The 461373-nt window shown below is 70.8% G+C and carries 422 protein-coding genes, 5 tRNA genes, 1 other RNA gene, 1 pseudogene and 1 riboswitch (2 of these 430 only partly in view); of the genes and pseudogenes, 140 read left to right on the top strand and 289 right to left on the bottom strand.

Annotated features, from left to right (window positions below):
• Positions 1-870: the 3' portion of a hypothetical protein gene (locus tag KRH_RS04865; RefSeq protein ID WP_012398074.1), read on the top strand. Its footprint begins 177 nt before the window's first position; 870 of the gene's 1047 nt are visible here — the last part of the coding sequence; the start codon falls outside the window, past its left edge; the stop codon is at positions 868-870.
• A gap of 81 nt (positions 871-951) precedes the next feature.
• Here KRH_RS04865 and KRH_RS04860 read toward each other — a convergent pair whose 3' ends face one another.
• The 8 genes from KRH_RS04860 to clpS form a co-directional block, all read right to left on the bottom strand.
• Positions 952-1533 (bottom strand): 3'-5' exonuclease, encoded by a 582-nt coding sequence (locus tag KRH_RS04860; RefSeq protein WP_012398073.1) that lies wholly within the window; start codon positions 1531-1533, stop codon positions 952-954.
• 41 nt (positions 1534-1574) lie between these two features.
• Positions 1575-2435: a phosphotransferase family protein gene (locus tag KRH_RS04855; RefSeq protein ID WP_012398072.1), complete on the bottom strand. Its 861-nt coding sequence runs from the start codon at positions 2433-2435 to the stop codon at positions 1575-1577.
• 3 nt (positions 2436-2438) lie between these two features.
• On the bottom strand, positions 2439-3116 hold the full coding sequence (gene rdgB / locus KRH_RS04850) for an RdgB/HAM1 family non-canonical purine NTP pyrophosphatase (RefSeq protein WP_012398071.1): 678 nt from the start codon (positions 3114-3116) through the stop codon (positions 2439-2441).
• Complete coding sequence (rph, locus tag KRH_RS04845) at positions 3106-3915, bottom strand: ribonuclease PH (protein WP_050738040.1); 810 nt, start codon at positions 3913-3915, stop codon at positions 3106-3108. The genes rdgB and rph overlap by 11 nt, the downstream gene beginning before the upstream one ends.
• A 10-nt stretch (positions 3916-3925) precedes the next feature.
• Complete coding sequence (locus tag KRH_RS04840) at positions 3926-4765, bottom strand: MBL fold metallo-hydrolase (protein ID WP_012398069.1); 840 nt, start codon at positions 4763-4765, stop codon at positions 3926-3928.
• A gap of 25 nt (positions 4766-4790) precedes the next feature.
• Positions 4791-5684 (bottom strand): glutamate racemase, encoded by an 894-nt coding sequence (murI, locus tag KRH_RS04835; RefSeq protein ID WP_012398068.1) that lies wholly within the window; start codon positions 5682-5684, stop codon positions 4791-4793.
• 68 nt (positions 5685-5752) lie between these two features.
• Complete coding sequence (locus KRH_RS04830; protein WP_012398067.1) at positions 5753-6313, bottom strand: DUF2017 domain-containing protein; 561 nt, start codon at positions 6311-6313, stop codon at positions 5753-5755.
• On the bottom strand, positions 6313-6663 hold the full coding sequence (clpS, locus tag KRH_RS04825; RefSeq protein ID WP_012398066.1) for an ATP-dependent Clp protease adapter ClpS: 351 nt from the start codon (positions 6661-6663) through the stop codon (positions 6313-6315). The genes KRH_RS04830 and clpS overlap by 1 nt, the downstream gene beginning before the upstream one ends.
• A 65-nt stretch (positions 6664-6728) precedes the next feature.
• Here clpS and KRH_RS04820 point away from each other — a divergent pair, with 65 nt between their 5' ends.
• On the top strand, positions 6729-8066 hold the full coding sequence (locus KRH_RS04820; protein WP_012398065.1) for a nicotinate phosphoribosyltransferase: 1338 nt from the start codon (positions 6729-6731) through the stop codon (positions 8064-8066).
• A gap of 14 nt (positions 8067-8080) precedes the next feature.
• A complete protein-coding gene (locus KRH_RS04815; RefSeq protein ID WP_012398064.1) occupies positions 8081-8698 on the top strand; it encodes an isochorismatase family protein in 618 nt (205 codons plus the stop codon).
• Between the two features lie 100 nt (positions 8699-8798).
• Here KRH_RS04815 and KRH_RS04810 read toward each other — a convergent pair whose 3' ends face one another.
• The 5 genes from KRH_RS04810 to KRH_RS04790 form a co-directional block, all read right to left on the bottom strand.
• The gene (locus KRH_RS04810; RefSeq protein ID WP_041297556.1) at positions 8799-10580 is read right to left on the bottom strand and encodes a DEAD/DEAH box helicase; all 1782 of its coding nucleotides are present in this window, start codon (positions 10578-10580) and stop codon (positions 8799-8801) included.
• 431 nt (positions 10581-11011) lie between these two features.
• Positions 11012-11356, bottom strand: a complete 345-nt coding sequence (locus KRH_RS04805; protein ID WP_012398062.1) for a DUF3039 domain-containing protein — start codon at positions 11354-11356, stop codon at positions 11012-11014.
• Positions 11357-11388: 32 nt separating this feature from the next.
• Entirely contained in the window at positions 11389-13233 is a 1845-nt protein-coding gene (locus tag KRH_RS04800; protein WP_226905897.1) for a hypothetical protein, read from the bottom strand.
• A complete protein-coding gene (locus KRH_RS04795) occupies positions 13215-14192 on the bottom strand; it encodes an ABC transporter ATP-binding protein (RefSeq protein ID WP_012398060.1) in 978 nt (325 codons plus the stop codon). The genes KRH_RS04800 and KRH_RS04795 overlap by 19 nt, the downstream gene beginning before the upstream one ends.
• An 85-nt stretch (positions 14193-14277) precedes the next feature.
• A complete protein-coding gene (locus KRH_RS04790) occupies positions 14278-15291 on the bottom strand; it encodes a tetratricopeptide repeat protein (protein ID WP_041297334.1) in 1014 nt (337 codons plus the stop codon).
• A 147-nt stretch (positions 15292-15438) separates the two neighbouring features.
• On the opposite strand from KRH_RS04790, the gene KRH_RS04785 reads away from it, so the two are divergent.
• From KRH_RS04785 to KRH_RS04775, 3 genes are all read left to right on the top strand, one after another.
• Positions 15439-16620 carry an AI-2E family transporter gene (locus tag KRH_RS04785; protein WP_012398058.1) on the top strand — a complete coding sequence of 394 codons (1182 nt, stop codon included), beginning with the start codon at positions 15439-15441 and terminating at the stop codon, positions 16618-16620.
• Between the two features lie 329 nt (positions 16621-16949).
• Positions 16950-17645: an endonuclease NucS gene (gene nucS, locus KRH_RS04780; protein WP_012398056.1), complete on the top strand. Its 696-nt coding sequence runs from the start codon at positions 16950-16952 to the stop codon at positions 17643-17645.
• A gap of 363 nt (positions 17646-18008) precedes the next feature.
• Positions 18009-18212, top strand: coding sequence for a cold-shock protein (locus KRH_RS04775; RefSeq protein ID WP_012398055.1), 204 nt, complete (start codon positions 18009-18011; stop codon positions 18210-18212).
• A 147-nt stretch (positions 18213-18359) separates the two neighbouring features.
• On the opposite strand, the gene murA is transcribed toward KRH_RS04775, so the two are convergent.
• From murA to KRH_RS04700, 15 genes are all read right to left on the bottom strand, one after another.
• The gene (murA, locus tag KRH_RS04770) at positions 18360-19643 is read right to left on the bottom strand and encodes a UDP-N-acetylglucosamine 1-carboxyvinyltransferase (protein ID WP_012398054.1); all 1284 of its coding nucleotides are present in this window, start codon (positions 19641-19643) and stop codon (positions 18360-18362) included.
• A 145-nt stretch (positions 19644-19788) separates the two neighbouring features.
• Positions 19789-20067: a F0F1 ATP synthase subunit epsilon gene (locus tag KRH_RS04765; protein ID WP_012398053.1), complete on the bottom strand. Its 279-nt coding sequence runs from the start codon at positions 20065-20067 to the stop codon at positions 19789-19791.
• A gap of 3 nt (positions 20068-20070) precedes the next feature.
• Positions 20071-21537: a F0F1 ATP synthase subunit beta gene (gene atpD / locus KRH_RS04760; RefSeq protein ID WP_012398052.1), complete on the bottom strand. Its 1467-nt coding sequence runs from the start codon at positions 21535-21537 to the stop codon at positions 20071-20073.
• 42 nt (positions 21538-21579) lie between these two features.
• Positions 21580-22491, bottom strand: a complete 912-nt coding sequence (locus KRH_RS04755) for a F0F1 ATP synthase subunit gamma (RefSeq protein ID WP_012398051.1) — start codon at positions 22489-22491, stop codon at positions 21580-21582.
• Positions 22492-22548: 57 nt separating this feature from the next.
• Complete coding sequence (gene atpA, locus KRH_RS04750; RefSeq protein WP_012398050.1) at positions 22549-24174, bottom strand: F0F1 ATP synthase subunit alpha; 1626 nt, start codon at positions 24172-24174, stop codon at positions 22549-22551.
• A gap of 171 nt (positions 24175-24345) precedes the next feature.
• Positions 24346-25158, bottom strand: coding sequence for a F0F1 ATP synthase subunit delta (locus KRH_RS04745; protein ID WP_012398049.1), 813 nt, complete (start codon positions 25156-25158; stop codon positions 24346-24348).
• Complete coding sequence (locus tag KRH_RS04740; RefSeq protein WP_070105247.1) at positions 25158-25706, bottom strand: F0F1 ATP synthase subunit B; 549 nt, start codon at positions 25704-25706, stop codon at positions 25158-25160. Before KRH_RS04740 ends, KRH_RS04745 begins: the two co-directional genes overlap by 1 nt.
• A gap of 48 nt (positions 25707-25754) precedes the next feature.
• Positions 25755-25958: an ATP synthase F0 subunit C gene (atpE, locus tag KRH_RS04735; RefSeq protein ID WP_012398047.1), complete on the bottom strand. Its 204-nt coding sequence runs from the start codon at positions 25956-25958 to the stop codon at positions 25755-25757.
• A gap of 114 nt (positions 25959-26072) precedes the next feature.
• Positions 26073-26864: a F0F1 ATP synthase subunit A gene (atpB, locus tag KRH_RS04730; protein ID WP_012398046.1), complete on the bottom strand. Its 792-nt coding sequence runs from the start codon at positions 26862-26864 to the stop codon at positions 26073-26075.
• Positions 26865-26894: 30 nt separating this feature from the next.
• Entirely contained in the window at positions 26895-27275 is a 381-nt protein-coding gene (locus KRH_RS11745) for an AtpZ/AtpI family protein (RefSeq protein ID WP_012398045.1), read from the bottom strand.
• Positions 27272-27754 (bottom strand): hypothetical protein, encoded by a 483-nt coding sequence (locus KRH_RS04720; protein WP_012398044.1) that lies wholly within the window; start codon positions 27752-27754, stop codon positions 27272-27274. Before KRH_RS04720 ends, KRH_RS11745 begins: the two co-directional genes overlap by 4 nt.
• A complete protein-coding gene (locus KRH_RS04715) occupies positions 27751-29001 on the bottom strand; it encodes an MraY family glycosyltransferase (RefSeq protein ID WP_105590526.1) in 1251 nt (416 codons plus the stop codon). The genes KRH_RS04720 and KRH_RS04715 overlap by 4 nt, the downstream gene beginning before the upstream one ends.
• Entirely contained in the window at positions 28998-31019 is a 2022-nt protein-coding gene (locus KRH_RS04710; protein WP_012398042.1) for a polysaccharide biosynthesis protein, read from the bottom strand. The genes KRH_RS04715 and KRH_RS04710 overlap by 4 nt, the downstream gene beginning before the upstream one ends.
• Positions 31020-31048: 29 nt before the next feature.
• A complete protein-coding gene (locus tag KRH_RS04705; RefSeq protein WP_012398041.1) occupies positions 31049-31909 on the bottom strand; it encodes a glycosyltransferase in 861 nt (286 codons plus the stop codon).
• Entirely contained in the window at positions 31896-32828 is a 933-nt protein-coding gene (locus tag KRH_RS04700) for a glycosyltransferase (protein ID WP_012398040.1), read from the bottom strand. The genes KRH_RS04705 and KRH_RS04700 overlap by 14 nt, the downstream gene beginning before the upstream one ends.
• 220 nt (positions 32829-33048) lie before the next feature.
• On the opposite strand from KRH_RS04700, the gene KRH_RS04695 reads away from it, so the two are divergent.
• A complete protein-coding gene (locus KRH_RS04695) occupies positions 33049-34017 on the top strand; it encodes an NAD-dependent epimerase/dehydratase family protein (RefSeq protein WP_012398039.1) in 969 nt (322 codons plus the stop codon).
• 265 nt (positions 34018-34282) lie between these two features.
• Here KRH_RS04695 and KRH_RS04690 read toward each other — a convergent pair whose 3' ends face one another.
• The 9 genes from KRH_RS04690 to argS all read right to left on the bottom strand — a co-directional run bounded on the left by KRH_RS04690 (position 34283) and on the right by argS (position 46966).
• A complete protein-coding gene (locus KRH_RS04690; RefSeq protein WP_012398038.1) occupies positions 34283-35347 on the bottom strand; it encodes an L-threonylcarbamoyladenylate synthase in 1065 nt (354 codons plus the stop codon).
• A gap of 106 nt (positions 35348-35453) precedes the next feature.
• Positions 35454-36323: a peptide chain release factor N(5)-glutamine methyltransferase gene (gene prmC, locus KRH_RS04685; protein ID WP_012398037.1), complete on the bottom strand. Its 870-nt coding sequence runs from the start codon at positions 36321-36323 to the stop codon at positions 35454-35456.
• A 4-nt stretch (positions 36324-36327) separates the two neighbouring features.
• Entirely contained in the window at positions 36328-37437 is a 1110-nt protein-coding gene (prfA, locus tag KRH_RS04680) for a peptide chain release factor 1 (protein ID WP_012398036.1), read from the bottom strand.
• Between the two features lie 52 nt (positions 37438-37489).
• On the bottom strand, positions 37490-39643 hold the full coding sequence (rho, locus tag KRH_RS04675; RefSeq protein ID WP_012398035.1) for a transcription termination factor Rho: 2154 nt from the start codon (positions 39641-39643) through the stop codon (positions 37490-37492).
• A gap of 294 nt (positions 39644-39937) precedes the next feature.
• Entirely contained in the window at positions 39938-40948 is a 1011-nt protein-coding gene (gene thrB, locus KRH_RS04670) for a homoserine kinase (RefSeq protein WP_226905900.1), read from the bottom strand.
• Positions 40945-42054: a threonine synthase gene (thrC, locus tag KRH_RS04665; RefSeq protein ID WP_012398033.1), complete on the bottom strand. Its 1110-nt coding sequence runs from the start codon at positions 42052-42054 to the stop codon at positions 40945-40947. The genes thrB and thrC overlap by 4 nt, the downstream gene beginning before the upstream one ends.
• A 115-nt stretch (positions 42055-42169) precedes the next feature.
• A complete protein-coding gene (locus tag KRH_RS04660; RefSeq protein WP_012398032.1) occupies positions 42170-43486 on the bottom strand; it encodes a homoserine dehydrogenase in 1317 nt (438 codons plus the stop codon).
• 353 nt (positions 43487-43839) lie between these two features.
• Positions 43840-45291 (bottom strand): diaminopimelate decarboxylase, encoded by a 1452-nt coding sequence (lysA, locus tag KRH_RS04655; RefSeq protein ID WP_012398031.1) that lies wholly within the window; start codon positions 45289-45291, stop codon positions 43840-43842.
• A 4-nt stretch (positions 45292-45295) separates the two neighbouring features.
• Positions 45296-46966 (bottom strand): arginine--tRNA ligase, encoded by a 1671-nt coding sequence (gene argS / locus KRH_RS04650; RefSeq protein ID WP_012398030.1) that lies wholly within the window; start codon positions 46964-46966, stop codon positions 45296-45298.
• A 204-nt stretch (positions 46967-47170) separates the two neighbouring features.
• On the opposite strand from argS, the gene KRH_RS04645 reads away from it, so the two are divergent.
• Both KRH_RS04645 and KRH_RS04635 read left to right on the top strand, forming a co-directional pair.
• Positions 47171-47243 (top strand) — tRNA-Arg (locus KRH_RS04645).
• Between the two features lie 600 nt (positions 47244-47843).
• Entirely contained in the window at positions 47844-48476 is a 633-nt protein-coding gene (locus KRH_RS04635) for a DUF1345 domain-containing protein (RefSeq protein WP_012398028.1), read from the top strand.
• 410 nt (positions 48477-48886) lie between these two features.
• Here the strand turns inward: KRH_RS04635 and KRH_RS04630 are convergent, their stop codons facing one another.
• Genes KRH_RS04630 through KRH_RS04615 form a run of 4 tightly spaced genes read right to left on the bottom strand, consistent with a single transcriptional unit; the run spans position 48887 to position 52143 of the window.
• The gene (locus KRH_RS04630; protein WP_226905902.1) at positions 48887-49258 is read right to left on the bottom strand and encodes a hypothetical protein; all 372 of its coding nucleotides are present in this window, start codon (positions 49256-49258) and stop codon (positions 48887-48889) included.
• Between the two features lie 5 nt (positions 49259-49263).
• Positions 49264-50172 carry an ABC transporter ATP-binding protein gene (locus KRH_RS04625; protein WP_012398026.1) on the bottom strand — a complete coding sequence of 303 codons (909 nt, stop codon included), beginning with the start codon at positions 50170-50172 and terminating at the stop codon, positions 49264-49266.
• Between the two features lie 4 nt (positions 50173-50176).
• Positions 50177-51145 (bottom strand): ABC transporter permease, encoded by a 969-nt coding sequence (locus KRH_RS04620; protein ID WP_012398025.1) that lies wholly within the window; start codon positions 51143-51145, stop codon positions 50177-50179.
• Positions 51146-51150: 5 nt separating this feature from the next.
• Entirely contained in the window at positions 51151-52143 is a 993-nt protein-coding gene (locus tag KRH_RS04615) for an ABC transporter substrate-binding protein (protein ID WP_012398024.1), read from the bottom strand.
• A gap of 162 nt (positions 52144-52305) precedes the next feature.
• Here KRH_RS04615 and hrpA point away from each other — a divergent pair, with 162 nt between their 5' ends.
• A complete protein-coding gene (hrpA, locus tag KRH_RS04610; RefSeq protein WP_041297332.1) occupies positions 52306-56433 on the top strand; it encodes an ATP-dependent RNA helicase HrpA in 4128 nt (1375 codons plus the stop codon).
• 96 nt (positions 56434-56529) lie between these two features.
• Here hrpA and KRH_RS04605 read toward each other — a convergent pair whose 3' ends face one another.
• On the bottom strand, positions 56530-56961 hold the full coding sequence (locus KRH_RS04605) for an HIT family protein (protein WP_012398022.1): 432 nt from the start codon (positions 56959-56961) through the stop codon (positions 56530-56532).
• 46 nt (positions 56962-57007) lie between these two features.
• Entirely contained in the window at positions 57008-57670 is a 663-nt protein-coding gene (locus tag KRH_RS04600) for an MBL fold metallo-hydrolase (RefSeq protein ID WP_012398021.1), read from the bottom strand.
• Between the two features lie 210 nt (positions 57671-57880).
• Between KRH_RS04600 and KRH_RS04595 the strand changes: the two genes are divergently transcribed.
• On the top strand, positions 57881-58327 hold the full coding sequence (locus tag KRH_RS04595; protein ID WP_012398020.1) for a Fur family transcriptional regulator: 447 nt from the start codon (positions 57881-57883) through the stop codon (positions 58325-58327).
• A complete protein-coding gene (locus tag KRH_RS04590; RefSeq protein ID WP_012398019.1) occupies positions 58324-59283 on the top strand; it encodes a diacylglycerol/lipid kinase family protein in 960 nt (319 codons plus the stop codon). Before KRH_RS04595 ends, KRH_RS04590 begins: the two co-directional genes overlap by 4 nt.
• 64 nt (positions 59284-59347) lie before the next feature.
• Here the strand turns inward: KRH_RS04590 and KRH_RS04585 are convergent, their stop codons facing one another.
• From KRH_RS04585 to KRH_RS04570, 4 genes are all read right to left on the bottom strand, one after another.
• A complete protein-coding gene (locus KRH_RS04585; protein ID WP_012398018.1) occupies positions 59348-60265 on the bottom strand; it encodes a metal ABC transporter permease in 918 nt (305 codons plus the stop codon).
• Positions 60262-61146 carry a metal ABC transporter ATP-binding protein gene (locus tag KRH_RS04580; RefSeq protein WP_012398017.1) on the bottom strand — a complete coding sequence of 295 codons (885 nt, stop codon included), beginning with the start codon at positions 61144-61146 and terminating at the stop codon, positions 60262-60264. The genes KRH_RS04585 and KRH_RS04580 overlap by 4 nt, the downstream gene beginning before the upstream one ends.
• Positions 61147-61159: 13 nt before the next feature.
• The gene (locus KRH_RS04575; protein ID WP_012398016.1) at positions 61160-62137 is read right to left on the bottom strand and encodes a metal ABC transporter solute-binding protein, Zn/Mn family; all 978 of its coding nucleotides are present in this window, start codon (positions 62135-62137) and stop codon (positions 61160-61162) included.
• Positions 62138-62263: 126 nt separating this feature from the next.
• A complete protein-coding gene (locus KRH_RS04570) occupies positions 62264-63721 on the bottom strand; it encodes a GuaB1 family IMP dehydrogenase-related protein (RefSeq protein ID WP_012398015.1) in 1458 nt (485 codons plus the stop codon).
• A gap of 523 nt (positions 63722-64244) precedes the next feature.
• Between KRH_RS04570 and KRH_RS04565 the strand changes: the two genes are divergently transcribed.
• The 3 genes from KRH_RS04565 (at position 64245) to KRH_RS12870 (ending at position 68964) form a co-directional block, all read left to right on the top strand.
• Positions 64245-68069: a multifunctional oxoglutarate decarboxylase/oxoglutarate dehydrogenase thiamine pyrophosphate-binding subunit/dihydrolipoyllysine-residue succinyltransferase subunit gene (locus tag KRH_RS04565; RefSeq protein ID WP_012398013.1), complete on the top strand. Its 3825-nt coding sequence runs from the start codon at positions 64245-64247 to the stop codon at positions 68067-68069.
• A gap of 129 nt (positions 68070-68198) precedes the next feature.
• Positions 68199-68798 carry a GDSL-type esterase/lipase family protein gene (locus KRH_RS04560; RefSeq protein ID WP_012398012.1) on the top strand — a complete coding sequence of 200 codons (600 nt, stop codon included), beginning with the start codon at positions 68199-68201 and terminating at the stop codon, positions 68796-68798.
• 91 nt (positions 68799-68889) lie between these two features.
• Positions 68890-68964 (top strand): 50S ribosomal protein bL37, encoded by a 75-nt coding sequence (locus tag KRH_RS12870; RefSeq protein WP_098054049.1) that lies wholly within the window; start codon positions 68890-68892, stop codon positions 68962-68964.
• Between the two features lie 153 nt (positions 68965-69117).
• On the opposite strand, the gene rsrA is transcribed toward KRH_RS12870, so the two are convergent.
• Positions 69118-69384: a mycothiol system anti-sigma-R factor gene (gene rsrA, locus KRH_RS04555; RefSeq protein WP_012398011.1), complete on the bottom strand. Its 267-nt coding sequence runs from the start codon at positions 69382-69384 to the stop codon at positions 69118-69120.
• 3 nt (positions 69385-69387) lie between these two features.
• Positions 69388-70068, bottom strand: a complete 681-nt coding sequence (locus KRH_RS04550) for a sigma-70 family RNA polymerase sigma factor (protein WP_012398010.1) — start codon at positions 70066-70068, stop codon at positions 69388-69390.
• 208 nt (positions 70069-70276) lie between these two features.
• On the opposite strand from KRH_RS04550, the gene KRH_RS04545 reads away from it, so the two are divergent.
• The 4 genes from KRH_RS04545 to hisN are packed head-to-tail and all read left to right on the top strand — an operon-like array spanning position 70277 to position 74090.
• Complete coding sequence (locus tag KRH_RS04545) at positions 70277-70813, top strand: DoxX family membrane protein (RefSeq protein ID WP_012398009.1); 537 nt, start codon at positions 70277-70279, stop codon at positions 70811-70813.
• 14 nt (positions 70814-70827) lie between these two features.
• A complete protein-coding gene (gene aroA / locus KRH_RS04540; protein WP_012398008.1) occupies positions 70828-72165 on the top strand; it encodes a 3-phosphoshikimate 1-carboxyvinyltransferase in 1338 nt (445 codons plus the stop codon).
• A 4-nt stretch (positions 72166-72169) separates the two neighbouring features.
• Positions 72170-73285, top strand: coding sequence for a ribosome small subunit-dependent GTPase A (gene rsgA, locus KRH_RS04535; protein WP_012398007.1), 1116 nt, complete (start codon positions 72170-72172; stop codon positions 73283-73285).
• Positions 73286-73289: 4 nt separating this feature from the next.
• Positions 73290-74090, top strand: a complete 801-nt coding sequence (gene hisN / locus KRH_RS04530; protein WP_012398006.1) for a histidinol-phosphatase — start codon at positions 73290-73292, stop codon at positions 74088-74090.
• A gap of 124 nt (positions 74091-74214) precedes the next feature.
• Here the strand turns inward: hisN and KRH_RS11740 are convergent, their stop codons facing one another.
• Positions 74215-75090, bottom strand: coding sequence for a hypothetical protein (locus tag KRH_RS11740; RefSeq protein WP_012398005.1), 876 nt, complete (start codon positions 75088-75090; stop codon positions 74215-74217).
• Between the two features lie 166 nt (positions 75091-75256).
• Positions 75257-75624: a transfer-messenger RNA gene (ssrA, locus tag KRH_RS11900) on the bottom strand.
• A 318-nt stretch (positions 75625-75942) separates the two neighbouring features.
• Here ssrA and KRH_RS04520 point away from each other — a divergent pair.
• Complete coding sequence (locus KRH_RS04520) at positions 75943-76734, top strand: ATP-binding cassette domain-containing protein (RefSeq protein WP_012398004.1); 792 nt, start codon at positions 75943-75945, stop codon at positions 76732-76734.
• Between the two features lie 12 nt (positions 76735-76746).
• Here the strand turns inward: KRH_RS04520 and smpB are convergent, their stop codons facing one another.
• Positions 76747-77235, bottom strand: a complete 489-nt coding sequence (smpB, locus tag KRH_RS04515; protein WP_012398003.1) for an SsrA-binding protein SmpB — start codon at positions 77233-77235, stop codon at positions 76747-76749.
• 74 nt (positions 77236-77309) lie between these two features.
• Complete coding sequence (gene prfB, locus KRH_RS04510) at positions 77310-78428, bottom strand: peptide chain release factor 2 (RefSeq protein WP_012398002.1); 1119 nt, start codon at positions 78426-78428, stop codon at positions 77310-77312.
• An 84-nt stretch (positions 78429-78512) separates the two neighbouring features.
• Between prfB and KRH_RS04505 the strand changes: the two genes are divergently transcribed.
• Together KRH_RS04505 and KRH_RS12395 are read left to right on the top strand one after the other, a co-directional pair.
• Entirely contained in the window at positions 78513-79685 is a 1173-nt protein-coding gene (locus KRH_RS04505; protein ID WP_012398001.1) for a glucose-1-phosphate adenylyltransferase family protein, read from the top strand.
• A 27-nt stretch (positions 79686-79712) separates the two neighbouring features.
• Positions 79713-79877: a hypothetical protein gene (locus KRH_RS12395; RefSeq protein WP_012398000.1), complete on the top strand. Its 165-nt coding sequence runs from the start codon at positions 79713-79715 to the stop codon at positions 79875-79877.
• 194 nt (positions 79878-80071) lie between these two features.
• Here the strand turns inward: KRH_RS12395 and KRH_RS04500 are convergent, their stop codons facing one another.
• The 8 genes and pseudogenes from KRH_RS04500 to KRH_RS04465 all read right to left on the bottom strand — a co-directional run.
• Entirely contained in the window at positions 80072-80431 is a 360-nt protein-coding gene (locus tag KRH_RS04500; protein ID WP_012397999.1) for a DoxX family protein, read from the bottom strand.
• A 238-nt stretch (positions 80432-80669) separates the two neighbouring features.
• Positions 80670-81146, bottom strand: coding sequence for a pilus assembly protein TadG-related protein (locus KRH_RS04495; protein ID WP_012397998.1), 477 nt, complete (start codon positions 81144-81146; stop codon positions 80670-80672).
• 89 nt (positions 81147-81235) lie between these two features.
• Positions 81236-81790: a hypothetical protein gene (locus KRH_RS04490; RefSeq protein ID WP_012397997.1), complete on the bottom strand. Its 555-nt coding sequence runs from the start codon at positions 81788-81790 to the stop codon at positions 81236-81238.
• The gene (locus tag KRH_RS04485) at positions 81768-82178 is read right to left on the bottom strand and encodes a TadE/TadG family type IV pilus assembly protein (protein WP_167528086.1); all 411 of its coding nucleotides are present in this window, start codon (positions 82176-82178) and stop codon (positions 81768-81770) included. The genes KRH_RS04490 and KRH_RS04485 overlap by 23 nt, the downstream gene beginning before the upstream one ends.
• A complete protein-coding gene (locus tag KRH_RS04480) occupies positions 82150-82374 on the bottom strand; it encodes a hypothetical protein (RefSeq protein ID WP_012397995.1) in 225 nt (74 codons plus the stop codon). Before KRH_RS04480 ends, KRH_RS04485 begins: the two co-directional genes overlap by 29 nt.
• A 41-nt stretch (positions 82375-82415) precedes the next feature.
• A complete protein-coding gene (locus KRH_RS04475; RefSeq protein WP_012397994.1) occupies positions 82416-83360 on the bottom strand; it encodes a type II secretion system F family protein in 945 nt (314 codons plus the stop codon).
• Positions 83357-84214, bottom strand: a complete 858-nt coding sequence (locus KRH_RS04470) for a type II secretion system F family protein (protein WP_012397993.1) — start codon at positions 84212-84214, stop codon at positions 83357-83359. The genes KRH_RS04475 and KRH_RS04470 overlap by 4 nt, the downstream gene beginning before the upstream one ends.
• Positions 84211-85371, bottom strand: a pseudogene (locus KRH_RS04465) (CpaF family protein); the annotation flags it as partial. The gene KRH_RS04470 and the pseudogene KRH_RS04465, both read right to left, overlap by 4 nt.
• Positions 85372-85398: 27 nt before the next feature.
• Here KRH_RS04465 and KRH_RS04460 point away from each other — a divergent pair.
• From KRH_RS04460 to KRH_RS04410, 14 genes are all read left to right on the top strand, one after another.
• Positions 85399-86784: a recombinase family protein gene (locus tag KRH_RS04460; RefSeq protein ID WP_012397991.1), complete on the top strand. Its 1386-nt coding sequence runs from the start codon at positions 85399-85401 to the stop codon at positions 86782-86784.
• Positions 86781-87350, top strand: a complete 570-nt coding sequence (locus KRH_RS04455) for a hypothetical protein (protein WP_012397990.1) — start codon at positions 86781-86783, stop codon at positions 87348-87350. Before KRH_RS04460 ends, KRH_RS04455 begins: the two co-directional genes overlap by 4 nt.
• Before the next feature lie 162 nt (positions 87351-87512).
• The gene (locus KRH_RS12240) at positions 87513-87749 is read left to right on the top strand and encodes a hypothetical protein (protein WP_041297328.1); all 237 of its coding nucleotides are present in this window, start codon (positions 87513-87515) and stop codon (positions 87747-87749) included.
• Positions 87746-87901, top strand: a complete 156-nt coding sequence (locus KRH_RS12390) for a hypothetical protein (RefSeq protein WP_012397989.1) — start codon at positions 87746-87748, stop codon at positions 87899-87901. The genes KRH_RS12240 and KRH_RS12390 overlap by 4 nt, the downstream gene beginning before the upstream one ends.
• A complete protein-coding gene (locus KRH_RS04445; protein WP_012397988.1) occupies positions 87898-88803 on the top strand; it encodes a bifunctional DNA primase/polymerase in 906 nt (301 codons plus the stop codon). Before KRH_RS12390 ends, KRH_RS04445 begins: the two co-directional genes overlap by 4 nt.
• Entirely contained in the window at positions 88800-89906 is a 1107-nt protein-coding gene (locus KRH_RS04440) for an ATP-binding protein (protein WP_012397987.1), read from the top strand. The genes KRH_RS04445 and KRH_RS04440 overlap by 4 nt, the downstream gene beginning before the upstream one ends.
• Positions 89907-90100: 194 nt before the next feature.
• The gene (locus KRH_RS12235; protein ID WP_012397986.1) at positions 90101-90307 is read left to right on the top strand and encodes a hypothetical protein; all 207 of its coding nucleotides are present in this window, start codon (positions 90101-90103) and stop codon (positions 90305-90307) included.
• A gap of 489 nt (positions 90308-90796) precedes the next feature.
• Positions 90797-91012: a hypothetical protein gene (locus KRH_RS04430; RefSeq protein WP_041297326.1), complete on the top strand. Its 216-nt coding sequence runs from the start codon at positions 90797-90799 to the stop codon at positions 91010-91012.
• Positions 91009-91179: a ribbon-helix-helix domain-containing protein gene (locus KRH_RS12045; protein ID WP_012397983.1), complete on the top strand. Its 171-nt coding sequence runs from the start codon at positions 91009-91011 to the stop codon at positions 91177-91179. Before KRH_RS04430 ends, KRH_RS12045 begins: the two co-directional genes overlap by 4 nt.
• Positions 91163-91555, top strand: a complete 393-nt coding sequence (locus tag KRH_RS04425) for a hypothetical protein (protein ID WP_041297325.1) — start codon at positions 91163-91165, stop codon at positions 91553-91555. The genes KRH_RS12045 and KRH_RS04425 overlap by 17 nt, the downstream gene beginning before the upstream one ends.
• A complete protein-coding gene (locus KRH_RS04420) occupies positions 91539-92237 on the top strand; it encodes a hypothetical protein (RefSeq protein ID WP_012397981.1) in 699 nt (232 codons plus the stop codon). Before KRH_RS04425 ends, KRH_RS04420 begins: the two co-directional genes overlap by 17 nt.
• 122 nt (positions 92238-92359) lie before the next feature.
• Entirely contained in the window at positions 92360-92539 is a 180-nt protein-coding gene (locus KRH_RS04415; protein ID WP_126341217.1) for a hypothetical protein, read from the top strand.
• 12 nt (positions 92540-92551) lie between these two features.
• The gene (locus tag KRH_RS12370; protein WP_158301519.1) at positions 92552-92728 is read left to right on the top strand and encodes a hypothetical protein; all 177 of its coding nucleotides are present in this window, start codon (positions 92552-92554) and stop codon (positions 92726-92728) included.
• 27 nt (positions 92729-92755) lie between these two features.
• Positions 92756-93388: a recombinase family protein gene (locus KRH_RS04410; RefSeq protein ID WP_012397979.1), complete on the top strand. Its 633-nt coding sequence runs from the start codon at positions 92756-92758 to the stop codon at positions 93386-93388.
• Positions 93389-93441: 53 nt separating this feature from the next.
• Here KRH_RS04410 and KRH_RS12365 read toward each other — a convergent pair whose 3' ends face one another.
• Positions 93442-93612 carry a hypothetical protein gene (locus KRH_RS12365; protein ID WP_012397978.1) on the bottom strand — a complete coding sequence of 57 codons (171 nt, stop codon included), beginning with the start codon at positions 93610-93612 and terminating at the stop codon, positions 93442-93444.
• A 263-nt stretch (positions 93613-93875) separates the two neighbouring features.
• Between KRH_RS12365 and KRH_RS04405 the strand changes: the two genes are divergently transcribed.
• From KRH_RS04405 to KRH_RS04390, 4 genes are all read left to right on the top strand, one after another.
• Positions 93876-96404, top strand: coding sequence for a tape measure protein (locus KRH_RS04405; RefSeq protein ID WP_012397977.1), 2529 nt, complete (start codon positions 93876-93878; stop codon positions 96402-96404).
• Positions 96405-96494: 90 nt separating this feature from the next.
• Complete coding sequence (locus tag KRH_RS04400; protein ID WP_012397976.1) at positions 96495-96923, top strand: hypothetical protein; 429 nt, start codon at positions 96495-96497, stop codon at positions 96921-96923.
• A 60-nt stretch (positions 96924-96983) separates the two neighbouring features.
• Positions 96984-97535 (top strand): hypothetical protein, encoded by a 552-nt coding sequence (locus KRH_RS04395; protein ID WP_012397975.1) that lies wholly within the window; start codon positions 96984-96986, stop codon positions 97533-97535.
• A gap of 407 nt (positions 97536-97942) precedes the next feature.
• Positions 97943-98218, top strand: coding sequence for a hypothetical protein (locus KRH_RS04390; protein WP_126341218.1), 276 nt, complete (start codon positions 97943-97945; stop codon positions 98216-98218).
• A gap of 84 nt (positions 98219-98302) precedes the next feature.
• Here the strand turns inward: KRH_RS04390 and KRH_RS04385 are convergent, their stop codons facing one another.
• From KRH_RS04385 to KRH_RS04370, 4 genes are all read right to left on the bottom strand, one after another.
• On the bottom strand, positions 98303-98989 hold the full coding sequence (locus tag KRH_RS04385; protein WP_012397973.1) for a hypothetical protein: 687 nt from the start codon (positions 98987-98989) through the stop codon (positions 98303-98305).
• A 68-nt stretch (positions 98990-99057) separates the two neighbouring features.
• Positions 99058-99348 (bottom strand): hypothetical protein, encoded by a 291-nt coding sequence (locus KRH_RS04380; RefSeq protein ID WP_012397972.1) that lies wholly within the window; start codon positions 99346-99348, stop codon positions 99058-99060.
• A 209-nt stretch (positions 99349-99557) separates the two neighbouring features.
• A complete protein-coding gene (locus KRH_RS04375; protein WP_012397971.1) occupies positions 99558-100037 on the bottom strand; it encodes a DUF2304 domain-containing protein in 480 nt (159 codons plus the stop codon).
• Between the two features lie 15 nt (positions 100038-100052).
• Entirely contained in the window at positions 100053-100697 is a 645-nt protein-coding gene (locus tag KRH_RS04370; protein WP_041297323.1) for a glycosyltransferase family 2 protein, read from the bottom strand.
• A gap of 184 nt (positions 100698-100881) precedes the next feature.
• On the opposite strand from KRH_RS04370, the gene KRH_RS04365 reads away from it, so the two are divergent.
• Positions 100882-102915 carry a DUF6541 family protein gene (locus KRH_RS04365; RefSeq protein ID WP_012397969.1) on the top strand — a complete coding sequence of 678 codons (2034 nt, stop codon included), beginning with the start codon at positions 100882-100884 and terminating at the stop codon, positions 102913-102915.
• 80 nt (positions 102916-102995) lie between these two features.
• On the opposite strand, the gene KRH_RS04360 is transcribed toward KRH_RS04365, so the two are convergent.
• From KRH_RS04360 to KRH_RS04340, 5 genes are all read right to left on the bottom strand, one after another.
• Positions 102996-103817 carry an ABC transporter ATP-binding protein gene (locus tag KRH_RS04360; protein ID WP_226905904.1) on the bottom strand — a complete coding sequence of 274 codons (822 nt, stop codon included), beginning with the start codon at positions 103815-103817 and terminating at the stop codon, positions 102996-102998.
• Positions 103818-103925: 108 nt separating this feature from the next.
• Positions 103926-104792: an ABC transporter permease gene (locus KRH_RS04355; protein ID WP_012397967.1), complete on the bottom strand. Its 867-nt coding sequence runs from the start codon at positions 104790-104792 to the stop codon at positions 103926-103928.
• 107 nt (positions 104793-104899) lie between these two features.
• Positions 104900-106858 (bottom strand): glycosyltransferase, encoded by a 1959-nt coding sequence (locus KRH_RS04350; RefSeq protein WP_226905906.1) that lies wholly within the window; start codon positions 106856-106858, stop codon positions 104900-104902.
• A 74-nt stretch (positions 106859-106932) separates the two neighbouring features.
• Positions 106933-108120, bottom strand: a complete 1188-nt coding sequence (glf, locus tag KRH_RS04345; protein WP_012397965.1) for a UDP-galactopyranose mutase — start codon at positions 108118-108120, stop codon at positions 106933-106935.
• 162 nt (positions 108121-108282) lie between these two features.
• Positions 108283-109464 (bottom strand): glycosyltransferase family 4 protein, encoded by a 1182-nt coding sequence (locus KRH_RS04340; RefSeq protein WP_012397964.1) that lies wholly within the window; start codon positions 109462-109464, stop codon positions 108283-108285.
• A 178-nt stretch (positions 109465-109642) separates the two neighbouring features.
• Here KRH_RS04340 and KRH_RS04335 point away from each other — a divergent pair, with 178 nt between their 5' ends.
• On the top strand, positions 109643-114118 hold the full coding sequence (locus tag KRH_RS04335) for an FtsK/SpoIIIE domain-containing protein (RefSeq protein WP_041297321.1): 4476 nt from the start codon (positions 109643-109645) through the stop codon (positions 114116-114118).
• A 23-nt stretch (positions 114119-114141) separates the two neighbouring features.
• Here KRH_RS04335 and KRH_RS04330 read toward each other — a convergent pair whose 3' ends face one another.
• Positions 114142-114573 (bottom strand): hypothetical protein, encoded by a 432-nt coding sequence (locus tag KRH_RS04330; protein WP_012397962.1) that lies wholly within the window; start codon positions 114571-114573, stop codon positions 114142-114144.
• 301 nt (positions 114574-114874) lie between these two features.
• Here KRH_RS04330 and KRH_RS04325 point away from each other — a divergent pair, with 301 nt between their 5' ends.
• Positions 114875-115123, top strand: a complete 249-nt coding sequence (locus tag KRH_RS04325; protein ID WP_019309413.1) for a WhiB family transcriptional regulator — start codon at positions 114875-114877, stop codon at positions 115121-115123.
• A gap of 165 nt (positions 115124-115288) precedes the next feature.
• Here the strand turns inward: KRH_RS04325 and KRH_RS04320 are convergent, their stop codons facing one another.
• Genes KRH_RS04320 through KRH_RS04310 form a run of 3 tightly spaced genes read right to left on the bottom strand, consistent with a single transcriptional unit; the run spans position 115289 to position 119208 of the window.
• Complete coding sequence (locus tag KRH_RS04320) at positions 115289-116872, bottom strand: sensor histidine kinase (protein WP_012397960.1); 1584 nt, start codon at positions 116870-116872, stop codon at positions 115289-115291.
• 21 nt (positions 116873-116893) lie between these two features.
• The gene (locus KRH_RS04315; protein ID WP_012397959.1) at positions 116894-118537 is read right to left on the bottom strand and encodes a hypothetical protein; all 1644 of its coding nucleotides are present in this window, start codon (positions 118535-118537) and stop codon (positions 116894-116896) included.
• Positions 118534-119208 carry an SAF domain-containing protein gene (locus KRH_RS04310; RefSeq protein WP_012397958.1) on the bottom strand — a complete coding sequence of 225 codons (675 nt, stop codon included), beginning with the start codon at positions 119206-119208 and terminating at the stop codon, positions 118534-118536. The genes KRH_RS04315 and KRH_RS04310 overlap by 4 nt, the downstream gene beginning before the upstream one ends.
• 229 nt (positions 119209-119437) lie before the next feature.
• On the opposite strand from KRH_RS04310, the gene KRH_RS04305 reads away from it, so the two are divergent.
• Entirely contained in the window at positions 119438-119653 is a 216-nt protein-coding gene (locus KRH_RS04305; RefSeq protein WP_012397957.1) for a helix-turn-helix domain-containing protein, read from the top strand.
• A gap of 1 nt (position 119654) precedes the next feature.
• Here KRH_RS04305 and KRH_RS04300 read toward each other — a convergent pair whose 3' ends face one another.
• Positions 119655-120221: a hypothetical protein gene (locus KRH_RS04300; RefSeq protein WP_012397956.1), complete on the bottom strand. Its 567-nt coding sequence runs from the start codon at positions 120219-120221 to the stop codon at positions 119655-119657.
• A gap of 332 nt (positions 120222-120553) precedes the next feature.
• Here KRH_RS04300 and KRH_RS04295 point away from each other — a divergent pair, with 332 nt between their 5' ends.
• Entirely contained in the window at positions 120554-121408 is an 855-nt protein-coding gene (locus KRH_RS04295) for a hypothetical protein (RefSeq protein WP_041297320.1), read from the top strand.
• 145 nt (positions 121409-121553) lie between these two features.
• Positions 121554-122003 (top strand): Rv3235 family protein, encoded by a 450-nt coding sequence (locus KRH_RS04290; RefSeq protein ID WP_012397954.1) that lies wholly within the window; start codon positions 121554-121556, stop codon positions 122001-122003.
• 12 nt (positions 122004-122015) lie between these two features.
• On the opposite strand, the gene secA is transcribed toward KRH_RS04290, so the two are convergent.
• The 10 genes from secA to KRH_RS04240 form a co-directional block, all read right to left on the bottom strand.
• Complete coding sequence (secA, locus tag KRH_RS04285) at positions 122016-124799, bottom strand: preprotein translocase subunit SecA (protein WP_012397953.1); 2784 nt, start codon at positions 124797-124799, stop codon at positions 122016-122018.
• A gap of 151 nt (positions 124800-124950) precedes the next feature.
• Positions 124951-125646, bottom strand: a complete 696-nt coding sequence (gene hpf, locus KRH_RS04280; protein WP_012397952.1) for a ribosome hibernation-promoting factor, HPF/YfiA family — start codon at positions 125644-125646, stop codon at positions 124951-124953.
• A 127-nt stretch (positions 125647-125773) separates the two neighbouring features.
• Positions 125774-126385, bottom strand: a complete 612-nt coding sequence (locus tag KRH_RS12605; RefSeq protein WP_226905908.1) for a ComF family protein — start codon at positions 126383-126385, stop codon at positions 125774-125776.
• 628 nt (positions 126386-127013) lie between these two features.
• Positions 127014-128813, bottom strand: a complete 1800-nt coding sequence (locus tag KRH_RS04270; protein ID WP_012397950.1) for an LpqB family beta-propeller domain-containing protein — start codon at positions 128811-128813, stop codon at positions 127014-127016.
• Positions 128810-130672 (bottom strand): MtrAB system histidine kinase MtrB, encoded by a 1863-nt coding sequence (gene mtrB / locus KRH_RS04265; protein ID WP_012397949.1) that lies wholly within the window; start codon positions 130670-130672, stop codon positions 128810-128812. Before mtrB ends, KRH_RS04270 begins: the two co-directional genes overlap by 4 nt.
• Complete coding sequence (mtrA, locus tag KRH_RS04260) at positions 130669-131355, bottom strand: MtrAB system response regulator MtrA (RefSeq protein ID WP_012397948.1); 687 nt, start codon at positions 131353-131355, stop codon at positions 130669-130671. The genes mtrB and mtrA overlap by 4 nt, the downstream gene beginning before the upstream one ends.
• Before the next feature lie 88 nt (positions 131356-131443).
• Positions 131444-132466 carry a hypothetical protein gene (locus KRH_RS04255; RefSeq protein WP_012397947.1) on the bottom strand — a complete coding sequence of 341 codons (1023 nt, stop codon included), beginning with the start codon at positions 132464-132466 and terminating at the stop codon, positions 131444-131446.
• Entirely contained in the window at positions 132463-132843 is a 381-nt protein-coding gene (locus KRH_RS04250; protein WP_041297319.1) for a chorismate mutase, read from the bottom strand. Before KRH_RS04250 ends, KRH_RS04255 begins: the two co-directional genes overlap by 4 nt.
• 95 nt (positions 132844-132938) lie before the next feature.
• Positions 132939-134090: a tRNA 2-thiouridine(34) synthase MnmA gene (gene mnmA, locus KRH_RS04245; RefSeq protein WP_012397945.1), complete on the bottom strand. Its 1152-nt coding sequence runs from the start codon at positions 134088-134090 to the stop codon at positions 132939-132941.
• 83 nt (positions 134091-134173) lie between these two features.
• Positions 134174-135406 (bottom strand): cysteine desulfurase family protein, encoded by a 1233-nt coding sequence (locus KRH_RS04240; protein ID WP_012397944.1) that lies wholly within the window; start codon positions 135404-135406, stop codon positions 134174-134176.
• 117 nt (positions 135407-135523) lie between these two features.
• Between KRH_RS04240 and KRH_RS04235 the strand changes: the two genes are divergently transcribed.
• Positions 135524-135988, top strand: a complete 465-nt coding sequence (locus KRH_RS04235; protein ID WP_012397943.1) for a tRNA (cytidine(34)-2'-O)-methyltransferase — start codon at positions 135524-135526, stop codon at positions 135986-135988.
• Positions 135989-136099: 111 nt separating this feature from the next.
• Here KRH_RS04235 and KRH_RS04230 read toward each other — a convergent pair whose 3' ends face one another.
• Entirely contained in the window at positions 136100-137728 is a 1629-nt protein-coding gene (locus KRH_RS04230; protein WP_012397942.1) for a S1C family serine protease, read from the bottom strand.
• Between the two features lie 247 nt (positions 137729-137975).
• Here KRH_RS04230 and KRH_RS04225 point away from each other — a divergent pair, with 247 nt between their 5' ends.
• The 3 genes from KRH_RS04225 to KRH_RS04215 all read left to right on the top strand — a co-directional run bounded on the left by KRH_RS04225 (position 137976) and on the right by KRH_RS04215 (position 142420).
• Entirely contained in the window at positions 137976-139994 is a 2019-nt protein-coding gene (locus KRH_RS04225; RefSeq protein ID WP_012397941.1) for a TPM domain-containing protein, read from the top strand.
• 69 nt (positions 139995-140063) lie between these two features.
• Positions 140064-140819, top strand: coding sequence for a PspA/IM30 family protein (locus KRH_RS04220; protein ID WP_012397940.1), 756 nt, complete (start codon positions 140064-140066; stop codon positions 140817-140819).
• 2 nt (positions 140820-140821) lie between these two features.
• A complete protein-coding gene (locus tag KRH_RS04215) occupies positions 140822-142420 on the top strand; it encodes a helicase HerA-like domain-containing protein (protein ID WP_012397939.1) in 1599 nt (532 codons plus the stop codon).
• A 299-nt stretch (positions 142421-142719) separates the two neighbouring features.
• On the opposite strand, the gene KRH_RS04210 is transcribed toward KRH_RS04215, so the two are convergent.
• From KRH_RS04210 to KRH_RS04200, 3 genes are all read right to left on the bottom strand, one after another.
• A tRNA-Met gene (locus KRH_RS04210) sits at positions 142720-142796 on the bottom strand.
• 175 nt (positions 142797-142971) lie between these two features.
• Positions 142972-145923 (bottom strand): UPF0182 family membrane protein, encoded by a 2952-nt coding sequence (locus KRH_RS04205; protein ID WP_012397938.1) that lies wholly within the window; start codon positions 145921-145923, stop codon positions 142972-142974.
• Between the two features lie 104 nt (positions 145924-146027).
• Positions 146028-147149 (bottom strand): YlbL family protein, encoded by a 1122-nt coding sequence (locus tag KRH_RS04200; protein ID WP_012397937.1) that lies wholly within the window; start codon positions 147147-147149, stop codon positions 146028-146030.
• Between the two features lie 522 nt (positions 147150-147671).
• Here KRH_RS04200 and KRH_RS04195 point away from each other — a divergent pair.
• The gene (locus KRH_RS04195) at positions 147672-149165 is read left to right on the top strand and encodes a zinc-dependent metalloprotease (protein ID WP_012397936.1); all 1494 of its coding nucleotides are present in this window, start codon (positions 147672-147674) and stop codon (positions 149163-149165) included.
• A 340-nt stretch (positions 149166-149505) separates the two neighbouring features.
• Here KRH_RS04195 and KRH_RS04190 read toward each other — a convergent pair whose 3' ends face one another.
• Positions 149506-150084: a M48 metallopeptidase family protein gene (locus KRH_RS04190; protein ID WP_070105246.1), complete on the bottom strand. Its 579-nt coding sequence runs from the start codon at positions 150082-150084 to the stop codon at positions 149506-149508.
• A gap of 134 nt (positions 150085-150218) precedes the next feature.
• Between KRH_RS04190 and KRH_RS04185 the strand changes: the two genes are divergently transcribed.
• The gene (locus tag KRH_RS04185) at positions 150219-151097 is read left to right on the top strand and encodes a hypothetical protein (protein WP_226905910.1); all 879 of its coding nucleotides are present in this window, start codon (positions 150219-150221) and stop codon (positions 151095-151097) included.
• A gap of 145 nt (positions 151098-151242) precedes the next feature.
• Here KRH_RS04185 and KRH_RS04180 read toward each other — a convergent pair whose 3' ends face one another.
• A complete protein-coding gene (locus tag KRH_RS04180) occupies positions 151243-152250 on the bottom strand; it encodes a LacI family DNA-binding transcriptional regulator (protein WP_012397933.1) in 1008 nt (335 codons plus the stop codon).
• A gap of 310 nt (positions 152251-152560) precedes the next feature.
• On the opposite strand from KRH_RS04180, the gene KRH_RS04175 reads away from it, so the two are divergent.
• Positions 152561-154039 (top strand): flavin-containing monooxygenase, encoded by a 1479-nt coding sequence (locus KRH_RS04175; RefSeq protein ID WP_012397932.1) that lies wholly within the window; start codon positions 152561-152563, stop codon positions 154037-154039.
• Positions 154036-154857 carry an alpha/beta fold hydrolase gene (locus KRH_RS04170; protein WP_012397931.1) on the top strand — a complete coding sequence of 274 codons (822 nt, stop codon included), beginning with the start codon at positions 154036-154038 and terminating at the stop codon, positions 154855-154857. The genes KRH_RS04175 and KRH_RS04170 overlap by 4 nt, the downstream gene beginning before the upstream one ends.
• Before the next feature lie 118 nt (positions 154858-154975).
• On the opposite strand, the gene KRH_RS04165 is transcribed toward KRH_RS04170, so the two are convergent.
• On the bottom strand, positions 154976-156769 hold the full coding sequence (locus KRH_RS04165; protein WP_041297318.1) for an ATP-dependent helicase: 1794 nt from the start codon (positions 156767-156769) through the stop codon (positions 154976-154978).
• Positions 156763-157737, bottom strand: coding sequence for an NAD(+) diphosphatase (nudC, locus tag KRH_RS04160; protein WP_012397929.1), 975 nt, complete (start codon positions 157735-157737; stop codon positions 156763-156765). Before nudC ends, KRH_RS04165 begins: the two co-directional genes overlap by 7 nt.
• Before the next feature lie 85 nt (positions 157738-157822).
• Here nudC and KRH_RS04155 point away from each other — a divergent pair, with 85 nt between their 5' ends.
• Entirely contained in the window at positions 157823-159172 is a 1350-nt protein-coding gene (locus KRH_RS04155) for a macrolide 2'-phosphotransferase (RefSeq protein WP_226905911.1), read from the top strand.
• Here KRH_RS04155 and KRH_RS04150 read toward each other — a convergent pair.
• Together KRH_RS04150 and KRH_RS04145 are read right to left on the bottom strand one after the other, a co-directional pair.
• Positions 159121-162558, bottom strand: a complete 3438-nt coding sequence (locus tag KRH_RS04150; RefSeq protein ID WP_012397927.1) for an ATP-dependent helicase — start codon at positions 162556-162558, stop codon at positions 159121-159123. The two genes, KRH_RS04155 and KRH_RS04150, sit on opposite strands and share 52 nt — an antisense overlap.
• Complete coding sequence (locus tag KRH_RS04145; RefSeq protein WP_012397926.1) at positions 162555-166280, bottom strand: UrvD/REP family ATP-dependent DNA helicase; 3726 nt, start codon at positions 166278-166280, stop codon at positions 162555-162557. Before KRH_RS04145 ends, KRH_RS04150 begins: the two co-directional genes overlap by 4 nt.
• A gap of 447 nt (positions 166281-166727) precedes the next feature.
• Between KRH_RS04145 and KRH_RS04140 the strand changes: the two genes are divergently transcribed.
• Positions 166728-167426 (top strand): 3'-5' exonuclease, encoded by a 699-nt coding sequence (locus KRH_RS04140; protein WP_012397925.1) that lies wholly within the window; start codon positions 166728-166730, stop codon positions 167424-167426.
• A 118-nt stretch (positions 167427-167544) separates the two neighbouring features.
• Here KRH_RS04140 and hemL read toward each other — a convergent pair whose 3' ends face one another.
• The 8 genes from hemL to hemE all read right to left on the bottom strand — a co-directional run bounded on the left by hemL (position 167545) and on the right by hemE (position 176786).
• Positions 167545-168864, bottom strand: coding sequence for a glutamate-1-semialdehyde 2,1-aminomutase (gene hemL / locus KRH_RS04135; protein WP_012397924.1), 1320 nt, complete (start codon positions 168862-168864; stop codon positions 167545-167547).
• 71 nt (positions 168865-168935) lie between these two features.
• Entirely contained in the window at positions 168936-169940 is a 1005-nt protein-coding gene (hemB, locus tag KRH_RS04130; RefSeq protein ID WP_012397923.1) for a porphobilinogen synthase, read from the bottom strand.
• A gap of 32 nt (positions 169941-169972) precedes the next feature.
• Positions 169973-171118, bottom strand: a complete 1146-nt coding sequence (locus KRH_RS04125; RefSeq protein WP_012397922.1) for a uroporphyrinogen-III synthase — start codon at positions 171116-171118, stop codon at positions 169973-169975.
• Positions 171115-172059, bottom strand: a complete 945-nt coding sequence (gene hemC, locus KRH_RS04120) for a hydroxymethylbilane synthase (RefSeq protein WP_012397921.1) — start codon at positions 172057-172059, stop codon at positions 171115-171117. Before hemC ends, KRH_RS04125 begins: the two co-directional genes overlap by 4 nt.
• The gene (locus KRH_RS04115) at positions 172056-173261 is read right to left on the bottom strand and encodes a ferrochelatase (protein ID WP_012397920.1); all 1206 of its coding nucleotides are present in this window, start codon (positions 173259-173261) and stop codon (positions 172056-172058) included. Before KRH_RS04115 ends, hemC begins: the two co-directional genes overlap by 4 nt.
• A gap of 1 nt (position 173262) precedes the next feature.
• Positions 173263-173979 (bottom strand): hydrogen peroxide-dependent heme synthase, encoded by a 717-nt coding sequence (hemQ, locus tag KRH_RS04110; protein ID WP_012397919.1) that lies wholly within the window; start codon positions 173977-173979, stop codon positions 173263-173265.
• A 99-nt stretch (positions 173980-174078) separates the two neighbouring features.
• Positions 174079-175566: a protoporphyrinogen oxidase gene (gene hemG, locus KRH_RS04105; protein WP_012397918.1), complete on the bottom strand. Its 1488-nt coding sequence runs from the start codon at positions 175564-175566 to the stop codon at positions 174079-174081.
• A complete protein-coding gene (gene hemE / locus KRH_RS04100; protein WP_012397917.1) occupies positions 175563-176786 on the bottom strand; it encodes a uroporphyrinogen decarboxylase in 1224 nt (407 codons plus the stop codon). Before hemE ends, hemG begins: the two co-directional genes overlap by 4 nt.
• Positions 176787-176914: 128 nt before the next feature.
• Between hemE and KRH_RS04095 the strand changes: the two genes are divergently transcribed.
• From KRH_RS04095 to KRH_RS04075, 5 genes are all read left to right on the top strand, one after another.
• Positions 176915-178228, top strand: a complete 1314-nt coding sequence (locus tag KRH_RS04095) for a glutamyl-tRNA reductase (protein WP_012397916.1) — start codon at positions 176915-176917, stop codon at positions 178226-178228.
• A gap of 32 nt (positions 178229-178260) precedes the next feature.
• Entirely contained in the window at positions 178261-178938 is a 678-nt protein-coding gene (locus KRH_RS04090) for a TetR/AcrR family transcriptional regulator (RefSeq protein ID WP_012397915.1), read from the top strand.
• 89 nt (positions 178939-179027) lie between these two features.
• On the top strand, positions 179028-179261 hold the full coding sequence (locus tag KRH_RS04085; protein ID WP_041297317.1) for a DUF3107 domain-containing protein: 234 nt from the start codon (positions 179028-179030) through the stop codon (positions 179259-179261).
• 318 nt (positions 179262-179579) lie between these two features.
• The gene (locus tag KRH_RS04080; RefSeq protein ID WP_012397913.1) at positions 179580-181247 is read left to right on the top strand and encodes a DEAD/DEAH box helicase; all 1668 of its coding nucleotides are present in this window, start codon (positions 179580-179582) and stop codon (positions 181245-181247) included.
• A gap of 5 nt (positions 181248-181252) precedes the next feature.
• A complete protein-coding gene (locus KRH_RS04075) occupies positions 181253-182122 on the top strand; it encodes a DNA-methyltransferase (protein ID WP_012397912.1) in 870 nt (289 codons plus the stop codon).
• A 9-nt stretch (positions 182123-182131) separates the two neighbouring features.
• Here KRH_RS04075 and KRH_RS04070 read toward each other — a convergent pair whose 3' ends face one another.
• On the bottom strand, positions 182132-182983 hold the full coding sequence (locus tag KRH_RS04070) for a PHP domain-containing protein (RefSeq protein ID WP_012397911.1): 852 nt from the start codon (positions 182981-182983) through the stop codon (positions 182132-182134).
• A gap of 116 nt (positions 182984-183099) precedes the next feature.
• Between KRH_RS04070 and KRH_RS04065 the strand changes: the two genes are divergently transcribed.
• Entirely contained in the window at positions 183100-184707 is a 1608-nt protein-coding gene (locus tag KRH_RS04065) for an aminopeptidase P family protein (RefSeq protein ID WP_012397910.1), read from the top strand.
• Between the two features lie 97 nt (positions 184708-184804).
• Here KRH_RS04065 and KRH_RS11735 read toward each other — a convergent pair whose 3' ends face one another.
• Positions 184805-185806, bottom strand: a complete 1002-nt coding sequence (locus tag KRH_RS11735; protein ID WP_012397909.1) for a general stress protein — start codon at positions 185804-185806, stop codon at positions 184805-184807.
• A 158-nt stretch (positions 185807-185964) separates the two neighbouring features.
• Here KRH_RS11735 and KRH_RS04055 point away from each other — a divergent pair, with 158 nt between their 5' ends.
• From KRH_RS04055 to KRH_RS04045, 3 genes are read left to right on the top strand one after another with little or no spacing between them, the layout of a single operon-like run.
• Positions 185965-187263 (top strand): magnesium transporter MgtE N-terminal domain-containing protein, encoded by a 1299-nt coding sequence (locus tag KRH_RS04055; RefSeq protein ID WP_012397908.1) that lies wholly within the window; start codon positions 185965-185967, stop codon positions 187261-187263.
• Positions 187256-188068, top strand: coding sequence for a DUF1003 domain-containing protein (locus KRH_RS12600; protein ID WP_012397907.1), 813 nt, complete (start codon positions 187256-187258; stop codon positions 188066-188068). The genes KRH_RS04055 and KRH_RS12600 overlap by 8 nt, the downstream gene beginning before the upstream one ends.
• The gene (locus KRH_RS04045; protein ID WP_012397906.1) at positions 188065-189261 is read left to right on the top strand and encodes an Mrp/NBP35 family ATP-binding protein; all 1197 of its coding nucleotides are present in this window, start codon (positions 188065-188067) and stop codon (positions 189259-189261) included. Before KRH_RS12600 ends, KRH_RS04045 begins: the two co-directional genes overlap by 4 nt.
• A 19-nt stretch (positions 189262-189280) precedes the next feature.
• Here the strand turns inward: KRH_RS04045 and KRH_RS04040 are convergent, their stop codons facing one another.
• Both KRH_RS04040 and KRH_RS04035 read right to left on the bottom strand, forming a co-directional pair.
• Positions 189281-189634 (bottom strand): twin-arginine translocase TatA/TatE family subunit, encoded by a 354-nt coding sequence (locus tag KRH_RS04040; RefSeq protein WP_012397905.1) that lies wholly within the window; start codon positions 189632-189634, stop codon positions 189281-189283.
• A gap of 38 nt (positions 189635-189672) precedes the next feature.
• Positions 189673-190323 carry a hypothetical protein gene (locus KRH_RS04035; RefSeq protein WP_012397904.1) on the bottom strand — a complete coding sequence of 217 codons (651 nt, stop codon included), beginning with the start codon at positions 190321-190323 and terminating at the stop codon, positions 189673-189675.
• Positions 190324-190615: 292 nt separating this feature from the next.
• Between KRH_RS04035 and KRH_RS04030 the strand changes: the two genes are divergently transcribed.
• The 3 genes from KRH_RS04030 to KRH_RS04020 are packed head-to-tail and all read left to right on the top strand — an operon-like array spanning position 190616 to position 192050.
• On the top strand, positions 190616-191248 hold the full coding sequence (locus KRH_RS04030; RefSeq protein ID WP_012397903.1) for an O-methyltransferase: 633 nt from the start codon (positions 190616-190618) through the stop codon (positions 191246-191248).
• A complete protein-coding gene (locus tag KRH_RS04025) occupies positions 191245-191682 on the top strand; it encodes a camphor resistance protein CrcB (protein WP_012397902.1) in 438 nt (145 codons plus the stop codon). Before KRH_RS04030 ends, KRH_RS04025 begins: the two co-directional genes overlap by 4 nt.
• Positions 191679-192050, top strand: a complete 372-nt coding sequence (locus tag KRH_RS04020; RefSeq protein ID WP_012397901.1) for a fluoride efflux transporter FluC — start codon at positions 191679-191681, stop codon at positions 192048-192050. The genes KRH_RS04025 and KRH_RS04020 overlap by 4 nt, the downstream gene beginning before the upstream one ends.
• A gap of 220 nt (positions 192051-192270) precedes the next feature.
• On the opposite strand, the gene KRH_RS11895 is transcribed toward KRH_RS04020, so the two are convergent.
• The 4 genes from KRH_RS11895 to dapE form a co-directional block, all read right to left on the bottom strand.
• Positions 192271-192438: a DUF3117 domain-containing protein gene (locus tag KRH_RS11895; RefSeq protein WP_012397900.1), complete on the bottom strand. Its 168-nt coding sequence runs from the start codon at positions 192436-192438 to the stop codon at positions 192271-192273.
• A gap of 165 nt (positions 192439-192603) precedes the next feature.
• Entirely contained in the window at positions 192604-194007 is a 1404-nt protein-coding gene (locus KRH_RS04015) for a mannosyltransferase family protein (RefSeq protein WP_231844727.1), read from the bottom strand.
• Positions 194008-194078: 71 nt separating this feature from the next.
• Positions 194079-194957: a TIGR00730 family Rossman fold protein gene (locus KRH_RS04010; protein ID WP_012397898.1), complete on the bottom strand. Its 879-nt coding sequence runs from the start codon at positions 194955-194957 to the stop codon at positions 194079-194081.
• Between the two features lie 21 nt (positions 194958-194978).
• Positions 194979-196085, bottom strand: coding sequence for a succinyl-diaminopimelate desuccinylase (dapE, locus tag KRH_RS04005; RefSeq protein ID WP_012397897.1), 1107 nt, complete (start codon positions 196083-196085; stop codon positions 194979-194981).
• Positions 196086-196209: 124 nt separating this feature from the next.
• Here dapE and dapD point away from each other — a divergent pair, with 124 nt between their 5' ends.
• Together dapD and galE are read left to right on the top strand one after the other, a co-directional pair.
• On the top strand, positions 196210-197181 hold the full coding sequence (gene dapD, locus KRH_RS04000) for a 2,3,4,5-tetrahydropyridine-2,6-dicarboxylate N-succinyltransferase (RefSeq protein WP_012397896.1): 972 nt from the start codon (positions 196210-196212) through the stop codon (positions 197179-197181).
• A gap of 263 nt (positions 197182-197444) precedes the next feature.
• Positions 197445-198461: a UDP-glucose 4-epimerase GalE gene (gene galE / locus KRH_RS03995; RefSeq protein WP_012397895.1), complete on the top strand. Its 1017-nt coding sequence runs from the start codon at positions 197445-197447 to the stop codon at positions 198459-198461.
• Between the two features lie 179 nt (positions 198462-198640).
• On the opposite strand, the gene KRH_RS03990 is transcribed toward galE, so the two are convergent.
• From KRH_RS03990 to KRH_RS03960, 7 genes are all read right to left on the bottom strand, one after another.
• Entirely contained in the window at positions 198641-199942 is a 1302-nt protein-coding gene (locus KRH_RS03990; protein WP_081431585.1) for a citrate synthase, read from the bottom strand.
• A gap of 174 nt (positions 199943-200116) precedes the next feature.
• Positions 200117-201262 carry a succinyldiaminopimelate transaminase gene (dapC, locus tag KRH_RS03985; protein WP_012397893.1) on the bottom strand — a complete coding sequence of 382 codons (1146 nt, stop codon included), beginning with the start codon at positions 201260-201262 and terminating at the stop codon, positions 200117-200119.
• Between the two features lie 4 nt (positions 201263-201266).
• Positions 201267-201590, bottom strand: coding sequence for a ferredoxin (gene fdxA / locus KRH_RS03980; protein ID WP_012397892.1), 324 nt, complete (start codon positions 201588-201590; stop codon positions 201267-201269).
• A 62-nt stretch (positions 201591-201652) separates the two neighbouring features.
• A complete protein-coding gene (locus tag KRH_RS03975) occupies positions 201653-202306 on the bottom strand; it encodes a hypothetical protein (protein ID WP_012397891.1) in 654 nt (217 codons plus the stop codon).
• Entirely contained in the window at positions 202303-203208 is a 906-nt protein-coding gene (locus KRH_RS03970; RefSeq protein WP_041297315.1) for a PIG-L family deacetylase, read from the bottom strand. Before KRH_RS03970 ends, KRH_RS03975 begins: the two co-directional genes overlap by 4 nt.
• 2 nt (positions 203209-203210) lie before the next feature.
• The gene (gene typA, locus KRH_RS03965; RefSeq protein WP_012397889.1) at positions 203211-205118 is read right to left on the bottom strand and encodes a translational GTPase TypA; all 1908 of its coding nucleotides are present in this window, start codon (positions 205116-205118) and stop codon (positions 203211-203213) included.
• Between the two features lie 227 nt (positions 205119-205345).
• Positions 205346-207361 (bottom strand): alpha/beta hydrolase family protein, encoded by a 2016-nt coding sequence (locus KRH_RS03960; RefSeq protein ID WP_012397888.1) that lies wholly within the window; start codon positions 207359-207361, stop codon positions 205346-205348.
• Positions 207362-207468: 107 nt separating this feature from the next.
• Between KRH_RS03960 and KRH_RS03955 the strand changes: the two genes are divergently transcribed.
• The 3 genes from KRH_RS03955 to KRH_RS03945 all read left to right on the top strand — a co-directional run bounded on the left by KRH_RS03955 (position 207469) and on the right by KRH_RS03945 (position 208949).
• Positions 207469-208179 carry an AzlC family ABC transporter permease gene (locus KRH_RS03955; protein WP_012397887.1) on the top strand — a complete coding sequence of 237 codons (711 nt, stop codon included), beginning with the start codon at positions 207469-207471 and terminating at the stop codon, positions 208177-208179.
• Position 208180: 1 nt separating this feature from the next.
• Positions 208181-208483, top strand: a complete 303-nt coding sequence (locus KRH_RS03950; RefSeq protein WP_050738036.1) for an AzlD domain-containing protein — start codon at positions 208181-208183, stop codon at positions 208481-208483.
• 187 nt (positions 208484-208670) lie between these two features.
• A complete protein-coding gene (locus KRH_RS03945) occupies positions 208671-208949 on the top strand; it encodes a DUF1540 domain-containing protein (RefSeq protein ID WP_012397885.1) in 279 nt (92 codons plus the stop codon).
• A 122-nt stretch (positions 208950-209071) separates the two neighbouring features.
• Here the strand turns inward: KRH_RS03945 and KRH_RS03940 are convergent, their stop codons facing one another.
• Positions 209072-209881, bottom strand: a complete 810-nt coding sequence (locus KRH_RS03940) for a hypothetical protein (protein ID WP_226905913.1) — start codon at positions 209879-209881, stop codon at positions 209072-209074.
• 181 nt (positions 209882-210062) lie between these two features.
• Between KRH_RS03940 and KRH_RS03935 the strand changes: the two genes are divergently transcribed.
• On the top strand, positions 210063-211367 hold the full coding sequence (locus KRH_RS03935) for a CapA family protein (RefSeq protein ID WP_012397883.1): 1305 nt from the start codon (positions 210063-210065) through the stop codon (positions 211365-211367).
• Between the two features lie 307 nt (positions 211368-211674).
• Here the strand turns inward: KRH_RS03935 and gatB are convergent, their stop codons facing one another.
• The 3 genes from gatB to gatC are packed head-to-tail and all read right to left on the bottom strand — an operon-like array spanning position 211675 to position 215080.
• Positions 211675-213180, bottom strand: coding sequence for an Asp-tRNA(Asn)/Glu-tRNA(Gln) amidotransferase subunit GatB (gatB, locus tag KRH_RS03930; protein ID WP_012397882.1), 1506 nt, complete (start codon positions 213178-213180; stop codon positions 211675-211677).
• Positions 213180-214781, bottom strand: a complete 1602-nt coding sequence (gene gatA, locus KRH_RS03925) for an Asp-tRNA(Asn)/Glu-tRNA(Gln) amidotransferase subunit GatA (protein WP_226905914.1) — start codon at positions 214779-214781, stop codon at positions 213180-213182. The genes gatB and gatA overlap by 1 nt, the downstream gene beginning before the upstream one ends.
• 2 nt (positions 214782-214783) lie before the next feature.
• Positions 214784-215080 (bottom strand): Asp-tRNA(Asn)/Glu-tRNA(Gln) amidotransferase subunit GatC, encoded by a 297-nt coding sequence (gene gatC, locus KRH_RS03920; protein WP_012397880.1) that lies wholly within the window; start codon positions 215078-215080, stop codon positions 214784-214786.
• A gap of 98 nt (positions 215081-215178) precedes the next feature.
• Between gatC and KRH_RS03915 the strand changes: the two genes are divergently transcribed.
• On the top strand, positions 215179-215727 hold the full coding sequence (locus KRH_RS03915; RefSeq protein ID WP_226905915.1) for a hypothetical protein: 549 nt from the start codon (positions 215179-215181) through the stop codon (positions 215725-215727).
• A gap of 18 nt (positions 215728-215745) precedes the next feature.
• Here the strand turns inward: KRH_RS03915 and KRH_RS03910 are convergent, their stop codons facing one another.
• Together KRH_RS03910 and KRH_RS03905 are read right to left on the bottom strand one after the other, a co-directional pair.
• A complete protein-coding gene (locus tag KRH_RS03910) occupies positions 215746-216444 on the bottom strand; it encodes a maleylpyruvate isomerase family mycothiol-dependent enzyme (RefSeq protein ID WP_012397878.1) in 699 nt (232 codons plus the stop codon).
• 88 nt (positions 216445-216532) lie between these two features.
• Positions 216533-218722 (bottom strand): ABC transporter ATP-binding protein, encoded by a 2190-nt coding sequence (locus tag KRH_RS03905; RefSeq protein WP_105590536.1) that lies wholly within the window; start codon positions 218720-218722, stop codon positions 216533-216535.
• 71 nt (positions 218723-218793) lie between these two features.
• On the opposite strand from KRH_RS03905, the gene KRH_RS03900 reads away from it, so the two are divergent.
• Positions 218794-219426, top strand: coding sequence for a PH domain-containing protein (locus tag KRH_RS03900; RefSeq protein WP_105590537.1), 633 nt, complete (start codon positions 218794-218796; stop codon positions 219424-219426).
• 11 nt (positions 219427-219437) lie between these two features.
• On the opposite strand, the gene KRH_RS03895 is transcribed toward KRH_RS03900, so the two are convergent.
• The 3 genes from KRH_RS03895 to KRH_RS03885 form a co-directional block, all read right to left on the bottom strand.
• Positions 219438-220511: an ABC transporter permease gene (locus tag KRH_RS03895; RefSeq protein ID WP_012397875.1), complete on the bottom strand. Its 1074-nt coding sequence runs from the start codon at positions 220509-220511 to the stop codon at positions 219438-219440.
• The gene (locus tag KRH_RS03890; RefSeq protein WP_012397874.1) at positions 220508-222043 is read right to left on the bottom strand and encodes an ABC transporter permease; all 1536 of its coding nucleotides are present in this window, start codon (positions 222041-222043) and stop codon (positions 220508-220510) included. Before KRH_RS03890 ends, KRH_RS03895 begins: the two co-directional genes overlap by 4 nt.
• Positions 222044-222152: 109 nt before the next feature.
• Positions 222153-223940 (bottom strand): ABC transporter family substrate-binding protein, encoded by a 1788-nt coding sequence (locus tag KRH_RS03885; RefSeq protein WP_012397873.1) that lies wholly within the window; start codon positions 223938-223940, stop codon positions 222153-222155.
• Positions 223941-224209: 269 nt separating this feature from the next.
• Here KRH_RS03885 and KRH_RS03880 point away from each other — a divergent pair, with 269 nt between their 5' ends.
• Together KRH_RS03880 and KRH_RS03875 are read left to right on the top strand one after the other, a co-directional pair.
• Positions 224210-224827, top strand: coding sequence for a LapA family protein (locus tag KRH_RS03880; RefSeq protein WP_105590538.1), 618 nt, complete (start codon positions 224210-224212; stop codon positions 224825-224827).
• A 118-nt stretch (positions 224828-224945) separates the two neighbouring features.
• Positions 224946-227159, top strand: a complete 2214-nt coding sequence (locus KRH_RS03875; RefSeq protein ID WP_012397871.1) for an NADP-dependent isocitrate dehydrogenase — start codon at positions 224946-224948, stop codon at positions 227157-227159.
• A gap of 239 nt (positions 227160-227398) precedes the next feature.
• On the opposite strand, the gene tpx is transcribed toward KRH_RS03875, so the two are convergent.
• Positions 227399-227896 (bottom strand): thiol peroxidase, encoded by a 498-nt coding sequence (tpx, locus tag KRH_RS03870; RefSeq protein ID WP_012397870.1) that lies wholly within the window; start codon positions 227894-227896, stop codon positions 227399-227401.
• Positions 227897-228034: 138 nt separating this feature from the next.
• Here tpx and KRH_RS03865 point away from each other — a divergent pair, with 138 nt between their 5' ends.
• Together KRH_RS03865 and KRH_RS03860 are read left to right on the top strand one after the other, a co-directional pair.
• On the top strand, positions 228035-229021 hold the full coding sequence (locus tag KRH_RS03865) for a malate dehydrogenase (protein ID WP_012397869.1): 987 nt from the start codon (positions 228035-228037) through the stop codon (positions 229019-229021).
• Between the two features lie 318 nt (positions 229022-229339).
• Positions 229340-229903 (top strand): GNAT family N-acetyltransferase, encoded by a 564-nt coding sequence (locus KRH_RS03860; RefSeq protein WP_012397868.1) that lies wholly within the window; start codon positions 229340-229342, stop codon positions 229901-229903.
• 363 nt (positions 229904-230266) lie between these two features.
• On the opposite strand, the gene KRH_RS03855 is transcribed toward KRH_RS03860, so the two are convergent.
• From KRH_RS03855 to KRH_RS03830, 6 genes are all read right to left on the bottom strand, one after another.
• The gene (locus KRH_RS03855) at positions 230267-230785 is read right to left on the bottom strand and encodes an O-acetyl-ADP-ribose deacetylase (RefSeq protein WP_012397867.1); all 519 of its coding nucleotides are present in this window, start codon (positions 230783-230785) and stop codon (positions 230267-230269) included.
• Positions 230786-230944: 159 nt separating this feature from the next.
• Positions 230945-231331, bottom strand: a complete 387-nt coding sequence (locus KRH_RS03850; protein WP_012397866.1) for a YchJ family protein — start codon at positions 231329-231331, stop codon at positions 230945-230947.
• 365 nt (positions 231332-231696) lie between these two features.
• A complete protein-coding gene (locus KRH_RS03845; RefSeq protein ID WP_012397864.1) occupies positions 231697-232545 on the bottom strand; it encodes a uracil-DNA glycosylase in 849 nt (282 codons plus the stop codon).
• A gap of 259 nt (positions 232546-232804) precedes the next feature.
• A complete protein-coding gene (locus KRH_RS03840) occupies positions 232805-233479 on the bottom strand; it encodes an MOSC domain-containing protein (protein WP_012397863.1) in 675 nt (224 codons plus the stop codon).
• 65 nt (positions 233480-233544) lie between these two features.
• Positions 233545-234435 carry a rhodanese-related sulfurtransferase gene (locus KRH_RS03835; RefSeq protein ID WP_012397862.1) on the bottom strand — a complete coding sequence of 297 codons (891 nt, stop codon included), beginning with the start codon at positions 234433-234435 and terminating at the stop codon, positions 233545-233547.
• Between the two features lie 299 nt (positions 234436-234734).
• Positions 234735-235421, bottom strand: a complete 687-nt coding sequence (locus tag KRH_RS03830) for a trimeric intracellular cation channel family protein (RefSeq protein ID WP_012397861.1) — start codon at positions 235419-235421, stop codon at positions 234735-234737.
• A gap of 110 nt (positions 235422-235531) precedes the next feature.
• Here KRH_RS03830 and KRH_RS03825 point away from each other — a divergent pair, with 110 nt between their 5' ends.
• Complete coding sequence (locus KRH_RS03825; RefSeq protein WP_012397860.1) at positions 235532-235972, top strand: GNAT family N-acetyltransferase; 441 nt, start codon at positions 235532-235534, stop codon at positions 235970-235972.
• Positions 235965-237323, top strand: a complete 1359-nt coding sequence (locus KRH_RS03820; RefSeq protein ID WP_012397859.1) for a carboxylesterase family protein — start codon at positions 235965-235967, stop codon at positions 237321-237323. Before KRH_RS03825 ends, KRH_RS03820 begins: the two co-directional genes overlap by 8 nt.
• Before the next feature lie 139 nt (positions 237324-237462).
• Here the strand turns inward: KRH_RS03820 and KRH_RS11730 are convergent, their stop codons facing one another.
• From KRH_RS11730 to KRH_RS03775, 9 genes are all read right to left on the bottom strand, one after another.
• A complete protein-coding gene (locus KRH_RS11730; RefSeq protein WP_012397858.1) occupies positions 237463-238344 on the bottom strand; it encodes a hypothetical protein in 882 nt (293 codons plus the stop codon).
• Between the two features lie 77 nt (positions 238345-238421).
• Positions 238422-238994 carry a mismatch-specific DNA-glycosylase gene (locus KRH_RS03810; protein WP_012397857.1) on the bottom strand — a complete coding sequence of 191 codons (573 nt, stop codon included), beginning with the start codon at positions 238992-238994 and terminating at the stop codon, positions 238422-238424.
• Positions 238995-239249: 255 nt separating this feature from the next.
• Entirely contained in the window at positions 239250-240167 is a 918-nt protein-coding gene (locus KRH_RS03805) for an EamA family transporter (protein WP_012397856.1), read from the bottom strand.
• On the bottom strand, positions 240164-241147 hold the full coding sequence (locus KRH_RS03800) for an alpha/beta fold hydrolase (protein WP_012397855.1): 984 nt from the start codon (positions 241145-241147) through the stop codon (positions 240164-240166). The genes KRH_RS03805 and KRH_RS03800 overlap by 4 nt, the downstream gene beginning before the upstream one ends.
• Positions 241148-241213: 66 nt before the next feature.
• Complete coding sequence (locus tag KRH_RS03795; protein ID WP_012397854.1) at positions 241214-241693, bottom strand: DUF2231 domain-containing protein; 480 nt, start codon at positions 241691-241693, stop codon at positions 241214-241216.
• A 170-nt stretch (positions 241694-241863) separates the two neighbouring features.
• Positions 241864-242190, bottom strand: coding sequence for a DUF3072 domain-containing protein (locus tag KRH_RS12865; protein ID WP_012397853.1), 327 nt, complete (start codon positions 242188-242190; stop codon positions 241864-241866).
• Positions 242191-242393: 203 nt separating this feature from the next.
• Positions 242394-244181, bottom strand: a complete 1788-nt coding sequence (gene selB, locus KRH_RS03785) for a selenocysteine-specific translation elongation factor (protein WP_012397852.1) — start codon at positions 244179-244181, stop codon at positions 242394-242396.
• Positions 244181-245488 carry an L-seryl-tRNA(Sec) selenium transferase gene (selA, locus tag KRH_RS03780; RefSeq protein ID WP_012397851.1) on the bottom strand — a complete coding sequence of 436 codons (1308 nt, stop codon included), beginning with the start codon at positions 245486-245488 and terminating at the stop codon, positions 244181-244183. The genes selB and selA overlap by 1 nt, the downstream gene beginning before the upstream one ends.
• A gap of 238 nt (positions 245489-245726) precedes the next feature.
• Positions 245727-245821, bottom strand: a tRNA-Sec gene (locus KRH_RS03775).
• 73 nt (positions 245822-245894) lie between these two features.
• Here KRH_RS03775 and selD point away from each other — a divergent pair.
• Positions 245895-246932, top strand: coding sequence for a selenide, water dikinase SelD (gene selD / locus KRH_RS03770; RefSeq protein ID WP_012397850.1), 1038 nt, complete (start codon positions 245895-245897; stop codon positions 246930-246932).
• A gap of 223 nt (positions 246933-247155) precedes the next feature.
• On the opposite strand, the gene nrfD is transcribed toward selD, so the two are convergent.
• From nrfD to KRH_RS03745, 4 genes are read right to left on the bottom strand one after another with little or no spacing between them, the layout of a single operon-like run.
• Positions 247156-248268: an NrfD/PsrC family molybdoenzyme membrane anchor subunit gene (gene nrfD, locus KRH_RS03765; RefSeq protein WP_012397848.1), complete on the bottom strand. Its 1113-nt coding sequence runs from the start codon at positions 248266-248268 to the stop codon at positions 247156-247158.
• On the bottom strand, positions 248265-249479 hold the full coding sequence (locus tag KRH_RS03760; RefSeq protein WP_012397847.1) for a 4Fe-4S dicluster domain-containing protein: 1215 nt from the start codon (positions 249477-249479) through the stop codon (positions 248265-248267). Before KRH_RS03760 ends, nrfD begins: the two co-directional genes overlap by 4 nt.
• Positions 249476-252859 carry a formate dehydrogenase gene (fdh, locus tag KRH_RS03755; RefSeq protein WP_226905917.1) on the bottom strand — a complete coding sequence of 1128 codons (3384 nt, stop codon included), beginning with the start codon at positions 252857-252859 and terminating at the stop codon, positions 249476-249478. The genes KRH_RS03760 and fdh overlap by 4 nt, the downstream gene beginning before the upstream one ends.
• A gap of 55 nt (positions 252860-252914) precedes the next feature.
• Entirely contained in the window at positions 252915-253253 is a 339-nt protein-coding gene (locus tag KRH_RS03745; protein ID WP_012397844.1) for a hypothetical protein, read from the bottom strand.
• Between the two features lie 249 nt (positions 253254-253502).
• Here KRH_RS03745 and KRH_RS11725 point away from each other — a divergent pair, with 249 nt between their 5' ends.
• Both KRH_RS11725 and KRH_RS11720 read left to right on the top strand, forming a co-directional pair.
• On the top strand, positions 253503-254213 hold the full coding sequence (locus tag KRH_RS11725; protein WP_012397843.1) for an LppP/LprE family lipoprotein: 711 nt from the start codon (positions 253503-253505) through the stop codon (positions 254211-254213).
• Between the two features lie 224 nt (positions 254214-254437).
• Positions 254438-254992, top strand: a complete 555-nt coding sequence (locus KRH_RS11720; RefSeq protein WP_050738033.1) for an LppP/LprE family lipoprotein — start codon at positions 254438-254440, stop codon at positions 254990-254992.
• Here KRH_RS11720 and KRH_RS12440 read toward each other — a convergent pair.
• Entirely contained in the window at positions 254986-255321 is a 336-nt protein-coding gene (locus KRH_RS12440) for a hypothetical protein (RefSeq protein ID WP_041297313.1), read from the bottom strand. The genes KRH_RS11720 and KRH_RS12440 overlap by 7 nt on opposite strands.
• 155 nt (positions 255322-255476) lie before the next feature.
• Between KRH_RS12440 and KRH_RS03725 the strand changes: the two genes are divergently transcribed.
• The gene (locus KRH_RS03725) at positions 255477-255806 is read left to right on the top strand and encodes a hypothetical protein (RefSeq protein WP_012397840.1); all 330 of its coding nucleotides are present in this window, start codon (positions 255477-255479) and stop codon (positions 255804-255806) included.
• Positions 255807-255809: 3 nt separating this feature from the next.
• Positions 255810-256622: a nitroreductase family protein gene (locus tag KRH_RS03720; RefSeq protein ID WP_012397839.1), complete on the top strand. Its 813-nt coding sequence runs from the start codon at positions 255810-255812 to the stop codon at positions 256620-256622.
• A gap of 20 nt (positions 256623-256642) precedes the next feature.
• On the opposite strand, the gene KRH_RS03715 is transcribed toward KRH_RS03720, so the two are convergent.
• The gene (locus KRH_RS03715; RefSeq protein WP_012397838.1) at positions 256643-257389 is read right to left on the bottom strand and encodes a class I SAM-dependent methyltransferase; all 747 of its coding nucleotides are present in this window, start codon (positions 257387-257389) and stop codon (positions 256643-256645) included.
• Positions 257389-258588: a type III polyketide synthase gene (locus tag KRH_RS03710; RefSeq protein WP_012397837.1), complete on the bottom strand. Its 1200-nt coding sequence runs from the start codon at positions 258586-258588 to the stop codon at positions 257389-257391. The genes KRH_RS03715 and KRH_RS03710 overlap by 1 nt, the downstream gene beginning before the upstream one ends.
• A gap of 137 nt (positions 258589-258725) precedes the next feature.
• Between KRH_RS03710 and KRH_RS03705 the strand changes: the two genes are divergently transcribed.
• Positions 258726-259460: a DUF429 domain-containing protein gene (locus tag KRH_RS03705; protein ID WP_226905918.1), complete on the top strand. Its 735-nt coding sequence runs from the start codon at positions 258726-258728 to the stop codon at positions 259458-259460.
• A gap of 119 nt (positions 259461-259579) precedes the next feature.
• Here KRH_RS03705 and KRH_RS03700 read toward each other — a convergent pair whose 3' ends face one another.
• Positions 259580-259789, bottom strand: coding sequence for a PH domain-containing protein (locus KRH_RS03700; protein ID WP_012397835.1), 210 nt, complete (start codon positions 259787-259789; stop codon positions 259580-259582).
• A gap of 74 nt (positions 259790-259863) precedes the next feature.
• A complete protein-coding gene (locus KRH_RS03695) occupies positions 259864-260349 on the bottom strand; it encodes a pyridoxamine 5'-phosphate oxidase family protein (protein ID WP_012397834.1) in 486 nt (161 codons plus the stop codon).
• A 395-nt stretch (positions 260350-260744) separates the two neighbouring features.
• Here KRH_RS03695 and KRH_RS03690 point away from each other — a divergent pair, with 395 nt between their 5' ends.
• Positions 260745-261380: an endonuclease gene (locus KRH_RS03690; RefSeq protein WP_012397833.1), complete on the top strand. Its 636-nt coding sequence runs from the start codon at positions 260745-260747 to the stop codon at positions 261378-261380.
• A gap of 264 nt (positions 261381-261644) precedes the next feature.
• The gene (locus KRH_RS03685) at positions 261645-262889 is read left to right on the top strand and encodes a glycerophosphodiester phosphodiesterase family protein (RefSeq protein WP_012397832.1); all 1245 of its coding nucleotides are present in this window, start codon (positions 261645-261647) and stop codon (positions 262887-262889) included.
• Positions 262890-263011: 122 nt separating this feature from the next.
• Here KRH_RS03685 and KRH_RS03680 read toward each other — a convergent pair whose 3' ends face one another.
• Positions 263012-263611, bottom strand: coding sequence for a TetR/AcrR family transcriptional regulator (locus KRH_RS03680; protein WP_012397831.1), 600 nt, complete (start codon positions 263609-263611; stop codon positions 263012-263014).
• 67 nt (positions 263612-263678) lie between these two features.
• Between KRH_RS03680 and KRH_RS03675 the strand changes: the two genes are divergently transcribed.
• Positions 263679-264347 carry a GAP family protein gene (locus tag KRH_RS03675; protein WP_012397830.1) on the top strand — a complete coding sequence of 223 codons (669 nt, stop codon included), beginning with the start codon at positions 263679-263681 and terminating at the stop codon, positions 264345-264347.
• A gap of 99 nt (positions 264348-264446) precedes the next feature.
• Here the strand turns inward: KRH_RS03675 and adhP are convergent, their stop codons facing one another.
• On the bottom strand, positions 264447-265466 hold the full coding sequence (adhP, locus tag KRH_RS03670; protein ID WP_041297312.1) for an alcohol dehydrogenase AdhP: 1020 nt from the start codon (positions 265464-265466) through the stop codon (positions 264447-264449).
• A gap of 346 nt (positions 265467-265812) precedes the next feature.
• Between adhP and KRH_RS03665 the strand changes: the two genes are divergently transcribed.
• The 3 genes from KRH_RS03665 (at position 265813) to KRH_RS03655 (ending at position 268312) form a co-directional block, all read left to right on the top strand.
• Entirely contained in the window at positions 265813-266346 is a 534-nt protein-coding gene (locus KRH_RS03665) for a DUF2087 domain-containing protein (protein WP_012397827.1), read from the top strand.
• A 208-nt stretch (positions 266347-266554) separates the two neighbouring features.
• The gene (locus tag KRH_RS03660) at positions 266555-267337 is read left to right on the top strand and encodes an amidohydrolase family protein (protein WP_012397826.1); all 783 of its coding nucleotides are present in this window, start codon (positions 266555-266557) and stop codon (positions 267335-267337) included.
• Between the two features lie 93 nt (positions 267338-267430).
• Positions 267431-268312 (top strand): alpha/beta hydrolase family protein, encoded by an 882-nt coding sequence (locus KRH_RS03655; protein WP_012397825.1) that lies wholly within the window; start codon positions 267431-267433, stop codon positions 268310-268312.
• Between the two features lie 116 nt (positions 268313-268428).
• Here the strand turns inward: KRH_RS03655 and KRH_RS03650 are convergent, their stop codons facing one another.
• Both KRH_RS03650 and KRH_RS03645 read right to left on the bottom strand, forming a co-directional pair.
• Positions 268429-268647, bottom strand: coding sequence for a hypothetical protein (locus KRH_RS03650; RefSeq protein WP_012397824.1), 219 nt, complete (start codon positions 268645-268647; stop codon positions 268429-268431).
• A gap of 114 nt (positions 268648-268761) precedes the next feature.
• Positions 268762-270360 carry an L-lactate permease gene (locus KRH_RS03645; RefSeq protein ID WP_012397823.1) on the bottom strand — a complete coding sequence of 533 codons (1599 nt, stop codon included), beginning with the start codon at positions 270358-270360 and terminating at the stop codon, positions 268762-268764.
• A gap of 353 nt (positions 270361-270713) precedes the next feature.
• Here KRH_RS03645 and KRH_RS03640 point away from each other — a divergent pair, with 353 nt between their 5' ends.
• From KRH_RS03640 to KRH_RS03625, 4 genes are all read left to right on the top strand, one after another.
• On the top strand, positions 270714-271319 hold the full coding sequence (locus tag KRH_RS03640) for a hypothetical protein (protein ID WP_012397822.1): 606 nt from the start codon (positions 270714-270716) through the stop codon (positions 271317-271319).
• Between the two features lie 234 nt (positions 271320-271553).
• Entirely contained in the window at positions 271554-272216 is a 663-nt protein-coding gene (locus KRH_RS03635) for a succinate dehydrogenase cytochrome b subunit (RefSeq protein ID WP_105590540.1), read from the top strand.
• Entirely contained in the window at positions 272216-274204 is a 1989-nt protein-coding gene (locus tag KRH_RS03630) for a fumarate reductase/succinate dehydrogenase flavoprotein subunit (RefSeq protein ID WP_041297311.1), read from the top strand. Before KRH_RS03635 ends, KRH_RS03630 begins: the two co-directional genes overlap by 1 nt.
• 13 nt (positions 274205-274217) lie before the next feature.
• Positions 274218-274967, top strand: coding sequence for a succinate dehydrogenase/fumarate reductase iron-sulfur subunit (locus KRH_RS03625; protein ID WP_012397819.1), 750 nt, complete (start codon positions 274218-274220; stop codon positions 274965-274967).
• An 88-nt stretch (positions 274968-275055) separates the two neighbouring features.
• On the opposite strand, the gene KRH_RS03620 is transcribed toward KRH_RS03625, so the two are convergent.
• Positions 275056-276486, bottom strand: a complete 1431-nt coding sequence (locus KRH_RS03620) for an anion permease (protein ID WP_012397818.1) — start codon at positions 276484-276486, stop codon at positions 275056-275058.
• A gap of 345 nt (positions 276487-276831) precedes the next feature.
• Here KRH_RS03620 and KRH_RS03615 point away from each other — a divergent pair, with 345 nt between their 5' ends.
• The gene (locus KRH_RS03615) at positions 276832-279078 is read left to right on the top strand and encodes an AAA family ATPase (RefSeq protein WP_041297310.1); all 2247 of its coding nucleotides are present in this window, start codon (positions 276832-276834) and stop codon (positions 279076-279078) included.
• A complete protein-coding gene (mcrC, locus tag KRH_RS03610) occupies positions 279045-280121 on the top strand; it encodes a 5-methylcytosine-specific restriction endonuclease system specificity protein McrC (protein WP_197524575.1) in 1077 nt (358 codons plus the stop codon). The genes KRH_RS03615 and mcrC overlap by 34 nt, the downstream gene beginning before the upstream one ends.
• Before the next feature lie 615 nt (positions 280122-280736).
• On the opposite strand, the gene KRH_RS03605 is transcribed toward mcrC, so the two are convergent.
• The 3 genes from KRH_RS03605 to KRH_RS03600 all read right to left on the bottom strand — a co-directional run bounded on the left by KRH_RS03605 (position 280737) and on the right by KRH_RS03600 (position 285841).
• On the bottom strand, positions 280737-285197 hold the full coding sequence (locus KRH_RS03605) for a hypothetical protein (protein WP_012397814.1): 4461 nt from the start codon (positions 285195-285197) through the stop codon (positions 280737-280739).
• Positions 285148-285378: a hypothetical protein gene (locus tag KRH_RS12040; protein WP_162010155.1), complete on the bottom strand. Its 231-nt coding sequence runs from the start codon at positions 285376-285378 to the stop codon at positions 285148-285150. The genes KRH_RS03605 and KRH_RS12040 overlap by 50 nt, the downstream gene beginning before the upstream one ends.
• A 283-nt stretch (positions 285379-285661) precedes the next feature.
• Complete coding sequence (locus KRH_RS03600; RefSeq protein WP_269445884.1) at positions 285662-285841, bottom strand: helix-turn-helix domain-containing protein; 180 nt, start codon at positions 285839-285841, stop codon at positions 285662-285664.
• A gap of 328 nt (positions 285842-286169) precedes the next feature.
• Between KRH_RS03600 and KRH_RS03595 the strand changes: the two genes are divergently transcribed.
• From KRH_RS03595 to KRH_RS03585, 3 genes are all read left to right on the top strand, one after another.
• A complete protein-coding gene (locus KRH_RS03595) occupies positions 286170-286553 on the top strand; it encodes a hypothetical protein (protein ID WP_126341222.1) in 384 nt (127 codons plus the stop codon).
• Between the two features lie 885 nt (positions 286554-287438).
• The gene (locus KRH_RS12595) at positions 287439-287678 is read left to right on the top strand and encodes a transposase (protein WP_012397810.1); all 240 of its coding nucleotides are present in this window, start codon (positions 287439-287441) and stop codon (positions 287676-287678) included.
• A gap of 515 nt (positions 287679-288193) precedes the next feature.
• On the top strand, positions 288194-289087 hold the full coding sequence (locus KRH_RS03585; RefSeq protein WP_012397809.1) for an RCC1 domain-containing protein: 894 nt from the start codon (positions 288194-288196) through the stop codon (positions 289085-289087).
• A gap of 276 nt (positions 289088-289363) precedes the next feature.
• Here the strand turns inward: KRH_RS03585 and KRH_RS03580 are convergent, their stop codons facing one another.
• Together KRH_RS03580 and KRH_RS03575 are read right to left on the bottom strand one after the other, a co-directional pair.
• Positions 289364-291310, bottom strand: a complete 1947-nt coding sequence (locus KRH_RS03580; protein ID WP_226905922.1) for a hypothetical protein — start codon at positions 291308-291310, stop codon at positions 289364-289366.
• A gap of 413 nt (positions 291311-291723) precedes the next feature.
• Positions 291724-292674, bottom strand: coding sequence for an Abi family protein (locus KRH_RS03575; protein WP_226905948.1), 951 nt, complete (start codon positions 292672-292674; stop codon positions 291724-291726).
• Positions 292675-293171: 497 nt separating this feature from the next.
• On the opposite strand from KRH_RS03575, the gene KRH_RS03570 reads away from it, so the two are divergent.
• From KRH_RS03570 to KRH_RS11715, 3 genes are all read left to right on the top strand, one after another.
• The gene (locus tag KRH_RS03570) at positions 293172-294182 is read left to right on the top strand and encodes an IS481-like element ISKrh2 family transposase (protein ID WP_012397806.1); all 1011 of its coding nucleotides are present in this window, start codon (positions 293172-293174) and stop codon (positions 294180-294182) included.
• Between the two features lie 333 nt (positions 294183-294515).
• Positions 294516-294860 (top strand): hypothetical protein, encoded by a 345-nt coding sequence (locus tag KRH_RS12230; protein WP_419757510.1) that lies wholly within the window; start codon positions 294516-294518, stop codon positions 294858-294860.
• Positions 294850-295803: a hypothetical protein gene (locus tag KRH_RS11715; protein ID WP_012397803.1), complete on the top strand. Its 954-nt coding sequence runs from the start codon at positions 294850-294852 to the stop codon at positions 295801-295803. Before KRH_RS12230 ends, KRH_RS11715 begins: the two co-directional genes overlap by 11 nt.
• A 21-nt stretch (positions 295804-295824) precedes the next feature.
• On the opposite strand, the gene KRH_RS03555 is transcribed toward KRH_RS11715, so the two are convergent.
• The 4 genes from KRH_RS03555 to cmtR form a co-directional block, all read right to left on the bottom strand.
• Positions 295825-296376 (bottom strand): hypothetical protein, encoded by a 552-nt coding sequence (locus KRH_RS03555; RefSeq protein WP_012397802.1) that lies wholly within the window; start codon positions 296374-296376, stop codon positions 295825-295827.
• A 224-nt stretch (positions 296377-296600) separates the two neighbouring features.
• Entirely contained in the window at positions 296601-296909 is a 309-nt protein-coding gene (locus KRH_RS03550; RefSeq protein ID WP_012397801.1) for a hypothetical protein, read from the bottom strand.
• Positions 296906-298819, bottom strand: a complete 1914-nt coding sequence (locus KRH_RS03545; protein ID WP_012397800.1) for a heavy metal translocating P-type ATPase — start codon at positions 298817-298819, stop codon at positions 296906-296908. Before KRH_RS03545 ends, KRH_RS03550 begins: the two co-directional genes overlap by 4 nt.
• On the bottom strand, positions 298816-299175 hold the full coding sequence (gene cmtR, locus KRH_RS03540; RefSeq protein WP_012397799.1) for a Cd(II)/Pb(II)-sensing metalloregulatory transcriptional regulator CmtR: 360 nt from the start codon (positions 299173-299175) through the stop codon (positions 298816-298818). The genes KRH_RS03545 and cmtR overlap by 4 nt, the downstream gene beginning before the upstream one ends.
• A 520-nt stretch (positions 299176-299695) precedes the next feature.
• On the opposite strand from cmtR, the gene KRH_RS03535 reads away from it, so the two are divergent.
• The 3 genes from KRH_RS03535 (at position 299696) to KRH_RS03525 (ending at position 303894) form a co-directional block, all read left to right on the top strand.
• Positions 299696-301774 carry an ATP-dependent nuclease gene (locus KRH_RS03535; RefSeq protein ID WP_012397798.1) on the top strand — a complete coding sequence of 693 codons (2079 nt, stop codon included), beginning with the start codon at positions 299696-299698 and terminating at the stop codon, positions 301772-301774.
• Between the two features lie 350 nt (positions 301775-302124).
• Positions 302125-303135, top strand: a complete 1011-nt coding sequence (locus tag KRH_RS03530) for an IS481-like element ISKrh2 family transposase (protein ID WP_012397797.1) — start codon at positions 302125-302127, stop codon at positions 303133-303135.
• A 57-nt stretch (positions 303136-303192) separates the two neighbouring features.
• A complete protein-coding gene (locus KRH_RS03525) occupies positions 303193-303894 on the top strand; it encodes an AbiV family abortive infection protein (protein WP_040364787.1) in 702 nt (233 codons plus the stop codon).
• Here the strand turns inward: KRH_RS03525 and KRH_RS03520 are convergent.
• Together KRH_RS03520 and KRH_RS03515 are read right to left on the bottom strand one after the other, a co-directional pair.
• Positions 303828-304874, bottom strand: coding sequence for an IS481-like element ISKrh1 family transposase (locus KRH_RS03520; RefSeq protein WP_012397339.1), 1047 nt, complete (start codon positions 304872-304874; stop codon positions 303828-303830). The genes KRH_RS03525 and KRH_RS03520 overlap by 67 nt on opposite strands.
• A complete protein-coding gene (locus KRH_RS03515) occupies positions 304871-305326 on the bottom strand; it encodes a DoxX family protein (RefSeq protein WP_012397338.1) in 456 nt (151 codons plus the stop codon). Before KRH_RS03515 ends, KRH_RS03520 begins: the two co-directional genes overlap by 4 nt.
• 83 nt (positions 305327-305409) lie before the next feature.
• On the opposite strand from KRH_RS03515, the gene KRH_RS12035 reads away from it, so the two are divergent.
• On the top strand, positions 305410-305961 hold the full coding sequence (locus KRH_RS12035; RefSeq protein WP_012397337.1) for a TetR/AcrR family transcriptional regulator: 552 nt from the start codon (positions 305410-305412) through the stop codon (positions 305959-305961).
• 420 nt (positions 305962-306381) lie between these two features.
• Here the strand turns inward: KRH_RS12035 and KRH_RS03510 are convergent, their stop codons facing one another.
• From KRH_RS03510 to ychF, 7 genes are all read right to left on the bottom strand, one after another.
• Positions 306382-306876 (bottom strand): GNAT family N-acetyltransferase, encoded by a 495-nt coding sequence (locus KRH_RS03510; protein ID WP_012397796.1) that lies wholly within the window; start codon positions 306874-306876, stop codon positions 306382-306384.
• Positions 306873-307199 carry a HigA family addiction module antitoxin gene (locus tag KRH_RS03505; RefSeq protein ID WP_012397795.1) on the bottom strand — a complete coding sequence of 109 codons (327 nt, stop codon included), beginning with the start codon at positions 307197-307199 and terminating at the stop codon, positions 306873-306875. Before KRH_RS03505 ends, KRH_RS03510 begins: the two co-directional genes overlap by 4 nt.
• On the bottom strand, positions 307174-307329 hold the full coding sequence (locus KRH_RS12820; protein WP_012397794.1) for a type II toxin-antitoxin system RelE/ParE family toxin: 156 nt from the start codon (positions 307327-307329) through the stop codon (positions 307174-307176). Before KRH_RS12820 ends, KRH_RS03505 begins: the two co-directional genes overlap by 26 nt.
• Before the next feature lie 104 nt (positions 307330-307433).
• Positions 307434-307889 (bottom strand): GNAT family N-acetyltransferase, encoded by a 456-nt coding sequence (locus KRH_RS12025; protein WP_226905924.1) that lies wholly within the window; start codon positions 307887-307889, stop codon positions 307434-307436.
• A gap of 178 nt (positions 307890-308067) precedes the next feature.
• Entirely contained in the window at positions 308068-308454 is a 387-nt protein-coding gene (locus KRH_RS03500) for a VOC family protein (protein WP_012397792.1), read from the bottom strand.
• A gap of 259 nt (positions 308455-308713) precedes the next feature.
• Positions 308714-309913, bottom strand: a complete 1200-nt coding sequence (locus KRH_RS03495) for an MFS transporter (protein ID WP_012397791.1) — start codon at positions 309911-309913, stop codon at positions 308714-308716.
• A gap of 402 nt (positions 309914-310315) precedes the next feature.
• Complete coding sequence (ychF, locus tag KRH_RS03490) at positions 310316-311401, bottom strand: redox-regulated ATPase YchF (RefSeq protein ID WP_012397790.1); 1086 nt, start codon at positions 311399-311401, stop codon at positions 310316-310318.
• Positions 311402-311537: 136 nt separating this feature from the next.
• Between ychF and KRH_RS03485 the strand changes: the two genes are divergently transcribed.
• The 5 genes from KRH_RS03485 (at position 311538) to KRH_RS03465 (ending at position 316549) form a co-directional block, all read left to right on the top strand.
• Positions 311538-312464, top strand: a complete 927-nt coding sequence (locus tag KRH_RS03485; protein WP_012397789.1) for an ABC transporter ATP-binding protein — start codon at positions 311538-311540, stop codon at positions 312462-312464.
• Between the two features lie 105 nt (positions 312465-312569).
• The gene (locus tag KRH_RS03480) at positions 312570-313331 is read left to right on the top strand and encodes an ABC transporter (RefSeq protein WP_012397788.1); all 762 of its coding nucleotides are present in this window, start codon (positions 312570-312572) and stop codon (positions 313329-313331) included.
• 86 nt (positions 313332-313417) lie between these two features.
• A complete protein-coding gene (locus KRH_RS03475; RefSeq protein WP_226905926.1) occupies positions 313418-314668 on the top strand; it encodes a sensor histidine kinase in 1251 nt (416 codons plus the stop codon).
• Complete coding sequence (locus KRH_RS03470) at positions 314665-315276, top strand: response regulator transcription factor (RefSeq protein WP_012397786.1); 612 nt, start codon at positions 314665-314667, stop codon at positions 315274-315276. The genes KRH_RS03475 and KRH_RS03470 overlap by 4 nt, the downstream gene beginning before the upstream one ends.
• A 70-nt stretch (positions 315277-315346) precedes the next feature.
• Positions 315347-316549 carry a DNA recombination protein RmuC gene (locus tag KRH_RS03465; RefSeq protein ID WP_226905927.1) on the top strand — a complete coding sequence of 401 codons (1203 nt, stop codon included), beginning with the start codon at positions 315347-315349 and terminating at the stop codon, positions 316547-316549.
• A 161-nt stretch (positions 316550-316710) separates the two neighbouring features.
• On the opposite strand, the gene KRH_RS03460 is transcribed toward KRH_RS03465, so the two are convergent.
• Both KRH_RS03460 and KRH_RS03455 read right to left on the bottom strand, forming a co-directional pair.
• Entirely contained in the window at positions 316711-317790 is a 1080-nt protein-coding gene (locus KRH_RS03460) for a 4-hydroxy-3-methylbut-2-enyl diphosphate reductase (protein ID WP_041297306.1), read from the bottom strand.
• Entirely contained in the window at positions 317774-318700 is a 927-nt protein-coding gene (locus tag KRH_RS03455) for a hypothetical protein (protein ID WP_012397783.1), read from the bottom strand. Before KRH_RS03455 ends, KRH_RS03460 begins: the two co-directional genes overlap by 17 nt.
• Before the next feature lie 58 nt (positions 318701-318758).
• Here KRH_RS03455 and xseA point away from each other — a divergent pair, with 58 nt between their 5' ends.
• Both xseA and KRH_RS03445 read left to right on the top strand, forming a co-directional pair.
• A complete protein-coding gene (gene xseA, locus KRH_RS03450; protein ID WP_012397782.1) occupies positions 318759-320072 on the top strand; it encodes an exodeoxyribonuclease VII large subunit in 1314 nt (437 codons plus the stop codon).
• Between the two features lie 105 nt (positions 320073-320177).
• Entirely contained in the window at positions 320178-320468 is a 291-nt protein-coding gene (locus tag KRH_RS03445) for an exodeoxyribonuclease VII small subunit (RefSeq protein WP_012397781.1), read from the top strand.
• 13 nt (positions 320469-320481) lie between these two features.
• On the opposite strand, the gene KRH_RS03440 is transcribed toward KRH_RS03445, so the two are convergent.
• From KRH_RS03440 to KRH_RS03430, 3 genes are all read right to left on the bottom strand, one after another.
• Positions 320482-321699, bottom strand: coding sequence for a pyridoxal phosphate-dependent aminotransferase (locus KRH_RS03440; RefSeq protein ID WP_012397780.1), 1218 nt, complete (start codon positions 321697-321699; stop codon positions 320482-320484).
• Positions 321700-321763: 64 nt separating this feature from the next.
• Entirely contained in the window at positions 321764-322813 is a 1050-nt protein-coding gene (locus tag KRH_RS03435) for a glycine betaine ABC transporter substrate-binding protein (RefSeq protein WP_012397779.1), read from the bottom strand.
• Entirely contained in the window at positions 322810-323328 is a 519-nt protein-coding gene (locus KRH_RS03430; RefSeq protein WP_012397778.1) for an NUDIX hydrolase, read from the bottom strand. The genes KRH_RS03435 and KRH_RS03430 overlap by 4 nt, the downstream gene beginning before the upstream one ends.
• Before the next feature lie 241 nt (positions 323329-323569).
• On the opposite strand from KRH_RS03430, the gene corA reads away from it, so the two are divergent.
• Both corA and KRH_RS03420 read left to right on the top strand, forming a co-directional pair.
• A complete protein-coding gene (gene corA / locus KRH_RS03425) occupies positions 323570-324601 on the top strand; it encodes a magnesium/cobalt transporter CorA (protein ID WP_012397777.1) in 1032 nt (343 codons plus the stop codon).
• A gap of 178 nt (positions 324602-324779) precedes the next feature.
• A complete protein-coding gene (locus KRH_RS03420) occupies positions 324780-325856 on the top strand; it encodes a mechanosensitive ion channel family protein (RefSeq protein ID WP_041297305.1) in 1077 nt (358 codons plus the stop codon).
• A gap of 103 nt (positions 325857-325959) precedes the next feature.
• Here KRH_RS03420 and KRH_RS03415 read toward each other — a convergent pair whose 3' ends face one another.
• Positions 325960-327132: a LysR substrate-binding domain-containing protein gene (locus KRH_RS03415; protein WP_012397775.1), complete on the bottom strand. Its 1173-nt coding sequence runs from the start codon at positions 327130-327132 to the stop codon at positions 325960-325962.
• 109 nt (positions 327133-327241) lie between these two features.
• On the opposite strand from KRH_RS03415, the gene KRH_RS03410 reads away from it, so the two are divergent.
• The 4 genes from KRH_RS03410 (at position 327242) to KRH_RS03395 (ending at position 329712) form a co-directional block, all read left to right on the top strand.
• Positions 327242-327314: transfer RNA gene (locus tag KRH_RS03410), tRNA-Ala, on the top strand.
• Between the two features lie 166 nt (positions 327315-327480).
• Positions 327481-328122, top strand: a complete 642-nt coding sequence (locus tag KRH_RS03405) for a pyroglutamyl-peptidase I (protein WP_012397774.1) — start codon at positions 327481-327483, stop codon at positions 328120-328122.
• A gap of 181 nt (positions 328123-328303) precedes the next feature.
• A complete protein-coding gene (locus tag KRH_RS03400) occupies positions 328304-328783 on the top strand; it encodes an ArsR/SmtB family transcription factor (protein ID WP_012397773.1) in 480 nt (159 codons plus the stop codon).
• Complete coding sequence (locus tag KRH_RS03395; protein WP_012397772.1) at positions 328783-329712, top strand: cation diffusion facilitator family transporter; 930 nt, start codon at positions 328783-328785, stop codon at positions 329710-329712. Before KRH_RS03400 ends, KRH_RS03395 begins: the two co-directional genes overlap by 1 nt.
• Before the next feature lie 33 nt (positions 329713-329745).
• On the opposite strand, the gene KRH_RS03390 is transcribed toward KRH_RS03395, so the two are convergent.
• The 6 genes from KRH_RS03390 to KRH_RS03365 all read right to left on the bottom strand — a co-directional run bounded on the left by KRH_RS03390 (position 329746) and on the right by KRH_RS03365 (position 336221).
• Positions 329746-330930 carry a M20 metallopeptidase family protein gene (locus tag KRH_RS03390; protein ID WP_012397771.1) on the bottom strand — a complete coding sequence of 395 codons (1185 nt, stop codon included), beginning with the start codon at positions 330928-330930 and terminating at the stop codon, positions 329746-329748.
• Between the two features lie 135 nt (positions 330931-331065).
• Complete coding sequence (locus KRH_RS03385; protein ID WP_012397770.1) at positions 331066-332250, bottom strand: M20 metallopeptidase family protein; 1185 nt, start codon at positions 332248-332250, stop codon at positions 331066-331068.
• 30 nt (positions 332251-332280) lie between these two features.
• A complete protein-coding gene (locus KRH_RS12460; protein WP_012397769.1) occupies positions 332281-333030 on the bottom strand; it encodes a DUF3253 domain-containing protein in 750 nt (249 codons plus the stop codon).
• Positions 333027-333977 (bottom strand): WcbI family polysaccharide biosynthesis putative acetyltransferase, encoded by a 951-nt coding sequence (locus KRH_RS03375; protein ID WP_012397768.1) that lies wholly within the window; start codon positions 333975-333977, stop codon positions 333027-333029. The genes KRH_RS12460 and KRH_RS03375 overlap by 4 nt, the downstream gene beginning before the upstream one ends.
• Positions 333970-335208 (bottom strand): glycosyltransferase family 2 protein, encoded by a 1239-nt coding sequence (locus KRH_RS03370; RefSeq protein WP_012397767.1) that lies wholly within the window; start codon positions 335206-335208, stop codon positions 333970-333972. The genes KRH_RS03375 and KRH_RS03370 overlap by 8 nt, the downstream gene beginning before the upstream one ends.
• Positions 335205-336221, bottom strand: a complete 1017-nt coding sequence (locus KRH_RS03365) for a hypothetical protein (protein WP_012397766.1) — start codon at positions 336219-336221, stop codon at positions 335205-335207. The genes KRH_RS03370 and KRH_RS03365 overlap by 4 nt, the downstream gene beginning before the upstream one ends.
• Before the next feature lie 144 nt (positions 336222-336365).
• On the opposite strand from KRH_RS03365, the gene KRH_RS03360 reads away from it, so the two are divergent.
• Positions 336366-336986, top strand: a complete 621-nt coding sequence (locus tag KRH_RS03360; protein ID WP_012397765.1) for a TetR/AcrR family transcriptional regulator — start codon at positions 336366-336368, stop codon at positions 336984-336986.
• Positions 336983-338779, top strand: a complete 1797-nt coding sequence (locus KRH_RS03355; RefSeq protein ID WP_012397764.1) for an MDR family MFS transporter — start codon at positions 336983-336985, stop codon at positions 338777-338779. Before KRH_RS03360 ends, KRH_RS03355 begins: the two co-directional genes overlap by 4 nt.
• A 187-nt stretch (positions 338780-338966) precedes the next feature.
• Here the strand turns inward: KRH_RS03355 and KRH_RS03350 are convergent, their stop codons facing one another.
• From KRH_RS03350 to galU, 4 genes are all read right to left on the bottom strand, one after another.
• Positions 338967-340925 carry a CYTH and CHAD domain-containing protein gene (locus KRH_RS03350; RefSeq protein WP_041297304.1) on the bottom strand — a complete coding sequence of 653 codons (1959 nt, stop codon included), beginning with the start codon at positions 340923-340925 and terminating at the stop codon, positions 338967-338969.
• A gap of 80 nt (positions 340926-341005) precedes the next feature.
• Positions 341006-341917: a hypothetical protein gene (locus tag KRH_RS03345; protein WP_226905928.1), complete on the bottom strand. Its 912-nt coding sequence runs from the start codon at positions 341915-341917 to the stop codon at positions 341006-341008.
• A 225-nt stretch (positions 341918-342142) separates the two neighbouring features.
• On the bottom strand, positions 342143-342784 hold the full coding sequence (locus tag KRH_RS03340) for a GNAT family N-acetyltransferase (RefSeq protein ID WP_012397761.1): 642 nt from the start codon (positions 342782-342784) through the stop codon (positions 342143-342145).
• A gap of 14 nt (positions 342785-342798) precedes the next feature.
• Positions 342799-343707, bottom strand: coding sequence for a UTP--glucose-1-phosphate uridylyltransferase GalU (gene galU / locus KRH_RS03335; RefSeq protein ID WP_012397760.1), 909 nt, complete (start codon positions 343705-343707; stop codon positions 342799-342801).
• 110 nt (positions 343708-343817) lie between these two features.
• On the opposite strand from galU, the gene KRH_RS03330 reads away from it, so the two are divergent.
• From KRH_RS03330 to cpaB, 3 genes are all read left to right on the top strand, one after another.
• On the top strand, positions 343818-344435 hold the full coding sequence (locus tag KRH_RS03330; protein WP_012397759.1) for a 5-formyltetrahydrofolate cyclo-ligase: 618 nt from the start codon (positions 343818-343820) through the stop codon (positions 344433-344435).
• Positions 344436-344493: 58 nt separating this feature from the next.
• On the top strand, positions 344494-344874 hold the full coding sequence (locus KRH_RS03325; RefSeq protein ID WP_012397758.1) for an FmdB family zinc ribbon protein: 381 nt from the start codon (positions 344494-344496) through the stop codon (positions 344872-344874).
• 326 nt (positions 344875-345200) lie between these two features.
• Positions 345201-345872, top strand: coding sequence for a Flp pilus assembly protein CpaB (gene cpaB, locus KRH_RS03320; protein WP_012397757.1), 672 nt, complete (start codon positions 345201-345203; stop codon positions 345870-345872).
• Positions 345873-345899: 27 nt separating this feature from the next.
• On the opposite strand, the gene KRH_RS03315 is transcribed toward cpaB, so the two are convergent.
• The 14 genes from KRH_RS03315 to KRH_RS03250 form a co-directional block, all read right to left on the bottom strand.
• Positions 345900-346142: a hypothetical protein gene (locus KRH_RS03315; RefSeq protein WP_012397756.1), complete on the bottom strand. Its 243-nt coding sequence runs from the start codon at positions 346140-346142 to the stop codon at positions 345900-345902.
• On the bottom strand, positions 346132-349989 hold the full coding sequence (locus tag KRH_RS03310; RefSeq protein ID WP_050738032.1) for a DEAD/DEAH box helicase: 3858 nt from the start codon (positions 349987-349989) through the stop codon (positions 346132-346134). The genes KRH_RS03315 and KRH_RS03310 overlap by 11 nt, the downstream gene beginning before the upstream one ends.
• Before the next feature lie 93 nt (positions 349990-350082).
• Entirely contained in the window at positions 350083-351681 is a 1599-nt protein-coding gene (gene guaA / locus KRH_RS03305; RefSeq protein WP_012397754.1) for a glutamine-hydrolyzing GMP synthase, read from the bottom strand.
• A 42-nt stretch (positions 351682-351723) separates the two neighbouring features.
• The gene (locus KRH_RS03300; RefSeq protein WP_012397753.1) at positions 351724-352317 is read right to left on the bottom strand and encodes a DUF3817 domain-containing protein; all 594 of its coding nucleotides are present in this window, start codon (positions 352315-352317) and stop codon (positions 351724-351726) included.
• Positions 352310-353290, bottom strand: coding sequence for an SURF1 family protein (locus KRH_RS03295; protein ID WP_012397752.1), 981 nt, complete (start codon positions 353288-353290; stop codon positions 352310-352312). The genes KRH_RS03300 and KRH_RS03295 overlap by 8 nt, the downstream gene beginning before the upstream one ends.
• Before the next feature lie 53 nt (positions 353291-353343).
• Positions 353344-354465: a GuaB3 family IMP dehydrogenase-related protein gene (locus tag KRH_RS03290; protein WP_012397751.1), complete on the bottom strand. Its 1122-nt coding sequence runs from the start codon at positions 354463-354465 to the stop codon at positions 353344-353346.
• 49 nt (positions 354466-354514) lie between these two features.
• Entirely contained in the window at positions 354515-356011 is a 1497-nt protein-coding gene (gene guaB, locus KRH_RS03285; protein WP_041297521.1) for an IMP dehydrogenase, read from the bottom strand.
• A 151-nt stretch (positions 356012-356162) separates the two neighbouring features.
• The gene (locus tag KRH_RS03280; protein WP_226905929.1) at positions 356163-358265 is read right to left on the bottom strand and encodes an acyltransferase family protein; all 2103 of its coding nucleotides are present in this window, start codon (positions 358263-358265) and stop codon (positions 356163-356165) included.
• A 353-nt stretch (positions 358266-358618) separates the two neighbouring features.
• Positions 358619-360205 carry a chaperonin GroEL gene (gene groL / locus KRH_RS03275; RefSeq protein WP_012397748.1) on the bottom strand — a complete coding sequence of 529 codons (1587 nt, stop codon included), beginning with the start codon at positions 360203-360205 and terminating at the stop codon, positions 358619-358621.
• Between the two features lie 110 nt (positions 360206-360315).
• Positions 360316-360612: a co-chaperone GroES gene (gene groES / locus KRH_RS03270; protein ID WP_012397747.1), complete on the bottom strand. Its 297-nt coding sequence runs from the start codon at positions 360610-360612 to the stop codon at positions 360316-360318.
• A gap of 409 nt (positions 360613-361021) precedes the next feature.
• The gene (locus tag KRH_RS03265) at positions 361022-361777 is read right to left on the bottom strand and encodes an iron ABC transporter ATP-binding protein (protein ID WP_012397746.1); all 756 of its coding nucleotides are present in this window, start codon (positions 361775-361777) and stop codon (positions 361022-361024) included.
• A complete protein-coding gene (locus KRH_RS03260; RefSeq protein ID WP_012397745.1) occupies positions 361774-362829 on the bottom strand; it encodes an iron chelate uptake ABC transporter family permease subunit in 1056 nt (351 codons plus the stop codon). Before KRH_RS03260 ends, KRH_RS03265 begins: the two co-directional genes overlap by 4 nt.
• 97 nt (positions 362830-362926) lie before the next feature.
• Positions 362927-363931 (bottom strand): ABC transporter permease, encoded by a 1005-nt coding sequence (locus KRH_RS03255; RefSeq protein ID WP_012397744.1) that lies wholly within the window; start codon positions 363929-363931, stop codon positions 362927-362929.
• 85 nt (positions 363932-364016) lie between these two features.
• A complete protein-coding gene (locus KRH_RS03250; RefSeq protein WP_012397743.1) occupies positions 364017-365003 on the bottom strand; it encodes a siderophore ABC transporter substrate-binding protein in 987 nt (328 codons plus the stop codon).
• A gap of 197 nt (positions 365004-365200) precedes the next feature.
• On the opposite strand from KRH_RS03250, the gene KRH_RS03245 reads away from it, so the two are divergent.
• A complete protein-coding gene (locus tag KRH_RS03245) occupies positions 365201-366475 on the top strand; it encodes a class I SAM-dependent methyltransferase (RefSeq protein ID WP_012397742.1) in 1275 nt (424 codons plus the stop codon).
• 99 nt (positions 366476-366574) lie between these two features.
• Positions 366575-367720 carry a glutamate--cysteine ligase gene (locus KRH_RS03240; protein WP_041297302.1) on the top strand — a complete coding sequence of 382 codons (1146 nt, stop codon included), beginning with the start codon at positions 366575-366577 and terminating at the stop codon, positions 367718-367720.
• A gap of 140 nt (positions 367721-367860) precedes the next feature.
• Here the strand turns inward: KRH_RS03240 and tsaD are convergent, their stop codons facing one another.
• The 6 genes from tsaD to KRH_RS12815 form a co-directional block, all read right to left on the bottom strand.
• Positions 367861-368943 carry a tRNA (adenosine(37)-N6)-threonylcarbamoyltransferase complex transferase subunit TsaD gene (tsaD, locus tag KRH_RS03235; RefSeq protein ID WP_012397740.1) on the bottom strand — a complete coding sequence of 361 codons (1083 nt, stop codon included), beginning with the start codon at positions 368941-368943 and terminating at the stop codon, positions 367861-367863.
• Entirely contained in the window at positions 368930-369487 is a 558-nt protein-coding gene (gene rimI / locus KRH_RS03230; protein WP_012397739.1) for a ribosomal protein S18-alanine N-acetyltransferase, read from the bottom strand. Before rimI ends, tsaD begins: the two co-directional genes overlap by 14 nt.
• Positions 369484-370173 carry a tRNA (adenosine(37)-N6)-threonylcarbamoyltransferase complex dimerization subunit type 1 TsaB gene (tsaB, locus tag KRH_RS03225; RefSeq protein WP_012397738.1) on the bottom strand — a complete coding sequence of 230 codons (690 nt, stop codon included), beginning with the start codon at positions 370171-370173 and terminating at the stop codon, positions 369484-369486. Before tsaB ends, rimI begins: the two co-directional genes overlap by 4 nt.
• Positions 370174-370255: 82 nt before the next feature.
• Positions 370256-371767, bottom strand: coding sequence for an MFS transporter (locus tag KRH_RS03220; RefSeq protein WP_012397737.1), 1512 nt, complete (start codon positions 371765-371767; stop codon positions 370256-370258).
• Positions 371768-371772: 5 nt separating this feature from the next.
• Positions 371773-372489 (bottom strand): purine-nucleoside phosphorylase, encoded by a 717-nt coding sequence (gene deoD, locus KRH_RS03215; protein ID WP_012397736.1) that lies wholly within the window; start codon positions 372487-372489, stop codon positions 371773-371775.
• Positions 372490-372869: 380 nt separating this feature from the next.
• Positions 372870-374798 (bottom strand): bifunctional alanine racemase/tRNA (adenosine(37)-N6)-threonylcarbamoyltransferase complex ATPase subunit type 1 TsaE, encoded by a 1929-nt coding sequence (locus KRH_RS12815; RefSeq protein WP_041297519.1) that lies wholly within the window; start codon positions 374796-374798, stop codon positions 372870-372872.
• 276 nt (positions 374799-375074) lie between these two features.
• Between KRH_RS12815 and KRH_RS03205 the strand changes: the two genes are divergently transcribed.
• Positions 375075-376415 carry a glycosyltransferase gene (locus KRH_RS03205; RefSeq protein WP_012397734.1) on the top strand — a complete coding sequence of 447 codons (1341 nt, stop codon included), beginning with the start codon at positions 375075-375077 and terminating at the stop codon, positions 376413-376415.
• Positions 376416-376425: 10 nt separating this feature from the next.
• Positions 376426-377223, top strand: a complete 798-nt coding sequence (locus tag KRH_RS03200; protein ID WP_012397733.1) for a phosphatase — start codon at positions 376426-376428, stop codon at positions 377221-377223.
• A gap of 102 nt (positions 377224-377325) precedes the next feature.
• On the opposite strand, the gene KRH_RS03195 is transcribed toward KRH_RS03200, so the two are convergent.
• From KRH_RS03195 to glmS, 9 genes are all read right to left on the bottom strand, one after another.
• Positions 377326-378411: an inositol-3-phosphate synthase gene (locus tag KRH_RS03195; RefSeq protein WP_012397732.1), complete on the bottom strand. Its 1086-nt coding sequence runs from the start codon at positions 378409-378411 to the stop codon at positions 377326-377328.
• Positions 378412-378661: 250 nt separating this feature from the next.
• The gene (locus KRH_RS03190; protein WP_012397731.1) at positions 378662-379531 is read right to left on the bottom strand and encodes a LysE family translocator; all 870 of its coding nucleotides are present in this window, start codon (positions 379529-379531) and stop codon (positions 378662-378664) included.
• On the bottom strand, positions 379528-380619 hold the full coding sequence (gene mgrA, locus KRH_RS03185; RefSeq protein WP_012397730.1) for an L-glyceraldehyde 3-phosphate reductase: 1092 nt from the start codon (positions 380617-380619) through the stop codon (positions 379528-379530). Before mgrA ends, KRH_RS03190 begins: the two co-directional genes overlap by 4 nt.
• 392 nt (positions 380620-381011) lie before the next feature.
• The gene (gene treZ, locus KRH_RS03180) at positions 381012-382832 is read right to left on the bottom strand and encodes a malto-oligosyltrehalose trehalohydrolase (protein WP_012397729.1); all 1821 of its coding nucleotides are present in this window, start codon (positions 382830-382832) and stop codon (positions 381012-381014) included.
• A gap of 3 nt (positions 382833-382835) precedes the next feature.
• Complete coding sequence (treY, locus tag KRH_RS03175; RefSeq protein ID WP_012397728.1) at positions 382836-385205, bottom strand: malto-oligosyltrehalose synthase; 2370 nt, start codon at positions 385203-385205, stop codon at positions 382836-382838.
• A 159-nt stretch (positions 385206-385364) separates the two neighbouring features.
• On the bottom strand, positions 385365-387542 hold the full coding sequence (gene glgX / locus KRH_RS03170) for a glycogen debranching protein GlgX (RefSeq protein WP_012397727.1): 2178 nt from the start codon (positions 387540-387542) through the stop codon (positions 385365-385367).
• Positions 387543-387626: 84 nt separating this feature from the next.
• Positions 387627-389573 (bottom strand): bifunctional ADP-dependent NAD(P)H-hydrate dehydratase/NAD(P)H-hydrate epimerase, encoded by a 1947-nt coding sequence (locus tag KRH_RS03165; RefSeq protein ID WP_012397726.1) that lies wholly within the window; start codon positions 389571-389573, stop codon positions 387627-387629.
• A complete protein-coding gene (locus KRH_RS03160) occupies positions 389566-389937 on the bottom strand; it encodes a holo-ACP synthase (RefSeq protein WP_012397725.1) in 372 nt (123 codons plus the stop codon). The genes KRH_RS03165 and KRH_RS03160 overlap by 8 nt, the downstream gene beginning before the upstream one ends.
• A 197-nt stretch (positions 389938-390134) precedes the next feature.
• Positions 390135-392018, bottom strand: coding sequence for a glutamine--fructose-6-phosphate transaminase (isomerizing) (glmS, locus tag KRH_RS03155; protein ID WP_012397724.1), 1884 nt, complete (start codon positions 392016-392018; stop codon positions 390135-390137).
• 73 nt (positions 392019-392091) lie between these two features.
• Here glmS and coaA point away from each other — a divergent pair, with 73 nt between their 5' ends.
• Both coaA and mscL read left to right on the top strand, forming a co-directional pair.
• Positions 392092-393048: a type I pantothenate kinase gene (gene coaA, locus KRH_RS03150; RefSeq protein WP_012397723.1), complete on the top strand. Its 957-nt coding sequence runs from the start codon at positions 392092-392094 to the stop codon at positions 393046-393048.
• 107 nt (positions 393049-393155) lie between these two features.
• Positions 393156-393590 carry a large conductance mechanosensitive channel protein MscL gene (mscL, locus tag KRH_RS03145; RefSeq protein WP_012397722.1) on the top strand — a complete coding sequence of 145 codons (435 nt, stop codon included), beginning with the start codon at positions 393156-393158 and terminating at the stop codon, positions 393588-393590.
• 68 nt (positions 393591-393658) lie between these two features.
• On the opposite strand, the gene glmM is transcribed toward mscL, so the two are convergent.
• From glmM to glp, 58 genes are all read right to left on the bottom strand, one after another.
• Entirely contained in the window at positions 393659-395014 is a 1356-nt protein-coding gene (glmM, locus tag KRH_RS03140) for a phosphoglucosamine mutase (RefSeq protein ID WP_012397721.1), read from the bottom strand.
• A 48-nt stretch (positions 395015-395062) separates the two neighbouring features.
• A complete protein-coding gene (gene ppk2, locus KRH_RS03135) occupies positions 395063-396103 on the bottom strand; it encodes a polyphosphate kinase 2 (protein WP_041297300.1) in 1041 nt (346 codons plus the stop codon).
• Positions 396104-396455: 352 nt separating this feature from the next.
• On the bottom strand, positions 396456-396959 hold the full coding sequence (rpsI, locus tag KRH_RS03130) for a 30S ribosomal protein S9 (protein WP_012397719.1): 504 nt from the start codon (positions 396957-396959) through the stop codon (positions 396456-396458).
• Positions 396960-396991: 32 nt separating this feature from the next.
• Entirely contained in the window at positions 396992-397435 is a 444-nt protein-coding gene (gene rplM / locus KRH_RS03125; protein WP_012397718.1) for a 50S ribosomal protein L13, read from the bottom strand.
• 267 nt (positions 397436-397702) lie between these two features.
• Positions 397703-398698, bottom strand: coding sequence for a tRNA pseudouridine synthase A (locus KRH_RS03120; RefSeq protein WP_012397717.1), 996 nt, complete (start codon positions 398696-398698; stop codon positions 397703-397705).
• A gap of 88 nt (positions 398699-398786) precedes the next feature.
• Entirely contained in the window at positions 398787-399551 is a 765-nt protein-coding gene (gene rplQ / locus KRH_RS03115) for a 50S ribosomal protein L17, sunset domain variant (protein WP_012397716.1), read from the bottom strand.
• Between the two features lie 71 nt (positions 399552-399622).
• Positions 399623-400642 carry a DNA-directed RNA polymerase subunit alpha gene (locus KRH_RS03110; RefSeq protein WP_012397715.1) on the bottom strand — a complete coding sequence of 340 codons (1020 nt, stop codon included), beginning with the start codon at positions 400640-400642 and terminating at the stop codon, positions 399623-399625.
• 147 nt (positions 400643-400789) lie between these two features.
• Entirely contained in the window at positions 400790-401194 is a 405-nt protein-coding gene (gene rpsK, locus KRH_RS03105) for a 30S ribosomal protein S11 (protein ID WP_012397714.1), read from the bottom strand.
• Positions 401195-401252: 58 nt separating this feature from the next.
• Positions 401253-401621, bottom strand: a complete 369-nt coding sequence (rpsM, locus tag KRH_RS03100; RefSeq protein WP_012397713.1) for a 30S ribosomal protein S13 — start codon at positions 401619-401621, stop codon at positions 401253-401255.
• Positions 401622-401779: 158 nt separating this feature from the next.
• Positions 401780-401893, bottom strand: a complete 114-nt coding sequence (gene rpmJ / locus KRH_RS03095) for a 50S ribosomal protein L36 (RefSeq protein ID WP_012397712.1) — start codon at positions 401891-401893, stop codon at positions 401780-401782.
• Positions 401894-401978: 85 nt separating this feature from the next.
• On the bottom strand, positions 401979-402200 hold the full coding sequence (gene infA / locus KRH_RS03090; RefSeq protein WP_012397711.1) for a translation initiation factor IF-1: 222 nt from the start codon (positions 402198-402200) through the stop codon (positions 401979-401981).
• A 240-nt stretch (positions 402201-402440) separates the two neighbouring features.
• Complete coding sequence (rlmN, locus tag KRH_RS03085) at positions 402441-403589, bottom strand: 23S rRNA (adenine(2503)-C(2))-methyltransferase RlmN (protein WP_012397710.1); 1149 nt, start codon at positions 403587-403589, stop codon at positions 402441-402443.
• An 86-nt stretch (positions 403590-403675) separates the two neighbouring features.
• Positions 403676-404509, bottom strand: coding sequence for a type I methionyl aminopeptidase (map, locus tag KRH_RS03080; protein ID WP_012397709.1), 834 nt, complete (start codon positions 404507-404509; stop codon positions 403676-403678).
• Between the two features lie 152 nt (positions 404510-404661).
• Positions 404662-405228 carry an adenylate kinase gene (locus tag KRH_RS03075; RefSeq protein ID WP_012397708.1) on the bottom strand — a complete coding sequence of 189 codons (567 nt, stop codon included), beginning with the start codon at positions 405226-405228 and terminating at the stop codon, positions 404662-404664.
• Positions 405229-405350: 122 nt separating this feature from the next.
• On the bottom strand, positions 405351-406664 hold the full coding sequence (gene secY / locus KRH_RS03070; RefSeq protein WP_012397707.1) for a preprotein translocase subunit SecY: 1314 nt from the start codon (positions 406662-406664) through the stop codon (positions 405351-405353).
• Positions 406665-406852: 188 nt separating this feature from the next.
• Positions 406853-407320 (bottom strand): 50S ribosomal protein L15, encoded by a 468-nt coding sequence (gene rplO, locus KRH_RS03065; RefSeq protein ID WP_012397706.1) that lies wholly within the window; start codon positions 407318-407320, stop codon positions 406853-406855.
• Between the two features lie 2 nt (positions 407321-407322).
• Positions 407323-407529 (bottom strand): 50S ribosomal protein L30, encoded by a 207-nt coding sequence (rpmD, locus tag KRH_RS03060; protein ID WP_012397705.1) that lies wholly within the window; start codon positions 407527-407529, stop codon positions 407323-407325.
• A complete protein-coding gene (rpsE, locus tag KRH_RS03055) occupies positions 407529-408254 on the bottom strand; it encodes a 30S ribosomal protein S5 (RefSeq protein ID WP_041297299.1) in 726 nt (241 codons plus the stop codon). Before rpsE ends, rpmD begins: the two co-directional genes overlap by 1 nt.
• Complete coding sequence (rplR, locus tag KRH_RS03050) at positions 408251-408622, bottom strand: 50S ribosomal protein L18 (protein ID WP_012397703.1); 372 nt, start codon at positions 408620-408622, stop codon at positions 408251-408253. The genes rpsE and rplR overlap by 4 nt, the downstream gene beginning before the upstream one ends.
• Before the next feature lie 2 nt (positions 408623-408624).
• Positions 408625-409161 (bottom strand): 50S ribosomal protein L6, encoded by a 537-nt coding sequence (gene rplF, locus KRH_RS03045; RefSeq protein ID WP_012397702.1) that lies wholly within the window; start codon positions 409159-409161, stop codon positions 408625-408627.
• 31 nt (positions 409162-409192) lie between these two features.
• Positions 409193-409591 carry a 30S ribosomal protein S8 gene (gene rpsH, locus KRH_RS03040; RefSeq protein WP_012397701.1) on the bottom strand — a complete coding sequence of 133 codons (399 nt, stop codon included), beginning with the start codon at positions 409589-409591 and terminating at the stop codon, positions 409193-409195.
• Positions 409592-409665: 74 nt separating this feature from the next.
• Positions 409666-410235, bottom strand: coding sequence for a 50S ribosomal protein L5 (gene rplE, locus KRH_RS03035; RefSeq protein ID WP_012397700.1), 570 nt, complete (start codon positions 410233-410235; stop codon positions 409666-409668).
• Complete coding sequence (rplX, locus tag KRH_RS03030) at positions 410235-410573, bottom strand: 50S ribosomal protein L24 (protein WP_012397699.1); 339 nt, start codon at positions 410571-410573, stop codon at positions 410235-410237. The genes rplE and rplX overlap by 1 nt, the downstream gene beginning before the upstream one ends.
• Before the next feature lies 1 nt (position 410574).
• Positions 410575-410943: a 50S ribosomal protein L14 gene (gene rplN / locus KRH_RS03025; protein WP_012397698.1), complete on the bottom strand. Its 369-nt coding sequence runs from the start codon at positions 410941-410943 to the stop codon at positions 410575-410577.
• Positions 410944-411445: 502 nt separating this feature from the next.
• Positions 411446-411733, bottom strand: coding sequence for a 30S ribosomal protein S17 (gene rpsQ, locus KRH_RS03020; RefSeq protein WP_012397697.1), 288 nt, complete (start codon positions 411731-411733; stop codon positions 411446-411448).
• Positions 411730-412026 (bottom strand): 50S ribosomal protein L29, encoded by a 297-nt coding sequence (rpmC, locus tag KRH_RS03015; protein WP_012397696.1) that lies wholly within the window; start codon positions 412024-412026, stop codon positions 411730-411732. The genes rpsQ and rpmC overlap by 4 nt, the downstream gene beginning before the upstream one ends.
• Positions 412027-412029: 3 nt before the next feature.
• Positions 412030-412446 (bottom strand): 50S ribosomal protein L16, encoded by a 417-nt coding sequence (rplP, locus tag KRH_RS03010; RefSeq protein ID WP_012397695.1) that lies wholly within the window; start codon positions 412444-412446, stop codon positions 412030-412032.
• A complete protein-coding gene (gene rpsC, locus KRH_RS03005) occupies positions 412446-413279 on the bottom strand; it encodes a 30S ribosomal protein S3 (protein WP_012397694.1) in 834 nt (277 codons plus the stop codon). Before rpsC ends, rplP begins: the two co-directional genes overlap by 1 nt.
• Complete coding sequence (gene rplV, locus KRH_RS03000; protein ID WP_012397693.1) at positions 413280-413645, bottom strand: 50S ribosomal protein L22; 366 nt, start codon at positions 413643-413645, stop codon at positions 413280-413282.
• 52 nt (positions 413646-413697) lie between these two features.
• Positions 413698-413979 carry a 30S ribosomal protein S19 gene (gene rpsS, locus KRH_RS02995; RefSeq protein WP_012397692.1) on the bottom strand — a complete coding sequence of 94 codons (282 nt, stop codon included), beginning with the start codon at positions 413977-413979 and terminating at the stop codon, positions 413698-413700.
• A gap of 12 nt (positions 413980-413991) precedes the next feature.
• Positions 413992-414831 (bottom strand): 50S ribosomal protein L2, encoded by an 840-nt coding sequence (rplB, locus tag KRH_RS02990; RefSeq protein WP_012397691.1) that lies wholly within the window; start codon positions 414829-414831, stop codon positions 413992-413994.
• A 31-nt stretch (positions 414832-414862) separates the two neighbouring features.
• Positions 414863-415168, bottom strand: coding sequence for a 50S ribosomal protein L23 (gene rplW, locus KRH_RS02985; RefSeq protein ID WP_012397690.1), 306 nt, complete (start codon positions 415166-415168; stop codon positions 414863-414865).
• Positions 415165-415785, bottom strand: coding sequence for a 50S ribosomal protein L4 (rplD, locus tag KRH_RS02980; RefSeq protein ID WP_012397689.1), 621 nt, complete (start codon positions 415783-415785; stop codon positions 415165-415167). Before rplD ends, rplW begins: the two co-directional genes overlap by 4 nt.
• A gap of 5 nt (positions 415786-415790) precedes the next feature.
• Positions 415791-416447, bottom strand: coding sequence for a 50S ribosomal protein L3 (gene rplC, locus KRH_RS02975; RefSeq protein WP_012397688.1), 657 nt, complete (start codon positions 416445-416447; stop codon positions 415791-415793).
• Between the two features lie 16 nt (positions 416448-416463).
• The gene (rpsJ, locus tag KRH_RS02970) at positions 416464-416772 is read right to left on the bottom strand and encodes a 30S ribosomal protein S10 (protein WP_003803825.1); all 309 of its coding nucleotides are present in this window, start codon (positions 416770-416772) and stop codon (positions 416464-416466) included.
• A gap of 564 nt (positions 416773-417336) precedes the next feature.
• On the bottom strand, positions 417337-418527 hold the full coding sequence (gene tuf / locus KRH_RS02965) for an elongation factor Tu (protein ID WP_012397687.1): 1191 nt from the start codon (positions 418525-418527) through the stop codon (positions 417337-417339).
• 157 nt (positions 418528-418684) lie between these two features.
• Positions 418685-420799 carry an elongation factor G gene (gene fusA, locus KRH_RS02960; protein WP_012397686.1) on the bottom strand — a complete coding sequence of 705 codons (2115 nt, stop codon included), beginning with the start codon at positions 420797-420799 and terminating at the stop codon, positions 418685-418687.
• 80 nt (positions 420800-420879) lie between these two features.
• Positions 420880-421350: a 30S ribosomal protein S7 gene (gene rpsG / locus KRH_RS02955; protein WP_012397685.1), complete on the bottom strand. Its 471-nt coding sequence runs from the start codon at positions 421348-421350 to the stop codon at positions 420880-420882.
• Positions 421350-421724 carry a 30S ribosomal protein S12 gene (gene rpsL / locus KRH_RS02950; protein ID WP_012397684.1) on the bottom strand — a complete coding sequence of 125 codons (375 nt, stop codon included), beginning with the start codon at positions 421722-421724 and terminating at the stop codon, positions 421350-421352. The genes rpsG and rpsL overlap by 1 nt, the downstream gene beginning before the upstream one ends.
• Positions 421725-422010: 286 nt before the next feature.
• Positions 422011-422685 (bottom strand): 3-oxoacid CoA-transferase subunit B, encoded by a 675-nt coding sequence (locus tag KRH_RS02945; RefSeq protein WP_012397683.1) that lies wholly within the window; start codon positions 422683-422685, stop codon positions 422011-422013.
• Positions 422682-423380 (bottom strand): 3-oxoacid CoA-transferase subunit A, encoded by a 699-nt coding sequence (locus tag KRH_RS02940; protein ID WP_012397682.1) that lies wholly within the window; start codon positions 423378-423380, stop codon positions 422682-422684. The genes KRH_RS02945 and KRH_RS02940 overlap by 4 nt, the downstream gene beginning before the upstream one ends.
• Positions 423381-423461: 81 nt before the next feature.
• On the bottom strand, positions 423462-423860 hold the full coding sequence (locus KRH_RS02935) for a carboxymuconolactone decarboxylase family protein (protein WP_012397681.1): 399 nt from the start codon (positions 423858-423860) through the stop codon (positions 423462-423464).
• Positions 423861-424014: 154 nt separating this feature from the next.
• Positions 424015-424806: an alpha/beta fold hydrolase gene (locus KRH_RS02930; protein ID WP_012397680.1), complete on the bottom strand. Its 792-nt coding sequence runs from the start codon at positions 424804-424806 to the stop codon at positions 424015-424017.
• Positions 424803-426275, bottom strand: coding sequence for a lyase family protein (locus KRH_RS02925; RefSeq protein ID WP_012397679.1), 1473 nt, complete (start codon positions 426273-426275; stop codon positions 424803-424805). Before KRH_RS02925 ends, KRH_RS02930 begins: the two co-directional genes overlap by 4 nt.
• Positions 426275-426850, bottom strand: a complete 576-nt coding sequence (gene pcaG, locus KRH_RS02920) for a protocatechuate 3,4-dioxygenase subunit alpha (protein ID WP_012397678.1) — start codon at positions 426848-426850, stop codon at positions 426275-426277. The genes KRH_RS02925 and pcaG overlap by 1 nt, the downstream gene beginning before the upstream one ends.
• 49 nt (positions 426851-426899) lie before the next feature.
• Positions 426900-427655, bottom strand: a complete 756-nt coding sequence (gene pcaH / locus KRH_RS02915; RefSeq protein WP_012397677.1) for a protocatechuate 3,4-dioxygenase subunit beta — start codon at positions 427653-427655, stop codon at positions 426900-426902.
• Positions 427656-427836: 181 nt separating this feature from the next.
• Positions 427837-428613, bottom strand: coding sequence for an IclR family transcriptional regulator (locus KRH_RS02910; protein ID WP_012397676.1), 777 nt, complete (start codon positions 428611-428613; stop codon positions 427837-427839).
• Between the two features lie 187 nt (positions 428614-428800).
• Positions 428801-432691, bottom strand: a complete 3891-nt coding sequence (locus KRH_RS02905; RefSeq protein WP_012397675.1) for a DNA-directed RNA polymerase subunit beta' — start codon at positions 432689-432691, stop codon at positions 428801-428803.
• A gap of 65 nt (positions 432692-432756) precedes the next feature.
• Positions 432757-436266 carry a DNA-directed RNA polymerase subunit beta gene (gene rpoB, locus KRH_RS02900; RefSeq protein ID WP_012397674.1) on the bottom strand — a complete coding sequence of 1170 codons (3510 nt, stop codon included), beginning with the start codon at positions 436264-436266 and terminating at the stop codon, positions 432757-432759.
• A 227-nt stretch (positions 436267-436493) separates the two neighbouring features.
• Entirely contained in the window at positions 436494-437237 is a 744-nt protein-coding gene (locus KRH_RS02895) for an MBL fold metallo-hydrolase (protein WP_012397673.1), read from the bottom strand.
• 149 nt (positions 437238-437386) lie between these two features.
• Positions 437387-438532: a glycine cleavage system aminomethyltransferase GcvT gene (gene gcvT / locus KRH_RS02890; protein WP_012397672.1), complete on the bottom strand. Its 1146-nt coding sequence runs from the start codon at positions 438530-438532 to the stop codon at positions 437387-437389.
• On the bottom strand, positions 438532-441426 hold the full coding sequence (gene gcvP / locus KRH_RS02885; RefSeq protein WP_012397671.1) for an aminomethyl-transferring glycine dehydrogenase: 2895 nt from the start codon (positions 441424-441426) through the stop codon (positions 438532-438534). The genes gcvT and gcvP overlap by 1 nt, the downstream gene beginning before the upstream one ends.
• A 160-nt stretch (positions 441427-441586) precedes the next feature.
• Positions 441587-441704: riboswitch (glycine riboswitch) on the bottom strand.
• Positions 441705-442030: 326 nt separating this feature from the next.
• Positions 442031-442417 (bottom strand): 50S ribosomal protein L7/L12, encoded by a 387-nt coding sequence (gene rplL, locus KRH_RS02880; protein WP_012397669.1) that lies wholly within the window; start codon positions 442415-442417, stop codon positions 442031-442033.
• A 126-nt stretch (positions 442418-442543) separates the two neighbouring features.
• Positions 442544-443077, bottom strand: coding sequence for a 50S ribosomal protein L10 (gene rplJ / locus KRH_RS02875; protein ID WP_012397668.1), 534 nt, complete (start codon positions 443075-443077; stop codon positions 442544-442546).
• 269 nt (positions 443078-443346) lie between these two features.
• A complete protein-coding gene (gene fdhD / locus KRH_RS02870; protein WP_012397667.1) occupies positions 443347-444183 on the bottom strand; it encodes a formate dehydrogenase accessory sulfurtransferase FdhD in 837 nt (278 codons plus the stop codon).
• 1 nt (position 444184) lies between these two features.
• The gene (locus KRH_RS12765; RefSeq protein WP_081431579.1) at positions 444185-445447 is read right to left on the bottom strand and encodes a molybdenum cofactor biosynthesis protein MoaE; all 1263 of its coding nucleotides are present in this window, start codon (positions 445445-445447) and stop codon (positions 444185-444187) included.
• Positions 445444-445872: a cyclic pyranopterin monophosphate synthase MoaC gene (gene moaC, locus KRH_RS02860; protein WP_229565485.1), complete on the bottom strand. Its 429-nt coding sequence runs from the start codon at positions 445870-445872 to the stop codon at positions 445444-445446. Before moaC ends, KRH_RS12765 begins: the two co-directional genes overlap by 4 nt.
• A gap of 65 nt (positions 445873-445937) precedes the next feature.
• Positions 445938-447404 (bottom strand): molybdopterin molybdotransferase MoeA, encoded by a 1467-nt coding sequence (gene glp / locus KRH_RS02855; protein WP_012397664.1) that lies wholly within the window; start codon positions 447402-447404, stop codon positions 445938-445940.
• 65 nt (positions 447405-447469) lie between these two features.
• Between glp and moaA the strand changes: the two genes are divergently transcribed.
• From moaA to KRH_RS02840, 3 genes are read left to right on the top strand one after another with little or no spacing between them, the layout of a single operon-like run.
• On the top strand, positions 447470-448543 hold the full coding sequence (moaA, locus tag KRH_RS02850) for a GTP 3',8-cyclase MoaA (protein ID WP_041297298.1): 1074 nt from the start codon (positions 447470-447472) through the stop codon (positions 448541-448543).
• A gap of 3 nt (positions 448544-448546) precedes the next feature.
• The gene (locus KRH_RS02845; protein WP_012397662.1) at positions 448547-448810 is read left to right on the top strand and encodes a MoaD/ThiS family protein; all 264 of its coding nucleotides are present in this window, start codon (positions 448547-448549) and stop codon (positions 448808-448810) included.
• Positions 448803-450242: a molybdopterin molybdotransferase MoeA gene (locus KRH_RS02840; RefSeq protein WP_012397661.1), complete on the top strand. Its 1440-nt coding sequence runs from the start codon at positions 448803-448805 to the stop codon at positions 450240-450242. Before KRH_RS02845 ends, KRH_RS02840 begins: the two co-directional genes overlap by 8 nt.
• A 100-nt stretch (positions 450243-450342) precedes the next feature.
• Here KRH_RS02840 and KRH_RS02835 read toward each other — a convergent pair whose 3' ends face one another.
• The 6 genes from KRH_RS02835 to KRH_RS02810 form a co-directional block, all read right to left on the bottom strand.
• Positions 450343-451527 carry a GNAT family N-acetyltransferase gene (locus KRH_RS02835; RefSeq protein ID WP_012397660.1) on the bottom strand — a complete coding sequence of 395 codons (1185 nt, stop codon included), beginning with the start codon at positions 451525-451527 and terminating at the stop codon, positions 450343-450345.
• Between the two features lie 194 nt (positions 451528-451721).
• Positions 451722-452432, bottom strand: a complete 711-nt coding sequence (gene rplA, locus KRH_RS02830) for a 50S ribosomal protein L1 (protein ID WP_012397659.1) — start codon at positions 452430-452432, stop codon at positions 451722-451724.
• Positions 452433-452519: 87 nt separating this feature from the next.
• Positions 452520-452951 carry a 50S ribosomal protein L11 gene (gene rplK / locus KRH_RS02825; protein ID WP_012397658.1) on the bottom strand — a complete coding sequence of 144 codons (432 nt, stop codon included), beginning with the start codon at positions 452949-452951 and terminating at the stop codon, positions 452520-452522.
• Positions 452952-453082: 131 nt separating this feature from the next.
• A complete protein-coding gene (gene nusG, locus KRH_RS02820) occupies positions 453083-453967 on the bottom strand; it encodes a transcription termination/antitermination protein NusG (RefSeq protein ID WP_012397657.1) in 885 nt (294 codons plus the stop codon).
• 46 nt (positions 453968-454013) lie between these two features.
• On the bottom strand, positions 454014-454280 hold the full coding sequence (gene secE / locus KRH_RS02815) for a preprotein translocase subunit SecE (protein ID WP_012397656.1): 267 nt from the start codon (positions 454278-454280) through the stop codon (positions 454014-454016).
• A 63-nt stretch (positions 454281-454343) separates the two neighbouring features.
• Positions 454344-454416 (bottom strand) — tRNA-Trp (locus KRH_RS02810).
• 230 nt (positions 454417-454646) lie between these two features.
• On the opposite strand from KRH_RS02810, the gene KRH_RS02805 reads away from it, so the two are divergent.
• Positions 454647-455858 (top strand): pyridoxal phosphate-dependent aminotransferase, encoded by a 1212-nt coding sequence (locus KRH_RS02805; RefSeq protein ID WP_012397655.1) that lies wholly within the window; start codon positions 454647-454649, stop codon positions 455856-455858.
• A 44-nt stretch (positions 455859-455902) separates the two neighbouring features.
• The gene (locus KRH_RS02800) at positions 455903-456220 is read left to right on the top strand and encodes a hypothetical protein (protein ID WP_105590621.1); all 318 of its coding nucleotides are present in this window, start codon (positions 455903-455905) and stop codon (positions 456218-456220) included.
• A 56-nt stretch (positions 456221-456276) separates the two neighbouring features.
• Here the strand turns inward: KRH_RS02800 and KRH_RS02795 are convergent, their stop codons facing one another.
• The 3 genes from KRH_RS02795 to ppk2 (KRH_RS02785) form a co-directional block, all read right to left on the bottom strand.
• On the bottom strand, positions 456277-457794 hold the full coding sequence (locus KRH_RS02795; RefSeq protein ID WP_050738031.1) for a PepSY-associated TM helix domain-containing protein: 1518 nt from the start codon (positions 457792-457794) through the stop codon (positions 456277-456279).
• 77 nt (positions 457795-457871) lie between these two features.
• Positions 457872-458429: a hypothetical protein gene (locus tag KRH_RS02790; protein ID WP_226905930.1), complete on the bottom strand. Its 558-nt coding sequence runs from the start codon at positions 458427-458429 to the stop codon at positions 457872-457874.
• 75 nt (positions 458430-458504) lie between these two features.
• The gene (ppk2, locus tag KRH_RS02785) at positions 458505-459416 is read right to left on the bottom strand and encodes a polyphosphate kinase 2 (protein ID WP_172599355.1); all 912 of its coding nucleotides are present in this window, start codon (positions 459414-459416) and stop codon (positions 458505-458507) included.
• Between the two features lie 233 nt (positions 459417-459649).
• On the opposite strand from ppk2 (KRH_RS02785), the gene KRH_RS02780 reads away from it, so the two are divergent.
• The gene (locus KRH_RS02780) at positions 459650-460681 is read left to right on the top strand and encodes a 6-phosphofructokinase (RefSeq protein ID WP_012397650.1); all 1032 of its coding nucleotides are present in this window, start codon (positions 459650-459652) and stop codon (positions 460679-460681) included.
• 96 nt (positions 460682-460777) lie between these two features.
• Here KRH_RS02780 and KRH_RS02775 read toward each other — a convergent pair whose 3' ends face one another.
• A protein-coding gene (locus tag KRH_RS02775; RefSeq protein ID WP_012397649.1) for a YgfZ/GcvT domain-containing protein crosses the window boundary here: on the bottom strand, positions 460778-461373 show its 3' portion. Its footprint extends 637 nt past the window's final position; 596 of the gene's 1233 nt are visible here — the last part of the coding sequence; its start codon lies beyond the right edge, outside the window — the gene reads right to left on this strand; its stop codon occupies positions 460778-460780.

The raw sequence follows: 461373 nt of genomic DNA, 5'->3' as shown, positions 1-461373 counted from the left end.
GTGGCCCGCTGGGCCGCGGACGGGCAGAACGCCGATCCCACCGCGTGTGCGTGGTTGGCGTACCTGCGCTGGGCGGTCGAGAACGGCGCGCGGCTGCCAGAGGATGCACCCCACCCACCGTCCGACGGCTTCGACCGGGAGCACCCCACTCTCGCCGCGCCGGGTGAGCACGGCGGGGACACGTTCGATGCGCTGACCACCGGCGCTCTGGGCGAGGTCATGCGGCCCGTGCTGCCGCTCGCCGGCAGCCCCGAGCTCCTGGCCCGCACCGCCCCCTACGGTGTGCTGCCGGGCATCGGCTGGAAGCCTCTCGTGGCCCTCGCGGTCGATTCCGCGGCCATCACCCACGGCAGCCCGGAGGCCCAGACCGCCGCGGTGGGCATGGCGCTGGCGGTCCACGCCGCGGTCCGCGCCCGTGCGTCGGGGGCGGAACTGCGTGAGGTGGTGGCCGAGACCGCCCGCGTGTGCGGCCTGCTCACCCGCCCCGCCCCGCACACCCTGGACCTGCTGCACGCGTGCACAAACCCCGGGTCACGCCGCGCGCTGCTGGACCCCGCAGAACCGGCCCCCGCACCGGAGCACGCCGCGTCCACCGCCCTCGTGCGCGGACTGGCCGCCCTGCTCGAAGCGGCCGCTGGCACGGACGCCACGGCGCAGGACTCCGGGGACGACGTCGCCCGGTGCGCCTCCGACATGCTGCCCGGGGACGACACGGTCCAGGCAGCCGCGCGGGCCGTGACCACCACCGTGGCGGCCGCGCGCTGGGGACTCGAGGCTCCCGGGGAGTCCGCGCAGGCCCCGGTGGCACTCGCCACCCGCTCCGAGCTCCTCACGCTGGCCGAGACCTGGCTCTCACTCTGGCGGCCGTGACCCCGCACGGGAGCACGCACCGCTGAGGTGCGGCCGCGGCAGCCCCTGCGCTGCGCGTGGTTCCGGATCAGATCGGGCGCGTCACAGCAGCGCCCGTTGGAGGCGCACACCGTAGTGGGCGGCGAGATCCGGCATCGTGTCCGCCCCGCTGCGCCGGGCGAGGTCCAGGACGATGCCCGCGCACGCCAGCGCGTCGCTGAGGGCGTTGTGGTGGTCCTCGACCTCCGCGCCCGCCGCCCGGGAGGCCGAGGGCAGGGCATAGGAGCGCAGCGTGTACGCCGCGCGCGCGAGGCGCAGCGTGCAGGCGTAGTCCCACGGCCTCGGGTCCCGACCGCACGCGCGGTTGGCGGCCTTGACCACGCCGGTGTCGAACACAGCGTTGTGCGCGACGAGCACGGCGTCGGGGTCCTCTGGCGTGATGTTCTCGCACATCCAGTCCCACAGCCTGTCGAACGTGGGTGCGTGCGTGACCTCGGCGGGCCGGATGCCGTGGATCCGGACGTTGCCGGGTTCGAAGGCGTCGTGGCCGGCCGGCGGCCGGATGAGGGAGTACCTGGTGTCGACCACCTGCCCGTCCCGCACCCGCACCACGCCCAGGGCGCACGCGGAGGCGAGGCTGCGGTTGGCGGTCTCGAAGTCGATGGCGGTGAAGCTGACAGGCACGTGTCCACCCTAGGGACGGGGTCCGACACGGGCACCGGGCCTCACGCGACGGCGACCGCCCGGGTCTCGTACCACGCGTCCGCCTTCTCCACGGCCTGGCGGACCTGCGCGGTGTCGAGCTCGTGGTGCAGCGCGTACGCCACGGCCTGCAGCGGGAAGATCCTGGCGTGCAGCCGGGCGCGCTCGAAGCACTCCTCGTCGGTGGCCGCACGCACGCTGGGCCAGCCGAACCACAGACCCAGGGACGCGACGTCGTAGGCGGGATCGCTCAGGCACGCGTGGTCCCAGTCGATCACCCCGACCAGGTGATCCCCCTGCCACAGCATGTTGGAGCCCATCAGGTCACCGTGCACGAGCCGCGGCGTCACGTTCTCCAGCGCCACGAGGTCCTGGATGGCGTGCAGGGCGCGGTCCCGGTTGCGGGGCAGCAGCCGGGGCAGCACCTGCTCCAGCAGCACGTGGCGCCGCCGGTGCCCGCCCCAGTGCTGACCGGGGCGGTCCAGCCATGGCTCGGCCGCTGATGCGTCCGCGTGGCGGATCTGCTCGAGCACCCGGTGCAGCTGCGCGGGGTCCACGGGGCCGGGATCCCGGGGTGCCCCGGGGATCCACGTCATGCCCACCGCGGTGTAGCGCCCGTCCTGGATCACGGGAGTCAGGGGGCGGGGCACCGCGAAGTCGAACTCCGGCAGGCGGGACAGTGCGCGTGTGCGGCGCCTGACGTTCTCCCCCGACATGGGGTTCTTGGCAATCCGCACGCTCATCATGTGCCCGGCGTTGACCACGATGTGCGCGGACCCGCCCGCGTGCAGCTCCCACTCCGAGCGCTCCACGCTGACACCGGCCTCCGCCAGGACCGCTTCCACGGCTCGGGCGAACGGGAGGTATCCGCAGGCGAACGTCATGGGTCAGACCTCGGACTCCGGTTCGAGCGGGGCGCCCGCGTGGCCGCTGCCGGACGCGTGCAGCAGGTCGAGCAGCGGCGGCAGGGCCGCTGCCATGGCCCGGGCCCGGTGGCTGATCCGGTTCTTGTGCTCGGCGTCCAGCTGCGCGAGGCTGCGCCCGTTCTCCCCCTCCGGGGCGAAGACGGGGTCGTAGCCGAAGCCGTTCTCCCCCGCCGGGGCGGTGAGGATGTGGCCGGGCAGCTCGCCCGTGACCACGTGCTCGGTGCCGTCCGGGGCCGCGAGCGCCGCGGCGCACACGAAGCGCGCGGACCGGTGCTCGGGCGCCACGTCGCCGAGCTGGGCGAGCAGCAGGGCCAGGTTGGCGGCGTCGTCGCCGTGGCGACCGGACCAGCGCGCGGAGAAGATCCCCGGGGAGCCGCCCATCACGTCCACGGCGAGCCCGGAGTCGTCGGCGAGCGCCACCAGACCGGTCGCGGCCGCCGCGGCGCGGGCCTTGAGCAGCGCGTTCTCGGCGAAGGTCACCCCAGTCTCGACGACGTCGCCCAGGCCGGCCGCGCCCGCGTCCACCACCGCGGCGGGATCGGTGATGCCGGCCGCCGCGAGCATGGCCCGCAGCTCGCGGACCTTGCCCTGGTTGTGCGTGGCAAGCACCACCCGCGCGCCGGGCGTGTCACCGGCCACGGGTGCTCTCCAGGGTCTCCCGCTGGATCTGCGCGAGCTGGGAGCAGCCCGCGACCGCGAGGTCGAGCAGCGCGTCGAGCTCGTCGCGGCGGAACGGGGCGCCCTCCGCGGTGCCCTGGACCTCCACGAAGTCGCCCGAACCCGTGACCACCACGTTCATGTCGGTCTCGGCGCGGACGTCCTCCACGTACGGCAGGTCCAGCATGGGGACACCGTCGATGATGCCCACGGAGACCGCCGCCACGGAGTCGGTCAGGGGGTTCACGCGGCGCTTGAGCACGCCGTTGTCGTGGGCCCAGTTGATGGCCTCGGCAAGCGCCACGTAGGCGCCGGTGATGGAGGCGGTACGGGTGCCGCCGTCGGCCTGCAGGACGTCGCAGTCGAGCACCACGGTGTTCTCACCGAGGGCCTCGAGGTCGATGATGGAGCGCAGCGAGCGCCCGATCAGCCGGGAGATCTCGTGGGTGCGCCCGCCGATCTTGCCCTTGACGGACTCGCGGGCGGAGCGGGTGGACGTGGCGCGCGGGAGCATCGCGTACTCCGCGGTGACCCAGCCGCGCCCCTCGCCCTTGAGCCAGCGGGGCACGCCCTCCGTGAGCGAAGCGGTGCACAGCACGCGGGTGCCTCCGAACTCGATCAGCGCGGAGCCCTCCGCCTGCTCGGACCAGCCGCGGGTGATCGTGATGGGCCGCAGCTCCGCGACGGAGCGTCCATCGGCCCGCACCACGGCGGGTGATGCGGTGCCGCCCTCGCCCGTGGGGTTCGCGGTGGATCGTGCCGGATCGGTAGGCGAAGTCATGGGTGCCAGACTAGTCCGCGGTTCCGGCCCGTGCCAACGCATCGAACGAACGATCGGTCGGCCCGGCGACGTCGTAGCTCCTGCCGGGCAGGGCCACGGACACGGGCCCCGCGAACACCTCGGCGGCCTCCCCCGCCGTGACCTCGGGGTCGTTCCACACGGGCAGGTGGGTCAGCAGCAGGCGCCGCACGTGTGCCGCGGTGGCGGCCTCCCCCGCGCGTCGGCCGGTGAGGTGGATCCCGCGCAGGTGGTCCTCCCGGCCCTCCTCGTAGGCCGCCTCGCACAGGAACACGTCCGCGTCCCGCGCCGCGGCCACCAGCTCGTCGCACGAGTCGGTGTCCCCGGAGTACGTGAGCACCTCGGTGCCGTGCGGCCCGTGGTACTCCACGCGCAGCGCGAACGGCTCGGGGCAGGGGTGGTTCACCGGGAACGCGGCGACCGTGAAGGGGCCCACCGTCACGGGCCGGCCCGGCTGCCACACGTGGAAGTCGAACTCCGTGGCCATCGAGTGCTCGGGGGGCAGCATGTGCAGCTGGTTGAGGTAGGTGTGCGTCGCGGAGGGCCCGTAAAGGGGTATGGTCCCGGCGTTCCAGCCTCGGGGATCCCACTTGACCGCCACGTGGAGTCCTCCCACGTCCACGCAGTGGTCCGGGTGCAGGTGGGAGAGCATGATCGCGTCGATCGCGTGCAGGTCGATGTAGCGCTGGAGCGTGCCCAGGGCTCCGTTGCCCATGTCCAGCACGATCCGCCACGTGCGCCCCTCCGCGTCCTGGCCCGACACCAGGTAGCAGGACGCCGGGGAGCTCGGGCCCGGGAAGCTGCCCGAGTTGCCGACCACGGTGAGGATCATGGGATCGCGCCTTTCTGCTGCCGGCTCAGCGCTGAGCCGGGTGGATCGTCGAGAGGGAGCCCGTGGGGTACTGCTCGGCCACGGAGGAGGTGTGGCGCACGCGCAGCACCTCCGGTCCCAGGAAGCGCTGGGCCAGGACCTCGAAGCTCGCCGGGTCCCCCGTGGCGAGGAACTCGTGGTGGGGCGCCAGGGACGGGTCCCGCTCGAGGCCGTTGTCCAGCAGGCTGCGGTAGACGTCGCGGGCGGTCTCCTCGGCGGAGGAGACCAGGTTCACGCTCTCGCCCATCACGTAGGAGATCACGGCCGTGAGCAGCGGGTAGTGGGTGCAGCCGAGCACCAGGGTGTCCACCTGGGCGTCCTTGAGGGGCTGCAGATACTCCTGGGCGGTGCTCAGCAGCTCGGGCCCGGAGGTCACACCCCGTTCCACGTACTCCACGAAGGCGGGGCACGCCACGGACGTGATCTCCAGCTGCGGGGCCGCCGCGAAGGTGTCGTTGTAGGCCCGGGAGCCGATGGTGGCCTCGGTGCCGATCACCCCCACGCGTCCGGAGCGCGTGGTGGCCACGGCGCGTCGCACAGCGGGCTGGATCACCTCGGTCACGGGGATGCTGTACCCGCGCGTGTAGCGCTCACGGGCGTCCCGAAGCACCGCCGCCGAGGCCGTGTTGCACGCGATCACCAGCAGCTTGACGCCGGAGTCCACGAGGTCGTCCATGATCCGCAGCGCGTTCGAGCGCACCTGCGCGATGGGCAGGGGGCCGTAGGGTCCGTTCGCGGTGTCCCCCACGTAGAGGATCTCCTCGTTGGGCAGCTGGTCGATGATGGACCGGGCCACCGTGAGCCCGCCCACACCCGAGTCGAACACGCCGATGGGCGAGTTGGGATTCGGTCCGGGGCGACGTTCGGGCTCAGCCTGCATAACGGAAAACTGTAGTGCGTCCCGGCGCCACCCGCCCACATGAGACGAACTGTGCCGGTGCGTACGGCTCACGCGCCGGGCAGGGTCTTCAGCAGCGCGTTCATCAGGGACTCCTGCAGCCAGGACACGAAGTTGTACACCACGCCCATGTACTGCTCCACGGACTCGGCCCGCCCGAAGTCCGTGAGCTCGCCCACCCGTTCGGCGTCCTCGGTGGAGTCGATGCCCAGCCGCGCGGCAAGCACCAGGCGGACGTCGTTGAGCGAGCGCGCGAAGTCCTGCGCCTGCTCGGTGCTCAGCACGACGGGCTCGGCCTCGAGCGCGAGGGACGAGGCCCGCAGCGCCGCCATCTTGCGTTCGCGCAGCGAGCGGTCGGTGAGCCGGCGGAACTCGGCGGCCTGCTCCGGGTCCGACGACGCCGCGGGCAGCAGCCTGCGCAGCGCCGGGTCCTGCGGCTCGGGGACGTCCTCGTCCCACCCGACGAGCGCTTCCAGGGGGTCCTCCGTCTGCCGGGGCTCGGGCTCGAGGGTCTCCCCCACGTCCGCGAACAGCTTCTGCAGCAGCCGCACCTCGGGTGCCTCGAAGCGGCCCACGATGCCCTTGCGCGTGCGCTTGAAACCGTGCGCCATCAGTTCTCCCCCGCCTTCTCGTACGTGGCCCACAGTCCGTACCCGTGCAGCGAGCTCACGTGGGCCTCGGCTTCCTCCAGGGAGCCGGTGAACACGATCGAGCGGCCGCTGTGGTGGACCTCGAGCATGAGGGTGCGGGCCTTGGCGTCCGAGTAGCCGAAGTGCGCCCGGAACACGTAGACCACGTAGCTCATGAGGTTCACGGGGTCGTCCCAGACCACCACGTTCCACGGGACGTTCATGGCGGTGGCCGCCTGGTCCTCGCGGGCCACCGTGGGGGACTCCGCAGGGGCCGCGCTCACCAGGACGCCGGGCGCGAGGACGGGGGCCGGAGCAGCAGAAGTGGACATCGCACCCATGGTAGCCGTGGGTCGCGCGGATGTGCTCACCGTGAACGGCGCACTAGGCTGGCAGCGTGAACGAGCACTCCTCCTGGCACCCACAGCCCACGTCCCTGTTGACGGACCACTACGAGCTCACGATGCTGCAGGCCGCGCTGCGCGCGGGCACGGCGTCCCGGCGCAGCGTGTTCGAGGTCTTCTCCCGCCGCCTGCCGCACGGCCGCCGCTACGGGGTCCTCGCCGGGGTGGGGCGCGTCCTGGAGGGCCTGGAGCAGTTCCGCTTCACGGACGAGCAGCTGCGCTTCCTGCGTGACACCCGCGTGGTGGACGCCGCCACGGTGGCGTACCTGGAGAACTTCCGCTTCACGGGCCAGATCCGCGGCTACGCGGAGGGCGAGACCTACTTCCCGCACTCCCCGCTGCTGAGCGTCGAGTCCTCCTTCGCCGAGGCGTGCGTGCTGGAGACCTACATCCTCTCCGTGCTCAACTTCGACTCCGCCGTGGCCTCCGCCGCCTCGCGCATGGTGGGTGCCGCGGGTGACCGGCCGTGCATCGAGATGGGGTCGCGCCGTGCCCACGAGCAGGCGGCGGTCGCGGCCGCCCGTGCCGCCGTGGTCGCGGGCTTCGAGTCCACCTCCAACCTGGAGGCGGGCTTCCGCTACGGCGTGCGGACCGTGGGCACGGCCGCCCACTCCTTCACGCTGCTGCACGACTCCGAGGAGCAGGCCTTCCGCGCGCAGCTCGACGCCCTGGGCGTGTCCACCACGCTGCTGGTGGACACGTACGACGTCGAACGGGCCGTCCGTCTGGCCGTCGAGATCGCGGGCCCGGACCTGGGCGGCGTGCGCCTGGACTCGGGCGACCTGGTGACCCAGGCGGCCTCCGTGCGCGCTCTGCTGGACAAGCTCGGCAACCCCAACACCCGCATCACGGTCACGAGCGACCTGGACGAGTACGCGATCGCCGCGCTGCGCGCCGCCCCCGTGGACTCCTACGGCGTGGGCACCCGCCTGGTCACGGGATCGGGGGCGCCCACCTCCTCGATGGTCTACAAGCTCGTCTCGCGCGAGGGCGTCTCCGGCACCATGGAACCCGTGGCGAAGGCCTCCTCCGGGAAGGCGTCGGTGGGCGGCGAGAAGCACGCGCTGCGGCGTCGCAATCCGCAGGGCGTGGCCACGCACGAGATCGTGGGCGTGTCCCACACGCCCCAGGACGACGGCGACGACCGCCCCCTGCTCGTGGACTACGTCACCGGCGGGGAGCTGCGCGAGGGCTTCACGGGCCCGGCCGGCGTGCGCAGGGCGCGCGAGCGCCATGCGGCCTCCGTGGCCGAGCTGCCCCGCGCCGCCCGTCGGCTCTCCGAGGGCGAGCCCGTGATCCCCACCGTGATCGAACCCGGAACCGCACACTGAGCAGGGAGGACACCGTGCGCACTGCACTGCTGATCGTGGACGTCCAGAACGACTTCTGTGAGGGCGGCAGCCTGGCCGTCGCCGGGGGCGCCGCGGTGGCCGCGGGGATCTCCGAGTACCTCGAGGACCACCACGCGGACTACGCCGCGGTCGCGGCCACGCAGGACTGGCACGTGGACCCGGGAGAGCACTTCAGCGACACCCCGGACTGGGTCACGAGCTGGCCCGTCCACTGCGTGGCGGACACCCCGGGCGCGGAGACCCACCCGGACCTCGACACCGAGCACGTCACCGAGTTCTTCCGCAAGGGCGCGTACGACGCCGCCTACTCGGGTTTCGAGGGATTGTCCGCCCCGGACGTGGACGTCCCCATGGGAGAGCCCGAGGAGGCCGCGGACGAGGACCGCGTGAGCCTCGACGACTGGCTCCGCGAGCGCGACGTCGAGGCCGTGGACGTGGTGGGGCTCGCCCTGGACCACTGCGTGCTGGCCACCGCACGCGACGCGGTGGACGCCGGCTACGAGACCCGGCTGCTGTTGCCTCTCACGGCACCCGTGTCCGAGGAGGGCGGCGAGCGCGCCGTCGCGGAGCTGGAGGACGTGGGGGTGGAGGTCCTCACCGACCTGCCCTGACGTCTCCCCGCCGGGCGCGGCCCCGTGGGCTGCAGCTCGGTGTGGGAGGGGAGCCGGCCCGGTTCGGGAAGCAGTCCCGAGCGGCGCCGCGCCCCGGGCGCTACTTGCGGCCGATGAACCAGCGCTGCAGCATCGCGAGACGCGCGTTGAGCTGCTCCTCCGAGGCCTGCGCGACGGGCGGACCGCCGCACTTGGTGCGCAGCTCGTTGTGGATCACGCCGTGCGGTGTGCCCGTGCGCGCGGACCACGCCGAGACGTTCTTGGACAGCTGGGCCCGCAGGTCCTTGAGCCGCCGGTGGTCCGGGACCGGGGGCTGCTCGGGGGCCGTGCCGCCGCCCTGCCGCTGGGCCGAGCGCGACTGGCGCTCCCGCAGCAGCTCGGAGACCTGCTCGGGATCCAGCAGGCCGGGGATCCCGAGGTACTCGGCCTCCTCCTCCGAGCCCACGGCCGCGCCGCCGCCGAACGCGCCGCCGTCGAAGAGCACACCGTGAAAGGACGCGTCCGAGTCCAGGGCCTGGAAGTTGCCCTGCGCGAGCGCGGACGAGGCACGCTCCTCACGGTTGGCCTCCTCCAGCAGGTCGTCGTCCCAGCCGGTCTCCATGGGCTGGTCGAAGTCCACGACGTCGGGCACGCTCTTGGGCTTGTCCAGCGCGTGGTCCCGCTCCTCCTCCATGGAGTTGGCGAGCGCCATGAGCACGGGCACCGACGGCAGGAACACCGACGCGGTCTCCCCGCGCTTGCGGGCGCGCACGAAGCGGCCCACGGCCTGGGCGAAGAACAGCGGCGTGGACGTGGACGTCGCGTAGACCCCCACCGCGAGGCGGGGCACGTCCACCCCCTCGGAGACCATGCGCACGGCCACCATCCAGCGCTTGTCCGACTCCGAGAACTGGTCAATCTTGTTCGAGGCGGCCTTGTCGTCGGAGAGCACCACGGTGGGCCGCTCCCCCGTGAGCGCGTGCAGCTGCTCGGCGTAGGCCTTGGCGTCCTGGTGGTCGGTCGCGATCACGAGCGCCCCCGCATCCGGCACGGTGCGGCGCACCTGGGTCAGGCGCTGGTCCGCGGCGCGCAGAACGGACGGGATCCACTGGCCCTGCGGGTCCAGGGCCGTGCGCCACGCGTGGGACGTGATGTCCTTAGTGAAGCCCTCCCCCAGCTGCGCGGCCATCTCCTCACCCGCCGAGGTCCGCCACCGCATCTGCCCCGAGTAGGCCATGAAGATCACGGGGCGCACCACGTGGTCCTGCAGCGCGTTGCCGTAGCCGTACGTGTAGTCGGCCGTGGAGCGGCGGATGCCGTCCCCGTCCTCCTCGTAGCGCACGAACGGAATGGGCGAGGTGTCCGAGCGGAAGGGCGTACCCGTGAGCGCGAGCCGACGGGTGGCCGGCTCGAAGGCCTCGCGCAGCCCGTCACCCCAGGACAGCGCGTCACCCGCGTGGTGGATCTCGTCCATGATCACCAGCGTGCGTCCGGCCTCGGTCCGGGCCCGGTGCAGCAGCGGCTTGTTCGCCACCTGGGCGTACGTCACCGCCGCACCCATGTAGCCCCGCCCGTGCTGGCCGTCCGCGTTCTTGAAGTTGGGGTCGATGGCGAGCCCCACGCGAGCGGCGGCGTCCGCCCACTGCCGTTTCAGGTGCTCGGTGGGGGTCACCACGGTCACGCGCTGGACCACACCGGCGTCGTGCAGCTTCTTGGCCACGGTGAGCGCGAAGGTGGTCTTGCCGGCGCCGGGGGTCGCCACGGCCATGAAGTCCCGCGGCTGCGCCTGCTCGTAGCGCTGGATGGCCTCCGCCTGCCAGGCACGCAGCTTGGGGGCAGTGCCCCACGCCGCTCGATCCGGGTACGCCGGAGGCAGGTCGGCCGCCGCCCCGAACAGGGACATCTGGTCGTTCTCAGACACGTGGTGCTCGTCCTCTCCGCGCGCTGTGGCGCGCGTTTCCACCGTTTCTCCAGAGTTCTTGCGGACGACGCCGCCCGGTCGGGTCCGCGGGCAGGGGTTGCCCCGCGCCCGTTCCGCACTTCCCCGGTCCTGTCGCCCGTCCTCGGCACCCCTCGCCCGACGACGCCGCCGCGGCGCAGTTCCCGGGGATCGCTCGAGTGGTGCCGACGTCCGAAGCCGGTGTCGACTTCCCGTGCCGGCACGCGCACCGCGGCCGGGTCAGGCGCGAGGTGCCGATCACCGGCGTCGAAGAACGGGCCCGTGCCGTCGCGCGGTGCAGTCCGCAGCGCCGTCGCCCGGCACGGCAACGGCGCCCGCTGCGCGGGCGCCGCCGGTGTCCCGCGGGGCGGGACGGGGGTGCTGCGGTGGTGCTGTCAGTTCTCGGGCTGGTCCTTGCCGGGGCGCAGACCCTGGTAGATCTCCTTGCACTCCGGGCACACCGGGAAGCGCTGGGGATCGCGACCGGGGGTCCACACCTTGCCGCACAGGGCGATCACGGGTTCGCCGGACAGCGCCGACTCCATGATCTTCTCCTTGCGGACGTAGTGGGCGAACCGCTCGTGGTCACCGGGTTCCGCGAACTGGCGGGTCTCCTCCCGCTCGATCGTGGCGGTTCCCCCCACGGTCTCCGTGCCTGACTCGGTGCTGTTCAGCACCCGGGAGGACCGCGAGAAGGGGCCCCCGACGTGCTGGGCTTCGGTGGTGTCCATGTCCACCACTGTACCCCGTGAGCCCCTTCCCCGATCCCGGCTCAGCGGTAGCCCGCGACCTCCTGCAGCATCTCCGGCCCGCGGGCATCCAGCCACTTCCCGCCCAGGCGCACACCGATCCACAGCAGCGCCGCGCCCTCCGCGAGGGCCACCGCCACGGCGATCCAGCCCCACAGCGCGGCACCCGAGCCGAGGAACACGAACAGCGCGACGATCGAGGGCAGCGCGAGCACCATGATGAGCCCCATGGTGACGAACTGCACCACGAGGTTCAGCAGCGTGAAGCCCTGCGGAGTCTTCAGCGGCGAGGCCCCCGGCGGCGGCGTGGGGTACGTGTAGCGCGCGGAGACCACCGAGACCAGCCCCGCCCCGCACAGCAGCAGCGCGAGGCAGACACCGAGCATCGCCGGCAACGCGTCCCAGCGCTGCACCCGGGCCAGCCACAGCCCGGTGACGATCAGCAGCAGTGGCGTGGTCACGATCAGCATGGCCACCACGCGTCCCAGGCGGTCGGCCCACCCGGGCACCGGGGCCAGCAGGTGCAGGCTGAACGCGGTGTTGTCGTAGGAGATGTCCGCCGAGATCGAGTAGGACATCAGCAGGGCGACCAGAGGGGGCAGCAGCCACATGGCGGTTCCCCCCTCACCGCTCATGAACCAGAGCGCCGCGCCCATGGCCGGAACCATGAGCAGGGACGCCGAGTACCGGGGGTCCCTGAGCCAGTAGGTCAGACACCGCGCCGCGACCGCGCCCCACGGAGCGGACGGGAAGCGGTCGAGCAGACCCATGCCCACCACGGACCTGCCCGTGGCGCGCGCGGCACCCCCGGCGGCGTCGCCCAGTGCCCGGTCCAGCGCGAACCGCGCCGCGACCGCGAGCGCCACGAGGGTGGCCAGCACGATGAGGAGGCGGAGCAGGGCGGCGCCCCAGTGCCCCTGGGCAACGTCACCCGGGACGGCCCAGACCGCGCCGAGCGGCGTCCAGGACAGCACCGCGGCCCAGCCGGGCAGCCTGTCCCACACGCGCTCCACGCCGGTGGCCACCGACGTGATGATCGGGGCCAGCAGCACGACGAGGAGCAGGCTGAGCACCGAGACGATCTCGGTGGAACGCCGTCCCTTGGCCAGCCGAGCCGCCAGCGCGGCGGCGCAGCGCGCCCCCGTGAACGCCAGCAGCGCCGCCAGGGCCGCGCACAGCGCGGCGGCGACCACGGCGGGCAGGGAGGAACGCCAGCAGAACAGCCACCCGACCAGCGCGATGACCGTGAGGATCCCGGGAATCCCGATGACCGCGCCGACCACCTGACCGGCCAGCACCCCCGGGGTGCTCAGCGGGAACAGGCCCAGCCGGGCGGGGTCCAGCGTGGCATCAGCCTTGGAGGTGAGCACGGGCACCACCCACCAGCCCAGCAGCACGGTGGTGCCACCCAGGACGGACGCCGCGGTCACCACCTCCAGTGGCTCGGACCCCAGGAAGAACATCCCACCCAGCAGCATGGCCAGGATGGACAGGGCGTAGAGCCCTCCCAGGACGGTGCCCACCAGGATCCACGTGCTGCGGGTCAGCGTGTTGACGAGGATGTGCCACTTCAGCCCCGCGAGCCGCCGCGCCTCCTCGAGCACGCGCAAGCGGTGGCTCACGTGCTCCTGCCCGGACGGCGCGGGGCGCACGGAGGCGGGGACGGCGGCGTCGGGCACGGGTTCCTGCCGCTCGGGCGCGAAGGGCCGGTCGGCCGCCCCACCGGGCACGGCCGTGCCGTGGGCCGCCGCGGGAGCGCGGGTCCCGGGGTCGATGCCGCCCGGCACGGCAGCCGTGCCGTCACGGCCGTGCGCCGACGGCTCCGGCAGCGCACCGCCGGGGGTCTGGTTCACTCCGGTCGAAGCCACTGCAGCCCCTCCCCCGCCTCGGTGCGGCCGCCCACGAAGGACACGAAACGGTCCTCCAGGGACATGCCGTCGCAGACCTGCTCCATGGTCCCCTGGGCGAGCACACGCCCTTGGTCCATCACGGCCACGTGGTCGCACATGCGCTGCACCAGGTCCATCACGTGGCTGGAGACCACCACGGTGCCGCCGGACTGCGTGTACTGGTGCAGCAGGGAGCGGATGTTGGCGGCGGAGACCGGGTCCACGGACTCGAACGGCTCGTCCAGCACCAGCAGGCTGGGCGCGTGGATCATGGCCGCAGCCAGGGCGATCTTCTTGGTCATGCCGGCGGAGTAGTCCTGCACCTGGCGCCCAGCGGCGTCCTGCAGGTCCATCGCGGTGATCAGGTCCTCGGTGCGTTCCTTGACGAGCTGGCGGTCCATGCCGCGCAGCAGACCCGAGTAGGCCACGAGCTGGCGGCCCGTGAGCCGGTCGAAGAGGTGGGCCCCGTCCGGGAGCACGCCCATGCGGCGCTTGGCCGTGACGGGGTCACGCCACACGTCCGCGAGCTCGTCCCGGCTGCCGCCTCCCACGAGCACCTGCCCGGAGGTGGGGCGCAGCAGGCCGGTGGCCATGGACAGCGTGGTGGTCTTGCCCGCACCGTTGCGCCCCACCAGGCCGTAGAACGAGCCGCGCGGCACGGTGAGGTCCACGCGGTCCGCCGCGGGCCGGGCTCCGTGCCCGTAGATCTTGGTGAGCTCCCGCAGCACGAGTGCCGCGGCACCCGTGGCCGCTGCCCCGCTCCCGGGGACCCCGGCAGCCGGGCGCGGTGTGGTGTCCGACCCCGCGGCGTCGTGGTCCTGAGGTGACCACGGCGCGGGCGCCGTGCCGTCTCGTGGGGCCTGGGTCTCGGCCGGGGGCGCGGCGTCCGCAGCGGGCTCGCGGCGCGGCGTCGTGGGTCCGTTCGGTGGGATGCTCATGGCCCCACGCTAACCGGCGCGCACGGGCGCCGCGCCATGTTGCGCCACGCTCGGGGCCGAGCCGCCGGCCGGGACGCGGCCCGGATCAGAACAGCGCGCGCATGAGCTGCGAGCGCGCCGCGACCACGCGGGGATCGTCGGCGCCCACCACGTCGAAGAGGTCCACCAGGCGGGCCCGGGCGGCGTCCTTGTCCTCCCCGGCCGTGGTGCGCACCACGGTGAGCAGCCGCCGGAAGGCGTCCTCCACGTGACCGCCCGAGAGGTCCAGGTCCGCGACGTCGAGCGCGGCCGCGACATCGGAGGGGTTCGACGCCGCGGCCTCGCGCACCGCAGTGGCGTCCATGGCGCTGACGCGCTGCAGCAGATGCACCTGGGCGAGGGCGAGCTTGGCGTCGTGGTCCCCCGGGTTCTCGGCCAGGGCCCGGTTGTAGCTGGCCTCCGCGCCGTCCAGGTCACCGGCCTCGAGCTTCTCCAGCGCCTCCTGGTGCAGCGGCGGCAGGGGCGCCGGCTCGGCCTGGGAGGTGGGTTCCGCGGTGCCGGTCACCCCGTTCTGCTGCGCGAGCGCCACGAGCTCCGTGAGCAGCTCCCGCACCTGCTGCTCGGGCACCGTGGAGTTGACCAGCGGCACCACGCGCCCACCCAGCAGGGCGACCATGGTGGGCACGGTCTGGGCCTGGAAGGCCTGCGCGATCTGGGGTTCGGCGGAGACGTCCACCGTGCCCAGCAGCAGCTTGCCCGCGAACTCGTCCACCACCGCGGCCACGGTGTCCGCGAACTGCTCGGACTCGGGGCTCTGCGGCGCGTGCAGCACCACCACCACGGGGTAGGACGCGGACGCCTCGGCGTACTGCTGGAAGGTGGCGGTGCTCAGCGCCACGCGGTAGCTGCCGGCACCCGCCCCGGAGCCCGACGCCGCGGCGTCGCCCCCGGTGCCCCCGGCCGGGGCGGTCGCGGCGCCCAGGTCCACGGCACCGCGCACGGACGCGGGAACGCTCGGCTCGGCGTCCGTCCGGCCCGAGCCGGGAGCCCCGGTCGGGGAGCCCGCACCGGGACCGGCGGACGTCGGGCGGGGCTGCGGGGAACGGGGGAACTCGCTCATGTGTACCTCCTGTGGCCCCACCCGGGCACCGGTGTGGGGCGTCGTGGGCTGGCTGCCGGGCGCTGACGCCCGGGCATTCGTGCTGCTGCCATTATGGGCACCACGCCGTGGGGATCCTCCACCCGGCAGGCGTTGTACGCTTCCGGCGTGAGCACCAGCCCCGGTTCCCAGCACAAGCAGCCCGCGCGCTTCCGCCCCTCCCGCCGCAAGTTCGAGGTTCCACCCGAACCGCGTGAGGACGGGACCGGGCAGCCGCGCGCCCCGTGGGACCACCCGGTCCCCGCGAAGGCCCACCCGGTGCAGACCGGGTTCCTCCTGACCGTGGGCGTGGGTTTCGCACTGCTCGGCTACTACGTGCTGACCAACGTGGGCGGGCTCGTGGGGTGGATCGTGACCGCGGCGTTCATCTCGCTGGGCCTCGATCCCCTCGTGCGCTGGCTCGAGTCCAAGGGCATGCCCCGTGCCCTGGCCGCGGCCGCGGTGATCCTCGCCCTGGCCCTGGCCCTGACCACCTTCATCCTGGTGGTGGTGCCGCGGATGGTGGAGCAGGCCCAGCAGTTCGCGGCCCGGGTCCCCGAGTTCGTGGACAGTTTCATGCACTCCGACCTCTACCACGCGCTCAACGACCGCTTCGACATCGCCGCCTCGGTGCAGAAGGGCGCCAGCGGCCTGCAGGAGAGGCTCGCCTCCGACGAGAACTTCCTGGGCGGGATGTTCGGCTCCGTGGTGAACGTGGGCGGGGTGGTGCTCAACGGCGTCACGGGGACGCTGATCGTGATGGCCCTGACGCTGTACTTCCTCTTCTCGTGGCCCACCATCAAGGCGTGGTGCTACCGCCTGGCCCCGGCCAGCAAGCGCGCCCGGGTCACCCACCTCGGGGACAGGATGATCAACGGCGTGGGCAACTACGTGATGGGCCAAGCCTGCGTGGCGCTGCTCAACGCCACGGTGGCCTTCATCCTCATGAGCATCACCGGAGTCCCCTACGCCTCCCTCCTGGTGCTCTTCGTGGCCCTGCTCGCGTTCATCCCGCTGGTGGGCGGGGTGATCGCGGGGGTCTTCGTGAGCCTCGTGGCCACCCTCGGCGGGTGGAACACGGTGGTGCCCTACGCCCTGGGCTACTTCGCCTACCTGCAGGTGGAGGCCTACGTGATCTCCCCGCGGATCATGTCCAGGGCCGTGGCCGTGCCCGGCGCCGTGGCCATCGTGGCCGTGGCGGCCGGCGGCGCGCTCTGGGGCGTCCTGGGTGCGCTGATCGCCATCCCCACCGCCGCCGCGGGGCTGCTCCTGGTCCGGGAGGTCTTCGTCCCCCGCCAGGACGCCCGCTGACGCCGGCCCACGACGACGCCGCCGCGCCCGGTCCCGCGCCCCGCAGCCGCACCTGTCCCGCGAGCGGGCGAGACCGTGAGTGCTGCACGGGCGCGCGTCTCACGCGGGCGGGGTGAGCCGGTGCCCGCCGTACGGGTGTGCACACCGGTGTACACCGCGGTGGCGGGTGATGGGGTGCCTCCCGTTCGGCAGCACGCCGCGGTGGGTGCGCCACGTACCGTCCCGGTGGGCACGCCGGCGCACACCGCGGTAGCGGGTGATGGGGTCCCTCCCGTCCGGCAACACGACCTGGTGGGTGCGCCGGCGTGCCGTGCGGATAGGCTGTCCGGGTGCGTTTAGTGATTGCCGACTGCTCCGTTCGCTACGAGGGGCGGCTCAATGCCCACCTGCCCCTGGCACGGCGCCTCATCATGCTCAAGGCGGACGGCTCGGTGCTGATCCATTCGGACGGCGGCTCCTACAAGCCGCTGAACTGGATGAGCCCGCCCGCCACCCTGCGCGTGCGCGAGCCCTCCGAGGAGCTGCTCGCTGACGGTGTCAAGGAGGTGTGGGAGGTCCAGGCCGGCAAGTCCGACGACCGGCTGGTGATCCACATCATGACCGTGCACAGTCGGCTCGAGCACGAGCTCGGCGCGGACCCCGGGCTCATCAAGGACGGCGTGGAAGCCGATCTGCAACGGCTGCTCGCGGAGCAGATCACGCTGCTCGGGGAGGGCTTCTCCCTGGTGCGCCGTGAGTACCCCACCACCATCGGACCGGTGGACATCCTCGCGCGTGACGCCAACGGCGCCACCGTGGCCGTGGAGCTCAAGCGCCGCGGTGACATCGACGGGGTGGAGCAGCTGACCCGCTACCTGGAGCTGCTCAACCGGGACCCGCTGCTGCGTCCGGTGCGCGGAGTCTTTGCCGCCCAACAGATCAAGCCCCAGGCCCGCACCCTCGCCCGGGACCGCGGGATCGAGTGCCTCAGCCTGGACTACGACGAGATGCGCGGCAACGTGGACACCCAGTCCCGGCTCTTCTGACACCGCCCGGGCCCCCCGCCGTGGCGCGACCGCGGCACGGGATCGTCGTCGCCGTCACCAGCCGAGCCCCGCCGAGGGCATGCTGTCTCCTGCGCGTCCGTGCAGGCACGGGAGCCCCTCGGGAGCCACGTCACAGTTGTGCTCAGCGCCCTGAGGACTGTTGACCCTCGACCGCCGGTGTGTGATGCTTGTGATGTTCTCGCTTCATGTTTGACATGCTCGCAGGAATGGTAGCGAGCGTGAAGTTCTGACTGGCGCTGTGGCACAACACATCGTGAGCCGCATCCACAGCCTTCTCGCGGTACCAGTTCAGGTGCACAACCGTGTGCACGCACTACATACTCCAGAAGGAGATGCCCCATTATGGCTCAGGGCACCGTTAAGTGGTTCAACGCAGAGAAGGGCTTCGGCTTCATCACGCCGGACGACGCTGACGGCGACGTCTTCGTCCACTACAGCGAAATCCAGTCGGGTGGCTTCCGCACGCTCGAGGAGAACCAGCGCGTCGAGTTCGAGATCGGCCAGGGCCAGAAGGGCCCCCAGGCCACCGGTGTGACCGTCATCTGACAGTCCCCTCGGACCCGGAAGGCCCCGCCACCCCATGGGTGGCGGGGCCTTCCGCATGTCACGGCCAGCACCTCCCCGCTCCCCTGCTCACGGGCGCAAGGGCGTTCCGCAACGCGCGCGGTCGGCAGCGGGTGGTCCCTCCGCAGCTCAGCCGCGGCCCGCGCTGACCCTGCGCTGGACGGCCACCCCGGCGGCGGAGAGGTTCTCCACGAAGTGCTCGTAGCCCCGGTCGATGTGCTCCACCCCGGAGACCTCCGTGGTGCCCTCCGCGGCCATGCCCGCGATCACCAGGGCCGCTCCGGCGCGGATGTCCATGGCCTCGACGGGAGCGCCCGAGAGAGTGCGAGCGGGCACGCCGTCCACCCGGGCGTGGTGGCCGTCCAGGTGCACCCTGGCCCCGAGCCGTTCCAGCTCCGCGGTGAAGCCCCAGCGGGCCTCGAACACGTTCTCGGTGATGATCCCGGACCCCTCCGCCACCGCGTTGAGGGCCACCACGAACGGCTGCAGATCCGTGGGGAAGCCCGGGTACGGCAGCGTGGACACGTTGATCGCCCGCGGCCGCTCGGGTCCCCTGACCGTGAGTACCCCCTGCCCCGTGGTGATCTCGCAGCCGGCCGCGCGCAGCTTGTCCAGCACCACGGCCATGTGCTCCGGCTCCGCTCCGGCGATCTCCACCGTCCCGCCCGTGACGGCGGCCGCGAACGCCCACGTGCCGGCCACGATGCGATCCGCCACGGTCCGGTGCGTCACCGGGTGCAGGGCTGACACGCCCGTGATGGTCAGCGTGGTGGTGCCCAGCCCGTCGATCCTGGCACCCATGGCCTGGAGCATGCGCCCGATGTCCACGATCTCGGGCTCACGCGCCACGTTCTCCAGAACGGTGACCCCCCGCGCCGTGGTGGCCGCCGTCATGAGGTTCTCGGTGGCACCGACGGACGGATAGCCGAGGCGGTAGGTGGCGCCCACGAGTCCGCCGGGGGCGCTCGCGCGCAGGAACCCCCGCTCGATGCTCAGTGTCGCGCCCATGGCCTCGAGCCCCGCACGGTGCATGTCCAGACCGCGGGTGCCGATCGCGTCGCCGCCCGGCAGCGCGACCTCCGCACGCCGGCAGCGGGCCATCAGCGGACCCAACACGGAGATCGAGGCACGCATGGCGCGCACGAGGTCGTAGTCGGCCTGGTGACCCAGCTCCTCGGGGACGTCGATCGCCACGGTTCGCCCGGCGGCGTCGTAGTGCACGTCGCAGCCCAGCCGGCGCAGCAGCTCCGCCATCACGGTGACGTCCTGGATCTCCGGGACGTTGGTGATGGTGGAGCAGCCCGGGGCGAGCAGGGCCGCGGCCATGAGCTTGAGCACACTGTTCTTGGCCCCGTACACGGGCAGCCGCCCCTGGACCACCGTGGGTCCGTGAACCTCGATCGTCTCTTCCACGTTTCCTCCTCGGGCGCGGTGGCGCCCCTCCTGCCGTGCTCCGGCGGGCGTGGCGTCCACGCACCCCGTCACAGGGTGGCCGAACGGCGACGACCCCCGCACCCCAGCGGGGCACGGGGGTCGACGTCGACCTGGCGGTTGCGGATCAGGCGGACCGCTGCTCCGCGTCCAGGGTGACCTTGTCGGCCACCACCGTCACGCGGTTGTCGTCCACCGACACGAGTCCGGAGTCGATCCGGCCGCCGAGCCGGTCCCCGTCCACGCGGTCGATCGCGAACTCGCCCGGCTTGAGCAGACCGGCCATGGACTCGTGACCGGGCATGATGCCGATGTCGCCCTCGGTGGTGCGCACACGGACCAGCCGCGCGGCACCCGCCCAGATCTTGCGATCCAGGGCGACGATTTCCACGATGAGCTCGGCCATGGCTTACTTCTCGCCCGTCTCGGCCTTGATCTCGTCCCAGCGTCGCATGACGTCGTCCAGACCGCCCACGTTGTAGAACGCCTGCTCCGGAACGTTGTCCAGCTCGCCGTCGCAGATCTTGCCGAAGGCCTCGATGGTCTCCTCCAGCGGGACGGTGGAGCCCTCCACGCCGGTGAACTGCTTGGCGGTGTAGGTGTTCTGGGACAGGAACTGCTCGATGCGGCGGGCGCGGGAGACCACGACCTTCTGCTCCTCGGAGAGCTCCTCCACACCCAGGATCGCGATGATGTCCTGCAGCTCCTTGTTCTCCTGCAGGATCGACTTCACGCGGGTGGCGACGTCGTAGTGCGTCTGGCCCACGTACTGCGGATCCAGGATGCGGGAGGTCGAGGACAGCGGGTCGATCGCCGGGTACAGACCACGCGAGGCGATCTCACGCGAAAGCTCGGTGGTCGCGTCCAGGTGCGCGAACGTGGTCGCGGGGGCCGGGTCCGTGTAGTCGTCCGCGGGCACGTAGATGGCCTGCATGGACGTGATGGAGTGCCCGCGCGTGGAGGTGATGCGCTCCTGCAGCACACCCATCTCGTCCGCGAGTGTGGGCTGGTAGCCCACGGCGGAGGGGATGCGGCCCAGCAGCGTGGACACCTCGGAGCCGGCCTGCGTGAACCGGAAGATGTTGTCGATGAACAGCAGCACGTCCTGGTTCTGCACGTCGCGGAAGTACTCCGCCATGGTCAGACCGGTCAGGGCCACGCGCAGACGCGTTCCGGGCGGCTCGTCCATCTGGCCGAACACGAGGGCGGTGTCCTTGAGAACGCCCGCCTCCTCCATCTCGACCCACAGGTCGTTGCCCTCACGAGTGCGCTCGCCCACACCGGCGAACACGGAGGTGCCACCGAAGTTGCGGGCCACACGCGTGATCATCTCCTGGATGAGCACGGTCTTGCCCACACCGGCGCCTCCGAACAGGCCGATCTTGCCACCCTTGATGTACGGGGTCAGCAGGTCGATGGACTTGATGCCCGTTTCCATCATCTCGGTGCTGCCCTCGAGCTCCGCGAAGGACGGCGCCTTGCGGTGAATGGGCCAGCGCTCCTGGATGTCCAGCTCGTCGGTGGGCAGGTCCAGCGCGTCACCGAGCACGTTGAAGATGTGGCCCTTGACCACGTCGCCCACGGGCACGGAGATGGGGGCGCCGGTGTCCTGCACCGGGGTGCCGCGCACCAGCCCGTCGGTCTGCTGCAGGGAGATGGCACGCACCACGTTGGTGCCGAGGTGCTGGGCGGTCTCGAACGTGATCCGTCGGGGCTTGCCGTTGAAATCGTAGTCCGCGGTCAGTGCGTTGTAGAGGCCCGGAACCTGGTTCTCGGGGAACTCGACGTCGACCACGGGACCGATGACTCGGGCGATGCGGCCGACGCCGCCGCCCGTCACCGGCTGTGCGGCCTGGTCATTGATGGTGGCAGTCATTTCTCTCACTTCGTTTCGGCTGGCAATGGGCGGGGCGCGGGCCTAGAGGGCCTCGGCGCCACTGACGATCTCGGTCAACTCGGTGGTGATCTCCGCCTGGCGGGCGTTGTTCATCAGACGCGTGTACTTCTTGATGAGCTCCGTGGCGTTGTCACCGGCGGCCTTCATGGCCCGCTGGCGCGAGGCCAGCTCGCTCGACGCCGCGTGGCACAGCGCCGAGTACACCCGCGCCCGCACGTAGCGCGGCAGGATCTCGTTGAACACTTCCTCCGGGTTCGGCTCGAACTCGAAGTGGCTGGCGTGCTCCCGCAGGTCCTCGAAACGCTCGGAGACGTCGTCCCCGAGGTCGTTGGCGTCCGCGATCTCGAGCGGCAGCAGCCGCAGCACCCGCGGCTCCTGCGTGACCATGGACTTGAACTGCGTGTACACCAGCAGCACCTCGTCCACGCCCCCGTCCTCGTGCGGGGCGCTGATGTCGTGCATCAGCCGCTCCGTGAGCTCCTCGGCGCGCTCCGTGCTGGCGTTGTCCGTGTTGCCCGTCCAGAATTCGTCGTACTCACGGTGCCGGAAGTCGAAGTACGCCTTGGCCTTGCGGCCCACCAGGTACACGCGAGCTTCCTTGCCCTGCGAGCGCAGCAGCTCCAGCAGCTCCTCCGTGCGCTTGAGCACGTTGGAGGAGTAGGACCCCGCGAGACCGCGGTCCGAGGTGAAGACCATCACGGCAGAGCGCCGCACCTGGTCCGGGACCGTAGTCAGGGGGTGGGAGATGTTGTGCTGCGTGGCGATCTGGGAGGCCGCGCGGGTCAGCGCGTTGGCGTACGGGTACGCACCCTCGAGAGCCTGACGGGACTTGTTGATGCGCGAGGTCGCGATCATCTCCATCGCCTTGAAGATCTTCTTCATGGACGACGTGGACGCGATCTTCTGTCGGTAGACCCGAATCTGCGCTCCCATGGATTTTCCTTTCGGCACCGCGGTGGTGCGCCGGGTCCCGGCGCACCACCTCAGCGGCTACTTCTTGACGATCGTTTCCTGGTTCACAGCGGTCGCGCCCAGGGACTCGTGCTCCTCGACTCCGGGCTCGATCCCGTGCTTGGAACCGTGGAAGTCGCGCTTGACCTCCGCCACGGCCGTCTTGAGGGCGGCCACGGCATCGTCCTCGAGCTTGCCCGTGGAGTTGATCGAGTCCATCACGTTGGTGGTCCGGCGCACCTGGTCCAGCAGGGCACGCTCGAAGTCCGCCACGTTGGCGACGTCGACGTCGTCGAGCTGGCCGGTGGTGCCCGCCCAGATGGAGACGACCTGGTCGGCCACGGGGTACGGCGTGTACTGGGGCTGCTTGAGCAGCTCCATGAGACGCTCGCCGCGGGTCAGCTGCTGGCGGGACGCCGCGTCCAGGTCCGAGGCGAACATGGCGAACGCCTGCATCGACCGGTAGGACGCGAGGTCCAGCTTCAGCGTGCCGGAGACCTTCTTCATGGCCTTGACCTGCGCGGCACCGCCCACGCGGGACACCGAGATGCCCACGTCCACGGCGGGGCGCTGGTTGGCGTTGAAGAGGTCCGACTGCAGGAAGATCTGACCGTCGGTGATGGAGATGACGTTGGTCGGGATGAACGCCGAGACGTCGTTCGCCTTGGTCTCGATGATCGGCAGACCGGTCATCGACCCCGCACCGAGCTCGTCTGAGAGCTTCGCGCATCGCTCCAGCAGGCGGGAGTGCAGGTAGAACACGTCACCGGGGTACGCCTCGCGTCCCGGGGGACGCCGCAGCAGCAGGGACACGGCACGGTAGGCCTCGGCCTGCTTGGAGAGGTCGTCGAAGACGATCAGCACGTGCTTGCCGCCGTACATCCAGTGCTGGCCGATGGCCGAGCCAGCGTAGGGGGCGAGGTACTTCAGACCCGCGGACTCGGAGGCCGGGGCCGCCACGATGGTGGTGTACTCCAGCGCGCCGTTGTCCTCGAGGGTCTGGCGCACGGCCGCGATGGTGGAGGCCTTCTGCCCCACCGCCACGTAGATGCAGCGGACCTGCTTCTCGACGTCGCCGGACTCCCAGTTGGAGCGCTGGTTCAGGATGGCGTCCACCGCGATGGCGGTCTTGCCGGTCTGGCGGTCGCCGATGATCAGCTGACGCTGCCCGCGCCCGATCGGGATCATGGCGTCGATGGCCTTGATGCCGGTCTGCAGCGGCTCGTGCACCGACTTGCGCATGGTCACGCCCGGGGCCTGGAGCTCGAGCTCACGGCGGCCGTCGGTCGCGATGGGACCGAGGTCGTCGAGGGGCTCACCCAGGGGGTCGACCACGCGACCGAGGTAGCCCTCGCCCACGGGCACGGAGAGGACCTCTCCGGTGCGGTGGACCTCCTGGCCCTCCTCGATGCCCTGGAAGTCGCCGAGCACCACGACGCCGATGTCGCGGGTGTCGAGGTTCAGGGCCAGGCCCAGCACCCCGTTCTCGAACTTGAGCAACTCGTTGGCCATGACGGAGGGCAGACCCTCCACATGGGCGATGCCGTCCGCCGCGGACGACACGCGCCCCACTTCCACTCGTTCTACGTTGCCGGGATCGTAGGACGCCGCGAAATCGTTCAGCGCGCTACGGACTTCATCGGCATTGATGGTCACATCGGCCATCTGCTGTCCCTGCTCTCTACGTCGTGTGATCATCGCGTCAGCAATGACCAAGCTTGTATTTGTCGCGATGCGTTGCCCCATCGCCGTGCAGCCGCTCGGGCGGCCCGTGGAGGCAACGCGACGAGATGCCGGCACCGACCGACTCCCCGCGATCCTCGCTCCACGAGAGGATCAGGCCCCGATCCGCTGCTGCAGCTGGCCCAGCCGGTGCGTGAGCGAACCGTCGATGATCTCCTCACCGACCTGCACGCGCAGGCCTCCGACCAGCGAAGGATTGGTCTCGGTGGTGAGCTTGAGGTCCCGGCCGTACAGGCGGTTCAGACCGTCCTGCAGCCTGGCCAGCTGCTCCTCGCCCAGCGGTCGGGCCGTCTCCACGCGAGCGATCCAGCGCTGCTGCCGGTCCGCGACCCACTGGGCGAACTGCTCCAGCAGCCGACCGGGGAGGGATCCGCGCGGAGCGCTCACGGCGCGCTCGATCAGCAGGGCCGCCTCGTCGGACTCCGTGTGCGCGAGTCGACGGGCCAGGGTGACCTTGGCCTCGGCACTCGCGCGGGAGTCCGAGAACGCCCGCTGGACGTCCGCGGAGCGGTCCAGCATGGACTTGAACCGGATGAGGTCGTCCACGAGGGCCTCGAGGGCGTGTCCGCCCCCGCGGTTCTCCGCGGCGGCCGCCGCGACGAGCACCGCGGTGCGTTCGATCCCGTCCCCCAGCTGGCGCTCGGTGGCGCTGCGCTGGGAGGCGAGCTCGGCCACGATGTCCACGGCCACCTCGTTCGCCCGCCCGTCGAGGAGCGTGTGCACGAGACGTGCGCGGTCCTCGCCGGAGCGGGAGGGATCCGTGAGGGCACGGCGCAGTGCGCCGTTGGCGTCCACGATGTCCACGATCTCGAACAGCTGGTGCGCGATCTCGGGGGTTGCGGCCGCCGCCCAGCGGTCCACGTCCACGGTGAGCGGACGGTAGGGTTCGTTCGATGCTTCTGCCATTACCGTGCAGCTCCCGTGCGACCTTGCTCGGCATCCAGGTCCGCCAGGAAGCGATCCACCACGCGGTTGGCGCGGTCGTCGTCGTTGAGGGACTCACCGACGATCTTGGACGCGAGCTGTGTTGCCAACGTGCCGACCTCGTCCCGCAGGGAGACGACGGCCGCGGCACGCTCGGCCTCGATGGCCTTGTGCGCGTTCTCGGTGATCCGAGCCGACTCCATGTTGGCCCGGTCCTTGAAGTCCGCCAGGATCTTCTCGCCCTCTGAGCGAGCTTCCTCACGGATCTTCTGGGCCTCGAGGCGGGCACTTTCGAGCTGCTGGTTGTACTCGTCGCGAGCCGCCTTGGCCTCGGCCTGAGCGGCCTTGGCCTTGGCAAGTCCACCCTCGATGGCGTCCGCGCGGTCCTTGAAGACCTTCTCGAACGCCGGGACGATGTACTTGATCGCGATGAAGAGCAGAATCACGAACCCGATGCCGGTAATCAGCATTTCCCAGACGTCCGGGATGAGAGGATTGGCCTCTTCGGCTGCCAACACCATTGCGTTCATGAGCGCGATTCCTGTTCTCTAGTTAGGGCTTGTCCGATGGGCCTTGCCCTACTTGATGAACGCGAGGACCAGGCCCAGGATGGCCAGGGCCTCGACCACTGCGAAGCCCATGAACAGCATGGGCTGCAGGACGCGCTGGGACTCGGGCTGGCGGGCCACGGACTGCATGTAGGCAGCGAAGATGAGACCCACACCGATGCCACCGCCGATGGCAGCGAGACCGTAGCCAATGACGCTAAGCGAACCTTCCATTGTGGATATTTCCTTTCTGGGTGCCCGCGGGTGCGGGCCGTGGTGCCGTTACGGGAGTCGTAAGCGGGCGATGGTCAGGGGTGAGCGGCCCGGGGGTCGCGCTCCTTCGTGGGGCTAGTGCCCCTCCTGCAGTGCGCCCTGTACGTACACGGCGAACAGCAGGGTGAAGATGTAGGCCTGGAGGACCTGGATGAGGACCTCGAGGAAGTAGATGAACAGTCCCAGCACGATGCCGAACACGGAACCGCCGATGCCCATCACGCCGCCCACCTCGGTGGCGAGGAACGCGGTCAGGGCCGCCGCGACCATGATGGCCATGTGACCGGCGAACATGGTGGCGAACACACGCAGGGCGTGGGTCACGGGGCGGATGATGAGGTTCGAGAGGAACTCGAGCGGGATCAGGATCACGTAGAGGATCTTGGGGACGTTCGGGGGCATGGTCATCTTGACCATGAACTGCCCGAGGCCGTGGCGCTTGATGCCCACGCCCACCCAAATCACGTAGGCGATGGCCGCGAGGATGTACGCGGAGCCCGGGTGGGAGAAGGTGGGAAGCTGCAGCACGGGGATGGACCCGAAGAGGTTGTTCACCAGCAGGAAGAAGAAAAAGGTGAACAGCAGGGGCACGAACGGGCGGAAGTCCTTCTCGCCGATGATGTCGCGGCCCAGGTGGTTGCGCACGAACCCGTAGCCCATCTCACCCAGGTATTGACCCTTGGAAGGGACCATGGCTCGGCGCCGGATCACGAACATGAAGAAGCCAGCGATCAGCACCACCGAGAGGAGGATCAGCAGGGTCTGCTTGCCGAAGGCGAACGAACCGACCTCGAAGAACGGGGGAAGATGCATGTCTTCCGTGGACGGGGCCACGAATTCGGCCGGAATCCTCAGGGCGGGGTTCAATACGGGTCCTTTCTGCGGTATCCAGACCGGTCACGCGCCGGGCCGTGGGCCCGGTTCGGCTGACGTCCTTGTCTCCGAGGGGGTCTTCTGCGGGGTGGTGCTGCGGTTCAGAGCGTCCCTCATGTGGAGGTAGCCGAGGTACACCCCGGCGGACGCGCCGAAGACGGCTCCCGCGATCACTATCCACCGTGTTCCCAGCAGGTGATCCAGGAGCCAGCCTATCAAACTCCAAAACGCCGCACCGACCACGACGTACAGCAGCACGGCGAGTCCTCCGCCGAGTCCTCCGCGCTCCACGAGCTCCCCCGCCGTGTGCAGGGTGTCCTGGCGTGCGGCCCGGGTGTAGCGCTCCGAGGCGGAGCGCAGCCCCGGTGTCCGGCGCGGCCCTCGGGGATCCTGTGGCGTGGTCATGGTGTCTCCTTCTCGGAGGGGGCTGCGGGTGCGGCGGCGGCCACCAGTCGGGCCTCCCGCGTGCTCACGCGGTGGGCCAGCACGGCGGAACCCACCGTTGTGGCCGCGAGCACGGTGAGCACTGCGGTAAGGAAGGTCCCCGGCGCCAGCCAGGGGGGCGTCCCGGGGACGAGCAGCAGCCACCCGAACGCGAGGACCTTGATCAGGTAGAGGGCCGCGAGCGCGGGGGCGGTGGCCGCCGGTGCGGTGCGGAACAGCTGGGCGGCCACCAGTACGGTGGCCCCGGCGCTCAGCAGCACGAGTCCCCCGCCGAAGCAGGCGGAGCGGACGCCGTCCCCGAGGCCCGGGCGGTAGGCCGCGACGAGCAGCAGCACGGCGAGCAACATGGCCCCGGCGGCGGCGGCGCGGGCTCCCGGCGCGTACGACGGGCGGCCGGGGGCGGCGGCGTCGTGCGGGGTGGCCGGCGCGGGAGCGCTCACGCGCGCGGCTCCCGGCCGGCGGGGCGCCTGCGGGCGAGCAGGACCGGGGCGGCGAGGTACGCGACCACCACGAGCACCACGGCGAGCCCGGCGACCACCGAGCCCGTGCCGTTGGCGCGCAGCCCGTAGAGCGAGATCAGGCTCACGAGCACCGTGGCCGCGGTGACCGTAAGGGCGGACTGCACGTGGCTGAGACCGGCGTCCGTGAGCCGCTGGTAGGCGTGCTGGCGGTGCGGCTTGTACCAGACCTCGCCGCGGCGGATCCGCAGCACGAGCGTCACGGCGGTGTCCGCGAGGTAGATGAGCAGGGGCGGCAGCAGGAACTCCACGTACACGCCCGAGAGGAACGCGCCGATCGCCATCGCCGCAATGGCCCCGCCCAGCACGTAGGAGCCCACGTCCCCCAGGAACACCGTGCCGCGGCCCAGGTTCCAGGGCAGGAAGCCGAGGAACGCACCGGCCAGGGCGAGGCCTGCGCACACCATCCAGGCCATGTCGTTGACGCCGCCGGCCCACGCGTAGAGCAGGCCCACCGCGCCGCCGTGCAGCCCGGAGATACCGTTGATCCCGTCCATGAAGTTGGCGATGTTGATGTAGGCCACCGTGGCCGCGACCCCCACGGGCCACCACCACGCGGGAATGCCCAGGGCCACGATCAGCGCGGCGGTACCCAGTGCGCCGATCAGCGCCTGCACCCCGAGCCGCACGCCGATGGACACCCCGCGGTAGTCCTCGGCCCAGCCGAGCGCGGCGCTGCCGACGGTCATGGCGAGCACCACCAGGGCGATCGAGCGGTCGACGGGGATCAGCCCGGTCACCAGGGCCGCGCCGTAGCTGAGGATCAGCGCGAGCGCCACGGCCAGGCCCATGCCGCGCAGCACCGGGCGGGAGTGCGAGGACCTGTCCGAGGGGATGTCGACGACGCCCCACCGCGTCAGCAGCGGACGCACCGCGAACGGCAGCACGGCCGAGAGCGCGAACGCGAGGCCGAGGGTCCAGGGCGCGAGCCCCAGGATCATCCGCAGCGCGTCGCCGTCGGACAGCGCGGCCGGACCGGTCACGAGGTCCGGGACCCAGGCCCCCGCGGCGGGCGCGAGTCCCAGGGGGTGCGCGTGGGGTGCGAGCCACGGCTGTCCGGGCCCCGCGGCCGCGATCTGCGCGGCGGCAGCACCGGGAATGACCGCGCCAGGGAGGCCGGACGCCCATGCGGCGGGGACCAGGGAAACGGACACTGCCACGGCGCTCATGAGTCCCCTCCCGTCCGCGCGGTGCCACCGGGGTGGCCGGAGCCCGGCTCGTCCGGGGGCACCGGGGTCGTGGCGGCCGAGGTGGCGCCACCGGGAGCGGAGGAGCCGGACGATCCCGGGGCGGCGTCGTCGTCGCGCCGACCGCCGGAGGTGCCCGAGCGCTCCGCGGCGCGCGGCACCGAGAAGTCGGTGATCCTCGGCTGGGTGCTGACCGCGACCTGCGGGATGGAGCCGGTGAACATCATCCCGCCGCGCACCTTCCACACGTGGCGGTCCAGGTTGGCCGGGTCCAGGCGTTCGGCCTTGGCGTGGGAGATCTTGGGGTGCAAGGGGCGCTCGTCCGTCTCCCCCGCCCCGATGAGGTCCTCGTGCAGCTTCTCGCCGTGGCGCAGCCCGGTGATCTCGATGCGGATGTCCTCCCGCCCGGACATCGAGCGCAGCCGCTGGGCGATGTCCATGATCCGCACGGGCTGGCCCATGTCCAGGATGAGCACCTCTCCCCCGCGGGCGATCGCTCCGGCCTGGATCACCAGCTGACAGGCCTCCGGGATGGTCATGAAGTAGCGGGTGGCGTCCGGGTGGGTGACCGTGATGGGCCCGCCCTGGCGGATCTGCTCCGCGAACAGCGGCAGCATGGACCCGCGCGAACCGAACACGTTGCCGAAGCGCACGGACGCGTAGCGCTTGCCCGTGCGGTCCCCCATCCAGGCGGTGAGCTTCTCCGCGACGCGCTTGGAGTGTCCCAGGGCCGTGGTGGGGTTGGCCGCCTTGTCCGTGGAGATGTTCACGAACACGTCCACGTCCACGGCGGCCGCCGCGCTGAGCACGTGCAGGGAGCCCATCACGTTGGTCTTCCAGGCCTCGTCCGGGTACTGCTCCAGCAGGGAGACGTGCTTGAGGGCCGCGGCGTGGAAGACCACCTGGGGGCGGCGGTCCTCGAAGACCTTGGACACGGCGTCGGTGTCCCGGATGTCGCACAGCACGGTGTCGTTGCCGTCCAGCAGCCCGCGGCCGGTGATGGAGATCTGGGTGGCCTGCAGCCCGGACTCGTCCCGGTCCACCATGATCAGCTCGGACGGCTCGAAGCCCACGAGCTGGCGGCACAGCTCGGAGCCGATGGAGCCGCCGGCACCGGTGACCAGCACGCGCTTGCCCGTGACGTAGCCGGCGATCGCGTCCACGTGGATGTCCACGGGGCGGCGCCCGATCAGGTCCTCCATGGAGATGTCCCGCAGGTCCACGCTCTGGTGCGCGCCGGTGAGCATGTCGCTCAGCGGCGGGACGGTCATCACGCGGGTGCCCGTGCCCTCCACGGCGTCGGAGACGCGGCGCATGGTGCGGGGGTCCACGTCCGCGACGGCCACGATCAGCACCCCGGCGCGCGTGTGCTCCAGGACGGAGGCGGCGTCGTGCAGGGTGCCCATGACCGGCACGGAGGAAATCCGCAGGTGCTTCTTGGCGGGGTCGTCGTCGAGCAGGGCCACCGGCAGGAAGCCCGAGGCCGGGTCCTGCATCATGCGGTGGACCAGGAACGTGCCGAGCGCACCGGCGCCGAAGATCACCACGTTCTGGGCCTGGTCACCGGGCTTGGCCGTGGACTCCTGGTACATGCGCTTGAGGTAGCGGAACGCGGCCATCAGCAGGCACGCGAAGGGGAAGGCGATGAAACCGAGGGACCGTGGGATCCACAGCGAGACGCCGAAGACCAGCAGCACGCCCTCGAGCAGGGCGGTCACGATCACCGTGACCACCACCAGCAGCTTGGCCTCCTCGAAGCTGCCGAACGAGTAGCGCCCCTTGTACAGGGCGAAGGAGAACCCCACGAGCAGCTGCAGCACCACCGCCACGAGGCACGCGACGACCACCCCGCCCACGGAGACCAGCTCGATGTGCAGCTCGAAGCGCAGCAGCACGGCCACCCACAGCGCCACGATCCACGCAACCGAGTCCAGGATCATCTGGATCCACAGCCACGCGACCGGTTTGTCCGCTCGGGGGGTGGTGACGGGGTTGACCATGGGGTGACAAGTCCTTTCGGGTGCGCGGCTCAGCCGTTGCGGGGGCCCACCATGAGCCGGTAGGCGGTCTCGCGCACCCGCAGGGGCACGAACCGGTAGCCGCCACGCACCATGACGTTCGTGGCCCATTGTAGGAACCCCACGTGCCCGAGGGACCGCAGCCGGGCCTGCAGACCCAGTTCGGCCCGCAGCACGCGGTAGCCGCCGCGGCGCTCGTAGGAGCCCGCCGAGATCCGGTAGCCCACCAGGGGTTCCGCGACGTTGCGCACGTCCGCGCCCGCGTGCAGCATCCTGGCCCACAGCCAGTAGTCCTCGGCCATCGGGACGTCCTCGTAGCCGCCCACGGCCTGGACTGCGCTGCGCCGGAACACCACAGTGGGGTGGGAGATCGGGTTGCGGCGCCGGCTCACGGCCGCGATCCGCTCGGCACCCACGGGTGCCGTGCGCAGGGCCACGGGCCGGGACTCGTCGTCGCCGATCTCGTGCATGGACGCGCCCACAAGGTCCGCGCCGTCCTCCACGAGCGGCAGCTGCAGCTCGAAGCGCCGCGGGTAGGCGACGTCGTCCGCGTCGGCCCGCGCGACGACGTCGTGCGCGCACCGTGGCAGGGCGGCGTCCAGGGCGTGCGCGAGGCCCTGGTTGCGCGCCAGGCGCAGCACCCGCACGGGCACCGGGGACTCGGCCTCGAGGCGGTGGATCTCACGGTCCAACGACGCCGCCACGGGGCCGTCCTGGACGATCAGCACCTCCGCGGGCGGGCGGGTCTGCTCCACGGTGTTGGACTCCACGGCCCGACGCAGCCGCTCCGGCGTGTCCGCCCGGTACACGGGCAGCAGCACCGAGAACGGGACGGGGAACCCGGCAGGGTCCAGGGCCTCAGCGAGGGCCACCGAAACCCCGCCCGCGCATGCCGTCCGTGTAGAGCTTGGCCCAGGTCCGCAGCCCCTTCAGGTCGCGGTTCCTGAGGTAGTGGGCGGGGTAGCCGATCGCGTCCGCGCCCAGCTGCACCACGCGCTTGTAGTGCCACGAGACGTAGCCGCGGTTGCGGAAGAAGTGGCGCTGCTTGAACTCCCCCGGGGGGATCAGCACCTGCAGCCTGCCCGGGACCACCACGTGCTCCTCGTCCCATCCCGGCGGGTGGGACACCGCGGTGGTGGTGACCGTGCCGAACGGCAGCCCGCTCCGGCGCAGCCGCACGAGGAAGTCCACCTCGTCCCCGCGCAGGAACAGCTTGAAGTCCGGCAGCCCCACCCGGAAGAACACGGACTCGTCCACGAGGGCACCGTTGAAGAAGTTGGCGTACGAGTCCAGGAAGCCCAGGGGCTCGAGGTCCGCGCGCCGGTGGGTGATCCCGCCCTCCAGTCGGTACGGGAAGGACAGCAGGCTGTGGTCCTGCGGGGCCACGATCAGCGGTGAGACCACGGCCAGGCCGCGGTCGCGGGCGGCCGCGCGAAGGATCCGCAGGCAGTCGGGGTCCTCGGGGTGGGCGTCGTCGTCCATGAGCCACACCTGCTGCGCACCACTCGCGAGCGCGGTGAGAATCGCCAGGGCGAAACCGCCGGCACCGCCGAGGTTGGCCTCGGAGCGGCGGTAGTTCAGCTCGAACGCTCCCCCGATCCGCTCGCGCAGCTCCGCCTCGTCCAACGGGGTGCGCCCGGCGTCCACGAGGCTCAGACTCGCGACGGGGTCGGTCTGGACCCGCAGCGCGTCGATCAGGGTGGCGACGTCCTCGGGGCGGTCCTGCGTGACGCACGCGACACCCACGTTCGTGCCCGACTGGGCGGCGGCCTTCGGACTGCTTGCGGTCATGACGCCCCCGGGACGACTCGTGGTGTGCGGTGCTGATCCGTTCCGCGGCGGGCCCGCCCGGTGGGGAGCGTGCCGGGTGCCGGTGAACTGTCGGAGTCTATCAACGCGCACCCGGAGGCCGGCTGGACGTCGGGGCACCCGCGCCGTGCCGGTGGAGGTCCCCGGAGCGCTCCGGGGCGCTACCGTACGATGGACGCACCACCACGGGAGGAGACACACAGTGACGGTTCACAGCTGGCGCGTGCTCGGAGCCACGGGCTTCATCGGTTCCGCCATCACCACGGCCCTGCAGGCACGGGAGATCCCGGTGACACCGGTGGCCTCGCCGCGTCTCGCCTCGCCGGCCACGACCGTCCACCACCTCGTGGAGCACGCCCAGCGGCTGGAGTCGGTGATCGACTACCTGGCCGACTCCTTCGCGGGAGCGGACACGGTGGTCAACGCCGCGGGCCTGGCCGCCCCGGACCAGACGCACCAGCAGTCCCTCACCGGGGCCAACGCCCTGCTGCCGGTGCTCGTGGCCCTGGCGGCCCACCGCACGGGGGTGCGCCGGGTGATCCACATGAGCTCGGCCTCCGTGCAGGCGGACGCCCCGGTGCTCGACGAGTCCATCCGCACCGCCCCGTTCTCCCCCTACTCCTTCTCCAAGGCGCTGGGCGAGTCCGCCCTGTACCGCCTGCACTCCGAGTGGCGCTCCGAGCAGGGCGCTCCCCAGCTCACCGTGATCCGGGCGACCTCGGTGATGGGCAGCGAGCGCCGCACCACCCGTATGCTCGCGCGCTTCGCGTCCTCCCCCCTGAGCTCCGTGGCCGGGGACGGTTCCGCGCACACCCCCGTGACGTCCGTGACCGCGCTCGCGCAGTTCACGGTGGCGGTCGGCGAGTTCCCGCGGCCCCTGCCCCCGGTGATCCTGCAGCCCTGGGAGGGCGCGACCACCGGTTCCGTGCTGCGCGACGCGGGCCGCCGCGATCCCCTGGCCCTGCCGCCGTGGCTGTGCCGCGCGGCGATCGCCTCGGCGCGCTTCGCCTCGGGAGTCGCGGGCCACCGCTACGCCGGGGCCATCCGCCGCCTGGAGGTCACGTGGTTCGGCCAGGAGCAGGTCCCCGGGTGGGCCCACGAGAACGGTGTGCTCCCCGAGCCCCACGTCCAGGAGGTCCTGCGCCAGGCGCACCTGGCCCTCGGACGCTGAGACCCGGCGGGCCGCGGCGCCCACCCGGTCCGCGGACATCTTCCTCAAGGCCCGGTGGCATGCGACCCGGGTGCACGCGTCGGTCCGGCTCGTCCGCCGCATGCGCCGGGAACGACGCCGCCGAGGTGCGGTGCCACCGTCCGCCCAGTCCGCCTCTGCCGTGCGATCCGCGCGCTGGGTGCGCGTGCGCCGTGCGATCGGCGGGCGTGCGCCGTGCGACCCGTGTGTTGGGTTCACGCATGCCGTGCGAACCGTGCACGTGCGCTCAGTGCGCGGGGCGGTCCTCGCCGGGCAGATCGTGGTGGGCCCGCATACTCGCGCTCTCGTCCCGGTCCCCCGCCACCAGCAGCTGCGCCTCGTCCATGCTGAGCGCCCGGGTGCCGTTCCAGCGCGGTTCCGGTGAGCCGTCACGGTCCCGGAGCTGGTCCACGGAAGCGGTGTCCGATCCGGCGGCATCCTGCACCATGGCGGTGATGAGTTCCTGGTCCGCGGTGTCCGCCCCGCTCTCCCCGGCCGGAGAAGTGGCCGGCACGGCAGAGCCGTCGGCGTGAGCAGCGGCGTCGTTTCCGGCACCCGAGCCCGGAACCGACGCACCGGTCGTCCCTGGCGCCGCGCTCGCGGGATCCGCGCCGGGCTCGGTCGGTGCGGGCGCGTCCTCCGTGCCACCCCCGTGCACGGCCGGCACCACCTCGCGCAGCCGCTGCAGGGTGATGGCGCCGTGGCGCAGCACCACCGGGGTCTCCCCCGTGCAGTCCACGATGGTCGAGGCGGCGTCCCGCGCACCGGCGGCCGGTTCCCGGACGGGCCGGGGCCCGGCCTCGAGGTACAGCGCCACGCGGTCCTGGAGCATCTCCCGGGCCTGCTCGGCCGTGCGGGCCGCGGGCATCCCCGTGCGGTTGGCGGAGGAGACCGCCATGGGGCCCACCCGCTCCAGCACCGCGCGGGTCACGGCGTCGTCGGGAACACGCAGGGCCACCGTCCCGTGGGTCTCGCCGAGGTCCCACCCGAGCGAGGGCCGCGCCCAGCACACGATGGTCAGGGCACCGGGCCAGAACGCCCGGGCCAGGGCGCGGGCGTCGTCCGAGATCTCGTCCGCGAGGGCGTCCATGACCTCCGGGCGGGCGATGAGCACGGGCGGGGGCATCTCCCGCGTGCGCCCCTTGGCGCCGAGCAGCCCCTGCACGCCCGGGGCCGAGAAGGCGTCGCACCCGATGCCGTAGACGGTGTCGGTGGGCAGCACCACGCACTCGCCGTCCCCGGCCACCTCCGCGGCCCGCGCCACGGCGGCTTCCAGCTCCTCCTGCGTCCCGCAGGACATGATCTCGCTCACGAGCAACTCCTCACGCTCTCCGTCTGTCTGTGTGCGTTCCGCGCGCCGTCGCCGCGCCGCCCGGCCGGGCTGACCCGCCGGCGCGGTGGCCGTGCCCGGCCGCGGCTCAGCTGCCGGGGTCCCCGGGCAGCACCGCGCTGGTGGCCCGGGGACGGTCCGTGAGGTCGCGGTGCAGCTCCACGTTGCGGAAACTCCGCTCGCGCAGCGCGTGCGCCACGGCCTCGACCTGGGACTCCGCATGCTCCATGATGAACGACCCCCCGGGGCGCAGCACCCGCACGGCCGTGTCCATGGCCGCGAGCGGGTGGCGCATCCCCGTGGCGTCCCCGCCGTAGAGGGCCGTGGCGGGATCGTGCTCCCGCACCTCGGGATCACGCGGGACGTCCGTCTCGGGGACGTAGGGCGGGTTGGTGACCACCACGCAGAACCGCCCGGCGGTGGGCACCGAGACGTCCCGGTAGTCGCACTCCAGCAGCCGCACCCGGGTGCCCGCGAGGTTGCGACGGGTCCACGCCAGGGCGGCGGGCTCCCGCTCCACGGCGGTGACCCGGCACGCGGGGTCCTCGCTCGCCACGGCCAGGGCGATGGCCCCCGAGCCCGTGCCCAGGTCGATCACCGCGGGATGGACCTCGCCGGCCTCGCGCCACGCACGCGCGTGGTCCAGGGCGAGCTGGACGAGCAGCTCCGTCTCAGGACGGGGCACGAAGACCCCGGGCCCCACGGCGAGCTCGAGCTGGCGGAAGGGGGCCGTGCCCGTGATGTGCTGCAGGGGCTCGCGCGCGGCCCTGCGGTGCACCAGCTCGCGGTACCCCTCCGGCTCCGGAGACCCCAGGATCGCCCGGGCCTCGGTCTCACCGCGGGAGAGCCCGAGCGCGTGGGCGGCGAGCAGGGCGGCGTCGTTGTCCGGGGAGGCCACACCGGCCGCGGTGAGCTCGGCGCGGGCCCACGCGATGGCCTGGGCGAGTGTGCTGCCCACCGGGTCAGCCCCTCCGGCCCGCGGACCCCTGCTCCGCCGAGTCCTGGCCCAGCTGCTCCAGGCGGGCCTTCTCGTCGAGCTCGACCGCCGAGGCGATCACCGGTTCCAGCGCGCCGTCCAGCACGTGGTCCAGGTTGTAGGCCTTGTAGCCCGTGCGGTGGTCCGCGATCCGGTTCTCCGGGAAGTTGTAGGTGCGGATCCGCTCCGAGCGGTCCACGGTGCGCACCTGGGACTTGCGGGCGGCGGCGTTCTCCGCGTCGATCTGCTCCTGCTGGTGCGCGAGCAGCCGGGCGCGCAGCACGCGCATGGCGGCCTCACGGTTCTGCAGCTGGGACTTCTCGTTCTGCATGGACACCACGATGCCCGTGGGCACGTGGGTGATGCGCACGGCGGAGTCCGTGGTGTTCACGGACTGCCCGCCCGGGCCCGAGGAGCGGTAGACGTCGATCTTGAGGTCGTTCTGGCTGATGTCGATCTCGTCCGGCTCGTCCACCTCGGGGAACACGAGCACCCCGGCGGCCGAGGTGTGGACACGGCCCTGGGACTCGGTCACGGGCACGCGCTGCACCCGGTGCACCCCGCCCTCGTACTTGAAGCGGGCCCACGCCCCCTCGGACGGGTCCGAGGAGCTGCCCTTGACCGCCAGCTGGACGTCCTTGTAGCCGCCCAGCTCGGTGGGGGTCGAGGAGAGGATCTCGGTCTTGAGACCGGACTGCTCCGCGAAGCGCATGTACATGCGCAACAGGTCACCGGCGAACAGCGCGGACTCGTCCCCGCCCTCCCCCGCCTTGACCTCGAGGATCACGTTGCGCCCGTCGTCCGGGTCCCGCGGGACCAGCTTGCGCCGCAGCGCCTCCCTGGCCACCGCGAGCTCCTCCTCGAGCGGCTTGACCTCCGCGGCGAGCTCGGGGTCCATGCTCCCGAGCTCGCGCGCGGCCTCGAGGTCCTCGGAGAGCCGCTCCACCCGCCGGTGCGCCTCCACGATGCCGTTGAGCTCCGAGTAGCGGCGCCCCAGCTTCCGGGCCCGTCCGGCGTCCGCGTGGACGGCGGGGTCCGCCAGTTCACGCTGCAGCTGGGCGTGCTCGTCCAGCAGCGGCTGAACAGGATCGGACATGGGGTGGACTCCTTGATCGACGGGTGGGACGGGCGGACCGCGGGTGCGGTTCCTAGTGGCCGGCCAGCGTGGTCTTCTGGACCTGCATCAGGAACTCGGCGTTGGACTGCGTGTCCCGCAGCTTGCTGGTGAGCAGCTCCAGGGCCTGCTGCTGCTCCAGACCGGAGAGCACGCGGCGCAGGCGCCACATGATCTTGATCTCCTCGGGCGAGAGCAGGTTCTCCTCGCGGCGGGTGCCGGAGGAGTTGACGTCCACGGCCGGGAAGATGCGGCGGTCCGCCAGCTGGCGGGACAGGCGCAGCTCCATGTTGCCGGTGCCCTTGAACTCCTCGAAGATCACCTCGTCCATCTTGGAGCCCGTCTCCACGAGAGCCGTGGCCAGGATGGTGAGCGAGCCGCCGTTCTCGATGTTGCGCGCGGCGCCGAAGAACTTCTTGGGCGGGTACAGCGCCGCGGAGTCCACACCACCGGAGAGGATGCGCCCGGACGCGGGAGCCGAGAGGTTGTACGCGCGGCCCAGGCGGGTCATGGAGTCCAGCAGGACCACCACGTCCATGCCCATCTCCACGAGGCGCTTGGCGCGCTCGATCGCGAGCTCCGCCACCGTGGTGTGGTCGTCCGCGGGACGGTCGAAGGTCGAGGCGATGACCTCGCCCTTCACCGTGCGCTGCATGTCGGTGACCTCCTCGGGGCGCTCGTCCACGAGCACCATCATGAGGTGCACCTCGGGGTTGTTGGTGGTGATCGCGTTGGCGATCGACTGCAGCATGAGGGTCTTGCCGGCCTTGGGCGGGGAGACGATCAGGCCGCGCTGGCCCTTGCCGATCGGCGCCACCAGGTCCACCACGCGGGGACCGATCTTCTTGGGATCGGTCTCCAGGCGCAGCCGCTCCTGCGGGTACAGCGGCACGAGCTTGTTGAACTCCACCCGCTCCTTGTTCTCCTCCGGGGTGCGCCCGTTGACCGAGGTCAGCTGGACCAGGGCGGAGAACTTCTGGCGGGAGTTGTTGTGCTGCTCGCCCTCGCGCGGGGCACGGATGGCGCCCACCACGGCGTCGCCCTTGCGCAGGTTGTTCTTCTTGACCTGGGACAGGCTCACGTACACGTCGGACGGGCCCGGCAGGTAGCCGGAGGTGCGCACGAACGCGTAGTTGTCGAGCACGTCCAGGATGCCCGCCACGGGCAGCAGGACGTCGTCCTCGGTGATCTCGACGTCGTCCACGTCCGGACCGTTGTTCCGGTTGCGGCGGTTGCGCCGCTCGTTGCGGTCGTTGCGGTCCGAACGGTCCCCGCGCTCGTTGCGGTCGTTGCGGTTGCGGTTGCGCCGGTTGCGGCGGGAGCCGCCCTCGCCGTCGTTGCCACCGCGGTCGTTGCGGTTGCGGCGCTCGTTGCGGTTCTGGCCGTCCTGGTTGCCGCCGTCCCCGGAGTCCTTGGAGTGGCCGTCCTTCGAGCCACCGTCCCGGGAGCCGTTGTCCTTGGAACCGTTGTCCTTGCCGCCGCGGCGGTTGTTCTGCTCCTGGCCGCCGTCCTTGGACTCGCCCTGCTGGTTGCGCTGGCGACCGCCCTCGGAGCGGCCGTCCTGCTTGCCGGGCTTGTCCTCCGAGGAGAAGCTGTCCCGGTCCTGCTGGGAGGACTTCTCGCCGCGGTTGCCGCGAGCCCGCTGGTTGCGCCCGCCGCGGCCGTCCTTGGAGTCCCCGGACTGCTCGGACGAGTCCTGGGAGCCGTCCTGGCGCGCCGGGCCCTGCTCCTCGGCCTGATCCTTGCCGCCCTGCTCCGCGTCCGGCTGCTCCTGGGCGGACCGGGCACCGTGGCGCTCGCCTCCGGCGGTGGCACGGCGGGAGCGGCGCGAACCGGACTGCCGCTCGGCGCCCTGCTCGTCGGCGTCCTCGGAGGACGTGGCCGCGGAGGACTCGTCGGAGCCGTTGGCCGGGGCGGCGTCGTCGCCGGAGGAGGTGTGGCGTTGGGAGGCCTTGCGAGCGGTCTGCTCGATCTTCTCCTCCACGGCCTTGTCCCGGGCGGCGACGGCGCCGCCGCGCTGGTGGGCCTCGATGGCCTCGACCAGCAGGGACTTGCGCATGCGGCGCGCACCCGTGATGCCGAGCTGCGCGGCGAGCGCCTGCAGCTGGGCGAGCTTGAGGCCGGAGAGGCCGGTGCTCTGGGCGTTCGAGGATTCCGTTCCCTGTTCGGGGGCGGTGGATTCTGTCACGAAGGTTCCTTCTGACTCGGTGGGGGCTGCGGCCTTCAGATCGCCGACAGCCCGACGTTGTGGGTGTGGGCCGCGCGCGGCGGGCCACGGAAGACACGCGCAGTGAGCACGCGCGATCGGCAATGGATTCCCCCGATTCTCCCGCTCGAGCGGACTGCCACATCACAGAGGTGGCGGGGCTGCACGGGAGAGGATCGCAGAGAGGCGACGCCTTCGAACACCTGCGGTGGGTCACTGCGCACGGGGCTCAACTGCGGGGCTGCACCGTCCGGCAGGCGGAGGTGAACCCGGGGCCTATTGCGTGGATGACTCCACTTTAGCACCCTCGGTGGGCACCCGCAGGGCACGCACACGCCACGCCACGGGTGTTCCACCCTCGGCAAGCGCCGCCGACGCCGCCCCGGCCGTGAGCTCGGCGACCGCCGCCTCGGCGGCCCGCGCGGCCCGCTCCCCGTGCGCGAGCACGAGCACGGTGGGTCCGGCACCCGAGATCAGTGCCGCGTGGCCCCGCTCGCGCAGCCCGGTCACGAGGTCGTGGCTCGGGGTCATGGCGCGTGCCCGGTAGTCCTGGTGCAGCAGGTCGCGGGTGGCCGGCAGCAGCAGCTCCGGGCGTTGACCCAACGCGGTCACGAGCAGCGCGGCGCGCCCGGCGTTGACCGCGGCATCGTGGTGCGGCACGTGCTCGGGCAGCAGGCCGCGGGCCACGGACGTGGCCACCTCGAAGTCCGGCACGGCCACCACGGGCACCACGTCCGGGTGCACGCGCACGGGCACGGAGTGGAACCGGCCCTGCTCCTCGTAGGAGATGGTCAGCCCGCCCAGCAGGGTGGGGGCCACGTTGTCGGGGTGGCCCTCCAGCGCCGAGCACACCTGCAGCACCGTGTCCGCGTCCAGGCGCAGCGCGCGGGGCAGCAGAGTGTTGCCCGCGAGCACCCCGGCGACCACGGCGGACGCGGAGGAGCCCATCCCCCGGCCGTGCGGGATCACGTTGTGGGCGCTCAGGCGCACGGGGGGCAGGGCCCCGGCGCCGGCGGCGTCGAACGCGGCCTGCGCGGCCCGCAGCACGAGGTGCTCCGCGGTGCGGGGGACGTCCTGCGCGCTCTCACCGTGCAGCTCGAACTCCAGGCCGTGCGCGATGCGGGTCACGGTCACGGTGTCGCGGTGCTCCAGGGCCAGGCCCAGCGAGTCGAAGCCCGGGCCCACGTTGCCGGTGGACGCGGGAACGCTCACGCGCACCCACGTGCCCACCGGGGCGGGCGTGTAGAGCCCGGACACCGGCTCGTGCGTGGCGTCCCGGGTGCTCACGCGAGACCGAGGGCCGCGGCGACGGACACGACGTCGAAGGGCACGCGCTGGGGCTCCGCGGCCCGGGCGTCCTCGGCCTCGGCACCCTTGACCGCCCACTGCGGGTCCTTGAGGCCGTGGCCCGTCACCGTGGCGACGATCGTGGCGCCCGAGGGCACCTCCCCCGCGCGCGCCTTCATGAGCAGCCCGGCCACGCTCGCGGCGGAGCCCGGCTCCACGAACACGCCCTCGCGCGAGGACAACCAGCGGTGGGCCTCCAGGATCTGCTCGTCCGTGACGGCGTCGATGAGCCCACCGGACTCGTCCCGGGCCGCGATCGCCGTGTCCCACGACGCGGGGTTGCCGATCCGGATGGCCGTGGCGATGGTCTCCGGCTCGGTCACGGGGTGGCCCAGCACGAGCGGGGCCGCACCCTCCGCCTGGAAGCCCCACATGGCCGGGGTGCGCGTGGCCACCGCGGGCAGCACCTCCCCCGAGGTGCCCGGGGTATCCTGCGCGTACTCGCGGTAGCCCTTCCAGTACGCGGTGATGTTGCCGGCGTTGCCCACGGGCAGCACGTGGATGTCCGGGGCGTCGCCCAGCGTGTCCACCACCTCGAACGCCGCGGTCTTCTGGCCCTCGATCCGGTACGGGTTCACGGAGTTCACCAGGAACACGGGGTAGGACTCGGAGAGCTTGCGGGCGACCTCCAGGCAGTTGTCGAAGTTGCCGTCCACCTGGATGATGTCCGCACCGTGCGCCACGGCCTGGGACATCTTGCCCATCGAGATCTTGCCCTCGGGCACGAGCACCGCGCTGCGCATCCCGGCCTGCTTGGCGTACGCGGCGGCGGATGCGGAGGTGTTGCCCGTGGAAGCGCACACCACGGCCTGCGCGCCGGCCTCCTTGGCCTTGGTGATGGCCATGGTCATCCCGCGGTCCTTGAACGAGCCCGTGGGGTTCATGCCCTCGAACTTCAGCCACACGGTGGAGCCCGTGAGCTCGGACAGCGCGGGCGCCGGGATCAGCGGGGTGCCGCCCTCGCCCATGGTCACCACCTCGGTCCGCTCAGTCACGGGCAGCCGGTCCCTGTACTCGTTGATGACGCCCTGCCAGACGTGTGCCATGCCGTGATGCTCCTCGGGTGAAGGGGTTGTCGGTTCAGCTCTCGTGCCGCGCGTGGGCGCGGCGTGCGGTGCCGGTCCGGGAGGGTGCGACGACGCCGCCCGGCCGGCTCCCGCTCTATTCTCCGGTCTCCACCGGGGTCACGGAGACCACGTCCCGGACCACGGGCAGCGAGCGCAGCGCCTCGACCGTGGCCATGAGGTCCGCGTGGCGCCCGGAGTGGGTGACCAGGCGCAGCAGGGAGGTCCCCGTCACGCGGGGGTCCTCGCTCTGCTGCATCGTGGAGATGGAGACCCCGTGGTCCGCGAACACCTGGGCGAGCCGCGCGAGCACGCCCAGCCGGTCGGTCACGGCCAGGGTCACGGCCAGCCGCGTGGTGACGTCGTCCATGCTCACAGCGGGCAGCGCCGCGTAGTCCGCGAGCGGGATCCCCTGGGCGCCCAGGGCGATGGCCCGGGCCGCGGAGACGAGGTCCCCCAGCACCGCGGACGCCGTGGGCTCACCACCGGCGCCCTGTCCGTAGAACATGAGGGACCCGGCCGCGGCGGCCTCCACGAACACCGCGTTGTAGGCGCCGTGCACGCCCCCGAGCACGTGCTCGCGCGGGATCATCACGGGGTTCACCCGCAGGTTCACGCCGTCCCCGCAGCGCTCCCCCACGGACAGCAGCTTGATCACGTACCCGGCCTCCCGGGCGGCCGCGACGTCCTCCGCCGTGACCCCGGTGATCCCCTCGCAGTGGACGTCCTCGATCGTGTAGCTGGAGTGGAACGCCAGGGAGGCCAGCACGGCGGTCTTGGCGGCGGCGTCGTGGCCCTCGACGTCCGCGGTGGGGTCCGCCTCCGCGTAGCCCAGGCGCTGGGCCTCGGCCAGTGCGTCCTCGAACGCGGCGCCCGTGGTGTCCATCTGGTCCAGGACGAAGTTGGTGGTGCCGTTCATGATCCCCAGGAAGCGCTCCACGCGGTCCCCCGCGAGCGAGTCGCGCATGGGGCGCACGATCGGGATGGCCCCGGCCACCGCGGCCTCGTAGGACAGCTGGGCCCCCGAGGCTCCCGCGGCGTCCTGCAGCTGCCGCCCGGACTCCGCGAGCAGGGCCTTGTTCCCCGTGATCACGGAGGTCCCGGCCTGCAGGGCGCGCAGCACGCGCTTGCGGGTGGGCTCGATGCCGCCGGTGAGCTCCACGACCACGTCCGCGGCGTCGATCACCGCGTCCGCGTCGGTGGTCAGCAGCTCCGCGGGCAGCTCGACGTCGCGCGGGGCGGCGGTGTCCCGCACCGCGATCCCGCACAGCCTCAGCCGCACCCCGCTGCGCAGGGCCAGCTCGTCCCCGCGGGTGAGCAGCACGTGGGCCACCTGAGAGCCCACCGTGCCCGCCCCCAGCAGGCCGACGTTGAGGACGGGGGTCTCGTGGGCGCTCGTGGCGGTGGTGTTCATGGCTCCTGGGCTCCTCCGTGGTCTCACGGCGTCGGGGTCGTGCGGCGGTTCTGCGTCCCGGGGCGCCGCGGCCCCGGGCCTGACGCCCGTGCCGTGGTCCGGCCGGGCGGCGGTGCGGTGGATCAGTGGTGCGGCAGATGGGTCGTTCGGTGGTGCGGGTCTCGGCGCGGACGGCTGTCCGGCCGGACGGCGCGCCGGTCGGGCAGTCCCCGGCCAAGCGGACCGCCGGGCCGCGCGGCGTGCGCGCACCAGCGGACCGGACCGGCGGTGCCGTGTCCGTGGCGGCGGGCGCCCCTCCCATCATGGCAAGGACGACGACGCCGCGCGGCTCCGTGACGTCCCCCGCGGCCCGCTCAGCTGGTCGTGTCCGCCCCGGCACCGGGGTCCCGGGCGAGCAGGTCCGCCATGGACTCGCGCCGCACGATCTCGCGCGGGACGCCGTCCTCCCCCACAGCCACGATCCCGGGCCGCGGCAGCCAGTTGTAGTTGCTCGACAGGGACCAGCAGTACGCACCCGTCACCGGGACCACCAGCAGGTCCCCCCGGTGGACATCCCCGGGGAGGTAGACGTCCTTGACCACCACGTCCCCGGACTCGCAGTGCTTGCCCACCACGCGGGAGAGCACCGGCGCCTCGGGAGAGACCCGGTTGGCGAGCACCGCGGTGTAGTCGGCGTCGTAGAGCACGGGCCGGGCGTTGTCGCTCATGCCGCCGTCCACGGACACGTAGCGGCGCTGCACCCCGGGGCTCACGGTGACGGTCTTGACGGTGCCCACGGTGTAGACCGTGCACCCGGAGGGCCCGGCGATGTAGCGCCCGGGCTCGAACGAGAGGTGCGGGGCGGGCAGCTGGGAGGTCTCCAGCGCCTTGGCGAGCAGGCTCGCGAGGTCCCCCGCGATGTCGGTGATCTCACGGGCGGAGTCCGCGGCCGTGTACGCCACGCCGTGCCCGCCGCCCAGGTCGATCTCGGGCAGCGCCAGCCCCCAGCGCCCTGCCACGGTCTCCCGCAGCGCCAGCACCCGCTCGGCCGCCTGCGCGAAGCCCTCGGCGGCGAAGATCTGGGAGCCGATGTGGCAGTGCAGCCCCCGCAGCTCCAGTGCGTCGTCCTGCGCGAGGCACGCGGCCACGGCCTGCAGGGCGGGAGAGTCCTCCCCGTCGGCGGCGGCGTGCAGCGAGAGCCCGAACTTCTGGTCCTCGTGCGCGGTGGCGATGAACTCGTGCGTGGACGCGTGCACCCCCGGGGTCACGCGCAGCATCACGGGAGCGCGGGTTCCCCGCTGCCGGGCGAGCGTGGCCAGCAGCTCGACCTCCGGGAGGGAGTCCACCACGATGCGGCCCACACCGGCGTCGAGAGCGGCCGAGAGCTCCTCGGCGGACTTGTTGTTGCCGTGCAGCGCAATCCGCTCCCCGGGGACCCCCGCGGCGAGCGCCACGGCCAGTTCCCCGCCGGAGGCGGTGTCGATGCCGAGACCCTCCGCCACGGCCCAGCGGGCCACGGACGTGCAGAGCAGGGCCTTGGAGGCGTAGTAGACGGCCACCTGCACCCCGAGGGGTTCCAGGGCGGCGTCGAACGCCTCGCGGACCCGGCGGGCCCGGGAGCGGAACGTGCGCTCCGAGACCACGTACGCCGGGGAACCGTGGCGTTGTGCGAGCTCCGTGACCGGGATCCCGTCCACGGTCACGCACCCGGAGGCGTCCCGCGCGTACTGCCCGGTGAACACCGCAGGGTCCAGTTCCGCGGCGTCATGCGGCACCCGCAGCCACGCGGGGGCCAGCGGGTGGCCAGTCACGGTGTCCTCACTCACCGGCTCACATCCTCTCGGGCGCGGAGACGCCCAGCAGGTCCAGCCCGTTGGCCAGCACCTGGCGCACGGCGTCGTTGAGCCACAGCCGGGTGTGGTGCACGAGCTCGACCTCCCCGTCACCCTGCGGGGTCACGCGGCACGCGTCGTACCAGCGGTGGTACGCGCCGGCCAGGGCCTCGAGGTGGCGGGCCACGCGGTGCGGCTCGCGGAAGTCCGCGGCCTGCGCGACGACGGACGGGTACTGCCCCAGAGCCGCGAGCAGGTCCGCCTCACGGGGGTGCGACAGCAGGGCGGCGTCGAACTGGGGGGCACCGGCGTCGTCCGTGCGGCGCACCCCGGCGGCCTCCGCGTTGCGGGCGACCGCGCACGTGCGGGCGTGGGCGTACTGCACGTAGAACACGGGGTTCTCGTTGGAGCGCCGGGTCAGCACGTCGAGGTCGATGTCGATGTTCGAGTCCACGGAGTACCGGGTCAGGGAGTAGCGCGCGGCGTCCACCCCCACGACCTCCACGAGGTCCTCCATGGTCACCACGGTGCCCGCGCGCTTGGACATCCGCACGGCCTCGCCGTCACGCACGAGGTTGACCATCTGCCCGATCAGCACCTCCACGGCGTCCGGGGAGTCCCCCAGCGCGGCGGCCGCGGCCTTGAGCCGGGCCACGTAGCCGTGGTGGTCCGCACCGAGCATGTAGATGCACAGGTCCGCGCCGCGGTCCCGCTTGTTCTTGAAGTAGGCGATGTCACCGGCGATGTAGGCCGCGTTGCCGTCCGACTTGATGACCACGCGGTCCTTGTCGTCCCCGTGCTCCGTGGAGCGCAGCCACCACGCGCCGTCCGCGAAGTAGAGGGAGTCCGAGGAGCGCAGCTGCTCCAGCAGCTTCTCCACCTGCCCGTCCTCGAACAGGGAGTTCTCGTGGAAGAAGACGTCGAAGTCCACCCCGAACTCGTGCAGCGAGGACTTGATCTGGGCGAACATCAGCTCCACGCCTGCGGCCCGGAAGACCTCCTGGGGGTCCTCCGACTCCAGGGCGTCAGGGTGCAGAGCGAGCACCTCCTGGGCGACGTCCGAGATGTACTGCCCGCCGTAGCCGTCCTCGGGAGCGGCCTCGCCGCGGGCGCGGGCCAGCAGGGAGCGGGCGAAGCGATCGATCTGGTTGCCGTGGTCGTTGAAGTAGTACTCGCGCACCACCTCGGCGCCCTGGGCCTGCAGGACCCGGGCGAGGGAGTCGCCCACGGCCGCCCAGCGGGTGCCGCCCAGGTGGATGGGCCCGGTGGGGTTGGCGGAGACGAACTCCAGGTTGATGGTGGTCCCGGCCAGGGCGTCCCCCGTGCCGAACGCGCTGCCCTGCTCCACGACCGACTGCGCGAGCCCACCGGCCGCGGCTGCGTCGAGCGTGATGTTGAGGAACCCCGGTCCGGCGATGTCCACGGTCTTCACGCCGGGCACCCGCGCGAGCCGCTCGGAGAGGATCTGTGCGACGTCCCGAGGGCTGCGCCCCACTTTCTTTGCCACCTGCATGGCCACCGTGGTGGCCCAGTCGCCGTGGTCACGGTTCTTCGGGCGCTCCACCTTCGCCTCGGGCAGGTCGACGCCGTCCACGACGGTGAGTTCACCGGCGGCCACGGCGTCCTGCAGGCATGCGGAGACGGCGGAGGAAAGTTCTTCAGGAGTCACCGTGACAGTGTAGCGGGGCAGGTGCATGCGGACCGATTCGCCGACCGTCACGCGCAGCGGTTCCCGCGGCCACGGACCGGTACGATTAACACGCTCGCGGGCTCGTGCGGGCCCGGCCTGGCGCGGATTCGTGCACCGAGTGCACCTGGTAGTATCGTCGAGTCGTCGTTGCAGCCCGGATGAAACGGGTGGCGCACCTGACACGCCCGCGTAGCTCAGTGGATAGAGCGTCTGCCTCCGGAGCAGAAGGTCGTAGGTTCGAATCCTGTCGCGGGCACAAGGTAGGGCCCCTGATCATGAGAAACGCCGATCAGGGGCCCTTTTGGTGCCCGGAGTGAGTAGTGGCCACGTACGCGTTGAGGTACGCAGTACGCAACGCGTCGCCGCCTGGATGCAGGTTGCCCAGGGGATGATGTACTTCAGGCGTGTAGTGAACTGGAAGATCGTCACATCGTTAAGTGATTGCGACTGTTCGTCGGGGCGGCCATCGCTTCAAATACGGGCCTTCTCTCGGAGGTTTGTTCGTCAGAGAGCCGCGGGGGAAGGACAGTCCGTGGCGATGCGGATGCTTTGGAACGTAATTGTCCGCACCCACTTGCTCTTGCGCGCCTCAATGCCGACCAACGTCCTGCCCGGCACGATACGCTCCAGGAGCGTGTTGAGTTGGGGTGTTCGGTCGAGCCTGCTCCCCCATCCTGTGCTTGCTGATCGCAAATCTCTGCGTGCAGGCCATTCACGCTAACGGGCCCCGTTGGTTGTACCTAGTGGCGCCGCAGTCGATCTGCGCCGGGTTGATCGGCGTGACCCCGCTCATCCAGGGAGGGGTGCGCGAGCGAGCCGAGCTCCGTGCATTTGTCCGTGATGATAGGAGTTTGTCGTGAAATCGCACATCAATCGCAAGGTTTTCTTCTCCATGATGGTGGGGATCGCGGTCGCGGTCGTGGCCGCCTTATTGGGGGCTGCGGCCGAGATCATCGGGTTGCTCGGCTGGATCTGTGCCGGCCTCACGTTCCTGTTCTGGGCGTGGGTCCGGTATTGGCGGGCCGATGCGCACACCACGCGTGCTATCGCCCGGGAGGAGGGAAAAGCCCGGCGAGTTGTGGACGCGCTGATCGTAGGCGCCACCGTGGTCAGTCTCGTAGCCGTCGTGTTCGGCCTGCTCCGATCGCAGCAGACCGACGTGGTCGGTACCCTTTCGGGGGTCCTGGCGCTGGTCTCGGTGGTGGTTTCCTGGGCGCTGATCAACACGGTCTACGCGTTCAAGCTAGCGAGGCTGTACTACCATGATGAGAAACACGAGTTCACTTTCGAGCAACGACAGGACCCGACCTACAGCGACTTCGCTTTCGTGTCCTTCATGGTGGGGATGACCTACACCTTCGACGCCAAACTGTCCTCGACCGAGATGCGTCGAGTGGCTTTTGGGTACTCCTTGCTGGCCTACGCCTTCGGCACGTTCGTCATCGCTGTGGCCCTTAACCTCGTGACCAGCCTCGGGCAATCCGGGTAGGGGTGCGGTCGACACCGCACAGGCCCTAATGGCCCAGGCCCTCTTAGAACCTCCACCCCCACACTGCGGGACTCTCCCTGCGGATCTGCGGAGCCTTGGCTGTCCCAATTCCACACAGCAGTGGACTCAGTTGCGCGCATCTTCGTGTCATTGTTTTTGTCATAAGTCGAGTCTTGCCACTCGCCGCGACAACTTTGTGGCGGATTCCCCCGTTCTTGTTCATTTCGACCGTTGCTTGCGGTCCGCCGTAAACGTTCGTTTGCGGGAGGGCGCGGAACGAACCGGTGACAGTTTCGGTTTGTCGGGGGCACTTTTCATGCCCTCTTCACCCCGCCCGCGCACACGAACCTCCGCGCTGTGCGGGCGCCGCCCTTCGGGAGCGCAGGACCCCGTCGTCTCAGAGCAGTGTCTCAGCGCCGCCCGCGCCGCTGCTCGCGGATCCTGTAGTTGGGGTTCAGCTCCAGGGGGTCGTACTCGTTGACCACGGAGTCCGCGCCGTACTGCTCCTCCAGCAGCTCGTCCTCCGCCACCGGCTGCGGGGCCGCGGTGCGCCGCAGCACCACTCCGGCAATGGTGAGCACCCCGCCCACGAACAAGGTTCCGAAGCCCACCACCACCATGACCCAGCCGCGCTCGTCCAGGGGCACCGCCCCGCGGTCCGCGGAGGCCTGGCTCAGGGCCACGAGCCCTTCCGGCAGGGAGAAGCAGCACACGAAGAGCAGAATCAGCCCCACCGCAGTGATGACGGACGTCATGCGCTGTCTGCGGCGGGGCTGACTCATGGTGATCACTGGCCTTCCGGTGCCACCTCCGCAGCGGAGGAGCCACCCGTGGGAGCACCGCCGGCGGGGACGCCCCGGGAGGGGGCGGCCGCCGGTGCGGCGCTGCGAGCTGTTTCCAGAAGCGTAGCGTCATCCAGTGCCGGTTCGCCCGTAGCCGCCTGCAGCTTGCGGAACTCCGCCAGCAGGTCCGCCACGGTGGCCTCTGCCTTCTGCCGGGCGTCCAGCTCGAAGAGGATCCGGCCCTCGTGCATCATGATGAGCCGGTTGCCCAGGCGCAGGGCCTGCTCCATGTTGTGCGTGACCATGAGCGTGGTCAGGTGGCGCTCGCTGACGATCCGCTCGGTGATCTCCGTGACGTGCTGGGCCCGCTGGGGGTCCAGCGCGGCCGTGTGCTCGTCGAGCAGCAGGATCTCCGGGGCCGAGAACGTGGCCATCAGCAGGGACAGCGCCTGGCGCTGACCGCCCGAGAGCAGCCCCACCTTGGCGCCCAACCGGTTCTCCAGACCCAGCTCGAGGGTCTGCAGCTCCCGCTTGAACTCCTCGCGCCTGGCGCGGGTGACACCGCGCGCGAGTCCACGGGACCGGCCACGGCGCTGCGCGATCGCCATGTTCTGCTCGATGGTCAGCGTGGGCGAGGAGCCCTTCATGGGGTCCTGGAACACGCGCGAGATCCACCTGGCCTTGCGGTGCTCGGGCAGCCGGGTGACCACCCGCTCCCCCACCCGGATCTCCCCGCTGTCCGGGATGATCGTCCCGGACACCGTGTTCAGCAGGGTGGACTTGCCCGCCCCGTTGGAGCCGATCACCGTGACGAAGTCCCCCTCGTTCACGGTGAGGCTCACCCCGTTGAGGGCCACGCGCTCGTTGACGGTGCCCGCGAAGAAGGTCTTGCGGACGTCTGTGACACTCAGCATGCGATCACGCACCCTTTCCGGCGGACGTGGTGGCGATGCTCGCGGTCACGGGGTGCTCGGTGGCACTGCCCACGTCCGCCTGCACCTCCTGCGCCGCCTTGAGGGTGCGGCGTCGCTTCCAGCGCTTGAACACGGCCATCTGCGGCAGCACGAGCGCCACCACCACGAGCACGGCGGAGATCAGCTTCATGTCCGAGGGGTTCAGCCCCGCCTGCAGCGCCACCGTGATGACCAGGCGGTACAGCACGGAGCCCAGGATCACCGCGAGGGTGGCCACCACCACCGTGCGGTGGCCGAAGATGCCCTGGCCCAGGATCACGGAGGCGAGGCCCACCACGATCATGCCGATGCCCATGCCGATGTCCGCGAAGCCCTGGTACTGCGCGATCAGCGCACCCGCCAGCCCCACGAGGGCGTTGGACAGGCACAGTCCCAGGATCTTCTGCGCGTCCGTGTTGACGCCGAAGGAGCGGATCATCTCCGGGTTGTCGCCCGTGGCCTGCATGGCCAGACCGGCGTCCGTGTACAGGAACCAGTCCAGCACCACCTTCACCAGCAGCACGCCCAGCAGCAGGAGCAGCACGCCCGCCACGGTGCCCTGCAGCCCGGCCTCGCGCAGCGGCGTGAAGACGGTGTCCTCGCGCAGCAGCGCGAGGTTGGCCTTGCCGCCCATCAGCCGGAGGTTGATCGAGTACAGCGCCGTCATGGTCAGGATGCCCGCGAGCAGCCCGTTGATGCGCGCCTTGGTGTGCAGCAGCGCCGTGATCAGCCCGGCGAGACCGCCGACCACGAAGCCCACCACGGTGGCCACCCAGGGGCTGCCGCCGTGCAGGATCACCATGGCCGCGGTGGCGGCCCCGCTCGTGAAGGACTGGTCCACCGTGAGGTCCGGGAAGTCCAGCACGCGGAACGTGAGGTACACCCCCAGGGCCATCACGGCGTAGATCAGCCCGAGTTCGATTCCAGCAATCACCGGTTCTACTCGATGACCTGGTCGGCCTTGTCCCGCAGGCTCTGCGGGATCTCCACGCCCATGGCCTTGGCGGCCTTGGCGTTGAGGATCAGCTTGGTGTCCTTCTGGGACTCCACGGCCATCTCACCGGGCTTGGCGCCGTCCTTGAGGATCTTCACGGCCATGGCACCGGTCTGCTTGCCGAGGTCCTTGTAGTTGAGACCCTGGGTGGCCAGTGCGCCGCGCTCCACGGAGTCGCCCTCGCCCGCGATGAGCGGGATCTTCTTGGACTCGGCGGCGGAGATCACGGCCTCCAGACCCGCCACCACCTTGTTGTCGGTGGGCACGTAGATGGCGTCGGTGTCGAAGGACTCCGCGGCCTGGGCGACCTCCGCCGTGGTGGTCACGGTCTTCTCCACGACCTTCAGACCCTCGGCCTGGGCGGCCTTCTTGGCCTCGTCCACCTGGATCTGGGAGTTGGTCTCGCCGGAGCTGTAGATGATTCCCACGGACTTGGCGCTCGGCTTGAGCTGCTTGACGAGCTTGATCTGGTCCGCCACGGGGTTCATGTCCGTGGTGCCGGTGACGTTGCCGCCCGGGGCGTCCTGGGAGTTCACGAGCCCGGCGTCCACGGGGTCGGTGACCGCGGTGAACAGCACGGGCTTGTCCGTCACGGCCTGGGCCAGCGACTGCGCGGAGGGGGTGGCGATGCCCAGCACGAGGTCGTCCTTGGAGGACGCGAAGTTGGACGCGATGTTGGTGGCGGTGGCCTGGTCCCCGGAGGCGTTCTGCACGTCCAGGGTGAGGTTCTCGCCCTCGGTGTAGCCGCCCTCCTTGAGGCCCTCCACGAAGCCCTCACGGGCGGCGTCGAGAGAGGGGTGCTCCACGAACTGCGAGATGCCCACAGTGACCTTCTTGGCCTCCTTGCCGTCTCCGGACTGCTCGCCGCCGGAGCCGCAGCCGGTGAGCAGCAGGGCGGCCGTCGTGGCCGCCGCGGCGACCGGGAGTAGACGCTTCATGGGGTGGTTCCTTCCATCACGGATCAATGATGAGTGGATATTACCTGCCGATCGGTCGAAAAAGAGACGCAGCTCACATGTAGGGACACGTGCGCGTGTCGCCCGTGCGGCAACCACGGCGCCTGCGTGTGTCGGGGGCGGCCCGTAGACTGCACGATTGTCATGACTGAGCCCCTCGCCACGCCCCGCATCGTGTACCCGGACAACCTCCCCGTCTCCGCGCGCCGGGAGGACATCATGTCCGCCATCCGGGAGAACCAGGTGGTGGTGGTCGCCGGTGAGACCGGCTCCGGCAAGACCACCCAGCTGCCCAAGATGTGCCTCGAGCTGGGCCTGGGCGAGCGCGGTCTGATCGGGCACACCCAGCCGCGCAGGATCGCCGCGCGCTCGGTCGCGGAGCGGATCGCCCACGAGCTCGGCGAGCGCGTGGGTGCCACCGTGGGCTACCAGGTGCGGTTCACGTCCGAGGTGGGCAGGGACTCCAGGATCAAGCTCATGACGGACGGCATCATGCTGGCCGAGATCAGCCACGACCCCACGCTCTCGCGCTACAACGCGATCATCATCGACGAGGCCCACGAGCGCTCGCTCAACATCGACTTCCTGCTGGGCTACCTCCGCCGGCTGCTTCCCCAGCGGCCGGACCTGAAGGTGGTCATCACCTCCGCGACCATCGACCCCCAGCGCTTCGCGGAGCACTTCGCGCAGCCGGACCCCGAGCACCCGGAGGCCGAGCCCGTGCCGGCGCCGGTCATCGAGGTCTCCGGGCGCACCTACCCGGTGGAGATCCGCTACCGCCCGCTCACGCAGGAGCGCAGCGGTGACGGCGGGCCGGACGAGGAGGACACCGGGGACGGCCTCGCGGACGAGGACCGGGACCCGATCGACGCCGTGTGCGACGCCGTGGTGGAGCTCTCCCGGGAACCGCGCGGGGACATCCTCGTGTTCTTCGCGGGTGAGCGCGAGATCCGCGACGCGCAGGACGCGCTGCAGAAGGTCATCGACTCCCACCGCTCCCTGGCCGGGACCCAGATCCTCCCCCTGTTCGGGCGGCTGTCCATGGCGGAGCAGAACCGGGTGTTCTCGCAGTCCTCCCACCGCCGCATCGTGCTGGCCACCAACGTGGCGGAGACGTCCCTGACGGTCCCCGGCATCAAGTACGTGGTGGATCCCGGCACCGCTCGCATCTCGCGGTACTCGGCGCGCACCAAGGTCCAGCGCCTGCCGATCGAGCGGATCTCGCAGGCGTCGGCCAAGCAGCGGTCGGGCCGCTCCGGGCGCACCTCGGACGGTGTGTGCATCCGGCTGTACTCGGAGGAGGACTTCGAGTCCCGCCCCGAGTTCACGGACCCCGAGATCCTGCGCACCAACCTGGCCGCGGTGATCCTGCAGATGATCTCCGTGGGCGTGGTCCGGGAGCCCGGCGACATCCTGGACTTCCCGTTCGTGCAGAAGCCGGACCCGCGCGCCGTCAAGGACGGCGTGGTGCTGCTGCAGGAGCTCGGTGCCCTGCGCGGGCCGGGCGCCTCTGCGGAGCACGACGACGCGGCGTCGCCGCCCGCGCGCCGGTCCCGTGGCGGACGCCGGGGCCGTGGCCGGAAGGGCGGAGCCCGCGGCCCGCTGACCCGCACCGGTGAGATCCTCGCGGCCCTGCCCGTGGACCCGCGTCTGGGTCGGATGATCGTGGAGGCGGACCGCCGCGGCTGCGCGCGCGAGGTGCTCGTGCTCACGGCGGCCCTGACCGTCCAGGACCCGCGGGAGCGTCCACTCGAGAAGCGCCAGGCCGCTGACGAGTTCCACGCCCGGTTCAAGGACAAGACCAGCGACTTCCTCTCCTACGGGCTGCTGTGGCAGTACCTGCAGGAGCAGCAGGCCGAGCTGTCCTCCTCGCAGTTCCGCAAGCTGTGCCGGCGCGAGTACCTGAACTTCCTGCGCATCCGCGAGTGGCAGGACCTCTACGCGCAGCTGCGCCAGATCGCCCGGCAGTCGGGCATCGACGTGGGCGGTTCCCGGGAGATCGACGTGGCCGCGCACCAGGACGACGTTCACAAGTCCCTGCTCTCGGGGCTGCTCAGCAACATCGGCGTGCGGGACGAGCGCAGCCGCGAGTACCGGGGCGCGCGCGGCACGCGGTTCGCGATCTTCCCGGGCTCCGCACTGTTCAAGAAGTCCCCGGACTGGATCGTCTCCGCCGAGCTGGTGGAGACCTCCCGGCTGTGGGCCCGCACCAACGCGGCGATCCAGCCCGAGTGGGCGGAGGAGATCGCGCCGTCGCTGGTGAAGCGCTCCTACTCCGAACCGCACTGGTCCCGCTCGCGCGGTGCCGTGATGGCCTCCGAGAAGGTCACGCTCTACGGGCTGCCGCTGGTCAGCGAGCGCCCCGTGCTGTTCTCCTCGATCGACCCCGAGCTCTCCCGGGAGCTGTTCATCCGCCACGCCCTGGTGGAGGGCGACTGGCAGACGCGCCACACCTTCGTCAAGCGCAACCGCAAGGCGCTCGCGGAGGTCGAGGAGCTCGAGAACCGGATGCGCCGCAAGGACCTGCGCGTGGACGACCAGGTCTTGTTCGACTTCTACGACGCCCGGGTCCCCGCGAACGTGGTCTCGCAGCGCCACTTCGACGCGTGGTGGAAGAAGGCCCGCCACCAGGACGAGCACCTGCTGGACCTCACCCCCGAGGACCTCATCGCGCCCGAGGCCCCGGCCCTGGACACGGACTCGTTCCCGCGCTCGTGGCACGTGCACTCCCCCGAGGGGGACCTCAGCCTGGACCTGGACTACGAGTTCGCCCCGGGCACGGACACCGCGGACGGTGTCACGGTGCGGATCCCCGTGCTGTTCCTGGACCGGCTCGCCCCCGAGCAGTTCGAGTGGCACATTCCCGGCCTGCGGGTGGAGCTGGTCACCGCGCTGATCAAGTCCCTGCCCAAGGCCGTGCGCCGCAACTTCGTGCCGGCCCCGGACACCGCGGCCGCGGCCGTGCGCCGGCTGGACGAGGAGTTCGACCCGCCCTCCGGCTCGCTGCTCGAGGCCCTCGCCACGGTGCTGCGCCGGATGCGCGGGCACCCCGTGCAGGCCTCCGACTTCCACCCCGAGACGCTGCCCCCGCACCTGCGGATGCGCTTCGAGGTCCGGGACGCCCGCAGCGCGGTGCTCGGCCGCGGGGACGACCTCACCGAGCTCAAGCAGCGGTTGCGTCCGCGCGTGCGCGAGGCCCTCGCGCAGTCGCTGGGGCAGGCCGCCGCCCAGCTCTACGACGCCGCGGGCACCTCCGCGAGCGCGGCCTCCGGCGGGGACGACGACGCCGCGCCCGGTTCGCGGCGCGGCCGGCGCTCCGGTCGCGACGACCGCAAGGGCCGGGGCAGTGCGCGCCCGGACGAGCGGGCGGCGTCGAGCGCGTCCCTGGAACGCACCGACCTGCGCGCGTGGCCCGAGCCGGATCCGCCCCGCAGCGTGGAGACCACCGTGGCCGGCCAGACGGTCACCGGCTACCCCACGCTCGTGGCCGTGGCGCCGGAGAAACCGGGGAGCACGGAGCCCCCGCGCGTGGACCTGCGGATCCTGAGCGACCCCGAGGAGCAGCGCGCGGCCCAGCGCGACGGCGTGATCGCGCTGCTGCAGCGCGTGCTGCCCTCCGTGCACCGCTACGTGGTGGACCACCTCAGCCAGCGCGAGCGGCTGATCTTCACCCAGAACCCCCACGGCTCCGTGGAGGCCCTGATCCACGACTGCACCGGTGCGGCGATCGACAGGCTGGTGCCCCACGACCCCCCGTTCACCCGGGCGGAGTTCGACCGGCTGGCCGAGCACGTGCGGGCGGAGCTCATCGACACGGTCTTCGACGTCACGGCGCTCGTGACCACCGCGCTCACGGAGGCGACCACGGTGCGCAAACGGCTGAAGAAACCCGGATCCCTGGGCGCGGTGCCCGCGTTCACGGACATGGCGGAGCAGGTGGACCGGCTCATCCACCCCGGTTTCGTGGCACGCACCGGGTGGCAGGCCCTTCAGCACCTGCCCCGCTACCTGGCCGGGGTCAACGCCCGGTTGGACAAGCTCTCCGGTCACCTGCAGCGCGACGCGGTGGCCATGCAGACGGTTCACGAACTCGAGGCAGCGTACCGTGCCGCCCTGGACACCGTGCCGCCCACGGTGCCCACCCCCGCGGCGCTCCGGGAGATCCGCTGGGACCTGGAGGAGCTGCGGGTCTCGTTCTTCGCGCAGGAACTGGGCACCGCGCACACCGTCTCGGAGAAGCGGCTGCGGAAGAAGCTGCGCGAGCTGGGCTGAGACCCGGCGCGGGACCGGGCCCCGCCGCCCCGCGGCTGCGATGCGGAGCCCGCTCGGGACGCGGGGCGGCGTCCCCGCGTCCCGGGCCGGTGGGCGTCAGCGCTGCGACGGCACCGTGTCCTCGTGACCCTGGGCCACGAGTGCCTCGCGGATCCGGCGGGCGGACTCGTCCATGAGCGCGGCGTCCGGGTCCCGGTCCACGTTCGCGAAGTCGAACTCCTCGATCGAGTTGGTGGGCCACACGTGCAGGTGGGTGTGGGGCACCTCGAAGCCCTGGATCATGAGGCCCACGCGCTTCGGGGAGAAGGCGGCGTCCACAGCCCGGCCGATGGCCCGGGACACCGTCATGAGATGGGTGGCCAACTCCTCGGGGAGGTTGATCCACGCGTCCACCTCCCGGCGCGGGACCACGAGCACGTGGCCCTGGGCGAGCGGCTGGATGGACAGGAACGCGACGCACTGTTCGTCGGCCCAGACGAAGCGGCCGGGCAGCTCGCCCTCGATGATCTTGGTGAACACTGAGCTCACGGTGGAGTCCTCTCCTCGGTGGGTGGCCGACGGTCCGCCGGCCGGGTCAGCTGGTGGTGATCTCCACGCTCTCGCGCGGGGACAGGTGGCGGTAGCTGGTTCCGTAGAGTCCAGCGAAGTGGGCGACCTGCGCCTCGACCACGCCGAAGCCGTTCTCCGAGAGCAGGGCGTCGTGGATCTGGAACACGGTGGTGGCCCGGGTGGCGATCACGAAGTCGATGACCTCGGACATCTTGGACCACGGCGCGTGCAGGGGCACCAGGACGGTGGGAACCGTGACCCCGCGCGGAACCGTGAACGAGTCACCGGGGTGGAACACGGCGTCGTCAACCACGTAGCCCACGTTGGCCACGGTGGGGATCAGGGGGTGGATCAGCGCGTGCTGACCGCCGTGGGTGGTCACCGAGAACGGGCCGGCCTCGAACGCGGTGTCCGCGGTGACGGCGTGCAGGCGCGAGGTGTCCCTGACGTGCTGGGAGAGCTCCTCGACCACGGCGGCCGGGGCGTGGAGCGAGAGACCGGGTGTCGACTCCAGCACGGCGGCGACACGGGGCACGTCGCAGTGGTCCGGGTGCACGTGCGTGACGAGCACGGTGTCCGCTCCGTGGAGTGCCTCCTCGACCTCCGAGAACGTTCCGGGGTCGATCACCAGCACCGCGCCGTCCTTCTCGAGCCGCACGCACGAATGGGAGAACTTGGTCAGCAGCATGGTGCCACCCTAGCGGCCCGCCGGGGCTCCGTGGAGGTCTCCGCGACCCACGGGCGGCCCCGGCGCACCCGACCCGTGCACGTGACCGCCCCCGGGCCGGACCCCGTGGTCGGGGACCGAGGACCACCCGCACGGGGACCGTCTCGCCGCGCATGTCCGTGCCGCGCGTTAAGATGACCCGGACGACCGCTCGCGGAAAGGACGCCAGGGTTGAGCACCAAGACCACCGAACCCGCGGAGGTTCGTAACACGAAGCAGCGCCGTGCGGTGACCGGTGCACTGCAGCGCCTGGAGGACTTCATCTCCACCCAGGACCTGCACCGGCTGCTGAAGGACCAGGGCGAGTCCGTGTCCCTGGCCACCACGTACCGGATCCTGCAGTCCATGGCCGAGCTGGGGCAGGTGGACGTGCTGCGCTCCGCGGACGGGGAGGCCATCTACCGCCGGTGCGAGGCGCAGCACCACCACCACCACCTCGTGTGCCGCTCGTGCGGTGCCGCCGTGGAGATCGAGGCCCCTGACGTGGAGACGTGGGCCGAGGCCACCGCCCGGCGCTACGGCTACGCGGACGTAGACCACACCGTGGAGATCTCGGGGATCTGCGAGCAGTGCCGCGCCGCCGAGCGCGCGGCCGGGTCCGCGGACCCCGCCCGGTGAGCGGGCCCCGGGAGATCCTGCTGGTCCACAACGGGTCCTCGCGGGCCGCCCGTGACGCCTGCGAGCGCACGGCCGGCATCCTGCGCGCCGGGGGCTACCGGCCGCGCGCCCTGGCGGCAGCCACCGCCCAGGAGCTCTCCCACGACCTCACGGCCGCCCTGCGCGCCGGGTCCCAGACGGTGTCCGCCGTGGTGGCCGTGGGCGGTGACGGCATGGTCCACCTCGTCCTGCAGAGCCTGCACACCCTCCGGGACCAGGGGATCGCCGTCCCGCTCGGGCTCGTCCCCGCGGGCTCCGGCAACGATCTCGCGCGCTTCCACGGGGTGGCGTCCCGGGACGTCGAGCGCGCCGCCGGCCGGGTGCTGCGCGGGCTGGAGTCACCGCCGCGCGCCATGGACCTCGTGCACGTCACGTGCGCGGACGGCACCCGGCACGTGTGCGCCACCGCGGTGTGCCTCGGGCTCGACGCTCGCGTGAACGCCCGCGCCAACCGCTGGCACCGGATCAGGGCCTCCGCCAAGTACACGGCCGCGCTGGCCGTGGACCTCGTGCGGCTGCGCGCACGGTGCTACGACCTCTCGTGGACGTCCCCGGACGGGCGGCCGCACACCGCGCGGCGGAACCTCACACTGCTCACGTTCGCCAACACGTCCTCGATCGGGGGCGGGCTGAGGATCGTGCCCCGCGCGGACGCCCGGGACGGCGCGGCGGAGCTGTTCATGGTCTCCGACGTGGGCCCCGTGACGTTCGTGACCTCGCTGCCCCGCCTGCGGCTGGGCACCCACGAGCTGCTGCCCGAGGTGGCGGTGGAACCCGCCGTGGCGGCCTCCGTGGCCGTCGCGGGCACGGGTGGCCGGAAGTCCCGCGGGGACACCGCGTACGGCGACGGCGAACGGCTGGGTCCGCTGCCCGTGTCGCTGCGGGTGCTTCCCGCCTCCCTCGACGTCCTGTTCTGAGCCGTCGCGCCTGCGGTGCCGTGCCGGGGTCGCCGCGGTGGTCGCCCTGCTGGGAGCCCCGCGCTCAGGCGACGGTGCGCTGCGCGCCGGAGCCCTGCGGCGTCGTCGTGCGGCGGTAGGAGGACGAGCGCTCCCGCACCGCGCGCACCACCCGGGACAGCAGCCACAGCACGAACGAGATGGTGGTGACGTACGGGCTGATGGGGAGGTTCCCGCCGAGCGCGAGCAGGATGCCGCCCACCATGGCGAGCTCCGCGAAGACCACCGAGAGCACCACGGTGCGCACGGGGCTCGCCGTGAGGTTCATGGCCGCCGCGGCCGGCGTGATCAGCAGCGCGAGCACGAGCAGCGAGCCCACGATCTGCACCGACAGCGCCACCGAGATTCCCAGCAGCACCATGAACGCGATGGCCAGCCCCCGCACCGGCAGTCCCTTGGCCTGCGCCACCATCGGGTCCGTGCTCGCGAACGTCAGCGGGCGCCACAGCGCCACGAGTGCCACGACCACCACCGCGGACAGGGCGAGCATCGAGGTCAGCTGCAGGGACGAGACCGAGACGATCTGGCCCGTGAGCAGCGAGAACTTGTTGGAGGAGCGCCCCTCGTAGAGGGACAGGAACAGGATCCCCAGGCCCAGCCCGAACGGCATCAGCACCCCCACGAAGGAGTTGCCCTCGCGCGCCCGCAGCCCCGTGAAGCCCATGATCAGCGCCGCAAGCACCGAGCCCACGAGCGAACCCGTGACCACGTCCCCGCCCACCAGCAGGGCAGCGGCCGCGCCCGCGAAGGAGAGCTCCGCGATCCCGTGCACGGAGAAGGCCAGGTCCCGCATCATCACGAACGTGCCCACGAGCCCGCCCACGAGCCCGAGCACCGCCCCCGCCCAGATCGAGTTGCGCAGCAGGGACAGCAGCTCGCCGTAGTTGTCGAAGACGAACACGGAGCCCAGCAGCGAGCTCCAGTCGATGGCGGCCGTGGTCACGGGAGGATCTCCTCGGGGGCGTCGGTGTGGTGCGTGCTGTCGGGGCTTCCGGTCACCAGGATCCGGCCGTTGCTGCGCAGCACCTCGATCCGTGTGCCGTACAGCTGCGAGAGCACGTCCGAACGGAGCACCTCGTCCGGGGTGCCGATGCGGAAGGAGCCGTTGGCCAGGTACAGGATGCGGTCCACGTGCTCGATGATCGGGTTCACGTCGTGCGTCACGAACACCACGGCGCAGCCGGTGCGCTGGCGCTGCTCGTGCACCAGCTCGCTGACCACGTGCTGGTGGTGCAGGTCCAGGGACAGCAGGGCCTCGTCGCACAGCATCACGGTGGGGTCCGCCGCGAGCGCCTGGGCCACGCGCAGCCGCTGCTGCTCACCGCCGGAGAGCAGCCCCACGGGGGCGTTCGCGTACTCGGTGGCGCCCACGCGCTCGAGCAGCTCGTCCACGCGGCGGTGCACCCGGGCCGGGTGCAGCCGGATGCCCCAGCGGTGCCCGTCCACGCCCTGGGCCACGAGGTCCCGGGCCCGCAGGGGCGTGCGCTCGGGGAAGCCGCGCTGCTGGGGCACGTAGCCCACGCGGGAGGACGCGGCGCGGGGGCGGGTGCCGTTGACGCTCACGGTCCCGCCGGTCAGGGGCAGCAGCCCCAGCAGCACCTTGAGGAAACTGGTCTTGCCCGTGCCGTTGGAGCCGAGCACCGCGAGGTACTCCCCCGGTGCCACGCTCAGGTCGAGCCCGGACCACAGGGTGCGGTCCCCGAACGAGAGCCGGGCGTCCTCGAGCGTGATCACCGGCTCGGGGTGCGCGGCGGCGCCCACCGCGCGTCCCTGTCCCGCCGCGGGGTCCGCCGCCGGGGAGCCGGCAGTCGTGCGTGCTGTCACCGGGTCCACGCCCCTACTTCTTCAGGGCCTGGGCCACGTGGTCCACGTTCTCGCCCATCCACTGCTGGTACGTCATGCCGTCCGGGATGGTCTCGGTGAACTCCACCACGGGCTTGCCGGAGTCCTGGGCGGTGGTGCGCAGCCGCTCGGTCTGGCCCGTGGACGTCTGCTTGTTGAACGCCAGCATGGCCACGTGGTCCCCGCGCACCAGCTCGAGCGTCTCGTTGAGCACGGCCGCCGGGGCGTCCGAGCCGGCGTCCACGGCCTCGGTGAACGCGGCCGGGGTGTCGTCGTGCAGACCGGCGTCCTCCAGGAGGTAGCCGGGCACGGGTTCGGTGGCCACGTACCCGCCGCTGCCCCCGATGCCCTTGACGCGCCGCTCCACCCCCGAGAGCTCCGTGCGCAGGGTCGCGGCGTTGTCCGCGTAGTACTGCCGGTTCTGCTGGTCCACCTCCCCCAGCTGCTGCGCGATGCGCTCCACCACGGTGGACATGGACTCCACGTCGTACCACACGTGCTCGTTGAACCCTCCGTGGTGGTGGTGCGCGTCCCCCGCGGCGTGGTCGTGCTCCTCGGTCTGCTTCTTCTGGTCCTCGGACTGCAGCCCGGAGGCCGCCACGGCGTCCACCACGTGCTGGCCCTGCGGCGAGAGGTCGCTCATGAACTCGTCGTAGCCACCGCCGTTGCGGACCACGAGGTCGGCCTTCTCCACCGCCAGCCGGTCCTGGGGGGTGGCCTCGTAGGAGTGCGGGTCCTGGGCCGTGGAGTCGATCACCGGCGTGGCCTCCACCTTGTCCCCGCCCACCTGGGCCGCGAGGTCCGCGTAGACGTTCGTGGAGGTGACCACCCGGATCCTCTGCTCGCCACCCGCAGACTGCCCGGTCTCCGGTGTGCCGCCGGCCGAGCAGCCGGTCAGGGTCAGGGCGCCCAGGGCGGCGAGGGCCGCCGCGGTCCTGGCCACGGGGCGGGTGGTGCGATCGGTCACGGGCATCAGCTCCCAGCTCGGATCCCCGCCGCGCTCCGCTCCCGGGCGCGATGAGAATCAGTGTCATCAAAACTGACGGCGATCATATCACTAACCATTCTCATCTAGACCGGGGATGAGAACGTCGCCGGGTCAGGACCAGGACTCCGAGCGCGGGCGCCCCTCGTCGTAGCCGGACTGGGACTGGATGCCCACCACGGCCCGGGAGGAGAACTGCGGCAGCGAGGCCGCCCCGGCATACGTCATGGAGCTGCGCACCCCGGAGGTGATGTGGTCCAGAAGGTCCTCCACGCCGGGCCGCTGGGGGTCCAGGTACATGGTGGAGTTGGAGATCCCCTCCTCGAACAGCGCCTTGCGCGCCCGGGAGAACCGGTCCTCGCCGATGGTGCGGTGCCTCACGGCCCGCGCGGACGCCATGCCGAAGGACTCCTTGTAGGCCCGCCCGGCGGCGTCCACGGTGATCTCGCCCGGGCCCTCGTGCGTGCCCGCGAACCACGAGCCCACCATCACCTGGCTCGCCCCGGCGGCGAGAGCCAGGGCGACGTCGCGGGGGTGCTTCACGCCGCCGTCGGCCCACACGTGGGCGCCGAGGTCCGCCGCGGCCTCCGCGCACTCCACCACCGCGGAGAACTGCGGGCGCCCCACCGCGGTCATCATGCGCGTGGTGCACATGGCCCCCGGGCCCACGCCGACCTTGACGATGTCCGCGCCCGCCGAGACGAGGTCCCGGACGCCGTCGCCGGTGACTACGTTGCCCGCGACCACCGGGACCTGCGGGTTCAGCGCCCGGACGGCCGCCACCGCCTCCATGGCCTTGACCTGGTGCCCGTGGGCGGTGTCCACCACGAGGACGTCCACACCGGCCTCGAGCAGCCGGGCGGCCTTTTCCCCCACGTCGCCGTTGATCCCCACGGCCGCGCCCACGCGCAGCCGCCCCCGGGCATCCACGGAGGGGGTGTAGATGGTGGAGCGCACCAGCCCCTGCCGGGTCACGAGACCGGCCACGGTGCGGCCCCGCAGCACGGGTGCCGCGCTCACGCGGGCCTGCGCCATGGTCTCGTACACGCTGCGCAGGGCGGCCGTGTCCCCGTCCGCCGGGACGTCCTCCTCCTGGAACTGCGGCCCGTCCCCGCGCGCCAGGTCCCCCAGCTGCGTGAAGCGGTCGACGTCGCGGCAGTCCGCCTCCAGCACGAGCCCCTCGTAGCCACCGTCCTCGTCCACGACGACCACCAGCCCGTGCGGGCGCTTGTGCATGATCCCGAGGGCGTCGTGCACCGTGCTGGTGCGCCCCAGCACCACAGGGGTCTCCCAGCGCGGCGAGCGCTGCTTGACCCACGCGGTGACCTCCGCGATCACGTCCAGGGGGATGTCCTGCGGCAGGATGCCCAGCCCGCCGCGGCGTGCCATGGTCTCGGTCATCCGCCGCCCGGTCACCGCGGTCATATTCGCGGCCACGACCGGGATGGTGGAGCCGGTGCCGTCAGCGGGCGAGAGGTCCACGTCGAAGCGGGACGTGACCCTAGACATCGAGGGCACCAGGAAGACGTCGTTGTAGGTGAGGTCCGTGGTGGGAGTTGTGAGGAAGCGCACGGAAGCAGAGTCTACGGACCCGTTGGTCGCCCGGGCGGGAGCACACCGGACGTGACGCGCGTCCGAGACCTCCGGCGGGGCCGCCTGCCGCACCCCGTCACGCGGGCACCGTGGACGGCGCGCCGCGGCCACCACCGGGTGCGGCCACGGGAGTCACGAGGTCCGGGCGGCGGGTCCTCGGGCGCGTCCCGTGGTCGTGGCGGGCCCCGCGCGTGCGGCGCGCGGGCGCCGTCGTGAGCCGTGCGAGGGCCCCGCGCGAAAGGCGACGCCGCCCGCGCACCGGACCGTGCGACGTCGCCCCCGCCGCCCCGCGCCCCACGGCCGCCGGAGCGCGCCGCCGCGCACCGCAACAGGTGGCACGCGTCCGGCCGCCTCACTAGACTTGATACCGGATATGGCTTTGCATGCGCGAAGCCCGTCGGGCTTGCCCACGCGCAGTACACTCCGTGGGAGCCACACAGGGGCCGCGAGGACCAGCTCGCCACCCGGGACACCCAGCACAGATGGAAGAGGCGTATCACTCGTGCCAGACCAGCCGCATCACCTGATCCCCGAAGAGTTTGCCGGCAACGAGTGGCTCGTGGACGAGCTGTTCGAGAAGTACCAGGCGGACAAGAACTCCGTGGACAAGAAGTGGTGGCCCATCTTCGAGCAGATGGCGGCCGAGGACGGCACCCCGGCACCCGAGACGGCCCGCGAGCGCCCGGCCGCGAGCACCACGCCCGCGCCCGCCGCACGCAAGTCGTCGGCCCCCGCGGCCGCCAAGACCCCTCAGAAGGCCGATCGCGCGCAGTCCCCTGCTCCCGCAGCGACCGGCGCCAAGGCGAAAGGACGGCCCGAGGGCGTGGACACCGAAGCTGACAGCCCCGAGGGATCCGCCACCAAGCGTCCCATCCGCGCCCAGCCGGAGGACCGCAAGGAGGACACCCCGGCCAAGGCCCCCGAGAAGCCCGCCGAGGACAAGGTGGTCAAGCTGCGCGGACCCGCCAAGGCCGTGGCCGCCAACATGGACGCCTCCCTGAGCGTGCCCACCGCCACCACCGTGCGCGCCGTGCCCGCCAAGCTGCTGATCGACAACCGCATGGTGATCAACTCGCACCTGGCCCGCAACCGCGGCGGCAAGGTCTCCTTCACCCACCTGGTGGGCTACGCCGTGATCCGTGCGCTGTCCAGCTTCCCGTCCATGAACGTGGTCTACGACGAGTCCGACGGCAAGCCCGCCGCGATCCACCCGGCGCACGTGAACTTCGGGATCGCCATCGACATCCCCAACAAGGACGGCTCCCGCAACCTGGTGGTGCCCAACATCAAGGGCGCCGAGACCATGTCCTTCCAGGAGTTCTGGACCTCCTACGAGGACATCGTCAAGCGCGGTCGCAACGGCGCGCTGACCATGGAGGACTACTCCGGCACCACCGTCTCGCTGACCAACCCGGGCGGGATCGGCACCGTGCACTCCGTGCCGCGGCTGTCCAAGGGCCAGGCCTGCATTATCGGCGTGGGCGCGCTGGACTACCCCGCCGAGTACAAGGGCGCCTCCCCCCGCACGATTGCCCGCAACGCCGTCTCCAAGGTCATCACCCTGACCTCCACCTACGACCACCGCGTGATCCAGGGCGCCGGCTCCGGCGAGTTCCTCAAGCTCGTGGAGCACTACCTGCTGGGCGGGGACGACTTCTACGACCACATCTTCGAGGCCCTGCGGATCCCCTATGAGCCCGTGCGCTGGGCAGTGGACAACCAGGTCAACCCGGAGATCCAGATCAACAAGGTCGCCCGGATCCAGCAGCTGATCCACTCCTACCGCGTGCGCGGGCACCTCATGGCGGACACCAACCCGCTCGAGTACGTGATGCGCAAGCACCCGGACCTCGACATCCGCACCTACGGGCTGACCCTGTGGGACCTCGAGCGCGAGTGGCCCACCGGTGGCTTCGGCGGGCAGAACCTGCTCACCCTGCGCGTGATCCTGGGCCGGCTGCGGGACGCCTACTGCCGCACCGTGGGCGTGGAGTACATGCACATCCAGGAGCCCGAGCAGCGCGAGTGGTTCCAGTCCAAGCTCGAGCGCGACTACCAGAAGCCCTCTCGCGAGGAGCAGTTCCACATCCTGGAGCGGCTCAACGCCGCGGAGGCCTTCGAGACCTTCCTGCAGACCAAGTACGTGGGCCAGAAGCGCTTCTCCCTGGAGGGCGGCGAGTCCCTGATCCCGCTGCTCGACGCCATCATGTCCGAGGCAGCGGACGCCTCCCTCGCGGGCGTGGGCATCGCCATGGCCCACCGCGGGCGCCTGAACGTGCTCACCAACATCGCGGGCAAGTCCTACGCCCAGGTGTTCCGCGAGTTCGAGGGCAGCCAGGACCCCCGTGCCGCCGAGGGCTCGGGCGACGTGAAGTACCACCTGGGCACGGAGGGCGTGTTCACGTCCGACAACGGCAACGAGACCCAGGTGTACCTGGCCGCGAACCCCTCCCACCTGGAGGCCGCGGACCCCGTGATCGAGGGCATCGCGCGCGCCAAGACGGACGTGCTGGGTGCCGGGCCAGAGGGCGACGGCGAGTTCCCCGTGCTGCCGATCCAGGTCCACGGGGACGCCGCCATGGCCGGGCAGGGCATCGTCTACGAGGTCATGCAGATGTCCGGGCTCGAGGGCTACACCGTGGGCGGCACCATCCACGTGGTGGTCAACAACCAGGTGGGCTTCACCACGGCACCGTCCGCGGGACGCACCTCCACCTACTCCACGGACGTGGCCCGCACCGTGCAGGCCCCCATCTTCCACGTCAACGCGGACGACCCCGAGGCCGTGACCCGTGTGGCGCAGCTGGCCTTCGAGTACCGCCAGCGCTTCCACCACGACGTCGTGATCGACCTCGTGTGCTACCGCCGCCGCGGCCACAACGAGGGCGACGACCCCTCGATGACCCAACCGCTGATGTACTCCCTGATCGACGGCAAGCGCTCGACTCGCAAGGTCTACACCGAGAACCTCGTGGGCCGCGGGGACATCACCCAGGAGGAGGCGGACCGCGCGCTGAAGGACTACCAGGAGCGCCTGGAGCGGGTCTTCGCCGAGACCCATGAGGCCCAGACCTCCACGGTCCCGCTCGTCACCGGGGACGCCGCCGCGATCGCCAACATCGAGCGCCCCTCCGCCCAGCAGGCGGACTCGGGGGTCTCGGTGCCCAAGTCCACGGCCATCTCCCCGGAGACCGCCCAGCGCATCGGCGACGCCTACGTGCAGATGCCCGAGGGCTTCACCATGCACCGCAAGCTCAAGAAGCTCGCGGAGAAGCGCCGGGACATGACCCGCGAGGGCGGCATCGACTGGGGCATGGGCGAGCTGATGGCCTTCGGCTCCGTGCTCATGGACGGCGTGCCCGTGCGGATGTCCGGGCAGGACGTGCGCCGCGGCACCTTCACCCAGCGCCAGGCCGTGTTCTTCGACGCCGAGAACGGTGCGGAGTGGACGCCACTGAACAACCTCTCCGCGGACCAGGCGCACTTCTCGATCTACAACTCCCTGCTCTCCGAGTACGGGGTGCTGGGCTTCGAGTACGGCTACTCCGTGGAGCGGCCCGAGGCGCTGACCGTGTGGGAGGCGCAGTTCGGTGACTTCACCAACGGCGCACAGACCATCGTGGACGAGTTCATCTCCTCCGCGGAGCAGAAGTGGGGCCAGCGCTCCAACCTGGTGCTGCTGCTGCCCCACGGCTTCGAGGGCCAGGGCCCGGACCACTCCTCTGCGCGCATCGAGCGCTTCCTGACGCTGTGCGCCGAGAAGAACATGATCGTGGCCCAGCCCTCCACCCCGGCCAACCACTTCCACCTGCTGCGCCGCCAGGCCTACTCCCGGCCGCGCCGCCCGCTGATCGTGGCCACGCCCAAGCAGCTGCTGCGCCTGAAGGCCGCGGCGTCCCCGGTGGAGGAGTTCACGCAGGGCGGCTTCCAGACGGTCATCCCCGACACCGCCGGGCTCGACGACGCCAAGGTCACCGACGTCATCCTGGTCTCCGGTCGGTTGTACTACGACCTCGTGACCCAGCGGAAGAACTCGGACGACCACTCCACCGCGATCGTGCGCGTGGAGCAGCTCTACCCGCTGCCCGTGGACGAGATCAAAGAACAGCTGGCGCGCTACCCGGAGGCCCGGATCCTGTGGGCTCAGGACGAACCCGCCAACCAGGGTGCGTGGCCGTTCATGGCCGTGAACCTCGTGCCGCAGCTGGACCGCCCGGTCACGCTCGCGTCCCGCCCCGCCTCGGCCTCCCCCGCCAACGGCTCGGCCAAGCGCCACGCGGCGGAGCTGGAGACCCTGGTGCAGCAGGCGTTCGACCGCGGCGAGTGAGTGCCGCCCGGCGCACGGGACCGCGAGCTGCGCGGCGTCGTACGTCCCCGCCCGATCACAGGGCATGACCCGCCCGGGGGCCGTCGCGAGACGGCCCCCGGGTCCCAGCTAGCGAAGGATGTAAGAAGAGTGGACCAACGCAGGATCCGCATTGTGGCCGTGGGCGACGAGCTGCTGGCCGGGGTGGACGACCCTCGTGCCCTGGGCTGGTTCGGTCGTGTCATGGCACGCACCCCCCGTGACGTGGTCCCCGTGGACGCCTACAACCTCGCGGCACCCGGGGAGGGCAGCGAAACCCTCAACGAGCGCTGGTTCGGCGAGGCCGTGCGTCGCTTCGACCCCGCGTGCGACAACCGCCTGGTGATCGCCCCGTCCGCCCTGGACATCGACCTCGGAATCACCTCGGCCCGCTCCCGGCTGAACATGGCCAACATTGTGGACCAGGCCACCCAGAACAACGTGAAGGTGCTCGTGGTGGGCCCTCCCCCCACGCTGGACCCGCAGCGCAACCGGAAGATCGCGGACCTCTCCGCCGCGTACGGGGACGTCACCACGCGGCGCAACCACGTGTACGTGGACACGTTCAACCCCCTGCAGCACCACGAGCAGTGGCGCAAGGACCTCGCCGCCAACCACGGCAACCCCGGTCAGGCCGGCTACGGGCTCATCGCGTGGCTCGTGCTGCACCGCGGCTGGTACAACTGGCTGCAGCTGCCCGAGCCCCGCTGAGCGGTGCCCGCCCGGGCCGGGGCGAGATCGGGGGCCCGGATGTGAGATACTGTCGGACGATGTTCCAGCCAATCACCACAGGAGGCACATCATGAGCAAGCGTGGACGTAAGCGCAAGGATCGTCGCAAGAACTCGGCCAACCGCGGCAAGCGGCCCAACTCCTGAAGTTCTGCGCACGAACCGCCGAACGCCCGCAACCACCACGGTTGCGGGCGTTCTTCATGTTCGGGGTCGGTGCCGGGCAGGCGGCCCGGGCTCACGCGGCGGGGCCGGCCTCCGGCGCCGGGGCCCGGAGGCGCGCATCGCGGCTGACCGGGTTCAGGCGGCAGGGTGCTCCCCGCACTGGGCGTCGATGCGGGCCAGGATGGAGCGCTTGAGCTGCTCGGGAGCGCTCTCGCAGCACGAGCGCTTCATGACCGAGCGGATCACGCACTCGAGGTTGTACTCGCGCTCGCACTCGGAGCAGCCCGTGAGGTGCGCGTGGATCTCCTCGAGGTCCTCGGTGGTCAGGGCGCCGTCCAGGTACTCGTAGATGCGCTGGATGCGCTCGTCGGTGCAGCCGTTGGGGCACGGTTTCTCAGTCATGACTCAGTCTCGATCCTTCGCCGGTGCTCTGCCCTTGGCCGACCTGCCGGCCTTGGACGTGTCGAATCCTCGTTCCTGGGCGTAGTCGCCCAGTTTCTCGCGCAGGAGCTTGCGGCCGCGGTGCAGCCGGGACATCACGGTGCCGATGGGCGTGTCCATGATCTCGGAGATCTCCTTGTACGCGAACCCCTCCACGTCCGAGAAGTAGACCGCCAGGCGGAACTCCTCGGGAAGCTCCTGCAGGGCCCGCTTGACGTCGGAGTCCGGCAGGTGGTCCAGGGCCTCGACCTCTGCGGAGCGCAGGCCGGTGGAGGTGTGGGACTCCGCCCGGTGCAGCTGCCAGTCCTCCACGGTGTCCGTGTTGGCCTGGCGCGGTTCGCGCTGCCGCTTGCGGTACAGGTTGATGTAGGTGTTCGTGAGGATCCGGTACAGCCAGGCCTTCAGGTTGGTGCCCGGCTTGTACTGGTGGAACGCGGAGAACGCCTTGGTGTAGGCCTCCTGCACCAGGTCCTCGGCGTCGGAGGGGTTGCGCGCCATGCGCAGGGCCGCGGCGTAGAGCTGGTCCACGTACTGCATGGCGTCGCGCTCGAAGCGCTCCCGCCGCTGCTGCGTGGACTCCTCGCCGACCGGCACCTCCTCGGGGTGCTCCACCGCGTGGGAATCGTGAGTTCGCTGATCGTTCATCGTGTCCCAGTCTAGGGCGGGGGCCGTCATCGCGAGCCGTCACCTGCTTCCCATCCCCGTCGAGGCGCCGCCGCGGGGGGGCGGCGCGCGCGTACACCGGGGTAACACGCCGTCCTCGCGCGGGTATTCCCGTGGGTGCCGCGACCCCGGGCCGATAGGATGGCAGGCGTGCCTTCCCGGAGATGCCGGGACCGTAAGGAGGAGAACCATGAGCATTGTTCGTCGTCTCGCCCGCCCGCTGCTCGCCACCGGCTTCATCGCCGGAGGTGTGGACGCGTTCCGCAACTCGTCCGAGACCGCCCGGCAGCTGGATCCCGTGCTGAAGGCCGTCGAGAGCGCCGCCCCGCAGCTGCGCCCGCTGACCTCCAACCGCGCGGTCGTCGCGCAGGGTGTGGCCGCTGCCCAGGTGGCCGCCGCGTCCCTGCTGGCCGTGAGCAAGCTGCCCCGCCTGTCTTCGACCGTCCTGCTGGGCACCACCGCGCTCAACGGCTACGCCCAGTACCGCGCCGCGGACTCCAGCACCTCCGAGGGCAAGGCCACCCGCCGTGCCGGGCTGCTGAAGAACGTCTCCCTGCTGGGTGGCGTGATGATCGCGGCCGTGGACACGTCCGGCAACCCGTCCCTCGCGTGGCGCGCGAGCCACCTCGCGGACGACGTCCGCAAGAACGCCGCGAAGGTCGGCAAGGACACCCGCAAGAAGCTGTCCGAGGCCGAGAAGGCCGTGCAGAACGCCGTGTCCTTCTGAGCAGCGGCCACCTCGTGACGCGCAACGGCCTGTCGCACGCGCAGGACGACCTCTGGCCCGCCCCGTTCCGCCACGGCTCGCCCGTGAGCGGGACGGTGGCGGTGCCGGGGTCCAAGTCCCTGACCAACCGGTACCTGGTGCTCGCGGCGCTGGCGTCCGAACCGTCCCTCGTGCGCAGGCCGTTGCACTCGCGTGACAGCGCACTCATGGTCGCAGCGCTGCAGACCCTCGGCGCTGCGGTCACGCCGCTTCCGGACCCGGGCCCCTTCGGCCCGGACCTGCGCATCGACCCCGTCCGCCGCTCAGCCCCCGCCGCGGACCCGGTCCGCATCGACTGCGGGCTGGCGGGCACCGTCATGCGTTTCGTGCCCCCGCTCGCCGCCCTGCACACCGGGCAGGTGGACTTCGACGGCGACGACGCCGCCCGCGTGCGTCCCATGGGTCCCGTGCTCGACGGGCTGCGCCAGCTCGGCGTGCACGTGGTGGACCAGGGCCGTGCCGCGCTCCCGTTCCGCGTCCTGGGAACCGGGTCCGTGCCCGGCGGGACCGTGACGATCGACGCGAGCGGCTCCTCCCAGTTCGTCTCCGCACTGCTGCTGGCGGCGGTGCGCTTCGACTCCCCCCTCGTGCTGCGCCACGACGCCCCCGGCGGGGTGCCGTCCCTGCCGCACGTCGAGATGACCCTGCAGGTGCTGCGGGACGCCGGTGTGGACGCCCGGCGCGTGGACGAGCGTTCGTGGCGCGTGGTGCCCGGCGACGTGGCGGGGCTGGACGTCACCGTGGAACCCGATCTCTCCAACGCCGGGCCGTTCCTCGCCGCGGCCGTCGCGACCGGCGGCACCGTGAGCATTCCCGACTGGCCGCAGCACACCACCCAGGGCGGGGACCACTGGCGGCACATCCTGCCGCGTTTCGGCGCGGACGTGACGCTGCGCGAGGGCGTTTTCACCGTGACCGGGCCCCGCGAGCTGCGCGGCGTGGACCTCGACCTCTCCGAGGCGGGTGAGCTGGCCCCCACGGTGGCGGCGCTGTGCGCCCTGGCCAGCGGCCCCTCGCGGCTGCGCGGCATCGCCCACCTGCGCGGGCACGAGACGGACCGGCTCGCCGCGCTGAGCACCGAGCTCAACGGGCTCGGGGGCGCGGTCACGGAGACCCTGGACGGGCTGGCGATCGAGCCCACGGCCCTGCACGGCGGGGTGTTCCACACCTACCAGGACCACCGGATGGCCACCGCCGGTGCCATCCTGGGTCTGCGGGTGCCGGGCGTCCAGGTGGCGGACATCGCCACCACCGCCAAGACCCTGCCGGAGTTCCCACGCATGTGGGCCGAGCTCGTGGGCTCGGAGGGCTGAGAGGATGGCCCGCAGGTCCTGGGACGAGTCCGACGTCCGTGTGCGCGCCAACAAGCGCGGTTCCCGCCCCCGCACCAAGCAGCGCCCCGCCCACGACGACGCCGTGGTGGCGCGCGTGGTGGCCGTGGACCGCGGCCGGTACACGTGCGTGGTGGACGAGGACAGTTCCCACGCGGTGACCGTCTCGTGCGTGCGCGCGAAGGAGCTGCGGCGCAGGCCGATCGTCCCGGGTGACCTGGTGAGCGTGGTCGGGGACGTCTCCGGCGCCCCGGACACCCTGGCCCGCATCGTGCGCATCGAACCCCGCACCACCGTGCTGCGGCGCAGCGCCGACGACACCGATCCCGTGGAGCGTGTGATCGTGGCGAACGCAGACCGGCTCGTGCTGGTCCTGGCCGCCGCCTCCCCCACGCCGCGCACGGGCTTCGTGGACCGCGGGCTCGCGGCCGCGTGGGACGCCGGCATCACCCCGGTGGTGTGCATGACCAAGGCAGACCTCGCGGACCCCGCCGGGTTCCTGGAGTACCTCCACGACCTCGACGTGACCACCGTGACCACCGAACGCGCCACGGACCGGGGCCAGCGCCCCGGGGCCGGGCTGCACGAGGAGTCGCTGGCCGTCTCGGAGGAGTCGCTCACCCGGCTGCGGGAGCTGCTGGACGGGCACGTCAGCGTGTTCCTGGGGCCCTCGGGCGTGGGCAAGTCCACCCTGGTCAACGCCCTGACCGGGGCGCAGCGGGCCACGGGCGGCGTCAACGACGTCACCGGGCGGGGCCGCCACACGTCCTCCTCCGCACGGGCCTTGACCGTCCCCGGCACGAGCCCGGGCACGTGGGTGGTGGACACGCCCGGGATCCGTTCGCTCGGACTGGCCCACGTGTCCGAGGAGAACCTGCTCGACGCGTTCACGGACCTGGTGCCCGCCACCGCGGACTGCCCGCGCGGGTGCCGCCACACCGCGGACTCCCCCGGCTGCGCCCTGGACGCCTGGGTGCACCGCCCCGGTGCGTCCCCGGCCGCCCCGGAACGGCTCGACTCGCTGCGCAGGCTGCTGGCGGCGTCGCGCGGGGAGACCCAGCAGGGTGACCGCGAGAAGCAGCTCGGACAGGCGATACCGTAGAGCCATGCGCGCACCCAGCAACCACACGGACGACCTCCGCCTGGCCCACATCCTCGCGGACTCCGTGGACGGCCTGACCATGAAGCGGTTCAAGTCCCAGGACCTCACGGTGGAGACCAAGCCGGACCTCACCCCCGTCACGGACGCGGACCGCGAGGCCGAGCAGGTGATCCGCTCCCAGCTCGGGCGGGTGCGCAACCGGGACGCCGTGATCGGCGAGGAGTTCGGCACCACGGGATCGGGCGGCCGCCAGTGGGTGGTTGACCCCATCGACGGCACCAAGAACTACGTGCGCGGTGTCCCCGTGTGGGCCACGCTGATCGGCCTGGTGGAGGACGGCGAGGTAGTGCTGGGCGTGGTGTCCGCACCGGCCCTGAACCGCCGCTGGTGGGCCGCCACGGGCTCGGGGGCCTTCACCGGCCGCTCGCTGTCCCAGGCGCAGCGGATCTCGGTGTCCTCGGTGAGCACGCTCGAGGACGCCTCCCTCTCCTACTCGTCCCTGTCCGGGTGGCGCGAGCTGGGCATCCGGGACCGCTTCGTGGACCTCACAGACCGCGTGTGGCGCACACGCGCGTACGGGGACTTCTGGTCCTACTGCCTCGTGGCCGAGGGCGCGGTGGACCTCGCGTGCGAACCCGAGCTCAACCTCTACGACATGGCGGCCCTGGTGCCCATCGTCACCGAGGCAGGGGGGCGGTTCACGTCCCTGGCGGGCCAGGACGGCCCGTTCGGCGGCAACGCCCTGGCCAGCAACGGGGCCCTGCACGACGCCGCCCTGGACGCCCTGGGCACGCGCGAGGCGTAGACCCCCCAACGGCACGAGGCCCGGTTCCCCTGGCGGGAACCGGGCCTCGTGCCGCGGTGACGCCGCCGGTGGTGCGCAACGGCCCGTGCGGGCCGTCCGGGAGCCCGCGGGGCGGGCTCGCGCGTCACGGCGCGGTGGTGGACAGGCCCATCTTCTCGTTGAGGCACTGCTCCATGGCGGTCTGGTCCGACTGGTCCGCGTACTGCGCGCAGTCCCCGGCCGTGGAGAACAGCCACACCGTAGCGACGGCCACGACGGCCCCGCCAATCAGCGCGAGGGCCGAGAGCACGAGCCCCACGACGCCCAGCGTCATGGACCCGCGGCCGGCCTTGCGCACCTTGACCACGGCCACGATGCCGAGGATCAGCCCCACGAGCCCGAGCAACCCGCCGAGGCCCAGGAACCAGAAGGTCAGGATGCCTACGGCACCGAGCACGAGCGAGGCGATGCCCAACCCCTTGCCCGGCTCGGGCCCCATGTTCTGCCCGTACGGGGACGGGGAGTTGTAGGCCTGGTGGCCGGAGCCGTCCTGGTAGTAGGTGGGGTACCCGGCGGCGTCACGCCCGCTGGTCCCGTACTGGCCGGCGCCGTTCTGAGCACCGTGACCCTGGGTGCCGTAGCCCTGCTGGTCGCCGTAGCCCTGTGAGCCGTAGCCCGGGGCGTTGTGGCCCTGCACGCCGTAGCCCTGGGTTCCGCCGTCCTGAGCGCCGTAGCCCTGGTTGCCGTACCCCTGGGTTCCGTGGCCCTGCGTGCCGTAGCCCTGACCGGAGCGGTCGTGGCCGCCCTGGGCACCGGAGTCGTGGCGGGCGGAGGCGTCGCTGTACCGGGCGTCGCCGCCCGCGTGCGGAGCGGACGCGGCCGACTCGCCCTGCGAGTACTGGCCGTACTCGGGCTGCTGCCCACCGGTGGGCTGCTGGTTCTCGGCGTACTGGCCGTACTGCGGCTGCTCGTGGCGGGAGGCCGACGAGGAGCCCGAGTTCTCGTGAGGACGTTCGCTCATGGGGGCGCCTTCCTTTCGGTCGTGGTGCAGGCGTTTCGGACTCAGTCTTCCACACGTGCCCGGGCGGTCCCGGGGAACCGGACCCGGCGGCGTTCGTGAGCCGCAACGAGAAAACGCCCCGGACCGCTGGGGTCCGAGGCGTTTCATGGATGTCGTTGGACATCCAGGGTGGAGATGGGGGGAATTGAACCCCCGTCCGATGCAGCTTCGTCAGGGCTTCTCCGGGTGCAGTGTGCTGTCAGGTTTCTCAGTCCCGGCCATCTCGCACACGAGTGGCCGCCGGACTCAGTCACGTGAAAGTCCCCTGGACGTCCGTGACGTACGTCCAGAGCAGTGACCTTCTAGCTGATGTCAGATCCCAGGTCGAAGGTGAACCTGGGCTGACAGACTGCTCAGGCTACTTACGCAGCGAGAGCGAAGTCAGTGCGCTTGGATTTGGCACTTGTATTTTTACAGAGAGCGTTTACGAGATAACTCTGCATCCTCGACCCGCTTCCCCTGTCTCAACTCACATCGTCGAAACCGATCATCCCCGTATTCATTTTTCAATGAGCACCACGCCACCGGGCGGGAAACCGCACCGTGTCGTGGATATACAAGAATACGTCCGCTCGTGCGCGCGCGTCAACAGCCCGCGGCGGCCACAACGACGCTGCGCCGGCCGGGCCCCGACGCTGGTCCAGGTGCGGTGTGGCCCGGTCCACGGGTCAAAGCGCAGCGAGCACCCGTGGACCGTCCCTTGCCCTGCCCCTACCGGTGCCCTACGGTGGGGCCATGTCCCGATGAGTCCCGCCCGAATCCCCGCACCCGAGGCCGCTGCCCGGCGGGGACCGCGACCATCCCAGGACTCTCGTGACCTCACACCACACCCCCTCGTCCACCTCCGCGCGCGGAGCCGCATCCCCCGGCACGCCCGGTGCCACGGGCACCCACGTGAGTGTGGCCGGCGTCTCCGCCTCCTTCGGCACGCGTCGCGTGCTCACGGACATCACGTTCACCGTGACCGCGGGCCGTCCCACCGGTCTGATCGGCGAGAACGGTTCCGGCAAGAGCACCCTGTTGCGCATCATGGCGGGTCTGCACCCGCCCCATGCCGGAACGGTGCGGTCCCTGGCCGCCCACGGGGCACCCGCCCGCGTGGCTCTGCTGCACCAGCAACCCCCGTTCGCGCCCGGGGACACCGTGACCGAGGCCGTGGACGCTGCGGTGCGGCACGTGCGCGAGGCGTCCAGCACCGTCGACGACGCCGCCCGCGCCCTGGCCGCCGCCCCGCACGACGAACCCGTGAGCGAGCGCTACGCCGCGGCGCTGGAGACCGCGGAGCGCACCGGTGCGTGGGACGTTGACTCCACGATGGGTGCCACGCTGGACGGACTCGCCCTGGGCGGCGTCGGCCGCGACCGGCGCGCCGGGGAGCTGTCCGGCGGGCAGCGCGCCCGGCTGTCCCTGGCGTGGACCCTGCTCCGCGCCCCGGACGTGCTGCTGCTGGACGAGCCCACCAACCACGTGTCCCTCGTGCTGGCCACGCAACTGGAGGCAGCCGTGCCCGAGTACCCGGGGACCGTCGTCGTCGCCTCGCACGACCGCTGGCTGCGCCGGACCTGGAACGGCCGACACCTCCGCCTGGAGGCGCCGGCCGCGTGAGGCGCTCGGGGCTCAGCCGCGCATGTTGCGGTAGCGCATGGCGCGCTGGGCCTCGCGGTTGTCCTGCTTCTCGCGCAGGGTCTGGCGCTTGTCGTACTCGCGCTTGCCGCGCGCCACGGCGATCTCCACCTTCACGCGCTTGCCGTCCACGAAGTACAGGGACAGCGGGATGATGGTGTAGCCGGCCTCGCGCGTCTTGCCCGCGATCTTGTCCAGCTCCGCGCGGTGCAGCAGCAGCTTGCGGCGGCGCCGGGCCGAGTGGTTCGTCCACGAGCCCTGCAGGTACTCCGGGATGTGCGCGTGCTCGAGCCACAGCTCACCGCGGTTGTCGAACTGGCAGAACGCGTCCACCAGGGACGCCCTGCCCATGCGCAGCGACTTCACCTCGGTGCCCATGAGCGCCAGCCCGGCCTCGTAGGTGTCGAGGATGGCGTAGTCGTGCCGCGCCTTCTTGTTGTTGGCCACGATCTGGCGGCCGTCGTCAGCGTTCTTCTTGGCCATCGGCCCGTTCTTCCCTCACTGCTGCCCCGCTCTCCCGGCGCCCCCGTGGGTGGGCCGGGCGGTGCGGTGCAGACTCAGTTCTCGTTGTCGCGGCGCGCCCCGGCGCGCCAGCGGATGCCCTCGTCGATGAAGGAGTCGATCCCGCCGTCGAACACGGAGCTGGGATTGCCCTCCTCGTAGTTGGTGCGCAGGTCCTTGACCATCTGGTACGGGTTCAGCACGTAGGAGCGCATCTGGTCCCCCCACGAGGCCTTGACGTCCCCCGCCATCTCCTTCTTCTTGGCGTCCGCCTCCTCCTGGCGGAGCAGCAGCAGCCGGGACTGCAGCACGCGCAGCGCGGCCGCGCGGTTCTGGATCTGGGACTTCTCGTTCTGCATGGACACCACGATGCCCGTGGGGATGTGAGTCATGCGCACGGCGGAGTCCGTGGTGTTCACGGACTGGCCACCCGGGCCCGACGAGCGGAACACGTCCACCTTCAGCTCGGTCTCGGGGATCTCCACGGTGTCGTCCGACTCGATGAGCGGGATGACCTCCACTGCGGCGAACGACGTCTGGCGGCGGCCCTGGTTGTCGAACGGGGAGATCCGCACGAGGCGGTGGGTGCCCGCCTCCACGGACAGCGTGCCGAACGCGTACGGGGCCTTGACCTCGAACGTGGCGGACTTCAGCCCGGCCTCCTCCGCGTAGGAGGTGTCCAGCACCTTGGTGGGGTAGCCGTGGCGCTCGGCCCAGCGCAGGTACATGCGCATGAGGATCTCCGCGAAGTCCGCCGCGTCCACACCGCCGGCACCGGAGCGGATGGTCACCACGGCCTCGCGCTCGTCGTACTCGCCCGCCAGCAGGGTCTGGATCTCCAGCTCGGACAGCGCCTTCTGGATGGAGGTGAGCTCGGTGGCCGAGGCGTCCCGGGTCTCCTGGTCGTCCTCGTCCTCGGCGAGCTCCACCATGACCTCGAGGTCGTCGATGCGGCTCTCGATCTTGCGCAGCCGGTCCACCTTGGACTGCTTGTGGGACAGCTGCGAGGTGACCTTCTGGGCCTCGTCCGGGTTGTCCCACAGGTCCGGCGCGGCCGCCTGCTGCTCGAGCTCCGTGATCTCCTTCAGCAGCATCTCGGCGTCGCTGACCGCGGCCACCGAGTCGTAGGTGGCACGGAGGGCACGGATTTCTGCAGCGTAGTCAATGGTGGCCATGGCAGACCACTTTACGTCATGGCCCGCGCGCCCCGTGAGTCGGTAGGCTCGGGAGCGATCCCGCCTGGTAAGGAGACACTGAGGATGCAACGACCCACCGTGCTCGCACTGGTTCTCGCGGGAGGGAAGGGATCACGCCTGGGCGCCCTGACCGACCACACCGTCAAGCCTGTCCTGCCCGTGGGCGGCACCTACCGGCTGATCGACATCTCGCTGTCCAACCTGGTGCACTCGCACATCACGGACGTGTGGCTGGTGCAGCAGTACCTGCCCCACGACCTCAACTTCTACATGGCCGGAGGCCGCCCCTGGGACCTGGACCGCTCCCACGGCGGACTGCACGTGCTGCCGCCCTATCAGGGCGCGGACGGCGAGGGCTTCGCCTCCGGCAACTCGGACTCGATCTTCCGCCAGGCCGGACTGATCCGGGAGGCGGACCCGGACCTGGTGCTCGTGCTCTCGGCGGACCACCTCTACACGGTGGACTTCCGGGACGTGGTGGACACCCACCTCTCCCAGCACGCGGACCTGACCATGGTGACCACCCGGGTCCACGAGGACGCCTCCCGCTACAGCGTGGTGCAGGTCGACAGTTCCGGGCACGTCACCGACTTCAGCTACAAGCCTGAGGAGCCATCCGGTGACCTGGTGGCCGGGGAGATGTTCCTCTTCACCACGGACGTGCTGCTCGGCGCCCTGGAAACCCTCCAAGAGCAGCTCGGCCAGCTGGGCGACTACGGCGAGGACCTCATCCCCCACGTCCTGGAGCACCACACGGTGGTCGAGCACCGCCACCCCGGGTACTGGATGGACCTGGGCACGGTGCAGTCCTACTGGACCGCGCAGCTGCAGCTGCTCGACGGGGACGGCGCCACCCTGGACGATCCCGCGTGGCCCATCTGGAGCGGCCAGGTTCCCCTGCCGCCCGCGTTCATCGCGGACGACGCCGCCGTCACCCGCTCGCTCGTGGCCCCGGGCTCGCACGTGGCCGGGACCGTGGAGCACTGCGTGGTCGGCGAGAACGTCACGGTGGAGCCGGGTGCAACAGTGCGCCACAGTGTTCTCCTCGACGGCGTGCACGTGGGCCCCGGGGTGGAACTGCTCAACGTGGTCGCGGACTCCGGGGCCCACATCACGGGTGGTTCGCGCCGCGGCAGCTCCGGGCACGTGACCGTGGTCGACCGCTCCGGAACCGTGGCGGACCGCGAACCGTTCGACACCTCCGCGACCCTCCCCCGGGACGCGGACACGTACTGACCGTCGCACCGAGAGGACCCATCCCCGATGCTCCGTTCCCGCCAGACCCTGGGACCCGCACTGCGCCGCGAGCTGTGGCGCACCGTCCGACACCAGGGCGCCCGCCGCGCGCTGCGCATCCTGGTGCTCCTGCCGCCCCTGCGGTGGGCCGACCGGACGCTGCGCGCGCTGCGGCTCGTGCGTCGGCACTGATCCCACCCTGCCCCCTCCCCCGGGGTCGTCCCGGCCGAACCTCGGGACGTCGCCGCAACGACAACGGCCGGAGCGACGTCGTCAGGGACGACGTCGCTCCGGCCGTGAGCTGCGGTCAGCAGGGGATCAGGCGAGGTAGCGCCCTGCCCCCTGGGTGGGGAACACACCCGCCAGCGCGTAGCGGCCGGGGCCGGTCAGCGCCAGGGCCAGCGCCGCGGCGGCAAGCACCAGGACGTACTCGACACCCCGTCCGCCGCGAAGAACCCGGCGGAGGCGTGCACGAGCACCAGCGCACCGACCATGTCCAGCGCCAGCAGCACGCCCGCGATCCGGATGAGAACCCCCAGGACGAGCGCGAGCCCGCCCAGCAGCTCCACCGCTGCGGCGAGCACGGCCGAGACCGCGGGCGCGGGCACACCCATGCCCTCGAAGCCCTCGGCGGTGCCGGCCATGCCCCACTCGGAGACCTTCTGCCAGCCGTGCAGCACGAAGGTGACGCCCAGCACCACCCGCAGGAGCAGCAGACCCCACGAGGCGGCGGGGGTGGGGCGCACGTGCCGGGACGCGCGCCAGCGGCGGGCTGCGCCGGCGCGTCGACGCCCGGGGCGGCAGAGCGGTCGAGGACGGGGCGGTCAGTGGTCATGACAGTTTTACTTGTCGTGGAAACTCAATTACCGATGACACGTCAACTTCTCAACGTGCCGCCCCGGACTGTGGGGCATCTCTCCCCTCAGTTGCGGGCCGTCAGCGCTCCGGGCGGACTTCCAGGGCCGGCCAGGGTCCGCGGCGCGCTCAGCGCCGCATGACGGCGCGCGCATCCCCCGTGGCCGAGATGGGGACCCCGGCCGGGACGATCACGTTGACCACCGGCGGGTGGACCACGGCGGTGAGGGTGACCCGCGCGGTGGTGCCGTCCGTGGAGCCCGTGGGCGCACCGACCGCCAGGCTGCTGACGTCCTGGAACGCCCCCACGGTGCCGAGGTAGCTGGCCGCGGCCCCGGCCACGGCGTCGTTCGTGAGCACGGGCGTGGGCGGCCCGCCGCCCGAGCGGTCCACGGTGGTGAAGGTGTCCGCCGCCGCACCCGCGGCGCGGTCCGCCAACGACTGCAGCTGGCGTTCGCCCACGTACACGCTCGTGATCGCCAGGACCGTGACCACCAGCAGCAGGCTCACGAGCGCAAAACCGATCAGCACCACGGTGGTCTGCCCCGCGTCCGGGTCCTCGGGGTCCGCACTCCGGGCCCGGGTGCCCGGAGCGACCGCCCGCACACGGACCAGTGGGAGGGCCGGGCAGCGATCTCCCGCACGACGACGCCCTCGCCCCGTCCGCGCGGCCCGCACCGGTCCGGGTCCCGCGCTCACGAGTACCGCCCCGAGACCACGGTGACGTCGGCGGTCAGCGTGGTCACCCGGGCCGTCACGAACCCGGGCATGCCGGGCAGGGTCACGCCCAGACTCGCGTGCACGGTGGCCACCGCCCCCGCGGACTCGCACGACCCGTCGGAGCACGAGACGCTGAGGGTGAGGTCCTGCGGCGCGAAGCCGTGGTCCTGGGCCGCCACGGCGGCGACGTCGTGGACACCGGTGCGGTCGAGCTCCCGGCTTTCGAGCACCGAGACCGCCTGCCCGGCCTGCTCGGCGGCGGCCACCACGGCGAACGACCCCGCCTGGACCCTCGCCACCGTCAGCACCAGGTAGATCACCGGAACCAGCAGCAGCAGGCCCAGGCCGATGAACTCCACCACGGCGCTGCCCCGGTCCCGGTCATCGGGAGCGGCGGCGGCGCTGCCCCGGTCCCGGTCATCGGGAGCGGCGGCGGCGCTGCCCCGGTCCCGGTCATCGGGAGCGGCGGCGCGGCCCGAGCGCCCGACCCCGGCAGTGCCCGGCTGCTCACGCGTCCATGTCCACTGCATGCCCGCTCACCTCCAGGGAGGCGGGCGGCCCCAGCGTGGCCACCACCGGCAACGGTGCCACCACACGAACCTCCACTGCGGGCAGCCTCCCCACACTCGTGCGGGTCACCGAGACGTCCTGCGCATAGGCGGTGCCCACGGTGTCCGTGATGATCCCCCGCGTGCGCTGTGCGCCGTCCTCGTCGGTGCGGTCCGCGAGGCTCGCGTACCGGGCCCCGGCCGCTGCGGCGTCGATCAGCGTGTTGCGCACGTGCAGGGTGAAGCCGAGCTGGAGGATCATCCCGAACAGCACGAGCGCGAGCGCCAGAACCATGACGTACTCCGCCACCGCGCTGCCGGCATCCAGGCCCCGGGTGTCCTCACAGGCCGGAGACGCGGTTGATCGCATCTTGGAAGAGCCCTTCCAGAGCGGGGCGGGCGATCAGCAGCAGCCCCGCGACGAGCACGGCGGACATCAGCGTCAGCATGACCCAGCCGGGGACGTCCCCGCGGTCGGGGTCCTCCTGCCGGGCGCCCAGCCGCGCGGGCAGGGCGACGGCGAGCAGCCACCACACGGTCGATCGGCAGCGCACCAGGTATTTCATGATCGTCTCCTTCTGGCTCTTGGTCGGTACGGAAGATCCACTCAGAATCCGAGGTCCAGCACGGCCAGCCCCGGGAACACCGCGAACGCCACGCTCAGCGGGAGGATGAAGAACACCACGGGCACGAGCATCGCGATCTCCTTCTTGCCCGCCACCTCCATGAGCACACGCTTGTCGTGGTCCCGGACGTCCTGGGCCTGCGCGCGCAGCACCTCGGCGAGCGGCGTGCCGCGCTCGATGGCCACCACGATGCCGTCCACGAAACGCCCCAGCGCAACCACGTCGGTGCGTGCGGAGAAGTCCTGCAGGGCGGTGGTGAGACCGGAGCCCGCGCGCGTCTGGGCGAGCACGGCGCGGAACTCCCCGGACAGCTCCCCCTCGGCCACGCGGCATACCCTCTCCAGCGCCCCCACGGTGCTCTCCCCCGCTCCCACCGCGAGGGCCATGAGCTCGGCGATCGCGGGGAACTCCGCGACCATGAGCTTCTCGCGCCGGCGGATGCTGCGGCTGAGCAGGTTGTTGCGCAGCCACACGCCGCAGCCCGCGCCCAGGACGACGCCCACGGCCACGATCGCCACGCTGACCTCGGCCCGCAGCACGAGGGCGATGCCCCCGACGCCGCCGAGCACACCACCCGCGACCGCGCACAGCACCTGCTCCGCCCGGTAGTCCATGACGTCCTTGCGCGAGCCGTCCCGCACGAGCCTGCGGGCAAGCACCTCCGTGTTGGAGAACAGCGGCGCCGCCCGCTGCAGGATCCAGGACATCGCGGCGCTGCCGGCGGCACCGGTCAGGGAGCGTCCGCGGGCGCGCCTCGCGTGCCACCCGCCGCCGTCGTACCCCCCGGCCAGCTCCGCGGCGCGCAGCTGGGGTGCGATCCGGTCCGCAAAGCTGGGTGCGCCCACGGCCTTCACGGCGCCCAGCAGCAGCCTCAGGCCGAGGGCCAGCACGAGTCCGAGCAGCGCCGAGGTCAGCGGGACGTTCATCGCAGCACCCGCCGTTCGGTGGGCAGCGCGCCGAGGCGGAGCATGAGCTGGTAGGCCGCCACGGACACCGCCAGTCCGCCGAGCAGCACCACCGCGCCCGCCGGGGTGTTGTAGGCCTGGACGGCCGCGGGCTGGGTGGCCATGAGGCCGAGGATCAGCCACGGGGCGGCCACGGAGAGCCGCGCGGCGTTGACCGTCCACGACTGGCGGGCCTCGAGCTCGCTGCGGGTCCGCTCGTTCTCGCGCAGGAACTCGGAGAGGGTGCCCAGCAGCTTGCCCAGGTCCGTTCCCCCGACCTCACGGGTGACCCGCAGGGCCTCCACGATGTTGTCCGCCACGGGATCCGCGAGGCGCTGCTTGAGCATGGTGAGCGAGCCGTGGAGCTGACCGCTGGCCCGGTAGTCGGCGGCGAACCGGGCGAAGGCCGGGCGCAGCGGTTCCGGGCCGCGGTACTGCAGCTGCATCAGGGCCTCCGGCAGCCCCATGCCCGCGCGGATGGCCGAGCGCAGGTGGTCCACCACGTCCGGCCACACCTCGCGCAGCACCGCGGTGCGGCGGTGGGCCCGGCGCCGCACGAACCATAGGGGGACCCAGAGGGTCACCAGGAAGACGCACAGGCCGAAGACCGCAGCCGAGGTCAGGGCGAGCACCAGCACCCCGGCCACCCCCGCGAGCAGCAGGCTCAGTCCGATGAAGGCGCCGAGCGAGATCCCCGGCAGGTCCGCCTGCAGCAGCAGGGTGCGGAACCGGCCGGTCCTGGCGTGCCGGGTCCGCTGCACGGGTGGCCGCGTCCAGCACGACCACCAGACGAGGAACACCCCGGCCCCCAGCACCGCGCCCACGAACGCGCTCACGGTGCCACCCGCCCGGTGCCGCGGCCGGCCCGGGAGCCACGGCCGGCCCGGGAGCCACGGCCGTTCTGCCGTCGACCGCCACCTGCGGCGCGGCCGTCACCGGAGCTCGAACCGTCGGATCCGCTGCCGCCCGGACCCCCGTGGTGAGCCGCGGCCGGTCGAGAGGCCGGGGACTCGGGGGCATCCGGGGCGCCGACGGCGTCGTCGTGCAGCAGCTGCGCGGGGACGTGGCCCGCGCGCTCGAACCGCTCCGGTGACGGCACCTCGGATGCCACCGCCCGCAGCACGCCGTTCTGGCGCCGGAAGATCGGGTACGTCTCGATCACGCCGTTCTCCACCCGGTTGCCGATGCCCAGGATCTCCGCGACGTGACGGTGTCCCGTGGGGTCGCGGTGGCAGTGCACCACCAGGTCAAAGCACGAGGCCACGGTGGGGACCACGAACGCGGAACTGATGTTCTCGCCGGCCAGCAGGGGCAGCGTGCAGATCTTGGTCACGGCGTCCCGCGCGGAGTTGGCGTGCAGCGAGCACATCCCCGGCAGCCCCGCGTTCAGGGCGATCAGCATGTCCAGGCTCTCGGCCTCCCGCACCTCCCCGACCACGAGCCGGTCCGGGCGCATCCGCAGCGCCTCCTTGACCAGCCGGCGCAGCGGGATCTCGCCCGTCCCCTCCAGGTTCGCCTGGCGGCACTGCATGCCAACGACGTCGCGCAGCGCCACCTTGAGCTCGAAGACCTCCTCGACCGTGACCACCCGCTCCCGCGGCCCGATGGCGGCGCACAGGCAGTTGAGCATGGTGGTCTTGCCCGCCTGCGTGGCGCCGGAGACCAGGATGTTCAGCCCGGACTCCACGGCGGCCCGCAGGAACTCGGCGGCCTGGACCGTGAGCGAGTCCAGCGCCACGAGGTCGCTCAGCCGCCGCGCACGGGCCACGAACTTGCGGATGTTCACGGCCCAGTGCGCCCGGGTCACGTCCGGGATGACCACGTGCAGCCGGGAACCGTCCGGCAGGGAGGCGTCCACGAACGGCGAGCTCAGGTCCAGCCTGCGCCCCGAGGACTTGAGCATGCGCTCCACCAGGGTGCGCACGTGCGACTCGCTGAGCACCAGGCTGGTCAGCTCGGACTCGCCGCCGCGGGCCACGTAGATCTCGGCGGGTGTCAAGATTGAGCTAGAATCTCTTTTATGGACGCTGTCATCTACGCCCGCATCAGCCGTGACGCTGAGGGCACAAGCCTGGGTGTGAACCGTCAGCTCGAGGACTGTCGGCAGGCCGCGAGCGCCCGCGGGTGGACCGTGGTCCATGAGTACGTGGAGAACGACACCTCCGCCACCCGGGCGAAGGTCCGTCCCCAGTACCAGCAGATGCTCCGGGACCTCGCCAACGGGATCGCCGGCGCGCTCATAGTGTGGGACGTTGACCGGCTTACCCGCACACCCCGCGAGCTCGAGGACGTGATCGACCTAGCGGACGCCCACAGCATCGCGCTGGTGTCCATCGGCGGGGAGATCGACCTTGCAACTCCACAAGGCCGAATGACGGCCCGGATCAAGGGCAGTGTGGCGCGGCATGAGACGGACCAGATGGCGCGACGTATCCGCCGTAAGCAGCGTGAACGGGCCGAGCAGGGCCTCCCTAATGGGCTGTGCCCGTTCGGGTGGCGCCGGGTCTACGACGACCAGGGACGCCGTGCAGGGAGCCGTGACGTGGCGTATGCGCCCGAGGCGGAGCAGATCCGCGACGGGGTATCACGACTGCTTGCCGGTGAATCGGTCAGGTCCATCGCCATGCGGTGGAACACGGAGGGGTTACCCACTCAGCGGGGCAACGGATGGAGGACTGGCACGGTCCGGCAGACCCTCCGGCGGGCCGCGAACGCCGGGCTCCGCGAGCACAAGGGTGAGATTTTTCCCTCCGACGTGATTGAACCGCTCATCACCGAGGACGAGTTGCACCGGGTACGGGCGCTCCTGGCGGACCCGGGGCGCCGGGTGCAGCACGGCACCACCCCCGCCTACCTATTGACGGGGATCGCCGAGTGCGGCCGGTGCGGCGGCAAGATGCGCTACTTGAAGCCACGAGGGCGCCACAACATCCCGTCCTACGGGTGCCGAGACTGCACCAGGGTGGCCCGCTCCATGGGCCTAGTGGACGCCGTGGTGGAGGGCGCGATCCTGGGGCGCCTGCAACGCCCTGACGTGCTCGAGACCCTGCCCACCATGGACCCGAAACGCGGGGACGACCTGCGCTCGCAGGCCGAGGCGCTCGAGGCGAAGCTGTCAGAGGCTGCGGATCTGTTCACGGCTGGCACGATCACTGGTGAGCAGCTGTCCAGGATCACGGCTGGGGTCCGCCCCCAGTTGGAGAGGACCCGGGCGCAGTTGGCGGACCTGACACCGGCGAGCGCCGCGGCCGCGATAGCTGGTGATGATGCGGTGGCCCGCTGGGAGGACGCCACCCTGCTGGTGAAGCGGGAGATCGTGGACACCTTGATGACGGTGACCATCCTGCCCGCGGGGCCGGGCCGGGGACGAGACCCCGAATCCGTGAAGATCGAATGGAAGGCATGAGCATGGAAATCACCCCCGCCTGGGACAACTCCGAACGGACCTACCTGCACGAGGGCAGCTACTTCGTGACCCCGAAACTGCCCGCGTCCGAGGGCGAACTGCTGGTGCGCTGCACCGATGGCGGACAGCACCCGTCCCGGGAGCTGGGCCGGGGCCGGTGGGCTGAGGTCATGTCCGGGGAGGACGTGCCGGCGTCCCTGGTGTTCTGGGATGCGCCCATCACAGCCCACGGCCGTCCGCGGTTCGTCCCCCAGGCCCGCATGTTCGATCACAAGCAGCAGGACGAGGTGACCTCGAAGCGGGGCGACGCTATCGACTACGCCCCCAACGACTACACGGATCTCAACATGGAGGATCCCGGCAGGGTGGGCCCTGGCATGAGCGTGGGCAAGGTGGAGTTCCAGTGCCCTACCTGCCGCCGCCGGGTGGTTCTCGCTCCCGTGAAGCTGGGCATGTACGTGTTCCTGGACCTGGTCGCCCGCAACGTCTCGCACGGCGAGCGCGCACGGGTGGACGTGTCCCGGTTGCGAGAGCTACCCGCAATCCTCACAGAGAAGCGTGCTTGACACTCCAGGCATGATATGCTTATCCCGTGAGCATTAGGCACAGTGCTCACATGTCCGCGTGCGAGGGCATGACAAGACGTCAGACGCAATGCACGAATTTTGAGCCGCTGAAAATCGTGGCTCGATTCGTTGTGCCCGAATCCTGCGAAGGATCAGCGTCTGATGTCTATCGAAACACCACAGCGAGCGCGAGCCCGCCTCGGGGCCCTCTCCCGGTTCGCCGCTTCTGATACCGCCCGGCTCTCCACTGCCCGGCGTGACCTCGTGGCCGCCAATCTCAAGGCCACCGTCCTCCAAGCCACTACCGGCGACTACTCCATCAGCGCTGCCCAGCGTGATGAGCTGGTCCGCATCCTGTGGGCTAACACCTCACCCCTCAACGAGGGGGTGTCCGCATGAGCAACGTCATCCGCGGACAGTTCGGCACACCGGACCTGGACGCCTACGTGGCCCGTCTCGTGGCCGAAGCTCCCCCGCTCAACGACGCCCAGAAGGCCGCGCTCGCGGGCCTCCTGCGCCCCGTAGAGACCCGTGGGGGTGCAGCAGCATGACGGCAAAAAAGAACCCCCCGGCGGGCAACCAGGGGGCCTCGAAGAACGATCTTCCGAACCACCACCAGTCTACCCGCGATCACCTTTACGCGCTCGCGATTCACGGCTTCCACCTGTTGCCGTTGATCCCGGGTGAGAAGCGGCCGGCGATCACGGACTGGGAGAAGCGGGCCACCGTGGACCCCGCCCAGCTCGACCGGTGGCCGAAGGGTGCCGGCGTGGGTATCGCGTGCGGCCGCTCCGGGCTGGTGGTGATCGACTGTGATTCCCATGGTTCCACCCCTCCGCCTGAGTGGGACCGGCCCGGGATCCGTGACGGGGTGGACGTGTTCGCGGACCTCTGGTCCCGCCACTCCCCCAACGTGTCCATGTTCGACACGTTCACTGTGACCACACCGAGCGGAGGGCTGCACCTGTACTTCCGCGCCCCGGTTGGCTCACGGATCCGAAACCGCACCGGAGTGGAATGGCAGGTCGATGTCCGCGCCCACGGTGGCTACGCGTGCGGGCCCGGAACCAACCTCAAGCAAGGCACCTACACGCCAGCAGGAGACCCTGGGAAGCTCCTACCCCTCCCCCAGTGGCTTCACGACATGCTGGCCCCGCAGGAGCCCGCACAGCGCCGCCCCATGCCCGTGGCCCCCCCCACACGTTCGCAGGCGGACCGTCGTGTGGCCGGGTTGCTCCGCACTGTGTCCACCGCTCCCGAGGGGCAGCGGAACAGCACTCTGAATTGGGCGGCGTGGCAGCTCGCGCAAGACGGGCTGCTGACACAGGAGTACGCCACCGCTCTGCTCCACGCCGCCGAAACAGCCGGTCTTCCCCAGGCCGAGGCCATCAGAACCATCCGATCAGCAGCCACCCCAAGGGGCGCCAGCACCCGAGGGGGCGCAGCAGCATGACCGTAGAACCATTCGCCGACTTCCCGGAGAGCGCCGAGTTCAAAGAGCCGGACCCGGCCGTTGCCCGCGAACGCATGGTCATCAACGAGATGGAGCGCATGCAGATCCGCGAGGAGGCGCGCCGACGGATCGCGGCCGAGTCCTCCACAGTCTCGGAACTCCCGGCCCTGTCCACCCTCGCGGACCGGCTCGCAGCGCCCCGCACGCGTCCCCGCTGGCGAATCCAAGACATGTGGCCCGCCGGGGGGCGCATCAACCTTGTAGGGGCGCCCAAGGCCGGCAAGACCACCATGACCACCAACGTGGTCCGGGCACTAGTGGACGGCGGGCAGTTCCTCGGGAAGTACACCACCGAGGCCGTCCCCGACTGCGAGGGCCCCGCGGTCGTCGTGTTCGACTTCGAGATGACCGAGGACATGCTCCTGGACTGGTACGAGGACGCTGGGATCACCAACACCCACAAGGTGGAGACCGTGCTGCTCAACGGGCTGGGCTCCGGGTTCGACTTCACCAACCCAGCTGTGCGCGCCGAGCTGGTGAACCGGTACGGCGGCGCCCACACGTACATCCTCGACCCCGTGGGGCCGCTGCTGGCTTCGCTCGGGCTGGACGAGAACTCCAACAGCGACGTGCAGCGGCTGCTCACGGCCTGGGACGAGTTCGTGCGGGAGCTCGGCGGTCAGGAATCCATGGTCACGATGCACGCCGGGCACAACGGCGAGCGCGCCCGTGGTGCCTCCGCGTTCCTCGGGTCCTGCTCTGCAGTGTGGACGCTGATGCGCGAGGGAGAAGAACCAGGCGCGCCCCGGTTCCTCAAGACCATGGGGCGGATCGAGGGCATGCCCAAGACCCGGTTGGCGGTACAGGGACGGACCCTCACCATCCTGGGGCACCTCACCCCCGAGAAGATCGCAGATGCCAAGGGGGAGCAGATCCTCGACTACCTCGCCACCGTCTGCGTATGGCAGGGGCGGGACCGCATCCGCAGCAAGGTCGGAGGATCCCAGCCAACCGTCACTCAGGCGCTAAGAGAGCTTGTCGATTCCGAGCAGGTTCTCCACGACAACAAGAAGGGCTACGGCCTCCCTCACTGGTCGTCCTGACCGGTGGCCTGACTCCCGGCCCCCTTAAGGGGGGCCCGGGAGAGTCAGGGGGCCTGACTCTCAGCCCTGACTCGCCCTGACTATCCGCTGACTCTCGGGGGTCAGGCCCCCTGACTCAACCCTGACTCAACCCCTGACTAAGCCCTGACTCTGGCCCACCCGAGAGTCAGGGGGTACGAGAAAGAGAACACCTCATGGAACAGCAGAAAGCATTCACCCCGCAGGACACAAACGAGCAGGACTACCACCACCGCCGGGTCGAACAGATGCTCACCAACGCCAAGACCAAAGCGGACCTGCAACACCTCGTGCGCGCACTCGACGCCCGCAACATGCAAATACAGCACCTCAACCGCGCACTCCAACACCAACTCCACCAGCACCGGAAGGGCACCCCATGAACCCCCACCAGAGTCACGCACAGGACGGTAACGCAGTAGCCCCACACCCCACGAAAATGGCGTGCACAGGACTGGCGGAAAGCGCCACCACTAGCCCCGCAGAGGCCCCCGTAATTACCTCCACAGGACTTACCGATTCCGGCCCCGAACTTTCGGCCATAGGACTTTCGGATCCTGCCCCGGTGGACCCCCACGAGGTCCGCGCCCGGCTCACCCGCCGCGGGTCACAGAGCGGCCTCGAACTGGACGGCGGCACCGGGGTGGTGTTCATCCCGCAGCACGCACTCCCGGACCTGCGACGCCGCCTGCTGCTGGCTCAGGAGCGGTTTACGGCTATGAGTGGCCCGGTGCCCGGGAAGCGGCGGAAACGTCGGCCTGCGAGCGCCCGGTGACATTGCCCGCCGTCCACCTTTCGGCATCGTTTTGACCCCACATTGGTATCACAGCCCCGGGCACCCAGCCCCGGGGCACGACCACCAGGAGGGCCACATGGCCAAGCTCGACCCCCAGAACCCGCCGGACTTCGAGAAGTTCGGACGGGCCCTCTGGACGGAACTGACCACCCTCAAGTTCGGCGAGCGCGGGAACAGTGCGCGGGTCGCTGAGACCGCTATCGAGTGCGCGCTCTCGGTCTCCCGGAACTACCACGCCAAGTCCGCCGAGAACATCGCGTTCAACAAGTGGGCGGACGAGGTGGGATTGTGAGCACACCCCACCTGCAGCGCCTCGTGGTGGCCATGCCCCCGGACATGATCCGCCGAGTGGACACCCTGCGCTCGCTGACCGGCACCAGCCGCGCCGGGTTCATCCGGCTCGCTGTGGCCGACTACCTGCGTCCCCTGGGCGGCACCACCCATGACGCCCAGCCCTGACCTCGTGGCCGCGGTGGAGGGCATGCGCCGGTTCGGGTCCTACGGGATGCCCCTCATCAAGGCCATTGAGGACTACTTCCGAGAAGGCGTCCAGGACATCGCCACATGGGACGAGCTCCACGCCAGGGTCCTCACCGAGTGCGGCACCTTCCCCCCGTTCACGGGAGGGGCGGACCCTGAGGGCCCGTCCGGGGTGCCCCTTGTGGGCCTGGGGCGACCCAGCGCAATCGAGTTTTGGGTCAACGGCACCGTGTACCGCCGCCCGGACCTCGAAACCCTCCACAAGGCCACACAGGCCACCACCGCGAAAACGTGGCTGAAGCATGACGCCCGTTACCCCACCCCGAGAAAGAAGAACAATGAGCACCAGAGCTGAACGACGACTGCGAGAAGCCCAGACCATCCTCGAACAGGCCGCCCAGGCGCACCAGACCGCCGCTGCAGCGTTCGCCGCCCTCGAGGACCGGGCAGTGTCCGGGGAGGACGTTGACCCCCTGGAACTGGCCGGCGCCCAAGGAGACCTTGGGATCAAATCCAAGCGGGTCCAGCGCGCCCAGACGGCCGTTGACGCCGAACAGGCCACCGTGGACGAGGAGAAGGCCCGAGCCCGCCACCGTGAGCTCGTAGAGGCCGCGAAGGCCACCCAGGTGGACCTCAGTACCGCCGAGGTGCGCACGGCCATGGAGGACCTTTTGCGGCGCGCCTACGCGGCCTCCGACGCATGGTCCGAGCTGCAGGCCGCGGTCCGGGCCGAGCATGGGGAGATCCCGTTCTACGGACCCGGCAACACGGCACCCGACGGGGTGAAGTCCCCCACCCTGGTCAAGCTCGACGGAGTAGGTTACCCGGACCCAGATCCTTACCGCCTCGCTCGTGATCTGCGCGACCTGGTGGACCGGGTGTTCGAGGATGTGGGCATTGAGCGTGCCCGTGCGCGGCCCGCCGGTCAGGAGGTACCCGTGTCGTGGCAGGCGCGTGCTGTGAAGGCCGGGGTCGAAGCGGCGCGTGAGGACCAGCGGCGGTGCACACCGGAACCAACCCCAGACGCCGCCGCGTAGGATCAGCAGCAGGACGAACACCCCGGTGGGCGGGTTTGGACAGGACCCGCCCACCGGCATCTTGAAGGAGCGCGAGCATGACACCCGAAGACCTGGCAGCGGCCGGCCTCTCACAGAGCGCAATGGCGACAGACGATGAGCTCGCGGGACTCGTGGACGAGATAGAGGCAATCCTGCTCCAGGCCCAGGGCACCCCCGGGGACCTCGAGGAGCAGCTCACACGCGCCCGCCTGGACGGGTTCGTGTACGGGTACAGGCTTGGCGCCCGCCCCACGGATACCCAAGCCACTCAGGACCTCTGAGAGGATCAACAGATGGCCACGATCACCGAGACATTCCACGCGATGACCGAGGACGATGCCACGACGACAGTGGACGCGCTCGCAGGCATGTTGGACGCGCTGCCCGCTGACGATTCGGACCCTGTAGACCGGGCCACCCGCGCTGGGGTGGAAGGTTTCTTGACGGGCTATCACGCAAACCATACATAAAGGGTTCCCTTTATGTATGATTAGGGCATGACCACCCCCCAGCTGCACGTCATCGGCTACGTCCGCGTCTCCACCAGCAAGCAGGATATTGGCCCTGAGGTGCAGATCGCCGCCCTCCGAGCCGAAGCGCACCGGCTGGGCTGGGAGCTCGACCTGCGACGCGAGAACGCGGCGAGCGCCAAGACACTCAAGAACCGCCCAGTGCTCGCCCAAGCCCTCGCGGACCTCAAAGCCGGGAAGGCTGACGCGCTCGCCGTGTCCAAGCTCGACCGACTCTCCCGCTCCGTGGCGGACTTCGCTGGCCTGCTCGAGACAGCCACCCGCCAGCACTGGGCGTTGATCTGCTTGGACCTGGGGATCGACACGTCCACCATCACTGGCGCCGCCATGGCACAGGTCACCTGCACGTTCGCGGAGATGGAGCGGAAGAAGATCGCCGAGCGCACCCGTGACGGCATGGCCAAGATCAAAGCCACCACCGGCAAACACATGGGCCGGGCCTCCGTACTCTCCCAGCCCACCGTGGACCGGATCCACCGCGAGCGAGCCGCCGGCCTTTCATACGCCAAGATCGCCGCGGCCCTGAACGACGAAGACGTCCCCACCGCCACCGGGCGCACCTGGCACGCCTCCACTGTGCGACAGGTGCTGACCAGGTGAGACCTGTCACCACCTGCCCAAAACCGTGAGACCCTATGCGTATGGATGCACCCTCATGCCGCAATTGCCAGACCGCCAAATATCTGCGAATCCTGAAGTTCGAGCGACTGCACTTTGAACGGGATGACGTCCGGTCTGCGCAGGGAAGGATTCAGCGGCCGCCGCGCCGCGTAGAAGCCGAGGCCGCGTACTTCTGCGGCCAGTGTGGTTCCTTCGACGGCCATTCTGTGCCCGAGGATTGGTTTCCCCCTGAGCATGTGATGAGTGACCACGACATTCTGGTCGAATGCGGTCAGTTCGCACCTGAGCCGAGGAGGATTACCCGAATGACACCCGATGGGGGAACCGTTACCACCTCGTAGGGCCCATTCAGAGGTGCTCTAGAAAGTGACCCGCCGCCCCGTCCCCCACTGCCCGGCCACGTCGCGGGAGGGTTGTTCTGACCACGGAACGACTCTGAACGGACCTCAGCTTGGGCAACTCACGGATGACATTCGTCGCCGAGTTCATCGACCGGCTCACCGGCCCCTCCACGAAAGCCAAAAAGGCTGTAGAGGACCTCGGCAAAGCCAGCGAGAACGCGGCCAAGACCACCGACGGCGCGAACAAACGGGTGGAGCAGTCCGAACGGCGCCGCGCCAAGACCGCACGGGACACCGCCGCCACGGTCGCAGGCAGCGAGCGCCGCAGGACCCGCGCCACCCAGGACACCACCCGGGCCACCGAACGCGGTGCACGCGCCCAGTCCAAGGCCGCGCAGGCAACCGCCCAGGCGATCCAGGCACACGGGCGGCGCGCCAACCGTGAACTGGGCGCCACACGGTCCTCAGCGAACCGGACCGCGAGCGCCCTGCAGTCCATGGCGACCCGTGGGGCCGCTGACCTGGGATTCCTCAGCGGCGCATGGGGGCGGACCGCGACCAGCGTGGAACGCTCCTCCCGCCGGATGCACCGGGCCACCGGGCTCGTGCGCGCCCAAGGCATGGCGAAGGACTGGAACTCCGCGATGGACTCCATCGTGCGCCGCACCGCCGGGTCTGTCTCCGAAGTCGAGAACACGCTCAGCAGCATGGGGTCCAAAGCGAAGATGGGCGGCGCGCTCGTGGGCGGCATGGCGCTCGCCGGGGGCGCGAAACGCATCGCTGACGTGCAGCAGGCCGACGTGGTCATGGAGACCATGGGCATGTCCGACAAGGACCGCGGGAACATGATGGGCCAGTTCAAGGGCCTCGCCCAGGACACCCCGTTCTCCACCGGTTCTATTGCCGCTCTCGGGTCCGGGCTGATCTCATCCGGCATGGACCAGTCCAAGGTCCATGACGCGCTGCAGGGCGCTATCGACACGTCCGCGACCTACGGCATGTCCCTCGAAGAGATGGCGCTGCCGTTGAAGCAGATTCAAGCCAAGGGCAAAGCCCAGGGCGACGACATGATGCAGCTCATGGACCGCAACATCCCCATGATGGATTGGATCGCGAAGCAGAAGGGCGTGGACAAGTCCCAGGTCCAGGACCTCGTGTCCAAGGGCCAGGTGTCTGCGGACGACGTGTTCTCAGCGCTCGCCGCTAACTCGGAGGGCGGCGCGGAGAAGGCTGCTGGGACGTTGAAGGGGTCGTTCACGAACTTCACGTCCAGCCTGTCCCAGGCCGGGGAAGCGTTCCTCTCCCCCATGACCGATGACCTCACCGACTTCTTGCAGGTCGCCAAGGAGTCGGTGAACAGTATGAAGCCCGCACTGTCCGTGCTCGGCGAGTTCGGTGGGATCCTGCTGAAGGTCCTCAAACCCACCCTGCCCGTGCTGATCCCCTTGATCGCCGCAGGCGGGGCGGCGTTCACCGCCTACCGGTCCGTGAAGACGGCCACAGCGCTGCTCGGGTTCTTCGCCGGGCGCCGTGGTGTGGGCGGTGTGGTCGAGGCGCTCCTGGGCAGCCGTGGGGCCACAGCCCTCACCAGCATCTTCGGTGGGGAGCTCCGCTCCACCGGCCGGCACGCGAAGTCCTCAACCCGTCAACTTGGCGGGCTCACCGACATGCTCGGCAATACCACCCGGAAGATGGACCGGGGCGCGTTCTCCGCGAAGGGTCTCGCCAAGAACTTCGGTCTCGCCGCCGCTGCCGCGGGTGGTCTCGCCGCCGCGGGGGCTGGCATGGAGGGCCTGAACAAGCTGAACGCGGACCTGAACCCCTCGGGTGCGGAGAACAGCATCGCCACCGGCGGTGATGTGAACGCCGAGATGAAGGGCAAGGACTGGGCCAACAAGAACGGGTCCATCCTGGGTGGCACTATGTCCGGGGTCAACGGTATCGGCGACGTCATCAACAAGAAGCAGAACATGGGGTGGGGTGACAAGGCCACCGGTTGGCTGGGCCACGGGGCCGGCAAAATCCTCCACTACGGGTCCTTCGGCGCGATCCCCGAGTACAAGGACGGGTGGGACAAAGCGTTCGACAGTCTCACCGAACAGGACAATGCGCTCGCCAGCCTGGTGGGCACCCCTGGCGCGGGGCAACGCTGGAACTCCATCCTCGGGGACGCTCACCGGGCCGGGGTGTCCGACAGCGACACACTCGCCGCGTTCCCTAACTACAAGGCCGCGGTCACGGACCGGTTGTCGAACCTCACCCCACCGGTGAAGGCCGACGACAACACTCTGCTGCAGTACATGGGCAACACGTCCGGGTACCGCAAGGGCGGGTTCACCGGCATGGGTGCGGGTAGTGCAGTGGCGGGCCTGGTGCACCGCAACGAGTACGTGATGCCCGAAGCCGTAACCTCCCGCCCGGGGATGCTCCCAGCCCTCCGCCAGATCCACCGCACCGGGGAGGTGCCCGGCGCTCGCAGTGCGTCCAACGTCCGGCACGGGGATGTGATCGACCAGAGCATGCACGTGCAGGTGTCCGCGAACACGGCCCAGGACGCGGCGGTCATCAAGGCCGAACTGGAGCGGTTCTTGGCTCAGCGGGAGCGCCGGGCGGCAAACCGGCACGGTACCCGTGAGCTGCGGGGCGCGCACTGACCCCCAGGTAACATTCCCGCCCCAACCTGTATCAGGCTCTGGGGCGGGAATACTTAGCGGAAGCAACCCCCCATTGCTAAGGACCCCCCCATGCGCCACATCACGCGCCGTAACGCCCTCATCGCCAGCCTCTGGGCCCTCGTGGCCGTCGCCGTCATCATGACCTGGACGATGATCCAGAACGATATGAACGAGCAGAAGGGCAAGGAATGGCTGGCCGGCTACCAGCAGTCCCTTGCCAGCAACGCGGGCGCGACCTCGTGGGAGAACGCGTGTGCGGAGACGTCGCTCTCCTGGGTGTGCGGCATGAAGTCCATGACAGCTACGGCGCCCGGCGAGATCACCGTGGAGACCGGGCTTGAGGACTCCGACAGTCAGGACGGGTGGCGGTACGCGCACACTCTCGCGGACCCGGATTGGACCGACAACAACCCGGCCACGGGTGTAGTCATCGTGGACCGGCACGGTGTCGAGCACTTCTATTCCAAGCGGAAGCTGGACCAGGGGTACGGCGGGTAATCCCCCGCGGTCCCAGAGACCATGCCAAAACTCGACTGAACCGAACCTAGGAGCACCCCCATGCGCCGTTACACCATCCCCCTCACCGTCGTCGCCGCATCCTTCGTCCTGACCGGGTGCGCCGCCTTCACTCCCGAGGCCGCCCCTACGGTCATGGTCACTGCGACCCCGAGTGAAAGCTACGTCCACACCGGGGAAACGATGTCCGAGCAGGACGCCCAAGGGGAGGCTCCGGCCGCGGACGCCACCCAGGCGGCCGAGGAGCCTGCGGCAACCCAGGTTCCCGCGTGGGATCCTAACCACAGGGGGCCCTCAGCCTCCGTGGACGAGTACCTGCGGGCCGATCTGCCGCATCTGTACAACCCGAACACGCCGATCACGAAGATCGGTGTTGAGGACGACGATGTGATCATTGACTTCAAGCTGCCAATGGGGGCCAATGCCACCACCAACTATGCGGGCCCCATGGTCAAGGAGGTCGCAGAGGCCCTCCGTCAGCACACGGATGATCCGAACATCGCGGCACTCGACCTCGTGGCGGTCCGCACCTCAGACGGGGGCACTGCAGCGATGGGGCAGGTGACTCCGCATCCTCAGTGTGCCGGCTGCTGAAGTACCTGCATCCCTGGCATCGTCCCCCGCATCCCAGCCGATCCCCACCAGGAGACCAATCCATGCGTCGTTACATCGTCCCTCTAGCCCTCCTAACGCTCGCTTTGAGCGGGTGCGGCTCAAACGAGACCGCCCCTGCCGAATCGCCCAGTAGCGCGTCCAGCAGTCCGAGCGCTTCCCCGACTGACACGGCGAGCGCCACGCCCACTGCCACTGCGCCCGCGAGCGCCTCTGAGAGCGGGGAGCCCTCAGAGGCGGCGCCGAGCGATGAACCGACGGGAGGGTCCGAAGGGTCAGGCAGCGCGATCGGCGGCCCCCCGGCGGACCAGGATGGGCAAACGACGAGTTTGAATGAGTTTCTCGCCAGTGGAGGCAAGTGCGCGTCGGATTACTTCCCGGCTGGGCCTTTGACGGACGAGGCAATGGCCGAGGTGCAGGACTACTGCGCCTCCCAGGAAGACTCTGCGGAAGCCGCCGAGCCCAATGGTTACCAGCGTCCCGAGGCCGACGAGAACGGCTATGTGGGCCCCTCCAAGGAGTTCTACGACTACAAGGGGTACGTGGAGCCCGGGTTCGAATACCAGGTGGGCTCGGAATGCTTCGAGCCCTCTCTGGGACGATGCAAGACCAGTGGCGAGATCCAGTCGGAGTACATGGCGGAACAGAACGGCGGCACCCCGTAGCCCCGTCTCCCTGGCATGAAGAAGCGGCCCCCTGCGTGATGCTGAGGGCCGCTCTCTTATCCCCTGGTGTCCCCTGTTACTTGGCTACTCACCGGACCAGTAGCTGGCCTGGTCCGGGTGGTCCTCGAGCAGACGGTCGATCTCTTCCCCGAGGCGCTTGTGGAACGCCACCAGGTTGTTCACTGGGTGCCCGGGGCCGTCCACTTTTCGGTCCTCGATCCTCACCGCGAGCTGCACCCCGTGTTCCGGGGACCACACCCGGGTAAGGATGAACTCGGATTCCTTGCGCTCGCCGTCCAGGCCGTCCACGTCGGTGTCCAGCATCGTCCCGAAGTGGCCGTCGTCTTCGCCGATCTCACTGGCGGCGCCGGGTTCCATTCCCGTGTCTGGTCCGCCGAAGGGGCACGCACGGGCGAGGGCGACCACGTAGACCCCTTCCCGGCCGTTCACGGGCTGCCAGTTCTCGTCGCTGAGGATCTTGTCGCGGGTGGTTTCTCCGTCACCCTGGAACCATTGGCGGCGGCGCGCCTCGAGGGCACGGCTCACGGCAGTTCGCTCGCGGTCCGTGGCGTCCTTCATGGAGTAGGCCGAGATGGTGTGACTTGTGGAGTCATAGAGCATCCCCCCGTAAATCCACATGTAGTCGCCGGTCTTGGTTTGGTGCAGGTGGCTGGTGGGCCCGGGGGTGGTGCCGAGGGTCCAGGTTTTGAACTTGGGCCAGGCTTTGATCTCGGCGGGGGTGGGGATCTTGGATTCGGTGCGGTTGCTCATGGTGCTCGCCCTTCTTGGGTCCGGTGAGGTCGGTGTGACCTCCTGACACCAAGAAACCTAAACGCGTTTTACGCAGGCCCGTTGATCCAGATCTCCTCGACCTCGGGGTCGTCCAGATAGGGCTGCAGGGGCCCGTAGCCGGCCACGAGGTCCAGCACGGTCTTCCGTGCGGCCTCGAGATCCTGGAGCCGGGGCAGCCCGGCACGCGCCGAGCGGACGTCGTAATCGGAGACCACCGAGGCCACGATCTGGCGGGTGGGCTCCACCTCGTGCAGCGGATCGAGCCCCGCGCGGCGGATCTGCTCGCGCACGTCCGCCTCGATCAGTCCGATTGCGTCCTCGGCAACACCCGTGGCCATGGCTCCCCCTGGGGTTCCCCCGAACCCGTTACTGGCTGGTCATCTCTGGGGGAACGCTAGGGGAAATCGGGGGCCGTGGACACGACCGCGGCGCTGATCTGTGGATAACCGCCCTGACCTGCGCCGATGAACGGGGTGCGCCACGTCATGCTCGGACGCAGAATGCATCCTCATGAAAAGTGATACGGGTCACCGTGGTGCCCGCGAGGTCAGATGGCCGTGGAGCCGCCCCGTGCGGCGTCGCCCGTCGAGTCGGCGGGGCCCTCTTGCGGGACGTCGGCGGGACGCGCGATGGGCGACGCCGCGGCGAAGGTGAGCACCGAGGGCCGCTGGGCGTGGGCGGCGTCGTGCTCCCACGGCTTCTCCGCCTCCGCGATGGCGATGTGACGGGCCAGGCGCGTCACATTGGTCTCCTCCACGCGGCGGCGCTGGGCCGAGGTGTACTGGGTGACCATGAACAGCACCACGAGCGCGTAGAGCACCAGGTCGGTGCCGCGGCCGATGCCCAGTGCGCGGGCCACCTGCGTGACGAGGTCCGGCACCAGGATGGACACGGCCGCGAACAGGAAGAACGCCACGGCGGCCAGCCGGCGGATGGCCTGGTGCTTGGCGTTGGCCCCGCCACGAACGAGCGTGAGGGCGCCGTAGGCCACGGCGAGGATCAGGACGATCTGTACCACGATGGTCATGGGGGTGCGCCTCCGCTACTTCACGAAAAGTTCGGCCAGGATGTTCACGCCGTTGAGCAGGGACTGGCCCTTGCCGCGCGAGTAGTCCGTGTAGATGATCTCCACGGGATGCTCCACCCAGCGGGGCTGCAGCTCCGCGAAGCGGTTGACGATCTCCGAGGCGTGGGCCATGCGGTTCTGCTTGAGGTGCAGTTCGGCCACGGTGGCCCGGTCGATCGCGCGCAGCCCGTTGTGGGCGTCCGAGAGGTCCATGCCGCTCGTGAACTTGGACACGAACGCGGCCGTGCGCAGCACGAGGCGCTTGAGCGTGGACACCTGGGTGCGGTCGTCGAGGAAGCGCGAGCCGAGCACCACCTCGGCCTCCCCGCTGCGGATGCGCTGGACCATGTCGTACGCATCGACCACGCGGTGCTGGCCGTCCGAGTCGAACGTGACCACGCAGTCCATCTCCGGATCCTGCAGGGCGTACTCGAAGCCCGTCTGCAGCGCGGCACCCTGCCCCAGGTTGATCGGGTGCTGGACCACCACAGCCCCGGCGTCCCGGCAGATCTGAGCGGAGTCGTCCCGGGAGCCGTCGTCCACGCACACCACGTGGGGGAAGGTCTTCCGGAGACTCTCCAGGACCTCGCCCACCACCTCGGCCTCGTTGTACACGGGCATCACAATCCACGCTCGACTCACCCGACCATTGTTCCACAGCGTGCGGCACCAACCGCTCCCCCTCGGATGGCCGGATCTCTACAAAGATTCTACGAGTTCTCCCGCGGACCCCGTCCGGGTGCCCGCACGCCGTCCACTAAACTTCCCACGTACCCGCCCCCTGCCGTCTGGAGTCCTGGATCCCGTGAGCTGGCTCGAAGCACTTCCCTCGTATGCGCTGGTGGGGATCCTGATGGTCCTTCCGGGCGCGCTGCTCAGCGTGGCCCTCGGTCTGCGCGGGCTAGCCCGCAGCGCGGCGGTGATCCCGCTGTCCGTCGCAGGGTTCAGCGCCTCGGCAGTGATCTTCGGGCTCGTGGGAGTGCCGTGGAACCCCCTGACGGTCACGCTCGCATTCGTCGTGGTGGCGCTCGTGCTGTGGCTGGCACTACTGCCCGCTCGACGCCGCCTGCTGGCCGGCCCGTGGGTGGGCACCACCCCCTGGCGGGAGCGCATCACCACCACCACCGTAGGGCTGTGGTGCGCGGCCGCGCTGGGCATCGGGATCGTGGTGCAGCGGCTGCACCTCATCATGCAGACGCCAGACGCCTACTCGCAGACATACGACGCGAACTTCCACTACAACGCCGTCCGCTACATCCAGGAGACCGGACAGGCCTCCTCCCTCACCCTGGGCGGCCTCGGAGTGGGTGATCCCACCTTCTACCCCGCCGCATGGCACGGCACCGCCGCTTTCTTGACACAGGTGACCCACGCACAGGTGACCCTCACGGCCAACGCCATGACCATGATGGTCTGTGGCGTGGCATGGGTGCTCGGCAGCCTCTACTTCACCACCCGACTGCTCGGCTCCCGACCTGCGGTGACCGTCGCCGCGGGCCTCATGGCCTCCTCCTTCCCCGCCTTCCCCTATCTGCTGAGCTTCTACGGCATCCTCTACCCCAACGCCATGTCCATTGCGTTCCTCCCGGTCTGGCTGGGCTTGCTCACCGAGGCCCTGGGGCTCTCGCGGGAACCCCGCCGGGGGTCGCGCACCGCACTCTGGGTGGTGATCCTCGCCGTGACCGGGGCGATGGGTCTCGCACACCCTTCCACGGTCGTGGTGGGGCTCGCCCTGCTGTGGGTCATGCTTCTCACGGTGTGGTGGCGTGCCCTCTGGCACACCAATCCGTGGTGGCGCAAGGCCCTGGGGGCGGTGGGTCTCGTGGCCTGGCTCGCGGTCCTGCAGCAGATCTGGTTCGCCGCACGCGCCAGCCAGTCCGCGTCCACCTGGAAACCCCACGCCACGGAGCCCCAGGCGCTGGGCGAGGCCCTGGCGACCGTCCACCCCATCGCCCCGCACCTGCCGTGGGCTCTGGTCATCGTGGTGCTCCTGGGAGCGGGGACCCTGCTGCGCCACACCTCACGATGGGTGGTGGGCCCATGGGCGTTCCTGGTGTGGCTCTACGTGCTGGTCTCTTCGTCCCGGGACGCCGGGCTGCGCTACGACTGGGGAGGGATCTGGTACAACGACGTTCACCGCATCCTGGCCCTGATCCCCGTGGTCGCGGTCCCGATGGCGACCGCCGGCGCCGTCGCAGTCCTGCACTGGGTGGTGTCCCGCGCTCGCCACACAGTGTCCCGGGCGGCACAAAGTCACCGGGCCCCGGAGAGGGTGCGCGCCACGGCCGCGAGAACAACGCCGCTCCTGCGCTCCCGTGCCAGCGCCGTGGTCGGCGGGGCACTGGCGGTGGCCCTGGGGTGGCAGCTGCTGCAGACACAGGCCATGACAGACATCGTGAACTACGGCAGGGGCCAGTACGCGGGCGGCGGGAGCTACCCCTACGCCCTGGTCTCCCCCGAGGAGCGAGACCTGCTGGAGAAGCTGCCCGAGTACGTACCCCAGGACGCGGTGGTGTTCGGCAACCCCCTCACGGGCACGTCCCAGGCCTACGCGGTCTCGGGCACCAAGGTGCTCATCCCCCACAACGGACTGGTGTCAGACCCGGGTGTGTCCGTCATCATCCACCACCTGGACGAGCTCACCACGGACCCCGCAGTCTGTCCCGCAGTCAAGGAGCACAACGTGCAGTACGTCCTGGACTTCGGGTCCCGACAGGTGAACCCGTTCGCCCAGTTCGACGCCGCGGGCTACGACCAGCTCACTCCGGAGAACGGGTTCCAGCTCGTGGCACAGACCGGGCCGGACGCCAAGCTGTACCGGATCACCGGGTGCGGGTGACCCGCTAGGGCTGAACGGACGACGGCGCCGCGAGAGCAGAACTCTCGCGGCGCCGTCGTTGGCCGGGAACCGAGGCGGCCTCAGCCGGCCAGCGGGCCGTCCAGATCCGGGTCGTACTGGGGCACGAACTCCTCACCGCGCTCGGCGGCCTCGCGGGCTTGCCACTCACGCTTGCGGCGCTTGTCCTCCAGGGCGCGGGCCATGCCCTCGGCATGCTCCCGCCGGACGTCCTCCTCCGGCTGGTTGCGCATGTGCGCCACCGCGCCGTAGACGGTGCCGTCGAAGACTTTCTTTCCGTGGTCCATCACGATGCCCCGCTCGCAGATGTCCATGACCAGACCGAGGTCGTGGCTCACCACCACGAGGGTCTTGCCACGGCGCACCAGGTCCTTGATGCGGCCGATGCACTTCTTCTGGAACGGTTCGTCCCCCACGGAGAGGATCTCGTCCACCAGGAAGACCTCGGGGTCCGTGTGGATCGCCACGGAGAACGCCAGGCGGAGGTACATGCCCGAGCTGTAGAACTTCACCTCGGTGTCGATGAACTCCGCGATCTCCGAGAACGCCACGATGTCCTCAAACTTCTGGTCGATCTCCTCCTTGGTCATGCCCAGGATGGCGCCGTTGAGGTAGACGTTGTCCCTGCCCGTGAGGTCCGGGTGGAAGCCGGCACCCACCTCGATGAGACCGGCCACCTTCTCCCGGGTGACGATCTCCCCGGAGTCGGGGTTCATCACCCCCGAGATCATCTTCAACGTGGTCGACTTCCCCGACCCGTTGAAGCCGAGCAGTGCCACGGTCTCCCCGTCGTAGATGTCGAACGAGACGTCGTCCAGAGCGGTGAACTTGGCCGTGAGATCGCCCTTGCGTCCCTTGACCAGCCACACGAAGGCCTCTTTCATGGACCGCGTGTGGCGGAGGACGAACTCCTTGGTCATGTGTCTGACGCGGATGGCGAGATCCGTGTCCGTCCGCCCGGGTGTGTGCTGAGTGCTTGAACTAGACATTTTTCACAGCTCCTGCGCGAAGTTGCCCTCGTGGGCGCGGAACAGACGGTCACCGATGAAGAACACGAACGCCGTCACCAGCAGTGCCAAGGGGGTCCACAGGGACAGCAGGTGCGGCGGGACGTGCCACAGCTGCGGGGTGTCCGTGGTGGAGAACCAGAAACCGTAGTGGAACAGCTCCACGGCCACCGTCAACGGATTGAGCATGTAGACGTAGTAGACCCAGTCCCATAGCTTGTCCTGGACCATCATCCACATGTAGAGGACGGGCGAGGCCCACGTGGCCACCATGATGATGAGGTCCACGATGTTCTCCGCGTCCCGGAAGAACACGTTGAAGGTCGCGAACATCATTCCCAGTCCCAGGGAGAAGGCCGCCACCAGGACTGTGCCCACGACGACCGCCAGGAACTGTTTGAGGTCCGGACTCCATCCCGTGATCAGGCACGCGATCAGAAGGATGATCAGCTGCGGGACGAAGTGGATGAGCGCCACCAGGAGGTTCGACACCGGGAACAGCTGGCGGGGCAGGTAGATCTTCTTGAGGAGCCCCCCGTTGGACACCACGGAGCGAGAGGCGTTGCCGAAGACCTCCCCGAAGAGGTTCATCACCACGATGCCCGAGAAAAGGTACACGGCGAAGTTCTCGATGCCCCGGTTGAGGTCCAGGAACACGCCCATGGCGATGTAGAACACCAGGAACTGCACACCGGGCTTCAAGTAGGACCAGAGCAAGCCCAGGACCGTTCCGCGGTAGCGGATCTGGATCTCCTTGTCGGTGATCAGCTTGAGGAGGAACCGGTGGTGCACCACGTCCCTCAGCCCGCGGTCCTGCCCGGGGGGCCTCAAATTCCCTGCATTGCTGGTCATGTGACCTCGTAGTCCTTTCTGAAGACCAGGTGTGGACGAACTGGCGGCGCACGAACACCGCGCCGCACGACGAACTCGGGGCGTGCGGCGCGGTGTTTGTTCGTGGATCAGTTCTGCGGCCCGTTGGCCTCGAAGGTCTCCGCCCACGCCTCGGGCGAGGTGAACTCCGGAAGCGCGCTGCGGTACTGCTCCGCGAGCTTGTCCCAGTCCTTGTACAGCTTGCGGTGCAGAGCGGCGCTTCGCTTCATCATCCGCTTGAATGTGGGGTTGTCGCGCTTGTACCAGGAGGCACCGGAGCCGTCAGCGCTGGACACCAGCGCTGAGTCGAGCTTGGCCATGCGCCACCACTGCAGGTTCATCGCGGGGACCCGCGACTCCGGATGCTCGGATTCCTCGGCCTTCACCGGAACCACCTGGTGCACCGCGCCGGACAGCAGCTTGGCAGCACGGCCCACACGGCTCGTGGGCGGGTGGGGCTCTTCGCCGTGCGGCAGTGGCTTGCTGCGGCGCACGGGCGGGAACTGCGAGAGGTCCTTCTGCACGCGGGCGTCCGTGAACGAGTTGCGCGTGGCGCGCACCTCGCCAAGCCTGGTGCCGATGGTGCGGTGCAGGTGCTCCGGGCCCTCCAGCAGGTCCTCGAGAGCCATGGCGCGCAGCTCGGCCGCGGAGTACTGCATGGAAATCAGGTGCCGGACATCCGTGAGCAGCGACTCCTTGGGGAGGTCACCGCCCTTGGAGTAGGGACTGTAGAGCAGCGCAGCGAGCCAGCGGTTGCGGGCGTGGTAGTACGCCTGCCAGTCGATGGTGTCATCCTTCTCCGTCCACGGCATGTGCCACACGGCCACACCCGGGAGGGAGACCGTGGAGTACCCTGCCTGCTTGGCGCGCAGCCCGAACTCGGCGTCGTCCCACTTGATGAACACCGGCAGCGACAGACCGATCTCGCGGATCAGATCGGTGGGGATGAGGCACATCCACCAGCCGTTGTAGTCCACGTCGATCCGTCGGTGCATCCACGGAGTGGTCCGCAGATTCGAGCTTGCGAAGTCGTGAGCCTCCTGCACGCCCTCCGCGGAGCCCCACATGAAGCGGTACTCGTTGACGCGCTCACCGAAGCTGTGGATCACGGACTTCTCGTAGAGGTTGAACATGTGTCCACCCACGATGGTGTTGTGCCGGGCAAAGTCCCCGAAGCGCACCGCCCGGAGAATGCTCTCGGGGTGGACCTCGACGTCGTCGTCGAGCAGCATGACGTACCGACTGCCACCCTCGCGGGAGGCTTCGTACATGCCGCGGGCGAAACCGCCGGACCCACCCAGGTTGCCCTGCTCAATGAGCTGCAACCGGTCTCCGAGCACGTCCCGGACCTCGTCGTAGCCCGCTTCGTCGCGCACACGCTGGGTGCCCTGATCGGTCAGGATGAAGCGGTCCACGGCATCGCGCAGGGCGTCGGACTCACCCAGGATCTTGAGGTTGCGCACGCAGAAGTCGGGGCGGTTGAACGTGGTGATGGCCACGCTGGCCGTACCGGGGACCATGTCCTCGGGCAGCGGCACCGACCACTCCGCGTGGACGAGGTCCACCGCCGAACCCGCGGTCACGATGTCGATCCAGTACCAGCCGCCGTCTCCGAACGAGGTCAGGGGCAGATCCGTGTGCTGCTCCGCCCCGTCCATGTCCAGGGTCACCACGCGGTTTGACGTGCCGCGCGCGGAGGAGCGGTAGACCAGGATCTTGGCCGGGCCCGTGGTCTGAGCCGTGAGGCGGACAGTGTCCACCGAGGTGTGCGCCCGCCAGTAGGAGGCGGGAAAGGCGTTGAAGTAGGTTCCCAGGGAGATCCGGGTGTGCGCTGGCACGTGGATGCTGCGGTCACCGGACAGCAGCTCCGAGTGCAGCTGGGCCGACTGCCCCGAACCGGCGGCGGCCTGCTGCTCCTCGAGCGGCTCCGAGCCGCTGGCCTCGGCCGGCCGCAGGGACTTCACCGACGAGTGGCGCTGCGCGTTGAAGTCCACGTACAGGGGCAGGGTGTCGGTGTCCGCGTCCGTGGGGAAGATGATGTTCGCCACGGTCTGCCATGACGTAGATCCGCCCGGTTCCCCGGAAGCCTTCACGCCGGTTTTCGTTGCTGGTGCGCTAGTGCTCATGCGTCCACTCCTCCGCTGGTCAGGGGCGCACCCGAGGTGAAGTGCGGTGCGATCTTGTTGTCCACCATGGACAGCGCCGAGCCGATGGCCATGTGCATGTCCAGGTACTTGTAGGTGCCCAGGCGGCCGCCGAACAGCACCGAGGACTCGCCGTTGGCGAGGTCCCGGTAGGCCAGCAGCTTCTCGCGGTCCTGGGAGGTGTTCACGGGGTAGTAGGGCTCGTCGCCCTTCTCCGCGAAGCGGGAGAACTCCCGCATGATCACGGTGGCGTCCTTGGTGTAGTCCCGCTCGGGGTGGAAGTGGCGGAACTCGTGGATGCGGGTGTAGGGCACGTCCGCGTCCGGGTAGTTCATCACCGAGGTGCCCTGGAAGTCCTCCATGTCCAGGACCTCCTCCTCGAGGTCGATGGTGCGCCAGGAGAGGTCGCCCTCGGCGTAGTCAAAGTACCGGTCCACGGGACCCGTGTAGATCACGGGGACCTGGCCCACCACGTTGGACTTGGAGAACTCCTGGGAGTCGTCGAAGAAGTCCGTGTCCAGGCGCACGTCGATGTTCGGGTGGTCCGCCATGCGCTCGAGCCACGCGGTGTACCCGTCCACGGGCAGACCCTCGTGGGTGTCGTTGAAGTACCGGTTGTCGTACGTGTAGCGCACGGGCAGCCGGGAGATGATCGAGGCGGGCAGGTCCTTGGGATCCGTCTGCCACTGCTTGCCGGTGTAGTGCTTGATGAACGCCTCGTACAGGGGACGTCCGATCAGCTGGATGCCCTTGTCGTTGAGGTTCTGCGGGTCGGTGCCCGCGAGCTCCCCCGCCTGCTCGCGGATCAGCTCACGGGCCTCGCCGGGCGAGTACGCCGCACGGAAGAACTGGTTGATCGTGCCCAGGTTGATGGGCATGGGGTACACCTCGCCCTGGTGGCGGGTGTACACGCGGTGGACGTAGTTGGTGAACTGGGTGAAGCGGTTCACGTACTCCCACACGCGCTCGTTGGAGGTGTGGAACAAGTGGGCCCCGTAGCGGTGCACCTCGATCCCGGTGCGCTCCTCGTTCTCGCTGTAGGCGTTGCCGCCCAGGTGGTGCCGACGGTCGATCATCGTGACCTTCACACCCAATTCGCGTGCTGCTCGTTCTGCCACGGTCAAACCGAACAGTCCCGAGCCCACGACCACCAGATCAGTGTTCATGTGTCCCTCCTAGGGGGTCTTCCGTGATCCATGCACGGACATCGTCCTGCCTAAAAATACCTGACGCGGCCGGTCACGCCCCGTGTGACTCGCACACACGGGACGGCGTGGGCGGCATCACGCCCACGCGCACCGGCGCGCCCGACGGGGCCCGCGGCGTCGTCACTGCGACGCGCGGTGGAAACCACTGAGCACCCAGGCCGCCGCGGCCCGTCCGGAGGCCGCGAGCGAGGCGTGGTCGCGCGCCCATGCGGCACGGCGGGCGCGCTGTTCCTCCCGGGCGCCGTCGCGGGCGTCGGCGAGCGCGAGCTCCATGGCCCGCGCCACTGCGTCCGGGGTGAACTCCACCGGTGTGCCCAGGTGGTTCTCGGACACGAGCGTGACACCCGCGCCCACGCCCGCGTAGATGGAGGGAGCACCGCACGCGGCCGCGGCGTAGAGCTTGGTGGGCTTCGCAAAGTCGTAGCCCGTGTGGGGCACCACCGAGGCGAGGGCCGCCACCGCGCCCCGCAGGAACGAGGCCGTGCGCGCTGGGCTCTGCACACCGTGGAAGACCACGTTGTCGGGGGCCACGCGCGCGGCGACCTCCTGCACCCGGTACAGGTCCGAGCCGCGCCCCAGCACGTGCAGGGTGGCGTCCGGGTGGCGGGGGAGGATCCGCGCGAGACCCTCGACGAACACGTCCATGCCCTGCCACTCGGAGATCGAGCCCGCATACACGAAGTACGGCGCGGGCACGTCCGCCACGGGACCCTCCGGCGTGAACGTGTCCGTGTCGATCCCGTTCTCCGCCACGAACATCCGGTCCCACGGGGTGCCGGTGACACGGTGCAGCTCCTCGCCCATCGACTCGGACACCGTGATGACTCCCCCGGCGCCACGCGCCGCGACGGTCTCCGCGGCGCGCATCAGCTGGGTGACCACGCCGGGTACGTCCATGTTCAGGGTCGCCGAGGTCCACACGTCCGGGTTGTACCAGATGTACGGACGACGCCGCAGGGCGCTGGAGAGCCACACCGCGAGCCCCGTGGTGGGCGGCGGCTCGCTCACGACGATGTCCGCGTCCATGACCAGCAGCCGCACGAACGCCTGCACGTCGAAGCTCAGGTACTGCGCCACGCCGCGCACGTAGTCCTCGCTGTCACGCAGCACGGGCACGCGCACGATGTCGTAGGGCTCCGAGACGGAGGCGGGGTCCATGCCCTTCGGCGGGCGGGTGGTCAGGACGGTGACCTGAGCGCCCTCGGCGGCGAAGCCCCGGGCGAGCGCCGCGAGGCGGAAGGACGCGGCGGCCGGTTCGGGGAGGAAGATGCGGCTGACGATGACGACCTTGCGGGGTTTCATGGCCCTCACTGTCTCACGGTTGTCCCGGGGTCGTCGCGCTTCCGGAGCTGGTGTGCCGCCCTTCGGCCGCGGCAACAGCCCTGCACAGGACGCGCCCGGCCACCGGGTCCGTGGGTGGGTCTGCACACTGCGTGGACGTGGGCGCGCCCGTCGCACCGGGGACGCGTTCACTGCCCACATGCACCTGCTCCTGCACCTCGTCCGCCACGGGTCCGACACCTCCCACCCCGTGCGCGTCACCGCGCCACCCGGGGTGAGCGGAGCCGAGCTCGCCGCTGAGCTCGAGCGGCGGACCGGCGCCGCGGGGCTGGCCACGGTCGACGGGACGCCGCTGTCCCTGACCCGCCTGGGAACCGCTCCCCTGTGCGACGGCGCCACCGTCCAGCTCGACGGCGGCGCCACGGCCCCGCGTGCCACGACCGGACCCAACCGGGTCGTGGGCACGGGTCCCGGTCAGCCCGACCGGAGCGCGACCGGCACCGGGCCCCACTCCACCGGGCCCCGCACCGGTGCCACCCTGACCGTGACGGAGGGGACCGGCGCGGGGACCCGGCTGGTGCTGCCCCGCGGTCACCACGCCGTGGAGCTGACGTCCGAGGGCCCCGCGCTCGTTCCGCACGGGGCGGCCACGGACCGGCGGACGGCCGTGTCCCTGCAGGTGGATGCCACCGCGGTGCGTGTGCTGCCCGCCGGGACCTCCCTGGCACCCGGGGACAGCATCCGCCTGCGGTGGGGCCGGTGCGCCTGCCGGCTCCGGCTGGACCCTCCCCATGACACCGCTGAGAGTCCCGGCTTGACGTCGCCGAACAGCACGCCGGCCGGCTTCACCGCCCGTGACGCGGATCCCGCGCAGCTGCTGAGCGTGGACGTCCCCTCCCGGCGCCGCGCGGCCGCCACCATGGTCACGGGCGCCCTGCCGCTGCTCGCGGGCATCGGCATCGCACTGGTGACGCGCTGGTGGTTCTTCCTGGTGTTCAGCGCCCTGGGGGCGCTCACCTCGGCCGCGGGCTGGTGGGTGGACCGCGGGGTGCGGGCCGAGCAGCGACGTCGTGTCGCGGCCGCTCTGCAGCGCGACCTGCGCCGCTGCGAGCACGCCGCCCCCTCGGCGGCCGAGGTGGTGCGCGCATGCGTCACACCGGGCCCGGGGGGCCACCCCGGCACTGGCGGGCCCCGCGTCGGGACACCCCCACACGGCAGGAGGTTCCAGCCCGTCCCGGCGCGTGTTCCCCCGGACAGTTCCCCCAGCGCGGACGACGACGCCGCGCGCTGGGTGCGCCTCGGTCACGGCACCCGGGCGGGCGGGCTGGAACGCGGTCGTTCGGCGACGCTGCAGGACGTCACCCACCGGCACGCACCCGTGCTCGTCGACCTCGCAGCACTGCCCCCGCTGACCCTGGCCCTGGACCGCGAGCGCACCGAGGGTCTGCTCACCTCGCTGGTCCTCCAGCTGTTCACGGGGCCTCGGGCCCTGGCACGGCTGGTCGTCTCCCGCGACCTCTCGTGGGCCCCTCCCGTGGCCGCCGAGGCACCCGGGGACCGAGCGGGTCGTCCGGACGACACGGCCTCCCGGCTCACCGCGATGGAGGTCCTGACCCCGGAGGACGCGCGCCGCCACCCCGTGCGTGCCGGGGTGGTTCGGGTGGTCGTGTCCACCGCCCAGGACCCGGTCGCCGGCAGCGCGACCATCACCGCGCTCGGGGCCCTGCTACGCCTGTCCACTCCGGAGTGCGCGGCGGTGCCGGGGCTCTCGGCGGACGAGCAGCGCACCACCGTGGACTTCCTCGCCGACACCGTCACGCGGCGCACCGCCCGCGATGCGATCGGGGCGTGGCTCCGGACAGCGGCATCAGCCGGTGTGCCGGGACAGGGTGAGGTGCCCCGCGTCGTGGCATCCCACGAGATGCTGGACCCGCGGGGCGCGTCGCGTCCCGAGCCGACCCCGGGAACGTCGCCCACCCAGCCCGGCCGGAGCAGTAAGGTGTCGCGGATGGCTCCCGCCCCGGCGGCGGCGCGCGGAGAGGGCGCGGACCGCGCGGCGGGCCCCTCCTCGGATTCCCCGCGGCCCCTCGGGACCGCCATCGGCGTCTCCGCCCGGGGCGTGGAACGCGTGGAGCTGGACGACGAGAACCCGCACCTGCTCGTCGCGGGGACCACAGGGTGCGGGAAGTCCGAGGTGCTGCGGACCCTGGTGGCGGGACTCGCACTGGAGTGCTCGCCGCGGCGGCTCGAGTTCGTGCTCGTCGACTTCAAGGGCGGCGCCGCTCTCGCCCCGCTGAACGGGCTGCCGCACGTGACCACCCTGCTCACGGACCTGGGGCCGGACGAGGTCCGCCGCGCCCTCGTGTTCCTGCGCTCCGAGCTGCAGCGCCGCGAGCGCGTGCTGGCCGCCCACGGCGCCCACGACCTGCGGGGTGCACGGGACGCCGCGGGGGACCCGGTGATCCGCGAGCTCGTGGTCGTCGTGGACGAGGCCAAGATGCTCACGGACGCGTTCCCCGACGCCGCGCACGAACTCGCCGTGGTCGCCGCGGTGGGCCGATCCCTGGGCGTCCACCTCGTGCTCGCCACCCAGCGGCCCCAGGGTGCCCTGCCCGCGGACGTGCGGACGAACATCTCCCAGGCCCTGTGCCTGCGGGTGCGCACGGAGCAGGAGTCCATGGATGTGATCGGTGAAGGGCGTGCCTGCCGGATTCCGCCGTCCCTGCCGGGGCGCGGTTTCCTGGACCGCGGGGACGGCCCCGTGGAGGTGCAGGCCGCCGTGCTGACCCGGTTGCGGGCCCCGGCGCCGGAACCGCTCACGGTGGAGTTCCTCGGTCCCTCGGACGGGCACCGCGGCCGCCGACCGTCGGGGCCCTCCGTCCCCGCGGGGACGTCCCCGGTCCAGACGTCGGGCACCGCCGGTGCGGGCATCGAGGCGTGCGTGCGGGACGTCGCGCAGGCCTGGGACACGGAGGCCGTGCGCGGGCCCTGCGTGCCCGTCGAGGCGGGCGCCTCGGAGCGGGCGGTCCCCACGTCCCTGCCCCACTCCTTCTCCCCCGGGCCCGCGACGGAGGACGGCGTCGACCTCGGGCCCGCGGAGAATCCCGCCGGACACTGGTGCGGCCGGGCCGTGTGGCGCCCCTGGACGGACGGGTCCATGGCGCTCGTCGGGCGGCCCTCGGCCGTGCGCGAGAGCTTTCTGGCGCTGCTGCACGCCTGCACGGCGATCTCCTGCGAGCGGCACGCGACCGCCCGGCACGCATCCGGCGCCCGGAACGCCCCCGGGCCCGGCGGCGTCGTGGCGCCCGGGCGCGGCGGCGAACCGGTGGCCCTGTACCTGATCACGGCCTCGGGGCGTGAGGTGCCCGGTCTGCTCACGGGGGACGGCGAGGTGCTGCACCCTGCCGTGCGCGGCTGGGCCCGGGCGGAGGACCCAGCGGACGTTGCCCACGTGCTGCGAGCGCTGCGCGCGGCCACGGAACGGGGCGCGAACGGCACCGGGGACGTCGAGCGGCACGGCGGCCCGGAGCCCCGCGCGGTCCTCGCGGTCGACGACTGGGACCGCTGCTGCCAGCACTTGCGCGCCGGCGCCTGGGCCCACCTCGAGGACGATCTGATGGCCCTCGTGGACGCCGGCACCACGGCCGGGCTCTCCGCGCTCGTGGCCGGGGACCGGATGCTCGTGACCGGACGCGCGTCCCACCTGTGCCCCAACCGTCTCCACCTCCCGGCCGGCCAACCCGCGGACGGCCTCATGCACTGGCCCAGACTTCCCCCGTTCACCGTGCGCCCGCACCGCGCGGCCCTGGGCGGGCCGGCCGCAGGGCGCTGCTCCCCCTCGGGTGCCGCTCCGGTACCCGAGGGCCTGGCCGTGGTCCAGCTCCCCGGCGCCCCCGCCGAGACGCCGCCGCGGCAGGGTGCCGGGCGGTTCACCGCAGGGTCGACGACGCACGGCCGGCACCGGTGGCCACCGGCCCTTCCGCTGCCCGCGGCGTGGGAAGCCCCCGTCACCCGGGTGGACGGACTGCTCCTGGGCATGGCGCGGGACGGGATCACTGCCGTGCACCCGTGGGGCCCGGGGGCCACGCTCGTGGTGGCCGGCCCCGCCCGGTCCGGGCGCAGCACGTTCCTGGACTCGGTCCACGGGAGCCTCACCGGTCCGGTCGCTCCCGGGGGATCCGGCACCGACGCACCCCACGACGGCCCGCCACGCGTGCTGCGGCCGGTGCTGGCCACGGTCGCGGAGGTGCACGCCCTGATGGGTGAGCTGCAGCGGGTCACGCGCCCCACCACGGTGCTGCTCGACGACGCGGACCGGCTGCCGTCCGAGGTGCTGCGGGCGCTGTCCACCGCCTGGGTCCCGGCCAGGTCACACGCGGAGCACGGAGACCGGGCGTGGGCGGAACCGGGGGCCCGGCTGATCGTGGGGATCCAGCTCACCGACGCCCCGGCCGTCACGTTCCCGCCCCTGCTGGCGTGGCGCCACACCGTTGACACCCTGCTGCTGAGACCCCGCCGGACGTTCGACGCGGACGCCTTTGGCGCCTCCCTCACCGGCCACGGCACCGGGGGGCCTCCGGGACGCGGATTCTGGCTGCGGGGCGGGGCCGTGGACCCCGTGCAGTGCCCGTCGCCCGGCAAGCACGCGCCGCAGACGAGCTCGCAGGAGGAGTGAGCCGTGCCCGGCGGGGAGGATGGTCAGCGAGCGGCGTCGTCCCGTGTGCGGTGCATCCATGCGACGGTGGGCGGGGCGAACAGGCACAGGATGGTGACCACGGCCACGGCCGCCACACCCAGACCCCAGCCCCCCGGAACTGACTGCAGGAACGAGAGCCCCACGATCAGCAGGAACGCCTGGGACACGAGGACCGCCGCCCGCGGCCAGCGCAGTCCGTTCCAGACCCCGCGCGCCGCCGCGCCCAGCCACACGGCGCCGCCCGTGAGCACCACGGCCGCGAAGAGGATTCCCGTCACGGGGAGCACGTGTCCCGTGACGAGCGAGACCAGTTGGGCGACAGCCACCACGAGCAGGGCCACGGCCTCGACGGCCACGAGCACCGAGACCACGGCCGCGGTCCACGGACGCGGTCCGGTGGCGTGGGACGTGGAGCGGGCAGCCGGGACGTTCATGGGGTGGCCTTTCGAGGAGATCGGGGACGCCACCACTCTAGTGAGCCGCGGTGGGGCCGCCCCGGCACCCGGTCGCTTAGCACAGCCCGCGGGCTGCAGCGAATCCGCGATGTGATGTACCGCTCACACCCTTGTTTACGCTGTGTTTACGTGGGAAACTACTGACAGATCCCCAAAGGCCCGATCCCCCGGGCCTTTTCTGTGTCCCACCCAGGTTTTCCTCCGCGCGGCCGCTCGCCGCGTCGTCAGGGTGCCCGCGGGCGGGCGCACCACGACATGTGAAAGGAGCGGTGTCATCGTCATGGACTGGCGTAGTCGCGCAGCTTGCCTGGAGAAAGATCCCGAACTGTTCTTCCCCGTGGGGAACACCGGCCCCGCCCTGCTGCAGATCGAGGAAGCCAAGGCCGTGTGCCGCACGTGCGAGGTCATGGACACGTGCCTGCAGTGGGCCCTCGAGTCCGGCCAGGACGCCGGCGTCTGGGGCGGCATGAGCGAGGACGAGCGCCGCGCCCTCAAACGCCGCGCCGCCCGCGCCCGCCGCGCCTCCTGAGACCCCGGGGCCGCGGCTGCGTGCCGCCCCCGCCCACCGCTCCCCCGCGCGGTTCCCACCGGTCCCCGCAGCACCCTGGTCACCAGGCGGCTGCGGGGACCGCGTCGTTCACGGCACCGGTCCCCGCGCGGACAGGACCCGGTCGACCCGCGGGGTGGGCTGCGCTCAGCCCCGTCCCAAGGCCTTCTGCGGGAACCGGGCGGTGATCACCACGCTCGTGCCGCCCTCGGGTGCGGTCTGCCAGCGGATGCTGCCCTGCAGCTCACTGGCCACCAGCGTGCGCACGATCTGCATCCCGAGCCCCTCACCCTCCGAGGGCGGGCGGTAGGCGCTGACACCGGACTCCTCGATCACGGTGGGGCCCATCCCGCAGCCGTCGTCGTTGATCGCGATCTCCAGCACCCGCCGGGTGTCCCCCGCGTCGGTGGCCTCGTCCTCCAGGTGGCGCACCGACAGCACCACGGTGCCGTCCCTGTCCCTGAGCCCGTGCTCCACGGCGTTCGCCACGAGCTCGTTGACCACGAGCGCCACGGAGGTGGCACTCTTGGAGGGCAGCCGCCCGAACGTGCCCTCGAAGCGCGTGCGCACGTGCTGGCCGGCCGACGCCGTCTCCACGGCGAGCTTGACCTGGTGGCGGATGAGGTCGTCGAAGTCCACGTCCTCGGAGATCTCCTGTGACAGGGACTCGTGCACCCGCGCGATCGAGCTCACCCGCCGCATGGCCTGCTGCAATCCGTTCCTGCCCTCATCCGAGTGCATCCGGCGCGACTGCAGCCGCAGCAGCGCCGAGACCGTCTGCAGGTTGTTCTTCACGCGGTGGTGGATCTCGCGGATGGTGGCGTCCTTGGACACCAGCTGCAGGTCCCGCCGGCGCAGCTCGGTGACGTCGCGGCACAGCAGCAGCGCGCCCGTGCGCTCGGAGCCCTGCCGCAGCGGGATGGCCCGCAGGGTCGCGGAGGCCTTCACCGTGGACAGCTCCGCGCGCCACGGCATGGTGCCCGCCAGCACGGGGGCCAGCGTCTCGTCCACGCCCGGTGCCGTGAGCGGGAGACGACGGGCCACCCCCAGCAGGTTCTGCCCCGTGAGGTCCCCCTGCAGCCCGAGCCGGCGGAACGTGGAGAGTCCGTTGGGGGAGCAGAACTGCACCACGCCGGACGCGTCCAGGCGCAGCATCCCGTCCCCCACGCGCGGCGCACCGCGGCGGGAGTCGCTGCGCACCGCGAAGTCCGGCCACGTGCCCTGGTTGGCCATGCGCAGCAGGTCCGCGGCCGACTCCCGGTAGACCAGCTCCATGCGCGAGGGCAGCCTGTCCCGCTGCGGGTCGGTGGTCAGGCTGACGACGGCGATCGTGCGCCGGTTGCGCACGAGGGGCACCAGGGTCACGGAGCGCGAGGCGAGACTCGACCACTCCGAGGGCCCAGCACGCTCGATGCTGTGGTCGATCCAGGCGCGGCGCAGCGTGCGCGCGGCGGCGTCCGTGACCACCTCCCCCACCATGTCCTTCTGGTAGGCCGTGGGCCCCGTGGTGGGCCGGGCGTGGGCCAGCACCAGGAACTCGCTGCCCTCGGCGGGGACCGGCTGGCCCGTGGGGCTCTCGTGGGCGGGAACCACCGAGCGCGGGAAGCACAGCAGGAGGTCCCCGAACCCGAGGTCCGCCAGCAGCTGCCAGTCCCCCACCAGCAGGTGGAGCCACTCGGCGTCACCGGCGTCGAAGTCCGCCGTACTGCGCAGCGGATCTGTGAATGCCATGCCGGGACCGCCTTTCCACGTTCACCCGCGGCGCAGCCACGCGCCCATCCGACGCCCCAGCCTAGTACCCGCCGCGAGCCGCACCGTGGGCTCCGGCTGCGGGACCCGCCCACCGCCGAGCACCGTGCGCGCCAGCTCGGTGAACTGTCGGCGCAGCTCGCTGCGGGGTGCGGTCTCCGCGAGCACGGCCCCGGCCAGCAGCGCGTCGTCGCACGCCGACGGGTCCCACGCGAGCGTGTGCGCGATCCGGTGCCCGGGCGAGAACCTCTCCCACGCCTCGGCCACCGACGCCGCCGCGGAGTGCCCGGCGGCCGCGGCCCGCAGCTTGTTCGCGACCACCACCACGCGGGCGTCCGGGGCGGCCTCCTCCAGATCCGGCAGCGCCTTGACCATACGAGGCACGCCGAGTGCGTCCGCGGCGGCCACCGCCACGACCGTGTCCGCCGCGGCCACGGCACTGAGCGTTCCCGCGTTGCGCCGCGGGGCGAGGAAGTCCGTGGTGATCTCCTCGTCCGCCTCGAGACCGAAGGCCGTGTCCACCACCACGAGCCCGTACCCCTCACGGGCCCGGTCGAAGACGATGTCGAGAGCCGATCCCCGCAGCTCCGGCCACCGGTCGTGGCGCGTGATCCCCGTGAGCACGTCCACGGACGCGCCGGCCACGGAGACGGCCGTGGCACACCGGCGCAGACCGGCCACGTCCAGCCGCCCCTGGTCCGCGAGCCGGCACGCCTGGGCGATCCCGGCTGCCTCGTCGAGCATCCCCAGGCTCGCGGCCACGGAGGCCCCGTACGTGTCCGCGTCGACCAGCAGCACACGCCGGCCCGCGAGCGCCGCCTCGGCCGCGAGGTTCAGCGCGGTGGCCGTCCGGCCGGGGGCGCCCGTCGGACCCCAGACCGCGACCAGGCGCACGGTCGCGTCCTCGGGATCCGTGAGGGCGGCGTCGTCGTGGGCGTCCGGTGCCCACGTCCCCTCCGTGCCGGAACCGCTCCCATTCCCCGCGGCGTTCCGTCCCGTGTCCCGGTCCGGCGGCTCGGCCGCGCCCCGGGCGTCACCGTCCGGGACGACGTCGGTCGTGGAGTCCGCGCCACCGTCGCCGAACGCCGCACCCGCCGCCCCTCCGGCGGCGTCCTCGGGCACGGGGATCCCGCCGGCGGAGGACGCGGCACCCTCGAACGGCCCGGTGCGTCCTAAGGCGGCAGGGCCCTGCGGGGCCGCACCAGCGGATGGTGTGGCGCCCCGCGCAGCAGTGCGGTCGTCGGAGTCCCCCGTGCTCGTGCCGGTTCCCGTGCCGCGGCGCGAGCCGGGGGCCGCGCGATGGCCCGGTTCCGGGGACCGCAGCGTCTCGCGGATCAGCTCGGCCACCTCCGCACCGGTGGCCGCGGCCGGCACCCGGGCAACCCCGAGCGCGGGCCGGGCGGCGTCGTGCCCCTCGACCACCAGCACGCGCAGCCCCGCGTCCGCGAGCTGCCCGAGCAGACTCGCCGTGAGGTCCTCAGCACCTTCCGCCACGAGGGCGGCGTGCGCCATGCCGGTGTGCGCGCACGCGATCAGCTCGGAGAGGTCCAGGCACCGCCGGACCACGGTCACGTCCCCGTGCAGCCGTTCGAGACGGTCCACGAGGTCCCACGTGCCGGGCCCGAGCGTGACCACCGAGATGCTCACGAGCGGCTCCCCGCGGTGTCGAGCACCAGGGTGACCTTGGCGTCGTTGCCCAGCGCGTCCACGAGCGGACCCACCTGGGACGGAGTCACGAGCACGTGCACGGTGACCCCGCCGCTGCCGCCCAGCGCGGTGTCCTTGGTGTCCACCCGCGCGATCTCCGCGCCCGGGACGAGCTTCTTGGGCTCCATGAAGCCGCGCCCGGAGGTCTTGGGGCGGGCGACCCACACGTCCACGTGCGCTCCCGGATCCGCCTGGGCTGGCAGGGGCGTCTGCAGGGCGATGCCCACGGGCGTGCGGTCCAGGGCGTCCGCGGTGCCGATCGACGCCGCCGGGACCAGCTGGCCACGGGCCACCCGCTGGGTCACCACGGCGTTCTCCTGCAGGGGCTGACCGCCTGGCACGTAGCCGCCGGCCACCTGGGCGAGGTGCGCGTCCACGGTGGTGAGGTCCTCTGGGGTGATCCGCTGCCCCACGGCGAGGTCCTCGGCCGCGGCGTAGTAGGGCTCGCTGCGGTTGGTCGTGGCCACCAGCAGCACCACTCCGAGCACCGAGAGCAGCACGAGCAGCAGCCCCACGAGCAGACGGGGATCCCGCCAGGTGGGCTTGCGGAAACGGGCCGCCGCGGTGGGTGCCTGCCCGGCACGCGCCCGCGCTGCGGTGCTACTGGCCATGTCGTGCGTCCTTCCCCGAGAACCCCGGTCCCCCGCCGGGCACTCCCGAGTGTGCACGGCCGGGCACGGGCGGCGGAACCGTGACGAACATCATGTGGACAGAGGTGACCACGGTTCCATGCCCGATCCCGCCTGTTGACAGTGACCAGTCCGCGGACTCCCGTGGGACAATGGCGGTCAAGGCCGATGAATGAGCATCGAAACGCACCAAAGGAAGTGATGCACGGGCATGTCGCAGCAACGATTCCTGACCCTCGCCGACGTCGCCGAGATCCTCTCGATCTCCGTCCCCCAGGCGCGGGCCATGGTGCGCTCCGGTGAGCTGCCCGCCATCCAGGTGGGCGGGCGCGGGCAGTGGCGCGTGGAGAAGGCCAAGCTGGAGGAGTACATCCAGCGGGGCTACGAGCGCACCCAGCACGCCGTGCGGGAGGGCACCCTGCAGTAGCTCACCCGGCGTCGAGCGAGGACACCACGGCCACGGACGCGAACGGCACCGTGCGCACCGCAGTGACCGCGCGCCGTCGGCGGAACTCGTCCTGCGGGTGCACCGCCACGTCGAAGAAGTCCTGGCCCACCGCGTCCACGGTGCCCTCCAGCTCCTCGTGGGCGGCTCCGTCGCGGAGCACCACGCGTACGTGCACCCGCGCGGTGCTCAGGGCCCGCAGCACGTGACCCATTCCGAGCCGGCGGATGGTCGAGGACTCCGGGAGCAGCTCGAAGCGCCGCGGCAGGCCCTCCCACCACACCACGCCCACCAGTGGCACGAGGTGCTGCAGGTGCCGCTCACGCACCACGGCCCACCCCGAGCCCACATCCGCCAGGACACCCTCGAGGGTGTCCCCGCGGCTCGGGCGCAGGCGCACCGGCATGCCCCGGTGCGCCGCGAGCCGCTCCAGGAGGCTGAGCCGCGCGAACTCGGCGCGCGCGGTCTCCACGGCCTCGGTCTCGACCATCCGCACCCGCGCGTGGTCGAGCTGCGCCTCCATGTCCTCGAACAGTTCATCCCACCGCACGCCTGGTCCTCCCCGCTGCCTCGACCGGATCCTCCTCGACCGGACCCTCCCGCTGTGACGACCGCCGGCGGCCCCCGCGGTCCGGCTCTGTGCCGCGGCCCGCGCATCGAGGGTGAGCGGGGCCCGCGACCGTGGCCGCCGTGGCCGCACCGCACCGGCCTACCGCTGCGCGGACCGACGGACCCACCTCAGCACACGCTACGGATGCCCGAGGTCAGCCCCCAGACGCACTACGGGCGGTGGTACATCCGTTTGCATGAGTGATTGACTTCACAGCATGGCCCCAGGATGATCTAAAAATGTCAAACGACATCAAACGACATCATCCGGAGATGAACATGCATCGCGACACCACGCTCGAGGCCCCGCGCGCACCCCGTTCTGCGGCACTGTGGCTGCTGGTCCCGGCAGCTGCCGCCGTGGTCGGCACCGTGGGCCTGCAGCTCGTCGACACGCTGCGGGATGCGCACCCCGCGGCGGCCCCGGAGCTCGTGGTCGCCACGCTCGCCTCCTCGGCGTGCCTGGCCGTGGCCGGCTGGTGGCTCGGGGGCCTGCTGCTCGCCGCTCTCGCGGGTCTCGCGCACCGCATGCACTGGCGGACGCTCGAGCGCTGGGCGCGGCGTCTCACCCCCGGCCTCGTGGCACGGACCGCGGGTGCACTGGTGGGTGCCCAGCTCATCGCACTGGCCCCCGCGCACGCGGAGCAGACGCCGATCGACCCGTTCTGGGGAACCGCGGCCACCGGGACGGAGCAGCTCGCTCCCCCGGAGGCCGACCCCGCGGCACCGTCCGCGCCGGCACAGGCCCCGGACACGACGCCGCCCGGGTCAGCCGGCGCCGACGCGGCCGCGCCCGTCGCGCCACCGGCGCAGCACGGACCCGAGGGCACCACGCTGCTCGCGCCCGGGGCCCTCGACAGACAGGCCGTCTCGGCGGGGCCAGGAAAATCCGCCGTGCCCGCCCCGCAGCGGCTGACCGACGGCAGCATCACCGTGGTCTCCGGGGACACCCTGTGGGATCTCACGGAGCAGCTGCTGGGCCCGGGCGCCACCGACGAGGACATCTGCCGCGACCTGGGGTCCTGGGCGGACCACAACGTTCTGTCCCAGCACGGCAACCTCATCCACCCCGGGGACCGGCTGCAGGTCCCCGCCCATCTGCTGGACGCCGCGGGGCGGGCCCGGTGAGGCGCCCAGACCGCCCGCGCTGCACCGGTCACCGCGCCTGCCGCACCCGGCACCGCGGACCGCGCACCGCACGGCACATCCGCGGGGCCCTCAGCTCACCGTCCCGTCCACGAACTGTCAGCACACCCTCAGCAAGGAGCACGTCATGAGCATCGCGATCCCCACCCCAGCACCCCGCACGCCCGCCGGCGGCTACGCGTGGCGGCAGGACCGTTCCGCTGCCGCGCTCACGGGCCGGAACGAGTCCGAGCGCGTGGGAGCGATTGCGCGCAGCATCGGTCAGGCCGCCGTGGAGATCCTGGCCGGGACGCGCCCGGCCTCCCAGCTGGCCCGCTGGACCGACCCCGAGGTGGTGGAGCGCTTCACCCAGCGTGCCGCCATGCTCAAGCTCGTGCAGGAGCAGTGCCCCGAGCGCCGGAACCTGTTCGAGGTGCACCGGGCCGCGCGGATCCGCAGGGTCAGGGTGTGCAGCCCGGCCCCGGGGTGCTACGAGGCCTCCCTCGTGGTGGAGGAGTCCTCGCGGGCACGTGCGGTGGCACTGCGCATCGAGCGGGTGTCGCGGCAGTGGCGGGTCACCCACCTCGAGGTGGGCTGAGCCGCGCGGCGCTCAGCGGCGCTTGCCCCGCTTGGCCTTGGAACCGCTGCGCGCGGAGGCACCGCGGCGCTTCGCCCGATTGCCTCCGGTCTCGCCCTCGGGCCGGTCGGACGACGCCGCCGGGTCGGTGCCCGCGGACGCGTCCGTCGGTGTGCCGTCCTCGGAGGTCCGCTCCCGGGCCCCGGGATCCACGGCCTCCACCTCGGCGTGCGGTGTGCCGTCCTCGTCGGGGGCCGTGTACTGCAGGAACGCCGGGCGCTGGGGAGCCGAGAGCTCGACCGCACCGCCGGCCGCACCCGTGCGCTGCTTGCGCACCTCGAGGTTGAAGAGGGTCACCACGGTCTGCTCACGGATGGCCGCCATCATGTCCTGGAACATGGCGTGGCCCTCCCGCTGGTACTCCACCAGGGGGTCGCGCTGGGCCATGGCCCGCAGCCCGATGCCCTCCTTGAGGTAGTCCATCTCGTACAGGTGCTCGGGCCAGCGCTGACCGATCACCGACAGCAGCACCCGCCGCTCCAGGTTGCGCATGGCCTCGGAGCCGAGCTCCTCCTCGCGCTCCAGGTACATCACGGTGGCGTCCGAGAGGATCTGCTCCTGCAGGAAGTCGGACGTGAGCCGGGGGCGGCCACCGGCCTCCTCCACGACCTCGTCCGGGGTGAGGGACACCGGGTAGACGGCCCGCAGGGCCTCCCACAGCCCGTCCAGGTCCCAGTCCTCGGGGTGGCCCTTGCCCGTGCGCTCGGCGATCGTCGAGGAGAGCACCTCCTCGGTGAACTGCCGGATCTGGTCCTCGATGTCGTCACCCATGAGGATCCGCTTGCGGTCCTTGTAGATGACCTCGCGCTGGCGGTTGAGGACGTCGTCGTACTTCAGCACGTTCTTGCGCTGCTCGGCGTTGCGGCCCTCCACCTGGTTCTGCGCGTTGGCGATGCCGGAGGTGATGAGCCGTCCGGTCACCGGGACGTCGTCGGGGGCGATGGCCATGAGCCGCTGTGCGGCGCCCGGGTTGAACAGACGCATGAGGTCGTCGGACAGGGACAGGTAGAACCGCGACTCACCGGGATCACCCTGACGGCCCGACCGGCCCCGGAGCTGGTTGTCGATGCGCCGGGACTCGTGGCGCTCGGTGCCCAGCACGTAGAGCCCGCCGGCCTCCAGGACCTCCTCGTGCTCGGACCTGGTGGCCTCCTCGCAGGCCTTGAGCACCTCGGGCCAGCGGGCCTCGTACTCCTCGGCGTCCCGCTCGGGGTCGAGACCGAGCTCTGCCATCCGGTCCACGGCGTTGAACTCGGCGTTGCCGCCGAGCATGATGTCGGTACCTCGCCCCGCCATGTTGGTGGCCACGGTGACGGCGCCCTTGCGCCCGGCCTGGGCCACGATCGCGGCCTCCCGGGCGTGGTTCTTGGCGTTGAGCACCTCGTGGCGCACTCCCCGCTTGGCGAGCAGGCGGGAGAGGTACTCGGACTTCTCCACGGACGCCGTGCCCACCAGCACGGGCTGGCCCTTCTCGTGGCGCTCCTCGATGTCCCGCACCACGGCCGCGTACTTGGTGGCCTCGTTCTTGTACACCACGTCCCGCTTGTCTTCGCGGGCGATGCCGCGGTGCGGCGGGATGGCCACCACGCCGATCTCGTAGGTGTTCATGAACTCTGCGGCCTCGGTCTGGGCCGTGCCCGTCATGCCGGAGAGCTTGTCGTAGAGGCGGAAGTAGTTCTGCAGGGTGATCGTGGCCATCGTCTGGTTCTCGGGCTTGATCTCCACGCCCTCCTTGGCCTCGATGGCCTGGTGGACGCCCTCGTTGTAGCGCCGCCCGGCGAGCACACGCCCGGTGTGCTCGTCCACGATCTTCACCTCACCGCCGGCCACGATGTAGTCCTTGTTGTTGCGGAACAGCTCCTTGGCCTTGATCGCGTTGTTCAGGAAGCCGATCAGCGGGGTGTTGCGGGACTCGTAGAGGTTGTCGATGCCCAGCCAGTCCTCGACCTTCTCGATGCCGGGCTCGAGCACGCCCACGGTGCGCTTCTTCTCGTCCACCTCGTAGTCGGTCTCGGGAGAGAGCTTCTGCACCACGGTGGCGAACTCGCGGTACCAGCGGTTGGCCTCCCCCGAGGCGGGACCGGAGATGATCAGCGGGGTGCGGGCCTCGTCGATGAGGATGGAGTCCACCTCGTCCACGATGGCGAAGTTGTGCCCGCGCTGCACCAGCTCGTCCTCGGTCCATGCCATGTTGTCGCGCAGGTAGTCGAAGCCGAACTCGTTGTTGGTGCCGTAGGTGATGTCCGCGGCGTACTGCTCGCGGCGCACCGCGGGCTCCTGACCACCGAGGATCACCCCGGTCTCGAGCCCCAGGAAGCGGTAGACACGACCCATGAGGTTGGCCTGGTACTCGGCCAGGTAGTCGTTGACGGTGACCACGTGCACGCCCTTGCCGGCGAGCGCGTTGAGGTACGCCGGGGCCGTGGCCACCAGGGTCTTGCCCTCGCCGGTCTTCATCTCGGCGATGTAGCCGAGGTGCAGGGCCGCCCCACCCATGATCTGGACGTCGAAGTGGCGCTGGCCGAGGGTGCGGGAGGCGGCCTCGCGCACCGCGGCGAACGCCTCGGGGAGCAGCCGGTCCAGCGACTCGCCGTCCGCGATGCGCTCCCGGAAGGCGTCGGTCTCCGCACGCAGCTCGGCGTCCGAGAGTTCCTTGAAGCTGTCCTCGAGGCTGTTGACGGCGTCAGCGTAAGTCCTCAGCCGCTTCAGGACGCGCTTGTCCCCAGTGCGAAGAACCTTTTCCAGGAATGACGCCACGTGTGTTCGCTCCTCCGAGATCAATGGTGGGCACCCGGACACGGCGGAGGGTGCACCGCCGAACAGTGTACGTGAGGGAGCCTGACCCATTCCCACGCATGAACACGGGCCCCTCGACACCGTCGAGGGGCCCGTGGGGCGCGAGTGCGCGTCAGGAGGCGGCGTCGGCCTGGTAGGCCCGGGCGCTCTCCTCCTCGGCGCGGCCGTCCTGGCTGAGGCTGATCACGCCGTACTGCCAGCCCTTGCGGCGGTACACGGCGGAGGGCTCCTGGGTCTCCTTGTCCACGAAGATGAAGAAGTCGTGGCCCACCAGTTCCATCTGGTCCACGGCCTCGTCCACCGTGATCTGGTGCGCGGGGAAGCGCTTGCGGCGGATCTCCACGGGGGTGGGGGCGTCGCTGAGCGGGTACTCGGTGTCGAAGGCGGCGTCCTCCGCCTCGGACAGGGCCTGCGGGGAGTCGAAGCCCGTGAAGGAGCCGGAGGAGGGAACCACGGGCAGGGAACCGGTGGCCTCGTGCACGGCGATGGGCCTCTGGTGCCCGGCGCGGTGGATCTTGCGACGGTCGCGGGCGCGCCGCAGCTGCTCCACGAGCTTGCCGTAGGCCTCGTCGAAGGCGGCGAACTTGTCGTCGCTGCGGGCCTCGGCGCGGATCACCGGTCCGCGGCCGACCACGGTGATCTCCACCCGCATGCCCTGGTGGCCGGACGCGCCGTTGTCCTTGGTGACCTTGACCTCGATGGATTGGACCTTGTCACCGAGCTGCTGGAAACGCTCGCTCTTCTCCTCGACGTATTCCTTGAATCGGTCCGGCAAAGTGACGTTGCGGCCTTGGATGTTCAGTTCCATGAGACCCTCCACATCTTGAGGATGGCGCGGGATGTTCTGCTCTCCCACACGGGACACCTTCATTGCTTCCCGTGGTCCAACGCTAGATGAAACCGCGGGGAAATTCACGGAAAACGGCGCGCGACATTCAGCCGTTCTCCGGGGGTGAACGGCGCGGCCGCACCCCCGCCAGGGTCACGACCGCGGGCACGTGGGCCCCGGCTGCGGTGAGGCAGCGCACGGCCTCCGCAGCGGTGGCCCCCGTGGTGAGGACGTCGTCCACCACCACGCACGTGCGGCCCGCGACGTCCTCCGCACGCATGACTCCGCGGATGGCGCGGGCCCTCTGGTCCCGGCCCCGGGTCTTCTGCGCGCCGCCCGGGGCCCCGAACCGGGCGGCGCGGTGCCGCAGCGCGTGACGCACGCCGGTGCCGGAGGGCAGTGCCGCGGCGTCGAGCACCGTGGCGACCGGGTCGAACCAGCGACGACGCCGCGCCCGCCCGCTCGTGGGCACCGGAACCCACCACAGGTGCGCACCACCGGGCCTGGCGAGGTCGCGGGCGGCCGCGCTCAGCGCGCCGGAGAGCACGGTGGCGAGCACGCCCGTGAGGTCGGTGCGACCGCCGTTCTTGAACGCGAGCAGGCACGCGGCGAGCTCGTGCTCGTACTCCCCCGCCGTGTACACCCGCACCCCGGAGGCCAGCAGCGGAGCCGGGGTGGGCACCCTGCCGGGCCGTGCGGTGCCGCGCCGCAGCACCACGCGGCACTCTCGGCACAGGGAGGCCCCGGGTACTCCGCACACCGCACAGCTGACCGGCACGAGCAGTTCCAGCGCGTCCCCACACCAGCCACTCGCGCGAGCCGCCCGGCGGTCCCACGCGGCCGCGCGCGACGCACCGTCCGCTCGGGGCCCGGCACCAGCCCGAGGGGCGGGCACCCCGTGGCGCCCGGACCCAGCACGCGCGGCTCCGACACCGTCGGGCACCGCCCCCGCCCGCGGCACGGGCCCCTTCTCCGGCTGGACCACCGTCCGCGGCACGGCCGCAGGTCCCGGCACCGGTGAGCGGCGCTCCACGCCGGGAGGGAGCCGGGCGGCGTGGTACGGGGCGCGGGTGCCGACCAGCGCGGCACCGTGAGGAGAGGATGGAGCGGGCGGAGAGGGGTCTGGGAAGAACGACATGGCTCCAGTCCACCGCGCAGGACGCGCCCGCACCACGGCCGTCACCGCATGGGGAGTACGCACCGCACGGCACCGTTCCCGCCGCCCGGTCGCGGCTTGGGGGCCGGTCGCGGGTGGGGACGCTGTCGCGGACTGGGGCCCCGCAACCACCCGCAGGCCGCGCGGGCAGCGTGACCCGCCGCCGTCGTGAAACCCCGGGGCGGCCCGCTCAGCCAGCGAAAGAGGTGTCCGTGACGTCCTCGCTCTGCAGGGCCCACGAGCTTCCGGTCAGCATGTAGAGCTTGCCGTCGGAGGCGCCGTAGACCGCAGTGGAACCGTTGCCGCCGGTGATGGAGGTGACGCCGGTCAGTGACGGCAGCTCGTCGTAGTGCCCGGCCACGGTGTAACGCCGCGGCTGGGCGTTGCTGTCCTGGTCCAGGGCCGTGGTCACGAACTCGTCCGAGCCGATCCACTGGGCGGTGTTGACGTCCACGTCCGCGGCCACGGCGTTGCCCTTCTCGAGCTCGATGGGCCGGCCTGACTCGTCCCGCACAACGCCGGCGATCCAGATGCTGGACTTGGTGCCGGCGTCGTTGGTGGTGACCACGAGCGCGCGGCTGCCCTCGCGGGAGATCCGCAGGGAGACCACCTGCCTGCCGCGCAACCAGTCGGCCGTGACGGTGTCCCCCTCCCCTGTGGCGGTGGCCTGTGCCGCGTGGATCCGCCCCGAGCGGTCCGATCCCCAGACCCAGCCCTGGGGGTCGAAGCTCGGCCGGGTGGGCCTGCTCCCGGACCACCGCCGTTGCGCCGCCTTCCCCGGGGACACCGTGTAGACCGCGGAGTCGGCGGTGTTCACGAGGCCGAACGTGGTGGCCTCGAGGTTCATGCCCGGCTTGGCCACCGTGGCACCCTCGGGGAGGGTGAGATCGGGCACGGGCTCGGTCTGTCCCCCCTGGTAGAAGGCGAGGCGTCCGTCAGACACCCCCACCTGGCGGTTCGGCACGGTCACGGAGCGCACGGGGTCGGGACCCGAGCGGGCGGAGGTGTCCACCGGGGCGTCGTTCACGATGAGTTCCGCGTTCTCCACCGAGGGGACGGCGCGCAGCGTGGCCTGCAGCTGCTGCTCCATCCGCTGGGCCTTGGCCACGTCAGCGGGGTCGAAGCTGGGCAGACTCAGGTCCACGGTGGCGGTGCCGCCGGAGACCGGGACGGACGAGCGCGAGAGGGTTGCCGCCTGCGGGATCGCGCTCGTGACGGAGTCCCCCAGGTACGGCGCGGGTCCGTTCATCAGGGCGCGCACCGCAGCGGTGGAGGCGGTGGAGCGCTTGGGGAACCAGCGGGGGTCCGGGACCAGGTTCTTGTCGTTGGACGCCGCGTAGAAGAAGAGGTCCACGGGCTGGAAGATCTGCTTGAAGTCCGAGTCCGGGATGATCACCCCGTCCGGGGCCTTGGAGATCCGCCACTGCCCGTCCACGGACGTCAGTGCGAAGTCCAGCACACGCGTGCTGCCCTGCGGTTGTGCCGTGAGCACGCCCGTGGGGCCGAGCTCGGCGCCGACCTCGGTGGACGTGCGGTACTCCCCCTCGTTCAACCGCGGCACCGTGGTGGGGTTGCCGGAGTGGATGAGCACACGCGCATCCGGTTGCCACGTGGTGGCCAGCTGCGGGGTGAGGTACTGGCGTGCCACCGAGTAGTCGTCCTGGGCGCCCACACCGGCGGCGAGAAACCCCTCGACGACTTCCTGGGCGGACGCGCCCGGGCGCGGAGCCGCGGGATTGAATGGCATGTCGCTCTGCTGGGACTGCCCGGTGGGTTCGATGACCTTGTGCACGGGTCCGGAGCGCGGCATGGCCCCGCACGCGCTGAGGGTGACGCCCAGGAGCACCGCGAGCACAGCACTCGCGCAGCGCGTGCGCCGTGCCGCCCCCAGCGGGGCCCCGCCCACCGCCGTGCCGCGGCGCGGACGCAGCGGTCCGTGCTGCGCCGCGGGTCCGTTGTCCGTGGTCTCCGCTGCTCGCCGGGCGCTCATCGCTCCTCCGTCCCGCCGCCACGCTGCACGGCGCTCGAGCCTGTCTGGTTGCTCCAGAACCCCTGTGCACCGCCCGTCACCGCAGATTCGTCGGGCCAGTCAGGGGCGGGGAAGGCAATGAGCAGCTGGCCGGTGTCCGGTTCCTCGGCAGGGCCGGTGGCCGGCGCGGTGAGCTGCAGGGAGCCCGTGTCGGTGACCCGGGCGGTGGACTCGGTGAGCCGGTCCGCCGGGGGCAGGGGCAGCGGGTTGGGCAGCTCGGGGTCCAGGGGCTGCGTGCGCAGCAGCGGGAGGGTGAGGCGGAAGCACGCGCCGTTGTCCGGCTCCGCCCACACCTCGAGCCGCCCGCCGTGCAGCCGGGTGTCCTCCGTGGCGATCGCGAGTCCCAGCCCGGTGCCGCCCACGGTGCGTGCGCGGGCGGGGTCCCCGCGCCAGAACCGGTTGAACACCTTGGCGGTCTGCTCCTCGGTCATCCCGATCCCGTAGTCCCGCACGGCCACCGCGACGCAGTTCTCGTTGGCCGCCACGTAGATGTCCACGGGCTTGCTCTCCCCGTGCTCGAGCGCGTTGGTCACCAGGTTGCGCAGGATCCTGTCGATGCGCCGCTGGTCCATCTGCACCACGCACCGGGTGAGGGTGGAGCGCACGGTGAGCTCGGAACCGGAGGTGAGCACGATGGGAGCGGCGGCCTCCACGACGTCGTAGATCACGGAGAAGATGTCCGTGGACGCCATGTCCAGGCGCGCGGCACCGGCATCGAAGCGGGAGATCTCCAGCAGGTCCGAGAGCATCGAGTCGAAGCGGTCCACCTGGTGGTGCAGCAGCTCGGCGGAGCGGCGGTTCACGGGGTCGAAGTCCTCGCGCGCGTTGTACAGCACCTCCGCGGCCATCTTGACCGTGGTCAGCGGGGTGCGCAGCTCGTGGGAGACGTCCGAGACGAACGTCTGCTGCATCGAGGACAGCTGCTCCAGCTGGGTGATCTGGGTCTGGATCGAGTCCGCCATGCGGTTGAAGGAGCGGGAGAGCCGCGCCACCTCGTTGGTGCCGCGCACCTGCATGCGCACGTCCAGGTCCCCCTCGGACAGCCGCTGGGACACCCGCGCGGTGTTGGAGACCGGGCGGACCACCTCCCGGGTGACGTACCAGACGATGGTCCCCACGAGCAGCAGCAGCGCCACCATGGACAGCAACAGCACGGCGTGGATCGAGTCCAGGGTGGCCTGGGGGTCCGAGAAGTCGTACACGAAGTAGAGCCCGTAGCGGGAGTTCTGGTTCAGCTGCACCACGTCCCCGACCACGATCACCGGCTGCTCCGCGCCGTTCTCGCTCATTCGCGCCGAGGCCGGCTGCCAGTACGTGCCGTCCGCCCCGGCCACGCGCTGCTGCAGCTTCTGCGGCACGGTCGCCGAGGTCATCCAGGCGCTCTCGGTCTGCACGCCCACGAAGGACTGGCCGGTGCCCTGGTCCAGCGGAATCAGGATCCAACGGTGGTCACCGGACGAGCTGCCCTGGCTCAGGCTGCCCAGGGTGGAGTTGATCAGCGCCTGGACCTCGGTGCGGTCGGACGCGTCAGAGGCGTCGAAGCTCGCCTGGGCGGTGCGGATGTCGTTGCGGGACTCCTCCAGCACCTGGTTGAGCCGGTCCGTGAACAGCCGGTCCGCAATCTGGTGGGACAGGAAGCTGCCCGTGGCCAGGAACGCCACGGACGTCAGGGTCAAGGCGACCGCGATGGCCCGGAACTGCAGGGACTGCCGCCAGCGCCGGAACAGCAGGCGACGCCGCAGCCGGAGTCTGCGGAACCGCCGGGGACGACGCCGCGGCGCCGGGCCCGCGGCCGTGGGCTGCGCTGCGCTCAGCGTCATTTATGGGGGTGCCCGCCCGCTTTGTACCCGATGCCGCGCACGGTGAGCACCACCTCGGGGTTCTCGGGATCGCGCTCCACCTTGGAGCGCAGCCGCTGCACGTGCACGTTGACCAGCCGGTTGTCCGCGGCGTGGGGGTAGCCCCACACGTCGCGCAGCAGCTCGTCACGGCTGAACACCTGGTGCGGGGAGCGCGCCAGGGTGGCCAGCAGGTCGAACTCGAGCGGCGTCAGGAAGATCTCCTCCCCGCCCCGGGTCACGGTGTGGCCGGTGACGTCGATGACGATGTCCCCGAGGGTGATCTCCTGGGTGACCCCGCGGTCCATGGGACGCAGCCGCGCCTTGACCCGGGCCACGAGCTCGGCGGGCTTGAAGGGCTTGGGGACGTAGTCGTCCGCGCCGGCTTCCAGCCCGCGCACCACGTCCGCGGTGTCGGACTTGGCGGTGAGCATCACCACGGGGACGTCGGACTCCGCGCGGATCTGCTGGCACACCTGGATGCCGTCCATCCCGGGCAGCATGAGGTCCAGCAGGATCAGGTCCGGATCGGACGCGCGGAAGACCTCGCGTGCACTGGAGCCGTCGTAGCAGTACACCGGCTCGAAGTCCTCCGAGGCCAGGATGATGCCGATCATCTCGGACAGCGCGGCGTCGTCGTCAACTACCAGAATTCTCGCCTTCATGGCCCGCCTTCGCCCTCGTTCCTGCTCCGGGAGTCGGCCGCGGCCGACGTCCCGCGTCCTGCTTGCCGATTCTACGGCCTGAGCGGCCTCAACCCTCGTTGGCGGCCTCCGTGAGCGCGCCGCACGCCCCGGTCACCCGTCGCAGCGCCGCCGGCAGCTGCGGTGGAGCCAGGTCACTGACCCCGGACGACGGCGCGAGCACGGTTCCCAGCAGCGCGGCCGGGTCCATGCCCAGCTCCCGCCAGGGCCGCAGCAGCCGGTCCACGACGTGCCGCGCGGGGGTGTGCGCCGAGACCGGGGCGGTGTCGACGCACAGGCGCACACCGCTCTCGTGCAGGGCCGCCAGCGGCTCCCACGCGCGTGTGCCCCCGGTGGGCGGTGCCACGACCGCGACGTCGGCCCCGCAGCGGGGCGCCCACTCGGCGGACGCGGCACCGGCGTCGAGCACGACCGCGGACGCACCGGCCCCACGGCACGCGTCGACCGCGGCGGTGAGCCCCGCCCGCACCTCGGCCCGGGGCAGGCTGCGCAGCGTGCGGTAGCCGCTGGCCGTGGGGATCGTCCCGCCCAGCACGCGCTCGAGCTCGGGCTCCTGGAGCACGAGCACCGCGCCCCGGCCGTCCGTGTTGCGACGGATCGCCGCCATGAGCTCGGGGATTCCCGCGCACCAGGACTGCGTGAGCTCACGGCGCGCCCCGTGATCCGACTGCAGCTTCTCTCCGTTGCGCACGTGCACGGTGGCCGCGAGCGACACGGGGCCCAGCAGGGAGAACACCACGGGGGCGGTGTCGGCCCCGGACTCCGCACCGAGGACGTCCGCCACGGCGTGCAGATCGCTCGCGAGCAGCGCACGGGCGCGCCGGGAGTCCTCCCCGGCCACACCGGTGACCCGCCAGCCGTGCGGCTGACGGTCGGCGTGCAGGGAGTCGAGCACCGCGCACGTGCGTGCCGCGAGCTCCGCGTGCGGGCCGCGCTCCGGCAGGACCGGCACGGCCGCGCGGTGCGGATCTCCCAGCTCGCCCCGCAGCACGGTGAAGGTCTCCACGACGTCCGTCCCCCGCAGGGGCCGGGTGAGCGTGGCGGTGACGGCGTCCGGCGCGAACCCGCTCATGCGTCCGTGGCCCGCTGGTGGCCCTCGGAGATCGCCTCGTGGTGGCGGATCACCTCGCTGATGATGAAGTTCAGGAACTTCTCCGCGAACTCCGGGTCCAGGTGGGCGGCTTCCGCGAGGCTGCGCAGCCGGTCGATCTGGGCCCGCTCCCGCTCGGGGTCCGACGGCGGCAGGTCGTTCGCGGCCTTGAGCCGACCCACGCGCTGGGTGGCCTTGAAGCGCTCCGCGAGCAGGTGGACCAGGGCGGCGTCGATGTTGTCGATCGTGCCGCGGATCTCGTGGAGCCGTTCCAGCGCGCTCTCCGACGTGCTGGACGCGGCGGAGCTCGCGGCGGGGTCGACGGGTGCGTGGTCTGCGGGGTCGGTGGCGGAACTCATGCCCACCACTCTAAACGGCGGCGGACGCGGCACCCGTGCCCGCGGGTCCGTCCCCCGACCGGAGCCGCCACGGCGGTGGCACCGTCGGGCACAGGTCAGACGGCGGCGTGCGGGCGGTCCGCGAAGGCGGCGTCGATCGTGGCCTGCCCGAGCACGCGGGTGCCCTGGTAGAGCACCATGGTCTGGCCCGGGGCCACGCCGCGCTGGGCGGTGTCCAGGCGGACGTGCAGCCGCGGGGTGCCCTCCGAGCGGGTGAGCCACGCGCGGGCCGGCGCGGGGTCCCCGTGGGCGCGGACCTGCACGGTCACCTCGAACTCCTCGGAACGGGCCTTGGGATCGGCCCCGAGTGCCGCGACCTCCCGCGGGGGCAGCCCCGCCCAGGAGGGGCGGATGCCCTCCATGACGTCGATCGCGAGCAGCTGCTCGGGACCCACCACCACCTCGTTGGTCTTGGGGCGGATCTCCAGCACGAAGCGCGGCTTGCCGTCAGGGGCCGGGCGGCCGATGTGCAGGCCGCGGCGCTGGCCCACGGTGTAGGCCTGCGCGCCGCGGTGCTCCCCGAGCTCGTTGCCCTCGGTGTCCACGATCCGCCCGGGGTCTAGGTCCATGTGGTCCGCGAGCCAGCCACGGGTGTCCCCGTCCGGGATGAAGCAGATGTCGTGGGAGTCGGGCTTCGTGGCCACGGACAGCCCCCGCTCCTCGGCCTCCGCGCGCACCTGCGCCTTGGAGGGCGTCTCCGCGAGCGGGAAGATGGCGTGCTCGAGCTGCTCGGCGGTGAGCACGCCCAGCACGTAGGACTGGTCCTTGGCCCAGTCCGCGGCGCGGTGCAGCTCTTTGTGGCCGTCCGGACCCTCCACGACCTTGGCGTAGTGGCCCGTGCACACGGCGTCGAAGCCGAGCGCCAGGGCCTTCTCCAGCAGAGCGGCGAACTTGATCTTCTCGTTGCAGCGCATGCAGGGGTTGGGGGTGCGCCCAGCGGCGTACTCGGCCACGAAGTCGTCCACCACGTCTGCCTGGAAGCGTTCCGAGAAGTCCCACACGTAGTACGGGATCCCGAGCTTCTCCGCGGCGCGCCACGCGTCCCGGGAGTCCTCGATGGTGCAGCAGCCGCGGGCCCCGGTGCGCAGCGTCCCCGGGGTGCGGGACAGTGCGAGGTGCACGCCGGTGACCTCGTGCCCGGCGTCGACGGCACGGGCCGCGGCCACGGCGGAGTCCACTCCGCCACTCATTGCTGCCAGAACGCGCACGGGATCCCCTTCGGAAGGTGTCGTTGGACGGGACGCCTTAACAACCCGTGCTCAGCAGCGGCTATTCCCCGCCACGAGCCGGATCACGAGGTGAAGGCCCCCGGGACGTGACCCGACAGGCCCGCCGCTCGGGCCCGGGCGTGGACGTCCACCACGGCGTCGAGCACGGTGTCGACGTCCTCCCGCGTGCTGGAGTGGCCCAGGGAGAAGCGCTGGGCGCCGCGAGCGGTCTCCTCGTCCACGCCCATGGCGAGCAGCACGTGGGAGGCACGGGGCACGCCCGCGCTGCACGCCGAGCCCGTGGACAGGGCCACCCCGGCGGCGTCGAATAGGAAGAGCATGGAGTCGCCCTCGCACCCGGGGAAGGTGAAGTGCGCGTTGCCGGGCAGACGCGTGGGGTGCTCCCACTCCTCGGTGGGACTGCCGGGCTCGGGTCCGCGCAGCACCGCCTCGGGGACACGGTCCCGGATGCCCGCCACGAGTGCGTCGCGCAGCGCGGCGCGGCGCAGGAACTCGTCCCGGAATGCTCGCTGCGCCGCCTCCACGGCGGCGCCGAAGGCCGCGGCGCCCGCGGCGTTGACGGTGCCCGAGCGGACGCTGCGCTCCTGGCCGCCGCCGAAACTCGTGGCGGCGAGACGCACGGTGCGCGGCGCGTAGAGGGCACCCACACCCATGGGTCCGCCGAGCTTGTGCGCGGAGACCGCCAGCGTGCTGATCCCGGGCAGGTGGGCGTCCACGGGCACGGCGCAGAACGCCTGGACCGCGTCCACGTGGAAGGACACCCCGGCGGCGTCGCACAGGGCGGCCAGCTCGGCCACCGGCTGCACGGTCCCCACCTCGTTGTTGGCCCACATCACGGTGACCAGGGCGACCTCCGCCGCGCGCTCGGCCAGGAGCCGTTCGAGCTGGTGGGGATCCACACGCCCCGCGGCGTCGACGTCCAGCCACACGAGCTCCGCGCCCTCGTGCGCCGCGAGCCACTCGGCGGCCTCGGACACGGCGTGGTGCTCCACGGCGGACAGCGCGATCACCGTGCGGCGCGGGTCCGCCTCGTGGGCGGCACGGAACAGGCCGAGCACCGCCATGTTGTCCGCCTCGGTGCCCCCGGAGGTGAGGATGATCTCCACCGGTTCCGCGTTCAGGGCACCGGCCACGGCGTCCCGCCCCGTCTCCAGCGCCATGCGCGCGGACCGCCCGCCGGAGTGCAGGGACGCGGGGTTGCCGCCCCGCCTGGCCTGCTCCAGGTAAGCGTCGACGGCCTCCGGGAGCATGTCCGTGGTGGCGGCGTGGTCCATGTAGATGCGGGGTGTGGGCATGGGCCCATCCTACGACCGGCCCGGTGCACGGCCCGGCCCGAAGCCCGGTCCGCAGGATGCCCACACGGGGCTCGGACCGCCGCGTGCGGCGCGCCGGCGGGGCCTAGACTCGCAGCCATGCTCCACTTCGTCTTCCACACCCCCGAGATCCCCGGCAACACCGGCAACGCCATCCGGCTCGCCGCGTGCACGGGGGCCCGCCTGCACCTTGTGGAGCCGCTCGGCTTCAACTTCGACCACGCGAACCTGCGCCGCGCGGGCCTGGACTACCACGACCTCGCGGTGATGGACGTCCACCCCACGGTGGACGCGCTGTGGGACGCTCTCGGGGACGCGCGGGTCTTCGCGTTCACGTCCCACTCGAGCACGAGGCACACCGACGTGGCGTACCGGGACGGGGACGTGCTGCTGTTCGGGCGGGAGTCCACGGGGCTGCCGGAGAAGGTGCTCACGGACGAGCACGTCCACGACCGGGTGCGGATCCCCATGCTCCCGGGCAGGCGCTCGCTCAACCTCGCCAACTCGGCGTCCATCGCGCTCTACGAGGCCTGGCGCCAGCTCGGCTTCCCGGACGGCGTCTGAGCGCCCACCTCATGCGGTGCGCCGGGCAGGATCACGACGCGCCCGGGCCACCGCGGCGGGCCACCCGCCACCCACCGCGGCGGACCATCCTGGCCCGCCGCGGTGCCTCGCCTATTTGCCCTTCTGGTCCGCGGCGTTGGCCACCGTGACCGAAGCGGTGCGCTCGTCGTTGCCGCGGCGGTAGACCACCTCGGCCTTCGAGCCGGCGGAGAGCTCGCGGACGCTCGCGGTGAGGGCGTCGGCGTCCTTGATCTGCTTGCCGTTGAACGAGGTGATCACGTCGTTGGCCTTGAGCCCGGCATCGTCCGCGGGTGACCCGGAGGCCACCGAGCGCACGAGGGCGCCCGAGGTGAACTGGTCCGAGGAGCTGCCGGAGGGCGAGTACGGGGACACCGTGGCCCCGAGGTAGCCGTGCGTCGCCTTGCCGTCCTTGATGATCTCGTCCGCCACGCGCTTGGCCGTGTTGGACGGGATCGAGAAGCCCACGCCGATGTTGCCCGACGCGCTCGAGTCACCGGAGGAGGAGCCGCCCGCCGAGGCGATGGCCACGTTGATCCCGATCACCTGCCCCTGGGTGTTCACGAGGGCACCGCCGGAGTTGCCGGGGTTGATCGCGGCGTCCGTCTGCAGCACGTTGAGGTACACGCTGGACTTCGCGGACTGGGAGCCGGACTGGCCGTTGTCCGGGAAGTTGAAGAAGAAGTCCTGCGGGCCACCGGGGCTCTTCTGCGATTCGTCCGGTGTGTCCTGGGCCGCGGAGGAGGCCACCGTGATGGTGCGGTTGAGCGTGGAGACGATGCCGTCCGTCACGGTGCCGCTGAGCCCGAGGGGCGCACCGATCGCAATGGCGGCGTCCCCCACGTTGAGCTTGTCCGAGTCCCCGAACTCCGCGGGGGTCAGCCCGCTGGGGTCCACCTTGATCACGGCGAGGTCGGACTCGGGGTCCGTGCCCACCACGGTGGCCTTGCGCACGGAGCCGTCCGCGGCCTGCACCTCGAGCTTGGCGTCGGAGGCGGCGCCGTCCAGGGTGACCACGTGGGTGTTGGTCAGCACGTGGCCCTGGTCGTCCAGCAGCACGCCGGAACCCGTGCCCGCTTGGTTGCCCGCGGTGGCGGAGATGGTCACCACGGACGGCGAGGCTTTCTTGGTGGCGGCTGTGATCTCGTTGACGGAGTCCGTGTTGTTCACGATCACGGGCGCGCTGCTGGTGCCGCCCGCTGCCGAGGAGCCTCCCACGGCTCCCGTTCCCACGGCCACGCCCGCACCGAGCAGACCCGCGAGGGCCATTCCGGCCACCATGGTGCCCGCCGAGAACCTGCGCCGCGGGGCGGCTGCGGTGCCGCCCCCGGCCGGGTACCCGGTGCCGTCGACGCCGCCCTGGCCCGGCCCCTGGGGCGGGTAGCCTCCTCCGCCCTGACCGGAGGCGTAGCCGTCGCGGCCGACCGCGCCGTACCCCGCGCCCTCGTACCCGGCCCCGGCGGGAGCCTGGTTGGCGTAGTCGTGGGAGTCGCCCCCGGGCTGCCCGACGCCGCGAGCGGCGTCGTAGGGGTCGGCCCCGTGGCCGTCACCGGCGCGCGGCTCGTGGCCGGTGGGCGGGATGGGCCGGGTGTCGTGACCGTTCCAAGGGGAGCCGTCCTGCCCGGCCGGGGGGACGTCCCCGCCGCCGGGGCCGTACTGCCCGTAGCGGGGGACGGGACCTGCGGGGTCTCCCCCGGTGCGAGGATCGCGGGAATCAGCCATGTTCTCTCCTTGGGGACCTGGTGCACCGGTGACCGGTTCGGTGGACTGCTGAGATCACAGTATGCCCACTCCGACTGGACCGGCGCTGGGAGAACTGGCGGTTTTCTGGAGATTTCCCGGATGTTCTGCTCATGCTTCCTGAAGCGGTGACCACGCCGAGCCCTCAGCGTAGTCTGGGACACGCACCGCCGGGTCTCGCCTGCCCCGCCGGATGCTCACAGGGCTGTCATCCGAGGGAACGAGGGTCATGAGTTCACGCACCGCCTGGCGCCGCACGCTGTCCGTCTCCGTGCTCACGGGAGCGTGCCTGCTGGCCACCACTCCCGCCTGGGCCGAGCCGCCCACCGCCGTGGATGCGGGGGTGCGCGTGGTGGACCAGGCCCACGTGCTGGGAGACACCTCCGCGCTGCAGAAGGACATCTCCGCGCTCGCGGACAAGCGCGGCATCACCCTGTACGTGGTCTACGTGGACCGGTTCACGGATCCCACCAACCCGGACGAGTGGGCCCAGCAGTTCGCCCGCACCAACGGGCTGGGCACCAACGACGCCGTCCTGGCGGTGGCCACCTCCTCCCGGCAGGTCCGCTTCCTGGCGAACTCCGCGGGACCCCTCTCCTCCTCCGAGCGTCAGGACATCTACACCAAGGACATCCTCCCTCCGTTGCGCACCGACGACTGGAACGCGGCCGCCCAGGGCGCCGTGGACGGCATCAACCGTGAGCTCGGCGGGGGGCTTGCTGGCGGGGCCGTGACCGGGCTCGTGGTCGCGGGCGGTGTGGGCGCGGCCGCGGTGGGGGCCGCCGCCGTGATGCGCTCGCGGCGTCGTCGTGAACGGGGAGCGCAGACCGGAACGGGGGCGCACCCCGGGACCGCCGACCAGCAGCCCCTCGCGCCGCTGCCCGAGCTGCACCGGCAGGCGGGCTCGGCGCTCGTGGAGGCGGACAACGCGATCCAGCACTCCGAGCAGGAGCTCGCGTTCGCGCAGCTGCAGTACGGCACGGAGCAGACCCGCCCGTTCGAGGAGGCGATTGAGCGCGCCAAGGAGCACATGCGGGCCTCCTTCGAGCTGCAGCAGAAGCTCGAGGACGACATCCCGGACACCGAGGCCGAGCAGCGCGCGTGGCTCGGGGAGATCATCGATCGCAGCCGCCAGGCCCGCGCGCCGCTCGCCGAGCAGGAGCAGAACTTCTCGCAGCTGCGTCAGCTCGAGGGCCGTGCCCCGGAGGCGCTCGAGCACGTGCGCGGCGCGGTCGCCGCCACGAGGCCCCGGCTGCAGGACGCCGAGACTCTGCTCGTGCAGCTGCACTCCGGCTACGACGACGCCGCCCTGGCCCCCGTGCGCGACAACGGCCAGCAGGCCCGCGAGCGCCTGGACTTCGCCGACGACGCCGTGACCGCCGCGCAGGAGGACCTCGCGGCGGGCCGGGTCTCCGAGGCGGTGCTGCAGATCCGCGCCGCCGAGGAGGCCCAGGGCCAGGCCGAGCGGCTGGTCGGCTCCGTGGAGAACGCCCGCCGTGAGCTCTCCCGCGCCGAGGAGTCCCTCAAGGACGCCGTGAGCATCGCCCAGCGGGACGTCGCGGAGGCCGAGGGGCTCGTGCAGCAGGGCTCGCGACCCGAGCTCGCGGGCGCGGCCGCCGGGGTGCGCTCCGTGCTGGAGACGGTCAGGCAGCAGATGTCCTCAGGGCACTACGACCCCATCGGCGCCACACGGCGTCTCGCCCAGGCCAAGGCCGAGCTGGACAAAGGGCTGCAGGACGTCCGCGACTCCCACGACCGCGCCCGCGCCGCCCGGGAGACCCTCGGCCACGCCCTCGTGAGCGCGCAGGCGAGCCTGACCACCGCGTCGGACTACGTGTGGGCCCGCCGCGGTGGCGTGGGAGCCCAGGCACGCACCCAGCTCGCGGAGGCCGAGCGCCACCTCGGGATCGCCCAGCAGCTGCAGAACTCCGACCCCGAGCGCGCCCTGACCGAGGCCAACGAGTCCATCCGGCTCGCCGACGCCGCCCAGCGCAGCGCCCAGGACGACGTGGACCAGTTCTACGACTCCCCCGTGGGCTACGGCCCCGGCTACGGCGGACGCCGCAGCAACGGCATGGGCGGCGCGATGCTCGGAGGCATCCTGCTGGGCGGGATCCTCAACGGCGGCGGCTTCGGCGGGGGCCACGGCGGGGGCGGCTTCGGCGGAGGCGACTTCGGCGGCGGCTTCGGCGGAGGGGACTTCGGCGGAGGCGGCGGCTTCGACGGCGGCGTGGGCGGCAACTTCTGACCCGCCCCGGGCCCCGGGAGGGGCCCACAGATCTCAGGTCCATCTGCACCACCAGAACAGGAGAACACCATGACCAAGCAGTCCATCTTCGGCCGGATCGCCCAGCTGGCGAAGGCCAACATCAACGCCATGATCGATTCCGCGGAGGACCCGCAGAAGATGCTCGACCAGATGGTGCGGGACTACATGGAGAACATTCGTGAGGCCGAGTCCGCCGTGGCCCAGACCATCGGCAACCTCCGCCTGCTCGAGAAGGACCACGCCGAGGACCTGCAGGAGGCCCAGCAGTGGGGCTCCAAGGCGCTCGCCGCGTCCAACAAGGCGGACGAGTTCCGCGCCGCGGGCAAGGACGGTGAGGCCCAGAAGTTCGACGACCTCGCCAAGGTGGCCATCCAGCGCCAGATCCAGTCCGAGAACGAGGCCCGCGGCGCGGAGCCCCAGATCGCCGCGCAGACCGAGATCGTGGCGAAGCTCAAGGACGGGCTGAACACCATGCGGGGCAAGCTCCAGGAGCTCTCCGCCAAGCGGGACGAGCTCGCCGCCCGGCAGAAGACCGTGCAGGCCCAGTCGCAGGTGCAGGACGCCCTGAAGTCCTTCGACGTGATGGACCCCACGAGCGAGGTCTCGCGCTTCGAGGACAAGATCCGCCGCGAGGAGGCCCGCGTGGCCGGGCAGCAGGAGCTCGCGGACTCCTCCCTGGACCGCCAGTTCGAGGCCCTCGAGTCCATGGGGCAGCAGACCGAGATCGAGGCCCGGCTCGCCGCTCTGAAGAACGGCGGCTCCACCAAGAACGGGGAGAACATCGTCTCCGCGGAGGAGATCTGAGGATGACGCAGGACCACCCCGGCGCACAGCAGCAGCTCGACGCCATCCGCTCCGGCTACGCCACGGAGGCCGCGTGCCTGGACCTCGGCGCCGCCCTCGACGACGTCGGCGCGCACCCGGACGCCCCCGTGCGCGTGCCGCTGTCCTCCCTCAACCGCCACGGCCTGGTGGCCGGGGCCACCGGCACCGGCAAGACCAAGACCCTGCAGGCGCTCGCCGAGCAGCTCAGTGCCCAGGGCGTGCCCGTGTTCCTCACGGACGTCAAGGGCGATCTCAGCGGGATCTCCCAGCCCGGCGAGGACAGCCCCAAGGTGGCGGAGCGGGCGCAGTCCGTGGGCCAGCAGTGGAGCCCCACCGCGAGCCCCACGGAGTTCTACAGTCTGGGCGGCCAGGGACCCGGTGTGCCGGTGCGCGCCACGGTCACGTCCTTCGGGCCCACGCTGCTCGCCAAGGTGCTGGGGCTCAACGCCACCCAGGAGTCCTCGCTGGGGCTCGTGTTCCACTACGCGGACTCCCACGGGCTCGCCCTGCTGGACCTCAAGGACCTGCGCGAGGTGATCGTGCACCTGACCTCCCCGGAGGGCAAGGAGGAGCTCGCGAGCATCGGGGGCCTGTCCAAGCAGACCGCCGGGGTGATCCTGCGCGAGCTCACCACGTTCGCCAACCAGGGCGCCGAGGTGTTCTTCGGGGAGCCCGAGTTCGACACCGCGCAGCTGCTGCGCACGGCGGAGGACGGCCGCGGGATCATCTCGTGTCTCGAGCTGGCCGCGGTGCAGCAGCAGCCCCGGCTGTTCTCCACGTTCCTCATGTGGCTGCTCGCGGACCTCTTCCAGGACCTGCCAGAGGTCGGGGACGCGGAGAAGCCCAAGCTCGTATTCTTCTTCGACGAGGCGCACCTGCTGTTCGAGGGCGCCTCCCGGGAGTTCCTGGAGTCCATCGAACAGACCGTGCGGCTCATCCGCTCCAAGGGGGTGGGCATCTTCTTCGTGACCCAGTCCCCCAAGGACATCCCCACGGACGTGCTCGCGCAGCTGGGCAACCGGGTGCAGCACGCGCTGCGGGCCTTCACGCCCGACGACGCCAAGGCCCTCAAGGCCGCCGCCCGCACCTACCCCCGCAGCGAGTACGACCTCGAGCAGCTGCTCACCCAGCTCGCCACGGGCGAGGCCGTGGTCACGGTGCTCTCCGAGACCGGCGCGCCCACCCCTGTGGCCTGGACCCGGATGCGGGCCCCGCAGTCCCTCATGAAGCCCGCCCCGCAGGCGGAGATCGAGGCCGCGGTGGCCGCGTCCCCGCTGATGGCCACCTACGGGGAGCCCGTGGACCGGGAGTCCGCCTACGAGCTGCTGCGCGGGCGGCTGGAGAAGGCGCAGGAGCCGGCCACCGGGCGGGACGCTCCCGAGGCGCCGCGGGACGAGGAGCCCGCCGAGCGGCGTCGTCCCCGGGAGGACGCCCCCCGCCAGGAGCAGCGCGACGAGGGCGGTTTCCTGGGCTCGGTCATGGACAACCCCGCGGTGCGCTCGATGATGCGCTCGGCGGGCACGGCCCTGGGCCGGGAGATCACCCGCTCGATCTTCGGCACCTCCCGACGGCGCCGCTGACGCACCACCCCGCACGACGCCGCGCTGCCCCGCCGGGGCCCGGCGGCGTCGTGCTGTGAGGGGTGCCGTGCGGTGGGCGGTGCCGCGCGGGGCTGCGTAGTGCTGTCGGAGACGGGGCACGCGGGTTCTCGGCGTCAATCCACGACGACCCGGCGCCTACGGCCCGACGGGGCCCCGAGGGAGACGGGGGCCGACCTGCGACCCCCGCCGTCCGAGGGCGCGGAGCGCGCGTCGGGAGGGGGTGGGTTGCTGCGGACATGAAAGAAGCCCGGTTCCTGATCAGGAGCCGGGCTTCTCCGTGGTTGCGGGGGCAAGATTTGAACTTGCGACCTCTGGGTTATGAGCCCAGCGAGCTACCGAACTGCTCCACCCCGCGGCGACATCGACAACTATACGCACGCCCCCCGGAGCGTGCAAATCGGGGATCGAACCCTGCCCGGGGACGGGCGAACGCGCCGCAGCACCGGCACGGTCCCCAACCGACCACGCCACGGCAACGGGCGGCCGCCGGGACGCATCCCGACGGCCGCCCGGTGGCGGAGACCGCGTGACTACTTCGTGGCGCCGTCCTGGGCCATGGCGTCGTCGATCGCGCGCTTGAGCCGGTCCTGGGCCTCCCCGTACTTGGTCCAGTCACCGTCCTTCATGGCCTTGTCCGAGTCCTGCATGGCCTTGTTGGCCGTGTCCAGGGCCTCCTGCAGTGATGAGGAGCGCGGCACGGGGGTGCCCGAGGGACTCGGGGACGGCGTCGAGTCCTTGCCCTTGCCGCCCTGGGCCGCCTCGGCCGCCTTCTCGCTCACCCCGGCGCCCGTGTCCGTCTTGGCGCCGGAGTTGCCGCCGAAGACCTCGTCGAGAGCGCCGTCGAGCGTGGGGGCGAAGCCCACCTTCTCGCCGAAGCCCACGAGCACGCGCCGCAGCGTGGGATACGCGGCGTCACCCGAGGACTGCACGTAGACCGGTTGGACGTAGAGCATGCCGCCGCCGGCCGGCAGGGTCAGCAGGTTGCCGTTGATGACCTCGGAGGCACCCTGGCGCAGCAGGTTGAGCTCCTGGGAGACGTCCGTGTCCGAGTTGAACAGGTTCTGCGCCTGCCCGGGCCCGGGCACCACCGACGAGCGCGGCAGCTCGAGCAGCCGCAGCTTGCCGTAGTTCTCGCTCTTGACGCCGTCCTTGCCGGTACCCGCGTCCGCGTTCGCGGAGAGGTAGCCGTACATCACGTTGCGGGTGTTGCCGGACTCGTTCTGCTGCGGGATGAACGAGGACGTGAGCGAGAAGTTCGCCTCCTTCTCCCCCGGCATCCGCATGGAGAGGTAGTACGGGGGCTGGGAGACGTTCCGGTTCTGCTGGGTGGGGTCGTTGGGAACCGACCACACGTCGTCGTTCGCGTAGAAGCTGTTGGCGTCCGTCACGTGGTAGCGGTTGAGCAGCTCGCGCTGGACCTTGAACATGTCCTCCGGGTAGCGCACGTGCGCCATCAGGTCCGCGGACATCTCCGAGTACGGCTTGACCGTGCTGGGGAAGACGTTCTGCCAGGACTTCAGCACCGGGTCCTGGTCGTCCCACGCGTAAAGCTCCACCGAGCCGTCGTAGGCGTTGACCGTGGCCTTGACCGAGTTGCGGATGTAGTTGACCCGCTCGTTCGGCAGCGCGGCCGTGGTGCCCTGCGCGGTCTGGGTGTCCTTGGTGGCGTCCTGCAGCACGGACGGGGACGAGTACGGGTAGGAGGCCGCCGTGGTGTAGGCGTCCACGATCCACACCACCTTGTTGTCCACGATCGCCGGGTAGGGCTTGCCGTCCACGGTCAGGTACGGGGCCACCTTCTCCACGCGCTCACGCGGGTTGCGGTCGTAGAGGATCTGGGACTCCGGGCGCACGGCGTCCGAGAGCAGCATGTCCGTGGACTGGAACTTGATGGAGTACGCGAGCTTGTTGAACCAGTTCCCCACGTTGGGTCCGCCGTTGCCGGTGAACGTGGTCTTGGCGTCCTCGGCGTCGCCCTCGTTGGTCTGCGGCCGGTCCAGCTCGAGGGGTGCGTCCTCGGCTGCGCCGCCCACGATCGAGTAGTTGGGGGACTTCTCACCGAAGTAGATCCGCGGCTCGTAGTCGTCCGAGATCTCGCCCTTGGACGGGATGCCGGCCTGCATGAACTGCGGCTTGCCGTCCGACTGCACGCGGGAGCCGTACGCGGCCACCACGCCGTAGCCGTGGGTGTAGACCACGGACTGGTTGTACCAGCCCTGGATCTGGTCCGGGTTCAGCTCGCGCGTGGCGATCACCGTGTCCTGGCTCTGCCCGTCGATGTCGTAGCGGTCCACGTTGAGCATCTCCGGGAACTGGTAGTACGGCCGGAACTGCTGCAGCTGCGCGAACGCGGAGGACACCACGTTGGGGTCCAGCAGACGGATGTTGGAGGTGGTCTCGGTGTCCTGGCGCAGGGCGCCCTTCTCCGTCTCCGTGGTGGCGTCGTAGGGGGTCACCTGGGTGTCGTCCAGCCCGTACGCCTGGCGGGTCATGGTGATGTTGCGCTGGATGAACTCCTTCTCCAGGGCCTGCTCGGTGGGCGTCACCTGGAAGCGCTGGATGGCCCACGGGTACAGCCCGCCGGCCACCACGGCCACCACCACGAGCATGGCGGCGCCGATCAGCGGCAGCTTCCACCGCCCGATGAACCCCGCCACCACGAACAGCACGGCCACCAGCAGCGCGGCGACCGCCAGGATGCCCTTGGTGGGGATCACGGCGTTGACGTCCGTGTACATGGCGCCCGTCCACTTGCCCGAGCTGGAGATCAGGGTGGAGTAGCGGTCCAGCCAGAAGTTCACGGCCTGCAGGGCCAGGAACGCCGCCACGATCGAGCCCAGGTGCACGCGCGCCGCCCGCGTGGTGGTGATGCCGCGCTCGTGGATGCGGATCCCGCCGTAGACGTAGTGCATGAGCAGCCCGGCCACGCCGGCCAGCAGCAGTGCCGTGACCAGGAAACCGATGAGAAGCCGCAGGAACGGCAGCGTGAACACGTAGAAGCCGAGGTCCATGCTGAACTGCGGGTCGGTCTGGCCGAAGGGCTCCTGGTTGAAGAACAGCATCACGGTCTGCCACTGGGTGGCCACCGTGGAGGCCGCGAAGAGGCCGAAGATCAGCGGCACCGCGACCATCACGACCTTGCGCACGGGGTCCAGCGCCTGCTGGTACTTGCGCATGGTGTCCGTGACCTCACCGCCGCGGGGGCGGTGCCGGTGGGCGAGCCACAGGCTCAAGAACATGAGCGCCGCCACGATCAGGGCGGCGGCGACGAAGAGCCCGATCACGGCCAGGTTGCGGGTGATGAACACCCGCAGGTAGCCGAGCTGCTCGAACCACAGGATGTTGGTGTACACCTGCGTGAAGCCGACAAACAGCGCGATGAGGACCACCACCGCGATCACGGTGGGCAGCAGCGCCCCGCGTTTCGGGCGGCCCGATGCGGACCTGGCGGATGGACGGGGTGACGTGGAACCGGCGGTCACTGCTTACCTCTGAACTTCCTGGGCACGGGCGGCCACCTGTGGGTGGCCAGAGTCAACTTTATGGTGTCGCGGAGCCCGCGCCCAGACATTGCGGCCCCGGGGTGTCACCGTGTGCCGCAGCTGGGCAGGTCCGAGACGCTGCCCGCCGCCGCGTGCTCCACGGCCCCCACGGCCTCCGTGAGGGTCCCCACCTCCACCACGGTGAGCCCGTCCGGGACGTGGCCCGTGACCTCGGAGCAGTTCTCGCTCGGTGCCAGGAAGTACGTGGCGCCGGAGTCCGCGGCTCCCTGCAGCTTCTGCCGGATCCCGCCGATCGGGCCCACCGTGCCGTCCGCGGTGATGGTCCCGGTGCCCGCGATGTGCTGGTCCCCCGCCATGGAGCCGGGGGTGAGCTCCTCGATGATCCCGAGCGCGAGCATCATCCCCGCGCTCGGTCCGCCCACCTGCTCCAGCTGGAAGTCCACGGACACGGGGAAGTCGTAGCGCGGCACGAGGTACACGCCGAGCTGCCACGAGGACGAGCCCTCCTGCTGCGTGAGGTCCACGTGCCGGGTGAGGGTCTCCCCGCCGCGACGGACGGTCACGTCCGCACCGTGGGAGCCGACGGCGTCGAGCCGGGAGCGCAGCTGCTGGAGGGACGTGACCTTCGTGCCCTCCACAGCCACGAGCTCGTCCCCGGCCTCGAGCACGCCGTCGGAGGCGCCGCCCCCGACCACGCCGTGCACCGTGAGCGTGGTGGTGTAGGGCCGGTGGAGGTAGCTCAGGGCCGCGGCCACGGAGTCGTCCTGCGAGGTGGCCATTGCGGCGGCGTTGGAGTCGTCCACCTCCTGCCGCGTGGTCTGCGGGGGGTAGAGGGTGTCCTCGGGGATCACGGCGTCCGCGGGGTCGAGCCACCCGAGCAGGGCGTTGACCGCGTTGAGCCGTCCGGAGGGTCCGCCCGTGACGTACACGGTGGTGAGGTCCAGCTGCCCGTCGCTCGGGTACGTGGGCGCGCCGCCGATCTTCACGAGCTGCTTGTCGTCGTGGGTTCCCACGGTGTTGAAGGTGGGTCCCGCGGATTCCACCACGTACGGCGCGGGGATCACCACCGCGGCCACCAGCAGCACGGACGTGGCCAGCAGCGCCACGGACGGCAGCGGCCGCCGGCGGGTCAGCCTCCGCCAGATACCGGTGCGCTCGGCCGCGGTGACCCCGGGGCCCTGCTCGGTGCTCTGCTCGCTCTCCACGAGGGCCCAGCGTACCCGCCCCCGCCGGTCCTCCATCCGGGAGCGTCTCCCGCGGTGCCAGCTGGGACGCCGCCACCGCCCACCACGACGCCCCCGCCCGACGACGCCGCGGGGCCGCCGTCCGCGGCGCACGGCCCCGTGCGCTGCTCGCACCCCGGGTCGGGCTGCGAGCGCCGCGGAGCGGGCTGCGTTCTCAGCAGGGCGGAGGTGCCCGGCCCGCCGACCGGGCGCCGAGCGCGGACCCGGCGGTGCGCCGTCGTGCTCGGCGGGTGACCCGCACCCGCACGGGGGCCGTGCGGCGTCGTTCCCGCCGGGTACCCGGTTGCGCACGGGGAGCGTGCGGCGTCGTGCGCGGCAGGGCCACGGGACGGACCCGAGCGTGCCCCGACCAGCGGCGTGGGGCCGGCGGGGCGGCCGGGACCCTGAGCCATCAGCGAACTGCGGGCCGGGACGATGGTGGCTCCCGGGAGCGCCCGATACGCTGGAGCCAGTCCCAGACCTCTCGCGAAGATTGGCGGTCCCATGCCTTCGAACCCTCCGAACGACGAGCACGGCGAGAACCCCAAGGACCCGTTCCAGGAGATGTTCGAACGTCTGCTGGGGTCCGGGGCCATGAAGCCCGGCGACATGCCCGCGGGGATGCCCATGGACCCGCAGTCCATGTCCATGGTGTTCCAGCAGATCCAGTCCATGATGAGCTCCTCGTCCTCCGACGAGCCCGTGAACTGGGACCTCGCCAACCAGCACGCACGGCAGGTGGCCGCCCAGAAGGGCGATCCGTCCGTGACTGAGAAGCAGAAGGGCGCTGTGAGCGACGCCATGAAGCTCGCGGACCTGTGGCTCAAGGACAACACCGCGTTCGACGAGGCCCCCGTGATGCCCGCCGCGTGGGCCCGCGCCGAGTGGATCGAGGCCACGTGGGAGACCTGGAAGGAGATGTCCGCCCCCGTGGCGGCCTCCGTGTCCCAGGCCATGTCCGAGGCCCTGACCCAGCAGCTGCCGCCCGAACTGTCCCAGGCCATGGGCGGCGCGGACCTCTCCGGGATGCTCTCCGGGGCGGGGTCCATGATGTTCGGCATGCAGCTGGGCCAGGCCGTGGGCGGGCTGTCCTGCGAGGTGCTGTCCTCCTCGGACGTCGGTATCCCGCTCGCCGCCGAGCGCACCGCGCTGGTGCCCTCCAACATCGCGGAGTTCAGCGAGGGGCTGGACCTGCCCGCCTCCGACGTGCTGCTCTACCTGGCCATCCGCGAGGCCGCCCACGCGCGGCTGTTCCACGGGGTGCCGTGGCTGCGCCAGCACGTGCTGGACCTCATCACGGCGTTCGCCTCCGAGATCCACATCGACATGGAGCGCATCGAGTCGATCGCCCGGGACCTCGACCCCACGGACCCCTCGGGTGTCCAGGACGCTCTGGCCTCGGGCGTGTTCAGCCCCGAGATGACCCCCCAGCAGGAGGTCACGCTCTCGAGGCTCGAGACCGTCCTGGCCCTCGTGGAGGGCTGGGTCAACCGCGTCACCGTGGCCTCCACCGTGAACATCCCGTCCGCACCGGCACTCACCGAGATGATGGCCCGACGCCGCGCCGAGGGCGGGCCCGCGGAGCGCACCTTCGGCTCCCTCGTGGGTCTGGAGCTGCGCCCCCGCCGCCTGCGCGAGGCCGCCACCTTCTGGGACTACGTAGCCGAGCAGCGCGGGATCACCGAGCGGGACAGCCTGTGGGAGTCCCCCGAGCTGCTGCCCACCAACGAGGACCTCGACGACCCCCAGGGCTTCGAGGAGCGCCGCGGCCTGCTCACGGCCAGCGACGAGGAGATGGACGCCGCTCTGGAGAAGTTGCTGGCCGGCGGGTACGAGGACGGCGCCCAGGGCCCCGGTCAGGCGGACTCCACGGGCCAGCCCTCCGTGGACGGCACGCAGGGTGAGTCCGGGGACACCTCACCGGGACGCGAGCCGGACGAGGGCGCGGCTGGCGACGACGACCAGGACGACCCCGACACCACGCCCGACAAGGACTGACCGCGGTCTGCTGATCCTCGGTGCTGCGGGCTCGTGGCACCGAGCTCCGCGTCCGCCCCGTGGTCGAGCTCCTGTGGCCGGGCAAGCGCTACGGGGCGGGGTGCCCTCGTTCTCGTGGCCGACCCGCGGCCGCTCCGTCGTGTCGACCGCCTGATCGAGGTCCCGTAGTTGGGGCACCGTGGTTGAGAGGTCCCGTGCTTGAGGCACCGCGGTGGGAACTCCGCGGTGCGGCCCCCGCCGCACGTGTTCCGGACGCGGCCCCGCCGTGCCCGTTCCGGACGCCACCCACGGTGCCGGTTCCGGGCGCGCGGCACTCACCGGCCTGGCCCCCTGGGGCGCCTCATTCCCGGTCCGCGCCCTCCGCGGGGTTCCTCTCGGCCCACGCGACGCCGTCGAGGAACTGGGCGGCGTCGTGGGCCCTGGGGTGGCGCCGCGCCATCTCCCAGAACCGCTCGTTGTGGTGCGCCTCGAGCAGGTGCACGAGCTCGTGGAGCACCACGGTCTCTAGGACCCACGCGGGTGCGTCCGCGAGCCGTTGCGAGATCCGGATGGCACCCGTGGCGGGGGTCGCCGAGCCCCAGCGGGTGTGCTGACGCGAGGACCACGTGATGCTCGTGGGCCGGGCGCGACCCCCGAGGTACGTGCGGGACAGCCGCTGCGCCATCTCCTCGAGCACCGTGTTGGTGTGCCGCGCGCGCGAGGCCGCCTCCGCCGCGCGCCGCTTCGCGACGACCCTGGGCACGAGGGTCGCGCTCCAGTGCGCGATCTGGGCACGCGTGGCCCGCTGCGGCACCGAGAGCACCACGGCGTCCCCGCTGAAGTGGGCGTTGACGGTCTTGGTGCGGCGGGCGCTGCGCCTGACGACGATCTCCGGCACATCCTCCGGTGGCTCGTCGGCTCTGGCTCGGGGTCGGGGCATGCCCCCAGTTCACCACCCCTCCCGCTCTCGGCACGAACCGGCACCCGGATGGGGAGCACGGTGACCGCGGCACCCGTGCTGTGGATTGCTCCACCACGGCGGCGGGAGTGACCCGGCCCGGGGACCCTGGTCCCATGGCCCACCGCTGCCCCACCCTCCCCGACGAGTCCTGCGCTCCCCCGGCGCCCGACGAGCTGCGCGTGCTCGCCCTCGGGCTCGACCCCCTCGCGGCCGCCGTGTGCCTCGCGCTCGCGGAGGCCGGGGTCTGTCTGCTCAACGTGCAGGATCCCGCACCCGTCGGGACCGCGGACGTCCGCCGCGGCCCGTACCCCGCCGAGTTCCAGGGACAGCCTCGTGACCTGGTGCTGCGGACCCTGCTGCGCCGGAGGTCCCCGCGCTGCGTCCCCCTCAGCGCCCCCGAGCTCTTCCCGTCCGCCGCGCTGCCCACGGCCGTGGTGCTCCGCACGTGGTCCGTGCCTGGCGACCTCGTGGCGGACCTCACCACGGTTCCCGCCCCGGAGCTGGACCCGGCGCTGCCCACCCTGAGCGTGGTCCGCGACGGCGGGTCCGTGGTCGTCTGGCCCGTCACCGACTGGGCGCACCGCCCGTGCCGGGCGTGTGTGGCGAGCGCGGTCCGTGAGGCTCGTCGGATCTTCCGCGCGCCACAGCCCCGGCCCGGGGAACCCCTGCTGCCGCCTCACGAGGGCCCCGTGGGGGCGCTGACCCGCACGGTGGCCACCGGGGAGATCGCGGGACGGCTGCTCTCCCACGCGCTGCGGGACCACGCCGCCCCGCGGGCGGCGCCCCACGGCCCGCCGCACGACGCTCTCCCCGGCTTACCGGCCCTCGGCACCGGAGTGGCGCCGTCCGGTTCCTCGACGGCCCTGTCCTCGCCCGGGCCGGAGCCACCCGAGGGCTCCGCGGCGCACCTCGTGCTGCGCCGGGGTCTCACGGTCCTGCCCCTGGCCCCGGATCAGGGGTGCCTGTGCTCCCTCGCGTTCACCGGGCCGTGAGAAGTGCCGGCGGTGCTCACCCGCGTGTGCCAGGCCGTGAAGACTGCGGACGGCGCTCACCCGCGTGCGTCGGGCCGCGAACGGTGCGCGCGGTGCCCGGCGTGCCGCCCGTGCCGGGGGTGCCGGGTGGGCCGCCCGTGCCCGCTCAGACGGAGTCCCGGTCCACCGTGAAAGCCCCCGCCGTGTCCGGGGGTGAGGGGGCGGGCTCGTCCCGCACCAGGGCGGTGATCACGGCCACGATGTGGCGGGCGGTGACCTCGGGGTCCAGCGCCACCATGGTCAGCGGAGGGTCGGCCAGCGCCGCCGCCGGGGAGTCGTTGACCCCCACGATCGCGAGATCGGCGGGCGCCCGCCAGCCGAGTCGGCGCATCCCGGAGAGCACCGCGAGCGCGGCGGTGGTGTCGTGGGCGCACACCCCGGAGGCCCCCGGGTGCTGCTCGCGCCACCGCAGCAGCACCTCGGCCGCCCCGCGGGGATCCGCGGGAAGGGGAAGGGCGCTCGGGCGGGACAGGCCGCGAGCGGCGCACTCACGCTGCAGCACCTCGAAGCGCCACTGCGAGACCCCGTGCATGTGGTCCCCTCCCGTGACCGCGTACCCCAGGTGCGTATGGCCCGCGGCCACGAGCCGCTGCACCTGCATCCGGGCGATGTCATGCTCGCGGGGACCCGTGATCCACCGCCCCATCTCGTCCGAACCGGTCCAGGAGACGACGCCGCGCACGCCGCTGCGGCGCATGCGCTCGGCGTCGTCGTCCGCGAGGTCCCACGCGAGCACGGCGGCCGGCGTCACGGAGGACCAGACCTGGGCGGCGGGGCGGCGGGTCCACGCGTGGATCACCATGGACAGTCCCGCCTCGGAGAACAGCACCGAGAGCCGCTCCACGATCACCCCGATGTCCTCAGTCAGGGACCCCGCCGGGGGGAGGTACAAAAGCACCGACGTGGAGCGGCCCCGGCCGAGCGCCCGTGCCTCCGCGGAGGGCGCGTAGGAGAGCTCCTGGGCGGCGTCGAGCACCCGTCGCCGGGTGTCCGCGGAGATGGACTGCGAGGGGGTGTCGTTGAGCACGAAGCTCACGGTGGTCCGGGAGACCCCGGCCAGCCGCGCGACGTCGGCGCTCGTGGCCCGCCGTGCGGGGGTGCGGTGCCGGTGCATGCTCGTGAGTTCTCCCTGGAGGTCGCTGGATGCATGGTAGCGAGTCGTCCACGGCCACCGGGCCCTGGTGCGCCGCAAATGTGAGCTGTTACACTCGACAACCATCAAGCTAACACGTGTTAGTACACACCGGGTCCGAGCACTGACGGCCTGGAACGGGCCCGACACCCGGACCGTGTGCCGGGCCCGGACACGGCCACCGAGCCGCTCGGCCCTGGAGCCGGTCCGCCCCGCGGGAACGCCGCAGGGCACCGGAGGCGCCGCCCGGATCCGACCGGGGCGCGACACCGCAAGGAAGTTGGAGAACCACATGGACACTCAGGACGTCGACGTGATCATCATCGGTGCCGGGATCTCCGGCATCGGTGCCGCCCGGGAACTCGCGGGCACGGGCCGCACCGTCCGCATCCTCGAGGCGCGCGAGGACATCGGCGGCACGTGGGACCTCTTCCGGTACCCGGGCATCCGCTCGGACTCGGACATGGCCACGTTCGGCTACCGCAGCCGTCCGTGGACCGGAGAGCGCAGCCTGGCCACCGGGGACACCATCCTCGACTACGTCCGCTCGGCGGCCGAGGAGGCCGGCGTCACGAAGGACATCCGGTTCGGGCGGCGCGCGCAGCAGGCACGGTGGTCCTCCGAGACCCACACGTGGACCGTCACCCACCGTGACGTCCACACGGGTGAGACCGAGCAGCTCACCGGCCGGTGGCTGTTCATGGCCACGGGCTACTACCGCTACGACGAGGGCTTCACCCCCGACTGGCCCACGCTGAAGGATTTCGAGGGCGCCGTGGTCCACCCGCAGCACTGGCCCGAGGACCTGGACGTGGCGGGCCGCCGCGTGGTCGTGATCGGCAGCGGCGCAACCGCCGTGACCCTCGTGCCCGCGCTCACGGACCGCGGCGCCCACGTGAGCATGCTGCAGCGCTCACCGTCCTACGTGGCCTCCGTGCCGGGCAGGGACGAGACCGGCATCAAGCTGCGCAAGTGGCTGCCGCCGCGCGTGGCCGGGGAGGCCAACCGCTGGCGCAACATCGTGCGCTCCATGGCCATCTACGAATTCAGCCGCCGCCGCCCGCAGGCCATGCGTGACCTGCTGCACCGCGGGGCCGTGAAGCACCTGGGCCCCACCTTCCCGGTGGACGAGCACTTCACCCCCGAGTACGACCCCTGGGACCAGCGGCTGTGCGCCGCGCCGGACGGGGACTTCTTCACGGCCGTGCGCGGGGAGCACGCGGAGGTGGTCACGGACACCATCGAGCGCTTCACCGCGGACGGGATCCAGCTGCGCTCGGGCCGTCACCTGCCGGCGGACGTGATCGTGACCGCCACCGGGCTCAACGTGCAGTTCCTGGGGAGCATGGACCTCGTGGTGGACGGTGAGACCGTGGATCCGGCCGCGCACGTGAGCTACCGCGGCATGATGCTCGACGGTGTGCCCAACATGGCCTTCGCCATCGGCTACACCAACTCCTCGTGGACGCTGCGCGTGGACCTGGTCACCGAGTACTTCCGGCGGCTGCTGGACCGCATGGACCGCGAGAGTGCGGTGGCCGTCACGCCCCGGTACTCCGGCCCCCGCACCGGGCTGCGCCCGCTGATCGACCTGGCCTCGGGCTACATCCAGCGCGGCGCGCACCTGCTGCCCCGCCAGGGCCGCGACGGCGCGTGGAACGTGCGGCAGAACTACCTGCGGGACCGGGTGCTGTTCCGCCCGGGCGCCGAAAAGGACGAGCAGCTCGAGTTCACGGTGCCCGCCCGCACCACCTCGGGGGTGGCCGCGTGAGCACGCAGACCTGGAACGGGCTGAACTGGCGCGAGACCGGTGAGGGCACCCCCGTGCTGCTGATCCACGGGATCGGACGCAGCCTGGCCGACTGGGACGAGCAGCACGAACGTCTCGCCGCGCAGCACCGGGTGATCAGCGTGGACCTCCCCGGTTTCGGCGGCTCCGAGGTCCCCACCGAAGGCATGAGCCTGCCGAACCTCGCCTCCCGCGTGGCCGAGTTCGTGCGGGCCCAGGGCATCGCGTCGGCCCACGTGGCCGGCAACTCGCTGGGCGGGGCCGTGGCCATGCAGCTCACCGCCGAGCACCCGGAGCTCGTGCGCAGCCTGCTGCTCGTGGACTCCGCAGGCTTCGGGCGGGGTGTGAGCCCGGCCCTGCGGCTCGCGACGCTGCCCGGGGTGGGCGAGCGCGCCCTGACTCCGAGCCGCAAGGGCGCACTGCGTTCCGAGCGGGCCATGTACCACGACCCCGCCCTGGCCACGCCCGAGCGCGTGGAACGCGGCTACGAGCTCGCGCAGCGCCCCGGCGGCTCCGCGGCCATGCTGCAGATGCTGCGCTCGATCGGCTCGCTCGCGGGTGTGAAGCGGTCCTGGCGGCGTCGGCTGCTCCCCCGCGTGCGGGCCACCGGTGTCCCCGTGTTCATCGTGTGGGGTGACAAGGACACCGTGCTGCCCTTCCGCCACCTCGCCCGCGGGGCCAAGGCCCTCGACGCGAGCACGCACCGCTTCCCCGACACCGGCCACGGACCCATGATCGAGCGTCCCGACGAGTTCGCGCGCCTGGCCACCGAGTTCTGGGCGGACGTGGACCGCGCCTGACGACGCTGCCCAGGCCGGTCCCGGCCCACGGTCGCCGGGCGCGCCGCGACCGCAGGATGCGTCGGGAGGCGCAACGGGGCCGGACGAGCCAGCGACACCGGGAGGCGGCCGGGCCCGCTCAACGGCCGCCGCGGCGTCGTGCCGGGGTGCGCGGTGCGGGAGGCAGCACGGCGTCCAGGAAGCGTGACCGCGCCCGGTTGGGCCGCCCGCCCGGAGTCCGGGACAGCGACCACGAGAACACGAGGTGCTCCCGCGCGCGGGTGATCCCCACGTAGAGCAGGCGGCGCTCCTCGTCCATGGCGTCCGGGGTGTCCGCGAAGCTGATGGGCATGAGCCCCTCGGAGAGCCCCACGAGGAAGACGGCATCCCACTCCAGGCCCTTGGCCGAGTGCAGGGACGCGAGCGTGACCCCGTCCACCACCGGGGCCTCCTGCGTGGCGGCGCGGCGTTCGATCTCCTGCGCGAACCCGGCGAGGGAGAGCGTCTCGCCGTCGGCCGCGGCGCGGCGGGCCATGGTGTCCGCGAGCGAGACGAGCGCGCGCAGTGACTCCCACTTGGCGCGCGTGGCGCTGTCGGAGCGCGGGGCCCGCTCCGTGTAGCCGAGCGAGCCGAGCATGTCCCGCACCTGCTGGGGGACGTCCGCGCGGTCCGCGCCCGCCGTGCGCGCGGCGGAGCGGATCTGCACGATGGCCTGCCGGATCTCGGGCCGGTTGAAGAACCGTTCGGAGCCGCGCAGCTGGAAGCCGATGTTCGCGTCCGCGAGCGCGGCCTCGAAGGTCTGCGACTGGCCGTTGGTGCGGAACAGGACGGCGATCTCGTGCGGGGCCACGCCGTCGTCGATCAGGTCCTGGATCCGCACGGCCACGCCCGCGGCCTCGGCCTCGTCGTCCGGGTACTCGTTCCACGCGGGCTCGGGGCCCGCGGGGCGCTGGGAGACCAGGCGCAGCGGGGTGGCCCACGTGTCCGGGGTGGACGTGAGGGACGGGCGGCGCGCGGCCAGCAGCCGGTTGGCGGTGTTGACCACCTGAGGGGTGGAGCGGTAGTCGCGGATCAGCTCCACCACGGACGCCCCGGGATACCGGGACGGGAACTCCAGCAGGTGCCGGGACGTGGCACCCGTGAAGGAATAGATGGTCTGGGAGGCGTCCCCCACCACGCAGAGGTCGTCCCGTGAGCCGAGCCACGCGTCCAGCAGCCGCTGCTGCAGGGGCGAGACGTCCTGGTACTCGTCCACCACGAACTGGCGGTACTGCGCGTGCACCGCCGCGGCGATCCGCTCGTCCTCCTCCAGGATCCCCACCGTGATCAGCAGGACGTCCTCGAAGTCGATCAGGTGCCGGTCCGCCTTGAGGTCCTCGTAGGACTGGTACAGCCGCTGCATGGTGCGGACGTCGTAGCCCGCGGGCATGTCCCGCCGGCCCGCCGCCTGCGGGTAGGTGTCCGGGGTGTGCATGGAGACCTTGGCCCACTCGATCTCGGCCGCGACGTCCCGGACCGTGGCCCGGTCCGTGGTCAGGCGCATGGCCTGGCCGGCCTCGGTGATCAGCCTCGCCTTGTGGTTCACGAGCCCCGGCGGGGGCCCGCCCACGGCCTGCGGCCAGAAGTACTGCAGCTGGCGCAGTGCCGCGGAGTGGAAGGTCCGGGCCTGCACGCCGGGTGCGCCGAGCGCCCGCAGCCGCTGGCGCATCTCGTTGGCGGCGCGCGCGGTGAACGTCAGGGCGAGGGTCTTCTGCGGGGTGTAGACCCCCGAAGCGATGCCCCACGCGATGCGGTGGGTGATGGCGCGTGTCTTGCCGGTGCCCGCTCCCGCGCGCACGCACACCGGACCGTTCAGTGTGGTCGCGACCACGCGCTGCTCCGGGTCCAGGCCGCCGAGGATCCGCTCCTCGGCGCTCTGCTCCAAGCTCACCATTCGGCCCCCGGGAGGTCCTCGCCCAGCCAGCTGACGATCAGTGCGTGCGCGATCGACACCCGCCCCGGCAGCGTGACCTCACCGGTGCGGACGCACGTGAGCAGCTGCTCGCGCGTGAACCACCGGACGTCCAGGATCTCCTCGCCGTCCGCCTCGGCCACCGACGTGTGGGCCGCGGCGCGGAAGCCCAGCATCAGGGAGCGGGGGAACGGCCACGGCTGAGAGCCCTGGTACTGCACGGTGTCCACCGTGATCCCGGCCTCCTCCCCGATCTCGCGCACCACCGCCTGCTCCGCAGACTCCCCCGGCTCGACGAAGCCGGCGAACGTGGAGTATCGGTTGCCGGACCACAGCGCCGAGCGGCCCAGCAGGATCCGCTGCCGGGCCGGGTCCGGCTCGTCATCCACCACGGCCACGATGATCGCCGGGTCCGTGCGCGGGAAGTGCAGGGAGCCGTCCCGGGGGCACGTGCGCGCCCATCCGGAGCGCACGACCTCCGTGAGGGCACCGCAGCGGGGGCACCGGGGGTGGTCGCGGTGCCAGAGGGCGATCGCCTGACCCGTGACCAGCAGAGCGGTCAGCTCGGGCTCCACCGCGGTGGCCAGGGTGAGCAGACCCTCCCAGGCGACGTCCTCGAAGCCGGGCAGCTGGGCGTCCTCCGGGAACGTGCGCAGCACCACTCGGGTGCCGTCCGCGGTGCGCCCCAGGTACACGTCCGGGCGCCCCGGATCCCCCGTGGCGGCGGGCACCTCGGCGAGCAGCGGCAGCAACGGCCCGTGCGGCGTCGTGGGCACCTGGGACCCGCGGAGCACGAGCGCCCGCGCCGTGCCGGAGTCCTCGGCCGCGGCCACGAGGTCCCGGTGCTCGCGCTCCACGGCCTGCCGGTCGAAGGCGCGGCCCGCGAAGGGCAGCTCGGCCGGGCCGAGCAGCGGCGCCGGTGCGATGGATCGGTCTGGGGATGAGTTCACCGGACCACTGTAGACCCGGGCGCGGACACCCACACGGGCCGTGTGGACAGCTCGGACCCAGCAACCGGCCGGTAGGGTGGGTGGGGTGAGAACGACCCCCGAACTGCTAGCCGCCGTCGCGGCCGCGGCCGTGCCCGGAGTGGCCCCCGTGGCCACCGGTCCTTCTCCCGACGACGCCGCGGACTTCCGCTCGTGCGTGGTCCAGGACGCCGCCGGGAAGCGCTGGCGCGTCCGCAGCCCCCTGACCACCGAGGCCAGCATGCGTCTGGAGACCGAGCACCTCGTGCTGCAGGCGTTCACGCCCTCCATCCGCTCCCACCTGCCGTTCCACCTGCCCACCGTGGCCGGCTCTGTGGCGCAGGGCGAGCTGCGCACGTTCGTGTACTCCCACCTGCCCGGCAGCACGCTCAGCCTGCGCGAGCTGCAGCGGCAGAACACGGACCCCGAACCGCCCGTGCACGCACCCTCCCCGAGTGCGGCGCCGCGCGCGCCGCTGGCCGTGCAGATCGGCCGCGCACTCGGCGCGCTGCACAGCCTGCCCCGCGCCCTCGTGATGGACGCGGACCTGCCCGCCTACAGCGCCGAGCAGTGCCGCAAGCGCATGCTCCACGACCTCGACCGCGCCGCGACCACCGGGCTGATCCCCGGCGCCCTGCTGCGCCGCTGGGAGGAGGCCCTCGAGGACACCACCCTGTGGCAGTTCTCCACGCGCGTGGTCCACGGGGACCTGCACGAGGACAACATCACGGTGGACCACGGCGCGCTCGCCTCGTTCACCGGCTGGAGCGACCTGCACGTGGGGGATCCCGCCGAGGACTTCTCGTGGCTCGTGGGCATGGGCGACCCCGCGTTCGCGGACACCGTCCTGGAGGCGTACTCCGTGGCCGCCGTGCAGCCGCCCGACCGCCACCTGCTGCGCCGCGCGCACCAGAAGGCCGAGTTCGCGCTCGCGGAGTGGCTCGTGCGGGGCGTGGACCGGAACATCCCGTCCATGGTGGACAACGCCCAGCGCATGCTCGACACCCTGGCCCGTGACGTGCGGGCCAGTGCCTCCCCGTCCCCGGGCGTGCCCGGACCGGTCGAGGAGACCCCCTCCGCCGGGGTCCCGCACAGCGGTCCCCCCGAGTCGGCGGCCGACACACACCGCAGCGCGGCCGCCGGGAGTCCCGCCACCGCAGGGCACCGGGCACCGGCGGACGACGCCGCCGCGTCGCACTCCGGAGCGGCGCACCCCACGCGGGGTCCCCGGGTCGAGGGCACCGCGTCGGGTGCGACCGCTGCCTCCCGGGCCCCGGCCGAACCCCCCACGCTTCCCGACGCGGCCGCACCCGCCGAGGGGGCAGCCGACCGGGAGCGGACCGACGGGTTCGACCCCACGCCCGGTCACTTGGGCGAGGACGACCCGTCCGCGGAGGACACCCCGCCCCGCGCGTAGAGGGAGGACACGATCCCCTCGAGCTGCTGCTCGTCGGCGAGGTCGAGGGGTCGCACCACACGGTCGGAGGCCACGTAGTAGAACGCCGCGGACACGCTCTCCAGCGGAATGCCGTGCAGCCGGGCGAACGCGAGCCGGTACAGGGCCAGCTGCCCCGACTTCCTGCGCAAATCCTCCCCGTGGGGCACCCGCCCGGTCTTCCAGTCCACGAGCTCCCAGCCGTCCGCGGTGCGGAACACCGCGTCGATGCGCCCGCGCACCGTGAGGGAACCGACCGGCGTCTCCACGGGCAGCTCCACCGCGTAGGGCTGGCGCTCGGCCCACGGGCTCGCCCGGAACGTCTCGGCGAGCCGGGGCAGGTCGAGGTCCTCGTCCACGTGGTCGTCGGCCCCGGGCAGCTCGTCGGGGTCGAGCAGCGCGGAGTCCCCGTAGAAGTTCTCGACCCACGTGTGGAACGCCGTGCCCGCCCGCGCCGCCGAACCGGGCCTGCGGGGCATGGGGCGGCGCAGGGTGCTCACGAAACCCTCGGGGTCGCTGTCCATGGACACCAGGGCGGACGCCGAGACGTGCGAGGGCATGTGCACCGTGCGCGGGCGCTCGGGGTCCGAGCGGCGCGCGAGCAGCAGCTCCGCCTCGTGACGCCAGCGCCGCACCCGGGCACCCGCCTCACCCGCGGCGAGCTCCTCGTCCGGGACGTCGGCCAGGTGCGGGAAGCCACCGTTCCGCACGGCCTGCGCCGCGGCCTCCGCGCGGGCGCGCCGTCCCTCGTGGGCCGGGGGCAGCACGGTCTCGCTGAGCGTACCGTCCGCGTCCCGCGAGGTGCGGGTGATCACGGGGCCCTCCAGGGGGTCGTAGGGCCACAGGGCACTGACCCGGGTGTCCAGCTGGGGATTGCCCTCCAGCTCTCCCGGGTCCGCCCACGGCCCCGCCTCGAACCCGGGGGTGGCGGACTCGGCCATGTCGCGCGCCTCCCGCAGGAAGGGCGAGACCTCCTTGGGCTTCTTGCCCGTGCCGCGGTACACCGAGCCGGAGAGCTCCAGCAGGGTCTTGGCGCGGGTGAAGGCCACGTAGGCCAGCCGACGCTCCTCGCCGAGGTCGTGCTCGGCGACGTCCTCGGCGAACTCCCCGAAGGACGCCTCGAGCTCCCGGACGTCGTCCACGCGCGGTGACCACTCGGGCAGCTGGGAGGCGTCACCCCGCAGCGGCCACGGGAGCTTGGCCGCCTCACCCGTCCAGGCCGAGGAGTTCGTGGACGGGAAGTCGCCCTGGTTGAGGCCCGGGACGTGGACGTGGTCCCACTCCAGGCCTTTGGACGCGTGGACCGTGAGCAGCTGCACGGCGTCGTGGCGAGTGTGGGCGGGCGGCAGGTCCAGACCGTTCTCCTCACGGGACGCCGTCTCCAGCCACGCGAGGAACGCCGCGACGTCGTGGGTGCGGGTGGTCGCGGAGAACTGCACCGCCTGGTCCGTGAAGGCGTCCAGGTTCCGGCGCGCGGTGGCGGGGTCCTCCCCCGGCAGCGCGGCCAGTTCGATGTCCAGGCCCAGCACGGCCTCCACCTCGTGGATCACCGTGGTCAGCTCGTCGCCGAGCACCTCCCGCAGCGCCACGACGTCCTCGCGCAGCGCCCGGAGCCTGCGCATGCCCTCGGGGCTGATGCTCCTGCCCCGCGAGGAGACCCAGCCGTCCCGGGGAAGCGTCTCGAGCGCCTCGACGAGGCTGGAACCGTCCACGGCGTCGGCCATCACGACGTCGTCGGGGCGGGTGTCCTGCTCACCCCGTGCCGCGCTCTCGTGCCGTCGTTCGAGCTCCGCCGCCCAGTCCCCCAGCGCGGCGAGGTCCCGGGCACCGAGACGCCAGCGGGCCCCCGCGAGCAGCCGGGCCAGGGCGTCCGAGCGGCCGGGGTCCGTGAGCACGTGCAGCATGGCCACCACGTCGCTGACCTCCGGCGTGTGCAGCAGCCCGCCCAGACCGACGACCTCGTAGGGGATGTCGAGTGCCTCGAGCTCGAGCCGGAGGGGCTCGAACTGCGCCCTCCGCCGGCACAGCACCGCCATGGTGGGCATCTCCGCGAGCGGCTGACCCTCGTGGGCGGCCCGCTGCTCGTGGATGAGCTGGGCGGTGGCCCGGGCCTCCTCCGTGTCCGTGGCGTAGCGGCTCACGCGCACCCGCCCGCGGACCGCGCCGGGAGCGGGGTCCAGCGGCGGCACCTCCACCGTGGCCGCAGAACGGCTCCAGGCGGGCGCGGTGCGCAGCGGGGCGGCCACGGCGTTGGCGACGTCCAGGACGGACAGGCTGTTGCGCCACGCCGTGGTCAGGAAGCTCGTGGCGGCGTACTCGGACCCACCGTCCGCCGTGCGGCGCGGGAAGTTCTCCACGAAGCTGAACAGCTGCCCCGAGGAGGCGCCGCGGAACCCGTAGATGGACTGCTGCGGATCACCCACGGCCATCACGCAGTGCCCGTCCCCGTAGAGGCCGGAGAACAGTGCCAGCTGGGCGTGGGAGGTGTCCTGGAACTCGTCCAGCAGCACCACCTTGAAGCGGTCCCGCTCCACGGTGCGCGCATGCGGGTCCACGCGCACTATGCGCGCCGCGAGGGAGAGCAGGTCGCCGTAGTCCAGTGCGGACTCCTGCCGCTTGACCGCGTGGAAGCGCTCCACCAGCTGGGCGAGCACGTCCGTCTGCTCCATGCGGGACAGGGCGCTCACCACGTCCTTGCCCGGCGTCCGCTTGCGCCCGTCCGGAGGCACGTCCTGGCACGCGAGGCGGAAGCGCTGCACGAACTCGCGGATCCGGTGGGCCTCCACCAGGTGCTCGGACGCCTCGGAGGACAGCTTGATGACGCCGCCCGTGAGCGTGTTCACGGCGGGAACCGCCTCGGGCAGCGGGCCGTCCCAGCCCCGCACGAGCTCGCTCGCCAGCTGCCACGCCTGGGCCTGGCCGAGCAGCACGGTGTCCGACTCGATGCCCAGGCGCAGCCCGTAGCTGCGCACCAGGGAGTTGGCGTAGGAGTGGTAGGTGCTCACGGTGGGTTCCTGGACGGCCGCGGGGGCGTCGTCGTCCCCCCCCGGCTCCTCGATGAGACCCGCGTGGCGCAGCATGCGCAGCTTCGTGGCGATGCGCTGCGAGAGCTCCCCGGCGGCCTTGCGGGTGAACGTGACACCCAGGATCTCCTCGGGGCGTGCCAGTCCGTTGGCCACGAGCCACGTGACGCGGTCGGACATGGTGGTGGTCTTGCCGGATCCGGCGCCGGCCACCACGAGCCGCGGTGTCAGCGGCGAGGCGATGACCTCGGCCTGCTGCTCCGTGGGCGGGAAGTCGCCGAGGGCCTCGGCGATGTCCTGCGGGGAGAACCTGATGTCCTCCGGGGTGAAGTCCTTCATGGTCATTTCTCCGTCACCTGTCTCCCCTGGGCGCACAGCGGGCACACCCACGGCACCGCGCACGACCTGCCGTGGCTCCCGTTCTCCTGCTCCGCCGTGTGGCGGGCCTCGAACCGGGTGCCGGCCATCAGCAGGGCGGCCTGCGTGATGAGCTCCCGGGCCCACTGCTGGTCCTCATCCAGCGGGTCCTGCTGCTGCACGCCGGGCTTGGCCGTGGCGTCGCCCAGCTGCACGAGCAGTGCCCCGCCCGGCTGGGTGAGCACGGTGCCCTCGGGTAGCTCGATGCGCTCGGGGCGGTCCGTGCCGTGCAGGTCCTCGCCCTGGACGCTGTCCTGCATGGCCTGCCCGGCGCCGGCCTGCAGCGCCACCTGGTACGCGGCGAGCTGGGGGTGCTCGGGGATGTCGGCCCCCGTGGGCTTGTGCCTGCCGGTCTTGAGGTCCACCACCACGTGGCGCCCGTGGGCGTCCACCTCCAGCCGGTCCACCCGGCCCGTGAGCAGGGCGTCCCGCGCGGAGTCCCGCACGAGCACCTGGAAACCGCCCTCCACGGCGACCAGTTCCCGCTCGTGCCGGGTGCGCATCTCCCGGGCGTACTGCGCGAACTTCCGCAGCATGGTCTCGGCGCGTTCGAGCTCCTGCGCCCCCGTCCACCCCTCGGGCATGCCGAGGGAGGGCCAGCGCCGCCGCAGCTCCGTGATCAGTTCCACGGCGTCCGCGTCCGGCATGTGCTCGGCGATGTCGTGCACGAGCGTGCCCAGCCCACGTTTGAGGTCCGTGGTCTCCGTGGCGCGGGCCTCCCCCACAAACCAGTCGAGCGGTGAGCGGTGCACGGTCTCGATCTTGGAGGGCGAGACCCGCACCGGCTCCTCGGCGTCGAACAGCGCCTCCTCCGTGGTGAGGGGGTTCACGCCCCACCACTGTTCCGGTGCCGCACCCGCCACGGGGTCCTGCGCCGTGGCGAACTCGTGGAGCAGTCGGGCGGCCGCCTCGCGCTCGGTCTCCGGGGTGTCCACCGCGTTCAGGGCCCGCCGCAGGGTTCCGGTGAGCTGGCGCAGGGTGAGCGGTTCCGGCGCGTCGAGCTCCTCCACGGTGATGCCGGTCTCCTCGCCACGGCCCAGCGCCACGAGGTCCACGAACTCCGACGGCTGCTCGTCCTGGGTGGCCACCGCCGTGACGGTGAGCCCCGAGCGTGCCCGGGACACGGCGGTGGCGAACTGGCGCAGCTCGTCGAAGCGCACCTGCCGGAGGCGGTCCACCGCTCCGAGCCGGACGGCCTGCTCCGGGCCGTGGTCCAGGGCGTCCGTGAGGACGTCGGTGCCGAGCAGCTGACCGCGCAGCGCCGTGTTGGGCCACACCCCCTGCTGCACGCCCGCGACGACCACGTGGGACCACTCCCGGCCCGCCGCCCCTGCGGGGGTCGTGACGGAGACGTTGTCCTCGGCGGGCGCCCGGGCGGCCAGCGTGTCCATGGGCAGCTCCTGGTGGTCCATGTACTCCATGAACGCGCTCGCCGTGGCTCCGGGCACCTGGTCCACGAACCGCTCGGCCGCCTCGAACAGCCCCACGACGGCGTCGAGGTCACGGTCCGCGCGCACGGCCTCCGCCCCTCCCGCCAGGGCACGACGCCGCCAGCGCGGCCCCACGCCAGAGGCCTCCCACAGCGCCCACAGCACGGACTCGGCGGTGGCCCCCGGGGTGTCCAGGGCGTCCTGGCCGGCCTGGAGCATGTCGGCGACGCGGGCCGCGGCATCCGAGCGGACCTCCGCGAGCTCCAGCAGCAGCCCGTCCCCGAGGGCCTGGACGAGGAGGTCGTCGCTCGTGCGGCCCCCGCCCGTGCGCAGCTCGTAGCCGCGCAGGCGCTGCCGGATGCGCCGCACCTCCATGGGCGAGGCGCCGCCGATCCGCGAGGTCAGCAGGGAGACCGCCGTGGCGGCGGTGAGAACGGTGCGGGCGCTACGCGGGTCGCCGGAGGCCGCGGAGTCCTCGCTCACGAGGTCCTCGTTCCTCCCCGCGGTGGAGGGGGCGCCGTCGACCGGGCCCTGGACGACCGGGCGCACCTCGGACAGCATCTGGCCGGCTCGGCTCCGGTCGAGCGCTGCCACCCCTGGCGTGTCGTCCCCCGCTGGCCCGGTCTCCCCCTCTGAAGAAGCGTCCCCGTCGAGCGGCCCTTCACCGTCGTACGGCGCCTCCCCGTCCTGGGCCGCGCCCACCGGCTGCGCGTCGGGGGACGCGTGCTGCCCGGAGTGCGTCTGCCGATCGGCATTCTGCTGCTCCTGCCCGGGTGTCGCCTCCTGGGCCGCGAGCAGCAGCCGGAGGGCGTCCAGCAGCGGGATCACCGCGGGCTCGTCCCGCAGGGGGGTCTCCGCGGCCGACGTGGTGGTGGGCACTCCCAGAGAGGCGAGCTGCCGGGTGAGCGCGGAGAGCTGCGGGCCGCTGCGCACGATCACCGCCATCTCCCGGTAGGGGATCCCCCGCAGCACGTGCAGTCGCAGGAAGTGATCCGCGCACCAGCGCGCCTGGGCGGTGGGCGAGGCGAACGTGGCCACGCGCACGCCGTCCGGCGTGACCAGCCGCCCTGCCGTGCCGGGACCGGTGACCGGCGCGTTCACCCCGTCCGCAGGGTCCCCGCCGGGTTCCGGGTCGGTGTCGGCCGGCTGCTCCGGCGCCCGCTCCGTGCGCGCCCCGGCGATCACGGGAACGGCCCGTGCCACCCGCTGCCACGCCTCGTTGACGGGCAGGGACATGCGGTGGCTCGTGTGCAGGTGCAGCCGCTGGACCGGGTGCGACGGTGTCCCGACGCGGTCCTCCAGCGTGCGCAGCAGATCGGGGCGGGCCCCGCGGAAGCCCTGCACCGTGGTGTCCGGGTTCGCGGTGAACACGGCGTCCCGGCCACGGCACAGCACGCCGATCAGCCGGTGCACGGACGGTGTGGCCTCCTGGAGGTCGTCCACCATGACCACGTCCAGGCGCTGCTGCTCCCGGGAGAGGAAATCCGGGTGCTCCTCCAGCACCCGGGCGGCCCGGTCCACCAGCTCGGAGGGGTCGAAGACGTTGGGCATGCGCAGCGCACGGACCTGCTGGTACTCGGTGCGGAACGCGGCCGCCGCGCGCCACTCGGGATGCCCGAGGGGCCCGGCCCACGCCGCGAGCTGCTCCGGCTCCACCCGGTACTCGTTCATGCGGTCGAACAGCTCCCGCAGCTGCCCCCGGAACCCCCGCGTGCCGAGCGCGTCCTGCAGGTCAGCGGGCCACACCACCGCACCCCCGAGGCCCGTGGCGTGGCCGCGCATCATCTCCGCGAGGAAGGCATCCTGCTCGGGGCCGGACAGCAGCACGGGCGGCAGGTCGATGCCGGTCAGGAGCTCCTCCGCCTGCGCGCGCCGCAGGACGTCGAAGGCGTAGGCCTGCCACGCCCGCACGAGCGGCGTGCTGATGGTGGCCGCGGCCCGGCGGCTCACGAGGTCCCGCAGCGTGGCCGCGGACTCGCGCGAGGGTGCGAGCACGAGCATCCGCTGGGGGTCGGTGCCGTCCGCGATCCGCCGCACCACACCCTCGACGACCACGGTGCTGCGCCCCGTGCCGGGCGCACCGAGCACGAGCACGGGCCCGTGGCCGGCGGGCAGGTCCACCACGGTCTGCTGCGCCGGGTCCAGGGTGGTCCCCGCCTGCCCGGTGCCGGTGCCGCGTGGCGGGAGGACCCGCCAGGACGCTTCTCGCTGCGTTCGCATGCGCTCATCCCACCACGGGCCTCCGACACTCATAAGGGCGTGGGTCACACCCGGTACCGTGGTGCCATGCCTTCCCCACGCCAGCCCGACGACGCCGCCCAGTACGCGCTCTTCGACGCCCCGCAGTCCCCTGCCGGACCGGGTGCCGCCGCTCGGCCCACACCGGAGCCCGAGCAGCCCTCGCTCTTCGATCCCACCCCCGGACCCGCGGAGGCACCCGATGACAGCTCGACCGGGCCAGCGCCACAGCGGCCGGGATCGACCGGACCGGGGTCAACGGGACCGGGTGTGGCGCCCGCATCCTCCGAGACGCCCACGTCCTCCAGGACCATGGCGAGTGCGGCACAAGCTCCGCGCGGGTCCGTCGCCGGCCCCTCCACCACCGCGCCCCGGGCACCGGGCTCCGCGAACGGTGCGCTCACGAACGGCACGGTCGCGAGCGGTGTCGTGGCGGCGGATGCCCCGTGGCACCAGGGCCCCCGCGCGTGCTTCGACCTGGAGACCACCGGGCGCGACCCCCAGCAGGCGCGCATCGTGACCGCCTCGGTGGTGCTCGTCTCCCCTGCGGGGGACGTGCTGCAAGAGTGGGAGTGGCTGGCCGACCCCGGCGTGGAGATCCCCGAGGAGGCCGCCGCGGTGCACGGGGTCTCCACGGACCGCGCCCGCGCCGAGGGACGCCCCGTGGCCGAGGTGGCCGCCGAGCTGAGCGAGGTCCTGGCGGGGTTCTGGCGCGAGGGCGTCCCGGTGCTGGCGTTCAACGCCGCCTACGACCTCACGGTGCTCACGCGCGAGACCGAGCGTCACGGTCTGCCCGCCCCGGAGCCTTTCCCCGTGCTGGACCCGTTCGTGCTCAACAAGCAGGTGCACCGCTACCGCCGGGGCAAGCGCACGCTGGGTGCGCTGTGCGAGGAGTACGGTGTGGTGCTCGACGCCGCCCACACCTCCGCCGAGGACGCCCTGGCCACCGAGCGGCTCGCCGCCGCCCTCGCCGATCGTTTCGCAGAGCTCCGTCAGCCCGCCGCCGCGCTGCACGAGGCGCAGATCGGGTGGGCCGCCGAGCAGGCCGCCTCCCTGCAGGAGTACTTCCGCCGCAAGGACCCCACCGCGGTCGTGGACGGCACGTGGCCCGTCCACCCGCGGCCGTAGACCTCGCTGCCCCAGCACGACGGCGCGGCACCCCTGTCAGGGTGCCGCGCCGTCGTCGTCGTGCCAGTGCGCGCCCCGCCCCCGCGACCGGGGCCAGGACGCGCAGCGCAGGGCCGGGTCAGGGCTGCGGGGGCTGCGCCTCCGCGGCGGCCCGCGCCGCGGCCGGCAGCGCGGAGAGGATCCGGTCCATGGCGGAGTCGTCGTGCGCCGCGGAGAGGAACCACGCCTCGAACACCGAGGGCGGCAGGTAGACCCCGGCGTCCAGCATCGCGTGGAAGAACGGCGTGTACCGGAAGGCCTCCTGGCCCTTGGCGTCGGCGTAGTCGTGCACGCCCGTGGACCGGGTGCCGAACGCGAGTGAGAACAGGCTGCCCACCTCCTGGATGGAGTAGTCCACGCCGGCGGCGTCGAGGGCCTCGCGCAGACCGGCGCGCAGCTGCTCGGAACGGCGGTCGATGGTCTGGTAGGCCACCGCGTCCGCGCACTTGAGCGTGGCGAGACCCGCGGCCATCGCCACCGGGTTCCCGGACAGCGTGCCCGCCTGGTACACGGGACCGGTGGGGGCCAGGTACTCCATGACCTCGCGGCGGCCACCGAGGGCCGCGGTGGGCAGCCCGCCGCCGATGACCTTGCCGAACGTGAACAGGTCCGGGGCCCAGCTCTCGCCCGCGGCGTTGCTGAGACCCCAGTACCCGGCCTCGTGCACGCGGAAGCCCGTGAGCACCTCGTCCAGGATCATGAGCGCGCCGTCCGCCTGCGTGATGCGGCGGATCGCGGCGTTGAAGCCGTCCTGCGGGGTGACCACGCCCATGTTGCACGGGGCGGCCTCGGTGATCACCGCAGCGATCCGACCGGGGTGCTCGGCGAACGCGGCCTCGAGCGCGGCGACGTCGTTGTACGGCAGCACGAGGGTCTGCGCGGCGGTCGCCTCGGTGACACCTGCGGAGCCCGGCAGTGCGAGCGTCGCGAGCCCCGAACCGGCCTCGGAGAGCAACGAGTCCACGTGGCCGTGGTAGCAGCCGGCGAACTTCACCACGAGGTCACGGCCCGTGTACCCACGGGCCAGGCGCAGCGCCGTCATGGTGGCCTCGGTGCCCGTGGAGACCATGCGGATCTCCTCGAGCGGTGCCACGCGGTCCACCACGAGCTCGGCGAGCTCGGTCTCACCGCGCGTGGTCGCGCCGAAGCCCAGACCGCGCTCGACGGCCTCGTGCACGGCCTCGGTCACCACGGGGTGCGCGTGCCCGATCAGGGCGGGGCCCCACGAGCACACGAGGTCCACGTACTCGCGGCCGTCCACGTCCGTGAGGTACGGGCCCTTGGCTGCGGCGATGAACGGCGGGGTGCCGCCCACGGAGTTGAACGCGCGCACGGGCGAGTTCACGCCACCGGGCATCACACGGCGGGCACGGTCGAAAAGTTCTTGCGAAACACTCATGAGATCACTTCATTCCTTTCGCCGGGAACGGGTCCCGGCCACCGTACCGGTGGGGTGCGGCGGTTGGGCTGTCACCGGCCGTTCTCGCGGCGGAGCCACCCGGCGAGCTCTGTGGCGTAGTAGGTCAGGATCGAGTCGGCGCCGGCGCGCTTGATGGAGAGCACGGACTCGCGGATCGCGGCCTCGCGATCGATCCACCCGTTGGCGGACGCGGCCTCGATCATCGCGTACTCCCCCGAGATCTGGTACGCGGACACCGGCACCGGTGAGGCATCCGCGATCTCGCGCAGGATGTCCAGGTAGCTCATTGCGGGCTTGACCATGACCATGTCCGCGCCCTCGGCGAGGTCCGTCTGCAGCTCCAGCAGGGCCTCACGCCGGTTGGCGGGGTCCATCTGGTAGGTCTTGCGGTCCCCGGTGAGCGTGGAGTCCACGGCCTCGCGGAACGGGCCGTAGAACGCCGAGGAGTACTTGGCGGTGTAGGCGAGGATCGAGACGTCCTCGTGGCCCGCCGCGTCCAGGGCCGCGCGGATCACGCCCACCTGCCCGTCCATCATCCCGGACGGGCCCAGCATGTGCGCCCCGGCCTCCGCCTGGGCCACGGCCATCCGGCCGTAGATCTCCAGCGTGCGGTCGTTGTCCACGCGGCCCCGGGCATCCAGCACGCCGCAGTGGCCGTGGTCCGTGAACTCGTCCAGGCACAGGTCCGCCATCACGACGACGCCGTCCCCCACCTCCTCGCGCACCGCACGGATGCCGCGGTTCAGGATCCCGTCCGGGTCCAGTGCGGCGGAACCCTCGGCGTCCCGGGTCTCGGGCACGCCGAAGATCATGAAGCCGCCCAGGCCGAGTTCCACAGCCTCCGCGGCGGCGCGCCGGAGGGAGTCCATGCTGTGCTGCACCACACCGGGCATCGAGGACAGGGGCTGCGGTTCACTGAGCCCCTCCCTGACGAACACCGGCAGGATCAGGTCGGAGGGGTCCACCCGGGTCTCGGCCACGAACCGGCGCATGGCCGGGGTGCTGCGCAGCCGCCGGGGGCGGGACACGAGGTCGTACGAGACGTCGTCGTTCATCTGCAGGTCTCCTGGTTCATCGAATCGTTGCATCATGAGAATTTGTTGCGCCCGGCCGTGCCGGGGGTTCCGAGCGCGTGCACCACCGCATCGGCGAGCGCCTCGGGAGTCGGATGTGCCGCGGTCACCGGGGTGAGTCCCTGCTCACGCAGGGCGCGGGCAGTGGGCTCCCCGATCGCGATCCACGCGGTACCCTCTGCCGGACGGTTGACGTCCAGCAGCTGCCCGGCCCGCGACGGCGCCGTGACCACCACCGCCGCCAGCTCACCGGAGGCGCACGCGGCCCGGGCGGCCGCGCGGTCGAGTTCCGGAGCGTCGTCCGGCTCGGACGCGATCGTGCTCAGCGGCCGCGGGGCGGGGGCGGGCTCCATGTCGTAGGCGCGGACCCGGCAGACACGGTACCCCCTGGCCCGCAGGCCGTCCTCGAGGGTGTCCGAGGCCAGCGCGGACACGGGCAGCAGAGCTCGGGGGACGTCGCCCGGCGACCCGGCACCCGCGGTCCCCGTTGCGGAACCGGCGTGTCCGGTGGCGCCGGTGCCCGCGCGCGTGCCGAGACCGGAGGATGAGGTGTCGGCACCCGCCACACCGCGACCGCCAGAGCGGCGCGCGACGGATGCCTTCCACCGCATGTCGAGACCCTCCGGCCACTCCGCGAGCATGCCCGCAGCGCTGGAGGTCCCGGCGGGCACGAAGTCCACCCCCACGCCGTGATCGGCGAGGGCCCGGGCGGTCGCGGCACCCACGGCGGCGATCCGCAGCGGGGCGGGCCGGGCGGCGTCGTCCGTGGCCACCACCGGGGCGCTGGCCCCGGGCGCGGGGGACGACGCGACGACGCCCGTTGCCACTGCCTCGATCCGGGCGGGACCGGTGGCGGAGTCCCCGGCAGTTCCGGGGGCGGCACCGGGCGAACGGGCGGCGTCGAGCCGGGCGCCCCAGTCGGCGGTGTCCGCGACCGCCGCAAGGGCGTGGACCGCGGTGGCGGAGGTCACGCACAGCCACGTGGGAACGGTGGGGCGGACAGCCTCGCGCAGCAGGGCACGCAGGGGCTCGGGGTCGGGGGGCAGGGAGGCCTCCAGCAGCCGGGCCGCGCACGGCTCGTACCCGCGCTCCCGCAGCAGTGCGGCCAGGGGTCGCGCGGCGGCGGGATCGCGGGTGACGAGCACGCGACGAGCGGTCACAGGCTCAGCCGGGCCAACCGGTCGGCACCCTGGGCGAGCAGGTCGTCCGCGATCCGGCGCCCGAAGGCCTCGGCCTCCTCGACGGAGGGCGCGGGCACGGACTCGCTGCGGCGCATCACCTCGGACCCGTCCGGGTTGGCGACGACCACGTCGAGCTCCAGGACGTCCCCGGCCACGCGGGCGAACGTGCCCACGGGCGCGGCGCAGCCGGCCTCGAGCTGGGCGAGCACGGCCCGCTCAGCGGTGACCGCGAGCCGCGTGGGCAGGTGGTCCACGGCCTCGAGGCCACGCATCAGGGCACCGGAGGGATCCAGCCGCGCACTGACCTCGAGCGCGAGCGCCCCCTGCCCCGGGGCGGGCAGCATCACGTGCGGATCGAGGTACTCGGTGATCCGGCCCTCCAGGCCCAGCCGTTTGAGCCCCGATGCGGCGAGCACCACGGCGTCCAGGTCCCCCGGGTCCGCCGGGGCCACCCGGTTCAGGCGGGTGCCCACGTTGCCGCGGATGTCCACGATGCGCAGGTCCGGGCGCAGGGCGCGCAGCTGGGCCACGCGGCGGGGTGAGCCCGTGCCCACGGCCGCACCCTCGGGCAGCTCGGCCAGCGTGAGGCCGTCCCGGGCGCACAGGGCGTCCCGCGGGTCCTCGCGCTCGGGCAGGGCCACGATCCGCAGCCCCTCCACCGGGGCGGTGGGCAGGTCCTTGAGCGAGTGCACCGCGAGGTCCACGCGGCCGTCCAGCACCTGCGACCGCAGGGCGGTAGCGAACACCCCGGTCCCGCCCATCTGGGACAGCGGTCCCGTGAGGACGTCCCCCTCGGTGCGCACCGTGACGAGCTCGTGGTCGATGCCCCCGGCACGGGAGACGGCCTCGGCCGCCCACCGGCTCTGGGTCATGGCCAGCTGCGAACCGCGGGTGCCCACCGTGAACACGGCTCCGCTCACCGGTGGATCACCTCGCCGTTCTCGTTGAGACCCACGGGAATGGGCTCCCCGACGGGGCGCTGGGCGATCGTGGGGCGGGGCTCGCTCTGCCCGTGCAGCACCTTGACGCAGCAGTCCGGGGCGCACGTGTCGAACCACGTGCCCTGCGCGCACGCAGAGACCCGCGGGGGTGCGGAGGGTGTGCCCAGGCGCTGCTCCACGAGGTCCGCGAGCGCCGCCACGAACTCCGGGTCCGTGCCGGCGGTGGGGATCCGCTCGAACTCCAGCTGCGCCTCGGCGGCGGCGTCACGGGCCTCGGTGTCCAGGTCCCACAGCACCTCCATGTGGTCCGAGACGAAGCCCAGGGGCACCACGGCCACACCGGTGACGCCCTGGGCGGGCAGCCCCTCGATGACGTCGCAGATGTCCGGCTCGAGCCACGGCACCTGCGGGGGCCCGGAGCGGGATTGGTACACGAGCTCCCACTCGACCCCGGCCATGGGCTCGCCCACCTGCTCCACGATCCAGCGCGCGGCCGCGAGGTGCTGCGCCACGTAGGCGGAGTCCCCCTCGAAGTCCATGCGCTCGGGGCCCGCGGCGTTCGCGTCCGTCATGGGCACGGAGTGCGTGGTGAACAGCACGCGCAGCGGACCGTCGGTGCGCTCGCGCAGGGCGAGCAGCGAGTCCCGCAGCTTGGTGGCGTAGGGGCGCAGGAAGCCCTCGGAGTCGTAGTACTGCCGGATCTTCTCCACGTGCAGCTCGTCCTGCAGCCCGGTCTCCTCCAGGCCCACGCCGTAGTCCTCGCGGTACTGGCGGCAGCTGGAGTACCCGGAGTACGCGCTCGTGGCGAGCACCAGCAGGTTCCGGTAGCCGCGCTCGTGGCTCTCGCGCAGCACGTCCGCCACGTACGGGTCCCAGTTGCGGTTGGCCAGCAGCACGGGCAGCTCCACACCACGGCGCCGCAGCTCGGCCTCGAGCGCGTCCCGCAGTGCACGGTTCTGGGCGTTGATGGGGCTCACCCCGCCGTTGGCACGGTAGTGGGTGGCCACCTCCTCGAGCCGCTCGTCCGGGATGCCGCGCCCGCGCGTGACGTTGCGCAGGAACGGGATCACGTCCTCCTGGCCCTCCGGTCCCCCGAAGGAGGAGAGGATCAGGGCGTCGAAGGAGTGCGGCGCGTTCGCGCGCTCGGCACTCAGGGCATTGGTCTCTCGGGTGTCAGTCATCTCAGTCGAGCACCTCGGCGATCTCCTCGGTGGTGATCCGGCGGCCCGTGTAGAACGGGGTCTCCTCGCGCACGTGCAGACGGGCCTCGGTGTTGCGGAAGTGGCGCATGATGTCCACCAGGTCCACGAGCTCGGGGGCCTCCAGGGCCAGCAGCCACTCGAAGTCGTTGAGCCCGAAGCACGCGATCGTGTTGGCGAGCACCTGCGGGTACTCGCGGGCCTTCATGCCGTGGTTCTTGAGCATCTCCCCGCGGCGCTGCGGGTTCATGTAGTACCACTCGTAGGAGCGCACGAACGGGTAGACGCACACCCACTTCTGGGCCTCGGCACCGCGCGCGAACGCGGGCGAGTGGTTGGACGTGAACTCCGCCTCCCGGTGCACGCCCATGGCGTTCCAGGACTGCCGGGTGCCGGCCAGCAGGGGCTGTCGGCGCAGCTCGCGGATCGCGGCCTGCAGCGCGTCGGGCTCCTTGCCGGTGAGCCACAGCATGAAGTCCGCGCCCTCGCGCATCCCGGAGACGTCGTACATCCCGCGCACGGTCACGTCCCGCTGCGCCAGCTCGGCCACCAGGGCGTCGAAGGCGGCCCGGTTCTCCGTCGAACCGGCGTCCCGCGGTCGCTGCCCCGTGCGCTCCAGCACCGTGTAGGCCGCCCAGTAGAGCGTGTCGCCGCCCTCGTGCGCGGCGTCCTGCGCGGTGCCGTTCTCGTGCTCACTCATCGTCGTCGTCCTTTCACCGTGTTCTCTTCTCGTTCGCCGTCCGTGGTCGGGGCCCGGTCACGGCGACGCCGCCGCGGCACCGGGTGCCGATCGCGCGGCTCAGGTGCCCGTCACGTCGTAGCCGTGGCGCGCGAGCAGGGACCTGACCTGCTGCCGGGTGTCCGTGACCACCGCCGCGAGGCCGGTGCCGGAGAGCCACGCCCCCACGGCCACAGCGTCCGGGATCTCCGTGAGAGCCCGGCGGAACCCCGTGACCCGCGCCGTGTGCCCGGCGTCGGTGCGGGGCAGCGCCGCGTGCCAGCGGACCACGTCCGCGCCCACGAGCTGCTCCGGGGCGATGGGCACGCCCAGCAGGGCGCTCGCGTCCCCGAGGGCGAGGGAGATCAGGTGCCGGTCCTCCAGGGTCACCTCGGGCGAGGGCCCCGCGCCCTTGGGCGTCATCCGCCCGTAGGACAGCCGCACCACGTGGCGGTGCTCCCCGGCCTCGCGGGCCACCCAGTCCCACTTGGCGCTCGAGTGGGTCAGGGCCTTGGCGCGGACGTCACGGACGTCGTCGCTCACGAGCACCCCCGTGCCGCGCGGGGCGTCGTCGAGCGCCGGGCAGTCCAGCACTAGTGTGGCGAGCGCGATGCGCGGCCCGGAGCGCGGCGTGTAGTTCTGGGCGTCGGTCATGTGCGAACCCATCAGGCGCACGGACGTGGGCCCGTCTGCGGCCATCACGAGCAGCTCGCCGCGCGCCACCGCGGTCTTGTCCCCGTTGGTCGGCTGCCGCTGGATCACCATCCACCCCGGGCGGCGCGGATCTCGGTCCAGGGCGATCACGTCGTAGCGGGTGACGAGCTTGACCCCCAGCCGTTCGGCGTCGCGCACGAGCCGCTCGCTGAGCAGGTTCATGCCGCCGTCGATCCCGGCCACGTTGGCACCGGCCGGGCTGGCCTCCCGCAGGGCGCCGGCGGCCGCGCCGAGGCTGCCGAGCTCCCGCATGCGAGCGCGCAGACCGGGCGCCACGGCGTCGACGTCGAGCTGGTCGGGGTGGGTGGAGTAGACCCCGGAGACGAAGGGGGCCACGAGACGGTCCACCACGCGCTGGCCCATGCGGGCGCGCACCAGGCCGCCCACGGTGCGCTCCCCCGCGCCCACGCGCCCCGGCAGGGCGCGGTCCAGACGGGCCCGGGAGACCCCGGTGCGCCCCAGCGGGACGCGCAGCTCGGGTGCCGTGGGATCCGCGGGGATGCCGAGCACGCCCGAGCGCGGCGCGGGAACGGCACCCTCCGGGAGGAAGATCCAGGAGCCCGCGGGGTGCGGTGTGACCATGCGCCCGGAGAGCCCCAGCTCCGCCATCAGCTCGGGCACGGCGGTGGAGCGCGTGGCGAAGGACTCCGCCCCCGAGTCCAGCACCAGGCCCGCGACCTCGTGGGCGCCCACGGCACCGCCGAAGTGGTCCGAGGCCTCCACGAGCGTGACCCGCAGACCGGCGGAGGCGAGGTCCCGCGCGGCCGTGAGACCGGCCACGCCGCCGCCGACCACCAGCGCGGTGCGGGGGCGGCGGGCGGAGGGCCGCCGCGGATCGCCGGAGGAAGTTGTCACCGAGTCTCCTTGTGGATGAAGGTCACCAGTTCGCTCAGGACGCGGGGGTCCGTGTCCGGGGGCACCCCGTGGCCGAGGTTGACCACGTGGCCGGGGGCCGCGGAGCCGCGCCGCAGGACGTCCCGGACGTGCTCGTGCAGCACCTCGCGGGGGGCCGGGAGCAGGGCGGGGTCGATGTTGCCCTGCACCACGGTACGCCCGCCCAGCCTCCGGGAGGCCTCGTCCAGCGGGATCCGGTAGTCCACGCCCACGGCGTCCGCGCCGGCCTCGCGCATGGCCACGAGCAGCTCCCCGGTGCCCGTGCCGAAGTGGATGCGGGGCACCCCGAGGTCCGCCACGGCACCGAGCGCCTGCGCGGAGTGGCGCTGCACGTGCGCCTCGTAGTCCCCGAGCGAGAGTGAGCCCGCCCAGGAGTCGAACAGCTGCACGGCCGAGGCCCCCGCCTCGACCTGCGCCCGCAGGAAGGCGCCGGAGGTGCGTGCGGCCCACTGCGCGAGGGCGTCCCAGGCCGCGGGGTCCGCGTGCATCATCGTGCGTGGCCGCAGGTGGTCGCGGGAGGGCCCGCCCTCCACGGCGTACGCGGCGATCGTGAACGGTGCCCCCGCGAAGCCGATGAGCGGGGTCTCGCCGAGCTCGGCCACGGTGCGCGCCACGGCCTCCCGGACGGGGTCCAGTGCGGAGTCCGGCAGCTCGGGCAGCGCGGCGACGTCCGCGGCGGTGCGCACGGGGTGCTCGAGGACGGGCCCGCGCCCGGCCACGATGTCCACGCCCACGCCCGCGAGCTTCATGGGCACCACGATGTCGGAGAAGAAGATGGCCGCGTCCACGCCGTGGCGGCGCACCGGCTGCAGGGTGATCTCCGCGGCGAGCGCCGGGGTCAGGCAGGCCTCCAGCATGCCCGTGCCCTCGCGCGCGGCGCGGTACTCGGGCAGGGAGCGTCCGGCCTGGCGCATGAACCACACGGGGCGGTGCGCGGCGGGCAGGCCGCGCAGCGTGCGGATCAGGGGGGACTGCGAGGTGCCACCGGCCCGCAGGGGGTGGTTCTCCGGCAGCGCGGCGATCCGCCGCTCCCACGCCGCGGCCGCATCAGGGGCCGTGGTGCCGGGATGTGCGGCATCCGCGCCCGAGGGGGTCCCGGCGGGGCGTGACCCCGTTCCGGGAGCGCTCCCGGGAGAGCTGGGTCGGGCGGTCTCGTCGCTGCGCTCGTTCTGGGATGCCATGATGCCCCCATTGTGCCAAAGGACCCCGACGCGTTTGGCGACGGAGTGTCCGGGACCCCGCCCCGGGAGGTCGGGGCGGGTGGCTATGCTGAGCGGACCAGAACGACTTCGTCTAGGATGGCGGGATTGTGGTTCTTTTCTGTCTTGTCGCTTCGCACCGCACCGTTGACCTCAACACCGTCGCACGCTTGAGCACCGGGGCCCTCGGTGTGGCCGAGGACGCCGTGTCCCGCGGTGCGCTCGCCGGAGCCATCACCCTGTCCACGTGCAACCGCCTCGAGCTCTACGGCGAGCTGCCCGAGCACGCCTCCGTGGACGTCCCCGGCGCCCAGCAGCAGCTGGCCGAGCGGATCGCCCGGCGCGCGGGGCTCGACGAGCGCTTCGTCCTCGAGACCATGGACGCCTACGAGGGGCCCGAGGTCCCCCGCCACCTGTTCACCGTTGTCTCCGGGCTGGAGTCGGCCGTGGTGGGGGAGCGCGAGATCACCGGGCAGGTGCGCCGGGCGCTGGCCGGCGCCCAGCAGTCCGGCACCGCCTCCCCGCACCTCGTGCAGCTGTTCGAGGCCGCCGCGCGCACGGCCCGCGAGGTGGGTGCGAGCACCGGGCTCGGCGAGCGCGGACGCTCGATCGTCTCGGTGGCCCTGGACCTCGCCGACGACATCACCTCCGGGGACTGGCCCGAGCGCCACGCCCTCGTGTTCGGCACCGGCGCGTACGCGGGTGCCACCATGGCCGCCCTGCGGGACCGCGGGTGTGCGGACATCGAGGTCTACTCCGGCTCTGGGCGCGCCCAGCAGTTCACGGACCAGCGCGGCGGCTCCCCCGTCACGGACGAGTCCCTGCCGGGGGCACTGCGCCGCGCGGACGTGATCATCGGCTGCTCCGGCGGCTCCGCGCCCATGCCGGCCTCCCGCTTCCCGGCCGGGCCCCGCACCGTGGTGGACCTCGCCCTCGCCCGGGACTTCGACCCCGCCGTCGCGGACCTGCCCAACGTGGAGCTGATTACCCTGGAGTCCGTGCGCGTGGCCGCACCCGAGGAGACCCGCGAGTCGGTGGCCGCCGCCCGGGAGATCGTGGAGCGCGCGGCCCGCGACTTCGAGAACGCCCGCACGGCGCGCAGCATGGACCAGGCCATCGTCGCGCTGCGCAAGCACACCATGGCGGTGCTCGACGCCGAGCTCGACAAGGTGCGCACCCACCACGGCTGCACCGGGGCGGAGGAGCAGATCGAGATGGCCATGCGCCGGATGGTCCGCTCCCTGCTGCACACCCCCACCGTGCGTGCGCGCCAGCTCGCGGCGGAGGGCCGGGCGGACGAGTACATCACCGGGCTCGAGGCGCTGTACGGGTTGGAGGTCGCCGTGCCGGACGTCCCGGAGGAGACCGCCCCCTCCACCCGGCAGGACCCCTCGGACACCCCGCGACCCCGCGCGGTGGGCTGATGACGCCCCGCCCGCCCGCTCAGGAGGATCCCATGAACCCTGCCGCCGACGACGCCGCCCCGGCACCTCCCGCTCCCAGGGCGCGCCGGATGAGCCGGGACCAGCGCCGCGAGCAGTTGCTGAACACCGCCCTGCGGGTGTTCTCGGACGGCGGCTACCACGCCACGTCCATGGACGAGATCGCCGCGGCGGCCGGGGTGTCCAAGCCCGTGCTCTACCAGCACTTTCCCGGCAAGCGGGAGCTGTTCCTCGCCCTGGTGGAGTACACGCTCACGGACCTCTCCCAGCGACTGGAGCACTCGCTGGCCTCCGCGGACTCCAACCGCTCCCAGGTTCGCAACGTGATCGACACGCACTTCGACTTCGTCCACTCCCGCCCGCAGGCGTACCGCCTGATCTTCAACGCGGACCTCATGTCCTTCCCCGAGGTCGCGGCCCAGCTGGACGAGTTCTACCAGGAGGTCGCCCACGCGGTGGCCGCGCTGCTGGGCCCGCGCACCGGCGCCCCTCCCGCCCAGGCCATGCTGCTGTCCCGGGGTCTCGTGCACCTGGTGCAGACCTCCGCGGTGTACTGGACCCGCCACCCGGAGACGGGCTCGCGCGAGGAGGTCCAGGACCGGCTCTTCCGTTTAGCCTGGGGCGGAATCAAGTCCCTCAACGATGAGCACGCGGAGGCGGCTCCTAGACTGGGCGGCGACGACCAGGACTGACCCGCGGCGCGCACCCGCGGCGGGTGCGGTCCACCGGACAGCGTCCGGCCCGTGGGCACCGCGGACCGGACACCCCGCAGGAGGCACCCATGGAAATCAAGATCGGGATTCAGAACGTGGCCCGCGAGCTCGTGGTCAACAGCGAGATCACGGCGGACGAGGTCCAGGCCAAGGTCACCGAGGCCCTGAACGCTGGCACCCCCCTGGTGCTGCAGGACTCCAAGGGGACCACCACCGTGGTGCCCGCCGCGAGCATCGGCTACGTGGAGACCGGCCAGGAGACCAAGCGCAAGGTGGGCTTCACGCCGCTGCCCCTCGGGTGAGCGGCGCACTCCGCCGCCACCGTCCGACGCCCCCGGGATCACCGCCCGGGGGCGTCGGCGCGTTTGCGGGTACACTGGGGACGTTCCAGCAGGATGACCGGTCGTCCCAGGACACCGTCACGTTCACTCCTCACCCGCTCCGGCACCGCGCCCGGACGGTCACGCACCGTCCGATGAGCGCCCGGGCAGGGTACGTTCCACGATCGGCTTCCTCACACCCGCGCGGTGGCCCCCGGCCCGCGCCGTGCCCGCCCGCTCAGGGCGGTCCCGGCGGGTTCCCGGTGACGGTGCCCCGCGCCCATCCCGTGAAGGACAGTTTTGATCGACATCACCGCAACACCCGAGCAGGACGCCCCGGAGCTCGACGAGTCCGGCGCGCAGGCCGTCGAGGCCACCGAACCCGTGGAAGAGTCCTCGTTCGCGGACTTCGGGGTCCGCCAGGACATCGTGGACGCGCTCGCGGCCCACGGCATCACCTCCCCGTTCCCCATCCAGGCCATGACGCTGCCCATCGCGCTCTCCGGCCAGGACATCATCGGCCAGGCCAAGACCGGCACCGGCAAGACCCTGGGCTTCGGCATCCCCGCGCTGCAGCGCGCGGTGGGCCGTGACGACGCCGGCTGGGAGCAGCTCGCGAAGCCCGGCGCACCGCAGGCACTGATCGTGGTCCCCACGCGCGAGCTCGCGGTGCAGGTGGGCAGCGACCTCTCGATCGCGGCGAAGACCCGCAACGCGCGCGTGGCCACCATCTACGGCGGCCGGCCCTACGAGTCCCAGATCGCCGAGCTCGAGAAGGGCGTGGAGGTGGTGGTGGGCACCCCCGGGCGCCTGATCGACCTCAACCGCCAGCACTTCCTGGACCTGAGCCACGTGCGCATGGTCGTGCTGGACGAGGCGGACGAGATGCTGGACCTGGGCTTCCTGCCGGACGTGGAGAAGCTGCTCGCCACGGTCCCGGCCGTGCGCCAGACCATGCTGTTCTCGGCCACCATGCCCGGCCCCGTGGTCGCGATGGCCCGGCGCTACATGACCCGGCCCATGCACATCCGCGCGGCGGCCCCGGACGAGGGCACCACCAAGAAGGACATCCGCCAGGTCATCTACCGCGCCCACCACCTCGACAAGGACGAGGTCGTGGCGCGCATCCTGCAGGCCGAGGGCCGCGGGCGCAGCATCATCTTCACGCGCACCAAGCGCGCCGCCGCCAAGCTCGCGGACGAGCTGATCCACCGCGGTTTCGCGGCCGCTCCCCTGCACGGCGACCTCGGCCAGGGCGCGCGTGAGCAGGCGCTGCGCGCGTTCCGCAACTCGAAGGTGGACGTGCTCGTGGCCACGGACGTCGCGGCCCGCGGCATCGACGTGGAGGACGTCACCCACGTGATCAACTTCCAGTGCCCCGAGGACGAGAAGACCTACCTGCACCGCACCGGGCGCACCGGCCGCGCGGGCAACAAGGGCACCGCCATCACGTTCGTGGACTGGGACGACGTCCCGCGCTGGCGGCTGATCGACAAGGCCCTGGAGCTCGGCATCCCCGAGCCCGTGGAGACCTACTCCTCCTCCGAGCACCTGTACTCGGACCTCAACATCCCGCGCACCGCCAAGGGCAAGCTGCCGAAGTCCCAGCGCACGCTGGAGGGCCTGGACGCCGAGGAGATGGAGGACCTCGGGGACGCGCGTCCGCGCCGCGACGACAAGCGCTCCTCCGGCGGGCCCCGCAACGGCTCCGGCGGACGACGCCGCTCGGGGGCCTCGGGCTCCGACGGCCGCCGTTCCGGTGGTTCCGGCTCCCGCGAGCGCTCGGGGCAGTCCTCCGAGAGCCGGGAGAACGGCCGCGAGAAGACCGCGCACGCCCCGCGCGAGAAGTCCGTGGAGACCTCGGGTGAGGGCGGCGCCAAGCGGCGTCGTCGGCGTCGTCGTCCCTCGGGGCAGAACCGGGGCGGCAACGGGCAGGGTGCCCAGCAGTCCCCCGCCGCCGGAGAGTAGGGGCGGTGAGCGCGCCGGAGCCCTTCACGTTCGACCCGGAGGGCACCAGCGCCATCGTGCACGGTGAGAACCTCACCGTGCTGGAGTCCCTGCCGGACGAGTCCTTCTCCCTGGTGTACCTGGACCCCCCGTTCAACACGGGCAGGGACCAGGTGCGCCGCACCACCCGCTCGGTGCCCGTGGCCCACGGCGAGGGGGACCGGGTGGGGTTCGCCGGGCGCTCCTACGAGACGATCATGGGCTCGCTGCGCCGCTACGAGGACTCGTTCGCGGACTACCTGGGGTTCCTGGAACCCCGGCTGGCGCACGCCCGGCGGGTGCTGGCCCGCCACGGCACCCTGTACGTGCACCTGGACTACCGCGAGGTGCACTACGTCAAGGTGCTGCTGGACGCGATGTTCGGCCGGGAGTGCTTCCTCAACGAGATCGTGTGGGCCTACGACTTCGGCGGGCGCACCACCCGGCGCTGGCCCGCCAAGCACGACACCATCCTGGTGTACGTGAAGGATCCTGCGGCGTACCACTTCAACTCGCAGGACGTGGACCGCGAGCCCTACATGGCCCCGGGTCTCGTGGGACCGGAGAAGGCCGCGCGCGGCAAGCTGCCCACAGACGTGTGGTGGCACACGATCGTCTCCCCCACCGGGCGGGAGAAGACCGGCTATCCCACCCAGAAGCCCGCGGGTGTGCTGCGGCGGATCGTCACGGCGTCCTCGCGGCCCGGGGACTGGGTGCTGGACTTCTTCGCGGGCTCGGGCACCACGGGCGCGGTCAGCGCCGAGCTGGGGCGCCGGTTCGTGTGCGTGGACAGCAACCCCGAGGCCGTGGAGGTCATGCGGTTGCGCCTGCCGGACGTGCCCGTGCGCACCGCCTGAGCGCTCGGCTCAGGGCCAGCGGACCTCCACGCCGGAGGTCGCCTGCTCGCAGATCCTCGTGAGCGAGCGCACGGACGTGGAGTTCTCCCCCAGCCGGTTGGGCTTGCCGTCCCCGTGATAGTCGCTGGAGCCCGTGACCAGCAGGTCGTGCTCGGCGGCCATGGTCATGAGCACCGCGCGGGACTCGTCCGGGTTGTCCCGGTGGGCGACCTCCAGACCGGCCAGGCCGGCGTCGATCATGGCCCCGAAGTCCACCGCGCTGGCCACCCGGCCCCGCAGCGGTGCCATGGGGTGCGCGCACACCGGCACGCCGCCGGCCGCGCGCACCAGCTTGATGGCCTCCACGGGATCCAGGGCGTCGTGGCGCACGTAGTACTTGGAGCGCCCGGAGAGCAGGTTTGAGAACGCGTCCGAGCGCGTGGGCACCACGCCCAGGGCCACGAGCGCGTCCGCGATGTGCGGGCGGCCCACCGTGGCGCCCGGCCCCACCTGTGCGGTGACGTCCTCCCAGCCGATGTCGTAGTCCTCCCCCAGCAGCTCGACCATGCGCCGCGCCCGGGTGAGCCGGTTGCGGCGGCACTCCTCGATCCGCTCCACGAGCGGCTGGTACGCGGGGTCGTGCAGGTAGCTGAGCATGTGCACGGAGATGCCGTCCGCGGTGGTGCACGTGATCTCCATGCCCGGGACGAACGCCACTCCCAGGGACACGGCGGTGTCCCCGGCCTCCTGCCAGCCCGCGGTCGTGTCGTGGTCGGTGAGCGCGAAGACACTGAGCCCGGCCGCGTGGGCCGAGCGGGCGACGTCGGCGGGGGTCTCCGTGCCGTCCGAGGCGATCGAGTGGGTGTGCAGGTCGATTCTCACCGCCCCCACGATACCCGCGCGCATCCGCACGGTTGACCGGCGTGACACCATGGGCAGGACAGATCCCGACCCCACCGGGCGCGAGCGATCGCGCCGCGAAGGAGATGACAGCGCCCATGAGCCAGGGCTCAGAACACACCGCCGTTTCCCACCACGCGAGCGAGGACGCCGCGCAGCCCATGGACGAGCGGGTGGACAACCGCTCTCAGCGCCCGGACAGCGACCAGTTCCGCGCGTTCATGGCCTCGAGCTGGGCCCAGCCCGAGACGACGACGACGACGCGCGCCGAGGTCGCGGAGTTCGCTGCCGCCCGCCGTGCCCGGCTCTCGCGCCTGTTCCCGGGTGAGCGCCTGGTGATCCCGGCTGGTGCACCCAAGGTGCGCTCGAACGACACCGACTACCGCTTCCGCCCGCACTCCGCGTTCGCCCACGTGACCGGCATGGGTGTGGACCACGAGCCCGAGGCCGTGCTGGTGATGGAGCCCACCGAGCCGGGCCACGGCGACGACGGCAGCGACCACGTGGCCACGCTCTACTTCCACCCCATGGCCGGGCGGGACTCCGACGAGTTCTACGCCGACGCCAAGAACGGCGAGTTCTGGGTGGGCTCCCGCCCCACCCTGCAGCAGCTGCAGGACGAGTTCGGACTGCCCACGCAGGACCTCTCCGCGCTGGAGACCGCCGTGACCAAGGACGCCGGCAACGCCGCCCTGGGCGGGCTGAGCATCCGCCTGGTGCGGGACGTGGACCTGAACATGGACGCCCTCGTGGACACCTCCCGCATCAACACGGGCGTGGACCTGGAGCAGTCGGACAGCAAGGACGCCACGCTCACCGAGGCGCTGAGCGAGCTGCGCCTGGTCAAGGACGAGTACGAGATCGGCCAGCTGCGCGTGGCCGTGGACGCCACCATCCGCGGCTTCGAGGACATCGTCTCGGTGCTGCCGCGGGCGATCGGCGGCGAGCGCGGCGAGCGCGTGGTCGAGGGGGCGTTCTTCTCACGGGCCCGTCTGGAGGGCAACGACCTCGGCTACGACACCATTGCGGCGTCCGGCAACAACGCCACCGTGCTGCACTGGATCCGCAACAACGGCTCGGTGAAGCCGGGCGAGCTGATCCTCGTGGACGCGGGCGTGGAGGCGGACTCCCTCTACACCGCGGACCTCACCCGCACCCTGCCGGTGGACGGGACCTACACGGAGATCCAGCGCACCATCTACCAGGCGGTCCTGGACGCCTCGGAGGCCGCCTTCGAGGTGGCCGTGCCGGGCAACCGCTTCCGGGACGTGCACGCCGCGGCCATGGAGGTCCTGGCCCACCGCCTCGAGCAGTGGGGCCTGCTGCCGGTCTCCGCGGAGGTCTCCCTCTCCGAGTCCGGTCAGCACCACCGCCGCTGGATGCCGCACGGCACGAGCCACCACCTGGGCCTGGACGTCCACGACTGCGCGCAGGCCAAGCGCGAGCTGTACCTGGACGCCGTGATCGAGCCGGGCATGGTGTTCACCATCGAGCCCGGGCTGTACTTCAAGGAGGAGGACCTCGCGATCCCGGAGCAGTACCGCGGGATCGGCGTGCGCATCGAGGACGACGTGCTCGTCACCGAGCAGGGCAACGAGAACCTCTCCGCGGCCCTGCCCCGGCGCCCGGAGGACGTCGAGGCCTGGATCCAGGGCATCTGGAACCGGGACGAGAACGTGGGACCCACGGAGGGTCCGGCCGCCTGAGCCGCGTCCTGACGTGAGAACGCCCCGCACTGCAGTGCGGGGCGTTCTGCGTCTCCACCGGGCGCAGCCCGCGGGCCTGGCACCGGTCACCGGGACCTCAGCGGCGGTCCTCCGGGGTGCGGTTCTCGATGCCGCCGCCCTGCTGGGTGTCCCGGGCGTCGTCCGCGGCTGCGGGGCCACCGGTGCGGGTCCACGGCGCGGAACGGTCCACCTCCGGAGTTGCCTCGGGCGCTGCCTCGGGCTCCACGCGGATGCCGTACTGGGGGCGTCCGTCCGGGAGGTCCGGGAACTTCGCGGAGCGGTGGGGGTCCTGCTGTGCCTCCGGGCCCGGCTGCGTGCCCTCGTGAACGCCGGGGCCCGACGCCGCGGGGCTGCTGCCGTGGGCGGCGCCGGCGGGCGCGCCCTGGCCCGGCACACCCGGCTGCCCAGTGGGGCCACCGGTGTACGGGCCGTTCTGGGGTGCGCCGTTCTGGGGCGCACCCTGCTGGGTTCCGCCGTGGCCCGGGCCGCCGTGGCCCCAGTGCCCGCCGTTCCACCCGTCCTGACGGGCACCACCCGGACCGCGACCGCCGAACGGGGCGTGGCCCTGGGCGCGTACCCCGGCACCCGGTTCACCGGGCATGCCGCTGAGCACCTGGCGCGCCTGTCCGGCCACCTCCGGTGCCGCGAGCACCTCGTAGCTGCCCGCCACGATCCGGCTGGTGGACGTGAAGTCCCGCTTGCCGCGGGACATCGCGTACGTGATGGTGGCCATCAGCATGAAGAACGCACCGCCCAGCAGCATGGTGGGCACGATGGACGCGGCCATCTGCGGGCCGCCGAACATGGTGAGGATCAGCCCGAGGAACGCGCCGAAGAAGATGCCGTTGAGCGCACCCTGCAGGGCCACCCGGGGGTAGGACAGCCGCCCGGTCACCTGCTCCACGGACTTCAGGTCGCTGCCGATGATCGAGACCATGGCCACGGGGAAGTGCTCGTCGGACATGTAGTCCACGGCCTTCTGGGCCTCGGCGTAGGTTCGGTAGCGGCCGACCACTTCGCCGCGTGGCATCTCTGGTGCGATGGACAACTGGGACGGGACGCGATTCGGGGTGCTCATGCGCCCCATTCTCCCCCAGCCACCCGCAAGCTCCCAGGGAGAACCCTCCATCATCGCAGCGGGTGAACACGGCGCCCCGGGGGACCTTCACCGGGGGTGGCTGACCACCCGGTCCGCCCCGAATGTGACCACTGCCCCCGGATCACTAGGCTGGGCGGGTGAGCACAAACCTTTCCAAGATCTTCGTGGCCCGCCTGATCGGCCTGGACGTCTTCGACCCCCTCGGCGACCGCCTGGGGCGGCTGCGCGACGTCGTCGTGCTGCTGCGCCCCGGCAGCCGACCGTCGCTGAAGACCCGGCCGCTCGTGGTGGGCCTCGTGGTGGAGGTGCTGGGCAAGAAACGGGTGTTCGTGCCCATGACACGCGTGACGAGCATCGACGCGGACCAGATCATCTCCACCGGCCTCGTGAACCTGCGCCGCTTCGAGCAGCGCGGCGCGGAGACCCTCGCGGTGGGCGAGCTCTTCGACCGCACCGTGGTGCTGCTGGACGGCTCCGGCACGGCGACCATCGAGGACGTCGCCATGGAGAAGTCCAACAACCGCGGCGACTGGGTGATCTCCCAGCTGTTCGTGCGCCGCTCGCAGGCCACGGGCGGGCTGATCCGGCGTCGCAACCAGACGCTGATCGTGGACTGGGAGGACACCGACGACCCCTCCAACGCGGGCCACCAGCCGGCCACCCAGTGGGTCGCGCAGCACGAGGAGGACCAGGCGGCGGACCTCGCGGACGAGCTGCGGGACATGCCCGACAAGCGCAAGCTGGAGATCGCCGCCGAGCTGCAGGACGAGCGCCTCGCGGACGTGCTCGAGGAGCTGCCCGAGGACGACCAGGTGTTCATCCTGACCCACATGGACAACGAGCGCGCCGTGGCACTGCTCGAGGAGATGGACCCGGACGACGCCACCGACCTGCTCAACGAGCTGCCGGAGGCCGAGGCCGAACGCTTCATCACCATGATGGAGCCCGAGGACGCCGAGGACGTCCGACGGCTGCGCGAGTACGAGGAGGGCACCGCGGGTTCGCTCATGACCCCCGTGCCCATCGTGCTCTCCCCGGAGGCCACGGTCGCGGAGGCCCTGGCCCACATCCGGCAGGAGGAGGTCATCCCGGCCGCCGCGTCCGCCGTGCTGGTGTGCCGGCCCCCGCTCGAGACGCCCACGGGCAAGTACCTGGGGTTCGTGCACACCCAGCGGCTGCTGCGCTATCCCCCGCCCGAGGCGATCGGCAACCTGATCGACCGCTCCATCGAGCCGGTCTCGGACCAGGCGTCCGTCGCGGACGTGGCCCGCGAGCTGGCCACCTACGACCTCACCATCCTGCCGGTGGTCAACGACCAGGACAGGCTCGTGGGCGCGGTGACGATCGACGACGTCCTCGACGCGCTGCTGCCCGAGGACTGGCGCACGTACGACGACGGAACCCCCGTGAGGAAGGTGGGCAAGAGGTATGAGTAGTCCCCGACAGAACCCCTCGGCGCAGTACTCCCCCGGTCCCCTGGACCAGCCGAGGGAGAAGCGCCCCGGGTACCTGCCCCGGTTCCGGCCCAACCCGGACTCGTTCGGCCAGCTCACCGAGGCGATCGCCCGGTGGATGGGCACGCCGCAGTTCCTGCTGTGGATGACCGTGTTCGTGACCATCTGGCTGGGCTGGAACACCATGGCCCCCGAGGAGATCCAGTTCGACCCTCGGTCCCTGAACTTCACGCTGCTCACGCTCATGCTGTCCCTCCAGGCGTCCTACGCCGCGCCCCTGCTGCTGCTCGCGCAGAACCGGCAGGACGACCGTGACCGCGTGGTCGCCGAGGAGGACCGCAAGCGCGGTCAGCAGAACCTCGCGGACACCGAGTACCTCACGCGCGAGATCGCGTCCCTGCGGATCGCGCTGCGCGAGGTCGCCACGCGCGACTACGTCCGCTCCGAGCTGCGCAACCTGCTCGAGGAGATCCTCGAGGCCCAGGACCAGCGCGCGGAGGCCGGCGAGGCCGAGCCCGCGGGTCGGCGCGCCGAGGGCGGGCGGAAGAACCCCGGTTCTCGCAAGGGGGACCGCGTCAAGCGCACCGGTACAACCCCGCTCGCCGAGACTCCCGAGGCCACCTACGGCGTGGCCCCCGCCCCGTCCGGGACCGACGACGACGCCCGGTCGGCCACCGCGCCCCCCGGTTCCCACGCGGCGGGGCACCCCGCCCCCGGACCCGGCGCGGCGGCGTCGTCGGATCCGGCAGGGGCACCCGGCGAGGACGGTCGGGAGGGGCACCTGTGAGCGGGAACGGCACGGAGGCCGTCGACCCTCGGCTGCGCGAGGCGCTCGACGGCGTGATCGACCCCGAGCTGCGCCGTCCCGTGACGGAGCTCGGCATGATCCCCGAGGCGGTGCTGGAGGGCGGGACCGCGCGGGTCACCGTGCTGCTCACGGTCTCCGGGTGCCCGCTGCGCGGGACCATCGAGGCCGACCTGCACGAGGCCCTGGCGGCGGTGCCCGGCGTCGAGCACGTGGCCGTGGACGTGGGGGTGATGACCCCCGCCCAGCGCCAGCAGCTGCAGGAGCGGCTGGGACACCACCGCAGCAACCCGTTCGCGGACCCGCACAGCCTGACCCGGGTGCACGCGATCACCAGCGGCAAGGGCGGGGTGGGCAAGTCCAGCGTCACCGTGAACCTGGCCGCGGCGCTGGCCGCCATGGGGCGCACCGTCGGCATCGTGGACGCGGACGTGCACGGCTTCTCGGTGCCCGGGCTGCTGGGCATCACGCAGTCCCCCACGCGCGTGGGGGACATGATCCTGCCGCCCGTGGTGGAGGTGCCCGAGGGCGTGGACCGCAGGCCCGAGGACGGCGCCACCGGGGCGGGGCACCGCTCGCGCGGCGTCATCAAGGTGATCTCCATCGGGATGTTCGTGGACCCCGCCCAGCCGGTGGCGTGGCGCGGGCCCATGCTGCACCGGGCCATCGAGCAGTTCCTCACGGACGTGCACTTCGGGGACCTGGACCACCTGCTCCTGGACCTGCCCCCGGGCACCGGGGACATCGCCATCTCGGTGGGTCAGCTGCTGCCCCGCTCGGGGGTGGTGGTGGTCTCCACCCCGCAGCACGCCGCCGTGAGCGTCGCGCAGCGCTCGGGCACGCTCGCGGAGCAAACCGAGCAGAGCGTCACGGGCGTGGTCGAGAACATGTCCGCCATGGTCATGCCGGACGGCACCCGCATGGAGGTCTTCGGCTCCGGCGGCGGGCAGCGGATCGCGGACTCCCTGGGGGAACGGCTGGGCTACCCGGTGCCGCTGCTGGGCAGCGTGCCCCTGGACGTCACCGTGCGAGAGGCCTCCGACCGCGGCGTGCCCGCGGTGTGGTCCGAGCCCGACTCCCCGGCGGCCGGTCAGCTGTGGGAGATCGCCCGCGCACTCGACGCCCAGGGCCGCGGGCTGGCGGGGCGCAGCCTCGGCATCACGCCGCGGGGCTGAGACCGGCGCACGACGCCGCTCAGGTGGCCTCGGTGTCGAAGGGCGCCCGCTCGCCGCGGGCCAGGCGGCGCACCGTGGGTGTCACCGTCGCGGGCGTGGCGTGCTGGGGCGCGGGGTCGTCGTCCTCGAGCAGTGCCTCGCGCACGATCACGCGGGGGTCGTACTGCCGGGGGTCGAGCTTGCGCCAGTCGAGGTCCGCGAACTCCGGGCCCAGGCTCTCCTTGAGGTCGGCGGTGGCGCCGGTGGCGTAGCCGCGGACGGCCTTGACCATCTCCTTGAACTTCTGCGCGTACTCGGGAACCCGCTCCGGGCCGATGACCACCAGGGCCACGATGAGAATGATGATGGCTTCCCCGCCAGAAATCCCGAACACCAGACGAGCCTATCAACGCCCCTCGGCACGCCGGGGCGCTAGCCGAGGATCTTCCGCAGGCCGTCCACCACGGTGGACCCGAAGTCCTCGTCGTCCTGCGAGGGCAGGCTCACGCGCCCGCGGTCCTCGGCGACGATGGCGCTCACGGTCTGCGCCATGGTGGCGGGGGGCGAGTCCGAGGACACTGTGTAGACGGCGTCCGGGCGCACCATCACGGCGCGCCAGGGGTCCCCGCGCTCGACCCACAGCCGGGATCCGGACATGGCCGAGCGGTGCATGCCCTCCGCGCTCACGGGCAGCTGTGTGACGCCGTCCAGGGGGTTGTCGGGGTTGACCGTGCCGCGCTGCTCCACGATCTCCACGGTGTCGTGGTCGTTGTGCAGGGAGATCGACACGGCGGGCTGGTCCCCCACACGGGTCCGGCGCACGTCCGCGACCCGGTACCCCTCCGCGGCCAGGCCGGGCACCGCCCAGCCCTGGGCGCGCAGGGACTGGATGTCCGCGTGCGAGGTGGTGTCCACCATCGCGCGCGGACCGGGAGACCACGACGCCGCCGTGCGCGCCGCGGCCGCCTGCTCGCGCTGCACCTGGCGGCCCACGTTCCACACCGCGGTGGTCAGCAGGGCCACGCACAGGCACGCGGCGAACGCCGCCACGAGCCCGATGCCGCGTCGGCTCGGCCGTCGCACGGCCCGCGCCGCGCGCGTCGTCATCCGTGTGACCACCCGCGTCCTCTCCCTCACCGTCCTGCTCCGGGACGCCCGTCCCGGGCGGCCGTCTCCGGGCCGCCGATCCGCACCCATTGTGGAACAGCAGCCTGACAGCGATCTGGACACCCCAGGGCGTTGCCCCCCCCCGGCGCGCGCGCGGACCGCGATAGGCTGGGGCCCGCGACGTCCCGGCACGTGCCGGAGCACCGCACACCACGTTCCGGGGTCCGCGGATCCCGGCTCACACGGCAGCGAAGGACACCCCGCGTCCATGACCACGGACAAGACCACGAGCTGGGCCTACTGCGAGGCCTACGCCACGGAGGACGAGACGGCCTTCCGGGCCCGCGAGCGCTCCCTCGCCCTGCGGCTGGACCCCGTGACCCCGGCGGTCGCGGCGCTGCTGGGCGTGCTGGCGTCCTCCGCGCGTCCCGCCACGGTCGTGGAGGTGGGCACCGGTGCGGGGGTCTCCGGGCTCGCGCTGCTGCGGGGCATGCCCGCTGAGTCCGTGCTGACCACCATCGACACCGACATCCGCGCCCTGCGCGCCGCGCGGGACACCTTCCGCGAGGCCGGTTTCGAGACCAAGCGCACCCGCACGATCTCCGGGGCCGCGGGCCTCGTGCTGCCCCGGCTCACGGAGAACGCCTACGACATGGTGTTCGTCGACGCGGACGTGGCCAACACCGCCGACTACGTGATCGAGGGCGCCCGGCTGCTGCGCCGCGGCGGGATGCTCGTGGTCAACGACGCCCTGCACGGGGACCAGGTCCCCCAGCCCGCGCAGCGCCAGGAGGACACCGTGATCATGCGGGAGGTCGTGCGCACCCTGCGGGACGAGCCCCGGCTGTCCACGGCCCTGCTGCCCACGGGCACGGGCGTGCTGCTGGCCGTCCGCCGGTGATCCGACCCCTCGCGCGGGACGTCCCGCTCGTGGCGGCAGGCGGAGCCGTGGGATCCGTGCTCCGCTGGGGCGTCACCCACGTGGTCGCCACCGGTTCCGGGTGGCCCTGGGCCACGCTGGGCTGCAACGTGCTGGGCGCGTTCCTGCTGGGTCTGCTGCTTGAAGCCCTCACCCGGCCCGGGGACGAAACCCCCCGCGCGCACTCCACCCGTCTCGTGCTCGGCACGGGGCTGCTGGGAGGCTTCACCACCTACTCCGCGTTCGCGCAGGACCTATGGGACCAGCTCGCCGCCGGTGGCACGGGTCAGGCCGTGCTCACCGCGGCGGTGATGCTCCTGGCCGGGCTGCTCGCCGCCGGGGCGGGCGTGCTGTGCGGTGCGCGGGTCCGTGCCGGTGCTCCCGGCGCTGAGCCGCGCAGCAGGGGCCAGCGGTGATCGCCGCGCTCGCCGTGGCCCTGGGCGGAGGTCTCGGCGCCGCCCTGCGTCTGCTCACGGACCGTCTGGTGACCTCGCGGCAGCGGCGGCCGTTCCCCCTGGCCACGGTGCTGGTCAACGTGCTCGGCTCGTTCGTGCTGGGCCTGGTGAGCGGTCTGAGCCTGCTGCTCGGCCCGCTGTGGACCGCGGCCCTGGGAGCCGGACTGTGCGGCGGCTACACCACGTTCTCCACCGCGATGGTGGACACCGTGCGCCTGCTGCGGGAGCGTCGTGGCGGCGCCGCCCTGGCCGCGGTGCTCGGCACCCTGCTGTGGAGCCTGCTCGCCGCAGCGGCCGGGACCACGCTCGGGGCGCACTGGGCCGCCTGATCACGCGGCCCCGGGCCCGGGATTTCCGCTCCCCGCCCGGGGCACCCGTGCGTTCTGAGGGTCTGCACCGCGCCCGTCCGCGGGTGCGGGCCGAGCGGACCCGGCTCGTGCGGCGCACACAGTGACCGCGGCCCGCGGCCCCGGAGAGGCGGTCCCGGGTGCGCGAGAGCCCCCCACCGTGGTGGGGGGCTCTCGGGGTAAGGACGGTGGGGGCCGGGTACTACTGGGTCACACCGGCGAGGCACTCGCGCAGCTCGGCGGCCTCGTCCGCCTTGAGCTCGACCACGAGGCGTCCGCCGCCTTCCAGGGGGACCCGCATGATCAGGCTGCGTCCTTCTTTGGTGACCTCCATGGGTCCGTCACCCGTTCTCGGCTTCATGGCCGCCATTGATGAGCTCCTCTTCGTGTGTACTGACCGAACCATCTTACCGAACGCGAGCCCCTGCCGTGACGCCGCCCACGCCCGAGCGAGCCCCGGCCGGGTGGTTCTCGCCGCGCGGCGAGACGCGCGGCGTCGTCGTGCCCCGTGCTGCCGCGGGGCCCGTGGGCGGCGTCAGGGCGGGTAGTCCCCGCCGCCGGGCAGCTGCTTCCAGTGCCACAGCCACCCGACCCACACGAGCTGCAGGAGGGCCCCGCCCAGCACCAGCAGCACGCGGTACGCCCGGGAGTCGCTCACCCGCACGAGGGCCGCGGCCAGCGGGGCCCATGGCAGCAGCAGCCGGAACGTGGAGCTCTGCGGGTTGAGCACCAGCAGCAGGTAGCACCCGTACGCGGCGAGCCACACCCGCACGAAGAACGGCAGGGCGCTGCGCACGGGGCCGCTGCGCAGCACGAGCACCGCGGCGGCCACGAGCAGCACGGGCGCGAGGAGCCCCGCCACGGGCCCGAGGAACCGGGTGGCCTGGGCGAACCACGGCAGCACGGGAACCACGCCGGAGGAGCCGCGCCACGCGGCCTCGGTCTCCGTGTACGCCGTGGGTTCCCCCGTGACGGCCCACGCGATCACCGGCCAGGCCAGCGCCGCCGCGCACGCCAGCAGCGCGACCGCGAGCCACCGGTCGGCGCAGCGGTACCAGGCACGACACCGCGCCCGCACGTCCCGCACGCTGCGCCACAGCCACCACACGCCGAGGGCCGCGGCCAGTGCCACGCCGGTGGGCCGGGTGAGCGCCTGCAGCACCACGAACACCGCCGCCCCCGCGGCCCGTCCGCGCACCACGCACAGAATGGCGCTGAGCAGGAACAGCAGGCTGAGCGCCTCCGCGTAGGGGGTCTGCAGCACCGGTGCCACGGGGTTGAACGCGAACACGGCCACGGCCCACAGCGCCGGGACGGAGGCGCCGCCGCGCGTGCGCGGGGTGCTCATCACGGGGGCGGTGCACGTGAGGCGATACAGCACGAGCGCCGCCCCGAAACCGGCGAGCAGGGACACGGTGGAAGCCGTGCCCGCCCAGCCGGTCCCGGTGACCTCGGTGATGCCCCGCACCAGGAGGGGGAACACGGGGTAGAACGCCCAGGGGTTCTCGCGCACCGTGCCCAGGGAGTCCCGGGGCAGCTCCGAGGGGTAGCCGTGCTCGAAGATGGTGCGGTACCAGTCCGAGTCCCACGTGGCCACGAAGTCGAGGTAGCCCAGGGGGCCCTGGCCCCACGGCCCCGGCCCCTGCTGCCCGCCGACCACGCTGAAGACCGCCCACCCCCACACCCGGGAGAGTCCGTAGAGCGCGAGCACCGCGAGCCACCACGGGCTCCGAGCCCACGCGCCGCCCAGGGCCGCCCGCCACGGACGACGCCGCGCGGTGAGCGCGTCCTCGACGGTCACCGTTCCGGCGGCGCGCGGTGCACCGCCCGCCCCGTCGTCCGCGCTGGAGGGGTGCCCGGGGCCCGCCCGGCGCTCCGCCTCCGCGGGGCAAGGCGCGTCGTCCCACCTCGCGGCGGCGGCGGCGGGTCCGGGGGCCACGCCGTCGGCCGTGGCCGCGTCCCTGCGGGCCCGGTCCCCCGAATGCCTCCGCCCCGTGTCCCGGGCCCGGCTCATGCCCCGGAACCGGGAGCGGGCTCCCCTGGCAGGTCGTGGTCCCCGGCGGCGTCGGCCCCGGGGCGGGGCGCGGCGGCGTCGGGAACCTGCATGTCGGGGTCCTCGGCGTGGACCGAGGCGAGGATCTCCACGACCTCCTCGGCGGTGTCCACCACGCGCAGCAGGTCGAGATCTGTCTCGGCCACCTTGCCACCGGCCACGAGCGTGCCCGTGATCCAGTCCAGCAGCGGACCCCAGTACTCGGTGCCCACCAGGATCACGGGGAAGCGGGTGATCTTGCCGGTCTGCACCAGGGTCAGCGCCTCGAACAGCTCGTCCAGGGTGCCGAAGCCGCCGGGCAGCGCCACGAAGCCCTGGCTGTACTTCACGAACATGGTCTTGCGCGCGAAGAAGTACCGGAAGTTGATGCCCAGGTCCACCCAGTGGTTCAGGTGCTGCTCGTGCGGCAGCTCGATGCCGATGCCCACCGAGTGAGCCCCCACGTCCACCGCGCCACGGTTGGCGGCCTCCATGACGCCCGGCCCACCGCCGGTGACCACGGCATAGCCCGCGGCGCCGATCTGCCGCCCGAGCTCACGGCCGAGCTCGTACTCGGGGTGCCCGGGAGCGGTGCGCGCGGAGCCGAACACCGTGATCGCGGGGCCGAGGTTCGCGAGCGCGTCGAAGCCCTCCACGAACTCGGCCTGGATGCGCAGCACGCGCCACGGGTCCGTGCGGGTGAAGTCGTCCGGCTCGGCCGGTCGCTGGTCCAGGAAGCGCTGGTCGGAGGTGCGCCGCTGCAGCTGGGCGCGGCGCAGCACCACGGGGCCCTTGTGGCGTTCGGCGGGTCCGGCGGGCTCGGGCAGCGGGTCGGGGGTCGTGTCCGGGGAAGTCATGTGCTCAGGCTACGTGGCGGATCAGGACAACCACTGGGACAGCGCCCGGTGGCACGCGCGCACGGCGTCGTCGACCACGTGCTCGTCGTCCGTGTGGGCCAGCAGGGCGTCCCCCGGACCGAAGTTCACGGCGGGCACCCCTGCCTCCGAGAAACGGGCGACGTCCGTCCAGCCGTACTTGGGCATGGGCTCCTGGCCCACCGCGGCCACGAACTGCGCGGCGGCGGGGCGGTCCAGTCCGGGGCGCGCCGCCGGGGAGAGGTCCTGCCACTCGATCTCGTACCCCTCGAACACCTCGCGCACGTGCTGCTGCGCCTGCTGCAGCGTCTTGTCCGGGGCAAATCGGTAGTTGACCTCCACCCACGCGGTGTCCGGGATCACGTTGCCGGCCACTCCCCCGCCGATCCGGATGGCGTTGAGCCCCTCGCGGTAGTCCAGGCCCTCCACGGTGACGGTCCGCGGCTCGTAGCGCGCCAGCCGCTCCAGCAGCTCCGCCTGCTTGTGGATCGCGTTGTCCCCGATCCAGGCGCGCCCCGAGTGCGAGGCCTTGCCGTGGGTGGTGATCCGGAATCGCATGGTGCCGTTGCACCCGCCCTCCACCGTGCCGTTGGTAGGCTCCAGCAGCACCGCGAAGTCCGCCTCGAGCAGCTCGGGCCCGTTGCGCATCACGCGCCCCAGACCGCTGGCGTCGCTGGAGACCTCCTCGTGGTCGTAGAACACGTACGTGACGTCCCGGTTCGGCTCCCGCAGCTGCTGCACCAGCGCGAGCTGCACCGCCACCCCGCCCTTCATGTCCGTGGTGCCGCGGCCGTAGATCACGTCCCGGTCCCCCTCACGACGCCGCACGGACGGCACCGCGCCCAGCGCCCCCTCCACGGTGGGCAGGGGCACGGTGTCCAGGTGCCCGGCCAGGATCACCCGCTCGTCCCGTCCCAGCTCGGTGCGGGCCACCACGGTGTCCCCGTCCCGGTGCACCGTGAGGTGCGGCAGCTCGCGCAGGGCCGCCTCCACGGCGTCGGCGAGCGGCCCCTCGTGGTCCGAGACGGACTCCACGTCCACGAGCGCGGCCGTGAGGTCCGCGGGGTCCATGGTGAGGTCGAGTACGGGTGTCTGCTGATCGGATGCCATGGCGGCCAGCATAGTCACCGGGGCCCTGCAGCCCGCCGGGAACGACCCGACTGCCGCCCGACCAGCTGGTGCCGCGGCGTCGGGCGCGGGAGGGGCGGCACGCCTGCCCGCTTAGGATGGAGCCATGACTTCAACGAGCGAGAGCACCGTCAATTCCCGCGTCGCCTCGGGCGTGGGCCTGGCCACCGTGGTGGACGCCGGCGAGCGCGCGGGGACCGTCCTGGACGTCTTCTACCCCGCCCCCGCCCTGAGCGCGAACCCGGACGCCAGCTACGAGGCGGACCTTCGCGTGGCCGCGACCACGGACCCGGACCGCAACGTGCGCTCGGAGATCGTGACCACGGTGATCGACCTCGACGAGGCCCCCCGCGACGCTGCCGACGCCTACCTGCGGCTGCACCTGCTCTCCCACCGGCTCGCGCAGCCCAACACCATCAACCTGGACGGGGTGTTCGGGCTGCTCGCCAACGTGGCGTGGACGAGCCGCGGTCCGGTGCTCGCCGAGGAGCTGACCCGGTCGCTGCTGCGGCTGCGCGCCAGCGGGGCCGTCACGGTGTTCGGCGTGGACAAGTTCCCGCGCATGGTGGACTACGTGGTCCCCTCCGGTGTCCGCATCGGGGACGCGGACCGCGTGCGCCTGGGGGCGCACCTGGGCGAGGGCACCACGGTGATGCACGAGGGCTTCGTGAACTTCAACGCGGGCACCCTGGGCGCTGCCATGGTCGAGGGCCGGATCTCCGCCGGCGTGGTGGTCCACGACCACACGGACATCGGCGGCGGCGCGTCCATCATGGGCACCCTCTCCGGGGGCGGCAAGCAGCGCATCACCCTGGGCGAGCGCTGCCTGCTGGGCGCCAACGCGGGCGTGGGCATCTCCCTGGGCGACGACTGCGTGGTCGAGGCCGGTCTCTACGTCACCGCGGGCACCCGGGTGTCCCTGCTCGACGCCGCCGCGGAGCCCCGCGTGGTCAAGGCCTCCGAGCTCTCGGGCGCCGACAACCTGCTGTTCCGCCGCAACTCGACCACCGGTGCGGTGGAGGCCCTGCCCCGCCGCAACGGCACCGTGGAGCTGAACGCGCAGCTGCACGCGAACTGACGCCGGCGGGCACCTTCACGCTGGGCGGCGTGACCGGGCCCCGGTCAGAGGGCGAGCAGCCGCCGGTGAACATGGCGCTCGCCCAGCCCCGCGGCGGTTGCCGATGCCGCCCGCTCCCGTCGGGGCCGCAGCGCTCCCCGCGGGGGGGGCCGTGCGCGCGGACCGGCGCGAATGGCGTCGTGAGCCGCACACGGCCGGGTTCCCGGGAGACCGGGAGCCCGGCCGCGCGTGTGCGCCCCGGCGCACTGGATAGGGTGGTGACCATGAAGATTCTTGTCACCGGGGGAACCGGCTACATCGGCTCGCACACCGTCCTGGCCCTGCTGGAGGCGGGCCACGACGTGGTCGTGCTGGACAACCTCTCCAACTCCTCCCGCGCCTCGCTGGAGCGCGTCGCGGAGCTCGCCGGGCGGGACGTCACCGCGTTCGAGCAGGTGGACCTGCTGGACCGCGCGGGCCTGGACCGGGTGTTCCGGGAGCACCGGCCCGAGGCCGTGATCCACTTCGCCGGGCTCAAGGCCGTGGGCGAGTCCGCCGAGAAGCCCCTGTGGTACTACACGAACAACGTCTCCGGCACCGTGAACCTGCTGTGGGCCATGGAGGAGAACGACTGCCGCAGCATCGTGTTCTCCTCCTCCGCCACCGTGTACGGCGCGCCGGAGACGATGCCCCTGACCGAGAAGCTGTCCATGGACGCCCAGAACCCCTACGGGCGCACCAAGGAGCACATCGAGGACATGCTCGCGGACCTCGCCGCCTCGGACGAGCGCTGGTCCGTGGCGCTGCTGCGCTACTTCAACCCGGTGGGCGCCCACGAGTCCGGGCGGATCGGCGAGGACCCCTCGGGCATCCCCAACAACCTCATGCCGTTCGTGGCGCAGGTGGCCGTGGGACGGCGCGAGAAGCTCATGGTCTTCGGCGACGACTACCCCACCCCGGACGGCACCGGCGTGCGCGACTACATCCACGTGGTGGACCTCGCGGACGGCCACCTCAAGGCCCTGGACCGGATCAGCGAGGACCCGGGGGTGCACGTGTGGAACCTGGGCACCGGACGCGGCTACTCGGTGCTGGAGGTCCGCGAGGCGTTCCAGAAGGCCTCGGGCCGGGAGATCCCCTACGAGATCGCCCCGCGCCGCCCCGGCGACGCCGCCGTGTCCTACGCCGATCCCGCCTCGGCCCTCGCGGAGCTGGGCTGGTCCGCGGACCGCGACATCGACACGATGTGCCGGGACCACTGGAACTGGCAGAAGAACAACCCGAACGGCTACGAGGGCTGAGTCCCTCCCCCCGGGCCCGACGCCGCCTACGCGCCGGTCCGGGGCAGGGGCGCCTTCGTGCGCACCGGCTGCCGGGCGCGCACCCGGCAGCGTCCGACACGACACCGCACCAGGCCCCACGAGAACGCCGCCCCGGTCACCGAGAAGGTGACCGGGGCGGCGTCGTCAGCGCAGGGCGCTCAGCTGGTGGTGGGGTAGTGGCGCTCGCCCTCGCCCACGTAGAGCTGGCGGGGGCGGCCGATCTTGGTCTCCGGGTCCTCGATCATCTCGCGCCACTGGGCGATCCAGCCGGGCAGGCGGCCGATCGCGAAGAGCACGGTGAACATCTTCTCCGGGAAGCCCATGGCCTTGTAGATCAGACCCGTGTAGAAGTCCACGTTCGGGTAGAGCTTGCGCTCCACGAAGTAGTCGTCCGCGAGCGCCTTCTCCTCCAGGCCGATGGCCAGGTCCAGCAGCTCGTTGTTGCCGCCCATCTTGGCCAGGACGTCGTGCGCGTAGCCCTTGATGATGCGGGCGCGGGGGTCGTAGTTCTTGTAGACACGGTGCCCGAAGCCCATGAGGCGGACGCCGTCCTCCTTGTTCTTGACCTTTTCCATGAACTCGTCCGCGGAGAGCCCGCGGTTCTGGATCTGGTCCAGCATGGCCAGCACGGCCTCGTTGGCGCCGCCGTGCAGCGGGCCGTAGAGGGCGTTGATACCCGCGGAGACGGACGCGAACATGTTGGCGTGGGAGGAACCCACCAGGCGCACCGTGGAGGTGGAGCAGTTCTGCTCGTGGTCCGCGTGCAGCATGAAGAGGATGTCCAGCGTCTTGGCGACCACGGGATCCACCTCGTAGTCCTCGGCGGGCACACCGAAGCACATGCGCAGGAAGTTCTCCGCGTAGTTGAGGTTGTTGTGGGGGTACAGCTGCGGCTCGCCCACGGACTTCTTGTACGCGTACGCGGCCAGAGTGGGGACCTTTGCGAGCAGTCGGATGGTGGAGATCTCCACGTGCTCCTTGTTGAACGGGTCCAGGGAGTCCGAGTAGAACGTGGACAGCGCGGACACGGCCGAGGACAGCACGGGCATGGGGTGCGCGGAGCGGGGGAAGCCGTTGAAGAACATCTTGATGTCCTCGTGCACCATGGTGTGCGTGGTGATCCGGTGCTGGAAGTCCTCGTACTGCTCACGCGTGGGAAGCTCGCCGTAGATCAGCAGGTAGGCGGTCTCCAGGAAGTTGGAGTGCTCCGCAAGCTCCTCGATGGGGTAGCCGCGGTAGCGCAGGATGCCCTGGGCGCCGTCGATGTAGGTCACCGTGGAGCGCGTGTTCGCGGTGTTCACGAACCCGGGGTCGAAGCTGACGTTGCCGGTCTCCTTGAGCAGCGAGCCGATGCCGTAGCCCTTATTGCCCTCGGTCACCTCCAGCACGGGGAGGTCCAGGGTCTTGTCCTTGTCGTAGCTCAGTTCCACCTTGCCGGTGTTCTTCTTGGCCTCTGCCATGGTGAGTCCTTCACGGTTTTCTCGGGTGTTCCGCTGATCGGTGTGTACTCGCATGCCGCCACACCGTCGTGGCGGCGGGAGGGCACGGACACCGGACGGGACACGGTGTGATCCTGCTCCAACCTACTCGCTAGTGCGATCCTGATTCCACTTGCCCCGGCGCGCGGGGCCCCCTCAGACCGCCCGTTCCAGGCGCTGCACGGCCGCGGCCATGCGCTCGTCCGTGGCGGTCAGGGACAGCCGGACGAAGCCGTGCCCGGCCTCGCCGTAGAACGTCCCGGGGCCCACCACGATGCCCAGGCGGGCGAAGCGCTCCACGGTGGTCCAGGTGTCCTCCCCCGCCGAGCCCCACAGGTACAGCCCCGCCTCGGAGTGCTCGATGCTCAGCCCGAACGCCTCCACCGCGGGCTTCAGGGCGGCACGACGCTGCCGGTACAGGCTCTTCTGCGCGGCCACGTGGGCGGTGTCCCCCAGGGCCACGCGCATGGCCTCCTGCACGGGGTAGGCCACGATCATCCCCGCGTGCTTGCGGGAGTTGATCAGGGACGGCATGAGCGCGGGGTCCCCGGCAAGGAACGCGGCGCGGTAGCCGGCCAGGTTCGACTGCTTGGACAGGGAGTAGGCGCTGAACAGCAGGGACATGTCCCCGCCGCTGACCCGCGGGTCCAGCACGGAGGGCACGGGCTCCCCGCCCTCCGCAGGATCCCACGCTCCCCAGCCCAGCTCGGCGTAGCACTCGTCGGAGACCACTACGGCACCCTGCGCGCGCGCCTGGTCCACGAGCTCACGCAGCGAGGCGGCGTCGCGCACGATGCCCGTGGGGTTGCCCGGAGAGTTGACCCACACCATGCGCACGCGAGCGCGCACGGAGGGTTCCAGCTCGTCGAGGGAGTCGGCGGCCACGGACTCGGCGCCCGCGAGCCGCGCACCGATGTCGTAGGTGGGGTACGCCACCACGGGACGCACCACCACGTCGCCGGGACCGAGACCCAGCAGCAGGGGCAGCCACGCCACGAGCTCCTTGGAGCCCACGGTGGGCATCACGGCGTCCGGGTCCAGCCCGGGAACACTGCGGCGCTCGGCGTACCACGCGGCCACGGCCTCCCGCAGCGCGGGCGTGCCGTGCGTGGTGGGGTAGCCGGGGGCGTCCGCGGCGGCGGCCAGGGCGTCCTGGACCACGAGCGGTGTGGGATCCACGGGGGTGCCGATGGACAGGTCCACCACACCGTCCGGGTGCTGCTGCGCGAGCTCCCGGTACGGGGCCAGCGCGTTCCACGGGTAGTCGGGCAGGTCCAGGCCGAAGCCGCGCCGCTCGCTCACCGGATCAGTCCTGGTTCTGCGGGGGCAGAGCGGCGATCAGCGGGTGGTCCTTGTGGGTGTTGCCGAGCTTCGCGGCCCCGCCCGGGGAGCCGAGGTCGTCGAAGAACTCCACGTTGGCCTTGTAGTACTCGGCCCACTCCTCGGGGGTGTCGTCCTCGTAGTAGATGGCCTCCACGGGGCACACGGGCTCGCACGCACCGCAGTCCACGCACTCGTCGGGGTGGATGTAGAGCGTGCGCTCACCCTCGTAGATGCAGTCCACGGGGCACTCCTCCACGCATGCCTTGTCCTTGACGTCCACGCAGGGCTGAGCAATCACGTAAGTCACGGGTGACGGACCTTTCCTTCTGTTCCCAAGTTGTCGTTCATTCTAGCGACGGGCTCCCGACGCTACCGCGCCCGCTGACGCACGAGCCAACGGCCCGTCACAATCACGGAGCACATGACGGCGGCGAAGACCACCACGAACCACAGGATGCCCACGATGCCGATCGGGGCCTGCCACGTGGTGACCACCAGTGCGGAGCCCTCCCGCAGGTACGCCCCGGCCCACGCGATCACGTAGGTCACGAGCCCGGGCACCGCCGCGGCCCACACCCGCCGGGTGGAGGTGCCGCACCACACGCTCGCGCTGAGCAGCAGCGCACCGGAGAACACGAGTCCCCACGGCAGCCACCACCCACCCAGGTACCAGATGCCCCCGTGCAGCGCCGTGGCCAGCGCCCCGGCCAGCACGCCCGTGAGCACGGCGGTCAGCACCGACGACGCCGTTCCCGGCCGTTCGCGGGCTGCTCCGGTCCCCGCGGGGTCACCGGGTGCGACGGTTTCCCCGTCGACGTCCGCCCCGCCAGGGCGCTCGGCCGAGGTGCCGTGCGTGGTCGCGGTGGTTGTGCCGTCCATGCGTCCCGTGACGGCACGCTCCGAGGACCCGGCGGGCACCTGGTCGGTCGGCCCGGTGCGTGCCTGGTCGGCCGGGCCGGTGCGAGGGACGGAGGAGTCTGCCGCCCAGGGCGCGGCGCGGCGCGGGGTGTCCTGCCCGCTCATGCCCGGTCCCCTCGCAGCAGCCGGAAGGTCTCCGTGGCACTGAAGGTCTGGGGCACGCCGTTGGACATCGTGTACGAGGGATCGGCGGGGTCCTGCGCGAGCACGATCTGGGTGGCGTGCGCAGCCATGGCGGCGCGCTTGACCGCGAGGTCCCCGTGGATCGCGGCCTGGGGACGCGCATCCGCGGGGTCCACCTCGGACTCGATCCCCCACGTCAGGGGCACGTCCCACGCGGGGTACTCGGCGTCGTCGGACGCGGCGGCCGCCTCGACGGCGCGCACGGTGATCCGGTGGGTGGCCACGTGGTCGGGGTGGCCGTAGCCGCCGTCGTCCGCGTAGCTGACCACGGCGTGGGGCCGCAGCGCCCGGATGGTGGCGGCCACGTGGGCCGCGGCCTCCTCCGGGTCCGCGGCCGTCAGAGCGGCCGGGGACACGTCCGCGGCCGGCTGGGCGAAGCCGTCGGGGCCCCAGCTCATGCCGGAGTCCACGTACTTCCCCGCACCGTTGGCGAAGCCCACGGAGGCGTCCAGCGCGGGGGGCTCCCCCGCGTAGAACCGGTCGGTGAGACCCGTGGCGGCCGCGGCGTCGTCGAGCTCGGAGATCCGGTACAACCCCAGGGCGGTGCCGTCCGTGTCCGGGCAGCCCGGCTGGCCCACCTCGAGGTGGCGCAGCGCGGGCGGGATGACCTCCCCGCGCTCACCGCGCGTCATGGTCAGCAGCACCGTGGTGGCCCCCCGGCCGCTGTAGTGGCCCATGGTGGCCGCGGTGTTGATCGCCTCGTCGTCCGGGTGGGCGTGCACGAACAGCAGACGCGCCCGGGCGGGGTCCACGCCCGCGGGCAGCAGCGTGTCCGCCGCGCCCGCGATGGCGTGTCCCCCGCCCGGGTACTTCGGGTCGACCACGATCAGGCGCGGGCCCGCTGACGGGCGACCTTGAGCCGCTCGTTGGCGTCCAGGACCACCTTGCGGATGCGGATGGCCTCCGGGGTGACCTCCACGCACTCGTCCTCGCGAGCGAACTCGAGGCACTCCTCGAGCGTGAGCTTGCGCGGCGGGGTGAGGTTCTCGAACGTCTCCGAGGAGGCCGCACGCATGTTGGTGAGCTTCTTCTCCTTGGTGATGTTCACGTCCATGTCGTCCGCACGGGAGTTCTCGCCCACGATCATGCCCTCGTACACCTCGGAGGTGGGCTCCACGAAGAACGAGCCGCGCTCCTGCAGGTTGATCATGGCGAACGGGGTCACCACGCCAGCGCGGTCCGCGACCATGGAGCCGTTGGTGCGGTACTCGATCTCCCCGGCCCACGGCTCGTAGCCGTCTGCGTAAGAGGAGGCGATGCCTGCGCCGCGGGTGTCCGTGAGGAACCTGGTGCGGAAGCCGATCAGGCCGCGGGAGGGAACCTTGAACTCCATGCGCACCCAGCCGGTGCCGTGGTTGCTCATGCCCTCCATGCGGCCCTTGCGCCCGGCCATCAGCTGCGTGACCGCACCCAGGTACTCCTCGGGGACGTCGATGGTCATGTGCTCGTAGGGCTCGTGGACCTTGCCGTCCACGGTCTTGGTGACCACCTGGGGCTTGCCCGCGGTGAGCTCGAAGCCCTCGCGGCGCATCTGCTCCACCAGGATGGCCAGCGCGAGCTCGCCACGGCCCTGGACCTCCCACGCGTCCGGACGCTGGGTGGGGAGGATCTTCAGCGAGACGTTGCCGATCAGCTCCTTGTCCAGACGGTCCTTGACCTGGCGGGCCGTGACCTTGGCGCCCTTGACGCGCCCGGCCAGCGGGGAGGTGTTGATGCCGATGGTCATGGAGATCGCGGGATCGTCCACGGTGATCAGGGGCAGCGGCTCCGGGTTCTCCAGGTCCGTGAGGGTCTCACCGATGGTGATGTCCTCGATGCCCGCCACGGCCACGATCTCACCGGGGCCGGCGCTCTCCGCGGGCACGCGGTCCAGGCCCTTGGTGGCCAGCAGCTCGGAGATCCGCACGCTCTTGATGGTGCCGTCCTGGCGCGCCCAGGCCACGGTCTGGCCCTTCTTGAGGGTGCCGTTGAAGATGCGCAGCAGCGCGAGACGGCCCAGGAACGGGGAGGCGTCCAGGTTGGTCACGTGGGCCTGCAGCACGCCCTCGAGGTTGTAGGACGGCGCCGGGATGTGCTCGATGATGGTCTTGAACAGCGGCTCGAGGTCCTCGTTGTCCGGCAGCTCGCCGTTGGCGGGCTGGTCCGTGGAGGCACGCCCGGCCTTGCCGGAGGCGTAGACCACGGGGACGTCCAGCACGGCGTCCAGGTCCAGGTCCGGGTTGTCCTCGGCGATGTCCGAGGCCAGGCCCAGCAGCAGGTCCATGGTGTCGGAGACGACCTCTTCGATGCGGGCATCGGGGCGGTCCACCTTGTTGACCACCACGATCACGGGCAGCTTGGCCTCGAGGGCCTTGCGCAGCACGAAGCGGGTCTGGGGCAGCGGGCCCTCGGAGGCGTCCACGAGCAGCACCACGCCGTCCACCATGGACAGGCCGCGCTCCACCTCGCCGCCGAAGTCCGCGTGGCCCGGGGTGTCGATCACATTGATGGTGATGGTCTCGCCGTTCGCGGCGGGGCCGTCGTAGAACACCGTGGTGTTCTTGGCGAGGATGGTGATGCCCTTCTCGCGCTCCAGGTCGCCGGAGTCCATGACCCGCTCCTCGACCTCTCCGTGGCTGGAGAACGCGTGCGTCTGCTGGAGCATGGCGTCGACGATGGTGGTCTTGCCGTGGTCAACGTGGGCCACGATGGCCACGTTGCGCAGATCGGCGCGCTGGGCGGTGGTTTCAGACATACACAGTTCTCTCTTCGCGAGTTGAGGCAGAGGGGATCGTGGTGATTCTACTCCCCTCCGTCCGCACGCCCGCGCACGCGTGGTGCATCTCTCCGACGACGCCGCCGCCCCGCCCGCCGCACGCGCGCGCCGGTCACCACGTCGCGCCGCCCGCCGTCGCGTGGCCCTCCCGGCGCGTGGCGCCGCCCGCGGGAAGCCATGGCAGTGCCCGCGGGCGACGACGCCGCTCAGCCCAGCAGCTCGGGCCGCTCGCGCCGGCGTCCCAGCACGTGCTCGTCCACGAACGCGAGCACGGTCTCGTACCACGTGCGCGCGTTGGCGGGCTTAAGGATCCAGTGCCCCTCGTCCGGGTAGTAGAGGAAGCGGTGGCCCTCGACCCGGGTGCGCTGCTGCAGGTCCGCCCACAGCTCGATGCCCTGAGAGATCGGCACGCGGTAGTCCTTGTCCCCGTGGATCACCAGCAGCGGGACCTCGATGCGCTCCGCGAACCGGTGCGGCGAGTACGTGGCGGCCTGGGAGGGCCCCATGGCCTCGCGCCACTGCGTGTTGTCCGTGGTGGCGCCCATGGTGTCCAGGTTCCACAGGGAGGCGTGCGTGACGATGCACCGGAACCGGTCCCCCGTCTGCGTGGCCACCCAGTTGGCCATGTACCCGCCGTAGGACCCGCCCATCAGCGCCTGCCGCTCGGGGTCAATGTCCGCGCGCCGCGTGGCCGCCTCGGTCAGGGCCATGACGTCCGTGAACGGCGCCCCGCCCAGCTCCTGCTGACCGCGGTCGATCATGGCCTGGCCGTAGCCCGTGGAGATCGCCGGGTCCGGCAGCAGCACCGCATAGCCCGCGGCCACGAACGGCCACGGGTTCCAGCGCCAGCTCCACTGGTTGTTGGAGCCCCAGGGCCCGCCGTGGACGGACACGAGCAGGGGGTGGGGTGCGGCGTCGTCGTCCGCGTGCGGCAGGGCGAGCCACGCGCGGACCTGTGTGCCGTCCTCACCGGTGGCGGTGACCTCCTCGACCCGGCCCGGCACGGTGTCCTCGGGGACGAGCCCGGCCACCGGTGCGGGCTCCTGCGCGCCCGTCAAGGGCCACCGCACGAGCTCGGAGGGGTGCGTGTAGCTCGCGCGCAGCCCCACGATCTGCTCCCCCGCCGGTGCCACCGCCGAGTACGTCCAGTCCTGGTCCGCGCCCCCGGCGATGGTCTCCACGCGGGTCCGCCCACCCCGCGGGCAGTGCACCCGCAGCACGATGCCGCGGCCGCGGTGGTCGGAGGTGCACACGAAGCTCTCGTCGTCGATCCACCGGGGCTCCTGCGCCCAGTGATCGTCCGCGGGCACCACCTCGGTCTCCTCGCCGGTCGCGACGTCGTGCACCCACACGGACACCGCCATGCTCACGCCCTCGCGCCACAGCCGCTGGCGCCCGAGCAGCACGCGCGTTCCGTCCGGGCTCACGGCCGCGGGCGCCCACATCTCCGCCTCGTCGGTGTCGTGCAGCAGGACGGCCTCGTCCCCGTGCTCGGGTGCCACCGGCAGCCGCCACAGCTGCGAGCGCTGCGTGCCCGCGGGCAGCAGCGTGGAGATCTCCGCGAGCACCCAGGTGCCGTCCGGGGCCACCGAGAACTCGCCCAGCCGCCCCTCCTGCAGCTCGACCCGGTGCACGGAGGCCGCCGGGTCCGCGCCCTCGGCCACGGCCGCGGTGTCCAGGAACCACAGTGCGTCGTCCGCGGCGGGGAGGTCGTGGTCCCAGTACCGGAACGGGGCACTGTCGTAGAGGATCCCGCTCACACCGGTCTCGTCGCGGCGGTCGTGGATCTCGCGGTTGCGCGCGAACTCGTCCTGCGCGCCGCGCGCCGCGGGGTACAGACCGGAGACGAAGAACAGCCGGTCCCCGCCGAGCTCGAGGCTCGAGATCCCCTCCGGGGCGTCCAGGACCATGCGCGCCTCACCGTGCTCGGGCAGCAGCCACAGCCGCGTGCGCTTGTCCTCGTCACCGGCCACGGGCCGCTCGCTGGTGAACCACACCGCGCCCGACGCCCCCGGGCGCACCTCCTGCACGCCGTGGTCCCCGTGGGTCAGCTGCACGGGCGCACCGTCCCGGGGCACTGCCCACGGGTGGGTGACGTAGCGCTTGCCGTCGGAGGAGAGCTCCTGCCGCAGGGCGAGCACGGGTCCGTCCCGGTGCACCACCAGGCCGGCCAGTCGGGGAACGGTCACGAGCTGCTCGGGGAGCGAGTAACGGGAAGTCATGTGTCGTACATTACAGACGGCCGCACCCGCCCGCGGTCCTCGCGGGCCCGCCCACCGCGCTACCGTGACCCAGGATCCCCACCACCGAGCAGCGAGGAGCGCGCGGCATGAGCACGCAGAAGGGCACCCTGGGCTGGGCCCTGCGAGCCACCGTGCCCGTGGCCATGGGGTACCTGCCCCTGGGAATGGCCTTCGGCGCGTACTCGGTGTCCCTGGGCTTCGCGCCCTACCTCGCTCCGCTGACCGCCCTGGTGGTCTTCGCCGGGTCCATCGAGTTCCTGCTCGTGGGGCTCGTGGCCGCCGGGGCCGGATTGGCGCAGATCGCCGTGACCACCCTGCTGGTCAACGCGCGCCACGTGTTCTACGGCTTCTCCTACCCCACGCACCTGCTGCGCTCCCCGTTCGCGAAGTTCTACGGGCCCTACGCGCTCACGGACGAGGCCTACGCCCTGATCAACAGCGGGGTGCACCCCACCACCCAGCACCAGCTGCTGCTGGTCCAGGGGGTCTCACACTTCTACTGGGTGCTCGGCGCGGCCGTGGGCGCCCTCGCCGGCGGTCTCGTCCCGGAGTCCTTCGACGGATTCGACTTCGCCCTCACCGGCCTGTTCGCCCTGCTCTTCGTGGGTGCCATCACCGCCGCGACCCAGCGGGTCAAGATCCTCGCGGCCGCCCTGTTCTCCATCGGCGTGGGCCTGCTGCTGCCGCGCAGCATCTTTCTGCTGAGCGCCATGCTCTGCTACGCCGTACTGTGCGTCCTGATGGTGCGGCATCCGCGCCGGGGCACGACGCCGCGCGGTGCCGAGAGCGGGGCGTGACGTGATCGCCGCCCTGCTCGTGTGCGCCGCCGTGACGTTCGCCCTGCGCTCCCTCCCCATGCAGGTGGCCCACCGCTACCGGGACCGCGAGGACCTCCGGGAACTCTCCACGCTGCTGCCTGCCGGACTCATGCTGATCCTCGTGGCCTACACGCTGCTGGAGGCGGACTCCGGGGTGCAGCTGAGCCGGCTCGTCCTCGCCGCGGTCGTGGCCGTGCTGGTGAACCTGGGGTCCAGGAACTTCCTGCTGGGCTTCCTCGCGGGCTTCGCGGCTTACTCCCTGAGCGGGCTGGCGCTGGGCTGAATAGGAAAAGAATTGTTTTCCTAATAGCGCAAGCGGCCACTTCCTTTACTGAGGCATGCCTTACCGGGATTAGAAAAAAATGCCGTGCCGTAAGGTAAAACTTACTAGCCAACGATCAAAACTGCCTTTAGTGTTCTTTTCAACACGACCGACAGTACGAGCACCCCTCGAGTCACAGGAGAAGATCATGGCCACTCTCACCGCTGTTTCCGCCTGCACCGCCACCGGCTGCGCCTTCAACGACAACGGCTGCACCGCGCCCGCCATCACGGTGGGCGGCCAGGGCGCCACCGCGTCCTGCACCACGTTCATCTCCCTCGACGCCCGCGGCGGGCTGCCCACGGCCCACGGCCAGGTGGGTGCGTGCCAGCGCCTCGAGTGCGCACACAACAAGGACCTGCTGTGCACCGCCTCCTCCATCGAGGTCACCGCGGACGCCAACTGCAGCAGCTACGAGGCCGAGTAGGCCGTTCTGCGCCGGAGCACTCCGGCGCCCCCGGTCCCAGGACCTCACCCATGACGAAAGACCGCGGATCTGCCGATCCACGGTCTTTCGTCATTCCCCCTGCTGCCCGGTGGACACCGGACTCAGGCGGCCACACCCGCCCCGAGCAGGGTGGACACACTCGCCGTGAGCCCCTCCGGGGACGTGCGCCCCCGCTCGAACGGCACGAAGTAGACACTGGTCACCCGTGCGCCGTGGCGCAGCACGGTGATCCCGGTGAGGTCCACGTCCACGATGAAGTCCCGCTCCACCGTGTGGGCGCAGCCACCCGTGGACGGCTTCTGCGTGAGCAGGTGCGCGGGGATCCAGCCGTTCTCAGCGGCATCGCACAGACCCGCCAGGTCCACGCGGTCCACGTCCATGGCGGCGTCCAGACCCGTGGACTCCACCTCGCGGCACGCGTCACCCGGTGCGGCCCCGACCGTGCCGTGGTGCACCACCAGTTCCCGGTGCTCCACCGGCGTGACCCCGGACCCGTCGTGGAGCACCACGCGCTCGGCCTCGAGCACGGCCAGCCGCCCGTTCGGGGCCCCGGCCACGGCCGCCACGAGCTCGGGGATCTCCCCCGTGCCCAGGAGCAGCTCCGCGTCCAGCGGGTCCAGCCACTCCAGCCGCGCGAGCAGGTGCGCGCTCGCCGCCACGATGCGCACGTCAGGCTCCGGGGCCACCTTGGTGACGTCCATGCGGACCTCCACCGGCTCGCCGGTGACGAGCACCGCGGGATCCATCTCCTGCGGGTCCACGGTGGCCGCGAGGACCAGTTCCCCGTTGCGGGTGAGGCCGTGCGCCACCGAGTCCAGCACGGGCTGGCCCGGTACGCGGTACGCCACCACCTGGGCCTCACCGGCACCCGAGAGCATCCGGTGGGCGAGGGAGACAGCACGCTCCCGCACCCCCGTCCGTGCCCCGCTGTTGCTTGGACCCACGACCGCCCCGCTCTCCTCGACTTCGAAACTTAGGAAAGCCTAACCTCCGCCGGGGCCCGAACGGAAGCCGAAACGAGCAATTTGGTCAGATTTTTCTGACCTAAATGGGCGTGGTGCTCGTCACGTGCGTTCGCGATAGCATCGCAGGATGCTGACGAGTACCCGCCACCGCTCCGCATCCGCCGCGCGCACGTCACTGGCGCTGGGGGCCGCTGCGCTGCTCGTGCTCGCGGGCTGCTCCTCGCCCTCCGAGAGCCCCGGCACCCCGGCGGCGAGCGGAGAAGCCGGCGGGGCGGCGTCGTCGTCCGCGCAGGGCGGGGCCACGCACCCGAGCGGACCGGGGAAGGCGCCCGAGTGCCCGGAGGACACGTGCATGAGCCTCGCGGTCTCCGGGGACCTGCTGCTGCACGAGGGGCTGTGGAGCCGTTTCGCGGTGGACCCCGCCACGCACGACGGCGCGAACTTCGACTTCGCTCCCCTGTTCGCGCACCAGAGGCCCTACCTCGCGAACGCGGACGTGGCGGTGTGCCAGGCGGAGACGCCCGTGGCCCGGGCCGGCGGTCCGTACACGGCCTACCCGGAGTTCAACGTGCCCCCGGAGATCCTGCGGGCCGCGAAGGACGCCGGCTACGACGCCTGCACGTCCGCGAGCAACCACGCGGTGGACCAGGGTGTCGAGGGCGTGGAGCGCACCATCTCCACCATGGACGCCGCGGGGCTGCAGCACACGGGCAGCTACGCGAGCGAGCGGGACGCCGAGCAGCCCATGATCGTGGACACGCCCACCGGCCGGCTGGCGGTGGTCACGGGCACCAACAGCCTCAACGAGAAGTCCCAGGACACCCCGTGGCGCATCGACCGTCTGCGGGACGGCGCGGACCCGCGGATCGGCGAGGACACCGCACGGGCGGACGTGGACCACGCGGTGGCGCAGGCGCGCAGGGCCCGCGAGCAGGGCGCGGACGTGGTGGTGGCCGCCATGCACTCGATCATCGAGTACACGGACACCGCGGACGAGTACCAGCAGCGCACCGCGCACGCGCTCGCGGACTCCGGGGCCTTCGACGCCGTGTACGGCCACGGTTCCCACAGCGTGCAGCCGGTGGAGAACCACCACGGCACGTGGATCGTCTACGGGGTGGGCAACAACGTGACCGAGACGGCCCCGCCCGTGAACGAGAGCAACAACCAGGGGATGCTGGCCCGGTTCCAGTTCGCCCGCGGCGGGGACGGGACGTGGCGCGTGAGCGACCTCGCGTGGGCCCCGAGCTCCAACACCCGGGGCGGGGACTACGCGTGGTGCCCCGTGGCGTCGGACGCCCCCGCGGGCGTGTGCCGCTCGCAAGCCGAGGACCGCGCGATCCGCGAGCGCATCGCGGGCATCGTCTCCACCGGCTCCGCCCGGGAGCACGGGCTGCACGAGTGGAAGCTCAGCGAGGACCGCGCGGGCTGACCCCCGGGCACCCCTGAACCCGCTCGGGCACCCTGGACCCCTGCGGGCGCCCGGGCGCTTTTCCGGCCCCGCCCGCGCCCACGGGTCCGGTGGTGGCGCGTCCATGGGTCCGCCTCCGAGCGGGGGCGCCTTGCCCAGCCGGCCGACAGGAGGGGCGCGTCCCTGGGCCCGCCTCCGAGCACTGCACACCACTGGCGCGGCTCACCTGCCCGGCCGGCCGGCTGGGCAGGTGTAACGCTCGTGGAACCGGACCGGCCCGGCTCCCTGTGCGGGGAGCCGGGCCGTTGCCGACAGGAGCGCGAGGGCGTCAGCCCTGCACGCCGAGCTTCTCCAGGATGATCTGGCGCACGCGACCGGCGTCCGCCTGACCGCGCGTGGCCTTCATGACGGGTCCGATCAGGGCACCCACGGCCTGCACCTTGCCGCCCTTGATCTTCTCCACGACGTCCGGCATCTGGGCCATGGCGTCGTCCACCGCGGTGGACAGGGCGCCGTCGTCGGAGACGACCGCGAGGCCGCGGGCCTCCACGACCTCCGCGGGGGTGCCCTCGCCCTCGACCACGAAGCCGAGGACCTTCTTGGCCAGCTTGTCGTTGATCTTGCCCTCGGAGATCAGACCGTCCAGTTCCACCACGTGGGCGGGGGTCACGGGCAGCTCGGCGATCTCCACCTCGCGCTGCTTGGCCAGGCGGGCAATCTCGCCCATCCACCACTTGCGGGCCACCGCCGCGGTGGCACCCGCCGCGATGGTCTGCTCGATCTGGTCCAGCACGCCCGCGTTCACCACGTCCCGGAACTCCTCGTCCGAGTAGCCCCAGTCCGCCTTGAGCCGCTTGCGGCGCTCGGCGGGCGGCTCGGGCAGCGTGGCCCGGATCTCCTCGATCCACTCCGCGGTGGTCACCACGGGCACGAGGTCCGGTTCGGGGAAGTAGCGGTAGTCGTCCGCGTCCGACTTGGGACGGCCCGCGGTGGTGGAGCGGGTGTCCTCGTGCCAGAAGCGGGTCTCCTGCGTGACCTTCTCCCCGGCGGAGAGCACCGCGGCGTGGCGCTGGATCTCGTAGCGCACGGTGCGCTCCACGGCGCGCAGCGAGTTCACGTTCTTGGTCTCGGAGCGCGTGCCGAATTCCGTGGCGCCCTTGGGCATCAGGGACACGTTCGCGTCGCAGCGCACGTTGCCGCGCTCCATGCGGGCGTCCGAGATGCCGAGGTTCTTCACGATCTCCCGTATGGCGGCCACGTAGGCGCGGGCCAGCTCCGGCGCCCGCTCCCCCGCACCCTCGATGGGCTTGGTGACGATCTCGATCAGCGGCACACCCGCACGGTTGTAGTCCACCAGGGAGTACTGGGCGTTCTGGATGCGCCCGGCGTCACCGCCCATGTGCGTCAGCTTCCCGGCGTCCTCCTCCATGTGGGCGCGCTCGATCTCCACCCGGAACTCCGTGCCGTCCTCCAGCTCCAGGTCCAGGTAGCCCTCGTACGCGATGGGCTCGTCGAACTGGGAGGTCTGGAAGTTCTTGGGCGTGTCCGGGTAGAAGTAGTTCTTGCGGGCGAAGTGGCACTTCTCGGCGATCGAGCAGTTCAGCGCGAGGCCCAGCTTGATCGCGGACTCCACGGCCTTGCCGTTGACCACGGGCAGCACACCGGGCAGCCCCAGGGACACCGGGGTGGTGTTGGTGTTGGGCTCGTCCCCGAACACGTTGGGGGCGGCGTCGAACATCTTGGTCCTCGTGTTCAGCTCCACGTGCACCTCGAACCCCAGCACGGGGTCGAAGCGCTCGAGGGCCTCCTCGAAGGACAGCACGTCCTGGCTCATCACTTGCCTCCCTGCGCGGCGGTGGCCGCAAAGTCACGAACGGTCCCGGCCACGTCCCCGCGGTGCTGCCACAGCGGGCCGCCCCACTGCTCGGCGAGCAGCCGCTCGAGCCCCGCACCGGCGCGGTACACGCGGGCGTCCTCGCGGGCCGGTGCCATGAACTGGATGCCCACGGGCAGCCCGTCCTCCGGTGCCAGCCCACCGGGCAACGAGATCGCGGGGATCCCGGCCAGGTTGGTGGGGATCGTGGCGATGTCGTTGAGGTACATCCGCATGGGGTCCGCGGACTCGTCCACGCCGCCGATGTCGAACGCGGTGGTGGGGGCGGTGGGCGAGATCAGGACGTCGGCCGTCTCGAACGCCGCCGCGAAGTCGCGCTGCACCAGGGTGCGCACCTGCTGGGCCGAGCCGTAGTAGGCGTCGTAGTACCCGGCGGACAGCGCGTACGTGCCCAGGATGATGCGGCGCTTGACCTCGTCCCCGAAGCCCGCGGCGCGCGAGGCACCCATGACCTTCTCGATGGTCGGCGTGCCCTCGGGCGTGACGCGCAGACCGAAGCGGACGCCGTCGTACTTCGCCAGGTTGGAGGAGACCTCGGAGGACATGATCAGGTAGTAGGCGCCCAGCGCGTACTGGAAGTTGGGGGTCTCCACCTCCACGATCTCCGCGCCGGCACCGCGCAGCAGCTCGAGGGACTCCTCGAAGCGCTGCTGCACGCCGGCCTGGAAGCCCTCGCCCGTGAGCTGCTTGACCACGCCCACGCGCAGGCCCTTGAGCCCGCCGTCCGCAGCACCGGCCCGTGCGGCCTGCGCGTAGCCGCCCACGGGATCCGGCAGCGAGGTGGAGTCCGCGGGGTCGTGGCCGCCCACGACCTCGTGCAGCAGGGCGGCGTCGAGCACCGTGCGCGAGCACGGGCCCACCTGGTCCAGCGAGGACGCCATGGCGATCACGCCGTAGCGGGAGACCGAGCCGTAGGTGGGCTTCACGCCCACGGTGCCGGTCACGGCGGCGGGCTGGCGGATGGAGCCGCCGGTGTCCGTGCCCAGGGCCAGCGGGGCCTGGAACGCGGAGACCGCCGCAGCCGAGCCGCCCCCGGAGCCGCCGGGGATCTTGGTCAGGTCCCACGGGTTGCGGGTGGGTCCGAACGCGGAGTGCTCCGTGGAGGAGCCCATGGCGAACTCGTCCAGGTTGGTCTTGCCCAGGATGGGCATCCGGGCCGCGCGCAGCTTGCGGGTCACGGTGCCGTCGTAGGGGCTCATGAAGCCCTCGAGCATCCGGGAGGCCGCCGTGGTGGGCTGGCCCTTGGTGACGATGAGGTCCTTGACCGCGACCGGCACACCGGCCAGCTCGGGAAGCTCCTCGCCCTTCGCGCGGGCCTCGTCCACCTCGCGGGCGACGCGCAGCGCCTCTTCGGTGTTGCGGTGCAGGAAGGCGTTCAGCCCGTCCGTGCCGCGGGAACGGTCCTCGGTGTCCAGTGCCGCGCCGTCCGTGGCGTCGATCTGGTCCAGGTGCGCCTGCACGGCCTCCACCGAGGACACCTCACCGGAGGCCACCTTCGCCGCGAGATCGGCGGCGGAGAGTTCGATGATCTGCTCGCTCATGCTCACTCACCGTCCAGGATCGCGGGAACACGGAACTTGCCGTCCTGGCTGTCCGGGGCGTTGAGGAGGGCCTCCTCCTGGGTGAGCATCTCGCCCACCACGTCCTCGCGGAAGACGTTCTGCAGCGGCAGCGGGTGGCTCGTGGCGGGGACGTCGGGCCCGGCGGCCTGGCTGACGGAGGCCACGGAGGAGACGATGAGCTCGAGCTCGCCGGCCACCCGGGCCAGCTCCTCGTCCGTCATCTCGATCCGCGCCAGCTCCGCCAGATGTGCCACCTGTTCGCGATCGATCGCAGACATGCATGCTCCTGGGATTGCTGTGAGTGGTTCCGATCCAGTCTAGCGAGCGCCTACCCTGGACTGAGCACACCCCTCACTCCCCGAAGGAGATCCCCTCCGTGGCCCAGCCCTCCGCACACTCCTCACGACGCCGCTCCACGCCTTCCCGGGGCACGTCCCGGATGACGAAGGCGGAGGCCGCCCGCGCCCGGGCCGACCACGACAACGCCTGGCGCCAGTGGGTCTCGGACGCGGCCGTGGAGGCGGTGGACACCGCGCTGAGCCACGTGCAGGCGGTCGTGGAGGACCAGGTCGTGCAGTACGGCGCGTTCCCCGCGTTCCTGATCACGGGCCGCAAGGACGGCGAGTTCGAACTCGACTCCGTGGACCCCGAGGGCCTGTCCCCCGAGGAGATCCTGGACTCCCTGCGCGCCACCGCCCGGGAGAAGGCCCCCAGCATCCTGGTGGCCGCCCTGGCCTACCCGGCCACCCTCCCGGACCGCTCCGGGGCCACCGCCGTGATCGCCGAGGTGGAGCACCGCGAGCGGCTGAGCCTGGAAGTGGTGCAGGAGTACCAGGCCGTGGAGGCCAAGGGGCGCACGTTCGTGAACTTCGACGACCCACACACGGACCGTGCGGAGCCGTGGCTGTTCGGGGTCAGGGACTGAGCCCCTCCCCCGGGAACCTCACCAGGCAGGCAGCTCGGGCAGCGCTCCCTCGCTGCGCACGCCCTCGGTCCTGCCGCGGGCCAGCCAGCCCAGCAGCGCCACGCGGTCCCCGGTGACCAGCTGACCGCCGTCACCGACCACCCACTCGTCGTGCTCGGTGGTGCGCAGCGTCATCCCGGGTGCGCCCTTGGCCCGCATGGTCCGCACCGCGCCCTCCAGGGTGTCGAGCACCGACTGCGGGTCCGCGTCCGCGAGGGTCCACGAGGTGTCGAGGTCGTCGTGGTGCATCACGAGCTCCGCGACGCGCACGGACGGGATGGCGGCCGCGGTGATGGGCTTGCCGTGCAGGTCCAGGTCCGTGACCCGCAGCGGACCGGCTAGGCGCTCGCACTGCCGGGCGAAGTGGGCGGCGTTGTCCGCCGAGCGCCGCAGCAGCTGCTCCCGCGGCAGCGCGGCGAGCTCGTCGATCTCGGCGTCCCGCAGCTCCCGGGACGTGTAGGGCTGCTGCCGCTCACCGGTCACGGCCCAGTCCACGAGCTTGGCGATGGCCCGCGCGTTGGACGCGAGGTGGGCCACCACGTGGGCCCGGTCCCACGACCCGCACAGAGAGGGCTCCAGCAGCTGCTGCTCGGAGAGGGAGTCGACGGTGGCCAGATAGGAGTCCGTCTCGTGCTGCAGCCGGGCGAGGTCGGACGAGAGACGCGTGGGGTTCACCATGGCGTCAGCGTAGCGAGGCCACCCCGGTGGCGCCACGGACACGGGACGCCATCCGTCGGACGACGTCCCGTTCCGCACTCCGGCCGCGCTAGGACACGTGGTGCACCATCTGCTGCCGCAGCTCGCGCCGCACGCGCTGGGCCTCGGGCGAGGGCACCGGCACGGCCGCGAGCAGCCGCTTGGTGTACTCCTGCTCCGGGTGGCGCAGCACGGCCTCGCGGGAGCCCTGCTCCACGATGTGGCCGTGCTGCATCACCACGATGCGGTTGGCCAGCCGGTCGATCACCGCGAGGTCGTGCGTGACGAACAGGCACGCGAAGCCCATCTCCGCCTGCAGCTCCTCGAAGAGGTCCAGCACCGTGGCCTGCACGGACACGTCCAGCGCGGACGTGGGCTCGTCCGCCACCAGCAGCTTGGGTTTCAGGGACAGGGCACGGGCGATGCCCACGCGCTGCTTCTGGCCGCCCGAGAGCTCGTGGGGGTAGCGGTTGCGGTAGTTGCGGGGCAGCCGCACCTGGTCCAGCAGCTGCTCGATGCGGTGCTGCAGCTCCCCGCCCTTGGCCACGCCGGCCAGGTACATGGGCTCGCCGATGGACTCGCCGATCGGCAGCCGCGGGTTCAGTGACGAGGACGGATCCTGGAAGACCATGCCCACGTCCTTGCGCACTTTGTTCAGGGTGGCCCGCGATGCTCCCGCGAGCTCCACGCCGTCCACGATCAGCGAGCCCTCGACCACGGGCAGCAGCCCCACGGCGGCGCGGCCGATGGTGGTCTTGCCGGAACCGGACTCGCCCACCAGGCCCACGGTCTCCCCGGAGGCCACCGTGATGCTCACGCCCTCCACCGCGCGGAACGCGGGGTTGCGGCCCTGCTTGGGGTACTCGATGGCCACGTCCTTGAGCTGCAGCACCGGGGCCACCACGCGCTGGGCGAGCGTGTCCATGGAGGCTTCTTCTGCGGCGGTGCGGTCCACCACGGGGGACGCGATGGAGCGCTCGAGCACGGCGGCGAGGTCCACGGACTCGTCGTTCTCGCTGCCCTCGCCCAGGTGCGGCACGGATTCCAGGAGGGAGATGGTGTAGGGGTGCTGCGGCGAGGAGAAGATCTGCTCCGCCGAGCCCTGCTCCACGATCAGGCCCTTCTGCATGACCGCGATCTTGTCCGCGAGGTCCGCCACCACGCCCATGTCGTGGGTGATGAGGATGACCGCGGAGTCCAGCTGGTCCTTGAGGTTGCGGATCAGGTCCAAGATCTCGGCCTGCACGGTCACGTCCAGCGCCGTGGTGGGCTCGTCCGCGATCAGCAACTTGGGGTCGCAGGACAGGGACTGCGCGATCATCGCGCGCTGGCGCTGCCCGCCCGAGAGCTGGTGGGGGTAGGAGCGGAACGCCTTCTCCGGGTCCGGCAGCTCCACCATGGTCAGCATCTGCATCGCGCGCTCCGTGGCCTCGGCCGGCGAGAGATCCCGGTGCAGCCGGATGGTCTCCACGATCTGCTGGCCCACCGTGTACACGGGGTTCAGCGCGGTCATGGGCTCCTGGAAGATCACCGCGATCTCCTCGCCGCGCACGCGCCGCAGCCCGTTGCCCCGCAGCCCGATCAGCTCGGTGTCCCCGAGCTTCGCGGACCCGCTCACGCGGGCGTTGGAGGGCAGCAGGCCGAGCATGGACATCGAGCTCGCGGACTTGCCGGAGCCGGACTCACCCACGATGGCGAGCACCTCGCCCGCGGCCACGTCGTAGTTGAGGTCGATCGCCGCGGGCACCCACTCGCGGTCCACGCCGAAGTCGACGGACAGCCCACGCACGCTCAGCACGGGCTCCCCGCGGGCCACGGTCGTGCGCGCGCGGCCCCGGCGCGCGGCCGGCTCGCTCCGCTGGGCCCGGCGCCCGCGCCGCTTCTCGGTGCCCGCCGCGGTGGTCCCGGCGGCACCGGCCGCCGTGGCCCCGCCCGCGGTCGCGACGCCGCCCGGGGCACCCTGCGCCGCGGCGTCGGCGTCCGGGGTGGCCACCCGGCCGTCACCGGCCTGCGCTCCGTTCCACGGCGCATTGTGCTCCGCGGCCGTGGGCTCCGCGGCGGGCTCCGCGGCGGTGGGCTCGGTGCGGGGCTCGCCGGCCGCGGCACCCGCGGCACCTGACGACGACGCCGCCGCACCCGGGTGGGCCGAGGCACCGGCCGACCGTGCGGCGTCGTCCCGGGTCCCGGAGGTGTTCCCGGGCGTGCCGTGGGGCTCGTAGGTGCCCTCGGGGAGGCCGTCGGGCTGGTGCGAGGTGCTCATCGTGTGTGCTCCATCGTGTCGAGAACTGGGCGCGCGGCCGTGGCTCGTGCGCATTGCCTAGCATGGTGGTCATGCCGAGAACCGAGGGACCCGACCGTGACCGCGAGATCTTCCGAGCGGCGTCGGCCCCGTGGCTCACGGGCTTCCTGGCACTGCTGGGAGTGCTGGTGCTCGTGGCCGGCTGGGGACACACCGCGGCCCACCACGGCGCGGCGGTGTGCGGGGCTCTGGCGTTCGGCGCCCTGGCCTTCACGCTGTACTGGCGACCGCGCCTGGAGATCCACGAGGGCGGGGTGCGCCTGGTCAATCCGGTGCGCACCGTGGGCATCCCGTGGAGCCGCATCGTGGACGTCCGCACGCGCTTCGCCGTGACCGTGGTGACCGACCGGGGCTCCCACTCCAGCTTCGCGCTGCCCTCCGCCGGTGCGGGAGCCGTGTTCCGCGCGGACGCCGCCGCCGTGGAGCGCAACCACCCCATCGCCCGCCCCGAGGGCTCGGTGCGCGTGGGTGACCTCACCTCCACCGCGTCCGGGGCGGCCGCCCACCGGGTGCGCGTCCTGTGGCAGCGCCGGGTGGACTCCGGAGAGCTGGACGTGTTCGCCCGGCAGGGCGAGCCCGAGCCGGTGACCACCCGTGTGGTGCCCGGCCCGCTCGCGGCGGTCGTGGTGCTGACCGCCGCGAGCGTGGTGCTGTACACGGTGTGAGCGCGCGCAGGTCACTGCGCGACCTGCGGTGACGCCGCGGGGGCAGCGGTGCGGCTCGCACCCGCCTCGCGCGCCCGCCGCGGGTTGAACTTGCGCTGGCGCGGGTCGAACGCGTCCCGCAGACCGTCGCCGATGAAGTTGATCGTCAGAGCGATGGTCACGATGAACACGCCCGGCCACCAGAACAGCCACGGCCGGGTGGCGAACGCCGTCTGGTTCTCGTTGATCAGCCGTCCCAGGGACCAGTCCGGGGCCTGGATGCCCAGACCCAGGTAGGACAGGGAGGTCTCCAGCAGGATCGCGGAGGACATCAGCAGCGTGATGTTCACCGTGATCACCCCCACCGTGTTGGGCAGGATGTGCTTGAAGATGATCCGCCCGCTGGAGGCACCGGCCAGGCGCGCGGCGTCCACGAACTCGCGCTCGCGCAGGGACAGGAACTCGCCGCGCACCAGACGCGCGAGGCCCGGCCACGCCACGAGGCCGATCAGCAGACCCAGCGCGATGACCGTGGCGAAGGACGGCAGCCCGTGCGCACGGACCCACGAGATGGCCATGCGCCCCAGCAGTGCGGCCATGATCACCAGCGGGATGATGATGATCACGTCGGTCAGCCGCATCAGCACCGCCTCGGTCCAGCCGCGGAAGTACCCGGACAGACCGCCGATCACGGTGCCCACGATGCCCGTGATGAGCCCCACCACGATCATGACGATCAGCGAGTACTGGGTGCCCTGCATGACCATGGCGAACAGGTCGCGACCCAGGTTGTCCTGGCCGAAGGGGTGCTCCCCCAGGCTCGGGGGCAGCAGGGACAGGGTGGGCCGCCCGCCGTCGACCACGGAGCCCGTGACGTCCGGACTCCACTTCCACCAGCCCGGGACGGGACCGATGCCGATGGACGTGACGGAGAGCAGCACGATGAACAGCAGCACCGCGAGGGAGATCACCGCGCCCGTGTTGCCGAAGAAGCGACCCCGGACCAGCTGCCCCTGGCTCTTGCCGCGCACGTCCTGGGGCGGCTGACCGTCCTCGGGGTGCTGCTCCACGGTCTGGGGGATGTCGATGGGTTGGGGCTGGCTCATGATTTCACCCTCACGCGTGGGTCGAGTACGGAGTAGACCAGGTCCGCGACCAGGTTGAAGACCATGGCCACGATGCCGGTGACGAGGAAGACGCCCATCACCGGGTTGGGATCCACGTTGCGCACCGCCTGGACGAACAGCTGGCCCATGCCGGTGAAGGCGAACACGGTCTCGGTGATCACCGCGCCGCCGATCAGCCCGCCGATGTCGAAGGCCACGAGGGTGGCCAGCGGGATCAGGGCGTTGCGGAAGGCGTGGCGCATGACCACGGTGCGCTCGGACAGGCCCTTGGCCCGCGCGGTGCGGATGTAGTCCTGGCTCATGATCTCCAGCATGGACGCCCGCGAGTACCGGGAGTAGGAGGCCAGCGCCAGCAGCGTCAGACAGATGGTGGGCAGCAGCAGGTGGGTGAAGCGGTCCAGGCCCGTGACCCAGAAGTCACCCGAGAAGCCCGGGGTGGCGGAGTTGGCCGTGGCGATCGGGCGACCGCGGATGTGACTCGAGTTCACGTAGTTCGGCCACGACTGCATGAACCGGTCCAGGACGACCAGCAGGGCCACGAAGAACCCGGTGACCCCGGCCACCCGTGCCCCCTGGCCGCGGTCGTAGCCGCCTGCGAGGTATCCGATGCCGGCGCCCACGCCGATCATCACCACGGTCAGGAGCAGCACGGTCAGCAGACCGCCGTCCGCGAACAGGTACTGCACCGGCCAGTAGACGATCAGCCCCACCACCACGGTGCCCAGTGCGGCGTACAGGGCACGCCGGTTGCGCAGCCCCGAGATCAGCACCGTGGCGATCACCGCCACCAGGATCCCCGTGAGGGCGATCAGCGGGATGCCCAGGAACGGGCGGTTGAGCCAGTTGGTGGCCAGCACGAAGTAGATGATCCCGAAGGTCACGGCGAAGCCGAGGGCTCCCATGACCAGGCGGGTGCGCAGCTGCCCGAACGAGACCATGAACCAGATCACGCCCGCCACCAGCGATATCGCGGCGATTGTGCCCATGGACATCACGGGGTCCTGCAGGAAGTCGTTGAACTGGATGGCCACGATCTCCTTGAGCAGCACCGCGAGCCAGAAGCTCGGCAGGGAGAAGCACAGGAACGTGAAGAACGTGATCCCGTAGTCCAGGCCCGAGTACTGGCGCAGGGCGGAGACGATGCCCAGGGTGATGCCCACCACGATGGCCAGGATGGTGCCCACCGTGACCAGCATGATGGTCTGGGTCATCGCGAAGCCCAGCAGCTCGGTGACCTGCTGCCCGTCACGGCTCACGCCCAGGGAGCAGGTGTCCGCGAAGGGCACCAGGCACCCGGCGGCACCGCCGAGCCACGTGAAGTAGCGCAGCACCGGAGGGGTGTCCAGGTGGAGGGCCTCCACACGCGCGGGGATGAGCTGCGGGGCGTTGGGGTTGCCGTAGAGGTCCCACAGGGGGTCACCGGACGCCGCCGTCATGAGGTAGACGATGAACGATGCGCCCAACAGGATGAGCACGGCCGTGATGAGCCGTCTGAGAATGTATGAAGTCATGTTGCTGCCTCTGGACGAGTGGTGGTCACGACGCTGCGCGGGCGCGGGAGGCCCGTGCCCGCGCAGCGGTCATGAGGGGTGTGCCCCGGTCGACAGGTTCTCGACCGGACTACTTGCGGCTCCACTCGGAGACGTTCCAGAACACGCCGGTCTGGTTGGGCTGGTAGGTGTCCACGCCGGCGATCTTGTCCGAGGTGGCCACGTAGCCCACGGACTGGAACAGCGGCAGACCGTAGCCGTCCTCAAAGGTGTGCTTGTCGATGTCCACGATCTGGTCCACGCGGGCCTTGTCGTCGAGGTTGGTGCGCGCCTCGTCCACGAGCTTGTCGACGTCCTTGTTGGAGTACTTGGTGTAGTTGCCGCCGCCGTCGGTCTTGAAGATCTGCGAGAGCATCTCGGTGCCCACACCCGGGGAGACCCAGCCGAACAGGGAGGCGTCGTAGTCGCCGTCGGAGAGCTTCTCGGACCAGTTGGGGTCACCCAGGTCCTGCACCTTGAAGCCGGCCTTCTCCGCGGACTCCTTGATCAGCTGGAAGGTGTCCACGCGCTGCGGGTTGCCGTTGTTGTAGAGGATGCGCACGGTGGGCTTCTTGTCGCCGAGCAGCTTCTTGGCGCCCTCGATGTCCACGTCCCCGTACATCTTCTCGGCCTCGTTCTTCTCCACGGCCTTGCCGTACTCCTCCTTCTGGCTGGAGACGTACATCTGGGAGTTCAGTACGGAGGCGTCGTCCTTGACCGGCTTGATCAGCTGCTCCACGATCTTCTGGCGCGGGACGGTCTTCAGGAAGGCCTCGCGGACGTCCTTGTCCTTGAAGGTGTCGGCCCCGAAGTTCAGGTCCAGGTGGTCGTAGGCGAGCTGGTCGCCCTTCTGCACGTTCACGTTCTCGATCTGCTGGACCTGGTCCAGGGTGTCCTTGTTCACGTTGCCCGGCTGCATGATGTCCACTTCGCCGTTGCGCAGCGCCTGGATCTGGGCGGTGGGGTCCGAGATGGTGCGCACCGTGATCTCGTCCAGCTTGCCGGGCATGGTGCCCTTGTAGTTCTCGTTCTTCTTCACCGTGACGGAGTTGTTCTCCACGATGTTGTCGATCTTGAACGGGCCGCTGGAGACTAGGAGGTCCTTGTCCTCGGGCATCTTGGTGAAGTTGAAGGCGGTGTCCCAGGCCTTGCCGATCTTCTCGAGCTCGGGCTGCTTCTGGGGGTTCTTGGGGTCGCCCTTCTTCTGGTTCTCCAGCACCTTGAGCAGCTCGTCCTCGGTCATGCCGGCCTTCTTGGCCACCACGTGGGCCGGGGTGGACGCGCCACTGATGCCGATCTCCCAGTCTGCGTTCGGCTTGCCCCACGTGAGGGTCATCTTCTTGCCGTCCGCGGAGAACTTGGGCATGTCGGTGGTTCCCAGAATGTCGGTGGAGCCGGCAATCGAGAAGTAGTCCTTGCCGGACTTGCCCTCCTCGTCGGCGTCGTTCGCGTAGCCGGAGAATACGGTCCACTCGAGCAGGAGGTCCGCCTTGTCGATCTTGTTGCCGTCCGACCACTGGGTGTCGTTGAGCGTGTACTCCACGGTCAGGGGGTCGTCCGAGATTTTCTTGTAGCTGCCGAAGCCCTCGTTGGGTTGGATTTTCTGCTCCGTGTCCACGTTGTAGAAGGAGTCGTGGGTCATGGACCAGATCTTGTTGTTGATGTCCAGGTTGGTCTTCGTGTAACTCGGGTTGGCGCCGGTGAACGCGTTGGTCTCCGCCACCGTCACCACGCCGCCCTCCTGGGCGCTGGCGCTGCTGTCACCGCCGCCCTTGTTGTCGTCCCCGCCGCCGCCCACGCTGGCGCAGCCGGAGAGAGCGAGTGCGGCGATCGCCGCGACAGACACGGCAGCCTTCCCCTTGAAGGTGTACTTTCCCATGACGTTTCCTCCTGATGTGGTGCCCATGGAATGTGCGTTGCACCCCGGTGCTGGTTGAAGCAAGCCGTGGCTGGCGTCACCGTTGAGTGTGGTGCGTCTCACAGTGAACGTCAGGTTACCCGTGGTTCACCGATTCCGGGCGAGGAGTCAGCGTGTCGTGAGCGTGTCCTCATTTTTTCGTGCTCCCCGTCCACCGCGGGCACCCGTCGCCGCCCGGGATCCTGGCCTACGCTGGTGCCATCACCACGCAACCGCCCGGGAGGCCCCCAGTGAGCAGCACACCGCACGACCGTCCAGCCGCACCCCGCGTCCCCGCCGACGACGCCGCTGCCGCCCCCTCCGGCGGGGGTCCCGTTCCCGGCGGAGCGCCTCGGGACAGCCGGGGGCACGCCCCCGCGGAGCACACCGGCGCGGACCTCGACCGGCAGCCGGGCCCGGTGGGCGGTGCGCGCCGGACCGCGGGCGCCGACGTCGCCGGGACCGAGCCCGCGGGAGCCGGGCGGGCGGCGTCGTCGGCCGAGGACACCTCCCCCGGTGCCGGGACGGGCGCGCGCGAGGTCACGGGCAGCCACGAGCCCGTGGTGGACCCCGCGCTGGACACTCCCGCGAAACGGGGAGTCTCCGGAACGGTCTGGGCCGCCCTCGTCGTGGGCGCGGTGGTGCTGATCCTGCTGCTGGTGTTCATCCTGCAGAACAACGTGAACACGCAGTTCGAGTTCCTCGCGTGGACCTTCTCCCTCCCCCTGGGTGTCGCCATGCTGCTCTCGGCCATTGCCGGGGCGCTGATCATGGCCCTCGTGGGGTCGGTGCGGATGTTCACGCTGGGCCACCGGCTGCGCAAGCTCGAGAAGGAGCGCGAGCGCATCAAGCACACCCTGGGCAGCTGACGCCGGAGAGGGTGGTCACACCCGCGGATCCGCGCCCGTCACGGCGGGTCCGCGCGGGCGGGACAGCGGTAGGCTGGCGGGTAGCCCCAGTGACCGTCGATGCAAGGAGTCATTGTCCATGCCCAAGATCATCTACACCGAGACCGACGAAGCGCCCATGCTGGCCACGTACTCGTTCAAGCCCATGGTCGAGGCGTTCGCGTCCACGGCCGGGGTGGAGGTCGAGACCCGGGACATCTCCCTGGCCGCCCGCATCCTGGCGCAGTTCCCGGACCGGCTCACGGACGCGCAGCGCGTCCCGGACACCCTCGGGGAGCTCGGGGAGCTCGCGAAGACGCCGGAGGCCAACATCGTGAAGCTTCCCAACATCTCGGCCTCCATCCCGCAGCTCAAGGCCGCCATCAAGGAGCTGCAGGCCGACGGCTACGACCTGCCGGACTACCCGGAGGACGCCTCCTCGGACGAGGCCAAGGACGTCCGCGCGCGCTACGACCGCGTGAAGGGCTCCGCCGTGAACCCGGTGCTGCGCGAGGGCAACTCGGACCGCCGGGCGCCCAAGGCCGTCAAGGAGTACGCCAAGAAGCACCCGCACACTATGGGCGCGTGGTCCGAGGACTCCAGGACCAACGTGGCCACGCTGGGCCACGACGACTTCCGCACCAACGAGCAGTCCGTCGTGATGCCCGCGGACGACACCCTCACCATCCAGCTGGTCAGCGACGGCAAGACCACCGTGCTCAAGCAGTCGGTGCCCGTGCTCGCCGGTGAGGTGGTGGACGCCACGTTCATGAGCGCCGCCGCCCTGGACGAGTTCCTGACGGCCCAGGTGGTCCGCGCCAAGGAGGAGGGCATCCTGTTCTCCGCCCACCTCAAGGCCACCATGATGAAGGTCTCGGACCCCATCATCTTCGGCCACGTGGTCAGCGCGTTCTTCCAGGACGTCATGGAGCGCTACGGCGCGGACCTGGCCAAGGCCGGACTCTCCCCCAACGACGGACTGGCCGGGATCCTCTCGGGCCTGGACGCCCTGGAGAACGGCGCCGAGATCAAGGCCGCGTTCCAGGAGGCCATCGACAACGGCCCCGAGCTCGCCTACGTGAACTCGGACAAGGGCATCACCAACCTGCACGTGCCCTCGGACGTGATCGTGGACGCCTCCATGCCCGCGATGATCCGCACCTCCGGCCAGATGTGGGGCCGCGAGGGCGAGCAGAAGGACACCCTGGCCGTGCTGCCGGACTCCTCCTACGCCGGTGTGTACCAGACCGTGATCGACGACTGCCGCGAGAACGGCGCGTACGACCCCACCACCATGGGCACCGTGCCGAACGTCGGTCTCATGGCGCAGAAGGCCGAGGAGTACGGCTCCCACGACAAGACCTTCGAGATCACCGAGGCCGGCACCGTGCAGGTGGTCAACTCCGCCGGGAACGTGCTCATGTCCCACGACGTCCAGCCGGGTGACATCTGGCGTGCGTGCCAGGCCAAGGACGCCCCCATCAAGGACTGGGTGCAGCTGGCCGTGCGCCGCTCCCGCGAGTCCGGGATGCCCGCGGTGTTCTGGCTGGACGAGTCCCGCGCCCACGACCGCAACCTGATCGAGAAGGTCAACACCTACCTCGCCCAGGAGGACACCGACGGGCTGGACCTCCGCATCCTCTCCCCCGTGGAGGCCACCCAGTTCACCATCGACCGCATCCGCCGCGGCGAGGACACCATCTCGGTGACCGGCAACGTGCTGCGCGACTACCTCACGGACCTGTTCCCCATCCTGGAACTGGGCACCTCCGCGAAGATGCTCTCGATCGTGCCGCTCATGAACGGCGGCGGCCTCTTCGAGACCGGTGCCGGCGGCTCGGCCCCCAAGCACGTGCAGCAGCTGCAGGCGGAGAACCACCTGCGCTGGGACTCCCTCGGTGAGTTCCTGGCGCTTGCGGCTTCCTTCGAGCACCTCGCCACGCGCTTCGACAACCCCAAGGCGCAGGTCCTCGCGGACACCCTGGACCGGGCCACGGGCACGTTCCTGAACGAGAACAAGTCCCCGTCCCGCAAGGTCAACGAGCTGGACAACCGCGGGTCGCACTTCTACCTGGCCATGTACTGGGCCGAGGAGCTCGCCCGGCAGACCGAGGACGCCGAGCTGGCCCAGGCCTTCCGGGAGGTGGCCTCCGAGCTGCGCGCCAACGAGGAGACCATCAACGCCGAGCTGCTCGGCGTGCAGGGCTCCCCCGCGGACCTCGGCGGCTACTACTGGCCCAAGCCGGAGCTGGTCTCGGGAGTCATGCGCCCGTCCGCCACGCTGAACCGGATCGTGGACTCCCTCACGGCCTGATCCGACCCGCACGCGGCGCACCTGTGGGCGCGCCGCGTGCGCCGCGCGGTCCTCGGACCGCTCGCTGCTGTGACGACGCCGCCGCGCCCCCTCGTCGGGGACGCGGCGGCGTCGTCGTGTCTGGTGTGGTGGGCCGGGCTCAGCCCGGCGAGGGCATCGAGCTCGCGCGGGGGCAGGGCACTACGCGCGGGTCAGGAGGGCGCGAGCTCAGTCCCCCGTCCGGCGCGGGAGCTGCCGGGTCAGGACAGGGCGGCCACGGCGGCGTCGTAGTCCGGTTCCTCGGTGATCTCGGGGACGAGCTGGGTGTGGACCACCCGGCCGTTCTCGTCCACGACCACCACGGCGCGCGCGAGCAGGCCCTCGAGCGGGCCGTCCGTCATGGTCACGCCGTAGTCCTCGCCGAACGAGGAGCGGAACGCGGAGGCGGTGACCACGTTGTCGAGTCCTTCGGCGCCGCAGAAGCGCGCCTGCGCGAACGGGAGGTCCTTGGACACGCACAGCACGGCGGTGTTCTGCAGCTCGGACGCGCGCTTGTTGAACTCGCGCACGGACTGGGCGCACACGCCGGTGTCCAGGGACGGGAAGATGTTGAGCACCATGCGCTGGCCGGTGAACTCGTCCGACGCCACGGGGCCCAGATCGGCGCCGACCAGGTCGAAGGCGGGGACGGAGGTGCCCTCGGCGGGCAGCTCGCCCACGGTGTGCACGGGATTTCCTTGGAATGCGGTGTCAGTCATGACTCCATTGTGGGCCGACGCGGTGCCGCGCGCACAGGTGCTTATGCCGTGCGCTGAACCGGTGCGCTGATACTGTCGGTCACACCGTGCCCGTTGTGACGCACCACACACGCGTTACGCACCCCAGGAGGAATCACCGTGAGCCTCACACCCGTCACCGTGGCCGTCACCGGAGCCGCCGGCCAGATCGGCTACAGCCTGCTTTTCCGGATCGCCCACGGGGACATGCTGGGCCGCCAGCGCCCCGTCCGGCTGCGGCTGCTGGAGATCCCCTCGGCGCTGCCCGCCCTGGAGGGCACCGTCATGGAGCTGCAGGACTGCGCGTTCCCGCTGCTCGCTGACGTGGAGATCGGCTCGGACCCCCGCGAGGTGTTCGACGGCGCCCAGCTGGCCCTGCTCGTCGGTGCCCGCCCGCGCACCAAGGGCATGGAGCGCGGCGATCTGCTGGAGGCCAACGGGGCGATCTTCACCGAGCAGGGCAGGGCGCTGAACGACGTGGCGGACCACGACGTCCGCGTGGTGGTCACGGGCAACCCCGCCAACACCAACGCACTGATCGCCCAGCGCAACGCCCCGGACATCCCCGCCTCCCGCTTCAGCGCGCTGACCCGCCTGGACCACAACCGGGCGGTGGCCATGCTCGCCGCGCAGACCGGAGCGTCCGTGGACGATGTGAAGCACCTCTCCGTGTGGGGCAACCACTCCGCCACCCAGTACCCGGACCTGGACCACGCCCGGGTGGCCGGTCGCCCGGCCCTGGACCTGGTCTCCCGCGAGTGGGTGCAGGACACGTTCATCCCCACGGTGGCCAAGCGGGGTGCCGCGATCCTGGAGGCCCGCGGGGCGTCGTCGGCGGCGTCTGCAGCGAACGCGACCATCGACCACGCCCGGGACCTCATGCTGGGCAACCACCGCGGCGACTGGACCTCGATGTCCGTGGTCTCGGACGGCTCCTACGGTGTGCCGGAGGGCTTGGTCAGCTCCTTCCCGGTGACCACGTCCGGAGGGGACTGGTCCATCGTGCAGGGCCTGGACATCTCCGAGTTCTCCCGGGCGCGCATCGACGCCTCCGTGGCGGAGCTGGAGTCGGAGCGCGCCGCGGTGCAGGAGCTGGGCCTGATCTGATCAGGCCGCGCCGCCGGGGCCGCACCGCTCGTGGACGCCGCCTCCTCCCAGGAAAAAGTGCAGGTTTTGCCGACACTGGGTCGAATTTGGGCAAAAGCTGAACTTAAGCCCATGTGGTGCGGGCGCGGGGGCCTTGCAGCAGTCCCCTACTGCTTCCCTCCGTCGTCCTCCTAACGCAATTACTCCGCTAATGCTGATTTGGGCTCGCCCATCTGCATTTACTCCACACGAGAGCTGGCCAACCCGTTCATGACCGCCCACGCCACCATCTGTCCTGCATGATGTCGTGGACCGAGCAAGCCACCGGAGAGGTGCCAGGTGAGTGACCACAGCATGGAGCGCGCCGAGCAGCCGGAGCTGGAGCCGGAGCCGGAGCCCGATGAGATATTCATCCGGCCTGCGTGTCTAGCGGACGACAGGATTCTGGCCCGTATCGACCACGCCGGATGGTCTCCGCGCACCGATCCCGGTGAGCACTGGAGTGCCGACCGGCCGTTCTTCGGAGCGCCCACGGGAACCACGGTGCAGGACGTGCTGGTCGCCTGGCAGTCCGAGATCATCGTGGGCTACATCACGATACGCCCAGAGTTAGGGCCGTTCGGCGACTGGTATATCGCCGGACTGGCGGCGGCTCCGGCAGCGCACAGACAGGGAGTGGCTCGCCAGCTCGTGCGCGCGGCGTTGGATCGAGCCGCTCAGCACGACGGCCACCAGGTCTGGCTGAAGGTGCTGTCCACCAATGTCCCCGCCATCCGGCTGTACTTGTCCCTCGGCTTCGTGGAACTCTCAAGGACCCGAGGGAGCTTCAGGCAACGACCGGGCGCGGATGACCTGCGACTCGCGCGGTCATTGCGGGGTCTTCCCACGGAATTCGTCGGTTGAGAATACCGCTCCCTGCCCGGCAGAGCTGGCATCTCCTGAGCGGATGTCCGCGCCCTTGTCACGTGAGCTTCGCGCGCGAGATGTCCTGACGCTCGGTGCATTGCGGAACACGGAGCGACACCTCCTTCGTCTCGGTCACCGGCGGGAATGGGCTCTGAAACGGAGGAGTGCACGGTACCGGCACCGCTCAGCCTTTTTTGCCGCCAGCGGCCCCAGGAAAAAGTGCAGATTTTGCCGAAACGGGGTCGAGTTTCGGCAAAATCTGCACGTAACCCTGGGTGGTGCGGGCGTGAGGGTGCCGCGGCGGGTCAGTTGCGCCGCGCCGGGTCAGTGGTGGCTGGTGGATCGGTTCCGCGCGGCGGGTCAGGCCCGCGCGGCCTCGAGGGCTGCTCGGAAGGCGGTTTCCGCGTCCGCCGAGAACGGCACGAACACCACGGTCTCCACCGTCGTGTCCGTGGCCAGCACCGTGTCCACCGCGATCTTTGTGGCGCTGTCCATGGGCCATCCGTAGATCCCCGCGGAGATGGCCGGGAACGCCACCGACCTCGCACCGATCTCGTCCGCCACGCGCAGCGACTCCCGGTAGCAGGACGCGAGGATGTCGCTCTTGTCCTTGGTCTTGGCGTAGACCGGGCCCACCGTGTGGATGACCCAGCGCGCGGGGAGCTCGTAGCCGCCCGTGGCCACGGCCTGACCCGCGGGGAGGCCGTCCTGCAGCGTGGTCTCCCGCAGCTTCCGGCACTCGGCCAGCAGCTGCTTGCCCGCGGCCCGGTGGATCGCCCCGTCCACTCCCCCGCCGCCGAGCAGCGTGGAGTTGGCCGCGTTGACGACCGCGTCCGTCTCGACCCTGGTGATGTCGCCCTTGCGGATCTCGATGTTCATGGGCCAACCCTACTGCGGCACCTCGCGGCGGGGGCGGCCGCGCGGGCGGGCCGGATCCGGGCGTGCCGCCTGCGGGGATGACGCCGCCCGCAGGCCTCGGTCCCGTCCGGCACCTCGCGGCGCGTTCCGGTGCCGCGCCGCACCTGCCGGGACGGGCGCTCAGCAGGCGGCCGGCCCCACGTACATCCAGCGGCCCGCGCGCCGCGCGAACTCGGAGATCTCGTGCATGCTGCCGGGCCGGCCGGCCGTGACGTGGTGTGCGGTGAACTCCACGATGCCGTGCTCGTCCTCCGGTCCCCCCGCGGCCACGCTGTCCACCTGCAGACCGGCCCAGCGGGTGTCCGGGTCCACCGTCGTGTCCGCCGGGCGGGTGCCGGGGTGCCACGTGCGGAACAGGTGGTCCTCCGCACCCAGGGCGAACGCCGTGTACCGCGAGCGCATCAGCGCCTCGGCCGTTTCGGGCCACGCATCGTTCGCGAGCGCCGGCCCGCAGCACTGCTCATAGGACGCACCGGCAGGGACACCACCGCAGGGACACACGTTCATGGTCGTCCAGCCTACCGGCGAGGCGCCGAACGCCACAGGGCCGCCCATGCCCGCCATCACGTGGCAGCGCGGCCGAGCCCACCGGGCTACCGCGTCACCGGGCCCCGGGCGCCTCCATGACAGCCGCCTCGGACACCCACGCCTCGCCCCCGCCGCGCCCCAGATGCCCTGACTCCATGGTCCGCGTGTTCTCCTCGCGCGCCCACGCCCCCTTCGCGCCCGCGAGACCGTGGCGCGGCACCACTCGCCCCGCTCGACCGGATCGCAGACCGTGCGCACCCGGGCGACCGGCCCCGCCACGTGCCTGGACGGGCGAGCCCGCCGGACTGCTGCAACACCGGGCCGTCGGGCACTCGGCGCCCCGATCAGGTGCCCGCCGAGGCGGCCAGGGCCAGGGCGCCGTCGAGCATCTGCTCGGTGAGCAGACCCGTGAAGGTGTTGCGCTGGCTCACGTGGTAGCAGCCCACCAGCCGCACGTCCCGGCCGTCGGGGGTGCGCAGGGGCACGACGACGCCGTGCCCGAACTTCGGGCGCGGCCGGGGCACTTCCCAGCCCATCCGCACGGCCGCGGCGAGCACGGTCTGCCACGCGATGCCGCCGAGCGCCAGGATGCCCCGCAGCTCGGTGAGCAGGGCGATCTCACGGTCGAACCAGCCACCGCACGCGGCCTTCTCGTCGGGCGTCGGTTTGTTGGCGGGCGGGGCGCAGCGCACGGGGGCGACCATGCGGACCCCGTGCAGTGCCTGGCCGTCGCCGGCGGTGCTCACGGTCTCGTGCTCGGCGAACCCCGCGCGGTGCAGGGCCGCGTAGATCCAGTCCCCCGCCCGGTCCCCCGTGAACATGCGCCCCGTGCGGTTCCCGCCGTTCGCCGCGGGGGCCAGCCCGATGACCGCCACGCGCGCCCGGGGGTCCCCGTAGGACGGCACGGGTCTGCCCCAGTACGGCTCGCCCGCGAAGGATGCGCGCTTGGTCTCCGCCACGTCCTCACGCCACTGCACGAGCCGTTCGCACGCACGGCACACGCTGGCCATCGCGTTGAGCTGGTCCACGTCCTCGGCGGTCGCGGCGAGATCGCGCACCGCGGCGGCGTCGTGCGCCACGGGGGTGTCTGTGGCGGCGGGGTCCTCGGGCCACCCTGTGCCGGGCGGCACCGGCGAGGGGAACGGCTGCCCGGTGAGGGGGTGCGGCAACGGGTGGGCGGCGTCCTGGGTCATCGCGGGTTCCTTCTCGCTGCTCGGTGTCTCGGACGGGGTGCGTGTCGGGGCTGGATCGAGAACGGGGCGCGATACTGCCCGGGACCGTTGGCGCACCCGGCGGGAACCGCGTCCTGCAGGGGTGATCGGGGCCCGGGGTCGTTTCCGGGCGCACGGCGCAGGGCGAGTCCGGATCGGGCCGGGACGGGACGGGTCGACCCCGCACGCGCGAGCGGCAGGTGCGCCGGGTGCGGGCCCGGACGGCGGCGGCGTCGTGCGCTCACAGCAGACCGTTCTCCCCGAGTCGGCGCAGGACCTTGCGGCGCCACTGCTCCGGGAACTCGGGCGCGGACGCCAGGCCACGGTATGCCTCCCGGTCCACGGTCCCGGCGGCCATGATGCGCACGACGTCGCCCACGGACACCGCACCCGAGGGCCGGCTCATGAATTCAAAGGCGTCCCCGGCGCCCACGTGGCCCTCCCGCAGGACCCGCAGGTAGAAGCCGGTACGGGCCGTCCGCTCCATCTCCCGCGGCAGGTCCCAGTCCGACCAGCGGCGCGAGATGGTGTTGCAGGGGGTCCGCGGCTGGGTGACCTGGACCAGTGCGGTGCCCACCTGGAACGTGTCGCCCAGGAACACGCGGTCCTCCGTGGCACCGCGCAGGGTGAGGTTCTCCGAGAACGCCCCGGGGCCGAGGTCCCGCCCCTCCGCGCACCACGCGTCGTAGTTCTCGGCCGCGTAGCAGCACACCGCCTTGTCCGGACCGCCGTGGTGCTGGAGGTCGCCCTGTTCGTCCCCGATGAACCCGGTGCCGCTCAGGAAGAGCCTCCCGGTACGCGGTGACTTCTCGGCGGCGGTCTCCAGCTCCCGGCCGTCCCACCGGTGAGCCCGCACCTCCCCGGTGTGCAGGGCGGTCACTGCGGCGTCGGTGACGGTGGGTTGAGGGTTCTCCACGGTGGTCTCCTGGTCTCGGGGTGGGTGACGGCGGCCGCCACGGGGTCGTGCGAGTGGCTGGTCCGTCAGGCGGCCACCGGGACGCAGTCCGCGCACCGGGTCCGGGCTCCCGCGCCCGTGCAGGTCTCGCAGCACAGGAACAGCCGGCGGCACTGCTGGTTGGCGCAGTTCACGTACCGGGGCGTGGCCTCCCCGCACTGCACGCACCGCCCCAGGGACCGGGCCGAGAGCGAGAACTCCATGTGCCGGCGCTCGTCGAAGACGTAGAGGGACCCGTCCCACAGGCCGCGGTCCCCGTAGGCCTCCCCGTAGCGCACGATCCCGCCGTCCAGCTGGTACACGTCCCGGAACCCGCGGTTGCGCAGCAGCCCGCTCAGCACCTCGCAGCGGATCCCGCCGGTGCAGTAGGTCACCAGGGCCTTGTCCTTGAGATGGTCGTAGGCGCCGGAGTCCAGCTCCCGCAGGAAGTCCCGCGTGGTCTCGGTGCGGGGCACGACGGCGCCGCGGAATCTCCCGATCTCCGCCTCCAGCTGGTTGCGGCCGTCGAAGAACACCACGTCCTCACCGCGCCGCTCCACGAGCTCGTGCACCTCGTGGGGTGTCAGGTGTGTGCCTCCGCCCTCCACGCCGTGCTCGGTGACGCGGATGAGGTCCGGGGCGTCGAACGTCACGAGCTCCGGGCGGACCTTCACGCTCAGCCGTGGGAAGTCGTCCCCCGCCCCGTCGGACCACTTGATGTCCGCGTGCTGGAACGGGGCGTACTCCTTGAGGCCGCGGACGTAGGCCTTCACGTCATGGATGTCCCCGCCCACGGTGGCGTTGATGCCCTGCTCCGAGACGATGATCCGGCCCTTCACCCCGGAGCGCTGCGCGAGGTTCAGCTGCCACAGCTTCACGGCCTCCGGGTCCGCGAGCGGGGTGAACACGTAGAACAGCACGATCTTGGGGACGGACATGGAACCAGCGTAGCGGGGGCCCTGCGGACGGAGAGGCGCACGCCCCGGCGGGCCAGTTCCGGGCTGGGCCGCCGAGACCCGTGTGCGTCATCTGGAGAGCGCAGAGGTGTTGTCCCCCCATCCAGCCCACAGGCCCGGGTAGTCTGCGACCGTGAGCATCCTCCCCCAGCACCCGAGCGCGCAGCGCCCCCTTCCGCCGCGCGTCCTTTGTGCGGTGGGCCGTGTGAGCGGGGTGCCCGCACTCGAGGGAGGGGCCCGTGGCACCGCGCGCCGGCCACGGCAGGGCCCCGGGCCGAGGCTCAGCCGCGGCGCGTGTGCTTGCCCGGCGTGGGGTGGCGCCGCAGCCGTTTCAGCGCCCCGGGGCTGAGGTTGGCGGGGCCGGGCAGGCGCCAGCCGAAGCGCCGCGCGGACACGCTGAGCACGGCGCTGAGCACGATGGCCCCGGCCATGCCCCACGTGGGGTGCCCGAGCACGGAGAGCAGGGCCATGAGACCGCTCGCGAGCAGCGCACTTGTGGCATAAAGGGTGTTGCCCCCGAAGATCGCGGGCAGCCGGCCCACGGCGATGTCGCGGATCATGCCGCCGCCCACCGCCGTGACCACGCCCAGCAGGATCGCGGGCGGCCACGCGAGCCCCGCGCCGAGCGCCTTGACGGTGCCGGTGGCGGCCCAGCAGCCCACGGAGAGGCAGTCCGCGACGAACAGCGCCCGGAAGGTCCACTTGCTGCCGAAGACCATGAGGTAGGCGACCAGTGCGCCCGCGAGCGCCGTGGTGAGGTACGCGGGATTGGTCAGCGCCACGGGGAACCCCTGCTGCAGGAGGGTGTCGCGCAGCATGCCGCCGCCCAGTCCCGAGACGATCGCGAGCACCACGAACCCCACGAGGTCCATGCGCAGCTGCCGGGCCACCACCCCGCCCAGGATGCCGTTGGTGAGCACGCCCAGCAGGTCCACGACGTCGAACACGGCCTCCGCCTCGAGCTCCACCGGGTGCCGCCTCCTCTGACCGTGTCCGCCGCTGTCCGGGGACCAGCATAGGGCCCGGCCGCACGGGCACCGCCGCTGCGCATGTCGGACGGGTGGGCCAGGATGGTCCCATGACCGACGTTCGTCCCGGATACACCCTGCTGGAGGGTCCGCCCTCCGTGGTCGACTACCTCGCACTGCGCCGGGACACCGGCATGCACCCCAAGACCCGCGAGCAGGCCGAGGCCGGCATTGCGGGTGCGTGGGCCGCCGTGCACGTGCGCCACGTCCAGAGCGGGGCCACGGTGGGCATGGGCCGTGTGATCGGGGACGGCGGGTGGTACTTCCACGTGATCGACATGGCCGTGCTGCCCGAGCACCAGCGTCAGGGCCTGGGAAGCGCCGTCCTCGAGCACCTGCTGGACACCATCCGCGCCTCCGCTCCCCCGGGCGCCTACGTGAGCCTCATGGCCGACGGTCCCGGCCAGCCCCTGTACGCGCGTCACGGCTTCGAGGACAGGGCACCGCGCACCGTCGGGATGAGCCTGCGTCTGGAGGGCCCCGGTGACTGAGACCCCCGCTGGCGCCGGAGCGCCCCGCTGGAGTGCTCCGTGCGGCACCGTGATCGGACGCCACGACGGCCCCGTGGACCGGGCCACCGGCATCCGGTACGCCCGCGCGGGACGGTACGAGCGTCCGCAGCCGGCAGCCGCGGCGTCGTCCCCCGTCCACGCCACGGAGCCCGCGCCCGCGTGCCCGCAGCCACCCATGCCGTTCCTGGACGAGATCGTGGGCAGCAACATCGGGGACCTGCCCCAGGACGAGGACTGCCTGAGGCTGTCTGTGACGGTACCGGCGGGCACCCCCGCGGATGCCTCGCTGCCCGTGATGGTGTGGATCCACGGGGGTTCCTACGCGGCCGGTGGAGGGGACGCCCCGTTCTACGACCCCGCCGCGCTCGTGGCCGAGCAGCACGTGGTGGTGGTCAGCGTGACCTACCGGCTGGGGCTGCTCGGCTTCCTCGGCAACGGGGAGGACATCCCCGCCAACCTGGGGCTGCTGGACATCGTGGCCGCGCTGCGCTGGGTGCGGGAGAACATCGCGGCGTTCGGCGGGGACCCCGGTAGCGTGACGGCTTTCGGGCAGTCCGCGGGCGGGGACGCCGTGGCGCACCTCATGGTCGTGCCGCAGGCCCGGGGCCTGTTCCGGAGGGCGATCATCCAGAGCGCGCCCTTCGGACTGCTCAGGGGCCGGGCGAGGATGAGCGCCCTCATGGCCGCCACCGCCGCACCGCTGGCCCGGGACGCGCCGCTGGAGCAGGTGCGCGCCGTGCAGCAGCGGGTGGCCCAGGCGGCCGTGCGGCACGGGCTCAAGGGGCAGATGCCCTTCGGGCTGCAGTACGGCCACGACCCCCTGCCCGCGGAGGCCGAGCTCGACACGGCGTGGCGGGAGGCGGCGCCGCACGTGGAGGTCCTCGTGGGCCACACCACGCGGGAAGCGGCCCTGTTCACCGCCCGCATCCCACCACTGCTCTCCCGGATGCAGCACCCCCGCAGGGCCAGACGCGTGGAGCGGCTGCTCATCACGCCCTTCACCCGGCGCCTCTACGGCCGGGGCGCGGAGCGCTTCGCGCAGCGCCACGCGCAGGCCGGGGGCACCGGGTACCGGTACGAGTTCTCGTGGGGTGTGGGCCGCAACCCGGTGGCAGGTGCGCACATCTCGGAGTTGCCCCTGCTGTTCCCGGGCCACGACGTGTGGGAGCGCACCCCGCTGGTGGAGGGGCACACGTGGGAGCAGGTCCTCTCCGACGGCGCCCGGCTGCGCCGCGCGTGGGCGGACTTCGCCCGGGGCGGCACACCGCGCAGCGACCCCCGAGCGGGGCTGCGGGTGCTGCCCCTCACCGGGGCGGCGTCGAGCCGCTGACATCATCGCGGATCGTTGTCGGCGTCACCCGGAGGTGACGCGCACGTGGTCCGGGCGTCGTCGTGCAACTGACCTCCGTGCGGACCGTTCACGCGGCGCCGGCAGGTGCAGCACGCGGTCCGGGGCGTCCGCGGGGGTCTCAGACCCGCAGCCGCTCCAGTCCGGGGTGCGTCATGATGCCGTCCGGCCCGTACACGGCATGCACCGCGGCCGCGCACACGTAGGGAGCCGCGGGCCCGTGGAGCATGAGGGGCTCGGTGTCCGGGAAGTCGAACACCACGTTCCAGTTCTCCGGCTCGGGGTAGAGGGCGGTGGCTCCGCCGTACCAGAAGCTGAGCCACCGCCCGTCCCCGCGCTGGCACAGCGCGCGCCGGTCGGTGACGATCACCCGGGCCTGCTGGATCTCCCGCCACTGGGTCTGGGCCGCCTGCTCGGCAGCCTTGCGACGGGACGAGTTGGCCAGGGTGGTGGCGCCGTAGGCCGCCACCACGTAGGACGTGCTGCCGAAGAAGAACCCGCTCGTGTGCTGGTACACCGCATCCGTGCCGTAGTACCGGGCGTAGTCCGCGGGGGCGTCGATGATCAGCCGCTCGCCCGGCTGGAGCACCACTCCCCACACCTGGCCCGCGTTCGGCACCTGGTCCGCGGCCAGCATGCGGGACAGCTCCTTGGCACCGGCCCAGTAGCTCTGCGCCTCGTCCTGGGTGGCCACGACGGCGCGCTCGCTCCTGGTGTAGCGCCCCGCGCGGTTCTCGTGCACGCGCCACGAGCGCCACAGGCTGCGGACCAGCAGCACGGCGAACCAGATGAATCCCACCACGGAGGCAATCAGCAGCACCCCGGCCAGCAGGACCACCGCCCCGCTCGACGCGAGCTGACCGGTGACCCCGCACACCGTGTAGAGCACCGCGCACGCGGCCATGCCCGCCACGGGTCGCAGCCACCGGTGAGAGGCCCATGCCGACCGGAACCGGTTCACGGCACCCGGCGAGGACGTGGGGGGATCTGCGTGCTCTGACATCGGCCGCCTTTCGGGGTCACCCGCGCGGCGCGTGGTGCCGGGCGGGAGGGGGGACTTCCGATGCTACCGCCGGGGTGCTACCGGCCCGGGAGGACACCCGCGGCCCGGGCGATCTCGGCGTAGGCGTGCGCAAGGTCGTCCAGGGAGGAGTGGGCGTTGAGTCCGCTGGGGTTGGGCGCCACGAACAGCGCGGTGCCCGGCCAGGGCGCGTCCTGCCTGCCCGTGGCAGCGCCGGGGCGCTCGAACGCCTCCCGGTAGGCCGTGATCCCCAGCACCGCCACCACGGCCGGGTGGTGCTCCCGGACGAGGCGGTCGAGCCGGCGGGCGCCCTCTCGCAGCTCCTCCCGGGTGAGTTCGTCCGCCCGTGCGGTCGCGCGCGGGCACACGTTGCTGATCCCGATCCCACGGCCCGTGAGCTGGGCGAGGTCTGCGGGGTCGTAGCCGGCCGCGGCGTCGATGCGCGTGTCCGTGATGCCCGCACGGTGCAGCGCCGGGTAGAACCGGTTGCCGGGACGGGCGAAGTGCGCTCCCGTGGCCGCGGTCCACAGCCCCGGGTTGATGCCCACGAACAGCAGCCGCAGAGGATCCGGCAGCAGATCCGGGACGGTGCGGTCCCGGTAGGAGTCCAGCTCGGCGCGTGTGAAGCCCATGGGCACCGATCCTAGGCCTGCGCTCCGACGCCGCACGGGCCCGGGCCCGCTCGCCGCGCCCCGGTGGCCTCGTGGCGTCGTCATCGGGGCCCCATCGTCTCAGCTCCGTCGTCGAGACCCCGTCGTCAAGGCTCCGTCGCGGGATGGCCCGCCGCGACGGAAACCCCGAGACAGCGGGCCACGAGACGGAGGGCCCCGGAACAGCGGCCCGCACGCACGGCCCGCAGATCCCCCCGACCGTGAGGTGACCCGGGATCAGGGTGCGGGTGGCAGGAGGTCCTCCGGGGTGCGGCGGCCCGGTCTGGGTCCGGAGCGCACCGCCGCCACGCTGGCGAGGATCACGAGCCCCATGCCGCACAGCTCGAGGGGCCCCAGGGCCTGCCCGAGCAGCAGCCAGCCCACCAGCGCCGCCACCGCGGGGGCCGTGCTGACCAGGATGGAGAAGGTCTCCGCGGCGAGCCGTCGCAGTGCCGCGAGCTCCAGCGCGTACGGCAGCGCGGAGGACATCACCGCCACCGCGAGCCCCACCAGCAGCACCCACGGCTGCAGCAGGGCCGCGCCACCGCTGACGATCCCGAACGGGGCCGCGAGCACCGCTCCGACCACCATGGCCATGGCAAGTCCCTGGACTCCCGCGAACGAGCGGCCCGCCTGCCGGGACATCAGGATGTACAGCACCCACATGCCCGCGGCGGCGAGCGCGAACAGCACACCGCTGAGGTCCGGGGCCCCGGTTCCGGGGCCCACCCCGCTGAGCAGCAGCACCCCTGCGAACGCGAGCGCGGCCCACAGCGCACCGCTCACTCGGCGGGAGAGCACCACGGAGAGCACGAGCGGGCCGAGCAGCTCGATGGTCACCGCCACCCCCAGCGGCAATCTGGCGATGGCCTGGTAGATCAGCATGTTCATGGCGCCCAGGGCGGTCCCGAAGCCCAGCACCACTGGCAGGTCCGCACGGGTCAGGGCGGACCACCGCGGGCGCACGACGACGCTCAGCACCACCGCGGCCAGCGCGAGCCGGAGGAACACGGCGCCCAGCGCTCCGACCTCGTCGAAGAGGGATACGGCGACCGCAGCCCCCGTCTGGGTCACGAGGGCGGCCGCGAGCACCAGGACCACGCCCTGGGTGGTGGCGCTGTCCCCGCCGGCGGAGCTATCGGGCGGGCCGCTCACGCCCGGTGGTCTGCGAGCAGGAACGTGCGCAGTGCCTTGGTGAACTGCTCCGGCCGGTCCGCGTGCACCCAGTGGCTTGCGCCGCGCACGGTGATCCGCACGGTCTTGGGGAACAGCGCCCGCATGGCCGGGGCGTCCGCCTCCTGGATGTACGGCGAGTTCTCCCCCGCCACCCACAGGACGGGGCCCGGGTAGCTGAGCCCGGCGACGTCGTCGGCCGGCCAGGCCCCGATCACCCCGAGCTCGTCGTGCAGCAGGTCCAGGTTGGGCTGCCAGCCGAAACCGCCGTCCCGGTGCCGCAGGTTCTGCAGGAGGAACCCGCGGACGGTGTCATCGGGGATGTCGGCGCGCAGGGCGGCGTCGGCCTGGGAACGGTGGGTGATGCCGGTGAGGTCCAGGCGCTTGAGCGAACCGAGCAGGTGCTCGAAGTTGCCGCGCGAGGAGGTGGTGTCCGCCTCCTGCGAGTCCACGGGGGCGATGTCCTCGACCACGAGCCGGCGCACGAGATCGGGGTGGCGCAGCGCCAGCACCATCGCCACCTTCCCGCCCATCGAGTGCCCCACCACGTCCACGGGGCCCGCGGCGGCGAAGTCCGCACTCAGCTGCTCGGCCACGGTGTCCGCCATGGCGGCGTAGCCGAAGCTCTCGGTCCACGCGGACTCACCGTGGTTGGGCAGGTCCACGAGCAGGCAGCTGAACTCGGGCTGCAGCCCCTTGGCGATGTTGGTGAAGTTCTTGCCCCGCCCGAACAGTCCGTGCAGGAACACCACACGGTGCTCCCCCGAGCCGATGAGCGTGGTCTTCAGTGTGGGTCTGGGGTCCTGGGGCACGGGGGTCAATCTACTGCGCGGGCGCGGAGCCCGGCAAAGCCGACGACGACGCCGCCAGCGCGCCCCGGCGTCGTCGGGCCCGGTTGTTGTCGGGCCGGGTTGGTGCCCGGCCGGGCTGTCGCCGGGTAGGGCTGTCGCGGGACGGGGCATCGCCGCGCGGTCGCCAGGCGGGCTGTCCCCGCGGCGTCGTCGGGCCGGCTACCCACCGCGCGCGGGTCAGCCGGGGAAGTCACCCCACACCAGCTGCGCCCCGGCGTGGCCCGTGAGCGCCACCATCACCAGGGAGAAGGCCGCCGCGAGCACCGCAAGCACCCGCAGGGCCAGCAGCACGGTCTCCCGGCGGGCGAAGCGGTCCGCAGTGAGCCAGCGCTGCGCCGCGTAGAGCAGAACCGAGATGCCGAGGCACAGAGCCACGGCCACCACCAGCAGGTCCGCGTACTGCGCGTGCGGACCCACCTGACCGGGGGCGTGCTCGCTGAGACCCATGGCGGGCAGCAGGGCCTCGCCCGTGCTCTTGGCGAGCAGGGAGGCCGCGAAGGCCACGGCGCTGACCCCCACCGTGACGGTGCCGAGACGGGCGCGCCAGCGCGGCACGGTGGCCCAGAGGAGAAGGAGGACCGCACCCACGGGAGCGGCGACGACGGACAGGTGGACGAGGAGCGGATGGGCGGGCAGTCCCGCGATCGATGCGAACACGCGATCATCATCGGCCGGGAATCGGTTGCCCACAAGCAAGTTGAGGCTTTCCTGTCTCGGCAAACACCCAGGATGGCCCGGCACACCGGGTGGAGCTGTGCGCCGCATGGAAAACGCCCCGCAGCGGCCTGGACGTCAGGCGCGCGCGGGGCGTGGTTCCGGCAGCGGGGTCAGTTCGAGGAGCCCTTGAGCCGCTCGATGTGCTCCGAGGCCTGGGCCTTGGTGAGGTCCGCGGGCAGCTCCTCGCCGGCCTGCTTGGCGAGGGTGTCCAGGTAGGACTTCTGGGCCGCGGTCATGGGCTCGTCGCCGCTGACCCAGTCCGAGGGGTCCTTCTCCAGCGACGAGTCCTGGGCGTCACCGGTGGCGCCGATGGTCTCGCCCTGCGGCGCACCGTTCTGGGCGGCTCCACCCTGCGGCACGGAGCCGTCCGGGGTGCCGTTCTCGAGCGGGGGCTGCTCGTTCTGCCTCTGGGGATCCTGGGCGGGGGTGTCGGTCATGGGTGCTCCTCCGTGCTCGTGCGGGCCGGTCGGCTCCGGGCCCGCGGGATCGGGATGCGCGCCGGGGGCCTCGGTGGGGCGGGGTCTCCCGCCCCGGCTCTCGGCACTGCCGGTGTCGTGTCCCAGACCTTAGTGGCCCGCGGGCCGACCGGGGAGGGGTTTCGCTCACGGCGCGCAGTCCGGGGACCCCCTGCCGGGTCCCCTCAGCGCACGATGCTGCGGGTGGTGCCATCCTCCCGACGGGTCCATCCCCTGGCATCGAGGTGCTCGAGCAGCGGGATCGCCACCCTGCGGGTGGTCCCCCACGCCTGCCGGGCCTGGCTCGTGGTGAAGGGCTGCGGGAGGCGGGCGAGCTCGCGCATCGCGAGCGCGGGCGCGGTGGGCAGCAGCACGACGTCGCCCGGCAGCCGCAGCAGCCGACCGAGCCGCTGCGCCGCGGCGAGTTCGCGCGGACCGAGCCGCAGCGCATCGAGGTCGTGGGCCTCGGGGGCCGCGAAGGGCTGGGCACGCAGCCGGGCCTCCAGTGCGGCCACGCCCTGCTCCGCGGCGCCGAGTCCGCCCGGCCGTCCGGGCACCGCGAGGTACCCGTCCCGGTCCGCGAGCCCCGCGCGGTCGACCACGGCGGCCAGGACGTGCGCCCCGGGCTCACCGAGCACCGTGCGTGCGGCCCCGCGGGACAGCCCCGGTGCCAGCGGCTCCCCCTCGTGGGCGGCCTCCACGGCAGCGCGCAGCCGGGTGGCCCACTCCTCCAGGCGCGGGGCGTGAATCCACCACTGCCCGGTGGACACCACGTCGTCCGGCAGGGTTCCATCCGTGGCAAACCCGAGCAGCCGCAGCCGCTGCAGCGGGACCGCCCCGTGCTTGACGGTCTCCGCCACCGGGTCCCCGAGGTCGGGGATCCGGGCGAGCCGGGCGGCCTCGCGGGTGCCGTCACCGCGGCGGGACAGCGCGGGCGGGTCCACGTCCAGCACCCGGGCACCGCCCACGACCACGCGGGCCCCCGGGTAGCGCAGCACGAGCCCGTCGCCCGGCAACAGGGTCAGGGCGTGGTCCAGCTGCAACCGCGCGTGCTCGGCGTCCAGCGGCCGGATCCTCGCGCCCACGCCCGCGGTGCCCGCGTGGACCACGAGCTCCTCGGGGACCTCGATGAACGGCGCCCCGCCGTTGCGGCGCACCTCCAGGACCTCCGTGGCGGGCCAGGTCTCGGGGGTCAGGAGCACGTCACCACGGTGGATCGTGTCCCGGTCGGCCCCGCGCAGGTTCACGGCCACCCTGGCGGTGGGCCCGATCTGCGTCACGGAGCGGTTCTGGCTCTGCAGCGAGCGCACGGTGACGGTCTGCTGCCCCTCCACCCCGCGCAGCGTCATCCGGTCGCCGGTGCGCAGCGTCCCCGCCGTGAGCGTGCCGGTGACCACGGTCCCCGCCCCCGAGATGGTGAAGGCGCGGTCGATCCACAGCCGCACGCGCGCCGTCGCGTCCGGTTCCGGCACGTCGTGCAGCACGGCGTCCAGCGCGTCGCGCAGCTCGTCCAGACCCGTGCCCTGCCGCGCGGAGACGACGACGGCGGGGGCCTGCGCGAGTCCCGTGCCGGCGAGTTCTGAGCGAGCGCGGGAGATCACGGCGTCGACCCGCTCCGGGGCACGGTCCTCCTTGGTCACCACGATCAGCCCGTGGCTGATCCCGAGGGCGGCCACGGCGTCCCGGTGGTCGCCGGACTGCTCCTGCCAACCCTCGTCCGCGGCGACCACGAAGCACACCACCGGTGCGGGCCCGACCCCCGCGAGCATGTTCCCGAGGAAGCGTTCGTGCCCGGGGACGTCCACGAACGCCACGTGCGTGCCCGAGGGCAGCTCGGTCCACGCGAAGCCGAGGTCGATGGTCAGCCCGCGCTGCTTCTCCTCGTCCCAGCGGTCCGGTTCGATGCCGGTGAGTGCCCGGACCAGGGTGCTCTTGCCGTGGTCCACGTGACCGGCGGTCGCCACCACGTGCATCAGCGGAGCCCCTCCAGCGCCGCCGTCACGGCGTCGGCCAGGTCCCGGTCACGGGATTCCGGCACGCAGCGCAGGTCCACGAGGCACGCGCCGTCGTGCACCCGGGGCAGCACGGCCGGGCGCCCGAGGCGCAGGGAGCGGGCGGTGGCCTCGGGCAGCCGCACGGCCCACCCGTGCAGCGGCACCCCCGGGGCGCCGCCGCCGCCCACACGACCGTCGTGGGGCACGACCTCCGCGCCCACCGCGGCGGCCAGGGCTTCCGCGCGTTCCCGCAGGCGGCCGGGTTCCGCGTGCAGGGCGACGTCGACCGGCGTCGCGCCCCCGCGCAGGGTCGCCTCGAGGGCCGCGAGCGTGAGCTTGTCCGCGCGCACCGCCCGGGCCAGCGGGAAGCGCGCCAGGCGCCGGACCGTCTCCGCACGCCCGAGCAGCAGGCCCGCCTGGGGGCCGCCGAGGAGCTTGTCCCCGCTCGCGATCACGGCGTCCGCCCCGGCCTCCAGGGCCTCCGAGAGGCTCGGCTCGTCCGGGAGCGCGGGGTCCGGGGTCAGCAGGCCGCTGCCCACGTCCACCACGAGCGGCACGCCGTGCTCGTCCGCGAGGGACCGCAGCTCCCGCAGCGGCACGGCCGAGGTGAAGCCCGCCACCCGGAAGTTGCTGGGGTGGACCTTGAGGATGCACCCGGTCTCCGGACCCAGCGCGGCCGCGTAGTCGTCCGGGTGGGTGCGGTTGGTGGTGCCCACCTCGCGCAGACGCGCCCCCGTGGACTCCATGAGGTCCGAGAGCCGGAACCCCGCGCCGATCTCCACGAACTCCCCCCGGCTGACGACCACCTCGCGGGTGCCGGCCAGGGCCGTGGTGGCGAGCACCAGCGCGGCGGCGCCGTTGGTCACGACCAGCGCGTCCTCGGCAGCGGGGCACGCCTCCAGCAGAGCCTCCCGGGCACCCTCGCCGCGCGCCGAGCGCTGCCCGGTGGCCAGCTCCAGCTCCACGTCCACGTAGCCGGAGGCGTCGAGAACGGCCTGCCGCGCGGCGTCGGAGAGCGGGGCCCGGCCCAGGTTGGTGTGCACCACCACGCCGGTGGCGTTGAGCACCGGGGTCAGGCTGCTCGCGCCGCGGGTGCTCAGGCTCGTGACCACCGCGTCCACCACGGCCTCCGGGGCGATCTCACCGGCCCGCGCGCGCTGCTGGACGGCGAGGACGGCGGCTCGCACCGCGGCGTCGCCCAGTCCTCCGGCCGCCGCACGGACCCGCGGGTCCGCCAGCACGCGGTCCGTGCGGGGGATGCGACGGCGGGGGTCCTCTGTGCTCACGATGCTCCTCGGGTGGATGATGGGAGGCCGTGTCCCACGGCCGTCCCGGTTGCGCGTCGGCCCTTCAACGCCCGGGTGAGCGCGCGCCCCGGGATGCGGCGGGAGCTGCGCACGGGTGCCCGCGAAGGCCCCGCGCGCGCCCACCGCGAGCACTGGGGCGTGGCAGCCTCCCGGGTGGGCGGCCGACCGGCCGCGGGCGTGGTCGCAGCAGTCCCCGGGGTCCTGATGCTCGAAAGGTTGGCGGAGGCGGACGGGAATCGAACCCGCCAGACCGAGGTGCTCGGTCTCACCGGTTTTGAAGACCGGGGCGCCCACCAGGACACGGACGCCTCCGCGGCCGAATGTACCACCGCCCGCGGACCCGCATGCTCAGCAGCCTGTCGGAGCGCGTTCCTACACTGGCCCCATGAGCGAACGCACCACGGACTCCCCCGCCCAGGACCCCGCAGCGGGTCTCGGCCGCCTCACGAGCTACGCCCACGGCGGCGGCTGCGCGTGCAAGATCCCCCCGGGAGAGCTGGAGGACGCGGTGCGCGGGCTGACTGGTCAGAACGCGCCGGACGTCCTCGTGGGCCTGGACGACGGCGACGACGCCGCGGCCGTTCTCGTGCGCCCGGACCTCGCGGTCGTGTCCACGGCGGACTTCTTCACCCCCGTGGTGGACAGCGCCCACGACTGGGGCCGGATCGCCGCCGCCAACGCCCTCTCGGACGTCTACGCCATGGGCGGCACCCCGGTGGTGGCCATCAACCTGGTGGGCTGGCCGCGCGAGCTGCTGCCCATGGAGCTGATGTCCGAGGTGCTGCAGGGCGGGCTGGACGTTGCCGCGCAGGCCGGCTGCCCGGTGATCGGCGGGCACTCGATCGACGCCCCCGAGCCCACGTACGGCATGGCGGTCACGGGCACCGCGGACCCGCAGCGCCTGCTGCGCAACGACGCCGCACGGCCCGGTCTGCCGATCACCCTGACCAAGCCGATCGGCGTGGGGCTGCTCAACAACCGGCACAAGGCCACGGGCGAGGTCTTCCCCGCGGCGATCGAGACCATGACCGCTCTCAACAGGGACGCCTCGCGGGCCGCGCTGGCGGCCGGGGTCGAGGCGGCCACGGACGTCACGGGATTCGGCCTGCTGGGCCACCTGTACAAGATGTGCCGCGCCTCGGGCGTGGGCGCCACGATCGACGCCGCCGCCGTGCCCCTCGTGGAGGGAGCCGCCGACGCGCTGCGGGACGGATTCGTTTCGGGCGGCACGCGGCGCAACCTGGACTGGGTGCGACCCCACCTCGCGGCGGGCTCAGGCGTCACGGAGGACACCCTGCTGCTGCTCTCGGACGCCCAGACCTCGGGCGGGCTGCTCGTGGTGGGCGAGGTCCCGGGCTACCCGGTGATCGGCGAGACCACCGCGCTCCCGGAGACCACGGACACCCTGGTCACCGTGCGCTGAGCCGGATTCGAGGCCCTATTCCTTCGGTCCTCGTGCGCGGGGGAACCACCCGGTGGCCAGGATCGAGAGGCCGATGAGGAGGAATGGAACCCCGATGACCGTACTGTCCAGCGTCAGCACGTAGACGACGCCGAGCATGAGAAAGACCAGCGCCACTGCCGTTCGACTCTTGTGATGAATGGGGCCTTTGCCCTCTTTCTCAGGGTCGCCCGCCATGCTCTGCCTACGCGGTGCTCGGCGGGCCCGTGGTGATCGAGTCGTCCGTGATGCCCGAGGCGCGGCGCTTGTTCAACCGGTTGCGCTGCGGGATCACCGTGTACTTGGGGTCCTTCACGGACTCCTTGCCGCCCCAGAACACGCCGAAGCGTGTGAGGGCCGAGGACGAGACCAGGGCGAGTCCCGAGGCCGCGGCGACCCAGCGGCGTCGTCCGCCGAGCAGCGCTCCCAGGCCACCGGCGATCGAGAGCCGCTCGCTCCACTCGAGCCACTGGCCGGGCCGACCCTGCTCGATGGGTTCCACAGTCACGGGGTCCATGGCGTCCTTCATCACGCGCATGGCCACGAGCTCCCCCGCAACGCCCGCGACCGCGAAGAACCGGGCGGGTGCGGCCTGCTCCACCGGCGTGGTGAGCATGGCCAGCCCGCCGGAGGCCAGGGACGCGGAGCTCGCGAACACGAAAGCCAGGTGCCCGTGCATCTCGTGCCACGTGGGCACCGAGGTGTCGCCGAGCAGCATGGCGGTGTAGGTGGCCATGGGCGCCCCGAGGATGCCCGAGGCCACACTCGTGGGAGTCTCCACCGCGTGCAGCACGGGGCGCAGGGGGCCCAGCGGGAGCCGCTGCCCCGTAATGCGGTCCACCTCCACTGCGGCGGCCACACCGGCATTCGTGGCAAACGTCGCGAGCACCCACGAGCCCATGCTCATGGGCGAGGTGGGCTTGAACGTGCGCATCATGTGCAGGAAGCGCTCGGGCCGCCCGAGGTCCGCGACCAGGGCGATGCTGCCGAGCCCGGCCGCACCCAGTGCACTCAGCCGGGAGTTGCGGCGCAGGGCCGGCCGGTCCGTGAGGTGCGCGCCGAGCGCCAGGATCGCGGAGCCGCCGGCCAGCCCGCCCAGGAACAGGTACGTGGCGATCTTCGAGTCCCACGGCGGTGCCTTGACGATCGGGCGGCCGTAGTAGGACGTGAACTCCGTCTCGGGCACCATGGGCATCTCGCGGGAGCCGTCCCCGCCGCCGCGGCGGAACGCTCCCCCGCCCGGTCCACGGTTCCGGCGACGCCGCTTGCGCCGCGGCTCCTCGGGCGGGCGGTAGCTGTCGTACGGGGAGAGGCTCATGAGCGCTCACCCGCCGTGAAGGCCGCCGCGCCGAGGGCCAGCATGCCCACCACGGCCATGCCCGCCCGCTTGTACATGCGGTGCAGGTCCTTGGTGGGCACCTGCGGGTCCGGCGGCAGCCCGTAGACCTCCGGCTCGTCGAGGAGCAGGAAGATCGAGCCCGTGCCACCCACGCCGTCGTTCGGGTTGGCGCCGTAGAGCCGCGCCTCGGTCTTGCCCTGCTCGTGCAGCTGGGCCACCCGCTGCTGCGCCGTGGCGAGCATGCTCTCCCGCTCCCCGTACTTGATGGAGGTGGTGGGGCACGCCTGCGCGCATGCGGGGGTCTGGTCGTTCTTCATGCGGTCGTAGCACAGGGTGCACTTCTGGGCGATGCCGTCCTGGGGCACCTTCACGGTGTCCGGCATGGGCGGGGCGCCCCGCTGAGTCTTCGGCTCCACCAGCCCGTCGTTGCGGCGCTCGATCACCCCGAACGGGCACCCGGCCACGCACGTGCCGCAGCCGTTGCAGATGTCCTCCTGCACCACCACAGTGCCGTACTCGGTGCGGAACAGCGCGCCCGTGGGGCACACGTCCAGGCATCCGGCGTGGGTGCAGTGCTTGCACACGTCCGAGGACATCAGCCACCGGAAGTCGGGGGTGTCCAGCACCGGGGAGCCGTCCCCGCCCGTGCCTGCGGCGTCGGTCGCCGGGCCGGCGGAGGAGCAGCCGCAGCCGCCCGCCGATCCGCAGCCCACCGGCGCGGTGACGCCGGGGGTGGACTGGGACGAGCACGCGCAACCGGGCCCCGCGGCGTCGTCGGGCCCCGAACCACCGCACGCGCACCCGGCGGAGTCCTCCGCGGCAGCCGCGGAACCGGACGCGCACCCGCCCGCGGCAGGCGACGCCGCCGGGGGCCCCACGCGCGGCATGCCGAGGCTCACGAGCGCGCGCCCGGACTCGCGGGCCTGCTCGATGCGCTCCTGGGACTGCTCGATGAATGCCACGTGGCGCCAGGTGTCAGCCCCGAGACCCCCCGTGTTGTCGTAGGAGGAACCCAGGATCTCGTAGTCCGAGTCCACCGGGTTGCGGTTCCACTCCTTGCACGCCACCTCGCAGGCCTTGCAGCCGATGCAGATGGACGTGTCCGTGAAGAACCCGCGCCGGTGGTGCGGATGGTCCCAGTAGGTGTCGTCCGCGAAGCTGGGGGTGGGTGTCGCTCGGTCCGTGCTCACTGGTCTTCTTCCTGGTCCGTGACGGGGGCGTCCGGCCGCCAGGCCGTGGACTGCCCCGCGACGTCCCCGCTGTCGCGTCCTCGCAGCGGACCTTGGCCGAGCTCACGCTCGGGATCCGTGATGCGTTCCATGCCCGTGCGCACGGTGAGCCCCGCCCGCTCCTGGTACTGGCGCACCAGCTCCAGGCGGTCGGCGCCCCGGGGCCGACGCCCCGGGACGATGTCGCACGAGCCCGTCTTGAAGTTCTGGATCTGCACGTTGGGGTCCAGCGTGATGCCCAGCAGGTCGTTCGCTCCGTCGCCCGTGACCACCGCGTCCGAGCCCGCTCCCCAGTGGTACGGCAGACCGATCTGGTGGATGGTCCTGCCCGCCACGGTGAGCGGTGTCATGCGGTCGGTGACCAGCACCTTGACCTCGATCGCGGAGCGCGGCGAGATGATGGTGGCCCACCCGTAGGGTTCCAGCCCCTTGAGCTGCGCGAGCTCCGGGGAGATCTCGCAGAACATCTCGGGCTGCAGCTCGGAGAGGTACGGCAGCCAGCGGCTCATGCCGCCGGCCGTGTGGTGCTCCGTGAGCCGGTAGGTGGTGAACACGAACGGATAGACACCGGTGCCGGGCGCCTGCCCGCTGGGCGCGGACAGGTTGTCCTCCCGCGGGAACATGATCCGCGCGGGATTCTGCTGCTGCGTGTACAGCGGGTTGTCCACCGGGGACTCCTGCGGCTCGTAGTGCGTGGGCAGGGGCCCGTCCATCATGCCCTTGGGCGCGAAGAGCCAGGCCTTGCCGTCCGCCTGCATGATGAAGGGGTCGTCACCGGCGAGCGCGTCCGGCCCGGCGGCGTCCGGGCCCGGCCGCGCGGAGGGCGCGCGGTCCAGCGGGAAGTCCGGATTGTCCTTGCCGGTCCACTGCCCCTCCTCCTGGTCCCACCACACGAGCTTCTTGCGCTCGCTCCACGGCTTGCCCTCGGGGTCCGCCGAGGCGCGGTTGTAGAGGATCCGGCGGTTGGCGGGCCACGCCCACGCCCACTGCGAGGCGATCTCGTCCTGCTGCCACCCGGGCACGCGCAGCGACGCGCGGTTGACGCGGTCCGCGTAGATGCCCGTGTAGATCCAGCAGCCGCCGGACGTGGAGCCGTCCGTGCGCATCTGGCCGTAGTTGCTCAGCGGCTCACCCGCCTGCTCGCCGGTCTCGAAGCGACCGTTGATCTCGGCCAGCACGGACACCGGGTCCACCTCGCCCTGCTCGTCGAGCGGGTAGTCCCACGTGAGGTCCAGCAGCGGCCGGTCCCGGGGGTCCGTGGAGTCCGCGAGGCGTTCCCGGATCCGGTTGCCGAGCTCGAAGAAGAACTCCAGCTCGCTCTGGGCGTCCCCCGGCGGGGCCACGGCCTGGTGGCGCCACTGCACCAGACGCTGGGTCTGGGTGAAGGAGCCGGCCTTCTCCACGTGCGTGGCCGCGGGCATGAAGAAGACCTCCGTGTCGATGTCCTCGGTCTTCAGCTCGCCCGAGGCGATCTCCGGGCCGTCCTTCCACCACGTGGCGGACTCGATCATGTTGAGGTCCCGCACCACGAGCCACTTGAGGTGGGACATGCCCATGCGCTGCATGCGGCCGTTGGCCGAGCCCACTGCGGGGTTCTGCCCCAGCAGGAAGTACCCCTCCACCTGGTCCTTGAGCATGGACATCAGCGTCTGGTAGGTGCCGTGGGCCCCGTTGATGCGCGGGATGTAGTCGTAGGCCCAGTCGTTCTCGGCGGTGGCGGCATCCCCCCACCACGCCTTCAGCAGGTTGACCGAGTACGCCTCGGCGTTCGCCCAGTACCCTTTCTGGCTGGTGGTGCGGATGCCGTCCACGTACTCGGAGAAGCTCTGCGCCGTGACCGAGGGCATGGGCAGGTATCCGGGCAGCAGGTTGAACAGGGTGGGGATGTCCGTGGAGCCCTGGATGGTGGCGTGCCCGCGCAGCGCCATGATGCCGCCGCCCGGGCGGCCCATGTTGCCCAGCAGCAGCTGCAGGATCGAGGCCGTGCGGATGAACTGTGCACCCAGTGTGTGCTGGGTCCACCCCACCGCGTACGCGAAGCACGTGGTGCGCTCCCGCCCGGAGTTCTCCGTGACGGAGCGGGCGAGGTAGTCGAAGTCCTCCTCCGAGATGCCGCAGGTCTCCCGCACCATCTCCGGGGTGTACCGGGAGAAGTGGCGCTTGAGGATCTGGAACACCGTGCGCGGGTGCTGCAGGGTCTCGTCACGCACCGGGGTGCCGGAGCCCACGGGGGCACCGCCGCTGCCGTACTGCTGACCACCGGCCTGCGCCCGCTCCTCGTGGCCCTGGTTGCGCTTCTCGTCGGCCCGCTCCCCCTGGCCCTCGTCCTCGGTCTGGTAGCCCCAGGACTTCAGGTGGTAGGCGCCGGTCTCGGGGTCGTAGCCCGAGAAGATGCCGTCGAGGTCCTCGGCGTCCTCGAAGTCCTCGCTGATGAGGGTGGCCGCGTTGGTGTAGTGCAGCACGTACTCGTGGAACCAGAGGTCGTTGCTCAGGACGTGGTTGATCAGCGCCCCGAGCAGCACGATGTCCGATCCCGCACGGATGGGCAGGTGCTTGTCCGACACGGCGGAGGTGCGCGTGAACCGCGGGTCCACGTGGATCACACGGGCGCCGCGCGCCTTGGCCTCAGTGACCCATTGGAAGCCCACGGGGTGGCACTCGGCCATGTTGGAGCCTTGGATGACGATGCAGTCCGCGTTGGCCATGTCCTGCAGTGACTGCGTGGCGCCACCGCGGCCGAAGGAGGTTCCCAGACTGGGAACCGTGGCGGAGTGTCAAATCCGGGCCTGGTTCTCGATCTGCACCGCCCCCGCCGCGGTGAAGAGCTTCTTGATGAGGTAGTTCTCCTCGTTGTCCAGCGTGGCCCCGCCCAGGGACGCGATGCCCATGGTGCGGCGCAGCGGACGGCCCTCCTCGTCCGCGTCCTGCCAGCCGCGGCGTCGGGACTCCAGGAAGCGGTCGGCGATCATGTCGATGGCCGTGTCCCGGTCCAGGGGCTGCCAGTCGGCGGCACCGGGCGCGCGGTAGAGGACCTGCGTCTGGCGGCCCGGGGAGTTCACGAGCTGCTCGCTCGCGGAGCCCTTCGGGCACAGCCGACCACGGGAGATGGGAGAGTCCGGGTCGCCCTCGATCTGGATGACGCGCTCGTCCTTGACGTAGACCTTCTGTCCACAGCCCACGGCGCAGTACGGGCAGATGCTCTGCACCACGCGGTCCGCCGTGGCGGTGCGCGCGGTGATCTCCTGGGTCCTGCGGGACTGCACCGCACTGCTGCGGCCGGTGTGGTCCCCGGTGCGGAGCTGGCGGATGACCGGCCACTCCAACGGGCTGAATCGAGACATGGGAAAAGACTAACCCCTCACTCCGACACCACCGGGGACCACGTGTGCGCCAGGCTCACTCGGCAGGGTCGGCGGGGTCCACGTCGCGCTCCTCCAGCCCGCGGTTGACCTCCCGGTCCGCCTGCGGGTCGTCGGCGAGCGCCTCGACCTCCGGGTCCTGGATCTCGGGTTCGGTGTCGTGGCCCACCATCAGCGTCTCGTCGTCGGCCAGCTGACGCACGTCGGCCTCCTCGGGGTGCTTGAGCGGGTCCGCGTCCTGGCCCCACTGGGCGTCGTCCTCCTCCCAGGCGTCGTCCTCGCCGCCGGAGGTCTCCGCGAACTCGTCCTTGCCCAGGATCTGGTCCTGCACCTCGGGATCGTCCAGCGGGTTGGGGTCCGGGATGGGCTGCGTCATGGGGTGCTCCTCGCCTGTGTCTGGTGTGCCGCGCGGTCGCGCGCACGGCCAGACTACGGCGGGGCGCGCCGTCGGCTCCACTGCCGGTCACGACGACGCCCGTGGCCACCACGCTGCCGGCGGCCACCACGACGCCCGGGTCGACACGTACGCATGAGTAATCATGTGGTTGTTGCCGTTGCGAACCAAACGGGGCACGCTGAACTCGACCCGCGAGACGACGGGGCGGCACAGCGCGAGGGGCACACCATGAACCGATCCCGGACACTTGCGACCACGGTGGCGCTGGCCCTGCTGGCCACCGGGTCCCTGACCGGTTGCGGCGCGGACTCCACCGAGCAGCCACGGTCCATGTCCACCACGTCCGAGATCGACGGCGGCCCCACCTCGGGAATCCGCTCCCGTGCGGCTTCCTCGGCCCCGTCCGCCCCGGACGAGGCGCAGCAGCCCGCGGGCGGGAGCGGTGCGCCCTCCGGCACCCGTGGCAGCGGCGACCGGGCGAGCACCCCGGCCCCGGCGGCGTCGTCCCCCGAGCCCAAGAACTCGTGCGCCACCACCAGCGCGCAGCAGGCGGTGGACGAGAACATCGGCAAGGTGCCGGCCGCGTTCCCCGACGGCACGCAGAACGTCGACTGGATGGTCCAGGACTCGGACAACTACGACCCCTGCGCGGAGCTGTCCTGGGTGACCCTGGTGATCGAGGGCGCCACGGTCTCCTCCCCGTACACGCAGATGCTGTTCCACCACGGCGAGTACCTGGGAACCACCACGTCCAAGGCCATCGGCTTCTCCCCGAGCACCGTGCGCCTGGACGACGCCACGATCCAGGTGACCTACAGGTACGTGGAGGGCAGCGAGAGCAACGCCGAGGCCCGTGGCCGGGCCGTGTCCACCTACACGTGGAACCCGGACACCGAGTCCATCGACCACGCGGGCGAGTGGCCCCCGGGCATCGGCTGAGTCGGGCCCGCAGGGGGTGACGCAGCGCCGCCCACTGCTGTGATGCAACCGTGACCTTACGGAGAACACGCCCCTGACGTGCGACGACGCAGCGCTCGCCATCTCATGACCGGGCAGACACCCCGCCGCCACCCGTGTTTGCTATTGCACATCACGCGACGAGCCCCCAGTGTGGAACCAGGTCGCCGAACGGTGGCCGTACGGAGAACACAAGGAGTCACGTCATGCGACACCTCACCCGTCTTTCCACCCGCACCACCGCCGTGGCCGCCGGAGCGCTGCTCCTGGCCGGAGGTCTCGCCGGACCCGCCACCGCGTCCGCTCCCGCACCGGAGCCCACGCCGCAGGCCGCGTCGGACGGCTGCCCCAACGACTCGCCCGAGTACGCGCTGCGGATGGCGGCTCCCCTCCTGACCCCGCCCTTCGGTCCGGACGTTCCGAACGATCCCGGGTGGGCCATCGACTCCGCGGACACCTCCACCTACAACGGCTGCGCCGCGCTGTCCTGGATCTCCGTGAGTACCAACGGCGCCACCGCGTCCTCGCCGGAGACCATCATGCTGTTCTCGCACGGCATCTTCCTAGGCACCGCGTCCACCACGCCCTTCGGTTTTGAGCCCAAGGTGGAGCGCCTGGACGACGCCAACCTCAGGGTCACCTACCGGTACCCGCTCGAGGGAGACGCCAACGCGGCCCCCCGGGGAAGGGCCGTCTCCGAGTTCTACTACGACGAGGACTCCGGCAGCGTGGTGCACACCGGCGAGTTCCCGCCTCAGTGACTCCCCGGAGGTTCGCGACAGTCACGCACCCGGGTCCTCTGAGGCGCCGTGTGAGCCGCTGCCACACGTGCAGGGCCGCCCACCCCACCGGTGGGCGGCCCTGCGCCCTCCCGCTCCAGCAACCGTTGGAACTGCCCCTCCGGGCTCGTCACGCTGACCTCGCTGCGCACCGTGGGACCTATGAGCGCCCAGTTGGGCCACGGCTGGTGGAAGAAGAGCCAGTCGTCCCCGCCCCACACCGTGAGGTCCTCGGGGATGGGCACGTAGTTCTCCTTGGGCAGGCACATGAACATGCCGAAGCTGTTGCCGATCAGGTTGCTCCCGGCCACCCGCAGCCCCGGGGCCCGTGGCACATTGAGGCGCGCCGCGACCGCTCCCACACCGTGGGCCCGATTCGCTGGGCTCCAGAGCCACGGCGTCCCCGGGCGATGCCGTGACCTGTGACACGATGGACAGGAGGAGCACACCGTCGTGAAGGAGAGCCATGGACCCGGTGCGAACGCTCGTCACGGCCGCCGCGGCGTCGTACACGGCGAACTGCGCCCTGGGCGGTTCTGTGGCCCTCGGCCTGCTCGACACGTCCAACGTGCGCTGGGTCCACCACGGCCTGTACATCGCCACGTCGGCGCTCACCGCGGCCGCGTGCGCCGCCGGGCTGAAGGCTCGTTCGACGACGACGCTCGCCCTGGTCTCTGCCCTGGCTCCCCTGTTCCTGCTGCAGCGCCACGGCGCCCGTCCGCTGCGGCGACACACCCGAGACGCCCTCGTGGCGGCTCCCTGCTACGTGGCCGGTCTCGTGCTGGCCTGGAGGTGACGCGTGGAATTCCTGGATGTCGTGTTCAACCGGCGGACCACCAACGGTCCGTTCCGGCCGGACCCCGTGAGCCCCGAGCACCAGCAGCTGCTGATCCGTGCGGCCGCCGCCGCGCCGTCCCAGTTCAACAGCCAGCCGTGGCGGTTCGTGCTGATCGAGGACCGGGAGACCATCGAGACCGTGGCCCGCATCAGCGGGGAGAGCATGACCGAGGTGATGGGCGCGGGCACGTTCTTCGACCGGTACAAGAAGTACTTCCGGTTCAGCCAGAAGGAGATGGACACCCTGCGCAGCGGCATGCTCTTCGACAAGCTGCCCGCGCTGCTGCGCCCGTTCACCTCCAGGGCGTTCACGCCGTCCGGGCAGGCGCTCATGAACAGGCTGCGTGTGCCGCAGACCCTGGGCGAGGAGAACCGCAAGCTCGTGGCGGGCTCACCCCTGCTGATCGGGGTGATGCTCGAGCGCGGCGAGTACCGCCCGGAGGAGCTCTCCGGCTTCTACTCCGTGTTCAGCATGGGCGCGGCCATGGAAAACCTGTGGCTGACCACGGTGGAGCTGGGCATGGGCATCCAGTTCGTGTCCTTCCCCATGGAGGCCCCGCACCAGTGGCAGCGGATCGTGGACATGCTGCATGTCCCCGACGAGCTGGAGCTCATGGCCGTGTACCGGCTGGGCTACGTGCCCGAGCGCACGCACCGCCCGGCCATCGACTGGTCCAGCCGCGAGCGCAAACGCCCCTCCCAGTACGTGTTCCGGGAGACGTGCGACACCCCGCAGCAGGGGTGGGACCAGGACACGAGGCCCGGTTCCGCCTGAGTCCTGTCCGGTGACGCAGGCTACGTGCGAACCCGGCCCGTCCGGGGCGGCGTCGTCCCCTGTGCGCGGTGCACCGCGAGCAGCCGGAAGAACCGCTGCCGCACGGCCCGCCAGCCAGGGGGCAGAACCGCGGCCAGCTCGGCGGGAGCGTGGCTGCGCCGGATCGAGAGCAGCCCGTCGAAGCGCACGAAGGTGCGGGCGCGGGCCAGGGGCAGCGTGGCCACCCAGTAGACGAGCCACGCCGCGCGGCTGCGGCGCAGGTCGTTGTGCACCGCTACCCTGCGGGCCAGTGCCTCGGAGTCCGCGAGCACCCCGGCCAGTTCCGCGGGGGTGAGGTGGTGCAGCATGTGGTTCGAGATCACCGCGTCGTAGGTCTCCCCGGCCGCCACCAGCTCGCCGCTGGCCACCGTGCGGTAGGTGGTGCCCGCCCCGCGGTCGTGGGCGGCGGCCCACCGGGTGGCCCGTTCGTCGGGGTCGATGCCCGTGATCCGCACGTCGAGACCGTCCCGGGCGGCCCAGCGCGCGAGGGCCCGGGCGACGTCCCCGCCCCCGCACCCGACGTCCAGCACCGTGGCCGGGCGTCCCTCGCGGGCCGCGGCCCGCAGCACCGGGCGCAGGTGGCGGCGGTAGACCGGACGCCAGGACGCCACGAGCGGGTTGATCACCCCGAACAGCCGGTAGGTGGTGTCCAGGGCCACGGGATCACATGCGGGATCGTCCATGAGCTCGGGCTCCCCCACGGAGCGGTGGCGCAGCAGCGGGTCCATCAGCGCTGCGCGGCCGGGAGGAGGCGGAGCAGGGCGGACTCGATGCTCAGGCCCGGCCCGAACGCCATGGCCGCCACGGGCCCGGGCGCCCCGGTCTGCAGCAGGCGGGCCAGGACGAAGAGAATGGTGGCGCTGCTCATGTTCCCCGCCTCGCGGAGCACCTCCCGAGATGGGAGCATCTGCTCCTCCGCCAGGCCCAGCCGGGACTCCACCTTGTCCAGGATGCTGCGCCCGCCCGGGTGCACGGCCCACTGGGGGATGTCCGCCACCGCGAGATCCGTGCGCCGAAGCAGGGGTGCCAGGGCGTCCGTCACGTGGTCGTCGATGATGCGGGGCACGTAGCTGCCCAGGATCATCTCGAAGCCCTCGTCCCCCACACTCCACGCGAGCTCCTCCTCGCCCACGGGCGCCAGGGTGGTCTCGAAGTCGACGAGCTCGAGGGTGGGGCCGGGGACGGCGACGTCGCGCGCGGACACCACCGCGGCCGCCGCGCCGTCCGCGAACAGGGCGTTGCCCATCACCGTGTCGGGGTCGTTGCGCACGTGCAGGTGCAGGGTGCACAGCTCCACGCACACGACGAGCACCACGGCGTCCGGATCCGCCCGGCACGCGGTGGCCGCCGCCTGCAGCGCGGGGAACGCGGCATTGCACCCCATGAAGCCGAAGTGGGCGCGCTTCACGTCCACGGGCAGCCTGAGGTCCTTGGCCACCCGCACGTCCGGGCCCGGTGCGAAGAACCCGGTGCAGGACACCGTGATCACGTGGGTCACGTCCGCCGCGGTGACCTCGTCCCCCGCCGCGTCGAGGGCCGCGCGGGCCGCCTCCACGAACAGGCGTTTCGCGTGCTCCGTGTAGATCCGGTTGCGCGCGTGCGTGCCCGGTGACAGCAGGTGGCCGGTTCCGGGGTCGACGAACGGCGACGCCGCGGCGTCGCCCCCTGCTCGCGGCGATCCGCCAGGGACGTCCTCGGAGGGTGCGGCCCCGGCACCCGCAGCCGAGCCGGCGCGGTCGGCCGCGGTGCCCAGCTCCGGGAGGACGGTGTGGCGCGTGGCCACCCCGGCGCCGTCGAACGCGGAGCGCACGAGCCGGGACCCCAACCGCGTCATCTCCGGCTGCTGCGCGAAGAGCCGCGTGACGTCCTCCTGCCGGATGACGGTGTCAGGGACCAGGGTCTCGATCGACAGCATGCGAACGGTCATGCCCCATGGTAGGCACCCGCTCAGGCCCCGCGGCCTAGGGTGGCCCCATGACTGGTGAGCCCGCGCCCCCCTCCCACGAATCTGCTCAGCGCGTGGGGCCCGATGCGCAGACGCGGACGCGCCGCCGATACGCAGGCGTGGACCTCGCGGCGGACCCCGCGCGCACGGGCATCGCCGTGATCCGGGAGGAACCCGGCCGGGTGGTGGTGGAACGGGTGGACCTCGGTGCGACGGATGCCGACGTGCTGGCCGTGGTCCGCGACGTGCACCGAGCAGGAATTGACGTTCCCTTCGGCTGGCCCGCACCGTTCGTGGACTACATCTGCGCCCAGGCCACCGGGCAGGTGACCGCTCCGCCTTCGACCGATCCGGCGTGGCGCCGCAACATGGCTCAGCGCACCACGGATCTCCACGTGCGCTCTCGCACAGGCCTGATTCCCCTGAGCGTCTCCACGGACCGGATTGCGTATCCGGCGCTGCGCTGGGCCGCTCTAGAGAGCCGCCTTCTCGATGCCGGAATCGACGTCCCCCGGGATGGTTCGGGGCGCGCATGCGAGGTGTACCCGGCGGCCGCGCTGGCCCGTTGGGGACTCCCGCACCGTGGCTACAAGGGGAGCAAGAACGCGACCCACCGTCACAACCTGGTGACGCGCCTGGTGACGCACCTGCCGTGGCTCGAGTGGTTGGGGCACGATTCGATGTGCCGGGCGGACGATAACGTGCTGGACGCCGTCGTCGCCGCCCTGGTGGCACGAGAGGTGGACCTCGGCAGTTGCGAGCCCGCGCCACCTGAGCTGGTGTCCGTCGTCGCCCGCGAAGGGTGGGTGTGGCTGCCGGCAGGCACACCGACGCCGCCAGTTGCCCACCGCTAATCAACGGGAGGCATCAGCACGCCTCGGCGCGGGAGCCGGACAACGCCGTGTGCCCCGCGCATCTGCACGGGGCACGCTGTGGACTCGTCACCCGCCGGGACGCGCCGGGCTGCCGGTGGTCAGCCGAGGACCGAGCGGGAGATCAGCTGGTCCAGGGCCAGGACGTCGATGTTGCGCCCCACGTTGATCTTCACCACTCCCGCGCGGGTCCACAGTTCGATCTCCGCGTTGAAGTCCAGGGTCCCCGCGTTCTCGGTGGACCACATGCTGATGCTCGAGTAGGGGATCGAGAAGGTCTCGATCTTCTTGCCCCGCAGCCCCCGGACCACGCCTGAGCGGCGGCGCCAACGGCAACGGGCCGCGCCCGCCGAGTGCGAGCGCGGCCCGAGACGCAGGATGTGGATCAGAGGTCCACGACCTCGTTCTCACCCTCCACGGTGTTGCCCGTGACCTTCGCCTTGATGAGGTTGGCCACCTGGGTGACCTTGCTGCTGCCCGGGCTGTCCCAGTACTCCGCGGTGTCGGCGTCGATCTCGATGAGCACGTTGTTGGGGTTCTCGGGCCCGCCCTCGAGCCAGGAGTCGGTGAAGGAGCTCCACAGCTCCCGCAGCTTGTCGGTGTCATTGACGATGCGCGCGCTGCCGCTCAGAGACACCCACGCACCGCTGCCCGCGTAGGCCACGTTGACGTTCGGGTTCTTCTGGATGGCCGTGCCCTGCCCGGAGGCGCGCTCCGCGATGAAGCGCACGGTGCCGTCGAAGTCGACGTCCTGCGTGGCCATGGGCTTGGACACCAGGCGGCCGTCCTCGTCCACGTGCGTGAGCATGGCGATGCGCGTGCCCTTGATGATGTCGCGGACTTTCTGGATGTTCTCGTTGCTCTCTGCCATGGCACTGCCTTCCGTCGTGACCTGTCATGAGGTGGGACCGCCGCCGACCGCCAGTTCGCACGCGAACCCGGGTGGCGGCGTCGATCATCAGTCTATTGACGAGTGACGTCCCCCACTAGAAGTTGGCCACCAGCGGAATCCCCTGCACGCAAGTCGCGACCAGTGGCCCGCGGCACGACGCCGATCGGCCGCCATCCTGCCTCCGCTCCCCTGCGCGCGGGGCACCGCCCGGCGGTCACCCCCCGGTTCGACCGCCGAGGTTTCCCGGTTCTAGGCTGGAGAGCGTCCCCGCGCCGGGGCGAGACGACCGCGTGAGCCGCGCGGCGTCGTCGTGCCCCGCGAACCGCAGACCCACGCACCGGAACCCGCCGAGCCGCACCGAGAGGAACGCCGCCGTGGCCCGAACCCGAGCGCAGACCGTGGACGCGCTGCTCGAGCGGCACGGTCGGACCTACGCCCAGGAGGCCGGGATCCGGCTGAGGGACGAACCCGCCGCCCTGTACCAGCTGCTCGTGCTGGCCAACCTGCTCTCCGCGCGGATCGGCGCGCCCGTGGCGGTGGCCTCCGCACGGGCCCTGTTCGACGCCGGGCACCGCACGCCCGAGGCGATGCAGGCGTCGTCCTGGCGCCAGCGCGTGCAGGCCCTGGGGCGCGGCGGGTACAAGCGCTACGACGAGCGCACTGCCACCATGCTGGGCGACGGCGCGGCCCTGCTGCTCGACACCTGGGGCGGGGACCTGCGCGCCCTGCGTGACGCCGCGGACGGTCCGCGCGACGTCCTGCGACGGCTCCAGGACTTCCCCGGCATCGGACCCGCGGGCGCGTCCATCTTTGCGCGCGAGGTGCAGGGCGTGTGGCCGGTCATGGCACCGCACGTGGACACGAAGGCACTCGCGGGCGCACGCCGCCTCGGGCTCCCGGAGGACGCCGCCGCGCTGGCGGAGCTCGTGGCCGCGGAGCAGCTGCCCGTGCTGACCTCGGCCCTGGTGCGCGTGGCCCTGGACCGCACGAAGGGCGACCCCCTGGGGTAGGCCGGCTCACGGACCCGCCCCGGCACCCCTCAGCACCGTTGTCGAAAGGCCGCACCGATCTCATCCCTCGTCGTGCCGCTCAGGCCCCACCATGCCCGGATGCCCTCGCCACCGTGCTCGAGGCGCACCGCCACGTGCGGTTTTCATGTTCCCGTCACGTCCAGGACCGCCCGATGTTACGTGGCGGTAGCACCGTGGCACGCGTCCGCGGACGCCCACGGACACCCCGGACGTCCGCACTGCCCCCGCTGTGAAAGGCCCACCATGACGCCTCGCTCCACCCACTCCCTGCGCCGCGCGGGAACCGCCGCCGCTCTGTCCCTCGCCGTGCTCGCGCCCGCAGCCGCACCCGAAGCGGCCGCCGCACCGGCCCCGGAACCCGAGCAGTCCGTGTCCGCCTCAGCGCCGCTGCTGATCGGCCACCGCGGTGCGGCCGGCACGGCCCCGGAGAACACGGTCTCGGCGTTCGAACAGGCGCGTGGCTCCCGCGCAGACTTCTTCGAGCTCGACGTGCAGCTCTCCGCCGACGGCGTGCCCTTCGTCTTCCACGACGACACGCCCGCCCGCACCACGGACGTCGCCCGGGTCTTCCCCGGCCGCGAGAACGACCCGATCACGTCGTTCACGTGGGCCGAGCTGCAGCGCCTGGACACGGGCTCGCACTTCTCGGGCCACTTCGCGGGTGAGAAGATCTCGCACTTCGACGACGCCGCCCGGGCCGCGCGCAACCAGATCGGGGTGTTCATCGAGATCAAGTCCCCGGAGAACTCCCCCGGGATCGAGAAAGTGGTGGCGGACGCCCTCCGGGAGGATCCGCAGTGGAACCGCCTGGTGCGCTGCGGCAGGGTCGAGGTCCTCGGCTACGACGCCGGGTCGAACCGCACGTTCGCGCAGCTTGCGCCTGAGGTCCCGCTGCAGCAGCTCATGGACACCGTCCCCGACGCCGCGGCGCTGGCGCAGATCGCCACGTACGCGGACAACTTCGGCACCGACTACCGCCCCCTGGACGCCGCCGCCGTGCAGCGCGTGAAGCACGCGGGGCTGGGCATGGGGGTCTACACCGTGGACTCGGTGCCCGCCTACGACCGCGTCGCCGCCCTGGGCGTGGACCGGATCACCGGCGACTTCCCCGTGCAGTTCTCCCGCCACAAGAAGGGCCAGCAGCCCTTCCCCCAGAACACGGGGGTGCGCGTGGTGGATGCCGTCAACGACGTCCCCGGTGGGGACCTCCAGCCGGAGGCCGGCGAGCACGTAATCCTGCAGAACACCGCGGCCCACCCCGTGGACGTCTCCGGGTATCGGATCCGGGACACCAAGGACAGCACCCTCACGGTGGGGCCGGGCTACGTGCTCGCCCCCGGCCAGCAGCTGCGCGTCTACACCGGCCCCGGCACCAACCGGGCGGACGCCTACTACAACCACCTCGGCACGGAGACCCTGGACGACGAGGGCGACTCCGTGGCCCTGTGGTCCTCCCACGGGACGCTGCAGGACACGTTCGCGAACTGATCCGGGCCGAACCCTCCGCACGGGGCAGACCCCGGCCGAGCTGGAGGCGGGCCCCGGTTCGCGGTGGTGGCACCCAGGACGCGACCCACCCGGGCCGGGGATCCTCTCCAGGGAGGGCCGGTTCAGTCGGCGAGGATCAGAGCGAGTCCTCTCCCCAGCGCGTCCTCCACTCCGCGACGCACGGCGTGGGGCGCGTTGAGGTGATCCAGCGTCAAGCCGTTCACCAGCGCCGTAACCAGGGGCGCGGCATCTTCCGGACTCAGTCCCTCCCGGAGCACGCCGTCCTTCTGCGCCCGCCTCAGCGCGTCACGCACCAGGGCCTGAAACGTGCGCATCTCCTCCCAGTAGAGCTCCGCGAGCCAGTCCCGCGTGGACGCGGCGGCTCCGAAGCTGACCCACACGGCGGCGTCCTCATCGCGCACCCCCTCCCCCGGCAGCAGCTCGCGCAGGGTGCGCGTGAGTGACGCCCGGTGGCCCGACTGACCGCGTGCAGCCATGACGCGCTGCGTCTGCCGCTCCACGGAACGCTCCAGGGCTGCGACCAGCAGGTCCTTGCGCGTCCTGTAGTGGTACTGCACGGTCCCCGCGGACAGCCCCGACTCCTGAGCCACGCTGCGCACGCTCACCACGTCGAACCCACGGTGGGCGATCACCCTGATCGCCGCGTCCGCAATGCGCTGGCCGCTCGGCGCACCCTGATCCGGTGTCCGCTGCTCCGACATCTGTCCACCACCTCTCGTACGAGTGTATGGTCAGTGGAGTTCATACGATCGTAAGAGAGGACAGCGCGTGGGCGATCTCCTGGCTCTGACCGGGCTGGCTCTGCTGGACAGCATGAGTCTGGGGACGCTGGTGATCCCCGTCGTGCTGGTGCTCTCCCGGCGACGCGTCGACGTGGTGCCCCTGGTGATCTACTTTGCCACCGTGGTGCTGATCTACTTCGCGCTCGGCGTGGCCATCGCCCTGGGGTTCGACCTGGTCTCCGACGTCGCCGGCAGGGTGTGGGACAGCGAACCTGCCCAGTGGTTCAAGCTCATTGCCGGTGTGGGCCTGCTCGCGTTCGGCATCCTGGCACCCGATCCGACAACACGGGAGACACCCCGCCAGGCCCCGCGCTCCCTGCGCCCCGGAGCCATGATCGCCCTGGGCGGCGGTGCCGCGCTCACGGAAGCCGCCACGATGGTGCCGTACCTCGCCGCGAACGGGATCATCACGGCCATGCCCATCGGCTGGCCCTCACGTCTCCTGCTGCTCGCGGGGTACTGCCTGGTGATGGTGCTGCCCGCCGTGGTCCTGCTCCTCGGCGCCCTCGTCCTGGGCGATCGGATCTGGCCCCGCTTGGAGAAACTCGTCCCCGTTCTCGAGCGGGAAGCGAAGATCACGCTCCTGTGGGTTGCCGGGCTCGTGGGGTTCTGGATGGCGGCCACGGGTTTCGCGGAGCTCGACCTCGGAGGGTAGACCACGACGCCGCCGTCCCGGGGCTCTGATCCTCGGGACGGCGGCGTCGTGGTGGGGCGCGCCTTTCGTCCGGTGGACGGACGGCGACCACCGGACGGATCAGTACTCGATCACCACACGGCCGTCGATCTTGCCGTGCTCCATCTCGTCGAAGATCGCGTTGATGTCCTCGAGCGGACGCTTGCTGAACGTGGGGTGGATCTTGCCGGCGGCGTAGAACTCCAGGGCCTCGATCATGTCCTGGCGGGTGCCCACGATCGACCCGCGGATAGTGAGCCCCTTGAGCACGATGTCGAAAATCGGAGCCGGGAAGTCCCCCGGGGGCAGACCGTTGAACACGATCGTGCCACCGCGCCGGGTCATGCCGATGGCCTGCCCGAAGGCCTGCGGGTGCACCGCCGTGACGAGCACCCCGTGGCTGCCGCCGATCTTCTCCTGGATGACCTCCGCGGGGTCCTCGGCGAAGGCGTTGACCGTGATCTCCGCGCCGTGCTCGGTGGCCAGCGCCAGCTTGTCGTCCGCGACGTCCACGGCCACCACGCGCATGCCCATGGCCACCGCGTACTGCACCGCCACGTGTCCGAGCCCGCCGATGCCCGAGATCACGACCCACTGCCCCGGCTTGACCTCCGTCTGCTTGAGCCCCTTGTACACGGTCACTCCCGCGCACAGCACGGGTGCGATCTCGTAGGGATCCGCACCCTCGGGAATGACAGCGGCGTAGCGGGCGTCCACCAGCATGTACTCCCCGAAGGAGCCGCCGATGCCGTAGCCGCCGTTGACCTGCTGCTCGCACAGCGTTTCCCAGCCGGTGCGGCAGTGGTCGCAGTTGCCGCACGCGGACCACAGCCAGGCATTTCCGACCATCTGCCCGACCTCGAGCTCGGTGACGTCCGGACCGAGCTTCTCCACGATGCCCACGCCCTCGTGACCGGGGATCAGGGGAAGCTTGGGCTTGACGGGCCAGTCCCCTCCCGCGGCATGCAGGTCCGTGTGGCACACCCCGGAAGCAATGAGCTTCACGAGGGCCTGGTGGGGCCCCGGTTCCGGGATCTCGTGCTCGCCGACGACCAGGTCCTCGCCGAAGGCCTCGACCTCTGCTGCGTTCATGCGTGCCATGACAAACTCCTCCTTGAGTTCTTCCTGCACTGTCCGCGGTGCAGCTCCGGCACACTTCGGCGATCCCCGAAACAGCCTTCCTCGCGCCGCATCTCCAGCTTATTCGGCGCATTCCGCTCAGGACAGACCTCGGCTTCGGTTCGTTCAGCCATCTCCGCAGCCGAGCACCCGGATGTGATGTGGCATACTCGCGTCCAGACGGCGTGAACCGACGCCCAGCCCGCGCCCGGACCCCAGCTCCGGCGCCCCGGCGAAGGGGAGAAGATCCTCGGTTCCTCGAACTGCTGTCCGTCCTCGTCCCGCCGGGCGATCACGCTGGGGGTGCATGGCCCGGTCCAGGTACGAGATGACTCACCACAGCGACTTCAAACTACTGGTCCGCGCCCGCATGCGCGCCACCGGTCAGCCCTACACCGCGGCCCGCGCGGACCTCCTGCGGGACAACGACGCCGCCGCCCCACCTCCCAGTCCCGCGCCGCCGCCCAGCTCCGCGCCGTCGGTTCCGGAGGCGGCCTCCGAGCAGTGGCAGCGCGCCGAGGCCGAGCACCGCAGGGCCCTCGGCCGGTTCCTTCGCGACGGCCGGGTGGTCTCGGTCCCGGCCCGCCGCAAGGCCCGCGTGCACGTGCTGCTGCATCTTCTCTCGCTGTTCCCCGCGGGGCGCACGTACACGGAGCCCGAGGTGAACGACGTCCTCCGCCCCGTGGTCGAGGACTGGGCGTTCTGGCGCCGCGAACTCGTGGAGTACGGCTACCTGCAGCGCGACGCCGGGCGCTACTGGCTCCCCGAGAACGTGCCCGAGCGCACGGCCAACATGCAGCAGGAGGCCCCCGCGTGGGAGGCCCTGTGGCTTCCCACGCACCTGCGGGACCGCCAAACCTGAGCGCTGCGACTGTGAGTCAGCCACGGATCGTTCGGTGCGCGCGTGGGCGATCCTCGGCACCCCGTACGGGCGCAGAGCATCAGTCCGTCACCTGGGCTGCGGTGCGGCGCGGGTCGTGGCACCATGCCCATGAGCTGCCGGCGCACAACGTGGCCACGCGGCGTCGTCGCGAGCGGCGGCCCACCACGCACCATGAGGAGGGAAACCCGTGGAGCAACGCGTGTTCGACTCGCACCTGCACATCATCGACCCTGCCCATCCCCTGGTGGAGAACCGCGGGTACCTGCCCGAGCCGTTCACCGTGGCGGACTACCGGCGGCGCGTCAGCGATCTCGGGATCGCGGGCGGGGCGGTGGTCTCGGGATCGTTCCAGGGCTTCGACCAGGGGTACCTGATCGAGGCGCTGCGCGCGCTCGGCCCCGGCTTCGTGGGCGTCACCCAGCTCCCCGCGGACGCCGACGACGCCCGGATCCTCGATCTCGACCGCGCGGGGGTGCGGGCGGTGCGGTTCAACGTGGCCCGCGGCGGATCTGCCGACCTGGACGACCTCGAACGGCTGGCCCGGCGCGTCCACGGGCTGGCCGGCTGGCACGCCGAGTTCTACATCGACGCGCGCACCATCGACGAGACACTTTCCCGCCGCATCGCCGCGCTGCCCGCCGCGAGCATTGACCACCTGGGGATGCACGAGGACGGGCTGCCCGCACTGCTGCGGCTCGTGGAGCGCGGCGTGAAGGTCAAGGCCACCGGCTTCGGCCGTGTCCACCTCGATCCCGCTGCGGCGGTGCGCGCGATCGTGGACGTGGATCCCACGGCACTCATGGTCGGCACAGACCTGCCCTCCACCCGGGCCGGCCGGCCGTTCCGGGACGACGATCTCCGGGTGATCGAGGAGGCCGTTCCTGCGAAACACATGGCGGACGTGTTCTGGGGAAATGCCGCGCGGTTCTGCCTCGGCTCGGACACCAGCGGCAGGGGCCGGGCGGAGTGAGCACCGGCGCCGGTGTCGTGCACGCCGGGAACGGCGCGAGCACCGGCGGGGCGACCCGCGCAGGCATCCGCCTCGTACCCTAAAGTAACTTTCATGCGAGACGACCAGAGCACCCCCGTGCGTACCGAGCGCCTGTCCGTCCCCGTGGGATCCGAGACCGTGGTCGGCACGGTGTGGCTGCCCGCGCAGGAGCCGAGCGGCGTCGTGGTGGTGCACCCGGCTACGGCGACCCCGGAACGGTTCTACCGCGCGTTCGCCGAGCACGTGGTGGGGCGCGGCCTGGCCGCGGTGACCTACGACTACCGCGGCACCGGGCGCTCGGGCGATCCCCGTGAGCACAGGCACCTGCGGATGCGGGACTGGATGGACGGTGACGTGCCCGCGGTCGCCGCCTGGACGCGTGCCCGGTTCCCGGACCTGCCGGTGACGGCCGTGGGCCACAGCATCGGTGGGCACGCCATGGTGCTGGGCAACGGGCTGGAAGGCCTGGACCGGTTTGCCGTCGTCTCCTCGCACGTGGCGGACACCCGCACGGTGACCCCCACGAAGGAGAAGGTGCGCGTGGCCGCGATGCTCCACGTGGTGGGGCCCACGATCAGCCGGGCCCTGGGGTACATGCCGGGGAAGAAGCTCGGGATCGGCGAGGACATGCCGGCCGCCGCGATGCTCGAGTGGGGCACGTGGGCCCGCCACCGGGGCTACTTCTTCGACGACCCCTCCATGGACGCCCCGGCCCGAGCCGCATCCGTGACGCAGGACGTCCTGGCGCTCGGCGCGTCGGACGACTCCTGGGCGAGCCCGGCGCAGATGAAGGCGCTGACCACGCGGCTGACGTCCGCGACCGTGGAGCACCGCACGTACACGCCCGAGCAGCTGGGGGTCGCACGGATCGGCCACCACGGCCTGCTCCGCCGCTCCGTGGGCGGGAACGTGTGGCCCGAGCTCGTGGACTGGCTCACCGCACCCCGTTCGTGAGGCGGTGACACCGGGTCATCCGGTGGGCGCGGGGGCGTCCGTCTCCGCGAGGGGACGCAGGTGCGGGACCGGCGGTGCGGCGTCGTTGTGCCCCGGGGCGGACGCCCCCGGGACCGTCACTCGGCAGGCGCTGAGAAGGACCACATGACGCCGTAGCGGTCGAAGACCTGGCCGTACCAGTCGCCCCAGGGGGCCTTCTCGAACGGCATGCCCTGCAGGTCCATGTCCCCGTAGCGCAGGATGTGCAGCTCACCGCCGAAGACGTCGTGCCAGTGCTCCATGGCCTCGGCCGCGGTGCCGGGAAGGGCGATGTAGGTGGCCAGGTTCTGGACCATGGTGGGCTCCTTCCGAGCGTGGGGGTGCGGGGGTGTGCGAAGCCAGTATGACGCGCGGCGCCCACCCCGCAACAGGGTGGGCGCCGCGCAGGCCGTGACGAGGGGGCCGACCGGTTAGACCATGGTGAGCACGAACGTCCACACGCACATGACCACCAGCATGCCCAGGCTGTAGAACAGCGAGCCGCGCATGATCTCGGCCTCGCGCCCGTTGAGGCCCACGGCGCCCGCCGCGATGGCGATGGACTGCGGGGAGATCACCTTGGCCGTGGTGCCGCCCGCGGTGTTGGTGCCCACCAGCAGGGAGGGACTCGCGCCGATGCCCTGGGCGGTGGCCACCTGCAGCGGGCCGAAGAGCGTGTTGTTGTTGACCACCGAGCCGGTGAGGAACACGCCGATCCACCCGATGACGGGTGCGAACAGCGGGAAGACCGGCCCGGCGGCGGCGAGCGCGGTGCCCATGGCGGTGGAGCCGCCGGAGTAGTTGGCGATGTTCGCGAGCATGAGGATCACGGCGATCAGCACGATGGCGGGGCCGAGGGCCTTCAGAGCACCGCGCAGCTCCTCGAACAGCTCCGTCGCGTGGATCTGCGGGGTGGTGAAGAACGTGATCAGCACCGCGATCAGGATGGCCGTGCCGGTCGCGCCGAGCAGCGAGAAGGTCCAGGTGGCGTTGACCACGGAGCCGGCGGCGGTGGTCACGTGGCCGGTGAGGCCGGGGATGGGGACCTTGACGGTCGTGAACCCGAGGGCACCCTGGGTGAAGAGGCCCTGCACGGCGGGAACGGACCACAGCAGGATCACACCGGTGAGGATGTAGAAGGGGCTCCACGCGCGGATCACCTCGCTCGCGGGGTGGCTGGCCTCAGAGGCCTCGGGGGCCTCCGGGGCGCGGGAGATCCGGCGCGGGGACCACACGTGGCACAGCGCGAACAGGGAGACCATGGCCAGCAGCCCGGCGGCGAGGTCCGCGAGCTCGGGGCCCATGAACCACAGCAGCCCGCCCTGCACCAGGCAGAACACGGCGGAGGACACCAGGGCGGGGAGCCAGGTCTCACGCAGGCCGCGGATGCCGTCCACCATCCACACCAGCAGGAACGGGACCAGGAAGGTGAGGGGCTGGAGCAGGATCACGAGCGCCCGGGAGAGGTCCTGGACCTCCATGGAGGTCACCTGCGCACCCACGAGCACCGGCACGCCGATCGCGCCGTACGCGCCGGCGGCCACGTTGGCCACGAGGCACAGCACGGCCGCGCGCACGGGCGGGAACCCGAGCTGCACGAGCAGCGCCGCGCAGATGGCAATGGGCACGCCGAAGCCAGCCACACCCTCCAGGAACGCGCCGAACGCGAACGCGATGAGCAGCACCTGCACCCTCTGGTCGGCGGAGACGCTCGCGATCGAGGAGCGGATCACGTCGAAGCGCCCGGAGCGCACGCTCAGCCGGTACAGCCACACCGCCATCACGATGATGTAGGCGATGGGCCACAGCGCGGTGAGCAGCCCCAGCAGACCGGAGCCCGCGATGGCCGTGACGGGCATGCGGAACACGAGCAGGGCCACCAGCACCTGCACCACGAGTGCGATCACGCCCGACTTCAGGCCGGTGAGCTTGAACAGCATCATGCACGCCAGGAACACCACGATGGGCACGGCGGCCACCAGCGCGGTCAGGGGCAGACTGCCCAGGGTGTCGAGCGATTGGGTCCACATGGCGTCCTCCACGACGTCCGGCGGGTGGGCGGGCAGCGACCCAGGCCGACGACGACGCCGCGGGGGCGCCCTCGGTCGCTCACGGCCGGGCGGGCGCGCGGCGGGTGCATCGGGGGGGCATGAAGCCCTCCGCACCACCCGCCGCGGCGCCGTACCACAACGCCTTGATCGCAGGCTCAACGCTAGTCCTGCGAGGGCCCCGCGGGACCCGGCCACTGCGAGAAAAGCGCCAAGTGTGAGGCAATACACCAGTCCCCGAGATCAGGGACGCACGGGCTCCTCGCCCCGGACCGTGGGCTCCGGCAGGTACACCTGTCCCCCGGCGGCGAGGAACTCCGGATCCGCGGGCTTCGGTGATCAGCGTCGAGGGCGATCCCACGTTCCTCGGCTACCTGACCCGCAACCTGGCTCCGCCCGCCGAACGCGCCACCGTGGTGGAGGGGTTCGTGGGACCGGTGGGCACGCGGGTGTCTTTCAGCCGCGCAGGCTCCACGGGAGGGTTCCAGCCGGACGAGGGCACCGGTGCTCACACCGTCGAGGACTGGGTCTCCCCCGCATCGCTGCTGGAGATGCCCGCCCCCGAGGACCTGGTGGTGTGGAAGAGCGACATCGACGGTTTCGACATCCACGTGCTCGCGCACCACTGGAACGCCATCGACGCGCGGTGCGACGCCGTGTGGTTCGAGTACGACTCCCCGCGCACCCTCGGTGACCCCGCCGACGACGAACGCCTGATCCAGGCCCTCGCCGAGAGCGGACGCACCCTGCTCGTCCACGACAACCTCGAACGCCTCATGGTCGAGCTGCCTCCCGGTGACAGCGCCGGACTGCGCACCCTGTCCCACTGGCTGCACGAACAGGTCGAGGGTCACGTGGTGGTGCCGTACCTGGACGTCCGGGCGCTGACCGAGCGCGCGAAGAATGTGCTGCAGGCGAATTGTTCCCGGGTCGTCGACTGAAAAATTGATTGTGCACGCCGGAAAACTGCAGTGCACTGATCATTTCCCCCAGCAGCTTTCCACACGCTTTCCCGCAATGCGCGGCAATGCCCCGCCCCGCCCCGCCACGGGAGTAGCGTGGAAAACACACCTGGCAATGCCGACAATGCGGCCCAGGCACGGGGAAGGGCAATCATGACGGCCACTGCGCACCGAGAGCACCACCGATCGTCTCCACCGCGCAGAAGGCTGCCGGTGTCGAACTTCGCGGCGAAAACCACCATGGCCCTCACGGGGCTCGTTTTCGTGGGATTCGTGTTCGTCCACATGTACGGCAACCTGCACATCTACCGGGGCCAGGAGGAGTTCGACCACTACGCCCACTGGCTGCGCGAGCTGCTCATGCCGCTCGTGCCGTACGAGGGCGTGCTGTGGATCCTGCGGGTCGTGCTGCTGACCAGCCTCGTGCTGCACGTGGGGTGCGGGATCCTGCTGTGGACGCGCGCCCGCCGGGCCCGCGGGGCGTTCCCCCGCACCGGGCTGCGCCGCGGCGAGGCCTGGCTGGCCCGGACCATGCTGGGCACCGGTGTGGTGATCCTGCTGTTCGTGATCTTCCACATTCTCGACCTCACCCTGGGGGCGCCACCGGCCGCCACCGGCTCGTTCGAGGCCGGCTCGGCGTACGCCAACCTGGTCGCCAGCTTCCAGCGCCCCGTGGTCGCGGCGTTCTACATGCTCACGATGCTGGTGCTCACCGCCCACGTGGCCCACGGCACGTGGACCGCCGCCAACGACCTCGGTGCCACGGGCAGGCGGCTGCGCCAGGTCGCGGCCTGGGTGGCCGGGCTGGTGGCGATCGCCATCTGTGTGGGCAACGTGACCATCCCCCTCATGGTTCTGCTGGGAGTGATTCAGTGATGACGGCATCCACTCAGGCCCAGGCCCTGCTCGACGAGCTCCGCACGGTGGGTTCGGACCTGCCCGGGCTGCAGGCGGAGGTCCCCGCGTCCCAGATCTGGGCGGACCGGCGGCTGCACTACCGCCTGGTCTCCCCGCTGAACCGCCGCAAGTTCACGGTCATCGTGGTGGGCACCGGTCTCGCGGGGGCGGGCGCCGCTGCGGCCCTCGGGGAGCTGGGGTACAACGTGGAGTCCTTCACGTTCCACGACGCCCCGCGGCGAGCGCACTCGGTGGCGGCCCAGGGCGGCATCAACGCGGCCCGCGCCCGCAAGGTGGACAACGACTCCGTGGCCCGGTTCGTGAAGGACACCGTCAAGGGCGGTGACTTCCGGGGCCGCGAGGCGGATGCCTGGCGCCTGGCCGAGGAGAGCGTCCGGGTGATCGACCACATGAACGCGATCGGTGCCCCGTTCGCGCGTGAGTACGGCGGCCAGCTGGCCACCCGCTCGTTCGGTGGCGTGCAGGTCTCCCGCACCTACTACACCCGGGGGCAGACCGGTCAGCAGCTGCAGGTGGCCGCCGCCCAGGCGCTGCTGCGGCAGGTCTCCACGGGGCAGGTGAACCTGCACACTCGCACGGAGATGTTGGACCTGATCGTCGCGGACGGCCGCGCCCAGGGCATCGTGGTGCGCGATCTCATCACGGGAAAGATCTCCGCGGTCACCGGCGACGCCGTGGTGCTGGCCACCGGCGGCTACGGCAACGTGTACTACCGCTCCACGCTGGCCAAGAACTCGAACGTGACGGCCGCGTTCCGGGCCCACCGGCGCGGGGCGCTGTTCGCCAACCCGTGCTTCATCCAGTTCCACCCCACGGCACTGCCCGTCTCCAGCGAGTGGCAGTCCAAGACCACGCTGATGAGCGAGTCCCTGCGCAACGACGGCCGCATCTGGGTGCCCGTGCGGCCCGGGGACGAGCGCGCGCCCAACGACATCCCCGAGGACGAGCGCGACTACTACCTGGAGCGCCGGTACCCGGCCTACGGCAACCTCACGCCCCGCGACGTCGCCAGCCGGGCGGCGAGGACCGAGATCGACGCGGGCCGCGGCGTCGGGCCCCTGAAGAACTCCGTGTACCTGGACTTCCGGGACGCGATCGAGCGGCTCGGGAAGAAGGTGATTGCCGAGCGCTACGGCAACCTCTTCGAGATGTACTCGGACGTCACCGGCGAGGACCCGTACGAGCAGCCCATGCGCATTGCGCCGGGCGCGCACTTTGCCATGGGCGGGCTGTGGAGCGACTACGACATGATGACGTCGCTCCCCGGCCTGTTCGTGGGCGGCGAGGCCGGCTGGGGCTACCACGGGGCCAACCGCCTGGGCGCCAACTCGCTGCTCTCGGCGTGCGTGGACGGCTGGTTCACGCTCCCCTACTCGGTGCCGAACTACCTGGCCCCGCTGCTGGGCCAGGAGAAGCTGTCGGTGGACGACGACGTCGTGCGGGCCGCGGTGGCCGAGGCCGAGGCGGGCGTGCAGGCGCTGATCGACATCGGCGGCACCCAGGGCCCGGAGCGCTTCCACCGGCGCCTGGGCGACCTGCTCTACGCGAAGTGCGGGGTCACGCGCTCCGCCGAGGGCCTCGCCGAGGGCCTGGAGGGCATCCGCGCGCTGCGCGAGGAGTTCTGGACGGACCTGCGCGTGCAGGGCCGCCCGGACGGCTTCAACCAGGAGCTCGAACGGGCCGGTCGGGTGGCCGACTACCTGGACATGGCCGAGCTCATGTGCCTGGACGCGCTGGACCGGGACGAGTCCGCCGGCGCGCACTTCCGGGACGAGCACCAGACCGAGGGCGGCGAGGCCCAGCGCGACGACGCCCACTGGCTCTTCGCCTCGGCCTGGGAACGTGTCGGGTCTGACGACGCCGCCCCGCACGGCCCGCGCTACGTGCGGCACCAGGAGCACCTGGAGTTCCCGAGCGTCCCGCCCGAGACCCGCGACTACCGATGAGAGGACCATCCTCATGAAACTCACGCTGAAAGTGTGGCGGCAGGAGTCCGGCGCCGAGGGCGGGCACTTCGAGGAGTACCCGCTGCAGGACGTGGGGCCCGAGTTCTCGCTGCTCGAGGCGCTCGACAAGCTCAACGACGACCTCGTGGCCCGCGGCGAGGACCCAGTGGCGTTCGACTCGGACTGCCGCGAGGGCATCTGCGGTGCGTGCGGCGTGACCGTGGACGGCAGGCCCCACGGCCCCCAGGAGAAGACGCCGTCCTGCCGGCAGCACCTGCGCTCCTTCGAGGACGGCGCCACCGTGCAGCTCGAACCGTTCCGCAGCGGCGCGTTCCCCGTGGTCAAGGACCTCGCGGTGGACCGCAGCGCGCTGGACCGGGTGATCGAGGCCGGTGGTTTCGTGTCCACCTCCGTGGGCACCGCCCCGGACGCGGACGCCATCCCGGTGACCCACGAGTCCGCGGAGTGGGCCCTGGACCTGGCCGCGTGCATCGGCTGCGGTGCGTGCGTGGCGGCGTGCCCCAACGGCTCCGCCCAGCTGTTCGCCGGGTCCAAGACCATGCACCTGGCCACGCTGCCCTCCAGCCAGAAGGAGCGCAGCCGCCGGGCCAAGGGCATCACGCGCGCCGCCGAGGAGGAGTTCGGCCCGTGCTCGGTCTACGGCGAGTGCGCGGAGGTGTGCCCCGCGGGCATCCCGCTCACCGCGATCGCCGGGCTCAACCGGGAGAAGCTGCGGCAGGTGCTGCGCAACAAGGACGACTGACCCGGCCGCTTTCCCCAACAGACGACGACGCTCGGTGCCCCTGAGAGGGCACCGAGCGTCGTCGTGCTGGGCGGGTTTGCCGTGCGGGCTACATGGCGAGGTCGCCGAGGACCCACATCCAGCCGCTGCCCACCACGGTCCAGATGATGATGATGGCCACGGACATGATGAAGGCGACCTTGAACCACTCGGAGACCTTGACGTACCCGGAGCCGTAGACCACCCCGGACGGGCCCGAGGCGTAGTGGCTGATGGCGCCGAAGAGGTTGCCGATGTAGCCGAGGGCGAGGGCCGCGAACATCGGCGGGGCGCCGGCGGTGATGGCCGCGCCCAGGAACACGCCGTACATGGCGACGATCTGCGCGGTGTTCGAGGCGAACATGTAGTGCGCGTAGAAGTAGACGAGCGCCAGGATGGCGAAGGCAACAGCCCAGGGCATGCCGCCGACGGCGCCGGAGACCACCGAGCCGATCCAGGTGATGACGCCCAGGTTGTTCAGGTTCTCCGCCATGCCCACCAGGACCGCGAAGAAGATCAGGGTGTTCCAGGCGGAGCCGTTCTTGGCCATGTCGTTCCAGGTGAGCACCTTGGTCACCAGCAGCACCGCAATGCCGACGAAGGCCGCCGTGGTGGCGTTGACACCGATGGCCGTGCCGAAGACCCACAGCAGCAGGAGCAGCACGAACGTGGCCGCCATGATGATCTCGCCGCGAGTCATGGACCCCATCTTCTGCAGCTCGCTGCGGGCCATGGTGGGTGCTTCCGGCGTGCTCTTGAGCGTGGGCGGGTAGACCTTCATGAGCAGCCACGGGACCACCGCCAGGCTCACGAGGCCGGGGATCAGCGCGGCCAGGGCCCACTGGCCCCAGGAGATGTGAACGCCGAGCTTCTCGGCGGAGGCCACGGCCAGCGGGTTGCCGGCCATGGCGGTGATGAACATGGCGCTGGTGATCACGTTGACGTGGGCCGCGGTGAACGTGAGGTAGGAGCCGAGCTTCCTGCGGGACTCGTCGGTGTCCGGGGTGGAGCCCTGGACCTCCGCGACGGAGCGGACGATCGGGTAGATCACGCCGCCGGCGCGGGCCGTGTTGGACGGCGTTGCCGGTGCGAGCAGAAGGTCCGTGACGGCCATGCCGTAGGCGATGCCCAGGGGCGATTTGCCCAGCACGGAGAGGAACATCAGCGCGATGCGGCGGCCCAGCCCGGTGAGCAGGAATCCGTCCGCGATGAAGAACGCCGCGACGATGAGCAGGACGGCAGAGTTGGAGAAGCCGCTCAGTGCCTCCCCGCTCTTGACATCCATGGCGCCGGTGATCATGGCCGTGGCCAGACCGATGAGCGCCACCGACGGGGTGGGCAGGGGCTGCAGGATGAGCCCGAGGATGGTCGCGACGAAGATGCCGAGCATGTGCATGCCGCGGGGGTCCACACCCTCGGGTGCGGGGATGAAGAAGATCACCGCGCCGATGAGGACCATGAGCCCGAACTTCCAGAGCATGGAGACGGTGCCCCGATCCATTCTTCTCGAACTGGTTGTGGAATCGACCTGGCTACTCGACATTGTCCCCTCCGGGCCTCGCTTCAGCGAAGGACGTTTACGGTAACAACTGTAGACCCGGTGTTGGCCCGCCCTGCGGGGCCACGCCGGGGTATGCAGACAGGGACCGGTTGCTGTTTGAACGCGCCCTCATGTCCGGCGGGGTCTGCCAAACCGATCAGCCTGAGACATATGTGCTGGGTCGTACGGGTTCGTGCCCCATCCCCCGGAGAGCTTCGGATTGGGCGCTTCTCGTCCCCCTCCCCCCGCACAAATGTTTCATGCATCCAGGACCGCAAGGGAACCAGAAGGAGGCAGAATGACCACATGGCCAAGGAGAGCAGGACAGCAATCAATTCGTTCGTCACGGCTTCACGACCGACGCCCGACATGGATGTCGCGCGGGACGTGCACGATCTGATCTCTCACATGCTGAGGGATGGCGCCTCAACCATAGATCCACACACGAAGATCTGGACGGTCGACGCTGCAGAAGACCTTCGCAGGCGCGTGGAGGACAATCCCATCGAGGGCACGGCACAGGGACAGTGGGACAAGCTGGACGTGCAGCTGACCGGAGCCTCGCGCGCCGTCGTCCTTCTGGCCGCGGAAATTTCCTTCCTGCGCGAGCACCCAGTGCGGAACGCGCGACCCGCAACACGCCGACAGCACGTTGAAAGAATTCTGCGCCACCTCGACGACCCGTCCATCAGCATACCGGCCGTCATATCACGCTGTTTGGACCGCCGTTCCAACACTGCTGGTTTCGTACCTGGCATGGGGTACAACGGGGCCTTGTGGAAACACATCATCTGGGTCTCCACATTCATTCGTCACTGGGATTCGTTGAGTGATCCAGAACGGGAAAAAACGCGCGCAGACCCGTGGGCTCTGCAACGAGTGATGCTCGCTTCTGGAACCGACCGTCCCGACATTCGAAACGCCTTCCAGTTCCTCGCCGCCCCGGACACGTTCGAGCCGATCTCTTCCATGCAGATGAAGAGAAACATTCGAGATGCGCTGGCCAACCGGGTCTCCACTTCCTCCGGAGACGACCCTGCGGCAATCGACCGCGACCTTTTCGCCATTCGTGGTGATCTGGCCAAACAGTTCTCGGAACCGTTCCATTTCTGGACAGCGGGCGTCGCGGAGCTCTGGCAACCAGACCCGACGAACCCCTCCGAGGAGGAGTCGAGTGTCACCTCGGCGGAGCCCCGCCCCACCCACTACTGGCTCTACTCCCCTGGGCCCCAGGCATGCATGTGGTCCCAGTTCTTCACCGAAGGAATCATGGCCATCGAATGGGACGAACTGGGCGATCTTGCGCAGTACCCGAGCCGCGAGTCGATTCGCCAAGCCCTGAGTCGAGAAGGATCCGGTGCCACCGCTCACAGTCATGACGCACTAGCCCTGTGGCAATTTCAGCACGACCTCAAAATTGGGGACGTGGTCTACGCCAAGCGAGGACGACGCGAGGTGATCGGGCGCGGCGTGGTCGTCTCCGAGCCCAGGTTCGAGCCGGACCGGGAGACGTACCGCCATGTGGTAGCCGTGGAGTGGGACCGGCAGGGTTCTTGGCCGCATCCGGGCGACGCCGTGACAAAAACACTGACCGACATCACGAAGTACCGTGACTACGTCGAACAGCTCGAAGAACTCACCACTGGGGAAACCGGGGTGGAACTGACGGGGTCATCGAGACCCGCCCCTGCATACGGCAAAGAAGACTTCCTGGAGACGGTGTTCATGTCTGAGGACAGCTACGACCGCCTGAGTTCCCTGCTGCGGCGCAAGAAGAACGTCATCATGGCAGGGCCGCCAGGAGTCGGGAAGACGTACGCGGCGAAGCGTCTGGCGTACTCCATGATCGGGGCGAGAGACCCTCACCGCGTGCAGATGGTGCAGTTCCACCAGAGCTACTCGTACGAGGACTTCATCATGGGTTATCGGCCCACGGAGTCCGGGGGTTTTGTCCTGACCGAGGGCCCCTTCTACAGGTTCTGTGAAACCGCCCGCGCGGATGACGGTTCCCGCCCGTACTTCTTCATCATCGACGAGATCAACAGAGGGAACATCTCCAAAATATTTGGTGAGCTGCTGATGCTAATCGAGGAGGACAAACGGGGTCAGGAGATCCGCCTGCTGCACAAGAATGAGTTGTTTTCTGTACCCGAAAACCTTCACATCATCGGCATGATGAACACCGCTGATCGAAGTCTTGCTGTGCTCGACTACGCCCTGCGCCGCCGTTTCGGGTTCTTCGACATGCGTCCGGGTTTTGATTCCGAGGGTTTCCGGACGTGGCTCGACGAGGCGGAGAACCCCGCACTGGAAAGAGTCGTGGAGACGGTCGTGCAACTCAATAAAGAAATTTCTGGGGACCCCGCACTGGGGCGGGGATTCGAAATTGGCCACAGCTTCCTCTCCAAGCCTTCGAGGGCCGTGGAAGCGGACCGGGCATGGTTGGCGTCGGTCATTCGTCACGAACTGGTTCCGCTGCTGGAGGAGTACTGGTTCGACGAGACGGCCAGAGTCAAGGAGTGGTCGGACAAACTGTGGGCCGCCGCAGCATGAAAGATCGCACGGCCACTATCCGCAACATCTACGTGATGCTGGCCTATGCCTTCCGCGCGATACGCACTCCGGACGCGTCTGACGTGGGCACGGAGGAATTCACCCACATCCATGACCTTTTCGCGGAGATCTTGGCGCAGGGAGTGTCCGCGCAGGTGAAGCGCGGGGTGCATCACGACTACCTGCGCCGCGATGAGCAGCTGACAACAGTGCGTGGACGAATCGACGTGACCGCCACCATGGTGGCCCGGGCCGTCACCCCGGGCAGTGTCTCCTGCATCTTCGACACGTACGAACCGGACACGCCGTTCAACCAGGCCCTCAAATCAGTAATGGTGCTGCTGATCCGTCATGGCGAGGTGGGGCAACGCCGCAAGGACGCGTTGCGGCGGCTGCTCCCCTATTTGGACGCCGTCACGCTGGTATCGCCCCGGTCGATCCGCTGGGAGAAATTCACCTGCCACCGCAGAAACGCCGCGTATCGAATTCTTCTCGGAGTGTGCCAGCTCGTTGTGGAAGGGTTGCTGCCCACCGAAAACTCCGGCGATACGCAACTTGCCGAATGGTTGTCTGAGGAAGCCATGAGTGCCCTGTACGAGCGCTTTCTCCGGGAGTACTACGCTTTCCACCACCCGGAGCTCTCCCCCACGGCACGACACGTAGCCTGGGACTACGACCCTGTGACCGCCGTGGGGGCAGATCAGCTACCCGCGATGAGAACTGATGTGACGCTGACGTCTGGCACCCGCACCCTGATCATCGACGCCAAGTACTACTCCCAGCCGTTGACGTCAGGTGCCTACGGCAAACTAACGGTGCACTCCGCGAACCTCTACCAGATGCTGTCGTACATCAAGAACGCCGACGTCAGCAACGATGGGACTGTCAGCGGCCTGCTCCTCTACGCCCGTACCGACGCACCGGCGCAACCCGACGTGGACGTGGTCATCCAGGGAAACCGGCTCGGAGCGCGGACGCTTGACCTGGCTGCCCCGTGGCCCGATCTGAGGCATGAGCTCGAGGCCCAGCTCGCGTGGCTGTGACCGACAAAACTTTTGATGGTCCCCATGCCCGGGACCGGGTCCGGGTCTGTTGCCAGTCTTAGATGTTAAACCGGAACTCCACCGAATTCCGGCACAGACCAACCTGTGGGTTGTACAGGTCTGCCAGCGACTTCAGGGAGTGGCTTAATTGGCGTCTGAGCTGGCATTTTAGTGCGACATTGCACGGCCCGCTGGGGGCGAATCCAGACCAGCTGGAGATTGCGGGCCCAAGGCCCGCAGTCGGGGTCGGGACTTCCAGAGAGCTGATTGCGCCGGAGATTGGACAGGTTCGCGAGCAGGCGGCAAGTCGCGGACTCCTTGGCTGCAACTTCTTATGGCTGGGGGGGTCGAGGTCGATCTGCACAGTTGGGGATCGGACAGGGCCGCCGAGGCGCGTCCCCTCGTTTACGGGCAGAGTACCGGCGTTTGGGGCGAGGCCCGCGGCTATTACAAGGTTGACGGGAATAACCGGACGGTTGGCGAGCGCTGGCCGTCCCAAGTTGAACGCGCCCCGGCGCATGAACCGCCCTGTTGACCTCTGTCTCGTATCCATGGGGATGCAGCCGATGACCGGTGCTTGAGATGCCCTACTAGCGCACTACGTTGCAATCGTATTTACTGGCGTTCGGCAGCCGAAACCGCATCGTCGACACCATACACACCAAGCTCAAGCATGCCGTCCAGGATGTCTAGCAACGCACCACGATGCTCCTTGTCGCGAGACTGGGCGAGGCCGCGGACTACGAGCTGACTGATGTATCGAGCATCACCGGCAGCGCCGGTCCGGAGGTCGCTCGCTTCAGAGCCAAATACGGATATGAAGCGTCGAGCGACCTGCAGGACAAGCTCGTCGACTTTGTCGGGTGCATGTTGCAAGGTAATCAGTAACTGCGGTGTCGCGTTTTCATACGTTGGCGAGTCAGTGAGAGCCTCGAGCAGATCGGAGAACGGACGGAGTGGCTGGTCGCGCAGATGAGACGCCAGCTTCGCTGCGGCTTCCCGGACTTCGACCTCGTCGTCGTGCATCAAACTCATCAGGGTGGAACTTGCGAGTTCGACGTTCGACGTGCGATCGATGCGATTCGCGCATACCTCGGCGGTAGCCTTCCGGACTCCCGCGTCGCCTGCCAGTGCACGTGCCATTAGTCGAGGGCGGCCCCATTCAAGGGCCGCGAACGCTGCGAGCGCTCCCCCCGCCTCGCGTGCTTCAGAGTCTGACGAACTAAGCATTCGCTCAATGACCGGCTCGATGACCGCCGAATCCACGTTGCCTATATGGATCATCAGTTGCTGGACGAGGTCCGTCGCCAGGAGCCGATCATCGGTGTCGATCAGCCGGTGGAACGCTGCGACTGCGTCCGGTCGCGCGTGCCTAAGGGAAGCCGCCACCGTGTGAGCGACTGATGATCGAACGAAGATCACCGGATCACTCGCGAGCGCTTCAAGGTGTGGTCTGACAAGAGCAGTCCGCTCGCCATCCGCGTCGTAGACGAGTAGGTCCCCCAGCGCTTCGGCCAGGCTGCCTCTCGCAGTGTTGATGGAGTTCTGCCGCATATCGGCAGCGCCTCTGCCATCGTCTCCGTCCCTCGTGAAGATTGGAGTGTCATCTTGTGGATCGGAAGCGTGAAGGGTGCGATCAAGGATCAACTCAACCAGGTCAAGCGGAACCTCGCGGTAGTACCGACGAAGTGCGCCGCCGAGCCACCGGTCAACATCAGGGTGACCAAGCGCCGCGATATGCCTAACCGCACCGTACACGTGCGCGGCTGCCTCGACGGAGTAGTCCGCGTTCGCAAGACCCATCAGCACAGCGTCCGCGTATGCCGTGTTGAGATCTGAAGTCAGACGTAGCGCAAACCGTGCGAATCGAACCGGGTCTGTGGCGGCTTGCGTGCTAAGGACACGCGACAGTTCGCGAGCCCCTCCCGTGAATGTATCCCAATTGGTTTCGTTTGAGTCATATCGGATCATGGCTCGCAGCCATTGATCGTCACTCATTATTTCTGCCGCGTCCGAGTGGATCGGAGAACCTATGAATCCGCCAGTCATTCCAACTGGTTTGGACGGCGCTGTTTCCTTGAATTTCCGCCGATACTCCGCAAGCCTTCGAATACCCGCGGGACTTAGCCTGGCCTCTTCCATCGCCGAGAGGAAGGTGAATGCTGAGCGCCCCAAGTTATGTCGCGTCTCATAAGGGTTTCGTAAGTCCCGAACCAGGAGTTCTAACTTTTGATGAACCTCGTCATCTACAAACGGAGCGACTGCACGAAGTAGCTCACGCGCAACCCAGCGCGGATTAGCAATATAGCCACAATCAAGGCGCGCGCCTCCGGTTAGTAAGAGATTCGCCGCCCAGTCGGCGAAGTTGGCGCTTCCCGCAGTAAGAGCGCGGTATAGCAAGAATTGCGCTGCATCATGAAGGTCGCTCGCAAGCTCGTCGAGCAACGGACGTATATCGATTGGTCTGGTGACTGCTACAGCTTCCAGCGCACCAAGTGCTCCGGTGAAAAGTGCATCGTCAAGATCCCGATCGTGGGTGTTATCCGGTTCCAAGCGAGGACAGAAGTGTCGATCAGGAATCGGGCCATTCGGGCGCGGCTCGTAAGCCGACGCGGCCATGACTCGCAGGAGATACGGCACGACAGTCTGTGCAAAGGCGAGAGGTTCCGCAGTGGCGGCTTCGCGCACCAACTCAGCCGCGCTGTAGTCGTGGATCTTTAGGAGGGCGACACTGCCATCATCGTTGAGTTGAAGACCTTCTGGATGATCGATAATGCGCGCCTGAATCAGCTCAATCGCCCAGAGAGGCTCGTGTTCTGCGAGGTCGTGAACGGTCAGCCACAGTTCTCTCCCAGCCTCATCAAAGCCTCCAGCTCGGACGGCCGCGAGCAGCTCGTCGAACAGCTCGCGGCTGCGGTGTGCATCAGCCCGCCCAACTGTCCAGCGCACCCAATCGAGGTGCTGTGGCGCTGACCGACGCGTGTGCAGGAGCCCGGCGACCCTAGCTGGCTCATCCTTGGTACCGCTGAGCATCAAGTTGAGAGCTCGCGCTTGTAGCGCCGAATCACCGCTATCAAGCCACGCGTCAATGTGGCCATCCTCATGGAACTGTCTAAACCACGCCACCCGGCGCGTGTTCAGCCAAAGCTGTTCGGCGAGGTTCGGCGCAATTTTCACTAGCTGGAGAATGGCCTCCGTGTCCGCGCTGGTGGGAGCGCTGAGACTGGACAGCACGGCAATCACAGTCTGCTTAATGTGAAAACGCGCCCGAGAGCTAGCTAGAACGGCCGTCACCTCACTCCGAAAGCGATCGGGGTCACGTTCGGACAGGTGCTGCAGGATCTGCCGAACCTGCGCACGACGAAAAAGCTCCTGCTCGTCTTGAAGCAGGAAGTCGACCAACGATTCGGATCTTGATACCCATTGCCGGGCGAATGCATAGTCAAAAAAGGTCTCATGAAAGAAGGCGACTCGCTCGTCATCCCGCGCCAGGACATGCTCGGAGATGAGCACGTTGGCATCGTCGATCAGGTCGTCCTCGTCCAGGAGCTCGATCGGAATAGACAACGTCTGTCGGTTGCTCGCTTCATTTGCGACCCGAGCAATTACATCATTGAAGCGAACTCGCTCGCGCCGCATGCGAGAGGCCTGCCTCTTACGCTCCCAGTACCCTTCGAAAAGCGAACCTTTTGATTGAAACGCCAGGGCTCCCTCCTGAGCCGCAGTCGTCTTGAGAAGGACGAGATGCATCGGTGTCTGCAGAATTACCCTCTGGGAGGATGTCAGACGCGACGGATCGAGCCCCATCTCGACCACCGAAGCGTTAATGGCAGCGTCGGATAGGGGGCCAACAGATATCGTCGTCGTGTCGCGTTGATCCGCCAACGACCTAATACGATGATCGTTCTCGATGTCGAATGCCCGGCAGGCAAGAATCACTTTGGTTCCACTCACCGAGAGCGCTTCGCCAATTAGATCGACGACGACGTCAAAACTCTCCGGCATACGTCCCGAAGCGAGGCTCACCGCGTCAAGCTGGTCAATCACCAGGTAGGCATCTCGCCCTTCGGCCGCCAACGCCAACGACGCTGCGGGTGAGGTGTCCAACCCCAGTTGCCTACCAAGGTCCGCAGTCGAGGCAAACGTATCAAGTCGGTCAAGCCGGATAGCGAGGACCTCCGCACCAGCCGCTTCCAATAGCTCAACAGACTGTTCCAGCACAGAGCTCTTACCACCCCCGGCAGACCCAGACACGAAACTCGTCCGATGGACGTGAAGTGCCTCGAGCAACTGGGACGCTTCAACGCGTTCAATGCGAGGCTCGAGCAGCTCGCGCTTGACCGAATCTCGCCAGCTCTTCGTTGCCCGATGTGCTTGTTCACGAGCGGTGTTGTGGGCGGCCGCCTCGATCGGGCTGATTCCCTGCAGCGCGAGTAGTGCCAGCAAGTCGATCCGCGTCAGCCTTTTGCCGAGGTTGTCGAGAAGAATGCCTCCGATAGCGAGTGCAATCAGGTCCCCGGTCGCACCACTTAGCTGGCATTCCGCCAGCATTGCGTTCATGCGGATCATGTCGCCCTCGTCCTGAACGGAGAACCACATTCCGCGCAATGTCTCCCAAGCACCTTGGGCACTGCCGAAGACTCCTTCAGCGGTCAACTGGTCGAACGATGGACGAAGCTCATTGGTGAGCCATGACCCCGTGAATTGGGCGAGGTCTGATGACCGACGCGCGCGATCGGCGAGCTCTTGAAGAGGACGGCAAGGAACGAGCGACACGAAGTGAAAGTCGCGACCTGCGGCAACATGGCCAACCGCCGCCTCGAAAATTCTGAGATCGGCGAGGGATTTCACTGTCCAGCTATTGCTGTTTCCGTTCTGTCGCTTCAGTTGGTGAACTTCAGTAGACCTGTTGCTTTGATAGGTGAACTCCGACGCCTTGCCAACTTCGGCGTCAACATCCTCAATTGTGAGCGAGTGATCCTCGTGGATGATGCAGAAGAGCGCATGCTGAATTGCCCACGCCGCTTCATACCTGTTTCCGAGTTTGTCGGCTTCGCCGCCCGGCCTTGGACTCATGTGAGCTCCCAAGCCGGGACTGCTCGAACGCGGCCTCTCGCACCCGCCACTTCCCGGGGACTGACACCACGTAGTCGCCGACGCCGATCGCCCTGAAGCGCTCGGTGGCGGCCTTGATCTTGGCGTTCTCGGTCGGGCGACACTTAATCTCTTCTTCGGTGTTCTTGGTCTCGTGGATCATGTAGACGCGATCCACGCTGAATCGACCCGGCTTCTGTTCTTATCAGGGACCTCGGCCAGCAGATGCTGGTTCGGCGGATTCTTGGTCAGCATAGTACGTCTGCTTGACCTCGGTTGAGGTGCGCCATATCTAGCTCGCCGTGGAGGCGGGACTTGTAGGTGGGCACGCGGCGTCTAGGTCTCGACGCGGCCTTCCAGACGCAGACGACCGCGGAGCCGATCCATGCGTTTGGTGCTGAAGCCGTTCACCTGCCGGAAGTGACCCGTTAAATGACCCACAACACCTAGGAGACAAGCAGCAGAGACTGAGCCTCGACCCCGAGCTGCTCCGCCAGCGCATCGACGGAGTCCAGCGTGAGGTTACGCTCCCCCCGCTCGATGCCAGCAAAATAGCGAGGTGTGACACCTAGCCGTTCCGCGAGAACCTCTTGCGTCAGCCCCCGGGAGAGTCGCACCTTCCGCACTTGCGTGCCGAGGGTAATTCTGAGGGATGTAGCCACATCTCAAGACTCCCCACCGGAACCGATCCGTTCCAGGTAGTTATCGCTTCCTATTGGACTAGCGAAACCAACTTAGCTCAACACATGAAGTACGACGGGCTCAACGATCCGGATGGCGTACCGTTGCGCGCACCGAAGGACCGGGGGGCACAGGACGTGCTCTGAGTGCGGCGGAGACTGCCAGCCAGGCACCAGCGTCAGCGCAGATCACCTAGGAGTCCGCATCACCTTCGTCTGCCTTGAGCACGGCGTACACAGCGCAATCGACCCGTTCGAAGAGGTAGAGGACGCGATGATCGGACCGTTCTTCAGCATCAACGAGAGCAACATCGGCCACGCAGCAGTGCGTGCTGCCAGCAGGCCTATCCCCCAGGATGCGCCGGCTGAGATGAAGCTCGGCCTGCGAACAGAAGATTTAGGTCGCGAAGACGTCTACATCGAGGTCAGTACCCCTCGAGGCTTCTCTCGTGGTATCCGCATCAGCAAAGCCGAGGTCGTCGCAATCCTTGGCAGCCAGGACCACGAAGGCTGCCGGACTGCGTGCCAGCGCTACATCGACGACCTTGCACTCTTGGCCCGTCGAGCAGTGCTCGATGCCCAGGCGCATTCTGAGCGCCTCGACGACCCCAACTTGGACACAGGCAACGAGCCGAACGTCGCGGAGCCTGTGAACTGATCCGCAAGGTCTGGCTTCGGCACTCCGATCTGCTCGGCAAGACGCCCCGCGATAGCCGGCGCGCAAGGCCAAGACGCGCACACCTGCACCCCTGAACCTCTTCTTCGGCGGTTCGACCACCCGTACCGCCTCGGGGCTGGTAGTCATAAATTCCAGGAAGTTGTCGCTTCCAGTTGCGGTTGAGGCGGGCGCGAGCACGATGCGCACTGCGACCGCATCAGACCCCGAGGGAGAGTGTGACGATGCCCGATTCGCAACAGATCCCAAAGAGCGGCTCGATAGGTTTCCCCCGCGTCGAGTACACACCGCGCAACGACGCGCTGCTCTCAGAATCTCGTGCACAAGCGTTTGAGGCCAGACGGGCGAGATGGACTGGCGACGACCCCCAGCTGACTTATGAATCCTACGCATCAGGGGAACCTTGCCGCTCCTGTGGACGCGACCTCCTCGGTAAGCCTGCCCTGGGTTCGGACGGAGAGCGCCTCACGCTGATCGCGCCGACAATGCCGAGTTCCGTGCCGAGCATGAGGCATGCGGCATGGGCGTTTGGCACCTCGGGAATCATCGGGTGGAGCACTGTCACCTGTGTTGCCCATTCCCCCCGCTTTCGCCAACTCAACGCGACGAGCTCCGGCAACTGCTTTACCAGCCCTCATTACCCATCGACCGCAGCGCAACCTGGCTCGTAGAACTGACCTGCCGGCACGTCGACACCTTGACTTCGGGGTCCGCTAACTGCATCGAATCCACTATTCGATGCACAGAATGCGCCGTCATCCGTGGTGTGGTCAGAGCCGTGCGAATCAATAGCCAGAGCGACGATGGTGCCGGCGCGAGCGGCGTCGGCTGCCTGCAATCTGAGTATCGACAGCTCACAGATGAGCAATGGAGTTGCATCAAGCACATCGTTCGCACCGGAGAGGGTCCTCGCCGCGGACGGCCCGGACCGATATGCGAACGATCGTCGATGCGGCTCTCTATAAGATCCACACAGACATCGCGTGGCGCGAGCTCCCAGCAGAGTTCGGTTCGTGGCAGAAGGCCTCACGCCGGCACCGCCAACTCATCGCGAACTCCCAGTGGGACGAGATCACCCGAACGCTGGCGGAACGCGACCACTCCTAGTGGGGCCTCGCTTTTTGAGACAGTCCGACTTTTTAGTCAGGCAGAGCTTGTCCTGCGCTACGACAGAGCGCGGATCCGCCCTAAAGACCACTCGGCTACCCCAGTAGAGGAGCGCGGATCCGGCAGCCCTGGTGCCACACCCTATCGAGCGAAACTCCTGATGAGAGCGGGTTCTGTGCTCGTCCTCTACTCATGTCAGATCTAGGCAATAGCGGCAGTCGTGATACCGTCAAGAAAACTGTCTGACCTGGGGTTTTTAGACGTTGAACCTAAACTCCACCGCATTCCGTAGCCGAATCACCTTTGGAGAGCTATGTCCATAGGTCGGTGCTCGCTCACCGTCCCTCCGGCGCTCCCATGTGGGAGATCGGGACGATCACAAGCTTTCGAACGACTGCGAGCACCAGAGCTGTCACTACGGTCGCGGGAGTGCTGGAGCTCGTCCGAGTTCCGAGGTCGGTAACCTTGCCACGTCGCGCTGGGGCCACGAGACGGGCGTTGCCGCAACGACTGGTATGACGGCCTACAATCAGGTGGCGACGAGAACCGCGGAGGAGGTCCACGTGCGCACCGTACTCGCGGCCGGGAACCGGCACTCAGTGCTGCGACGCGAGGACGGGACCGTGATTGCCACTGGCAACAATCAAGCCGGCGAGTGTGACGTCCTACCCTGGTCCGACGTCATCGCCGTAGCCGCTGGCAGCGTCCACACGGCCCGCAATACTGGCAAGTCTCACACAGTGGGGCTCCGAGCCGATGGGACTGCACTTGCTACCGGCTGGAGCGACGCCGGGCAGACCGCCGTCACGCAGTGGCGCGAGATCACGGCAATAGCCGCCGGCTGGAGGACCACCGTGGGGCTACGTGCCGACGGATCGGTCGTCGCCACCGGTCGCACCGCGGAAGGACAGTGTGACGTGCAGTTGTGGAGCGGGATCGTCGCGATCGCGTGCGGCGACTGGCACACAATCGCAGTTCGACGCGACGGCACAGCCCTCGCAACTGGCAACAATCAGCGAGGGCAGACCGACGTCGCCCGGTGGACACACGTGTCCGGGGTCTCTGCCGGCTACCTGCACACCGTCGGCTTACACGAAGACGGCACCGTCGTCGCCGTCGGCGACGACAGCAGAGGCCAGTGCGAGGTGTCATCGTGGAGAAGCATCACCTCAGTGGCGGCCGGCTCCGTCCATACGCTCGCGCTGAGCCAGACCGGAAGGGTCTTCGGAACGGGCGACAACCAGTTCGGCCAGTGCGATGTCCAGTCATGGACCGGCATCACAGCGATCGCAGCCGGAGCGAGACACTCGCTTGGGCTGCGCGCCGACGGAACAGTCGTGGCTGCGGGCGACCACACCGAGCAGCAATGCAATGTCAACGCCTGGGCCACTCGACCACAGATGAACTGAAGTCCAGCGTGCCCGGTAATCGGCCGTCGATCACACGTTGAACCTAAACTCCACCGAGTTCCGGCACATAGGTACATCTGAACACGGGGTTCACGTGCGCCCTCTCCCCACGGTCAGTGCTCGCTACTGAGCAGGGGACACAGGCTCACCCTCGACGTGGGTCAGCCTGCAGGACGCCACGAAGGCGGTAGCGCGCCATCACGGCGGCAGGGAACCCGGCTGAGACGCCACATACTAGGGATCTGAAGAGGGCTCGACCATGCCAGCGGTCGGCCCCTATTCCTTCGCGAGCACGGCGTTATCCGTCAGGCAGAAGTCATCGTTGATCTTGATGACCAGCGCAACGAGTAGGCGGAGCGCTGTTAGATACGTGTGGCGGTGAACGCGGTCGTCGTCACCGTCTGCCTGTGATCCATGGAGGTAGCGGTTGCGCAGGCTAGGTCCGTTGCTGAACTCCTTATCGTTAAGGAAGTAGTTGAAGTAGCTGACCTCCGCGGCGCTGAGCAGCGTGGATCGATGCGCCAGCCATCCGGCGCTCACCATCTCGTCAATGGCTTTCTGGCCGGCCGCCGAGTGATGGAGACAGCTCGTCACCTCGCACTCCCAGAGTTCCTTGAGCACATGCAATTGTGGCGCGCTTGCGAACGCAATTCGGTCACGATCTCCGGTCAGGATGCCCTTCTCGACCAGGAAGTCGATGTTGCGCTGTTGGTACTCGTGGAACTGGTCGTAGGCGATGTCATTGGCGATGACCAAGTGGAGGAAGCTCTCTGCCTCCAGATCGCTGCTGATGTGCACCAATCCGGATTGGTCCGAGAAGAGCAGGTACTGAATTCCTTGGATGTCTGCGCTGTTGGCAACGTAGGCGTACTTATCCACAACCTGACTCGGGATGTCGCCGTAGGAAAGCTGCTCCGATGTGATTGTCAGCAGCTCCGGGTCAACCTCGCCGTAGTCGACATGCAGCGTGAACTGCTTGAGGACGCTCTCCATCTCTGAGAACAGATGGCGGCTCTTCTCAAGGTAGGTAGCGGTCGGGCTGGAGGCGCGGTACTTCAGCCCCTTGGCACCGAACTCCTGCTCAAGGTAGTCCGTGAAGAACCAAGCGATGACCGACTCGAGCTCTATACCTTCGGAGCTGAGGAAGCGCTCGTACATCAAGGTCTGGAGCAAGGACGCCTGGTCCTGGAGCCTGAACGCCGCCCCCGTCCGGTAGTCGCCCTTGCCCGGCGTACCCATGAACGGCTCGAAGACGCCAAGTTGCGCTCCGTAGGAAGGGAGTTCCAGGAGCATGTGGTCGTTGGCGAACTGGAACAGGTGAACGAAGTTATTCAGGATAGTCGGGTAGTCGAGGTTCTCCGTGAGCCAGGTTCGACTGTAGGAGTACTTGCCAACCATGCCGTCCAAAGACTGGACGACCTCTTCGACCTGATCGGCCGAGATGCCCACTTCGCAGCCGGTCTTGATCCCCTCCGTGGACTCGAACATCCTCTTCGTGAGCGCATCCGCCTTGCGACGAGCCTTTAGCTTCAATCGTGCATCGACGCCGGTGTTCTTGTTAGCTCGTGCGGATGCAATCAGCCTGACGAAGTTGAGGTTGGGCTCTTCCTCATCGAGGTAGCGGTCAAACAGGCCACGCTGATCCGCGGGAGTAAAGCTCTGCGGGAGATGGATTGGATCCCGCCCCTCGGACTGGAGGCACTTCCGAGCAAGCAGCTCAGCATTGCGTGGCCCAGCGAGTAGCAGGGCCCGAATCTCCTGGTCGTAGGCATGCACGAGTGGCTGGCATGAGAGCAGATCGTGCGGGTGGAAACTCTGCTCTTGAAGTGCAACAAGCACGATCGAGTCAGTGCAACGCTCGAAGACCTTGTACTTTCCGAGGAGATCGAGGACGTCTGTGCGGTACTGAAAGTCAACGTCCTGAACGAGCGTAGAAAAGGTGGCGTCAGTCACTTTGCCGAAAAACCTGCCGATGAGTTCCCGGATCTCGAGGACGTGCGCCAGAGGCGCGTCTCGCTCTGCTTCGGTCAAGCCCTTCGGGAGAACTTTGTGTTCTAGGAACAACGCGAGATGATGCAACTCAACGATGTCGTTTATACCTTGATCGCCACGAGTAGCATCGAATTCGCGGACGAGCTCTAGGAGGCGGTCGGCCTGCCAGAAGCTCCCGCAGCCGCTGAGGCCGAAGAACTTCAGTCTCTTCTCTGGTCCGCTTTCCGACACTCGAATCTCCCTCCCGCAGGGCGTCACCCTATACAGTTCGGGGTGCCTAGTGGCACGAATTTGGAGTTGTTACCCGATCGTGCAGCAGTCCCACTGGACGGAGCCGTCGTCCACGTCGATCGGTGCGCCGGTTCCTCGTTCTGTCGTGGAAGCGAGCCAAACTAGCGGCGCATCACCCCGAGGCGATCACGACCTACATCTCCATGGCCTTAATCCCGCGCCCCATCGAGCTCCTCCCCACCGCGGAGCGGCGCACGACGGACAATGCACAACTACGCCGGTAGGCCCCTTGCAAAAGCGCCGGGCACTAGTCCTGACTCAGCACTCTACAAGAATCATCAACGAACCTCACTAATTATTGAAACAGAACTCCACCGCATGCCCACGCATTGAATGATGACAGCGTCAGCCAGTCATCCGGTCGCCCACCCTGGTGCAGGCCTCCCAGACGGTCTCGACTTGATGCGCTGCGTCCAGAACGGATCATCGGACCAGTCGGGCGGCATCCCCATGGCTACGAGCGGAACGCACGGGTGCTCATCGATCAACGCCTTCAGTCTCTGTGCCCAGCTACTTCCCGGAGACAGCGTCGACAGCAGGGACTGGAGTGCCACCAGGACGGGGTACAGCCGCGCCCGCCGCGCCGCACTGTCCGCAATCACAGTGGCATCAACCAACCACGCCACCGACGGCGACGTCGGCAACGCCGGAGAAACACCCAGAACAGCGTTCCACAACCGACCATGGTGGGCGCAGATGTTCCGGACACGCAGGAAGGTGCGCATCCAGGACACGAGAAGCCGCTCATTGATTCCCAGGGACTTGGCGATCGCCGTCCGATCTGAGCGCCGCTTCAGGTTGCCGATCAGGTGCTCGACCTGCCCCAATGTGAGACGCTCCATGACAATCCACGACGGCGGGAACTTGGGTGCGCCGTACGTCAACAGGTAGTGCTCCAGCGCAGACCGATGCACCAGTGCGCCATCTGTCTGCTCGGGCTTGGTGAGCAGCTGGCGAGAACAGTCATCGCGGACCGCCGCCACGAAGTCTCGGTGTCTCCGTGCGTCCCGGAAGTGGATCGGGTCAACATACCAGAAGGCACCGTGAGCCTGCGACATGTGATCGGTCAATGTCGATCGGATCGCCACTTCGACTCGCTCCAGAGCATCGAGCACCAGCAGCCGGAGCTTACGGTCGAAGACGTAGAGATCCAGAACGTCGTCGAAGGCTACGCCCGACCTAAAGTTATCCGACTCTGCACACCGGAACGGGATCATGTAGGGCGAAAGCCGGTAGTAGCCGATACTCCGGACGTATCGCTCCGCACGCCCAACATCGGGGATGATCAGACCACGATCCTGCATGCGCGTCACGAGAGCAGCGTGGCTAAGGGGAGGTTTGTCGTAGACGCCGACGCCCCGCTGACGTGGGACTCGGCCGCACATCTACTCTCCTCTGGGTAGAAAAATCCCCCAAGTGCGCTTCCGAGGAGAGGCGTGGGGGATCTAGTAAGCCAAGGGTAGCACGTGCCGCGCGGTGGGTTCACCGCCACACAGCAAGTCGATCCGTTCAGACGCAACTAGATGTTGAACCGGCACTCGAGGCCCCACGCCGCCCCAGCAGATTGCCTCTGACCAGCGCTTTTACACGTTAAACCTGAACTCCACCGAGTTCCGGCACGGAGCAACCTGTGGGTGCACGCCCTGCTGACACTACGCGTCGGCCACCAAATCGAGAGTTCTAGGTGTTGTGGGGCATGAGGTTCTTGGCACGAGTGGTGGGGTGATGTGAGGTGAGCGGGCTCTACCCCGCAGGATGGAAGTTCCTCAACAACCCATCCGCGAGAAAGCAGAGCCCGCTCATGACTCACGCTAATGCACCCCTGACCCCGACCGGCCGTCTGCGCATGGTGTTGCGCCACCTCGACGAGGGTGTACCCCAAGCCCACGTAGCCGCGGAGTTCCGGGTCTCCCGACCGACCGTGGCCACCTGGGTTACCCGCTACCGCGCTGAAGGAGAAGCGGGCCTGCACGACCGCACCAGCCGGCCCAGGTTCCGTCCATCCCAGCTCAACCCTGAGATCATTGCCGAGATCGAATCCCTGCGGCGAGACCGAAAGTGGTCGGCCCGCCGTATCCACCACCACTTGCTGGGACTGGGGTACCAGCTGCATCTGCGCACCGTGGGCCGGTGGTTGAGAAGGTTGGGGATCTCCCGGCTGCGTGATCTCACCCCGGACGGGGAGAACCTGCGCCGGGCACACCAACGCATCCGAGCCCGGTGGGCCGGGCACATGTTGCACTTGGACGTGAAAAAGCTCGGGCGAATCCCTGACGGTGGCGGCTGGTGGGCCCACGGGCGCGGCAGTATGGACGCTAAAGCGGCCAAGCGTGGGCCCGGGGCGGGGGTCGGGTACACCTACCTGCACTCTGCCGTGGACGGCTTCTCTCGCCTGGCCTACACCGAGGCCCTCGCCGATGAGAAAGCAGCCACCACGATCGCATTCTTCGCCCGCGCACGGGCGTTCTTCGCCGCCCACGGGATCACCCGCATCCACCGGGTGATCACCGACAACGGGGCCAACTACCGGGCGAAGGACTTCACCCGCACCGTGGAAGCACTGGCCAATAGGCATCAGCGGATCCGCCCCTACACACCGCGACACAACGGCAAAGTCGAGCGCTACAACCGGCTACTGGCCGATGAAGTGCTCTACGCCCGCCCGTATCCCAACGAACAGGCCCGCCGGGACGCGATCGGGATGTGGGTAAACCACTTCAACTACCATCGGCCTCACACCGCCTGCGGCGACCAGCCCCCGGCCTCACGCACCCCTGCCCGCGTCAACAACGTCACGCCCTCCTACATCTAGGGGCGCTGAAGAAGAACCGGTCCGAGCGGTCGACCCGATCTCGTGTCCGCCGTTGTCCGACGACCCTGGTAGGACATAATGACAGGTGACTGCGACCCACAGGGAGGTGACTCGGTGCTGCCTGCACTTGACGAGCAGACAGGGCTGCTCCCGCTGGGCCGATTCGCCGCATCGATGGACGAGATCAAGTCCCACTACGTTGATGATCTCCGCTTCGCGGAGTCGACAACCCGGGCCGAGATCTGGCAGCACTTCGAGTCCGCTACCGAAGGCATCCTCTCTGTCGTCCCCGTAGTGTGCGTGTAGGTAGGAGGCAGCTTCCTCACAGACAAGATCGACCCTGACGACATCGACCTCGTCTACTGGTGCGAAGACGTGCTCGTGGACCAGGCGACCGAGCCCAAGGATCGGTACGTCCTGCAGATGTTCGGAATGAACAAGGTTCGCCGAGCAACGGGGTTGCGCGTCGACACCCGCTACTGCCTATGGCACGTGTTCCCGGAGGCAGACCGCGCCCACTCAGCCCAACACCAGTCATATGCGTTACATCGTGGTTACTGGGATGATTTCTGGATGCGCAAGCGCAACGGCGCGAAGGAAGATCCCCCGCAACGGCCAGATGCCTTACCTCAGCGCGGCTATTTCGAAGTGACTTTGGACGGTTTCCATGGCGTTTGACTGGGATCAGTTCAGGGCCAACGTCCAAGGCGAAGCCGAATGGCAGGACGCAGATGATCTCGCGCGCATGAGCATCGAGAGCCTGCGCGCCGAGCACGGATTGCTGCGGCGCGACGCTTCTTCAGGATCTCTGCGTCTGACTGGGCCAGGAATCACGGTCCACTCGGGCGCAATCGACGGCATTGCTGACACCCTCCGCAATTTCCAGCGCCTCGTGCTCGCGACAGGCCTTGCGGCGAAAGGGCACAAGTCGTTGCGTGGGCAACCGCCCGCCGACGTTGTCTCGAAGACCCGATTGAACCTCAACGGTTCACCACTGCCGGGAAGTCTCATCCTGCAGATCGTGCCGGCGACTTCCCCCGCGGACGAGATCTCGCCCGATGGCCAGGTCGGTCTGTTCGGTGACGACAATGCAGAACCTCAGCTAGTCGACACCGCCCTAAAGCGAGCGCTGGGACTGCTCGAAGACGGACGTCGCCTCGGCCCAGATGCCGACACCAGCGACTTCTTGACCCGCATCCGCGAGTACGGACCGCGCGTCGCCACAACTTTGCGTGACTTCTCGACAGGACTGGTGAAATCAGGGTTCGAGCCGGACCTCACTTGGTCCCAGCCGCGCCAGCCGCGCCTGCGCACGCGCCTCTCCACGGCTGAACTCGCTCACATTGGAGAGCTCATCGCTTCTCGGGAACTCGAGCTCGAGCCGACCACCATCCGCGGCATCCTGCGGACCGTTAGCGAGATCAGCGCTTGGCAGCTGGAGATCGAGGACGGCGAGATCGTCAAGATCGACGCAAAGAAGATCCCAACGGCGAACACCGCAACGCTCCGCACCGGCATGTCAGTTTCAGTCGATGTGTCAGTCACGGAAGAAACCGGCCCTGCCGGCGAAGTTAAGCCTAAGTACACGGCGACGTCGTTCACAGTGCTGAGCAACCCGTAAGGCCGAGTCGTTACACCACATCTAGTCCAACGGCTGGATCCGGAGGTTGGTCCGCGGCGGCAAATCCCAGCCGTGACGCGCATGAATTTCCCTAACCAACTCTTCCGCGTTGACCTGGAGCTTGGCAAGTGCAGCCGCGTCGTGGCCGACTGATCGTAAATGGCGCAGGTTGCTGCTCAGCGCGTGCGCCCAACTCATCAGCGGGTCGAGGTTCGCCACCCGCCGCTCAACGGTGTCGCCGGGCTTGGCGGCCTCCATCACCTGGCGGCCGATGGTCGCGCCCAGCGTGCGCTCGGCCTCCAGCCACGAGTCGATACCATCCCAGCCGTCGAGCTGGTCGACGAGCGCGATCGACGTGATGCGCAGGTTGGCGAGCCGCTCCCCCACCGGCTCGGCCGTCGGATCGAACCCGATTAGGCGCTGCACGGCTTCCTGCACCGCGAACCAGCGTGCGTCCTCGGCCGCCTTGCGCGACTCGGCGAGTGCCTCGTTCGCGCGCTTGTTCGCTTGGTAAGTGCCGACGCCGGCGATCAGCAGCGACAGGGCCGAGATCACCAGCGCGAGGACATCCATGGCTCGATCCTGCCACTACAAGAAGCAGTTCCTGAAGCACTTCCGGCTATTGCTTGCCCGAGGCGCGTCAGCCGACTAACCCGCGCTCACTACGATGCTCCGCGCGGCGACCAATCCCTACAGCGCGAATCTCCACTCCACCGATTTCCGGTACATACCACCCTCTTGAGGTGTGCAGTGAAGCGCTCGGCCCCGCGTCCGGGACCGACAGCTTGCGTTCGACGTCAACGATAGGTCTCGTGCAACGCCTCCTCGATCTGAGACGGAGTCGGTGCACCGGCGTACCCGCGCTCAGTCGCGTAGACCCGGCACGCGAGCGAGCGAACCGGTTGCGTCGGAAACAGGTCGACGCCGTCGACGAGGATCGTGGGCGAGCCTCCGAATCGGGTGTTCGCCGCTTCGGTCTCGGTGTGGATCGTTACCAGCTCGATGGGCACTTCCGCGAGCTCGGCGGCATCCAGCGCGGCGCGCGCGTTTGCTTCGGCGATGGCCGTGTTCGGGCAGTCGACGATGTGCAGCAGTTCGACCTTCATACGATCTGCTCCTTCCGGGTCCGGGCCGCGCGCAAGCCATTGAGGATCACGATGACCTCCGCGATCTCGTGCACGAGCACCACGGCAGCGAGTCCCAGGACGCCGAAGAGGGCGAGCGGGAGCAGGGCGATGATGATCAGCAGCGACAGGATGATGTTCTGGTTGATGATGTGCCGTCCGCGCCGGGCATGGTCGAACGCGCGCGGCAGCAGCCGCAGGTCGTGCCCGGTGAACGCGACATCGGCCGACTCGATCGCGGCATCCGACCCGGTCGCGCCCATCGCGATCCCGATGTCCGCGGCGGCGAGGGCGGGGGCGTCGTTGATGCCGTCGCCGATCATCGCCACCGAACCATGCTGGCCGAGCTCAGCGATCGCAGCGGCCTTGTCCTCGGGGCGCAGCTCGGCGCGCACGTCCTCGATCCCGGCCTGCGCCGCGAGAGCGCGGGCGGTGCGGGCGTTGTCGCCGGTGAGCATCGTGACCCCGATGCACTGCGCGGCGAGCGTGCGGACGACCTCCGGGACCTCCAGGCGCAGCTCGTCGCGGACGCCGATCGCAGCGACCGGCTCGCCGTCGCGGTGCACGATGACGACCGTCATGCCCTGCTCCTCCAGCCCTGCGACCCGGTCGCCGAGCGTCCCGGCGTCCAGCCAGCGGGGGCTGCCGACCGTGATCCGCGCGCCGTCGAGCTTGCCCTCGATGCCGTGCCCGGCCTGCTCGGTCACGTCCTCGGCTACTGAGGCCCCCGGCGCGGCGGCGGTGATCGCGGCCGCGAGCGGGTGGGTGCTGTGTTGCTCCAGCGCGGCCGCCCACGCCAGCGCCTGCGCCTCGGTGGTCCCGTCGGCGGTGAGAACGGCGGTGACGAGGGGCTCGTTTCGGGTGAGGGTGCCGGTCTTGTCGACGGCGACGTGGCGGATCACGCCGAAGCGCTCGAACGCGGCACCGGACTTGATGATCACGCCGAACTTGCTCGCCGAGCCGATCGCGGCGACCACGGTTAGCGGCACGGAGATCGCCAGCGCGCACGGCGACGCCGCCACGAGGACGACCAGGGCGCGAGTGACCCACAGCTCGGGGTCGCCGAACAGTGAACCGATCAGCGCCACCAGGACGGCGAGGACGAGCACACCAGGGACGAGGGGTCGGGCGATGCGGTCGGCGAGGCGGGCGCGGTCTCCCTTCTCGGCCTGCGCCTGCTCAACGAGCTCCACGATCGTGGTCAGCGAGTTGTCGGTGCCCGCCGCGGTCGTCTCGACTTCCAGCGCGCCGGCGGAGTTGATTGCACCGGCCGAGACTGCATCTCCCAGCTCGACCTCGACCGGGATCGACTCTCCAGTGATCGCAGACGTATCCAAACTCGAACGACCCGTGACCACGACGCCGTCGGTCGCGATCCGTTCGCCCGGCCGCACCAGCATCAGCTGGCCCACCTGGAGGTCTTTCGCGGCGACCTCGACCGACGCGCCGTCGCGGCGGATGGTCGCTGTCTCAGGGACGAGCTTGAGCAGCGCCCGGAGCCCGCCGCGGGCGCGGTCCATCGCCTTGTCCTCCAGCGCCTCAGCGATCGAGTACAGGAACGCCAGGGCCGCGGCCTCCTCGACGTAGCCGAGGATCACCGCGCCAATGGCGCTGATCGTCATCAGCAGGCTGATGCCGAGCTTGCGCTTGGACAGTTTGCGGATCGCGCCCGGGGTGAACGTCGACGCTCCCAGCAGCAGACCGAGCCAGAACAGCACCAGCGCCAGGATCTCGAGCCCGGACCACTCCAGGACGAGACCGGTCAGGAAAGCGACGCCGGAGAGGACCGGGACCATGATCCCGCGGTCCCGCCACCAGGGTCGCTCCTGCACCTCCTCAACTGCTTCGCCGACCGTGGTCTCGGGCTCGTCGCAGCCGCACGCCGCGCTCATGCGCCTGCCCCCGTCCCGCAGCAGCCCGGCACCGGGCACTGGTCATCAACGCATGGCGCGTGCTCGTCGACGGCCAGCGTCACATCCACGAGCGCCGTGAGCGCCGCAGCGAGGTGCGGGTCGGCGATCTCGTAGCGCGTCTGCCGTCCCTCGGGCTCGGCGGCCACAATGCCACAGTCGCGCAGACAGGTCAGGTGGTTCGACACGTTCGACCGGGTCAGCTCCAGCTCGCGCGACAGCACCGCCGGATAACTCGGGCCGTCGAGCAGGGTCATCAGGATCCGGGATCGCGTCGGGTCCGCCATGGCTCGGCCGAGCCGGTGCATGACGTCGAGGCGTGAAGCAATGGTCAGCATGCACTGAACTATACAGTGACTGCTGACCTATTTTGGTCATCGCATCGGCAGGTCAGACCACTCAATCGACGCCAGAGGTTATACGGCGAAACGAAATTCCACCGCGTTCCGCAGCCGAATAACCTCTGGACCCAGCGATCTGCCAGGAGTTCAGAGTGCGCCGTCCATGAAACTGCCTCGCACACCCACTCTGGACGAAAGTTGACCGCAGGTACGCCAGTAGACACTGGGGCCTACCCCCGGTTCGTGGACACGGGGGTAGGCCCCAGTTGCTTAGACACCACCCATCGTGCAGTCCAGAGGCCCATTCCTTCGTCCCCGATCGGTGACTACCCCTAGGCCCCATCGGCCAGTTGTTCGCCCCCGCCGGTCGAATGGCGTGCGAGGCGTCGGTGCCTGATCGTCGCTCCCCTCGCTTGGTAGGCTGGATTACTCCCTGTCATTGATGATGCGGCTGAAGACGCGAGCCGGACGCACATCTTTTCGATACCGCCAGCAGACCCGAAACTAGGAGCTTCCCGTGCGCCTCACCAATGTCAGAATCAAGAATTTTCGCGCCCATAGTAACACCGAGCTCCCCTTACCCCAGCTCGGGTGCCTCATTGGCGAGAATAACGCAGGGAAGTCGTCCGTGCTCCATGCGATCCAGTACGTCCTCGAAGACAGGAAGCTCAGCGCCGAGGATTTCCGGAACCCAGAACTTCCGGCGAGCGTCGAACTAAGCATCGAGGGGATCGACGAGGAAGATCTTCGAAGGGTGAACGAGACGCATCGAGACCGGGTACGCGAAATGCTCAAGGACGGTGTGCTCACGATCGTTCGCACGCAGGAAATCGACGGGAAAGCCGAATCTAGGTACTTGAAGCCTGGCCCGAGAGACCCGTCATGGAGCCAAGAATCACTGGCTTCGACCATCAAAGGAAAGAAGGGTGCTCAGCTCCGTCAAGCGGCCGTCGAATTACTGCCCCCGATGGAAGACGCACTACCCCCAGCGCCGTCTCAGCAGCAGGTCAAAGACGCGTGGACTAAACTGGTCGAGCAGCTTCCACCCGAGGAACTAGAAGAGAGACCCACCGCATACCCCACGGGCATCGCACAGTCCGTCAAGCCGCTCCTCCCGTCCGTGATCTACATCGAAGCCGTGAAGGATGCCTCCGTGGAGGCGAAATCTACCGGGTCGTCAGCCTTTAGCAAGCTTCTCGAACTGCTCTTCGATGAAGTAGCGGACCAGTTCAGCGACATCAACGATCAGTTCCGCTCCGTGTATCAGAAACTCAACCGTTCTCTGAATGACGACGGCTTGGAAGTCGACGCCCGACTTGAGGCCGTCCAACGCATTGAATCGACGATCGAAGAGTTCGTCCGCGCGAGCTTTCCCGGCGTCTCACTCCGCATGGACGTGCCCGCACCGACGCTATCCATGCTGCTATCCGGTGCCGAGCTACGCATCGACGACGGGCACGAGGGCTCCATTTCCAGCAAGGGCGATGGCCTCAAACGGACTGTCCTATTTGCCCTGCTCCGAGCGTACGCAAGCATTCGGAGCACCGGCCTGAGCGACGATACGCGATCAGAATCCCCGCGCCCCTCTTATGTCCTGCTCTTCGAAGAGCCGGAGCTCTACCTGCACCCCCGTGCTCAGCGCCAGCTTATGGCGGCCCTGGGCACCTTCTCGAACGAGCACCAGGTGCTGGTCACGACCCATTCTCCAGGGTTCTTCCGCCCTGGGACGGAGGGCTTCGCCCGGCTCCAGAAGACCGATGATGGGGTAACCGCGCACCCCGTTGACCTCACGATCGGTCATCGGGACGCCTACCAGATCGTGCAACACGAGAACAACGAAGCCGCATTCTTTGCGCAGCGCGTCGTCCTGGTCGAAGGTGACAGCGACACTTTCACCTATCCACATCTGGCGCGACTGATCAATCAGGACTGGGACGACATCGACAAGAACATCATGTTCGTCAAGATCGACGGCAAGGGGAACATCAACCGCTACAGGGAGTTCTTCTCCAGCTTCAAGATCCCGATCCATGTCATCACCGACTTGGATGCCCTCGTGCGCGGCTTTGAGCAACTGACCCGAGATGCGGAGACCCGATCCGCGCACTCGAGGCTGATGGGACTGATCAGCGAAATAATCTCTGATACTAGCGAGCCTAATAGCAAGACAGTGCGAAGCATCACCAGTCGCCGAAATAACAGAGAGCTGTGGTCTGCCGCGCAGTCCCACCTGTCTAATTGGCGCGACGCTCCTAGCGATAACACCGCCCGACTCCTGGATGAGACGCTGAGCGAGCTCTTCGACGCTGGCAATGGTGATGCCAAGTTGAACGAACTCGCAAATCCGTCCTCGAGGGAGATCTCTTCTGCACGCGACACCGTAATCTCGTCTCTCGCCGAAGAGAATGTATTCGTTCTGCGCCGGGGCGACCTCGAGACCTACTGCCGGACGAACGCGGGCAGAGACAAGGTCGCCACGGCAATTGAGTTCTGTGAGAGAACCACAAATCTTGAAGCTCTACGCGAACTCCATGCCGAAGATGCTGACGATGTAGTGCAGGAACTCCAAGGCATATTCTCTAGGATATACAACTGATGCGACACCCAGAAACTTCATTGTTTGGCTCCCATTTCGAGATGTTAGGCGGCGATTCGAAAGCTCAGCACATCCATAACCGAATAGCCTTCGGGATAGACCAGCGACCAGACGCGCACGGCCACGATACCGCCGTCGTCGCATCCAGCCTTCACGAACCGCATGAATTACCGGGTGATCCCGATCAAGTGCCCGCAGTAATCTGAATCTCTGCGCCATCGGCTACTAGCTAGCTGTTGTGGGGCATGAGGTTCTTGGCACGAGTGGTGGGGTGATGTGAGGTGAGCGGGCTCTACCCCGCAGGATGGAAGTTCCTCAACAACCCATCCGCGAGAAAGCAGAGCCCGCTCATGACTCACGCTAATGCACCCCTGACCCCGACCGGCCGTCTGCGCATGGTGTTGCGCCACCTCGACGAGGGTGTACCCCAAGCCCACGTAGCCGCGGAGTTCCGGGTCTCCCGACCGACCGTGGCCACCTGGGTTACCCGCTACCGCGCTGAAGGAGAAGCGGGCCTGCACGACCGCACCAGCCGGCCCAGGTTCCGTCCATCCCAGCTCAACCCTGAGATCATTGCCGAGATCGAATCCCTGCGGCGAGACCGAAAGTGGTCGGCCCGCCGTATCCACCACCACTTGCTGGGACTGGGGTACCAGCTGCATCTGCGCACCGTGGGCCGGTGGTTGAGAAGGTTGGGGATCTCCCGGCTGCGTGATCTCACCCCGGACGGGGAGAACCTGCGCCGGGCACACCAACGCATCCGAGCCCGGTGGGCCGGGCACATGTTGCACTTGGACGTGAAAAAGCTCGGGCGAATCCCTGACGGTGGCGGCTGGTGGGCCCACGGGCGCGGCAGTATGGACGCTAAAGCGGCCAAGCGTGGGCCCGGGGCGGGGGTCGGGTACACCTACCTGCACTCTGCCGTGGACGGCTTCTCTCGCCTGGCCTACACCGAGGCCCTCGCCGATGAGAAAGCAGCCACCACGATCGCATTCTTCGCCCGCGCACGGGCGTTCTTCGCCGCCCACGGGATCACCCGCATCCACCGGGTGATCACCGACAACGGGGCCAACTACCGGGCGAAGGACTTCACCCGCACCGTGGAAGCACTGGCCAATAGGCATCAGCGGATCCGCCCCTACACACCGCGACACAACGGCAAAGTCGAGCGCTACAACCGGCTACTGGCCGATGAAGTGCTCTACGCCCGCCCGTATCCCAACGAACAGGCCCGCCGGGACGCGATCGGGATGTGGGTAAACCACTTCAACTACCATCGGCCTCACACCGCCTGCGGCGACCAGCCCCCGGCCTCACGCACCCCTGCCCGCGTCAACAACGTCACGCCCTCCTACAGCTAGCTGTACTGACCGGAGACGTTGATCGAGGATCGGCCGGTGACGCGAGATACTCGCTGCATGGGCGAGCCGCAGGTTGAAGAGGTCAGCGCAGACTTCGCGCGCCGATGGTGGAAGTCCCTGATGGCGAACGCGGTGGCGCTTGTGGAGGATGCCCACGCCCTGGCGGACCGGGGCAGTGCCGGCCGGGCTCAGGCGCTCCTGGTGCTCGCGATGGAGGAAGTGGCGAAGGCACGCTGGCTTTACGAGGCCGCCGAGTGGGAGTGGAGTGCACCTTTGAGCCTCTACGGGGTGCAGCCTCACGAACCTGGCCTGGTTCGGGTTCCGGACGGCCTACGCACCACCCGCGCACCACATGCAGAAAAGCTGCAGGTGGCGGAGCAGTTTGCGTCAGGTCTGGGTGGCTTCTGGGACCCAGACCGTCGGATCGAGTACTACCAGTTGCCGGACTTGGAGACGTTCCATGGGTTGGCGCGGCAGCGGAACCTCGACAAGCAGGCTGGCTTCTATGTCGACCGTGCAGCCGACCGGATCTCCTCGCCGCTGGACATACCCGCCGGGGGGATCGTGGAGCAGATTCGTCGAGCGGCCAAGGTAGTTCAGATGCATCTGATCCAGGACCACACCCGCCAACAAGACGCCTCCGTTCCTAGCCGGATCGACTCGGCGGAGGATCTCCACTGGACGATCCTTCCCTACTCGGACCCCGAGTTCTTCACCGAGGAGCCGCCCGGCGTGGGCGTCGAAGCCACCGAAGAGTAGCCAGCCGCTCTGAGTTTGGTGAGTGGCGGCTGGTTACCGCACGCGGTATGCGGTCGCACTTCGTTGTAGTGCCCCAGCCACGGCTCGAGCGCGTCGCGGCGTTCTTGCTCGCTGGTGTAGCAGCGGGCGTAGGCCCACCCGTCGGCCATCGTCCGGTGGAAGCGCTCCACCTTCCCATTGGTCTGCGGGCGGTACGGGCAGGTCCGTTTCGGCGTGATCGACAGGCCATGGCAGGTGTCGCGCCACAGGTGCGAGCGGTACGCCCCACCGTTGTCCGACAGCACCCGCTCGATGGTGACGCCATGGCCGGCGAACCACTGCACCGCCCGGCGAAGGACGGCGACGGCAGTGACGGCGGTCTCGTCGTCGTGGACCTCGGTGTATGCGACGCGGGAGTGGTCGTCGATGACGGTGTGGACGAACGCGTACCCGAGTTTCGGGCCGCCGTACTGGTTGCGCGGCTTGCCTGGCGTGGCGGCGCGGTTCTTCTCGCCTTGGCGGCGGCCGACGTACCGCCAACCGCCACCGTCAGGGATGTTCCCGACCTTCTTCACGTCCACGTGAACCAGCGACCCGGGGTGAGGGTGCTCGTACCGGCGGACGGGCTCACCGGTGGCGCGGTCCACGTAGGACAACCGGTTCAGGCGCGCCGTGGTGAGGATGCGATGCACGGTGGACGGTGCGATGTCGAGTCGGGAAGCGAGCTGAACGGGCCCTTCCCGCAGTCGCATTCGAAGGCTCACGCAGCGCTTCGTCACCGACTTCGGGGTCTTGTTCGGCGAAGTCCTCGGGCGCGACGACCGGTCCTGCATGGACTCGCCGACCAGGTAGCGGTCGACCCATCTCTTCACGGTCGGCCATGACACTTGGAACCGCGCGGCGACTTCACTGATCGGCCAGCCGTCGTCGACGACGAGACGGGCGACCTTGAGTCGGTGTCGGGGCGTGAGAGCGGCGTTGGCGTGATGTCCTCGTGTCATGAAGCCAGAGCCACGAAGAGTGTCGCCGCGATGAAGACGCACTGCATCGCCGTTCGCTGCGGCAGGGGCGTGTTGGGTGAGTGCTCAGACCTACGGGCTTGTGACGCGTAGACATTCGCGGGGAACATCACGAACAGCAGCACGGCCAGACTGAGCGCTGCTGCCACGCGCAGCTGTCCCGCCTCGGGAGGAACGAGAAGGGCGACGGCACCCAGCAGCTCGAGCACGCCGGTGAGTGCGACCAGCGCGGCGGGATGCTTGAGAGCCGGTGGGACGATGGCGATGAGCCCTGCCCGCCGTGCAGGGAAGAAGTGGCTGGCGCCGGTCACGATGAACATGGCAGCCAGCCCCACAGCCGTGGCGGCGGGCCAGGAGGCGACGTAGCCGACGCCCAGCGCCCCCACCGCTCGGGCAAGAGTTGTGAAGACGAGTAGGACGAGCAAAGGTGCCATGGGAACTCCCTATCTAGACAATGACTAGATCAGGCTAGCCTTTGATCTGGTCGATGCCTAGATCGAACTCATAGGGTGTGGTCATGAGCGACGGATATCACCACGGCGACCTAAGACGAGCACTCCTCGACGAGTCGGCGCAGATGATCGACGAGGTTGGACCCAGTTCACTGTCGCTGCGCGAGCTTGCCCGTCGGGCCGGGGTCTCGCATGGCGCACCCGCGCATCATTTCGGCGATCGACGGGGCCTGCTCACGGCGCTAGCCGCGCAAGGTCTGCGCCTGCTTGCCGCCGATGTGGCCGCAGCCACGGCTGGTGGCTTCGACGAGGCAGCAGTCGCGTACGTCAGGTTCGCACGTGAGCACCCTGGCCACTACGCCGTGATGCACAGGCCGGAGCTGCTCCACGCCGATGACGGTGAGTTGAGTGCAGCCCGGGCATCCTCGATGGAGGCGCTTATGGCAGGCGTCGAATCAATACCCGCAGAACGCAGGGCACACCTGACAACCTCGGAAGCAGCGCACGTGGCCTGGTCCCTGGTTCACGGGCTTGCATCCCTTGCAGCCGAAGGCGCTACCCCCGATCTTCAAACAGACGATCTCGCCCGCCGCGCCGCTCGGCAACTCTTCGCGTAAGTCTTCGATCAACGTCCCCGGTTAGTACAGCTAGCCGAACCCCCAGCAATCGAGTCGACATCCTCCATCTTGCCGTGAAGATGATCATTCGGCACAGTGCCGGAAACTCCACCTTGCGCAACTCGAACGCACTCACTCTAAGGATTTCGCTGATGCACTTGTCGAAAGGACTGGCAGCGGGATGATGCCCATGGGCGGCCACCTGATCAATATCATGAAGCACGGGTCAATTCACACCACCACGGTACAAATCACCTGGTCTCGGACACAGCGATCGCCGTCCGCGGCAGTTCGTCGACAAGGCCTCGACTACACGTTGAACCTAAATTCAACCGAGTTCCGGTACCGAGCAACCTCTGGGTAGAAATTGCACCACATTTCTGCCCGCAGCCCCCGAAGACTTCTACGCGGCAGAGACTGTCAGGACGTGCATGTCGCGCGAGGTTCAGGCAGCGGCTTCACCATGATCAGACAGGGGGTACCTTCGCCCCAGAGCGCAGTCTCCTCTAGCGCAAGGAAGCCCCACCGTTCATAGAAGTGACGAGTGCGCGCATATCCAAGATCCGGGTGCGAGGCTCCCAGGGTCTTCACCTGCAACAGCCGCACCCCACGGCGAACAGCATCATCTTCGACGGCCCTGAGCATTGCCGTACCGACACCGGCCCCATGGACCGATCGGTCAACGACGGTCAGGTGCACTTCGGCGACATGCGGAAAGTGGCGATCGATCAGCGTTACGCCAACAACCATCCCCTCGGCGTCACGGACTGTCCATGTCTCTTTGGAACGAGCGGCTTCGATGTACTCCTCGTTGGACTCCGGCTGCGCGAACCATTCGGGGACCGTGCCGAGCAACCTCGCGACGTCCTCAGGTACCTGCCGGTCGAGCGCAGCAATCCATTCGGTGCTGCTCATGCGACCTTCAGAGGCGTGATCGCAGCGACCTTGTCACGCAAAGTCCTGCGCTCGATCCGCAGCTCATAGTTCGACTGCAAGTTCATCCAGAGCTCCTCGGATGTCCCGAAATACCGCGCCAGGCGAATCGCGGTGTCTGCCGTGATGCCTCTTTTCCCGTGCACGATCTCGTTGATCCGGCGCAGTGGCACACCGATAGACACAGCCAACTTGTTCGGTGTTGCTCCGAAGCCCTTGATGAAATCCTCCATCAGGATCTCCCCTGGGTGGATCGGATCAATGAGGTCACTCTCTGTCTCAGTGATAGTCGACGAGTTCGACATTTTCAGCTCCTTGTTCGTTCCAGACGAAACAGATACGCCACTGCTTGTTCACACGGATACTGTGTTGACCTAGGCGGTCGCCGCCGAGCCGTTCCAAGTGATTGCCCGGTGGGCCACTCGGTCGACGCACTTCACGTTGTGCTCATGCCAGATGCGACCAGGCTATAACGACGTCCGCCGATAACGCTATACGTTTAAACGGAACTCCAGCACAATCCGCCACGTACGAAATATCTACGCGATAACGACTGGTCGCGTCCAGATGCGGGCTGTCGACTCCACGCTTCCTGAAACGTAAGGCACCGATTCTCCGGTGGGCTCATAGCCAAGCTTGGCCCAAAATGGCTCCGCGAGATCGGCATTGGTATCAACTATCGACAACCGCAACGATTGAATGTTTGGCGTCCGACCAACCAAGTCGATCACGGCGTCATGCATTACTCGGCCGAGGCCTCCACCCTGACGAGCACCGTGCGTCATCAGCAGACCGACATGAGCGACAGACTCGGCGGGCCAGCCAAGAATCACGTCAGCAAAGGCGACGAGTTCTTGACCGTCCCACAGGCCAAGATCAACTTTCTGAGAGTTCAGCACGCCCGGCGGTAGGGCCGAAAGGGCTTCACTTGCAGCTTCGGGAGCCAGCTCCGTTCCGCCGACTCGGCGCGAATACTCCAGATTCGATTCCATCATGCGCTGAAGGGCTGCGCACTGGCCTTGCGTTATGCGTCGTACTTCCAACGGTACTTCCTGTTCGCTCGATCTCATCAGGTCAAAAAGCCTCCGTCAGGGCAGTCGTCGAACCGGAACTCGACGACGAAGCTACGCAAACTAACTTCTGGTTTATCCTCGACAACTCAGCATCTTTCGATCACTGCGCCGGCGTCATCACTTCGATGCGATTGCCGAAGCCGTCGCGCGCATGGAATCGGATGTACCCCTCAAAAGTGTCTCGCTCCGTCCACGACACCTCGTAGTTTCCTCGCTTGATACGTTCGGCCGTCGCTTCCAGCTCATCCAAGGACGCGCAGACCAGACCAGGGTGAGCCTTGCTGGCAGGCTGGAACGGACTTTCGACACCCAGATGGATCTCAGCAACGATGTCATCACCGTCGTAGGCGCGGAACCAACAACCGCCCCGGCCGAGCAGGGAAGGTGGTTTCTGAACCTCTTGCAGCCCGAGGGCTTGATCATGGAAGCGACGCGCTTCATCCTCCGCACCAGCAGGCATGGAAATCTGAACATGGTGGAGCTTCATCTCCGACTCCTCATAATCTTGACGTCAAGATCAATCTAACAGCGATCGTTCATGGTGCAGCACACTAGCGAGCTGCACCCCCCCCAAGCAAAAACGCCCCCGGCTTCAAAAGAAACCAAGGGCGCTTGAGCTAAAGGCTTAGACGTTGAAGCGGAACTCCACCACGTCGCCGCAAATAGCAACCTCTGATTGCACCGGTTTCGCAGCGGCGGCAGAGAAGCCTCCGCGCGCTAGACCACACCACGCACAACCATACGGTTCAGTCGGTATCGATGGTCCGGACGACGGCGAGAGCAAAGCCGGCGCAGATCACGAACACCGCACCACCCATCGCCACGGGCAACGCGAGATGCACGCCAGCGAGAAGCCCGCCGATTAATGATCCAAGGGCAAGGCCGATCAACCCAAGGACGCGCGACGCGGCATTGACCCGCCCGAGGAGCGCATCTGGCACGAGACGCTGGCGAAGCGACGTCGCACAGATCCCCCACACCACGGCGTGGAGAATATAGATCGCCAGTAGCACCGAGGCAACCACTGCATTGCCAGTTACAGCGAGGGCCAGCAATGAGGCGGCCCCGGTGAGCAAACTTGCAACGATCGTCCAGCGGTAGCCGATCCGTGAGCGGATACGAGCTGTCGCGAAGGAGCCGACGAGCCCACCGAGCGCGGACACGGCCAGGATGAGCCCGTACCCAACGCCATCGACCCCCAGCTGCTCCTGAGCGAAAATGACGAGGATGGAGAACGGAAGCATGTAGCCGATGCTCGCCAAGGCTCCAATCAATGCCATTCCCCCGACGAGGCGGTGGTGCGCGAGCCACGTTGCTCCCGCCACGGCTTCTCGCCATACCGAGGCGCGCGCCCTGGGCGCAACCGCCTCAGATGGTCTGCCCCGATGCACGGGTAGTGCAAGCGCGATCAAGCCCGCAGCTGCCCAAAGCCCGCCCATTGCGTAGACGGGGGCAGCTGCAGCGATCGCGAAGAGGAACCCGCCGAGTGGCGGACCAGCGAATTCGTCGGCTATGAGTTGCGCGGCCGAGATCCGACCATTTGCCGTGTCCAGCTTGCCCTTCTGGACAAGGCCGGGAACGAGAGAGACCGCGGCGTTATCAGCTGCGCTCTCGAGCGTGCCGATGACCGCGTAAGCGGCGTAGAGGAGGACAAGACCTCCGATGCCCAGGTGCACGCAGATCGCAAGGGCGAGAACGCCAACTCCCCGCAGAATATTTGCGACGATCAGGATTAAACGGCGGTCCACACGATCGACCCATACGCCGATCGGCAGAGCCACGAGCAACCGGACGAGCGCGTAGAGCGTCGAAAGCCCGGCGATCCAGCGCGGATCGTCCGTAAGTGAGGTTGCCAGCAGCGGGATCGAGACGAACGCTAAACCGTCAGCCAGGTTCGACGCAGCGTTCGCTCCCCACAGGACACGAAAAGAACGACCAAGGGACACACACCCCAGAATACCTATCGCACCGCCACCAGCGGCTCATGGGAGCGAGCTGCTAGCGGGACGAAATCACTCGCACTCTGGCGGAACGAGACCTGCCCCAGTGAACCAAAGCGTTGTTGGATAACCGACTTATGAGTCAGACAGATTTTTGAGTCAGCGCACCTTCCGCGAGATCGCGGGTCGAACAACTTGAACCCGCCGCAGAACTGCCCAGCCGAAGCCACTCGCCAGAGACGCTACCGCAACGCGACAACGAGAATCGGCCTCTGCGAGAGCTCCGCAGAGACCGATCAAAGTCCCAGGTCAGCGGGACAAACGCTTAGCACCTGATGGTAAAGCGGAACCTGTCCATCGAACCCAACCGGAGGCCGAGAAGATAAAATCCCTGGTCAGAGGCCCTTATTAGACATTAAATCTAAATTCGACCACATCCCCATCCTGCATCACATACTCCTTGCCCTCCATGCGCACCTTGCCCGCGGCCTTCGCGTCGGCCATGGATCCGGCGGCCATGAGGTCGTCGTAGGAGACGATTTCCGCCTTGATGAAGCCCCGCTCGAAGTCCGAGTGGATCACTCCGGCGGCCTTGGGGGCGGTGTCGCCCTGGTTGATGGTCCACGCGCGGGCCTCCTTGGGGCCGGCGGTGAGGTAGGTCTGCAGGCCCAGGGTGGAGAAGCCCACGCGGGCCAGCTTGTCCAGGCCGGACTCGTCCTGGCCCTCCATCTCCAGCATCTCGCGGGCCTCCTCCTCGGAGAGCTCCACCAGATCCGCCTCGAGCTTCGCGTCCAGGAACACGCACTGCGCGGGCGCCACCAGCGCCTCCAGCTCGGTCTGCCGCTCGGGTGAGGACAGCACGCCCTCGTCCGCGTTGAACACGTAGATGAACGGCTTGGCGGTGAGCAGGTTCAGCTCGCGCAGGTTGGCGGTGTCCAGCTTCTCGGGCCCGGCGGCCTCGAAGATCGTGCGACCCTCCGCCAGCACCTTCTCCGCGGCCTGGTACGCCGCGAGCTGCTCGGGCGAGCCCTTCTTGATCTTGACCTGCTTCTCCAGCTTCGGAATCGCGTTCTCGAGCGTCTGCAAGTCCGCGAGGATCAGCTCGGTGTTGATGGTCTCGCGGTCCGAGGCCGGGTCGATCTTGCCGTCCACGTGGATCACGTCCGGATCGTCGAACACGCGGATCACCTGGGCAATCGCGTGCGCCTCACGGATGTTGGCCAGGAACTGGTTGCCCAGCCCCTCCCCTTCGGACGCGCCCTTGACGATGCCCGCGATGTCCACGAAGGACACCGTGGCCGGCACAATCTTCTGCGAGTCGAACAGCTCCGCGAGCTTGTCCAGCCGCTCGTCCGGCAGGTTCACCACGCCCACGTTCGGCTCGATGGTCGCGAACGGATAGTTCGCGGCGAGCACCGTGTTGCGCGTGAGCGCGTTGAACAGGGTTGATTTTCCGACGTTCGGCAGACCGACGATTCCAATAGTAAGAGCCACGGTCCGCCATCTTACCGGGGCCGCCCGACGACGCCGCCACGCGACTCCGCGGCCCACCCCACCCCTGACACATGTCACGCCCCACTCGTGACAATCAGCAGTTCAGCGCCGACCCGCCGCACGGGAATCTGGACCCATGAACACCACACGCCCACCACAGCCCCACTCCCCCGCCATCCAGGTGCAGGACGCCGTCAAGACCTTCTGCACCCGCTCCGAGACGGTCCGCGCCGTGCAGGGAGTCTCGCTGGAGATCCCGCGCGGCGGCGTCGTCGCCCTGCTGGGGCCGAACGGCGCCGGAAAGACGACCCTGCTGGACATGGTGCTCGGCATGAGCGAGCCCACCTCCGGCGCGGTGAGCGTGTGCGGCGAGCGCCCGCGCGCGGCCGTGGCCCACGGGAAGGTGGGCGCGGTGCAGCAGGTGGGCGGGCTGCTCGCGGACCTGAGCGTGCGCGAGACCGTGACCATGATCGCGTCCCTCTACCCGGACCACCTGCCCGTGGACGAGGCGCTGGAGCGGGCGGGGGCGGCATCGTTCGCGCGCCGGAAGGTGGCCAAGTGCTCGGGCGGGCAGCAGCAGCGCGTCCGCTTTGCCCTGGCCCTGCTCCCGCGCCCCGAGCTGCTCGTGCTGGACGAGCCGACCGCGGGCATGGACGTGCAGTCCCGCACCGAGTTCTGGGACGCGATGCGCGCCGAGACCGAGCGCGGGCTCACGGTCGTGTTTGCCACGCACTACCTCCAGGAGGCGGAGGACGTCGCCGAGCGGATCGTGCTGATGGATGCCGGGCGCGTCACGTTCGACGGCTCCGTGGACGAGCTGCGCTCCATGTCTCGGCACCACACCGTCTCCTTCGTGTGGCCAACGGGCGAACCACTGCCCGAGTTCGCGGGCGCCACCGTCTCGCGCCGCTCGGAGTCCCGCGTGCACCTGCGCACCGAGGACGCGGACGCCCTCGCGCGCGAGCTGCTGACCCGCACCCCCGCGAGCGCGCTGGAGATCTCCCGCGGCGGCCTGGACGAGGCGTTCGCGGCGTTGATCCATCGGGACGAGGCCGCCGCGTGAACCCGCGCGCAGCGCACCGCGGGTGACCGCACCGTTCTCCCGCCCCCTCCCCGCGCCCCGCACCTCGTGCGCCCATAACCGCACCCAGACCCCAAGGAGCCCGTCATGTCCCTGACCTACACCGCCCACGACGTGCGGCGGAACCTCCGCTCGATCCCCAACCTGGTGTTCGTGGCCCTGCTGCCCGCCGTGCTGTTCATCCTGTTCGGCGCGGTGCAGGGCTGGTCCGACGCCCGCCTGCCCGGGGGCAACGTCTCCGCGTACGTGATGGTGTCGATGGCCGTCTACGGGGCCGTCACGGCCACCACCGCGATCTCCGCCGGCGCGGCCGTGGAACGGTTGCAGGGCTGGGGCCGGCAGCTCGCCCTGACCCCCATGGGCACGGGCGGCTACGCGGCCACCAAGGTGGCCGTGGCCCTGCTGATCGCGGTGCTGCCCGTGGTCATCGTGTTCCTGGTGGGGGCGTTCACCAACGCCTCGATGGACGACCCCTGGCGCTGGGCGCTGGCCGCCGTGCTGTGCGTGGTGGTCTCCGTGGTGTTCGCGTTCTACGGGCTGGCCGCGGGCCTGATCTTCCGCTCGGACACCGCCGTGGGGGCCGCCTCCGGCGCCCTGGTGGTGTTCGCGTTCTTCGGCAACGTGTTCATGCCGCTCTCCGGCGGGATGCTGACCGTCGCCCGCTTCACCCCCATGTATGGAATCGTGGGCATTGCCCGCTATCCCGTGACCGAAGGTGAGGTGGCCACCATGGGCGGTGCCCCGCAGACCGACAGCCTGCTGTGGCTCGTGGTCAACGCCGTGGCCTGGGCCGCCGTGTTCGGGATCATCGCGCTGCTGGCAGCCCGGTCCTCCACGGGCCGCCGATGAGCGCCGCCACGCGGACCGCCCCGCGCCCACGCACCGAGGAACCCGAGCACCATTGGTCGGACCTGCTGTTTGCCACCGTCTGGCTCGTGTTCCTCGTCATTCCCGCCGCGGCACTGCTGCAGAGTGACGAGCCGATCTGGGCCAGGGCCCTGGGACTGCTCGGACTGGCGCTCTTCGCCGGGCTCTACACGGTCTCCTGGATCCGGCAGATTCTGCTTCCGTACCTGAGCGTGCTGGGCAACGCCGTGCTGTGGTGCGCGGTCCTGCTGGTGCCGCTCACCCTGTTGCTGCCGGCCTCCCCATGGGGCATGGCCTACACGGCACCGTTCTTCGTGGCCGTGTGCGCGTTCCGACTGCCCTTGCGCCAGGGCATCCTGGCCTCGCTCCTGATCGAGACGGCCGCCCTGGTTCCGCTGCTCATGCTGCTCCCCCGGGAGCAGTGGTTCTGGCCGCTGTTCGGCCTGGTCCTGCCCGGGCCGATCATCCTGCTCTCCCGCTTCGCCGTGGATCGCTCCGAGACCCACGAGCGCCTGGCCCGCGAGCTCGAGATCTCCCGGCAGCGCGAGGCCGTGGGTCGGGACGTGCACGACATCCTGGGCCACTCCCTCACGGTCATCACCGTCAAGACGCAGCTCGCCCAGCGGCTCGTGGAGACGGACCCGCAGCGCGCCGTCGCCGAGCTGAACGATGTCCTGGCCCTGTCCCGCGAAGCCCTCACCGACGTCCGCTCCACGGTGGGCAGGCTGCGCGACCTGGATCTGGGGGTGGAGCTCGTCCAGGCACGTGCCGCCCTGCGCGCTGCCGGGATCAACCCGCACCTGCCGTCCTCGGTCCCGCCCCTCGACGCCGTCACCCGTTCCGTGTTCGCATGGATCCTGCGCGAGGCCGTGACCAATGTGGTTCGCCACTCGGGCGCCGCTCACTGCCGCGTCACGGTCACCGGTTCGTCGCTGCGCATCGCGGACGACGGCGCACGGGCTGCGGGTGCCCTCACTCACCACTCAGCCCGGACCGACACCGTCGCTCGTCCGGGCGGCGAGGCGCCCTCGACGAGCCCTCCGCGCCCCGACGACGCCGCGGCGGATGTGCCCGACCGGGCCAGTGTGGGGCACGTCGGCCCGGACTCGCCGCGGCCGGTGCGGGCCGGGGACCGCGGTGAGGCGGCGTCGTCGTGCTCCGGACCCGAGGCGAGCACCGGGGGCGGTGCCGCCGAACCGGAGCTGCGAGAGGGCAACGGCATCCGCGGCATGAAGGAGCGGGCTCGGGCTGCGGGATGTGAGGTGACGGTCGCGCGGGATCCCCGGGGCGGCACGATCGTGGAGGTGAGGCGGGCATGACCGAGATCCGAGTGCTGATCGCGGACGACCAGGCCCTCGTGCGCGCCGGACTGGCCGCTCTGCTGGACCTGGAACCGGACATCACCGTGGTGGCCCAGGCCGCCGACGGTGCCGAGGCGGTCGCTCTTGCCGGGGAGCTCCCCGTGGACGTGGCCCTGCTGGACATCGAGATGCCCGGCCTCACCGGGCTGGAGGCCACCGAGCGAATCGTGGCTGCCGGGCGCGGGACGCGGTGCCTGATGGTCACCACGTTCGACCGCCCCGGCTACCTGCGGCGCGCGTTCGACGCCGGGGCGTCCGGCTTCGTGGTCAAGGACACCCCCGCTGCGGAGCTCGCAGAGGCCATCCGGAAGGTGCACGCCGGGCTGCGCGTGGTCGACCCGGCGCTGGCCGAGAAGTCCCTGCTGGCCGGACCAAACCCCCTGACCCCGCGGGAGCAGGACGTGCTGCGGGAAGCGTCCCACGGGGCCTCGGCGGGGCAGATCGGGCGGGCCCTGCACCTCTCCGCAGGGACGGTGCGCAACCACCTGTCCTCGGCGATCGGCAAGACCGGAACCGCCAACCGGACCGAGGCCGCGGCCGTCGCTGCTCGCAACGGGTGGCTGTAGCCCTCCGGATCCGGTGACGAGCTCCGCCGGGGCGCTTATGCGTGTCGGACGGGATTGTCATGGTGAGCGCATGGATGCTTCGGTGATGGCTCAGGTGTGGTGGTTGTGGGCGCTGTTCGCCCTCGTGGTGGGTGTGGTGCTGGGGTACGTGCTGGCCCACCAGAAGTCCACGGCGCTGGAGACCGAGCTGGAGGATGCCCGGGGGCAGAGGCTCGCCGCCCTGCAGGACGCCGCCTCCGCGCGGGCCGCCGCTGAGCAGCTCGAGCAGCGTGTGGAGTCCCTCGAGGCTCGAGCCGTGCAGGACCAGGACGTCATGCGCGCGCTGGCACCGCTCAACGACCAGCTCTCCTCCGTGGGGCGGCACGTGAACCAGCTGGAGCGGGACCGTGCACAGCAGTTCGGAGCCGTGGCCCAGGCCCTGGAGGCGGCCCGCACCACGGACCAGCAGCTGCTGCACGCCACCACCTCCCTGGAGGGTTCCCTGCGCTCCACCACGGCTCGCGGCGCCTGGGGTGAAATGCAGCTGCGCCGCGTGGTGGAGGCCGCCGGGATGACCCGCCACGTGGACTTCACGGAGCAGACGGTGCGCGCCACGGAGTCCGGCACCCAGCGCCCGGACATGGTGATCAACCTGCCCGGGGCGCAGACCGTGGTGGTGGACGCGAAGGCCCCCATGTCCTCCTACCTGGACGCCCAGGCCGTCCCTGCGGACGGCTCCCCCGAGAACGAGCAGCGCCGCGCCCAGTTGCTCGCCGCCCACGCCAAGGCCCTGCGGGCGCACGTGAACACGCTGGGCACCAAGAAGTACTGGTCCGCGGAGGAGAACTCCCCCGAGCTGGTGATGTGCTTCGTGCCTGTCGAGTCCGCCCTGGCCGCCGCGCTGGATGCGGACGCTTCCCTGCTGGATCACGCGGCGCGTGCGAACGTGGCCCTGGTGTCCCCGGTGTCCCTGCTCGCCTCGCTCAAGGCCGTGGCGTTCAGCTGGCGTCAGGCCACCCTCACGGACAACGCGCGAGAGCTGTACCGGCTGTCCCGGGAGCTCTACGACCGCATGGGCTCGGTGGGCAAGCACCTGTCCGACATGGGCGGTTCGCTGCGGCGCTCGGTGGAGGGCTACAACAAGCTCGTGGGTTCGCTGGAGTCACGAGTGCTGCCCTCGGCGCGCAGGATCGCCGAACTGGATCCCACGGCCACCGACTCCGAGGCACTGGAGACCAGGCCCGTGGACTCGGTGCCCCGTCCGGTCACGGCCACGGAGTTCGTGAGCGACTGACGCCGCCCAGGGCAAGGGCCTGACGCCGGGCTCAACGTGAGGGGCGGGTGCCGGGGCTCGACGCGAGGGACCGGCACCAGGGCTCAGCGTGAGGAGCGGTTGCCGAGACTCGACGTGAGGAGCGGGTGCTGGGGCCCAGTAGAAGGACCCGGCGCCACAGCTCACCGCGAGGGCTTGGTGCCGCGGCCACCCAGACCGCGGGTGGTGTCCCCGTCCTTCGCGAGCTTGGCGCGCAGCTCCTTGGGCAGGGAGAAGAGGATGTCCTCCTGGGCGGTCACCACTTCCTCGACCTCCCCGTAGCCGTACTCCGCGAGCAGGTCCAGAACCTGCTGCACGAGCACCTCGGGCACCGACGCACCGGAGGTCAGCCCCACGGTGGCCACGCCCTCGAACCAGGACTCGTCCACCTGGTTGGCAAAGTCCACGCGCTCCGCGCGCCGGGCCCCGTACTCCAGGGCCACCTCCTTGAGGCGCACCGAGTTGGAGGAGTTCGCCGAACCCACCACCAGCACCAGGTCCGCCTGCGGGGCGATCTCCTTGATCGCGGCCTGCCGGTTGGAGGTGGCGTAGCAGATGTCGTCGCTGGGCGGGTCGATCATGTTGGGGAACTTGGCACGCAGCCGGTTCACCGTCTCCATGGTCTCGTCCACGCTGAGGGTGGTCTGGGACAGCCACACGACTTTGTCGGGATCGTGCACCTCCAGGGTGTCCACGTCCTCCGGGGAGTTCACGATCTGGATGTGCTCGGGAGCCTCCCCGAACGTGCCCTCGACCTCCTCGTGGCCCACGTGTCCGATCAGGAGGATCTCGTAGTCGTTCTTGGCGAAGCGCACGGCCTCGCGGTGCACCTTGGTGACCAGCGGGCAGGTGGCGTCGATGGTGTGGAGGTTGCGGTCGTGGGCGGACTGCACCACGGCCGGAGACACCCCGTGGGCGGAGAACACGACCAGCGAGCCCTCGGGGACCTCGTCGGTCTCCTCCACGAACACGGCGCCGCGTTCCTCGAGCGTTTGCACCACGTGCTTGTTGTGCACGATCTCCTTGCGCACGTACACCGGGGCACCGTAGTGCTCCAGCGCCTTCTCCACGGCGATCACGGCCCGGTCCACGCCCGCGCAGTAGCCGCGCGGCGCGGCCAGCAGCACCTTGCGCCCGGTGACCGGGGCGGCGTCGGCAATCTCCTGGGGAGTGCGACGCACCCGGGGAACGGTGGGCATGGAGAGGTCAACCACGGTGGACATGTCCTCCATCGTAAGTGACCGTACGGACACGCACCACGGCGCCGGTCACACCCACCACCGCCACCCCGGCGGCCCACATCATCGCCTCCACGCAGCGCGCGACGAACGAGTCCCGCAGCAGGGAGAAGATCTGCTCCGTGACCAGGTGGGCCACGGGATCCACGGCGGAGGCGTTCACCACGGTGCGGGTGGCCACGAGTCCCAGGCACAGCAGGATCCCGGCGCACACCACCCCGGCGGCCCCCACACCGGCGAGCGCCGTCCACCGCCGGGGTGCGCAGAGCACGCAGAGCACCGCGGCGGCACCGGCGAACCACGGCAGCACGTAGCGCCACTGGGCGAGCCGCACGAGAGCGTCCACCACCGGGCCGGTGTGCGCGCCGGGGACCGTGATCCGCAGGGCGTGGGTGTCGATGCCCGGGGAGATGCCCACGGTGTCCTGGACCTGGTGGTCCACCGCCCGGCCCAGTGCGCCGAGGTCCACCACGAGCTCGTCGGGAGCGGCACCGGCCGAGGGGGTGAGGGGGACGTTGGCGTCGTGGGTGTCGTTGAGCACCTGGATCCAGGTGCCCTCCTGCTCCGGCGCCGTGAGCCACGTGCGGGCGGCGTCCACCACGGCCGTGCGGAGCCTCTCGACGGCCCGGTCCACGGGGGCGATGCCGGTGTCCGCGTCCTGCAGCACGCCGAGCGTGGCGCGGTCCAGCACGGCGCCCACGAGCTCGTCCTGGAAGGAGGTCTCCGTGATCACGGCGGCGGCCGTGTCCTGGAACCCGGAGGGCGAGAGCACGTGGTCCTGCAGCCACGTGATCCCCAGCCACAGCGCGAATCCCGCCCCGGCCAGCACGGCCAGCAGCGCCGCGGCGAGGCTGCGGAGGGGTGCGGGAACGCGGGGGCGCGCGGAGGAGCTCACCGCTCCACTGTAGTGAGAACACGCTGTGCGTGTCCCCGGCGGGTGATACTCATGGACCATGGACACCTCGTTCCCCCACGACGCCGCGCCGCACGCCCACGGCGCCCCCGGGCAGCAGGAACCGCCCGCTGAGCTGCCCCGGCTGGCCCGGGACACCTCCCCGGAGAATCCCTGGCCGCTGAGCAAGCTCTCGCACGCTCTGCACGGCTGGGTCCAGAAGGCCCCGGACGCCTGGGTCGAGGGGCAGGTGATCGAGGTCAACGAGCGCGCCCGCGTCTGCTACGTGACGCTGCGCGACCTCCAGGAGGAGGCGTCCGTGAGCGTAACCCTCTTCAAGAAGGAGATGGCCCGCCTGGAGCGCCCGCTCGAACGGGGTTCACGCGTGGTCGTGAACCTGCAGGCGGACTTCTACGTCAAGACCGGTCGGCTCTCCATGCTGGGCCGGGACATCCGCCCCGTGGGCCTGGGGGACCTGCTGGAGCGCCTCGAACGGCTGCGCCGCGCCCTCGCGGACGAGGGACTCTTCGACCCCGCCCGCAAGAAGCCCCTGCCCGTGCTGCCCCACCGCGTGGGCCTGATCACCGGGCGCAACTCGGACGCCGAGAAGGACGTGGTGCGCAACGCCACCAACCGCTGGCCGGGCGTGCAGTTCGAGATCCGCGAGGTCCCCGTCCAGGGCTCAGGCTCGGCACGCGCCGTCATCGGGGCGCTGGAGGAGCTCGACGCCATGGCCGAGGTGGACGTGATCGTGATCGCCCGCGGTGGCGGCGCCTTCGAGGACCTGCTCTCGTTCAGCGAGGAGTCCCTGCTGCGCGCGGTCTTCGCGGCCCGCACCCCGGTGGTCAGCGCGATCGGCCACGAGAACGACCAGCCCCTGCTGGACCACGTGGCGGACGTGCGGGCTTCGACCCCCACGGACGCCGGCAAGCGCGTGGTCCCGGACGTCCACGAGGAGCGGCTGCGCCTCGGGCAGGCCCGCGCCGCCCTGGACCGCGCCGTGGGGTCGCTGATCGAGCGGGAGCAGCAGGGCCTGGCCACCGTGCGCTCGCGCCCGGTGCTCTCCCAGCCGGACGGCATGATCCTCGTGCGCGAGGAGGACCTCGACCGCTGGCGCACCCGGGCGTGGACCGCCACGAACTCCCTCACCCTGCGGGCCCAGGACTCCGTGGCCCAGATGCGCGCCCGGGTCCGCGCACTCTCCCCGCAGCAGACCCTGGACCGCGGCTACGCCGTGGTGCAGACCACGGACGGCTCCGTGCTCACGGACGCCTCCCGCGCGCAGGTGGGTCAGCAGCTCACCGTGCGGCTGGCCGCCGGGGAGCTCGGCGTGGACGTCACCGGCACGAGCACCCGCCAGCCGGGCGAGCACTGACCCATTCCCCAGCCCCGCGCGGCGCGTCCCCTCAGTGCCTTTCTCGGGGCGCCGCCCAGCACCGCACACCCCGCATCACCAGAGATCACCACCGGAAGGAACACCGTGGCACAGCAGAACCAGAACGCCGACTCCCAGCAGAGCCCCCAGCAGGGGGCGCCGGACCTCTCCGACATCGACCACCTGAGCTACGAGCAGGCCCGCGAGCAGCTCGTGCAGATCGTCTCCCAGCTCGAGACGGGCGGCACCTCCCTGGAGGAGTCCCTGCAGCTGTGGGAGCGCGGCGAGGCCCTCGCCACCCGCTGCGAGCAGTGGCTCGACGGCGCCCGGGAACGGCTCGACGCCGCCCGCGCCCGTCGTGAGGACCGGGAGCAGGCGGCGTCGTCGTCCGAGTGACGCGCGCGCGGCGCTACTGCTGGTAGGTCGAGAGGAACTCGCCCAGCCGGTCCAGGGCCGTGTCCAGCATGTCCACGGCCGGCAGGGTGACCAGCCGGAAGTGGTCCGGCTCGCTCCAGTTGAACGCGGAGCCGTGGCTCAGCAGGATCTTCTGCTCCTTGAGCAGGTCCAGGGCGAAGCGCTCATCGTCCACGATCCCGAACTTCTCCACGTCCAGCTTGGGGAACAGGTAGAGCGCCCCACGGGCCTGCTGGCACGTGACGCCGTCGATCTCGTTGAGCTTGCGGTGCGCAATGTCCCGCTGGGCCTTGAGGCGCCCGCCGGGGAGGATGAGGTCGTTGATCGACTGGTACCCGCCCAGGGCGGTCTGGATGGCGTGCTGCGCGGGCACGTTGGCGCACATGCGCATGTTGGCGAGCAGCTTGATGCCCTCCAGGTAGGACTCCGCCCGCCAGTTGGGCCCGGTGATCGCGAGCCACCCGGAGCGGTAGCCCGCCACCCGGTAGGCCTTGGAGAGCCCGGAGAACGTCAGGCACAGCACGTCCTCGCCGGTGAGGCTCGCGGTGTTGATCATCTCGGCGTCGTCGTAGGTGATCTTCTCGTAGATCTCGTCCGAGAACAGGATGAGGTCGTGCTCCTTGGCCAGGTCCACGATCTTCTGCAGGGTCTCCCGCGAGTACACCGCACCCGTGGGGTTGTTGGGGTTGATGATCACGATGCCCTTGGTGCGCTCCGTGATCTTCGAGGCCATGTCCTCGAGGTCCGGGTTCCACCCGTTCTCCTCGTCGCACCGGTAGTGCACGGGGGTGCCGCCGGACAGCGCCACCGAGGCGGTCCACAGCGGGTAGTCCGGGGAGGGGATCAGCAGCTCGTCACCGGGGTTGCACAGCGCCTGCAGGGTCATGGTGATCAGCTCGGACACGCCGTTGCCCAAATAGACGTCGTCGGTGTCCAGGTTCATGATCCCGCGCGTCTGGTAGTACTGCACCACCGCGGTGCGCGCGGAGTAGATGCCGCGGGAGTCCGAGTAGCCCTGCGCGTTCGGCAGGTTCTTGATCATGTCCACCAGGATGGCGTCCGGTGCCTCGAAGCCGAAGGGTGCGGGGTTGCCGATGTTCAGGCGCAGGATGCGCTGACCGGCGGCCTCCATCTTCTCCGCCTGCTCCAGCACGGGGCCGCGGATGTCGTAGAGGACGTTCTTCAGTTTGTCGGACTGCTTCACCTTTGCCATGGGGCCAGACTACTCGGGGCCTACCGGCGGGTTCCGGGCATGACACCCCGGCCCGGACGGCCGGTCAGCGCGGGCGGTCCCGCACGTAGGCGGCGGTCTTCTCCGGGCTCATCGCGGGGTGCTCGCCGCCGGCCAGGCGGGTGATGGTGCTGAGATCCTCGGAGCTCAAGTCCGCGGAGACCGCGTTGACCGACGCGGTGGCACTGTCGCTGAGGGTCTGCGAGCTGAGCACCACCTCGCGCTCGGGGCGGAAGAGCCGGTCGGGGTCGTCGAGCACCACGAGCCCCTCGTCCTGGATCACCGGCTCGGAGGACTTGAGCACCGCGGCCTGCACCTTGTCCTGCAGCAGGGCGTCCACGAGCTCGTCCGTGCTGCCGTACTCGTGTGCCGACCTGGGCGAGCACCGGTAGTAGGCCTTCAGCCCGCGGGTGCCCTGGGCGCTGTCCGCGTAGCCGGAGGGCATGCCCACGGAGAGCTTGCCGCACTGCTTTCCCGCGGAGTTCATGTCCCCCAGCGAGTACTGCGCGTCGGTCGCGGCGGTCACCACCATTCGGTCCGTGCGCTGCGCCGGGGAGGAGTCGAGCACCTGCAGCCCGCTCGGCAGCACCTGCGGCAGGGCGCGGTACACGTCGTCCTCGGACGGGCCGGTCTCCCCCGTGATCCCCAGGAACTGCCCGAGCGAGTCGAGCAGTCCGCGCGGGGCGTCCGTGCCCTCGGAGGCGTCGGCGGAGGGGGTGGGGCTGGCTCCGGGGCGCTGCGCGTCGGGCAGCTCGTGCTGGCGGGCGTAGACGTAGAGGTCACCGGTGAAGTCGGGGACCATGGTGGCCCGCCCGTCCCGCAGCGCGGCGAAGATCTGCTCCCGGCTGCTGCCCACGTCCACCACGGTGGCGGCCACGCCGTCCGCGGCCAGCCGCTGCTGGTAGAGGTGGGCGAGCACGCGGGTCTGGGTGTCCACGCCGGTGGCGATCTTCACGGTCTCCGCCGGGGACGACGCCGCCGCGCCGGGTTCCCCGCCGCCCGCCCCGTCCTGCTCCGTGCCGGTTCCGCACGCGCTCAGCGCGAGGGCCGCCGTGAGCACCACGGCCGCCGCCCGCAGCCGCGCGGTGTGCGTCACCGGTCCCCGGCCGGTTCGGTGGACACGTCCTGCTCCGCCACCCGCTCCGGGGGCGTGGCCGCGGCGTCCACCACGTCGGTGAGACCGGCCAGCCGCAGCCCCTGGTCCACGAGGTCCAGGCGCTTGAGGGAGCCCAGACGCGCGAACGGGACCCAGGCGGCGTCGTCCGAGGAGCCGTCCTGCTCCACCGCGAGCTCACCGCCGGTGACGTGCGCGGTGTAGAGCACGCGGCACGCGTGGTTGCCGCGCGTGGTGGAGTCCAACCGCTGCTCCGGGCTCATCCAGTAGCTGTGCACGCCCACAAGACCGTCCGAGACCACGCGGTAGCCGGTCTCCTCGCAGACCTCCCGCAGCATGGTCTCCTCGGGCTGCTCCCCCGGTTCCATGCCGCCACCGGGAAGCGTCCACGCGCCCTCGAAATCGGGGTGGCGGGGGTTCCAGTGCGTGAGCAGCAGGTGCTCGTCTCGGGTGATCAGGGCGTAGGCGCCCACGCGGGAATCGAACGGCTGGCTCATGGCGGCCAGTCTAGTGGCGCACCCCGCACGTCACCTGGCAGAGGGGTCACCACCTCGCGGGCGAGCGGACCCGTACGGTGTGCATGCCGGGTCCCGGGCCGCGAGCGCACTGGGCTTCCCCGGCGCGGTGCGCGCAGAGCCGAGTGGGTGCCGCGCGGAGCCGGCCGGGCGGCGTCGTCGTCCGGGGCGGACCGGCAGGGCGGGGAACCGGGGGCGGGCCCGGGACCCCCATAATGGGCGGGTGAGCATCGTGGAGAACGCCATTTACCGCAACGGCCGCAAGGTCGAGACCCCCCGGTCGCTGGAGGAGACGTACACGCTCCTGAAGCGCGCGATCGACCGTTCCGAGGGGGACGAGCACGGTTCCGGGACGGTCCTCGCGTGGATCGGGCTGTACCGGCCCACGCCCGAGGAGATCCGGTCCCTGGCCGAGCACTTCCAGCTCCACGAGCTCGCCGTGGAGGACACCATCCAGGCGCACCAGCGGCCCAAGATGGAGCGCTACGGGCAGACGCTGTTCACCGTGATCCGCCCGGCCGTGTACCAGGACGAGACCGAGACCGTGGAGATCGGGGAGATCCACATCTTCACCGGCCCCAACTTCGTGATCACCATCCGCCACTCCGAGTCCAGCGGTGTGAGCCGCGTGCGCAAGCGCGTGGAGGCGGACCAGGAGCTGCTGTGCCTCGGCCCGGACGGGGTGCTCTACGCGCTGCTGGACCAGATCGTGGACGACTACTTCCCCGTGCTCTCCGGGCTGGAGAACGACATCGACGAGATCGAGGACGCCCTGTTCGCCGGGCAGCCGAACGTGTCCCAGCGGATCTACGAGCTCGCCCGCGAGATCAACGACTTCCACCGCGGCGTGGCCCCGCTCAGCGACGTGATGCAGCGCTACTTCGCCGGGTTCACCAAGTACGGCACCCACCAGGAGCTGCAGCACCGGCTGCGGGACGTGCTGGACCACGTGATCGCGGTCAGCGGCAAGCTCGAGTCCATGCGCGCCTCCCTCACGGACGCCATGAGCGTGGACTCCACCCTCACCACGGCCCGGCAGAACGAGGCCGCGATGGTGCAGAACGAGCAGATGAAGAAGATCTCCTCGTGGGCGGCCATCCTGTTCGCGCCCTCGATCGTGGGCTCCATCTACGGCATGAACTTCAAGGCCATGCCCGAGTTGGAGTGGGCCCTCGGCTACCCCATGGCGCTCGTGCTCATGCTGCTCGTGGGCCTGGTGCTCTACGTGGTGTTCAAGGTCAAGGACTGGCTGTGAGCGGGCGGGCCCGTAAACCTGCGGGCCCGCCCGGTCGCCCGTTGGCCGTGAGCTCGCGGCGCTGCGAGCGGGCCCGACGGTCCGTCGGCTCGCGCGTGACGGGACGACGTCGCCCGCCCGGGTGACGCCCACCCCGCACCGAGCGCGCGCCCACCCCGGGCCGATACGCTGAACCGTGATGCACAATCTCGAATTCTGGCTCGACAAACCCTTCCGTGTGCTCCTGGTGCTGCTGGGGGCCGTGATCGTCTCCGCCGTGGTGCGCGTGGTGATCCGCAAGGTGACCCGCGGAATCGCGCGCGGCACGCAGTCCCGGATCGTCAAGCGCTTCGACCACGGGCAGTCCCGGTGGGTCCAGGACGCCGGCGTCGCCGCGGAACGCCAGGCCCTGAGGGCGCGGACCATCGGGGCGGTGCTGGCCTCGGTGTCCACGATCGTGGTGTGGGCCATCGCGATCCTCATGATCATCTCCGAACTCGGCTTCAACATCGCCCCGGTGATCGCCTCCGCCGGGATCGCGGGCGTGGCGCTGTCCTTCGGCGCGCAGTCCCTGGTGAAGGACTACCTCTCGGGCATCTTCATGGTCGCCGAGGACCAGCTGGGCATCGGGGACTCCGTGGACGTGGGCGAGGCCATCGGCACCGTGGAGAACGTAGGCCTGCGGGTCACCCAGGTGCGTGACGTCAAGGGCACCCTGTGGCACGTGCGCAACGGGGAGATCCTGCGGGTGGGCAACCAGTCCCAGGGCTGGGCGCGCTGCGTGCTGGACATCCCCGTGCCCTACGACACCAACATCGACCTCGTGGCGGACATGATCGAGCACGAGGCCCAGCTGGTGCGCGACGATCCGGACGTGGGCCCCAGCATCGTGGCCGACCCCGAGGTGTGGGGCGTGGAGAACGTCACGGGTGAGAGCATCGTGATCCGGCTCGCCGTGAAGACCGCCCCGCTCGAGCAGTGGGACGTGGCCCGCGTGATGCGCGTGCGGATCAAGAAGATGCTGGACCGGGACGGGCTGCGCATCCCCCTGATCAACCAGGTCACGGTGCGCACCGGTTCCGAGCCCGAGACCCGCGCGGACATGCCCACCACGTCCTTCCCCGTGCCGCGCGTTCCCACCACGGGGCAGGTGCGGACCACGCCGGTCTACCCGCACGCCTCCCCCGCCCAGAGCCACACCCCGGACGGTCGCACGCCCAGCCGGGACGAGACGGGCGAGGGCACCAGCTCCTCGGAGCGCCGCGGGGACGGCTGAGCCCCGCCGCACCTGACGTCCCGTTCCCGGCAGGCCCCGCTGACGACGCCGCCCGGGGCCTTCTCCGCTCCGGTTGACGTGGTGCCGGACAACGCCCTCCGGTTCAGCGCCGCTTCTTGGAGCGGCTGTTCTTGACCTTGCGCCCGGGCTTGCGACGCAACCCCGGCTTGGTGCTCGCCCCGGCCTTCGCCCACCCACCGGACTGTGCCCTGCCGCTGCGCTTCGCGGGCACCTTCTCGCTCGTCCCGCCCGCCTCCGCCGGGGCCGGCGTGCGCTCCGGGGCACCCTGGCGGGTGGTCATCGGCGCCGCATCCCGTCCGCCGTTCGCGGTGTCACGGGCCCCGCCCGGATGTCCCCCTGTCTGGGACCCCGCGGACGACGCCGCCCGTTCGGCCCCCGCGGGTTCGTCCCGCCCGCTGGACTCCTTGCGCCCGCGCACGATGCCCACGAAGCGCTGCACGGCGCCCTCCATGTCCTCGTCCAGACCACGGGGCCAGACGAGGAAGACGGGAACGGTCGGGGCGTCCGTGAGTTCGCGGGCGGTGACGTCCTTGCGGGCGTGCAGCCGCGCCACGGACATGGGCAGCACCACGGGACCCACACCGGCGGCCGCGAGTTCCACGGCCATGGCGGCGACGTCGATGTCCGCGTGCGCCTGGGGTGTGGACTCCTCGTGGAGCTGCGCGGTGGTGAGGGTGTCCAGGACGCTCAGGACGTCGTCGGTGCTGAGCACGACCACCTGCCGCTCGTCGTAGAGGTGCACGGCGTGGTGGGTGGTCCGCAGCTGCTCCAGGGTGGGGTCCACAGACGACCAGCCGAGGCGCACGAAGCACGCGGTGACACTCGCGGAGTCCAGGGCCTCCCGCCAGCCGGCGGCCGTCAGCAGCTCGTCGCGCAGCACGGGCCGCAGGCGACGCTCACGCCACCGGCCGAGCCATTTCCCCGGCATCACGCCGGGAACGTAGCCGACGGTGAAGGCGGGGCCGGCGGCGTCGTGATCCTCGCCGGACCGTGAGTCCGGGCGGGGAAGGGCGTCCTCGTGCCCCGGAGCGGCAGCGGTCTCGCCCGGGGTCGGTGCGGCGGCGTCGTCGCCCGTGGGTGGTGCGGCAGCGGCGTCACCCGTGGTTGGTTCGGGAACGGCTTCCTCATGGGCCCGTGCGGCGGCGTCGCCGTGGGCCGCGGCGGGGGCACCGGTGCGGCCCGCCTCGTCGTGGCCGTCTGCGGAGCCCGCGGACGGGAGCTCGGGCGAGGATGGTGTGGGGTCCGCTGCGGTCATGGACCCACTGTAGGGCCAGCGCCGCGGCGGCGATCACGGGCCCGGTACGCCCGGTGCCCGGTGGATGTGCGAAATCGGCGCGGGAGGACTACAGTGACTCCTGTTGTTCGGGGCCTTAGCTCAGTTGGTAGAGCGTTTCGTTCGCAATGAAAAGGTCAGGGGTTCGATTCCCCTAGGCTCCACAGCAGTCCCCCGGACGAGCACCCCTCGACCCGCGGGCGACCACGAGAGGGTCCTGGAACGTCAGCGTTCCGGGGCCCTCTCGTCGTCTCCGATGATTCCTGACGCAGGGGCCGTGCATCCTGCCCGGGCAGCGACCGACCGACCGCGCGAGGATACGGTGGGCCCATGACCATCCTCGTGACCGGCTTCGAACCCTTCGGCGGTGAGACGGAGAACGCGAGCGGCGCGGCCGTTCAGCGCCTCGCCAAGATGAACGCCCCGGACGGCGTGCAGCTCGCCACGGCGATCCTCCCGGTGACGTGGTCCGGGGCCGCACCGGCGCTGCTGCGGGCCGTTGAGGAGCACCGACCGGACGCGATCGTGGCGGTGGGGGAAGCGGGTGGCCGCGCCGTCGTCACCCCGGAGCGCTGGGCCAGGAACCTGGGGCACGGGCGCATCCCGGACAACAACGGTGTGGTGCGCGACGCCGCTCCCCTGGCCCGCGGACCCGAACGCCTCGAGTCCCGCCTCGACCCGTTCGCGCTGACCCACGCCATCCGGAACGCGGGCGTCCCCGCGGAGGTCTCCGACGACGCCGGCGCGTTCCTGTGCAATGCCATCTTCTGGACCGCCCTGCACGGAACGGACCTGCCCGCTGCGTTCCTCCACGTGCCCGCGGCCAGGTCACGGGGAACGGCGCACATCGGCGCCGAGACCGACCCGGAGCACGCGCACGCGGATTCCGCACTGGGTCTCGACGACATCACTCAGGCGCTGGCCGCCGCGGTGCACGCCGCGGCGCGCAGGACACACGCACGGCCGGCCTGAACACCCCGGTCACGCGGCCACCCATCATCGCGGGCCCCCGCGGGCTGGGGCGTTTCCCCGTGGACTGCACCCGGTCATGGCCGTTGCGCAGCGCAACGGCTCCCACTGCGGTGGAACGAACCGGCCCTCGCCGGGCCCGGGTGTGGTGGCACAGCAGACCCTGGGGCGATATCATCGCTCTATGGCGATCAGTTCCACCGACCTCCCCGCACTCGACGAGCGGGCCACCCAGGCCTACGCCCACCTCTTCCAGGCCCTGGGCGAACCCACGCGCCTGGCCGTCCTGCAGCACCTGGCCTCCGGCGAGCACCGTGTGCGGGATCTCGTGGGGCACATGGAGCTGGCCCAGTCCACGGTGAGCAAGCACCTCAGTTTTCTGGCGCAGTGCGGTCTCGTCCGTGCCCGCCCCGAGGGTCGCGCCACGTGGTATTCCCTCACGCACCCCCGCGACCTTGCAGGACTCTTCGCGGTGGCCGAGCAGCTGCTGCACGTGACTGGCACCCGCGCGACGCTGTGCTCCCACCTCCACCACCCGCCCGCGGACCACGAGCCCTTGCCGGACGGCCCCCTCTCCGGGGCCGTTTCCGGGCACTCGGACACGGGCGCCCCGCTCACCGGGGCCGCAGCTGCGCCGACGACGCCGCGGCAGGAGTCCCTCTGATGGGCGCCGGTCACACGCACGAGCACGGCACGGGAGCGGGCGACCACCGCGGACGGCTGTGGATCGCATTCGGGCTGACCGCCGGAATGGTCGTGGCGCAGGCAGTGGGCTCCGTGCTCACCGGGAGCCTCGCCCTGCTCACGGACACCGTGCACGCCCTCACGGACGCCCTCGGCCTGCTCGTCGCCCTGGTGGCGGCCCACCTGATGCGCCGCCCCGCGAGCTCCAAGCACACGTGGGGCTTCCGCCGCGTGGAGGTCATTGCGGCGCTCGCGCAGGCCACCCTCCTGCTGGGCGTGGGGATCTTCGCGGTCGTCGAGGGCATCCGGCGGCTGCTGGAACCGCGGGACGTTCCCCCCACCGAGCTGCTGGTGTTCGGGGTGATCGGCCTGGCGTGCAACGTGATCGCCATCCTGGTGCTGGCCTCCGGGCGCGGTGCCAACTTCAACATGCGCGCCGCGTTCCTGGAGGTGGCCAACGACGCCCTGGGATCGCTCGGGGTGATCGTGGCCGCCGTGGTCATCGCCACCACCGGCTTCCAGCGCGCGGACACCGTGGCCGCCCTGTTCATCGCCGCACTGATCGTGCCGCGGGCGGTCACCATCATGCGGGAGACCGCCGCGGTGCTCATGGAGTTCACGCCGCAGGGGCTCGACCTGGACCTGTTCCGCGAGCACATCATGGGACTGCAGCACGTGGTGGACGTGCACGACGTCCACGCCTCCACGGTGGCCACGGGACTGCCCACCATCAGCGCCCACGTGGTGGTGGAGGACGAGTGCTTCCGGGACGGCCACGCCGCGGACCTGCTGCGGGACGTGAAAACGTGCGTGGCGGAGCACTTCGACGTCTCCGTGCACCACTCCACGTTCCAGATCGAGACCGTGGAGATCCGCGACTCCGAGTCCCACGAGATCCTGCACGCCTGACCCGTGCCCCGCCGCCCCGGGGTGACCGGCTGATCAGTCCCGCTGCAGGCGCCGCCACGCGAGCTCGGCGAGCGCCGCGGCCTGGGTGCCCAGCACGGCGTCGTCGAACAGCACCGTGGGCGAGTGGTTCCACCCGGGATTCTCCTGGGCCAGGTCCGGGGGGCTGCACTCCAGGAAGAAGAAGCAGCCCGGGACCTGGTCGAGCACGAACGAGAAGTCCTCGGAGCCCATGAGCGGGTTCGCGTCCAGTCGCACGTGGTCCTCGCCCACGAGCTCCGCGAGGGTGCCGGCCACGAACGCGGTCTCGGCGTCGTCGTTGCGGGTCAGCGGGTACAGCACGGTCCAGTCGACCTCGGCCCGGACGCCGTGGGCGGCGGCGATGCCGTGGGCGAGCTCGCGCACCGCGGCGGGGAAGGCCTCGTCACTGGCCGCCGAGAGCGTGCGCACGCTCGCCCCGAGGCTCGCACGGTCCGGGATCACGTTGAGGGCCTCCCCCGCGGAGAGCTGCGTGATGGAGGCGACCACCGGGTCGAACACGCTGAACCGGCGCGTGACCATGGTCTGCAGGGCGGTGCCGAACTCGAGCAGCGCGGGCACCGGGTCCTTGGCCGTGTGGGGCTGGGAGCCGTGCCCGCCCTCACCGTGGAACGTGACCCGCATGTAGTTGGCGCCCGCCATGGCCGTGCCCGGGCGGTAGCTGAACAGCCCGCGCTGCCCCGGGAACACGTGGATGCCGTACGCGGCCAGGGGCTTCTCACCCGTGATCTCCAGGAGCCCCTCCTCGATCATGGGCTTGGCGCCGCCCGGGCCCTCCTCCCCCGGCTGGAACATGAACACGACGTTCCCGGCGAGCTCCTCCCGGCGCGCGCTCAGCAGCCGGGCCGCGCCCACGAGACCGGCCATGTGCAGGTCGTGCCCGCACGCGTGCATCGCACCGTTGGTCGAGGCGTAGTCGAGCCCGGTCTGCTCCACCACCGGCAGCCCGTCCATGTCACCGCGCAGCAGCACCGTGGGCCCGGGCTTTGCCCCGCGCAGCACCGCCACCACGGAGGAGACCGAGCGCCCCAGGGTGATCTCCAGATCCAGCCCGTCCAGGGCGTCCACGATCCGCTGCTGGGTCCACGGGAGGTCGTTGCCCACCTCGGGGTGGGCGTGCAGGGCGCGGCGCAGAGCCACGAGCTCCGGCTGCAGGGATGCGGCATGGTCGAGGAACGTCATGGTGGAACTCCTTCACATCGGGAACGGATGGGTGGTGGTCGGTGGGCAGCGCGGCAACCCGGCCACGAAGGCGGCGGGCCGGCGCGCGGTGTCCGGGCGGCGTCGACGGACGAGGCCGGAACGAGTGCGGGCGGATCAGCCCCGCGCCACCCGCTCCCACGCCACCTCGGCGAGCGCGGCGGCCTGGTCCCCCAGGACGGAGTCGTCGAAGAGCACCGTGGGCGAGTGGTTCCAGCCGGCGTCCGCGGGGTCCACCTCGGGCGGGGTGCAGTGCAGGAAGAAGTAGCACCCGGGGACCTCGCGCAGCACGAAGGAGAAGTCCTCCGAGCCCATGCGAGGGTCCGGGTTGCGGGACACGCGCTCCGGGCCGAACACCCGGGCGAGCGTGTCGCTCACGAAGGCGGCTTCGGCGGCGTCGTTGACCGTGGGCGGGTACAGCGGCGACCAGTCCACCTGCGCGGTGAGGCCTTGGGCCGCGGCGATCCCGTCCGCGAGCTCCGTCACGAGCCGCGGGAAGCGTGCGGACGTCTCCGGGGACAGGGTGCGCACGTCCCCGGAGATCCAGGCGCTCTCCGGGATCACGTTGTTCACCTCGCCCGCGGAGAGCCGCGTCATGGTGGCCACCACGGGATCGAACACCCCGAAGCGGCGGGTGACCATGGTCTGCAGCGCGGTGCCGAACTCGCACACGGCCGTCACGGGATCCAGCGCGGTGTGGGGCTGGGACCCGTGCCCGCCGCGGCCGTGGAAGGTCACGGTTAGGTTGTTGGCGCCGGCCATCGCGGTGCCGGGCCGGTAGCTGAACTGCCCCAGAGGCCCGGGGTTCACGTGGATGCCGTAGGCCGCCACCACCCGCTCCCCGGCGATGTCCAGCACGCCCTCCTCGATCATGGGCTTGGCGCCGCCCGGGCCCTCCTCCCCCGGCTGGAACATGAACACGATGGTCCCGGCCAGCTCATCCCGGCGCGCACTCAGTAGCCGGGCCGCGCCCACGAGGGCCGCGGTGTGGAGGTCGTGACCGCACGCGTGCATCGCGCCGTTGGTCGAGGCGTAGGACAGTCCCGTCTGCTCCACCACGGGCAGTCCGTCCATGTCACCGCGCAGCAGCACCGTGGGCCCGGGCTTCGCCCCTCGCAGCACCCCGGTGACCGACGTGATCGACTCGCCCTTCGTGAGCTCCAACCCGCACCCGTCCAGCGCGGCGAGGACCTGCTGCTGCGTCCACGGCAGGTCGGTACCCAGTTCGGGGTTGGTGTGCAGTGTGCGGCGCAGCGCCACCAGCTCGTCGTGGAGCCGGCGGGCGTCGTCCAGGAAGCTCACGTGGGGACTCCTCGGTCTCGGCGGGCGGGCTCACTCCCCGTCCGCGGGCATCCCCGCGAGGTCCGGCCCCGGTGCCAGCCGGATGGGACCGCGGGCTGTACAAAGGTCCACTGTCTCACCTTTCTGGGTGACCGTGATCTCACCCACACCGGCCATGTCGCCCGCCACGTCCCGGATCTGCGGCATGAGGTCCCGCCAGTCGTCCCCGCCCAGGGTGCGGGCCACGTCCGACGGGCAGATGGTCTTGCCCGCCCGGTGCCGCAGCAGCGCGCGGATGGTCGCGGCCTCCCGCGCACGCAGCCCGTCCTCGGAGGGCTCCTCCCACCACGGTTCGCCGCGCTCGCCCAGCGCGACCTTCGCGTCCTGCACGCGGTCCCGCGCGTGCTCGTCCCTGGACTTCACGGCGCGCCGAGCGCTCATGAGCTCCGCGACCAGCTCCTTCCGGAATTTCTCGGGGATCCCGGTGTCCGTGGCCCGCCACTTCCGGCCGTTGACCACGATGTGGTGCCCGTCCGGGGTGCGCTCCGGGCCCGACGACGACGCCGCCGCGCCGCCTTCCTGCCCCTCCTCGCCCGGTCCGGCGGAACCGGTTGCGCGGCCCTGGCCCGGCCCCGCGGACCCGTTCCCGCGGTCCTCGCCGGGTCCCGCCGGCCCGTTCGCACAGTCCTTGCCGGGTCCCGCGGATCCGTTCGAGCGGCCCTTGCCGAGCCTCGCCGACCCGTTCGCGCGGCCCTCACCAGGTTCCGCGGACCCCTTCCCTCGTGCCTCGTCCGTGCTCATGCGCTCAGTCCCAGCCGGTGGATCAGGTGTTCGTGGCGCCGCAGCCCGGCAGCCACCACGGACGGGTGCTGCGCGTACCAGCGCAGGTGCTCGCCGGCGATGTCCTGCGCGGGAACGTGCTCCCCGTGGATGATCCAGTCCTCGTGCGGCCCGCCCTCCAGCTCGGCGGGGTCGTGTCCGAGGGCCGCGAGGGTGCTCGCCAGGATGGGTGCCCGGATGCCGCCCAGCAGCACCCGGCCCGGATCGGGGACCGGCGCAGACAGCCCCGCCTCGTCCAGGACCGCCGAGGCCACCGCCCGCAGCACCCCGTTGCCCGGGTGGTTGATCACGTGCACCGCATTGGGCCCGGCGGCGTCCAGCAGGGAGGCGGCGTCGAGCGTGCGGTGGGCCTCCTGACGCAGCCGGAGCTGGTGGAGCGACTCCTCGCGGGCGGCCCGGGCGGCGTCCGCGGACGGCGGGGTGAGGTCCACGCTCCGCTCACCACGGGCGGCCGCGGTGAGCACCCTCAGGTCGTGGTACGGCGCGATGGGAGGGTCCCCGACCCCGGGAGCGCGCACGATCGCGAGCGTGGGCATCAGAGCGGTCCAGCGCATCGCCGGCACCCGCACCACCCGCGCGTCCGGGGACAGCAGCGGCAGGACGTCGTCGGTGCCCAGGGGCAGCCCGCGGTATCCCGCGGCCACCGGCTGGGTGACCAGCAGGGACAGCCGGGGCAGCAGGGCGTGCAGGTGCGGCAGGTCCTGCTCCAGCAGCTCGTGCACCGGAGGCATCCGCACCCCGTGCCAGTCACCGCCGAGCGCCCCGTGCAGCAGCACACGCAGGGACTCCGCCTGGCAGTTGCCGTGCACCGCGAACAACGGCCGGTCCGGCAGCTCGCTCAGCCCGTAGAAGTCCCCGTAGTGGGCGCGGCGGCCCTCGTCCTGCGGGTCGAATCCCAGCTCAGCCATGGTGTCCCACCCTGTCCTCGAGTCGCCGGTCGGTGTGTGCGGGGTGCACCGCGCAGTCGGCGTGGTCGGACGGGGTGCACCGCGGAGACGACTCCCCGCGGTGCACGGCGCGCACCGAGCGCACCGTGAGCAGCCCGGGCACGTCGCTCTCGCCGCGCTCGCACCACACCCGCAGGGGCTCGCCCAGCGTCAGCGGAGCGTGGGCGTCCGCGAGCACGAGGGCGCGCTCCAGCAGCCCGGCCGGCGGCTCTCCCTTGCGAACGCGCGGGTCCGCAGCCAGCGCGGCCGGAACGTCCTGGCGGTCCACGAACCACAGCCCGGCGTCCGTGTCCCGGAGCAGGTGGCATGCGGTGAGGTAGGCCTCGGCGTCGTCGCGGTGGCCGTGCACGCGCACCACCGCCCAGGGCTGCGCGAAGACCACCCCGATCCCGCGCGTGCTCGGCAGCGGGATCCGCTGCGCGAGCGCGAGGGTCTCGGCGTCCTTCACTGCGCGGGTGTCCGCGCGCCCGCCCAGGTCCGGGCCGTCGTGCCATGCCCCGGCCCCGGGCACGTGGACCAGGTTGGCCCCGAGCTGCCGGCACCGGTGGGCGAGGTCCCAGTCCTCGCCGCCGTAGCCCACGAGGGACTCGTCGAAGCCGCCGCAGCGCTCGAACAGTTCCCGGTCCACGGCCAGCAGCGCACTGATGACCAGCCGGAAGTCCTCCACGCCCGCCTCGCGCAGATTCGCGGTGCGTGCGTAGCCGTCCGCGAGCCACGCGGGGTCCTGCAGCCGCCACGCCCCGGGGACGTCCTCCCCCGCCACCCAGCGCAGCACGTCCTGGATCTCCAGCCCGGACAGCTCCGCGTGGTGACGGGACCCCACGGCGAGCGCCCCGTGGCCGTCGTCCGCGGCATCGCGACCCGTGAGCAGCGCGGTGAGAAAACCGGGCTCGGGAATCATGTCCCCGTCCAGGAACACGAGCACCGTTCCCGACGCCGCCCGGGCACCCAGGTTGCGCGCCGCACCGGCCCGGAAGCCCAGGTTCTCCTGCCGCACCACCGAGCACGCGAACGAGGTGGCGGGGATGGCGGGCGGGGTGGCGGAGCCGTCGTCGGCCACGACCACCTCCATGTCGTGCGCGGGCATGTCCTGGCGGGCGAGCGCGGCGAGCAACCGGTCCAGGCCGCGCTGGTTCTCGAAGTAGGGGACCACCACGCTCACGCGGGGCGGGGCGGCGTGCTCAACCGTCATGACCGGCCTCCGCCGCCGGAGATCTGCTCCCACTGCACGGCCGCGGCCACTGCACTGGACGGCAGGTCGGTGGTGCGCCACTCGTCCGGCGCGATCCACGTGCCCGCCGGGTCCTCGAGGGCGCGGCGCAGCGCACCGGGAAGATCGTCGGTGAGGGTGAGGGCCCACGGCGCCCTGGTGGCGAGCTCCTCGAAGAAGGGGTGGGGCGTCACCAGCGGGCGGCGCCCCGCGCTGATCCACCGCCCCACGGAACCGGAGGCCGAGACGTGGGCGGGAGCGAGCACCGGGACGGTGACCTGCTGAGCGGCACGGGTCAGGGCGGCGTCGTCCAGGAAGCCCGTGGCGCGGAACGTGTGCCCGGCGCGGCGGGCGGCGCGGTCCAGCTCCCCCACGAGGTCCTCGTGACCGTCCGAGGCACGCCCGAGCGCGAGCACGTCCACCGGCAGCGGCACCCCGGCCAGCGCCTCCACCACGCGGTCGTGGCCCTTGCCGGGGTAGAGGAAGCCGAGCATGGCCACGGTGGGGCGCTCGTCCGCGGCAGCGCGCCGTCGTGCGGCCTCCCAGGGCCCGCGCTCGGGCGGGTCCACCGGGAGCGGCGCCACGAGCACGTCGGGAACGCGGGAGGCCGGGACGTGGCGATGCAGCAGCTCGCGCTCGAAGGAGCTGCTCACGATCACCGCGGACGCGATCTCCACCACCCGCGCGTAGCACGCGCGGCGAGCCTCGAACGCGTGGCCGTTGGAGGGCTGCGGGAGGTCGTGCAGGGTCACGGTCACCGGCCGCGCGCGGGCGATGCCGGCCACCGCCTCCGCCGCCGCGGCCGGCGTGGGGCCGAAGATCCTGTCGGTGAAGTGCAGGTGCACCGCGCAGCGCTCGCCCAGCAGCTCGGACCGCACGCGGTCCAGCGGCCCGGCGAGCAACCGGGCGTGCGGCGTGTGGGCCGCGAGGTTCTCCGCGTGCATCCGCACGCCGTGCTGGGCGGGGCCCACGCAGGCCAGGAGGGGTGCTGTCACACGCCCACTGTAGCGAGCGCCCCGGCTCAGCACCGCCGGCGCGCAGGCACGTGGAGGGAGGTCGCCGTGCGCGGTGAGCGGAATCATACCCACCGGGCAAACTCTGCACTTGTGCAAGTTTGCACGAGTGCATAATGTGTACCCGTGACCACACCCCAGCCGTCCCTGCGTGAGCGCAACCGCACCCGCACGCTTGCCGAGATCCACCAGGCCGCCCTTGAGCTCTCCGCCGAGGGCCGCTTCTCGGACACCACCGTGGACGCGATCGCCGAACGCGCGGGCGTGTCCCGGCGCACGTTCTTCAACTACTACGCGAGCAAGGAGGACGCGGTGCTGGGCATCACCCCGCCGCAGATCTCCGAGGCCGCGCACGCGCGCTACATGGACCGCAGCACCGGCGACGAGTTCGCCCGCACCGTGCGGCTGTTCATGGACGTGCTGCGGGACGCCACGGGTCCACCCGAGCTCATGGCCGAGCGCCGCGCCCTGGTGGACCACCACCCCGAGCTCAAGCGCCGCATCGGGATGCACGTGACCACCGCGGAGTCCCTCGTGGTCTCCACGGTCGCGGAGCACTCCGGGCGCGGCCCCACACCCCGTTCCGAGGAGACCACGCACGCTTTCGTGCTGCTGGCCGGCTCGGTCATCAAGTTCGCATTCCGCACCGACACCCACCTGGCTGCCGTGTCCGACGACGCCGCCGTCCAGCGCGCGCTCGACCACGCCATCGGTGTCTTCCGCACCGCTCTCAAGGAGATCTCATGACCGCCACCGCCACCCGGGCTGTGTCCAGCCCTCCCGTGGACGAGAAACCACCCCACCTCGGACTGCTGTTCGCGAGCCTCATGGTCGTCATGCTGCTCGCGTCCCTCGGCCAGACCATCCTCTCCACCGCCCTGCCCACCATCGTGGGAGACCTCGGCGGTGTGGACCACATGAGCTGGGTCATCACCGGCTTCATCCTGGCGTCCACCGTGATGATGCCGGTCTACGGCCGCATCTCGGACCTCTTCGGCCGCAAGCCCGTGCTGATCGCGGCCATCGTGCTGTTCATCGCGGGCTCCGCCCTGGGTGCGGCGGCCGGGACCATGAGCTCGCTCATCACCGCCCGCGTGGTGCAGGGCCTGGGCGGCGGTGGTCTGATGATCCTCGCCCAGACCTCCATCGCGGACGTGGTCCCCGCCCGTGAGCGCGGCAAGTACATGGGTGTGATGGGCGCCGTGTTCGCCGTGTCCTCGGTGGCCGGGCCGCTGCTGGGCGGCTGGATCATGGAGGGTCCCGGCTGGCGCTGGGCGTTCTCCTTCAACATCCCGCTCGGCATCCTGGCCATCATCGCGGTGGCCGTGTTCCTCAAGCTGCCCCGGCGGCCCCGCGAGGAGCGCGAGCGCATCGACTATTTGGGCATGGTCCTGCTGGCCGGTGCCACCACGTGCCTGATCCTGGTGTGCACGTGGGGCGGGACCCAGTACGACTGGAACTCCCCGCAGATCCTGCTGCTGTGCGCCACCACCCTGGCCGGGGCCATCGCCTTCGTGATCGCCGAGACCCGCGCGAGCAGCCCCGTGATCCCCCTGTCCCTGTTCAAGGACCGCAACTTCACCCTGACCACCGTGTCCGGGCTCGCGGTGGGCGTGGCCATGTTCGGCGCGATCGGCTACATGCCCACCTACATCCAGATGGTCAAGGGCGTGGACGCCACCCAGGCCGGTCTGCTCATGACCCCCATGATGGCGTCCCTGCTGATCACCTCGATCGTCTCGGGCCAGATCGTCTCCCGCACGGGCCGGTACAAACTGTTCCCCCTGGTGGGCATGGTGATCATGGGCATCGGCCTGTGGCTGCTGTCCACCCTGGAAGTCTCGGACTCCACCGTGCGGATGTGCGTGTTCCTCGCCGTGTTCGGCGCGGGCATCGGGCTGAGCATGCAGATCCTGGTGCTCATCGTGCAGAACTCGGTGCCCAACCGGATCGTGGGCACCGCCACCGCCTCCAGCAACTTCTTCCGCCAGGTGGGAGCCACCGTGGGCTCCGCCGTGGTGGGCTCGCTGTTCATCTCCCGGCTGAAGGACCTGCTGGCGGAGAACCTGCCCAAGATCCCGGGCAAGTCCGCCGGGGCGATGGACGCCAACTCCTTCACCCCGCAGAGCGTGCACGGGCTGCCGGCCATGTTCCGCGACCCGGTGATCCAGTCCTACAACGACGCCCTGCTGCCCATCTTCCTGTTCATGATCCCGCTCGCGGTGCTCGCGTTCGTGCTGCTGCTGTTCGTGGAGGAGAAGCCCCTGGCCACCCGCGTGGACCTGAGCACGGGCGAGATCTCCACGGTCGAGGCCACGGCCACCGAGTCGGATGCGGCTGCGAGCACCTCGGAGCACCCCGTGGACACCGCGCATGAGCCGGAGGCCGTCACGGTCGGTGCCACGCCCGAGGCCACGCGCGCCCCGGAGGGCTCGCAGGCGTCGTCGTCACCGCAGGCAGCGGCGGCCACGCAGAGCGCGCCCCGCCCGGCCCGCAGGGGCCGTCGCAGCGGCCGCCCGGCACCGCGCCACCGGGCCTGAGAGAGCGTTGCGGGGCCCGGGCGGTGCACGCCGTTCGGGCCCCGGAACCGGCCACTCCGCGCGGGCCGGGTGCGCTCGGTGGGACGAAGACTGCCTGCCCACCGCAGGGCCCGACATCACGGGCCCGAACCCGCGGGACAGCACCGCCCCGCCCCCGGGAGGCACACCGGGGGCGGGGCGGTGCTCGTCAGTCCTCCGAGGGCAGGGCGTCCCGCAGGTCCTCCACGAGGTCCTCGAGGATCTCCGCCGCCTCCAGCATCCCGTTGCGCAGCTCCATGAGCTCCGCACCGTGCAGCACCCCCACCGCGTAGCGGTCCTTGCCGGTGCGCTGGAAGGAGCGGGCGGCGCGGGCCAGCCACTCCTCCATGACCGCGGCGTCGGTGATGACCCCGAGGTCGTCCTGGTAGTCCTTGGCCACCACGGCGGCACGCGTGCGCTTCTTCCCGGCCTTGGCGTGCACCCCGATCAGGGCCTCGGAGACGTAACGTGCGGACTTGGCGGCTTTGCGGGTCTCGTGCAGCACGTCGAACGCCGCGGCGGTCTGCTGCGGGTCCTTGCCGGGCAGGCTGATCCGCTCTCCCACGTCCTGGGCCATCTGGCTCACGGCCACCTCGGCCCCGGCCTCCGGCGCGGTGGTGGTGGCCGTGACGAGCACCCGGTTCAGGGCCGCGCCGAGCACGGCCTTGGCGAACTTCTTGTCGGAGAGCTGCGCGGCCCGCTCCGTGAAGCCCTCGCCCCGCCCGAGGGCTCGCAGGTCCCGGACCAGCTGCAGGTACTCGGCGCTGTCCAGCTCGCGACGCACGGCACGCCCCGTTCCCGTGCCCAGGTGCTGGGCCGCCTCGCGCAGCTCGTCCTTGGCTGTGGCGCTCAGCACACCCGCCGGCTGCGCCTCGAGCAGCACGTCCAGCCGCTCCAGCGCCACCTCCTGGTCCCTCGCGTCCCCCAGCACGCGCGCCAGGTCCTTGAGACGCTGCTCCATGTCCGTGACCACGTTCTCCGCCACGAAGCCGCGGGAGGCCTGCAGCACGCTGCGCAGCGCCCGGGAGCGCACCCGCATCTGGTGCACTGCGTCCGGGGCGTCGATGCGCACCGCGAGGTCCCAGCGCTGCAGCTGCGCGGTGAGGTGCCCGATCATCTCCGACAGCGCGTCCGCCCCGGTGCGCTCTCCCGTGCTCCGGGACTCCTTCGGGGACGACGCCGCCCGCTCACCCGTGCCGGCGTCCGCTGCGGACCCGGCGCTCTGAGCAGCGGTGTCCTCGCGGTCCGCCGCCTTCGTGCGGTCCTTCGCGCCCTTCTTCCCACCCTTCTTGCCGTGCATTGTGCCCGACTTCTTGCCGTCCTTCGTGCCCGCCGTGCCGTCGGTTTTCCCGTCCGCGGTGTCCTCGGAGGAGCCGTCCTGCCGAGCAGCATCCGCGCCCGACGCCGCCGCGTCCGTGGCGCTGCCCGGTGCCGCGAGCTCGGAACCGGTGCGGGCGTCGTCGTCGGTCGCCTCGGGCGCGTTCTGCGGAGAGACCACGCGGACGGTGTCCCCGCCGTCCTGGCCGAGGGCGCGCGCAATCTTGGCCACGGAGCTGGAGGGCTCCGCGCCCGCGGCGAACAGCACCGCCTCGACCGCGCGGAACACGGTCTTCGCCTGCTTCTCCGTGAGGTCCTCGCGGCTGAGCTCGACCTCGCACTCGGTCCACTCCCGGGTGACCCCGGCCCGCTCGTCCCGCGCGGAGACGGCGTCCAGGCACAGTTCCGCGTACTGGCCGTCCTCGCCGAGCACCGGGTAGAGGGTGCGGTGGGTGTCCACGGTGGCCACGGGGGTGAGTTCCTCGCCGAGCGTGAGCCCCAGCAGCACCTCGCGCAGGGCGGCGGGCACGCGTTCGGGAGCGGTCTTCAGCGGTTCGAAGTGCAGTTCGCCGCGCACGGAGCCGGTCTCGTACTTCACGTGCCAGCCGTCGTCGCTGCCCCCGGTACGACGCCGCACGGCCACCTTCGCGCGGGCCAGCAGCAGCTCCGCGGTGTCGTGGTACGTGGCGCTCATGTCGTGCTCCACAGCCTCCCCCACCGTGAAGTGCTCGAGCTTGTGCAGCTTGAGCTTGGGCTTCTTCTTCCCGGCGACGTCGTACTTGCGTTCGATCTCAACCTGGTGGGTGACCATGGTGCTCCCTGTGTGGAACACGCCGCGGACCTGGTGGGGTCCGCGGCGTGCTGTCTGCAAAGTGGTGGGTTCGGAACGGGTCAGGCGCGGCGTCGCTTCAGGACGTCGTCGAGGTTCAGTGCGGCGGGTTCCGGCTCGCCCATGCGCACCGCGTCCTTGAGCGTGGTGGACGTGGCGGCGGGGCGCTCGGGCACCGGCAGCGGCTCGGGCTCGCGGCGGTGCACCACGGGGGCCTGCGTGTAGAGCGGCTTGGGCACGGGCACCGGCTCCCACGTGGCGGAGTCGGACGCGGTGGTGCGGGCCACCTTGAGGGCCTCCGCGCGCAGCTCGGCCACCGTGTAGCTGGGCTCGGGCGCGGGCTGCTGGACCTCGGCGGCCGCGGGCAGCTCGTCCCCGGCGGGCAGGTCCAGGGCGGCGTCGTCATACAGCTGCTGCTCCGCGCGGTCCTGGCGGGCGCGGTCCTCGTGGTCGAAGATCGCGTGCTGGGCGGGTGCGCTGCGCTGCTCGGCGGAGCCAGCGGCGATGCCCGCCCGGTCGGTCACGGCCAGGTAGCGCAGCCCCGCGACGCACCCGGCGCCCAGCAGCAGCAGCACCACGGGCACGGCCCAGGTGACGGCGGTGAACGGCGCGGCCAGCGCGGTGATCAGGGCTGCGGCCACGAGCACCACACCGGTGAGGAACACGATGGTGCGGTCCCACCTGATCCGCAGCCCCGCCAGGAACCCGTGCTGGACGGTGCTGGCGGACGGCGCGTGTGCCGTTGACTCCATGGCTGTCGTCTCCCGTTCGTGACAAAGATGTGATGGGGCGCTCACGCCCACTCTACTGGGCGCGGGGCGCGCGTGCTCGCGGGTGTGGACGGTGGGGTCGAGCTGCAGGTCCGGTGCCTCCACCTGGGCCAGCACGGGGATGCTCGTGCGCCGTGCCACGTGCGGTGCGCACCACATGACACCCAGCACGATCACGGCCACCAGCACCGCTGAACTACTCACCCATGACAATCCCACCGATTAAGGGTAGGGCAGGCGCGAAGAATTCCCGCGGTGGAATAGGCGTGTTGCTCACATCAATGTAATTCGATGCTTCTGTGACGGTCCGTGACCCTCTCCCGGGCGCATCGTGGCCGGTCACGCGGCGGATCCGCGGTGGGCGGTCATGGCCCGCGGTGCGCGCGTTCACCGTCGGTTGACGCCCCGGACGACCCCCTGCGGAGGTGCTCAGTGGGGCGCGCGGCGCACGATGATGCCGGTCTCGGAACCGGTGAACCGCTGCACCAGTCCGTCGGGGGCCTCCTCGGCGGTGAGCGCGAAGCTGCGGTGGTCCGCCCACCGCCCGGCGATGTGCAGGAAGTCCTTGCGCAGACCCTCGTCCCGGAAGCCCAGCTTCTCGACCACGCGCAGAGACTTGGCGTTCTCCGGGCGGATGTTGATCTCCATCCGGTGCAGCCGCAGGTGCTGGAAGCAGTAGTCCGTGGCCATGGCCACCGCCATCGGTGCGATGCCCCGGCCCGCCTGGCCGCCGTCCACCCAGTACCCCAGGGTGGCGGAGCGGAAGGACCCGTACGTGATGCTCGAGACCGTCAGCTGGCCCACGAGCTCCTGCCGGCCCTGCCCCGGGTCCAGCTCCGTGATCAGCCACGGCAGGGTCTGGCCCGCGCGCGCCTGCTGCCGCATCAGCCGCACGAAGCGGCGGTACGACGGCGCCGCGGCACCCGCCTCGGGGTTGCTTGCCTCCCACGGCTCGAGCCACTGCCGGTTGCGCGCCCGCACCCGGTCCCACTGCTCCCGGTCACCCATGGACAGTGGGCGCAGCATCAGCTGCGCCCACTGCACCGTGACGGGCCACTGCGCCGCGTCCACGTCCGGAAGGGTCCTCAGGACTCGAGGGTCTGGGCGTAGTCCTTGATCCAGGAGCGCAGACCGGGGCCGAGGTCCTCGCGCTCGCACGCGAGTTCGATGTTGGCCTTGAGGTAGGACAGCTTGTCCCCGGTGTCGAAGCGGCGGCCCTTGAAGACCACGCCGTACATGCCGTGGGCGCTGTCCCCGCGGTCCGCGATGGTCTGCATGGCGTCCGTCAACTGGATCTCGTCCCCGCGGCCGGGCGCGGTGTTCTCGAGGATCTCGAAGATCTCCGGGTGCAGCACGTAGCGGCCGATGATGGCGAGGTTCGAGGGGGCGTCCTCGGGAGCGGGCTTCTCCACGAGCCCGTTGATCCGGACGTGGTCCTCACCCTCGAGCACCGTGACGTCCGCGCAGCCGTAGGCGCTGATGTTCTCGCGGGGCACCTCCATGAGGGCCACCACGGAGCCGCCCGTGCGCTCCTGGACCTCGATCATCCGGGAGAGCAGGTCCTCCTTCTCGTCGATGAGGTCGTCCCCGAGCAGCACCGCGAACGGGTCCTGCCCCACGTGGGTCTTGGCGCGCAGCACGGCGTGGCCGAGACCCTTGGGATCCTGCTGGCGCAGGTAGTGGATCTCGCCGAGCTCGGAGGCGTGCTCCACCCCGGCCAGCAGGGCGTCCTTGCCGGACTCCTTGAGCTGCGCCTCGAGCGCGGGAACGCGGTCGAAGTGGTCCTCCAGGGCCCGCTTGGAGCGCCCGGTGATCATGAGGACATCGTCGAGGCCGGCGTCCACGGCCTCCTGCACCACGTACTGGATGGCCGGGCGGTCCACGACCGGCAGCATCTCCTTGGGCATGGCCTTGGTGGCGGGCAGGAACCGGGTGCCCAGCCCCGCCGCGGGAATGACGGCCTTGTGAACGCGCTTCATCTCGTGTGGGCTCATGGACTTAGGGTAAAGCACGACACATCGGCGCCCGCGCTCCAACCCCCGTGTGGTGCGGTGAGTCCGCTGATGTACTCCCAAGAGCGGACACTCACGGCAGGAGCACGCGGATGGGGCAGCCCGGAGCCGGGACCCACGAGAAGGCGCAGCTGCGTGCGCAGGTGCGGCAGCGGCGTCGTCGTCGCAGTGCCGGCGCTCGCCACGCCGCACAGGCCGGCTTCGCGGCGCAGCTCGCGCGCGTGCTCGCCCGGACGGGCCCGGGCGACGTCGCCGCGTTCCTTCCCCTGCCCGGCGAACCACCGCTGCTGCCCGGGCTGGAGGCCGCGCACGCCGCGGGACGACGCGTGTGGCTGCCGGTCGTGGAGCCGGGGCACCGGCTCGCGTGGGTGCAGTGGCACCCGGGCGCCGAGCTCGTGGCCGGGTCCCTGCCAGGGCTGCTGGAACCGGCCGGACCCCGCCGGGAGCTGGACGTGTTCGCCGCGGTGCGGCTGCTGCTCGTGCCAGTGGTGGCGGTGGACCGCGACGGCGTGCGGCTCGGCTTCGGCGGCGGCTACTACGACCGCTTCCTGGAAGGTCTCGGGAGTGCGGGACACCGGCCGCGGACCATGGCGTGCTGCTTCGCGGACGAGGTGCTCCCCGCCGGGCACGTGCCCCGGGAACCCCACGACGCCGTGCTGGCCGAGGTGCTCACCGAGCGCGCGGTGCTGCGGCTGGGCGGAACCGACTGAGGCGCTGCCGCGAGTAGGATGAGGGGTCGCAGAATCCCACCCCACCGAAGGAAGCCCCGTGCCCGTATACGCCTACGCCTGCAAAGACTGCGGCCATGCTTTCGACATCCGCCAGTCCTTCTCCGACGACGCTCTCACGGTCTGCCCCGAGTGCGGCGGGCAGCTGCGGAAGAAGTTCAACTCGGTGGGCGTGGTGTTCAAGGGCTCCGGCTTCTACCGCAACGACTCCCGCTCGGACTCCTCGGCCGGCGGGCGCTCCTCCGGCACCGGGACCGCGGGGTCCGGGGACTCCGGCTCGCAGAGCTCCACCGCCTCGAGCTCCGGTGACGGTGGCAGCTCCAGCGGGGCGGGGGCCACGACCTCCGGCACGTCGTCAGCCAGTTCCTCGACCTCCGGCAGCTCCGGAAGTGGCAGCTCGGGCGGCGACGGGAAGAAGTGACCGCAGCCGACGCGGGCTGAGGGCCCGCGTCGAGCGCGTCCTCCAGGCCCCGCCGCCGGCCCCGGCACGGCAGCCGCTCCCCCGGGATGCATCCTGGCCGGTCCGAGCAGCACCCGGTCCGTTCGTGGGCGGAGCTCTCCCGGTGCGAACAGCCCCGGCGGCTGGCCCGCGCGCACCGCCCGTCCCGCACGACCCGCTCCGCGAGCGGCGGACGCCCGCGGCATCCGCCCTGCCCATCCTGCCCACCGACGCAGCGCGGGCCAGAGCTGTCCACCGCTCCCTGATCGACGGCCGGGGCCCGGGTCACCCGTGCCTAGCGTGCGGTCATGAGCTCATCGTCTCGCCCGCACTATCCGCTCGGACTGCGCCTGCGCACGGCGGTGCGGCGCCGCCACCGTCTCGTGGCCGCCGCGCTGTGCGCACTGGCCCTGACACTCGTGGTCCTCCGGCTGGCCCCTCCCGGGGCCCGGACCGCTCCCGTGGTGACGGCCGCGCACGAGGTCCCCGCAGGCACTTCCCTGGGCGCGGGCGACCTGGCGGTCTCGCAGTTCCCCGAGGCGCTGGCCCCCACCGGTGCGTACGCCTCCCCCGCCGAGGCACAGGGTCAGACCAGCGCCGTGGCGCTCACCCCGGGGCAGCCCGTGACGTCCTCCACCGTGCTGGGCCCCGGCGTACTCACCGGCCAGCCGACGGGCACCACGGCCGCCACCGTGCGCGTGAGTGATCCGGCAGTGCTGCGGCACGTGCGCCCGGGGGACGCCGTGGACGTGGTGCACCACACGGACGAGGCCCGCAGCGCCCGGGGGCGCACCGCGGCACGGGCGGTCACCGTGCTGTGGGCGGCCGGGGCACCGTCCGGCACCGGCAGCTCGCTGCTCGCGGCAGGCACCGACGACGACGCCGGCCTCGTGGTCCTGGCCGCGCCCCGTGAGACGGCCGCGGAGCTGGCGTCCCTGGAGGGCAGTGGACGCGTGTCGCTCGTGCTGGTGTCCCGGTGAGAGCGCACGCGGCACCCCTCGGGGTCCTCAGCCCCAGTGCGGGGGCCGCTGCTCCCGCAGCCAGGTCTCGTGCCCCGATCCGCTCACGGCCTCGCGGGGGTCGGGGGCGTCCGCTCCGAGCTCCGGCTCCGCGTGACCCCAGTCCTGCGAGCCCAGCGCACGGTCCGGATCGCCGGAGGTGCCTCCCGTGACCCGCCGGTGCGAGCCACGACGACGCCCGCCCGGCCGGGTGCCGCCGGTGTCTTCCCGGGCCGGGGGTTCAGTCCCCATCCTGTGCACCGCCCCGGACGCCCCGCGGCTCGGCGGACGTGTCCGCGGCACCGTCGGCGGGCGGCTCGCCCGCGAGTCCCAGGTAGCGCTGCACGAGTGCCGCCACGGTCTGGGGATCCGTGAACACCTCCACGGACCACAGGCTCACGTAGTTCCAGCCCGCGCGCTCCAGGTGCTGCGGGACCAGCCGGGAGCGCTCGCGCACGCTCAGCGCCCGGCTGCGCGGCGAGCCGTCCGAGCGCATGGCCACCGGGATCCGCACCGGGGCCTCCGGTGCGCTCGGCTGCAGCACCGCCCCGGCGGAGAGGGACTCCGCGTCCGCGTGGGCCGCCACGTCCACCGCGTGCGCGTAGCCGGTGTGCACGGTGGCCCCGGCGCTGCGCAGCCGGCGGGCCAGGTCTGCCACCAGGGCATCGGTCACCGCCTCCGCGTCCTGCGGCGGGGCGGGCGCCCGCTCGGACGTGGTCTGCTCCCCGAAGAGCACCTCGAGCATGTGGTACATGTCCTTGGCGCCGTACTGGAGCCGGCGGGGCTCCGTGTCCTTGGGATGGATGGACGTGACGATGTGCGTGTGCCGCCGCGCGCGGGTCATCCCCCGCACGAACGCCTGGCGGCCGTCGCGCTCCGAGAGCGCCCCCAGCTGCGGGGTGCTGCGCCCGGACGTGGTGCGGCCGAAGCCCAGGGAGAAGATCACGGTGTCCCGCTCGATCCCCGCGGCCCGGTGCAGCTCCACCACGCGGAAGGACTCGTGGCCCGGGGCGAAGAACTCCGCCGACTCCCCGGTCTCCCGCAGCCGACGCTGCACGGCCTGCGCCACGCGGGCCGCATGCATCGCGCTCGCGGTGACCACGGCCAGCGAGCGCTGCGGGTGGCGGGCGGCGTGCGCGAACACGAGGTCCACGGTGCGCTGGACCTCCGCGGTGGGCGCCTGCACCCCCTCGCTGCCCGCGGTGAGCACACCCACGCCGTCCGCCACGTACTCGGCGGAGAGTCCGGTGGTGGCGGCCACGAGCTCCGAGGCGTACGGGATCCGGGTCAGCCCGCCGTCGTAGAAGGCCTCGTTGAGGTAGTCGAACAGCCGGGGGTCCATGGGCCGCCGCACCGAGGTGAGGCTGCGCGAGTCCACCACGCGGGACAGCGCGTCCCACGCGGAGTCCACCTCGGTGGCGGGCGGCGCCACGTCCCGCGCGCTCACGTGCGGTGCCACGGTGAACGGCTGCGGGCCGCCCGCGTGCGGGTCGCCGAACGCGATCACCTGCCGGGCCTTCACGAGCGCGGGCAGCGTGGCCGCGAGGGGGGTGGACTCCGCGTCCAGCACCACCACGGTGTCCACGCTCTGCTCCTCCCCGAGGGTGGCGGTGAGCGCGAGCGGGCTGGCCGTCCACACGGGCACGAGCGCCGGGGTGAGGTGCTGCACCCGGTCCAGCTCCTCGGTGCGCACCCGTCCGCTGCGCAGCATGTCCCGCAGCAGCCGCGCCTCGCGAGGGAACTGCCGGGCCGCCAGGGACCACCGGGTGGCGAGCTCGTGCTCCAGGCGAGCGGGGGCCGCCGCCACGTGGGCCGAGTCGGCGCGTCGGAACGCGGACTCGGTCCTGCGCAGCTGGGTGCCGTCCGGCATGGCCACGAAGTCGTCCCCACTGATCATGGCCTCCAGCACGGACTGCCACCACGCGAGCTCCAGCTCGTCGTCCACGCGCTCCGCGGGCACCCCGCGCGTCTCGAGGTCCTCGAGGAATTCGCCCAGGCCCCGGGCGCGCAGGTCCTCGAGCAGCACGGTGCGCTCGGGCAGGGTGCTCAGGTGGGGCTCGTCGTTGATCAGCTCGTCCAGGATCACCGCGAGCTCGTCCACGCTCGCGGACTCCAGCCGGGCCGCGGTGGCCGAGCCCTCCAGGGCGATCGCGAGGCCCTCGAGGTCCTCGCGGAAGCGCCGGTGGGTGCGCAGGGTCTCCTCCGCACGGTCGGAGACCGCGGGCTGCTCCAGGGTGGTGGCCCACTGCCGCCACCGGTCCCGCTCCGACTGCACCTTCACGAGGGCCGCGTGCAGGTCCGAGAGGTGCACGCCGGGACGGATGTACTCCTTGGCGGCCTTGCGCAGCCGGGAGCGCTGCAGGCCGCTGAGCTCGATCTCGTGGTCACGGCGCCAGGACGCGGACGCGGTGGCCGCGATCAGGTCCGTCACGGGGCGGTCGTAGATGTCCGGGGTGAGGTGGCGCAGCGAGTTGCCCACGTCGATCACGAGCTCCAGCTGCTGCTCCCACTCGGCGATCGTGGTGCCCACGCGCAGCCCCGAGACCCCCAGCACGTGCCGCATGGCCGTGGTGAGGGTGGTCAGCTCCAGCAGCAGGGACTTCGCGAGCTCGTGCGCCTGCCGGGCCTCGTCGTCGTTGACCAGCCGGGCACCGTGCCACGGGCTGGCCAGGGTGGCGGCGTCGAACGCGCCGAGCCCGGCCGCACGCTGCAGCTGGCGCCGCACCTCCGCGCGGTGGGACACGGCGTCGAGCACCGACCGGCGGAAGCGGACCGCGGTCTGCGGGCCGGGTTCGCGCGCCGTGAGCTCCGCGAGCGCCTGCATGGCCTCGTACGGCGAGGCCTGCCAGCGCGGGCGCCGGGCGTGCAGGGACTCCTCGTGCACCCGCAGCTGCTCGCGCGAGCGACGGAGCACGTCGTGGATCTGCTCCGTCTGCGGCTGGACGGCCCGCTCGTTGCGGGCGACGGCGCGCACGAGCCGCTCGGCGACGTCGTCCGGGCTGAGGTGCGAGCCCAGGGGCAGCACGAGCGAGTCGAGCCCCGTGCGGTTCCAGGCGCGGGTGAAGGCGGCCAGCGTGGTGCGAGACTCGCCCAGGACCACCACGCTGCGCCCCCCGTGCACCAGGGCGCCCACGGTGGAGACCACGGTGTCCACGGCGGGGGTCCCCACCGGGGTGCCCACCACGAAGCTCTCCCCCTGCTCGGCCAGGTCCACGACCTCCTGCTGGTCCGCGTCCAGGTCCGTGAGCAGCAGCTCTTGCGCTGGATCGCGCTCGTCCAGGGCAGGGGCACGGTTGGTGACGGGCTCGACCACCGGCAGCTTGCCCACCTCGGGGTTCTTCAACCGCGCCAGGTCCGCCACGAACCGGCTCCGGGCCACCACGTGCTCGTCCGCCGGGCGCTCGTGCAGGTCCGCGAACGTGGAGACCACCAGCTGGTGCTCCACGTGCATCCCGGGCACCTCCGCGGCCAGCTGGCGCAGGGTCTCGAGCACGGGCGCCGGGTCGAGCTTGCGCGTGCCGTACGCGAGCCGGGACATCTCCGCCGTGGCAAGCTCGACCCCGTGGTCCTCCCGCAGCCGGCGGACCAGCGCCGGGTTCAGGTGGGCGGGGCCCACGATGTGCAGCTCGAAGTCCTTGTGGTCCGGGCGCAGCTTCACGCTCACCGGGGCCAGCAGCACGGGGGCGATGAAGCGCCGCAGCCCGTCCGCCACCGGGTCCGCGAGCCAGGAGGCGGTGCCCGCCGCGAGGTAGGCGGCGTCCAGCCCGTGGCCCACGGACAGCTCGTGGATCTTGGTGCGCAGCGCCCGCGCGGAGCGCACCGCCCGGTCGTAGGCGGGGGTGTCCTGGTGGATCATCGTGGACAGCCGCGTGGGGCGCTGCATCAGCAGCTGCGCCTGCCCCGAGGAGTTCGCCTCCGTGAGGTCGATGCACACGTTGTCCACCTGGTTGAAGTCCAGGAGGGTGTCCGGGCCGGTGTAGGCGTCCATCTGCTGGGTCCACGCCCGCAGGGACACACGGGGGTGCTGGCCGTCCGACGGCGAGGCACCCGCGTCCTGGGGTGTCTCGCGGGGGGCGTCGTGCGGTGCGGGTGTCGGCATGGTGCTCCTACTCACGAGTGCGCCGGTCTGCGCCACGGGGAAGTGGGGCCGACCGGCGCACCGGAACTGACGATGGTCCTCAGGGGGCGGGGGTCACTCCCACTCGATGGTTCCCGGCGGCTTGGACGTCACGTCCAGGACCACGCGGTTGATCTCCTCGACCTCGTTGGTGATCCGGTTGGACACCCGCGCCAGCAGCTCGGAGGGCAGCCGGGACCAGTCGGCGGTCATGGCGTCCTCGGAGCTGACCGGTCGCAGCACGATCGGGTGACCGTAGGTGCGGCCGTCGCCCTGCACGCCCACGGAGCGCACATCCGCGAGCAGCACCACGGGCATCTGCCAGACCTCGTCGTCCAGACCCGCCCTGGTGAGCTCCTCGCGCGCGATCGCGTCCGCGCGGCGCAGGATGTCCAGGCGGTGCTCGGTGACCTCGCCGATGATGCGGATGCCCAGGCCGGGGCCGGGGAACGGCTGGCGGCCCACGATGTTCTCGGGCAGCCCGAGCTCGCGGCCCACCGCGCGGACCTCGTCCTTGAACAGGGCCCGCAGCGGCTCCACGAGCTCGAACTGCAGGTCCTCGGGCAGGCCGCCCACGTTGTGGTGGCTCTTGATGTTGGCCGCGCCCTCACCACCGCCCGACTCGACGACGTCCGGGTAGAGGGTGCCCTGGACCAGGAACCGCACGGGTTCGCCGTCCTGGGCCTCGGCGCGAAGCACCTTCTCCTCGGCGGCCTCGAACGCGCGGATGAACTCCCGGCCGATGGCCTTGCGCTTGGTCTCGGGGTCGGTGACTCCCTTGAGGGCCTCCAGGAAGCGGTCCTGCTCCCGAGCCACGTGCAGCTTGACGCCCGTGGCGGCCACGTAGTCCTTCTCGACCTGCTCGACCTCGTCCTGGCGCATCAGCCCGTGGTCCACGAGCACGCACGTGAGGCGGTCGCCGATGGCGCGCTGCACGAGGGCCGCGGCCACGGCGGAGTCCACGCCGCCGGAGAGCCCGCACAGGGCCTTGCCGTCACCCACCTGGGCGCGGATCGCGGCCACCTGCTCCTCGATGATGTTGCCGGTGGACCACGTGGGGCTCAGCTGGGCGCCGTTGAAGAGGAAGTTCTCCAAGATCTTCTGCCCGTACGCCGAGTGCTTGACCTCGGGGTGCCACTGCACGCCGTAGAGGCGGCGTTCGCGGTTCTCGAAGGCCGCCACGGGGGCACCCTCGGTGGTGGCCAGGGTGGTGAAGCCCTCGGGGGCGGCCGTGACGGAGTCACCGTGGCTCATCCACACGGTCTGCACGTCCGGGGTGCCGTCCAGCAGGGTGCCCACGGCGGTGTCCTGGCACGTGGCGGTGGTGGCGCCGTACTCGCGCACCCCCGTGCGCTCCACGGTCCCGCCCAGGGCGGCGGCCATGACCTGGAACCCGTAGCAGATGCCCAGCACGGGCACGCCGGCCTCGAACAGCTCGGCATCGCGCTGCGGCGCGCCGGGCGCGTACACGGAGGCGGGGCCGCCGGAGAGGATCAGGGCAGCGGGGTTGCGCTGCAGGATCTGCTCCGTGGACCAGGTGTGCGGGACGATCTCGGAGTACACGTTGGCCTCGCGCACCCTGCGGGCGATCAGCTGCGCGTACTGCGCACCGTAGTCGACCACGAGTACCGGGCGTTGCTCCAGTTCGCTCAGGTTGTCAGGGGTTTCAGTCACGCCCCCAAGTCTAGAACACGTGGGCCCGTGCCCCGGCGGGCCTCAGTAGCGTTTGGCGGCCTTGGGATTGGCCGCGAGCTCCGCCTCGGTGGAGCGGTGGATCTTGCGCTCCACGATGAACGAGAGGAACGGCACCACACCGCCCAGCGCCATGACGATCAGCTGCGGGAACGGCCAGCGCATGAGGGACCACACGCGCAGGCACGAGAGCAGGTAGACCACGTAGAACCAGCCGTGCACGATCAGGATCCAGGTGGACACGTTCACGCCACCGGCCAGGTTCTCGAGATCCAGGTTCTGCCAGCCCAGGGCCACGCTCTGCCCCGTGGTCTTGTCGGTGCCCCCGGCGATGAGGTCGTAGCCGAGCGCGTAGCGGGTGACCATCTCGGCCACGAGCAGCAGCAGGAACGTGCCGGAGACCCACGCGCACACCTTGTAGATGTTCAGCGCGGTCCGGATCTGCGCCTCGGTGCCGCCGAAGCGGCGTCGCGGCTTGAGAGCGGCGGCCTTGGCACGCACGCTGTCCGGGACGGTCGCGCGCTCGGGGCTGGCGTCTTCCGGGGCGCTCACGCGCACACCGTCGGTGCGTCGCACCGGGCGGGGCTGCTGGTCGGGCTGCGGCGTCTGGTCAGTCATGGGTGGCTCCGTTGTCAGGTCGCGGGGTGTCGCGGGGCGGGGTGCGCTGCTGCCCACCGGCCACCGCGGGCTGGTCGTCGAAGTAGTAGTAGCGCTGGTCCTGGGCGTCCCAGTAGTAGTAGGACTGCTCGGACTCGTCCCAGAAGTAGTCGCCGTCGAAGTAGAAGTACTGCTCGGGGTTCTCGCGGCGCAGGTGCTCGTCCCGCACGAAACGCCACCACAGGAAGATGGCGAACCCCGCGAAGACCACCCACTCCACGGCGTAGAACAGGTTCAGTGCGTGCACGGAGGTGTCCGTGGGCTGCTGGTCGATCTGCAGCCGGGACAGCCCCGCCCCCAGGGGCCCGGCCGACGCCGCCACGGTTCCGTCATCGGCCAGCGGCGCGGGGTACTCCCCCGGACCCTCCGCAAACGCGGCCACGTACCCCGAGTACAGGGGTGCGTTCCACAGGTTGCTCAGCTGGGCGGAGGCCACCGAGGCCACCTGCCCGCGCTCGGTGTTCTGACTGGGCAGCGGGGAGTCGGTGGGCATCAGGCGACCGGTGACCCGGATCTCCCCCGTGGGCGCCCGGGGTGCGTCCTCCGGGGAGGCCACCCAGCCACGTGCCACGGCGATCCCGAGGTCCTGGTCCGCGGCATCCCAGCGCTGACGGGACTCGGGCAGCACCAGCTCGGTGACCACCCAGTACCCGGAGACGCCGTCCTGGAGCCTGCCGGGGACCAGCACCGTGGTCTCCGGGCGGTAGGTGCCCACGGCGGTGACCACGTGGTCCGCCTGCTGGGCGGTGGTCGCCTCGCCGGGCGGGACCACGCTCTCCAGGTTGCTCACCCGGTCCTTGGAGGGGTCCGCCACGGTGGTGGAGGTCAGGGACGCGTTGAGCTGCCAGCGGCTCAGGAGCACGAACAGCACCGCCACGAGCAGGGCGACCGCCAGGAAGGCCAGGGAGCGGGGACGCAGGGCGGATTTCAGCACCCCTCAACCCTACTGGCCACCCCTGGACGTTCTCCACACTCCCGAGGCTGCACTCAGCTGCGGATGACCACCTCGGCGCGCTGGAACTCCTTGAGGTCCGAGTAGCCGGTGGTGGCCATGGCCCGGCGCAGCGCGCCCATCACGTTGGAGGAGCCGTCCACGTGGCGGGAGGGCCCGTTGAGCAGCTCGTCCAGGGGTCCCACCGTGCCCACGTGGGTGCGCACACCGCGGGGCGAGTGCGGGTTGTGCGCCTCCGCGCCCCACAGCCAGCCTTGACCGGGTGCCTCCTCCGCGCGGGCCAGGAGGGTGCCGAGCATCACGGCGTCGGCGCCCATGGCGATGGCCTTGACGATGTCGCCCGAGGTGCCCAGGCCGCCGTCGGCGATCACGTGGACGTAGCGCCCGCCGGACTCGTCGAGGTAGTCGCGGCGGGCTGCGGCGACGTCCGAGATGGCCGTGGCCATGGCCGCGTGGATGCCCAGGATGGACTCGGTGCGCAGGGACGCTCCCCCGCCGAAGCCCACGAGCACACCGGCCGCGCCCGTGCGCATGAGGTGCAGTGCCGGGGTGTACCCCGCGGCGCCGCCCACGATCACCGGGACGTCGAGGTCGTAGATGAACTGCTTGAGGTCCAGCGGGTCCTGGGTCTTGGACACGTGCTCCGCGGAGACCGTGGTGCCTCGGATCACGAACAGGTCCACACCGGCCTCGAGCACGGTGCGGTAGTGCTCCACCACGCGCTGCGGGGACAGGGACCCGGACACGCTGACCCCCGCCTCGCGGATCTCGGCGAGCCGGGCGGTGATCAGCTCGGGCTGGATGGGCGCCGAGTACAACTGCTGCATGCGGCGCGTGGCCTGCGGCAGGTTCTCGGAGCTGAGGTCCGCGATCTCGTCCAGGACGGGCTGCGGGTCCTCGTAGCGGGTCCACAGGCCCTCGAGGTCCAGCACGCCCAGCCCGCCGGCTCGGCCGAGGTCGATGGCCGTGGCCGGGGACATCACCGAGTCCATGGGCGCACCCACCACGGGGATGTCGAACTGGTAGGCGTCGATCTGCCACGCCGTGCTCACGTCCTGCGGGTCGCGCGTGCGCCGGGAGGGCACCAGGGCGATCTCGTCCAGGCTGAACGTGCGGCGCGCCCGTTTGGAACGCCCGATCTCGATGTCGTAGCTCACGAAGGGTCCTTTCACCGCGCGGTGCGCACGGGGGTGGGTGCGGCGCGGATCAGCGCTTGTAGTTGGGGGCTTCCACCGTCATGGTGATGTCGTGCGGGTGGGACTCCTTGAGCCCCGCCGGGGTGATCCGCACGAAGCGGCCCTTGTGCTTGAGCTCGTCCACGCTGTGCGCGCCCACGTAGAACATGGTCTGGCGCAGCCCGCCGTCCAGCTGGTGCAGCACGGAGGACAACGGCCCACGGTAGGGCACCTGGCCCTCGATGCCCTCGGGGATGAGCTTCTCGTCGTCGGAGACGTCCGCCTGGAAGTAGCGGTCCTTGGAGTAGGACGTGTTCTTGCCGCGGGACTGCATGGCTCCCAGCGAGCCCATGCCGCGGTAGGCCTTGAACTGCTTGCCCTGCACGAACACGAGCTCCCCCGGGGACTCGTCGCAGCCCGCGAGCAGCGAGCCGAGCATCACGGAGTCCGCGCCGGCCACGAGCGCCTTGCCGATGTCGCCGGAGAACTGCAGCCCGCCGTCGGCGATCAGCGGCACGCCCGCGGGGATGGTCACCTGGGCGGCCTCGTTGATCGCGGTGACCTGCGGGACGCCCACGCCCGCGATGATGCGGGTGGTGCAGATGGAGCCCGGACCCACGCCCACCTTCACGGCGTCCGCGCCGGCGTCCACGATCGCCTGGGCACCGGCGCGCGTGGCGGCCTGTCCGCCGATGACGTCGACGTGCGCCGCCGCGGGCTCCTTCTTGAGCCGGGCGATCATGTCCAGCACGCCCTGCGAGTGGCCGTTGGCGGTGTCGATGAACAGCGCGTCCACACCGGCCTCCACAAGCGTCATCGCGCGCTCCCAGCCGTCGCCGAAGAAGCCCACGGCCGCGCCCACGCGCAGCCGACCCTCGTCGTCCTTGGTGGCCAGGGGGTACTGCTCCGCCTTGGTGAAGTCCTTGACGGTGATCAGCCCGGTCAGCCGGTCCTGCTCGTCCACCAGCGGCAGCTTCTCGATCTTGTGCTGGGCGAGCAGCGCGTGGGCCTCGTCCTTGCCCATCCCCACCTTGCCCGTGACCAGCGGCATGGGGGTCATCACGTCGCGCACCAGGCGGGTGTCGAAGTCGCTCTCGGGCAGGTAGCGGGTGTCGCGGTTGGTGATGATTCCCAGCAGCCGCTGGTCCTCGTCCACCACGGGCAGCCCGGAGACCTTGTAGTAGCCGCACAGCCGGTCCAGCTCCGCCAGGGTGGCGTCCGGGGACACCGTCACCGGGTTGGTGATCATCCCGGACTCGCTGCGCTTGACGCGGTCCACGTGGTCCGCCTGGTCCTGGATGGACAGGTTGCGGTGGATCACGCCCATGCCGCCCTGGCGGGCCATGGAGATGGCCATCGCGGACTCGGTCACGGTGTCCATGGCGGCGGAGAGCACGGGGGCCTGCAGCGTGATCCGGCGCGAGAGCCGGGTTTTGGTGGACGCCTCCGAGGGGATCACGTCCGTGTTGCCGGGCAGCAGCAGGACGTCGTCGTAGGTCAGTCCGGTGAAGCCGAACGGATCGTCCATGAGTGCCGTGGGCACGTTGTCAGACACGGGTAGTCCCTTCCACGCGAGAATGTCGCCCCCAGTCTACGGGCCACGCACGCCCTCCCGGCGTCGGGCGCCCACCCCGCGGCACCCCGGACGACGACGCCGCTGCCGCGCTGCCCAGCCCGTCTCACCCCAGCTGCTCCACGGCCGCCACGAGGTCCTCCCGCAGCAGCGGCGCCATGCTGCGCGCGTAGTCCCACGTGAGGTGGTGGGAGTCCAGCCACACGTTCAGGTTGCCGATCACGGGAGCGCACACGCCCTGCGGGCAGATCAGGGGCGTCGGGTCGATGCCCCTGTAGCCCGAGATGGACTCCAGCGACCGGGCGGGGTTCTCCGCCGCGAGCACCTCGTCCTTCACAGTGGTGCAGGAGGGGTCCTCGCGGCCCTTCTCCGCGACGCACCGGGTGGGGTCGTGGCCCAGGCGCGGGTTGTCCCGCAGGCCCACCACCGTGGCGCCGTGGTCCGTGAGGCGCCGGACCACGGGCCCCAGGCCGTCGACCACGTGCTCGGCGCCCCCGTCCATGAGCTCGGCGCGGGTGGAGGTGGTGAGCACGGCGTCCGGCTGCAGCTGGTCCAGGTATTCGAGCACGGCCTCGTTGCCCTTGCGGCACTGCGGACTCTGCCCCTCGACGCCCAGCCCGCACCCGGGCTGGAGCACCGAGACCAGCTGCCAGTTCTCCTCCTCGGCCACCGGGATCACCGCACCCATGTACTGCTCCATGTGGGAGTTGCCCACCACGGCCACCACCTTGGTGGGGTTCTCCACGGCGCGTGTCTGGTGGCAGAAGTCCTGCGCCACCGCGTTGTCGGCCTTCAGCGGGCCGCGGCAGGACTGCGGCAGTCCCACCCACTGGTCCGCCATTGACGCTGGCAGCACGGGTGCGTTGGGATCCCCCTCGAACTCGAAACCGGGCTCCAGCACGCGTGCCCCGGGATTGTTGAGCTCCGCCTGCGCCTCGAGCTTCGCCTCCCGGTGGTGCGCCGCCGCGGCCCAGGATCCCGCCACTGTCAGCACCAGGCCCATGCACACCGCGATCACCAGGCCCAGCCGCCAGTTCTTCGCCTCGGGCCACGCCCAGTTCTTCAGGGGAGTTTCCACGAGACGGGTGAGCAGCAGGGCGAGCAGCAGCGAGACCACGACGATGACCATGCCCGAGCGGGGCCCGGCGACGGGACGTTCCCGGACGACCAGGTAGGTGATCAGCAGCGGCCAGTGCACGAGGTAGAGGGCGTAGGCGGCGTCGCCCATGCGCACCACCGGTGCCCACGAGAGGAACCGGTCGAAACCGATCGGCGAACCGGACTGTCCTGCCACGATGATCGCGGCAGCCGAGAGCAGCGGCCACAACGCGATCCACCCCGGGAAGGCGCCCCGGACGTCCACGAGGAGGCCCACGGACACCATGCTCACGAAGCCCACCCAGCCCAGGAGCACCCGGAGCCAGCGGCTCGGCCGCAGGTACGGGATGGCCAGGGCCACGAGGGACCCCAGTGCGAACTCCCACAGCCGCGCGCGGGTGTCGAAGTACGCGAACGCCTGCTGAGTGTGGGTGGTGATCACCGAGAACGCCAGTGAGATGACGAAGACCGCCCCGAAACACCCCGCGAGCACGGGCACGCTGCTACGCCCGGTACGCCTCTTGACGAGCCACGCGAGCGCGAAGATGAGCGGCCACGCCAGGAACACCTGCCCCTGGACCGACAGCGACCAGAAGTGCTGGAACGGGGAGGCGCTGGAGTGGTCCGCCGCGTAGTAGTCCACGGCGTTGAAAGCGAGCGACCAGTTCTCCACGTACAGGATCGACGCCACGCCCTGGGAGCGGAAGGACGCCGCGTCCGCCACCGGGTAGAACAGCCACAGCAGCAAGAACGTCCCCAGGATCACCAGGGTGGCCAGCGGCAGCAGCCGCTTGAACGTGTGCAGCCAGTACCGGCCCAGCCCGAGCGGCCGCCCACCCTCGATCTTGCGCACGAAGGAGAGGGTCATGAAGAACGCGGAGATGAACAGGAAGATGTCCACCCCGCCGGAGACCCGCCCCACGAACACGTGGTAGACCACCACGAGCAGCACCGCCACCGCGCGCAGGCCCTGTACCTCGGGGCGGAACCCCGAGTACCGCGCCACGCGCTCGGAGGGGGTCGAGCTCGCCGCGGTGCCGACGCCCGGACCTCGGGTGTCCCAGGGCGGGGTCTTCTCGGGATGCAAAAGCGGGGGTGGGGGGAAGCGCATCGCGTCAGGCTATGCCAGGCGCGCAAGCGGGGCCAACCCGGGCACTGCTCGTGGGTCTCCCCCGTACGGCCTTGTGCCCGGGCACCCCGGACGACGCCGCTCGTGCGGGAGCCGCGTGGCGTGGCACCCCCGCCGCGGGCAGCGCAGCGGCCCGCTCCGTGTGGAGCGGGCCCTCTCGCCGTCCCTGGCCCGGCGCGCGGTGCGCCCGGGAGAACGCCCGACGGCCCGAACGATCCCGGGCACGGCAACGGCGGCCCACTCCCTCGGGAGTGGACCGCCGTTGCGTTCACCCGCTCAGCCCGGGGCGCCCCCGCCGGAGCGGGCAGGGCACCCACGGGAGCGCGGGACCGGGATCAGTCCTCGTCCTGGTCCTTCTTCTCGGCCACCAGGGTCTCGGTGGTGAGCACCAGGGCCGCGATGGACGCCGCGTTCTGCAGGGCGGAACGGGTGACCTTCACGGGGTCGATGATGCCCGCCGAGAGCAGGTTCTCGTACTCGCCGGTCAGTGCGTTGTAGCCATTGCCCGGCTCCATCTCGGCCACGCGGGAGGCCACCACGTTGCCGTCCTGGCCCGCGTTCTCCGCGATCCAGCGCAGGGGCTGGGTCAGGGCGCGGCGGACGATGTTGACGGCCGTGGCGGCGTCGCCCTCGAGGCCGAGGTCCGTGCCGTTGAGGGACGCGGAGGCGTGGACCAGCGCGGAACCGCCGCCGGCCACGATGCCCTCCTCGAGCGCGGCACGCGTGGAGGACACGGCGTCCTCGATGCGGTGCTTGCGCTCCTTCTGCTCCACCTCGGTGGCGGCGCCGACCTTGATCACGGAGATGCCGCCGGCCAGGCGCGCGAGGCGCTCCTGCAGCTTCTCGCGGTCCCACTCGGAGTCCGTGCGGGCGATCTCGGAGCGGATCTCGGCCACGCGCTCGGCCACGGCGTCCGAGGACCCGGCACCGTCCACGAGCGTGGTCTGGTTCTTGGTCACCGTGATGCGGCGGGCGCGGCCCAGCTGGGAGAGCTCCACGCCCTCCAGGGAGATGCCGAGCTCCGGGGTGATCACGGTGGCGTCCGTGAGCACCGCGAGGTCCTGCATGATCGCCTTGCGGCGGTCGCCGAAGCCGGGGGCCTTGAGGGCCACGACGTCCAGCGTGCCGCGCAACTTGTTGACCACCAGGGTGGACAGGGCCTCGCCCTCGACGTCCTCCGCGATGATGGTCAGCGGCTTCTTGGCCTGCAGCACCTTCTCCAGCACGGGCATGAGGTCCTGGATGGCGGAGATCTTGCCCTGGAACAGCAGCACGTAGGTGTCGTCCAGGACGGCCTCCTGGCGCTCCTGGTCCGTGATGAAGGACGGGGACAGGTAGCCCTTGTCGAACTGCATGCCCTCGGTGACGTCCAGCTCCACCTCGGTGGAGGAGCCGTCCTCGATGGTGATCACGCCGTCCGTGCCCACGGTCTCGAAGGCGCGGGCGATCAGCTCGCCGATCTCCTCGGACTGGGCGGAGATCGCGGCCACGTGCGCCACGTCCTTGCCCTCCACGGGACGGGCGTTGTCGAGCAGGCGCTGGGACACGGTGGCCACCGCGGCCTCGACCCCGCGCTTGATGTCGCTGGGGGCGGCGCCCGCGGCCACGTTGCGCAGGCCCTCCTTCACAATGGCCTGGGCGAGCACCGTGGCGGTGGTGGTGCCGTCACCGGCGACGTCGTTGGTCTTGGTGGCCACTTCCTTGGCCAGCTGAGCGCCGAGGTTCTCGTACGGGTCCTCGAGCTCCACCTCACGGGCGATGGTCACGCCGTCGTTGGTGATGGTGGGCGCGCCCCACTTCTTGTCCAGGACCACGTTGCGGCCGCGGGGGCCGAGGGTGACCTTGACGGTGTCGGCCAGGCGGTTCACGCCGGCCTCGAGCGCTTTGCGAGCGGTGTCGTCGAACACCAACTGCTTGGGCATGGGAGTTGCTCCTTAGGGAACCGGGAAAGAGTGCGGAGACGACGTACGCGGTGCCCGCGCGGCCCGTTGCCGGGCGGTCGGGCACCGCGTACGAAAAGGGTGTGGAGAAGTTACTTCTCGATGACGGCCAGCACGTCGCGCGCCGGGAGCACCAGGTACTCCTCGCCGTTGTACTTGACCTCGGTCCCGCCGTACTTGGAGAAGATGACCAGGTCACCCTCGTTGACGTCCACGGGGATGCGGTTGCCCTTGTCGTCCACGCGGCCCGGGCCCACGGCCAGGACGGTGCCCTCCTGGGGCTTCTCCTTGGCGGTGTCCGGGATGACCAGACCGGAGGCGGTGGTCTGTTCAGCGGCCAGCGGCTGAACCACGATGCGATCCTCGAGGGGCTTGATGGAGACCGACACGATCTCTCCCTTTCTTCTAGGCGTGTGAGACGGTGTGCGTCCGCCGCGTGCCATGGGGTCCCATGACGGCGAGCGCCACAGGCCAGTTGGCGTGCCAACCGTCGTCGCGGTGCCGATTGAGCGCCTGGCCTTTAGCACCCTCCCTGGGAGAGTGCTAATAGCACTGTAGGGACGCGGGACGCGCCCGGTCAAGGCGCGCCCGCGCCACTCCCCTGTGGGCTGAACCGGGCCTCCGGGCACGTCCCGTCACGACGCCGCCCGGTCCCCTCGACCGCCTCGCCGCACTGTCCCCGGGGTCGCGCGAGCACGTTCCCGCAGCGCCGGCGCCCGGATCCCGCGCGGGGGCGGCCCGCTCCGTGCCCGGAGAGGGCGAGCTCGCGCGCCCGGGCGAGGAGCGGCGTCGTGACCCTCAGTAGTAGACCGCGAGCCGTCCGCCGGGGCCGTCGTGGCACGTGACCGGGGTGTCGAAGACGCGGGTGAGTGTCTCGTCCGTCATGATCCGGGCGGGCGTGCCGAACTCCACGACCTTCCCGTCCTTGACCGCGCAGATCCGGTCCGCGTAGTGGCTCGCGAAGTTGATGTCGTGCAGCACGATCACCACGGTGCGCCCCAGCTCGTCCGCCACGCGGCGCAGGTGCTGCATCATGTGCACCGAGTGGCGCATGTCCAGGTTGTTCAGGGGCTCGTCCAGCAGCAGGTAGGCGGTCTGCTGGCACAGCACCATGGCCACGTAGGCGCGCTGGCGCTGCCCGCCCGAGAGCTGGTCCAGGTACCGGTCCTGGAGCGGGCCCAGGTCGAAGAACTCGATGGACTCGGAGATGATCCTCTCGTCCTCCTTGTTGATCCGCCCCCGCGTGTACGGAAAGCGGCCCAGGCCCACGAGCTGGCGCACCGTGAGCCGCGCCGTGAAGTGGTTCTCCTGGCGCAGCGTGGACACCACGGTGGCGAGCGTGCGCGGCGGGGTGGTGGTGACGTCGTGGCCGCCCACCACCACGGTCCCGGCGTCCGCGCCCAGCAGCCGGCCCATCATGGTCAGCAGGGTGGACTTGCCCGCCCCGTTGGGTCCCACGAGGGCCGTGATGCCGCCCTCGGGGATCTCCAGGTCCACCGGCCCGATGGCGGTGTCCGTCCCGTACTGCTTGCTCAGTCCGTCCAGCCGGATCACAGTCTGCCCTTTCTCAGGATCACCACGAGGAACACGGTTCCGCCCACCAGCTCGATGATGATGGACACCGCGCCCTCCGCGTAGAAGACGTTCTTGAGGATGAAGTAGGCCCCGGAGAGCACCGCGAAGCCCAGCAGCACCGCCATGGGGAACACGAAGCGGTGCTCGTGGGTGTCCGCGAACTGATAGGCCAGGGTGGCCACCAGGAACCCCAGGAACGTCATGGGCCCCACCAGGGAGGTGGACACCGCCATCAGCACCGAGACCCAGAACAGGGTGATCACCAGTTCCCTGCGGTGCTCCAGCCCCAGGTTCGTGGCCACGTCCCGCCCGGCGGCCATCACGTCCAGCCTCCGGGAGCGCAGCAGCAGCGCGGCGGTGCCCGCCGCGCACAGGGGCACCGCCAGCGGGAAGTAGGCGGGGTCCGCGTTGGACACAGAGCCGAAGAGCCGGGCGCTGAGCACGTCGAACTCGCTCGGTGACAGCAGCCGCTGCATGAACGTGGACAGTGACCCCAGCCCGCCGCCCAGCACGATGCCGATCAGCAGCATCACCTGCACGTTCGCATGCTTGCCGGACAGCAGCCGGCCATACAGCACCAGGGCGAAGAGGACCATGAGGGCCACCTGCAGGGCATACTGCGTGAGCCCCTGCACCGCGGAGACCCCCGCGACGCCCAGCGCGTACACCGCGGTGGTCTGCACCAGCACGTACAGGGACTCGAAGCCCATGATGGACGGGGTGACGATCCGGTTCTCGGCCGCGGTCTGGAAGGCCACGGTGGCCATGGCCTGGCACACGGCCACCACGGCGATCACCACCACGGCGCTCGCGCGGGTCCCGGCAATGCGCCAGAACCCCGCGGTGCCGAACGGCAGCGGGTTGGCCCAGGTGAGGATCCCGGCGCAGAACAGCGCACCAGCGAGGGCCAGGGCCACCATGACGAGCCAGTACCGGCGCCGGTGGGCGGCGAAGGTGAACGCACGGGAGCCCCCGGCGGCGGGCCGGTCCGCACGGCGCCCGCAGCGGGCTCCTACGGGAACGGAGGCCACGTGCCCGGGAGCGGGTGCGGCCCCGTCGGACGGCCGGGCGGCGTCACGCCCGCGGGCCGGAGTGGCCGGGGAACCGGCGGGGCGGCGGGAGCGCAGCTCAGACATGGCGGCGGCTCCTGAGCAGCAGCACGATGAACACGGCCGCTCCCACGACGCCCAGGATCAGCGAGACCGGGACCTCGAAGGGCATGATGACCGTGCGCCCGATCAGGTCGCACACCGTGACGAGCCCGATCCCCAGCAGGCACACCCACGGCAGGTTGGAGCGCAGGTCGTCCCCGCGGAACAGGGAGACCACGTTGGGCACGATCAGCCCCAGGAACGGCAGGTTGCCCACCACCACGGTGACCACGCCCGTGGCCACCGCCACGAGCGCGGTGCCCACCAGGATGATGCGCTCGTAGTTCAGACCCACGTTGGTGGCGACGTCCTCGCCGAGCCCCGCCACCGTGAGCCTGTCCGCGGCGAGGAACACCAGCACGGCCACGGCCGCGACGACCCACAGGGTCTCGTACTGGCCCTTGAGCACGGACGTGAAGCTGCCAGCGAACCACACCCCGAGGTTCTGCAGCCGGTCCGTGACGAGCGCCAGGTAGGTGGACACGGAGCCCACCACCGCGCCGAGCATGATGCCCACGATCGGCACGATCAGCGAGGAGCGCAGCGTGATCCGGCGCAGCACCGCGAAGAACACCATGGTCCCCGCGAACGCCGCGACCACGGAGCCCAGCATCCGTGCGCTCAGCCCGGCGTCCGGGGCCACGACCATCATGACCAGCAGCCCCAGCCCGGCCCACTCCGTGGTGCCCGTGGTGGTGGGCTCCACGAAGCGGTTCTGCGTGAGCAGCTGCATGACCAGTCCGGACATGGCCATGGCCGCGCCGGCGAGCACGAGGGCGAGGGTGCGCGGGATCCTCGTGAGGGTCAGGAACCGGCGGCCCTCCTCCGGGTCGGAGAGGTCCGCGACCCCCGTGAGCACCGAGGCGGCCAGCAGCCCCAGCACCAGGAGGGACGCCGCCCAGAACCAGGGGTCCCGCAGCACCCCGGTGGGTGCGGAGCGGGCCCTCGGTGCGGGGGCGGTGGCTGCGGCTGTCGCGGTCATGGGTACCTGTGTGCTTCCGTGTGCTCGTGCCGCGGCCCCGCGCGTGGCTGGCGCGGGGCCGCGGGATGGGGGCCTGGCGGCCCGGTCAGCTCTTGCCGTTGCGCTCCAGCTTGTCCGCGAGGTCGTTGAGGATCTCGGTGTAGGTCTGGATGCCCTCGTTGGTGTAGGTGTCTGCGGGCAGGTACACCACGTTGCCGTTCTTCACCGCCGGGACGTCCTTGAGCGCCTCGGACTTCTCGATGACCTCGGCGGCCGGGGTGGAGTCCTTCTGGGACTTCAGGGCGGCGTCCCGGTCCATCACGATCAGCAGCTCGGGCTTGGCCTTGGCGATGGCCTCCACGGAGATGTCGTCCCCCTGGTGGTCGTCCGAGCCCTTGGTCTCGAGGGCGGGCTTGAGCCCCACCATCTCGAACAGCGGGCCGATGGTGCGCCCGGTCTTCGGCACCACGTATCCCATGTTCCCGCCCGAGACGATCAGGCCCATGGTGGACTGGCCGCTGTAGGCGTCCTTGGCGCGCTGCTCGGCCTTGTCGAGGGCCTCGGCGAGCTTGCCGGCGTCCTCCTGCTTGCCGAAGACCTCTCCCAGTGCCGAGGTCTGGCGCTTGAGCTCGGAGTCGAGGGGCTGGTCCTCCCGCGGGTCGAGTTGGAGCACGGTGGCGTCCGGCACGAGCTTGTGGATGGCGTCGTAGTGCTGCGCGAAGCGCTGGCCGTTGATCACGAGGTCCGGGTCCACCCCGGCCACTGCTTCCAGGTTGGGCTCACGGTGCGAGCCGAGGTCCACCACGGAGTCGTCGTGGGAGTAAGAGATGGTGTCCGGGACCAGCCGCTTGGGGGCGGCCTTGAGCGGCACCTCCCAGTCCGCGAGGGTCTCGAACACGCGGTTGTCGGTGGCCACCACGGAGCGCGGCGGCACGGTGACCTTCTGCTCGCCCTTGTCGTCCTGGATGCTCACGGTGGACGAGGAGGCACTGGCCGAGGGATCGGCGGAGCCCCCGGAAGTGCCGCAGCCCGCGAGGGCGAGAACGGCGGCGGTGCACAGTGCCGCACCGGGCAGCAGGCGGTGGGAGGACATGGGTGTCTCGCATTCTGGTGGAGTCGTCAGGGAACGGGCGGCCGGCCACCAGGTAAGCCTAACCTAATTACGCATCATGTTTCCTTCGTAATTCGCATGCCCCGCCCGGAGCCCGTCCCGGCGCCGCCGCGGGGGCTGCGTGCCGCGCGTCCGGGTGCTCCGTGCACGGGCGGGCCCGCCCGTGGTCTGATGGAGCCGTGACCCCACCCACCGCACCCGACGACGCCGAGGCCCACGGCCTCGCCCGCCTGCTCACCCCCGAGGGCCGCGAGCTGCTGGACTCCCTGCCCCCGTACGACGCCGCGGCGTCCCTCGCGCTCAACGAGACCCTGCGCGCCCAGGGCCACGACCCCGAGCTGGTGGCCGCGGCCCTCACCCAGTCGCGGCTGCGCGAGAAGGCCCGGGCCAAGTTCGGCGAGTTCGCCCAGCACATGGTCTTCACCCGCGACGGCGTGGAGCAGGCCACCCGCTGGTCCGTGGCCGCGCTGCACGCCCAGCGCTTCGCGCAGGCCGGGATCGGGCACGTGGTGGACCTCGGCTGCGGGATCGGGGCGGACGCCATGGCGCTGGCCGCCCTGGACCGCACCGTCACCGCGGTGGAGCTCGATCCGCTCACGGCGGCGGCCGCCACCCTCAACCTCACCGGCTGGCCGCACGCTCGCGTGGTCTGCGCGGACGCCCGGTCCCTGGACCTGCGGTCCCTCGAGGCCGGCCCCGCCCAGGGCGTGTGGCTTGACCCGGCGCGGCGCGTCACGGGGGACGGACGCACCCGGCGGGTCTTCGACCCCGAGGCCTTCTCCCCTCCCCTGTCCTTCGTCGCGGGACTCGCGGAGGCGGGACTGGCCGTCGGGGCCAAGCTGGGGCCCGGCATCCCCCACGAGCACGTCCCGCCCGGCGCGGAGGCCCAGTGGATCTCCGACCGCGGGGACGTGGTGGAGGCCGTGCTGTGGTTCAACGCGGTGCGCCGCCCGGACGTGGCCCGTGCGGCACTCGTGCTGGGGCGCGGTGCCGGCCCCGCGGCGTCGTCGGCGGTGGAGCTGACCGCGCGGACCTGGCAGTCCCCGCCCGCCGACGGCGCCCTGCTGGGTCCCGTGGGCGAGTACCTCCACGAGCCCGACGGCGCCGTGATCCGCGCGGGGCTCGTCACGGATCTCGCGCAGCGCCTGGACGCCCACCTGGTGCACCCGAGCATCGCCTACCTCTCCTCGGAGACCCCCGCGGACACACCCCTCGCCCGGTCGTACGCGGTGCGCGAGGTGCTGCCGCACACCGTGAAGGTGCTGCGGCGCTGGGTGCGCGAGCACGACGTGGGCACCTTGGACGTCAAGAAGCGCGGCACGGACGTGACCCCCGAGCAGCTGCGCCGCCAGCTGGCCCCCCGCGGCACGCGGCGCGCGACCTTCGTGATGACACGCGTGGTGGACTCCGGCAGGGAGCGGCGCGTGGTGCTGGTGGTCGACCCCCTAGACTGAGGTTCCCTGTTCCAGGGACCACGGCAGCGCGTAGCCCGGCCCGCACCGCGGTCCAGGGCACCGATGCCGTTCCCGGCGCACCCACGAGAGGACCACGCCGTGCACATTGATTTCGAGACCTCCGAGAACTCCACCCTGGGTGTGGAATGGGAGGTCGCGCTCGTGGACCGCGAATCCGGTGAGCTCGCCCCGCGCGCCCAGGAGGTCCTGGAGGCCGTGGTGGGCGAGTACCCCGAGCTCGGGGAGGAGGGCGACCACCCGCAGGTCACGGGCGAGTTCCTGCAGAACACCGTGGAAATGGTCACGGGCGTGTGCAGCGCCGTTCCCGAGGCGGTGGAGCACCTCGCGCAGACCCAGGACCGGATCCGGAAGATCACCGACCCCCGCTCCCTGGAAATCTTCGCCGCGGGCACCCACCCGTTCTCGGACTGGACCGAGCAGCCCGTGGTGGACGCGGAGCGCTACTACAAGGTCCTGGACCGGGCGCAGTACTGGGGCCGGCAGATGGTGATCTTCGGCATGCACGTGCACGTGGGCATCGACCACCGGGACAAGGCGCTGCCCGTGCTCGACGGGCTCATGAACTACTACCCCCACCTGCTGGCGCTGTCCGCGAACTCCCCCTACTGGTGCGGCCACGACACCGGCTACGCCTCCCACCGGGCGCTGATCTTCCAGCAGCTCTCCACCGCGGGGCTGCCCTTCCACTTCGACTCCTGGAGCGAGTACGAGGCCTACGTCTCGGACCTCATGGAGACCGGCGTGATCGAGGAGATCTCCGAGAACCGCTGGGACATCCGCCCCGTGCCGCGCTTCGGCACCGTGGAGATGCGCGTGTGCGACGGGCCCTCCAACCTCCGGGAGATCGGCGCCCTGGCCGCGCTGACGCAGTGCCTCGTGGAGTCCTTCTCCCGCACCCTGGACGAGGGGCGCAGCATTGCGGTGATGCCCCCGTGGCACCACCAGGAGAACAAGTGGCGGGCCGCCCGCTACGGGCTGGACGCCGTGGTGATCCGGGACGCCCAGAACCACGAGCGCCCCGTGGCGGAGGACCTCACCGAGGTGCTCAACCGGCTGGAGCCCCTCGCCGCCGAACTCGGCTGCGCTGACGAGCTGGGCTACGTGGAGACCATGATGACGGGCGAGACCGGCTACCAGCGCCAGCGGCGGATCGCGGAGGCCAACGGCGGGGACCTGCGCGCCGTGGTGCGGGACATCGTGGCGCAGAACCGCGAGATCCGCTGACCCCTGGGCCGGCACGGAGCGCGCTCCGCGCGGCCGGGTGCCCAGGGCGCGGCCCGCGCGTGCGGCGCGGTGCCCGCCCCGCCACGTTCCGACCGAGCGGGGCGGGGCTTTTCTGACGGGGCCGTGCGGGCCGGGCCGACTCAGGCCGGGACGGGCACCGACACCGTGGTCACGGGCAACCCCGGATCCGCGGTGAACCCGATCCCCGTGGGCGCCACACCCCGGCTCACCAGCCGCGCGCCGAGCGCCGCCACCATGGCCCCGTTGTCCGTGCACAGGGACAGCGGCGGCACCACCACACGGATGCCGTGCTGCGCGCAGCGCTGCGTGACGAGCTCCCGCAGCCGGGAGTTCGCAGCCACTCCCCCGCCCATCAGCAGCGTGGTGATCCCGTGCTCGGTGCACGCCAGCACGGTCTTGCGGGAAATCACGTCCACCACGGACTCCTGGAAGCTCGCGGCCACGTCCGCCACGGGCACGGGCTGACCGGCGGCCTCGAAGGCCTCGACCACCCGGGCCACTGCGGTCTTGAGCCCCGAGAAGGAGAGGTCGTAGCGGTGGGAGCCCGGGTGCTGCGCCGATCCCATGTACTTGCCCGCGGTCAGCCCGCGCGGGAAGCGGAACGCCTCGGGGTCCCCGTCCCGAGCGGCCCGGTCGATGGCGGGGCCTCCGGGGTAGGCCAGCCCGAGCAGCCGGGCGACCTTGTCGTAGGCCTCGCCCGCGGCGTCGTCGATCGTAGCGCCCAGCAGCCGGACGTCCCCCGTGATGTCCCCCACGGCGAGGATCTCCGTGTGCCCGCCGGAGACCAGCAGCGCGCCGAGGTGCTCGGGCAGCGCACCGTCCCCGTCCAGCAGCCCCACGCCCACGTGGGCCACGAGGTGGTTGACGGCGTACAGGGGCGTGCCCGTGGCCACCGCGAGCGCCTTGGCCGCTGCCACGCCCACCATGAGCGCCCCGGCGAGGCCCGGTCCTGAGGTCACCGCGATCGCGTCGAGCTCTCCGAGCGTGACCCCCGCCTCCGCGAGCGCCTGCTGCACCGTGGGCACGAAGGCCTCGAGGTGGGCGCGCGAGGCGATCTCCGGGATCACGCCGCCGAAGCGCACGTGCTGCTCCATGGAGGAGGACACGGTGTTGGTGAGCAGCTCGGTGCCCCGCACGATCCCCACACCGGTCTCGTCGCACGAGGACTCGATGCCGAGCACGAGGGGTTCAGCGGTGTTCATGAATGGTCCTTCCGTCCGCGCTGCGCTCCTGCGGCCCGGGCGGGACCAGTGCGCAGCGCATGATCAGGGCGTGGAGGCCGGGCCCGTAGTAGTGGGCGCGGCTGTGGATGTGCTCGTAGCCGAAGCGGCGGTACAACGCTTGCGCGCGAGGGTTGTCGGCCCGGACCTCGAGCATCATCTCGGTGGCGCCGCCGCGCACGGCGGCCTCGTGCAGCACGCGCAGCAGGGTGCTCCCGAGCCCCCGGCCCTCGTGGGCGGCGGCCACCGCGATGGTCTGGACGTCCGCGACCGGCGGGATGCACATCATCCCGGCGTACGCCACGATCTCCCCGTTCCGGGTGAGCACCCAGTACGCGCGCGTGGGGTGCGCCAGCTCCTCGTCGAACATGTGCCGCGGCCAGGCGTCCTCGGGGAACAGCACGGTCTCCAGCGCGTGCACGGCGTCCAGGTCCCTGGGCTGCATGGGCCGCAGCGCGTAGCCGCGCGGCAGGGACGACGCCGCCGCGCTCGCCGCACCGGGCGCGGACCCCTGCGGGCCCGTCACGCCGTGGTCCGCTTCGCGAACGCCGGCACCTTGGCGTCCGACTCCCGCAGGTACAGGGGCGAGGTGTCGGTGCTCAGGGGGGTGCCGCGGCTCGTGAGTGCCCACGCCGCGCGCGCAAGATCCGCCGCGGTGGGGTGCAGGTCCCCGGTGCCCGGCACGGGGTGCGCGAGCCGCTGCGGGTACAGCGCGGTGCCGGGACCGCAGCTCGGCAGGGCCGGGACGTCCTCGGGCGCGCCCACGCGGGGCTCACTGAGGCCCACGGCGGTTGCGGCGGTGTCCTCGAGCACGCGGTAGGGGCGCCAGTAGAGCTCCTTGCGGCGCGCGTCGATGACCACCGCGAACTCCTCGTGACCGGCCTCGGCGAGCCGGGGCGCGATCCGGTGGGCGGCGGCGTCGAGCGAGCAGAGCCCGTGCACGGGCAGCCCCCACGCGAAGCCCAGGGCACGGGCGGTCGCGAGTCCGGCGCGCAGCCCCGTGAACGGGCCGGGCCCGGTGCCCACGAGCACGGCGTCGAGGTCCGCGCCGGTGAGCCCCTCCGCGGACAGCACGTCGCGCACCGCGGGGGCCAGGGCCTCGGCGTGGGAGCGGGTGTCGGTGGTGGCGCTCTCCCGCAGCACCTCGCCGTCGCGGGCCAGGGCCACGGAGGCGATCGAGGAGGAATCGAGACTCAGCACAAGCACCCGCACAGTCTAAGCCCGCACGGAAAAGCCCCTCCGCGCACGCCCGGGACGGGAGCTGTGGAGGGGCCTTCTCGTCAGACCTGCGGAACTACTGCTGCGCGGTGAGGCGCGCGGCGGCCTTCGCGTTGTTGCGCTCGATCAGGCCGAACAGCACGCGGTACGCCACCAGACCCACCAGCGTGATGCCCACCAGGAACCACAGGATGGTGGAGAAGTAGTCGCCCTCGGCGGAGCCACCCACGCTCAGTGCGCCGAACCACGTGGGCTTGGCGGACATCAGCATGGCCGTGTAGGCCACGCCGATCGGGGAGGCCACGTTGATCACCAGGTTGTAGAAGCCCACGGCCACGCCGGACTTCGCGGCGGGCATCAGCAGCAGCGCGCTGGACATGAGCGGTGCGTACAGCAGGCCGAAGCCCACCGAGAACATGGCCATCGCGATCACCATGGCCACCACGGACACGTTGATGAACACCCCGGCCACCGCGAGAGCGAGCGCCAGCAGGCACAGCGCCAGGGTCACGGCCTGCTTGGAGTCCAGCCGCTTGCTCACGGCACCGGACATCGCCGCAGTGGAGGCACCCAGCACGTAGCCCGGGATGGTGAGCAGCGAGACCTTGTCCATGGCCATCCCGTGCACGCCGTGGATGGCGAACGGGAACAGGAACACGAACGCCAGATTCACCGAGTAGATGATGAACACGATCACCAGCGCGCTGATGTACGGGCGGTTGGTGAAGAAGGAGGCGTCCACGAGGGCGCGGGAGTTGGTGCGCACGTGGTGCACGAACAGCACGGTGGCCACCACCACGGGGATCCACCACCACCACGTGAAGTCCTGCATGAACATGATCAGCCCGGTGGCGATCACGCCCACCAGGAACAGCCCGTACACGTCCACGCCGGAGCTCGTGTGCTCGACGTCGTCCGACACGCGGGTCTTGATGAACGGCAGGGACAGCACGATCAGCAGCGGGATCAGGAACATCCACGTCCAGGACACGTAGGTGGCCAGGAACCCGGAGACCAGCGTGCCGATGAGCGAGGCCAGCTGGAAGGACATGTTGGAGAAGCCCAGGTACTTCTTGAGCTCCACGCCCTGGAAGTGCTTGGTCACGTAGACCACGTAGAGGGTCTCCGCCGCGGCGAGGCCGGCCGTCTGGACCACACGGCCCACGAGCACCACCCCGAAGGACGCGGAGCCCACGAAGCCGATCACCGAGCCCACCACGATCAGCCCGATGCTCAGGTACAGCAGCTTGCGGATGGCCACGGAATCCGCGAGCGCGGAGTACACCACGGCGCCGATGCCGATCAGCACGCCCGTGAGGGTGGCCTGCAGGCTCACGGTGGACTCGCTCAAGGACAGCGCCTCGGCCATGGGCTGGGACGTGAACTTGAAGCCCTGGTCGATCACCAGGCAGAAGATGAACAGGAACAGCAGCACGGGCACGGCCCGGCGCGGGTTCACGCCGCCCGCGGTGCGGGGGGCCTCGGCGGTGCCCGCATGGGTCGCGGGGACGGCCGCCGCGGGCGTCGAGGCGGCGCTGTCGGGGCCCGCGGTCTGGGCGAGGTCCGGGTTCTCGTCGGGGTGGTTCATGGGGTTCACAGCTCCGTCACCGTCGCGGCCAGCTCGATCATCTGCGCGAAGCCCGTCTGGCGCTGCTCCGGGGTCATCTGCGCGTGGGTGGCCAGGTTGTCCGAGACCGTGAACATGGCGAGCGCCTCCACGCCCGCGGCGGCCGCGTTGGCGTAGAGCCCCACGGTCTCCATCTCCACGGCGAGCACACCCATTTTCGCCCAGCGCTCGGTGGTGTCGTCCTGGGCGTGGTAGAAGGTGTCCGAGGAGACCACGTTGCCCGCGTGGGCGGTGATCCCCCGGCTCTCGGCGGCCCGGTACACATGGTCCAGCAGCCGGAAGGAACCGGTGGGGGCCCACGTGCCGGGCAGGTCGAACTGCGCGAGGTAGTTGGAGTCGGTGGACGCCGCCTGCGCGAGCACGAGGTCGTTGAGCGCGAGGCCCTCCGTGAGTCCCCCGCAGGAGCCGATGCGCACCAGCTTGGTGCAGCCGAACACGTTGATCAGCTCCCAGCTGTACAGCGCGATGGACGGGATCCCCATCCCGGTGCCCATCACGGACAGCTCACGGCCCTGGTACGTGCCGGTGTAGCCGAACATGTTGCGCACGGAGTTGAACTGCACGGCGTCCTCGAGGAACGTCTCGGCGATGAACTTGGCCCGCAGGGGGTCGCCGGGCAGCAGGATGGTCTCGGCGATCGGTGCGCCCTGGGGGTTGATGTGCGGTGTCGATGTCGGTGACAAACGATCCTCCTCGGGTCGGTCCGCGACGGAGGCGGCCGAGTCCTGCGGAACGACGACGCCGTCGGGTCCCCCGGGGGTCGCACCGTCTGCGGTGGACGTTGGTGCTGCCCCCATTGTGGCACGTCGGGGCCCCACTGACGGCGTGTCCCGCGGGGGATCCTGGCGTGTTCCCGACGGGGCGCGCGACGGGGTTCACGGCGGGGTGCGCGGGTCCTGGTGCGGGACCGCCCGGGGACGCCGGGCAGCCGCGGAAGCCCCTCGTGCGGCGTCGTCCCGGGGCGGTGCGCGGTGGTGCCGTCCGGGCGCAGGGGATCCCGCCCGCGGTGCGCGGTGACCCGTCGCGCGGCACGACGTTCACCGGACCCGCGCGCGGCGTGGCCTCACACGCGCGGCGGTTCGGTCCAGCGCGGGCCCACGCCCCGCAGGGTGATCTGCCGGACCTCCCCCGCCGAGGCGTCCTCCTCCCACTGCGCGCCGAGCTGCGCGAGAACGCCCGCCAGGTCCGCCTGCTCGGGGGCCGCCTGCGCGCCGCGGGCACGCTCGATGTCGACCACCAGCCGGGACGCACTCAGGTGCTCGACCTTGGAGGTGCCCCACTCCACCACCGTGACGCACGTGTCCAGGGTGTCCTCGAGGTCGATGCTCTCGACGTCCTCGGCCGAGCCCAGCCGGTACGCGTCCACGTGCACGAGGTCCGGGCCGCCCGGGCGCGGCCCGTCCGCCAGGTTGGGGTGGCGGCGGGCCAGCACGAACGTGGGCGAGATGATGCCCTCGCGCACCCCCAGCCCCGCGCCGAGGCCCTGCGTGAACGTGGTCTTGCCCGCGCCGAGCTCCCCGTTGAGCAGCACGAGGTCCCCCGCGCGCAGGTGCGGGGCGAGCGCCGCCGCGAGCGCCCGGGTCTCCTCCGCGCTCGCGAGCTCCCGCGTGATGCTCCAGTTCTCACCCGCGGCACCCGCCCCGGGACCGTCCTGCGCGCCGTCCCCGGGCACGACGCCGCCCGGCCCGGCACCCGCCCCGTGGTCGCGGTCCGCGCCGGGGCCATCCACGGGCTCCGCGCCGGGGTGCCCACCGTGCTCCACGCTCCGGCTCCGGTCGCTGTCGCGCTGCGGCTCCAGCCCCACGTGCTCGCGGGGAACGCGCGGGGAGAGGCGGGTGACCACCTCGTAGTTGATGGTGCCCGCCGCGTCCGCCCAGTCCGTCACGGACGGGTTCGAGCCCGCACCGAAGAGCACCGCCTCGTCCCCGATCCGCACGGTGGGCTCCCGAGCGGCACCGGGCTTCCCCGCGGCCTCCGTCACGGGCCGGCTCCGGGAGAGGTCCACGACGCACTGGTCCATGGCGATCCGGCCCACCACGGGGTGCAGCCGGTTCCCGATCCGCACCGGGGCGCCCGTGGCCACGCGCGGCACACCGTCCGCGTAGCCGAGCGGAATCAGTGCGAGCCGGGTGGGGCCCTCCGTGCGGTACGTGAGCCCGTAGGAGACCCCCGCTCCGGCGGGGACGTCCTTCACGTTGGCCACGCGGGTCCGCAGCGTCATGGCCGGAACCAGCCCGAAGTCCTCGGGGGTGCGGTCCGCGAAGGGGCTCAGCCCGTACAGTCCCAGGCCCACGCGCACGGCGTCCCGCAGTATCGCGTCGGGGTCCTCCCGGTCCGCGGCCGAGAGCAGCCCGGGGGTGTTGGCGGCGTGCACCATCGTGGGGCTCAGCCCGGCCTCCCGTGCCGTGCGCACCGCGGTGGTGAGGGTGGCGAGCTGCTCGGCCGTCTCGGGGCGGGCGGGTTCGTCCGCGACCGCGAGGTGCGTGAAGATCCCCTCCACCGAGAGCAGACCCTCCCCCTCGGCCTCCCGCACGCGCCGGACCAGGGCGGGCCACTGCTCGGGCGTGGCACCGTTGCGCCCCAGCCCCGAGTCGAGCTTGAGGTGGACCACCGCCGGGCGGCCGGCCTCACGGGCGGCGGCCAGCACGGCGTCGAGCTCTCCCCCGCTCACGCCCAGCCGCACGTCCTCCCGCACGGCCGCGGCGAAGTCGGTCGACGGGGTGTGCAGCCACGCGAGCACGGGGGCCGTGATCCCCTCCGCGCGCAGCGCGAGCGCCTCGGACACGTGGGCCGTGCCGAGCATGTGCGCACCCGCCTCGAGCGCCGCACGGGCCACCTGCGGGGCGCCGTGACCGTAGGCGTTCGCCTTGACCACCGCGATCAGGGTGCGCCCCCGCGCCAGCTCGAGCAGCCGCCCCACGTTGTGGCGCACCGCCGCGAGGTCCACCACCGCGCTGCGCTCGCTGGGCTGCCGGTTCTGCTCCGAGGTCATCTCACTCACGCCCCCCATTGTGCCCCGACTCCGCCGCGTGTCCCGAGGCCGTGGCCCGGCCTTCCCGACCGCGCGGTCTGCGCGGGGCGCCTCCGGTGCGGGAGGTGCCGCCCGGCCACGGCGAGTTCGCGGGCGGGGCGCGGAGGGCCTGTGGCTGACCACCCGAGGGGCCGGCAGGGCCGACCCGTGTGTGGCTCCGGGGCGCCGCCGGGGCTGAGGCGGGTCTGTTCGGGGCCCGCCCCCGCCGCCGTCCGCGCGCGCCGGTAGGCTGGGCCCGTGCCTCCCGCCTGCCCAGACCGCGTGCTGCTGCTCAGCATGCACACCTCCCCCGTGGACCAGCCGGGCTCCGGGGATGCCGGGGGGATGAACGTCTACGTGTGGCACCTCGCCCGCGCCCTGGCGCAGGCCGGGTGGCGCGTGGACATGGCCACGCTCGACCGCGATCCCTCCCGCACCGAGGGCGTGCACCCCACGGACCTGGCACCGGGCATCCGCCTGCTCGCCGTGTCCCTGCCCGGCGCGGGCGCAGCCCCCAAGCAGGATCTCCCGCGCTTCGCCGAGCCCTTCGGCCGCGCGCTCGCGCACTTCTACGACGGCGACGACGCCGCCCCGCGCGTGCTGCACGCCCACTACTGGCTGTCCGCGGTGGCAGGTGTGGAGCTCGCCGAGCACCTGCACGCCCCCCTGATGCTGACCCTGCACACGTCCGCGGCCGCCAAGAACCTGCGCGCCGGAGCGGACGAGGCCCCCGAGACCCGGGAGCGCGAGGAGGCCGAGCGTTTCGTGGTCTCCCGGGCGTGCCGCACCGTGGTCAACACCCCGGTGGAGAAGCACCAGCTCGTGGAGCTCTACGGCGCGGACCCGGAGCGCGTGGAGGTGATCCCGCCCGGGGTGGACCCCACCGTGTTCCGCCCCGTTCCCCGGGAACCGCTGCCGCGGTCCCCCCGGTCCGCAGCCGTGCCCCGCGCCGGGGACCACCCGGCCGCGCACCCCGACGACGCCCCGAGCGCCCCGAGCGGCGACCCCGGGGCGTCCCCGGACCATCAAGCACCCTTCACCGTGCTGTGCGCGGGTCGCATGCAGCCGCTCAAGGGCCAGCAGGTGCTCGTGCGGGCGCTCGGCCAGCTGCGCCGCACCCACCCGGAGACCCCCGTTCGGCTGGTCCTGGCCGGCGCGGGCTCCCCCGAGTTCCTGAACCACCTGCGGGAGCTGGCGCGCACGGAGGGGGTCGCGGGCGACGTCGTGCTGCGCGGCTCCCTGCCCCGCCCCGAGCTCGCCAGGCTCATGGGCTCGGTGGACGCGGTGGCCGTGCCGTCCTCCTCCGAGACTTTCGGGCTCGTGGCCGTGGAGGCCCAGGCGTGCGGGACCCCCGTGCTCGCCACGGACGTGGACGGGCTGCGCTACGCGGTGCGCGACGGCGAGACGGGCCGCCTGGTGCCCGGCCGGGACCCCGCCGTGTGGGCCGAGGCGCTGCACCGCGCGGCCGCGGACCCGAGCGCATGGAGAGCGATGTCACACGCCGCGACCCGGCGGGCCCGGGAACTGACCTGGGACGACGTCGCCGCGCGGCACGCGGGCGCGTACCTCGCCTGTGCGGGCGCCGCGGCCACCGCCTAAACTCCCCTGTGTGACCACCGCGTACCTGAGTCGAGACGCCCTCGCCCGATACCTGGACCGCTCCCGCATCACCGGAGCCGTCGCCACGCCGCGCGAGGCCAACCTGCGCAACGTCCAGGGGTTCCTGGACGGGGACCAGCACCAGCACATGGGGGTCGAGCGCACCCGCGAGTGGGACTTCGACTCCGTGTTCGGGCTCATGCGCGACCGCGTGGGCATCAACGACGACCCCTCCTACGTGAGCGGTCAGGACTCCATTTCCGCGCAGCTGTGCGTGGCCCGGCTGGACGAGTACGCGGAGATCTTCAGCCGCGCCGTCCAGGGCCGCAAGCGCCTGCTCTTCGCCACGGGCCACCCCTCGGGTCTGGCCCCCGTGTACGCCCGCCTGGCCCGTGTGGCCCGCGCCTCCGGGGCCCGGGTGATCCGCTTCGACGAGGCGCTGCCCTTCGAGGACGGGGACGTCCGCCAGATCGAGGACGTGGTGATGGTCGAGCAGTACGGCGGGCTGCGCCACACCCACTTCCCCGAGCCCATGCGGCTCGTGCTCGAGCATCTGCAGGAACAGGGTCGGCAGGCACCGGACCTCGTGATCGCCGACCACGGCATGGCCGGGTGGGCCGGTTCCCGCGCCGGGCTGCCCACCATTGCCATGGGCGACTGCAACGACCCCGGGATCTTCGTGGCCGAAGCGCAGGGCCAGGTGGAGGTGGTGGTGCCCCTGGACGACAACGTGGCCCCGCACCTCTACGACCCCCTGGTGGACTACATCATCTCCCGCGCGGGCCTGGCGGGGCAGGAGCGCCCCTGAGCCGCACCTCCCGCACGCGGGCGGACCCCGGAGGCACCACGGCGCCCGGCACCGGTTCTCCCGGTGCCGGGCGCCGTGGTCGGTGCCGGGTGCGTCAGCCGCTCAGCGCTCCACCTCGCCTCGGATGAACTTTTCCACGTTCTCGCGGGCGGTGTCGTCGTCGAACTGCTCGGGCGGGGACTTCATGAAGTAGGAGGACGCCGAGGTCAGCGGCCCGCCGATGCCGCGGTCCAGGCCGATCTTGGCGGCGCGGATCGCGTCGATGATGACGCCCGCTGAGTTCGGTGAGTCCCACACCTCGAGCTTGTACTCGAGGGAGATGGGCGCGTTGCCGAAGCCGTGGCCCTCCAGGCGCACGAACGCGAACTTGCGGTCGTCCAGCCAGCCCACGTAGTCGGACGGGCCGATGTGGACGTCCTTGGCGCGCATCTCGTGCGGCACGTTGGAGGTCACCGCCTGGGTCTTGGAGATCTTCTTGGACTCCAGCCGCGAGCGCTCCAGCATGTTCTTGAAGTCCATGTTGCCGCCCACGTTGAGCTGGTACGTGCGGTCCAGCACGTAGCCGCGGTCCTCCAGAAGCTTCGCCAGCACGCGGTGGGTGATGGTGGCGCCCACCTGGGACTTGATGTCGTCGCCCACGATCGGCAGGCCGGCGTCCGTGAACTTCTGCGCCCACTCGTCCGTGCCCGCAATGAACACGGGCAGGGCGTTGACGAAGGCCACCCCGGCGTCGATTGCGGCCTGCGCGTAGAAGCGGTCCGCCTCCTCCGAGCCCACCGGGAGGTAGGACACGAGCACGTCCACCTCGCGCTCGCGCAGCACCTGCGCCACGTCCACGGGCTCGGCGTCGGACTCCGTGATGGTCTCGCGGTAGTACTGCCCCAGCCCGTCCAGGGTGGGGCCGCGGTCCACGGTCACGTCCAGGGGCGGGACCTTGGCGATCTCCATCGTGTTGTTCTCGCCGGCCAGGATGGCCTGGGACAGGTCCAGGCCCACCTTGGCGGCGTCCACGTCGAACGCGGCGACGAACTGCACGTCCCGCACGTGGTAGTCACCGAACTGCACGTGCATGAGCCCGGGCACGGAGTCGGAGGGATCGGCGTCACGGTAGAAGTGCACGCCCTGGATGAGCGAAGTGGCGCAGTTGCCCACGCCAGCAATGGCCACGCGGATAGGATGTTCGGACACGGTTCTCCTCGACTGGGTTGCTGACGGTCCGCGCGGACACGCCACGCACGCCGGGGCGCGGGCGGGGTGTCGTCCCCCGCGACCGCGCGGCCGTCGACCGGTTTCCCAGTGTAACCAGGCTCACGCCGGGTTCCCTCCCGCTGCCGTTTCACGACGCCGCCCGGTCCCGTGCGCCCCGCGGCGTCCCCGCGAACGACGTCGCCGCTTCGCGTCCACGCCGCTCCGTGCGTTCCGCGGCCCGCCCCGGGGCTCACACCGTGAGCACGGCCTCCACGAACAGTCCCAGCGCCACGAGCACGAACACCACGCCCGAGACGATCTCGACCTCCGCGGAGCGGGCCCGGAAACGGCGGGCCAGTGCGGGCACGGATCCGAGCCACGCCACGGCCAGGAACCACGCGAGCCCCACCGCCACGAGCATCCCCAGGGCCGTGAGTCCCTCCCACCACTGCAGTCCCGCGGGCACCACGGAGCCGAACAGCGCCACGAAGAACACCACGGCCTTCGCGTTGGCCAGGTTGGTGACCGTGCCCTGCACCAGTGCGCGCAGCGGCGTCAGACCGCTCGCGCCCAGCAGCGTGGTGCGCCCGCCGGCCGCGATCTCCTCGGCCACGGCGGCGTCGTCCGCCATCAGGGGATCCGTGGGTGGCTGCGCCGCGGGCCCGGAGGTGAGGGAGGACGCGACCTCCCCGTGCCCGGAGCTCTGCGCCCCGAGCCGCTGCGAGGCGTGGGGCGCGCCCACGGCCGCCGCGACGTCGTCGTCCGCCCCCGAGGCACCCGGCTCCGTGCTGGCCACCACGCGGGAGTGTCCCACCGCGGCACCGGAGCGGGCGGCGAGACCGGCGCGGATGGCGCCGTAGCCCATGCGCACGAGGAACAGGGCCCCGCCGATCTGCACCACCAGTTTGAGCACGTGGTTCCCGCTGATGAACACCGTCACGCCCAGGAGAGAGAGGGTGATCCACGCGAGGTTGCCCACCATCACGCCCAGCGCCGTGAACACCGCGCTGCGCCGCGAGGACAGGAACGCGTTGCGCAGGATGATGAAGATGTCCGGGCCCGGGACCACGATCCCCGCGATCCACAGCCCCAGCAGAGCGGCGTACTGCGCCCCCGTCATGCGTGCTTGGAGTCGGTGGCCGCGCTCCAGATGTTCACGCCGGCGTCCGTGACGAGCCCGTCGATCCGGCGCAACTCCTCCGCGGAGAACTCCAGGTTGGCCACGGCGCGCGCGGAGTCCTCGATCTGCCGCGCGGAGGAGGCCCCCACCAGCGCGGAGGTGACCTGCCCCGAGTCCTGCGGGCGCAGGGTCCACGCGATCGCCATCTGCGCGAGGGTTTGCCCGCGCTCCTGCGCCATGGTGTTGAGCTCCCGGATCTGGTCCAGGGTCTGCTCGCTGAGCCAGGACGGGTCCAGGGACTTGTCCTCGGACGCGCGGGATCCCTCGGGCACCCCGTGCAGGTACTTGTCGGTGAGCATGCCCTGCGCGAGCGGGGTGAAGCAGATGGATCCCATGCCGGTCTCGGTCAGCGCGCCCAGCAGGTTCTTCCCTCCGGCCTGCTCGTTGGGCTGCTCGATCCAGCGGTTGAGCATCGAGTAGGAGGGCTGGTGGATCACCAGCGGCGTGCCGAGCTCGCGCATGATCCGCTGCGCCTCGAGCGTGAGGTCCGCACCGTAGGAGGAGACGCCCACGTAGGTGGCGCGACCGGAGCGCACGATGTGGTCCAGCGCCTGCATGGTCTCCTCGAGTGGCGTCTCGGGGTCCGGGCGGTGGTGGTAGAACACGTCCACGTGGTCCAGGCCCATGCGCTCGAGCGACTGGTCCAGGGAGGTCACCAGGTACTGGCGCGAACCACCCACGTCACCGTACGGGCCGGGCCACATGTCCCACCCGGCCTTGGTGGAGATCACCAGCTCGTGGCGGTGCCCCGCGAAGTCCTCCTTGAGGATCCGGCCGAAGTTGAGCTCCGCCGAGCCCGCGGGCGGGCCGTAGTTGTTGGCCAGGTCAAAGTGCGTGATGCCCAGGTCGAACGCGCGGCGCAGGGTCGCGCGCATGCCCGCCACGGGCTTGTCGTCCCCGAAGTTGTGCCACAGCCCCAGGGACACGGCGGGCAGCTTCAGCCCGGACTCCCCCACACGCCGGTACGGCATGGTCTCGTAGCGGTTCTCGGCAGGGGTCCACACGGTGTCGTCGCCATAGATCAGCATGAATCCCAGTCTGCCACCGCTCGACTCCGCACACCGCACCGCATGACGGCGCACGACGCCGCCCGGGCCCGTTCGCGCACGACGCCGCCGGGCTCGTTCGCGTGCCGGGCGGCATCGCGCGGGGTCGGCGGCGGCGGCGCACTGGCCCCGTGGGGTCCTGCGAGGCCAGCGGCGCCCTGCGGGACCGGTGGCTCGGTGGCAGGACCGAGATCGGCGGCAACGCTCTGGCCCCGTGGGGTCCTGCGACGCCGGCGGCGCCCTGCGGGACCGGCAGCTCGATGGCAGGACCGGCGTCCGCAGCGCCGTAACGGTTCGGTGGCGTCGCGCGGGGCAGGCCGCGCGGCGTCGTCGGGACCGGGGCCCGCGCACGGGCGCCGGTCCCGCGGGCGGTCTCAGACGCGCAGCACCACGGCGGTCTCCGGGGCCACGCGCACCGTGCCCTCGGCCCCGGGTTCGGGTCCGGTGCCGCTCGTGAACAGCAGCCGGGGCGCGTCCCCGCCCATCAGCGGCAGGTTGCGGGGCTCCCGCCCCAGGTTGATGGCGATCACCACGCCATGCTCGGACTCGGGCTCGGTCATGCGCTTGAGCACGAACCACTGCTCGGAGTCGCTGGCCTGGGTGGCCACGGTGTCCCAGCGCTGGTCCGTGAGCTCGGGGGTGTTCCGGCGCAGGGCGATGAGGTCCCGGTAGGCCCGGTAGATCCGCTCGTGGTCGCCCTCGTGGACCTCGGCCCAGTTCAGCTTGGAGCGCTCGAACGTCTGCGGGTCCTGCGGGTCCGGCACCGTGGCGTGGTCCCACGCCATCTGCGCGAACTCGGCCTTGCGGCCCTTCGCCACGGCCTCTCCCAGCTCCGGCTCGGGGTGCGCGGTGAAGAACTGCCAGGGGGTGCTCGCCCCGTACTCCTCCCCCATGAACAGCATGGGGGTGAAGGGCTGGGCCATGAGCCACGTGGCGGCGGCGATCGCGCGGTCCACGCTCATGGACTGGTTCATCCGGTCCCCGGCGGCCCGGTTGCCCACCTGGTCGTGGTTCTGCAGGAACGTGACGAACTGGTAGGGGCGCTGCTCCACGGGGTCGATCTCCCGGCCGTGGGAGCGGCCGCGGAACGTGGAGTACGTCCCGTTGTGGAAGTACGCGGTGTGCATGGTCTTCTCGAGGGCGTGCAGGGACGCGAAGTCCCCGTAGTAGCCCTGGGTCTCGCCCGTGAAGGCCGTGTGCGCGGCGTGGTGGACGTCGTCCAGCCACTGCGCGCCCATGCCCAGCCCGTGGCGGTGCGTGGCCGCGATCATGCGGGGGTCGTTGAGGTCCGACTCCGCAATGGTCACCAGGTCCTTGCCGGTGCGCTGCACCTCCTCGGCCACGCGCTCGGCGATCTCCTCGAGGATGTGTTTCGCGCTGGAGTCCGCGAGGGCGTGCACGGCGTCCAGACGGAAGCCGTCCACGTGGTACTCGCGCAACCACATGGTCACGTTGTCCAGGATGTACTCGCGCACCCCGTCCGCGCCCCAGCCGTCCAGGTTGATGAGGTCCCCCCAGCTGGAGGCACCCGGCTTGAAGTAGTCCGCGAACAGGGGCAGGTAGTTCCCGCTCGGGCCCAGGTGGTTGTAGACCACGTCCTGGATCACGGACAGGCCCCTGGCGTGGCACGCGTCCACGAACCGCTGGTAGGCCTCGGGCCCGCCGTAGGGCTCGGCCACGGTGTACCACGCGACGCCGTCGTAGCCCCAGTTGTGCTCGCCGTTGAAGCCGTTGACCGGCAGCAGCTCCACCGCGGTGACGCCCAGGTCCACCAGGTGGTCCAGCCTGCCGATGGCCGCGTCCAGCGTGCCCACGGGGGTGAACGTGCCGGGGTGCAGCTCGTAGAGCACGGAGTCCTGCAGCGGACGGGGGCGGAAGTCGGCGTCGTGCCACTCGAAGGCGTCCGCGTCGAACGTGCACGAGAGGTCGTGGACGCCCTGCGGTTGTCGGCGCGAGCGTGGGTCCGGCAGCACGTCCGAGACCTGCTCGCGCTCCTCGGGGGTGCCCTCGTCGAAGGTCTTGGTCAGGATGTAGCCGTAGCGCACGGTGCCCTGCGGGGCGGCGTCGTCGGCGGGCAGCGTCCACCAGCCGGGGCGGCCATCGAGACCCTCCATGGGGTGGTCCTCGCCCTCGATGCGCACGGTGACCTTGCGGGCGTGCGGGGCCCAGACGTCGAAGCGGTGGTCGGTGCTCATGGTTCAGCCGTCCTTCCGGCGCAGGATCGCCACGGGGTAGGTGTCGAGGAGTTCGGCGAGCGTGACGCGCGCATCCTGGGCGGCCGTGAACTCGCGGTGGGTCAGGACGTCCTGCCACAGGCCGGGGGCCAGCGCGACGGTCTCGTCCGTGAAACCGCCCTCGGCGGCGAGCGTGGCGGGGAAGCGCGTGACCACGGTGGCCGCGCCGCCGCGGTCGAAGCCCAAGGCGTGCTCCGCGAGCGCACCCGTGGTCTCCAGCGGCGTGTAGTCCGTGAAGAGCTCGGGGTGATCGCGGCGCAACCGCAGGGCGCGGGAGGTCAGCAGCATCCGCGCGGCGCCGGTCTCGTCCACGGCGGGCGTGGCTGCCGCAGAACCCGGCGCGGCGGCGTCGAGCTCGGTCAGCATCGCCTCTCGCGCCGTGAAGTCCACGGAGCGGCGGTTGTCCGGGTCCACGAGGGACGGCTCCCACAGCTCCTGGCCCTGGTAGATGTCCGGAACACCCGGCAGGGTCAGCTGCAGCGCCGTGGCGGCCAGGGCGTTGGCCCAGCCCGGGCCGCTCACGCGGGCCACGCAGCCCTCCACGACGCCGCGGGCGCGCGGGTTCGTGAACAGGAAGTCGATGAAGCGGGTGAGCTCCCGCTCGAAGTTCTCGTCCCCGTCCACCCACGCGGTGGACACGGACGCCTCGCGCACGGCCTTCATGGCGTAGTCGACGGCGCGGTCCCGCTCCAGGGGCCACGCGCCCACCACGGCCTGCAGCACGAGGTTCACGGCGGGACCGTCCGAGAGCGAGATCCCGGCGTCCTTCGCGCGGCCCACGAGGGTGGAGACGGTCTCGGACCACACGCGCGGCAGCTCGGAGAGCACCGTGATGCGCGCACGGACAGCGGCGGAGCGCTTGGTGTCGTGGGTGGTCAGCGCATTCATGGTGGCCGGGCACTCGCGCTGGCGCTTCGCGGCCTCCTCGTGGAACTGCTCCGGGGTCAGGGAGAAGATCGAGGGGTCGCCGCCCACCTCCGTGAGGGACGTGAGCTTGGTCCAGCGGTAGAACGCGGTGTCCTCCACGCCCTTGGCCATGATCATCCCGGAGGTCTGCTGGAAGCGCCGGGCCACCTCCGCCAGGTCCTCCTGCCGGGTGGCCCCCTGCCCCAGCACGCGGGCGAGATCCGTGAGCACGACGTCGAGGTCCGCGCGCCGCTCCCGTGCTGCGGCCACCGCCACGCGCAGGTGCTCCGCGCCCTCGGGGAGGTAGGTGCGATACACGGGGAAGTTGGCGGCGATCTCCGCCAGCCCGTCGTAGGACGCCTCCGCGCCGTGCGGGAAGTCCCCGGGCAGCTCGCGCACCAGGCGGTGGATCTCTGCGGACAGGCCCTCGTCCGCCATGCGGCGCTTGGTCTCGTGGATCAGCTCGTCCCAACGCACGGGGGTGCCGCCGCGCAGCTTCGTGTCCAGGGAGGCGAGCTCGTAGTGGCCCCGCGCATCGGTCAGCACACGGTCGATCCACCCCAGGGAGTCGTAGCCCGTGGTGCCGGCCGTGCGCCAGTCCTCGGGGAGGTACTCCCCCGGTTCCAGGATCTTCTCCACCACGGTCCATGCGCCATCCGTGACCCCGGCCAGCATCTCGAGGTAGCCGCGCGGGTCCCGCACGCCGTCCGGGTGGTCGATCCGCAGCCCGTCCACGAGACCCTTGCGGAACCAGCGGGAGACCTCCGCGTGGGACTCGTCGAAGACCGCCCGGTCCTCCACGCGCACACCGGCCAGCGTGGCCACGGTGAAGAAGCGGCGGTAGTTCAGCTCGGAGTCCCCCCGGCGCCAGTTGACCAGCTCGTAGTGCTGGCGCGAGTGCACCTCCGCGGGGTTGTCGCCCTCGGACCAGGTGCCCTCGGCGAGCGGGTAGACGCTGTCGTAGTAGCGCAGCGTGCCGTCCTGGAGGGTCAGCGCCGAGAGGTCCTCGTCGCCGTCACCCAGCACCGGGATCAGCACCTTGCCGTGCCCGGCCTCCCAGTCGACGTCGAACGCGTCCGCGTAGCGGCTCTCACGTCCCTCGGCGAGCAGGGACCACCACCACGGGTTCTGCTGCGGCTCGGCCACCCCCTGGTGGTTGGGGACGATGTCCACCACCACGCCCAGCCCCGCGGCGTGCGCGGCCTCGGAGAGGGCTCGGAGCCCCTCGGAGCCACCGCGCTCGGGGTCCACCTCGGTGGGGTCCACCACGTCGTAGCCGTGGTCGGAGCCGCTCGTGGCCCGCAGAATCGGTGAGAGGTACACCCAGTCCGCCCCGAGGCGCCGGATGTACAGGACCAGCTCCGCCGCGCGGTGGAGGTCCTGCTGGGACGTGATCTGGAGACGGTACGTGGAAGTGGGTGTCAGCACCCCTCCAGTCTCGCGGAGTGCGCGCGCTCGTGCCAGTCCATCCGCCCAGGGCGAGCACCCCGCACCGGACACGACGACCGCGCCACCCCCGGGAGGGTGGCGCGGTCGTCACGGGTGCTCAGCCGCGTGGTCCGGCCGCCGGGCAGTCGCGGTCGGTGCTCAGCCCTCGTCCGCGTACACCGCGACCGACGCCGCCACGGAGGCGTCCGGCTCTTCCTCGGGCTCCTCCCACGCGCGCAGCAGCACGGTGGACTTGCCGTCCATCTGCAGCACGCTGGAGTGCTCCCGCACGTCCCCGTCCGAGTGCCGGCCGGCGGTGTCCAGGATCTCCTCCCACTTCAAGCCGTACTCGGCCGGGGGCAGGGTCACGTCCACGGGCTCCGGATTCGAGTTGAAGTACACGATGAAGTTGTCGTCCGTGATCCGGCGGCCGCGCATGTCCACGCCCGCGATGCCCTCACCGTTGAGCCACATGCCCACCGCGCGGGCCAGGGGCTCGTCCCAGTCGGAGGGAACCATGGGCGTGCCGTCGGTGTTGAGCCACGCGATGTCCGGCATGGCATCTCCCTCGCCCAGCTCCCCCATGTCCACGGGGCGGCCGTCGAAGAACTGCGAGCGCCGGAACGTGGGGTGCTCGTGGCGCAGCCGGGTGATGGCCGCGGTGAATTCCACGAGGGGCGCGTCCACCTTCTCCCAGTTGATCCACGTGAGCTCGTTGTCCTGGCAGTACGTGTTGTTGTTGCCCTTCTGGGTGCGCCCCAGCTCGTCCCCGTGCAGCAGCATGGGGGTGCCCTGGGAGAGCATCAGGGTGGCCAGGAAGTTGCGCTGCTGGCGGGCGCGCAGGGCCAGCACCGCGGCGTCGTCCGTGGGGCCCTCCTCGCCGCAGTTCCACGAGCGGTTGTGGGACTCGCCGTCGTTGTTGTCCTCGCCGTTGGCCTCGTTGTGCTTCTCGTTGTAGGAGACCAGGTCCCGCAGGGTGAAGCCGTCGTGGGCGGTCACGAAGTTCACGGAGGCGAACGGGCGGCGGCCGCTGTTCTCGTAGAGGTCCGCGGAGCCGGTCACGCGGGACGCGAACTCCCCAAGCGTTGCGGGCTCCCCGCGCCAGAAGTCGCGCACGGTGTCCCGGTACTTGCCGTTCCACTCGGTCCACTGCGGCGGGAAGTTGCCCACCTGGTAGCCGCCGGGGCCGATGTCCCAGGGCTCCGCGATGAGCTTGACCTGCGAGACGATCGGGTCCTGCTGCACGAGCTCGAAGAACGTGGAGAGCTTGTCCACGTCGTAGAACTCCCGCGCGAGGGTGGCGGCGAGGTCGAAGCGGAAGCCGTCCACGCGCATCTCGGTGACCCAGTAGCGCAGCGAGTCCATGATCAGCTGCAGCGAGTGCGGGTGGCGCACGTTGAGCGAGTTCCCGGTGCCCGTGTAGTCCATGTAGAACTTGTGGTCGTCGTCCACGGTGCGGTAGTAGGCGTTGTTGTCGATGCCCTTCATGGACAGCGTGGGGCCCATGTGGTTGCCCTCGGCCGTGTGGTTGTACACCACGTCCAGGATGACCTCGATGTCCGCCTGGTGCAGGGCGCGGACCATGGCCTTGAACTCCTGCACCTGGCTGCCCAGGTGGGAGGCGGCGCTGTACTCGTTGTGCGGGGCGAAGAACGCGATGGTGTTGTAGCCCCAGTAGTTGCGCAGCCCCTTCTCCAGCAGCGTGGAGTCCTGCACGAACTGGTGCACGGGCATCAGCTCCACCGCGGTGACGCCGAGCTTCTTGAGGTGGGCGATCACCGCGGGGTGGGAGACGCCAGCGTAGGTGCCGCGCTGCTCCTCGGGAACCTCGGGGTGCTGCTCGGTGAGGCCCTTGACGTGCGCCTCGTAGATCACGGACTTGTGGTACGGGGTGTGGGGGGTGCGGTCGCCCTCCCAGTCGAAGAACGGGTTGATCACCACGCCCTTCATCATGTGCGCGGCGGAGTCCTGGTGGTTCTCGGAGTCCTCGTCGCCGAAGTTGTAGGAGAACAGGGACTCGTCCCAGTCGATCCCGCCCTCCACGGCCTTGGCGTAGGGGTCCAGCAGCAGCTTGTCGGGGTTGCAGCGCAGCCCCTGGGAGGGGTCCCACGGGCCGTGCACACGGTAGCCGTAGCGCTGACCGGGCTGGACGGCCGGGAGGTAGCAGTGCCACACGTAGCTGTCCACGGCGGTGACCTCCACGCGGGTCTCGGCGCCGTCCTCGTCGAACAGGCACAGCTCCACGCGGTCGGCGACCTCCGAGAAGATCGCGAAATTGGTCCCTGTGCCGTCGAACGTGGCGCCCAGTGGATACGGGTGTCCGGGCCAAACTTCCATGTGGTTCTCCTCAGGGTGTGGTGGGGCCGAGCACGGGTCCCCCGCTCTCGGCCAACGTCCAACCATAGCCGTTCCGGGTGGCGCTCACGGACGGGTGAGGACCGCGCGGACGTTCTCGGCGAGTACGGACGGGGGCACGGGGCCCTCCCCGTGGGCGCGCGATGCGAGCGCGTGCAGCCCGGCTCCCAGCGCCGCGGCCGCGGCCCACCGGCCGTCCCCGCACGCCCACGGGCCGAGGCCGGCGAGGGCGTCCAGGTGCTCGGCCACGTGGGCGAGCACGGTACCGAGGATCCCGGCGAGGGTGTCCCCGGACCCCGCGGTCGCAAGCCAGGCACTGGCACCGCCCACGCTGAGGCACAGGCACTCGTCCGGCGTGCTCGGGGACGCCTCGCGGTGCGCGGTGCTCGACGACGCCGCGGGGTCGGCTCCGCCGCCCTGCTCCCGGTCCGGGCGGGGCTCGGACGGGGCCGCTGCCGCGTACTCCGCCCGGTGCCCCGGTGCGGAGGCAACGGGTGAGGCGATCACGGTGGTGGCCCCCTTGAGCAGCACGGTGGCCCCGGTCAGCCGGGCGGCCTCGCGGGCCCAGTGCAGCGGGTTCGCCTCGATCTCCGTGCGCTCGACCCCCGCCTCGCACAGCCCGAAGCCGTGCAGCCAGTCGAAGATCTGTGACAGCTCTCCCGCGTGCGGGGTGAGGACCTTGTGCGGACCCAGCCGGGCGTCCGCGACCGAGCGCGCCGCGGCGTCGAGCGCCCCGGCGTCCAGCACCGCGGGCTCGGCGGCCTCGATCACGGCCTGCACGCGCGCGGCCTGGGACTCGTCCCCCACCACGCCGGGGCCCGCGAGCCAGGCCTGCACGTGGACGTCCCACGGCTGGTCGTCGGAGCACACCACCTCGGGGCTGCGCGTAAGCACCATGGCCCGTGCCGCGGCGTCCCCCAGGAAGCGGACCATCCCGGCTCCGGCGTTCACGGCGGCCTGCGTGCACATGATGGCCGCACCGGGATAGCTGGGGGCCCCGGCGACCACGCCGAGCACCCCGCGCGAGTACTTGGTGTCGGTGGCCGTGGGCCGCGGCCACGCCTCCAGGACGTCCCGGTGCTCCACACGGTGCACGGCCGCGGGGCCCAGCAGGTCCTCGATGCCGATCGACACCACGGTCAGCGCACCCGTGGCCTGCTCCCCCGGGGAGACGACGTGGCCGGTCTTCGCGCTGCCGAACGTCACGGTCGCGTCCGCCGTGAGCACGGGCCCGGGGCTCTGCCCGGTGTCCGCGGACACGCCCGAGACGATGTCGCACGCCACCACGCGAGGGCGGCGCTGCCCGGCGCGCGCGTCCCGGCCCCGGCGTTCCTCAAATTCCCGCACCAGGTCCGCGACCGGCCCCCTGAGCCCGCCGCTCGCGCCGGTGCCGAGCACAGCGTCCACCACGAGGTCCGCCGCCCACAGCAGCTCCGCCGCCCCGGCCACGTCGACGGGTTCCGCGGCGGCCACCGCCTCCGCCGGGGAATCCGCCGTGGCCGTCCGGTCTCCGGTCCTCCTGCTGCCATGACCTCCCGCGCCCGCTCCGTGGGTGGCCGCGCCGGTGCCGTCGGTGGCCGGGCCGTCCGAGCCCGCCCCATTGCCGGGGCTCGCACCCGCCGCGTCGCGAGCCGCCCCTCCCTGTTCTCCGGCCGCGCCGGGCCCGTGGCCGCGCACGGCGTCCTCGACCAGCCGCGTGACGACGCCGCCCGCCCGCCTGAACGCCTCCAGGCCCGCCTCGTGCGCGCGGGAACCCGTCAGCACGGCCACCACCGCCACGCCGCCGCGGCGCAGGAACGCCCCGGCCCAGAGGCCGTCGCCACCGTTGTTGCCCGGGCCCACGAGCACCACCGCCCGGGTGCCGCCGAGGGCACCGGAACCGGCGCGCAGCTGGGCCTCGCACTCGCGGGTGAGCCCACGGGCCGCCCGGTGCATGAGGGCGTCCCCCTGTCCCTCGTCGAGCAGGGGCTGCTCGGCTCGACGGATGCTCTCACCGGAGCGGGCGTCAATCATCGCGGGATCCTTCCTGTGCCTCGGCCACCACGAACGCCACGGCCATGCCGCCGTCGTGGGAGATGCTCACGTGCCACGTGTCCACACCGCGAGCCCGCTGCTGCCGGGCCACCGTCCCGGTGGTGTGCAGGTGGGGCGCGCCGTGCTCGTCGTTGCTGACCCAGCAGTCCTGCCAGATCATCCCCGGCGGCGCCAGCAGTGCTTTGGCCGCCGCCTCCTTGACCGCGAAGCGCGCGGCCAGCGACCGCGGGGCCAGCTCCCGCTCGTGCGGCACGAACAGCCGCTCCCGCAGCCGGGGGGTGCGCTCGAGCTGCCGCTCGAAACGCGCGATGTCCACGATGTCCACGCCGGTGCCCACGATCATGCCGTCAGCCTAGCGGCGCCCTCCGACCCCCAGAAGGCACCGCGCGACGTCGCCCGCGCACCCCGGCGCCGCGCGGCCCGCTCCCCCGCCGGGGCACCGCGGCGTCGTCGTCCCCGCGGCGGCCGCCCCGGCAACGACGACGGCGGGTGACACCCTGTGAGAGGGCACCACCCGCCGTGTGCGGGAACGAGCTGCGGCTACTCGACCGTGACGGACTTCGCGAGGTTGCGCGGCTGGTCCACGTCGTAGCCCTTGGCCCCGGCGAGCTCGCACGCGAAGATCTGCAGGGGCACCGTGGCCAGCAGGGGCTGCAGCAGCGTGGGGGCCTCGGGCACGTGGAACACGTGCGTGGCGAACTCGCGCACGGCGTCGTCGCCCTCCTCTGCGATCACGATCGTCTCCGCACCCCGAGCGCGGATCTCCTGGATGTTGGAGACCACCTTGGCGTGCAGCGAGTCCCGGCCGCGGGGAGAGGGCACGATCACGATCACGGGCTGACCCTGGTCGATCAGCGCGATGGGGCCGTGCTTGAGCTCACCCGCGGCGAAGCCCTCGGCGTGGATGTAGGCGATCTCCTTGAGCTTGAGGGCGCCCTCCATGGCCACGGGGTAGCCCACATGACGGCCCAGGAACAGCACGGACTCGGCGTCCTCCATGCTCGTGGCGAGCTCCTTGACCTGCGGCTCCACCTCGTCCAGCACGCGCTGGATCTTGGCGGGCATGGCCTCGAGCTCGGAGAGGATGCCGCCGATCTCGTCCTGGTACTTGTTGCCGCGCAGCTGCGCGAGGTACAGCCCCAGCAGGTACGCCGCGGTGATCTGCGCGAGGAACGCCTTGGTGGAGGCCACCGCGATCTCGGGGCCGGCGTGGGTGTACAGCACGGCGTCGGCCTCGCGCGGAATCGTGGAGCCGTTGGTGTTGCAGATGGCCACCACCTTGGCGCCCTGCTCCTGCGCGTGGCGCACGGCCATCAGCGTGTCCATGGTCTCGCCGGACTGGGAGACGGCCACCACCAGGGTCTTCTCGTTGACGATCGGGTCCCGGTAGCGGAACTCGTGGGCCAGCTCCACCTCGGTGGGGATCCGGCACCAGTGCTCAATGGCGTAGCGGGCCACCTGCCCGGCGTAGGCCGCGGTGCCGCACGCGATGACCACGATCTTGTCGATCGAGCGCAGCACGGACTCGTCGATCTTGATCTCGTCCAGCGTGAGCCGGCCGTTCTCGTCCAGGCGGCCGAGCAGGGTGTCCCCCACCGCGGCGGGCTGGTCGTGGATCTCCTTCTCCATGAAGGAGGGGTAGCCGTCCTTCTCGGCGGCGGCGGCGTCCCACTCGATGTCGAAGGGCTTGCCCTCGGCGGGGCTGCCGTGGAAGTCCACGATCGAGTAGTCGTCCGCGGTGATGGTCACGATCTGGTCCTGGCCCATCTCCACGGCCCGCTTGGTGTAGTCGATGAAGCCGGAGACGTCCGAGCCCAGGAAGTTCTCGCCCTCGCCCAGCCCGATCACGAGCGGGGAGTTGCGGCGGGCGGCCACCACGCGGTCCGGGACGTCGGCGTGCACGGCCAGCAGCGTGAACGCACCCTCGAGGCGGCGGCACGTGTCCTGCATGGCCACCGTGAGGTCCTTGTGACCGTCGTCCTGAGCGTTGTAGGTGCGGGCCAGCAGCACGGCGGCCACCTCGGTGTCCGTCTCGGACACGAAGGTCTCGCCCTGCGCGACCAGTTCGCGCTTGATCTCGCTGAAGTTCTCGATGATGCCGTTGTGGATCATGGCGAGCTTGCCGCCGTCCACCACGTGCGGGTGGGCGTTGACGTCCGAGGGCCCGCCGTGCGTGGCCCACCGGGTGTGCCCGATGCCGATCGTGGAGTCGGGCAGGGGGTGGGCCTCCAGCTCCGCCACGAGATTGCTGAGCTTGCCGGCCTTCTTGCGGTACTCGACCTCGCCGTCCGCGATCACGGCGACCCCGGCGGAGTCGTAGCCGCGGTACTCGAGGCGGCGCAACCCTTCGAGGATCACGTCGAGCGCGGTGTGCGTCCGACCGTCAGCACCCTTGGAGCCCACATATCCCACAATTCCACACATGAGAGTGGATTCTACCGGAAACGGGTCCCCTCGTGCGCCGGTGCGGTACGGGCGGGCCTACACTGGTCCGAGCATGAGCACACAGCCCACCACCCAGCGCGTCTCCCCGTTCGTGGAGCTGGATCGTCAGACGTGGTCCAGACTCTCCCACGAGATCGACGTCCCTCTCACCGCGCAGGAGATCGAGAACCTGCGCGGTCTCGGTGACCGCCTGGACGTGGACGAGGTGCGCGAGGTCTACCTCCCGCTGTCCCGGCTGCTGACCCTCTACGACATGTCCTCCACGCAGCTCAACGCCGCGACCAACTCGTTCCTGGGCGAGCACCACGCGCGCACCCCCTTCGTGATCGGGATCGCCGGCTCCGTGGCTGCGGGCAAGTCCACCACCGCCCGCCTGCTGCGGGAGATGCTCTCCCGCTGGCCCTCCACCCCGAACGTCCAGCTGGTCACCACGGACGGCTTCCTCCACCCCAACGCGGAGCTGCGGCGCCGCGGGCTCATGGACCGCAAGGGCTTCCCGGAGTCCTACGACCGCCGCGCCCTGCTGCGCTTCGTGGCCGAGATCAAGTCCGGGGCCGCCGAGGTGCGGGCCCCCAAGTACTCCCACGTGACCTACGACATCCTCCCGGACGAGGAGGTGGTGGTCACCCGCCCGGACGTCGTGATCGTGGAGGGACTCAACGTGCTGGCGCCCGCCAAGCTGGAGAGCGGCAACCGCACGGCCCTGGCCCTGAGCGACTTCTTCGACTTCAGCATCTACGTGGACGCGCGCACCGCGGACATCGAGCGCTGGTACGTGGAACGGTTCCAGGCGCTGCGCTCCTCGGCCTTCGCGGACCCCCACTCCTACTTCCACCGCTACGCCAACCTCACCGACACCGAGGCCCGGGACGTGGCCACCGACATCTGGCACCGGATCAACGAGCCCAACCTGGAGCAGAACGTCCGGCCCACCCGGGGACGGGCCCGCCTGATCCTCTCCAAGGACCACGACCACAAGATCCGCCGGGTGCTGCTGCGCAAGAACTGACGGGGGCACGGCGGGTGATCACTGCGCTGCGCCGCCCCCGCGTCACGACACGCGCCCAGGCCCTCAGAATTTCCTGAATGATCGTGCGTCTCTGTACTGTGAGCGCCATGCTTAGTGGTTTCAAGGAATTCATCATGAAGGGCAACGTGATGGATCTCGCGGTTGCCGTCATCATCGGTGCCGCGTTCTCCAAGATCGTCAACGCCCTCGTGGAGAGCGTGCTCATGCCCGCCATCTCCGCCGTCGTCGGGTCCCCCAACTTCGACACCTTCGCCGTGGTCACCCTGCGCGGCAACGAGCTGAAGTTCGGCGTGCTGCTCACCGCGGTCGTCAACTTCCTGCTCATTGCGGCCGCGGTGTACTTCTGCATCGTGCTCCCCATGAACAAGATGATCGAGCGTCGCAACCGCCGCATGGGCATCGAGCCCACCGCGGAGCCCGCCGATCCCAACACGGTGCTGCTCACCGAGATCCGTGACGCCCTCGCCGGCAACCCCGCCGCGCCGGGCGCCGAGGGTCGCCACTCCGGCCCTGCCGTCTGACCGCCCGTCCCTTCCGACCACGAGGGCCCCGCATCCACCAGGATGCGGGGCCCTCGTCCGTCCGTGGTTCAGCTCTGCAGGCTGAGGTGCTCCTCCACGGCGGAGACGAGCTGCTCCGCCTCCCGGCGGGCGTCCTCGTGCGTGGCGGCCTCGACCATCACGCGCACCACCGGCTCGGTACCGGACGGGCGCAGCAGCACACGCCCCTCCGCCCCGAGCCGCTCCTCGGTACGGGCCACGGCCTCGAGGACCGGTTCGCTGGTCTTGGCCGCGGCCTTGTCCACGTTCTTCACATTGATCATCACCTGCGGCATCCGCGTCATGGTGCGGGCGAGCTCCTGCAGGGGCATGCCCGTCTGGGCCACGCGGGAGGCCAGCATCAGCCCGGTCAGCAGACCGTCCCCCGTGGTGGCGTAGTCCGCCATGATCACGTGTCCGGACTGCTCCCCGCCCAGGTTGTAGCCGTTGGCCACCATGGACTCCAGGACGTAGCGGTCCCCCACGGAGGCGCGCACCAGGGTGATCCCGGCCTCGTCGAGGGCGAGCTGCAGACCCAGGTTGCTCATCACCGTGGCCACCAGGGTGTCCTGGTTCAGCCGCCCGGCCTCCTTCATGGCAACGGCCAGGATGCACATGATCTGGTCCCCGTCCACCTCCGTGCCGGTGTGGTCCACCGCGAGGCAGCGGTCGGCGTCGCCGTCGTGCGCGATCCCGAGGTCCGCGCCCAGCTCCCGGACCGCCTGCTTGAGCGGGCCCAGGTGCGTGGAGCCCACGCCGTCGTTGATGTTCAGGCCGTCGGGCTCCGCACCGATCACGTGCACGGTGGCGCCCGCGTCCCGGAAGGCGTCCGGGGAGGCTCCCGAGGCCGCGCCGTTGGCGCAGTCCAGCACGATGGACAGTCCGTCCAGGCGGTGCGGGATGGCGCCCACCAGGTGCAGGATGTAGCGGTCCTCGGCGTCGGACAGGCGGGTCACACGGCCCACCTCGGCGCCCGTGGGGCGCACGAAGTCCTTGGCCTCGTAGACCTGCTGGATGGTGTCCTCCACGGCGTCGGGCAGCTTCTTGCCGCCGTGGGCCAGGAACTTGATCCCGTTGTCCGGCGCGGGGTTGTGCGAGGCGGAGATCATCACGCCGAAGTCGGCGTCGATGTCCCCCACCAGGTACGCCGCGGCCGGGGTGGGGAGCACGCCGGCGTCGTAGACGTCCACGCCGGAGCTCGCGAGACCCGCGGTGACGGCGGCGCCGATGAACTCACCGCTCGCCCGGCCGTCCCGCGCCACCACGGCCGTGGGGCGCTGTCCCTCCGGTGCGTGGCGGTGGCCCAGGACGATCGCCGCGGCCTGCGACAGCTCCATGGCCAGTTCTGCTGTGAGGAGGCCGTTCGCGAGACCGCGGACGCCGTCCGTTCCAAAGATTCTAGACATCGCAGATCATCCTACGACCATCCTCTGGGCGTTGGCGGCGCACCCGGCTCAGTCCTTGCCGGGGCGGACCACCGGGAAGCCGTCCGGGTTGGCGCCGTTGTCGTCCGTGAAGTCCGTGGCGCCGCCCACGATCTTGGAGTCCACCGAACCCACCAGGGAGTGGTCCTTGTTGGGGTAGTCGAACTGCGTGAGCACGTAGCGCATGGCCTCCAGCCGGGCGCGCTTCTTGTCGTTGGACTTGATCACGGTCCAGGGCGCGTCTCCGGTGTCCGTGTAGAAGAACATCGCCTCCTTGGCCTCGGTGTAGTCGTCCCACTTGTCCAGGGACGCCACGTCCGTGGGCGAGAGCTTCCACTGGCGCACGGGGTCCGTGCGGCGCGACTGGAAGCGCGCCAGCTGCTCGGCACGCGTGACCGAGAACCAGAACTTGATCAGGTGGGTGTCCGAGTTCACCAGCATCCGCTCGAACTCCGGGGCCTGGCGCATGAACTCGTAGTACTGCTGGGAGGTGCAGTAGCCCATCACGCGCTCCACGCCGGCCCTGTTGTACCACGAGCGGTCCATGAGCACGATCTCGCCGCCCGAGGGCAGGTGCTGCACGTAGCGCTGGAAGTACCACTGCGTCTGCTCGATGTCGGTGGGCTTCTCGAGGGCCACCACGCGCGCGCCACGGGGGTTCAGGTGCTCCGTGAAGCGCTTGATCGCTCCACCCTTGCCCGCCGCGTCACGACCCTCGAAGATGATGAGCAGCTTCTGGCCGGTCTCCTTGATCCACAGCTGCAGCTTGAGCAGCTCGATCTGCAGGGCACGCTTGGTGCGCTCGTAGTCCTTGCGGGAGAGCTTCTCATCGTAGGGGTAGCCGATCTTCCAGGCCTGCGAGTCCTCCGCGCCGCGCTTCTTGTGCAGCTTCCTGTCCAGCTCGCCGATCTCGTCGAGCTCCGCCGCGTAGTCCTCGACCACCGACACCCGGTGCTGCTCCTTCTTGAGGGCCTCGTCCACCGCGCTGTCCTGACGGGCGTGCTGCGCCGCCTCGTCCTCGGCCTTCGCGATGATGGCGTTCTCCTGCTGCTGGTCCGGCTGCTTGCTCATACGGGCCCTCTCGTGACGGTGCGGTGGGGGCTGCGGTGCCCCACCTCGCACTTTACGCCCGCGTCACGTTGCGGATACCCGCGCAACACCGGTCACGACGACGCCGCGTGCGGCTCCCCCGCTCGTCCCACCCACCGCGCGGCGAACCCGGGCGCGAAACGAGGCAGGGCCCCGGGCCTCGGCCGAAGCCAGGGTACGGGACCCTGCGAGACGAAACCCGGCCGAGGCCTGGGTGGCGTCGGCCAGCGCGAGGGGAGCCAAGCGCCAAACGACGCAGGGCCCCGGCCCCCGGCCGAAGCCGAGGAACGGGACCCTGCAAGACGCAGTCCGGCCGGGGGCCGGGTGGCGTCGTTTAGCGCTTGGAGTACTGCGGAGCCTTGCGCGCCTTCTTGAGGCCGGCCTTCTTGCGCTCGATGACGCGGGCGTCACGGGTGAGGAAGCCGGCCTTCTTCAGCGCCGGGCGGTTGTGCTCGGCGTCGATCTCGTTGAGGGCACGGGCCACGCCAAGGCGCAGCGCACCGGCCTGGCCGGAGGGGCCGCCGCCGCTGATGCGGGCGATGACGTCGTAGCCGCCCTGCAGCTCCAGCAGCGTGAAGGGGTCGTTGACCTCCTGCTGGTGCAGCTTGTTGGGGAAGTACTCCTCCAGGCTGCGGCCGTTGACGGTCCACTTGCCGGAACCGGGAACCAGGCGCACGCGGGCGATGGCCTGCTTGCGGCGGCCCACGGCCTGGCCGGGGACGGTCAGCGCGGGGCGCTCGGACATGGCGGCGGAGCCGGCCACGGACTCGGTGGACTCGGAGGTGTAGCTGGTCAGCTCCACGTCCTCGGTGATCTGCTCTTCAGTGTTCTGAGCCACGATTCTCCTTGTGTGTTCTTCGTTGGCCCGAATTACTGGGCGACCTGCGTGAATTCGTAGGGCTTGGGCTGCTGGGCCTGGTGCGGGTGCTCGGCACCGGCGTAGACCTTGAGCTTGGACAGCTGCTGGGCGGCCAGCTTGTTCTTGGGCAGCATGCCCTTGATGGCCTTCTCCACGGCACGCGTGGGGTTCTTCTCGAGCAGCTCGGCGTAGCTGGTGGACTTGAGTCCGCCCGGGTAGCCGGAGTGCCGATAGGCGCGCTTCTTCTGGAGCTTGGAGCCGGTGAGGGCCACCTTCTCCGCGTTGATGATGATGACGAAGTCGCCGGTGTCCACGTGGGGAGCGAAGGTCGGCTTGTGCTTCCCGCGCAGCAGCGTTGCGGTCTGGCTGGCAAGACGACCCAGGACGACGTCGGTGGCGTCGATGACGTGCCACTGACGCTGGACGTCACCGGGCTTCGGAGTGTACGTACGCACGTTGATCTGCCTTCGTTTGTCTGGTGAAGACACGATTACTCGTGTCGATCGGTTCCGCTGTGCTTCGGGGCCCGGGTGAGATCCGGGCGGCATCCGTGCGTCCGCAACCCGGTGCACCGCACGGCCTTGCGCTCTGCAACATGAGCGACCGCTGCGGGTACACGTGAACCGGGGCAGAACACGCACAACAGCGTTCGATGATACCCGATCCCCGCGGACCCCGCCAGTGCCGGGCCGTGTGCCCGGGGGTGGGCCCGCCGATGCCGCTCAGTCGCCGCCGCGCCGCGCGCGGGTGACGCGGGCACGCTCGGCGAGCAGGGCGTCGTCGGGATAGGCCACGGCGTCGAGCACCAGACCGTGCGCCGGGGCCATCACGATGGCCGCGTCCCGCGTGCGGGCCCGCAGCCGTTCCCCCGGCCAGGAGGGCCCGTGGCGGCCCTCCCCCACGCGCACCAGGGCCCCCACCACGGAACGGACCATGTGGTGGCAGAAGGCGTCCGCGGTGAGGGCCACGGTGATCATGCCGTGCTCGTCACGGTCCACGGTGGCGCGCTGCAGCTCGCGCACGGTGGTGGCCCCCGCCCGTGGCTTGCAGTAGCTCAGGAAGTCGTGCAGCCCCAGCAGCTCGCGGACCGCGCCGTCCATGGCCGCGACGTCCAGTTGCGGGTCGACCCACCACGAGAACGTGCGGGTCAGCGGGTCGTGGCCCGTCCGGGCGTCCGCCACGCGGTACCGGTACGCGCGGGAGAGCGCCGAGAACCGCGCGTCGAAGCCCGGCGGCGCCTGCGCCACGCTCTGCACGACCACCGCGCCCACCACGGGCTCCCAGCCCCGGTCGGCGCGGTCCTTGCCGAGCACGCGGTTCAGGGCGCCGTTGAGCCGCCGGGCCAGCACCGGGTCCACGGGCCCCCGTGCGTCGGACGCCGCAACCGTTCCTGTCGTGGCTGCCGGGGCGGAAGCGTGCGCGGGGTCCGGGGACGCCGGCAGCGCTCCGGCGACGCGGCCCGTTCCCCTGCTCCGCGTCACCCGTTCCCATGCCTCGCGGGGCACGTCCACGTGCACGGTCTGGCTCCGGGCGTGGACGCCCGTGTCGGTCCGCCCGGCCACCACGGTGGGGCAGCGCACCCGGAAGACCAGGCAGAGCGCGTCCTCCACGGCCTCCTGGACGCTGGGCAGCCCGGGCTGGCGGGCCCAGCCGCGGAACGGCGCGCCGTCGTAGGCCAGGTCGATCCGCAGCCGCACGCACGGGTCCTGCTCGGGCATCCTCACTCCTCCTCGGATACGACGACGCCGCCGCAGGCAACCTGCGGCGGCGTCGTTCCGGCCGTCCCCTCGCGGGGAGATCCCTCGACTACTCGGAGATCTTCTGGGCGGCGGCTCCACCGGCCGGCTGGAAGCCGGCGGCCTCGGCGTTGGCCGGGGAGTCGAACCAGATCTCGGCGGTGGTACCGGAGTACCAGCGCGAACCGGGCACGTGGTACTTCATGGAGTTGCGGTTGCCCTTGACGGCGAAGCCCTCGGGGGCCTCACCGGACTCGAGCGGTGCGTGCGAACCCGGGAACTCGGCGTCCTGGTTCTCCGCGGCGACCTCGGCGGCCTCCTCGGAGCCCACGGCGGGAGCCTGCTCGTCGGCCGGGATCTCCTTCTCCTGCACGTCCGCGGTGGTGGAACCGGCGGGGGTGTCCACGGGAGCGACGGGAGCCGGGGCGGCCTTGGCGGTGGCGCGCTCGGCCTCGGACACGGTGGCCTTGGAGGCGACCGGCTCCATGACCAGCTCGATCACGGCCATGGGGGCGTTGTCGCCCTTGCGGTTGCCGATCTTGGTGATGCGGGTGTAGCCACCCTCGCGGCCGTCCATGGCCGGTGCGATGCTCGTGAAGAGCTCGTGCACCACGGACTTGTCGGTCAGCTGGCGCATCACGCGGCGACGGGAGGCCAGGTCACCGCGCTTGGCGAAGGTGATCAGGCGCTCGGCCACGGGACGCAGGCGCTTGGCCTTGGTCACGGTGGTGGTGATGCGCTTGTGCTCGAACAGCTGCTGGGACATGTTCGAGAGGATCATGCGCTCGTGGGTCGGCCCGGCGCCGAGACGGGGTCCCTTGGTAGGGGTAGGCATATCAGGTCTCCTGGTGATCGGGCCCGCGCGGTAGGCTCAGCCGCCGCGGGGCACGGAAAGTGGTGTGGGCGTCAGTCGAGGTCGACGTCGAACGGGTTGTTGTTGTCGTCCTCGTCCTCGAGGGACGCCGCGTGGGCGGCGAGGTCGTAGCCCGGAGGGGAATCCTTCAGGGCCAGACCGAGCTCGCCGAGCTTGTCCTTGACCTCGTCGATGGACTTCGCACCGAAGTTGCGGATGTCCATGAGGTCCGCCTCGGAACGGCCCACGAGCTCACCCACGCTGTGGATGCCCTCGCGCTTGAGGCAGTTGTAGGACCGCACCGACAGCTCGAGATCCTCGATGGGCAGCGCCATGTCTGCGGCGGCGGCCGCGTCCGTGGGCGACGGCCCGATCTCGATGCCCTCGGCGGAGGAGTTCAGCTCGCGGGCGAGCCCGAACAGCTCCACCAGGGTGGTGCCGGCAGAGGCCACCGCGTCACGCGGGGAGATGGCCTCCTTGGTCTCCACGTCCAGGATGAGCTTGTCGAAGTCGGTGCGCTGCTCGACACGGGTGGCCTCCACGCGGAAGGTCACCTTGAGCACCGGGGAGTAGATCGAGTCCACGGGGATCCGACCGACCTCCGCGTCACCGGACTTGTTCTGGGACGCCGAGACGTAGCCGCGGCCGCGCTCGATGGTCAGCTCGATCTCGAGCTGGCCCTTCGAGTTCAGCGTGGCGATGTGCAGCTCGGGGTTGTGGACCTCCACCCCGGCCGGGGCCGAGATGTCAGCCGCGGTGACCTCACCCGGGCCCTGCTTGCGCAGCCACGCCGTGACGGGCTCGTCCTCCTCGGAGGACAGGGAGAGCTTCTTGATGTTCAGGATGAGCTCGGTGACGTCCTCCTTGACGCCCTCCACGGTGGAGAACTCGTGCAGCACGCCGTCGATGCGGATGCTGGTCACGGAGGCCCCGGGGATGGAGGACAGGAGCGTGCGACGCAGGGAGTTACCGAGGGTGTACCCGAAACCCGGCTCGAGGGGTTCGATCACGAACCGGGAGCGGTTCTCGGCCACAGCCTCTTCCGTGAGGGTGGGGCGCTGTGCGATGAGCACTGATGTTTCCTTTCAGCGTGCCTCCGCCATATGACGCACGCAGGTGGTGGAAAACAAAATGGGTGGATGCCGCGGTGAGCAGGCGAGGTCACCGCGTCGATGCGTGGTCACCGGGCTCGTGAGAGCCCGGTGACCACGCGACACGAGTCAGACGCGGCGGCGCTTCGGGGGACGGCAGCCGTTGTGCGCGGACGGGGTCACGTCCTGGATGGAGCCGACCTCCAGCCCGGTGGCCTGCAGGGCGCGGATCGCGGTCTCGCGCCCCGAGCCCGGTCCCTTGACGAACACATCCACCTTGCGCATTCCGTGCTCCTGGGCGCCCTTGGCTGCGGCCTCTGCGGCCTGCTGCGCGGCGAACGGAGTGGACTTGCGCGAGCCCTTGAAGCCCATGCCGCCGGCCGAGGCCCACGACAGGACCGCACCCGAGGGGTCGGTGATGGACACGATGGTGTTGTTGAACGTGGACTTGATGTGAGCCTGTCCCTGGGTCACATTCTTGTTCACCTTGCGACGCGGCTTGCGAGCGGCCGTCGCGCGAGTTTTCTGGGCCATGGATTCTCCTACAAAGATCTTCGACGTCGGTCAGCCGCCCACCGGACGGCGGCCGCGATTACTTCTTCTTACCGGCGACCGTGCGCTTGGGACCCTTGCGGGTGCGGGCGTTGGTCTTGGTGCGCTGGCCGTGGACGGGCAGACCCCGACGGTGACGCAGGCCCTGGTAGCTGCCGATCTCGACCTTGCGGCGGATGTCGGCGGCCACCTCACGGCGAAGATCGCCTTCGACCTTGTAGTTGCCTTCGATGTAGTCGCGCAGCTCCACGAGCTGCGGATCGGTGAGATCCTTGACGCGCACGTCCCCGGAGATGCCCGTGGCTTCCAGGGTTTCGAGTGCGCGGGTACGGCCCACGCCGTAGATGTAGGTCAGCGCAACTTCCAGCCGCTTTTCACGGGGAAGGTCGACGCCTGCGAGACGAGCCATAGTGGCGGTTCTCCTTGATGTTCCGGAGGTCTTGAACACCGCGTCCCGATCGGTTCACGATCGGTCTCCGGCCTCCGTGCCGGGGGTTGCCGCGCCCTGGGGCGGCGGCTGCGGTGTCCGTTCTTGTCAATCCACTTGCGTGGGCGGGAGCGTTCCCGTCAGCCCTGGCGCTGCTTGTGCCGGGGGTTCTCGCAGATCACCATGACCCGGCCGTTGCGGCGGATCACCTTGCACTTGTCGCAGATCTGCTTGACGCTCGGTTGGACCTTCATCGCATTCCTTCGCGTACTAGTAATGGCGTATGCACTGTGGCCCCGGAGCGCGCAGGTGTCCCTGGCGCGGCGGTGGCCGCGGATGCTACTTGTAGCGGTAGACGATCCGGCCTCGGGAGAGGTCATAGGGGCTGAGCTCCACCACAACGCGGTCCTCGGGGAGGATCCGGATGTAGTGCTGGCGCATCTTGCCCGAGATGTGGGCGAGCACCTTGTGACCGTTGGTCAGCTCAACACGGAACGACGCATTGGGCAGTGCCTCGACCACAGTGCCTTCAATCTCGATGACTCCGTCTTTCTTGGCCATATCCTCCGCTAACTTCTCGAGGGGTCCGGGTGTCTATCCGGACGGCGGTGCTCCGATCCAGCCCACCAGATGAACAACCCCGCACTGCACGCGGCAGCGGGGGTCGGGGTTCTGGGCACGGCTCGACCTGCGAGCACAAACAACCAACGGACGACACTACGCCTTTCCGGTGGTTTCCGCAAGGCACGACGCCGCCGCGCCCGGCTCCAGGCGGCGCGCCGCTCCCGCGCGGTGGACCGCTCAGGCCTCCGTGGCCAGCTGGCCGCAGGCGCCGTCGATGTCCGAGCCCCGGGTGTCCCGCACCGTGGTGGGGATGCCGTGGGCGCGCAGCCGCTCCACGAAGTTCTGCTCCACCCCGGGCCGCGAGGCGGTCCACTTGGAGCCGGGCGTGGGGTTGAGCGGGATGGGGTTCACGTGCACCCATCCCCCACCCCGCTTGTTGAGCTTCTCCCCCAGCAGGTCCGCGCGCCAGCCCTGGTCGTTGATGTCGCGGATCAGCGCGTACTCGATGGACACGCGGCGGCCCGTGGCGTCGTAGTAGTCGCGGGCGGCGTCGAGCGCCTCGTCCACCTTCCACCGGGTGTTGATGGGGATCAGCTCGTCCCGCAGCTCGTCGTCGGGGGCGTGCAGGGACAGCGCGAGCGTGATGGGCAGCTTCTCGAGGGTGAACTTGCGGATGCCGGGCACCAGGCCCACCGTGGACATCGTGAGCCCGCGGGCGGAGATGCCCAGGCCCTCGGGCGACGGGTCGATGATCCGGTGCACCGCACCCATGGTGGCCTTGTAGTTCGCGAGCGCCTCGCCCATGCCCATGAACACGATGTTGGACACCCGCTGCGGCGCCTCCTCCGGGTCCCCCACCGCACCGTCACGCAGTGCGCGCACGCCCTGCACCACCTGGTCCACGATCTCCGCCGCGGACAGGTTGCGGGTGAGCCCCGACTGGCCGGTCGCGCAGAAGGGGCAGTTCATGCCGCAGCCGGCCTGCGAGGAGATGCACATGGTCACGCGCTTGTCGTAGCGCATCAGCACGGACTCCACCATGGCGTTGTCGAAGAGCCGGTGCACGGACTTGACGGTCATCCCCTCGTCCGCGCGCAGCTGCCGGACGGTCTTGAGCAGCGGCGGCATGGCCTTGGCCACGAGCTCCTCCCGCTGCCCCGCGGGAAGGTCCGTCATGGCGGCGGGATCGGCCTCGAAGCGCTCGAAGTAGTGCTTGGACAGCTGCGACGCCCGGAACGCCGGGTAGCCGGCCGCCCGCAGGAACTCCTTGCGCCCGGCCATGTCGAAGTCCGCCAGGTGCAGCGGCGGCTTGCCCCGGCGGGCGGGCTTGAACACCAGCTGGCCGGTCTCGGGCCTCGGTGTGATCTCCACGGGTGTCGTGGTCATGGCTGTCCTCTTCCGTGTCGGTGTCCGGGTGTCCGGGTGTCCGGGTGTCCGGGTGTCCGGGTGTCCGGGTGTCCGGGTGTCCGGGGTCAGGATCCCGGGATCGGGACCGGGTGGATCCCGAGCGGCTCGAGTCCGGAGGCTCCGCCGTCCTCGGCCGTGAGCACCCACACGCCCCGGCTGTGCAGGCACACGCTGTGCTCCCACTGGCTCGCCCGGGAGCCGTCCACGGTCACGACCGTCCAGTCGTCGGCGAGCACGCTGGTCTCGATGCCGCCGCGCACGAGCATGGGCTCGACGGCCAGTGCCGTGCCGGGAACCAGCTTGGGACCGCGGTGCTTGATCGCGAAGTTTGGCACGTCCGGGGCCATGTGCATCTCGGTGCCGATGCCGTGGCCCACGTAGTCCTCGAGGATCCCGAGGCGCCCGCCCACGGTCCCGCGCACGTGGTTCTCCACCGCGAGACCGATGTCGCCCACGTGCGTGCCCGTGGCCATGGCGGCGATGCCGCGCCACATGGCGGCCCGTGTGACGTCCGAGAGCTCCTGGTCCGCGGGGTCCTGGGACTCGCCCACGAGCACCGTGCGGGCGGAGTCCCCGTGCCAGCCGGCCACCACGGCCCCGCCGTCGATCGAGACGATGTCCCCGTCGCGCAGCTCCCGCTCCCCCGGGATGCCGTGGACCACCTCCTCGTTGACGGAGGTGCACACCGTGGCCGGGTAGCCGTAGTAGCCCAGGAAGTTGGACTCCGCCCCGTACTCGTCCAGCACCGCGCGGAAGGCGCGGTCGAGGTCCGCGGTGGTGGCCCCGGGCACGGCCGCGGCCACCGCGGCGTCGAGCGCGCGGGACGTCACGACGCCCGCCCGGGCCATGGCGGCCAGCTCGGCGTCGGACTTGAGTTGGATCTTGCGGCGTCCCAGCACGGTGCTCGGGTCCTCCCTGGATGCGTCCCGCTCGCTGCGGGTGTCGATGGTGGAGCCCCCGGGCCCGTGCTGTGCACCGGCCCGGGGGCCCTCTCGTGGTCTCGTGCCGCCCTGACGGTCCCGTGCGGGAGCCGTCGCAGCGGCGGGCGGGCTCAGCGCTCGAGCGCCGCCATGATGCGTTCGGTGACGTGGTCGATGCTGCCCAGCCCGTCCACGCGCACCACGATGCCGCGGTCCTCGTAGACGCCCACCACCGGGGCGGTCTGCTCGTCGTAGACGTCCAGACGGTGGCGGATCACGTCCTCGGTGTCGTCCGTGCGGCCCTGCTCCTGGGCCCGGCCCAGCAGCCGGGACACGAGCTCGTCGTTGTCCGCGGTCAGCAGCAGCACCACGTCGAGGCCCACGCCGTTCGCCTCGAGGATCCGGTCGAGCTCCTCGACCTGCGCCACGGTGCGGGGGTAGCCGTCGAGCAGGAACCCTCCGGAGACGTCCTCGTGCGAGAGCCGGTCCCGCACCATCTCGTTGGTCACGGAGTCCGGCACGAGGTTGCCCGCGTCCGTGTAGCGCTGCGCCTCACGGCCCAGTTCGGTCTGGTCCTTGATGTTCGCTCGGAAGATGTCCCCGGTGGAGATGGCGGGCACGCCCAGTCGCTCGGAGATCCGGGCGGCTTGCGTGCCCTTGCCTGCACCTGGCGGTCCGATGATCAACATGCGGGTCATGATCTCTCCTTGCGTGAGCGGGTACGTGCTGCCACTCTACCGGGGCGCCCGGACGCGCTCGACGTGACCGGGCGGCGTCGTCACCCGCCAGAGGCACCCTGACGACGACGCCGCGGCGCGGCTCAGGCGCGCAGCAGGCCCTCGTAGTGGCGCTGCTGCAGCTGGGCGTCGATCTGCTTGACCGTGTCCAGGCCCACGCCCACCATGATCAGCAGGGACGGACCGCCGAACGGGAAGTTCTGGTTCGCGCCGAAGGCCACGAGCGCGATCAGCGGGATCATGGACAGGATGCCCAGGTACAGCGCGCCCGGCAGGGTGATGCGCGAGAGCACGTAGCGCAGGTAGTTCTCTGTGGGACGGCCCGCGCGGACCCCCGGGATGAAGCCGCCGTAGCGCTTCATGTTGTTGGAGACCTCCTCCGGGTTGAACGTGATGGACACGTAGAAGTACGTGAACGCCACGATCAGCAGGAAGTAGACCGTCATGTACACGGGGTGGTCGCCGCGGGCCAGGTACGTGTTGATCCAGTTGACCCACCCGGGCACGGGGCTGCCGTCGTCGGGCATGGCGAACTGGGCCAGCATGGTGGGCAGCATGAGCATGGAGGACGCGAAGATGATGGGGATCACGCCGGCCATGTTGACCTTCAGCGGGATGTAGGTGCTGGTGCCGCCGATCGTGCGGCGCCCCACCATGCGCTTGGCGTACTGCACCGGGATCCGGCGCTGGGACTGTTCCACGAACACCACGCACGTGATGACCACCAGCCCGATCGCGCACACGCCCAGGAAGATCCCCCAGCCGCGGGTGCGCAGGATCTCACCGAGCGCGGACGGGAAGGTCGCGGCGATCGAGGTGAAGATCAGCAGGGACATGCCGTTGCCCACGCCGCGGTCCGTGATGCGCTCACCGAGCCACATGATCACGGTGGTGCCGGCCGTCATGGTGATGATCATGACCACCAGCACGAACAGGGAGTCGTCCGGGATCACCGGTAGCGGGCAGTTGCCCAGCAGGTTCCCGGAGCGCGCCAGCGAGATCACCGTGGTGGCGTTGAGCGCGGCCAGGCCGATGGTGAGGTAGCGGGTGTACTGCGTGAGCTTGGTCTGCCCCTGGGCGCCCTCCTCGTGCAGCTCCTGGAAGCGCGGGATGACCACGCGCAGCAGTTGCACGATGATGCTCGCCGTGATGTAGGGCATCACGCCGAGGGCGAAGACCGACAGCTGCAGCAGGGCGCCGCCGCTGAACAGGTTGACCAGGTCGTACGCGCCGCCCGTGGTGTTGCCCATCGCCAGGCACTGCTGGACGTTGCCGTAGTCCACCCCCGGCGCGGGGATGAAAGTCCCCAGCCGGTAGATCACGATGATCCCGAGCGTGAACAGCAGCTTGTTGCGCAGCTCCGGCGTGGTGAACGCCCGCGCGAAAGCACTGAGCACTGGTCCTCCTCCAAAAATGTGGTGGCCCGGGAGGTCCCGGCCCCGGGCAAGTCTAGCGAAGGATGCGCGGCAGCCCTGTGGCCCGCCGCAGAGGCATCCCGGGAAAGCAGTGGGCCCCGCGCCGTCGAGACGGCACGGGGCCCACTCCAGTTCAGGGACTCACCCTACAACCGGATGCTGGAAACGGGTCACGCGTTCTGCGTGGAACCGCCGGCCGCGGAGATCTTCTCGGCCGCGGAGGCCGAGAACTTGTCCGCGGTGATGTTCAGGGCCACGGAGATCTCCCCGCTGCCCAGCACCTTCACCGGCTGGTTCTTGCGTACTGCGCCCTTGGACACGAGGTCCGCGACGGTGACGGTGCCACCCTCGGGGAACAGCTCCGCGAGACGGTCCAGGTTGACCACCTGGTACTCCACGCGGAACGGGTTCTTGAACCCGCGCAGCTTCGGCAGACGCATGTGCAGCGGCAGCTGCCCGCCCGCGAAGCCGGCCTTGACCTGGTAGCGCGCCTTGGTGCCCTTGGTACCGCGACCCGCCGTCTTGCCCTTGGAGGCCTCACCGCGGCCAAGACGGGTCTTGGCCTGGTGCGATCCGGGGGCCGGACGCAGGTGGTGAACCTTCAGAGCGTGGCGCTTGTTCTGGGTGTTCTCAGCCATGCTCAAGCCTCCTCAACCTCAACGAGATGGGTCACCGTGTTGATCATGCCCACGGTGGCCGCATCGGCCTTGCGCTCCACGACCTGGCCGGGGCGCTTGAGACCCAGCGAACGCAGCGTGTCGCGCATGTTCTGCTTCTGACCGACCACGGAACGGACCTGCTTGACACGCAGGGTCGCGCCGGTGGCCTGGATGCGCTTTCCGTTCATCAGGCACCTGCCTTCTGGATGTCACGCAGCAACGGCGCCGGGACGACCTCGTCCATGGGCAGGCCACGGCGGGCCGCCACGGACGCGGGCTCCTCGAGCTCACGCAGCGCCTGGATGGTCGCGTGCACGATGTTGATCTGGTTGGACGAGCCGAGCGACTTGGACAGCACGTCGTGGATGCCGGCGCACTCGAGCACCGCACGCACCGGACCGCCGGCGATCACACCGGTACCCGGGGTGGCGGGACGGAGCATGACGACGCCGGCCGCGGCCTCACCCTGCACGCGGTGCGGGATGGTGCGGTCCTCCACACGCGGGACGCGGAAGAAGTTCTTCTTCGCCTCCTCGACGCCCTTGGAGATGGCCGCGGGAACTTCCTTGGCCTTGCCGTAGCCCACGCCCACCATGCCGTTGCCGTCGCCGACGACCACGAGAGCGGTGAAGCTGAAGCGACGACCGCCCTTCACGACCTTCGACACGCGGTTGATGGTGACGACGCGCTCGAGGAACTTGTCCTTCTCCTCGTCACGCCCGCCACGACCACCACGGCCGCCGCGGTCGTTGCGCGAACCGCGCTCGTTGCGGCCACCGCGCTCGTTGCGACCGCCGCGGGCACCGCGGTTGTCGTCGGAACCACGCTGCGAGGCGTTCGCCCCGGCAGTCTCGTTGGAACCGTTGGTGGCTTCGCTCACCTGAGTTTCCTTCTCGTTCTTCTGCTCGCTCACAGCGCCAGACCTCCTTCACGGGCACCCTCGGCCACCGCGGCCACACGGCCGTGGTACTTGTTGCCGCCGCGGTCGAACACGACGGTCTCGATCCCCGCGGCCTTGGCGCGCTCGGCGATCAGCTCACCGATGCGCTTGGCCTTGGCGGTCTTGTCGTCGGACGACGCACGCAGGTCGTTCTCCATGGTGGACGCGGAGACCAGGGTGAAGCCCTTGTCGTCGTCGATCACCTGGGCGACCATGTGGCGGGTGGAACGCGTGACCACCAGACGGGGGCGCAGCGCGGTTCCGGCGATGTGCTTGCGAACGCGACGGTGACGCCGCGCGCGCTGGGCAGCCTTCGACTTTCCCTTGATTACGAGAGCCATGATTACTTACCAGCCTTTCCGGCCTTGCGGCGGATCTGCTCGCCCGCGTAGCGGACACCCTTGCCCTTGTAGGGATCGGGCAGACGCAGGGAGCGGATCTTCGCGGCGACCTGGCCAACCTGCTGCTTGTCGATACCGGAAACGGTGACCTTGTTGTTCCCCTCGACGGACAGCGTGATGCCGTCCGGCGCGGAGAAGGGAACCGGGTGGCTGTAGCCCAGAGCGAACTCCAGGTCGGCCCCCTTGGCCTGCACGCGGTAACCCGTGCCCACGATCTCCAGCTGCTTGGTGTATCCCTCGGACACACCCTGGATCATGTTGGCGATCAGGGAACGCGTGAGACCGTGCAAGGAGCGGGACTCGCGCTCGTCGTTGGGGCGGGACACCTGAACGGTGCCGTCCTCCACGACCACCGTGATGGGTGCCGAGACAGTGTGGGTCAGCGTGCCCTTGGGGCCCTTGACCGACACCGCGGAACCGTCCACGGAAACCTCCACACCGGCGGGCACAGAGATCGGGAGACGTCCAATACGTGACATGTCTTCTTCCTTTCTTCTTCTGTGCTACCGGTTACCAGACGTACGCGAGGACTTCCCCGCCCACGCCCTTCTTGCCGGCCTGCTTGTCAGTGAGCAGTCCGGAGGACGTGGAGAGGATCGCGATGCCGAGGCCGCCGAACACCCGGGGGAGGTTCGTGGACTTCGCGTACACGCGCAGGCCCGGCTTGGAGATGCGGCGCACACCAGCAATCGAGCGCTCACGGTTGGACCCGAACTTCAGCGACAGGGTCAGCGTCTTGCCGACCCGCGCGGGCTCCTCGGACCAGTCCGCGATGTAGCCCTCGGCCTTGAGGATCTCCGCGATCCGAGCCTTCAGCTTGGAGTACGGCATGCTCACGGTGTCGTGGTAGGCGGAGTTCGCGTTGCGCAGACGCGTCAGCATGTCTGCGACGGGATCTGTCATTGTCATGTGGGCTTCAGCCCTTCCTCGCCACGGTTTCCCTGCCGGTTGCAGCCCGCAGGGACCTTCTGGCGTCGATGGAATTAGTTGGTCTTGAACGGGAAGCCGAGCGCCTTGAGCAGCGCACGACCCTCGTCGTCGGTCTTGGCGGACGTGACCACGGTGATGTCCATGCCACGCACGCGGTCGATCTTGTCCTGATCGATCTCGTGGAACATGGACTGCTCCGTCAGACCGAAGGTGTAGTTGCCGTTGCCGTCGAAGTGACGGTCGGACAGCCCACGGAAGTCACGGATGCGCGGCAGCGCGAGCGTGACCAGGCGGTCCAGGAACTCCCACATGCGGTCGCCGCGCATGGTGACGTGCGCGCCGATCGGCATGCCCTCACGCAGCTTGAACTGCGCGATGGACTTCTTGGCACGGTTGATCACGGGCTTCTGGCCGGTGATGGCGGTGAGGTCCTTGATGGCGTTGTCCACCAGCTTGGAGTCCTTGGCCGCCTCGCCCAGTCCCATGTTGACCACGACCTTGACCACGCGCGGCATCTCCATGACGTTCGCGTAGCCGAACTGCTCCTGAAGCGCCGGAGCAACGGTCTCCTGGTACTTGGTCTTGAACCGGGGGGTGAACTTGGTTTCGGTCGTTTCGCTCATCACAGATCCTTGCCGGTGCTCTTGGACACGCGAACGCGGACGGTCTTCTGCTTGCCGTCGCGCTCCACGGTCTCGGTGCGGTAGCCCACACGGGTCGGCTTGCCGGTCTCCGGGTCCCCGAGCATCACGTTGGAGATGTGGATGGGAGCCTCGGACTTGACGAGGCCGCCGGCTTCGCCCTGGGCGTTGGCGCGCTTGTGCTTGGTCACGACGTTCACACCCTCGACCACCACGCGGGAGGTCTCGGTGATCACGCGCAGGACCTTGCCCTGCTCGCCCTTGTTCTTGCCGGTGATGACCTGCACGAGGTCGCCGGTCTTGATCTTGAATTTAGCCATGTCAGAGCACCTCCGGAGCCAGCGAGACGATCTTCATGAACTTCTTGTCGCGCAGCTCGCGGCCCACGGGGCCGAAGATGCGCGTGCCGCGGGGGTCCCCGTCGTTCTTCAAGATCACTGCGGCGTTCTCGTCGAAACGGATGTAGGAACCGTCGGGACGGCGCCTCTGCTTCTTGGTACGGACCACAACCGCCTTGACAACGTCGCCCTTCTTGACGTTGCCGCCGGGGATGGCGTCCTTGACGGTGGCGACGATGACGTCACCAATGCCTGCGTAACGGCGTCCGGATCCACCGAGCACACGGATGGTGAGAATTTCCTTCGCACCCGTGTTGTCGGCAACCCGCAGCCGCGATTCCTGCTGAATCACTGAATACTCCTGTCGTCGCGCCGGTTCTCATCCAAACCTGCTGAATGTCGAGCCTTGCGGAACGGTGGTCGTGTGAACGCTCCCCGCCACGGTGTCCCCCGAGGCCGTAGGAGGGGCCCGGGGCGCTGCGCGGAGTTTGCACGCGGTGATCGCACATGTGGGCGAGGGATCTCGCCGAGCTGCCCTGCCCGGATCCGGTGCTGAGCGCAGAATCAACGGGCAAGTTCTCGCAGCGTTCGCACCGAGCGGGTGCGGCGCCTTCCGCGGCGGACCGCGGGACTTGCCGCCAACGGGCACGCACCTCGAGGGCGCGGCGTTGGTCGTGGATTCTGACTCAGCAGGGTCGAAGCCAGAAGGGCACACGTGTGACGACACGCGTACCGGCCTAATCTACCGCATGCAGGGGGCGAACTCCAATCAGCCGGGGCCCTCCCCCGGAACGGGCTCAGCCCCCGCCCGGCAGTGCCGGACGGGGGCTGAGACACGATCTCGCGGAAAGGACCTACTTGGCCTTCTCGACGATCTCCACGACCCGCCAGTTCTTGTTGGCGGACAGCGGACGGGTCTCGACGATGCGTACGAGGTCCCCCACGCCGCAGGAGTTCTCCTCGTCGTGGGCCTTCACGCGCTTGGACTTGCGCAGGACCTTGCCGTAGAGCGCGTGCTTGACGCGGTCCTCGACCTGGACCACCACGGTCTTGTCCATCTTGTCGGAGACCACGTAGCCCTGGCGGGACTTGCGGTCACCGCGCTCGGCCGCGGCCGTTTCGTTGTTGACCTGCTCGCTCACTTGGCATCATCCTCAGACTTGGCAGCCTTCTTCGAGGCCTTCTTCTCGGTCTTCGCGGCAGCCGGCGCCACGTCCTCGCGGATGCCGAGCTCGCGCTCGCGCAGGACGGTGTAGATCCGGGCGATGTCGCGCTTGACGGACTTCAGCCGGGTGTTGCTCTCGAGCTGACCGGTCGCAGCCTGGAAGCGCAGGTTGAACAGCTCTTCCTTGGACTTGCGCAGCTGGTCGGTGAGGGCACCGGTGTCAAGAGCCGCAAGGTTGTCCATGTTCAGATCCTTGGATCCAATAGCCATTGATCATTCACCGCCTTCGCGACGCACGATGCGTGCCTTCATCGGGAGCTTGTGGATTGCCAGGCGCAGGGCCTCACGGGCCACGTCCTCGCTCACGCCCGAGATCTCGAACATGACGCGTCCGGGCTTGACGTTGGCGATCCACCACTCGGGGGAACCCTTACCGGAACCCATGCGGGTCTCGGCGGGCTTCTTGGTCAGGGGACGGTCCGGGTAGATGTTGATCCAGACCTTGCCGCCACGCTTGATGTGGCGGGTCATGGCGATACGCGCGGCCTCGATCTGACGGTTCGTGACGTACGCCGGGCTCATCGCCTGGATGCCCCACTCGCCGAACGTGACCTGGGTTCCGCCCTTGGCCTGACCGCGACGACGCGGGTGGTGCTGCTTGCGGAACTTCACACGACGTGGGATAAGCATTACTTACCACCCTCTGCGTTGTTGGCCTCCGCAGCGCTGTTCTGCTGGGGGGCGGCGGCGGAGTCGCGCTCACGGCGCCCGCCACGATCGTTACGGTCATTCGGGCGACGACGACGCTCGCCACCGCCACCGCCGCGACGGTCGTTGCGACCCCGCGAGGAGGGAGCAGCGGCCTGCTGGGCAGCGAGTTCCTTGTCGGTCAGGTCGCCCTTGTAGATCCAGACCTTCACGCCGATGCGGCCGAAGGTGGTCTTCGCCTCGAAGAAGCCGTAGTCGATGTTCGCGCGCAGGGTGTGCAGGGGCACACGGCCTTCGCGGTAGAACTCCGAGCGGGACATCTCGGCGCCGCCCAGACGGCCGGCGCACTGGATGCGGATGCCCTTGGCGCCCGCGCGCTGCGCGGACTGGATGGCCTTCTTCATGGCGCGGCGGAACGCGACACGGGAGGCCAGCTGCTCGGCCACGCCCTGCGCGACGAGCTGGGCGTCGATCTCCGGGTTCTTGACCTCGAGGATGTTGAGCTGGATCTGCTTGCCGGTGAGCTTCTCGAGCTCGCCGCGGATGCGGTCCGCCTCGGCACCGCGGCGGCCGATCACGATGCCCGGACGTGCCGTGTGGATGTCCACGCGGACGCGGTCACGGGTGCGCTCGATCTCGACCTTGGAGATCCCGGCGCGGTCCATGCCCTTGGACATGAGCTCGCGGATCTTGACGTCCTCGCGGATGTAGTCCTTGTAGCGCTGACCCGGCTGGTTGGAGTCGGCGTACCAGTGCGAGACGTGGTCGGTGGTGATGCCCAGACGGAATCCGTTGGGGTTGATTTTCTGTCCCACTTAGCGGACCTCCTCCTTCTCCGGGGTCGCCACGACCACGGTCACGTGGCTCGTGCGCTTGTTGATGCGGAACGCACGGCCCTGGGCACGCGGCTGGAACCGCTTCATGGTGGGTCCCTCGTCCACGAAGGCCGCGGAGACCACGAGGTCTTCCGGCTTGAACGCGAGTCCCTCGCGGTCGGCCTTCTGCCGGGCGTTGGCCACGGCGGATTCGAGAACCTTGAACACCGGCTCGGAAGCTGCCTGGGGGGCAAACTTCAGAATCGCCAATGCCTCATTCGCCTGCTGGCCACGAATCAGGTTGACGACGCGCCGGGCCTTCATAGGCGTCACGCGGATGTAGCGCGCAGATGCCTTGGCTTCCATTGCTTTCCTTCTCTCGTCTTGTCGAAGAAGTGCAGCGTTGCGACCGCGAGGGTCAGCGACGCTTGCCCTTCTTGTCGTCCTTCACATGGCCGCGGAACGTGCGGGTGGGCGCGAACTCGCCGAGCTTGTGCCCGACCATCGACTCCGTGATGAAGACCGGAACGTGCTTGCGTCCGTCGTGCACGGCGATCGTGTGGCCGAGCATGTCGGGGATGATCATCGAGCGGCGGGACCACGTCTTGATGACGTTCTTGGTGCCCTTCTCGTTCTCCTTGGCGACCTTCACGAAGAGGTGCTGATCAACGAAAGGGCCCTTTTTGAGACTGCGTGGCATGGTTCAGGCTCCTTAGCGCTTGTTCTTGCCGGTACGACGGCGACGCACGATGAGCTTGTCGCTTTCCTTGTTGGGGCGACGGGTGCGTCCCTCGGGCTTGCCGTTGGGGTTGACCGGGTGGCGACCACCGGAGGTCTTGCCCTCGCCACCGCCGTGGGGGTGGTCCACGGGGTTCATGACGACGCCGCGCACGGTCGGGCGGACGCCCTTCCAGCGGTTGCGGCCGGCCTTGCCCCAGTTGATGTTCGACTGCTCGGCGTTGCCGACCTCGCCGATGGTCGCGCGGCAGCGCACGTCCACGTTGCGGATCTCACCGGAGGGCAGGCGCAGCTGGCCGTACTTGCCCTCACGGGCGACGAGCTGCACGGAGGCACCTGCGGAGCGGGCGAGCTTGGCTCCCCCACCCGGACGCAGCTCCACCGCGTGCAGGACGGTGCCCACCGGGATGTTGCGCAGCGGCAGGTTGTTGCCGGGCTTGATGTCCGCGTTGGGGCCGGACTCCACCACGTCACCCTGCTGGAGACGGTTCGGCGCGATGATGTAACGCTTGGTGCCGTCCACGTAGTGCAGCAGGGCGATGCGGGCGGTGCGGTTGGGGTCGTACTCGATGTGAGCGACCTTCGCGTCCACGCCGTCCTTGTCGTGACGACGGAAGTCGATCACGCGGTACTGGCGCTTGTGCCCACCGCCCTTGTGGCGGGTGGTGATGCGGCCGGTGTTGTTGCGGCCGCCCTTCTTGGGCAGGGGACGCACCAGCGACTTCTCGGGCGTGGTGCGCGTGATTTCTACGAAGTCCGCAACCGACGAGCCACGACGGCCCGGGGTTGTCGGCTTGTGCTTACGGATAGCCATGATTTGAGTTCCTCGTTAAAGTGGTCTCCGCTCAGGAGAGCGGACCGCCGAAGATGTCGATGGAGCCTTCCCGGAGGGACACGACGGCACGCTTGGTTGCCTTCCGCTGTCCCCAGCCGAAGCGAGTGCGCTTGCGCTTGCCGGGACGGTTGAGGGTGTTCACGGACGCGACCTTGACACCGAAGATGTGCTCGATCGCGTACTTGATCTCGGTCTTGTTCGCGGAGGGGTCCACCTGGAAGGTGTACTTGCCCTCGTCGATCAGGCCGTAGGACTTCTCGGAGACCACGGGACGGATGATGACGTCGCGCGGGTCCTTGTTGTAGATAACGCTCACTTGGCGTCCTCCTGCTTGCTACCGGACGCGGCTGCGACGAACGACTCGTAGGCGGCCTTGGTGAAGACCACGTCGTCCGAGACGAGCACGTCGTACGTGTTGAGCTGGTCCGCGTACACCGCGTGCACGTTCACCAGGTTGCGCACGGACAGCGCGGCGTTGTCCTCGCCGCGGCCCAGCACGACCAGCAGGTTCTTGCGCTCGGAGATGGAGCGCAGCGCCTGCTTGGCGGCCTTGGTGGACGGCTCGGCGCCGCCCAGCTCGGCGACCACGTGGATGCGGCCGTTGCGGGCCCGGTCGGAGAGGGCACCGCGCAGTGCGGCGGCCTTCATCTTCTTGGGGGTCCGCTGCGAGTAGTCGCGCGGCGTGGGGCCGTGCACCACGCCACCACCGGTCATGTGCGGGGCGCGGATGGAGCCCTGACGAGCCCGGCCGGTGCCCTTCTGCTTGAACGGCTTGCGGCCGGCGCCGGAGACCTCTGCGCGGGTCTTGGTCTTGTGCGTGCCCTGACGGGCAGCGGCCAGCTGGGCGACGACGACCTGGTGCAGCAGCGCCACGTTGGTCTGTGCGTCGAAGATCTCAGCGGGCAGCTCGACGTTGACGGTTTCAGTTGCCATGGGTATCAAGCTCCCTTCACGGTGGAACGGACGAGGACGACCGATCCCTTGGGGCCCGGCAGGGCGCCCTTGATGAGCAGCAGGGAGTTCTCGGCGTCAACGGCGTGCACGGTCAGGTTCATGGTGGTGTGACGGGCGTTGCCCATCCGGCCAGCCATGCGCATGCCCTTGAACACGCGTGCGGGGTACGACGCGCCGCCGATGGAGCCCGGCTTGCGGTGGTTCTTGTGCGCACCGTGGGAAGCACCCACGCCGGAGAAGCCGTGACGCTTCATCACACCGGCGGTGCCCTTGCCCTTGGTGGTGCCGACCACGTCGACCTTGGCGCCGGCCTCGAAGAGCTCGACGGACAGTTCCTGTCCCAGCTCGTACTCGGCGGCATCGGAAGTACGGAGTTCGACGACGTGGCGGCGGGGCGTCACGCCTGCAGCGGCGAAGTGGCCGGCCAGGGGCTTGGTCACCTTGCGGGGATCGATCGCACCGAAGCCGATCTGGACGGCGTTGTAGCCGTCCTTGTCCGTGTTGCGCAGCTGCGTCACGACGTTGGAGTCGGCCTTGACCACGGTCACCGGCACGAACTTCCCGTTCTCGTCCCAGACCTGGGTCATGCCGAGCTTGGTGCCCAGCAGGCCCTTCACCTGGCGTTCGAAAGTGGTAGTCATTGGGATGCGATCCTTTTTACAGCTTGATTTCGATGTTCACGTCAGCCGGCAGGTCGAGACGCATGAGCGAGTCGACAGCCTTGGGCGTGGGGTCGATGATGTCGATCAGCCGCTTGTGTGTGCGCATCTCGAAGTGCTCACGGCTGTCCTTGTACTTGTGCGGCGAGCGGATCACGCAGTACACATTCTTCTCGGTGGGCAGCGGGACGGGTCCCACCACCGTGGCGCCTGCGCGCGTCACCGTCTCAACGATCTTCCGGGCCGAGACGTCGATGACCTCGTGGTCATAGGACTTCAGCCGGATGCGGATTTTTTGTCCCGCCATGGCGTCGTGACTCTCTTTCTTCAAGTACTTCCCTGTATGGGGTCCTGGGACCCCTTGTGTCCGGCGGCCTCTGCCGCCACCCCGCACAGACTGAATCCGGGTTCTCCCGGGTTCCTCACCCTGCCGAGGCTCCGGCACCCGAACTCGGGCGTGTCGCGCTGGGCGACGAGGCCGAGTCCACACAGTGATGCGGTGCCGGTGAAGTGCTGCTGTTCGCGGCGCGGTCGCGCGGAGCTGCGTGCATCGCGGTTGCTTCGGCTGCACACGTGCTCTGCACCCGGTTCTCGCGATGGACGTTGCGTTCATGACGAGCGCGCGTGGAACTCGCGCCGCTGAGCGAACAACAGCGACCATTCTGCCAGAGATCAGCGGGTGGGCGCAAACGCGGTCTCCCCCGCCGGCCCCACCACTCTTGCAAGCCCGATGGGGCAGGCTCGCTGGACGCGTGCCGCAGCTTCCCGGCATCAGCGCGGGCCCCGGGCACGCGAAAGCCCCGCGGTTCGTGAGAACCACGGGGCTTTCGGGAGGACCGGCTCAGCGCACGGTCCCGATCATCGGGAGGTCTTACTTGATGATCTTGGTCACGCGGCCGGAGCCCACGGTGCGGCCACCCTCACGGATGGCGAAGCCGAGGCCCTCCTCCATGGCGATCGGCTGGATCAGCTCGACCGTCATCTCGGTGTTGTCGCCGGGCATGACCATCTCGGTGCCCTCGGGCAGGGTGATGACGCCGGTCACGTCCGTGGTGCGGAAGTAGAACTGCGGACGGTAGTTCGAGTAGAACGGGTTGTGACGCCCGCCCTCTTCCTTGGACAGGATGTAGACGTTGGCCTCGAAGTCGGTGTGCGGGGTGATGGAACCCGGCTTGCACACGACCTGGCCGCGCTCGACGTCGTCACGCTTGAGACCGCGCAGCAGCAGGCCGCAGTTCTCGCCCGCCATGGCCTCGTCCATCTGCTTGTGGAACATCTCGATGCCGGTGACCGTGGTCTTCTGCACGGGGCGGATGCCCACGATCTCGACCTCGGAGTTGATCGGCAGGGTGCCGCGCTCGGCGCGACCCGTCACCACGGTGCCACGACCGGTGATGGTGAAGACGTCCTCGATGGGCATGAGGAAGGGCTTGTCGGTGTCGCGGACGGGGTCCGGCACGTTCTCGTCCACGGCCTCCATGAGGTCCTCGACGGACTTGACCCACTGGGCGTCGCCCTCGAGGGCCTTCAGAGCGGAGACGCGCACCACGGGGGCGTTGTCGCCGTCAAAGCCCTGGTCCGACAGCAGCTCGCGGACCTCCATCTCGACGAGGTCGAGCAGCTCTTCGTCGTCCACCATGTCGGACTTGTTCAGCGCCACCAGCAGGTAGGGCACGCCCACCTGGCGGGCGAGCAGCACGTGCTCGCGGGTCTGCGCCATGGGGCCGTCGGTGGCGGCGACCACGAGGATCGCGCCGTCCATCTGAGCGGCACCGGTGATCATGTTCTTCACGTAGTCGGCGTGGCCCGGGGCGTCGACGTGCGCGTAGTGGCGCTTGTCGGTCTGGTACTCGATGTGCGCGATGTTGATGGTGATGCCGCGCTGCTTTTCCTCCGGGGCGGAGTCGATGGCACCGAAGTCGCGCTGCTCGTTGACGTCCGGGTACTTGTCGGCCAGGACCTTGGAGATCGCAGCGGTGAGCGTGGTCTTGCCGTGGTCAACGTGGCCAATGGTGCCAATGTTGAGGTGCGGCTTGTTGCGCTCGAACTTGGCCTTCGCCATGATGTGTTCCTCCTAGAACATTGAGGTGAGACTTGCTCGACTGCTCCGAGCCCCGGAGCATGTGACCACAGCGCGTCGGCGCTGAGCGTGTCGAAACCTGTGCAAGTCTACTTCTGGATTGCGAATTTACTGAAATTACGGGGCGAACCCCGGTGGCTCACTCGCCGCGGTTCTTCTGGATGATCTCCTCGGCCACGGCCTTGGGGACCTCTGAGTAGCTGTCGAACTGCATCGAGTACACGGCGCGGCCCTGCGTCTTGGAGCGCAGGTCGCCGATGTAGCCGAACATCTCGGACAGCGGCACGAGGGCCGAGACCAGCTTGACGCCCGTGACGTCCTCCATGGACTGGATCTGGCCACGGCGGGAGTTGAGGTCGCCGATGACGTCGCCCATGTACTCCTCGGGCGTGCGCACCTCCACGGCCATCAGGGGCTCGAGCAGCACCGGGTTGGCACGGCGGGCGCCTTCCTTGAACACCATGGAGCCGGCGATCTTGAACGCCATCTCCGAGGAGTCGACGTCGTGGTACGCGCCGTCCACCAGGGTGGCCTTGACGCCCACCACGGGGTAGCCGGCCAGGATGCCGAGCTGCATGGCGTCCTGGATGCCGTGGTCCACGGAGGGGATGTACTCGCGCGGCACGCGACCACCGGTCACGGCGTTGTCGAACTCGTACAGCTCTTCGGCGTCCAGCGGCAGCGGCTCGAAGGAGACCTGCACCTTGGCGAACTGGCCGGAACCACCGGTCTGCTTCTTGTGCGTGTAGTCGACCTTCTCGACGGCCTTCTTGATGGTCTCGCGGTAGGCCACCTGCGGCTTGCCCACGTTCGCCTCGACCTTGAACTCGCGCTTCATGCGGTCCACCAGGATGTCCAGGTGGAGCTCGCCCATGCCGCCGATCTCGGTCTGGCCGGTCTCGTCGTTGAGGGACACCGTGAAGGTGGGATCCTCGGCGGAGAGCTTCTGGATGGCGGTGGAGAGCTTCTCCTGGTCACCCTTGGTCTTGGGCTCGATGGCCACGAAGATCACGGGGGCCGGGAAGCTCATGGACTCCAGCACGATCTGGTTGCTGGGATCGGAGAGGGTGTCACCGGTGGTGGTGTCCTTCAGCCCGATCGCGGCGTAGATGTGACCGGCGGAGATCTCCTCCACCGGGTTCTCCTTGTTGGAGTGCATCTGGAAGAGCTTGCCGATGCGCTCGCGCTTGCCCTTGGTGGAGTTCATGACCTGCTCGCCGGCCTTGGCCTTGCCGGAGTACACGCGGATGTACGTGAGCTGGCCGTAGAACGGGTGCGAGGCGACCTTGAACGCCAGCGCCGCGAAGGGGCCGTCGGCGTCCGCGGTGCGGGTCATGACCTCTTCCTCGTCGTTGATGGCGTGGCCCTGCACGTCCTCCACGTCCAGCGGGGAGGGCAGGTAGTCCACCACGGCGTCGAGCATGGGCTGCACACCGCGGTTCTTGAACGCCGAGCCACACAGCACGGGGTAGGCCTGGGAGGTGATCGTCAGCTTGCGGATGCCGGCCTTGATCTCGTCCTCGGTGAGCTCCTCGCCGCCGAGGTACTTCTCCATGAGCTCGTCGTCCGCCTCCGCGACGGCCTCGACCAGCTGGTTGCGGTACTCCGCGGCGCGGTCCTGGAGGTCCTCGGGGATCTCGCGGGTCTCATACTTGGCACCCAGGGAGACGTCACCCTTGGAGTCGCCCTCCCAGACCAGGGCCTTCATGGTGATGAGGTCCACGACGCCCACGAAGTCGTTCTCGGCGCCGATCGGCAGCTGCAGCACGAGCGGGGTGGCGCCCAGGCGGGACTTGATGGTGTCCACGGTGAAGTAGAAGTCCGCGCCCAGCTTGTCCATCTTGTTGACGAAGCAGATGCGGGGCACTTCGTACTTGTCGGCCTGGCGCCACACGGTCTCGGACTGGGGCTCCACGCCCTCCTTGCCGTCGAAGACGGCCACGGCGCCGTCGAGCACGCGCAGGGAGCGCTCGACCTCGACCGTGAAGTCCACGTGGCCCGGGGTGTCGATGATGTTGATCTGGTAGTCGTGCCAGTAGCACGAGGTGGCGGCGGAGGTGATGGTGATGCCGCGTTCCTGCTCCTGGGCCATCCAGTCCATCGTGGAAGCACCGTCGTGCGTCTCGCCGAGCTTGTGGTTGATGCCCGTGTAGAACAGGATTCGTTCGGTGGTCGTGGTCTTACCGGCATCGATGTGAGCCATGATGCCGATATTGCGGACCTTCTTGAGGTCGGTAAGCACGTCGAGTGCCACGATGGTTCCCTTCGTAAAAGGTGGTGCCGGGCCCTGGAGGTCGGCCCCGCCCGGGGCGGGGCCGACAGGACTACCGAATTTTACCAGCGGTAGTGGGCGAAGGCCTTGTTGGATTCGGCCATCTTGTGGGTGTCCTCGCGGCGCTTGACAGCGGCACCGAGGCCGTTGGAGGCGTCGAGGATCTCGTTCTGCAGGCGCTCGGTCATGGTGTTCTCACGACGGGCCTTGGAGTAGCCCACGAGCCAGCGCAGGGACAGCGCCTGGGCACGACCGGCCTTGACCTCCACGGGCACCTGGTAGGTGGCGCCGCCCACACGACGGGAGCGGACCTCGAGGGCCGGCTTCACGTTCTCGAGGGCCTTCTTCAGGGTGGCCACGGGATCGGAGTTGGTCTTGTTGCGCACACCCTCGAGGGCACCGTAGACGATGCGCTCGGCGGTGGACTTCTTGCCGTCCTGCAGGACCTTGTTGATCAGCTGCGTGACCACGGGCGAACCGTAGACGGGATCGACGACGAGGGGGCGCTTGGGAGCGGGACCTTTACGAGGCATTACTTCTTCTCCTTCTTGGCGCCGTAGCGGGAGCGGGCCTGCTGGCGACCCTTGACACCCTGGGTGTCGAGCGCGCCGCGCACGATCTTGTAACGGACACCGGGGAGGTCCTTCACACGACCGCCGCGCACGAGCACGATGGAGTGCTCCTGCAGGTTGTGACCCTCGCCGGGGATGTAGGCGGTGACTTCCACGCCGCCGTTGAGCTTCACACGGGCCACCTTGCGCAGCGCGGAGTTCGGCTTCTTGGGGGTGGTGGTGAACACGCGGGTGCAGACGCCGCGCTTCATGGGGTTGCCCTTGAGCGCGGGAGCCTTGGTCTTCACGACCTTGGAGTGCCGGCCCTTGCGGACCAGTTGCTGGATAGTTGGCACAGTGCCTCCTGTTGGGGCGGGTGCGCGGTGTGTGCCGGCCCCGCCGATGACGGAACGTTGATCCCGGGGTGCCCGGTGCGTGCCGGGGCGAACGCCTCGGAAACCGCACCTGAGCATGACGAAAGATGGCATCTAGGTACATGGTGCGTACCACAGGACGGAGTCCGATTTGCCATCTCATTGCAAACTGCCCGGAATCGAGCAATTCTGGCCCATCGTATCAGCCACGGCAGCTCAGGGGAAACCGACGCCCCAGACCACCGAGCCCGCACCCAGCCACGCGTGATCAGCGCCCCGCGTCCGAGGGCACCCCGCGCAGTGGGACGTCCAGCAGCGCGGCGAGCCCGGCGGCGTCGATCCCGAAGGTCTCGCGCACCGTGACGGCGCCGTCCGCGAGGTCGAACACCGCGAGGTCCGTGTACACGCGAGAGACGCACTCCACGCCCGTCAGCGGCATGGTGCACCGCTGCACGAGCTTGGGCCGGCCCTCCCGGGTGAGCAGGCGCATCATCACGAAGGTCTGCTTGGCCCCGGTGGCGAGGTCCATGGCGCCTCCCACCGCCGGGATCGCGTCGGGGCTGCCCGTATGCCAGTTGGCGAGGTTGCCGTGCACGTCCACCTGGAACGCCCCCAGCACGCAGCAGTCCAGGTGCCCGCCACGCATCATGGCGAAGGAGTCCGCGTGGTGGAAGTAGGAGCACCCGGGGGTCTCCAGCACGGGGATCTTCCCGGCGTTGACGAGGTCCGGGTCCACCTGCTCCCCGTGGGCCTCGGGCCCCATGCCCAGCATCCCGTTCTCGGTGTGCAGGGTGACGTCGTCCTCGGGCCCCAGGTGGTTGGCCACGAGGGTGGGCTGGCCGATCCCGAGGTTCACGTAGGCGCCGGCGGGGATGTCGCGGGCCACCACCTGGGCCAGCTGCTCGGAGCTCAGGCTGTGGTCCCTGGTCTGCGGGGCGTTCATGCCGCACCGTCCTCTCGCGGGTCCTGCTGCTCGGGGGCCGGGATGCGCACCACGGTGTCCACGTAGATCCCGGGTGTCACCACGGTCTCGGGGTCCAGGGCCCCGCGGTCGACGATCTCCGCCACCTGCACGACGGAGTGCGCGGCGGCCGCGGCCATCACCGGGCCGAAATTGCGCGCCGTCCTGCGGTAGACCAGGTTCCCGGCGCGGTCCGCGCGGTGCGCCTTGGTGAGGGCGACGTCCGCGTGGATCGCGCGCTCGAGCACCTGGTGCCTGCCGTCCAGCACCCGCACCTCCTTGCCCTCGGCCAGCGGCGTGCCGTAGCCGGTGGGGGTGAAGAATGCCCCGATGCCGGCTCCCGCGGCCCGGATCCGCTCCGCGAGGTTGCCCTGGGGCACCACCTCCAGCTCGATGAGCCCGGCGCGGTACTTCTCGTCGAAGTGCCACGAGTCCGCCTGGCGCGGGAACGAGCAGATGATCTTGCGCACCCGCCCCAGCCGGATCAGCTCCGCGAGCCCCACGTCCCCGTTGCCGGCGTTGTTGCTCACCACCGTGAGATCGCCGGCGCCCTGGGCGATCAGGGCGTCGATGAGCTCCACGGGCTGCCCGGCCACGCCGAAGCCCCCGATCATCACGGTGGATCCGTCCTGCACGGGAGCGACCGCCGCCGCGGCGTCCTCTGCGATGTTCAGCATGCGCTGCCTTCCTAGTTCTCGGTTCGTGGGGTGCGCCGCCGCGGGCGTACGCGCGGGTGCCCGGCGGGCGCGGCGCCGGAGCTAGTCCGTGTCCTGCGCCAGGGCCTTCTGCGCGTGCTTGAACGCGTTGTTGGCCGAGGGGACGGAGAGGTAGACGGCCGACTGCAGGATGACCTCCTGGATCTCGGCCACGCCGAGCCCGTTGCGGCGCGCGGCGCGCACGTGCATCTCGAACTCGTCCCAGTGCCCTCCGGCGATCAGTGCCGTGAGCACGCACGCGCTGCGCATCCTGCGGTCCAGTCCCGGCCGGGTCCAGATCTCGCCCCACGCGCAGCGGGTGATGTAGTCCTGGAAGTCGGCGGTGAACGCGGTGGTCCCGGCCTCCGCACGGTCCACGTGGGCGTCCGAGAGCACGGCTCGACGCACCGCCATCCCCTCCCGTCGCGTCTGCGCCTCGGTGCGCTCCATCGGTTCCGTCATGGGGTCCTCCTGCCACGTGCGTCGCTGTACCGGTTGTGCTGCGCGGGTGCGGGGTGGCTCCCGCATGCTGGTGGGACGACGACGCCGCACCGCCGGCTTCCGGGGGCACCTCCCGGTCGGCGGGGCGCGCCGGAGGTCGCCGGGCTCGTCGGGTTCACGAGTGCACCTCGGCCACGAGCCCCAGGACCGTGGCCGCCACACGATCGGGGGCCGCCACGGGGATCAGGTGGGCGGCGCCGTCGACGATCTCGCAGCGCGCGGCGAGCGCCTCCGCGAGGTCGCGGGCGACGTCGGGCCCCGTCATCGCGTCCTCGGTGCCGGCGATCACCGCGGTGGGCACGGGCGCGGGCCCCGTGCGCTGCCGCAGGTCGAAGCCGCCGAGGGCTCGACAGGCCGCGGCGTAGCTGAACCGGTCGGTGCCCTGGAGATCGTGCAGCAGCGGTGTGCAGTGCTCGGGACGTCCGCTCAGCAGGTCCGGGGCGAACCACGCCCTGGCGCACGTGACCACCTGGGTGGGGGTTCCGGCGGCGGCCACCAGTTCGGCACGCTCGCGCCACGCGCCCGGGTCGGGGAAGAAGGGGGAGGTGGCCACGAGCGTGGCGGACGCGACGTCGGCGCCACCCCGTGAGAGCAGCTCCTGCACCACCGCGCCGCCGATCGAGGTGCCCACCATGTGGCGCGGCCCCGGGCCGGTGTGCTCGTCCAGGGCGTGCACCACGGCGTCGGCGAGCCCGGCGACGTCGAACTCCTGCGCGGGGTCGCTCGTCCCGTGGCCCGGCAGGTCCCACCCGAGCACCCGGCACCGGTCCGCGAGCAGGGGCGCGAGCTGGGCGTAGAGGTGGCCCACGGACGTGCCGAGGGCGGGGCCGAGCACCACGAGCGGGGCGTCCTCGGCGGGGCCCTGCCGCGGTGTGAACTCCACGAGTCCCACACGGTCCACGGTCATCGGTTTCTCCTCTCGTCGTGCCGGGCCACGGCCCGGTCGCACAGCTGGGGGGCCGCACCCAGGTGGGCCCGCGGGTCCGTGAGCGGGCGCAGCCAGGCCGCGAGCGCCCCAGTGCTCCGGGCGTCCACCCCGGGGGGCGCCACCGCCCCGTCCGAGGCCGCGACCGCCTCCGCGAGGCGCTCGGTGAGGGCCCCGACGTCGTGGGGTTCGGCGCGCACGGCGTCCCGCACGAGCTGCCGCGCGGTGTCCGCCCCGCGCTCCCCGAGCATCGGGGCGAGCGCGACGGCGAGCGGCTCCGCGAGCACCCCCGTGCCCGCGTCCGCGAGGTTGCGTGCCATGCGCGGCGCGTCCACCGTGAGTCCCTCAGCGAGCTCGGCCGCGTGGGACGACGCCGCCGCGGTCAGCTCCGCGAGCTCCCCCAGCGCGGGCCACTCGGCGTGCCAGCCGCCGTCGGGCCGCTCGTCCACCGCGGCACCCGCTCCCGCGAGCACCCCGGACGCGAGCCCCGGGGCCAGCAGTGCCGTGCGCTTGAGCAGGACGCTCAGCACCGGATTCTGCTTCTGCGGCATCGCGGAGGACGCCCCGCGTCCGGGGGCCGTGGGCTCCCGCAGCTCGCCGATCTCGGGGCGGGACAGGAGAAGGACGTCGTTGGCCAGGCGCGACAGGGCCGCTGCGACCTCCGCGAGCGCCCCGGCGGCGCGCACCACGGGGGTCCTGGTGGTGTGCCACGGCGCGTCCGGCACCTCGAGCCCCAGCTGCCCGGCCCAGTGGTGCAGCAGCCGCTGCGTCGGGTCGAGCGGCTGATCGTGGGCGGCGCCCTGCGCACTGGACTGCGCACCGGGTGCGGTCCCGGACACCAGCGCCACCGTGGCGGCGAGGGTTCCGGCGGCACCGCCGCAGGACAGCGGGAGGCGGACCCGCGCCGAGACCTCGTCGGCGGCGTCGTCCACCGCAGCCAGCCACCCGGCCGCCTTGAGGCCGAACGTGGTGGGCAGCGCGTGCTGAGTGAGCGTGCGTGCGACCATCGGCGTCCCCCGGTGCCGGCGCACCAGTTCGGCGAGAGCGTCCCCCGCGCGCGTGAGGTCGCCGACGACGCGGCGGCGCACGGACGAGAGCAGGTGGGCGAGCGCGGTGTCCATGACGTCCTGGCTCGTGAGGGAGGCGTGCACGGCGGGCAGCGGCCGGCCGAGCACCTGCTCGACCGCGCGGCGGTAGGCCCCCAGCACGGGGATCACCGGATTGCCACCGCCCTCGGAGGCGGTAACGAGCTCCCGGAGGTGGTGCGGGTCCGTGCCCACGCGGTCGACGGCCGCGTGCGCCGCGGCCGCCTCCTCGGCGGAGACCAGGCCCTCCCGGTGCTGCGCGGCAACCCATGCGTCCTCGACCGCGAGGATCGCGCAGACCACGGCCCGGTCGTCGAGCAGCTCCTGCGCGCGGTGGACGCCGGGGCGCAGCAGGTCGGACACCATCAGGCGCTGCCCGGGTAGGCGAGGAACACGGTCTCGCGGGGGCCCTGCAGGTGCACGTCGAAGCGCAGGGAGCCGTCCGCCTCCCGCTCGGCGACCAGGGTGCGCCGCTCCTCCTCGGGCAGCGAGGCCAGCAGCGGGTCCGCCGCGAGCGCCTCCGCGTCCTCGGGGAGGTAGATCCGGGTGAACAGTCGGTTCAGCAGCCCTCTGGCGAAGACCGTGAGGCAGATGAACGGCGCCCGTCCGGGTTCGGTGGCCCCGGGGTCCACGGTGGTGACGTCGTAGTGGCCCACGTTGTCCACGGCCACGCGGCCGAAGCCCGTGAACGTGTAGCCGTCCCGCAGCAGCGAGCCCGGTTCCTGGGACACCCGTCCGTGCTCGTCCGCCTGCCAGACCTCGAGCAGCGCGTCCGGCACGGGCTCCCCTCGGCCGTCGTGCACGGTGCCGTGCAGGCGCACCGCACGCGGGTGCGAGCGCTCCACCAGCTGCTCGCCGCCCTCGTACGGCAGCGCGTAGCCGTAGAACGGGCCGATGGTCTGCCCCGGTGTGGGCACCAGCTCCGGTGTGCTCTCAGGCATCGCCGTCCTCCTCCGTCCAGGTCCGCCGGGACCCGCTCAGCACCACGTCCTACCGGTAGCCCAGCAGCCACTCGTGCTCCGAGACGTCGTGGTCGTACTGTGCCACGAGCCGCTCCCGGGCGCGGGGGTCCACGATCGACTGGTAGATCGGGTCCAGGGCGAACAGCGGGTCCCCCGGGAAGTACATCTGGGTGATCATCCGCTGCGTGAAGTCCGTGCCGAACAGGGAGAAATGCACGTGCGCCGGACGCCACGCGTTGTGGTGGTTCTTCCACGGGTACGGGCCGGGCTTGATGGTCACGAACGAGTAGGAGCCGTCCTCCCCCGTGAGGCACCGCCCCACGCCCGTGAAGTGCGGGTCGATCGGGGCCGGGTGCTGGTCCCTCTTGTGGATGTAGCGCCCGGCGGCGTTGGCCTGCCAGATCTCCACGAGCTGACCCCGCACGGGGCGCCCGTCCCCGTCCAGGATGCGCCCGGAGATCCGGATCCGCTCCCCGATGGGCTCCCCGCCGTCCTGGATGGTGAGATCCGACTCCAGCGGGTGGACGTCCCGCTCGCCGAACGCCGGCGCGTGGAGCTCGATGGTCTCCGGGTCCGCGTGGCGGGGGTTCTTGGTGGGGTGGCGCAGGATCGAACTGCGGTACGGGGCGTAGTCCAGCCTCGGCTGGGTCCCCGTGACCCCGGATGCCTCGTACTGCGCCGTGATCTGCGCCATCTCGGCGTCGAGCTGGGACTGGGAGTCCGCGGCGTCGTCCGCGCCCTTGACGTAGGGCGGGTCGAACGCGTCGTCGGTGGTGGCGCTCATGGTCTCCTCCTCGGTGGCTGGACGGCGGCCCGCGCTGTCGCTGCGGTGGCCGGGCTGCGGTGCTCAGCCGTGCCCGGCGCGTCCGTGTCCCCAGTATGCGGACGCCTCATGAGGTGGGTCACTTCTGTTCCGTTCAACGGAATCTGCGCGATGTGGTCCGGTTGACAAACGATCGCGGTTGTCAGAGCGCACCGAGAGCGCGGGAGATGCCGTGTCCCGCAACCCGCAGCGTTTGCACCACCGTGGGCACCTCCGCATCGGCCATGTCCTCGACGGGCAGCACGACCCCCAGGGCGGCCGTCCGGTGGCCCCTGGGGACCTTGAGCGGCACGGCCACTCCCCCGGCGCCGCGGTCCATGCGCTCCCGCTGGATCGCGTAGCCGCGCTGCGCGAAGACGGCGAGGTCCGCGAGCAGGCGCTCGGGCGTCGTCGGCAGTCCCACGGCGACGGCGTCCTCCGCGCGGCCCAGGAGGGCGCGGTGGTAGTCGCGCACGAACGCCTCGGAGCACTGGCACAGCAGGGCGAGCCCCGTGGCGGCCCGGTGCAGCGGGAGGCGACCCGCGACGATCGAGCGCAGGGGCACCGGGGAGCCGCTCGCCTCGATGCGCTCCGCGAAGAGCACGTCGAAGCCCTCCACCACGCCCACGTGCACGTGCTGGCGCAGCACCGCGTGGACGTCGGACATGTACGGGATGGCCGCCGCAGCGAGACCCTCAGCGGGTGCCGCGCGGGAGGCGAGCTCCCACAGCCGCGTCCCCACCCGGTAGGTGCGGGCGGGCCCGGACTCCAGCCAGCCGGCGCGGGTCATGTCCCCCAGGATCCGGTGCGCCGTGGAGGGCGGCAGCCGCGTGGCCGCGCAGACCTCCCGGAACGTGAGCTGCGGGTGGGCAGGGCCGAACGCGTCCAGGACACGGTCGAAGCGGGCGATCAGCGGTTCCCCGGAGGGCGAGTTGGCCACGGGCGACTCCTTCGTGGATCCGGCGCGTGCGCCCCAGCCTAGCCCCGGAGCGGCCGGCAGCAGCCCGCGCAGGTACGACGAAGCCCGGGTGGGCCTCCCCGCGGGGAGGCCCACCCGGGCCGGGTTGATCTCAGAGGACCCCTACCGGGTCACCGCGCGAACGCACGGCACCCGGTGCGGGTCCGGCTCAGTTGCCGCCGAAGTCGTAGTCGTCGAGCGGGATCGCCTGGAACTCGGAACCGAGCCCCCCGGCGTTCTCCTCTGCGTAGCTGAAGTCGGCGAACGCGGAGGGATCCGTGAACATCTGGGCCTTCGCCTCCTCGGTGGGCTCCACGTCCACGCTGTTGTACCGGTCCAGACCGGTGCCGGCGGGGATGAGCTTGCCGATGATCACGTTCTCCTTCAGGCCCAGCAGCGGATCCGACTTGCCCTCCATGGCGGCCTGCGTGAGCACACGCGTGGTCTCCTGGAAGGACGCGGCGGACAGCCACGAGTCCGTGGCCAGCGAGGCCTTGGTGATGCCCATGAGCTCCGGACGGCCTGCGGCGGGACGCTTGCCCTCGGCCACCGCACCGCGGTTGGCCTCGAGGAAGCGCACGTTGTCCACCAGCTCACCCGGCAGCAGCGAGGTGTCACCGGACTCGATGATGGTCACGCGACGCAGCATCTGCCGGACGATGACCTCCACGTGCTTGTCGTGGATGCCCACGCCCTGCGAGCGGTAGACGCCCTGGACCTCGTCCACGAGGTGCTTCTGCGCCTCGCGGGGACCGCGGATGCGCAGCACCTCCTTGGGGTCCACCGCGCCGGTGACCAGCTGCTGGCCCACGTCCACGTGGTCGCCGTCGGCCACGAGCAGCTTGGCGCGACGCAGCACCGGGTAGGCGAACTCCTCGTCGCCGTTGTCCGGGACCACCACGATCTTGAGGGACTTGTCCGTGTCCTCGATGCGGATCCGGCCGGCCACCTCGGAGATCGGGGCCACACCCTTGGGGGTGCGGGCCTCGAAGAGCTCCTGGATACGGGGCAGACCCTGCGTGATGTCACCGTCCGAGGACGCCACACCACCGGTGTGGAACGTGCGCATGGTCAGCTGGGTACCGGGCTCGCCGATGGACTGCGCGGCCACGATGCCCACGGCCTCGCCGATGTCCACCAGCTGGTTGGTGGCCAGCGAGCGGCCGTAGCACGCCGCGCACACGCCCACCGCGGACTCGCAGGTCAGCACCGAGCGCACGCGCACCTGGTCCACACCCGCCGCGTAGAGCTTCTCGATCATGGCGTCGGACATGTCCGCGCCGGCCTCGGCCAGCACCTCGCCGTTCTCGTCCGCCACGGCGCTGGCCAGCACGCGGCCGTGCACCGTGTTCTCCACGTCCTCGGACAGGGTGCGCACACCCGTGTCCGTGATGTCGGACAGCGGCAGCGTGAGCCCGCGCACCGTCTGGCAGTCGGACTCGCGCACGATCACGTCCTGCGAGACGTCCACCAGACGACGGGTCAGGTAGCCCGAGTTGGCGGTACGCAGCGCGGTGTCCGCGAGGCCCTTGCGGGCACCGTGGGTGGCGATGAAGTACTCCAGCACCGACAGGCCCTCACGGTAGGAGGACTTGATCGGGCGGGGCATGATCTCGCCCTTCGGGTTGGCCACCAGGCCGCGGATGCCGGCGATCTGGCGGACCTGCATCCAGTTGCCTCGTGCACCCGAGGACACCATGCGGTTGATGGTGTTGGTGGGCTCGAGGTTGTCCCGCATGGCCTGCGCGACCTCGTCGGTGGCCTTGGACCAGATGTCGATGAGCTCCGAGCGGCGCTCGTCGTCGTCGATCAGACCCTTGTCGTACTGACCCTGGATGCGCGCGGCCTGCGCCTCGTAGCCCTCCATGATGGCGGGCTTCTCCGGCGGGGTCGCGATGTCCGAGATGGCCACCGTGACACCCGAGCGCGAGGCCCAGTGGAAGCCGGCGTCCTTGAGGTTGTCCAGCGTCTTGGCCACGCGGGTCATCGGGTAGCGCTCCGCGAGGTCGTTCACGAGCGCGGACAGGTGCTTCTTGTCCGCGACGTTCTCGTCCCACGGGTAGTCCTCGGGCAGCGTCTCGTTGAACAGCACGCGTCCCAGGGTGGTCTCCACGACGGCAGGCTGACCCGGCTCCCAACCCTCGGGGGCCTCCCAGCCGGCGTACGGCACGAAGTCCTCGAGGCGGATCTTGCACTTGGCGTTGAGGTGCAGCTCACCGGAGTCGTTGGCCATGATGGCCTCGGCCACGGAGGAGTAGGTGTTGCCCTCCCCGGCCCAGCCCTCACGCACGGTGGTGAGGTGGTACAGGCCGATGATCATGTCCTGCGAGGGCAGGGCGATCGGCTTGCCGTCCGAGGGCTTGAGGATGTTGTTCGAGGACAGCATCAGCACGCGCGCCTCGGCCTGGGCCTCCGGGGACAGCGGCAGGTGCACCGCCATCTGGTCACCGTCGAAGTCCGCGTTGAACGCACCGCACACGAGCGGGTGCAGCTGGATGGCCTTGCCCTCCACGAGCTGCGGCTCGAACGCCTGGATGCCCAGACGGTGCAGGGTGGGCGCACGGTTCAGCAGCACGGGGTGCTCGGTGATGACCTCTTCCAGCACGTCCCACACCTGCGGACGGTAGCGCTCCACCATCCGCTTGGCGGACTTGATGTTCTGCGCGTGGTTCAGGTCCACCAGGCGCTTCATCACGAACGGCTTGAACAGCTCCAGCGCCATCTGCTTGGGCAGACCGCACTGGTGCAGCTTCAGCTGCGGGCCCACCACGATCACGGAACGGCCGGAGTAGTCCACGCGCTTGCCCAGCAGGTTCTGGCGGAAGCGGCCCTGCTTGCCCTTGAGCATGTCGGACAGCGACTTCAGGGCACGGTTGCCCGGACCCGTGACGGGGCGGCCACGGCGGCCGTTGTCGAACAGCGAGTCCACGGCCTCCTGCAGCATGCGCTTCTCGTTGTTCACGATGATCTCGGGGGCACCGAGGTCCAGCAGGCGCTTCAGACGGTTGTTGCGGTTGATCACACGACGGTAGAGGTCGTTGAGGTCGGAGGTCGCGAAGCGCCCACCGTCCAGCTGCACCATGGGGCGCAGCTCCGGCGGGATCACCGGAACGGCGTCCAGGACCATGCCCAGCGGCGAGTTGTCCGTGGTGAGGAACGCGTTGACCACTTTGAGGCGCTTCAGGGCGCGGGTCTTGCGCTGGCCCTTGCCCGTGGCGATGGTCTCGCGCAGCGCCTCGGCTTCGGCCGCGAGGTCGAAGGTCTCCAGGCGCTTCTTGATGGACTCAGCACCCATGGAGCCCTCGAAGTACATGCCGTAGCGGTCCACCATCTGGCGGTACAGGGCCTCGTCGCCCTCGAGGTCGTTGACCTTGAGGTTCTTGAAGCGGTCCCAGACCTTCTCCAGGTAGTCGATCTCGCGGTCCGCGCGCTTGCGCACGTTGGCCATCTGGCGGTCCGCGGAGTCGCGCAGCTTGCGCTTCTCGGCGGCCTTGCCGCCCTCCTCCTCGACGCGCGCGAGGTCGTTCTCGAGGTCGCGGGCGATCGCGTTGATGTCCGCGTCCCGGGTGTCCTCGAGCTGCTTCTTCTCGCGGTCGATCGCGGCCTGCAGGTTGGGCAGGTCGTCGTGGCGGGCCTGCTCGTCCACGGACGTGATCATGTACGCCGCGAAGTAGATGACCTTCTCGAGGTCCTTGGGCGCGAGGTCCAGCAGGTAGCCCAAGCGTGAGGGCACGCCCTTGAAGTACCAGATGTGGGTCACGGGAGCGGCGAGCTCGATGTGGCCCATGCGCTCACGGCGCACCTTGGCACGCGTGACCTCCACGCCGCAGCGCTCACAGATGATGCCCTTGTAGCGCACACGCTTGTACTTGCCGCAGTAGCACTCCCAGTCCCGGGTGGGACCGAAGATCTTCTCGCAGAACAAGCCGTCCTTCTCGGGCTTGAGCGTGCGGTAGTTGATGGTTTCCGGCTTCTTGACCTCGCCGTAGGACCAGCCGCGGATCTGATCCGCGGTGGCCAGGCCGATCTGCATGAGACCCAGTGAAGAATCGTTGGACATAAGGTCCTGTCCCTCTTTCGTAAAATCCTGAAGTGTGACGAGCTGTTCTCTGGACAAGCGGGTTCTCAGACCTCTTCGACCGAGCTGGGCTCGGAGTGGGAGAGGTCGATGCCGAGCTCGTCGGCAGCCCGGAAGCTGTCGTCGTCGGAATCACGCATTTCCACTGCGTTGCCGTCCGCAGAGAGGACCTCCACGTTCAGGCACAGGGACTGCATCTCCTTGATGAGCACCTTGAAGGACTCGGGCACACCCGGTTCGGGGATGTTCTCGCCCTTGACAATGGCCTCGTACACCTTCACGCGGCCGTGGACGTCGTCGGACTTGACGGTGAGCAGCTCCTGCAGCGTGTAGGCCGCGCCGTACGCCTCGAGGGCCCACACCTCCATCTCGCCGAAGCGCTGGCCACCGAACTGCGCCTTACCGCCCAGCGGCTGCTGGGTGATCATGGAGTAGGGGCCGGTGGAGCGGGCGTGGATCTTGTCGTCCACCAGGTGGTGGAGCTTCAAGATGTACTGGTAGCCCACGGACACGGGGTCCGGGAACGGCTGGCCGGAGCGGCCGTCGAACAGCTTGGCCTTGCCGGAGCGCCCGATCAGGCGCTGGCCATCACGGGTGGGGTTCGTGTGGTCGAGCAGGTCGAAGATCTCGTCCTCGCGCGCGCCGTCGAACACCGGAGTGGCCACGTTGGTGGGACCGGTGCTCTTGGGGAAGTTGCTCAGCCCCTTGAGCCACTCGGGGTCGCCCTCGATGTTCCAGCCCTGCTTGGCGAGCCAGCCGGTGTGGACCTCGAGCACCTGGCCGAGGTTCATGCGCCCGGGCACGCCCAGCGGGTTCAGGATCACGTCCACCGGGGTGCCGTCCTCCATGAACGGCATGTCCTCGATGGGCAGGATCTTGGAGATGACGCCCTTGTTGCCGTGGCGTCCGGCGAGCTTGTCGCCGTCCGTGATCTTGCGCTTCTGCGCCACGTACACGCGCACCACCTGGTTGACGCCGGCCGGGAGGTCGTCGTCCTCGTCCTCGCGGTCGAAGACGCGCACGCCGATGACCGTGCCGGACTCGCCGTGGGGCACCTTCAGGGAGGTGTCGCGGACCTCGCGGGACTTCTCGCCGAAGATCGCGCGCAGCAGCCGCTCCTCCGGGGTCAGCTCCGTCTCGCCCTTCGGGGTCACCTTGCCCACGAGGATGTCGCCGGCCTGGACCTCGGCACCGATGTGGATGATGCCGCGCTCGTCCAGTGCGGAGAGCACCTCCTCCGACACGTTCGGGATGTCACGCGTGATCTCCTCGGCACCGAGCTTGGTGTCGCGGGCGTCGATCTCGTGCTCCTCGATGTGGATGGACGTCAGGACGTCCTCGGAGACCATGCGCTGGGAGAGGATGATGGCGTCCTCGTAGTTGAGGCCCTCCCAGGACATGTACGCGATCAGCAGGTTCTTGCCCAGTGCCAGCTCGCCGTGGTCGGTCGAGGGACCGTCCGCGATGACCGTGCGAGGCTCCACGCGCTGGCCCTCGGAGACGATCACGCGCTGGTTGTACGTGTTGCCCGGGTTCGAGCGCACGAACTTGTTGATCGGGTAGAGCTTGGTGGTGCCGTCGTCGTTGAGCACGGTCACGAGGTCAGCGGAGACCTCCTCGACCACGCCCGGCTTGGTGGCGAGCACCGAGTCTCCGGCGTCCAGCGCCGAGTAGCGCTCCATGCCGGTGCCCACGAGCGGGGCCTCGGACGTGAGCAACGGCACGGCCTGGCGCTGCATGTTCGCGCCCATGAGGGCACGGTTGGCGTCGTCGTGCTCGAGGTACGGGATCAGGGCCGTGGCCACCGACACCATCTGGCGCGGGGAGACGTCCATGAACTCGATGTCCTCGGGGGCCACCAGCACGGCCTCGCCGGAGCCGTCGGAGGCGCGCGAGAGCACGGCGTCCTCAGCGAAGTGGCCGTCCTCGGTTAGCGGCGCGTTGGCCTGCGCGATCGTGAGCCCGCGCTCGTCGTCCGCAGTGAGGTAGACGACGTCGTCAGTGACGGTGCCGTCCACGACCTTGCGGTACGGGGTCTCGATGAACCCGAACGGGTTGATCCGCGCGTACGTGGCGAGCGAGCCGATCAGACCGATGTTCGAGCCCTCAGGGGTCTCGATCGGGCACATGCGGCCGTAGTGCGACGGGTGGACGTCACGGACCTCCATGCCCGCGCGATCGCGCGAGAGGCCACCGGGGCCCAGCGCGGACAGGCGGCGCTTGTGGGTCAGACCCGCGAGCGGGTTGTTCTGGTCCATGAACTGCGAGAGCTGGGAGGTTCCGAAGAACTCCTTGATCGCGGCCACCACGGGGCGGATGTTGATCAGGGTCTGCGGCGTGATGGCCTCGACGTCCTGGGTGGTCATCCGCTCGCGGACCACGCGCTCCATGCGGGACAGGCCCGTGCGGATCTGGTTCTCGATCAGCTCGCCCACGGCGCGGATGCGACGGTTGCCGAAGTGGTCGATGTCGTCCACGTCCACGTGGATCTCGCGGGACTCGCCGTCACGCGTGCCGGGCATGGTGGAGCCGCCGTCGTGCAGGGTCACGAGGTAGCGGATCATGGCCACGATGTCGTCCAGGGACAGCACGGAGGCGTCCGGGTCCGTGAACGGCTTGTCCAGGCCCAGCTTGCGGTTGAGCTTGTAGCGGCCCACCTTGGCGAGGTCGTAGCGCTTGGGGTTGAAGTACATGTTGTCCAGCAGGGACTGGGCGGCGTCGACCGTGGGCGGCTCCCCCGGGCGCAGCTTGCGGTAGATGTCGAGCAGCGCCTCCTCGCGGGTCTCGGTGGCGTCCTTCTCGAGGGTCGCGCGGATGGAGTCGAACTCGCCGAACTCCTCGAGGATCTTGGACTCGCTCCAGCCCAGGGCCTTGAGCAGCACGGTCACGGACTGCTTGCGCTTGCGGTCCAGGCGCACACCCACCTGGTCGCGCTTGTCGATCTCGAGCTCGAACCACGCACCGCGGGAGGGGATGATCTTGGCGGAGTAGATGTCCTTGTCGGACGTGCGGTCCTGGCCCTTCTCGAAGTAGGCGCCCGGGGAGCGGACCAGCTGGGAGACCACCACGCGCTCGGACCCGTTGATCACGAACGTGCCCTTGTCGGTCATGAGCGGGAAGTCACCCATGAACACGGTCTGCTGCTTGATCTCGCCCGTGTTGTTGTTCATGAACTCGGCCTTGACGTACAGCGGCGCCGAGTAGGTGGCGTCACGGTCCTTGCACTCGTCCATGGTGTACTTCGGGTCGTAGAACTCCGGCTCCGAGAACGAGAGGGACATGGTGCCCTGGAAGTCCTCGATCGGGGAGATCTCCTCGAAGATGTCCGAGAGCCCGGACGTGGTGGACACGCTGGTGTCACCGGTCTCCTGGGCCTCGACCACGCGGGCCTGCCAGCGCTCGTTGCCCACCAGGCGGTCGAAGCTGTCGGTCTGCAGCGCGAGCAGGTTGGGGACGTCCAGCGGTTCGTGGATCTTCGCGAAGGAAACGCGGCGAGGAATGTTGTCGCTCGTGGGGTGGTTGGCGGAGACGTTCGTATCGGTGCTCGAGGCGACCAAGATGTGATCCTTCCACAGACATGCAGTGAATACGCGAGGTTCCCGGGGAGAGAAAAAGGGGCCGGTGACGAGGACTGTCGACAACCGCCCCTGCGGCGCCCACCGCTATATGAAGGCACGCATGCATAAGGGACAACGCAAAGCACTAGCTTAGGGCACTCCCGGCGTGTTGTCCACACCCGTGCTGGACGAATGCCCGCCCGGGCCGTAAGATGCCCGGCCGCCGCTCAGGCGACGCCGTTGGCGCGCGCCTGGTACGCCGCGCGCTGCGCCCCGAGGCGCCAGGGGTCGCCGTGTCCGGGCAGCACGACCGTGGCCCGGGTGGCCGCGATCGCGTCCAGGGACGTGAGAGCCATCTGCGCATCTGCGGTGGCCGCGCCGGCCACGACCCGGGGCCCGGTGAGCCCGGTGTAGGGGTCGAGGGTCACCAGCGCGTCCCCGGAGAGCACGGCGTCCGCGTCGGGGACGTGCAGGGCGCAGTGCCCGTAGGTGTGGCCCGCGGTGAGGACGACCCGTGGACTGCCTGGAACGGGAACCGTCTGGCCCACGGCGAGGGACCGGGTGACGGTCACTCCCTTCACACCCGCTGCTCCCCCGGCGAGCATCGACACCAGCACCGGAATGGCCCGGGGGTGCCTCAGTGGGTACAGAGCCGTGGGGCTCTCGTGCGCGTAGCTGTAGGGGTGCGCCGCGAGGTGGCGCTCCCTCTGGTGGGCGAACACGGGGACGCCGAGCCGCTCCACGAGTCTGGCGGCGACACCCACGTGGTCGAAGTGCGCGTGGGTCAGCACCAGAGCCCTGATCTCGTGCGGTGCGCGTCCGAGCTCGCGCACCGCCCATCCCAGCTCGTTCCACACCCGCGGCAGCCCTGCGTCCACGAGCGTCAGACCGCGCTCGTCCTCCAGCAGGTAGCAGTTGACGTTGTGGTTCTGGATCAGGTGGATCCCGGGGGCGACGTCGCGCAGGAACATGGCTTCTCCTTCTCCGCCCGCCCCACTCCCGCGAGGCGAGCACTCTGCCGGCCCGCACGGCGCTCGGGTCGAGTGTGACGGAGCGGGCCTGCTAGGAAACTACTCCCGGCAGGCCCGCTCGCGGTACCACCCCTGGGGGTCGTGCGGGGTCAGCCCCGTGTGTAGAACGGCATGGCCGTCCGTGCCACCTCGACGCCGCGGCCGCGCGCGTCCTGGACGCTCACGGTCCCGGCGGCGATCTCGTCCAGGGCGTCCGTGGCCACGAGGGCCATGGCCACGGGCTTGCCGAGGGTGGGCGAGGGCAGGCCGCTCGTGACCTCCCCGATGGTCCGCTCCCCCGACAGCACGGTGTACCCGGCGCGGATGGGCTTGCGTCCGAGGCCCTCCAGCCCGATCAGGGTGCGCTCGGGGGTGCTCCGCAGCATGGCGGCCAGTGCGTCGTGGCCCACGGTGCGGGTCCCGGACTCGTCCTTCTTGCGCAGGGCGACCTCCACGAGCTTGCCGAGCCCCGCCTCCACGGGCGTGATCTCGGTCGAGAGCTCGTGGCCGTACAGCGGCATGCCGGCCTCCAGGCGCAGGGAGTCCCGCGCCGCCAGTCCTGCCGGCTGCACGGGTGCGTCCTCGGTGCCGAGCTCCTCGGCGGTCGCGAGCAGGGCGTTCCACAGCGTCTCGGCGTCGGCGTTCGCGCAGTACAACTCGAAGCCGTCCTCGCCGGTGTAGCCCGTGCGCGCGGCCAGCACGTCTACCCCGCCGCAGCGGGCGACGGCGCACGCGTAGTACTTCAGGCCCGCCACCTCCTCGGCCGGGTCCAGACCGGTGGCCCGGAGCACCTCGAGCGCCCGGGGGCCCTGCACGGCGATCAGGGACGTCTCCGGACCCCGGTCCTGCACCGTGACGTCGAAGGCCTCGGCGCGCTGCTGCAGCGCCTCGACCACCGTGTCCTGGTTGCCGGCGTTCGGCACCACGAGGTAGCGCTCCTCGCCCAGGCGGTAGGTGATGAGATCGTCCAGCACGCGGCCGGCCTCGTCCACGATCACCGAGTACTTGGCCCGGCCCACGCCGATGCCCGAGAGCACGCCCACGAGGGCGTGGTCCAGGAAGGCCCCGGCCTGCGGCCCGGTCACCTCCACCTCGCCCATGTGGGAGAGGTCGAAGATCCCGGCGCCGCGGCGCACGGCGTGGTGCTCGGCGGTGTCGCTGGCGTAGCGCACGGGCATGGACCAGCCGCCGAAGTCGGTGAACCGGGCTCCGAGCCGTTCGTGGGCCCCGTGCAGTGCGGTCCGACGCTCGCTCATCACTTCTCCTGTCCCGCCGCGGCGGTGTACGCGGCGTCGAACGCCTCGATGGGTGGGCACTCGCACACGAGATTCCTGTCCCCCGCGGCGTTGTCGATGCGCCCCACCGGGGGCCAGTACTTCACGCGGCGCAGCCCGGACACCGGGTAGCCGGCCTGGCTGCGGGAGTAGGACCGGTCCCACTCGTCCGCGGTGAGCACCTGCGCGGTGTGCGGGGCGTGGCGGATCACGGAGTCCTCCAGCGAGACCTTCCCGTCCACGATCTCCTGCATCTCGGCGCGGATGGTGCGCATGGCCTCGATGAAGCGGTCCAGCTCCTCGATCCCCTCGGACTCGGTGGGCTCCACCATGAGCGTGCCCGCCACGGGGAACGCGAGCGTGGGCGCGTGGAAGCCGAAGTCCACGAGCCGCTTGCAGACGTCCTCCGCGGTGACGCCCGAGACCTTGGTCATGGGCCGCAGGTCCAGGATGCACTCGTGCGCCACCAGCCCGCCGTCCCCGGTGTAGAGCGTGGGGAACACGTCCGAGAGCCGACGGGAGATGTAGTTCGCGCCCAGCACGGCGGTGCGGGAGGACTCGGTGAGACCCTCCGCGCCGGTCATGGCGATGTACATCCACGTGATGGGCAGCACGCCCGCGGAGCCGTGGGGCGCCTGGGCCACGGGGAAGCCCGCGCCGCGCTCGTCGAGGTCCGCGGTGGCGGGGTTGCCGGGCAGGTAGGGCACGAGGTGCTCGGCCACGGCCACGGGGCCCACGCCGGGTCCGCCGCCGCCGTGGGGGATGCAGAACGTCTTGTGCAGGTTCAGGTGGGAGACGTCCCCGCCGAAGCGGCCCGGACGCGCCAGGCCCATGAGCGCGTTGAGGTTGGCGCCGTCCACGTAGACCTGCCCGCCAGCGTCGTGCACCGCCGCGCAGACCTGCGTGATGTCGGTGTCGTAGACGCCGTGCGTGGAGGGGTACGTGACCATGATTCCGGCCAGCTCGTCACCCACGGAGTCGATCTTGGCCCGGAGGTCGTCCTGGTCGATCGTGCCGTCCTGCGCGGTGGCCACCACCACGACCTTGAGGTCCGCGAGCACCGCGGACGCCGCATTGGTGCCGTGGGCGGAGGACGGGATCAGGATGGTCTTGCGCTGGTGCTCACCGCGGTCCACCTGGTAGCGGCGGATGGCCAGCAGACCGGCCAGCTCGCCCTGGGAGCCTGCGTTCGGCTGCACGGACACCGCGGCGTAGCCGGTGATCTCCGCGAGCCAGCCCTCCAGCTGCTCGATCAGCTCGGTCCACCCGCGGGTCTGATCTTCGGGGGCCAGGGGGTGGATGCTCGCGAACTCGGGCCATGAGATGGGCTCCATCTCCGCGGCCGCGTTGAGCTTCATGGTGCACGAGCCCAGCGGGATCATGGTGCGGTCCAGCGCGAGGTCCTTGTCGGAAAGCTCGCGCAGCCAGCGCATGAGCGAGGTCTCGGAGCGGTGGGTGTGGAACACCGGGTGGGTCAGGTACTCGTCCGTGCGCAGCAGCGCCTCCGGCAGCTCGAACGCGGAGCCGTCCGCCCCGGACTCACCCTCGGCGGCACCGCACGCCTCGGTCACGGCGGTGAGCACCTCCACCACGTCCCGGTCCGTGTGCGGCTCGCCGAAGCTCACGCCCACGGTGTCCCCGTCCACGCGGCGCAGGTTGTACCCGCGGTCCGCGGCGGCGGCCACCACGGCGTCGGCCTGGCCGGGCACCGAGAAGGTCACGGTGTCGAAGAACTGCTCGCGCGCCACCTCGACGCCCCGGGCGCGCAGCCCGGCGGCGAGGTCCGCCGCCATGCCGTGCAGCCGCCCGGCCAGGGCACGCAATGCCACCGGGCCGTGGTGCACCGCGTACGCCGCGGCCACGATGGCCAGCAGCGCCTGGGCGGTGCAGATGTTGGAGGTGGCCTTCTCACGGCGGATGTGCTGCTCGCGGGTCTGCAGCGCCAGGCGGTACGCGGGAGCGCCGGAGGAGTCCGTGGACACGCCCACGATGCGCCCGGGCAGGGAGCGCTCGGTGCCCTTGCGGGAGGCCAGGAACGCGGCGTGGGGGCCGCCGAAAAACAGCGGGACGCCGAAGCGCTGGGCCGAGCCCACCGCGATGTCCGCGCCCATCTCCCCCGGGCTGCGCAGCATGGTCAGGGCAAGCAGGTCCGTGCTCACGCTCACGAGCGCGCCGGCCTCGTGCGCGGCCTCGATCACGGCGGTGGGGTCCGTGACGTCCCCGTCCGCACCGATCTGCGCGACGACGACGCCGAAGAAGTCCCCCGCTGAGATCGCCTGCGCGGCGGCGTCGGGATCCCCGAGGTCCGCGAGCACCAGCTCGATACCCGCGGCGCGCGTGCGCCCCGTGAGCACCGCGAGCGTCTGCGGCAGGCTGCGGCTGTCCACGAGCACGCGCATGCTCTTGGAACGGCGGTTGGCGCGGCGCATCATGAGCACCGCCTCGGCCACGGCGGAGGACTCGTCCAGCAGGGACGCGTTCGCGACCTCCAGACCGGTGAGGTCGATGACCGCGTTCTGGAAGGTCAGCAGCAGCTCCAGGCGGCCCTGGGAGATCTCCGGCTGGTACGGCGTGTAGGACGTGTAGAAGCCCGGGTTCTCCAGGATGTTGCGGCGGATCGCGGCGGGGGTCACGGTGTCGTGGTAGCCCTGGCCGATCATCTGGCGCATCACGGTGTTGCGGGAGGCGATCCGCCGCAGCGCGGACAGCGCCTCGGGCTCGTCCAGGGGCTCCGGCAGCTCGAGGGACTCGCGCATCCGGATGCTCTCCGGGACGGCGCGGTCGATGAGCTGGTCCAGGCTCTCGGCGCCCACGGCGTCGAGCATGGTGGTGAGGTCATCGGCTTCCGGGCCGATGTGGCGTGACAGGAAGGACATCTGACAGTCTCCTGGGCTGCTCGTGGGCACGGGGTGCCCGATGAGTCCTCCCCGCTCTGTTCCATGACCTGAGAGATTTCGTCGGGGCCGCTCTCGGCGTGCCACCGACCTGCCCCGCCGGTGCTCCCCGCCCCGCAGGACGGTGAGCTCTTCAGAGTGGCCTGGTGCGGCGGTACGGGTGCCTGAGAGGTTCCCGGGGAGGGTTTGCTCCTTCGGCGATGGCGCGGTCCCGAACGGTTCCCCGCCCCTGACCCACCACGCTCTCCCGCCGCACTGTGACGGCCGAATGGTCAGAAGACAGTTTCGCACATCACACCGACCACCGGAACGCCCGGGCCGGGATCGCCGCCGGGCCGAGTCGGCAGGCCCGGGGGAACGCCCGGGGCCGCCCCCGGGCCTGGGAGCCCCGGACCCGCAGGCTGCGCACCCCGAAGCCCGAACGCCGGGACCCGGACCCAGACCTGGACCCGGACCCGGACCCGGACAGCACGGAACCCCGCACCGTGCGGTACGGGGTTCCGTGGGAGGTGTGCGCCGTGAGGGCCCGGGACGCTCGGTCCCGTGGACCCTCAGGCGGCACGAGCGGCGCGCAAGGCGCCGGAAGTCACTTGACGGTGACGGTGGCGCCGGCGCCCTCGAGGGCTTCCTTCGCCTTGTCAGCGGCTTCCTTGGTGGCGCCCTCGAGGACGGCCTTGGGGGCGCTGTCCACGAGGTCCTTGGCCTCCTTGAGGCCCAGGGAGGTCAGGCCGCGAACTTCCTTGATGACCTGGATCTTCTTGTCACCGGCGGACTCGAGCACGACGTCGAACTCGGTCTTCTCCTCCTCGGCGGCACCGGCGTCGCCGGCGGCGGGGGCCGCACCGGCCACGGCCACGGGGGCGGCGGCGGTGACGTCGAAGGTCTCCTCGAAGGCCTTCACGAAGTCGGACAGCTCGATGAGGGACAGTTCCTTGAAGGCCTCGATGAGCTCTTCGGTGGTCAGCTTAGCCATGGTGTTGGCTCCTTACTTGTACGTGGTGCCGGGGCGGGTGGCTCCGGCGCGGTGTGCGTGGGAAGAACACGGGTCTGTGCCGGGCCGTGGCCCGACCACCCGGAACCTGAGGTTCCCCGAAGGGGATCAGGCGGCGTTCTCGCCCTGTTCGTCCAGCTTGGCGCGCAGCGCGTCTGCGGTGCGCACGGTCTTGGAGAGCGGGGCCTGGAACAGCGCTGCGGCCTTGGACATCGACGCCTTGGCAGCACCGGCGACCTTGGACAGCAGAACCTCGCGGGACTCGAGGTCCGCGAGCTTCTTGATCTCGTTCTCGTCCATTGCGACGCCGTCCAGGTAACCGCCCTTGACGACCAGCTGGGGGTTGTCCTTGGCGAAGTCACGCAGGCTCTTGGCGGCCTCGACGGCGTCACCGGACACGAAGGCGATGGCCGAGGGGCCGTTGAGCTGCCCCTCGAACGCCTCGATGCCGGATTCACGCGCGGCAATGGCGGTGAGCGTGTTCTTCACCACGGCGTATTCAGCGTTCTCACCGAGTGCGCGGCGCAGCGTCTTCAGCTGAGCCACGGTGAGCCCGCGGTACTCCGTCAGGACGGCAGCGTGCGAGTTGGAGAACAAGTCCTTCAACTCTGCAACCGCGGCAGCCTTTTCAGGATTCGCCATGGTGCTCCTTCCTTACATGTGGGTGCCGGCTCCGTGTCTGCCGGAGGCTGACACGACAAAAGCCCCGCGCAGATGCCCGGGGCTCGACCATGTTCGGAGCGCGCACGTGCGTACGTGGTCCGAAGAAGGATTCGTGCTGGTTCACCTGCGCTGGACGGTCCTCGTGGCCGAGAACCTCTTAGACCACGCACACCGAGGCGTGCATGATGACCGGCGGTCTTTGGTGGTTCCACCGTACCCGCTGCCGCGGCCGGAGCCAAATCCCCGGCTCAGGGGCTCGTGATGCGCTCCGGGTGGCAGTAGACGTTGCATGTGCCGCGGCGGTTGAAGCCCACCACGGTCACGCCCCGCTCCCGTCCGGTGGCCACGGCCAGGGCGGACGGTGCGCTCACGGCGGAGAGCACGGGGATCCCGGCCATCGCGGCCTTGCCCACGAGCTCGAAGGAGGCCCGCGCGGAGACCTGCAGCACCACCTCGTGCAGCGGGAGCAGCCCGCGCTGCACGGCCCACCCGACCACCTTGTCCACGGCGTTGTGCCGGCCCACGTCCTCCCTCACCACGAGGGGCTCGTCCCGCCCCACGGGGAAGAGGGCGGCGGCGTGCACCCCACCGGTGGCGTCGAAGACCCGCTGGTGCCCGCGCAGCTCGTCAGGCAGGGCCACGAGCCGGGCGGCGCTCACGAGGGGACGGGGCCGGGCCACCGGGTGGGCGCTCGGCTTCTCCACGGTGTCCAGGGACGGCGTGCCGCACACCCCGCACGAGGAGCTCGTGAACACCTGGCGCCGGGCGCCGCGGTCCGGTCCGGGGGCCTGCGGGGAGAGCCGCACGTCCACCACGTTGTACGTGCGGTGCCCGTCCTGGTCCACGCCCGAGCGGTAGTCCATCTTGACCACGTGCGAGACCTCCGTGATCACGGCTTCGCTCAGCAGCAGTCCGGTCACGAGCTCGAAGTCGTCCCCCGGGGTGCGCATGGTCACGGTGAACTGCTCGCCGTCCAGGCGGATCTCGAGGGGCTCCTCCCCCGCGAGCCGGTCCGGGCCCACCCGGAGCTGGCCGGTGGCGTCGTACGTGCGCACCCGGGCGGGCACGATTCTGCGCGCGGCCATCTCAGGCGTCCAGCCCCACCCAGGTGTGCTGCCCGTCCGCGAAGCTCTCGCGCTTCCAGATGGGCACGCTCGCCTTGATCCGGTCCACCAGCGCGGAGCACGCCGCGAAGGCCTCGGTGCGGTGGGCCGCGGCCACGGCGACCTCCAGGGCGCTGTCACCCACCGCGAGCGCACCGATCCTGTGCTCGGCCCACACGCGGGTGCCGGGATGCTCCCGCGCGGTCCCCGCCACGACCTCCGCCATGACCTGCGCAGCACTCGGGTGCGCGCTGTACGCCAGTCCGGTCACGCCGTCCCGGCCGCCGTCGTGGTCGCGGATCACCCCGCTGAAGCCCACCACCGCGCCGCAGCCGGGATCGGCCACCTCGCGCCGGGCGAGCTCCCCGTCGAGCGGTTCCTCGGTGATCCCCGCCCGCAGCACGGCGCCCGCCCCCGACCGTCCGCGGCCGGCTTCGCCGGTCTCCGGGGGCGACGACGCCGCGTCCGGGACCCGTGCGGCGTCGTCGGCCGGTGCGGCGTCGTGGCCAGGCCCGGCAGCGCCGGCAGGCTCGGCTCCCTGCGCAGCCGAGCCGACCGGGTCGACCGAGCTGGTCGGGATGACCGAGCTGGCCGAGACGGCGAAACCGGCCGAGGACGCCGGGGAGGCGGCGCCCTCGGCGGGGAGGACCTCGTCGCCCGAGCGGGTCACGGACCGGTCCTCACCGTGGCCGTGGACGTCCTCCAGCTGGGCGCTGATGTGGTCGATCAACGGGTCCAGCACGGCCATGCCGTCCTTGACACCCCCGCGCGAACCAGGGAGGTTCACGAGGAACGTGCGGCCCACCTGCCCGGCCACGCCGCGGCTCATCGCGGCGGTCGGGGTCTTGCGCAGCCCCTGGGCCCACAGCGCGTGCATGATGCCCGGAGACTGGCGCTCGAGCACCCGGGCCGTGGACTCGGGGGTCACGTCGTCCGAGTTCAGCCCCGTGCCCCCGGAGGTGACCACCAGCCGGGGTCCGTCCGCCGTGTGGGAGTCCTCGGTGAGCTCCCGCAGCACCGTGAGCACCTCGGGGCCGTCCGGGACCACGTGGACCCGGACCCGCAAGCCCCTGCCCTCGAGCCACGTGCGCAGCACGGGGCCGCAGAGGTCCTCGGCCGTGCCGCGGGCCGCGGAGCTGGAGACGATCACCACCTCGGCACGGCGGTCCACGAGGTGGAAGTCCCCGATCTCGTCCCGGTGGGCCGGGCGCTCCGCACCCATGTGCCGTTCGCCGTGACCGCTCATCGCGCGCTCCAGTCGCCGCTCTTGCCGCCGGACTTGGCCAGCACCCGGGTGTCCGTGATGGTGGCGGCCCGGTCCACGGCCTTGATCATGTCGTACAGCGTGAGCGCGGCCACGCTCGCCGCGGTCAGCGCCTCCATCTCCACGCCCGTGACACCGCGTGTGCGCACGGTCGCCTCGACCACCACCCGGTCCTGCTGCGGGGTGAGGTCCACGCTGACTTTGCTCAGCGGCAGCGGGTGGCACAGCGGCACGAGGTCCGGCGTGCGCTTGGCGGCCATGATGCCCGCGATCCGCGCCACCGCCAGGGCGTCCCCCTTCGGGAGGTCCCCGCTCGCGAGCAGCTCGACCACGTCCGGACGCGTGAGCAGCACCGCCTGGGCCGTGGCCTCCCGGGACGTGACGGCCTTCTCGCTGACGTCCACCATGTGCGCGGTGCCGTCCTCCCGCACGTGCGTGAGGCGCTGCTGCGCCCCGTCCTGCTGCTGCTCGCTCACCGTTGTCCTCCTGGTCGTGTGTCTCCTGTCCCGCCCCCGGCGGGCGGCGGCGCGGCCCGTCCGGGCCGACGTGCCGCGGGGTCCGGGTCCGCGCGCGGCGCGGGGTGCCCCGGCCGCCCGGGTCCGGGCGGGTGGTGCTCGTGCGCGGTCTCCTCGCCGGGCCCGGCCGCGGCGGGGAGTCCGGGCAGCACCCCTCCGGCCAGTCCCAGCACCGCCACCGGCTCGCCCTCCGGCAGCTCGCGCGCCCCCGGCGGGATGCACACGAGAACGTCCGCGCGGGCGGCGGCGGTCATCAGGTGCGAGGACGCGCCGCCCACGAGGGCGACCCGCGGCGGCGTCGTGCTCAGCAGGGTGCCGCGGCGCAGCTGCGTGCGGGAGTCCAGGGGCTGCACCGGGGCGTCGAGCGCGGCGGTGGACCAGCGCGCGGGCGGGCAGCACCCCCACACGTCCGCGAGCGCGGGGCGCACGAAGGCCTCGCACGAGACCCATGTGCTCACGGGGTTGCCCGGCAGGCACAGCACCGGCACCCCGCGGACGAGCCCGCAGCCCTGGGGCCCTCCGGGCTGCACGGCCACGTGGCCGAACCACATGCCGGTGCCCTCCCGTTCCAGACCCTGGCGCACCACCTCGAAGGCCCCGGCGCTGATCCCGCCGCTCGTGACCACGAGCTCGGCCCCGGAGCCGGTCAGGGCGTCGTGCAGCGCCGCGACGAACGCCGCGGGGTCGTCGTCCACGCGCAGCCGGGCCACGTGCTCGACGCCGTTCTCACGTAGCCACGCCTCGAGCAGCGGCCCGTTGGCGTCGTGCACGGAGCCCGCGGGCAGCGGCCGCCCGGCGGGCACCACCTCGTCGCCGCCACTGACCACGAGCACCCGCGGTCCGCGGTGCACCGTCACGGTGTCCTCGCCTGTGAGCCCGAGAGCGGCGCAGGCTCCCCGGGCCGCCGCGCCGAGCACCGTTCCGGCGGGCAGCGCCACCTGCCCACGGGCGACGTCGCTGCCGGCCTCCCGCACGAAGGTCCCCTCCCGCGTGGCGCGCGCGGTCTCGGCGGGAACGGTCACGGGTGAGGTGTCGAAGCGCGGGGGGACCACGCGCTCCACGGGGACCACGGCGTCCGCACCCGCGGGCAGCACGGCCCCGGTCATCACGGCGGTCGCGGTGCCGGGCGTGTGGCGCGCGGGGGCCGCTCCGGCTGCGCGCGTGTCGTGGACCGCGAGCACCACGTCCTCGCCGCGGTGGGCGGCCGCGAGGTCCGCGACGCGCACGGCGAAGCCGTCCATCTGCGAGTTCGTGTGGGGTGGCAGGGCCAGCGGGGCCAGGAGGTCCCGGGCAAGCACCCGCCCCGCGGCGGCGTGCAGCGGCACGGCCCGTGCGATGTCGTCCGGTCGGGTCCGCGCGAGCAGCGCTCGGACCGCGTCCCGGTGCTCGGGGATGCTGCGGTGCTCGGGCGTGCTGCGGGACATGCCTCCAGGGTAACCACCCGTCCGGGGCCGCGAGGGTGTCGGAGCAGGCCCCTACACTGGGGCGCATGTCCGTTTTCCTCGGCAATCCCCAGGTGCTGCCCCGGGGAGTGCCCACGCAGGGACCGCTCACGGACCGCTTCGGACGGACCGCCACGGACCTGCGCATCTCCATCACCGACAAGTGCAACCTGCGGTGCACGTACTGCATGCCCGCCGAGGGCATGAAGTGGCTTCCCCGCGAGTCCCTGCTGAGCGTCGCGGAGATCGTGCGGCTCGCGGGCATCGCCGTGGCCGAGTTCGGGGTGCGCGAGATCCGGCTCACGGGCGGTGAGCCCCTGATCCGCCCGGACCTCGAGGAGCTGGTGGGCTCCCTGCACGCCACCCTGCCCGGGATCCCGGTGTCCATGACGAGCAACGGCATCGGGCTGGCGGCACGGGCGCAGGGCCTCGCGGATGCCGGCATGACCCGCGTGAACGTCTCGCTGGACACCCTGTGCGCGGAGACCTACGCCCGGCTGGCCCGGCGGGGGCGGCTCACCGAGGCCCTGGAGGGTGTGGCGGCCGCACGGCGCGCGGGGATGAGTCCCGTGAAGATCAACGCGGTGCTGATGCGCGGCGTGAACGAGCGCGAGGCGCCCGAGCTGCTGCACTGGGCGCTGGAGAACGAGTGCGACCTGCGCTTCATCGAGCAGATGCCCCTGGATGCCGACCACGGCTGGACCCGCGAGAACATGGTGACCGCCGCGCAGATCCGGCAGAGCCTCTCCCGCGACTTCGACCTCTCCCCGGACAGCGCCCCCCGCGGCGGCGCCCCCGCGGAGAAGTACCTCGTGCGGCGCCGGGGCCACCGGCAGGTGCTCGGCACCGTGGGCATCATCGCCTCCGTCACCGAGCCCTTCTGCGAGGACTGCACGCGCACACGTATCACGGCCGAGGGGCACGTGCGCTCGTGCCTGTTCTCCCACCACGAGACCGACCTCATGCACCTGCTGCGCTCGGGTGCCACGGACGCAGACGTCGCCCAGCGCTGGCGCGAGGCCATGTGGGTCAAGCCCCGGGCCCACGGCATGGACCACACCGGGCTCGACTCCGGGGACTACGTCCAGCCGGAGCGCAGCATGAGTGCGATCGGGGGCTGAGGCGTGCTGGTGAGATACTTCGCGGCTGCGGCCGCCGCTGCCGGGACCGAGGAGGAGCACGTGGCCACCGCCACGATCCTCACCCGCAAGGACCTCGAGCAGCTGCTCGTGTCCCTGCACCCCGTGGCCCCGCCCGGTGAGCCCACCCTGGCCCGGGTGCTCCCCCGGTGCTCGTGGCTCGTGGACGGGGTCACCGCCAGGGATCCCCGGGCGCCGCTCGCCCCGGGGGCCACCGTGGACGTCCTGCCGCCCTTCGCCGGTGGCTGAGCCCGTGACCACCCCGCCCGATCCCGCCTGGGCCCGCGGTCTGGACACCCTGCACCACGCCGGGCGGGACGCCGCCCGCGAACTCGCCCACCGCGCGGGCCTCGCGCTCGCAGCGTCGCACGCCGCGGCACCCTCGGAAGGGCCCGCCACCGAGGACCGGACCGGAACGGGCACCGGGTGCCCGGCTCCCGCCCACCACGACGACGCCGCCCCGCACGGTCCGAGCCACGGTCCCGGTGCGCCCTGCGCGGCCACGGAACGGGTCCCCCTGGACCGGGCCTGTGGTCGCGTGCTGGCCGAGGACGTCCGTGCCCTGTGCCCCGTTCCGCACTACGCGTCCAGCGCCATGGACGGCTACGCGGTGAACGGCCCCGGACCCTGGACGCTGCTCCGCACCCGGACCACCCCGCGCGAGGGCACCACGCTGTCCGAGGACGCCACGCCCTCCGAGGAGGCCGCGCCACTCGACGGTGCCGCGCTGCCGAGCGAGGCCTCGGCGGTGTCCCTGACCCCTGGCACGGCCGTGCCCGTGGTCACGGGCGGCGTGATCCCGCAGGGCACCACCGGTGTGGTCCGCGAGGAGTACACCGCCCGCGAGGGCGATCGCGTGGCGCTGCGCGCGGACGCGCCCCGCTCGGAGCTGGCGGGCCGTCACATCCGCCCCGCCGGCACCGAGTGCGGGTCCGACGAGGTGGTGTTCAGCGCGGGCAGACGGCTCTCCCCCGCGGACGCCGCGTTCGCCGCGGTGGCCGGCCTGGACGCCCTCCCCGTGCGTCGCGTGCCCCGGGTCGCGCTTCTGCTCACGGGTTCGGAGGTGCGCACGAGCGGGGTGCCGGGCCCCGGCCACGTGCGGGACGCGTTCAGCATGTCCCTGCCCCACGTGCTCCGCGCCCACGGCGCCGCGGTGGGCACCGTGCAACGGATCGACGACGATCCCGCGGCCCTCGAGGCCGCGGTGCGTACCGCCTGCGCGGACCACGACCTCGTGCTCACCACCGGGGGCACGGCCCGTTCGGGCGCCGACCACGTGCGTCCGCTGCTGGAACGGGACACCCGGCTGCTCCTGGACCAGCTCGACCTGCAGCCGGGGCACCCCGCCCTACTGGGGGCCGCCGAACGCAGCGCGGTGCTCGCGCTGCCCGGGAACCCGCTGGGCGCCGTGGTGGTGCTGCTGCTGGTGGGCGGCGCACTGCTGGCCGGGCTCTCCGGCCGCCCCGCACCGCAGCTGCTGCCCGTCACCGCGGGGGCCGCCGCGGGCGGGCGCAGCGAGCGGCTCGTTCCCGCACGACGTCGCGACGGCGCCTGGGTGCCGTGCCGTGCCGTGGGCTCCAACATGCTGCGGGGCCTGAGCGAGGCGGACGGGCTGCTCTGCGTGCCGCGCGGTGGACTCGAACCGGGGGACTCCTCCGCGGTGCTCGCTTTACCCTGGTGACCTCCGTGCACCTCGCGGTGCCGGGGCTCACCGCGCCCGCCGCGGGGCGTGGACGCGCCGCCCTCCGGGCCTCCCCCGGTGCACCGGCGCGGCGCGGGGGTCAGTGGATGCTGAAGTCCTGCTCCCAGATGGCCGACTGCCCGGCGTCCCGGAAGCCGAGCTGCGCATTGACCCAGTTCATGCGGTCGTTGCCGCTGTGGGTCCACGAGTACACCGTGGCCACGTCCGGGGCCACCTGGGCGAGCTGCTCCAGGTTGGCGAGCTTCAGGCGCATGCCCAGCCGGTGCCCGCGGTGCTCACGGACCACGAGGGTCTCGTCCTGCAGTGCGAGCGTGGGGCGGTGCTGCGCGATGATCAGCTCCGTCATCCCCACCAGCTCCCCGCTGCGCAGGTCCTGCACCACGGCCATGAGAGAACGGTCCCCGTCCTCCTGCCGCAGCTGCTCCGTGCGGCGCACCCGGGCGCCGTCCCACGGATCCGGGTCCGCGACGATCGGGCGCACGAACGAGTCCGTGGGGATCTTGGCGTGCAGCTGCGCGAGCGGGGACAGCAGCTCCTCGGGCGCCTCCCCCACCCACGTGTGCATCCGGTAGTGCTCGGCGAACGGGCTGGCGGCCAGCGAGTCCTGGATCCGCTGGTACCGCTGCGCCTGCAGCGGCACGGGCAGCAGCGCGAAGCTGCTCACGGTGCGCAGCCCGTAGCCCGCGTGCTGCGCGAACCGGGTCTGCCGGTGGCTCGCGGGCAGCCGCCCGGAGCCGTCCGCGGCGTCGAGCCACTCGACAGGTTCCGCCGGTTTCTGGACGGGGGCCCCGGAGTCCTCGGTGTCGGCGCTGCCGTCCGCGCTGCCGTCCCCCGGACCGAAGGGGTCCCGCGCCTCCGACGCCGGGTGCTCGGTGACCAGGCGGATCAGCCGCCGCGACTCCCCGTGGGCCAGCTGCTCCGCCGCCCCCAGCAGACCGCGGCCGATGCCCTCGGAGGTCTCCTCCGGGTCAACGTGCACCACGATCTGCGCCATGTCCGTGTCCGAGATCAGCGGCATCCGCACCTCGGCACGGCCCACCAGGCGGTCCTCCACGAAGGCGCACAGGATGTTGACCCGCTCGTACGGGTCCTTGAGGTCACGGAAGATGTCGTGCGCCTCGTTGCTGAGCTGACCCGTGCCCCACACGTGGCGCCGGGAGGCCTGCACGAGGGCCGCCACGTCCCCCAGCACCCGCTGGGCCTCGTGGTCGAAGGCATCGGGGATGCGCAGCAGCTCGATGCGCACCGGTGACGTCTGCGTCACTGTATTCTCCTTCCGTGCCGTCGTCAGCCCCGACGGCACCGCGGTCGTGGCCCCCGGGAGGGCCCCCGTCCAGTACATCATGAATGCCCCGCGGCGACTCGGAGCCGGACATGAAAGTAGGGCCCGGCCTGGGACGGCACGGACCCTACTGTCGTCACCGCCGCGGCCCCGTGGGGGCCGGCGGCGGAGCGGACTCACGCCTGGGTGGTCACCTCGGTGGCGTTCGGGTCCACGGGGATGCCCGGGCCGAACGTGGTGGCCACGGTGGCCTTGGTGATGTAACGACCCTTGGAGGCGGAGGGCTTCAGACGAAGCACCTCCTCCAGGGCTGCACCGTAGTTCTCGGCGAGCTTCTGGGCGTCGAAGGACGCCTTGCCGATGATGAAGTGCAGGTTGGAGTGCTTGTCCACGCGGAAGTCGATCTTGCCGCCCTTGATGTCGTTCACGGCCTTCGCGACGTCCATGGTCACGGTGCCGGTCTTCGGGTTCGGCATGAGGTTGCGGGGACCCAGGATCTTGCCCAGGCGACCCACCTTGCCCATCATGTCCGGGGTGGCCACGGCGGCGTCGAAGTCCGTCCAGCCGCCCTGGATCCTGGCGATGAGGTCGTCGTTGCCCACGAAGTCCGCACCGGCGGCCTCGGCCGCGGCGGCCTTGTCACCCGTGGCGAAGACGACCACGCGGGCGGTCTTGCCAGTGCCGTTGGGCAGGTTCACCGTGCCGCGGACCATCTGGTCCGCCTTGCGGGGATCCACGCCCAGGCGCATGGCCACCTCCACGGTGGGGTCCGACTTGCTGCCTTCGGCCAGTTCCTTGGCCAGGGCGACCGCCTCGGCGGGAGCGTAGAACTTGCCCGCCTCGATCTTCTCGGCAGCTGCCCGGTATGCCTTGCTGCGCTTTGCCATCTGCTTCTTCTCCTTGTGCAGTTGTGGTCTGCGGACCGCGCTCGGCCCTGCCACGAATGTCTACGTGCTGGTGAGTCCGGAAGGGACTCAGTTGACCTCGATGCCCATGGAGCGGGCGGTGCCGGCGATGATCTTCGCGGCGGCGTCGATGTCGTTGGCGTTGAGGTCTTCCTTCTTGGTCTCGGCGATCTCACGGACCTGGTCCATGGTGATCTTGCCCACCTTGGTGGTGTGGGGCACGCCGGAACCCTTGGCGACGCCGGCGGCCTTCTTGATCAGCTGGGCGGCCGGAGGGGTCTTGGTGATGAAGGAGAACGAGCGGTCCTCGTAGACGGTGATCTCCACCGGCACGATGTTGCCGCGCTGGGATTCCGTGGCCGCGTTGTAGGCCTTGCAGAACTCCATGATGTTGACGCCGTGCTGACCCAGCGCCGGACCCACGGGAGGAGCCGGGTTGGCGGCGCCTGCCTGGATCTGCAGCTTGATCAGGCCTGCGACCTTCTTCTTCTTGGGAGCCATGTGATGGTCCTCTTTCTGGCTGTGCGTACCGCCGCACAGGAGCGTACGACGGCGGGTGGTCGCCGTGGCGCGGCAACCGGACGGAGAAGCCCCGGACCAAAGCGCGTCCGGGGAACTCCGAAGACTGGGAGCTAGATCTTGGTGACCTGGTTGAAGCCCAGGGTCACGGGGGTCTCACGCTCGAAGATGGACACCAGCACCACCAGCTGCTGGGACTCCACCTTGATCTCGGAGATCGTGGCGGGGAGGGTCTCGAACGGGCCCTCCTTCACGATCACGGACTCGCCGACCTCGAAGTCCACGGTGACCTGCTGGGCGGCCCCGCCCTGGGACCCGGCACCGGGGCCGGCGGTCTCGCCGAGGCCCTTGGCCTTCTCGGGCGTCTCGAACGTGGGGGCGAGCATGTCGAAGACCTCGTCCAGGCGCAGCGGGGCGGGGTTGTAGGCGTCCTGGCCCACGAAGCCCGTGACACCCGGGGTGTGGCGCACCGCGCCCCAGGAGGCGTCGGTGAGGTTCATGCGCACCAGCACATAGCCCGGGATGCGCACTCGGCGCACGGTCTTGCGCTGGGAGTTCTTGATCTCCACGACCTCTTCCATGGGCACCTCGATCTGGAAGATGTCCTCTTCCATGTTGAGGGACTGGATGCGGGTCTCGAGGTTGGTCTTCACGCGGTTCTCGTAGCCCGCGTAGGTGTGGATGACGAACCAGTCGCCCTCCTGGCGGCGCAGGTTGGCCTTGAACTCGGCCACGGGGTCGACGTCGTCCTCGACGGCCTCCTCGGTGACCTCCACCTCCACGAGCGGCACGGGAGTGGCCTCGCCGTTGCCCTCGGCGGCGTCGAGGTCAGCCTCCTGCACGGCCTTCTCGTCCGTGACCTCCTGCGCGTCCGTGGACTCGACGGTCTCGACAGTGTCGGACACGGTCTCCGCCGACTCCTCACGCGCAGCGTCACCGGAGGTGGTGTCGAGCTGCGCGGTGCGGGCGTCGTCGTTCTCGAGCTCGTGATCGGTCACTGGGTTCTCCTGCTTTCTGTGGACGGCTGGACGTGCTGGGGAGGGCTTACTGGGGCTGGTTGCCGTTGCCGAAGAGCCAGATGGCCAGCTGGCCGAAGCCCAGGTCCAGCAGGGAGATCAGCACCATCATGAATGCCACGAACACCAGCACCACCAGGACGTAGTTCACCAGTTCGCGCCGGGAGGGGGTGACGACCTTCTTGAGCTCCCCCACGACCTGGCGGATGAACAGCCAGATGCGTCCGAAGATCCCGCGCTTGCGCTCCGAGCCGGTGGGGCGACCCGGGGTCTGTCCTGTGACGGTGTGCGACATCGGCTCTCCCCTGCGTGGAGCAGTTTCTCGGCGGTGGTGTTCGTGCCGTTGTGGGTCGTGAAGCAGGGCAGACAGGACTCGAACCTGCAACCTGCGGTTTTGGAGACCGCTGCGCTACCAATTGCGCCACTGCCCTTCAGCTCCGTAGGTCGCGGGCGACCGGAGCACGGTGCCCGAGCCTACCACCGGCCCGCAGCCACCGGTCCTCGCCGCCAGCACGGCGACAGGAGCGCCGGTGACGGCACCAGCCAACCATGGTACGCGGCGGCTGTGATCCGTGCAAAGCCGGGCCCGTGCCACCTAAGCTGGGGACGGCGCCCGGGACACCGCGGGCACCACCGGACGAGCCCAGGAGAGATGATCCCCATGTCACCAGCGCAGCAGCGCATCGCGCACCGGATCGCCGCGATCGCGGAGTCCGCGACCCTCGCGGTGGACGCCAAGGCCAAGGCTCTCAAGGCCCAGGGGCGTCCCGTGATCGGCTTCGGCGCGGGTGAACCGGACTTCTCCACCCCGGACTACATCGTGGCCGCCGCGGCCGAGGCGCTGCGGGACCCCGCCAACTTCCGCTACTCCCCGGCCGCGGGGCAGCCCCGGCTGCGCGAGGCGATCGCCGGTGCGACCGCGCGGGACAGCGGCTGGAACGTGGACAGCTCCCAGGTGCTCGTGACCAACGGCGGCAAGCAGGCCGTCTACCAGGCCTTCCAGACCGTGGTGGACGACGGCGACGACGTCCTGCTGCCCGCCCCGTACTGGACCACCTACCCGGAGGCCGTCCGCCTGGCCGGCGGCAACCCTGTGGAGGTCTTCGCGGGTGCGGACAACGACTACAAGGTCACCCCGGAGCAGCTCGAGGCGGCGTCCACCCCCGCCACCAAGGCGCTGCTGTTCTGCTCCCCCTCCAACCCCACGGGCTCGGTGTACACCGAGGAGGAGACCCGCGCGATCGGCGAGTGGGCCGCGGACAGGGGGATCTTCGTGATCAGCGACGAGATCTACCAGCACCTCACCTACGACGACGTCCGGTTCGTCTCCATGGCCCAGGCCGTTCCCGCGCTGCACGAGCACCTGATCTTGCTCAACGGCGTGGCCAAGACCTATGCGATGACGGGCTGGCGCGTGGGCTGGATGGTGGGCCCGAAGGACGTGGTGAAGGCCGCGACCAACCTGCAGTCCCACCTGTCCTCCAACGTGAACAACGTGGCGCAGGCCGCGGCACTGGCCGCCCTGGAGGGCCCCATGGACAAGGTGGCCGAGATGCGCGAGGCCTTCGACCGGCGTCGTCGGACCATCGTGGAGGGGCTGAACGCGATCGAGGGTGTGAACTGCCCGGTGCCCACGGGCGCGTTCTACGCGTACCCGGACGTCACCGCGCTGCTGGGGCGCGAGTTCGACGGCGTCACGCCGCACACCTCCGCCGAGCTCGCCGAGCTGATCCTCGAGAAGGCCGAGGTGGCCGTGGTCCCGGGCGAGGCGTTCGGTCCGTCCGGGTACCTGCGGCTGTCCTACGCCCTGGGCGACGACGACCTCGCCGAGGGTCTGCGTCGGCTGCAGGACTTCCTGGGGTCGGCACGGTGAGCCCGCTCGCGCTGCAGGGTCCAAGCACCCGGCTGCCCTCCCCGGTGACCGTTCCGAGCGCCGCGCTCGTGACCGCGGGACTGATCGGCGGCTACGCCACGGCCCGCGCCACCGGTGTGCGTGCCCTGGGTGGCGCCGCACTGCTCGCGTGCGGGGTGGCGGCCGGGCGCACGTGGCTCGCCTCGGCCGGTCCCGCAACCACGGCGGGTCTCGGGGCGCTGTACGTGGCCGGATTCGGCCTCTCCCACCCGCTCGCGAAGCCCCTGGGCGCGTGGCCCGCGGTGCTCACGGTCACGGCCGTCAACGCCGCCGCGTCCTGGGCCCTCGTGGACCGTCACAACTTCGGGCCCGACGCCGCCTGAGCACCACCGCACGCCGGGTGCGGGTCCCGCGTTCGGGGCCCGCACCCGGCGCGGTGTCAGTGCGAGGTCGACCGCACCGTGTCGTCCGGTGCGGTGCCGCCCTGCGCCGGGGTGGCCCCGGCGTTCGAGGTGCCCGTGGGCTCCCAGCCGGCCGGGCGACGCCGTGCCCGGAGGCCCACGAGCAGGTCCACCGCGAGGAAGCACAGCAGGGACAGCCCCAGGACGGGCAAGAACAGCCCCACTGCGAGCGCCCCGAGACCCACCAGGGCCCAAACCCACGCCGGAGCGGCTCGCAGTGCCCCGCGCGGCGGGAGCAGAGCGAACGCGACACCCGGGGCGCGCGTGGGGCGGCGTCGCCACCACATGGTGTATCCGCTCACCACGAGGACCACCACGGCCAGCGCGAGGCCCAGCAGCACCAGCTGGTTGGCGAGGCCGAAGAGCAGGCCCATGTGCGCGGCGATCGCCCACTGGGTGAGCTTGGCAGGCAGGCCCCACTCCGAGAACCGCACGTGGTCCGTGACCGTGGGCCGCTGGGGATCCACCGCCACGCTGTCCACCTGGGTGGGCCAGGAGCGCACGTTCTCCGCCACGGTCCACGCCGCACCCTCGGCCGCGGGGGGCTTGATCTCCACGACGTCCGCGTCCAGTCCGGCGCCGCGGGCGGTGGCCAGGACGGCGTCGAAGGACCCGGGCCCGGCGGCCGCGCGGTGGCCGTGGCCGTGGTGCTCCGCGTGCTCGTCACCGGGTGCGGAGGAGCCCCCGCCCAGCTCCGTGGACACCTTGGGCGTGGTCCAGCCCAGGGCCGTGCGCAGCTGGGAGACGTTCTCCCCCGCGTACGCGGACCACGTGAGACCCGAGGCGGAGAGGAACAGCAGCCCCACCGCGAGCCACACGCCGGTGGCCGTGTGCCACGAGCGCGTGCGGCGGTAGGCGTTGGCCTCGCCCGAGCGCGGCACGAGGGCCACGCGGGCGCGCCTGCCGCGGGCCACGCGGCGGCGGTGGAGCACCACGAGCACCACGCCGCTGAGGGCGAGGACCCCCAGCCATGACGCGGCCAGTTCACTGTAGAGACGCCCGGTCTCCCCGAGCAGCAGGTCGCGGTGCAGGCGGTCGATCGTGGTGCGCAGCGGCAGGGCCCCGCTGGTTGCGTACACGGTCATCTCCCCCGTGACGCGGCCCGTGCCGGGGTCCACGAACACGGCGCGGGACTCCCCGCGCTCGAGGGCGGGATCCGCGAACATCACGCGCGTGGTGCCGCCCTCAGAGGCCGGGCGGACGTTGACCGGGGACTCCTCGGTGCCGGTGGTGCGGCGCGCGGCGGCCACCTGCTGGTCCAGGGTCAGCGGCTGGGCCGCGGTGGTGCCGGTGAGGGCCTCGGCGTAGACCTCCCGCTCGAGCTGCGGGGTGAACACGTACAGGGCCCCGGTGAGCGCGGCGACCACCAGGAAGGGGCCCACGAAGAGCCCCGCGTAGAAGTGCAGTCTGCGCAGCAGCGGCAGCAGCCACGGCGCGGTGGGGTGCGAGCCCGTGCGGGCGCGCTCGGACGACGGTGCGTCCAGTGATGTGGACATGGTGAAGTACCTCTCGATGACAGGACGGAACGACACCGCCCCGGGACGGACCGGGGGCGCCGTCGGTGGTGGACTACTCAGATCGAGAGGAGAGGGGGTCCGCGTCGGCGGATGACGCGCACGAGTGAGAACGTGCGCGGGGGCAGCAGGAAGGCCGGGGGCACCGGGCGTGGTGCGTGGCACGGCACGAGGGCCGGGACCAGCAGCTGGACGGCCGTGAAGATCACGCGCACCGCGGCGTGCACGAGCCGCCACCAGCCGTCCTCCGCGTGCCGGACCAGCACGTACGTGACCACGGCGGCGGCCACGTGGGCCCAGCGCATCGAGCCATGGCCCGTCACCGCGGCGATCTGCTCCACACCCGGGCCGCCCGTCGTCTGGGCGGCCACGGTGTGCGCGTGGTGCGCGGAGGACGACGCCGCCGCGTGGGCCGCGTGCCCGCCCGCGGAGAAGAGGGCGTGGAACGGCAGCTGGCTCAGCGCCACCGCGCCCGCCGTGCGCACCGCACCGAGCCGGCGCCCGGCCAGCAGCACGCACACCGCGCCCGCGATCGCGAGACTCAGCCCCAGCAGCACGGGGTCCGGGGCCGCCGGGTCCACCGCGAAGTGGGAGCTGGCCGCGCACAGCGTGGACACGACGGCGGCCGCCCAGCCCCGCAACAGGCGGGCTGGGCGGCTCTCGTAAGGGGTCGGACGGGGCTGCGGAGGGTGTCAGTCGTCCACGGCGTCACGGCCTCGGCGCACGATCAGCGGGTCCGGCGGGTAGACCACCGAGGTGTCCTTGTCCTCGTAGTCGAACTGGTTGAGGAAGAAGCGCATGGCGTTCAGACGCGCCCGCTTCTTGTCGTTGGACTTGATGGTGATCCACGGGGCGTGGTCCGTGTCCGTGCGGCGGAAGGTCTCCTCCTTGGCAACGGTGTAGTCCTCCCAGCGGTCCAGGGACGCCAGGTCCATGGGCGAGAGCTTCCAGCGGCGCACGGGGTCGATCTGACGGATCGCGAAGCGCGTGCGCTGCTCGTGCTGAGTCACGGAGAACCAGAACTTGGTGAGGTGGATCCCGGAGTCCACGAGCATCTTCTCGAACACCGGGGCCTGCAGCATGAACTCCTCGTACTGCTCGTCCGTGCAGAAGCCCATCACGCGCTCCACGTTGCCGCGGTTGTACCACGAGCGGTCGAACAGCACGATCTCCCCGTTGGTGGGCAGGTGCTGGATGTAGCGCTGGAAGTACCACTGGCCCTGCTCGCGGTCCGAGGGCTTGTTCAGCGCCACCACTCGTGCCGCGCGGGGGTTCAGGTGCTCCGTGAAGCGCTTGATGGTCCCGCCCTTGCCCGCGGCGTCCCGGCCCTCGAACACGATCACGTGCTTGAGGTCGTTGTCCTGGCCCCAGTACTGGAACTTCAGCAGCTCGATCTGCAGCTGGTACTTCTCCAGCTCGTAGTCCTCGCGGGACATCCGCTCGTCGTACGGGTACCCCTCGCGCCACGTCTCCACGGCGCTTCCCCCCGGGTCGATGAGGTCCGGGTCCGGCGACTGCCCGTCCCGCACCGTGTAGCCCTGGTCCACGAGCTTGTCGATGAACTCGCGCAGGTTCTCCCGGGCCGGTTCTTGCTGGGCGGTCATCTGGTCCTCCTGGTGGCCTGACGTCGCGAACGGCGTGTTCACAGTTCTCGGCTCCGATCCTAGTGGCCCCGCGCCGCCGGGACGCGGAGCACGGCGGCGGTGCGCGGCGGCGACCCGGGGTGCGCGGAAACTCCCTCGGAAGGAGGGTGTGCACCCGGCCCGCGGCCCCCACGGTCACTAGGATGGACGGTGTCAGGTAGGACGCGACAGCACAGAGGAGCGCTGACCCACTCATGCGAATCGGGCTTATGACCAGCGGCGGGGACTGCCCCGGACTCAACGCGGTGATCCGCGGTGCGGTGCTGCACGGCATCAAATCCTTCGGCCACGACTTCGTGGGCTTCCGGGACGGCTGGCGCGGTGTGGTGGAGGGCGACATCATGGAGCTGCCCCGCCAGAGCGTGCGCGGGCTCGCCCGCCAGGGCGGCACCATCCTGGGCACCTCCCGCACCAACCCGTTCGACGGGCCCCAGGGCGGGCCGGAGAACATCGCCAAGGTGCTCGAGGCCAACGGCATCGACGCCGTGGTGGCCATCGGCGGCGAGGGCACCCTGGCCGGCGCCAAGCGCCTCGCGGACGCCGGGCTGCCCGTGGTGGGCGTGCCCAAGACCATCGACAACGATCTCCAGGCCACGGACTACACGTTCGGCTTCGACACCGCGGTCTCCATCGCCACGGACGCCATGGACCGCATCCGCACCACCGGCGAGTCCCACCACCGGTGCATGGTGGCGGAGGTGATGGGCCGCCACGTGGGGTGGATCGCCCTGCACTCCGGCATGGCCGCGGGCGCCCACGCGATCCTGATCCCCGAGTTCCGCGAGTCCATGGAACAGGTCTCCGAGTGGGTCCGCGAGGTCCACGACCGCGGCCGCTCCCCGCTCGTGGTGGTGGCGGAGGGCTTCATCCCGGACAACCGGGAGGAGGCCATTGCCGGCAAGGGCGTGGAGGCGTCCGGTCGTCCGCGCCTGGGCGGGATCGGCGAGTACGTGACGCACGAGATCGAGGACATCACGGGTATCGAGACCCGCAACACCATCCTGGGCCACATCCAGCGCGGCGGCGCGCCCACGGGCTTCGACCGTGTGCTGGCCACGCGCCTGGGCATCGCCGCGGTCACCATGGCCTCCGAGCAGCAGTGGGGCAAGATGTGCGCGCTGCGCGGCACGGACGTGGTGCGCGTGGACTTCGCCGAGGCCCTCGACGGTCTCAAGGCGGTCCCGCGCGACCGCTACGACGAGGCCAAGGAGCTCTTCGGCCGCTGAGCGCCGCTCCACCCACGCCGCGGCCCCCGGAGGATCTGCTCCGGGGGCCGAGGTCTGCGTGGGGTGAGCTGGTGCGGCGTCAGCGGGACGCGCGGTTCAGCGCGCGGTGCCGCGCGGCCCGCGCATGAGGCCCTGGGCGCGCCCGACCACCGAACCGGCGTCCGGGGGCACCACCACGGTCTGGCTCGCTGCCCACTGCTCCGTGACGGGCTCGGACTCCGCGTCCGGGGCCGCGCCCGGGGTGTCGCGGACCGTGAGCACCGCCTCCGGGTCCACGGAGCGCTTGAGCACGGCCAGGGCGATGGGCCCGGCCTCGTGGTGCAGCTGCGCGGCCGTCACCCGACCCACCACGCGGCCGCCGGCTTCCACGGTGGCGCCCGCCTCGGGGAGGGTGTGCTGGGAGCCGTCCAGGTCCAGGAACGTGAGACGGCGCGGCGGGTGGCCCAGGTTGTGCACGCGGGCCACGGTCTCCTGGCCCTTGTAGCAGCCCTTCGACAGGTGCACCGCGGTGCGCATCCAGTCCAGTTCGTGGGGGATGGTCTTCTCGTCCGTCTCGGCGCCCCAGCGGGGACGCCACGCCTCTATCCGCAGGGCTTCAGCGGCCCAGGACCCGGCCAGACCGATGCCCTCGCGCTCGAGACCGGCCACCACCTCGGGCAGCGCTCCCAGCGGCACGAGGTGCTCGAACCACG

The sequence above is a fragment of the Kocuria rhizophila DC2201 genome (genome assembly GCF_000010285.1).
Lineage (GTDB): Bacteria > Actinomycetota > Actinomycetes > Actinomycetales > Micrococcaceae > Kocuria > Kocuria rhizophila_A.
Note: the sequence above shows the minus strand (reverse complement) of the source record. Positions and strands in the feature narration are given on the sequence as shown.

Coding starts and splice junctions, on each gene's coding strand:
- KRH_RS04430 (WP_041297326.1), top strand. CDS start 90,797: ATGGCCAAGCTCGACCCCCAGAACCCGCCGGACTTCGAGAAGTTCGGA.
- KRH_RS03395 (WP_012397772.1), top strand. CDS start 328,783: ATGGGCGCCGGTCACACGCACGAGCACGGCACGGGAGCGGGCGACCAC.
- KRH_RS04460 (WP_012397991.1), top strand. CDS start 85,399: ATGGACGCTGTCATCTACGCCCGCATCAGCCGTGACGCTGAGGGCACA.
- KRH_RS04290 (WP_012397954.1), top strand. CDS start 121,554: ATGAGCATCGCGATCCCCACCCCAGCACCCCGCACGCCCGCCGGCGGC.
- hrpA (WP_041297332.1), top strand. CDS start 52,306: ATGACTGAGCCCCTCGCCACGCCCCGCATCGTGTACCCGGACAACCTC.
- infA (WP_012397711.1), bottom strand. CDS start 402,200: ATGGCCAAGAAAGACGGAGTCATCGAGATTGAAGGCACTGTGGTCGAG.
- KRH_RS04400 (WP_012397976.1), top strand. CDS start 96,495: ATGCGCCACATCACGCGCCGTAACGCCCTCATCGCCAGCCTCTGGGCC.
- KRH_RS04190 (WP_070105246.1), bottom strand. CDS start 150,084: ATGCCCCGACCCCGAGCCAGAGCCGACGAGCCACCGGAGGATGTGCCG.
- KRH_RS04765 (WP_012398053.1), bottom strand. CDS start 20,067: ATGGCCGAGCTCATCGTGGAAATCGTCGCCCTGGATCGCAAGATCTGG.
- KRH_RS03900 (WP_105590537.1), top strand. CDS start 218,794: ATGCCGAGAACCGAGGGACCCGACCGTGACCGCGAGATCTTCCGAGCG.
- KRH_RS03835 (WP_012397862.1), bottom strand. CDS start 234,435: ATGTCCGTCCCCAAGATCGTGCTGTTCTACGTGTTCACCCCGCTCGCG.
- KRH_RS03545 (WP_012397800.1), bottom strand. CDS start 298,819: ATGAGCGCGGCGTGCGGCTGCGACGAGCCCGAGACCACGGTCGGCGAA.
- KRH_RS02805 (WP_012397655.1), top strand. CDS start 454,647: ATGTCACCAGCGCAGCAGCGCATCGCGCACCGGATCGCCGCGATCGCG.
- hemL (WP_012397924.1), bottom strand. CDS start 168,864: ATGAGTGTTTCGCAAGAACTTTTCGACCGTGCCCGCCGTGTGATGCCC.
- tpx (WP_012397870.1), bottom strand. CDS start 227,896: ATGACTGACACCGCATTCCAAGGAAATCCCGTGCACACCGTGGGCGAG.
- KRH_RS03515 (WP_012397338.1), bottom strand. CDS start 305,326: ATGGCACCTTTGCTCGTCCTACTCGTCTTCACAACTCTTGCCCGAGCG.
- rpsG (WP_012397685.1), bottom strand. CDS start 421,350: ATGCCTCGTAAAGGTCCCGCTCCCAAGCGCCCCCTCGTCGTCGATCCC.
- KRH_RS11715 (WP_012397803.1), top strand. CDS start 294,850: ATGGCGTTTGACTGGGATCAGTTCAGGGCCAACGTCCAAGGCGAAGCC.
- KRH_RS03280 (WP_226905929.1), bottom strand. CDS start 358,265: ATGCGCTTCCCCCCACCCCCGCTTTTGCATCCCGAGAAGACCCCGCCC.
- KRH_RS03480 (WP_012397788.1), top strand. CDS start 312,570: ATGTCCCTGACCTACACCGCCCACGACGTGCGGCGGAACCTCCGCTCG.
- KRH_RS04360 (WP_226905904.1), bottom strand. CDS start 103,817: ATGAAAGAGGCCTTCGTGTGGCTGGTCAAGGGACGCAAGGGCGATCTC.
- KRH_RS04410 (WP_012397979.1), top strand. CDS start 92,756: ATGACCACCCCCCAGCTGCACGTCATCGGCTACGTCCGCGTCTCCACC.
- KRH_RS04240 (WP_012397944.1), bottom strand. CDS start 135,406: ATGCCCACACCCCGCATCTACATGGACCACGCCGCCACCACGGACATG.
- KRH_RS04270 (WP_012397950.1), bottom strand. CDS start 128,813: ATGAGCGCCCGGCGAGCAGCGGAGACCACGGACAACGGACCCGCGGCG.
- KRH_RS03165 (WP_012397726.1), bottom strand. CDS start 389,573: ATGATTGACGCCCGCTCCGGTGAGAGCATCCGTCGAGCCGAGCAGCCC.
- gcvT (WP_012397672.1), bottom strand. CDS start 438,532: ATGAGCGAGCGTCGGACCGCACTGCACGGGGCCCACGAACGGCTCGGA.
- KRH_RS03415 (WP_012397775.1), bottom strand. CDS start 327,132: ATGACCGCAGCGGACCCCACACCATCCTCGCCCGAGCTCCCGTCCGCG.
- KRH_RS03945 (WP_012397885.1), top strand. CDS start 208,671: ATGGCCACTCTCACCGCTGTTTCCGCCTGCACCGCCACCGGCTGCGCC.
- selB (WP_012397852.1), bottom strand. CDS start 244,181: ATGCACGTGGTGGCGACCGCCGGTCACGTGGACCACGGCAAGAGCACC.
- KRH_RS04255 (WP_012397947.1), bottom strand. CDS start 132,466: ATGAGCGGGTTCGCGCCGGACGCCGTCACCGCCACGCTCACCCGGCCC.
- KRH_RS03075 (WP_012397708.1), bottom strand. CDS start 405,228: ATGACCCGCATGTTGATCATCGGACCGCCAGGTGCAGGCAAGGGCACG.
- KRH_RS04420 (WP_012397981.1), top strand. CDS start 91,539: ATGAGCACCAGAGCTGAACGACGACTGCGAGAAGCCCAGACCATCCTC.
- hemE (WP_012397917.1), bottom strand. CDS start 176,786: ATGGCATCCCAGAACGAGCGCAGCGACGAGACCGCCCGACCCAGCTCT.
- KRH_RS04250 (WP_041297319.1), bottom strand. CDS start 132,843: ATGAGTTCCGCCACCGACCCCGCAGACCACGCACCCGTCGACCCCGCC.
- KRH_RS12595 (WP_012397810.1), top strand. CDS start 287,439: ATGGAGTTGCATCAAGCACATCGTTCGCACCGGAGAGGGTCCTCGCCG.
- KRH_RS03255 (WP_012397744.1), bottom strand. CDS start 363,931: ATGACCGCGACAGCCGCAGCCACCGCCCCCGCACCGAGGGCCCGCTCC.
- KRH_RS04405 (WP_012397977.1), top strand. CDS start 93,876: ATGACATTCGTCGCCGAGTTCATCGACCGGCTCACCGGCCCCTCCACG.
- rpsH (WP_012397701.1), bottom strand. CDS start 409,591: ATGACAATGACAGATCCCGTCGCAGACATGCTGACGCGTCTGCGCAAC.
- ppk2 (WP_172599355.1), bottom strand. CDS start 459,416: ATGACCGCCCAGCAAGAACCGGCCCGGGAGAACCTGCGCGAGTTCATC.
- KRH_RS03470 (WP_012397786.1), top strand. CDS start 314,665: ATGACCGAGATCCGAGTGCTGATCGCGGACGACCAGGCCCTCGTGCGC.
- KRH_RS03585 (WP_012397809.1), top strand. CDS start 288,194: ATGACGGCCTACAATCAGGTGGCGACGAGAACCGCGGAGGAGGTCCAC.
- KRH_RS03575 (WP_226905948.1), bottom strand. CDS start 292,674: ATGCAGGATCGTGGTCTGATCATCCCCGATGTTGGGCGTGCGGAGCGA.
- KRH_RS03505 (WP_012397795.1), bottom strand. CDS start 307,199: ATGTCGAACTCGTCGACTATCACTGAGACAGAGAGTGACCTCATTGAT.
- mgrA (WP_012397730.1), bottom strand. CDS start 380,619: ATGCTGATCTATGGCGACGACACCGTGTGGACCCCTGCCGAGAACCGC.
- KRH_RS03300 (WP_012397753.1), bottom strand. CDS start 352,317: ATGACTGACCAGACGCCGCAGCCCGACCAGCAGCCCCGCCCGGTGCGA.
- KRH_RS04195 (WP_012397936.1), top strand. CDS start 147,672: ATGCCTTCGAACCCTCCGAACGACGAGCACGGCGAGAACCCCAAGGAC.
- KRH_RS04795 (WP_012398060.1), bottom strand. CDS start 14,192: ATGAGCATCCCACCGAACGGACCCACGACGCCGCGCCGCGAGCCCGCT.
- KRH_RS03420 (WP_041297305.1), top strand. CDS start 324,780: ATGCACAATCTCGAATTCTGGCTCGACAAACCCTTCCGTGTGCTCCTG.
- KRH_RS03810 (WP_012397857.1), bottom strand. CDS start 238,994: ATGGGCTTCACACGCGCCGAGCTGGACTCCTACCGGGACCGCACCGTC.
- KRH_RS12460 (WP_012397769.1), bottom strand. CDS start 333,030: ATGAGCACGGACGAGGCACGAGGGAAGGGGTCCGCGGAACCTGGTGAG.
- KRH_RS03220 (WP_012397737.1), bottom strand. CDS start 371,767: ATGAACCACCCCGACGAGAACCCGGACCTCGCCCAGACCGCGGGCCCC.
- KRH_RS03520 (WP_012397339.1), bottom strand. CDS start 304,874: ATGACACGAGGACATCACGCCAACGCCGCTCTCACGCCCCGACACCGA.
- KRH_RS12600 (WP_012397907.1), top strand. CDS start 187,256: ATGAGTAGTCCCCGACAGAACCCCTCGGCGCAGTACTCCCCCGGTCCC.
- secE (WP_012397656.1), bottom strand. CDS start 454,280: ATGTCGCACACCGTCACAGGACAGACCCCGGGTCGCCCCACCGGCTCG.
- rplR (WP_012397703.1), bottom strand. CDS start 408,622: ATGGCTCTCGTAATCAAGGGAAAGTCGAAGGCTGCCCAGCGCGCGCGG.
- glp (WP_012397664.1), bottom strand. CDS start 447,404: ATGTCCCGCAGCACGCCCGAGCACCGCAGCATCCCCGAGCACCGGGAC.
- nrfD (WP_012397848.1), bottom strand. CDS start 248,268: ATGAGCCTCTCCCCGTACGACAGCTACCGCCCGCCCGAGGAGCCGCGG.
- pcaG (WP_012397678.1), bottom strand. CDS start 426,850: ATGCCTGAGAGCACACCGGAGCTGGTGCCCACACCGGGGCAGACCATC.
- KRH_RS03650 (WP_012397824.1), bottom strand. CDS start 268,647: ATGGTCCAGAACCTGGCCACCTACATCGCCCTTCCCGGCACCGCGGCC.
- KRH_RS03715 (WP_012397838.1), bottom strand. CDS start 257,389: ATGGACCCGCTGCTGCGCCACCGCTCCGTGGGGGAGCCCGAGCTCATG.
- rplF (WP_012397702.1), bottom strand. CDS start 409,161: ATGTCACGTATTGGACGTCTCCCGATCTCTGTGCCCGCCGGTGTGGAG.
- ppk2 (WP_041297300.1), bottom strand. CDS start 396,103: ATGAGCAAGCAGCCGGACCAGCAGCAGGAGAACGCCATCATCGCGAAG.
- KRH_RS04220 (WP_012397940.1), top strand. CDS start 140,064: ATGACCAAGCAGTCCATCTTCGGCCGGATCGCCCAGCTGGCGAAGGCC.
- prfA (WP_012398036.1), bottom strand. CDS start 37,437: ATGTCCGATCCTGTTCAGCCGCTGCTGGACGAGCACGCCCAGCTGCAG.
- KRH_RS02935 (WP_012397681.1), bottom strand. CDS start 423,860: ATGACGGAACCGATGGAGCGCACCGAGGCGCAGACGCGACGGGAGGGG.
- rpmD (WP_012397705.1), bottom strand. CDS start 407,529: ATGAACGGAAAGCGCATCCAGGCCACCGGCGCGACCCTGCGTGTCAAG.
- clpS (WP_012398066.1), bottom strand. CDS start 6,663: ATGTCCACTTCTGCTGCTCCGGCCCCCGTCCTCGCGCCCGGCGTCCTG.
- gcvP (WP_012397671.1), bottom strand. CDS start 441,426: ATGTCCTTCCTGTCACGCCACATCGGCCCGGAAGCCGATGACCTCACC.
- KRH_RS03825 (WP_012397860.1), top strand. CDS start 235,532: ATGACCGACGTTCGTCCCGGATACACCCTGCTGGAGGGTCCGCCCTCC.
- KRH_RS03485 (WP_012397789.1), top strand. CDS start 311,538: ATGAACACCACACGCCCACCACAGCCCCACTCCCCCGCCATCCAGGTG.
- rpsK (WP_012397714.1), bottom strand. CDS start 401,194: ATGGCCCAGAAAACTCGCGCGACGGCCGCTCGCAAGCCGCGTCGCAAG.
- atpE (WP_012398047.1), bottom strand. CDS start 25,958: ATGGAAGGTTCGCTTAGCGTCATTGGCTACGGTCTCGCTGCCATCGGC.
- rplA (WP_012397659.1), bottom strand. CDS start 452,432: ATGGCAAAGCGCAGCAAGGCATACCGGGCAGCTGCCGAGAAGATCGAG.
- KRH_RS03645 (WP_012397823.1), bottom strand. CDS start 270,360: ATGTGGACCCAATCGCTCGACACCCTGGGCAGTCTGCCCCTGACCGCG.
- KRH_RS04490 (WP_012397997.1), bottom strand. CDS start 81,790: ATGCAGTGGACATGGACGCGTGAGCAGCCGGGCACTGCCGGGGTCGGG.
- KRH_RS04090 (WP_012397915.1), top strand. CDS start 178,261: ATGAACCCTGCCGCCGACGACGCCGCCCCGGCACCTCCCGCTCCCAGG.
- KRH_RS04475 (WP_012397994.1), bottom strand. CDS start 83,360: ATGAACGTCCCGCTGACCTCGGCGCTGCTCGGACTCGTGCTGGCCCTC.
- KRH_RS04480 (WP_012397995.1), bottom strand. CDS start 82,374: ATGAAATACCTGGTGCGCTGCCGATCGACCGTGTGGTGGCTGCTCGCC.
- KRH_RS03390 (WP_012397771.1), bottom strand. CDS start 330,930: ATGACGTTCCTCGACCATGCCGCATCCCTGCAGCCGGAGCTCGTGGCT.
- KRH_RS03725 (WP_012397840.1), top strand. CDS start 255,477: ATGGACCCGGTGCGAACGCTCGTCACGGCCGCCGCGGCGTCGTACACG.
- KRH_RS04745 (WP_012398049.1), bottom strand. CDS start 25,158: ATGGCAGAAGCATCGAACGAACCCTACCGTCCGCTCACCGTGGACGTG.
- coaA (WP_012397723.1), top strand. CDS start 392,092: ATGAGCACACAGCCCACCACCCAGCGCGTCTCCCCGTTCGTGGAGCTG.
- adhP (WP_041297312.1), bottom strand. CDS start 265,466: ATGGCACGCATGAACGCAGCAGAGGTCGAGGCCTTCGGCGAGGACCTG.
- dapE (WP_012397897.1), bottom strand. CDS start 196,085: ATGGCATCCGATCAGCAGACACCCGTACTCGACCTCACCATGGACCCC.
- KRH_RS04615 (WP_012398024.1), bottom strand. CDS start 52,143: ATGAAGCGTCTACTCCCGGTCGCCGCGGCGGCCACGACGGCCGCCCTG.
- KRH_RS04145 (WP_012397926.1), bottom strand. CDS start 166,280: ATGCGAACGCAGCGAGAAGCGTCCTGGCGGGTCCTCCCGCCACGCGGC.
- KRH_RS12025 (WP_226905924.1), bottom strand. CDS start 307,889: ATGATGGAATCGAATCTGGAGTATTCGCGCCGAGTCGGCGGAACGGAG.
- KRH_RS03440 (WP_012397780.1), bottom strand. CDS start 321,699: ATGGCAAAGGTGAAGCAGTCCGACAAACTGAAGAACGTCCTCTACGAC.
- KRH_RS03615 (WP_041297310.1), top strand. CDS start 276,832: ATGGCCAAGGAGAGCAGGACAGCAATCAATTCGTTCGTCACGGCTTCA.
- atpA (WP_012398050.1), bottom strand. CDS start 24,174: ATGGCCGATGTGACCATCAATGCCGATGAAGTCCGTAGCGCGCTGAAC.
- rplL (WP_012397669.1), bottom strand. CDS start 442,417: ATGGCTAAGCTGACCACCGAAGAGCTCATCGAGGCCTTCAAGGAACTG.
- rplX (WP_012397699.1), bottom strand. CDS start 410,573: ATGGCTAAATTCAAGATCAAGACCGGCGACCTCGTGCAGGTCATCACC.
- hemQ (WP_012397919.1), bottom strand. CDS start 173,979: ATGAGTGAGCACGAGAACGGCACCGCGCAGGACGCCGCGCACGAGGGC.
- KRH_RS03510 (WP_012397796.1), bottom strand. CDS start 306,876: ATGAGCAGCACCGAATGGATTGCTGCGCTCGACCGGCAGGTACCTGAG.
- KRH_RS12370 (WP_158301519.1), top strand. CDS start 92,552: ATGGCCACGATCACCGAGACATTCCACGCGATGACCGAGGACGATGCC.
- KRH_RS04215 (WP_012397939.1), top strand. CDS start 140,822: ATGACGCAGGACCACCCCGGCGCACAGCAGCAGCTCGACGCCATCCGC.
- rplB (WP_012397691.1), bottom strand. CDS start 414,831: ATGGCTATCCGTAAGCACAAGCCGACAACCCCGGGCCGTCGTGGCTCG.
- KRH_RS04230 (WP_012397942.1), bottom strand. CDS start 137,728: ATGGCTGATTCCCGCGATCCTCGCACCGGGGGAGACCCCGCAGGTCCC.
- rplE (WP_012397700.1), bottom strand. CDS start 410,235: ATGAGCGAAACGACCGAAACCAAGTTCACCCCCCGGTTCAAGACCAAG.
- KRH_RS11745 (WP_012398045.1), bottom strand. CDS start 27,275: ATGACCACGCCACAGGATCCCCGAGGGCCGCGCCGGACACCGGGGCTG.
- KRH_RS03800 (WP_012397855.1), bottom strand. CDS start 241,147: ATGCCCCGTCCCGCGACAGCCCTACCCGGCGACAGCCCGGCCGGGCAC.
- KRH_RS04575 (WP_012398016.1), bottom strand. CDS start 62,137: ATGCCCGTGACCGATCGCACCACCCGCCCCGTGGCCAGGACCGCGGCG.
- KRH_RS03895 (WP_012397875.1), bottom strand. CDS start 220,511: ATGAGCCAGCCCCAACCCATCGACATCCCCCAGACCGTGGAGCAGCAC.
- KRH_RS03355 (WP_012397764.1), top strand. CDS start 336,983: ATGACCGCCACCGCCACCCGGGCTGTGTCCAGCCCTCCCGTGGACGAG.
- KRH_RS04085 (WP_041297317.1), top strand. CDS start 179,028: ATGGAAATCAAGATCGGGATTCAGAACGTGGCCCGCGAGCTCGTGGTC.
- tsaD (WP_012397740.1), bottom strand. CDS start 368,943: ATGAACACCGCTGAACCCCTCGTGCTCGGCATCGAGTCCTCGTGCGAC.
- KRH_RS03160 (WP_012397725.1), bottom strand. CDS start 389,937: ATGATCGTGGGCACCGGCGTGGACATCGTGGACATCGCGCGTTTCGAG.
- KRH_RS12815 (WP_041297519.1), bottom strand. CDS start 374,798: ATGACCTCGGAGCAGAACCGGCAGCCCAGCGAGCGCAGCGCGGTGGTG.
- KRH_RS03595 (WP_126341222.1), top strand. CDS start 286,170: ATGATCGGACCGTTCTTCAGCATCAACGAGAGCAACATCGGCCACGCA.
- KRH_RS04485 (WP_167528086.1), bottom strand. CDS start 82,178: ATGCGATCAACCGCGTCTCCGGCCTGTGAGGACACCCGGGGCCTGGAT.
- KRH_RS04330 (WP_012397962.1), bottom strand. CDS start 114,573: ATGAACGTCCCGGCTGCCCGCTCCACGTCCCACGCCACCGGACCGCGT.
- KRH_RS04710 (WP_012398042.1), bottom strand. CDS start 31,019: ATGGTCAACCCCGTCACCACCCCCCGAGCGGACAAACCGGTCGCGTGG.
- glmS (WP_012397724.1), bottom strand. CDS start 392,018: ATGTGTGGAATTGTGGGATATGTGGGCTCCAAGGGTGCTGACGGTCGG.
- rplQ (WP_012397716.1), bottom strand. CDS start 399,551: ATGCCTACCCCTACCAAGGGACCCCGTCTCGGCGCCGGGCCGACCCAC.
- KRH_RS11730 (WP_012397858.1), bottom strand. CDS start 238,344: ATGTCAGAGCACGCAGATCCCCCCACGTCCTCGCCGGGTGCCGTGAAC.
- KRH_RS02895 (WP_012397673.1), bottom strand. CDS start 437,237: ATGTTCCTGCGCGACGTCGCCCCCGGGATCCACCTGATCCAGAACCAC.
- KRH_RS03960 (WP_012397888.1), bottom strand. CDS start 207,361: ATGACTTCCCGTTACTCGCTCCCCGAGCAGCTCGTGACCGTTCCCCGA.
- rpsJ (WP_003803825.1), bottom strand. CDS start 416,772: ATGGCGGGACAAAAAATCCGCATCCGGCTGAAGTCCTATGACCACGAG.
- KRH_RS12240 (WP_041297328.1), top strand. CDS start 87,513: ATGTCTATCGAAACACCACAGCGAGCGCGAGCCCGCCTCGGGGCCCTC.
- glgX (WP_012397727.1), bottom strand. CDS start 387,542: ATGGAAGTTTGGCCCGGACACCCGTATCCACTGGGCGCCACGTTCGAC.
- KRH_RS03955 (WP_012397887.1), top strand. CDS start 207,469: ATGAGCACGCAGAAGGGCACCCTGGGCTGGGCCCTGCGAGCCACCGTG.
- KRH_RS04455 (WP_012397990.1), top strand. CDS start 86,781: ATGAGCATGGAAATCACCCCCGCCTGGGACAACTCCGAACGGACCTAC.
- KRH_RS03685 (WP_012397832.1), top strand. CDS start 261,645: ATGACGCCTCGCTCCACCCACTCCCTGCGCCGCGCGGGAACCGCCGCC.
- moaA (WP_041297298.1), top strand. CDS start 447,470: ATGTCCGTTTTCCTCGGCAATCCCCAGGTGCTGCCCCGGGGAGTGCCC.
- KRH_RS03630 (WP_041297311.1), top strand. CDS start 272,216: ATGACGGCATCCACTCAGGCCCAGGCCCTGCTCGACGAGCTCCGCACG.
- rplC (WP_012397688.1), bottom strand. CDS start 416,447: ATGACTACCACTTTCGAACGCCAGGTGAAGGGCCTGCTGGGCACCAAG.
- galE (WP_012397895.1), top strand. CDS start 197,445: ATGAAGATTCTTGTCACCGGGGGAACCGGCTACATCGGCTCGCACACC.
- gatC (WP_012397880.1), bottom strand. CDS start 215,080: ATGTCTGCGATCGATCGCGAACAGGTGGCACATCTGGCGGAGCTGGCG.
- KRH_RS03550 (WP_012397801.1), bottom strand. CDS start 296,909: ATGAAGGTCGAACTGCTGCACATCGTCGACTGCCCGAACACGGCCATC.
- KRH_RS02905 (WP_012397675.1), bottom strand. CDS start 432,691: ATGTCCAACGATTCTTCACTGGGTCTCATGCAGATCGGCCTGGCCACC.
- KRH_RS03680 (WP_012397831.1), bottom strand. CDS start 263,611: ATGTCGGAGCAGCGGACACCGGATCAGGGTGCGCCGAGCGGCCAGCGC.
- KRH_RS03605 (WP_012397814.1), bottom strand. CDS start 285,197: ATGAGTCCAAGGCCGGGCGGCGAAGCCGACAAACTCGGAAACAGGTAT.
- KRH_RS04440 (WP_012397987.1), top strand. CDS start 88,800: ATGACCGTAGAACCATTCGCCGACTTCCCGGAGAGCGCCGAGTTCAAA.
- KRH_RS04775 (WP_012398055.1), top strand. CDS start 18,009: ATGGCTCAGGGCACCGTTAAGTGGTTCAACGCAGAGAAGGGCTTCGGC.
- KRH_RS12365 (WP_012397978.1), bottom strand. CDS start 93,612: ATGGCCGTCGAAGGAACCACACTGGCCGCAGAAGTACGCGGCCTCGGC.
- murI (WP_012398068.1), bottom strand. CDS start 5,684: ATGCAGGCTGAGCCCGAACGTCGCCCCGGACCGAATCCCAACTCGCCC.
- KRH_RS02930 (WP_012397680.1), bottom strand. CDS start 424,806: ATGACCGTGGACCGTGTGGGACTCGTGGAGTTCACACCGCGGCAGGGC.
- KRH_RS04840 (WP_012398069.1), bottom strand. CDS start 4,765: ATGATCCTCACCGTGGTCGGCAACTCGGGCAGCTTCCCGGGCCCGAGC.
- KRH_RS04375 (WP_012397971.1), bottom strand. CDS start 100,037: ATGACCATCGTGGTACAGATCGTCCTGATCCTCGCCGTGGCCTACGGC.
- typA (WP_012397889.1), bottom strand. CDS start 205,118: ATGTCTGAAACCACCGCCCAGCGCGCCGATCTGCGCAACGTGGCCATC.
- glf (WP_012397965.1), bottom strand. CDS start 108,120: ATGAACACTGATCTGGTGGTCGTGGGCTCGGGACTGTTCGGTTTGACC.
- KRH_RS04370 (WP_041297323.1), bottom strand. CDS start 100,697: ATGCCCGTGTACAACGAGGCCGAGGTGGTGGGCGAGGTCCTGGAGAGT.
- KRH_RS04225 (WP_012397941.1), top strand. CDS start 137,976: ATGAGTTCACGCACCGCCTGGCGCCGCACGCTGTCCGTCTCCGTGCTC.
- KRH_RS12035 (WP_012397337.1), top strand. CDS start 305,410: ATGAGCGACGGATATCACCACGGCGACCTAAGACGAGCACTCCTCGAC.
- KRH_RS04065 (WP_012397910.1), top strand. CDS start 183,100: ATGAGCCAGGGCTCAGAACACACCGCCGTTTCCCACCACGCGAGCGAG.
- tuf (WP_012397687.1), bottom strand. CDS start 418,527: ATGGCGAAGGCCAAGTTCGAGCGCAACAAGCCGCACCTCAACATTGGC.
- hpf (WP_012397952.1), bottom strand. CDS start 125,646: ATGGAACTGAACATCCAAGGCCGCAACGTCACTTTGCCGGACCGATTC.
- rplV (WP_012397693.1), bottom strand. CDS start 413,645: ATGGAAGCCAAGGCATCTGCGCGCTACATCCGCGTGACGCCTATGAAG.
- KRH_RS12395 (WP_012398000.1), top strand. CDS start 79,713: ATGCTCCGTTCCCGCCAGACCCTGGGACCCGCACTGCGCCGCGAGCTG.
- KRH_RS03120 (WP_012397717.1), bottom strand. CDS start 398,698: ATGCCCGAGCAGGACCCGTGCGTGCGGCTGCGGATCGACCTGGCCTAC.
- KRH_RS03875 (WP_012397871.1), top strand. CDS start 224,946: ATGCCCAAGATCATCTACACCGAGACCGACGAAGCGCCCATGCTGGCC.
- KRH_RS04755 (WP_012398051.1), bottom strand. CDS start 22,491: ATGGGAGCGCAGATTCGGGTCTACCGACAGAAGATCGCGTCCACGTCG.
- KRH_RS04790 (WP_041297334.1), bottom strand. CDS start 15,291: ATGAGCGAGTTCCCCCGTTCCCCGCAGCCCCGCCCGACGTCCGCCGGT.
- KRH_RS04185 (WP_226905910.1), top strand. CDS start 150,219: ATGGCCCACCGCTGCCCCACCCTCCCCGACGAGTCCTGCGCTCCCCCG.
- prfB (WP_012398002.1), bottom strand. CDS start 78,428: ATGGCCACCATTGACTACGCTGCAGAAATCCGTGCCCTCCGTGCCACC.
- galU (WP_012397760.1), bottom strand. CDS start 343,707: ATGAGCCCACACGAGATGAAGCGCGTTCACAAGGCCGTCATTCCCGCG.
- KRH_RS03190 (WP_012397731.1), bottom strand. CDS start 379,531: ATGACGGGGGCGCAGTACGCCGCTCTGCTGGGGCTGTGGATCGCGGGG.
- KRH_RS04600 (WP_012398021.1), bottom strand. CDS start 57,670: ATGCTGCTGACCAAGTTCTCCCATTCGTGCGTGCGGCTCGAGAAGGAC.
- KRH_RS04295 (WP_041297320.1), top strand. CDS start 120,554: ATGAACATGCATCGCGACACCACGCTCGAGGCCCCGCGCGCACCCCGT.
- KRH_RS03405 (WP_012397774.1), top strand. CDS start 327,481: ATGACCATCCTCGTGACCGGCTTCGAACCCTTCGGCGGTGAGACGGAG.
- fdhD (WP_012397667.1), bottom strand. CDS start 444,183: ATGGCCGCGCGCAGAATCGTGCCCGCCCGGGTGCGCACGTACGACGCC.
- KRH_RS04235 (WP_012397943.1), top strand. CDS start 135,524: ATGCTCCACTTCGTCTTCCACACCCCCGAGATCCCCGGCAACACCGGC.
- KRH_RS03315 (WP_012397756.1), bottom strand. CDS start 346,142: ATGGGGACTGAACCCCCGGCCCGGGAAGACACCGGCGGCACCCGGCCG.
- KRH_RS04385 (WP_012397973.1), bottom strand. CDS start 98,989: ATGAGCAACCGCACCGAATCCAAGATCCCCACCCCCGCCGAGATCAAA.
- KRH_RS04340 (WP_012397964.1), bottom strand. CDS start 109,464: ATGAAACCCCGCAAGGTCGTCATCGTCAGCCGCATCTTCCTCCCCGAA.
- mtrA (WP_012397948.1), bottom strand. CDS start 131,355: ATGAAGGCGAGAATTCTGGTAGTTGACGACGACGCCGCGCTGTCCGAG.
- KRH_RS04355 (WP_012397967.1), bottom strand. CDS start 104,792: ATGACCAGCAATGCAGGGAATTTGAGGCCCCCCGGGCAGGACCGCGGG.
- thrC (WP_012398033.1), bottom strand. CDS start 42,054: ATGGCACACGTCTGGCAGGGCGTCATCAACGAGTACAGGGACCGGCTG.
- KRH_RS03910 (WP_012397878.1), bottom strand. CDS start 216,444: ATGGTGAACCCCACGCGTCTCTCGTCCGACCTCGCCCGGCTGCAGCAC.
- KRH_RS03975 (WP_012397891.1), bottom strand. CDS start 202,306: ATGAGCGGGCAGGACACCCCGCGCCGCGCCGCGCCCTGGGCGGCAGAC.
- KRH_RS04180 (WP_012397933.1), bottom strand. CDS start 152,250: ATGCACCGGCACCGCACCCCCGCACGGCGGGCCACGAGCGCCGACGTC.
- KRH_RS12235 (WP_012397986.1), top strand. CDS start 90,101: ATGGAACAGCAGAAAGCATTCACCCCGCAGGACACAAACGAGCAGGAC.
- KRH_RS02780 (WP_012397650.1), top strand. CDS start 459,650: ATGCGAATCGGGCTTATGACCAGCGGCGGGGACTGCCCCGGACTCAAC.
- KRH_RS04335 (WP_041297321.1), top strand. CDS start 109,643: ATGCACCTGCTCCTGCACCTCGTCCGCCACGGGTCCGACACCTCCCAC.
- rpmJ (WP_012397712.1), bottom strand. CDS start 401,893: ATGAAGGTCCAACCGAGCGTCAAGCAGATCTGCGACAAGTGCAAGGTG.
- rplD (WP_012397689.1), bottom strand. CDS start 415,785: ATGGCAACTGAAACCGTCAACGTCGAGCTGCCCGCTGAGATCTTCGAC.
- KRH_RS04115 (WP_012397920.1), bottom strand. CDS start 173,261: ATGACTGACACCCGAGAGACCAATGCCCTGAGTGCCGAGCGCGCGAAC.
- KRH_RS12865 (WP_012397853.1), bottom strand. CDS start 242,190: ATGACCGACACCCCCGCCCAGGATCCCCAGAGGCAGAACGAGCAGCCC.
- KRH_RS04630 (WP_226905902.1), bottom strand. CDS start 49,258: ATGAGTCAGCCCCGCCGCAGACAGCGCATGACGTCCGTCATCACTGCG.
- KRH_RS11735 (WP_012397909.1), bottom strand. CDS start 185,806: ATGAGCACCCCGAATCGCGTCCCGTCCCAGTTGTCCATCGCACCAGAG.
- rplK (WP_012397658.1), bottom strand. CDS start 452,951: ATGGCTCCCAAGAAGAAGAAGGTCGCAGGCCTGATCAAGCTGCAGATC.
- KRH_RS03695 (WP_012397834.1), bottom strand. CDS start 260,349: ATGGCAGAGAGCAACGAGAACATCCAGAAAGTCCGCGACATCATCAAG.
- rplP (WP_012397695.1), bottom strand. CDS start 412,446: ATGCTTATCCCACGTCGTGTGAAGTTCCGCAAGCAGCACCACCCGCGT.
- rsrA (WP_012398011.1), bottom strand. CDS start 69,384: ATGACTGAGAAACCGTGCCCCAACGGCTGCACCGACGAGCGCATCCAG.
- KRH_RS03710 (WP_012397837.1), bottom strand. CDS start 258,588: ATGACCGTTCGCATGCTGTCGATCGAGACCCTGGTCCCTGACACCGTC.
- KRH_RS04010 (WP_012397898.1), bottom strand. CDS start 194,957: ATGACTTCCCCGGACACGACCCCCGACCCGCTGCCCGAGCCCGCCGGA.
- cmtR (WP_012397799.1), bottom strand. CDS start 299,175: ATGCTGACCATTGCTTCACGCCTCGACGTCATGCACCGGCTCGGCCGA.
- KRH_RS03885 (WP_012397873.1), bottom strand. CDS start 223,940: ATGGGAAAGTACACCTTCAAGGGGAAGGCTGCCGTGTCTGTCGCGGCG.
- rpmC (WP_012397696.1), bottom strand. CDS start 412,026: ATGGCTATTGGATCCAAGGATCTGAACATGGACAACCTTGCGGCTCTT.
- KRH_RS11895 (WP_012397900.1), bottom strand. CDS start 192,438: ATGGCGGCCATGAAGCCGAGAACGGGTGACGGACCCATGGAGGTCACC.
- mtrB (WP_012397949.1), bottom strand. CDS start 130,672: ATGACGCTGAGCGCAGCGCAGCCCACGGCCGCGGGCCCGGCGCCGCGG.
- KRH_RS03310 (WP_050738032.1), bottom strand. CDS start 349,989: ATGCCGACACCCGCACCGCACGACGCCCCCCGCGAGACACCCCAGGAC.
- KRH_RS03990 (WP_081431585.1), bottom strand. CDS start 199,942: ATGGCAGAGGCCAAGAAGAACACCGGCAAGGTGGAACTGAGCTACGAC.
- rpsM (WP_012397713.1), bottom strand. CDS start 401,621: ATGGCTCGTCTCGCAGGCGTCGACCTTCCCCGTGAAAAGCGGCTGGAA.
- glmM (WP_012397721.1), bottom strand. CDS start 395,014: ATGTCTAGAATCTTTGGAACGGACGGCGTCCGCGGTCTCGCGAACGGC.
- KRH_RS03890 (WP_012397874.1), bottom strand. CDS start 222,043: ATGACTTCATACATTCTCAGACGGCTCATCACGGCCGTGCTCATCCTG.
- hisN (WP_012398006.1), top strand. CDS start 73,290: ATGCGCGCACCCAGCAACCACACGGACGACCTCCGCCTGGCCCACATC.
- KRH_RS03430 (WP_012397778.1), bottom strand. CDS start 323,328: ATGAGCCAGCCGTTCGATTCCCGCGTGGGCGCCTACGCCCTGATCACC.
- atpD (WP_012398052.1), bottom strand. CDS start 21,537: ATGACTGCCACCATCAATGACCAGGCCGCACAGCCGGTGACGGGCGGC.
- rpsS (WP_012397692.1), bottom strand. CDS start 413,979: ATGCCACGCAGTCTCAAAAAGGGCCCTTTCGTTGATCAGCACCTCTTC.
- KRH_RS12040 (WP_162010155.1), bottom strand. CDS start 285,378: ATGATCCACGAGACCAAGAACACCGAAGAAGAGATTAAGTGTCGCCCG.
- KRH_RS04310 (WP_012397958.1), bottom strand. CDS start 119,208: ATGGCCAGTAGCACCGCAGCGCGGGCGCGTGCCGGGCAGGCACCCACC.
- KRH_RS03250 (WP_012397743.1), bottom strand. CDS start 365,003: ATGTCCTCCCACCGCCTGCTGCCCGGTGCGGCACTGTGCACCGCCGCC.
- KRH_RS12765 (WP_081431579.1), bottom strand. CDS start 445,447: ATGAGCGGTCACGGCGAACGGCACATGGGTGCGGAGCGCCCGGCCCAC.
- KRH_RS03655 (WP_012397825.1), top strand. CDS start 267,431: ATGCGAGACGACCAGAGCACCCCCGTGCGTACCGAGCGCCTGTCCGTC.
- KRH_RS03620 (WP_012397818.1), bottom strand. CDS start 276,486: ATGGATCGGGGCACCGTCTCCATGCTCTGGAAGTTCGGGCTCATGGTC.
- KRH_RS04325 (WP_019309413.1), top strand. CDS start 114,875: ATGGACTGGCGTAGTCGCGCAGCTTGCCTGGAGAAAGATCCCGAACTG.
- KRH_RS04380 (WP_012397972.1), bottom strand. CDS start 99,348: ATGGCCACGGGTGTTGCCGAGGACGCAATCGGACTGATCGAGGCGGAC.
- KRH_RS04625 (WP_012398026.1), bottom strand. CDS start 50,172: ATGCTGAGTGTCACAGACGTCCGCAAGACCTTCTTCGCGGGCACCGTC.
- hemB (WP_012397923.1), bottom strand. CDS start 169,940: ATGAACGACGACGTCTCGTACGACCTCGTGTCCCGCCCCCGGCGGCTG.
- KRH_RS03375 (WP_012397768.1), bottom strand. CDS start 333,977: ATGGCTGAGCTGGGATTCGACCCGCAGGACGAGGGCCGCCGCGCCCAC.
- KRH_RS03555 (WP_012397802.1), bottom strand. CDS start 296,376: ATGGATGTCCTCGCGCTGGTGATCTCGGCCCTGTCGCTGCTGATCGCC.
- KRH_RS03400 (WP_012397773.1), top strand. CDS start 328,304: ATGGCGATCAGTTCCACCGACCTCCCCGCACTCGACGAGCGGGCCACC.
- KRH_RS04550 (WP_012398010.1), bottom strand. CDS start 70,068: ATGAACGATCAGCGAACTCACGATTCCCACGCGGTGGAGCACCCCGAG.
- KRH_RS04305 (WP_012397957.1), top strand. CDS start 119,438: ATGTCGCAGCAACGATTCCTGACCCTCGCCGACGTCGCCGAGATCCTC.
- KRH_RS04415 (WP_126341217.1), top strand. CDS start 92,360: ATGGCGACAGACGATGAGCTCGCGGGACTCGTGGACGAGATAGAGGCA.
- KRH_RS04030 (WP_012397903.1), top strand. CDS start 190,616: ATGACCACGGACAAGACCACGAGCTGGGCCTACTGCGAGGCCTACGCC.
- gatA (WP_226905914.1), bottom strand. CDS start 214,781: ATGAGCGAGCAGATCATCGAACTCTCCGCCGCCGATCTCGCGGCGAAG.
- KRH_RS02940 (WP_012397682.1), bottom strand. CDS start 423,380: ATGCTGAACATCGCAGAGGACGCCGCGGCGGCGGTCGCTCCCGTGCAG.
- pcaH (WP_012397677.1), bottom strand. CDS start 427,655: ATGAGCGCCACCACCGACGACGCGTTCGACCCGCCCTACGTCAAGGGC.
- KRH_RS02925 (WP_012397679.1), bottom strand. CDS start 426,275: ATGGTGTCCGACCTGCTGCGCCCCGGCGTCCACCGCGCGCAGGAGCTG.
- KRH_RS03465 (WP_226905927.1), top strand. CDS start 315,347: ATGGATGCTTCGGTGATGGCTCAGGTGTGGTGGTTGTGGGCGCTGTTC.
- KRH_RS11740 (WP_012398005.1), bottom strand. CDS start 75,090: ATGAGCGAACGTCCTCACGAGAACTCGGGCTCCTCGTCGGCCTCCCGC.
- treZ (WP_012397729.1), bottom strand. CDS start 382,832: ATGAGCACCGACCACCGCTTCGACGTCTGGGCCCCGCACGCCCGCAAG.
- KRH_RS03905 (WP_105590536.1), bottom strand. CDS start 218,722: ATGAGCACCTCGCACCAGCCCGACGGCCTCCCCGAGGGCACCTACGAG.
- KRH_RS03845 (WP_012397864.1), bottom strand. CDS start 232,545: ATGACCCAGGACGCCGCCCACCCGTTGCCGCACCCCCTCACCGGGCAG.
- KRH_RS04810 (WP_041297556.1), bottom strand. CDS start 10,580: ATGTCCCTGTTCGGGGCGGCGGCCGACCTGCCTCCGGCGTACCCGGAT.
- KRH_RS04545 (WP_012398009.1), top strand. CDS start 70,277: ATGAGCATTGTTCGTCGTCTCGCCCGCCCGCTGCTCGCCACCGGCTTC.
- KRH_RS03350 (WP_041297304.1), bottom strand. CDS start 340,925: ATGGTCACCCACCAGGTTGAGATCGAACGCAAGTACGACGTCGCCGGG.
- rplJ (WP_012397668.1), bottom strand. CDS start 443,077: ATGGCGAATCCTGAAAAGGCTGCCGCGGTTGCAGAGTTGAAGGACTTG.
- KRH_RS03570 (WP_012397806.1), top strand. CDS start 293,172: ATGACTCACGCTAATGCACCCCTGACCCCGACCGGCCGTCTGCGCATG.
- KRH_RS03330 (WP_012397759.1), top strand. CDS start 343,818: ATGGGGCAGCCCGGAGCCGGGACCCACGAGAAGGCGCAGCTGCGTGCG.
- KRH_RS04395 (WP_012397975.1), top strand. CDS start 96,984: ATGCGCCGTTACACCATCCCCCTCACCGTCGTCGCCGCATCCTTCGTC.
- cpaB (WP_012397757.1), top strand. CDS start 345,201: ATGAGCTCATCGTCTCGCCCGCACTATCCGCTCGGACTGCGCCTGCGC.
- KRH_RS03370 (WP_012397767.1), bottom strand. CDS start 335,208: ATGACGGTTGAGCACGCCGCCCCGCCCCGCGTGAGCGTGGTGGTCCCC.
- KRH_RS04505 (WP_012398001.1), top strand. CDS start 78,513: ATGCAACGACCCACCGTGCTCGCACTGGTTCTCGCGGGAGGGAAGGGA.
- KRH_RS12390 (WP_012397989.1), top strand. CDS start 87,746: ATGAGCAACGTCATCCGCGGACAGTTCGGCACACCGGACCTGGACGCC.
- KRH_RS04660 (WP_012398032.1), bottom strand. CDS start 43,486: ATGAACACCACCGCCACGAGCGCCCACGAGACCCCCGTCCTCAACGTC.
- KRH_RS04165 (WP_041297318.1), bottom strand. CDS start 156,769: ATGGTGAGCTTGGAGCAGAGCGCCGAGGAGCGGATCCTCGGCGGCCTG.
- moaC (WP_229565485.1), bottom strand. CDS start 445,872: ATGGTGGACGTCAGCGAGAAGGCCGTCACGTCCCGGGAGGCCACGGCC.
- KRH_RS03935 (WP_012397883.1), top strand. CDS start 210,063: ATGCTGACGAGTACCCGCCACCGCTCCGCATCCGCCGCGCGCACGTCA.
- KRH_RS04715 (WP_105590526.1), bottom strand. CDS start 29,001: ATGAGCGCCGTGGCAGTGTCCGTTTCCCTGGTCCCCGCCGCATGGGCG.
- KRH_RS04320 (WP_012397960.1), bottom strand. CDS start 116,872: ATGGCATTCACAGATCCGCTGCGCAGTACGGCGGACTTCGACGCCGGT.
- KRH_RS03625 (WP_012397819.1), top strand. CDS start 274,218: ATGAAACTCACGCTGAAAGTGTGGCGGCAGGAGTCCGGCGCCGAGGGC.
- rsgA (WP_012398007.1), top strand. CDS start 72,170: ATGGCCCGCAGGTCCTGGGACGAGTCCGACGTCCGTGTGCGCGCCAAC.
- KRH_RS03525 (WP_040364787.1), top strand. CDS start 303,193: ATGGGCGAGCCGCAGGTTGAAGAGGTCAGCGCAGACTTCGCGCGCCGA.
- rlmN (WP_012397710.1), bottom strand. CDS start 403,589: ATGACCACGACACCCGTGGAGATCACACCGAGGCCCGAGACCGGCCAG.
- KRH_RS03745 (WP_012397844.1), bottom strand. CDS start 253,253: ATGACGCAGCCCATCCCGGACCCCAACCCGCTGGACGATCCCGAGGTG.
- KRH_RS11725 (WP_012397843.1), top strand. CDS start 253,503: ATGAACCGATCCCGGACACTTGCGACCACGGTGGCGCTGGCCCTGCTG.
- smpB (WP_012398003.1), bottom strand. CDS start 77,235: ATGGCCAAGAAGAACGCTGACGACGGCCGCCAGATCGTGGCCAACAAC.
- dapD (WP_012397896.1), top strand. CDS start 196,210: ATGACTTCAACGAGCGAGAGCACCGTCAATTCCCGCGTCGCCTCGGGC.
- KRH_RS03665 (WP_012397827.1), top strand. CDS start 265,813: ATGACTCACCACAGCGACTTCAAACTACTGGTCCGCGCCCGCATGCGC.
- KRH_RS02795 (WP_050738031.1), bottom strand. CDS start 457,794: ATGTCCACATCACTGGACGCACCGTCGTCCGAGCGCGCCCGCACGGGC.
- KRH_RS04150 (WP_012397927.1), bottom strand. CDS start 162,558: ATGACCATGAAGGACTTCACCCCGGAGGACATCAGGTTCTCCCCGCAG.
- KRH_RS02945 (WP_012397683.1), bottom strand. CDS start 422,685: ATGAACGCCCCGCAGACCAGGGACCACAGCCTGAGCTCCGAGCAGCTG.
- KRH_RS03855 (WP_012397867.1), bottom strand. CDS start 230,785: ATGAACATCGAGATCCGCAAGGGCGACATCACCAGGGTCGAGACGGAC.
- KRH_RS03530 (WP_012397797.1), top strand. CDS start 302,125: ATGACTCACGCTAATGCACCCCTGACCCCGACCGGCCGTCTGCGCATG.
- KRH_RS04855 (WP_012398072.1), bottom strand. CDS start 2,435: ATGACGTTCGCCTGCGGATACCTCCCGTTCGCCCGAGCCGTGGAAGCG.
- mscL (WP_012397722.1), top strand. CDS start 393,156: ATGCTTAGTGGTTTCAAGGAATTCATCATGAAGGGCAACGTGATGGAT.
- xseA (WP_012397782.1), top strand. CDS start 318,759: ATGGACACCTCGTTCCCCCACGACGCCGCGCCGCACGCCCACGGCGCC.
- selD (WP_012397850.1), top strand. CDS start 245,895: ATGAGCGAACGCACCACGGACTCCCCCGCCCAGGACCCCGCAGCGGGT.
- KRH_RS04740 (WP_070105247.1), bottom strand. CDS start 25,706: ATGAACGCAATGGTGTTGGCAGCCGAAGAGGCCAATCCTCTCATCCCG.
- KRH_RS04700 (WP_012398040.1), bottom strand. CDS start 32,828: ATGACCGCAAGCAGTCCGAAGGCCGCCGCCCAGTCGGGCACGAACGTG.
- rplO (WP_012397706.1), bottom strand. CDS start 407,320: ATGGCTGAGAACACCCAGAACAAGCGCCACGCTCTGAAGGTTCACCAC.
- gatB (WP_012397882.1), bottom strand. CDS start 213,180: ATGAGCCAGGACGTGCTGTCCTTCGAGGAGGCCCTCGAGCGCTTCGAC.
- KRH_RS04445 (WP_012397988.1), top strand. CDS start 87,898: ATGACGGCAAAAAAGAACCCCCCGGCGGGCAACCAGGGGGCCTCGAAG.
- KRH_RS11720 (WP_050738033.1), top strand. CDS start 254,438: ATGCGACACCTCACCCGTCTTTCCACCCGCACCACCGCCGTGGCCGCC.
- KRH_RS03460 (WP_041297306.1), bottom strand. CDS start 317,790: ATGTCCACCGTGGTTGACCTCTCCATGCCCACCGTTCCCCGGGTGCGT.
- KRH_RS03500 (WP_012397792.1), bottom strand. CDS start 308,454: ATGAAGCTCCACCATGTTCAGATTTCCATGCCTGCTGGTGCGGAGGAT.
- rph (WP_050738040.1), bottom strand. CDS start 3,915: ATGACTTCGCCTACCGATCCGGCACGATCCACCGCGAACCCCACGGGC.
- KRH_RS04830 (WP_012398067.1), bottom strand. CDS start 6,313: ATGGCGCACGGTTTCAAGCGCACGCGCAAGGGCATCGTGGGCCGCTTC.
- guaB (WP_041297521.1), bottom strand. CDS start 356,011: ATGGACGATCCGTTCGGCTTCACCGGACTGACCTACGACGACGTCCTG.
- KRH_RS04425 (WP_041297325.1), top strand. CDS start 91,163: ATGACGCCCAGCCCTGACCTCGTGGCCGCGGTGGAGGGCATGCGCCGG.
- KRH_RS04175 (WP_012397932.1), top strand. CDS start 152,561: ATGGACACTCAGGACGTCGACGTGATCATCATCGGTGCCGGGATCTCC.
- KRH_RS03850 (WP_012397866.1), bottom strand. CDS start 231,331: ATGAACGTGTGTCCCTGCGGTGGTGTCCCTGCCGGTGCGTCCTATGAG.
- groL (WP_012397748.1), bottom strand. CDS start 360,205: ATGCCCAAGCAGTTGGTGTTCGACGACACCGCTCGCAAAGCGCTCGAG.